This window comes from Bacillus sp. JZ39 (assembly GCF_053903145.1).
This window is the reverse complement of record NZ_CP096389.1, coordinates 2,509,660-2,957,500: the sequence shown is the minus strand read 5'-3', so window position 1 is coordinate 2,957,500 and position 447,841 is coordinate 2,509,660. Positions and strand designations below refer to the sequence as shown.

The following is a 447,841-nucleotide window of genomic DNA, read 5'->3' as shown; positions in this document are numbered from 1 at the left end:
TGGCGGTTGTGGCGAAGTGGTTAACGCACCAGATTGTGGCTCTGGCATTCGTGGGTTCGATTCCCATCAATCGCCCCAAATAAAAATTGCGGGTGTAGTTTAGTGGTAAAACCTCAGCCTTCCAAGCTGATGTCGTGGGTTCGATTCCCATCACCCGCTCCATTTCTATGTCGTCATGGGCCTGTAGCTCAGCTGGTTAGAGCGCACGCCTGATAAGCGTGAGGTCGATGGTTCGAGTCCATTCAGGCCCACCATGACTTTTGTTCCACAGTAGCTCAGTGGTAGAGCTATCGGCTGTTAACCGATCGGTCGCAGGTTCGAATCCTGCCTGTGGAGCCAAATGGAGAAGTACTCAAGTGGCTGAAGAGGCGCCCCTGCTAAGGGTGTAGGTCGTGTAAGCGGCGCGAGGGTTCAAATCCCTCCTTCTCCGCCATATGATTACAGATATCATAATTATCGGCCCGTTGGTCAAGCGGTTAAGACACCGCCCTTTCACGGCGGTAACACGGGTTCGAATCCCGTACGGGTCATCCAGAAGCCTTGCATATCCTGCAAGGTTTTTTTGTTTTTATAAATCATGATATGTCTTAGATTTTGTTCTTTATTTTAAAAACAGACTACAAAAATCTCCATATATTTCGTTTTTCTTCAGAAAATGAAGTTAATTGTCTATAAGTATAAGCGCTTTCAGGAAAGGGCTTTTTTTTATTTCTTCGAATAAATACTATAAATGAAAACTATGATGTCAGAAAGGATGATTACATGGCCGCTGCCAGCCCGACAGCACATGATGTTTATCTTTTTCACGAAGGCAGTCTGTTTAAAAGCTATCAGCTGTTTGGCTCGCATTACCGCGAGCTGAATGGCAAAAGCGGATATGAATTCTGTGTGTGGGCGCCTCATGCGTCGGAAGTACGAGTGGCTGGAGATTTTAACAGCTGGTCTGGAGAAGAGCATGTGATGCACAGAGTGAATGATAATGGCATTTGGACGTTATTTATTCCAGGTATAGGAGAAAAGGAACGATATAAATATGAAATCGTGACGAATAACGGTGAGATCAGGCTGAAGGCAGATCCATACGCTATTTATTCAGAAGTCAGACCAAACACAGCGTCACTTACTTACGATTTGGAAGGATACAGCTGGCAAGATCAAAAATGGCAAAAGAAACAGAAGGCTAAGACGCTGTATGAAAAACCTGTTTTCATTTATGAACTGCATCTTGGGTCTTGGAAGAAGCATTCTGATGGCAGGCATTATTCCTATATAGAATTAAGTCAGACGCTTATCCCTTATATCAAGGAGCATGGGTTTACCCATATTGAACTGCTTCCGGTGTATGAGCATCCATATGATCGTTCATGGGGTTACCAAGGAACGGGGTATTACAGCCCGACAAGCAGGTTTGGCCCGCCGCATGATCTGATGAAGTTTGTTGATGAATGTCATCAACAAAATATCGGAGTCATTTTGGATTGGGTCCCCGGACATTTTTGTAAAGATGCACATGGCCTTTATATGTTTGATGGAGAACCGCTTTATGAATACAAAGAAGAACGTGATCGGGAGAACTGGTTATGGGGCACGGCAAACTTTGACCTGGGGAAACCGGAAGTTCATAGTTTTTTAATTTCGAATGCGTTGTACTGGGCGGAATTCTATCATATAGATGGATTTAGGGTTGATGCAGTGGCTAATATCCTGTATTGGCCAAATCAGGATGAACGCCACACGAATCCATATGCTGTTGATTTTTTAAAAAAACTCAATCAAACCATGAGAGAGGCATATCCTCATGTGATGATGATTGCGGAAGATTCTACAGAATGGCCTCAAGTGACAGGTGCCGTTGAGGAAGGAGGGCTTGGTTTTCATTATAAATGGAATATGGGATGGATGAATGACGTACTGAAATACATGGAGACGCCGCCCGAAGAAAGGCGGCATTGTCATCAGCTTATCTCTTTTTCATTACTGTATGCGTTTAGTGAGCATTTTGTATTGCCGTTTTCTCATGATGAAGTCGTATACGGAAAAAAATCACTTCTTAATAAAATGCCTGGCGACTACTGGCAGAAATTTGCCCAGTATCGGCTTTTGCTGGGCTATATGACAGTGCATCCCGGAAAGAAATTGATCTTTATGGGATCAGAGTTTGCCCAATTTGATGAATGGAAAGATACAGAACAGCTTGATTGGTTTTTGGACTCCTTCCCCATGCATCAGAAAGCCAGCGTTTTTACGCAAGATCTTCTCCGCTTTTACCAAAAAAGCAAAATCCTTTATGAGCATGACCATCGTGCACAATCGTTTGAATGGATTGATGTCCATAATGACGAACAATCAATCTTTTCTTTTATTCGTTATGGCAAAAAGCACGGTGAGGCGCTTGTCATCATTTGTAATTTTACACCCGTGGTCTATCATCAATATGATGTTGGAGTTCCTTTTTTCACTCAATACATTGAAGTGCTTAACAGTGACAGTGAAACATATGGAGGCTCAGGGCAAATCAACAAAAAGCCGTTATCGGCTAAAAAGGGAGCACTTCATCATAAACCGTGTTATATCACGATGACCATCCCCCCTTACGGCATCTCGATTTTACGGGCGGTTAAAAAAAGAGGAGAGATAAAAAGATGAAAAAACAATGTGTAGCCATGCTCCTTGCCGGCGGGAAGGGCAGCCGTCTCAGCGGATTAACAAAAAATATGGCCAAACCGGCTGTATCTTTCGGGGGAAAATACAGGATTATTGATTTTACCCTAAGCAACTGTTCTAATTCAGGCATAGACACAGTCGGGATTTTAACGCAATATCAGCCGCTTGAGCTGAATTCCTATATTGGGATCGGCAGTGCATGGGACCTGGATAGATATAATGGCGGCGTGACGGTTTTACCCCCTTATGCCGAGTCATCAGAAGTCAAATGGTATAAAGGGACGGCAAGCGCCATTTATGAAAATCTCAATTATTTGAATCAGTATGATCCGGAGTATGTACTGATTTTATCAGGAGATCACATATACAAAATGGACTACGGCAAAATGCTTGATTATCACATTGAAAAGAAAGCAGATGTGACCATCTCTGTCATCGAAGTGGGCTGGGAGGAAGCAAGCCGATTCGGCATCATGAAGGCCAATCCAGATGGGACGATCACACATTTTGATGAAAAGCCCAAATTCCCTAAGAGCAATCTTGCCTCAATGGGAATTTATATATTCAATTGGCCGCTTTTGAAACAGTATCTTGAGATGGACGATCAAAACCCTTATTCTAGCCACGACTTCGGCAAAGACATTATTCCTCTGCTTTTGGAAGAGAAAAAGAAGCTTTCTGCTTATCCGTTCAAGGGATATTGGAAGGATGTCGGAACGGTGCAGAGCTTGTGGGAAGCCAATATGGATTTGTTAAAAGAGGACTCGGAGCTGAAGCTGTTTGAACGCAAATGGAAAATTTACTCCGTCAATCCAAATCAGCCTCCGCAATTTATTTCATCTGATGCGCAGGTTCAAGACTCGCTTGTGAACGAAGGTTGTGTTGTATATGGAAATGTGTCTCACTCCGTTCTTTTTCAAGGTGTGACTGTCGGTAAGCATACGACTGTTACATCATCCGTCATAATGCCGGATGTGACGATTGGGGAGCATGTAGTCATTGAAAATGCCATTGTTCCTAATGGGATGGTGCTGCCGGATGGCGCAGTGATTCGCTCCGAAAAAGACATTGAAGAGGTGCTGCTCGTTTCAGAGGAATTTGTAGAAAAAGAATTGATTTAATTACTGAAGAGGGGGCAGAGTCAGTGTTCAATAATCAAATGTTAGGTGTTATAGATGAAACCACATATAAGCATTCTCTTCAGGATTTAACAGCACAGCGGTCGCTCGGGGCGATCCCTTTTGCCGGCAGGTACCGACTGATTGATTTTATGCTTTCCAACATGGTGAATGCGGATATTAGGAGTGTTGCAATTTTTCCGAAGTATCGTTACCGTTCGCTCATGGATCACCTTGGGGCGGGTAAGGAATGGGATTTGCACCGGAAAAAGGACGGCCTCTTTTTTTTCCCGTCTCCCCATCTTCATCACGAATACGATGAATTCGGTTCCTTTCGCCAGTTTTCGGACCATCTAGATTACTTCCACAGAAGCACTCAGCAATATGCTGTTATCTCCAACAGCCATACCGTATGCAACATTCAATTTCAATATGTGCTGAAACGCCACCAGGAGGTTGGCTGCGACGTCACCGAGGTATTTCAGGACGGCCAGTCGCTGCAAATCTATATCATGTCAACAACGCTTTTAAAGGATCTGATCTACGGACATAGTGAAAAAGGCTATAAAACCATTCAGGAGGCTGTTGAAAAGGAATCTTCCGCCCTGACCATTTGCCCTTATGAATATTCAGGTTATGCCGCAGTTATTGATTCGGTGGAAAAATATTATACCCACAGTATGGAACTCATTCAGCCCCGTTTTTGGCAGCAGGTGTTTTTGCCGCAGCAGCCTATCTACACAAAAGTGAAGGATGAACCGCCGACGAAATACGGAAAACACAGCACTGTCAAAAATTCTTTGGTGGCAAACGGCTGTGTGCTTGAAGGAGAGGTTGAAAACTGCATTTTGTTCAGGGCGGTCCATGTCGGAAAGGGGACGAAGCTGAAAAACTGCATTATTATGCAAAAAACGCAGATTGGCGAGGATTGCCTTCTTGAGCAGGTCATTTCTGATAAGGACGTTAAAATCGGCAAGGCGACGGAAGCTGCTGGAACAGCTGACCAGCCGCTTGTATTAAGAAAAGGTTTGGTGCAAGGAGAGCTGATGAATTCTTGAAGATATTATTTGCTGTGTCTGAATGCACCCCATTTGTTAAATCAGGAGGTCTTGCCGATGTAGCAGGCGCTCTTCCGAAGGCGCTTGCGCGATTAGGCAATGAAGTATATGTGATGCTGCCGAAGTACAGCCAAATACCTGAGCCGTGGAAAAAGCGTATGAAGAAAAAGGCTGAGTGCACCGTAGCTGTCGGCTGGCGGCAGCAATATTGCGGAATTGAACATATGGACGAAGATGATGTGAATTATTACTTCATTGACAATGAGTACTATTTCAACAGGGATTCGTTGTACGGGCATTATGATGACGGTGAGCGGTTTGCCTTTTTTTCAAGAGCTGTGCTGGAGGCTGCCAAAGTTGTGAATGTTCCAGCCGATATTGTTCATACTCACGATTGGCATACAGCGATGGTCAATTATTTGCTGAAAGAGGAGTACAGAAAACATCCTTTTTATGAACGTATGAAAAGCGTGCTCACGATCCACAACCTGCAGTTTCAAGGCATATTCCCTCCTGATGTCACACATGACTTGCTGGGTCTTGAGATGGATCATTTTCATTATGAAAGGTTAGAATGCAACGGATTTGTTAATTTTATGAAGGCGGGCATCATTGCGGCTGATCATGTGACAACTGTGAGCCCCACTTACAGAAATGAAATATTGACTCCGTATTATGGTGAGCAGCTGGAACAGGTTTTGCAATATAGGGAAAATGATGTAACCGGCATATTAAATGGCATTGATGATACGTTCTATCAGCCGAAAAGCGATCCTTATATAGAGGCGCAATACGATTCAGGGGATCTTGCATGCAAGTTGGAAAACAAAACGAAGCTTCAGCGGCGGATGGGGCTTCCAGAGAAAAACGATATTCCGCTGATCAGTATGGTGACAAGGCTCACTAAACAAAAGGGGCTTGATCTTGTCCGCAGAATTATGCATGAACTTCTTGAGGAGCAAGACATACAGCTGGTTGTGCTGGGCACAGGAGAACGTGAATTTGAAGATTATTTCCGGTATGCAGAATTTGCTTTTCATGAGAAGTGCCGTGCTTATATCGGGTTTGATGAGCCGCTAGCCCATCAAATTTATGCGGGCTCTGATATGTTTTTGATGCCGTCGAAATTTGAGCCGTGCGGTTTGGGGCAGCTCATTGCTCTTCAATATGGCGCCATTCCGATTGTCAGGGAAACGGGTGGTCTTTACGACACTGTCCGTGCCTATCAGGAGAAAGAGGGAACGGGCAATGGCTTTACGTTTTCTGCCTTTAATGCGCATGATCTGAAATTTACTATAGAAAGGGCGCTGTCGTTTTATCGCCAACAGGATGTATGGAAGAGCATCGTGAAGACCGCTATGAATGCAGATTACAGCTGGGGGAAGTCGGCTAAAGAGTATCAGCGTATTTTCGAGCAGGTGACAAGGAGTGGACGGGATGTTCTCGAGTAAAGAACGCTTTGCAGACTTATTTTTAAAGCGTCTGGAAATGACGTGCGGAAAAAGCTTTAAAGATTCTGCCAAGCTGGATCAATATAAAACGTTGGGCAATATGGTCAGAGAGTATATCAGCGCTGATTGGATCGAAACGAATGAAAAAAGCAGATCAAATTCCGGGAAGCAGACATATTATTTATCAATCGAATTTCTGCTCGGTCAGCTCCTTGAGCAAAACTTAATGAATCTTGGTGTTCGTGATGTTGTAGAAGCTGGTTTAAAAGAAATCGGCATCAATTTAGAGGAAATCCTTCAGATAGAGAACGATGCAGGTCTCGGCAACGGCGGGCTTGGCCGCTTGGCCGCTTGCTTTTTAGATTCTCTTGCTTCGTTGAACCTGCCGGGGCACGGGATGGGCATACGTTATAAGCATGGTTTGTTTGAGCAAAAAATTGTAGACGGGCATCAGGTGGAGCTGCCTGAGCAATGGCTGAAAAACGGGAACGTATGGGAAGTAAGGAATGCGGATCAAGCAGTGGACGTGCCGTTTTGGGGCGAAGTCCATATGACAGAAAAAAGCGGGCGCCTGCATTTTCGCCACGAACAAGCGACAATTGTTACCGCTGTTCCTTATGATATACCGATCATCGGCTATGAAACGGGCACTGTCAACACGTTAAGGCTTTGGAACGCCGAGCCCTATGCGCATTATCACGGCGGTAATATTTTGTCTTATAAGCGAGAAACAGAAGCGGTTTCTGAATTCTTATATCCCGATGACACCCATGATGAGGGGAAAATTTTACGGCTGAAGCAGCAGTATTTTTTAGTATGCGCAAGCTTAAAAAGCATTGTGAACAATTACCGTAAAACACATAAATCTTTATCCGGCCTGCATAAAAAAGTGAGCATTCATATTAATGACACTCACCCTGCGCTTGCGGTGCCTGAGCTGATGCGGATTTTGCTCGATGAAGAGAACATGAGCTGGGAAGAAGCTTGGCATATCACTGTACATACGATTTCTTATACAAATCATACAACATTGTCAGAAGCGCTCGAGAAATGGCCGATTCATTTGTTTAAGCCGCTGCTCCCGCGAATGTACATGATTATTGAAGAGATCAATGAGAGGTTTTGCCGCGCAGTTTGGGAAAAGTATCCGGGAGACTGGAAAAGGATAGAGAACATGGCGATTACAGCGCATGGTGTTGTCAAAATGGCTCATCTGGCCATAGTAGGCAGCTACAGTGTAAATGGCGTTGCAAAAATACATTCCGATATATTAAAGGAAAGGGAGATGCGCGACTTTCACTTGCTGTTTCCGAATCGTTTTAACAATAAGACGAATGGAATTGCCCACAGGCGCTGGCTGTTAAAAGCGAATCCAGGCTTGTCTGCCATCATTACAGAGGCGATCGGCGATGAATGGGTCAAACAGCCGGAATCACTGATCCGTTTAGAACCGTACGCCACTGATCCTGCATTTATTGAACAGTTTCAAAACAACAAAATCAAGAAAAAACAAGAGCTTGCCGATTTGATTTTTTGCACGGCCGGGGTGGTTGTGAACCCTGAGAGCATATTCGACGTACAGGTGAAACGGCTTCATGCATATAAACGGCAGCTGCTGAATGTTCTTCACATTATGTATTTGTATAACCGCCTCAAGGAGGATTCGGGGTTTTCAATCTACCCGCAAACCTTTATTTTCGGGGCAAAGGCTTCACCAAGCTATTATTATGCCAAGAAAATCATTAAGCTGATCCATTCTGTCGCAGAAAAAGTCAATTATGATCCGGCGGTCAAACAGCTGATCAAAGTTGTTTTTTTAGAAAATTATAGAGTTTCTATGGCTGAGCGAATTTTTCCGGCATCAGACGTAAGTGAGCAAATTTCAACCGCAAGCAAGGAAGCGTCTGGTACAGGGAATATGAAGTTTATGATGAACGGGGCTTTGACGATCGGCACGCATGACGGAGCAAATATCGAGATCCTTGAGCGGGTGGGCCCTGACTGTATTTACACGTTCGGCTTAAAGGCGGATGAGGTTCTATCGTATCAGGAAAACGGCGGCTATAGATCGAGGGAATATTATCAGCATGACAGAAGAATCAGGCAGGTAGCGGATCAGCTGATCAATGGTTTTTTTGAAGGAGAAGCAGATGAATTTGAATCGATCTTTGACTCGCTGCTTCCGCATAATGATGAGTATTTTGTGCTGAAGGATTTCAGCTCATATGCAGATGCGCAGGAGCGAATTCAAGCTGATTATCGAGAGCGAAGGAAATGGTCTGAGCGTTCGATTGTAAACATTGCTCATTCAGGATATTTCTCCAGCGACCGCACGATCCGGGAATATGCGAAGGACATTTGGGGCATCAAGCCGATGATGTGAAAAAGCTGCTGTATAAGCGGCTTTTTTTGTTCACAGATTCATTGAATTGATTGTAAAGGATAAGAACGTCGCAAATGCACTCCATAAAAAATAAGGCAAAAGAAGATAGCTTGCGGTTCTGCTGTATTTTTTGGCAATGATCAGTAATACGATTGCTGTGATGGCGACAAGCAGGCAGTCAAGCGATGCAGCCAGCAGATTTTTTTGCGTAAACTGGAAATAGCTGAAGGCTTGATTGAGCACGTAATTTATCAAAAGTGTAAACCAAAAGCTTTTCGCACCTTTAAATGAAAACGCAGCATATACAATGGCTGCTGAAAGGGAGATCAGGGCAAACAGGATGGCCCAAATGATGCCGATCGCAGTTCCGCTTGGCGTCCAGTCCGGTTTTTTCAATGAATTGTACCATTCTTGGTCCACAGGAAACAGGTAGCCTGCGGCTGAAAACAGCGCATATGTAATTACAAAAACCGCTATGGCGCCTAAAATCTTTTTCATGTTTGTACCCTCCGTATGTATTTATTTACCCTTTATCTTATAAAGATCAAACCCCCGATATGCGGGGGAAATGATGGGTTTAAATCAGCTGCTGCAATGCGTTTGATTTAATGCGTTCATATTCAAAAGCTGATTCTAATTCTTCCTTCGGTAAAGCAGACTTGCGGACGTATTTTTCGCGAATGACATCGTAAAGCTCATAAGGAAACAGCATATCTATAAACATGACTTGTTTTTGTTCTTCAGTTAATGGGGCTCTGGATTCGTATGCGTTCAGCATGACATGAAATGTCTCGTCATCCCAAACACCCGTCGTATCCAAAAGCGGAATAATCATTTTGCGCAAATCACGAATAGGCAGATCAAATGATACGGTATCTAAGTCGATGACCCAAATCTGTTCATTTTCTCCTAAGAGTGTATTCCCGGTTCCGTAATCCTGGTGGCAAAGGTTAGGGCTTTTTTTCAGCTGTTCAGTCCATGGAACATAGGTCGATTGCAAAAGCCGGTCTTTGATGCGCAGGCCGTCTTCAATGAAGCTGTCTATCTCCTGAAGATAAAGCTGTGAGAAAGGGTCTTCTTTTTCCGCTCTCGCCATCAGCTTCCACGTTTCCATCTGTTTGCACCGTTTCGTGTAGTGATTCGGCCAGCGACCTAATTTGGTAAATATGGGAACGCCATTTGGCGGCTGATATCCGACGGAAGCTGTATGAAAATCAGCAAGGCCTTTCATGATAAACTCCAAGTCCTGCTTTACAGTCAGCTCAAACGGTCTTCCTTCGATCCAGTCATATACGACAAATAGAAATGAGCCGTGCCTAGAATATAGGCTGCCTTTTTTGTTTGGGAGTATGCCAGGAACATTCATGCCTTTTTTTGCTAAATAGTCCTGCGCGAAAATGGAAAACAACGCTTTCTTTTCTGGCCTGTGTATTCGTTTTAGACAAACCGCGCCGGAGTCTGTGTGGACCTTCCAGACAAGCGCCATCTGGTTTCCCTGAATGACGTCTATTTTTTCAGCCTGCACATCCCATCCTTGAAGCACATTTTCAGCCAGCTCCGTTAATTTTTTTGCATCTTCTGCTGATAAAGGAAGCTCTGATGAATTCCCCTCCTCAATGACTTCATGGTTTTCTGCCATTAAAGGACACATCCTTACCTGTTTTACTCCTACCTTATGAATCAAAAGGAAAAAATGATTGAGTTATTTGACTATATTTAATAGATGAATCTGGTTGTTTACCCGTTTTGTTTTTAGGGCAGTCCCATTCCGCACAAGTTGGTTGTTCAGCCGTATCATGATTCTAACTAGTTAAAAATCATGCAGGAATGGAGGCTATGTATGAAAATAGCACTGATCGCCACAGAGAAGCTTCCTGTCCCATCGGTTCGAGGAGGCGCCATTCAAATCTACCTCGAAGCGGTTGCCCCTTTAATTGCAAAAAAACATGAGGTGACTGTGTTTTCTATTAAAGATCCGAATCTCGCTGATAGAGAGAAGGTAGACGGTGTCCATTATGTGCATTTGGATGAAGACCGTTATGAAGAAGCCGTTGGAGCAGAGCTGAAAAAGAGCCGTTTTGATCTTGTGCATGTTTGTAATCGCCCAAGCTGGGTTCCGAAATTGAAGAAACAGGCGCCGGATGCTGTTTTTATTTTAAGCGTTCACAATGAAATGTTCGCTTACGATAAAATCAGCCAGGCGGAAGGCGAGATTTGCATCGACTCCGTAGCGCAGATTGTTACGGTCAGCGATTATATCGGACAGACGATCACAAGCCGTTTTCCGTCAGCACGATCAAAAACAAAAACGGTGTATTCCGGTGTGGATTTAAAAACGTACCACCCTCGCTGGACGAATGAAGGGCAGCGAGCTCGCGAAGAGATGCGAAGCGAGCTGGGGCTTCACGGCAAAAAAATCGTCTTGTTTGTCGGCCGGCTTAGCAAAGTCAAAGGCCCGCACATATTATTGCAGGCTTTGCCGGACATCATTGAGGAGCACCCCGATGTCATGATGGTGTTTATCGGGTCAAAATGGTTCGGAGATAATGAATTAAATAACTATGTCAAACATCTTCATACCCTTGGTGCGATGCAAAAGGATCATGTCACATTTATTCAATTTGTGAAGCCAAAGGACATTCCGCGCCTTTATACCATGTCAGATGTATTTGTATGCTCTTCGCAATGGCAGGAGCCTTTAGCAAGGGTGCATTATGAAGCGATGGCTGCGGGACTTCCTATTATTACAAGCAATCGGGGAGGCAATCCAGAGGTCATAGAGGAAGGGAAAAACGGCTACATCATTCATGACTTTGAAAATCCTAAACAATATGCCGAACGTATCAATGATTTGCTGAGCAGCTCGGAAAAGCGGGAACGGCTTGGGAAATACAGCCGCCGTGAGGCAGAAAGCAATTTTGGCTGGCAGAGGGTGGCTGAAAATCTGCTCAGCGTCTATGAAAAGAACAGATAGAAGGGGTGAACAGAGTGTACCAAAAAGAGCATGAAGAACAGATTGTGTCCGAAATTCTCAGCTATTATCCTTTTCATATTGACAATGTGGCGCTGAAATCGAACAAAAGCGGACGCAAAATCTGGGAAGTCGAAACTGATCATGGCCCAAAGCTGCTAAAAGAAGCGCAAATGAAACCGGAGCGGATGCTTTTTATCACTCAGGCACACGCCCATTTACAAGAGAAAGGGCTGCCGATAGCGCCGATTCATCAAACAAAAAATGGCGGGAGCTGCTTGGGCACGGATCAGGTTTCTTACAGCTTATATGACAAAGTGACAGGAAAAGAAATGATTTACTATGATGCAGAGCAAATGAAAAAAGTCATGTCATTTGCCGGCCATTTTCATCATGCCTCAAAAGGATATGTTTGCACAGATGAAAGCAAGAAGAGAAGCAGGCTGGGAAAATGGCACAAATTGTACCGATGGAAGCTGCAGGAACTTGAAGGGAATATGCAGATCGCGGCATCCTATCCTGATGACGTATTTTCGCAAACTTTCTTAAAACATGCTGATAAAATGCTGGCAAGAGGAAAAGAAGCTCTTCAGGCGCTTGATGACTCAGAATACGAAACCTGGACAAAAGAAACGCTCGAGCATGGCGGATTCTGTTTTCAGGATTTTACATTGGCACGTTTGACAGAGATCGAAGGGGAGCCTTTTTTAAAGGAGCTTCACTCGATTACCTACGATTTGCCGTCAAGAGACCTTCGTATTCTGCTGAATAAAGTGATGGTTAAGCTTTCTGTATGGGATACTGATTTCATGGTTGCACTGCTTGCGTCCTACGACGCAGTGTATCCACTCACAGAAAAACTGTACGAGGTACTTTGGATTGATCTCGCGTTTCCGCATTTGTTCTGTGCAATCGGGCACAAATATTATTTGAAGCAAAAGAAAACGTGGTCAGATGAGAAGTATAACTGGGCGTTGCAAAACATGATTTCTGTTGAAGAATCTAAAGATTCGTTTTTGGATAAACTGCCGGAACTGTATAAAAAGATAAAAGCGTATCGGGAGGCGAATTGACATGAGGTCATCGAGACAAAAAGCCTCTATTTCTAAACTGGATCTCGACCAATTCGTATTTACACCGCCTGGACCGATGGGATGGCAGGCTCATGACTCAACCTCAGCTGAGAAGGAAGAAGAGGAGAAGCATTTAGATGTGGGCAGCATTCGAGAGCTCCCTCACATCAATGCACCGAAAGAATATCAAGAAGAAACGAAGGAAAAGGAAACAGATCACAAAATCGTCGATGATGAAGAAGAAAAGAAATTCGAAACCATTCTAGAGCCTGAGGAGGAACGTGATTCGAAACGCTCAGCGCCCCCATATGTAGAAGAAGAGGAGGAAGATGAAGAACCAGACTTAGCGGAGGAAGCTAGAGTGGAAATCATCATTCTTCCAAGTGAATCTAAACCAGCTCCATGGTTTTCTCATACCGTAAAGCGCAAGGCATAAAGTCATATTTATGCCTTTTTTCATGTTCTCTGCAGCAAAAAAACAGCCCGTTTTGCAACACGAGCTGTAGGTTTTATGTTTTTGCTTTCACAAAAAGCTGATTGATAGATGATAAATCAAAATTTTGCGTCAGAAAAGGCGGCGGAAATTGTTTGTTTTTCGGAGTGAGAACGGATTGGTAAACAGTATTGAGCCTTTTGGCCGCATGGGTAAAGGTAAATAAAGCTTCTACATGCTGTCGGGCGTTTTTTGTCATTTTGCTCATTAATTCTTGATCTGTAAAGGCTCTGTCAATTGCTTTTGCAAATGAAGAAGGTTTGTTGTATCTGTCGATGACAAGGCCGGTGACTTCGTCTTTTACGACTTCTCCGTTTCCGCCCCGGTTTGTGGTAATTAAGGGCGTGCCGGCCGCCATTGCTTCATAATTCACACGGGCGAGGGGTTCGTTCCACTGAGAGCTGCACACAAATACATCTGCCATCAGAAAAAGGTTTGGGATGTCGTCAGCGGGAATGAATTTTGTAAAGATTATGTGGTCTCTGTATGGCAGCGCCAGCGTGCGCAGATAGGTTACATATTGGTTTTCGCTGTCATCGCTGAACCACTTCCCGCCTGCTATGACCAGTACAGCATCAGGGTGCTGCTGCAAAATCCGTCTCATGCTGTGAATGAGAAGGTGAGGTCCTTTTGTCGGGCTTAAGCGGCCGGCGAATAAAATAACTTTTTTATCTTCAATACCGTATTTTTTCCGGTATGTTTTTCTGACAGCCGAGCCTTTCATCGTCCAGACGGGCGGATAAGAGTTTAAATCAACGCCGGAATACACAACTTTTGTGATGTCCTCTGCTTCAGGGAAACGTTCAATGACGGTTTGTTTAATAAATTCGCTCACAGTTGTGATCATGGAGACATTGTCGAGTACTTCTTTTCCTTGCGCGAAGGTCATCTTTTTTTCAGAAAACATTTCGTTATGCAGGCTCAGAACGATCTTGCTGTTTGGTGAGGCTTTTTTATATAAAGAGACATTTAAAGGCCTGTTGAACACATGAATGAGGTCAAAGGAAGAGGCTCGCAGCTCTTCGGCTACCGCCTCGCGGTAATGTTCTTTTGGCAGATGGATATAATGTACGCCGTCTTTTGTTTCTCTTTTTGGAAGCGATGGATCTTCAATTGAAAAAATGGTCAGGTCGTACCTGCTGCTGAAATAGGGCGTGACACCGTCAATCATCATTTGAATAGCGCCGCCGCGTACTGCGGGCGCCGGCAGCTTTTCTGTACAGATAAAGGCAAGCTTCATTTTTATTCCCCCTGATACAGCGACGATAAATAGGCGATTTCGTTGGTCAAGCCATCCTTTAAGGATGTGGCGGGATCATAATGCAAGAGCTGTTTTGCTTTTGAAATATCCGCCCACGTGTTGCTCGGTTCCCCTGCTATTTTGTCCGAAAAGTGCAGTGTTGCTTTTCTACCGGAAATATCCTCAATGAGGGAGACAACCTTTAAGACTGAGGCACGCTCAGCACCGCCGATATTTACTGTTTCACCAATAAGGTGGGGTTTCCCAAGAACAGCGGTGATGCCTTTGACACAGTCGCCGATATAAGTGAAATCTCTTGACTGCTGCCCATCACCGAAGATGGTAAGCGGCTTTTGCTGAAGGTGCTGCTTAATGAGCCGGTGAAAAGCCATATCCGGCCGCTGTCTTGGCCCGTATACGGTAAAAAAACGGAGAATCACAATTGGAATGCCAAAGCTCTGTTGATACACATGGCAAAGCTTTTCTCCCGTAAGCTTTGTTACCCCGTACGGAGATAAAGGAGAAAGCGACGTGTTTTCGCTGACTTTTCCTTGTTTTTCACCATAGACGGAAGAGGTGGATGCAAAGACGAACGTTTGAATAGAATGTTCCCGGCACGCCTCGAGGAGCCTTTGGAGCGCTTGGATATTATGTGCGGCATATGGGTGAAAATGACTGCCCCAGCTTGAGCGGACACCCGGTATGGCCGCCAAATGAAAGATGACGTCCACTCCTTCCAGTAAGGGAGCAAGATCCGCTGTCAGCAGATTTTCCTTTATGAACGTAAATCGCTTTTCCGGCAGCAGGTTTTTAAGGTTTTTTAATTTCAAGGAAAATGGAGTAGGACCGATAAAGTCATCGATTCCGATAACGTTATGTTTCTTATCTTTTAGTAATTCTTCGCAGAGGTGGGAGCCGATAAAGCCCGCTGCTCCTGTGACGAGTATTTTCATGGACGGCCAACTCCCGTACAGATCAGGCCGCAAGCCTCGATCAGTTCTTTTTTTAATACGTTGCGTCCGTCAATCACAAGACGCCCTTTCATGATGCCTGCAGCCTTTTTCCAATCAAACGCTAAAAACTCGGGCCATTCTGTCGCCAAAAATAAAAAGTCGCTTTCTTCGATCGCATCAAAAGCTTGAGAATGCTGAGTTACATGCTGCCGCAAATGTTCTGGAAGTACAGCTTCAGGATCATATGCATGAACATCACATCCCAGCTCCGCCAGCCTTTCCATCAGTCTGACAGCCTGAGAATTCCTAATGTCATCGGTATTCGGTTTGAAGGAAATGCCGAGTACAGCCGCTTTCTTGCCTTGAAGTGTTTCGAAGAATGACTGTATTTTTTTGATATACAGGCCGAGCTGGGTGTCATTAATGTGCTGCACGGCTTGGAGCAGGAAGGTCTCCGTGTTTTTTTTCTGGGCAGCAAATTGCAACGCCTGCAGATCCTTTGGAAAACAAGAGCCTCCGTATCCGATGCCTGCCTGCAAAAAGTGCTCCCCGATCCTTGGGTCTAGACCGATAGCGTGGGAAATATCTGAGATATCTGATTGATAGGCTTCACATATGCGGGCCATTTCGTTAATGAACGAAATTTTGGCAGCTAAAAAGAAATTGTTGGCATATTTGATCAGCTCTGCTCCCGCTAAGCTTGTAACGATAAAAGGGGTATCAATGTGTTTGTAAATGGATTTGACGATAGCTGCCGATACGTGATCTTCTTCCTGAACACCGATGACTGTTTTGTCAGGATGCAGCATGTCATATAAGGCATTGCCTTCCCGCAGAAACTCCGGATTGGATACGATATTAAAGAGGTTTTTAGACACTCCGGAGGCAATCAGCTGTTTTGCTATGTTTTCATTTGTCCCGGGCGGAACAGTGCTTTTCGTAATGATGGTTTTATACGATCGGATTGCCTCTCTTAAATCACCGATGACGGACTGCAGGGCTTTCGTATCAGCTGATCCGTCCGAACGCGGCGGGGTTCCGACTGCGATAAAAATAACGGGACATTCCTCCATGCTCGATTTCACTTCAGAAGAAAACGAGAGATTGCCGCAACGAAGTATTGCATCTGAAAGCCCAGGCTCGTAAAAGGGAATGACTCCTTTTTTCAGCTGCCCGATTTTTTTGACGTCTTTGTCTGTGCATATCATGTCATGTCCGATGGATGCCAGTGCCGCTGATAGGGTTAAACCGACATACCCGGCGCCAACCACACAAATTTTCATCACCTGAGCTCCTTTACAAGATTACTGGTCATATATCAATATCCTATTAAAAAAGGGCTGGTTCGTGATTCCGCTTTCTGCCCAGTTGCTTCCGCCTAATTTCAGATGTACAAACATCGGGATGCGCTCTTGGAATATCATGTAATAAACATGAGCTGAGGGGAAAATAACATGATAAAAAAAGCGATCATTCCTGCAGGCGGATTCGGCACGAGAAATCTGCCGGTGACGAAGGTGATTCCGAAAGAAATGTTTCCGGTAGGATCTAAGCCTGTGATTCATTATCTTGTTGAAGAATTAAAGGAGTCAGGCATTGAGGACATTTTGATGGTTGTATCGAGCCATAAAAATCTGATTGTCGACTATTTTGATTCCTCTTTGGCACTTGAGGCTTTTTTGGCCTCTAAGAATAAACTGCATTTGCTTAGTGAACATCCCATTCCGGATATACGGATTCACTATGTGCGGCAGCCTTATGCAAAGGGTCTTGGCGACGCCATTTCTTTCGGAAAGCAATTTGCAGGCGGAGAGCCTTTTGCCGTCGTTTTGCCTGATGATCTGATTTTTTCCGCTAATCAGCCGGCTTTGGGGCAGCTGATTGAAGTGTATACGAAATATCAGTCCAGTGTGATCGGCTTAAAAGAAACAAAAACGGAGGATTTACATCATTACGGTGTGATAAGGGGGGAGTCTGTTGAAAAAGGGCTTTATCGCATACAGGATATTGTGGAAAAACCTAAACAAAACCCTCCGTCTCATTTTGCCGCAGCAGGGCGTTATATTTTCACACCGGATATTTTTAATGAGCTGGAGGCATTAGAAGCTGATAGCGGAGGAGAAGTGCAGGTAACGGATGCGATAAAAGCTTCGCTCGGGGCATGTACCGTATACGGGAAATTGCTAGAGGGCGAGCGGTATGACATCGGCCTGCAAAAGGATTATCTGAAGCTGATTTACGATATGCTGAAAACGGAAAAGAACCCCCAATAATCGGGGGTTCAATCAGCGTGGAGATCGCCGAATGTGGTCATGATTCCCTCTTCGTCAAGTTCTTCTTCATAGCGCTCATGGGCTCTGCTTTGATAAACGGTAATTTCTTTTCCAGTGATATCTGTAGCGATGAAATTTTCGTAAGACTCCGTATTGCCGATATTCTCTTCGGCATTCATCGTCATATCATCATAGCTGAGCGGAGGGTTTTCCATATCCTGCGGCGTTTGTGAGTTACCATATTTTTCGACATCCTGATAGGAATCCTCACTGTCATATGGCGCTCTGATTTCTTCATCATCATCAAATTCAAATTGCCCGAATGGTGTTTCTTCTTCAATCGGACGGTCTTTGGAAACCACGTCCTGTGAAGAATACTCCGCGAGGGTTGTGGCAGTCGGAAGCGCTTCAAGTCGTTCGAAAGGGATTTCCTTTCCGCTGACTTCACAAATGCCATACGTACCATTTTCTATCGCCTTCAATGAATGCTCAATGTCCCGAAGGTGCTCTCGCTCATGCAAGTCTAGAGCGATGTCTTTCTCACGCTCGTAAAGTTCTGTCGCCTGATCGCCGGGATGGTTGTCGTATGCCGAAAGCTCACCCCACGAATCATAAGGAAAGGCTGAGTTAAGCTGAAAATGATCATTGTCTTTGAAACGGTTTAAGATATCTTTTTTCGTTTGTTCCAGTTCATTTTTTAAATGCTGAAGCTGTTCTTTCGTAAGCAATGTGATCGCCTCGTTTCTCTGTGATGCATACCTTTAGTATGAACAGATCGCCTGAGAACTTTCATAAATGGCGGGTGGAGGAATATAGGAGGTTTTCCTTTTATGGTAAGCGGATACAACCTTTGCTATCAGTGGAGAAAGAAATTTAAGCTTTGTTTCTTTTTCATTTCTGAAATTAGGTTTATAATAGGTAAGGCAGGCCATTTGGACTGCATGATCTGTGTTTGACACAAAGGAGACACAGGTGTATGGTATTAAAAGCATTTTAAGGATTATGGAGGAATGTCTCATGGTGACAACGGTGCAGCGTACGTTCCGAAAGGAAGTTCTACATGCATTACATAAAGCCAAAGAAGTCAACCATGCTGTCTTAATAAGCTATTCGAGACAAATCGAGTCTCTTGACCCTCTATCATTTTTCAATTACGGAGCAAAAAAATATACAGGCAATCGATTTTTTTGGTCAGATCCTGAAAGTGAATTGACAATAGTCGGTCTTGGCAAAGAAGCGGTTTTCCAGACAAATCAAAAAAACAGCGAGCGGTATCGTGAGGTTTTTGAACAATGGGAGCGCTTTAAAAAGACGGCTTTTCATATTTATGAAGAAGAAAAGCTGCAGCATTCTGCAGTGGGACCTGTGTTATTCGGAGGATTTTCTTTTGACCCTTGCGAAGAAAGAGGTTCACAATGGGACCATTTCTCGGAAGGGGATTTCTTTGTGCCTGCGCTTATGCTGACGATGACTGCTGAAGGCCCGTTCTTAACTGTTAACAGATGGGTAAGCGGAGGAGAAGATGCAGAAGCTGTTTTAGAAGGCTTAAAAGCTTTTACAGCGGAATTTATGGTTCCCGATTTCAAGCAAGAAGATCAGGCTGTGATTGCAGCAGCCGAAGAGCTGGATAAGGATGATTGGCTGAAAGCAATTGAAACAGCTACAAGCCAAATTAAAGAGAAACAATATGATAAGGTTGTTCTTGCCCGAGAGCTGCTGCTCACGTTTGACGGTCCAATCCAAATTGAACCGGTGCTTAAAACGCTTCTGGACGATCAGCAGACAAGCTATGTTTTTGCAATTGAACAAGAAGGCAAAACCTTTGTCGGCGCGTCTCCGGAAAGACTGATTAAAAGAGACGGCGGCACTGTCATGTCTTCCTGTCTGGCAGGCTCCATTAAACGAGGCGTGAATGAAGAAGACGACCGCCGGATAGGCCTTGAATTATTAAACGATGAGAAAAACCTGCTTGAGCATGATATTGTGGTAGGTATGATTCATAATGCTTTTGTATCAAGCTGTTCAGAGGTTGAAAAGCCTGATGGACCTGTTTTGTACAAAACAAAAAGCGTTCAGCACCTGTTTACGCCGATTGTCGGACAGCTGCGCGAGTCTGCTTCGATTTTTGACTTAATTGAGAAGCTGCACCCCACTCCGGCGCTTGGGGGAGCACCTCAGGAAAAAGCTGTTGACGTGATCAGAGAGATTGAACCGATGTCTCGCGGCTGGTATGCGGCCCCTATCGGCTGGATTGACAGTCAGGATAACGGGGAATTCGCGGTAGCCATTCGTTCAGGGCTGATCGAAGGAAACACAGCAAGGCTGTTTGCCGGGTGTGGTATTGTGGAAGACTCGGAACCAATCTCGGAATATGAAGAAACACAGATTAAATTGAAGCCGATGATCTCTGCATTAGGAGGTGAGAGGCGTTGACAGTCAACCCGATTACTCATTACATCGGAAGTTTTATTGATGAATTCGCCCTTTCCGGAATTACGGACGCCGTCGTTTGTCCGGGCTCAAGATCCACACCGCTGGCTGTTCTTTGTGCCGCGCATCCCGATATCAGCGTCCATGTCCAAATTGATGAAAGATCTGCCGGATTTTTTGCATTAGGTTTGGCAAAAGCGAAGCAGCGTCCCGTACTATTGATCTGTACATCTGGAACAGCCGCGGCCAACTTTTATCCGGCTGTGGTTGAAGCCCATTATTCAAGGGTGCCCATTATTGTGTTAACTGCTGATCGGCCTCATGAGCTGCGCGAAGTAGGCGCACCGCAGGCTATTAATCAGCACTTCTTATTCGGCAACTTTGTTAAGTTTTTCACAGACTCTGCTCTTCCTGAAGAGTCTCCGCAAATGCTGAGATATATCCGAACGCTGGCAAGCCGCGCTGCCGGAGAAGCACAAAAGCGCCCGATGGGGCCTGTCCATGTGAATGTGCCGCTGCGCGAACCGCTGATGCCGGATCTTTCAGATGAGCCGTTTGGAAGAATGAGAACAGGCCGTCATGTGTCTGTGAAAACGGGTACGCAGTCTGTTGACCGCGAGTCCCTGTCTGATGTGGCTGAAATGCTCGCAGAGGCTGAAAAGGGAATGATCGTCTGCGGAGAGCTCCATAGTGAAGCGGATAAGGAAAACATTATTGCGCTGTCAAAAGCGCTTCAGTATCCGATTTTAGCGGATCCGCTATCTAATCTGCGGAATGGTATTCATGATAAAAGCACTGTTATTGATGCGTATGATTCATTTTTAAAAGATGATGAGCTGAAGCGGAAACTTCGTCCTGATGTTGTGATCCGGTTTGGGCCGATGCCTGTTTCAAAACCGGTTTTCTTATGGCTTAAGGATGATCCGGCGATTCAGCAAATCGTGATTGACGAGGATGGAGGGTGGAGAGACCCGACACAGGCAAGCGCGCATATGATTCATTGTAATGCGTCTGTTTTTGCTGAGGAGATCATAGCAGGCCTTACTGCTGCCACCAGAGCCCCAGAGTGGCTGGAAAAGTGGCAGTTTGTCAATGGGCGGTTCCGCGAGCATCTGCAAACAATCAGCAGTGAAGATGTTTCGTTTGAAGGCAATCTTTATCGAATCCTTCAGCATCTTGTGCCTGAAAACAGCTCGCTGTTTGTCGGCAACAGCATGCCAATCAGGGATGTTGATACGTTTTTTGAAAAGCAGGATCGCCCTTTCCGGATTTATTCAAACCGGGGAGCAAACGGGATAGACGGTGTCGTCTCCTCTGCGATGGGGGTATGTGAAGGAACAAAAGCGCCTGTTACCCTTGTGATTGGAGATTTATCTTTTTATCACGATTTAAACGGCCTGCTCGCGGCCAAAAAACTGGGTATTCCTCTTACTGTGATTCTTGTCAATAATGACGGCGGAGGGATCTTCTCCTTTTTGCCGCAGGCTTCTGAGAAGACACACTTTGAAGATTTGTTCGGCACACCGACAGGGCTCGATTTCAAGCATGCGGCTGCACTTTACGGCGGAACGTATTCATGCCCGGCTTCTTGGGATGAATTCAAAACAGCTTACGCGCCGCAGGCAGACAAGCCCGGACTCCATTTGATCGAAATCAAAACGGATCGCCAATCGAGAGTCCAGCTTCATCGCGATATGCTGAACGAGGCTGTGCGGGAAGTGAAAAAACAATGGGAACTGTAAACATAACGGTATCAGATGGTGTCCGATATGCAGTGGCAGACGAGGGACCGAATGCTTCCGAAGCCGTCGTCTGTCTGCACGGGTTTACCGGCAGCAAACAATCATGGACTTTTCTTGATGAGATGCTGCCTGATTCCCGTTTGATCAAAATTGATTGTTTAGGGCATGGTGAAACCGATGCTCCGCTGAATGGGAAAAGATACAGCACAAGCCGGCAAGTTTCTGACCTTGCCGAGATTTTTGATCAATTAAAACTTCACAAAGTGAAATTGATTGGGTATTCTATGGGAGGAAGGCTTGCTTACTCTTTTGCGATGACATATCCCGAGCGGGTATCGGCACTTGTGCTTGAAAGCACGACGCCGGGGCTCAAAACACTTGGGGAACGGCGGGAACGAATCATGCGGGACCGGAAGCTTGCTGATTTTATTTTACGAGACGGGCTCAAAGCGTTTGTTGCGTATTGGGAGAATATCCCTTTGTTTTCATCTCAGCAGAGGCTGGCTGAAGATATTCGGCACAGGATACGATCGGGCCGTCTGCGGAACAATAAGATTGGGCTTGCGAACAGTTTAACAGGCATGGGCACCGGTTCACAGCCTTCCTTGTGGAGCCGTGTAGAGGAAATAGATGTTCCTGTGCTTCTGATCTGCGGGGAGTGGGACGAAAAATTTTGCGCCATCAATCAAGAGGTGCATAAGATGCTTCCTTCTAGTAGAATAGAGATTGTTCCAAAAGCAGGACATACGGTCCATGTGGAACAGCCGCGATTGTTTGGTAAAATAGTGATTGAGTTTTTGACAAGCATCTGACTCATTCACATAGAGAATAAAAGGAGGTCATCATATGGCTGAATGGAAAACAAAACGGACATACGATGAGATATTGTATGAAACGTATAATGGCATTGCAAAAATAACAATCAACCGACCTGAGGTACATAATGCGTTTACCCCTAAAACGGTTGCTGAAATGATTGATGCGTTTGCTGACGCAAGAGACGACCAAAACGTTGGGGTTATCGTGCTTGCCGGTGCAGGGGACAAAGCATTTTGTTCTGGCGGAGACCAAAAAGTGCGCGGCCACGGTGGATATGTAGGAGACGACCAGATCCCGCGTCTTAACGTATTGGATCTTCAGCGTTTAATCCGCGTCATCCCGAAACCGGTTGTTGCGATGGTGTCCGGATATGCGATCGGCGGAGGCCATGTGCTTCACATCGTATGTGACTTGACAATTGCTGCGGACAACGCAATTTTCGGACAAACAGGACCTAAAGTGGGAAGCTTCGATGCAGGTTACGGTTCTGGCTACCTGGCTCGAATTGTAGGACATAAAAAAGCACGTGAAATCTGGTACCTATGCCGTCAGTACAACGCACAGGAAGCACTGGACATGGGTCTTGTCAACACAGTCGTTCCTTTGGAACAGCTTGAAGAAGAAACGATTAAATGGTGTGAAGAAATGCTTGAAAAAAGCCCGACCGCACTGCGCTTTCTTAAAGCTGCGTTTAACGCGGACACAGACGGACTTGCTGGAATTCAGCAGTTTGCAGGGGATGCTACCCTTCTTTACTACACAACAGATGAAGCAAAAGAAGGCCGTGATTCCTTTAAGGAAAAACGCAAACCTGATTTCGGACAGTTCCCTCGTTTCCCGTGATCAGCAATACTTAGTAAACCAACAGCTTGAGACTTTGCGGTCCAAGCTGTTTTCTTTTCAATACAGACATTTTACCTCGGAGATGATGACATGCTGACAGAACAGCCCAACTGGCTCATGCAGCGGGCACAGCTGACACCTGAGAGAATCGCTCTCATTTATAGAGACCAAACCGTGACATTTGCAGAATTATTTGCCGCGTCTAAACGAATGGCGGCACAGCTTGCCGCTCATTCGGTTCGGAAAGGGGATACTGCGGCTATTTTGCTCCAAAACCGTGCGGAAATGGTATACGCCGTTCACGCTTGTTTTTTGCTTGGTGTTAAGGCGGTGCTTTTGAATACGAAGCTGTCAACACATGAAAGGCTGTTTCAGCTGGAGGATTCGGGATCCGGCTTTTTATTGACAGATTCAAGCTTTGAGAAGAAAGAATATGAACACATCGTTCAAACGATTGATGTGGATGAACTGATGAAAGAAGCAGCAGAGGAAATTGAGATCCAGGCTTATATGCAAATGGATGCAACGGCAACGCTGATGTATACGTCGGGTACGACAGGAAAGCCCAAGGGAGTTCAGCAAACGTTCGGAAACCATTATTTCAGTGCGGTGTCGTCCGCTCTTAATTTGGGTATAACAGAACAAGACCGCTGGCTTATCGCATTGCCGCTCTTTCACATCAGCGGCTTGTCCGCATTATTTAAATCTGTGATCTATGGAATGACTGTCGTGCTTCACCAGCGTTTTTCCGTAAGCGATGTGCTGGATTCTATCAACAGGCATGAAGTGACAATGATATCTGCGGTGCAGACTATGCTGGCCAGTCTTTTGGAAGAAACAAACCGCTGCCCTGAATCCATCAGATGCATTCTTCTCGGCGGCGGTCCTGCACCGCTGCCATTGCTTGAGGAATGCCGTGAGAAAGGATTCCCTGTTTTTCAGTCATATGGAATGACAGAAACATGCTCGCAAATTGTTACCCTGTCGCCGGAATTCAGTATGGAAAAGCTCGGATCTGCGGGGAAACCGCTGTTTTCGTGTGAAATCAAAATAGAGCGGGACGGACAGGCATGTGAACCGTTTGAACACGGTGAAATCATGGTCAAAGGCCCGAATGTCATGAAAAGCTATTTTAACCGGGAGAGCGCAAACGAAGCTTCCTTTCAAAATGGCTGGCTGAAAACAGGTGATCTTGGTTATTTGGACAGCGAAGGCTTTTTATATGTATTAGACAGACGTTCAGATCTGATCATATCCGGCGGAGAAAACATTTATCCGGCCGAAGTGGAGTCAGTGCTGCTTTCACACCCCGCTGTGGCCGAAGCCGGGGTTTCAGGGGCTGAGGACAAAAAATGGGGGAAAGTGCCTCACGCCTATCTTGTCCTTCACAAGCCTGTGAGCGCAGAAGAATTGACTGACTACTGCAAAGAACGCTTGGCGAAGTATAAAATTCCGGCAAAATTCTTTGTGCTTGACCGCCTGCCGCGCAATGCGTCTAATAAGCTCTTGCGAAATCAGCTGAAGGATGCGCGTAAAGGAGAACTGCTATGATCGAAATAGAAAAAATCACGCTTTACCATTTGAGCATGAACTTAAAGAAACCGTTTAAAAACAGTATCGAAACGCTTCAAGAGCGTAAATTTCTGATCGTGGAAGCCATTGATACAACAGGTGTCACAGGCTGGGGAGAAGTTTCCGCTTTCTCTTCGCCTTGGTACACCGAGGAAACCATTGGAACATGCTTGCATATGCTAAAAGATTTTTTTATCCCAAATGTGGTCGGCCGTGAATTCAATCACCCTTCAGAAGTGCCGGACAGCCTGGCGCGTTATAAAGGAAACCGGATGGCAAAAGCGGGACTTGAATCGGCTGTCTGGGATATCTATGCCAAAAAGAAGGGCGTATCCCTTGCTGAGGCATTGGGCGGAACAAGAGATAAAGTCCCTGCCGGGGTGGTAGTCGGCCTGGCGCCTCTTGATGATATGCTGAAGGAAATTGAGAGCTATCAAAAAGAAGGTTATCAAAGAATAAAAATTAAGATTCAGCCTGGGCAGGATGTGGAATTGGTCAAGGCCATCCGCAGCCGATTCCCAAACATCCCGCTTATGGCCGATGCCAATTCCTCTTACGAACTGAAGGATATCAGCCGCTTAAAGGAGCTTGATGAGTACCATTTAATGATGATTGAGCAGCCCCTTCAATCCGACGATATCGTTGACCACCGCCACCTGCAGAAACATTTGAAAACGGCCATTTGCCTTGATGAGAGCATTTGTTCAGTTGATGATGCGAGACGGGCGATTGAGCTAGGAAGCTGCAAAATTATTAATATAAAACCTTCTCGTGTCGGCGGCTTAACAGAAGCCTTAAAAATTCATGATTTATGCAAAGAGCATCATATGCAGGTTTGGTGCGGCGGAATGCTGGAAACAGGCATATCAAGAGCGCAGAACGTGGCGCTTGCTTCACTGCCTCAATTCACAATACCTGGCGATATATCTTCATCCTCACGCTATTGGGATGAAGATATTGTAACTCCTGATATTCGTATTGATAATGGATTTATTTCTGTGTCAAAACAGCCTGGTTTAGGGGTTGAGGTAAACCAAGACATTATGCGAAAATATGTGACCAAAATGGATGTTTTCACACAGCATGGTTAAGAAAAAAGCATTTTGCTATTTTGAATAAATGACACTGTGCTGTTACAGTAAAAGTGTTCGTTGAATACATCCCTTCTCGTTTGGACCGGCTGCTGACCCAGCCGGTTTTTTTATGTAAATTAGCTTGACAAAAATGGCCAAACGCGATAATTTTGCACAAAGGAAACTTTTTGTCCTGTGTAAATAAAACATGCTTTTGGCTAATTTAATGTCACATGTCTAAGAACTGACAACATAAGATAAAACAATCGGACATTGATGGCAAAGAGGAGGAGAAATATGAGACGAGGGCTGATGGCAGCAGTGCTTTTTGCGACCTTTGTTTTAACGGGATGCGGAACGGATTCAGCCGGAAAAAGCGCTGATCAGCAATTACAAGTGACAGCGACAACATCTCAAATTGCCGATGCAGCAGAAAACATCGGAGGTGAACATGTAAAAGTCACCTCTTTAATGGGACCGGGGGTTGATCCGCACCTCTACAAAGCTTCCCAAGGTGACACGAAAAAATTAATGTCTGCCGATGTTGTTCTGTACAGCGGGTTGCATTTGGAAGGGAAAATGGAGGATGTCCTCCAAAAAATCGGCGAACAAAAACAATCGGCGGCAGTAGCTGAGGCCATTCCGAAAAATAAGCTTATTCCCGCGGGGGAAGGCAAGACGTTTGATCCCCACGTCTGGTTCAGCATTCCGTTATGGATCTATGCGGTGGATGAAATTGAAGCGCAATTCAGCAAAGCAATGCCTCAGCACGCAGATGCCTTTCGGAAAAATGCCAAAGAGTACAAAGAAGATTTGCAATATTTAGACAAGTGGTCGCGTAAAGAGATCGCACATATTCCGGAGAAAAGCCGTGTGCTTGTGACTGCTCATGATGCGTTTGCGTACTTTGGGAATGAGTATGGATTTAAGGTAAAAGGCCTGCAGGGACTCAGCACAGATTCGGACTATGGATTAAGGGATGTTCAGGAGCTGGTTGATCTTCTGACAGAAAAACAAATAAAAGCTGTGTTCGTAGAAAGCAGTGTATCTGAAAAATCAATCAATGCAGTGGTGGAAGGCGCTAAAGAAAAAGGCCATACAGTCACAATCGGCGGTCAGCTTTATTCGGATGCCATGGGTGAAAAGGGCACAAAAGAAGGCACATACGAAGGAATGTTCCGCCACAATATCAACACGATTACTAAAGCGCTTAAATAAAGAAAAGAGGTGGAGGATATGTTCCCTGTTGAGCTTGATAATGTGACGGTTGCTTATCATAAAAAGCCTGTACTGCAGGACATTTCGCTGCAGGTACCGGAAGGAAAACTTATTGGCATTATCGGCCCAAACGGCGCGGGAAAATCAACCTTGATCAAAACGATTCTCGGTCTTGTGCCCCGGGCTTCCGGAGACATCTCTATTTACGGCAAAGACTATAAGGATCAGCGGACCAGAATCGGATATGTTCCGCAGCGCGGCTCGGTTGACTGGGATTTCCCCACAAGCGCGCTCGATGTCGTCCTAATGGGAAGATACGGGAGAATCGGTTTATTAAAGAGGCCAAAGAAAGCGGATGTGGAGATGGCGAAGGCCGCATTAGCAAAAGTCGGGATGCTTGATTATGCGAAGAGGCAGATCAGCCAGCTGTCAGGCGGCCAGCAGCAGCGGGTGTTTCTTGCCCGGGCACTCTGCCAGAACGCTGACATTTATTTTATGGATGAACCGTTTGCAGGTGTCGATGCAGCGACGGAGCGGGCGATTATGACACTGTTGGCAGAACTCAAAGAAAAAGGAAAAACCGTGCTTGTCGTCCATCATGACCTGCAGACCGCCGAGGATTATTTCGATTGGATTTTACTTCTTCATTTAAGAAAAATCGCTTTCGGACCGGCGGAAAACGTTTTTACGATCGAAAACCTGCAAAAAACATATGGAGGAAGGCTTACGTTTTTAAAAGATAAAGTGCTGGCAGAAGGACATAAGGAGTGAGCGCAATGTTTGAAAGTTTGTGGCTGCAGCTTCAGCATCCGAATACACAGTGGGTGCTGGCCGGTACGCTTTTGCTCGGGATGGCAAGCGGTGTTTTGGGCAGCTTTGTGCTGCTGAGAAAGCAAAGTTTAATTGGCGATGCGATGGCCCATTCAGCTCTGCCGGGAGTGTGTCTCGCTTTTCTGTTCACCGGGCAAAAATCACTGCCTTTCTTTTTGCTGGGTGCGGCGCTCGCCGGGCTGCTCGGAACGTTTTGTATTCAGCTGATTCCGCGGCTTTCAAAAACAAAGGAGGACTCGGCGATCGGGATTGTTCTTTCTGTGTTTTTTGGCGTCGGGATCATTCTGCTGACATATATTCAGCAACAGGGGGCGGGAAGCCAAAGCGGGCTTGATTCTTTTTTATTCGGCCAGGCTGCTTCATTGGTCAGGCAGGATATCATCCTTATTGCAGGAATATCCGCTGCTCTACTGCTCCTATGTATTGTTTTCTTTAAGGAATTTACATTGATTACTTTTGATCTCGCGTTTGCAAAGGGATTAGGAATCCCTGTGCGTTTTTTAAACGGGCTTTTGGCTTGTCTGATTGTCTGTGCTGTCGTCATTGGGCTTCAGACTGTTGGTGTGATATTAATGGCGGCTATGCTGATTACACCTGCCATAGCTGCGAGATATTGGACCGAACGATTAACCGGGATGATCGTCATTGCCGGGATTACAGGCGGGGTCAGCGGCGTGGCCGGAACCCTGCTTAGCACCACGATGAAGGGAATGGCGACAGGGCCATTAATGATCTTATCTGCAACGCTGCTCTTTCTTTTTTCAATGATTTGCGCGCCTAAGCGGGGATTGGCTGCTAAAGCCATAAGGCTGATGAGGCTGCGGCGCAGAACAAGCAGGGAGCAAGTGCTTTTGGAGATTTATGAACAGTATGAAAAGAATAATCTTTGTGTAACTGTTGAAAGTGTAAGAAAGAAAAGACGCCTATCCCCTTCATTATGCCTTAAGGCATTAAATGACTTGGAACAAGAGAGGTGCATTGAGCGTATCGAAAATGGGATTTGGCAAATCACAAGCAAAGGGATAGAAAAAGGCTATCACACAGCTTTGAAGCAGCGGATGTATGAAGTGTATCTCATGCATGAAATGGAACTTGCCAATATAGAATCCGATCAAGACTGCTTTGACCCGGACCGTTTACCGAGAGAAACGAGAGAGCGGCTTTATTCACTCTTAAAGCTGTATGGACGGATGCCTGAGCGTCGAAAAGCGTCTCATGATGCCGAGAAGGGACAGATCGCAAATGAGTTTTGAAGCATGGATTATAGCTACCGGTGTATTAGTCGGTGTAAGCTGCGGATTGATCGGCACATTTCTTGTGCTGAGAAGCATGGCGATGCTGGCCGACGCAATCAGTCATACAGTGTTGCTTGGCATTGTCGGCGCTTTTCTAGTGACGGGAAGTCTCGATGGGATTTCTATGTTTATTGGCGCAGCCGCAACCGGTCTGTTAACGGCTTTCTTGGTTCAGCTTCTTCATAGCAAGGGGGTTCAATCAGATGCTGCCATAGGAGTTGTGTTTACATCCTTATTTGCAATCGGGGTTATTTTGCTTTCTGTGTATGGAGCGAATGTCCATCTCGATATTGAGCACTCGTTAATGGGAGAAATCGCTTTTGTGCCGTGGAATACGGTGACGGTATTCGGGGTTGATATTGGGCCGAAAGCGTTTTGGATGCTGACATCTGTTCTGGTTTTAAACGTAGTGTTGATCAGTGTGTGCTATAAGGAGTTTAAAATCGCTTCGTTTGATCCTCAAATGGCTTTAGCCTTGGGAATACCAGTTTTGCTCATTCATTACGTGCAAATGGGCATGCTGTCCCTGACGACTGTTGCTTCCTTTGATTCGGTTGGTGCCGTATTGGTTGTGGCCATGCTGATTGTTCCGCCGGCTGCGGCACATTTGTTGACAGACCGGCTTCTTTATATGCTGATTCTCAGCGCGTTGATTGGCGGGCTGTCGGCGGTCATGGGCTATTTCTTCGCAACGTGGCTTAATGTTTCGATTTCAGGAGCGATGGCAGCCATGACAGGTGTATGTTATGCAAGCGCCTTTTTGTTTTCACCTGCAAACGGGGTCATAACTAAAAAGCTGAGAACACTCAACATGCAAAAAGAAAGAGCTGGCTGATGCAGCTCTTTCTTTTAATTATAAATCATGCGGCTTAAACGTTTTGCAGTCTGTTTCCCGGCTGTTTTCAGCCGTTTCACCAGTATGGCTGACAACATAAATGGCATCAGCGGTGCATTTGTTACCTTTGCCCCAATAAGAACAGTTGTTGACCTCACATAGAATTTTCTGCTCCATGCCATCCACTCCTTATAAAGGTTCTGGATTAGTATAGCCGGCTGGCTTGCCCTCTATTCCTCCTGGCGGATATAGCGTTTATCTCGCATAAACATTTTCCAGAAGAAAAAGAAGCCCGGAAATAGAATGATAAATGCAACGATATACGTTGCAAACAGCGCTCTGAACGTTGCTGGCTCTGTGAAGCCTGACATGACTGTCACATCGGGATAAATCATATACGGAAGATGCGCCCGCCCGTACGCGTAGCTTGCGAGAAAATACTGTATCCCAATCGCGACAAGTGCAAGCCGCGGTTTTCCGATGTTTTGCCCAAAGCTCTTATTAGGCAGAAAAAGGGCGATTCCAGCAATGACAAATGTAATGAACGATGCAATAATCCAAGTAAAATCATTCATCATTCCGCTGTACAGCCAGTTTGCTTCATTCCGCATTGTTACCATGATGCATACAGCAAACAACAGTGAAATCGGGCCGGTAATCAGGGCGCTTTTTCTGTAGGCTCGGTACGCATCCTGTTCCTCTGCCACATTTGAAACATCTGCAAGCAGCAGCGAGGACAAAAATAAGGTGCTTAAAATCGCAAACCCGATAAATGAATAGGCGTTGGGGCTTGAAAAGATTTTAGACATATTTAAGTTATAGATTCCATCCGTTTTTTCTATAAACCCTCCGTGTGTCACAGGAAGCACCAAAATTAAAATAGCAGGAATGATAAAGCCGGAGATGCCGGAAATATATCTTAGCGTTTTCCGCTCCTTTGCTGTATTTGAAAAAACGAGAAATCCGCTTCGAATCGCTAAAAGCAGCAAAATCATGCTTCCGGGAATTAATAAAACGGTTCCGAGCACAAATGTCGCGCCGGGGAAAAAACTGAAAAGCGCCACGACGATGGCCACAATAAAGACGTTTGTGACCTCCCAAGTCGGGGACAAAAAGCGATTCGCAATATCGGTGGCCTTCATATGCTCCTTATTTAAATAGATCATAGACCAAAATCCCGCTCCAAAATCCATTGTCGCCATGACGGCGTAAATAAACACAAAGCCCCAGATAATTGAGATGGCGATCAGAGCGTCAGTTGAAATCTCCATTTGTCGATCTTCCTTCCATTTGGTTTCCTGTTTGCGGAGCCATTACGACTCCGCTGTATTTAAATCTTCGTCAACCGGGTGCTTGCGGAAATAATACAGCAGCACGTAGACGACAGCTGCGCCTAACACGGCATAAACAAATGTGAAAAATAAGAACAGCACCCCGATCGAACCAGTCGTTGTTACGACATCTGACGTTTTCAACAGATGATAGATGACCCAAGGCTGCCTCCCCGTACATGCGAAAATCCAGCCGAATTCAATGCCGATGAGACTAAAAGGGCCTGCTGTCATGAAAATGACCAAAAGCCACGTTGGGAAACGGTCTTTCTTAAGCACCTTTCTCCAGACCACACCGATAATGGAATAAAGAATAAGCAGCATGCCTACACCGACCATCGCATTAAACAGCGTGTGAATGAAAAGCGGCGGCCATTCATCTCTCGGAAATGCATTTAATCCCTTTACAACAGTGTCAAAACGGTTCGCTGCCAAAAAGCTTAAAGCCCATGGAATCTCGATTGCCCATTTTACTTTTTCTTCATTCGGGTCGGTAAAACCGCCGATAGCGAGCGGGGCGTGGGATCTTGTTTCAAACAGGCCTTCCGCACCGGCTAATTTTTCGGGCTGGTATTCGTACAGCATCTGTGCAGATTCGTGTCCGTTCAAAGCGGTCAGCAATGAAAAAATACCGCCGATCGTCAGTGCGAGCAAAAGGGCTTTCCGGTGAAAGCGATAGACCTTTTCCTTTTTCCTCGTCCGGATCATTTTATACGCCGCAACAGAAGCCACGATAAACGCACCGGTCATAAACGCGGACAGCACGACATGGCCGGCAGTGATAAAAAAGCTAGGATTAAAAAACGCAGCCCACGGGTCAACATCTGTAATTTTTCCGTTTAAAATTTTAAAACCGGCGGGCGTACCTTCAAAAGCGTGAACATTCGTAATCAGAACAGCTGATGCTGCTGCCCCGACTAACACAAAGAAAACAGCAACAATCCTCATTGCAGGTGACAAACGGTCTGCAGCGTATACATAAATCGACATGAATAGGGCTTCAACAAAAAAAGCATAGATTTCAATTTGAAATGGCAGGGACATCACCCGGCCGATGACTTCCATAAATCCCGGCCATAAAAGCGCGAGCTGAGTGCCCGCGATCGTTCCGGTCGGTATGGCGACCCCCAGCAAAACGGCTTGTGCTTTCGTCCATCTTTTCGCCATGATCGCATAATGGTCATCTTTCGTTTTTTGATAGATCAATTCCGCCACTAAAATCATGAGCGGGAGACCGACTCCAAGCGTTGCGAAAATAATATGAAAGCCCATTGTCGTGCCAAAGAGGCTTCTGGCCAAAACTAAATCATCCACAATCGTAAACCACCTTTCTAAAAAGACGTTCTGTATGTATTTTGGGTTTATTATTTGCTTCCTCGGTTAGATTATTCTTCCTATTCTTAAATGCCATGAGGTTTACGATGTGAAAACAGAGGGAAGGATATAAGAAGATTGACAAAACGTTTGTAAGGTTATAAAATAAAACGTAATTATTACGATTTATTGGAAGGAGATACACATGAGAGAAGGAATTCATCCGAAGAACCACAAAGTGATATTTCAGGATGTCAACAGCGGCTACCGTTTTCTCAGCACCTCTACGAAAACATCTAATGAAACAGCAGAGTGGGAAGACGGCAACACATATCCTGTCATTAAAGTAGAGGTAAGTTCTGACACGCATCCGTTTTATACAGGCCGCCAGAAATTCAATGAAAAAGGCGGACGAGTTGAGCAGTTCAAAAAACGCTATAACATGGGGAAATAAGGCAGACCAGAGGGTTTGTCTTTTTTTATTATGACGAATAAACAAGGGTTGTGATATATTGAAGAGTAAAAAGAATAGAAAGGGACAACGAACATGAGTCTTCTAAATGATATTCTTGAATTTAACAAGACATTTACTGAACAAAGAGAGTATGAAAAGTATCAAACATCAAAATTTCCAGATAAAAAAATGGCGATTCTTTCTTGCATGGACACTCGTCTGGTTGAACTGCTGCCGCATGCGATGAATTTGCGAAACGGTGATGTGAAAATCATTAAAAGTGCCGGTGCGCTTGTGACACACCCATTCGGAAGCATCATGAGAAGTTTACTCGTCGCAGTGTACGAGCTGAATGCAGATGAGGTGTGTGTGATCGGGCATCACGATTGCGGCATGAGCAAAATCAGCAGCAAAAGCATGCTTGAAAAAATCAAAGCAAGAGGGATTCCGGAAGAACGCATCGAAACAATAAAGTACTCCGGTGTAGACTTTGATCAATGGTTTAAAAGCTTTGATTCAGTGGAAGCGAGTGTGAAAGACAGCGTAGACGTTATTAAACATCACCCGCTGTTCCCTGAAAACGTTCCGGTCCATGGCTTAGTCATTGATCCTAAAACCGGAAAACTGGATCTTATCGTAAACGGTTATAACAATTAATGTTTTTGTTTCTTTTCAGGAACGGGATCGACTCCTCCCGGATGGAACGGGTGGCATTTCAAAATCCGTTTGATTGTCAGCCATCCGCCTTTTAAAGCGCCATGTGTTTTAATCGCTTCGATTCCATATTGGGAACAGGTCGGATAAAAGCGGCACGTTGGCGGTGTCAGGGGCGAGATGAATTTTTGATATCCTCTGATCAGAGCGATGAATAGGGTTTTCATGTTTCTTCAGCAACCTTTCTGATGCAAGTATAAGAAAAAAAACACAGATTGAAAAGTTAATCAATAATTCTTATCGGAAAAGTATGTTATAATGAAATTACATTTTTAAAAAAGGGGAGAGTGCCATTATGCCTTCAGTAGAAAGTTTTGAGCTTGATCATAATGCGGTTGTTGCTCCATATGTAAGACATTGCGGCGTGCATAAAGTGGGAACAGACGGCGTTGTAAATAAATTTGACATTCGTTTTTGCCAGCCAAATAAACAGGCGATGAAGCCTGACACCATTCACACACTCGAGCATTTGCTCGCGTTTACGATTCGTTCTCATGCTGAGAAATACGATCATTTTGATATCATTGATATTTCTCCAATGGGCTGCCAGACAGGCTATTATCTAGTTGTGAGCGGAGAGCCGACATCAGCGGAAATCGTTGATCTGCTTGAAGACACAATGAAGGAAGCGGTAGAGATTACAGAAATACCAGCTGCGAATGAAAAGCAGTGCGGCCAAGCGAAGCTTCATGATCTGGAAGGCGCTAAACGTTTAATGCGTTTCTGGCTTTCACAGGATAAAGAAGAATTGCTAAAAGTATTTGGCTAAAATAGAAAGGACCTTTTTGCGCATAAGCAAAAAGGTCTTTTTTGTGACGTCTCATATTTTATGTACCATTTGCTGTAAGCGTTTGCTACTATTTAGGTAAACGATGAAAGGGTGATGGCATGAAAAAGATGTTGGTTGTTCTGCTTTTTTCTGCTTTATTGCTTAATGGATGCGGATCTGGTGAAAGCAAAGCAAATACAGCTGAGACGCCGGAGGTTTTGGATGTCAAGCTGACCGGGCCTGAAAAAGTAAATCCCGGAGAAAGCGCTGCTTATGAAGCAGCCGTATCATATGGTGATGAAGCTGTGACGGATGCCGATGAAGTAGAGTTTGAAGTATGGAAAGAAGGGGAAAAAGACGCAAGCCAAATGTTTAAGGCGAAACAAGAAAAAGGCGTATACCGATTGGAAACGACGTTTAAGGAAGATGGTGTATACACTGTCCAATCCCATGTCACAGCAAAAAAACAGCATAGCATGCCGACCTTAAAAGTCCAAGTCGGAGACGCCGATGCTGCCAGCAATCAGTCAGAAGAGGAGCATTCACATCATCATTGATTGTGTGAATCAGAGTGATTTTCTTGTGGTGGATCAATGGTATGCTTTACATTATAGGCTTTTACAGTCGTCCAAATGGTTACAAGCAAAACAGCCAGCACAATCAAAATACTTATCGTAATGAGAAGCGTCATGACATTCCACCTCCCGTTTTTTAACAATTGTAGCATAATAGAAGAAATCGTGACAGATAAGGGTAAAAAAGAGGTTTTAGCGTACGATATTAAGGGTATACATAGTCATATAACAAGGAGGAGATACCATGTCAGAACAATTGATTCAAGCAGTGAACAAACAAGTAGCCAACTGGACAGTCATGTATGTGAAACTACATAATTATCACTGGTATGTGAAAGGAAAAGATTTCTTCACTCTTCATGAAAAGTTTGAGGAGCTGTACAATGAAACGGCAACTTATATTGATGACTTAGCAGAACGTCTTTTGGCGCTGAACGGAAAACCGATTGCAACAATGAAGGAATCCTTAGAAACGGCTTCTGTCAAAGAAGCTGCTGGAAATGAAACAGCTGAACAAATGGTTCAAAGCGTATATGATGATTTCACAGTCATCGCGGAAGAACTGAAAAACGGCATGGATTTAGCTGATGAAGTCGGTGACGAAACAACAGGGGACATGCTTCTTGCGATCCATCAAAATATTGAAAAACATAACTGGATGCTAAAAGCTTACCTAGGTTAAACTCAAAAATAGAACGGCCGGATGTCTTAAAAAAGACGTCCGGCTTTTCTTTTTGTATCTTAAAAATAGGCGACAACCAGTCCATTTTTCTGAAAAATCCAAACCGTTCGGCTTGTTTACCATAGAATATCGTAAGGCCGTTTCTGTGAAAGGATGTTGGGATAAATGGATAGAGACTTTGGCATCTTTTCGTTTTTAGCAGTCAGCGTTTCAGCAGCGGGTTTTTTCTTTGGAGGTTTTCAGTATTCATTTCTGATTTTGCTCTCTCTTATGGCAATTGAATTTATCAGTACGACTTTGAAGGAAACCATTATTCACAAACTGTCATTTAAAAAGATATTTGCCCGGCTTGTCAAAAAATTAGTCACGCTGGCTCTGATCTCTGTATGCCACTTTTTTGATCAGCTGCTGAATACACAGGGATCAATTCGTGACTTGGCTATTATGTTTTATATTCTTTATGAATCTGTGCAAATTGTTGTGACAGCCAGCTCTCTTGGCATACCGGTTCCCCAGATGCTTGTCGATCTTTTAGAAACGTTAAAAAATAAATTTAAGCGCAAACCGTAACTTTTCCCTGTTCGAGGGTCATAATAAAGCCCAGAGCGTCGGCCGCACTTTTCGGCAAAAGCTATCGCAAAAAACTGTACGAGCTAGTCTGCATGCAGAACCTGACGGCGTGCTGGGTTTCCCTTATTTTTTGATAAAAGGCTTCCGAAGAAACGTAACTGTGGTATGATGTATGGAAGATAGCTAGGAACGGATTTGAGGGATAAACATGTACGAGTTTAAAGATTATTATCAGAATACTGTTCAGCTTTCCTTTGACGATCAGCCTTTCTCGGACAGCCCGAAGCATGTCTGGGTGATTTGCCGTTTTGGCGGCAAATGGCTTTTAACAGAACATGAGGACAGAGGCTATGAGTTTCCAGGCGGGAAAGTAGAGCCGATGGAGTGCGCAGAAGAGGCTGCGCTCCGGGAAGTAAAGGAAGAGACGGGCGCGAGAGTCAAAAGCCTCAAGTATCTCGGACAGTATAAAGTTCTCGGAAAAGAAAAAGTGATTGTGAAAAATATATATTTTGCAGATATAGAAAAGCTTGAAAAGCAGGCTGATTACTTTGAAACGAAAGGCCCGGTTTTGTTTCACGAGCTGCCGGAGAACCTTTCCCGCAATAAAAAATTCAGCTTTATTATGAAGGATTCCGTTCTTCCGATCAGCTTGAAAAAACTGAAAGAATCTGGATGGATTGAATAAAAAACCCGGCACATGTGCCGGGTTTTTTATGTCCTCCCCTTCGTCCATTTCTTTTCCAGCAGCTCGACGCCCTGATACATCAGAGTGGCGAAGATGGCGATGATCAGCAGGCTTAAGAAGACGAGTGTAAAATTGAAGACTTGGAATCCGTAAATAATCATATATCCTAATCCGACCTTCGAAACGAGGAATTCCCCTACAATAACGCCAACCCATGATAAACCGACGTTCACTTTTAGTGTTGAAATAATCGCGGGGGAGGATGCAGGCAGTATGACTTCTTTAAAAATAACCCACTTTTTTGCGCCGAATGTTTTCATGACTTTCGTATAGTTTTCGTCGACCTCTTGGAAGGCGGTGTAGACAACGATGGTTGTGATAATGACGCTGATGATGGCTCCCATCGCAATGATGCTGATAAAACTGGGACCGAGCGCGACAATCAGGATCGGGCCCAGGGCCACTTTCGGCATTGCGTTCAAAATCACAAGATACGGATCTAAAATTCTGGCAAGTCGGTTAGACCACCATAACAAAGCGGCGAGGCACGTGCCCATAAACGTCCCGAGCAAAAAGCCAAGCACCGTTTCAAATAAAGTGACGCCGATGTGTGACAGTAAAGAACCGTCACCAAGTTTCTCCAGCAATAATCGCCACACAGCTGATGGAGAGCTGAAGATCAGCGGATCGATCCAGCCCTGCCTGCTGGAGATTTCCCAGCCCGAGAAAAAGAGAATAAATATGGCAAGCTGAAAGGAATGGACCTTCCACTTTTCCTTTTTCTGTTTGAATTGATACTGCTCGTGAAGCAGATCAATGGTTTCTTTGCTGTTTCTCAAGAGAATTCAGCTCCTTCCATATCGTTTGAAACAGTGTCTGGAAGGAAGGTTCCTGACGGGCGTCAAAAGGCAACATCGCGGCCAATTCCTTAGGAATGGTAAAAATCTGATGGATGGTGCCCGGCTGATTTGAAAATAAAAAGATCGTATCGCTCATCGCTATCGCTTCCCCTATATCATGAGTGACAAGCACTGCTGTTTTTTGATATTCCTTTAATGTGCGGAATACCAGGTTTTCCAAAGACAGCTTTGTCTGAAAATCAAGCGCGGAAAATGGCTCATCCAGCAAAAGCAGACTAGGGTTAGGCGCAAGTGTTCTTGCAAGCGCAGCCCGCTGGCGCATCCCGCCTGACAGCTCTTTCGGATATTTTTTCTCCACATCTATGAGGCCGAACTCCGGCAATAGACCGAGTGCAGCGGCTTTGCTTTCTTCTGTCAGCGTGTCGGCGATTTTTAAACCGAGAAGCACATTTTCCTCGATAGATTTCCAGGGAAATAAGTAATCCTGCTGAAGCATATAGCCAATATTATGTTCTTTTTGATTCGGCTCACGGCCTTCAATCAGAACTCTGCCTTCTGATGGCTCAATCAAACCGGCAATAATGGAAAGCAGTGTTGTTTTTCCGCAGCCGCTTGGGCCGAGAAATGAGATGAAATCACCTTTTTCGGCATCGAAATGAATATCCCGCACAGCCGTTGTTTTTTCTTTAATAGAAAAATAAGTATGGGTTACATGGTCGACATGTAAGAAAGACATAGATGGCGCCTCCTATTTCTCCGAGGTGACTTTTTCAGCAATTTCTTTATTTACAAGCTGATTGTATGGAATGTGCTTCGGCAGTTCTCCCGATTGATCCATAATGGTTTGGAGAAGCTCCCATTCTTTTTCGTTAAGCAGAGGGTCTGGTGAATATGAATGCTGTTTTTTATAGCGTTCAATGGATGTTTCGATGACGTCTGGGTCGGTATCATCAAATTCATCTTTAATGGCATCTGTGATGTCCTTCGCAGAATGGTTTTCAACCCACTGCTGCGCCTTATAAATGGCCTTTGTAAACTTGACGGCTGTGTCTTCATTTTTCTTCAAATAGCTTTGTTTCGCCATAAAAGTCGTATAAGGAACCTCTCCTGATTCTTCTCCGAATGAAGCCACGATATGGCCGATGCCTTTTTTCTCAAAGAGAGAAGCCTGCGGTTCAAAGAGCTGTACATACTCACCGGTTCCAGAAGCAAACGCATTGGCAATATTGGCGAAGTCTATGTTCTGGATGAGGTCTATATCCTTATGCGGGTCAATCTTATGTTTGTTCAGTACATACTCGCCGACCATTTGCGGCATGCCGCCTTTTCGCTGACCGAGAAACGTTTTTCCTTTCAACTGATCCCAGTCGAAGTGTTCAACATCTTCTCTCGCGACAAGAAACGTTCCGTCTGTCTGAGTCAGCTGGGCGAAATTAATGACGGGATCTTTAGCCCCTTGCGCTTCGACATAAATAGATGTTTCTGACCCGACAAGCGCGATGTCGGAGCCGTTGGAAAGAAGCGATGTCATCGTTTTGTCTCCGCCCCAGGTCGTATTCACATCGACATCAAGCCCTTCTTCTTTAAAAAACCCTTTAGACTCAGCAACATATAAAGGTGCGTAAAAAATTGAATGGGTCACTTCAGCTACCTTGACTTTTGTGAGCGTTTCTTCCTGCTTGCAAGCCGCCAGGGCGAACATCAGAAAGATACTGCCGACACAGGCGAAGCTCAGCCTTAACCATCTGTTCACATAGACAACCTCCTTATTTCGCATCAAGTTAATATCCTTTTTTGCTTTACATATCGTATGATGGGTATAAAAATGTGTGAATGCCTAACCAGGTTCTCCGGATGTAATTTTGGAGTAAGGAAAGCATATAGAAAAAAAGGAGGCGGCTGTTTTGATTGTAGAGAAAAGAAGATTTCCGTCGCCAAGCCAGCATGTGCGTTTGTATACGATCTGCTATCTGTCAAATGGATTACGGGTTAAGGGGCTTCTGGCTGAGCCAGCGGAACCGGGACAATATGACGGATTTTTATATTTGCGCGGCGGGATTAAAAGCGTGGGCATGGTTCGGCCGGGCCGGATTATCCAGTTTGCATCCCAAGGGTTTGTGGTGTTTGCTCCTTTTTACAGAGGAAATCAAGGAGGAGAAGGCAATGAGGATTTTGCCGGAGAAGACAGGGAGGATGCATTTTCTGCTTTTCGCCTGCTTCAGCAGCACCCAAATGTCAAGAAGGACAGAATTCATATCTTCGGCTTTTCCCGCGGCGGAATTATGGGAATGCTCACTGCGATCGAAATGGGCGGGCAGGCAGCTTCATTTGTTTCCTGGGGAGGCGTCAGTGATATGATTCTTACATATGAGGAGCGGCAGGATTTGCGGCGAATGATGAAAAGAGTCATCGGCGGAACACCGAAAAAGGTGCCTGAGGAATATCAATGGAGGACACCGTTTGACCAAGTAAACAAAATTCAGGCACCCGTGCTGTTAATCCATGGAGAAAAAGACCAAAATGTTTCGATTCAGCATTCCTATTTATTTGAAGAGAAGCTAAAACAACTGCATAAGCCGGTGGAGACATGGTACTACAGTACATTCACACATTATTTCCCGCCAAAAGAAAACCGGCGTATCGTGCGGCAGCTCACACAATGGATGAAAAACCGCTGACAGTGAAATATGTTATGATAAAGAAAAAAGAGAACGAAAGGGGATTTCACTTTGGGAATGCCTGTTGAATTTAATACACTGATTGTGACAAAAGGAAAAGAAGTTCGCATAGATGAAAATATATTCACGTTAGAGAAGGACGGATACCGAGTATATCCGATGGAGATTCCAATGGATGTACGCAAAACAAAGTTTGGCGAAAAGTCAGGCACAGCTGAAGTGCAGAAGCTTCAATGGGAAGAAGGCCGGACCATCATTACATACAAGCTGACTTCTTTGCATTCCGTCAATTAAAACAAGCCAAGAGCATAATTGCTCTTGGCTTTTGTTTTTTATACGAGAGGGCCGCCTGCCTGGGCGATGGCATCGGTATGTGCGAACTTTTTAAAGTTCTCTTTGAATTCATTTGCAAGGTAGACTGCTTTTTCTTTGTATTCTTCCTTGTTGGTCCACGTATTTTCAGGCTGAAGGATATGATCAGGAACGCCAGGAACATGTGCTGGAATGTGCAGGCCGAAAATATCGTCAGTTATCATTTCAGCATCCTCTAATTTACCTTCAATCGCTGCTTTGACCATTGCTCTAGTGTAAGAAAGCTTCATTCGTTCGCCTGTGCCGTAGCCGCCCCCGGTCCAGCCGGTATTGACTAAGAAAACGTCTGCGCCGTGTTCATCGATCTTTTTGCCGAGCATTTCAGCATAGACGTGAGCAGGAAGCGGCAGGAACGGTGAGCCGAAGCATGTAGAGAACGTCGTTTCAGGAGACGTGACACCACGTTCGGTTCCGGCAAGCTTACTCGTGTAACCGCTCAAGAAATGGTACATGGCCTGCTCCTTCGTTAGTTTGCTGATCGGCGGCAGGACTCCGAATGCATCAGCCGTCAAAAATACAATTGCTGACGGATGGCCGGCCATGCTTGGAGTCACGATGTTGTCAATCATATGAATCGGGTAAGCTGCCCGCGTGTTTTCAGTATAGAAGGAATCATCATAATTGGCTTCGCGTGTATCTTCGTCAACAACGACATTTTCGAGAACAGACCCGAAACGGATCGCGTTAAAGATTTGCGGCTCCTTTTCCTCGCTTAAATGAATGCACTTAGCGTAGCACCCGCCTTCAATATTAAAGACGCCTGTATCAGACCAGCCATGTTCATCGTCACCGATCAGCTTGCGGTCAGCATCTGCCGACAGGGTGGTCTTGCCTGTTCCTGACAGTCCGAAGAAAAGGGCGACGTCGCCTTTTTCACCGACATTGGCGGAGCAGTGCATAGATAAAATATCTCTTTCAGGCAGCAGGAAATTCATAATGGAGAAAATGGACTTCTTCATTTCACCGGCATACTCAGTTCCGCCGATTAAGATCGTCCGCTTTTCGAAAGAGACAATAATAAACGTTTCGGAATGAGTGCCGTCTGTTTTTGGATCCGCTTTGAAATGCGGAGCAGAAAGAATGGTGAACGGCTGCTCAACTGTTTTCTTATCATTTCCTTCCGGACGGATAAACAGCTGCCGCGCAAATAAATTGTGCCATGCGAACTCATTTACGACAGTGATCGGCAGTCTGTATTTCTCGTCTGCTCCGGCAAATCCTTCGAAAACAAACAGCTCATCTCGCTCCTTTAAATAGCTGACAACTTTCGTGTACAGCCGCTCAAACGCTTCTTCTGAAATCGGCTGATTCACCGGGCCCCAATCGATCTTATTTTTCGTGCTTTCTTCCTCCACGATGAATTTATCTTTAGGTGAGCGTCCTGTGTAAGCGCCTGTAGTCGCACGAACAGCACCTGTGGATGTTAAAATGCCTTCGTTTCGGGAGAGGACTTTTTCTGTTAGCTGTGCTGCTGATAAATTATGACGCACATTTGGACATGTTAATAAGGCTTGTAAATCAGCGGTCAAATCAACTGAGTTCATATGAAACCTTCCTTTATCGTTTTTTGTGTTTTGCTAATTGTGAATTAGTATAACATATATTTTCAAATAGTCTATACTATTTATTATTTTTTGTGTGTGCATTTCCATTGTTTTCCCTCAATATAGGTGCCTATTTCTTCTGAATCATATTGACATTGCAAACCCTTTTACGATAAGATATTTCATTGAGCGGATACTCTTATCCCGAGCTGGCGGAGGGACAGGCCCTATGAAGCCCAGCAACCGGTTTCTCTGTTATTTATTATGTTCAACTGAGTGAGACAACCAAGGTGCTAACCTGTTGCAAGGTTGTATGATTCCTTGAGCGATAAGAGTGAAAGGCACAAAGACCAAACCCTTTCCTCGATGGAAAAGGTTTTTTTATTTCATAAATATGCCAATTAACATTCTCTAATATAACTGTACATTGTATAAGAGGGAGCGAGTTCCGTATCATATATACAAGGTCTTTCGGGAGGCCTTGTGCAGGAGGAAGCAAATCATGAGTAAAAATCGTCGTTTATTTACATCAGAATCTGTTACGGAGGGGCATCCGGATAAAATCTGTGACCAGATTTCTGACAGCATTTTAGATGAAATTTTAAAGAAAGACCCTAACGCGCGTGTTGCTTGTGAAACATCTGTGACAACAGGTTTGGTTCTTGTAAGCGGAGAGATCACAACTTCTACGTATGTTGACATTCCGAAAACGGTTCGCCAAACCATTAAAGAAATCGGATACACACGTGCAAAATACGGATTTGATGCGGAAACTTGTGCGGTTTTAACATCAATTGATGAGCAGTCTGCTGATATCGCGATGGGCGTAGACCAAGCGCTTGAAGCCCGTGAAGGCACAATGAGCGACGAAGAAATTGAAGCGATTGGTGCGGGTGACCAAGGATTAATGTTCGGTTATGCGTGCAACGAAACGAAAGAGCTTATGCCTCTTCCAATTTCACTTGCCCATAAATTAGCCCGCCGCCTAAGTGAAGTCCGTAAAGAAGATATTCTTCCGTACCTTCGCCCTGACGGCAAAACACAGGTAACGGTTGAGTACGATGAAAATAACAAACCAGTCCGCATTGACGCGATTGTTATTTCAACTCAGCATCATCCTGAAATTACACTTGAGCAAATTCAGCGCAACATTAAAGAACATGTCATCAATCCGGTTGTTCCTGAAGAGCTGATTGATGAAGAAACAAAATATTTCATCAACCCTACAGGACGTTTCGTAATCGGAGGCCCTCAAGGGGATGCGGGACTTACAGGACGCAAAATCATCGTTGATACGTACGGCGGCTATGCACGCCACGGCGGAGGCGCGTTCTCAGGTAAGGACGCGACGAAGGTAGACCGTTCTGCAGCTTATGCGGCAAGATACGTTGCGAAAAACATCGTTGCGGCTGAGCTTGCTGATTCTTGCGAAGTACAGCTTGCTTACGCGATCGGTGTTGCACAGCCTGTGTCAATCTCAATCAACACATTCGGTTCAGGAAAAGCTTCTGAGGAAAAACTGATTGAAGTTGTTCGCAATAACTTTGATTTACGACCTGCCGGCATTATCAAAATGCTTGATTTGCGCCGTCCGATCTACAAACAAACTGCTGCGTACGGCCACTTTGGACGTCACGATGTTGACCTTCCATGGGAGCGCACAGACAAAGCGGAGCAGCTGCGTAAAGAAGCGTTAGGAGAATAATTTTATAGCCGCTTACTGGTTAAGCGGCTTTCCCTTTTTTATCGTTGTATTCATGTTTATTTTTTTACATAACTGTGAAACCAAATACTATTCACAGCGTCTATAAATAGGGGTTCAATGATGACAATTTTAATTATGGAGGCAATACTATGTGTGGATTTGTCGGGGTTTTTAACAAGCATCCGTTAGCTCAAACCGCTGATCAAGAAGAACTAATCAAACAAATGAACCAAATGATCGTTCACCGCGGTCCTGACAGTGATGGATATTTCCATGATGAGCACGTCGGCTTCGGATTCAGACGGCTCAGCATTATTGATGTAGAAAATGGCGGACAGCCTTTATCATATGAAGATGAAACATATTGGATTATCTTTAACGGAGAAATCTATAACTATATTGAACTGAGAGAAGAGCTTGAAGCAAAGGGGTACACATTCAACACGGATTCGGACACAGAGGTTCTTCTTGCGACTTACCGTCACTATAAAGAAGAAGCGGCGTCCAAACTGCGCGGTATGTTTGCCTTTCTGATTTGGAATAAAAACGATCATGTGCTTTATGGGGCAAGAGATCCATTCGGCATTAAACCGTTGTACTACACAACGATCAATGATCAGGTTTATTTTGCCTCAGAGAGAAAAAGTTTAATGGTTGCTCAGAATGATATTGAAATAGATAAAGAGGCATTGCAGCAGTACATGTCTTTCCAATTTGTTCCTGAACCAAGCACGCTTGATGCCCATGTGAAAAAAGTAGAGCCGGGTTCACAATTCACAATCCGCCCGGACGGCGATATCACATTCAAAACGTATTTCAAAGCGAACTTCAAGCCGGTTCAGACTGAAGAAGACAAGCTTGTGAAAGAAGTCCGAGACGCGATCTATGATTCTGTAAACGTTCATATGAGAAGTGACGTTCCTGTCGGTTCGTTTCTGTCTGGCGGGATTGATTCTTCCTTTATTGTGTCTGTTGCGAAGGAATTTCATCCAAGCTTAAAAACATTCTCTGTCGGCTTTGAACAGCAGGGCTTCAGTGAGGTTGATGTAGCGAAAGAAACTGCAGCGGCGCTGGGCATCGAAAATATCAGCAAAGTCATTTCGCCTGAGGAATACATGAATGAGCTTCCGAAGATCGTATGGCATTTTGATGACCCGCTTGCTGATCCGGCAGCGATTCCGTTGTACTTTGTTGCAAAAGAAGCGAAAAAACATGTTACGGTTGCTTTATCAGGTGAAGGAGCGGATGAGCTCTTCGGCGGATATAACATTTACCGTGAACCGCTTTCGCTTAAACCGTTTGAACGGATCCCGTCCGGCTTGAAAAAGATGCTTCTGCACGTTGCTGCCGTTATGCCTGAAGGTATGAGAGGAAAGAGCCTGCTTGAGCGCGGCTGTACTCCGCTTCAAGATCGTTATATCGGTAACGCGAAAATCTTTGAAGAGTCTGTCAAAAAGCAGCTGTTGAAGCATTATAATCCGAACCTTTCATATCGCGATGTGACGAAGACTTACTTTACAGAAAGCAGCTCGTACAGCGATATCAACAAAATGCAGTATGTCGATATCCACACTTGGATGCGCGGCGACATTTTGTTAAAGGCGGATAAAATGACGATGGCGAATTCTTTGGAACTGCGTGTGCCGTTCTTGGATAAAGTCGTATTCGACGTCGCTTCAAAAATTCCTGATGAGCTGAAAACGAAGAACGGCACGACGAAGTATCTTCTTCGCAAAGCCGCTGAAGGAATTGTGCCTGAGCACGTATTAAACCGCAAAAAGCTCGGTTTCCCTGTACCGATCCGTCATTGGCTGAAAAACGAAATGAACGAATGGGTGCGGAATATTATTCAAGAAAGCCAAACGGATGCTTATATCCATAAGGATTATGTCCTTCAGCTTCTTGAAGACCATTGTGCGGACAAGGCTGATAACAGCCGTAAAATCTGGACTGTGCTAATCTTTATGATCTGGCACAGCATCAATATTGAAAAACGGTATATGCCTGAAGAGCTGAGCCATCAGCCTAAAGAAGTCATCTTTGTGTAACAGACAACAAGGCTTTCGAGTAGTCGAAAGCCTTGTTGTTATCCTTTTATTTCTCCATCATCATTGATTTACCCAATCCGTACGGAATATTCAGAAAAATGATATAATGATATTTTTTTCTAGGGGAGAAGAAGCATGCAAAAACAAAAACAAGAGCTGCACCGCGGACTCGAAGAAAGGCATATTTCTTTAATGTCTTTAGGAGCTGCTATAGGAGTAGGGTTGTTCCTCGGCTCCGCATCAGCTATTCAATTAGCAGGGCCTGGTATTTTGGTAGCGTATGCCGCAAGCGGCCTGGTCATGTTTTTTATTATGAGAGCGCTTGGGGAAATGGCCATTCAAAAACCGGTCGCAGGCTCCTTCAGCAGGTATGCGCGTGATTATTTGGGACCGCTTGCAGGCTATTTAACAGGGTGGAACTACTGGTTTTTATGGGTTGTCACCTGTATGGCCGAAATCACTGCTGTCGGCATCTATATGGGGTTCTGGTTTCCTGACGTGCCAAACTGGATTTGGGCATTATCGGCGCTGGTCATTATGACGGGTGTTAATTTCCTGGCTGTCAAAGCTTACGGTGAGTTGGAATTTTGGTTCGCATTGATTAAAATTGTTGCGATCTTATCCATGATTGCTGTCGGTTTATTGATGATTATTGCAGGAGTCGGCAATGGGGGCATTGCAACCGGAATCAGCAATTTGTGGAACAACGGAGGATTTTTCCCTCATGGTTTAAAAGGGGTTCTATTGTCTCTTCAAATGGTCATGTTCGCCTATTTAGGGATTGAAATGATCGGGGTGACGGCTGGCGAAGTAAAAAACCCGCAAAAATCGTTAGCCAAAGCAATCGATACAGTATTTTGGAGGATTTTGATTTTTTATGTAGGCGCTTTATTTGTCATTATGTCTATTTATCCGTGGCAGGAAATTGGCTCTCAAGGAAGTCCATTTGTTCTCACATTTCAAAAAGTGGGCATTCCATCGGCGGCAGGTATCATTAACTTTGTCGTGTTGACTGCCGCGCTGTCTTCATGCAACAGCGGTATTTTCAGCACAGGACGGATGCTGTTTAACTTGGCGGAACAGAAAGAGGCGCCACAAGCATACGGTCAGCTGACGAAAGGCGGCATCCCGGGTAAAGCTGTTCTAGCTTCAGCGGGGGCTTTATTAGTCGGAGTGCTGTTAAACTATGTTGTCCCTGCGAAGGTATTTACTTGGGTTACAAGTATTGCGACGTTCGGAGCGATTTGGACGTGGGCAATCATTTTGCTTTCTCAAATAAAATACAGGAAAAGTTTGAAGCCGGAAGAAAAGAAACAATTAAAGTACAAAATGCCTTTATTTCCGTTTACGTCTTATGTGTCATTGGCATTTCTAGCATTCGTCGTCATTCTTATGGCTTACAGCCCTGATACAAGAGTAGCCGTGATTATCGGGCCGATATGGTTTCTCATCTTGCTGGCTGTGTACTATGGAAAAGGGTTTCACAAAAAAAATGCGGCTGCTGCCAGCGAACGAAATATCAGCTGACAAAAAGAGCTCCCAGTGGGCTCTTTTTGTGTGTGCTCATAGAAAATAGAGAACAGGAAAGAATAGGTATGTGTGTTTGCAGAGGCTGTTTATAGTTTTGTGATAAGATAAAAGTCATACGTTTCATGCTATATGTGAACGTTTTATGGAAAAATTGAAACCCGAACTGTGATGACGTCCGGGTTAACGATGGTTATTGCTTTCAAATATAATTTGAAAAATGGTAAAGTAAGACGAAGCAGGTCTTATGTTTGTTGAAGAAATTTATAATATTGGCCCTTTTCTACATATTCTGACCGTATTCTTTGCATATCTTTTCGGTCTTCTTCCGTCAAAGGGCGGATGACTTTTGCAGGGCGGCCAAAGGCGAGATGGCCAGGCGGAATGGTTTTTCCAGGCGGGACAAGACTGCCGGCACCAATAAAAGCGCCTTCGCCAATTTCGGCTCCGTCTAAAATGATTGAGCCCATGCCGATTAAGGCGTTCTTGCGGATAACAGCGCTATGAAGTGTAACCTGATGGCCTATCGTGGCGTCATCTTCAATGAGCAGCGTCTGGTTCGGGCTTTGATGGAGGCAGCTTAAATCTTGGATATTGACTCTGTTTCCGATTCTGGTCGGCGCAACATCTCCCCTTATGACAACAGAAAACCAAATGCTGGACTGTTCTCCGATCACGACATCACCGGTAATTGTTGCATTATCAGCTATAAAGGCTGTTGGGTGGATATCTGGCTTGTGTTCCTTATAAGGGTAGATCATAAGATTCATCCTTCTTTCTCTATTTAAATTTCGTATGAGGTGAAGAGCATGTGGACCTGGAAAGCAGACAGACCTGCTGCCGTGATTGTAATCATTCACGGGGCAAGTGAATATCACGGACGATATAAATGGCTGATTGAAATGTGGCGGTCCTCGGGTTATCACGTTGTCATGGGCGATTTGCCTGGACAGGGAACAACGACAAGAGCGAGAGGGCATATTCGCTCGTTTCAAGAATACATTGATGAAGTAGATGCTTGGATAGATAAAGCGCGAACTTTTGATCTGCCGGTTTTTCTTCTAGGTCACAGCATGGGCGGTCTGGTCGCGATTGAATGGATTAAACAGCAAAGAAATCCCAAGATTACGGGAATTATTTTATCATCACCGTGTCTCGGACTGCAAATTAAAGTGAATAAAGCGCTTGATCTTGCATCAAAAGGCCTGAATGTCATCGCTCCGTCACTTAAGGTTGATTCGGGATTATCAATTGATATGGCGACGCGCAATGAGGACGTCATCGAAGCTGACCAAAATGATTCGTTATACGTCAGGAAAGTTTCTGTCAGATGGTACAGAGAGCTTTTAAAGACAATTGAATCGGCAATGGTGCCGACAGAGGCATTTTTGAAAGTTCCGCTTCTTGTGATGCAAGCCGGTGATGACAAGCTTGTTGACAAAACGATGGTCATCAAGTGGTTTAATGGTGTTGCTTCTCATAATAAAGCATACAGAGAGTGGGAAGGGCTTTACCATGAGATCTTCAATGAACCCGAGAGAGAAGATGTCTTTAAAGCAGCAAGAGCGTTTACTGATCAATATATTTGAACTAGTAGGGGGTGCATGTGTTGACAGTACCGGAACATCCTTTTGGATTGATGGCAAAGGTATATCGAGATATTTTTCCGCTCGTTCATCAAGAGCTGGACATATGGAAGCAAAAATCAGAATCGATTCATAACAGTGAATTGAAAGCACAGGCAACCGCAAGTATTCGGGACAAAACGTTTCACTGTGAAGGCGGCGGCATACTGGCCTTATTGTCAGGCAGCCAAAAGCAGAAATGTGTCGAGTTTATCATCGCGTATCAAACGATTAGTGATTATTTGGACAATCTGTGTGACCGCAGCACCTCGCTGGACCCGCAGGATTTTCGGATGCTCCATGCCTCAATGCAGGATGCACTGACAGTTGGGGCGGAACTGCAAAACTATTATCAATTCAGGGAAGAACAGGATGACAGCGGATATCTGCACGAACTGGTCAAAACGTGCCAGCGTGTCCTTGGTTCCATTGAGCACTATGACATGATTAAACCTTATCTGCTTGAACTGTGCGGCTATTATTGCGATTTGCAGGTGCATAAGCACGTTATTGAGCATGAGCGTGTTCCGCGGCTTGAAAAGTGGTTTACTCAATATGAATCAGAGCTGCCTGAGATGGAATGGTATGAATTTTCAGCCTGTGCAGGCTCAACGTTAGGCATTTTCTGTCTGGTTGCGTATTCGTTCCAGCCTGATTTCACAGAAAGCACCGCTAAAAAAATCCGCGACAGTTATTTTCCTTACATACAGGGCCTTCATATTCTTCTTGATTATTTGATTGATCAAGAGGAGGACTTGCTGGAAGGAGACTTGAATTTCTGCTCGTATTATCAGTCTCATGAAGAGATGATGAATCGGCTTGAACACTTTATCCATAAAGCTGACGAGCATTTAGAAGGCATTCCGCATGAAAACTTCCATCGTTTAATCAATCGCGGCTTGCTTGGCGTTTATTTGTCAGATGATAAAGTGGCGGGCCAAAAGGAAATGGGCCGGCTCGCAAAGAAGCTGATCAAAGCCAGCGGAAAAACCTCCCTTTTCTTTTATATCAACGGCAGAGCCTACCGGAAATTTCAAAAAATGTCCTGGATGAAAAACTCAAAGAAAAAAGCTCAAATCATTTGCTGATCTGAGCTTTTTTTTCGATGGCGACAATAAATGGCGGGTCATTTTGCTGATTGATAAATCCGTATGATAATACACGGGCTGTTTGCTGGTCCAAGTCCCGGCAAAACTCGAGCACGTCGTTTTTTTCAGCTTTGCCTTCCGGGTGGCCATGATAGACGACGAGAACAATCAGACCTTCGTCTTTCATGATGCCGAGAAGCTGTTCAATTGCTTTGATCGTAGAACTGCCGTTTGTCGTAATTGATTTGTCCCCGCCCGGCAAATAGCCGAGGTTAAATACCGCGGCCGCCACTTTGCCATGTGTTTCAGGCGGGAGGGATTCAGCGATTTTATCATGGCTTTTGTGAAATAACGTTGTTCGCGCTTGATACATGTCACCGAGCCGTTCCTTTGTATTGGCCACGGCTGATTCTTGGATGTCGAATGCGTACACATGACCGTTTTCACCAACAAGCTCCGCTAAAAACTGTGTATCATGTCCGTTGCCCATTGTCGCATCTACGACAATATCTCCTTCTCCCGCGGCCATTTTCAGCAGTTCTTTGCTGTAAGGAAGAATTTTCTTCAAAATCATAGCGCTGATTCCTCCTCAAGCCGCTGAAAGAACTTTCCTTGATAGCTGCCTCGGTTCTCTAGCTCTTTATTAATGGCGCCAAGCACTTCCCATTTGTTGACGCTCCACATTGGCCCGATCATCAACTCAATCGGTCCGTCACCTGTAATGCGGTGGACGATCATTTCAGGCGGAATGATCTCAAGCTGATCGCACACGAGCTGCACATAATCATCTTGAGAAAGAAATTCCAGCTTTCCCTTTTCATATTGCTTGACCATCGGCGTGCCTTTCAGTAGGTGAAGCAGATGGATTTTAATGCCCTGGACGTCCAAATCTGCGACGGCCTTTGCCGTTTCCATCATCATGTCCCGGTCTTCCAAAGGCAGCCCGTTGATAATATGCGAGCAGACACGTATGCCGTGTTTTCTTAATTTATTGACGCCTTCCACATAGCAGTTAAAATCATGTGCGCGGTTGATCAGAAGTGCAGTCCGTTCATGAACTGTTTGAAGCCCAAGCTCCACCCACAAATAGGTGCGTTCATTCAGCTCTGCCAGGTAATCAACGACATCATCAGGCAGACAGTCAGGGCGAGTGGCGATCGAAATGCCAACCACATCATCTAAAGCGAGGACGGATTCGAATTTCTCACGAAGCACCTCAACCGGGGCGTGAGTGTTTGTGAAAGCCTGAAAATAAGCGATGTACTTGCCGTCCTTCCATTTTTCGTGCATGCGGTTTTTGATGTCATGGAATTGCGTAATTAAATCATCGGCCCGGTTCCCGGCAAAATCGCCGGAGCCTGCTGCGCTGCAAAACGTACAGCCTCCGTGGGCTACGGTGCCGTCCCGATTCGGACAGTCAAAACCGCCGTCAAGCGCTACTTTAAACACCTTATGGCCGAAATGTTCTCTGAGATGATAATTCAATGTATGATAGCGTTTTTCCGTATTTGAATAAGGAAAAGGATTGTTCTGCATCACAATTCATGTGCCTCCTTGCGTACGATTGCATCCTAAAATTGTAGCACGCATTTCACAAGAGAACAAATGAATATCGACCATAAATTACTTTATTGAATAAAGTCAGATGAGGCTACAATATGAATGATGGATGAATTCCATTACCAAAAGGAGGGGTTACTGTGGCAACAAGACAATCAGTAGATGAACATCTCCAGCAATGTATGCAGGCCTATGATTATGCTGAAGAACAGCTGAAAATCGCTTCTAAACAAGAGCATTATAACGATCAAGAATATAGTGATGCACAAATGCAGCTAGAAGATGCGGTAAATGCCTTGAATAAACTATGGCTGTCGTCAAATGATCAGCAGAGAGAACAGCTGTACAGAATGAGACTTCAGCTTCAATCTTTGCAAAATAATATGATCCTGCAGCACCCTCTTGATGTGTAGGAAAACGGACCCTTTTAAAAGGGTCCGTTTTTTTGTAAAAAAAGGATTGACTTTGTGAGTCAAAGTATTTATTGTATTAATTGTACTAATTGAAGTAATACACTATAGACACTAATATAAAATCATTTATATATTGACATTAAGGGAGGCAGTTATGAAACATAAAAAACGAAACAAACGTAACGTGCCAATGCTGATTGCGGCATCTGTGATCGCTTGTTCTTTTTTTCTTGTTCTTGTGATGATCGGTTTTGAATGGCAAAAAAGTATAATTGATCATTTTTATCTATAAAAGGTTCAGATCGTATAGAAAGTAGGGAAGTAAATGATTCAAATCGATCCAAGAAGCTCAACACCCATTTACGAACAAATTATTCAGCAAATGAAAGAGCTTTGTTTGAAAGGGATCATGAAGCCTGGTGATAAGCTTCCTTCTGTCAGAGAATTGGCAACGATCATTATTGCGAATCCGAACACTGTCAGCAAAGCGTATAAAGAACTTGAGCGAGAGGGGATTATTGAAACGCTGCGGGGCAGAGGGACCTATATATCGGAGAATGCAAAAACGACACTGGTTGAAGGGAAGATGACGATGATTAAAGAGCAACTCAAACAGCTCATCATCGATGCACACTATGCAGGGGTTGAGCTGGAAAAACTGCACGAATGGATAAAGGAAATCAGCGCTGATGTGAAGGGAGGCAAAAAAAATGATTGAACTGCGGCAGCTGTCAAAAGCGATTGACGGCAATCAAGTATTAAAAGATGTTTCATTAACAATCGAAAAAGGAGAAATCTTTGGATTGCTTGGACGCAATGGATCGGGCAAAACGACGATGCTTCGCTTAATCCAGCAAATCATTTTCGCTGACAGCGGAACGATTTTATTTGACGGCGTAGAAATCAAAAAGCACCCGAAAGTCAAACAAAATATCATCTACATGCCTGTTCAAAATCCGTTTTACGATAAGTATACATACAAGCAGTTAGTCGATATTTTGAGAAGAATTTATCCGAAATTTGATGTCACGTACGCGAATGAGCTGATGAACAGATACGAAATTCCGGAAACGAAAAAATACCGCGAACTGTCGACAGGCTTAAAAAAGCAGCTATCACTCGTTCTGTCGTTTGCGGCGAGACCGGCGCTGATTCTCCTGGATGAGCCGACGGACGGTATTGATGCGGTAACTAGACATGATGTGCTGCAGCTGATGGTCGATGAAGTGGCAGAGCGTGATACGAGCATCCTGATCACGTCCCACCGGCTTGAGGACATAGAGCGGATGTGCAACCGAATTGGCTTTCTTGAAGATAACAGGCTGACCAACGTCATGGATCTTGATGAATTAAAAGAAGAATACATCAAAATACAAATGGCGTTTGACACAGATGTCAATCTGGCCATCAGAGAGCAAAACATTCCGATGCTCGATCAGGCCGGCGTGTTTTACACAGTGCTGATTCCGAAAAGCGATGAGGAGAAAAAGAGCTTTTTGAGAGAGCTGAAGCCAAAAGTATGGAATGAGCTTCCTGTCAACCTGGAAGAAGTATTCATTGCGAAGTTTGGAGGGAAGCGGAGATGGTAGACCGAGGTCTCCTCTATCGAGAGTGGAAGCAGAATCAAGTGGTGATTTTGTTAAGTATCGCGTTTTTAGTGCTGGCAAATCCGCTTTCTATCGTTAATACGTATTTGTCTTATCAAGGATGTCTTGATCGCCAAGACCCGCAATATTGTGATTTTATTGTGAATTATTCCATAAGCAATCTGATAGATCTCAACTGGGTGCCGGGTGTCATTTTGGCGGTCTGCTTCCTAGGAATGGAACGTTCGAAAGGCACGATGGATTTTATATTAAGCCTTCCATATAACAGAAGCCAAATTTTCCAGACGAAATTTTGGTTAGGCGGTTTTGTGATTGTGCTGTCGCAATTGATTGGCTTTTTACTCGCATGGCTGCTGATTGTTGTCTATAACCCTGAACACGTCTACTTTTTTGAGCACAGCAGCGTTGGAGTAATTGTGATTAGTTTTATGGCTTTTTCACTGGTGATGGCCGCCGGAGCGTTAACTGGAAATGCTTTTGCCCAGCTGTTAACGGCGTTTTCTGCAGCTATATTGCCGTATTTAATTATTGCATTGCCGGTTGGAAACCTTGAAGTTGTTTTTGGTGTGAGTATATGGGAAATGTTCCCTTCCCCTGAGAGTTATTTCTCTCTGGCAAGCAATTTATCGAACCTAGTACCGATTAGTTACGTTGTAAATGAATGGATGACTAACAGTAAATATCTTTTATTGATTCCAGCCGTAATGAGCATTCTATTTTACTTGATTGGTTTGATAAGCTTCAAAAAGCATCCAAGTGAACGAAACGGACACTTTTTCTTATGGAACAGATTAGACCGTCCGGTGCAAATTCTGGTTATGGCTTTCGGCATCCTTGGATTTGGTTTATTTGGATACTATACCGGACATTCCATTATTGGTTATATTTTGGGTATGATCATTGGGGCAGTGGCTGGATTCTTTGTGAGCTACTTCTCTATTTTTAAGAAAACGAAACATTAAGAAATACTTTCGGTTTGGAGGGAAGTGATGTGCCGGATTTCGGGCTGTTTTATAAAGAGTGGAAGCAAAATAAAGCTCTGTTGGTAATAATTATTTTAGTATTTATGCTTAGCAATCCTTTTACCGTTTTAAATACGTACATTTCATATCAAAGCTGTGTCACTCATCAGGACAAGTGGGTCGGAACCTGCGTATTTTCGATTAACTATTTAAACGGCACATTTATCTCAGTGTTCTGGATTTGGGGTGTCGTTTTGGCAATCAGCCAGCTTGGAATTGAACGAAGCAAGGGCTTCTTTGATTTTATATTAAGCCTTCCTTATACACGGGGCCAGATATTTAATGCGAAGTTCCTTACCGGCGGAATGGTGATTGTGGGACCGCAACTCATAGGATATGTTTTATCTATTTTCCTGATTTTGCTTTTGAATCCTGAAAAAGTGATTCATTTTCATCATCTTAGTATAGGGATGATCTTTATCAGCTTAATGGCTTATTCGTTAGTCATGGCCGCAGGTGCTTTAACAGGAAATATTTTATCGCAGCTGCTGGTTTCATTTACTGTTGCTATTTTCCCTTTTCTATTGATAGCTTTACCTGCCGGAAATTTAGAGATTGTATTTGGACAGAATGCTGCCGTTTTGAATACTGAAATACCTGATTGGTTTCGGTATATTATCCCAATTATGTTTGTTGTTCCTGAATGGGTGATGGATTCCGAACATTACCTTTTCTTTCCGATAGCCTGGAGCTTTATATTTTATATCATCGGGTACATCAGCTTCGTCAAACTATCAAATGACCGAAATGGATATTTCTTTTTGTGGAAAGCATTGGATCGCCCGGTGCAAGTGATCGTCATCATCATTGGCATTTTAGGCTTCGGCTACTTTGGATACGCTGCAAGCGAGAGCTTTGCCGGCTATCTTCTTGGTATGGCTGCGGGCGCAGTGATTGGTTTTTTCATCAGTTATTTTGCGATTTATAAAAAAACGAAATATTTGTAAGGGAGAGAGTAAATATGATAGATCTTCAGCATATTGACCATTCTTTCACGATCGGAAAAAAAGGCCGTGAAAATGAAGTGCCTGTATTAAAAGACGTCTCTTTAATAGTTGCGAAAGGAGAGATCGCCTGCATTCTTGGTCGAAGTGGGTCAGGAAAATCAACGCTTCTGAATTTAATTTCCGGCTACATATCCCCGACAAAAGGGCGAATTGTGATTAACGGCACTGATGTTACAGGCTTTAATGAAAGGGAATGGGCTCAGTTCCGCCTTGAACACTTCGGTTTTATTTTTCAAAGCTTCCAACTCATTCCAGGTTTAACGACGTATGAGAATGTTGAAATGCCGCTAGCGTTAAAAGGGATCAAACCGTCCGAGCGCAAGCAAAAGGTAAAGGATATGCTAAAGCGAGTCGGTCTTGAAAACCATGCTGCCCATTATCCGAATGAACTGTCTGGCGGCCAGCAGCAGCGTGTCAGTATTGCGAGAGCGTTAATTTTAAATCCATCGATTATTTTAGCGGATGAGCCGACGGGAAGTCTTGATTCAGAAACGGAACAGGAAGTACTTCAATTGATTCAGCAGCTGAACCGTGAGCGCGGTATTACATTCATCATCATAACTCATGATGATGAAGTGGCTTCCATCGGACACTCAAAATTTCAGCTTCATGACGGCATATTAAAAGGGGGAATTACTGTTGAGGTTTAAGGATCAGGTTCATTTTATCAGAAGAAATATGAAGAAAAATAAGCTGCGTGTTTTTATGACAATACTCGCAACTACTATGGCATGTTCGTTTCTAATCATATTGTCCTCTGTTGGATTTGGTCTGCAAAAGTCTATGACTGAAAATATAATGAGTCAAGGGATCATTACTGAGATTGCCATCAAGGGTCAAAAGAATGCTAAGGAAGTAACTGAGAAAGACTTAAGTGAATTTAAAACACATAAAAATGTAAAGTCAATAATTGAGCGTACAACAGTGTATGACCCTGTTGTAATAAAATACAAAAATTTAAAGGCAAACAATCTCAGTCTTATATTTACAAATATGAAGGAAGAACATAAATCAAAAATGAAACTCGATCAAGGCAGAATGCCCGAAGCGAATAATGAAATTGTGGTAGGCTACGATTTCGCAAGTCAATTATGGACGGATCAAGAAATCAAATCATTTGATAAACAAATAGAGTTAGGAAAAGATACTACAACTATAAAACAACCGAAAGGTTATACTGGAAATATACTTAATCAAACAATTAATGTTGAAGTGCCTGAAATTGATGCTGCTACAGGAAAACAAAAGACCGACAAAAATATTCAACTAAAAATTGTAGGTATAAAGGAGAAACCAAAACAGAGTTGGGAAACAGATAGCGATATTTTAGTTAACAGAGATATTAAAGGTTTTGAAAATTATATAGATAATGCAAGGGAAAATAAAAATATTAATAATTCATTAGTTGTAAATGTAGATAAGTTTGATAATGTTGAAAAGGTGACAAATGATTTAATTGACGAAGGTTTTTATGTGCGTTCTGTTACAACAGTAGTAGAAGATATCAATGTATTTTTTAATGTCTTTAAAATAGGTTTAATCTTTGTTGGAGCAATTGCGGTATTAATATCTGCTATTGGGATATTTAATACAATGACCATGGCAGTGACTGAACGAGTTCAAGAAATTGGTATTATGAAAGCCATTGGGGCTTCACCATCAGTTGTTCGAAAAATGTTTCTAATGGAGAGCATGTATATCGGCTTTATCGGCTCAATTTTAGGGATTGTAATTTCATATATTATAAGCTATGCAATTAATTTAATTGTTCCTAAGATACTCTCAGCAATAGAGAAGGGAGCATCTTCTGGGAGTTATGATATTACATTTTCTTACATCCCGATAAGTCTTGTTATTATTGCAGTTGTTATTTGTTCTGGAGTTGCAACTCTTTCTGGTTTAAATCCAGCCATAAAGGCTACTCGAATAAAAGTATTGTCAGCATTAAGAAAAGAAATATAACCAAGAATATATAATAGCTTGTCAACCAATCTAATAGACTGATTGACAAGCTATTTTTAATACATTTAAATAAAGCAAAGATTATTAGCAGTTGCTTAAAAGGGTTATTTTTTTTCACCCTATTAGATTCTCAATAATTGGAATATAATGAATTACGATAACGTTATCAAAAAAAATCAGGGGGAATAATAAATGGAAAACAACTTCAAAAATCCAGTATTGAGAAGCAAAAAGTTAAATGAGAAACACCCGGCAGGAAACTTGCTAGAAGAAATTAATGAACAAGACATGTCATCAATTGCAGGCGGAACTAATGACGCCTACTCAAAATCATTAGCAAATCGCGCAGGATTAGGTAATAACTATGGAAAATATTGTACGGTTTCTGCTGAATGTTTTGGAACTATTAGTTGCGGTTCATAATAACAGAGTAAATACAAAAGAGGTTGGTCTTATGCCAACCTCTTTTGTATTTATAAGATAGAATAAAAATAATAACTTTTATATTAATAAACTTAAAAGTTATATCGAAGACATTTTTCATATTTTTATTAAAAATCAGGTTAAATATATTTATTCGATTGATACTAATGTCTTATTAGTTTTATGTAAACGGCAACATGAACGTAATTCGTGGGTTGTTTTACATCCTGTTTTAGTAAGGATGCTTTTTATTTGTTTTTTAATTGTGTTTGGAGATTTAAAGGTCATATCTCCTATTTGTGATCGACTGAAGCCTTGGATAATAAGATAAAATACTTCTTTTTCAGCAGATGATAATTTATAAAGGACTTCTTGTTCCTTTAGTTTCAAATATTCTTTTAATAAAACTTTATAAGGATTAAAAGATTTAACTGCATATCTAATTTTGTTTGGAATATCAGACCAATTTTTTTTGAGTACATAATCGGTTGCCCCAGCAAGAAAACTTTCTTTGATGAGTCTCTCATCTTCACTCGAAGTTTGAACGATAATGTTCAATTCATGGTATTTATTAAATATATCATAACAGGATTTTATACTTTCATGAAAATCATTTTCAAGATCCAAACCCAATAATAATACATCAATTTTTCTGTCAGATAATAGTTGATTAATATTATGATCTATATAGTTAAACGAAGCAACTATTTGCATATCCGGTTCGGCATCTAGAAAGCAACTTAAACAATTAAGCCAATTATTATCTTCTTCGATTAGTGCTACTCTGATTTTTTCCACTTTTTACACCCCAAATAATTTATTTTTAAAAATTATTTTTTCATAGATAGATTGGAGGTTTGTAGTAGAAGTTTAAGTCGTCGCCACCTCTATTTCTTTTTTTATGGGAATAATATTACTAAAAGATGGGGAAATAGTCAAATAATGTATATGAGAATCAGGGGTGATCCTTTTTCACCCTATTCATTATAAATATTAGTAACTATACTTATATTTCATAGACAGCATTCAGGAATAAGTTCTATGTTGTAAATAGGAGGATAATATGAGTAGTGAAGCTATTTCTTTTAAAGACGTACTGGGATACTGGTCAACTTTCTTTCCGGAGAAAAAACACTCACTTAAAGAAATAGAAGAAGTAATTAAGAGTGTGACTAAAAAAGACTTCAATCATTTAAAACCCTCATGGGAAGCTCAGGAAAAGAATCAAAAAAGTTTTCAAACGGATGTTCAAGAAATTTTAAATTGTACTGCGAATGAAATGGTTGAGAAAGTAATGATTGGTCTAAATCATCTCGAATATAGCGGTTTTATATTTCCTTTTATTAGATATCACTTATCAGAGAAATTTTATGAAATAGAAAAAAATAGTGAAATCATTGATAGCAAAAAAGGAATTGAAATTATTGTTATTAATATTTATAACAGCCTGTACAAAATATTTTATAAAACAATGGTTTTAGAGATTAATTTAGCTCGAGAACAATCACTTCTACAAGGGGAATGCCCAGAAAGCAGATTTGACTACTTTAATAATGTTTTACTTAAAAGTAAAGAGTTCTTGATATATTTATACAGCGATTATTTGGAAATGTTTAATCTGTTAAATAAACGAACTAAAGATATTATTAATTTTATTATTTCTATAATTTCTCATACTAATAGGTATGCAAAATATTTAAAAACAGTGTTTAATATTAATTTTGAAAAGATAGAACATATCAATGCTGGTGGTGGCGATTCACATTGCGGTGCAAAATCTGTAAGTATCATCTTATTTGATACAGGGGACAAACTTGTATATAAACCAAGAAATATGGACCTCGAGCAAAATTTCAATCGCTTTATCGATTGGATTAACTCTTTGAAAATACCAGGTTTTTTAAACTTAAGTACAGCAAAAGTGTATTCAGCTTCATCTTTCGGATGGATGGAATACGTTCAACATAATGAACTCAAAAGAGAAGAAGATGCAAGCAAATATTACTCTCGTATAGGCCAATTGTTAAGTTTACTTTATATTTTTAATTCTAAAGATTTTCACCATGAAAATATAATTGCAAATGGGGAGAACCCAATTTTAATAGATTTAGAAACTTTATTTCACGGGGATTTAAAAAAAGAAACATATGGACTATCTGCTCAAGAAATATCTGAAAAACTTATAGATGAGTCTGTTTGTTCAATATATTTATTACCGAACCGAGTTGTATTTTCTAAAGCTAACAATGCTGGGTTTTTAGATGTGGGGGGACTAAGTGGGGGAGACATACAAAAAGCAACTGTTAAAACATCGACAATACAGAATCAAAGTACTGATCAGGTACGAATAGTTAGAGATTACGGATTTATTAAACCTGAGAAAAATTTGCCTTTATATGACAAAAGAGTACAAAATGCCAGTGATCACGTGCAAACCATAAAACAAAGTTTTAATTTATTTTATAATTGGATAAGAGAAAATAAAGAGTTATTGATTTTAAATATAACAAAGTTTTTTAAAGAGGGACAATGCAGATTAATTATAAAACCAACACATTTATATTCAAGTTTATTAAACTCCAGTTTCCATCCAGATCTTATACAAACACCTCTCCATAGAGAAATATTTCTAACAAGAATTGGTCTAAGCAAATTTGAAGAATACCATGAACATTTTTTTTTAAACGAATATGATGATTTAAAAAAAGGAGATATTCCGTACTTCTATATGGATCTAAACTCCAGATTTGTGAAGAATTCATATGGCGAAAAAGTAACAGGCATTACTTTAAAAAAATCACCAATAGAAGATGTTAAAATGAAAATTACCATGTTAAATAGTGAGGACTTAAAAAAACAACTTAATTTTATCGAGTTAAGTTTTCTTTATAGTGAATTTGAGGACGATAAAGCAATGACGGATATTGTTTTTAATCAGACATCTGAAAACTTAAAAAGAAATGTAAATATCGAATTAATGTTAGCTAAACAAATAGGTGATTATTTAATTACGGAAGCTGTTGAAGGGGTAAATGATAATAATAAAGAAATGACCTGGCTAGGTGTCATGGTTTATGGAAAAGAAGAAAGTTTAACTGAAGTTTCTGGTGTTGGATCGGATTTATATAAGGGCAACAGCGGTATTGCAATGTTTTTCTCTTATCTATATAAAAGTACTAATGAGTATAAGTATAAAGAAGCTGCAATAAAATCTTTAAATTATGTTGCCGCCTACATAAATGAACTATTAGAGTTAAAGGATAATGACTTGAATTTTGAATTAAACTTTGGAGGATTCAGTGGTATAGGTGGCATGTTATATGCTCTTTATCATTCGGGTGTTCAATTAAAGGAAGAACAATTTATAGAATTAGCAATTCAAGGAACAGAGATTATAAAAAAGTACAGTGAAGATATACAAAGTGAAGATATTATTGCAGGTATTACAGGTGCAATTTCAGCAATATTATCAATTTATAAAGATACAAAGATTAGCAATGTGCGTCAAAAACTTTATGAGGTATTAAAAACTTTGTATTTTAGGCTTTTAGAAATTGTTAACGTGAAAACTATAGATGATGAACCAGAGTGGAATAAAGTGGCGGAAGGATATACTGGTTATGCTCACGGAAGTAGTGGGATTTCAGGATCATTAATTCAATTATACTGTGTTTTTAAAGACGAGCTGATTTTACATCTTATCACTTCTTCATTAAAATTTGAGAGGCATTTATATTCAGATGAACAGAAAAACTGGTATATTCAGTCTAGCAAGAATAATTTAAGCAACGGTTGGTGTCATGGAGCTCCAGGTATACTTTTAAATAGGATGATCTTAAAAGCAAATGGTTATCATGATGAACATATTGATACCGAGATTGAAATTGCGATTAAAACGACTATAAAAAATGGCTTTGGAAATAATTTGACCCTTTGTCATGGTGACTTTGGTAACCTGCTAATTCTTGATTTTACAGCTGACGTACTAGGTGATTCAGTTCTTAAAAAATATTGTGAAAATACTTATGTACAAATGCTGGATGAAATAAAGAGGATCATAGATAACCCTAGGGATCCAAATAAGTATTTATTAGGGCTTATGATAGGTTTAAGCGGTTATGGCTATTTTATTTTAAAGAAATTAAACTCAGATATTAAGAATATAATGTTTCTTGAATAAATTTTAAATATAAAGGTTATGGTGATATGAAAAAAAAAGTCCCTTTTGTAGAGCAATTTCATCAGACTGAGTGCGGTTTGTGTTGTGCAGCTATGTTATTAAGGTATCATGGTTGTTTTAAACCATTAAATGATTTAAGAGAAATAGCTGAGCCTGGAAGAGATGGATTGAATTTAAAGCAAATCTACGATCTCCTTAAATCGTTGCAAATAGACCCTAAAGTGTATAGAACTGATACTAATGGTTTAGAACAAGTAACGCTTCCTGCGATATTGTATTGGAATGAAAACCATTTTGTTATTTTAGAAAAAATTAAAAAGAATAGTTTCGTCATTGTCGACCCTAATATTGGGAGAAGATCTGTACCAATTAAGGAGTTTGAAGAGTCTTTTTCAGCTATCGTATTGATTGGAAGACCAAATAAACATTTTATTCCTGAAAAAAGCAGAGAAAGAACCTTTCAGTTGGTGACTTCAAGCTTTACAGAAAATAGAATATTAATTGTTAGAATGTTTATCTTGTCATTTTTAACTGCTGCAGGCACGTTGGCCATACCTATATTAATTCAAAATTTAACTGACAAAGTGATGAATCATAGCTATATATCTATAACTGATGTTACTATATCAATATTAGTTTTAATATTATTCTTTTTCTTGCAATATACCCGAGGGGTTTACTTAATTTATGTCAAATCGGTTTTAGATCAGCACTTAATGAAAAAAATATTCAAACACTTGTTAAAGGTTCCTTATAAATTTTTCGATGCTCGTCCAACTGGTGATATTATACATAGAATGAGCAGTATCGATAATATAAGGGATTTATTATCTGAGACCGCTATAAAAGGGATATTAGATGTCATTTCTTTGTGTTTTATTTTTATATACATTGGGTATAAATCTATTACTGTTTTATCCTTAGTTTTACTTCTCTTTTTGATTTATGCGGCTGTATCCTTCTTAATAAGGCCTAAACTAAAGGAAATAACCCTTTATGAAATGTTAGAGAGAGGTAAACTACAAAGAGTTCAGATTGAAACCATCACAGCTATTTTTAATATAAAGGTTTCAGGATTAGAAAATGTAGTATACGATAATTGGAAAGACCAAATGAATCAAGTAATAAATAGGTATAAGTTAAAAGGTAAGATTTCGAATTTTTACAATATATTCACTCAAAGTATGCAGACTTTAGCACCGTTTGTAACTTTACTTTTAGGGTTTCAACAATATATTAACAACCAAGTTACTTTCGGAGAAGTTTTAGCCATTTTTTCGATTACAACACTATTTTTTACCACAAGTACTTCAATATTCCAAATTTTAAATGACGTATTGCTAGCGTCAACTAGTATGCAGAGAATAAAGGATATAACAGATGCAAAAGCAGAAAAAGAATCCTCAAAGAAAATTGACTCTTTTAAAGGAGACATACAAGTTAAAAATGTGAGTTTTTCTTATACAAAGTCTTCTGAGATAGTTCTGGATAATGTTAATATGCACATTAAAAAAGGACAAAAGGTAGCAATAGTGGGGAAATCAGGATCTGGTAAAAGTACTTTGGGTAAGCTGTTATTAGGTTTATATGAACCAACTAACGGCGATATTCTTTATGATGGAATCAGTGTTTCCGAAGTTAATAAAAAAGAACTTAGACAAAGCATGGGAGCTGTTCCACAGGATATTTACCTTTTTAATAAATCCATATATGAAAACATTAAAATGGGTAAAAAAGATATTAGTTATGAGGACTTTATCCGAGCATTGGAAGTAGCAAATATTGATAAAGAAGTTAATGAAATGCCCATGAAGCATAGGACATTAATTTCAAATATGGGTATGAACTTATCTGGAGGGCAGAGGCAGCGACTTGCATTAGCGAGAGCATTAGTTAATAAACCGAGTGTTATTCTTCTAGATGAAGCTACCAGTTCTTTGGATTCTGTTAATGAAGCTAAAGTAGCTGAATACTTCACTAATATAGGAAGTACGTGCATTGTAATTGCACACCGACTATCCACCATTATAGATTCGGATGTAATTTTTGTAATGAAGAATGGTTTAATTACTGAACAAGGCACACATCAAGAGTTAATGAATGCAAAAGGAGAGTACTTTACGCTTTATTCCAGCCATAAAAATGAAAATAATGCTAACCACTACGAGGAGCTTGTTTAGGTCAATTACTAATTATTGATTCTAATTCGCCGAATTTTAGGAGAGGAAAAGTTTGAAGCATCAGACTGCCGAGTATATTTCGACAGTCTTTTTGTTATTTTATTACATGTGATTTTCTTGTTGCACAACGTCATAATTTCACATTAATATGAAGTATTTATATTGTTTCATTTATAGCTTAACGGATGACTGTTCCTTTCTTACTGAAGCCGGAAAAAATAAATAATAAATAAATTTAATTATGATATTAAATTGAACTACCCTTCTTTATAGCACATGCTGGCGTTTTGCTATACACTTGATAAAAAAGGAAAAAGTGCGGTGAGTTGATTGTTTAAACTTTTGCTGATTGAAGATGATGAATCGCTGTTTCATGAAATCAAGGATCGTTTAACGGGATGGTCCTATGATGTATACGGCATTCAGAATTTCAGTCAGGTGCTGCAGGAATTTTCGGCGGTTAATCCTGATTGTGTCATTATTGATGTACAGCTTCCTAAATTTGACGGTTTTCATTGGTGCCGGCTGATCCGTTCCCGGTCAAATGTTCCGATTCTCTTTTTATCCTCCAGGGACCATCCTGCTGATATGGTGATGTCCATGCAGCTCGGGGCAGATGACTTTATTCAAAAGCCATTTCATTTTGATGTGCTGATTGCGAAAATCCAAGCGATGTTCCGGCGTGTGCACCATTATAATACGGAGCCGAGTACGATTAAAACGTGGTGCGGCGCTGCTGTAGACGCGGAGCAGAACCTCGTCAGCAATGACAAAGGATCTGTTGAACTGACCAAAAATGAAATGTTCATTCTAAAACAATTAATAGAGCAAAAAAACAAGATCGTCAGCCGTGAAGAGCTGATCAGAAGCTTGTGGAACGATGAGCGTTTTGTTAGTGATAATACGCTGACCGTCAATGTCAATCGCCTGCGAAAAAAACTGGACGTCCTGCAGCTTGGCGCATATATCGAGACAAAGGTGGGCCAGGGCTACATCGCGAAGGAAGAGGACAAGTTCTATGATTAAAGCATTCCTTATCGAAAGGCGGAGCTGGATTGCCGCGTTTTTGTTTCAGCAGGCTTTGATGCTGTTCATTGCTTTTGTCGATCCTTCCATATCATTTGGGAATGTACTTTATATGGTGTATTTGTGCATCTTGTTTTTTATCATATTCCTTTGGTTCCGTTATCGGAAAGAAACAGCGTTTTATAAAAGCTTGAAAACATGGGAGAACAATCTCGATGTGACAGCTATAAATGAACCGGAAACGCCGTTTGAAGCAATGGTTGAAAGAAGCATTGCCGGGCAAACAGAACACTTGAAGCAGACCGCAGCACGGCATCGCTTAGCATTGGAAAATGAAAAAGATGAGCTGATGGCATGGATCCATGAGGTCAAAACTCCATTAACAGCGATGCATTTAATCATTGATAGAATGGAAGAAAAAGCACTGAAATCCCAGCTGTCCTATGAATGGCTGCGTATTCACCTGCTTCTTGATCAGCAGCTTCATCAAAAACGCATTTCATTTATTGAAAACGACCTGTCAGTAGAATTCATTCAGCTTCAGCCTTTGATCTTTAAAGAAATCAAAGATTTACAATCGTGGTGTATCCAAAAAGGGATCGGTTTTGACATACAGCTCGATGCCAAAGAAGTGCTGAGCGATGCAAAATGGCTGGCGTTTATCATCAGGCAGCTGCTGACAAACGCGGTGAAATACAGCGAAGCCTCTGAAATCGAGATCAAAAGCTTTCAAAAAGGGGAACAGACGCAGCTCCAAGTGAAAGACTGTGGCAGGGGCATTGATCCAAAAGATGTACCGCGTATTTTTGATAAAGGGTTTACATCCACAACGGATCACCATGATCAAGCGTCAACTGGCATGGGCCTGTACTTGGCAAAAAAAGCAGCTGCGCCGTTATTGATCCTTATTGATGTTGAGTCGGAGTTCGGTGCGGGGACAGTTTTTACATTAACCTTTCCAATACGGAATCAATTTGAACATGTCATAAGCGTGTGACGAAAATGTCACATGCTTTTCTTTTTTGTTCGCCGTATCGAAGGAAAAGCCCGGCATTCCTTTTTATAATGAGATTATCCAATATAAAGGAGACTGCGTAAATGGTGATTTTAGAAGCGAATAAAATTCGAAAAAGTTATGGAAACAAGCTGAATAAACAGGAAGTGCTGAAGGGCATCGATATTCACATTGAAAAGGGCGAATTCGTCAGTATTATGGGTGCTTCCGGGTCGGGAAAAACCACTTTGCTCAACGTTCTGTCCTCAATCGATCAGGTCAGTCACGGAACCATTCATATTAATGGAAATGACATGACGGCTATGAAGGAAAAGCAGCTGGCTGAATTTAGAAAACAGCATTTAGGCTTTATCTTTCAGGATTACAATTTGTTAGACACATTGACAGTGAAAGAGAATATCCTTCTGCCTTTATCGATCACGAAACTATCAAAAAAGGAAGCCAATCGCAAGTTTGAGGAAGTTGCAAAGGAACTGGGAATATATGAATTGCGGGATAAGTACCCGAATGAAATTTCCGGCGGCCAGAAGCAGAGAACATCCGCCGGAAGAGCGTTTATTCATGACCCGAGCATTATTTTCGCTGATGAACCGACCGGCGCGCTTGATTCGAAATCGGCCTCTGATCTATTAAATAAGCTGAGCCAGCTCAATCAAAAACGAAACGCCACGATTATTATGGTTACCCATGATCCCGTCGCTGCCAGCTACTGCGGCAGAGTCATTTTTATTAAGGACGGGCAAATGTATACACAGCTGAATAAAGGGGGCCAGGACAGGCAGACGTTTTTCCAGGATATTATGAAAACGCAAGGCGTGTTAGGCGGGGTGCAGCATGAACATTAATCAGCTCATCCTGCGAAATTTGAAAAAGAATCTTCGTAATTACTATCTGTATGTGTTTGCGCTCATCTTTAGCGTGGCGCTTTATTTCGCCTTTGTCACGCTGCAGTATGACCCAGCAATTAACGAAGTGAAGGCTTCGATCAAGGGAGCTGCGGCTATTAAAACCGCTTCGATTTTGCTTGTGGCTGTGGTCGCGATCTTCATTTTATATGCCAATACGATTTTTATTAAGAGACGGAGTAAAGAAATCGGGCTGTTTCAATTAATTGGAATGACGAAGCATAAAATTTTTCGCATCTTAAGTGCAGAAAATGTCATGCTGTATTTCGGTTCATTAGCGATCGGGGTAGCGGCCGGGTTTTCGATATCGAAGCTTGTCTTGATGATTCTGTTCAAAATTGTCGATGTCAAAGCGGATGCGAAACTGCATTTTTCTGAGCAGGCCTTGGTCCAAACGGTCATTGTGTTCTGCGGCATTTACCTTTTGATCATGATCATGAATTATACGTTTATCAAAAAACAGAGTATTTTATCTTTGTTTAAAGTAACGTCCTCCACTGAAGACAAAGTAAAGAAAATATCATTTTTCCAAATGATAATCGGCGCTTTAGGCATCGTGCTGATTTTGACAGGATACTATGTGTCTTCTGAGCTGTTTGGCGGAAAATTTAAGACCATTAACGAACTGTTTGGCGCAATGAGCTTTATCTTGGGGGCTGTCATTATCGGGACGTTTTTGTTTTATAAAGGATCAGTTACGTTTATCTCGAATATCATTCGAAAAAGCAAGGGCGGCTACTTAAATATTTCTGAGGTTCTGTCACTGTCATCGATCATGTTCAGAATGAAATCGAACGCGCTGCTGCTGACGATTATTACAACCGTTTCAGCGCTCGCCATCGGGCTGTTATCTCTTGCTTACATCTCGTATTACTCGTCAGAAAAGACCGCTGAACAAAATGTAGCGGCTGATTTTTCATTCATGAATGAGAAAGATGCCAAGTTATTTGAAAACAGATTGAGGGAAAGCAACATCTCGTTTGTAAAAAAGGTAACACCTGTCCTGCAAGCAAATGTTGACATCGCAAATATTATGGATGGAACTCCGAAAGAGATGCAGGGCGACCCCAGCAATATGCAGCTTGCTGTTGTTAGCGACAAAGATGTAAAAGGAGTCGATGTGGCGGCTGGAGAAGCCGTTTTCTCAGGATACACCGACTTGCTGCAAAAAATAATGGTTTTCAAGGACTCTGGTGTTATTAAAATAAAAAGCAAGCATGAGACGCAGCCATTAAAATATAAAGGATTAAGAGAAGAGTTTCTTGTATCCTACACGTTTACAAGCGGGGGCATGCCCGCTGTCATTGTGGATGACAGCCTGTTTAAACAGCTGAACAAGGATAAGGACCCCCGCATTCAGCTGGCGCAATCTACCTTTATCGGCGTCAATGTGAAACATGACGATCAAATGGAAAAAGCAAATGAGCTTTTTCAACAGGTGAACAAGAAAAACGAGCATTTATCAAGACTGGATACAAGCGCTGCGCAAAAATCACTGTTTGGTATGGTGATGTTCATCGTCGGCTTCTTAGGGTTAACGTTCCTGATTACATCAGGTTGTATCCTTTATTTTAAACAAATGGGAGAAAGTGAAGATGAAAAACCGAGCTATACAATTTTAAGAAAACTCGGCTTTACGCAGGGCGACCTGATAAAGGGGATACGCATCAAACAAATGTACAACTTCGGCATTCCGCTCGTTGTCGGCCTCTTCCACAGTTACTTTGCCGTCCAATCCGGCTGGTTCTTATTCGGATCAGAGGTATGGGCGCCTATGATTATGGTGATGGTGTTATATACTGCGCTCTACTCCATTTTTGGTTTTCTGTCAGTTCTTTATTATAAGAAGGTCATTAACTCGTCGTTGTGAAACAGAAAAAGCTCCAGACATTCTGGAGCTTTTTGTTTATCGTTTTGGCGCCCGGTAACCGGCGGCTTCAGCTTCTTCAACTGAGCAAAACATTTCAGCCGGATCGGTTGTCCGGTCATAGTATGTACTGCCTGGCGTGTGGTAGATGCCGTTTTTGCTTCCTTTGATATTACAGCCTTCTGCTTTGTCAGCTGTTTTGGTTTCATCACTTTTACTCGTATTGTTTGAAGAACTTCCAGTGTCTTCATGAGAACTGGCGGTTTGGCTTTCCGTCTCTTTTAATTGATTTTCAAGCTTTGTTTTATCTTGTCGGAGTGTTTCATTTTCAGCCTTTGCCGTTTTTGCATCTTCTTTGAGCTGCTTTTGATTTTCTTGAAGCTCTTTAATCTCAGCTTTTAATGATTTCTGAGTCTTTTTTAGATCGCTATTTTCGTTTTTAAGCTTCTCAAGCTTGTCTTGATCTTCTTTGTTGTCTTTTAATTTCTTTGCTTCAGAGCTGACAGATTTATATTCTTTCTCAAGTTCTTCATGCTCTTTTGTGAGGTTTTTGTATTCGGCGTTTAGCGCTGAATATTTTTTCTCGGCATTTGCTGCGGAAGTGTCAGGTTCTGCCAATGCTGCCCCGGTAAAGAGCAGCACAAGGCCTCCAATGAAAAGCGGCCAAAAAAGTCTCTTGGAGAAACGTTTTTCCTTTTTCAGTACATATCTGACAAAGTGATATAATCCATAGCCCAGTGCAATGAGACATGCCAGAAAACCTAAGAATGCTAATACCATTTCCATAATATGACCCCTTTTTCTATTTATTTTACATTTTTCAAACAATATTTGTTAGATTTTTTCACGCTCATCAGTTGAAAAATGTGAGAGAGATAGATAGAATGAATGTGCTATGATAACTGGATTCGTACGGAGCCGTTTTAGGTTTCGTTTTTTTCATGAGCTTTTTTAGGTAAGAAAGGGGGATAAGTATGCCGCGTGCTCTTAAAATTTTAGTCATTGGAATGTTTATCAATGTGACGGGTGCTTCTTTTTTATGGCCGTTGAATACGATTTATATCCATAATCATTTAGGAAAGTCGTTAACGGTAGCCGGACTTGTCCTGATGCTGAACTCCGGCGCCAGTGTGGCTGGTAATTTATGCGGAGGTTTTTTGTTTGATAAAATCGGCGGTTTTAAATCGATTATGCTTGGGATAGCCATTACGTTAGCAAGCCTGATGGGCCTTGTCTTTTTTCATGATTGGCCGACCTATATTGTGCTGCTGACGATTGTGGGCTTTGGCTCCGGTGTAGTTTTTCCGGCCAGCTACGCAATGGCGGGATCGGTATGGCCTGAAGGGGGAAGGAAGGCATTTAATGCGATATATGTCGCGCAAAACGCGGGTGTGGCCGTCGGTTCAGCACTTGGCGGTGTCGTGGCATCTTTCTCGTTTTCATATGTATTTTTGGCAAATGCCGTATTGTATCTGATCTTTTTCTTTGTTGTATATTTCGGATTTCGAAATATTCAGACGGGTGATGCATCCCAAACATCCGTGCTTGATTATGATGCTGTGAACAGCAAAGCAAAATTTGCCGCATTGATCATTTTAAGCGGAGGCTATGTACTCGGATGGCTGGCTTATTCTCAATGGTCCACCACAATTGCTTCGTACACACAAAGCATTGGAATATCTCTTTCCTTATACAGCGTGCTATGGACAGTTAACGGAATTCTAATTGTGCTCGGCCAGCCGCTCGTCAGTTTTGTGGTGAAAAAATGGGCCGAGTCGCTAAAAGCGCAAATGGTCATCGGCTTTATCATTTTTATTGTGTCTTTCAGCATGCTGCTGACTGCAAAGCAATTTCCGATGTTTCTCGCTGCGATGGTGATCCTGACGATCGGAGAAATGCTTGTTTGGCCTGCTGTGCCGACAATTGCCAATCAGCTCGCCCCTAAAGGGAAAGAAGGCTTTTATCAAGGCTTTGTCAACAGTGCGGCGACAGGCGGCAGAATGATTGGTCCCCTGTTCGGAGGAGTGCTTGTCGATCATTACGGCATTAAGGCCCTTGTTTTATCTCTGTTGGTATTGCTGCTGATCAGTATTGCCACAACGCTTCTATATGACAAACGGATAAAATCAGCTAAAGAAACAAATAAGCAGGCATCAATCTCTTCATAATAAAAGATCCCGCCGGGTGAGCGGGATCTTTCAGCGTGTCGACATACCCTCGCATTCGTTGTCAGGCCTGCGCTTCGGTGTTCAATGCGAAGTGGATCAACGGCTAAATTCTCAGGCGTCCTGCCTAAACGCCGTCGTCATCACATCCTGTGAATGTCCGCTCCTATGCTCGTCCTTCCTAGACTTCAAGGGTATTCAATCACGCTGAAAAGATAACAAAATCCTAAAATGAAAACCATTTTAGGATTTTGTCAACAATCTGAAAGATCCCGCCGGATGAGCGGGATCTTTTTACATAATCGGAAGCACTTTAACGGCATCCTTTACATTTGAATATGTTTTCAGCGACGAAAAATTGGCATCCAGTTTATTCATTTTCATAGCCAATTCAGGCTTAATGCCGGTAATGATTAACTCAGTTCCGGTCAATTTCAGCAAATGGCTCAGCTTGAAAATTTGGTCGGCCGTTTGTTCGTTCACTTGGGCCAATCCGGATAAATCAATGATCAAATAATCATCTTTGGATGTTGATAAGATATTCGTCAATGTGCAAACGATGGAATTAAATCGCTCCTCTGTCAGGTTTCCGACTAGCGGAAGAGCCGAAATGCCATTGCGAATCGGGACAATAGGAGTTGAAAGTGCAGTAATTTCCGTGAGGGAATCCTCGAGAAGCTTTTCATACTCTTTTTGCTTGGTGATGTCTTTCTGAATTCCGACAAAATACGTTTTATCCTCTATTTCCATTGGATCAATATTTAATTCATTCCAGAACATCGTTCCGTCTTTTTTGTAGTTTTGAATCTGAACGGTGACCGGTTCTTTATTTTGTAAAGCGGTTCTGATGTTGTCCACTTCTGCAGGATCTGTGTGTTTCCCCTGTAAGAAGCGGCAGTTCTTTCCTAAAATTTCCTCGATCTCGTAGCCGGTCATTTGAACAAAGCCTTGATTTACGTAGACAATAGGATTATCTTCAAGTGCGGGATCTGTAATTACCACACCGACTCGCACGTGATCAAGCGCTTTTTTGATGACTTCCAGCTGTCCTGGTATCCCAAATGATTGAAAACTAGCCATATAAATCCCCCTTAGGCCGTCAGCTTGCTATGCGAAAGCCTGATATTCCCCTTTTTTAAAATGAATTCTACAGTAACCGTAGCACAACACATGTTCTGATTCAAGCAAGTGCAGTTTGTTGTTTGTCATTAGGGCTTGTCCTCGTATACACTAAAAATAAGAACAGAATTTGAACATATGAACGGAAAGGTTTTTTACATGCTAAATAGGTGACTAGGTCAATGTCACTGGGTGAAAAATGAATCCAATGCATCAAGCTTACCGATCATGTGTTCACATATAATGGAAGAAACAAGCTTTTTACAGATTTGCCGGTATGTAGATATCGAAAATCATCGGAATCGTTTAAGGGGGCTGGATGGCCTGAAGTCGCTTTACGAAATAAGGGCTTTAGGAAGGTGATGATGAAGATGCTGCATCAGGTACTTATTGCTTGTGTAATTGGAGGAATCATGGGGATTCTCGGTCATGTGAAAAAGAGAGGCAGGCTGGAGAAGCCCAGAATGACGAAGCGGTTTATCTACCTTGGATTTTTGGAAGATTGGTTTATCGGAATGACAGCTTCCATTTTACTTGTATTATCCGCTGACCCCGATTCAGGAATTCAACTTGTCATCTTATCCATTATCTCAGGCTACGGCGGTGAAGCTGTTCTCAGAAGTTTTGACTTTGTGAGAGAACTGAACAGCGGCGGCGAACCGGCCGAGTCCAAACGTCAAACCAAAACTCCACCCGAATAATTGTCCTCAATCTTCGCCCGTTCAGGGTACATTCCCATTGTATACAAACCTGCTTGCACTTATGAACAGAATTCTATAAAATACAGTTAGATTACGGTTGCGATAAGAACAATGAAGAGGAGCAGTAAGAAACAGATATTGTTGCAGAGAGTTGACGGCTGGTGAAAGTCAATCAAGTTTGTTTCCGAACTCACCTCAGAGTTGCAGCGGTGAAAAGCCGCTGACGCATAACTGCGTTAAAAGTATCAAGTGAGTGCGGCGTATGCCGCGCTAACGAGGGTGGTACCGCGGGAAAACGAAAGTCTCTCGTCCCTTTTTGGGATGAGGGAGTTTTTTTTAGTTTGGGAATATTCTGAATATAATTCTCTCCTTCCCGTCAATACTTGAACCATACACGCCGTATTCAATCAGAAGGAGGTTTTTACTTTGAGTTTTCAGCACAAAGAGATAGAAAAGAAATGGCAAACATATTGGCTTGAAAACAAAACATTTGCCACTCTTGATAATAATGAAAAACAAAAATTTTACGCGCTGGACATGTTTCCTTATCCGTCTGGAGCTGGGTTGCACGTCGGCCATCCTGAAGGATACACAGCTACGGATATTCTGTCCCGCATGAAGCGCATGCAGGGCTATGATGTCCTTCATCCAATGGGCTGGGACGCATTCGGCCTGCCAGCTGAACAATACGCCCTTGACACAGGGAACGACCCTGCTGTGTTTACGAAGCAGAATATTGATAACTTCCGCCGCCAAATTCAAGCGCTTGGCTTCTCATATGACTGGGATCGCGAAATCAATACGACTGACCCTGAATACTATAAATGGACGCAATGGATTTTCTTAAAGCTATACGAAAAAGGCCTTGCTTACGTTGACGAAGTGCCTGTAAACTGGTGCCCTGCGCTCGGTACGGTTCTTGCCAACGAAGAAGTCATTGACGGCAAGAGCGAACGCGGCGGCCATCCGGTAGAGAGACGCCCAATGAAGCAGTGGATGCTGAAAATCACCGCTTATGCGGACAGGCTCCTTGAGGATTTGGAAGAGCTTGATTGGCCGGAAAGCATTAAAGATATGCAGCGCAACTGGATCGGCCGTTCGGAAGGCGCTCACGTTCATTTTGCAATAGATGGACATGATGATTCCTTTACGGTGTTTACAACAAGACCAGATACGCTGTTTGGCGCTACATACACTGTCCTTGCCCCGGAACACGCATTGGTGGAAAACATCACAACGGCTGAGCAAAAAGAAGCTGTTGAAGCTTATATCAAAGAAATTCAATCAAAGAGTGACCTTGAACGCACAGATCTTGCGAAAACAAAGACAGGCGTATTCACAGGAGCGTATGCGATCAATCCTGTAAACGGAGAAAAACTGCCGATTTGGATTGCGGATTATGTTCTTGCATCATACGGAACAGGTGCTGTCATGGCAGTTCCAGGCCACGACGAGCGTGATTTTGAATTCGCCAAAACATTTGGCCTTCCGGTGAAGGAAGTCGTAAAAGGCGGGAACGTTGAGGAAGCAGCTTATACTGGCGACGGCGAGCACGTGAACTCTGATTTCCTGAACGGCCTTCACAAACAGGAAGCGATTGAGAAAGTGATCGCTTGGCTGGAAGAAACGAAAAACGGTGAGAAGAAAGTGACGTACCGTCTTCGTGACTGGCTCTTCAGCCGCCAGCGTTATTGGGGCGAGCCGATTCCGGTCATTCATTGGGAAGACGGAACGTCAACAGCTGTCCCTGAAGAGGAGCTGCCGCTGATTTTGCCGAAAACGGATGAAATCAAACCGAGCGGAACGGGCGAATCACCGCTTGCGAACATTAAAGAGTGGGTGGAAGTCACAGACCCTGAGACAGGGAAAAAAGGAAGAAGAGAAACGAATACAATGCCGCAATGGGCGGGAAGCTGCTGGTATTTCTTGCGCTATATTGATCCGCACAATCCGGATCAGCTGGCATCACCAGAAAAATTGGAAAAATGGCTTCCGGTCGATATGTATATCGGCGGTGCAGAGCATGCCGTGCTTCACCTTCTGTATGCCCGCTTCTGGCATAAGTTCCTTTATGATATCGGTGTAGTGCCGACGAAAGAACCGTTCCAAAAGCTGTACAACCAAGGAATGATTCTCGGCGAAAATAACGAAAAAATGAGTAAATCTAAAGGGAACGTTGTCAACCCTGACGAAATCGTGTCCTCTCACGGTGCTGATACACTGAGATTGTACGAAATGTTCATGGGGCCTCTTGATGCTTCAATCGCCTGGTCTGAATCAGGATTAGACGGTGCGCGTCGTTTCCTTGACCGTGTATGGCGCCTATTTGTTGAAGAAAACGGTGAACTTAATGGCAAAATCGTTGAAGGCGCTGGTGAAACATTGGAGCGCGTCTATCATGAAACGGTTATGAAAGTCACAGACCATTATGAAGGCCTTCGTTTCAACACAGGTATTTCCCAGCTGATGGTCTTTATTAATGAAGCTTATAAAGCAACAGAACTGCCGAAAGAATATATGGAAGGCTTCGTGAAGCTTCTTTCTCCTATCGCGCCACACTTAGCGGAAGAGCTTTGGGAGAAGCTTGGCCATTCCGGCACAATTGCCTACGAAGCTTGGCCTGTATATGATGAAACAAAACTTGTGGATGATGAAGTTGAAATCGTTGTTCAGCTGAACGGAAAAGTAAAAGCGAAATTACAGGTTCCTGCCGATGCAACGAAAGAACAGCTGGAACAGCTTGCTCAAGCAGATGAAAAGGTCAAAGAGCAGCTTGAAGGCAAAACGATTCGGAAAATCATCGCGGTGCCTGGCAAGCTTGTCAATATTGTGGCAAACTAAGCCTAGAAAAAATCCCCTTTGCCAAAAGGGGATTTTTTTCATCAGTCTCAGAATAGCAATCGTTCAGCTGACTTTGATATACTGAACATGATCACTGTGAATAGGAGTGTTTTCTTTGGAAATAAAAGAAATCAGCACAGCCGCTTTGAAAGAAAAAATTGAGGCGGACGAAGAATTATATTTAATTGATGTCAGAGAAGATGAAGAGGTAGCGGAAGGCATGATCCCGCAAGCCGTTCATATTCGCATGGGGGATATTCCTGAAAAAATGGAAACCCTTGATAAAGACAAAGAGTACGTATTTATCTGCCGCTCAGGAATGCGCAGCATGAACGTCTGCAAGTACCTGGATGAGCAAGGCTTTAAAACAGTCAATGTTGAAGGCGGCATGATGGCATGGGAAGGCGAAACAAAACCAAAAAACTAGGGGAGAGCGGTCCCCTAGTTTTTATTTGTATTCCGGAAGCCAATCGCCGTGTGCTGCAAATAAATCGTCACACATGGAGATGATGTCCTTCATGGAAAGCTCCGCACTTGTATGCGGATCAAGCATTGCAGCTTGGTAAACCGCTTCTTTTTTCCGTGTGACAGCCGCTTCGATTGTCATCAGCTGTGTATTAATATTCGTCCGGTTTAAGGCGGCAAGCTGCTCAGGCAGTTCTCCGGCGAAGCACGGTGTAATTTTTTTTATGTCGGCGACGCATGTCACTTCCACAACCGCTTTTGAAGGAAGGTTGGTGATCAGCCCTGTATTCAAGACGTTTCCTCCGAAGGTGAATGGTTCGTTTGTTTCCATTGCTTCTATAATTCTTGAACCATATTCCTTTGAGCGTTTGTGCGTAAGGTTTTTATTGTTGACGATGTCATCCCGCATTTTCTCCCAATTTTCAATCTGCTTGACGCACCTTCTCGGATATTCGTCGAGCGGGATTTGCAGCTCGCTGATCAATTCAGGGTAATTCCGTTTAATAAAGTATGGGTGATACTCTGCGTTATGTTCGGACGATTCCGTGACATAATAGCCGAACTTATCCATTAATTCAAACCGCACCATATCATGATGCTTTGTTTTTTGTTTTTCTTTCGCTCTCCTTTTGATTTCTGGATATAAATCTGTGCCGTCTTTTTTGACTTCCAAAAGCCAAGCCATATGATTGATACCTGCGATGCGTTCCTCAATTCCGTCATGCTCCATTCCGAGAGCTTTAAATAAATCCTTCGTGCACACTTGAACACTGTGGCAGAGCCCGATTGTTTTGATATTGGTATAGCGGAGCATGGCGCCTGTAAGAGTGGCCATTGGATTTGTATAGTTTAAGAACCATGCGTCAGGGCACATTTCCTCCATATCTTTTGCGATATCAAATAAGACCGGGATTGTTCTGAGAGATCTGAATATCCCGCCGATGCCGACTGTATCGGCGATCGTCTGGCGCAGCCCATACCGTTTAGGAATCTCGAAATCGATGACTGTGCTCGGTTTGTATCCTCCAACCTGAATCGCATTGATGACATAGCCTGCGTTTTGCAAGGCGAGTTTTCTGTCATCATAGCTGTTGATGGCCACACTTGGGTTATAACGGTCTCTTAGAATTTCGAGCATGAGCTGGGATTCCTGCAGGCGTTTGGGATCAATGTCGTAAAGAGCGAACTCAAATCCATTCAGTGCTTCTGTTAACAGGCAGTCTCCCAAAACATTTTTGGCGAAAATCGTGCTCCCTGCACCGATAAATGTAATCTTTTTCATATTGCTTCCTCCTTTAATGTTAACCCTTTACCGCTCCGGAAGACAGGCCGGCAATAAAGTATTTTTGCAGCGCCAAAAACAGAACAACCATCGGCAGCATTGCCATAAGTGCCGCTGCGGCAACTAAATGAAGGTTGTTTGCGTTTTCTCCGAAAAAACCTGCCATGGCTACTGTTAATGTCTGAACCTTTTGATCTTGTAAAAAGAAAATGGCAAATTGATAGTCGTTCCAAATAAAGACACAAGAAATAATACAGATGGTCGCAGTGATCGGCTTCAGCAGAGGAAACACAATCGTAAAAAAGATTTTCAGCATGCCTGCGCCGTCAATTCTTGCGGCTTCTTCAAGCTCTTTTGGAATGGTCGATCGGATAAAGCCTGAATATAAGAATACGGTTAAAGGCATGTAAGCCGCTGTATTGATGAAAATGGCGATTGCGTGTGTATTGACCATTCCGGCGTCCACGACCATTCGGTACAAAGGAACCATGGACGTTAACGGAGGGATGATCATAATGGAAATCAGCAAGGCAAAAACGGCTTTATTCAGTTTTGTTTCCCGCCGGGCAAGCGGGTAGGCGGCAAGTGAGCCGAATATAATTAATAACAAGGCAGAAAAACCTGTGATGATCATGGTGTTTATAAAAGAGTTTCCTAGCGAAGCGCGCTCCCACGCCTCTGAAAAATTATGAAAGGAGATGTCGGCTGGAAATATCCATTTCGAACTGTAGTCTCCTTTTGCTTTCAATGAAGTGGTCAGCAGGATATAAAAAGGAATAAAATGCGCACAGGCCACAATGGCTGCAAGAAGCGTAATGATCCGCATGCTTTTTGTACGGGCGGCTCTCATGACATTTCCGTCTCCTTTCTTTTAAAGTACGCAAGCGCGCAAAAGCTGATGATCAAAATGACAAATGCCATAAATATGCCTTGCGTTGCGGCATAGCCGGCATCCTGCCGTTTGAAATACAAATCATACATAAATGTGGACATGGATTGTGACGCATTTCCGGGGCCGCCAGCGGTGAGTGCAATGATGACGTCAAACAGCTTTAAGCCTCCGATAATGTTGATGACCATATTAATGGTAATGGAGGGCATTAACAGCGGCAGCGTGATGGTAAAAAACTGCTGGCCTTGTTTCGCGCCATCCATTTGCGCCGCTTCATAGTAGTCTTTCGGAATGCTTTGCAGACCGGCTAAGTAGACAACCATAGCGATCCCGACATATTGATAGGTGTTAATCATGACAATGATCCATGGATTGAGCGAGGGACTGGCGAGCGCATTAATAGGGCTGATGCCGAAGACCCCGAGCAAATCGTTGAGCGCGCCTCCGTCATAGGAGAAGAAAAAGTACCAAATGTAGCCCATAATGAGCGGGCTGATCATCACCGGCAAATACACAATTGTTCTTGTTACCGCTTTCGTTTTAATGCTTTGATTTAAGAGCAGAGCGTACAGAAGCCCGACCACATTTTGAAAAAAGGTGCTGCCAAGCCCGTAAAGCAGAGTGTTTTTTAAGATATGCCAAGTATCAGGATCAGAAAACAGCCTTTCATATTGCGCGAATCCAACCCATTGGTAAACTTGTGAAAAGCCGTTCCAGTTTGTAAAGGTAATCAATGTGCCTTTCACAAACGGATAAATCATAAAGACCAGAACGGAGAGCAAAGCAGGAATGTACATCCACCAAAGTGAGGACTGTTTTTTTGGCTTAACCTGTTTCACATGAACGTCCCTTGCGATCTCACTCATTGTTTTCAGCTCCCTGTGTTTCCGATTGCTCCCGGAGTCGTTTATATTCTCTTCCCAGCTTCTGCGAAATGTCTTGAGGCCCCAAAATGTCAGCCGCGAGCTCCTGCCCAACCGTGCCCAGGACATCCCACATTCCGTTTGGCAAGTATAACCGGTCGAAGTAAGGCTCGACTTTGACATCTTGATAATGCTCATAATCGTTTGCGTAGAAAATATCAGCTTTCACATTGGTCAGCCCTGAAGGAAGCGATGTGGCTTCAGCCATTTGTTTGGCATTGGCCGGGCGGGCCATAAATGCGATAAATTCTTTTGCCTCTATTAATTGAGGCGAATCTTTCCATGCTGCAAGCGTGTAGCGTTCACCGCCGATCCATATCGGGTTATCACCGGGATGTATGGCGGGTGTCGGGATAATGCCGATCTTGACGTTCGGATTGATCTGGGCAACGTCTTGGCCGAGGGTGCCGCCTTGCATTGTAAAGGCGATTTTGTTTTGGGCCATTAATTCAATGAGCTGTGATTTTTTTGCCGTGACGGCGTCGATGTTAATCAATTTTTCTTTCTGCATTTGTTTGAGGATTTCTGATAAATAAGTGAATTTACTCCATTGAAAAGTGCCATTGATGAGCTGTTTTTTTTCATTATGGGCAAGGTCTGTGATGAGAAGAGGTGTAGCGAATTGGTCGTAATATTGAGCGAATGAGCTTTTGTCATAGCCGGCAAACCAGAAGGGAACAATGCTTCCCTTGCTCTTTTCTTTAATCGTTCTCAGTGCTTTGATAAAGTCATCCATGGTTTCCGGCGGAGCAATGCCGTAACGGTCTAAAATATTGCGGTTATACGCCAGACCGTCTTTTGCCTGATTGATCGGATAGGCATACACCTTTCCGCTTTTATTTTTGAGGATGCTGTTTAAATTGGGATCAAGATCTTGAGTCCATTCCATATCCCGGAGATCCGCTGTATATTCACCGTACCTGATTTTCCCCCAGCCATGTGTATCGAATAGATCTGGCAAATCATTGGCCGCCATTCTGACACGCATCATATTTTCATAGTCATTGCCTGGGAAATGAAGGCTGACATGAATGTCACTGTGTTCCTTTTCGAATGCTGCCGCTAGTTTTCTGAACGTATCTCTTTCACTGTCGGTTGACATTGTAGAATAAATGGTTAACGTCTTTTTTGCGGTATCTGCTGAGCTTTTCTCTGCTGAACACCCGGGCAGAACAAGCAGAATAAGAGAGAGAAATAAAACAAAAGTGTGTTTCATCTTTTCCTCCTTATCATCGTGATGAATCTTTGCTTATGTCACCTCCTTTGCTGTACATCCGCAGCTTTGTCTTACGATTAATGTTGTAGGCAGGGTGACATGGTGAGGAAGCGTTCGGCCATTGAGACGGTCAAGCAGCAGTTTTACGCCTGTCCGGCCCATTTCCTCTGTGTATACCTTCACCGTCGTTAAAGGCGTGCTGGCAAATTCAGCTTCCTCAATGCCGTTAAAGCTGACGATTGCGGTATCCCGCGGCACTTGCAGTCCGGCTTCCTGAAGCGCTTTTAATGCGCCGATCGCCATAGAATCGCTGGCAATAAAGAATGCTTCCGGCAGATGGCCTTGATCGATTGCTTTCTTCATCAGGCGATAGCCCTCACGCATGCTGTATTCTCCGATCAGCACATGCTCAGGCTGGGGGGCGGCTGACTCCAAAAAAGCGGTCAGGCGTTTATCTTCAATCGTTCTGCGAATGCTTTGGCCGTCCTTCAGCGTATGCTCTTTTTCTTGTCCGCCAATGTAGCCTAACCGTTTGTAGCCTAAGTCGAGAAGGTGATCAATCGCCTGGCGTGAAGCCGATTCAAAATCGATTCCAATCGAATCGTATGCTTGCGGATCTGGTGAATGATTGATAAATACGGCATGCTCCAGCCTCCCGCTGATATGCTTAACCGCTTCATCATGAACACGGCCGATGACAATGACACCATCCAATTCCCGAAAGATATGTTCCTGAAAGGAGCCGAGATGAATCGAATTTGTAATGAAAATTTCCTGTTCAAAGCATTCCTTTTCAATCCCTTTCCGAATGGAAGAAAAATAAGGGTCCTGCCTTTCCTGATCAGGGGACAGACAGCTCAGCACACCGATCAGCGGCTGAGCCCGCTGTTTTTGCCCGCGGGATTTTCGGCGTTTGGCAACGGTTTGATAACCAAGCTCTTCAGCGATGTTGATGACTCTTTGTCTCGTTTCGCCCGCAACAGAAAGCGACTCATCTTCATTTAAAATTCTGGACACAGTTGCGCTGGAAACTTTAGCTTTCAAGGCGATATCTTTAATACGAACCATGGGTATCCCTCTCATCTATTTAGTAAAATATTAACTCATCTGTTTTTGATAAATTGATACTATCATATAAAAGTAAGCGGTTACAATAATTGTTTTCGGAATATTTCGTTATATTTACTAAATATTTAGTAAATGATGTGATTTATGTTGGAAAAATAAAGGGGAACCCAGATCTGTCTCGTAAATGTGAAGTAAGCGAATAAGGAAGGGTGATGGGATGAGAGTCGAAAGAAGAAAGCAACTGTTTCGTTTGCTTGGTGATTTGCCTGATCGGAGGCCAATCAGTGTTGAGACATTACGTATTGAAGAAAGAGAAGAAAATATTGTTGAAACGCTCCTGCTCGATTTAAATGGACATGAAAAGGTGCCCGCTTATTTTGTGAAGCCGAAGAAAACAGAAGGACCGTGCCCAGCCGTATTGTTTCAGCATTCGCATGGGGGCCAGTATGATAGGGGAAAAAGTGAGCTGATTGAGGGAGCGGATTATTTGAAAACGCCTTCTTTTTCTGATGAGCTTACTTCACTCGGATACGGCGTTCTTGCGATTGATCATTGGGGATTTGGAGATCGGCGGGGAAAAGCGGAAAGCGAGATATTTAAAGAAATGCTTCTCACCGGAAAAGTGATGTGGGGGATGATGATTTATGACAGTTTAAGTGCGTTGGACTATATGCAGTCACGCTCTGATGTTCAGCCTGACAGGATCGGAACCATCGGCATGTCTATGGGAGGTTTGATGGCGTGGTGGACAGCGGCGCTCGATGACCGGATTAAGGTGTGTGTGGATTTGTGCAGCCAGGTGGATCATCACGTGCTGATCAAAACACAGAATCTTGATAGGCACGGCTTTTATTATTACGTCCCATCGCTTGCAAAGCATTTTTCCGCATCGGAGATCCAAGGCCTGATCGCGCCGCGCCCGCACCTTAGTCTTGTTGGTGTACACGATCGGTTAACGCCGGCCGAGGGCGTGGACAAAATCGAAAAAGAATTGACAGCTGTCTATGCTGGACAGGGAGCTTCTGATTGCTACCGAGTGGTCCGTTCTGCTTCGGGACATTTCGAAACAGCAGTTATGAGGCATGAAGCTGTCCGGTTTTTGCAAAAGTGGCTGTGACTGTTAAAAGAAATCGAAAAAGACCGTTTTATGTGAAAACGGTCTTTTTGTTTCCTTTTAACCAACTGCCATAAATCGATGCTTTCTTCTATTGACAGAAACAGGAGAGAATAATATATTCTAATTGTTAACCTTAAAATATAATTGGTTAACAATTAGAATGAGAAGCACTGCACGTTCTTCAGTTATCAGTGAAAGGGCGAGAAATGATGCAAGAAGAAACTTTTTATAGTGTCAGAATGAGGGCTTCTATGAATGGATCTCATGAAGACGGCGGAAAGCATATATCCGGCGGAGAACGGCTTATTCCTTTCCATGAGATGAAGCATACAGTCAATGCTTTATTAGAAAAAGGGTTATCCCATTCAAGAGGAAAACCTGATTTTATGCAAATTCAATTTGAAGAGGTATATGAATCGATAAAAACCATTCAGCCATTGCCTGTGCATACGAATGAAGTGAGCTGCCCGGAAGAAGGGCAAAAGCTGGCCCGATTGTTATTGGAAAAAGAAGGCGTTTCACGAGACGTGATTGAAAAAGCATATGAACAAATCCCTGAATGGTCAGATGTCAGGGGTGCGGTGTTGTTTGATATTCATACAGGAAAGCGAATGGATCAAACAAAAGAAAAAGGGGTGCGGGTCTCCAGAATGGATTGGCCGGACGCTAATTTTGAAAAATGGGCGCTTCACAGTCACGTGCCAGCTCATTCAAGAATAAAAGAGGCCCTTGCGCTCGCTTCAAAGGTAAGCTGGCACCCGGCAGCCGTTGCAGAATTATGCTGGTCGGACGATCCGGATTACATAACAGGCTATGTTGCGGGTAAGAAAATGGGCTATCAGCGTATTACAGCAATGAAAGAATACGGGACTGAAGAGGGCTGCCGAGTCTTTTTTGTTGATGGATCCAATGATGTAAACACGTACATACATGATCTGGAGAAGCAGCCTATTTTAATAGAGTGGGAGGAAGATCATGACTCATGATTTGATAGAAAAAAGTAAAAAGCACCTCTGGCTGCCATTTACCCAAATGAAAGATTATGATGAAAACCCCTTAATCATCGAAAGCGGGACTGGAATCAAAGTCAAAGACATAAATGGCAAGGAATACTATGACGGTTTTTCATCAGTTTGGCTTAATGTCCACGGACACCGCAAAAAAGAACTAGATAATGCCATAAAAAAACAGCTCGGAAAAATTGCGCACTCCACGTTATTGGGCATGACCAACGTTCCAGCAACCCAGCTTGCCGAAACATTAATCGACATCAGCCCAAAAAAGCTCACGCGGGTCTTTTATTCAGACAGCGGCGCAGAAGCGATGGAAATAGCCCTAAAAATGGCGTTTCAGTATTGGAAGAACATCGGGAAGCCCGAGAAACAAAAATTCATCGCAATGAAAAACGGGTATCACGGTGATACGATTGGCGCCGTCAGTGTCGGTTCAATTGAGCTTTTTCACCACGTATACGGCCCGTTGATGTTCGAGAGTTACAAGGCTCCGATTCCTTATGTGTATCGCTCTGAAAGCGGTGATCCTGATGAGTGCCGTGATCAGTGCCTCCGAGAGCTTGAACAGCTGCTTAAGGAACATCACGAGGAAATTGCCGCGCTTTCCATTGAATCAATGGTACAAGGGGCTTCCGGTATGATCGTGATGCCGGAAGGATATTTGGCAGGGGTGCGCGAGCTATGTACAACATACGATGTCTTAATGATCGTTGATGAAGTCGCTACAGGCTTTGGCCGTACAGGAAAAATGTTTGCGTGCGAGCACGAGAATGTCCAGCCTGATCTGATGGCTGCCGGTAAAGGCATTACAGGAGGCTATTTGCCAATTGCCGTTACGTTTGCCACTGAAGACATCTATAAGGCATTTTATGATGATTATGAAAACCTAAAAACCTTTTTCCATGGCCATTCCTATACAGGCAATCAGCTTGGCTGTGCGGTTGCGCTTGAAAATCTGGCATTATTTGAATCTGAAAACATTGTGGAACAAGTAGCGGAAAAAAGTAAAAAGCTCCATTTTCTTCTTCAAGATCTGCACGCTCTTCCTCATGTTGGGGATATTCGGCAGCTTGGCTTTATGTGCGGTGCAGAGCTTGTCCGGTCAAAGGAAACCAAAGAACCTTACCCGGCTGATCGGCGGATTGGATACAAAGTTTCCTTAAAAATGAGAGAGTTAGGAATGCTGACAAGGCCGCTTGGGGACGTGATTGCATTTCTTCCTCCTCTTGCCAGCACAGCTGAAGAGCTCTCGGAAATGGTTGCCATTATGAAACAAGCGATCCACGAGGTTACGAGCCTTGAAGATTGATTCCTGGTTAAACGAGCGGTTAGACATAGTAAAGGAAGCCGGCGTACACCGTAACCTGCGGTCAATGAATGGGGCACCGGTTCCAGAGAGGAACATTGATGGCGAAAATCAAACGGTCTGGTCCTCAAACAATTATTTAGGGCTCGCAAGCGATAGACGTTTGATCGATGCAGCCCAAACAGCATTGCAGCAATTTGGGACAGGAAGCAGCGGTTCACGTTTAACGACAGGCAATTCGGTCTGGCATGAAAAGCTAGAAAAGAAGATTGCCAGCTTTAAACGGACAGAAGCGGCCCTGCTGTTTTCGAGCGGTTACTTGGCCAATGTCGGTGTCCTTTCATCCTTGCCAGAAAAGGAAGATGTCATTTTAAGTGACCAGCTCAATCATGCAAGTATTATTGACGGCTGCCGACTTTCTAAGGCTGATACAGTTGTTTATCGGCATATTGATATGAATGATCTTGAAAACAAGCTGAATGAAACACAGCGTTATCAGCGCCGTTTTATCGTAACAGACGGGGTATTCAGCATGGATGGCACAATCGCCCCTCTTGATCAGATCATCTCACTTGCGCAACGCTATCATGCCTTCGTGGTCGTTGATGATGCCCATGCAACAGGAGTTTTGGGTAATTCGGGAGGAGGAACGAGTGAATACTTTGGTGTTTGTCCTGACATTGTGATCGGCACCTTAAGCAAAGCTGTTGGTACGGAAGGAGGTTTTGCGGCAGGATCAGCGGTCTTCATCGACTTTTTGCTGAACCATGCCAGAACATTTATCTTTCAAACCGCTATTCCGCCAGCCAGCTGTGCGGCTGCTCACGAGGCTTTCAACATCATTGAAGCCAGCAGGGAAAAACGACAGCTTTTATTTTCTTATATCAGCATGATCAGAACCAGTCTGAAGAATATGGGTTATGTCGTGAAAGGAGATCACACGCCGATTATTCCCGTGGTCATCGGCGATGCCCATAAAACGGTCCTATTTGCTGAAAAGCTGCAGGGCAAGGGAATTTATGCTCCTGCCATTCGGCCGCCGACCGTTGCGCCGGGTGAAAGCCGTATTCGAATTACAATCACGTCTGACCACAGTATGGGTGATATTGATGATTTGCTGCAAACATTTCATTCAATCGGAAAGGAGCTGCATATCATTTGAGGGGTTTTTTTGTGACGGGAACTGATACAGAAGTAGGGAAAACGGTTATATCCAGCGGTCTTGCTGGCTTATTGAAAGAACATAATAGAGATGTCGGTGTGTATAAACCATTTTTAAGCGGGATATCGCGTCATCATCCAGATAGTGATACAAGTTTGCTGAAAGACATGTCACAGACCGGTCTTTCTCATGAAGACATTACGCCTTTTGCCTTCAAGGCGCCGCTTGCACCATACGTTGCAGGGAAACTCGAGGGAAAGACTGTCACCATGGAAGAGGTTTTAAGCCATTGGGGGCGGATTAGAGAAAAACATGAATGCTTCATCGTAGAAGGTGCAGGCGGTATTTCTGTGCCATTGGGAGAGGACTATTTGGTCAGTCATGTCATAAAAGCGTTGCAGCTTCCCATGATTATTGTGGCACGTCCTCACCTTGGAACCATTAATCATACCTTTTTAACTGTCAAATATGCAGAAAGCATGGGGCTTCCAATTGCCGGAATTATCATCAATGGAATCAGTGACTCTCCTGATGAAGATGAAAAAACCAATCCTGAGATGATTGAGCGCTTATGCGGTGTTCCGATTTTAGGGGTTACGCCAAAGCTTGCCAACGTTACGAAAGAAACGGTTCTACATATGGTAAAAGACCATATCAATCTATCATTACTGATGAATCAAGTGGGGGTATGAGAATGAATCAATGGATGGAACTTGCAGACCGGGTGCTGGCTGGAGCAGAAGTGACTGACGAAGAGGCGCTTTCAATATTACATTGTCCTGATGAAGATATTTTGCTATTAATGCATGGAGCTTTTCATATCAGAAAACACTTTTATGGAAAAAAAGTAAAGCTCAATATGATTATGAATGCGAAATCGGGGCTCTGCCCGGAAAACTGCGGTTATTGTTCACAGTCTGCGATTTCGAAAGCGCCGATTGAGTCTTATCGGATGGTGAATAAGGAAACGCTGCTTGAAGGCGCGAAGCGGGCGCACGATCTGAATATTGGCACATATTGTATCGTGGCAAGCGGCAGAGGGCCGTCTAACAGAGAAGTGGATCAGGTCGTAGATGCGGTTCAGGAAATTAAAGAGACGTATGGACTGAAGGTTTGTGCGTGTCTCGGACTGTTGAAGCCAGAGCAGGCGAAGCGTCTCAAAGATGCCGGAGTAGACCGCTATAATCATAATTTGAATACGTCACAGAGGAACCATTCAAACATCACGACCTCACATACATACGATGACAGAGTCAATACGGTTGAAATCGCAAAAGAATCGGGGTTGTCTCCGTGTTCAGGCGCCATTATCGGGATGAAGGAGACGAAACAGGATGTCATTGACATCGCCAAAAGCTTGAAGGCTCTTGACGCGGATTCCATTCCTGTGAATTTTTTGCATGCAATAGATGGCACGCCGTTAGAAGGCGTCAACGAATTAAACCCGCTGTATTGTTTAAAAGTGCTGGCGCTGTTCCGTTTTATCAATCCATCAAAAGAAATTCGCATTTCCGGAGGAAGAGAGGTCAATCTCCGCACATTGCAGCCATTAGGGCTTTACGCCGCAAACTCCATTTTTGTCGGAGACTACTTAACAACTGCCGGGCAAGAGGAGACGGAGGATCATAAAATGCTGAGTGATTTAGGCTTTGAAGTTGAATCAGTCGAAGAAATGAAGGCTAGTTTAAGTGCGAAAAGCTGAAAGAATCAATAAAAGCAATCGGTATGATGTCGATTGCTTTTATTTTTGAACAGAAAGGAGAAAATCACGTGACAATTGCATCGTCAACTGCATCTTCTGAGTTTTTGAAAAACCCATATTCTTTTTACGACACATTGCGAGCTGTTCATCCTATCTATAAAGGGAGTTTCTTAAAATACCCGGGCTGGTATGTCACAGGATATGAAGAAACGGCTGCTATTTTGAAAGATGCGAGATTCAAAGTCCGCACCCCGCTGCCTGAGAGCTCGACCAAATATCAGGACCTTTCACATGTGCAAAATCAAATGATGCTGTTTCAGAACCAGCCTGATCATAGACGATTGCGGACGCTTGCCAGCGGAGCGTTTACGCCGAGAGCGACAGAGAGTTATCAGCCGTATATCATTGAAACTGTCCATCAATTGCTTGATCAAGTGCAAGGTGAAAAAAAGATGGAGGTCATTTCGGACTTTGCTTTTCCTTTAGCAAGCTTTGTCATAGCTAACATTATAGGTGTACCTGAGGAAGATAGGGAGCAATTAAAGGAGTGGGCTGGGAGTCTCATTCAAACGATTGATTTTACCCGGTCAAGAAAGGCATTAACAGAGGGCAATCATATGGCTGTGCAGGCTATGGCATATTTCAAAGAGCTGATTCAAAAGCGAAAACGCCACCCTCAACAGGATATGATCAGCATGCTCTTGAAGGGGAAAGAAAATGATAAGCTGACGGAAGAGGAGGCGGCATCTACGTGCATATTGCTGGCGATCGCCGGACATGAGACAACGGTTAATCTCATCAGCAATTCAGTCCTTTGTCTGCTGCAGCATCCAGAACAGCTTTTGAAACTGAGAGAAAATCCAGATCTTATTGGTACCGCAGTTGAGGAATGTTTACGCTATGAAAGCCCCACGCAAATGACAGCCAGAGTTGCGTCAGAGGATATTGACATCAGCGGGGTGACGATCCGTCAAGGAGAGCAAGTCTATCTTTTGTTAGGAGCGGCTAATCGAGACCCAAGCATTTTCACGAACCCGGATGTCTTCGATATTACGAGAAGTCCTAATCAGCATCTTTCATTCGGTCATGGCCATCATGTTTGTTTAGGGTCCTCGCTGGCACGATTAGAAGCGCAAATTGCGATTAACACTCTTCTGCAGCGGATGCCCAGCCTTAAGCTCGCGGATTTTGAATGGCGGTATCGGCCGCTTTTTGGATTTCGGGCGCTTGAGGAGCTGCCGGTGACTTTTGAATAAGCCTAAGAATATGAGTGCCAAAAAAGTGTCAGCCCCGCCGAAAATGGGCAATCTATAAAAAAGGGGAGTGAACATCGTGAAAAAAGTGCTGATCGCCGGCGGAAATGGTGTGATTGGGAGACTGCTTGCTGAAGGGCTTATTTCAGACTATGAAGTGACAGTGCTTGATAAAGATCATTTCGATGGCAAAGTCTCTTCCATTCAGGCTGACGCGGCAAATTATGAGGAGCTGTTGAAGAAGATTCCAAAAGATACCGATGCCATCTTGAATTTACTCGCTGTTAAAATCAAATACGATATTATGGACATCGCTGAGTTTGAAAAAATGACGGATGTTTTCTATAGGGCAAGCTATTATCTGTGCCGTGCGGCAGCGGAGCTCGGCATTCAAAAGCTCGTGTTCGCCAGCAGCAATCATGTCACAGATGTATACGAAAAAGACGGGCGCTCGCTCTTAGGACGGGAAATCACAACAAGCGATTATCCGCTGTCAAAAAACTTGTACGGTGTATTAAAGCTGACCTCTGAACAGATTGGCCATTTGTTTTATTTGGAAAATAAGCTATCAGTAATCAACCTTCGAATCGGAACAGTCGTGACAGATGAAATGGATACGCTGCATGAAAAAGAACGGACGAAAAAGACACTGCTTTCTCACCCCGATCTGCTGTCGATTTTTAAAGCCGCTATTGAGACCAATATCCGGTACGGCACTTATTACGCCGTCTCTGATAATCCGGGCCGGCCATGGTCCATTGAATCTGCCGTGAATGAACTTGGGTTTTCGCCACAAATCAATACGGCCGAACTTCTGAACGAGGAGGAGAACGGAGCATAATCATTTTCTAAGATTATGCTCTTTTTCTTTTGTTATCGGTCTCAATTCGCGGAAGCCCCCGCCCGGCCAGGGACTCTGTTCAAATGATTATAGACATGGCAATCACAGATTTGCTACATTTTAGACACGATATCGTCACATGCTGAGCTCGGTTTTCAAAATATGATAACGCTTACAAAGAGAGGTGGGAGCTATCGCACATTCACTGAAAAACCGTCTGTTTGATATGTTGATTTATGGTTTCTTGCTGATGTTCGCTTTAATATGCGTACTTCCGTTCATTCATGTCATCGCAGCATCCTTTGCCACAGTAGAAGAAGTCGTGTCGAAAAAATTTATTTTAATACCGACCACTTTTTCGCTAGATGCTTATCGCTACATTTTTTCAACAGATATTATTTATAAGAGTTTGCTTGTTTCTGTGTTTGTGACAGTGATAGGCACTGCGGTCAGCATGTTTCTTTCTTCACTGATGGCTTACGGGTTATCCCGCCGTGATTTAATCGGCCGGCAGCCGCTCATGTTTCTCGTCGTATTTACGATGCTGTTTAGCGGCGGCATGATTCCGACTTTCCTTGTGGTCAAATCGCTTGGATTGCTCGATTCTTACTGGGCGCTTATTTTGCCGACAGCCATTAATGCCTTTAACCTGATCATTCTGAAAAACTTCTTTCAAAATATCCCGTCAAGCCTGGAAGAGTCCGCGAAAATTGACGGGTGCAATGATCTGGGCATATTCTTTAAAATTGTGCTGCCGCTGTCTCTTCCTGCGATCGCAACGATTTCACTATTTTATGCAGTCACGTATTGGAACACGTATATGACAGCGATCTTGTACTTAAATGATTCAGCAAAATGGCCGATTCAGGTGCTTCTGCGCCAAATCGTCATAGTATCAAGCGGTATGCAGGGGGATATGTCTGAAATGGGGTCGGGCAGCCCGCCGCCTGAGCAAACCATTAAAATGGCGGTCATAGTGGTGGCGACCATCCCGGTTCTGCTTGTCTATCCGTTTATACAAAAGCATTTTGCAAAAGGAGCTTTGCTGGGATCTGTCAAAGGATAAAGAAATATGAAACGGAGGGGTACGATGGGAAACAAATGGAGGGTGCTTTTGATTGTGCTTGTACTGGCACTCGGCGGAGTGCTGGCGGGCTGTAAAGGAGCTGATCAGTCTTCGGCTGAAGGCAAAGCTGGCCCAGATTCAAAGGTAAAGCTGTCTTGGATGGCGATTTTGTATCACCAGCAGCCGCCGAAAGACAGGGCGATTAAAGAAATTGAAAAGCTGACAAATACAGAACTCGACATCACCTGGGTTCCAGACGCGGTGAAAGAAGACAGGCTGAATGCGGCGCTTGCAGCCGGGAATCTTCCGCAAATCGTGACGATCCAGGATATTAAAAATTCGTCAGTCATGAATGCCTTCCGGTCAGGAATGTTTTGGGAAATTGGTGATTATATCAAGGATTATCCCAACTTAAACAAAATGAACAAACTCATTAATAAAAATGTGACAATTGACGGCAAGCTCTACGGGATATACAGAGAGCGCCCGCTTTCCAGACAGGGGATCGTCATTCGGAAGGACTGGCTGGACAATTTAAATTTGAAAACCCCGAAAACGTTGGATGAGCTTTATGAAGTGGCCAAAGCATTTACGGAGGACGACCCGGACAAGGATGGGAAAGATGATACATTCGGGCTGGCAGACCGTAATGACTTGATTTACGGCGCGTTTAAAACGATTGGCTCGTATGAAGGCATGCCGACAGATTGGAAGGAATCAGGCGGCAAATTCACGCCTGATTTCATGACACAGGAATACAAAGACACGATGAACTATATGAAGAAGCTGCGTGATAACGGGTATATGAATAAGGATTTTCCCGTCACAAGCAAAACCCAGCAGCAGGAGCTGTTTTCGCAAGGAAAAGCCGGAATTTATATTGGCAATATGGTAGATGCGGTCAATCTGCGCGACCATGCCTCTGATAAATCGATGAAGCTCGAGATCGTCAACCGCATAAAAGGCCCAGATGGGAAAGAGCGGGTATGGGCATCAGGAGGCCATAACGGCGTGTTTGCTTTCCCGAAAACGAGTGTGAAAACGGAAGCTGAGCTTAAACGGATCTTGGCTTTTTTTGACCGAATTGCCGAAGAAGATGTCTATAGCCTGATGACTTATGGCATTGACGGCGTTCATTACAACAAAGGTGAGGACAAAACGTTCACACGCAAAGAAAGCCAGGTAAAAGACTGGCAGACTGATATTCAGCCGCTGTCCGCCTTAATTGCCATTGATAAAGCCTACTTAAAAAACACTGGAGATCCGCTTCGGACGGCGTACGAGGAGCTGACCGAGGACAATGAAAAGATTATCGTCTCAAACCCGGCTGAAAGCCTGTATTCCGCATCGGAGTCGGAACGGGGGGATGAACTGAAGAAAATCATTGATGATGCGACCTACAAATATATGATTGGAGACATCACAGAAAGCCAGTTCGATAAAGAAGTGGAAAAATGGGAGTCAAGCGGAGGAAAACAAATTATTCAGGAATACGAAGAAGCATTTAAACAAACAAAATAATGTTGGAAAAACCCAAAACGCGCAAGCGGTTTTGGGTTTTTTACATGCTTCTTTTTTGCTGGCGGTAGTTTCCCGGTGTAATCCCCTCCAGCTTTTTAAAAGACCTGATAAAATTTTGCGAGTTTTTATATTTCAGCTTTTCGGCAATGTCCTTGACCGCCATGTCTGTTTCGGCAAGCCAGCTTTTCGCCATATGGTGTCGGTAGCTTGAGACATACTCGCTGAATGAAATACCCATTTCTTTTTTGAAAATGCTGCTTAAATAATTTGGGTTGTAATGCAGCCTGCGCGCGATTTCGTCCAGTGTCAATTCGGATTCAAACTCATGATGGATGATATGAATGATGTTGTCGGAAATATTTTTGTACTGGGCATCCGCGCGGGCGTTCACTTTGTCTGTCATCGGATCAATAAACTCATTCTTTAGCCAGTTTTCGGTATCCTCGAACGTTTTCAGCTCAAAAATTTGATCATACAGCATTTTGTTTTCTTCAAGCTCAAACAATTCGATCCCGAGTACATGCATCAGCTCAATCACATGGTTCAAAAAACGGGCGATGGCGATTTGAAATTGATACGGGTTGGTGTTCTGGGTGAAAATGGCTTGCAAAATCGCGTGCAGGCATTTATCCGCTTTCTCCTTGTCTCCTGCTTTGACAGCATCGAACAGCTCATGCTGAAGCTGCTTTGGAAAATGGGTTTTGAAGGTTTTTTTCTGGTCAAGGTCTTCGTAAAAGATGATCGACTTGTTTTCCGCTTTAAGCCGGTATTTCAACGCTTCTGAGCCTTCCGCATAGGCTGTTTTCGCTTTTGTCAGCACATCAAACGGCTGGCTGATGCCGATGCTGACAGACAGCTGCAGCTCAGCTTCCGCTTTTTCCTGAATCATCCTTGCAGTCTCATTCAGCTCAGCTATGAATTCTTCTTTTGTCCCGCTTTGGTTGATCAAAATCGTCGCCTGCTGTTTGTCAACTACGGCGGGGGCAAGATGTTTGTCCGTCGGGATGCTGCGCTCAATCATGCTGTTGACGGCAAACAAAAGCAGATCCATATCTTTTTTCTCATAAGGCGTATGATTCAGTGTGTCAATTTGGAGCACAAGCAGGGCAAGGTGCCGCCAATTTTGCTTTAAGCCGAGGCTTTCAAAACGGTTATCAACCTCCTCATCCGTCAGTTTTCCAAGCATAAGCCTGACCATAAAATATTGCTGCAGATGAGTGGCCTGCTGCTTCATCGTTTCCTCAAGGTCGTCATTTCTGTCCTTCAGCTGCTTAAAGCTCTGTTCAATTAACTCAAATTCATTTTGAGGAGGCTGCTGTTTCTCTTGTATGGCTCCATGTCTTGCGAATGATTCGTAAAGCATCCTGATCGGCTTGTAAAAATGGCGGGAGCCCAGCCAAGAGAACAATAATGAAAGCGTTAACAAAATAAGGCATACTGCAAAAGTGATCCAGCCAATTGACTTGGCTTCTTTTTTTAGCTCGGGCAGGGAAACGAGAGAAAAATAAGTCCATGTATTATAGTCAGATTTTTGATAGGTGACTTTATAATGAATCCGGTCAATCACTGTTTCAAACTGTCCGCTATTGGCGGTTTGCGCCAGCACTTTTTGGACAAAGCCGTCGTTATGAAGAGATTCACCGACATCAGACATGTTGTTATGAAGGATAATGCGGCCTTTTTCATCGATGATAAACAGGTTGTTGGCGTTTGAATAGCCAGGCATATTTTTGACAAGCGAACAGCTCGGAATGCTTGCGGCGGCCAATCCTTTTGTATTTGTGCTGTTCAAAGGAAGCTGCTTAATTAAATTGATATTGTAGCGGCAGTTTTCTGCTGTGCTTTCTTTGGTTGAAATCAAATGATTGTTTTCCTCAAGCGTCCAATAGGAGCGGCTCGCTTTGTGTTTCGTGTACGCTGAGGCTGCTTCATGAAGAGTGTCTGTATTCAAACGGTACAAACCGGAATTGTTCATGTACCATTTTTTCGTATAACTGACTAACGTCATGTTGGACAGATCGGTATCAAAGCTTTGCAGATAATTGAGCTCTTGGTTCACTTGGTTATAGATTTGAAATTGGTCTGAGTGCAAAGGCTCGGACAATGTGCGAAGGAGAGGCGGCGAACTCACATAGTGGGTTAAAGAGTGATCGACGGTTTTCAATATATGCTCGATGCTTTGCTGGGTCTGCTGGAGTGTGTCGAATTTTTCCTCCGAAACGTTGGAAATAGCCGTTTTCTGAGAGTGCTCGTACGAAAACAATCCGACCAAAATAACCGGAATGGTGCTGAGCAGGCAGAAAAACGTGATCAGTTTGTAGTAAAACTTGTATTGGCTTCTTTTCATAAAACCCCCCATTTCATAACATCCACTTCACCTTAATACAATTAATCCAAAGATTGATAGATATTGTCAATAATCATTTTCTAATATCGGTGTCTTTTTTTCAGGTGGACCTGCTGAACCCTTGATTATAAAGGGATAAAACAGGATGTGATCATATGATTGTAGACGGACTTTTGCCTCTGCGCTACAGTGAATGCAAGAACCCGTGAAAGGAGGCTAGGAAAAAATGAAAACAGCAGAAGCGCAAGCGCCGGCTGTTGATGCAGTCATTTTTAAAAAAGAAAAAAGAAAGCGCTTACTAAGTAAGCTGATTCAGCAAAAATATTTGTACTTGATGATTTTGCCAGGGTGTATTTATTTTTTGCTTTTTAAGTATGTCCCGATGTGGGGAATTGTGATTGCGTTTCAGGATTATCAGCCGTTCCTCGGCATTTTGGGCAGTGAGTGGGTGGGGCTGAAGCATTTTATCAGGCTGTTTACTGAGCCTACATTTTTTCTCTTGTTAAAAAACACGCTCGTGTTATTTGCTTTGAACCTGGCCATATTTTTCCCGGTGCCGATACTGCTGGCGCTTTTATTGAACGAAGTGCGGATTGCTCTCTTTAAAAAATTTGTTCAGACGCTGATTTATATCCCGCATTTTATGTCTTGGGTCATTGTTGTATCGCTTTCGTTTGTGCTGTTAACGGTAGACGGAGGCTTGATTAATGAACTGATTGTGTTTTTTGGCGGTGAAAAAATCAATTTTCTGCTGAACGAAGAATGGTTCCGGCCCCTGTATATTCTTCAGGTTATCTGGAGGGAAGCGGGCTGGTCGACGATCATTTATCTGGCGGCCATTACAGCGGTTGACCCCCAGCTGTATGAAGCGGCGAAAATGGACGGAGCGGGACGGCTGCGGCAAATGTGGCATATTACGCTGCCCGCCATTAAAAGCGTTATCGTCGTTTTGCTGATTTTGAAAATCGGAGACACGCTGGAGCTTGGCTTCGAGCATGTGTATTTACTGTTAAATGCGACTAACAGGGAAGTGGCGGAAATTTTTGATACGTATGTTTATACTGCAGGGCTGAAACAGGGCCAATTCAGCTACAGTACAGCAGTCGGCGTATTTAAAGCGGCGGTCGGGCTGATTTTGGTCATGCTAGCGAATCGTTTGGCGAAGAAATTTGGCGAGGAAGGAATTTATTAAGAAAGGGATGGGATCAATGGATCAATCAATCGCTGTAAAATCGCCTCTTACGTACGCGGAGGCATTGGCAAAAACCATTATGAATACGTACACAGTCGAGGAGCTGCCTCCTGCAAACCGCTGGCACTACCATCAGGGTGTTTTCTTATGCGGTGTATTGCGGCTGTGGGAAGCAACCGGGGAAAAGCGGTATTTTGAGTATGCGAAGGCCTATGCAGATCTCTTAATCGATGATTATGGCAATCTATTATTTAGAAGAGATGAACTGGACGCCATTCAAGCGGGTCTCATTCTTTTTCCATTATACGAGCAGACGAAGGATGAACGGTATGTCAAAGCGGCAAAAAGGCTGCGCGGCTTATATGGAACACTGAACCGGACGTCTGAGGGCGGTTTTTGGCACAAAGACGGTTATCCATACCAAATGTGGCTTGACGGCTTATACATGGGGGGGCCGTTCGCACTGAAATATGCCAATCTGAAGCAGGAGCCGGAGCTGTTTGATCAGGTCGTGCTGCAGGAGTCATTGATGAGAAAGCATACGAAGGATGCAAAAACCGGACTCTTTTATCACGCCTGGGATGAAGCGAAAAAAATGCCTTGGGCCAATGAAGAGACAGGCTGTTCACCGGAATTTTGGGCACGTTCCATCGGCTGGTACGTCATGTCTCTTGCTGACATGATTGAAGAGCTGCCGAAGAAGCATCCAAACCGTCATGTGTGGAAAAACACGCTGCAGGACATGATGGAAAGCATCTGCCGCTATCAAGACAAAGAGACGGGGCTATGGTATCAGATTGTTGATAAGGGAGACAGGTCTGATAACTGGCTGGAAAGCTCAGGATCCTGCCTGTACATGTACGCATTTGCGAAGGGAATCAATAAAGGCTATTTAGACAGAGCTTACGAAACAACACTGCTAAAAGCGTATCAAGGCTTGATTCAGCATAAAACCGAAACATCAGAAGACGGCGCGTTTCTCGTCAAAGACATATGTGTCGGAACGTCAGCCGGTTTCTATGACTATTATGTCAGCCGCGAAAGAAGCACAAACGACCTGCACGGAGCCGGCGCGTTTATTTTAGCTATGACAGAGCTGGAGCCTCTTTTTAGGTCAGCGGGGAAATGACAAAAAAGATACGTACGGCTTTGTGTGTGATTGTCTCAGTCCTCTTTTTGGCATCATGCTCAAGCAGGCCGGACGGAATGCATGTCATTCTCTTTTCTGATATGCAGGCTGGCGTACAGGAAAAAATAAAAAAGGCCGCCGAGCAGAATGCCGAGAAGGTCGATATCTTTCCAGCTTTTCAGGAAAAACTGCTGACTGAAATTACCGCCCATGAGGGAGATGTTTTCATCGTGCCTGAAGACATGTTTCAAGCTTACGATGATCCGGAAAATTTTCAGCCGTTAAACGGATTGCCTCCTAAAAAAACATGCCCTTATACAATTGTTAATAAAAAAACAGGAGAAAAAACGATCTATGCCGTTCAGATCGAAAAAGGGAAAAAACAGCTGAACGGCTATTCTTTTCGATTGAATCGCGATATGGCGGCGTTTATCCCTGTGTATGCTGAAAAAACAGAGGAAGCGCTGCAGCTGATTTCTCAACTAACTGAAGCCCGATAGAGGTGAGGATATTGAAGAACATCGTCTTTTGCGGATTGAGCAGCAGAGCATTCAGTATGTTTATCAAACCGCTGTTGGAGCGGTTTTCAACTCATTATGAGATTACGGGATTGCTGGATGCCGATCCGAAACGTTTTGCCGTTTGCAAAAAGAAATTTCCCGAGCTGGCCCACGTGCCCGAGTTTAGCGAAGATGCTTTTGACGAGATGATGCGCGTGTCAAAGCCTGATATCGTCATTGTGGCAGGCAGGGACGATACGCATGTCACATATATTGTGAAAAGCCTTCAGTGGGATACAGATGTAATTACTGAAAAACCAATGGTGACAACAGTGCAGGATGCGAATCGGGTGCTTGAAGCGGAGGCCAAAAGCGAAGGAAAAGTCACCGTCGCGTTTAACTATCGCTACAGCCCGTTTCATCGGAAAATAAAAGAAATGATTCTGGACGGAAAAATAGGCAGGGTCACCTCCGTTGATTTAAATTGGTATATTGATACGTATCATGGCGCCAGCTATTTTAAACGCTGGAACAGGTCGAGACAGTTTTCCGGCGGTCTTTCTGTCCATAAATCAACACATCACTTCGATCTCGTCAATTGGTGGCTCGGACAAAATCCGGAAGAGGTATTTGCTTATGGCGCCTTGAATTACTATGGGCCGGACAGTGAGTGGAACCCCTTGCCCGAAGAAGACGGGCGTTTTTGCGGGACGTGCCGTGTTAAAGAAAAATGCCACTACTATTCAAGGTGGCATCCCCGTTCCTCTAAAGCTTCTATAAAAGATGATCATCTCGAAGCAGGAGACCAGTCTAGCTTATATACTGCATACAGGCCTGACGCGTGTATTTTTGACGAGGAAATTGACATCGAGGATACGTACGTAGCGGCAGTCAAATATGATGACGGCGCACTGTTAAGCTACTCGATTGTTTTTTCGGCCCCGTATGAAGGCTACCGGCTGACGATCAACGGCACAAAAGGGCGTATTGAATCAAATGAATTTCACGAACCTTCCAGAATTCCGTTTGCTTTTCCTGAGCAGACAATCGAATACTATCCGCTTTTTGAATCAAAGCAGACGATACAAGTAGTCAAAAATGAAGGGGGGCATGGCGGAGGTGATCCGCTTTTGCTTGAGGATCTTTTTTTAGGGAAAGACCCGCTGCGCCGCTATGATATTTTAGCCGGGGCTGAAGCTGGAGCCTACTCCATCGCGGTTGGTGAGGGAATGTGGCGCTCGGTTGCCGAAAAGAAGCCGATCGGCATGAAAGAGCTTTTTCAGATGCAGAATGTATAATGCAAAAAAAGGAGGGGGCGCCATGGAACATGATGGCTCACTGGGACGGATGCTGCGTTTTTGCGAATGGATCATGAGATTTGCGTATACAAACTTGCTGTGGCTGTTTTTTACGTTGCTCGGTCTCGGTGTGTTTGGCATTATGCCCGCGACCGCGGCTTTATTTGCTGTCATGCGGAAGTGGATCCAGGGGCAGGACAACGTTCCGGTGCTCAAAACGTTTTGGCAGGAATACAAGGGTGAATTTTTTCGTTCGAATCTGCTCGGCGCTGTTCTGGCGCTCATCGGAGTGATCATTTATATTGATTTGGTTTTCATTTATCCAAGTCATTTCCTTCTGCACATCCTGCGCTTCGCCATTATGATATTTGGATTTTTGTTCGTATCCATGCTTTTTTATGTGTTTCCGCTGCTCGTCCATTTTGACTGGAAAAAACGTCTGTATGTGAAATTTTCGCTCTTGCTCAGTGTGGCGTATTTGCAATATACGCTTACTATGCTTGCGCTGACTGTTGCTCTCTTTTTCTTGCTTGCGTACCTGCCCGGCATTGTCCCTTTTTTCAGCGTCAGCCTTATCAGCTACTGCCATATGCGGATTGTTTATGCCGTGCTGCTGAAAGTGGAGCAGCAAGGCGGCGAGCCACAGAGGGAATCCCATATACGGAAAGCTTTTTATCCGGAAACGAGATAATCATCATTTCTCTATCATAAGGCTGTTCCAAACGGAATAGATTGATAGAGAAAGGAGAGCGGATAAAATGCTGAAGGTAGCGGTATTTGATGAAGAGCATGAAAAAGACTTACAGACGGAAATCAATTCATTTTTAAAAGGGATATCGGAGGAGCAGCTGATTGATATCAAATATACGGTTTCGGCCGCGTGCGACCCAGACGGCGAGCAGCTTTACTGTTTTTCCGCCCTTATTTTATATCGCAAATAAAAAGATCTTTCCGCAGGCGCGGAAAGATCTTTTTTGTTAATATGCTTTTTTCACTCTTGGACTTCTCGGTTTATCGAGTTTCTCCGCTTTTTTGATCTCTCTTCTTTCTTTTGAGAGCGATTGATAGAGAGAGGCAATCATCAGCAGGATAACGATAGAAAACGGCAGCGCTGCCAGAATCGCTGTGTTCTGCAAAGCGGCAAGCCCTCCGGAATATAGGAGCACAGCCGCCATGGCAGACTGAATGATGCCCCAGCTGAGTTTCACAGAATTCGCCGGATTTAAAGAACCGTACGACGTCTGCATGCCCAGCACGAATGTAGCTGAATCTGCAGACGTGATAAAAAATACTGCGATCAGAATCAATGCAAGGATCGATGTCACCATTGTCAGCGGATAGTGATCAAGTGTTCCGAACAGCATCGTTTCAGTGGACAGCTTTGCTACATTGAACGTGCCTTTTTGCTGGAGATCCATGGCTGATACGCCGAAAATGGAGAACCATAGAAATGTCAAAATACAAGGTGTCACCAAGACGCCAATTAAAAATTCGCGGATCGTCCGGCCTCTGGATACACGGGCGATGAAAATGCCGACAAATGGAGACCAGGAAATCCACCATGCCCAATAGAAAATCGTCCAGCTGTTAATCCATTCGCGTTTTTCAGGATCATTCGGTGTCAGTCTGAAGCTCATTTGAACAATATTTTGAATGTATTGTCCGATAGAATCTGTAAATGAGTTCATTATCAGCACTGTAGGACCGACAACGAGCATAAACAACATTAACAATCCGGCCAATACCATGTTTGTGTTGCTTAAATACTTAATTCCTTTTCCGAGTCCGCTCCACGCAGAAAGTAAAAAGAGCACTGTCACAATAATGATTAAAACCAATTGGACGATAAACGCATTCGGAATGCCGAACAGGTAATTCAAACCGCCGTTAATTTGGGTTGCGCCAAGACCAAGACTTGTTGACACCCCGACAACAGTGGCGAAAACTGCAATACAGTCAATGGCCTTTCCGATCGGTCCGTTTACTTTATCCCCGAGAATCGGTGACAGTGTGCTGCTGATTAATCCGGGCGCGCCTTTGCGGAATTGGAAATAGGCAATGCATAATGCCACAATGGCATAAATGGCCCAAGCGTGCAAACCCCAGTGGAAAAACGTATAGCGGAGTGCATCTCTGAAGGCTTGGGGGGTTTCTGTTTCACCTGATGGAGAGCTAATTGCGTAATGGCTGATCGGTTCAGCCGCACCGTAGAATACTAAGCCGATTCCCATGCCTGCGCTGAACAGCATGGCAAACCATGATAATAACCCGAATTCCGGTTTTTCATCAGGCTTTCCGAGTTTGATTTTTCCGATCGGGCTGAAAATCAAAAAGAGACAAAACCCGACAAACAAAGAGACAACTAAAAGATAATACCAACCAAATGAATCGGTAATAAATGCTTGTGCCGATTGAGACACATTTTGCAGGCTGTCAGGAGAAATAACACCCCATAATACAGCTGCAGCTGTGATTGCAATCACAATCCAAAATACACTAGATATATGTTTCAACATTTCTCACCCTCTAATTTTTTGTGTACGCCTATATCTTGCTCGCAGGCTTAGTATGGTCGTACGATGGCAGCTCATTCCTCTCTTAAAATTACCCCGCAATCAGGTGAAACAAAACAAGTCTCACCCTAACATGAATGCGGGGAATGTTCAAATGTGAGTTTGGAGGCAAGAGATTTAAAGAGTAATGATTAAGAACGGGCGTATTGCCCGGCATTTAGCCCTGCAAGCCTGCCTGTGACAAGGGCGGAGGTAATATTGTATCCGCCTGTGTAGCCATGGATATCCAGAATTTCACCGCAAAAATAAAGCCCCTCCATTTTTTTAGAAGCCATCTTTTTCGGGTCAATTTCTTTTACAGATACCCCGCCTCCCGTGACAAATGCCTTATCAAGCGACAGTGTGCCATTTGCGAGGACAGTAAACTGCTTGCAGTCCCTTACAAATTGTCTGAAAGGATCCTTCGGCAGCTCAGAAAACGATACGTTCGGAGAGATGCCGTTTTTTTCGAGCAGGAATAGAAGATAGCGCTCCTGCATCCAAGGCTTCAGCACGTTTTTAATGGTTTTTTTCGGTGCTTCCTTCAGTTCTTTATACATCTTTTGGAAAAGCGTTTCTTCATTGATATCCGGATACAAGTCGATTCTGATCGGCACTTGAGGCTGTTTTTTCAGCTCTTTTACGACAAATTGGCTGCATCTGAGAATGGCAGGTCCTGAGAGGCCGAAATGGGTAAACAGCATGTCCATTTTATGTGTGATAATCGGTTTGCCTTTTTTATTTAACACACTGACGGCTACATCTCTTAGTGATAAGCCCTGAAGTGTTTTTTGCTTAATGAACGGTTCGCCAGAAGTGACGGGAACCTCTGTCGGAAACAGCTCTGTTATGGTATGGCCCGCGGCTTCAGCCCATTCATAGCCGTCTCCCGTGCTTCCGGTATGAGGCACGCTTTTACCGCCGACAGCGATAATGACTGCCTGGCTATGGATCATTTCGCCATTATTCGTCACAATCCCTGCTGCCTGTCCATCTTCATATAAAACAGATTTAATTTTCTCGTTCGTTCTGATTGTTACGTGGAGCTGCTTCAGCCTGTTTAACAGCGCGTCAACGACACTTTGGGCTTTGTCGGTCACAGGAAACATCCGGCCGTGATCCTCTTCCTTCAATTGAATGCCGAGGTTTTCAAAAAACTTGATAATGTCCTCATTATTAAATTCAGAAAACGCGCTGTATAAAAAACGCCCGTTGCCGGGGATGTGCTTGATAATTTCTTCCACAGGAAGGCGGTTCGTCACATTACAGCGGCCGCCCCCGGAAATCGCGAGTTTCCGTCCTAATTTATTTCCTTTATCTATCAGCAACACGCCAGCGCCCTGTTCTCCTGCTGCAATCGCAGCCATCAAGCCTGAAGGGCCTCCGCCGATTACGATTACGTCATATTGTTTCATCTTTATCATCAACTTTCTTTTCATTTCGTGTGCGGACACCCCCGTCCGCAGTACTATTATAGCGAAAGAAAGCCGCTCCTTAAACGTCTTTTGCCGCGGACATGAATGTTCACAGGATTGCTTTTGTATTTATTACCGTCTAAATGCCCAGTTGTGGTAAAATAGAAAAGTTGAATCTTCGTAGAAAATGGTGATGAAGAAACATGTCAAGCAAACTGTTAAGAGGCACGTTTGTATTAACGCTCGGTACATATATATCGCGGATTCTGGGGATGGTCTATTTAATTCCCTTCAGCATTATGGTCGGGGCGACAGGCGGTGCATTATTTCAATACGGATACAACCAATACACTTTATTTTTGAATATTGCTACGATGGGCTTTCCGGCCGCTGTTTCTAAATTTGTTTCCAAATATAATTCAAAAGGGGATTATGAGACAAGCAGGAAAATGCTCAAGGCGGGCATGTCGGTTATGCTCGTCACAGGAATGATAGCCTTTTTCATTCTGTATCTATCGGCTCCGATGTTTGCGGAAATATCGCTGGGAGGCAAGGATAATAACGGCCTGACAATTGATCATGTTGTTTATGTCATCCGCATGGTCAGCTTAGCGCTTTTGGTCGTACCGATTATGAGCCTTGTCCGCGGATTCTTTCAAGGGCACCAAATGATGGGTCCGACAGCTGTTTCCCAAGTCGTTGAACAGATTGTCCGCATCATCTTTCTATTGAGTGCGACATTCTTGATTTTGAAGGTTTTCAACGGCGGCCTTGTCATCGCTGTGGGCTATGCAACCTTCGCAGCGCTGATCGGTGCCTTCGGTGGGCTGGTCGTGCTTTATATTTATTGGAACAAACGGAAGGGCAGCCTGCTGGCGATGATGCCGAATACGGGTCCGACAGCAAACCTAAGCTACAAAAAAATGTTTTTCGAGCTGTTCAGCTATGCTGCTCCGTACGTTTTTGTCGGACTAGCCATCCCTTTGTATAACTATATTGATACAAATACGTTTAACAAAGCGATGATTGAAGCCGGTCATCAAGCCATCAGCCAAGACATGCTTGCGATTCTAACCCTGTATGTTCAGAAGCTCGTGATGATCCCGGTTTCCCTAGCAACTGCTTTCGGACTGACATTAATTCCAACGATTACTGAATCGTTTACAAGCGGAAACTATAAGCTGTTAAATCAGCAGATTAATCAAACGATGCAGACGATCCTGTTTTTAATTATTCCGGCTGTTGTCGGGATCTCTCTATTGTCAGGACCGACGTATACGTTCTTTTACGGGTCAGAGAGCCTTCACCCTGAACTGGGAGCAAACATTTTGCTATGGTATTCGCCAGTCGCGATTTTGTTCTCTTTGTTTACAGTCAACGCAGCCATTCTGCAGGGCATCAATAAGCAAAAATTTGCGGTTGTCAGCCTTGTGATCGGTGTCGTGATCAAGCTTGTGCTGAATGTTCCGCTGATCAAGCTGATGCAGGCTGACGGAGCGATTTTAGCGACGGCGCTTGGATATATCGCTTCACTTTTATATGGGTTTATCATGATTAAGCGCCATGCAGGCTATTCGTATAAGATACTAGTTAAACGAACTGTTTTGATGCTTGTCTTATCAGCCATTATGGGTATTGCCGTGAAAATCGTGCAGTGGGTATTAGGCTTCTTTATTTCCTATCAGGATGGCCAGCTGCAAGCTGCGATTGTTGTGGTGATCGCGGCCGCTGTTGGCGGAGCTGTCTACCTGTATTGCGGCTACCGATTAGGATTTTTACAGAAAATTTTAGGCCGCCGTTTGCCAGGTTTCTTAAGGAAAGGCAGACATGCAGGCTGATGAACTAGATATGATGAAACTGAGGGCTCGCATGCTGCGGGCTTTCTTTTATAAAGGAGAGATTGGGAATGAGACTTGATAAGCTGCTTGCCAACAGCGGGTATGGTTCCAGAAAAGAAGTCAAAGCCGTTGTAAAGGCTGGAGCCGTGATGATCGACGGCAAACCTGCCAAAGATGTAAAGGCGCACGTTGATCCTGATACGCAGGAGGTGACCGTATACGGGGAACCGGTTGATTATCGAGAGTTCATTTATCTTATGATGAATAAACCGCAGGGCGTGCTGTCGGCGACTGAGGACAGCCGGCAGCAAACAGTGGTCGATCTGCTGACGCCGGAGGAGATGAGATTTGAGCCATTTCCAGCCGGCAGGCTTGATAAAGATACAGAGGGCTTTTTGCTGCTCACAAATGATGGCCAGCTCGCACATCGGCTCCTTTCTCCTAAAAAGCATGTTCCAAAAACATATGAAGTCCATTTAAAATCACAGATTTCTAGGGAAGACATCTCCGATTTGGAAACGGGTGTCTACATAGAGGGCGGCTATAAAACAAAGCCGGCAAGAGCGGAAATCAAAACAAACAACAGTGGCAATACCGTGATATACCTGACAATTACAGAAGGAAAATACCATCAGGTCAAGCAAATGGCAAAGGCAGTCGGCAATGAAGTGGTTTATCTGAAGCGGCTTTCGATGGGACGCGTTTCCCTAGATCCCGCTCTGGCACCCGGAGAATACCGTGAGCTGACAGAGGAAGAGCTTCATTTGCTCAATGAGCCGCAAGCATGACAAAAACCCCGCATATCGAATGCGGGGTTTTATTTATAAGCACACAAAAACAAGGCTCAGTAGTTTCTGCGCCCTATTATCTATCGGGCCGCTCTCAGGCGGCCCTATGTAATTTTTCAATTTATGAGGTAATCTTTACTTTCTTTCTCGTTGTCTCCCACTTGCCACGGCTTGGACTATGAACAAGATCATTATATGCCAACACATTTAAGTCTCTTTGAATCGTTCTAGGTGTAATGCCGAATTCGTCAACCAGTTCCTGTGTTGTCACAAGACCTTTTTCTTGGATAAACATGTAAACTGATTTGATTCGAGTTAGCATACGGTTTGTTGAAGGTTTCAAAAAACCACTCCCTATCATAAGATCGGATGGACTTGACTAACCACAACTCACGACTATCAACTGCGTACGAAATAGCAACAAAGGCAGACATCTGTAATTGTTATAATAATTCGCCCTCATTATACACGATATTGCAGTGATGAATCTAGGGATAACTCCTATTAATTTTTTCCAATTCGCGTTGGGCAGCCATCCTTGTTGGATTACTATGTATTTCGGCTCAATATTATTATGGTTAAAGAAACTTTTTTTATTCTGTTTCGTAGTAAATTTTGGAGGTGGGAGAGTTTTGACAAATTTGCTTGAAGCTTCAATAGAACAGGCCGGGTATACAAGCCGAAAAAAAGTGCTCACCGATGTTTTTCTGGAAGTCAGAAAAGGGGAACTGGTTGGACTGATCGGAGCTAACGGCGCCGGAAAAAGCACCGCAATCAAGGCGATACTCGGCCTTTCAGAAGATTTTAAAGGGCATATTGCCTGGAACGACTGTTCATTTGCATATATTCCGGAGCATCCGTCCTTCTACGAAGAACTGACGCTGTGGGAGCATTTGGATCTGATCAGCACACTCCACGGCATTGAAGAGAGTGAATTTGCGCATCGGGCCCAAAGCCTGCTGCAGACGTTTTCGCTTGATCAGGTCAAACATGAGCTGCCTGTCACCTTTTCGAAGGGCATGCAGCAAAAACTAATGCTTATCCAGGCCTTTCTCTCTAAGCCGGATATGTATGTGATTGATGAACCGTTTATCGGCCTTGATCCGATATCGACGAAACGCTTTGTGGACATGCTTAAGGCTGAAAAAGAACGTGGAGCCGGAATTCTTATGTGCACGCATGTACTCGATACCGCGGAAAAAATCTGTGACCGGTTTTATATGATTGAGAAAGGTTCATTATTTCTCCAAGGCACGTTAAAAGATATTCAGGACAAGACCGGATTAGAGGGGCAGTCATTGCTTGACTGTTTTTATAAGGCAGTTCAAGGTGATCGGCCATGAACGGGCGTACGCTCTTTTTTCGAAGGCTGTTTGACTATTACAAGTATCAGTTTAAAGTGTTGCATGCGGTCATTGACTGGACAGTCGCTCTCTATATTGTTTTGCCGGCGATTGCTTTTGTCATCTATCAGTATATTGATTTGATGAATGGAAGAGGCCTTCTTTATGAGTGGTCTGAAGTGGCGGAGTGGAGATGGCTGTACGCTGTGTGTGGGCTGATCATGTTTACAGGCTCGATTCGTACATTTTTAATGGAAGCGGACAAAGTGTTTTTGCTGCAAAAGAAAGAAATCATCTATCAGCTCAAACGGTACGCGCTTTTGTATTCTTTTCTCGTCACGATGGCTAAATGGCTGCTTCTCTTTTTCATTGTCCTTCCCTTGATCAGTCATTCTGTTCACATCACATTCGCAGAAAGCACTGCTCTATTGTGTTATTTGTTTGGCCTTCATATATTCTTTTTATCCTTAAAGCAAGACAGGATCAGAAAGCCGCGCTCTATTTCGAGATGGATTGGTGATATCCTTGTCAGAGCTATATTTTTTGCTGGTTCTGCTATCCTGATTGTTTTGACTCAGTGGCACTTGCTTGCGCTTTTTGGCATTTTATTTTTGCTTTTCTCAGTTATCCGCAGTTTGAAAAAGACAGCTTCGTTCACGGCTTTTGAAGCTGAGGTGACTGAAGAGAAAAAAAGCAGGCTTGCCCTTGCAGGACTTGTGATGATGATGAGTCAGGAGGCGGGAATGCCAAAAGTAAAAGACAGGATGAGAAGAAAACCGTTATTATACCGAAATTCAAAAAGGATATTTAAAAGACGAACGATCTGCACAGGCTATAAGGAATTGTTTTTTAAAGTCATGCTGAGGAATGGCGAGTATGCGAGGCAGATGTACATGCTATTGTCAGCTTTCACCGTTCTCATATTTGTTTCCCCAATTTGGCTGAAGGTGATTGCGCTGCTGGTCTATACAGGTGTTTGCCGTTATATCCTGACGCTTATTTTTGACAAGGTCATGGATGCCCCTTTTTTAATTGGCACCGATAAGGAAAGTGATGAATATTATCGGGCCAGAAAAAACTGTATCAACATCCTGCACTATGCGTTTGCCGCCTGTTGTTTTTTAGCGGCCGCTGTCTCTTTATTGTTTACATAAAAAACCCAAACGACGACGTTTGGGTTTTTTGGTCTATGTTATAAAATAAACAGCTGGATGAAAAACAGAATGGCGAAAACGATGACGAGCGGATGAATCTCTCTCCATTTTCCCCGCGCCGCTTTTACGATCGGATATGAAATAAAGCCAAGCGCAATTCCTGTTGAAATGCTGGATGTCAAAGGCATGGCCAGAATGACGAGAAACGCTGGAAATGCCTCGTCCATCTCTTTCCAGTTCATATTGGAAACCGAGCCCATCATCAAGCTGCCGACGATAATCAAAGCAGGCGAGGTGATGGCGGCTATACCGGACAAGGCGCTGACAAGCGGACTGAAAAACATTGAAGCCGCAAACATCACCGCGACAGTCAAAGCCGTAAGCCCCGTTCTTCCCCCGGCTGCGACACCGGCGGAAGATTCGATAAATGCGGTCGTCGGACTTGTGCCGAAAACAGCTCCTACTGTCGTCGCTGTTGAATCAGCAAGCAGCGCTTTTCGCACGTTAGGCAGCTTGTTGTTTTTCATCAGCCCGGCTTGCTCGGCAACTCCGATCATCGTGCCTGTCGTATCAAAAATGGTGACTAATAGAAAAGAAAAGACGACAGCGTACAGGCCGTGATGAATGACATCGCCAAAAGCGGTAAATGGATTTGAGATCATCAATCCTTCCGGCAAATGAGGAAGCGACATAAATCCCTTTGGAAAATGGAGCTGGCCGGTGAAAAAGGCGATCAAAGCGGTAGCTGCCATTCCGATAAATAAAGCGCCGCTTACATTCAGCACCATCAGGACCACGCTGATCAAAAGGCCAACCAGCGTTAAGATAACACCAGGTGAATGCAGATTGCCGAGAGTGACCAGGTTTGACTCATCAGCTGCCACAATGCCCGCTTGACGCAAACCGATAAATGCAATAAACAGCCCGATCCCTGTTGTGATCCCGTATTTTAAATTGTTTGGAATCGCTTCTATAAGTTGTTTTCTTAAAGGCGTTAACGATAGAATAATGAAGAGAACCCCTGCTGTAAATACTGCGCTGAAAGCTGTTGCGTACGTGATGCCGCCATCGCTTGCGCTTACGACATGAAAGGCTAAATAAGCGTTCAAGCCCATGCCGGGCGCAATAGCAATCGGATAATTTGCTGCCAGGGCCATCCACAGCGTTCCGACAATGGAGGCAATAATCGTTGCGGTGAACACCTGGTCGAAAGGAACCCCGGCGTTAGCCAGAATGACCGGATTGACCACGACGATATAGACCATTGTGAAAAAGGTCGTCAGCCCTGCTATGATTTCTTGCTTTATGGATGTTTGCTGCTCTTTTAGATGAAACATAGTATCCTCCAATTACGAACGTTTTAACAAAACACCATTAATATTATTCGTTTTATTTGGTTTTTGCAAGTCATTTCTTGCGGAAAGGGGATCATTATGAACTGGGAAGTTGAAGTGATCAGAAAAAAAGAGGATTTAATTCGTGATACGCAGGAATTTTTGAGAATCAACAGTGTCATGGACGAAACAACCGCCGGACCCGGTAAACCGTTTGGAGAAGGGGTAAACGCCAGCCTGACTTCATTGCTGGAGCTTGGAGAAAAAGAAGGCTTTACAACAAAAAATCTTGACGGCTTTGCAGGTCATATTGAATGGGGGGAGGGCGATGACATTATCGGCGTACTTTGCCATGTTGACGTCGTGCCGCCGGGAGATGGGTGGACGAGTGATCCATTTTCAGCTGAAATCCGCAACGGACGGATTTATGCAAGGGGCGCCATTGATGACAAAGGCCCGACAATGGCGGCATTCTACGCGCTGAAAATCGTGAAAGACATGAATCTGCCCCTGTCCAAGCGAGTCAGAATGATTATCGGAACAGATGAAGAAAGCGATTGGAGATGCGTAGAGCATTATTTCAAGCATGAAGAAATGCCAACAATGGGCTTTGCGCCTGACGCCGATTTTCCGATCATTAATGCGGAAAAAGGGATCATCGATGCTTCTTTACTTATTCCACACCGTCCAAATCAAGCAGAACCAAAGGCAGTGCTTGTCTCGTTTCAATCAGGCCTTCGTTTGAACATGGTGCCTGATGCTGCGGAAGCTGTCATTGAAGGGCCGAAAAATGAAGAGATTCTGTCTTCATTTAAAGACATGCTCCGCACGACGGACCAAAAAGGGGAAGCTGCAATAGAGAACGGACAGCTCATTTTGCGTATGTACGGTCTTTCCTGCCATGCGATGGAACCGAACAATGGGATCAATGCCGGTATTTTATTGTGCGAATTTCTCCAGCAGACTGAGCTTGACGATGCAGGAAAGCGGTTTGTGCAAGTTGTGACAGATAAGTTCTCAGGTGATACAAGAGGAAAAAAACTGGACATCGACTGTGAGGATGAAATCAGCGGTGAGCTGACATTAAATGTCGGAACACTGCGCTATAAAGAAGGGCAAGGAGGCGAGCTCGGGATCAATATCCGCTATCCTGTGACAGCAGAAAGCAAAGCGATTCGCGATGCATTCGAAAGTGCATCTGAATTTGATCTGGGAGAATTCAAAGACAGCAAGCCGCATCACGTGTCCGCAGATCATCCGTTAGTCAAAACCCTGCAAAAGGTTTATGAAGGCCAGCTGGGTAAAAAAGCTGACTTAATCTCAATCGGCGGGGGGACATATGCGAGATCCTTAAAAGCCGGTGTCGCGTTCGGCCCGCTGTTCCCCGGACGCCCTGACAGCGCACACCAAAAGGATGAATATATCGAAATTGATGACCTGCTGAGATCGACAGCGTTATATGCTCAGGCCATTTACGAGCTTGCAAAATAAAAGGACCGGCTTCTGCTGAAGCCAGTCCTTTTTTTAAATAAATGACCATAAATCAGTTGATAAGTACCGTTCTCCTGTATCAGCTGTCATGCAGACCACAACTTTGTCAGGAGAGAGGCGTTTCGCTGTTTCGATTGCCGCGAAGCAGGCAGCGCCTGATGAAGGACCGACAAGAATTCCTTCTTCAGCAGCAAGCCGTCTTGTCGTCGTATACGCGTCTTCATCAGAGATTTTGATAATTTCATCATAAACGTCTTCATTTAAAATCGGCGGTATAAAGCCTGGGCTCGTTCCTACAAGTTTATGCGCGCCAGGTTTTCCGCCGGATAATACAGGCGAACCCGCTGGCTCAACAACATGAACCGTGATATCCGGAAAAAGCTCTTTGAGCGCCTCACCTGTTCCGGTAATGGTTCCGCCCGTTCCGGAGGAGGCGACAAAAGCGCCGAGCGGTTTTCCGATTTCCTCTATTGCCCGGGCGATTTCAGGCGCTGTTGTTTTCCGGTGCGCATCAGGATTAGCAGTGTTATCGAACTGCATTGGAATATAGCTGTTCGGAATTTGTTCGGCAAGCTCCTTCGCTTTTTTGATGCTGCCCGGCATTCTTTCCTCTCCGGGAGTTAACACAACCTCTGCACCGTAAGCTTTAAGTAGGTTGATCCGTTCCTTCGTCATCGTATCAGGCATAACTAAGATTGCTTTATATCCGCGTGCTGCCGCATTCATGGCGAGCCCGATTCCGGTATTTCCGCTTGTCGGCTCTATAATAACTGATCCCGGCTTGAGTAAACCGTTTTGTTCAGCTTCTATGATCATTTGATAAGCGGCTCTGTCTTTCACACTGCCGCTCGGATTGAAAAATTCAAGCTTCAAATAGACTTGTGCCGCATTTTCCGGCTGAAGCCGATTCAATCTCACTAGCGGTGTATCTCCTATCAGATCAGCTGTGTTTGCAACGATTTTCAACATTGTCATTCCTTTCTGAATAAAACAAGTGTCATATAATATCCTAACATAATAAACGTTTGTGCGAGAGTGTTTTCATACACTGTTCCTCTATCCGCACAGCCTCTTTATTGATAAAATAATAGCTGTCAAAGAAGGGAGTGTCAGACGGATGCTAGATATACGGCCTCATTATTTCATCGGCGTTCCCATACCTGAGGGAATTGCAAATCCGATCTACCAGGCTGCGAAAAACGAACCGATATTGACGTTTCAAAAATGGGTGCACCCGCTTGACTATCATATCACGTTAATTTTTCTCGGAGCGGCGGATGAGACACAAATAAAGAAGCTTGAAGGTTCGCTAGCAGAGATTGCTTCAGAAATTGACCCATTTTCAATTGAGTTTGACAAGATAGATGTATTCGGCGACCGCAGAAGGCCGCGCGTTTTACATCTGGAGCCAAAGAAAAACAAAACGCTTGATAGACTGCGGGAACATACGAAGCAGGCTGTACTTCAGGCCGGCTTTCAAGTGGAAAAAAGACCGTATCATCCTCATATGACGCTGGCAAGAAAATGGACAGGCGAAAATGGATTTCCAGCTCATGTTCCGTTTGAAAGCGGCGAAGTTTCGTTGATGGCTGAACGATTTTCGCTCTTTCAAATACACTTGAACCAATCACCAAAATACGAGGAAATATTCAAATTTCAATTATCTTAATTCATTGCGGAGTGGAGAAACAAACATGGCACAAATCATCAAAATTCATGATTATATATCAAGATATGAGCTTGATCCGTACCATTATATCAACCAGTTTGTACGTCTGAAAAAAGAGCGCTGGCTTTCACTAGTAGAAGCAGCGGAGCGACAGCATGAAGAAAGGCAAGCCAGTGCTGAAGAACCGGAACCGGTGCAGAAACGAAAAAAATTTTCATTGAAAAGAAGAAAAGAAGAGATAAAAGCCGATATACAAGAAGAGAGACACCAATGGTTTGAGGACGAAGAAGATATTCATGTAAGGCTCCCGAAGAGCAGGGTGGCGCTTGCTTCTTTTTATAAAAGACATTTATATGATTTTCAGCTCAAATGGGCAAGCTCTACTCTTTCAGAAATATCTCAACTCTCAAACCAGGTGAAGCAGGACCGCATTTTGCGTTATCTGACCCAGCAGCTGCCTGATTCTTATTTTATTATGTATAAGCCTGTGCTGAAAATTCAGCAGGCGGCGGTTGAATTAAGCATTGTGATTATTTCTCCTCTGGAAATTTATTGCGTTTCTTTTTTAGAGGCTGAGGAAGACAGTGTCTACATAGGGTCTAAAAATCGTTTTTGGGACAAGAAAACAGCCTCTCAGACTGCATCAGTGTTAAATCCAGGGCTTAGCCTGTTTCGTACGGACTCGGTTGTGTCAAAGATCGTAAAGGAAAAACAGGCTGAGATTCCGGTTCGAAAATTGCTTCTGAGCAGAACGTCGTACATCGATTACCCGGAGCCGCCATACGGCTTAGAAATAGCGGATAAGCGGAGCGCGGAAGAATGGATTGAGCGGCAGAAGAAAAACACTGCTCCGATCAAACATCATCAGGTAAAGGCTGCAAAGGCTCTATTGTCTTACTGCATGTCTGACTCCTATCGCAGACAGGAGTGGCTGGAGTAAAAGAGAACGATTTGAGCGGTTTTCTCATAACATAAGCAGGTGAGAAAGATGAGCCATTGGTTTTTTATTATTAACCCGACAGCAGGACATCGAAACGGCCTGCGTGTTTGGAAGTCCATTCAAAAAGAATTGATCAAACGAAAGGTTGAGCACCGTTCATTTTTAACTGAACATCCGGGACACGCCGAGGTGCTCGCCAGACAGATTTCAACGATACAAGAATATAAGCTGAAGCGCCTGATCGTCATTGGCGGAGACGGAACCATGCATGAAGTTGTCAACGGGCTGAAAGATGTTGACGATATTGAGCTGAGCTTTGTGCCGGCGGGCGCATATAATGATTTTTCGCGAGGATTCTCTATTAAAAAAATCGATCTGATACAGGAAATCAAGAAGGTAAAGCGCCCGTTAACAAGAACCTTTCATTTAGGGAGCGTCAATTTCCTTCAGGATAAATCACAGATTCTTTATTTTATGAATCATATCGGGATCGGGTTTGACGCATATGTCAATAAAAAGGCGATGGAATTTCCGTTGAGACGGGTTTTTCTTTTTCTCCGCCTTCGATTTCTTGTGTATCCGCTTTCTCATTTGCACGCTTCGGCAACCTTTAAGCCGTTTACGTTAGCTTGTACGACGGAAGACGAGACGCTCGAATTTCATGATGTCTGGTTTGCCGTTGTATCCAACCATCCGTTTTACGGGGGAGGCATGAAGGCGGCGCCCCTAGCAAATCCGCGCGAGAAGACATTTGATATTGTAATCGTTGAAAACCAGCCGTTTTTGAAAAAATATTGGCTTTTATGTCTCATGGCATTTGGAAAACATACAAAGATGGATGGCGTTACGATGTTTAAAGCGAAGGACATTACATTTTACACGAAGGACAAAATCCCGTTCCATGCTGACGGAGAAATCATGGGCACTACCCCGTTTCGTCTGGCTTCTAGTCCTTCACCCCTAAGGATCAAAACATAAACGTGTTTGAAGGAGAGAGCTTCCGATGGTCAGCATCCGCCGCAGCTTCGAAGCGTATGTCGATGACATGAATATCATTACTGTTCTGATTCCTGCTGAACAAAAGGAAATCATGACACCGCCGTTTCGGCTTGAGACAGAAATAACAGATTTTCCTCTGGCTGTCAGGGAGGAATACTCCCTTGAAGCAAAATACAAGTACGTCTGCGTATCCGACCATCCTGTGACATTTGGAAAAATCCATTGCGTCAGAGCATCCAGCGGCCACAAAACGGATCTCCAAATTGGCGCGGTCATCCGGACGGCAGCGTTTGATGACGAATTTTATTATGACGGAGAGCTGGGCGCCGTTTATACCGCGGATCATACCGTATTTAAAGTATGGGCGCCTGCTGCAACCTCAGCTGCTGTCAAGCTTTCACACCCCAATAAAAGCGGGCGCACATTCCAAATGACTCGGTTGGAAAAAGGCGTCTATGCCGTTACGGTCACAGGTGACCTTCACGGATATGAGTATTTGTTTTGCATCTGCAACAATTCAGAATGGATGGAAACCGTTGACCCGTATGCCAAGGCTGTGACTGTAAATGGAGAGAAGGGCGTCGTCTTGCGCCCGGATCAAATGAAATGGACTGCTCCTCTTAAACCATTCTCACACCCTGTGGATGCCGTCATCTATGAGACGCACCTTCGCGACTTCTCCATCCATGAAAACAGCGGCATGATAAACAAGGGAAAATACTTAGCATTAACGGAAACTGATACACAAACCGCAAATGGCAGTTCTTCGGGACTGGCGTATGTAAAAGAGCTTGGTGTTACACATGTGGAGCTTCTGCCGGTGAATGATTTTGCCGGAGTTGATGAAGAGAAGCCGCTTGATGCATACAATTGGGGATATAACCCGCTTCATTTCTTTGCCCCGGAGGGAAGCTATGCCTCAAACCCTCATGATCCTCAAACGAGAAAAACAGAGCTGAAACAAATGATCAATACCCTGCATCAGCACGGTCTGCGAGTCATTCTGGATGTTGTTTTTAACCATGTGTATAAGAGGGAGAATTCCCCCTTTGAAAAGACAGTGCCCGGTTATTTTTTCCGGCACGACGAATGTGGGATGCCATCAAACGGCACCGGCGTTGGCAATGATATTGCATCAGAAAGAAGGATGGCAAGAAAATTCATTGCGGATTGCGTGGTCTATTGGCTTGAAGAATACAATGTTGACGGCTTCCGCTTTGATCTCCTCGGGATTTTAGATATTGACACCGTGCTTTATATGAAAGAGAAAGCAACTAAGGCAAAGCCCGGAATCCTGCTTTTTGGAGAAGGGTGGGATCTGGCTACACCGCTGCCGCATGAACAGAAAGCTGCTTTGGCGAACGCGCCAAGAATGCCGGGCATCGGCTTTTTTAATGATATGTTTCGTGACGCTGTAAAAGGGAACACCTTTCACCTTAAGGCAGCAGGGTTTGCGCTCGGCAGCGGTGAATCAGCACAAGCTGTGATGCATGGAATTGCCGGGTCTTCCGGATGGAAGGCATTAGCACCGATTGTTCCGGAACCAAGCCAGTCCATCAATTATGTCGAATCACACGACAATCACACCTTTTGGGATAAAATGAGCTTTGCGCTTCCTCAAGAAAATGACAGCCGAAAGCGAAGCAGGCAAAGGCTTGCAGCCGCGATTATTTTGCTTGCCCAAGGGGTGCCGTTTATTCACAGCGGCCAGGAATTTTTCCGGACGAAGCAGGGAGTGGAAAACAGCTATCAATCCAGTGACAGCATCAACCAGCTCGACTGGGATCGCCGTGAAACATTCAAAGAAGATGTTCACTATATCCGCAGGCTGATCTCGCTGAGAAAAGCGCATCCTGCATTCCGTCTTAGGTCCGCTGCAGACATCCAGCGCCATCTTGAATGCTTGACGCTAAAAGAACACCTTATCGCATACAGGCTTTATGATCTTGACGAGGTTGACGAATGGAAAGATATCATTGTTATCCATCACGCGAGTCCAGACTCCGTCGAGTGGAGGCTGCCAAACGACATACCTTATCGGCTTTTATGTGATCCATCAGGATTTCAGGAAGACCCAACAGAAATCAAGAAAACGGTTGCAGTAAACGGCATCGGAACGGTTATCTTATATTTAGCATCAGATCTTAAGAGTTTTGCTTGACGAAGTTTGTGCTATAGCGCTAAAATTTAAAGGACGGCTATTGATTAGCATATGAGACTCTCAATAGCTGTCTTTTTTATTTTTATACGATTCGTACGAAAAAGGCATTCGCTGGATAGACTAGAGACGATTAGCCTTAATTCTAAAATATTTTAAGAAATGATGGGTTGAACATTGATATGAACTGGTTGGGACAATTACTAGGTAGCGATTGGGAGATCTTCCCCGCCGGAGGAGCTACAGGAGATGCATATTATGCGAAACATAACGGGCAGCAGCTTTTTTTAAAACGTAATAGCTCACCTTTTTTAGCTGTTTTATCCGCCGAAGGCATTGTTCCGAAGCTGGTTTGGACAAAACGGATGGAAAATGGGGACGTCATTACGGCCCAGCACTGGATGACCGGCAGAGAGCTGAAGCCTAAAGACATGAGCGGACGGCCCGTTGCTGAATTGCTTCGTAAAATACACACATCAAAAGCCTTGCTGGACATGCTGAAGAGACTTGGAAAAGAACCGCTGAACCCGGGGGCTCTTTTGTCTCAGCTGAAGCAGGCTGTATTTGCTGTGCAGCAATCTTCGCCGCTGATTCAAGAAGGGATCAAGTATTTGGAAGAACACCTGCATGAAGTGCATTTCGGTGAGAAAGTCGTTTGCCATTGTGATGTCAATCATAATAACTGGCTATTGTCTGAAGACAACCAGCTGTATTTAATTGACTGGGACGGCGCCATGATCGCTGATCCGGCGATGGACCTCGGGCCTTTGCTGTACCACTACGTCGAAAAGCCAGCTTGGGAGAGCTGGCTGAGCATGTACGGCATAGAGCTGACAGAAAGCCTTCGGTTGCGAATGGCTTGGTATGTGTTATCTGAAACAATTACTTTCATTGCCTGGCATAAAGCAAAAGGCAATGACAAGGAATTTCATGATGCAATGGAAGAGCTGCATATCCTCATGAAACGAATTGTTGATTAATCAGGAATACGAATCCATTTGCTCTACCCATTGAGACAGGCTGTTCTGATGCTCTTGTATGTGTGAGTCGATGGATTTGGACGATATTCCTGATTGGCTGTAGCGGTAAACATCTTCAAGCACGTTTTTGAAATTTGAATCAAGCTCGGTGTTTGCCATCAGTGATTTAATCACACGCTCAAGCTGCTCGTACTCTGCGACTGTTCCGCAGCAGTCCAATTGATGGTCAGTCAAGATATCCTTCAATAAATGAACTTGATGCTCATAATGTAAACCCATAACGGTACACATCCCTTCAGTATCATACGGGTTAAATTGTTCAAAACAGAGCGTTTTTATACATGTGAAAGGAGTGTTCCAGCAGACGGGACCCTCTTTTTTTATGCGCTCGGCCTTAAGAGAGATACACTGGAAAAACGAGCTTGCGGGTCTTTTTAATTCATGGTATGTTGTTAGTCGAAATAATAGATAGAGGTGTCAATCATATGAGAATGCGCCACAAGCCTTGGGCTGATGACTTTTTGGCTGAAAACGCAGATATTGCCATCAGCAATCCTGCTGATTATAAAGGGAAATGGAACACAGTGTTTGGCAACGACAATCCGATACATATCGAGGTTGGTACAGGAAAAGGCCAATTTATTTCTGGTATGGCCAAACAAAATCCCGACATCAATTATATTGGTATTGAGTTATTTAAAAGCGTCATCGTAACAGCCGTCCAAAAAGTAAAAGACAGCGAAGCGCAGAATGTAAAGCTTCTGAATATAGATGCGGACACGCTGACGGATGTGTTTGAGCCGGGGGAAGTGAAACGGGTCTACTTGAACTTTTCTGATCCTTGGCCGAAGAAACGGCATGAAAAACGCCGCCTGACATATTCCCACTTCCTCAAAAAATATGAAGAAGTAATGGGCAAAGGCGGAGCGATTCATTTTAAAACGGACAACCGAGGTTTGTTTGAGTACTCTTTGAAGAGCTTCTCTGAGTACGGCCTCCTGCTGACATACGTCAGTCTTGATTTGCATAACAGCAATCTCGAAGGCAATATTATGACAGAATATGAAGAAAAATTCTCTGCACTCGGCCAGCCGATCTATCGGGCTGAGGTTGAATGGAGAACGTAAAGACAGACTCTGACAGGAGTCTGTTTTTTTTATGGGCCGTTTGCTACCATGATGACAGGGGGGATGAAAATGGAAACAATGAAAATTGGAAACATCACGTTGACCTGGCTTGACGGAGGCGTGACGCATATGGACGGAGGCGCCATGTTCGGCGTTGTGCCAAAGCCGCTTTGGTCTAAAAAATATCCAGTCAATGAAAAAAACCAGATTGAACTAAGGACAGACCCTATTTTGATTCAAAAGGATGGGCTCAATATCATCGTTGACGCCGGAATTGGGTCCGGCAAGCTGACTGATAAACAAAAACGAAACTATGGCGTGACACAAGAGTCGAATGTGAAACCCTCATTAGCTGCACTCGGATTAACGGTTGCCGATATAGATGTGATCGCAATGACACACCTTCATTTTGATCATGCATGCGGTTTAACGGAGTATGAAGGTGAACGGCTCGTCTCTGTCTTTCCGAATGCAGTGATTTATACATCTGCTGTTGAATGGGACGAAATGCGCCATCCGAATATCAGGTCGAAAAATACGTATTGGAAAGAAAATTGGGAGGCTGTAGCTGGCCAAGTCAAAACCTTTGAAGACACCTTAACGATCACAGAGGGTATTACAATGCATCACACCGGAGGCCATAGCGACGGACACAGTGTCCTGATATGCGAGGATGTGGGTGAAACTGCCGTACATATGGCAGATCTGATGCCGACACATGCCCACCGCAATCCGCTATGGGTGCTGGCTTACGATGATTATCCGATGACCTCTATCCCGCAAAAGCAGAAATGGCAGGCGTTCGCAGCAGAAAAAGACGCTTGGTTTATTTTTTATCATGATGCCGAGTATCGCGCCCTTCAATGGGAGGAGGACGGAAGCATCAAAGATTCAGTCAAGCGAATGAAGCAATAGCATATTTTTATGTTTACCCTGCATGTTTTCCGGCTAATAATGCAAACCTAGTACTAATTATGCTCAGAAAGGAAGAGGCAGGGTGAAACAATTCAAAGTAACAAACGAAGGAGACATTCAAACAACATTAAGAGGCCTTGAAGTGCTCTCTGTTCCTTTTTTGAACAAAGGTGTTGCTTTTACTGAGGAAGAAAGAAAAGAACTTGGTTTAAAAGGCTTTCTGCCGCCCAAGGTATTAACAATTGATGATCAGGCGAAAAGAGCGTATGAACAATATTCCGCACAGCCTGACGATTTGAGCAAAAATGTCTATTTAACGGCGCTGCACGATCGGAATGAAACGCTGTTTTATCGCCTGTTAAATGACCATTTAGGGGAAATGCTCCCGATTGTCTACACACCGACAGTCGGAACGGCAATCCAGAGATACAGCCATGAATACAGAAAACCACGAGGGCTCTATCTGTCAATCGATGACCCGGACGGTATGAAAGAAGCATTTAAACAGTATAAAGATCAAAGCGATACGATCGATTTAATTGTTGCCACTGATGCGGAAGGAATTTTAGGAATCGGTGACTGGGGCGTCGGAGGAATCGCGATTTCTATTGGCAAGCTGGCGGTTTATACAGCGGCTGCGGGCATTGATCCGAGCAGAGTGCTGGCTGTTGTTTTAGATGCGGGGACAAATCAGGAGAGCCTCTTGAACGACCCGCTTTATGTCGGCAACCAGCATTCCAGAGTGCGCGGCGAACGCTATGACCAATTTATTGACGACTACGTTGCGCTTGCGAGAGAAACATTTCCGAATGCATTGCTGCATTGGGAGGATTTCGGGGCGAAAAACGCGCGAAGCATTTTGAAACGCTATAAAGATAAAGTGTGTACCTTCAATGATGATATCCAAGGAACTGGAGCTGTTTCTTTGGCCGCAGTCTTATCCTGTGCAAAAGCGTCTAAAGTTCCGCTGAGGGATCACAGAGTTGTTATATTCGGAGCGGGAACGGCAGGAATCGGAATTGCCGAACAGCTGCGGGAAGCATTGGTGCGCGAGGGACTGAGTGAAGAAGAATCATACAAGCGCTTCTGGTGCATAGACAGAAACGGGCTGTTAACAGATGATATGGATCAGCTTCTTGATTTCCAAAAGCCGTATGCCCGTTCGGCTGATGAAGTGAAGGATTATCAGCGGAACGGAGACGGCGGAGGCATTGATCTTCTTGAAGTGGTCCGGCAGGCGAAACCGACGATCCTGATCGGCACATCTACAGTTTCCGGCGCTTTCACTGAAGAAATTGTAAAAGAAATGGCGTCACATGTGAAACGGCCGGCGATTTTGCCAATGTCAAATCCGACAACCCTTTCTGAAGCAAAACCGGAGGATTTAATCGAATGGACAGAAGGCCGTGCGCTGATCACGACAGGGAGCCCGTTCCCGCCAGTTGAATATAACGGAGTTACGTATCATATCGGGCAGGCAAACAACGCGCTTGTCTTCCCTGGTCTCGGTCTTGGAACGATTGTTACCAAATCAAAATTAATTACCGACGGCATGTTTGAAGCATGTGCCCGGGCAATCGCAGGTATGGTCAATGTCGGGGTGCCTGGCGCGCCGATGCTTCCAAAAGTTGAAGATTTGCGCACTGTTTCGGCAACCGTTGCTGTTGAAGTTGCAAAAACCGCAATGAAGGAAGGCGTCGCTACGGAAGAGCCTGAAGACATTATACAGGCAGTGCAGGATGCGATGTGGTATCCGGTATACAAACCGATTCGCGCGATATAATAAAAAAGAGCCGCTGCATAGGCAGCGGCTTCTATTTTTTGCTTGTCCGGTGTTAAGAGGCGATTGTATCAATGACATCAACAATTTCTCCCGTTTTCGCATCCACCATGACTTCATACTGTTCTAATTCTCCGAAAGCTGATCGTGTAATGCCGGTTTTGTATACCTGTACCGTTTCTCCGTTAATATTGTAAGGCTCCGGCTGGGTGTAAATCCATGATCCGTCAATCGGGCCCCGCTGCTTAAAAGCAGATTTTACAATTCGAAGCGCTTTTTCTGAAGAAATATAAGGCTTCATCACATATTGTTTCACAACGACAGCCGTACAAATTCCAAGTCCTGCTCCTAAAAGAAGATGACGCAATTTCAAAATAAAGCACCTCCTGGTTGATCGTACTTTTCATTATACAGAAACAGCCAAATCCTGTTAAGCAATACGCGGCTGATCGAGCAGATTGGGTCAGGGTGCTTGGAAAACTTCATTGTTTCTAATAAAATAAAAGGACTACATAGAAATGAGGGGAAAACATGAATCAAGAAACGAAAGCGCTTTTCCAAACACTGACGCAGCTTCCCGGCGCGCCGGGCAATGAGCATCAGGTTCGTGCTTTTATGAAGCAGGAGCTAGCCAAATATGCCGATGACATCGTTCAGGACAGACTGGGAAGTGTTTTCGGAGTCAGACGAGGCGCAGAGGACGCACCGAGAATTATGGTAGCCGGGCACATGGACGAAGTCGGCTTCATGGTGACATCCATTACAGACAACGGGCTGCTCAGGTTCCAGACGCTCGGAGGCTGGTGGAGCCAGGTTTTGCTTGCGCAGCGGGTTGAAATTCAAACAGATAACGGGCCGGTTCCGGGTGTGATTTCAAGCATACCGCCGCATTTATTGACAGATGCGCAGCGAAACCGTCCGATGGATATCAAAAACATGATGATCGACATTGGAGCGGATGATAAGGAAGACGCCATCAAAATCGGCATTAAACCGGGACAGCAGATTGTGCCTGTTTGTCCGTTTACGACGATGGCGAATGAAAAGAAAATTTTATCAAAAGCATGGGATAACAGATATGGATGCGGCTTAAGCATTGAACTTCTGAAGGAATTACACGGTAAAGAGCTTCCGAATACACTCTATGCGGGTGCAACGGTTCAGGAAGAAGTAGGGCTAAGGGGCGCGCAGACGGCTTCTCATATGATTAGACCGGACTTGTTTTTCGCCCTTGACGCCAGCCCGGCAAACGATATGAGCGGAGACAAAAATGAATTCGGCCAGCTTGGAAAAGGCTTTTTGCTGCGCATTCTTGACAGAACGACAGTCATGCATCGCGGAATGAGGGAATTCGTTCTTGATATGGCTGAAACGCATGATATTCCATATCAATATTTTGTATCCGGCGGGGGAACAGACGCAGGCAAGGTTCATATTTCGAACAGCGGTGTGCCGTCAGCGGTTATCGGAATATGTTCCCGCTATATTCATACAAACGCTTCTATCATTCATATTGATGATTATGCTGCTGCTAAAGAAATGCTCATCAAACTTGTAACAGCCTGCGATAAGCAGACGGTGGATGCGATTAAAGAAAATATGTAGGTTTCATAAAAGCTTGTTGAACGAGCAGTAAGCTCGGATCGACAAGCTTTTTTCTTATTCTGTTTCAAATAGATAGGAAAGGGCCTTAATGGCTTGGTTAACGGTTTCAACCGTAATATTCGCTTTATTGGAAAGCTCTTTTAAAGGATGGTGGAGCGATTCCGGCCGGATGATAATCAGGGGTTTTCCTTTTGCGATCGCATATGATGCATCCATTGCTGTGTTCCACTGTTTGTACTTTTCGCCAAACAGGGCGATCACAAAGTCTGCTTTATTCATCAGGACGGCGGTTCTGAAGTTGTTGATGTCAGAGGCTTTGTCATCCTTTAAAACGGCATTTGGCTGTACGCCCATAATTTCTTCACCAATATTGTCTGAGCGGTCATGATTCTCCATTGGGCCAACAAACGTAATCGGGAGCTTCAGTGATTTTGTTTTTTCTTTAATTTCCTCGCGCCAATTGCTGTGGATTTCTCCTGCTAAATAGACGATAAACTCCATATAAAAATCCCTCCTTATGTATGTCCATCTGTAAATTTTACCCTCATGTACACGATGTTAAACGAAACGAGCTTGATAATGCAAATAAAATATGATAATGATAATGGGAAAGCCAATCTTACATATTCATTCGTTGCATATAAGTGGTTTTGCCTCAAGCAGTTTGGTATGATCCAAATGGACGAGTATCGATAAAAAACATGTAAGAACATAAACAACTGGAGGGATATGAAATGAAAAAAATTGAATCAACTCAAGAGCTGGAAAAAGCGGTAAAGGATGATTGGTCTGTATTTATGTTTTCAGCCGATTGGTGCCCGGATTGCCGTTTTGTAGAGCCTTTCCTGCCTGAATTGGAAGCGAATTTCCCTGAATTCACCTACTACTACGTAGACCGTGACAAATTCATTGATACATGTGCAGAGTGGGAAATTTACGGAATCCCAAGCTTTGTGGTGTTTAATGAAGGAAAAGAAGTAAATCGTTTTGTGAGCAAAGACCGCAAAACAAAAGAAGAAATTGAACAGTTTTTAACAGACTCTCTCGCTAAAGCGTAAAGGAGGACATCGGTTTGAAAATGACCTCAAGGAAGCTGTCAGATATACTGAAGCAGCGCCTTCAGCACGAGAATCGCTCCTTTCTGTTTGACAGAGAAAAAGACACCCTCCGTGTTGAGGATCAAACGACTAAAAAAGGGATTACACTCGATTTGCCGCCGATTATTGCAAAATGGGAACTGAAAAAAGACGAAGCCATTGATGAGATCGTGTACTATGTCTCCGAAGCGATGACGGCAATGGAAGGGAAGGCTCAGGAAATGACCGGGAAAGAAACTCGCATTTATCCGGTCATCCGCTCGACTTCCTTCCCAGACAAGTCCAGCGAAGATATCCCGCTCATTTATGACGATCATACCGCAGAGACAAGAATTTATTACGCGCTCGATCTCGGGAAAACCTACCGTTTAATTGACCAGCGCATGCTTGAGAAAGAAAACTGGACAAAAGAGCGGATCAGAGAGACGGCCGCATTTAATCTCCGTTCCCTGCCGACGGTTGTTAAAGAGGATACGGTTGCCGGCAATTACTTTTATTTCTTCAGGGCAAACGACGGATACGACGCAAGCCGGATTTTGAACGAAGCGATCTTAAATGAGTATAAGCAGCATGCAGAAGGGGAGCTGGCGATCTCTGTTCCTCATCAGGACGTTTTGATTCTTGCTGACATCCGGAATGAATCGGGGTATGATATTCTAGGACAAATGTCGATGAGCTTCTTTGCAGGCGGCACCGTCCCGATTACCGCCCTTTCATTTTTGTACAATGAAGGAAAGCTGGAACCGGTGTTTATCCTGGCGAAAAGCCGTCCGAAAAAGGATTAGAAAGGATTTTTACTTATGAACGCTTTTTATAATAAAGAAGGTGTGGGAGACACGCTCCTGATCTCTCTTCAAGATGTGACACGCGAACAATTAGGCTATGAAAAACACGGCGACGTCGTCAAAATTTTCAATAACGAAACAAAAGAAACAACGGGCTTCAACATTTTCAACGCGTCTTCTTACTTGACCATTGATGAAAACGGCCCTGTTGCGCTCTCAGAAACATTCGTGCAAGATGTGAATGAGATTTTAAACAGAAACGGCGTTGAAGAAACATTAGTCGTTGATTTATCTCCGAAGTTTGTTGTGGGGTATGTAGAATCAAAAGAAAAACATCCGAATGCGGATAAATTAAGCGTATGTAAAGTCAACGTAGGAGAAGAAACGCTTCAGATCGTCTGCGGCGCGCCTAACGTTGACCAAGGCCAAAAAGTTGTCGTTGCCAAAGTCGGTGCTGTGATGCCTAGCGGACTTGTCATTAAGGATGCAGAGCTTCGCGGCGTTCCGTCAAGCGGGATGATCTGCTCAGCGAAAGAGCTTGATTTGCCGGATGCCCCTGCTGAAAAAGGAATCCTTGTGTTAGAAGGAGACTATGAGGCGGGAGACGCATTTCAGTTTTAGACTCCCATAAATCCGCCAAAAAAAACGAATCATGTGAAAAGCCGCTAAGCCCTTGTTTAGCGGCTTTGTTTCTGCTGATAGCTTAATCTTTTCTGGGCCGACCAGCAGTGGTATACTAAAAACCGTCCCAGAAAACTATAAGGGAGTTAGAGATAAATTATGAGTTGGCTTCATAAATTTTTTGATTTGTTTTTAGGCGAAAGCGAAGAGGATGCTGAACGGGAGACAAAACCCGCTCAAATTCCGCAGCAACAAGAAGTACATCATCCTGAAGGACAATTAAAAAGATTGGAAGATCCTAAAATATATTATGAATATCCAAAAGGCAAATTCCGTTTTCCAGTCGTGCCTGACGGATACAAAAATCATGACCTGAGAAGGCGCCGCACACCATCGGACGAACCGAAATCCGCGCCTCGTCCAAGTGCTGCACCTTACAGAGAGCGTCCCAGAAATGAAGAAGAGCAGCATACATATCAAGCAGCAGAGCCGGCGAAGAAACCGTTTAAACCGACAAATATCCCTTCGCCTGTCTATGGATTCAATCAAAAACCATCTGTTAAAAAGGATGTGCCGAAAAAGCCTTCTGAAACATTGAACGAACCGGATAAATCGGTAAAAGAGAAGGTAACACTGCTGTCAGAAGAGATCGAACGTGAACGCGGCTATCCTGCTTCAGACACACAGGCGCATTCCAAAAAAGAAAGTCCTTTCTTCCCGGATACCCAATTTAAAAAACAGCCTTCTGGCGTTTTAAACAGAAAGGAAACGGAGCATGATGAGGCGCTGGCGAAACGGCCAGCCGAGCCGTCAGGTAACAAAGTGCCATTTGAGTCAGGCGTTCAACAGCCGGAAAAAGAGGAGCCTTCCTTCCCAGCTGAACATGCCGAAAAGCAAACACCGCCTGAGATGCTCACAGATACGGCGGCTGAAGGGCTTTCAGACAGTGAAGTAGGCCGCGAAGAGCCTGCAACGGCTAAGGAAGAACAAAGGGAGCAGCAGCCAGAGAAAATTGAAGAGCCTGTTTTCTCCGCTGAACATGATGAAGAGCAAACAGCTCCTGAATCTCAGACTGAGTCAGTATCTGAGGATGAAAAAGCAAAAGAGCCGTCAGACAGCCCAGTATACAATCACCATGAAAACGCGGCAGAAGGTGCTGAGTCCCCGTTCGTTCAAGAAGAACAAATGGACATTCGTCAGGAAGAGCCTTTATTTACTGATCATGAGTATTCATCAGAGGCTCTGGCTCAAGCAGAAACTGTGGCAAAAGAATCAGTAGAGCCATCAGAAAGCATAATAAATAATCATTATGACACCCTGGGAGAGGCTCAGGAAACGAAGATAGATGTTCAGCCAGACAGCCATACAGAGCTTGAGAAAACTGAATGCTTGGAGCAGGGTTCCAAATCGTTTACTGCAACTCTTGAAAACCGGCAGGAAATTCGCGCAGACAAACCTCGCGAAGCTTCAGAAGAGCCGAAAAAAAGGCCTGGTGTACAGGAGAAAAGGACTGAACAAAGCGCATCTTCTCAAAAAGGGCCATCCGTTCCTTTTAATGTGATGATGCTGAAAAGAGATACGCATAAACAGCAAAAAGCAGAGGAGCGCCGCGGCAGCTATGTATTTCCGAATGTTGCACTGCTTGATGTCCCGCCAGCGCAGGTTCAAGATGATGCTGCGTGGATCGAAGAACAGCGTCAGCTTCTTGATTTGACCTTGAAAAACTTCAATGTCCGCGCCAATGTGGTCCATGTAACCCAGGGTCCGTCTGTCACGAGATTTGAAGTGCATCCTGAACCGGGTGTAAAGGTGAATAAAATCACCAACTTGTCCGATGATATTAAACTCAGTCTCTCAGCGAGAGATATTCGGATTGAAGCGCCGATTCCGGGGAAAAACACGATCGGAATTGAAGTGCCGAACCGCACGAGCAAGGTGGTTGATTTGCGCCAAATGATTCGCAGCTCAGCTTTCAGGACAAGCAAGTCACCGCTCACAGCTGCGCTGGGATTAGATATTTCAGGAAATCCTGTTGTTATCGACTTGAAGAAAATGCCGCATGGCTTGATTGCCGGCGCTACAGGCTCCGGAAAAAGCGTATGCATCAATACAATATTAGTCAGCCTGCTTTATAAAGCTGACCCGAGTGAGGTAAAGGTGCTGCTGATTGATCCGAAAATGGTAGAGCTGGCCCCTTACAATAAAATTCCTCACCTCGTCAGCCCGGTCATTACTGACGCTAAAGCGGCTACAGCTGCTTTGAAATGGGTCGTTGAGGAAATGGAGCGCCGCTATGAGCTTTTTGCCCATTCAGGTGTCCGCGACATTGACCGCTTTAATCAATTAACCGCTGAACACCAAATGGGTGAAAAGCTGCCATATTTAGTTGTCATTATTGATGAGCTTGCAGATTTGATGATGGTGGCTCCAAACGATGTGGAAGAAAGCATTGCGCGGATCGCCCAAAAAGCCAGAGCGTGCGGTATCCATCTTCTCGTCGCAACTCAGCGTCCGTCAGTCGATGTCATAACAGGTCTGATTAAGGCGAATATCCCGACGAGAATCGCCTTTTCTGTCTCAAGCCAGGTTGATTCCCGAACAATTATTGACATAGCCGGTGCAGAAAAGCTTCTCGGAAAAGGGGATATGCTCTTTTTGGAAAACGGATCGGGAAAACCGGTCCGTCTGCAAGGTAACTTTGTGTCAGACCGGGAAATCGACCGCGTCGTTTCCCACGTCAGAAGCCAAATGCCGCCGACCTATTTATTTGAACAAGAAGAGCTCGTAAGACAAGGATCAGCCCTGAAAGAAGAGGACGAACTGTTTTACGAAGCGTGTGAGTTTGTTGTAGAGCAAAACAGTGCGAGCACTTCAAGCCTGCAAAGAAGATTCAGAATCGGTTACAATCGTGCGGCAAGGCTGATCGACATGATGGAAGCGGAAGGCATGATCTCTGAGGCAAAAGGAAGCAAGCCTCGAGAGGTGCTGATCACAGCAAGTGATTTAATAAACGAATAATATGGGTTCATTTTCACACCAAACATGGTATGATAGTGTTTAGAGCATTTAACAGCTATCCGCTTTACAGCAGCTGTGCATAGACAAATCTTGATATCTGGGTTTAATCGGAAAGAAATAACCTGATACTAAACATAACAAAACATATAAAATACGCCGCTAAGGGAGGCTTTTCAGCCGCCGCGGTCGCAAATTGAAATGAGCGTCATATACTGGGGAACAGATAGACGTTTGTTGGAGGTACAATTATGACTGTTTATCATTTTGTTGGAATAAAAGGGACCGGTATGAGTCCGCTTGCCCAAATACTTCATGATAATGGATATACTGTCCAAGGATCGGATATCGAAAAATTTATTTTTACGCAAACAGCGCTTGAAAAAAGAAATATTACGATTCTTCCTTTTAGCGCGGAAAATATTAAACCCGGCATGACAGTCATCGCCGGAAACGCATTCCCAGACACGCATCCTGAGATAGAAAAAGCGATGTCTGAGGGAATTCCGGTGATACGTTATCATAAGTTTTTAGGCGACTACATGAAAAAATTCACGAGTGTTGCCGTTACGGGCGCACACGGCAAAACGTCGACTACGGGTCTGCTGGCTCACGTGATCCAAAACGCAAAACCGACGTCTTTCTTAATCGGAGACGGAACAGGCCAGGGAAATGAAAACAGCGAATACTTTGTGTTTGAAGCGTGCGAATACCGCCGCCATTTCTTAAGCTATCAGCCAGATTATGCGATTATGACGAATATTGATTTTGATCACCCTGATTACTTTTCAAGCATTGACGATGTATTTGACGCTTTCCAAGAGATGGCTCTTCAAGTCAACAAAGGCATTATTGCCTGCGGAGACGATGAGCATCTGCCGAAAATCCATGCAAACGTCCCGGTTGTGTATTACGGCACGGGGGAAGAAAATGATTTTCAAGCCAGAAACATCGTAAAAAGCACGGAAGGGACAACTTTTGATGTCTTTGTCCGCAATACGTTCTATGATACGTTTTATATTCCTGCGTACGGCCACCACAATGTATTAAACTCATTGGCGGTCATTGCGTTATGCCATTATGAAGAAATTGATTCCAGCATCATTAAGCATGCTCTCAAATCCTTTGGGGGCGTCAAACGCAGATTCAATGAGAAGCAGCTTGGGGATCAAGTGCTGATTGATGACTATGCCCATCATCCGACAGAAATAAAAGTGACAATCGAGGCGGCTAGACAGAAGTATCCTGATCGGGAAATTGTCGCAGTATTCCAGCCTCATACATTTACACGGACGCAGCAGTTCCTTGACGAATTTGCAGAAAGCCTGAGCGGCGCTGACTGTGTGTATTTATGCGATATTTTCGGCTCAGCCCGTGAGAATGCCGGAAAGCTGACGATCGGCGATCTCCAGGGAAAAATTCATAATGCCAAGCTGATTGAAGAAGATGACACATCTGTTTTAAAAGCTCATGATAAAGCCGTTCTCATCTTCATGGGAGCAGGAGATATCCAAAAATATATGAGAGCCTACGAAAACGTCATGGCATAATAAAAAGCAGTGATCTCACTGCTTTTTATTTATCTGATGGGAAAGCTTATTAAAGGATTTTCTTACATAACGGAGAATAGTATGTATACAGCCCAGTACACATGTTTATGATTGAAGAAAACGGGTAAACAGCAGTATATCCTGCAGCAAGGAGGTTTGAGATGATTATTATTCTTTATTTGAGCGTTGCACTCATCGCAGTTGCATTTCTCGTATTAGTGATCTACTTGTCTAAAACATTGAAGTCATTGCAGCTGACACTAAAAAACGTCGCATCCACTCTTGAAGGGCTGGAGGGACAAATGAAGGGCATCACAACTGAAACAGCCGAGCTTTTACATAAGACCAACCGCCTGGCTGAAGATATTCAGGAAAAATCAGAAAAGCTGAACACGGTCGTTCATGCTGTTCAAGGAGTGGGAGCTTCTGTACAGCAGTTCAATACATCCATGAAACAAGCGGCAGGGTCTGTATCGGCATCAGTTAGAGAAAATCAAGATAAGATCAATCAAGTTGTCACATGGAGTCAAGCAGCAATGGAAATTTGGGAGAAATGGAAGCAAAAGAAAAAATCAGCCCTGTAAGAGAAAAAATACTAAGAGGAGGAATAATGATGAGCAAAGATGGAATTAATAGTAAAGATTTTTTAATCGGAACTTTAATCGGGGGAATCATCGGTGCCACTACAGCTCTTTTTCTAGCGCCTAAATCAGGTAAAGAACTTCGCGACGATCTCGGCAGCCAGGCTGTTGCTTTACGGGACAAAACTGATAAAATGACGGCAGATGCGAAGGAAAAAGGCACGCAATATGTCAGCATCGCAAAAGACAAAACTTCCAACATCACACAGCTTGTAGCGGATCAGTCTGGACAGATCATGAACAAGGTAAAGGATTTAAGAGACCGTTCCAAATCTGACAAAACGGATTCATCGACTGCAATGCAAGATATGAGGGAAGAAGCGATGCAGGCGGCTGATGAAACAAAAGATCAAGTTCTCCAGACGAAAGAAGATGTAAAAGACGAACTGAAAGATGCACAAAAACAGGCTGAGCAGTTGAATCGCTGAGCAGGGAAGGAAGAGCTTGAGTCATGGCTAAACAGCTTATTCAATCTGAGGAAGAATTTAAACGGATTGCAGAACAGGAAGGCGTTTTCGTCTTCTTTAAACACAGCACCACATGCCCGATCAGCCAGGCAGCATTTCATGAGTTTGATGCCTTTGCAAATCAGCATGAGGATGTGCCGGCTTACTATCTTCAAGTACAAGAAGCCCGGCCGCTGTCAAATTTCATTGCAGAAACATATGGGGTCAAGCATGAAAGCCCTCAGATATTCATCATCCAGAACGGTGAAGTGAAATGGCATACCTCACATTCACAAATTACAGAAGCCGCTATTGAGCAGCATTTGTCATAGAAAAAAGCGTCCAGATATCATCTGGCGCTTTTTTTTGTAAAAAACCCTTGAACATTGCCCTCACATCATGTAGGATAGCTTCATAGATTACTTTATCACTTAAAAGCGTTTGGGTAATAAAGTAGAGTTTTTATAAAATTTTTTGTATTTCAGTATTTCCATTTGGAATTACTTATAGTAAGATGCATGATAACTACAAAATAAAAAATGAATGTGCAGGGAAAGGATGAAAAAAATGAGCAACACAGAGTTAGAGCTTTTAAGGCAGAAAGCAGACGAATTAAACCTACAAATTTTAAAACTAATCAACGAACGCGGAAATGTTGTAAAAGAGATCGGTAAAGCGAAGGAAGCACAGGGTGTCAACCGATTTGACCCTGTCAGAGAACGCACAATGTTAAACAATATCATTGAAAACAATGACGGGCCGTTCGAAAATTCAACCATCCAGCACATTTTTAAAGAGATATTCAAAGCCGGTTTAGAGCTTCAGGAAGAAGATCACAGCAAAGCGCTGCTTGTCTCCCGCAAGAAAAAACCTGAAGATACAATTGTTGATATCAAAGGCGAAAAAATCGGAGACGGCCAGCAAAGATTCATTGTCGGCCCATGTGCGGTAGAGAGCTATGAGCAGGTAGCTGAAGTCGCTGCAGCTGCGAAAAAACAAGGGATTAAAATTTTGCGCGGTGGAGCCTTTAAGCCTCGTACGAGCCCATACGATTTCCAAGGGCTTGGTGTTGAAGGCCTTCAAATTTTAAAACGTGTAGCGGATGAATTTGATCTGGCGGTTATCAGTGAAATCGTAACTCCGGCTCATATCGAAGAAGCGCTGGACTACATTGATGTCATTCAAATCGGAGCGCGCAACATGCAAAACTTCGAATTGCTGAAAGCGGCCGGCGCCGTGAAAAAGCCAGTGCTTCTGAAGCGCGGTCTTGCTGCAACGATCTCTGAATTCATCAATGCTGCTGAATACATCATGTCACAAGGGAATGACCAAATTATCCTTTGTGAGCGCGGTATCAGAACATACGAAACAGCAACGAGAAACACGCTGGATATTTCAGCTGTGCCGATTTTGAAACAAGAAACGCATTTGCCAGTCTTTGTTGATGTTACGCATTCAACAGGCCGCCGTGACCTCTTGCTTCCGACAGCTAAAGCCGCTTTAGCGATCGGTGCTGATGGCGTAATGGCTGAGGTTCACCCTGATCCGTCAGTCGCACTTTCTGACTCTGCTCAGCAAATGGCGATTCCTGAATTCGAAAAATGGCTGAATGAACTGAAGCCAATGGTGAAAGTCAACGCTTAATTGAACAATCCAAAAGGCCGCGCCTGCGGCCTTTTTTTATGCTTTCTCGTTTATTTAGTTATAAAAACCAAGTATACGTTTTCATCATCTATAAAAACGTGTATAATTTCATGAGAAGTAATTAAATTTGATGAATAATGAAAAATAATGTACACTACTGACTTACGCTTACAAATCATAAACGACATAAATTCGGACATTATGACATTTCTCTACATAAAGTGTTTATGCTATAGATAAGGATAAGTGTATCCAGTAAAAGGAGTGGTTTTAGGATGAGCAATATTACGATCTACGATGTAGCGAGAGAAGCTAATGTAAGCATGGCAACCGTTTCCCGTGTCGTGAACGGCAACCCGAATGTAAAACCGACAACGAGGAAAAAAGTCTTGGAAGCCATTGAACGTCTCGGTTACCGTCCAAACGCGGTGGCAAGAGGGCTGGCAAGTAAAAAAACAACAACTGTAGGTGTCATCATTCCCGATATCTCAAGCATTTTCTATTCAGAGCTTGCACGCGGAATTGAAGATATCGCGACAATGTATAAATACAATATTATTTTGAGCAACTCTGACCAAAACATGGAGAAAGAGCTGCACTTGTTAAACACAATGCTCGGCAAACAAGTGGACGGCATCGTGTTTATGGGCGGAAACATTACGGACGAGCATGTGGCGGAATTTAAGCGTTCTCCAGTGCCGATTGTACTTGCCGCTTCTGTAGAAGAGCAGGAGGAAACACCGTCAGTCGCTATCGATTACGAACAGGCGATTTATGATGCTGTGAAGCTTTTGGTTGATAAAGGACATACAGACATCGCATTCGTTTCCGGACCAATGGCAGAACCGATCAACCGTTCAAAAAAACTCCAAGGCTACAAACGTGCGCTTGAAGAAGCGAACCTTCCGTTTAATGAACAATTTGTAGCTGAAGGGGATTACACATATGATTCCGGACTCGAAGCACTGCAGCATCTGATGAGCCTGGATAAAAAACCGACAGCCATTCTTTCTGCAACTGATGAAATGGCACTCGGCATTATCCATGCCGCTCAGGATCAGGGCTTATCCATTCCGGAGGATCTCGACATTATCGGTTTTGATAATACAAGATTAAGCCTCATGGTTCGTCCGCAGCTTTCAACAGTTGTTCAGCCGACATATGATATCGGCGCCGTTGCGATGAGACTGCTGACGAAGCTCATGAATAAAGAGCCGGTTGAAGAGCATATCGTCGAACTGCCGCACCGTATAGAGCTTAGAAAGTCAACCAAGTCATAAGAAAAACAAAGAGCAAGCTTCACCTTTATGGTGAATTCTTGCTTTTTTCATGGGGAGAAATGATGAAACGTTTTGATTATCTTACACCTGTTGGATTTGTGTTAGGAACGATTATTATTGTTATCGGGATTATTTCGGGATCTGGAGTAAGCGGTTTCCGCTCTTTTCTTGATCTGACCTCTTTCTTCATCGTAACAGGGGGACTTTGCGCCGCTGTTTTTATCAGTTTTCCGCCAAGAGAGCTGAAAAAAGCGCCCTCTGTGTTAAAGCAGGCATTCATCCGCCAGGAAGACAATGTGAAAGATCTTGTGAAAACCTTTGTTTCCCTTTCCGATCACGCGCGAAAACACGGGCTTTTATCATTGGATGATCAGGCTCGGGAAATCAAAGATCCATTCTTGAAAAAAGGGCTGCTTTTAGCGATTGACGGCTGGGATGAAGAAACGATTCGGCTCGTCATGGATTCAGAAATCGCAGCAATGGAGGAACGGCACCGAAAAGGGCGGCGAGTTTTTGAAAAAGCGGGAGAATTCGCTCCGGCGTGGGGAATGATCGGAACACTCGTCGGGCTTGTGCTGATGCTTAAAAACTTAAATGACCCGCATATGCTCGGACCAAACATGGCCATTGCGCTTCTGACGACTTTATATGGTTCATTACTGGCAAATATGGTCTTCAACCCGATCGCGGCTAAGCTTGAAGAGAAAACAGAAAGTGAAATTTTTATCAAGCAGGTAATGGTGGAAGGGATTATCGGTGTTCAATCCGGAAAAAACCCGCGCAACCTTGAAAGCCAGCTGGTCGTTTTCAGCTCACGGGAAGAATGGCAGAAGCAGCCAAAACAAGTAAAAACAAAAAAGGGATCTGTACATGAAGCTTAGAAGAGAACGTTTTGAAAGAAGGAATGGAAGCGGAAAAAACAGTCAATCTTCATCCAGCTGGATGGTAACCTTTACAGATTTGATCACCTTGATCCTTGTGTTCTTTATTTTACTCTTTTCGATGTCCCAAATCGATCTGCAAAAATTTAAAGCGGCAGTGGACTCGATCCAGAAGGAAGGCAACGGGCTTCAGCCGGACCAAACATCCATAGAAAAAAAGAATACATCCCCATCTGATACGAAGAAGCAAGAGGATCAGCAGGATCAGCTTCTCAAGAAAGTAAATACATATATAAAAGACAATCATTTAAAGGCCCAAATGACAGCCAAACGGGATGAACGCGGTGTCGTGCTCGTTCTTCAGGAGGCTGTGCTGTTTGATACAGGTGAGGCAAAGGTGCTGAAAAATGCCGAAACACTTCTTCACCAAATTGCCGTTCTTCTTCAAACAATTCCAAATGACATTCAGGTGGAGGGGCATACAGACAGCCGAAACATTTCGACATACCGATACCCGTCGAACTGGGAGCTATCAGCAGCACGGGCAAGTGGAGTGATTCAATACTTCACGTCTAAAGAGAAGCTTCCCTCCAAGCGCTTTATTGCTGTCGGTTATGCGGATACAAAGCCGGTGAAGGATAACAAGACAAATGAACACATGAAGGAAAATCGGCGTGTGGAAATAGTGATAAAAAAATCAAAAACGACCTCTTCGTAAAGGTCGTTTTTTACTTTGTTCTTTGCTGTTCAGAACGTATCGCATATAATGCTTTGCTGACAGTTTGGGCATTTTTTTCTGTGATTTCAGGCTTGCGGGGAATCGGAGGATATAAATCAGCCGGATCGCTCCAGCTCGACGGAAGGGCCACGGGGCATTGTTTTTGCCATTTAGCAATCCATTCCGGCGGGATCTCGTGTCCCGGGTCAATTCCCTTCATTTCAAGCCATATTCTGGCCCAGGCGCGGGGCACGACACGCCAAATATCATATCCGCCGCCTCCGACTGCAATCCATTTCCCTCCGCAATATTGATGAGCCAAAGTGTGTGCAAGACGGGGGATTTCTTCGTATATATTGATTGTTGCTGATAAATGCGTCAGCGGGTCGTAGTAATGGGCATCGGCGCCGTTTTGGCTGATAATGACATCGGGCTTGAAATAAGCGGCGACTTCTGAAGCTGCTGTCCGGTAAGCCTCAAGAAAAGAATCATCCTCTGTAAAAGCGTCAAGCGGGATATTAAAGGAATAGCCATATCCTTTTCCGCTGCCTTTTTCTTGGATCTGACCGGTTCCAGGGAATAAATACCTTCCTGTTTCATGAATGGACAGCGTGCATACGTCAGGATTATCGTAAAAGGTAAATTGCACACCGTCCCCGTGGTGGGCGTCGGTATCAATATAAAGTACCCTGGATCTGTATTTTTTCTGGATATATTGAATCGCCACAGCGCTGTCATTATATATGCAAAACCCTGAAGCTCTCCCACGAAAGCCGTGATGAAGCCCTCCGCCAAGGTTTGCCGCATGCAGGGCTTGTCCTGACATGACCCAGTCTGCGGCCGTTAAAGTGCCGCCGACCAAGAGTGATGCCGCTTCGTGCATGCCGGCAAAGACGGGTGTGTCTTCAGTGCCGAGCCCGTAGCTTTCTCCTTCTTCAGCGGGAAGCTTTCCGGCGCCCGCAAGCTTTACGGCCTGAATGTAATCGTCCGTGTGGACAAGGGAAAGCTCCTCTTCTGAAGCGAGTCTGGGGGTGACAATGTCTCCATCATCAAAGGCATTGATCGTCTTAAGCAAATCATATGTTAACAGAACCCGCTGCTGATTAAAGGGATGCTCCTGATGAAACATATAGGTTTGGTAGGATGGAGAATAGATAAATACACTGTCTCTCATAGCAGGTCCCTTTGCTCTGACGGCCATACGACGTGGTGTCCATTTCTTTGTAATGCCTGCAAAAACGGCAGCGGATTCATCGTTTTTACACGGAAGACAAGCACTTTTACACCGGGATCGTCATGCGGATAAACAAGCACGCTTAATATTTTCACTTGAAGGTCTTGGCAAAGACTGCTGATCTCAGCGAGGCTTTTGGTGATGTCGTTTACTTTTATCTCAATTTGCGATCCCGGCTGGTCAGCGCCTGTCAATTTGACAAACGTCCGCAGCAAATCGGTTTTTGTTAAAATGCCTATTAATTTTTGATGGTGTACCACTGGAAGGCAGCCGATGCCATGCTCGTAGAACACGGCTGATATTTCTTCGACAAAATCTAACGGATGGGCGCAGACAACATCCTTTTTCATAATTGAATCTACGCTTCGTGTGAGAAATAGGCTTCGTTTGTTTTCTTCAAAAATACTCGGGCTGGCCTGTTTCATGTCTCTGTCTGTAATCATGCCGATCACGTGTCGTTCTTCATCTACAACAGGCAGATGCCTGATATGGAATTCCTTCAGTTTGCATATTGCTGTTTCAAGCGTATCCGTCTTCGTTAATGTAATGACATCTCTTTTCATGATTTGCTCAACAATCATTATTTTTTCCCCTTTGCCAGTGTCAGTTAATACATATAACGATGATAAAAACGGAGCCTGTCAAATTGCTCAATTGATTCTTGGCTGACGTTTTTTCCAATGCGGGCCATCAGACAGTTTGCAGGGTGGGAGCTGATCTCCGGCTCATCCGTTGCAAACCAGACCAATCCGCCTGCATTCATCATCTTTTCCATGATCTTTCTGTATTCCCACACATCTTTTTTCATCCCTTTTAAATCCCAATGCCAGTAATATTCTGTCGTCATCACAATGTAGTTTTCCATTTGTTCATCCATCATGCTGACGGTCAGGAGCGTCTTTCCGACAGCGCATCCCCGATAGTCCGGCGCTACTTCGATGGCTCCGAGCTCAATCAAATCCTCCATATTTCCTTCAGACCATCTTTCGAGCGGGTCAGGATATAAATACGTGACATAGCCGACAATGGTTCGGCCGTCTCTGGCAATAATAATGCGCCCTTCGGGAAGGCCTGCAATGTCGACTAGCGCTTCATGCTGCTCGCGAGGCGGGCGAAATGCGGTTAAATCTTTATGAAACTCATAACCTGCCAAATCCTCTGGAGAGACAGGCCCTTCTATCAGTAAAGAGCCGGTTGCTGTTTTGATGTTTGCTGAATGGTATGTTTTATGATGTTCCACTAATTCACCGTCCCATCAATTCTTATCAAAAATACATGCCTTCTTTAAGAATACCAAATTATAAAGCGTTTTCAACATGGTTTATATTTTAAAAATTGAGAAGAATATGAATATATACTATAATAATTGTGACAACTTCAGCAAAGGGGGATGTTTGGGCATGAATTTGAAAGCGTTACCAGCAATAGAGGGGGATCATAACTTAAAAAACTATGAAGAAACGTACCGGCATTTTGATTGGACCGAGGCGGAGAAACATTTCTCTTGGCATGAGACAGGGAAACTGAATGCGGCGTATGAAGCGATTGACCGCCATGCCGAATCGTTTCGAAAAAACAAAGTAGCGCTTTATTATAAAGACGCAAAAAGGGATGAAAAATACACATTTAAAGAAATGAAGGAAGAATCAAACAGAGCCGGGAATGTGCTGAGACGGTATGGAAATGTGGAAAAAGGGGACCGCGTTTTTATTTTTATGCCGAGATCACCCGAGCTTTATTTTATTATGCTTGGCGCAATCAAAATTGGCGCCATCGCCGGGCCGCTGTTCGAAGCATTTATGGAGGGAGCGGTGAAAGATCGGCTTGAAAACAGTGAGGCAAAGGTTGTTGTCACAACACCTGAGCTGCTGGAGAGAATACCGGTAGACAAACTGCCTCACTTGCAGCATGTCTTCGTAGTCGGGGGAGAGGCTGAGAGCGGCACGAATATCATCAATTATGATGAAGCAGCGAAACAGGAAAGCACAAGACTGGATATCGAATGGATGGATAAAAAAGACGGCTTTCTGCTTCACTATACATCAGGTTCCACTGGTACGCCAAAGGGCGTGCTGCATGTCCATGAAGCGATGATTCAGCAATATCAAACAGGAAAGTGGGTCCTTGATTTAAAGGAAGAAGACATTTATTGGTGCACAGCTGATCCAGGCTGGGTGACAGGTACGGTATACGGCATTTTTGCACCGTGGCTGAACGGAGCGACAAATGTCATCGTCGGCGGACGTTTCAGCCCGGAAAGCTGGTATGGTACGATTGAACAGCTTGGCGTCAATGTCTGGTACAGCGCGCCGACCGCTTTTCGGATGCTGATGGGAGCGGGAGATGAAATGGCTGCGAAATATGATCTAACTTCACTCCGGCATGTGCTCAGTGTCGGTGAGCCGCTAAATCCGGAAGTCATCAGATGGGGACATAAAGTTTTTAACAAACGAATTCATGATACATGGTGGATGACAGAAACGGGCAGTCAGCTTATCTGCAACTATCCTTGCATGGATATTAAACCGGGTTCAATGGGTAAGCCGATTCCAGGAGTGGAGGCAGCGATCGTTGACAATCAAGGCAACGAGCTTCCGCCGTACCGAATGGGCAATCTCGCCATCAAAAAGGGCTGGCCTTCCATGATGCATACTATTTGGAATAACCCTGAAAAATATGAATCGTATTTCATGCCGGGCGGCTGGTATGTGTCTGGGGATTCTGCTTACATGGATGAAGAGGGATACTTTTGGTTCCAAGGCAGAGTTGATGACGTCATCATGACCTCCGGTGAGCGCGTCGGCCCATTTGAAGTGGAAAGCAAGCTTGTCGAACATCCGGCTATTGCAGAAGCAGGCGTAATCGGAAAGCCTGACCCGGTGCGTGGAGAAATCATTAAAGCTTTTATTGCACTCAGGGAAGGATTTGAGCCGTCTGATAAACTGAAAGAAGAGATCCGCCTATTTGTAAAGCAGGGTCTTGCAGCCCATGCGGCTCCGCGTGAGATCGAATTTAAAGAGAAGCTTCCGAAAACCCGAAGCGGAAAGATCATGAGGCGCGTGCTGAAGGCATGGGAGCTTAATCTGCCGGCTGGAGATCTGTCAACAATGGAGGATTAAAAGGCGGCGTTGACACAGGATTTTATTTATGTTAAAAATGATATAGCTTCATATGAAAAGGTAAAGATTGAGACAAGTAGAATATCCTTACGTTCCAGAGAGCTGATGGCCGGTGAAAATCAGCACAGACGGATATATCGAATACACTCATGAACCGCTTTTGCAAACAAAGCCGGCCAGGCTTTCAGTAGTGAAAGAACGGACCTGATCCGTTATCAGGCAAAGTGATAAGACGAATGTTTGCATTCTCTTATTAGTAGGGTGGTACCGCGATAATCAATCGTCCCTTCGTGTAAACGAAGGGGCGTTTTTTATTTTAATCAAAAAAGGAGCTTTATCTTATGACTAACTTACTTGAAGACTTATCCTTCCGCGGATTGATTCAGCAAATGACAGATGAAGAAGGGTTAAATAAACAGCTGAATGAAGAAAAAATCCGCTTGTACTCAGGCTTTGACCCGACAGCAGACAGCTTGCATATCGGACACCTGCTGCCTATTTTAACACTTCGCCGTTTTCAGCTTGCAGGGCATCATCCGATTGCGCTTGTGGGGGGCGCGACGGGCCTCATCGGTGATCCAAGCGGAAAAAAAGCAGAGCGTACATTAAACACTGCTGACATCGTATCCGAATGGTCCCAAAAAATCAAAAACCAGCTGTCCAGATTTCTAGATTTTGAAGCAGCAGAAAACCCAGCTGTCATCGCGAACAACTTTGACTGGATCGGCAAAATGAATGTGATCGATTTCCTTCGTGACGTTGGTAAAAATTTCGGCATCAATTACATGCTGGCAAAAGATACGGTCAGCTCAAGAATTGAATCCGGCATCTCGTACACGGAATTCAGCTACATGATTCTTCAATCTTATGATTTCTTAAATCTTTACAGAGACAAAAACTGTAAACTGCAAATCGGCGGAAGCGATCAGTGGGGCAACATCACAGCCGGTCTTGAACTGATCAGAAAATCAGAAGAAGAAGGAGCAAAAGCGTTCGGCCTAACGATTCCGCTTGTCACAAAAGCAGACGGCACGAAGTTCGGAAAAACGGAAGGCGGTGCGATCTGGCTTGATAAAGAAAAAACATCGCCATATGAATTCTATCAATTCTGGATCAACACAGACGACCGTGACGTTGTCAAATACTTGAAATATTTCACGTTCCTTTCAAAAGAGGAAATTGAAGCATACGCAGAAAAAACAGAAACGGCGCCAGAAAAACGTGAAGCACAAAAACGCCTGGCGGAAGAAGTGACATCACTTGTTCACGGACGCGAGGCGCTGGAGCAAGCCATCAACATCTCCCAAGCGCTGTTCAGCGGCAATATTAAAGAGCTTTCTGCTCAAGACGTAAAAGTAGGCTTTAAAGATGTTCCATCTATGGAAGTTGACAGCACCCAAGAGCTTTCACTTGTAGATGTGTTGGTGCAATCTAAATTATCTCCTTCTAAACGCCAAGCGCGTGAAGACATTCAAAACGGAGCTGTTTACATTAACGGTGAACGCAAGACGGAAATAAATTATACCCTATCAGGTGAAGACCGTATCGAAGATCAATTTACTGTTCTGCGCCGCGGGAAGAAAAAATACTTCCTTGTGACGTATAAATAAGAAAAAGATCCTTTGCCACTGAAGGCAAAGGATCTTTTTGTTTACCGCATAGGAATGAAAGGAAAAGAGTATATTAGATAGGGCAAACACGACCAATCACCACCTTTTAAATGAAAGGAGCGCTAAAGCGTGAATCTCATGTGTACGATTGCAAAAGAACGGCTGCAGCGGGATCATTGGGAGCAGCAGGCGCAGGACAGTGTTGGCCAGCAAGAGGCGAATGACGAAACAGACGATAAAAAAACCCCGACCGCATAGCGGCAGGGGTTTTTAAAACGATTAACGAGAGTAGAACTCAACGATAAGCGCTTCGTTAATTTCCGGAGCAAGTTCAGAACGCTCAGGAAGACGAGTGAAAGTACCTTCAAGCTTTTCAGCGTCGAAAGTAAGGTATTCAGGAACGAAGTTGTTCACTTCAACAGATTCTTTGATGATAGAAAGGTTTCTTGATTTTTCGCGAACACCGATTGTTTGACCAGGTTTCACAAGGTAAGACGGGATGTCAACGCGGCTTCCGTCTACAAGAATGTGACCGTGGTTAACCAATTGGCGAGCTTGACGGCGAGTACGTGCTAAACCTAGCTTGTACACAACGTTATCAAGACGAGAATCTAAAAGAATCATGAAGTTTTCACCGTGTTTACCAGCTAGTTTGCCAGCTTTGTCAAACAAAGTGCGGAATTGACGTTCGTTTACACCGTACATGTGACGAAGCTTTTGCTTTTCTTGCAATTGCAAACCGTATTCTGATAATTTTTTACGTTGTCCTGGACCGTGTGGACCTGGAGCGTAAGGGCGTTTTTCTAATTCTTTTCCTGTACCGCTAAGAGAGATTCCTAGACGGCGGGACAGTTTCCAAGATGGACCTGTATAGCGAGCCATAATGTGACTCCTCCTTTGGTTTTATTTTTGTGGAAAATAAAAACCGTCTGCTCTATTCGACCATGCACATTTTGTTTTCATGTATCCTCGCTCCAGCAGCAGAGAGTTACACGATACACCTTATTGATAAGGAACAAAATGAAAACATAGAAGCTGAACAAAAAGGCTGCAATATTTCACACAAAGGTCATTATATAATTTATTTGTTTTGAAGTCAACCATTCCTCCATTATTGCTTCACCGTTTATGATATAATAAACAAAAATTAGTGGTAAACTTTTAGGTGATAAAAATATGGTAGAACAAACTAAAGATCAATTATCCGCCTTTCATTATCATATGCTCGATTTTTTATTAACCAAATCTGAAAAAGTCACATTCACCGACTCTTTCATATGGCTGACTTCGGCTATTCAAACCTATTTTTCAACCCTTTGTGTTTCGCTTACACCGTCACCATCAGGCTTTGTGACAAAATTGGCAGATGGTGAAGCGCGTTTTTCCGCTTCAAAAATAAACGCTTCATGTTATCTGATTGAGGACGGCTCCGGCAGGCGTTTTCATCTTGCGTGCAGGCAGGATGAAGAGATTCCTGAAGGGCTTCCGGACGTGGTTGCTTCATTTTTAAACCAGTCGATGAAACAGGAAAGACTCTATAACAAAACGATCTACCAAAAAAAGATATACAAAATGACAGAGCTGTTCCATTCACTGCTTGATCAGACAGATGTGCTGAAGCAGCTTTTAGAAAGCTTGACCAGCACATTTTCTCTTTTTGAGTTTTCTTTATTTATATCGCACGATCAAGACCAATGTTTAGGGATACCTGCAAAAGAGCTGTATATGGAAGGGGAAAAATCCGATTCCTTTGCGCTCAAAGTGTATTTGTCCGGAGACATTTTGCGGAAAAATGAATCTGTCGCCTATATTCCGATCAAAGGACAGCAGGGCACATACGGGGTGTTGAAGGCTGAGGGAACGGGTGACAGCTTTCTTACTGATGCCTGCCTTGATGAAATGTCGCTGTTAGCAAACGCGGCGGGAAAAGCGTTTGAAAATGCCCAGCTCTACGAACAATCCAAAGCAAGCATCGCAAATTTGGAATTGATTAATGAAACATCACGCCGCCTGAATCAGCGGCTGACACTGACTGATACAATGAATGATCTGGCTGTGAGAATGGCAGAATCGTTTCAGGCAGAAGAAGTGGGATTTTTTCATATAGACCATTTTGAAAACCTAACATTGCTTCCAGGCAGCACAGCATTTTTTAAAGAAGCGAAACCGTCAGATTTTTATAATGAGCTGAAAGAAAAGCTGTATGAAGGTGAAAAAGGGGTTTTCATCGGGAATGGCCAGTCTGTTTTTGGGAAGGCGGGGTACGGCTCGCTGATGGCTGCTCCGATGATTCAAAACGACCGGCTTCTGGGCTTTGCGGTTTTATTGAAACAGGAGCTGTACGCTTTTACATTTGAAATGTACAAGCTGTTTCAGGCGCTGATTCATCACGCGACACTGGCTGTAACCAATTCAATGCTTCGCGACCGTCTTGAGCACCTTGTGAAAACAGATCAGCTGACTGAACTGTATTCACGAGTGTATTTAGATGAAAAAATTCAATACAGCATGAAAATCCACCAAAAGGGTGTTTTTATTCTTGTTGATATTGATAATTTTAAAAATGTAAATGATACGTACGGCCATCAGACTGGGGACGAGATTTTAATTCAAGTCGCTTCAGTGATTAAAAGCAACATCCGAAAGCATGATGTCGGTGCCCGCTGGGGAGGAGAGGAGCTGGCGATTTATTTGCCAAATGTGCCGGTTGCAGTGGGGAAACGGATTACCGAGCGACTGGTTTACGCGGTCAGAAAAAATACGAAACCCGAGGTAACCATTTCCTGCGGTATCTCCTGCTGGACGACAGAAACAAGAAAATCGCTGAAAGAGCTTGTGCATGAGGCAGACGAAGCGCTCTACAGCGCGAAACGGAGCGGGAAAAACCGCTTGATGGTTCATGACTCAATAAAATAAAAAAAGCCCAAAACGATATCAGTTTTGGGCTTTTATATTACTGCGCTAACGCTTTTTCTAGCGTTTCGGCAAATTGAGTTAAGTATTTTTCATCAATTTCGTCGAAACGGTTTTTCACTGGGCTGTCGATGTCTAAGACGCCGACAATTTTTCCGTCTACACGAATCGGAAGCACAATTTCTGATTGAGACGCTGCATCGCAGGCGATATGTCCCGGAAACGCGTTTACATCCTCAACACGTTCCACTTTTCCGTTTGCGTACGCTGTGCCGCAAACCCCTCTGCCGAAAGGAATCCGAACACATGCCGGCAGGCCTTGGAACGGACCTAACACAAGCTGTCCATCCTCTTCTTTGGCAAAATAGAAACCTGCCCAGTTGACTTCAGGCAGCGAATGATACAGCAGTGCTGAGGCATTTGCATAGTTAGCTATTTGATCTGTTTCGTCTTCGGTCATGGCTTCGAGCTGTTTTAGCAGAAGCTGATAGCCTTTTTCTTTATCTCCAGATTGTTTTTCGACATGGAACATGGAAAACCCTCACTTTTTCTATAATATAAAACAAAGTTCCGGCTTTTCTGCCGGCATTTGTCGATAAGTTCTTACAGGAACAGCGGCTTTCTGCTTGAATAGTATCAAGAGGAAGGAGTGAGCCGTATGAAAGTAAGCACCAAAGACAAAATTATTGAATCTGCTGTCATGCTTTTTAACCAAAAAGGATTTTCTGGCACGTCTGTCCGTGAAATCGCAAAGTCAGCTGATGTAAATGTTGCGCACATCTCCTACTATTTTAAAGGCAAAGGAGGCTTGATGGAACACTTAGTTTCAGAGTTTTACGAAGGCTACAGCAAAACGCTTGAAACAGCGGCAAGCAATATCTCTTCTCAAAGCACGCAGGAACAGCTTCTTCAATTGGTTTTCGATATTTTATCCTATCAGCATAATCATCGTCAATTAACTCGTTTTGTCTACCGGGAAGTCACAATTGACTCCACATTAATCAGGGAAATTATGTCGACATATCTAATGAAGGAAAAGTATATCTTCCAGCTGATCATTGAGGAAGGAGAAAAACAGCGTGAATATTTAACGCTGCCGCTGCCTCATTTTATTCTCCAATTAAAATCTCTCTTGATGATGCCCTATCTCCAGCCTCAATATATTTCAGAAGTACTCTACATGCAGCCGCACGAGCCGTATTTTTATAAAATGTATTTTGAAGAAATCAAGATTTGGATCAGAAGCGTCTTCCGGACAGGAGACGTGGCGCTCACCAATTAGCACCGTTCCAAAAACGCCTCATACGCATATCCGACATCTCCCGCTTGATGGGCATCAGACCCAAACACAAGCGGGATCTTCTTTTGCTTCGCTTCATTCAGCATCCAATCCTCGATATAAATACCGCCAGCGTAAATTTTTCTTAAGCCGGAAGTATTGAAGTCGAGCTCCATTCCGTTTTCTTCAATGGCATTTAAGCACAGGGAAACGAGGCCGCGAATATGCTCTGACATGCTGTATGGAAACAGCTTGATGAATTTTTGGACGAGTGTGATGTGACCGACTCTTTTTGGCTTATAAACGCCGAGAGATGCTACAATGGAAGAATAGATACTCCGGTAATATTGTTCATATACCGCTTCAATGCTTCCGGAGGCTGAAATCAGCTCTTTGAAGGTATGCTCGTCATAATCAAGGCATAGATAGGAAGAGTCTGTGCGCAAAAAATGAACGGATAAGATGCTGTCATCTAAATATGGCCCGTATGTGTCCAGAAATAATGTAATTTCATCTTCAAATTCAGCGATATAATCGACTTCAAGCCCTGTCCGTATGCTAAGCTGTCCGCGATATTCTTTTTTTAATCCGGAAATTTCATGAATATAGCGTTCCAAAGAAGCTTGCGCCATCGCGCTGTCTTTCAGCGGCGTGGGATCGGTAAAAGAGGGCGGCAATGGGGCGTGTTCGGTAAAAGTAATCGATTCGAACCCTTTTTTTAAGGCTTCTTCTGCATATTGTCTGAGTGTGTCATTGGAACCGTGAGGGCAAAATGGTGTGTGAATATGTCCGTCTCGCTTTTGCATTGATGTCACCCCATGAAAAAATAGTCAAATCCTGCCGATTTTGCACAAAAAGTTTTTGATTTCTGGTCAAAAAATGTTTGTTACATGGTATCATAATAACAATGAAAACGACAGTTTTTCTCAATACATATCCTGAAATCTTTCTGAATAAATAAAACACCCTGACAGATTAAGGTAAACAGCAAGGGGGCTCATTATGGAGTTTGTCATTGGATTATTAATTGTACTGCTTGCGCTGTTTGCGGCAGGCTACTTTTTCAGGAAAAAAATCTACGCCGAAATCGACCGGCTGGAATCGTGGAAGATTGAAATTCTGAATCGGTCGATCGTGGAAGAAATGTCTAAAATAAAACATTTAAAAATGACGGGTCAGACAGAAGAGTTCTTTGAGAAGTGGCGTGAAGAATGGGACGAGATTGTCACAGCCCACATGCCGAAAGTTGAAGAGCTCCTTTATGATGCCGAGGAAAATGCAGACAAATACCGGTTTAAAAAGGCCAATCAAGTGCTCGTTCATATCGACGACCTGCTGACAGCGGCTGAATCAAGCATTGAAAAGATTCTTCGGGAAATCAGCGATCTTGTCACAAGTGAGGAAAAGAGCCGTGAAGAGATTGAACAGGTGAGGGAGCGCTATTCGAAATCTCGAAAAAACCTGCTGGCTTACAGCCACCTTTACGGGGAGCTTTATGACAGCCTTGAAAAGGATCTGGACGAAATTTGGAGCGGCATCAAACAATTTGAAGAAGAAACAGAAGGCGGAAACTATATTACTGCACGAAAAGTACTGCTTGAGCAGGACCGCAATCTTGAACGGCTTCAGTCATACATAGATGATGTGCCGAAGCTGTTAGCTGACTGTAAACAGACGGTGCCCGGACAGATTGCAAAGCTCAAGGATGGCTATGGCGAAATGAAAGAAAAAGGGTACAAGCTTGAGCATATCCAGCTTGATAAGGAATTAGAAAATCTGTCAAACCAGCTGAAACGAGCGGAACATGTCCTGATGACTGAGCTGGATATTGATGAAGCGTCCGCAATCCTGCAGCTCATTGACGAAAATATTCAATCTGTTTATCAGCAGCTGGAGGGCGAAGTTGAAGCCGGTCAATCCGTACTAAGCAAAATGCCTGAATTGATTATTGCTTACGACAAGCTTAAAGAAGAGAAAGAGCATACGAAGGCGGAAACTGAGCTGGTGAAGGAAAGCTACAGGCTGACAGCCGGTGAGCTCGGCAAACAGCAGGCTTTTGAAAAGCGCCTTGATGAAATTGGGAAGCTGCTATCATCCGTTAAAGATAAGCTCGATGCAGAGCATGTCGCCTACTCACTTTTAGTAGAAGAAGTTGCTTCAATAGAGAAGCAAATTGAAGAAGTGAAAAAAGAGCATGCCGAGTATCGTGAAAACCTGCAAGCGCTGAGAAAAGAAGAGCTTCAGGCGAGGGAGACGCTCAGCAATTTGAAAAAAACAATTTCTGAGACAGCAAGACTGCTGAAGACTAGCAACATTCCAGGCATTCCGAGCCATATTCAAGAGATGCTGGAGAACGCGCATCATCATATTCAAGAAACAGTCAATCAACTAAACGAACTTCCATTAAATATGGAAGAAGCCGGAGCCCATTTGAAACAAGCAGAAGATATCGTCAACAGGGCAAGCCGGGAATCAGAGGAACTTGTCGAGCAGGTCATCCTCATTGAAAAAATCATTCAGTTCGGAAACCGGTTCAGAAGCCAAAATCACATTTTATCTGAACAGCTGAAAGAAGCGGAAAGACGTTTTTATGCTTTTGATTATGACGACTCTTATGAAATTGCAGCTGCCGCTGTAGAAAAGGCTGCGCCAGGTGCAGTTGAAAAAATCAAAGCTGACATATCCGCTTAGATAATCACGACCATGAAAAAGAGCCCGCAGTGTAATGAGCAGGCTCTTTTTTTCATTACAAAACGCCTGCGCAATAACGCAGGCGTTCTGTGACATTAACTTATTTCATTAAGCTGTTTGGATGGTCCGATGAATAAGGTCAGCACATAGCCGATAACCGCTCCGACGATTCCTGGAAGCACCCAGCCGATGCCGAGGCTGTAAAGAGGAAGATTCGCATTTAGAAACACATCTAAAGATCCAAGTGAAAAACCGGCTGCTTTGATACCGTCTAAAATACTGAAAAGTCCTGTACCGATCAAGCATGCGATGTACACTTCGCGTCTTTCTTTAAAGATCTTATCGATGAAGGAAAGAACGATAATGACAATGGCAAGCGGATAGATAGCTGATAAAATAGGAACAGAAAACGCGATAATTTGCGCGAGTCCGAAATTCGCAATGATCAAGCTGAATAACGTGACAATCGTAACGACAATTTTATATGATAATGCCGGAATAAGTTTTGAAAAATATTGGCCGCAAGATGTGACAAGGCCGATGCTTGTTGTTAAACATGCGACTGTAATCGCTGCTCCGAGTACGATGTTGCCTAATGAACCGAATAAATAATGGGAAGACGCAGATAAAATTTTAGCTCCTTCACCAACAGGACCAATGGCATTTGTGCTTGTTGCACCTAAATAAGCAAGGGATACATAAATGAAAGTCAGGCCTAAAGCGGCAATCACACCTGCTTTAATGCAGGCTGCAGCAAGAGCTTTAGACTGTGTGACGCCTTTGCTTTTTACAGCATTTACAACGACAACGCCAAATACAATTGAAGCAAGTGCGTCCATTGTTTTATAGCCTTCTAAAAATCCTTTAAAAACCGGTGTTCCTTTATATGCTTCTGTCACGGCGCCCAATCCGCCCATCGGCGTGAAGATGGCTTTGAGAACAATGATTAAAATAATTGTGAATTTGATGGGAGTCAGAATTTTTCCGACTCGATCGACAACCTTGGATGGGTTTAACGCTAAATAGTACGTAACACCGAAAAAGATAAGTGTAAATATTAATAAAGAAAGTCTTTCTGGTACGCCAGTCAAAAATGGAACAGCGCCAATTTCATATGAAACAGTTCCTGTTCTCGGGATGGCGAATAATGGTCCGATTGATAAATAAAGCACGACAGTAAAGATTGTGCCGAAAACAGGGTGCGCTTTGTCAGCAAGGCCTTTAGCGTCCTTACCGGTTAATGCGATGGCGATAATGCCGAGAAGCGGCAGGCCTACCCCTGTCAGTAAAAATCCGCCGATGGCCTTCCAGACGTTGTGTCCGGCTGCTTGTCCAAGTTCCGGCGGATAAATCATATTTCCTGCTCCAAAGAATAACGCAAATAGCATGAAACCAATAATAATGGTATCTTTGACAGGCAGTGAGTGTTTCATGAAAAAAATCCTCCTAATAATTATGTTAAAATATTCTGTCAATTAATTGTCAGATAATATGACGAAACGAACAAATCTTATTATATGGTAAAAAAATTAGAAGTCAATACTAGTTTTTCGTAATTTTCTATTAAATTTTGTTATGGTAACATAAATATCATACCTTGTACCGCTTTCATAAAGGAGTAAAAAAGATGATATATTTAGATAATAGTTCAACGACTAAGCCTTACGATGAAGTCTTGAACGTATATGAACAGACAAGCAGCCGATACTTTGGCAATCCTTCATCTTTGCACCGATATGGAGCCGAAACGGAACAGCTGCTTCAAGCAGCCAAAAATCAAATCAAAAGGTCCTTAGGCCTAAAAAAATATGATATTGTATTTACGTCAGGCGCCACAGAAGCCAATAATGCGGCTTTAAAAGGAGCGGCTTTGTCAAAGATAAAAACAGGCAAACATATCATTGCCACTTCTATTGAACATCCATCCGTTACGGAATCGTTAGAACAGCTGAAAGAGTTGTTCGGGTTTGATATCACTTATCTTTCTGTGAATGAAGACGGATTTGTTTCTATTGAAGATCTAAAAGCAGCCATCCGTCCCGATACCGTGCTTGTCAGCATGATGCATGTGAACAATGAAGTCGGTTCCGTGCAGCCGATTGAAGCGGCAGGGGAAGTGCTGAAGAAGCACCCGAACATTTTGTTCCACGTCGATTATGTGCAGGGCATCTATAAAGTGCCCTTGGCAATTGAAAAGGCCGGCATTGATCTATGTTCAATTTCGGGGCATAAATTTCACGGCCTAAAGGGGACAGGCGCACTTATTGTAAAAGAGGGAACACCCCTTATTCCGCTCATAACGGGAGGCTCTCAGCAAAAAGGCATACGGGCCGGAACAGAACATACTGCTGGAGCGGTTTCGCTTGCCAAGGCCATTAATCTTGCCTCTGCTGATTTTGACACACGGCTTGACACGATGACTGCCGCAAAGGAATTGTTTATGAAAAGGCTGAGTGAAATTGAGGGCGTCGTTATCAACACGCCTCAAATGAATAGCGCGCCGCACATTATTAATTTCTCTGTACCGGGGATTAAAGCGGAAGTGCTTTTACACATGCTTGAGGAACAGGATATTTTCGTCTCCACAACATCGGCTTGCTCGGCAAAAGAACATAAGCCCAGCAAGGTTCTCTTAGAGATGGGCAAAGGAGAGCAGATTGCCGGAAGCAGCATCAGAATCAGTTTAAATTACAGCCAGACAAGCGATGTGGCAGAACCGTTTATGAACGCGCTTCGTCCTGGCATCAAAAAATTAAGGAAAATGATGAGGTAGAACATGAATTACGATCATATATTAATTCGTTTTGGGGAAATTTCGACCAAAGGCAAAAACAGAAAAAGCTTTATTGAGCGCTTAAAACAAAACATCAGACTCGTTTTGAAAGACTATCCGAATTTAAAATACTTTTCCAACAGGGATCGTATGACGATTACATTAAATGGAGAGGATCCTGAGGCTCTTTTTCCTCATTTAAAGCAAGTGTTTGGGATTCAAAGCTTCAGCCTGGCAATTAAATGTGACAGCCGCCTTGATGATATTAAGGCAACCGCACTAAAGGCTATCAAAGATCAGTATAAACCAGGTGATACGTTTAAAGTCGCGACAAAGAGAGCGTATAAGCAATTTGAATTAGATACAAACCAGATGAACGCTGAAATCGGCGGCCATATTTTGCGAAATACAGAAGGATTGACGGTCGATGTTCGCAACCCAGACATCCCGCTCAGAATCGAAATCAGGGAAGAAGCAACATTTTTGACAATTCGTGATGAAAAAGGTGCAGGCGGGCTGCCAGTTGGTTCAGCAGGAAAAGCGATGCTGATGCTTTCTGGCGGTTTTGACAGCCCTGTGGCCGGTTTTTATGCGATGAAACGGGGATTGTCGGTAGAAGCTGTTCATTTCTTCAGCCCGCCATACACAAGCGAGCGCGCAAAGCAAAAGGTAATGGATCTGGCGAAATGTCTGTCCCGTTTTGGGGGAAGCATGACACTTCATATTGTTCCATTTACAAAAACGCAAGAGCTCATCCAAAAACAAATTCCTGAAAATTACACAATGACGGCAACCCGCCGCCTCATGCTTCAGATAGCCGACAGAATCAGAGAAAAGAGAAACGGGCTTGCCATTATTACGGGAGAAAGCCTCGGTCAGGTAGCGAGCCAAACGCTTGAAAGCATGTATGCAATTAATGCGGTGACGTCAACACCGATTTTGCGTCCGCTAATCGCCATGGACAAAACAGAAATCATCGAAAAATCACGGGAAATTGGCACATATGAGACAAGCATTCAGCCGTTTGAAGACTGTTGCACGATCTTTACACCGCCAAGCCCGAAAACACGCCCTAAAAAAGAGAAAATTGAACACTTTGAAAGCTTTGTTGATTTCGAGCCGTATATTCAAGAAGCGGTAGATAACATTGAGACAATGACCCTGTATAGCGAACAAGAAGCTAACGATAAATTCGCTGAACTCTTTTAAATCAATTTTCAGCTCCTGTATACAATTACCAAAGTTTTTCTGAATGAAGCCATGTGTTTTGACACATTCTATACTCACAAGGAGGTGAGACACATGGCTAACAATAACTCAGGTAACAGCAACAACCTTTTAGTACCAGGAGCTGCTCAAGCGATCGACCAAATGAAATTAGAAATCGCTTCTGAATTCGGTGTAAACCTTGGAGCAGACACAACTTCTCGCGCTAACGGTTCTGTTGGAGGAGAGATCACAAAACGTCTTGTATCTTTTGCTCAACAAAACATGGGCGGAGGACAATTCTAATTTACAATTTCACATAATGGCTTAGGAGTGGGGGTATCCCCACTCTTTTTCATTTTTTACATATAAAAAAGGACCAGCGGCCTATAAAATCTATGTTTACAGAGGTTGCTTTTAGGCATATCCTTACGGAAAGAGCCTGTATTTATGTATAATGGGTGGAGAAAGTGAGGAGTTGTTCGTGTTAAAACGTGAAGATTTAATTGCCCCTGTGCAATATAATTTAGTGAATGAAATGGAAAAGTTCAGTGCTGCTGGACAAAAAACCGCTCTTCTTTGGGAGGACGAGTCGGGCAAGCAAGAATCTTGGTCGTATGAAAAGCTGATGGAAGAAACAAATAAAATCGGAGCGGCCTTAGCTGATCTTGGATTTAAAAAGGGAGACAAGCTGATTGTAATGGTACCGCGGGTGCTTGAAGCCTATGCTGTTTATTTGGCTATCCTGAAATCAGGAATGGTTGTCATTCCGTGCTCCGAAATGCTTCGCGCGAAAGATCTTGAATACCGGATTGAACATGCAGAGGTAAAAGGCGCTATCGTCTACTCAGAATTTATTGGCGCTTTCCGGGATGTCAGTACGACTGACAAACTGATTACACTGTCTATTGGTGAAAATGATGCCGGCTGGAAAAACCTCTTATCAATTGAAGCGGACGGAAGCCAATTTAAAACAGCTGACACAACAAGAGATGATATGGCTTTCTTATCTTATACATCCGGGACAACAGGTCAGCCGAAAGGTGTTGTACATACACATGGATGGGCATTTGCTCATTTAAAAACTTCTGCCGGCGCTTGGCTTGATATTTCTGAAAAGGATATCGTCTGGGCAACTGCTGCCCCTGGCTGGCAAAAGTGGGTATGGAGTCCGTTTTTAGCGGTGCTTGGCAGCGGAGCAACCGGTTTTGTGTATCACGGCAGATTCAAAGCAGAAAAATATCTAGAGCTTTTAAATCGCTACAAAATCAATGTTTTCTGCTGCACGCCGACAGAATACCGCTTAATGGCGAAGGTTGAAGGCTTGGACCGTTTTGATCTTTCTGCCCTGCACAGCGCTGTTTCCGCAGGTGAGCCGCTCAATCGTGAAGTCATTGATGTTTTCCAAAAGCACTTTGGCATTAAGGTACGGGACGGATATGGCCAAACAGAAAGCACGCTTTTGGTTGGTGTTTTGAAAGATACGCCTATTAAACCGGGAAGCATGGGAAAACCGACACCGGGAAATCAGGTGGAGATCATAAATGAAGACGGTGAAATCTGCAAACCTGGTGAGGTTGGCGATATCGCTGTTCACCTCAGTACGCCTGCGCTCTTTAAAGAGTATTTTAAAGATCCGGAAAGAATGAAAACACAAATTCGCGGCGATTATTTCCTAACGGGAGACAGAGCAAGAAAAGATGAGGAAGGTTACTTCTGGTTTGAAAGCCGAAATGACGATATTATTATCAGCTCCGGCTATACGATCGGGCCTTTCGAGGTGGAAGACGCGCTTGTTAAGCACCCAGAAGTAAAAGAATGTGCTGTTGTCGCGAGCCCTGATGAAATCAGAGGCTCCATTGTAAAGGCATATGTTGTCCTGCAAAATCATGAAAAACGCAGTGATGAGCTTGTCAAAATGCTGCAAAACCATGTGAAGACGATTACCGCTCCATACAAATATCCTAGAGAAATTGAATTTGTGGAAAGCCTGCCGAAAACGGCTTCTGCAAAAATCAGACGAGTGGAATTAAGAAAACGTGAAGAACAGCTCAAAGCCAATAAAAAGGCATAAAGAAAGAGAGTGAACGTGAATGAAGGCGATATGGCACGGCGGTTTCATTTATACGATGCTCAAAGAAGGCGATCGGACTGAGGCAGTTTATGTTGAGGATGGTGTCATAAAAGGCACCGGCAGCTATGAACGTTTGAAGGAAAAGTACGGGTCGCCGGAAACAGAAGAAATCAGCCTGAACGGAGCAGTGATGTTCCCCGGTTTTGTTGACAGCCATCTACATTTGATCGGCCACGGTGAGAAACAGCTTCAGCTCGATCTGTCCGCACTGACGTCGAAAGATTCAATTTTACAGGCTGCGAAGGAAAGAGAGCGGCAGCTTCCTAAAAACGATTGGCTCATTGGAGAAGGCTGGAATGAAAATCAGTTTGAGACACCTGACTACTTGACTAAGCATGATCTTGATCGCCTGTTTCCTGACAGGCCCGTCTTGCTCAAGCGTATATGCCGGCATGCAATAGCTGTCAATTCTGCGGCTCTTCAAGCAGCGGGAATTTCAAGAAATACTCCTGATCCTGACGGCGGAGTCATCGTAAAAGATGCAAATGGCGAGCCGACCGGACTCCTGTTTGATAAGGCGCAGGATTTGATTCTGAAGGCTGTCCCGCCAGTCTCCCAGCACTATGTTGATGAGGCATTAACGGCTGGAATAAAGGATTGCTGGACAAAAGGCCTGACGGGCGGTCATTCGGAAGACTTGTCCTATTATGGTGATGTTTCGGTGCCGTTGAAAGCTTATGAGAAAGCTGCCGCTGGCGGAAAGTATCCGTTCCGCTGCCATTTGCTCGTTCATCATGAAGCGGTCGATCGATGGGAGCAGCTGGATAAGCCGTCCGGCCCTTATGTGGAGTTTGGTGCGATGAAAATCTTTGCGGACGGGGCGCTTGGCGGGAGAACGGCTTTGTTGAAAGAACCATATCAGGATGATCCATCAACAAATGGTGTTCAGGTTCACGATGACGAAACCCTTGGCCGGCTCATTCGCAAAGCGAGAGAAAAAGGGATGGAGGTTGCTGTTCATGCAATCGGAGATCTTGCTTTTGAAAAAGTGCTGAACGCAATTGAAAAGCATCCGCCCAAAAACGGCCGGCATGATCGGCTTATTCATGCCCAAGTGCTTGATAACGAATTAATCGAGAGAGCAGCACGCATGCCGATCGCACTTGATCTTCAGCCGCATTTCGTTGCAAGCGACTTTCCATGGGTCATTGACCGTCTCGGAAAAGACCGGATGAAGACTGCATTTGCCTGGAAAACCCTCATATCTAAAGGCATTTTATGCGCGGGCGGTTCAGACGCCCCGATTGAGCCTGTTGACCCGCTTCTAGGGATCCAGTCCGCGGTCCTCAGGAAAAGCAGTCATGAGCAAAACGGGCCAAGCTATAATGAAAGTGAATGTTTACCTGTATATGAAGCGATAAAGCTTTATACAGAAGGTAGCGCCGGTATCATTTATAAAGAGAAGTCACGCGGGAAAATTGCGGAAGGCTATGACGCGGATTTTACAGTTCTCAGTGGTGATCCGTTTGCCATTGACCCCGCACAGCTTCATCTGTTAGATATTAAAAAAACCGTGATTAACGGCCAGATTGTATATGAGAAATCATAAAAGGACAGGCAGCAGCCTGTCCTTTTATTTTCTATAAAAAAGTACGCTTCACTTTTTCCCAAAATGAATTGTCCTTTAGTTTGACTGTTTTGATTTTCTTATTAGACAGTTTGATTTCGATCGTTTTCACATTTCTCGTGCTGAGTGCTTCATTGTCCAAGCCGATGATTGGGTGTTCGTTGCCGTCCTGCACCACACGAAGGGTCAGCTTTCGGTCAGAGCTGAGGACAAATGGCGAGCCGAGTGTCCGGTAGGTATTATTGTTAAGGGATGCAAGCTCTGATACCTGCATGCATGGAAGCAATGGATCAACAACCGCTCCTGCAACAGATTTGTTATAGGCGGTGCTGCCTGTAGGCGTTGAGATAATCATCCCGTCACCTCTAAATGTTTCAAAGTGCAGATCGTCAATCAGCACGTCCATCACAAAGGTTTTGATGATGCTTGAGCGGATGGATACCTCGTTTAAGCAGTGAAAAGGACTGGCGTGGTCCACTGTCACTTCAATCAGCGGGTATTTTCTCACTTCAATTTGTTCAAACGTCATTGCATCGACCATTTTTTCTCGCTCATCACTATGAAAGTCGCAATATAAATGAGCTTTCCCCTTTTTGGTAATGCCGACGTACAAGCAGTCGTCACGAAAATTCGTCTTTCTGACTGCCTGCAAAAATGTGCCGTCCCCGCCAATGCTAGCGATAATATTGGCGTCTGAGTGCTGGTTCACAACGGTAAATCCATGCTCTTCCGCTAATTGTGTTAACGAGCGGGCTTGTTCGTTCGTTTCCTGATCCTGTTTGTGAAAAAAATAAACATTACGGCGTTGATCGGTCATATCCCATTTCCCCTTTGCTGTCATATTTAAGTTTTTCTGCCATCCAGTATTTGTGATAAAATACCTTTGGCCATAAGTGTACCACGTTTGCCGGCAGCCCGTTAAGCCGGAGCTTTCTCATGAAGTGAAACATTTTTCATATTGAATCGTATAATGAGAGAGTTTAGGAAAAAGGAGGAGAAAAAATGAATGCAAAAAGATGGATTGCATTAGTGATTGCTCTGGGGATTTTCGGCGTGTCTATTATCGTCAGCATCTCTATGAGTTTCTTTGAAAGCGTCAAAGGCGCTCAAACGGATCTCACATCACTGACGGATGAATCGCAGGAAAAGACGCTGGAAAACGGCAGTCTCTCAAGTAAAATTGCCGTATTAGAGGTCAGCGGCACCATTCAGGATAATGGGGACTCAAGCAGTCTGCTTGGTGCAGACGGATATAACCACAGAACGTTCTTAAAAAACCTTGAGCGCGCAAAAGATGACAAGGCGGTCAAAGGTATCGTTCTGAAGGTGAATTCTCCGGGTGGCGGAGTGTATGAAAGTGCTGAAATACATAAGAAACTGGAAGAAATCAAGAAAGAAACGAAAAAACCGATTTACGTGTCAATGGGTTCGATGGCAGCATCAGGAGGCTATTACATCTCAACAGCGGCTGATAAGATTTTTGCGACACCGGAAACCCTGACCGGGTCACTCGGCGTCATTATGGAAAGCGTCAATTATTCAAAGCTTGCCGACAAGCTTGGCATTTCTTTTGAAACGATTAAGAGCGGGGCCCATAAGGACATTATGTCTCCTTCCCGTGAGATGACGAAAGAAGAAAAAAACATCATGCAATCGATGGTTGATAATTCGTATGAAGGCTTTGTTGATGTCATTTCAAAAGGGCGCAGCATGCCGAAAGCAGAGGTAAAGAAAATTGCGGACGGCCGCGTGTATGACGGACGGCAGGCGAAAAAACTGAACCTCGTTGATGAGCTTGGTTTTTATGACGATACCATTACGGCCATGAAAAAGGATCACAAGGATTTGAAAAACGCCTCTGTCATTTCTTATGAGGAAAGCTTCGGATTAGGCTCACTGTTTTCCATGGGCGCGAACAAAATGTTTAAAAGTGAAATTGATTTTTTGAATATGAGAGAAATTCTATCGCAATCCGGTTCGCCGAGAATGATGTATCTCTATGCGAAGTAGGAGGGAACAATAATGGACGCGACATATGAAGAGTTAGAGCGCAATGACATCAAAGGCCCGCAAGAAGCGGAGCAGCTGACACATGCCTATGCTGGCTTTTGGGTTCGTTTCTGGGCTTTCCTGCTTGATTGGCTCGTGATATGGGGATTAAACCATTTGCTCGTTTCTCCCCTCTTTACCGTATTGGATCTGCCGAAAACATCCGGCATGTTTACCTTCTCGGCCTACAGTGTGACAACGCTTATTGTGTATCTTGCCTACTTCGCACTCATGACTAAATACTTCAGGCAGACGCTTGGTAAAATGGTGTTCGGCCTCAAAGTGGTTTCTGTGAAGCGAGATAGCAAGCTGACATGGAGTACAGTGATTTTTCGTGAAGTGGTGGGACGGTATATTGATAAGATTTGGATTTTATATATCGTTGTTGCCTTTTCACCTACAAAACAAGGGATTCATGATTACATCGCGGATACCACCGTGGTGCATGAAAAATTATACCGCAAATAACCGATAACCCGGACCTCCGTCCGGGTTTATTTTTTTAGGAATTGGCGATAATGCTCCTAGAGGAAGTGAAGAATATGGTGTATGTACTGATAGCCATTCTTATTCTCATAGGGATCGTACTGCTTCTCAGAATGAAAATCCATGTCGCGCTGGAGTATCTTCATGCCGCTGATAATGACAAATTGACCTTGAAGATTACGGCGCTGTTTGGCCTTATAAGGATCAAAAAAACAATTCCGGCGATTAAGGTGAACAAAGAAGACGGAACAGTGGATATCAAACAAAAAACTGAATCTAAAATGAAAAAAAGCAGCGGAAAGAAAAAAATTACACAAAATGATGTGCAGCAAAGCATTAATAAAATTGAAATGCTTTTGCATCAGGTTACCAGACTGCGAAAAATCAGCGCGTCTTTTCTCGCGCATTTACATATCACAAAACTAGAATGGGTTACAGTAATCGGAATTCAGGACGCGGCAGTGACAGGTGTGTTAACAGGTGCTGTATGGGGTGTGAAGGGCGGTATCGCAGCAATGCTCTACGACCACCTGGACTTTGTGAATAAACCTGTCTATGAGGTGATCCCGTCGTTTCAAGTCCCTGTTTCCAAGACCCATTTTCAGTGTATATTCTTTTTTCGCTTTGGACATGCTATGCTTGCAGCTTTCAAATTCGTCAAATACGGACGGGAGCTATCCGTATTAAAGAAGAATCCGTCGGCTAGAATGACTTCAAAGAATGATTCATCAGTTTAAGGAGGAAGCGTATATGGCAGACCATCCCATCCAAGGTTTAATGAAAACCGCAATGGAAAACTTGAAGGAAATGATTGATGTTAACACCATCATCGGAGATCCAGTAGAAACGCCTGATGGAAGTGTGATTTTAACTGTTTCTAAAGTTGGATTCGGATTCGCCGCAGGCGGAAGCGAGTTTGGCGGAAAGCCGGCCGAAAAGAAATCGGAAGACGATGAGACAAGAGAACAGAAACTTCCTTTCGGAGGCGGAAGCGGGGGCGGTGTGTCCATTACGCCGATCGCGTTTTTAATTGTCGGATCGACAGGCATCAGAATGCTTCATTTAGATGAAAATACCCATTTAATAGAGAAAATTTTAGACGCAGCCCCTCAAACACTCGAGCGCATCCAGCAAATGTTCAAGAAAAATAACAAAAACCAAGGCCAGGGCCAAAATCAAAACCAAATGAACAATATGAATTATTAAAAAAGGTTAACTGCGCTGGCCGCAGTTAACTTTTTTTTGGCATAAACTTTGCAGTTTGCAGGAAACTTTACTATGATAGAGACATACATACAAAAGGGAGGAATTATAATGGCTGAAATTACATTCAAAGGCGGTCCGGTTACACTTGTCGGACAAGAAGTGAAGGTAGGAGATCAAGCTCCTGATTTCACAGTGCTGACTAACAGCCTTGAAGAAAAATCGTTAGCTGACATGAAAGGAAAGGTAACGATTATTTCTGTTATCCCTTCAATTGATACAGGTGTTTGTGATGCACAAACACGCCGTTTTAACGAAGAAGCTGCAAAGCTTGGAGATGTCAACGTCTACACAATCAGTGCAGACCTTCCATTTGCGCAAGCGCGCTGGTGCGGCGCTAACGGAATTGACAAAGTGGAAACACTGTCTGACCACAGAGATATGTCATTTGGCGAAGCGTTCGGTGTGTATATTAAAGAACTTCGTCTGCTTGCGCGTTCCGTATTTGTCCTTGATGAGAACGGAAAAGTCGTTTACGCTGAATATGTAAGCGAAGCAACAAACCACCCGAACTATGAAAAGCCAATTGAGGCTGCTAAGGCATTAGTGAAGTAAGCAGGGAAAAAAGCTCCAGGCTGCCGCCGGAGCTTTTTTCATGGCAAGGAGGAATACAATATGCAAAAAGACCATGTTGGTGCGGTGTATGAGCTGTTAAACGAAGCCGCGATTATGATAAAGAATGAATTGCAGATTTCATATATAGAGGCGCTGGCCGAAGCAGGAGAAATGTATTTTCTTGAAAAAACGGATCAGCTGAAACTGCCTGCTGATCAGAAAACCAAACAACTTCAGGCTCTGCTTGAAAAAGCGGAATTCGGCACGTATGAGCATGAGTGGGTACGCAAGGCTTTTCAGCTTGCCGTCCTTAAAGGAATGAAAGATATCTCCCATCCAAACAGACAGATGACGCCGGATACGATCGGGCTTTTCATCAGCTATTTGGTGAATAAGTTTATGGCGGACAAAAAGGAACTGACCATTCTTGATCCAGCCTTGGGAACTGGGAACCTTCTGTTTACCGTGCTGAACCAGCTGTCTGAAAAAACGGCAAACAGCTTTGGCATTGAAATTGATGATGTGCTCTTGAAGATCGCCTATGCCCAAGCGAACCTTCTGAAAAAAGAGCTTGAGCTTTTCCACCAAGACAGCCTTGAGCCGTTGTTTATCGATCCAGTTGACACGGTCATTTGTGATCTGCCAGTCGGCTATTATCCGAATGACGAAGGAGCAGAAGCGTTTGAGCTCAAAGCTGACGAAGGCCATTCCTTCGCTCATCATCTGTTTATTGAACAGAGCGTCAAGCATACCAAATCGGGCGGCTACTTATTTTTTATGATTCCGAATCATTTGTTTGAGAGCTCCCAAAGCGGCAAGCTGAAACAGTTTTTCAAAGATAAGGTTCATATCAACGCACTGTTGCAGCTGCCAAAATCTATTTTTAAAGACGAAGCTCATGCCAAAAGCATCCTTGTGCTTCAGAAACAAGGAGAGAATACGAAAGCGCCGGGGCAAATTCTGCTTGCGAATCTTCCGTCTTTCTCCAATCAAAAGGCGATGCTTGATATGATGGCTCAATTTGATGAATGGTTTAAAAAAGAAAAGTAAGTGTTTTAAAAGCAGCTTAGGCAGCCGTATGAGGTCGATGCCTAAGCTGCTTTTATTTATGCTTTTGAAGACCGGACTTGACGAATTGAATCCAGCTTTGAAACACAAAATACAGAGGGAAAAACCGCAAATTGTAAGCGTTCATCAATACAAAACCTATAGGGAATGTGTCTGAAAATAACGACTTCTTATTGTAAGCGTTATCAATACGCAAGTTGACTTGAAAAGCCGACATGACAATGTTTAAATGGAAAAGTCAGATATTTTTCGGAGAAGATGTTGATATTCACCGGGAAAAAAGTACGAAAAACGAAGTTGTTGATACAGAGTATAAAGGAGCGTCAATCATGTCCAAAATTATTGCAATTAACGCAGGAAGCTCGTCTTTGAAATTTCAGCTTTTCGAAATGCCTTCAGAAACCGTTTTAACGAAGGGTTTAGTTGAACGAATCGGTATCGCCGACAGCGTATTCACAATTTCTGTGAACGGCGAAAAAAATACAGAAGTAACTGATATTCCAGATCATGCGGTAGCTGTTAAAATGCTGCTGAATAAGTTAACGGAATTCGGCATTATTAAAGACTTGAATGAAATTGACGGAATTGGCCATCGTGTCGTTCACGGCGGAGAAAAATTCAGCGATTCTGTTTTATTAACGGATGAAACCATTAAGGAAATCGAAGATATTTCTGAATTGGCACCGCTTCACAATCCGGCAAATATCGTTGGAATTAAAGCGTTCAAAGAAGTGCTTCCAAATGTTCCTGCGGTAGCTGTATTTGATACAGCATTCCACCAAACAATGCCTGAGCAGTCTTACCTTTACAGCTTGCCGTATGAATACTATGAAAAATTCGGCATACGTAAATACGGCTTCCACGGCACTTCACATAAATATGTAACTGAGCGTGCGGCAGAGCTTCTCGGCCGTCCGTTAAAAGACTTGCGCCTGATTTCCTGCCACCTTGGAAACGGAGCAAGTATTGCCGCTGTTGAAGGCGGAAAATCTATTGACACATCCATGGGCTTTACGCCGCTTGCCGGTGTAGCAATGGGCACACGCTCTGGAAACATCGACCCTGCCCTGATCCCATACATCATGGAGAAAACAGGCCAAACGGCTGACGAAGTACTGAATACATTAAACAAAAAAAGCGGACTGCTCGGCATTTCCGGTTTCTCAAGCGATCTTCGTGACATCGTTGAAGCAACGAAAGAAGGAAATGAGCGCGCGGAAACGGCTCTTGAAGTATTCGCAAGCAGAATCCACAAATACATCGGTTCTTACGCTGCAAGAATGAGCGGTGTCGATGCGATCATCTTTACTGCCGGTATCGGTGAAAACAGTGTGGAAGTCAGAGAACGCGTTCTTCGCGGTTTAGAATTCATGGGCGTATACTGGGATCCTGCGCTTAATAACGTGCGCGGCGAGGAAGCTTTCATCAGCTATCCGCATTCTCCAGTAAAAGTCATGATCATTCCGACTGATGAAGAAGTCATGATTGCGCGCGACGTTGTTCGTTTAGCAAAATAAATTGCATGAAAGCACATTCTCTTGAATGTGCTTTTTTATTGATGCATGATAGTGACAGACAGAAAACATAAAAGAGGTGGGCCAATGAGCGTTCAAGAGCATAAACAAGAAGCTCCCGATATCGTTCGGTGCAAAGTGATTACTGTCAGTGACACGAGGACAGATGAAACCGATAAAAGCGGCAAGCTGATGATCTCATTTTTAGAAGAAGCCGGTCATCATATTGCCGCATATGAAATTGTAAAAGACGAAAAGGATGCTTTGCAGCGGTCAGTGCTTGCGGGCTGCATGGATGAACAGACAGACGCGGTACTCTTAAACGGAGGGACAGGCATAGCAGATCGGGATGTCACAATTGAAGCCATTACGCCGCTGTTTTCGAAAGAGCTGCCCGGCTTTGGAGAAATATTCAGGATGCTGAGTTATACAGAGGATATCGGCTCTGCTGCAATCATGTCGAGAGCAACTGCCGGCGTCATTCAGCATACCGCTGTTTTCTCAACGCCAGGCTCAAGCGGCGCGGTAAAGCTGGCAATGAATAAGCTGATTATTCCCGAACTTGCGCATGTGGTCAGAGAAATCAGAAAAGACAAGTAAATGAATAAATACTACGAAACTTCACCTGAAATTTAGGTGAAGTTTTTTTTATAAAAGGCTTGAAAAAACGAAACGTACTTGTTAAAGTGTATACATACAAAATGTATTTTTATTAAATATAATTTATTTTTATACAAAATAGAAACACGGTTGAGAGGGGAATTTTATCATGTCAGAACAGAAAAAAGTCGTATTAGCATACTCAGGGGGTCTTGATACTTCCGTCGCAATAAAATGGCTTCAGGAGCAAGGATATAATGTAATCGCCTGCTGTCTGGATGTCGGTGAGGGCAAAGATTTGGCATTTGTTCAGCAGAAAGCGCTTGAAGTCGGCGCGACAAACTCCTACGTGATCGATGCAAAAGAAGAATTTGCACAGGACTACGCGCTTATTTCTTTGCAGGCCCACACGATGTATGAAGGAAAATACCCGCTTGTTTCGGCATTATCTCGACCGCTGATCGCGAAAAAACTGGTTGAAATAGCGGAAAAAGAAGATGCACAGGCGATTGCCCACGGATGCACAGGGAAAGGAAATGACCAGGTTCGTTTCGAAGTCTCCATTAAATCATTAAACCCTGACCTTGAAGTCATCGCGCCGGTTCGCGAATGGCAGTGGTCACGTGAAGAAGAAATTGAATATGCGGCTAGCCGCGGCATTCCGATTCCGATCAATCTTGACAGCCCGTATTCTATCGACCAAAACCTCTGGGGACGTGCCAATGAGTGCGGCATTTTAGAAGATCCATGGGCGGCGCCGCCAGAAGGTGCATACGATTTAACAGCTCCGCTGGAAAAAACGCCGGACACGCCGGAAGTGATTGAAATTGCATTTGAACAAGGCGTGCCTGTCTCCATTGACGGTGTTTCCTACTCGCTTTCTGAACTGATCTTGAAGCTGAATGAAATGGCGGGCGCGCACGGTGTCGGACGTATCGACCACGTGGAAAACCGCCTCGTTGGCATTAAATCCCGGGAAGTATACGAATGCCCTGGTGCGATGACACTGATCAAAGCGCATAAAGAATTAGAAGATTTGACTCTGGTGAAAGAGGTAGCCCACTTTAAACCGATCATCGAGCAAAAAATGTCAGAAATCATTTACAACGGCTTATGGTTCTCACCGTTAAAAGAAGCGCTGCACGCTTTCTTAAAAGAAACGCAAAAGCATGTCACAGGCATTGTCCGCGTGAAGCTGTTTAAAGGCCATGCAATTGTAGAAGGGCGTAAATCGGAATACTCTCTATATGATGAAAAACTTGCAACATATACAAAAGACGATGCATTTGATCACCATGCAGCAATCGGATTTATCGAGCTTTGGGGACTTCCGACAAAAGTGAACAGCATCGTGAAAAAGAAGGAGCAGATTAAAGCATGAAGAAGCTTTGGGGAGGCCGATTTCAAAAAACACCGGAAAAATGGGTCGACGAGTTCGGCGCGTCCATATCATTTGACCAACATTTAGTTGCTGAAGACATTACAGGGTCTCTCGCACATGCTGCCATGCTGAAAAAATGCGGTATTCTGACAGCAGAAGAAGAGCTGAAAATCCGAGAGGGCCTGAATACCCTTTTGCAAAAAGCAGAGGAGGGAGCATTGGAATTCTCAGTCGATTATGAGGATATTCATTTGAACATTGAGAAAATGCTCATTGACGAAATCGGTCCTCTTGGCGGCAAGCTGCATACCGGCAGAAGTCGGAATGACCAGGTGGCGACTGACATGCATTTATACTTGAAGAATCATGTCGGCCACATCATCGAGCTGATTGAGGCATTCCAAAGTGCGCTGATTGAAAAGGCGGAAGCGAACATCGAAACAATTCTCCCTGGCTACACACATCTGCAGCGCGCCCAGCCGATTTCATTCGCTCACCATCTGCTTGCGTATTTCTGGATGCTGGAGCGCGACAAGGAGCGTTTTCAGGATTCAATGAAGCGGATTAACAAATCTCCGCTCGGCTGCGGGGCGCTCGCGGGAACAACCTTCCCAATTGACCGTGATTATTCAGCAGAACTGCTCGGCTTTGATGCCATTTATGAAAACAGCTTGGACGGCGTCAGCGACAGAGACTTCATTTTGGAGTTTTTAAGCAACAGCAGTATGCTGATGATGCACCTATCCCGTTTCTCTGAAGAAATCATTTTATGGTGCTCGCAGGAGTTTAAATTCATCGAGCTTGACGATACGTACGCAACAGGAAGCAGCATGATGCCGCAAAAGAAAAATCCTGATATGGCGGAGCTGATCCGCGGCAAAACAGGACGCGTATACGGCGATATGATGGGGCTGTTTACGATCATGAAAGGACTTCCGCTCGCTTACAACAAAGATCTGCAGGAAGACAAAGAGGGCATGTTTGACACGGTGAAAACGGTGGAGGGCAGTCTGCAAATCTTCACAGGCATGATCCAAACAATGACTGTAAACAAAGACGTCATGAAGCAAGCGACAAAACAAGACTTTTCAAATGCGACGGAACTGGCGGATTATTTAGCTAAAAAGGGAATGCCGTTCAGAGAAGCGCATGAAGTGGTCGGGAAACTTGTGTACACATGCATCGAAAGAGGGATCTATTTAAGCGATATGCCGTTTGGCGAGTTTCAGCAGGCTAGCACACTATTCGAAGAAGATATTTACACTGTGTTAGACCCTTACTACGCAGTTGAAAAAAGAATGAGCGCCGGGGGCACCGGATTTAAACAGGTAAAGCAGGCGCTTGAAAAAGCGAAAGCTTGCGTGGCAGCTGGAGTTTGTTAAAATTTCCTTCATAAAATCCCGTCATTATAGCCAACCTACCTCTATAATGATGGGAGGCAGAATGATGAAAAAAGAACCGGAACGCTATATTTATGATGAACAAGAAAGCCAGGAGACAACAAGGCTCATTTCAGAAGCATATCAAAGCGGTTATGTCGATATGCCTGATCAGGAGTCTTCATCTCCTGCAGAATAAGCTGTCTGTACAGGCAGCTTTTTTTGTATGCCAAAGTGTAAAAAGTGATATTGCAAGCCTTTTATAGTAAAGTAGAAGAAGAAACACTTTATTGAAAGCGGCGACGTTGCTTTGGGAGGTATTCATGTGCGACATGCTTTAATTACTGCCGGTTCGAAGGGTTTAGGCCGCAAAGTGACTGAAACGTTGCTTGCAAAGGGGTATTCAGTAACAGTCAATTACAGACAGGATGAGGAGGCAGTCAGCCGCCTGAAGGAAGCCTGTCCCGATTGTCTTGACCGGCTGCAATTTGTAAAAGGTGATGTCACCAAAAAAGAAGATCTGCTGCGTATTGCAGAGGCTGCCTTAAACCGCTTCGGAAGGATCGACTTTTTGATTAACAACGCGGGACCATACATATTTGAACGTAAAAAGTTAGCCGATTATACTGATGATGAATGGTATGGCATGCTGGAAGGAAATTTAAGCGCCGTCTTTCATTTATTCAAAGCGGTTATTCCTATTATGAGAAAACAGCAATTTGGACGCATCATTACGTACGGATTCCAAGGTGCGGCTCACGCGCCCGGCTGGCTTCACCGATCGGCATTTGGCGCTGCAAAAGTGGGCTTGGCTTCTTTGACGAAGACAATTGCCATTGAAGAAGCCGAATTCGGCATAACCGCCAACATGGTTTGCCCGGGAGACATTGTCGGCGACATGAAAGAAGCATCGATAGAGGAAGCCAGAATGCGAATCGGCAAAGAAAAAACGCCGATAGGAAGATCCGGTACAGGCGAGGATATCGCCCGGATTATCGCTTTCTTGTGTGAGGAGAACTCAGACCTTGTGACAGGGACTGTCATTGAAGCCACCGGAGGCCTCAATGTCATTAACAAGAATCAAACAACATAAGTTTTTCAGCTTTTTAAAAAGGGAAAATAAAAAAATCAAAATCATGTGACGAGGTGAAAGAAATGAAAGTGACATATCACGGACATTCTGTAATCACAGTGGAAACGAAGGACCATCATATTATTTTTGATCCGTTTTTAACAGGGAATTCATTAACGGATATAAAGCCGGAGGATGTAAAAGCGGATGTCATCTTACTAACGCACGGCCACAATGACCATGTCGGTGATACTGAACAAATCGCCAAGCAAAATAACGCGTTGGTTATAGCCCCGAACGAGCTCGCTGTGTACTTAGGCTGGAAAGGCTTGAATGTTCATCCAATGCATATTGGCGGCTCCCGCCAGTTCGATTTTGGAAAAGTGAAGCTTACACAGGCCTTTCATGGATCAGCCATCACAGACGAAGAAAACAAAACGATCACTTACACAGGCATGCCTGCCGGTATTTTGCTGACTGTAGAAGATAAAACGATTTTCCACGCGGGCGATACGGCTCTTTTCTCTGATATGAAACTCATTGGCGAATTGAATCATATCGACCTTGCTTTCCTGCCGATTGGCGATAACTTTACGATGGGGCCTGAAGACGCCAAGCTTGCCGCTGAATGGCTGCGCGCAAAACAGGTCGTGCCGGTGCATTACAATACATTCCCGGTCATCGAACAAGACCCAGAAGCATTCGCTGACAGCCTGCCGGGCGGAGTCGGCAAAGTCATGTCGGTCGGTGAGACGATCGAGCTTTAAACCGTGAAACCATCTCCTGATGAATCAGGAGGTGGTTTTTATTTTTTCAGTTATCCTGTAATGGTCTTATCAGAGGTTCCTTCCAATTCTTTGCTGCGCTGCTGAAAACGTTTGGTTATCCGGGCGATCAAGTCCTTCGTGGCGCGGTCAAAATGAACTTCTTTTTGATTTGTCAACAGCCCTATGGGCGGGGTGATATCCAGGTTCAGAATTGGAATAACTTTAGTGCCGTTGAACGGTTTAGAATGTGCGGTGCTGGTAAAGATTGAAATTCCGATGTTTTCACGTACGTAATATTCATGTGACATGCTGCTTGTGAGCTCCATTTTTTTGTAGCGATTCCCGAGTTCTTTATGTAAGTGCTGTTCAATTTGTAAGCGAATGGGGCAATTGGCGGGCGTAAATATGAAGCGCTCCTCTGCTAAATCAGACAAATGGACAGCCTTCTTCTCAGCGAGCGGATGTTGGTCAGATACAATCACATTTAATGTGTCATAAAAAAATGGATGGTAGTAATTTTCAAGAATCAGCTCCGGCTCGCCGCAGACTGCAAAATCAATCGTCCCGTCTAAGAGCTTTTGACTGCAGGTATTGGCGTCATCAACCTTGATATTAACTGTTATCTTTGGGTAATCCTTTAAGAAATCCTTTAAAATCTCGGGGAATATCAGACTGGCGGTTGGCTCTGAAACCCCTATGTTGATAATGCCTGCCTCTTCTTCCTTTAAGTCGGAGAGGTTGTGTTTAAGCGCCTCGTATTGTATCAAGAGATCTCCTGTTCGTTCATAAAAAAGCTTCCCTGCTTTTGTCAATTGCAGGCTTTTTCCTCTTTCAAACAGCAGTACGCCTAAATCCTGCTCCAATTGCTTCATACGCATCGATATCGTCGGCTGCGAGTAGTTGAGTATTTCTGCAGCTTTATAGAAGCTTCCAAATTTTACAATCGTATGAAACGTTTTGATTGAGCGTAACTCCAATGTGCTCCCTCCTGTTTTTCATCATTAAAAATACTGAAGTGAAGGTTTACTTTTTTTGATTAGTCAAAGATCAGAGTATGCTTTATAGTATAAACAATAAAAGCTTAGTAAACAAATAGGAATTATATATTTTGTGAAGAGGAGTGACAAAAATGAGTGAGGATATTTTTCGACTGGCAACTGTTGAAGATGCATCGGAGCTGTTGAAACTGGTTAACAGCGCATTTCAGCCCATTCGGCAGCTGGATATTGATTGGCCATCCACGAGAGCTGATATCCAAATGGTATCAGAAAATATTGAACATCATTCAGCGATTGTGCTGGAACGGGATGGGAAGCTGATTTCAACGATTACAATCAGGTTCCCGTGGGAGAGTGAGACGCCTCCTTCAAAATATCCGTTTGTGTGGTGGTTTGCGACACTGCCGGAATATAAAGGGCAAGGCGCCGGAAGTAAGCTGCTTACGTATGTTGAAGAAAAAGTGCTTCGAGATATGCTGAAGGCTCCTGCGCTGACACTCGGCACATCGGCGCGCAAGCATCCTTGGCTTGCTGACATGTACAGAAGGAGAGGGTATGAAGTGTATTTTGAGCAGGAAAAAGACGGGGACATAGGTGTGATGATGCACAAGGTTCTGATTCCGGAACGATTTAACCCAACGCTTTTAGGTGCGCCCAGCTGGGCATGATGTGAGGCAGCCTATGAATAAGCGTAAAGGATTGGTTTTGCTGCTGTCAGTGTTTGCATTACTTGGCGGGGGATGTTCGCAAACAAATAACAAAACAGATCGTCAGGCTCAAACAGTCATAATCGGCACTGGAACAGATTTTCCGAATATTGCGTTTTTAAATGAAAAAGGCGATTTGACCGGGTATGACATTGAAGTGATGAAAGCCATCGATAAGGAGTTGCCTCAATATACATTTGAATTTAAAACGATGGATTTCTCAAATCTGCTGACGAGTCTCGGAAATAAAAAAATTGATGTGATTGCGCACAATATGGCCAAAAATAAAGAACGAGAAAAGCGTTTTTTGTATCATAAAGTCCCATATAACTACTCGCCGATGTACATCACGGTGAAAGAGGATAATCACAAGATTCATACATTAAAAGACTTGCACGGAAAAACAGTCATAGTTGGCGCCACGTCAAATGCGGCAGATTATATTACAAATTACAACAAAACGCACGGCAGCCCGATTCATTTGAGATATGCGGGACAGGGAAGCAATGACACCGCCAATCAAATTGAAACCGGGCGCGCAGATGCAACGATAGCTACACCGTTTGCCGTCGATTTTCAGAATAAAACGCACGCCTTCCGCCAAAAGACAGTCGGTGACGTGTTATTAGATACCGAGGTGTACTTTATGTTTAATAAAGGCAGCCAAACCTTGGCGGATGACACGGATCAAGCGATTAAAAAGCTGGAGAAAAACGGAACGCTAAAAAAACTAAGCCGAAAATGGCTCGGGGCAGATTATTCAAAATCAAGTTTTGAAAAATAAATGGGGCGATGAGATGAAAATGAAAGCAGCATTTATGACAATATTATTTTCGCTTATAACAGTTCTGTCAGCTTGCGGTGCAGGCAGTCAAACGACGGGAGCCGGGCAAAAGAAGGTACAGACGATCACGGTCGGAACTGGAACCCAATTTCCGAATATTTGCTTTATCGATGAAAAAGGCGATTTAACCGGTTATGATGTCGAACTGATCAAAGAGCTTGATAAGCGCCTGCCACATTATAAATTCACATTTAAAACGATGGAATTTTCCAACCTGCTTGTCAGCCTCGGACAGCATAAAGTCGATATCGTGGCACATCAAATGGAGAAAATCAAAGAGCGTGAGAAAAAATTTCTGTTTAACAAGGTTGCTTACAACCATTTTCCTTTAAAAATTACTGTGCTTCAAAATAACGATACGATCCGTGGAATTGAAGACTTAAAAGGAAAACGGGTGATTACGAGTGCAACCTCCAACGGAGCGCTTGTACTGAAAAAATGGAATGAGGATAATGGACGGCCGTTTGAGATTGCCTATGAGGGCCAAGGCGCAAATGAGACTGCGAATCAGCTGAAATCGGGGCGTGCGGACGCAACGATCTCAACGCCTTTTGCAGTAGACTTTCAAAACAAGACGAGCGCTATTAAAGAAAAAACCGTCGGTAATGTGCTTTCAAATGCCAAAGTGTATTTTATGTTTAACAAAAATGAACAAACGTTAAGTGACGATATTGATAAAGCCTTACAGGAAATCATTGATGACGGAACGCTGAAAAGGCTCAGTTTGAAATGGCTTGGTGACGACTATTCCAAAGAGCAGTATTAGGTAAAAAGAGAGGGAGCAGTGATGGAAAAAGCGTTTGATATGAACATGATTGGAGATTTTGTGCCGACGTTAACCGCTTATTTACCGGTTACATTATACATTTTAACACTGTCCTTGCTTTTCGGTTTTGTATTAGGACTCTTTCTGGCACTGCCCCGCATCTACAATATTCCAATTGTAAATCAATTGGCAAAAGTGTATATCTCATTTTTCAGGGGAACGCCTATCATGGTGCAGCTTTTCATCGTGTTTTACGGAATCCCGGCGCTTACGGGGCTTATCGGGATTGATACATCAAAAATGGACCCGTTTTATGCTGCTGTCGCAACCTACGCGTTAAGCAATGCAGCGGCAGCCGCAGAAATCATTCGAGCGGGGGTGGGCAGTGTAGATAAAGGCCAAACGGAAGCGGCGTACAGTATTGGCTTAAGCGGTAGTCAGGCCTTCAGACGAATCGTTCTGCCCCAGGCACTTGTCCAGGCGTTTCCGAATATGGGAAACATGGTGATCAGTTCTTTAAAAGATACGTCTCTAGCCTTTTCAATAGGTGTTATGGATATGTCCGGAAGGGGCCAAACACTGATTACCTCAAGCAACCATTCTCTTGAAGTTTACATTGCGCTATCGATTGTTTATTATGCTGTAGCGATTTTATTCGAAGGGTTCTTTCGAGTGGCAGAAAAACGAATCAAGAAGAATCAAACAAGGATTGCTACTGTTTTTGACATGAACATACATTGATATATTTCTTCGGATGAGGGGGGAGAAGATTGCAATTTGACTTTCCATTTATCGTTTCCGCCATGAAAGAAATGGTAAAGACCATTCCTCTGACATTGATGATGGCTGTTTTGCCGATTGTGTTTGGATTTCTCGTGGCTCTTGGAAATATAATTGTTAGAATTTTTAGAATTAAGGGCTTGGTGGCTTGCTCAAGGTTTTATGTGTCTTTCTTTCGAAGTACACCTGCAATTCTTCACATTATGTTGATTTATTTAGGGATACCGCCTGTTGCAGATCAAGTCAGCAGTTTTTTTCATCTCGGCTGGTCCGCCAATGAGATACCGGTCTCCATGTTTGTCATTATGGCCTTGTCTTTAACTGCCGGAGCTTATCTGACAGAAATCATCCGGTCGGGCATTCTGGCGATGGATACCGGACAGGTCGAAGCGGCTTATTCAATCGGCTTGACACACAGCCAAACATTTCGGCGTGTAATATTGCCGCAGGCGCTGATGGTTTCCATCCCAAACTTCACAAATTTGGGTATCGGCTTTTTGCATACCACCTCTATCGCGGCTATAGTGGCTGTCCCAGAGATTACAGGGACGGCGACTATCGTTGCTTCTGATAATTATGCATTTTTAGAAGCGTTTATTGGAGCAGCGATTATCTATTGGGTGCTGACTCTAATCCTAGAATCCGTAAATGGAGTATTAGAGAGAAAGGCAGCCAGATTTCAAGGAGGCACTTTATGATTGAGATTAAAAATATCCATAAACAGTTTGGCATCCACCATGTATTAAAAGGGATAAATCTCACGGTACGCAAGGGAGAAGTTGTGACGATTATCGGGCCGAGCGGATCAGGGAAAACCACCTTTTTACGGTGCCTGAATTTATTAGAACGTCCAGACGAAGGGATCATTTCTATACATGACAAAGTGATTAATTGCAGCTTTCCGTCCAAAAAAGAGGTTCACCGGCTCAGAAAACAGACGGCAATGGTATTTCAGCAATACCACCTGTTTGCTCACAAAACGGTGATTGAAAATGTCATGGAGGGCTTGACGATTGCCCGGAAAATGAGAAAACAAGACGCGTATGCCGTAGCGGAAAATGAACTGAGAAAGGTCGGGCTTCAAGATAAATTGAACGCTTATCCGAGTCGGTTATCGGGAGGACAAAAGCAGAGGGTAGGGATAGCAAGGGCGCTTGCCATTCATCCTGATGTGCTGCTGTTCGATGAGCCGACGGCAGCGCTTGACCCGGAGCTGGTCGGTGAAGTACTTGAGGTAATGCTGGAAATCGTGAAAACCGGAGCCACCATGATTGTTGTTACACATGAAATGGAGTTTGCAAGAAGGGTCTCTGATCAAGTTGTTTTTATGGATGAAGGAGTCATTGTTGAACAAGGAACCCCGGAGGAAGTCTTTCGCCATACCAAAAAAGACAGAACGAGGCAGTTTCTCCGCCGTGTTTCGCCGGAATATTTATTTGAACCAAAAGAACACATAAAGGAGCCGGTGATATGATCCGCTTAAGTATTTTAGACCAAAGCTTGATTGGTGAAGGGGAGACAGCAGCTGATACATTACAGCATACAGTGAACTTGGCACAAATGGCTGAAGAGTGTGGATATCACCGATTTTGGGTGGCCGAACATCACAACAATGATGAGATTGCAGGGTCTGCACCCGAGGTTCTTTTAGGCTATCTTGCTGCAAGCACAAGAAAAATTCGTTTAGCATCAGGCGGAGTGATGCTGCAGCATTACAGCTCTTATAAAGTAGCGGAGCAATTCCATCTTCTATCAGCGTTAGCTCCCGGCCGTATAGATCTTGGAGTGGGCAAAGCGCCCGGCGGGTTTCAGCTGTCCACAGACGCGCTGCAGGCCGAATATAAAAAACCGGTGCGTCAGTTTGATGAAAAACTGGAGGAGCTTACTCATTTCGTACGGGACGATTTTCCTGATACCCACCGCTATGCCGCATTGCGTCCTAGGCCGCAGGTTGATCGGAAGCCGGGTATTTTTCTATTGGGAGGAAGCGCAGAGAGTGCCATTTCGGCTGCAAAACTGGGAATCTCTTTTGTCTTTGCTTACTTTATTAACGGTGAAGAGGAAGTGCTGAAGGAAGCCCGCCGAGCATTTGACGCGTATCTCCCGCCAGGATCTGAGGCTGAATTTCATCTTGCCCCCGCTGTTTTTGCGGCACATACAAAAGAAGAAGCGGAAAAACATATTGTGTCGCGTGAATCGATAAAAGTGGTTTTGAAAGACGGGCGTAAGGTCAACGTCGGTTCCCGCGAACAGGCTGAGGCCTATCTGGAAAACGTCACAGAGCCCTATGACATCATCGTGCAAAAAACCGGGATTATTGCCGGAACAAAGGAAGAAGTGGCAGAAGAATTAACACGTTTATCAGGCACATACAAAATCAATGATTTTGTTATTTTTACACCTATCAAAAATGCTGTAGAAAAACAGCTGTCTTATCAGCTGCTGAGCGATGCAGTTTTAGCTGCAAAAAATTAAGGAGGGACAGAAGAATGAGTGATGTTGTGAACATTGTGGTTTGGAGTAAAAAAGGCTGTTCGTATTGTGAGGAAGTCAAGAATTATTTGAATGAAAAAGGGTTCCCGTTCCAAAATATCGATGTTTCAGAGAAAGAAAAGCTTCGGGATATTTTACAGGTGAAATATGGGGTACGCCATGTGCCTGTGGTCGAAATCGGGCGCGGCAATCAGTATCAAGGGATAACTGAAATCGGCATTGAACACCTTGATCTTGCACTTGCTAATCATGCACAGATAAAGGAGGCAAAAAGATGACACGTTCAGATTTTATTCAGTTTGGAGCCATGATTCACGGTGTCGGGGGAACAACTGACGGCTGGCGTCATCCCGATGTTGATCCCTCGGCCAGCACGAATATTGAATTTTACATGAAAAAGGCGCAAACAGCTGAAAAAGGTTTGTTTAGTTTTATTTTCATTGCAGACGGCTTATTTATTTCTGAAAAATCGATTCCTCATTTTTTAAACCGTTTTGAACCGATCACCATTTTATCTGCGCTGGCATCGGTTACCAAAAATATTGGTTTAGTAGGGACGTTCTCTACATCTTTTACTGAGCCATTCACTATCTCCAGACAATTGATGTCGCTGGACCATATCAGCGGGGGCAGGGCTGGCTGGAATCTTGTTACTTCTCCACAGGAAGGAGCGGCGCGCAACCATAGTAAGTCTAATTTGCCAGAACACACTGAACGTTACGAGATCGCACAAGAGCATTTAGATGTTGTGCGCGGGCTGTGGAATTCCTGGGAGCATGACGCATTTATACACAATAAGAAAACAGGGCAGTTTTTCGATCCGGCGAAGCTTCATCGCCTGAATCATAGAGGAAAGTATTTTCAAGTAGAGGGGCCCTTGAATATCGGGCGCTCTAAGCAGGGAGAGCCTGTAGTGTTTCAAGCGGGTTCATCAGAAACAGGCCGGCAGTTTGCTGCTAAAAATGCGGATGCGATTTTTACCCATTCCAATTCATTAGAAGAGACAAAAGCGTTTTATGCGGATGTGAAAAGGCGAGCTGCTGATGAAGGGCGTGATCCTTCAAGTGTGCGGATTTTTCCAGGGATCAGCCCGATTGTGGCAGATACGGAAGAAGAGGCGGAAAAGAAGTATCGTGAATTTGCAGAATTGATACCGATTGAAAATGCTGTTACTTATTTGGCCCGTTTTTTTGATGATTATGATCTGAGTGTTTACCCGTTGGATGAGCCATTTCCCGATATTGGCGATGTGGGAAAGAATGCGTTTCAAAGCACAACAGACCGGATTAAGAGAGAAGCAAAAGCCAGAAATCTGACATTGCGGGAGGTAGCACAGGAAATGGCTTTTCCACGGACTCTATTCATCGGAACACCAGAGCGTGTCGCATCCTTAATTGAAACTTGGTTCAACGCTGAGGCGGCGGATGGGTTTATCATTGGGTCGGATATACCGGGAACACTTGATGCTTTTGTAGAAAAGGTGATTCCGATTCTTCAAGAAAGAGGGCTTTATCCTCAAGATTATCGCGGCGGGACATTGCGGGAAAATCTCGGTCTTGGCATTCCGCAGCATCAATCCGTTTTACATTCATCACATCGTTAGGTTTCGCCTGATCGAATGCGGAAGCTGAGAGGGGAGGCTGACTTTTTTGACGATCATTGCCGGTACGGTTGTGAAAGGAAAACAATTAGGCAGAAAGCTTGGATTCCCCACGGCAAATGTAGATGCAAAAATGCATGGGCTGCGTAATGGAGTTTATGGGGTTCTGGCGACAGTCAATCATCAATTTCATTTAGGGGTTATGAATATCGGTGTGAAACCGACGGTGGGCTCTAACCTTGAAAAGACATTGGAGGTTTTTTTGTTTGACTTTCATAGAGACATTTATGGAGAAAAAATCGAATGCAGCATTCTCTTTAAAATTAGAGAAGAAAGAAGGTTTGATTCTTTGGAGTCTTTAACAAAGCAAATTAAAAAGGATATTTCGTGCGTTGCAAAACGCTTTGAGCTGATTGGGATTATGGCACCGAACAAAAAAGAAAGCCTGCTTTCCCATCAGGAGTTAAATCTTCCGGATCTCTGCTTTTACAAGAAATGTAACAACCTATATGGCGTCAACCGAGGCGTATACAATGTCATTGATAACTGGTTTTTTGAGTACGGAATTACACAAGTAGTTTACAGGCGCATTTATATTTTATCTTTTTTAAGCTTTTTGAAAGAGGATAATCCGAAAGTTTCCAGTAAGTATATAAGATTTGGGGCGGGTGGTCTTGCTGATAAATTGAACCGATTTATTTCATCTTATGTTGAAGAGTCTGAAGAAAATATATTGGGATAGGGAAAGGAGCGGAACATATGTCTTTGGATTATTGGAGAAATATAGAAGGCTCCTATCCATATCAGACTACAGGAAATGACATCCTGAAGTTGAAAGGGGAGTCTAATCCCGTAAATCTCTCAACGCTAGAAAAGCAGCTCATCGGCATTCGCTGGCACCTGCACCAATATCCTGAACTGTCAAAAGAAGAATTTGAAACAACTGCTTTTATAAAAAAATGCCTTAAAGAAAAGGGGATACAGATTCGCCCTACTGCTCTAAAAACGGGTGTGTTCGCAGACATAGCAGGGGAGTCAGAAGGTCCGGCGATTGCTTTGAGGGCTGATATTGACGCCTTGCCAATTGAAGAAAAAACAGGATTGCCTTATGCGTCTAAACATAAAGGGATCATGCATGCGTGCGGTCATGATTTTCATACGGCAGCGCTTCTTGGTGCGGCCTTTTTATTGAAGGAAAATCAAGACAGTCTGAAAGGAAAGATTCGTTTATTATTTCAGCCGGCAGAGGGAGCGGGTGCAGGCGCTGCAAAAGTGATAGAGGACGGCCAACTGGATGGCATTGATGCGGTTATTGGCCTTCACAATAAACCGGATATCGCGGTTGGGACTGTAGGGTTAAAAACAGGCCCGCTTATGGCTGCTGTTGACCGATTTAAAGTAGAGATAGAAGGGAAAGGCGCTCATGCAGCATTGCCGCATAATGGTTTTGATCCAATTGTCGGCGCCTCTCAGCTTATTGTCGCCCTGCAAACGATTGTAAGCAGAAATGTAAACCCGCTGCAAAGCGCGATTTTAACCATAGGGAAAATCAACGGCGGCAGCACTTGGAATGTCATTCCGGATACAGTGGTCATTGAGGGCACTGTTCGTACATTTGATTCAGAGGTTCGTAATCAAGTGAAACAGCGTTTTTTTGCAGTCACAGAGCAGATTTCTGCCGCTTTCTCGTTAAAGGCAAATGTGAAGTGGCATTCCGGACCGCCGCCGCTTTGTAATGATGAGGCAATTACGGGGCTGGTGCGAGACGCTGCACATAAAGCGAAACTTCAAGTCATTGATCCCGCCCCATCAACCGCGGGGGAAGATTTTGCTTATTATCTTGAGCATATTCCGGGATCCTTTGCGTTTTTTGGAACAGACGGTGATCATGATTGGCACCACCCTGCATTTACAATTGATGAAACTGCCATTATCAAAGCCTCTTATTTTTTATATGAAAGCGCCAAGAGGTTGTTAGATTCGAATGAAGAGTCAAAAATATCTGATTGATATAGATGGGGTGTTCTGATGAAGAAATTAATCGTTTTTGCATTTATTGGTTTATTGTCGCAGTTAATAGACGGTTCGTTAGGTATGGCTTATGGGGTTACCTCAACTTCTTTGTTATTGGCGTTCGGCATCACACCTGCTGTGGCTTCAGCTTCTGTCCATTTAGCGGAAGTCGTAACGACTGCCGCATCGGGAGTGTCGCATATTAAATTTGGCAATGTTGACAAACAAACCGTTTATCAGCTTGTCATTCCCGGCTCTATAGGCGCTTTTTTAGGCGCGGCATTCCTCAGCCAATTACCTGGAGATGTGGCGAAACCCTATATTTCTTTGTTTTTGCTCCTTCTGGGCGGATATGTATTGATCAGGTTTTTATTTCAATATAAGCCGGCTCTTGAGAAGAAGCATGTGCCGTTAAACCGAAAACAATCCATCCCATTGGGCGTGATCGCTGGTTTTGCAGATGCCACAGGCGGAGGCGGCTGGGGACCGGTGACCACTCCGATTTTATTATCCCGCAAAGGCTTGAGCCCGAGGAAAGTTGTCGGGACTGTAGACACAAGTGAATTTGCCATCGCCGTATCTGCAACTGCCGGTTTTCTTATTTCATTAGGATGGGAGGACGTCAATTGGTTATGGGTGTTTTCACTAATGGCCGGCGGAATTATCGCTGCCCCTATCGCAGCATGGCTGGTGCAGAAGTTTCATCCGCAATTGATGGGTGTGCTTGTAGGAGGATTTATTATTCTGGTAAATGCCAGAACATTAATAAATGAATGGATCGCAAACACAGCTGTTTATCCATTGATCTATACAGCCATAGGGGCGATATGGCTATCCGCAGTTTTATTTGTTTTATCTAAAATAGGGAATCGAAATATTGTTAAGACAGCGGTTGATGTCCATTTAAAAGAAAAATAAAGGTTTTTCCGCTTTACGATGTAAAAGGAGCCACGGGGTCCTTGCGCTTGACTGGAACGAAATCAACGCTGTAAGAAGCCGGTCGGGCTTCTTTTTTATTTTCCAGCCTCATTGCGTATAAATCCTTTGAAACCTTATAATAAAAACAAGAAGACTGTCCTTAGAGGTGAAAGGCTTGGCAACGAAGCATGAACAAATTTTAACGTATATCGATTCACTGCCTGTCGGTGAAAAAATTTCTGTCCGAAGAATTGCAAAGGAAATGAAAGTAAGCGAAGGAACCGCGTACAGAGCGATCAAGGAAGCAGAGAATAAAGGGTTTGTCAGCACGATTGAACGTGTGGGCACAATCAGAATTGAACAAAAGAAAAAAGAGAACATTGAAAAGCTTACCTATGCAGAGGTTGTAAATGTTATAGACGGACAAGTGCTCGGAGGCAGGGCAGGGCTCCATAAGACATTGAATAAATTCGTCATCGGCGCGATGGAGCTTGACGCGATGATGCGTTACACCGCAGCGGGGAATCTTTTGATTGTCGGAAACAGAATCAATGCACACAGGCAGGCGCTTGAAGCGGGCGCGGCCGTATTGGTGACCGGGGGCTTTAACACGGATGACAGCATTGTGCAGCTGGCAGATGAGCTTGAACTGCCGATTTTATCCACGAGCTATGACACCTTTACAGTTGCCGCGATGATTAACCGGGCAATTTATGACCAGCTGATCAAAAAAGAAATTGTTTTAGTGGAGGACATCCTAACACCTGCTGACCGCACGGTATATCTTTCGCCTAAGGATAAACTTGAAAAATGGTATGAGAAAAATTTTGAAACGGGGCACGGCCGCTTCCCGGTTGTCGACGATCAAATGAAAATCCATGGCATTCTGACATCAAAAGATATTGCTGGCCATGACCGAAATGCATCTATAGAAAAAGTTATGACCAAAAATCCCGTCACGGTTATTGGGAAAACATCTGTCGCTTCAGCTGCGCAAATGATGGTATGGGAAGGGATCGAAGTGCTTCCCGTCACTGACGGCCACCAAAAACTCATCGGCATGATCAGCCGCCAAGACGTATTGAAAGCTCTTCAAATGATTCAAAAGCAGCCGCAGGTCGGGGAGAAGCTTGATGATATCGTTTCAAGGGGGTTTAAAGATGAGGGTGATGATAAAGAAGATCAAACGGTTTACGAGTATGAAGTCACGCCGCAAATGACAAATCAGCTTGGAACCATTTCTTATGGCGTATTTACTACCATTTTGACGCAAGCGGCAAACCGATTTTTGCGCTCGAAAAAACGCGGCGAACTCGTCATAGAGAGCATCACCATCTTCTTTTTGAAGCCTGTGCAGATGGAATCAGTCATCGAAGTCAAACCTCGCATCTTGGAGGCCGGCAGAAAGTTTGGGAAAATGGAAGTGGAAGTGCACAGCCAAGGTCATATCGTGTCTAAAGCGATGCTGATGGTTCAGCTGATGGAAAGAAGCTAAGGGACGTTCAGGCGCCCCTTACGCGTGATCTCTTTCAGCTTCTTTGGCGTGAAGGGGATTGTAATGCCTAAAGGCTTTATAACCTGCCCAAGCGCTTCCTGCTCCTATGACGATAAAGATACCGCCGATTACTAACGTTAATACTGAATGGAATAATATCATTTGGTTAAGCCCGTAGAACAGGACTAGTGACCCTAAGGCCATGCTTGATTTTGCTGAACATATTTCTTTTGCCAAAGATGGCTTTGCCCGTACGCCTTTTACTTTATAGTACACATAAAAGCAGGCTGAAAGCCCAATCAAAAAAACAAGAACCAGCATAAATGAAATCCTCCATCGTAAAAGTTTACAAACCCATTTTATACAAAAACGGGCTTGGTTTTGACGTTATTTTTCTTTTCCGTCGGCAGAGAATGTGATTTAATGAATAAAAACAATAAAGGAGTATCAAATGAAAACAGAATTGATCAGAACCATATCATTATATGACACGATTATCTTACATAGACATGTGCGTCCTGATCCGGATGCCTACGGATCACAGTGCGGGCTTACGGAAATCCTGCGTGAAACATATCCTGAAAAAAATATTTTTGCGGTCGGCACGCCTGAACCGTCCCTCTCTTTTTTATATTCCCTCGATGAGGTGGACAATGAAACATATGAAGGCGCACTTGTCATTGTCTGTGACACGGCAAATCAAGAAAGAATCGACGATCAGCGTTATCCTTCAGGCGCCAAACTAATGAAAATCGACCACCATCCGAACGAAGATCCATACGGTGACCTTCTCTGGGTCGATACAAGCGCCAGCTCAGTAAGTGAAATGATTTACGAGCTGTATTTAGAAGGAAAAGAGCACGGCTGGAAGCTGAATACGAAAGCGGCAGAGCTGATCTACGCCGGCATTGTTGGAGATACCGGACGCTTTTTATTTCCGAATACCACGGAAAAAACATTAAAATATGCAGGCGAGCTCATTCAGTATCCATTCTCTTCCTCAGAGTTATTTAATCAATTGTATGAAACAAAACTGAATGTGGTGAAGCTTAACGGCTTTATCTTTCAAAATGTGTCTTTGTCCGAAAACGGGGCTGCTTCTGTTTTCATCAAAAAGGATACGCTTGAAAAATTCGGCACAACGGCTTCTGAAGCGTCGCAGCTTGTCGGGACGCTTGGCAATATCTCAGGTATTCGCGCCTGGGTGTTTTTCGTAGAAGAAGACGATCAAATCAGAGTCAGATTCCGTTCGAAGGGGCCTGTCATTAACGGACTTGCCCGGAAATATAACGGCGGAGGGCATCCGTTAGCTTCAGGCGCCTCTATTTACAGCTGGGATGAAGCTGATCGGATTTTAGCTGATCTGGAAACATTATGTAAAGAACACGAGTAGAGGGGAGACCCTCTCTCTTAGTGTTCATCTGTGACGGGGATGAACCAGCAGCCGAAATCAGTAAGGTCCTCGTAGACTTGGAGATTGTGTGATTGAAGTTCTTTTTTGATGAGGGAAGCGAGTGAGTTTGTTTCGGCATATGCAGAAAAACCTTGTCTGAGACGGGCTGCTTGATCTTTTGCTAACTGACGGTCACTGTAAACCTCCATTTCCCTTCCTCCTTCCTTTCGCCATTAAGCCTCACATATAGTTTATAAAAAAGAATGGGAAAAAGCGACAGAAGTTTGGAGAATTTGAAAAAAATCCATAATTATGTGGCGAAAGATATTTCAAGTTCCACTGTCAGCCTCGTATAAATAATCAATTCTCTGACGGTTGCCTCGTATTTTTTTTCATTGATCATATAGACTTTATTTTCAATTGTCCGCTTCAAGAGATCCTTTGTTTGATAGACGCTCTCTATGTCTTTTGTAATCACCTCTGAAATATCATCCTTTACATGCTCCTCGAATTTCGTTTTATCCGGCTGTGATATTTTATATTTATCCCCATTCAGCAATTTGACGCTGACGCTTTGAATCAGCAGTTTTCTTTTATTATCTTCATTCAGTTTATGGAGGTCTTCCTGATAGATCGAAATTTGATTGTTCAAGTCTTTTACATGCTCTTTTTGCTTTTCGATGAGGCTGACCTGCTCCTCTTGGAATGTTCCGTAGGTAAACAGGAAAAAGAACCAGCTGATTACGGCCCCGCACATCATTCCCGCGAAAAAACGCTGCCATCCCGGTTTTTTGTAATGCTGGGGGACCCTCATGAAGAAAGATGCTCCTGGGTCAGCCATGATATAATAAGCCAGCCGCTTTGCGCGCCCCCCATGGCCGAAATAATTAAAAGAAGCTGTTTAAAGATATCTCTCGTATTGCCTTCGAGTATGCCGCGTTCAAAGCTGTATACCGCATCAAAGGTGCCTCCGATAGCTGCGACAAGCGCCCATATTTTTAACCGGTTGGCAAGCTTTGTTATGGCTGTAAGCGGGGGTTCGCCCGCCAAGTATGCTCCGAGCCCTCCAATGAGTGCGCCCCCGATCAGCACCCCTAACGCAATGAAGTAGCTATTGATAAAATTCACCATAAATCCTGCTTCCTGATCCATCTTTATCACCTCACCTTTTATATCATATTGAGCTTTCAGGACAAGTATGATGATGAGTCAAAAAAGAACATTTGTTTCTTTTGGAAACCGGCCTTATAATGAGGGAAGAAATGAATCGTAATGAGAAAGAGGTGATAGCATGTCTTTTGTTCACCTGCAAGTGCATAGCGGGTATAGCCTGCTAAACAGCGCCGCGGCTGTGGAAGAGCTCGTCAGTGAAGCTGACAGGCTCGGATATGCGTCTTTGGCGCTGACAGATGATCATGTCATGTACGGAGCTATTCAATTTTATAAAGCTTGCAAGGCGAGAGGGATCAACCCAATAATCGGTTTGACGGCTTCTGTTTTTACAGATGACAGCGAGCTTGAAGCATACCCGCTCGTCCTGCTGGCAAAATCAAATACAGGCTATCAAAACCTGCTGAAAATCAGCAGCGTTCTGCAATCTAAATCAAAAGGCGGACTGAAGCCGAAATGGCTTCACAGTTATCGAGAAGGGATTATCGCAATAACGCCCGGCGAAAAAGGATATATTGAAACGCTTCTTGAAGGAGGGCTGTTCGAACAGGCTGCTCAAGCCTCGCTGGAATTTCAGTCTATATTCGGAAAGGGAGCTTTTTATTTCTCCTATCAGCCTTTTAAAGGGAATCAAGTCTTGTCTGCGCAGATTCTAAAGCTATCAGAAGAAACGGGTATCCCTGTTACGGCCACAGGCGATGTGCATTACATAAGGAAGGAAGATAAGGCTGCCTACCGTTGTTTGAAAGCGATTAAAGCGGGGGAAAAACTGACGGATGCACCCGCTGAAGATTTGCCTGATCTCGATTTGAAACCTCTCGAAGAAATGCAAAACATTTATCGAGAGCATCCCGAGGCACTGCAAGCTTCTGTAGAGATCGCGGAACAATGCCGGGTTGACGTCAGTCTCGGGCAGACCCGTCTACCGTCTTTTCCGACCCCAGGCGGAACGTCCGCTGATGATTATTTAACGGATATCTGTATGGAGGGACTTCGCAGCCGTTTCGGCAAGCCTGATGAACGATACCTTCGCCGTCTTCAATATGAGCTTGATGTCATCAAGCGGATGAAGTTCAGCGATTACTTTCTGATCGTGTGGGATTTTATGAAGCACGCCCATGAAAAAGGGATTGTTACAGGACCGGGAAGAGGTTCTGCGGCGGGTTCTCTTGTGGCATATGTGCTGTATATCACAGATGTTGACCCGATTAAGCATCACCTTCTGTTTGAAAGATTTTTAAATCCCGAACGCGTCAGCATGCCGGATATTGATATTGACTTTCCCGATACTAGAAGGGATGAAGTCATTCAATATGTTCAGCAGAAATACGGTGCAATGCACGTCGCACAGATTATCACCTTTGGAACACTTGCGGCAAAGGCGGCGCTCCGGGACGTCGGCAGAGTATTCGGCGTCAGCCCGAAGGAGGCAGATCAGCTTGCAAAACTCATTCCTTCAAGACCGGGAATGACGCTGGATGAAGCGAGACAGCAGTCACCGCAGCTGGATAAGCGGCTTCGGGAGTCAAGCCTGCTTCAGCAAGTCTATTCAATTGCCCGGAAAATAGAAGGGCTGCCAAGGCATGCATCAACCCACGCAGCGGGCGTTGTCCTGAGTGAAGAACCGTTAACAGATGTTGTTCCGCTTCAAGAAGGGCATGAAGGGATCTATTTAACGCAATACGCGATGGACCATCTTGAAGACTTGGGCCTTTTAAAAATGGATTTCTTAGGCTTGAGGAATCTGACACTTATTGAATCCATCACTTCAATGATTGAAAAAGAAGAAAATATTAATATAGATCTTTCAAGTATATCCTACAGCGATGACAAAACGTTCTCCTTGCTGTCAAAAGGGGATACGACAGGCATTTTCCAACTTGAATCTGCAGGGATGAGAAGCGTCTTGAAACGGCTAAAACCTTCGGGCCTAGAAGATATTGTGGCGGTCAATGCACTGTATCGGCCGGGTCCGATGGAAAATATTCCGTTATTTATCGACCGTAAACACGGCCGGGCGCCTGTTCACTATCCTCATGAAGATTTAAGGAGCATTTTGGAAGATACATATGGCGTCATTGTGTATCAGGAACAAATTATGATGATTGCTTCCCGTATGGCGGGGTTTTCTTTAGGCGAAGCGGACCTATTGAGAAGGGCGGTCAGCAAAAAGAAAAAAGAAATCCTGGACAGAGAGCGAAGCCATTTTGTTGAAGGGTGCTTAAAAAAGGAGTATTCTGTAGACACTGCAAATGAGGTCTACGATTTAATCGTCAAATTCGCAAACTATGGCTTTAACAGAAGCCATGCGGTGGCATACAGCATGATCGGGTGCCAGCTTGCGTATTTGAAAGCTCATTATCCGTTATATTTTATGTGCGGATTGCTGACAAGCGTCATTGGCAATGAGGATAAAATCTCTCAATATCTTTACGAAGCAAAGGGGAGCGGGATTCGTATCCTTCCTCCGTCAGTGAATAAAAGCAGTTTTCCGTTTACAGTTGAAAACGGATCTGTCAGATACAGCCTCCGCGCAATAAAAAGTGTAGGCGTCTCAGCAGTCAAAGATATATATAAAGCAAGAAAAGAGAAACCATTTGAAGATCTTTTCGATTTCTGCTTTCGCGTGCCGTCAAAAAGCGTAAATCGCAAAGTGCTTGAAGCACTTATCTTTTCTGGTGCGATGGACGAATTCGGCCAAAACCGGGCCACGCTGCTCGCATCCATTGATGTTGCTTTGGAACATGCTGAGCTATTCGCCGCGGACGATGACCAAATGGGATTGTTTTTAGATGAATCGTTTTCAATTAAGCCGAAGTATGTGGAGACGGAGGAGCTTCCTCTGGTGGATTTACTTGCGTTTGAAAAGGAAACGCTTGGCATTTATTTTTCAAATCATCCTCTCTCCGCCTTCCGAAAACAGCTCACTGCGCAAGGAGCAGTCTCCATTCTGCAGGCTCAGCGGGCAGTCAAAAGGCAGCTTTCACTAGGCGTTCTGCTGTCGAAGATCAAAACGATTCGGACGAAAACAGGTCAAAACATGGCGTTTTTAACGCTCAGTGATGAAACCGGCGAGATGGAAGCCGTAGTCTTCCCTGAACAATTCAGACAGCTTTCTCCCGTTTTAAGAGAAGGCGTTCTTTTGTTCACTGCGGGGAAATGTGAAGTTAGACAAGATAAGATCCAATTCATCATGTCCCGGGCAGAATTATTAGAAAATATGGATGCAGAAAAAGCGCCATCGGTTTATATAAAAATAGAAAGCAGTCAGCACAGCCAGGAGATCCTGGCAAAGATTAAGCGCATTTTGCTGGAGCATAAAGGGGAAACAGGCGTTTATCTCTATTATGAAAGGCAAAAACAGACGATTAAGCTACCTGAGTCGTTCCATATCAATGCAGATCACCAGGTGTTATATCGCTTAAAAGAGCTGTTGGGTCAAAAAAACGTCGTTTTAAAACAGTGGTAACGATTCGCTTTTTGTTATACAATTGGAGCAATTATGTGATCCTGTTTAAATATTCAGATAGATTTACTCCGCAGAATGCAGCAATCAACGCAGCAGTATACGAATCAAAAAATATCCATAAGGAGTGTTTAGGAGAATGTCATTAAGAGAAGAAGCATTACACCTGCATAAAGTCAACCAGGGGAAACTGGAGTCTAAATCAAAAGTAGAGGTCAGAAATGCGAAAGATCTAAGCCTCGCGTATTCTCCGGGTGTTGCAGAACCGTGTAAGGATATTCATGAAGACATTAACAAAGTATATGATTACACAATGAAGGGGAACATGGTAGCAGTTGTAACTGACGGTACAGCTGTACTTGGCCTTGGAAACATCGGCCCTGAAGCGGCGCTTCCTGTTATGGAAGGGAAAGCAGTTCTTTTCAAAAGCTTTGCGGGCGTAGATGCGTTCCCGATTGCTTTAAACACAAACGATGTTGATAAAATCGTTGAAACTGTAAAATTGCTGGAACCGACATTTGGCGGCGTCAACCTTGAAGATATTGCAGCGCCAAACTGCTTTATCATTGAAGAGCGCCTCAAAAAAGAAACAAACATCCCGGTTTTCCATGATGATCAGCACGGTACTGCCATTGTAACCGTAGCAGGTCTTGTGAACGCGCTGAAACTGTCTGGAAAATCCATGTCATCCATTAAAGTTGTCGCAAACGGCGCGGGTGCGGCTGGCATTGCGATTATCAAGCTTCTTCATCATTATGGCGTTCGCGACATTGTGATGTGCGATTCCAAAGGGGCCATTTATGAAGGGCGCCCGAACGGCATGAACGATGTCAAAAATGAAGTGGCGAAGTTCACGAACCAAGATCGCAAAGACGGTTCTCTGAAAGATGTCATCGTTGATGCTGACGTATTTATCGGTGTCTCTGTAGCAGGCGCGTTAACAAAAGAGATGGTTCAAAGCATGGCAAAAGATCCGATTATCTTTGCAATGGCAAATCCAAATCCGGAAATCATGCCGGAAGATGCGCGTGAAGCCGGAGCAAGCGTTATCGGAACTGGCCGTTCTGACTTCCCGAACCAAGTAAACAATGTTCTTGCATTCCCTGGTATTTTCCGCGGAGCACTTGATGTGCGTGCCACTCATATTAACGAGGAAATGAAAATCGCAGCGGTTGAAGCCATTGCTTCACTGGTTTCAGAAGATGAGCTTAGCGCAGATTATGTCATCCCTGCACCGTTTGATAAACGTGTTGCGCCTGCTGTTGCGAAGGCTGTGGCAAAAGCTGCGATGGAAACAGGTGTTGCAAGAATCACTGTTGACCCTGAGGAAGTCGCAGAAAAAACAAGAAAACTTACGATTATTGGTGAATAATTTTAATTCATTCCAAAAATGGCAGCGCGTTGGCGGAGACCGGCGCGCTGTTCTCAAGTTAAACTGACGGCTGAAATTTTTTTAGGGGGTTAGCCTTAAAAAAATTTCAGCCGGGTTTAACATTATATTTGAATGCGCTGTCAACCTTGTCGTTTCAACACCTTATCTGATTTCATACAAGCCTTTCCGAGCACGTCATCGAATAAAAAGTTGTCGAATTGAGGATGACAGCGTTTGACAAAAAAAGTACAATAGTTTCGGTAAAGTTATTAGCAAGTCTATCTGTTTGATGACATGCGGTGAAGAGAACCCTTCACAAAAGGGAGGTAATCATTTGTTAAAGGATATATTCACGAAAAAGAAAAAGTATGCTTCCGTACCATCTGAACAAGCGAAGCACGATGTTCCGGAAGGCATTATGACAAAATGTCCTAAGTGTAAAAAAATCATGCTCACTAAAGAGTTGGATAAAAATATGCGGGTATGCATGAACTGCGATTATCATTTCCCAATGAACGCAAAACAGCGTATCGAAAGCTTGATGGATGAACAATCCTTTGAGGAATTCAATCAGGGAATGCTCTCGGAAAATCCGCTTGGTTTCCCGGGATATCTGGAAAAGCTTGAAAAAGATCGCGAGAAAACATCCTTAAACGAGGCTGTTGTGACAGGCAAAGGCACCATCGGCGGACACCCGGCTGTTGTCGCCGTCATGGATTCTTCATTCAGAATGGGCAGCATGGGTTCAGTCGTCGGTGAAAAAATCACGCTTGCGATTGAAAAAGCAAAAGCTGATAAAGTTCCGTTTATTATTTTTACGGCTTCAGGCGGCGCTAGAATGCAGGAAGGCGTATTAAGTTTGATGCAGATGGCTAAGACAAGCTCTGCGTTAAAACTGTTCAGTGAAGAACAGGGTCTTATTATTTCAGTAATGACGCATCCGACTACCGGGGGCGTATCAGCAAGCTTTGCATCCCTTGGCGATTACAATTTCGCTGAGCCTGGCGCGCTGATCGGTTTTGCCGGAAGACGAATTATTGAACAGACAATAGGAGAAAAACTGCCTGAGGACTTCCAAACGGCTGAATTTTTATTAAAACATGGACAGCTTGATGCGGTTATTCATCGCGACGATATGAAAAAAACGTTAGAAAATCTGCTGGATATGCATCAAACAGGAGGTGACATTGAGTGGCTCCAAGATTAGAATTTGAAAAACCGGTGATTGAACTGCAAACCAAAATTGCCGAACTAAAAAAATTCACCCAAGATTCCGATATGGATCTAAGTGCGGAAATCGAACGGCTCGAAGACCGTCTCGCTAAGCTTCAGGATGATATTTATAAAAATTTGAAGCCATGGGACCGGGTTCAAATCGCGCGTCTGGCGGACCGTCCGACAACTCTTGATTATATCGAACACCTGTTTACCGACTTTTTTGAATGTCACGGAGACAGAGCGTACGGGGACGATGAAGCCATTGTCGGCGGGATTGCGAAGTTCCACGGCCTCCCTGTAACGGTTATCGGGCATCAGCGCGGTAAAGACACGAAGGAAAACCTAGTCCGCAATTTTGGGATGCCGCATCCAGAAGGCTACAGAAAAGCGCTTCGTCTGATGAAACAGGCTGACAAATTTAACAGACCAATTATCTGTTTTATTGATACGAAGGGGGCATACCCTGGACGAGCAGCTGAAGAAAGAGGACAAAGTGAAGCTATTGCCAAAAACCTGTTTGAGATGGCCGGCCTTCGAGTGCCTGTTATCTGCATCGTCATCGGTGAAGGCGGAAGCGGCGGAGCCCTTGGTCTGGGTGTAGGCAATCACTTGCATATGCTGGAAAACTCTACTTATTCTGTTATTTCTCCGGAAGGTGCCGCGGCACTTTTATGGAAGGACTCCAGTCTTGCTAAAAAAGCAGCAGAAACAATGAAAATCACTGCGCCGGATTTAAAAGAATTAGGTATTATAGATCATATGATTAAAGAAGTAAAAGGCGGAGCGCACCATGATGTGAAGCTGCAAGCAAGCTATATGGACGAAACCCTTAAACAATCGTTAAAAACTTTGCTGAAGCTGAGCGAAGAAGAATTAGTTCAGCAGCGCTATGAAAAATATAAAGCAATTGGCAAAGTCTCGGTTGAAGATCAATATATCGGGGTAAACTAAATAAACGTGAAGCCTTTGGCTCACGTTTATTTTTTGTGACATTCCTTAAATTTTATTTAAAAACAATTTATTTAATTGTATAATAGGTAAGGTTTCATAGGGAGGATGGAGATCCCTTTTCATTGTTTTTAGGGCAATGATCATGTTATGTTTAATCATATATGTTGCTGAGGTGAATGGAGAATGAAACGTATAGGGGTATTAACGAGCGGCGGGGATTCCCCGGGAATGAACGCAGCAGTTCGCGCAGTAGTCAGAAAAGCGATCTATCATGACGTTGAAGTTTACGGTATTTACAACGGGTACGCGGGATTGATCAGCGGAAAGATTGAAAAGCTTGAACTCGGATCAGTAGGCGATATTATACATCGTGGAGGAACTAAGCTTTATACGGCAAGATGTCCTGAATTCAAAACAGTTGAAGGCCGTGAAAAAGGGATAGAAAACTTGAAGAAGCTTGGTATTGAAGGCCTTGTTGTTATCGGCGGAGACGGTTCATATATGGGTGCGAAAAAATTAACGGAACACGGGTTTCCATGTGTAGGTGTACCGGGTACAATTGATAATGACATTCCGGGCACTGATTTTACAATCGGTTTCGATACAGCTTTAAATACAGTAATTGACGCAATTGATAAGATTCGCGATACAGCGACTTCTCATGAACGTACATATGTAATCGAAGTAATGGGCCGTCATGCCGGCGATATCGCATTGTGGGCCGGTCTTGCAGGGGGCGCGGAATCGATCTTAATCCCTGAGGCAGACTATGACATGCACGAAATCATTGCCCGCTTAAAACGCGGCCACGAACGCGGCAAGAAGCACAGTATTATTATTGTTGCCGAAGGTGTAGGCAGCGGTGTTGAATTCGGGAAACGCATTGAAGAAGAAACAAATCTTGAAACTAGGGTATCTGTATTGGGCCATATCCAGCGCGGAGGTTCTCCGAGTGCTGCTGACCGTGTGTTAGCAAGCCGTCTCGGCGCATATGCAGTTGAACTGCTGCTTGAAGGAAAAGGCGGACGCTGTGTAGGTATACAAAACAATAAGCTTGTAGACCATGATATTATAGAAATACTTGAGACAAAACACACAGTTGAGCAAAACATGTATCAGCTTTCAAAAGAACTGTCTATCTAATGTACAGCTGAAGGCTGAAGATTTCAGAAGGAAGTGAACCAAATGAGAAAAACTAAAATTGTTTGTACCATCGGTCCGGCAAGTGAAAGTATTGAAATGCTTACGAAATTAATGGAGTCAGGAATGAACGTGGCTCGATTAAACTTTTCTCACGGAGATTTTGAGGAACACGGTGCAAGAATTAAAAATATCCGCGAAGCAAGTAAAAAACTTGGCAAAAACGTTGGAATTCTGCTTGATACAAAAGGTCCTGAAATCCGCACACATACAATGGAAAACGGCGGTATTGAGCTTGAAACAGGCAAAGAGCTCATTATTTCAATGGACGAGGTTGTAGGAACAACAGATAAAATTTCAGTGACATATGAAGGTTTAGTCCATGACGTTGAACAAGGTTCAACGATTCTGTTAGATGACGGCCTTATCGGTCTTGAGGTACTTGATGTAGATGCCGCTAAACGCGAAATCAAAACAAAAGTATTAAACAACGGAACACTCAAAAATAAAAAAGGTGTTAACGTACCGGGCGTAAGTGTCAATCTTCCGGGTATTACTGAAAAGGATGCGCGAGACATCGTTTTCGGTATTGAGCAAGGAGTAGACTTCATCGCACCATCTTTCATTCGACGTTCCACGGATGTGCTCGAAATCCGTGAGCTTCTTGAAGAGCACAACGCTCAGGATATTCAAATCATCCCTAAAATCGAAAACCAAGAGGGCGTCGACAACATCGATGCGATTCTCGAAGTGTCTGACGGCTTAATGGTTGCACGCGGAGACTTAGGTGTGGAAATTCCAGCTGAAGAAGTGCCGCTTGTGCAAAAAGAACTGATCAAAAAATGCAACGCGCTGGGCAAACCTGTTATTACAGCAACACAAATGCTTGACAGCATGCAGCGCAACCCGCGTCCGACTCGTGCGGAAGCAAGTGACGTTGCAAACGCGATCTTCGACGGAACAGATGCGATCATGCTTTCTGGTGAAACTGCTGCCGGAAGTTATCCGGTTGAAGCAGTTCAAACAATGCATAACATCGCGTCCCGTTCTGAAGAAGCTTTAAATTATAAAGAAATTCTCTCAAAACGCAGAGATCAAGTGGGCATGACAATTACAGACGCAATTGGACAATCTGTCGCACATACGGCGATTAACCTGAATGCTGCTGCGATCGTAACGCCGACAGAAAGCGGCCATACAGCACGTATGATTGCAAAATACCGTCCGCAGGCTCCGATTGTTGCGGTTACTGTAAATGACTCTATTTCCAGAAAGCTTGCCCTCGTATCTGGTGTATTCGCGGAAAGCGGCCAAAATGCGAGCTCAACAGATGAGATGCTTGAGGATGCTGTCCAAAAATCATTGAACAGCGGAATTGTAAAACACGGCGATCTTATCGTTATTACAGCAGGCACTGTCGGTGAGTCCGGCACTACGAACTTAATGAAGGTTCATACTGTCGGCGATATCGTCGCTAAAGGCCAAGGCATTGGACGCAAATCAGCTTACGGTCCGGTTGTTGTTGCACAAAATGCAAAAGAAGCTGAGCAAAAAATGACTGACGGTGCGGTACTTGTTACCAAAAGCACTGACCGTGATATGATTGCATCCCTTGAAAAAGCGTCTGCTCTTATTACAGAAGAAGGCGGTTTGACTAGCCATGCGGCGGTAGTCGGATTAAGCCTTGGCATCCCGGTTATCGTGGGTCTGGAAAATGCGACATCTATTTTGACAGATGGCCAGGATATTACAGTTGACGCTTCCAGAGGCGCAGTCTATCAAGGCCGTGCGAGCGTTCTTTAATTACAGGTGAAAATGGAAGGGGAATCCCTTCCTTTTCTCTTTATCATGCCTTTTGTTGAACAGAACGTGTTACACGTGTGGGGGGCTTGGATATGAGATTTTTGTTTTTGCTTTTTATTGTGTTTCCGGCAATAGAAATCGGCATATTCCTATTTTTAGGCAAGCTGATTGGCATTTTACCGACAGTTCTATTCATGATTCTGACTGGCATTATCGGCGCAGCAGCTGCAAAAAAACAAGGAACCGAAGTGTATTATAAGGTTCAGCGTGATCTTCAATATGGCAAAATGCCGGGGGAAGCGATTGCTGACGGTCTGAGCATTTTCATTGGCGGTCTATTGCTGATGCTTCCGGGCTTTTTATCAGATTTGGCCGGCGCCTGTCTTCTTATCCCGTTTACCCGCGGCTGGTGTAAGCCGATTCTGTTCAAATGGCTGAGAGGAATGTCGAAGAATAAGCGGATCATCATCAAATAAAAAACGGCAGCCATGAAAAAAACGGCTGCCGTTTTATTTTTGCTGAACGGTGATATAGGACCATATTTCTTTTAATGCGCCTGTTGTGATGAAAGCTTGGATGATGACGAGTACAGCCGGTCCCGCAATCAGTCCTAAAAACCCGAATAATTTAAAGCCGGCAAACAGGGCGATGAGCGTTGCCAGCGGATCGATCCCGATAGATTTACTTAGTATCTTGGGCTCTGTCAGCTGCCGCTGAATAAGAACGACGAGGTACAGGATACCAATTCCGATCGCTTGGGGCAGCTGGCCCGTAATCGATAAATACAAAATCCAGGGCACAAATACGGAGCCGGCACCTAAGTAAGGGAGAAGATCTACAAGCCCGATTAAAAAAGCAATTGTTGCGGCGTGTTCAACCTTTAAGAGAGAAAGGCCGATAAATACAATCACCATCGTGATGAAAACGAGGACGGCTTGTGCTTTGATAAAACCAGTCATTGCTTTTTTTAATTCGCTGCTGATTGCTTTGCTGTTAGCTGTCACACGATCCGGCAGAATTAAAACAAGCATGGCTTTCAGCTTGTGCCAATCCTTTGTCATAAAAAAGGTTGCCAGAAGAGAAAAAATCAGAACCGCCGCCGTATTGGGAAGAAGAGCGAAAAATCTCGGGATCATCTCTAGAATGTGGGACAGCAGGAGCCCGGCATTTTTAGCGGCAGAATCACCGAGTGTCTGGATATGAGTGACGATGGAAGCCTGCTGGTTCGTTTCCAATTCTTGAAACAAAAGAGTTAACTCGTTATAGAGCGGCTGAATATGAGTTGTAAACAATTTTTCGCAATATGAAATAAACGTGCTGATATGCGGAGGCAGCGTTTTTGCTAGATAGGCTGTTCCCGTTACGATTTCGGCTACCAGAATGGTGAGGACGCCGAAGGCTGCGAGCAGAAAAAAAGCAAGAACGCCCAGAACATTTATCGTTCGGGGGAATCCTGTCACTTTGTCCAAATAATCGACAACAGGATGAATCACTGAAGAAAGAATAAGGGCGATCAGGAACGGATAAGTTAACGGAAACGAATAATAGGCCGCAGCTATCGACCCTGCGGTCATTGATATGACAAAGAGGGTTCTGAAAAAAATAGTGATATAAGATTGATTCACGAAAACGGTCCTCCTCTCGTCAGCATGTCCTATTTTTTATATGTATTCACGCTGCGGCTGAATATGAATACATTCTCTTAAAGGAGGGATGGCATGTGTTTACACAAGCGAATTTATTTTTAATTTTACTCTTGGCTATCGCACTTATCGCAAAAAACCAATCATTGCTCTTTGCTGTATCCGTCCTTTTGATCATCAAAATCGTTGGGCTTGATCAGAAATTATTTCCGACCATCCAGTCAAAAGGCATTAACTGGGGTGTGACCATTATTACCATCGCCGTTCTTGTCCCGATTGCCACGGGAGAAATCGGATTTAAGCAGCTTGGAGAAGCAATGCGGTCTTCCTACGCATGGATCGCCCTTGGAGCGGGGATCGCAGTGGCGCTGATTGCAAAAAACGGCCTGACCCTGCTTGAAAATGATCCGCATATTACAACTGCTCTCGTGATCGGGACCATTCTTGCAGTCGCGCTTTTTGGAGGAGTTGCGGTGGGGCCGCTGATCGGAGCGGGGATTGCTTATTTAGCCATGCAGATCGTAAAACTGTTCACTTCATAAAAAAAAAAGCGGCCTGAAAGCCGCTTTTTTTTATGCAAAAACCCGCAAATAAAGGCGTTTTTTCGGGGAAATCACAGAATGAAAAAAAAAATTATAGGTAAACATTTAACAAATGTCTGATTATTGTTTATAATGAGAATAGGCTTAAACTTAAATAAGCTTATAAGAATTTGTTATGTTCTTTCATAAGCAAAGGGTTTTAGTTCCAGCAGCCAGTAAAATGTAAGCATTTTCTTTTTGGGGGAGAGAAATACTTGCATCGTGCTTTTTAAGTAAGCCTCATGTTTTTACAACACTCTTAAAGGGGAAATTTATTGAAAAGGAGATGTTATATATGACAGCGACACGCGGTCTTGAAGGGGTTGTAGCAACAACATCATCTGTTAGTTCTATTATTGATGATACCCTTACATATGTGGGGTATGATATCGATGATTTGACAGAGAATGCAAGTTTTGAAGAAATCATCTACTTGCTTTGGCATCTAAGGCTGCCAAACAAAAAAGAGCTTGAAGAGTTAAAGCAGCAGCTTGCAAAGGAAGCTGCCGTTCCGCAAGAAATTATTGAGCACTTCAAATCTTATTCCCTCGAAAATGTTCATCCCATGGCTGCTCTTCGGACAGCAATTTCATTACTAGGCCTGCTTGACAGCGAGGCTGATACCATGAACCCGGAAGCCAACTACAGAAAGGCGATCCGCCTTCAGGCAAAGGTGCCTGGCCTGGTTGCAGCGTTTTCCAGAATTCGCAAGGGTCTTGAGCCTGTTGAACCGAGAGAAGATTACGGTATTGCGGAGAATTTTCTTTACACATTAAACGGTGAAGAGCCTTCACCAATTGAAGTTGAAGCCTTCAACAAAGCATTGATTTTACATGCTGACCATGAGTTGAACGCGTCAACGTTCACAGCGAGGGTCTGCGTCGCAACACTTTCTGACATCTATTCAGGCATTACTGCAGCAATCGGCGCGCTGAAAGGGCCTCTTCACGGCGGAGCGAATGAAGGCGTTATGAAAATGCTGACAGAAATCGGTGAAGTGGAAAACGCTGAGCCGTACATCCGCGCTAAACTTGAAAAGAAAGAAAAAATCATGGGATTCGGCCACCGTGTGTATAAGCATGGTGATCCGCGCGCGAAGCATCTGAAAGAAATGAGCAAGCGCCTGACCAACCTGACAGGCGAAAGCAAATGGTATGAGATGTCGATTCGTATAGAAGACATCGTCACATCAGAGAAAAAGCTTCCGCCTAACGTTGATTTCTATTCGGCTTCTGTATATCACAGCCTCGGTATTGACCATGATTTGTTTACACCGATTTTTGCTGTAAGCAGAATGTCCGGCTGGCTCGCTCATATTCTTGAGCAGTATGACAACAACCGTCTGATCCGCCCGCGGGCAGATTACACAGGCCCTGACAAACAAAAATTCGTTCCGATTGAAGAAAGAGCCTAAAGAACCATTGGAGGCTGGCTTGCGTCAATGAGGTTAGCCTCTTGTTCAGAACATCAAAATTGGGTTACACTTTAAATTGAATGTTAGGAAAAATCATTTTATTTTCTATATAAGAAAAATAAAATGTTTTCTAAATATGAATTACATACTGGGAGGTTTTTATTGTGGCACAAGGTGAAAAAATTACAGTCTCTAATGGAGTATTAAACGTACCAAACAACCCGATTATCCCATTTATCGAAGGAGACGGAACCGGTCCTGATATTTGGAACGCGGCTTCGAAGGTTTTGGAAGCAGCAGTAGAAAAAGCATACAAAGGCGAAAAGAAAATTACATGGAAAGAAGTTTACGCCGGAGAAAAGGCTTATAATAAAACAGGTGAGTGGCTCCCTGCTGAAACATTAGATGTGATCCGCGAATATTTCATCGCGATTAAAGGCCCGTTAACGACACCTGTCGGCGGCGGTATCCGTTCTTTGAACGTAGCGCTCAGACAAGAGCTTGACCTATTCGTCTGCTTAAGACCTGTAAGATACTTTACTGGAGTGCCGTCACCGGTAAAACGCCCTGAAGATACTGATATGGTCATCTTCCGTGAAAATACAGAAGATATTTACGCAGGCATCGAGTATGCAAAAGGCTCTGAAGAAGTGCAAAAGCTTATCAGCTTCCTTCAAAATGAGTTAAACGTCAATAAAATCCGTTTCCCTGAGACATCAGGTATCGGCATTAAGCCTGTTTCAGAAGAAGGAACAAGCCGCTTGGTCAGAGCTGCCATTGATTATGCGATCGAGCATGGCCGCAAATCTGTAACGCTTGTTCACAAAGGAAACATCATGAAGTTCACAGAAGGCGCGTTCAAAAACTGGGGCTATGAACTTGCTGAAAAAGAATACGGAGATAAAGTCTTCACATGGGCTCAATATGACCGCATTGCTGAAGAAGAAGGAAAAGACGCTGCCAACAAAGCGCAAAGCGAAGCGGAAGCAGCAGGAAAAATCATTATCAAAGACAGCATTGCTGACATTTTCCTTCAGCAGATCTTAACGCGTCCAAACGAGTTTGATGTCGTTGCGACAATGAACTTGAACGGAGATTACATTTCTGATGCTCTTGCTGCGCAAGTCGGCGGAATCGGCATTGCTCCTGGAGCGAACATCAACTACGAAACAGGACATGCGATTTTCGAGGCGACGCACGGAACGGCTCCTAAATATGCAGGCCTTGATAAAGTAAACCCATCTTCAGTTATTCTTTCAGGCGTTCTGCTTCTTGAGCATTTAGGATGGAACGAAGCGGCTGATTTGGTTATCAAATCTATGGAAAAAACAATCGCTTCCAAAGTCGTAACTTACGATTTTGCTAGATTAATGGACGGGGCGACTGAAGTGAAATGTTCAGAGTTCGGAGAAGAACTGATCAAAAACATGGACTAAGCAAGGAAAAAGCCTAAAACTAGCCATAAAGGAGAAGAGAGACATGGGAAATACTCGTAAAAAAGTTTCTGTTATCGGAGCAGGTTTTACCGGAGCTACAACTGCATTTTTAATCGCTCAAAAAGAGCTGGCAGACGTTGTTCTTGTTGACATTCCGCAATTGGAGAACCCGACAAAGGGAAAAGCGCTTGATATGCTTGAAGCAAGCCCGGTTCAAGGCTTTGACGCAAAAATTACGGGAACATCCAATTACGAGGATACAGCTGGCTCTGACATTGTTGTCATTACAGCCGGTATCGCAAGAAAACCTGGTATGAGCAGAGATGATCTGGTCTCTACAAACGAAAAGATTATGAGAAGCGTTACCCGGGAAATCGTGAAATATTCTCCTGACTCTATTATTGTGGTGCTGACAAATCCTGTTGATGCAATGACATACGCGGTGTACAAAGAATCAGGCTTCCCTAAAGAGCGGGTAATCGGCCAGTCCGGTGTGCTTGATACGGCAAGATTCAGAACATTTGTGGCAGAGGAATTAAACCTGTCAGTGAAAGATGTGACTGGTTTCGTACTCGGCGGACACGGTGACGATATGGTGCCGCTTGTGCGTTATTCTTATGCTGGCGGTATCCCGCTTGAAACTCTTATTCCGAAAGAACGGATTGACGCAATTGTGGAGCGCACTAGAAAAGGCGGAGGCGAAATCGTGAATCTTCTTGGAAACGGAAGCGCGTATTATGCGCCTGCGGCTTCTCTGACTGAAATGGTCGAAGCGATCTTGAAAGATCAGCGCCGCGTTCTTCCTACAATTGCTTATCTTGAAGGGGAATACGGCTATGAAGGCATCTACCTTGGTGTTCCTACAATTGTAGGCGGCAACGGTCTTGAGCAAATCATTGAACTTGAACTGACAGACTATGAAAGAGCGCAGCTGAATAAATCAGTTGAATCTGTCAAAAATGTCATGAAAGTATTATCCTAATAAAAAGAGAGAAAGGCTTGCTTAATACAGCCTTTCTCTTTTTACTATAAATGAAAGCGCTATCATATACATCTTTATTTCTTTTAAAAATGATGTAAAAGGCGAATTGTCGGAATGTCCTGCTTTCGCTAAAATAAAATCATGAAACATGTTAAGATGACATAAAATAGAGAAATAGGATGTCGGGGAATTATAATACTGGAGGCACAGCATGAACAAGAAAATTTTAGTTGTGGATGATGAAGAATCTATTGTTACTCTTTTACAGTACAATTTGGAACGGTCAGGCTATGATGTCATTACCGCCTCGGATGGGGAAGAAGCACTCAAAAAAGCGGAAACAGAGAAGCCTGATTTGATTGTGCTTGATGTGATGCTTCCAAAATTGGACGGAATCGAAGTATGCAAGCAGCTGAGACAGCAAAAACTGATGTTTCCCATTTTAATGCTGACAGCGAAGGATGAGGAATTCGACAAAGTATTAGGGCTTGAGCTCGGTGCTGATGATTATATGACCAAGCCGTTCAGTCCAAGGGAAGTAAATGCGAGAGTCAAAGCGATTTTAAGGCGTTCGGAAATGGCTGCGCCCTCTAGTGAGATGAAGAACGATGAAATGGAAGGCCAGATCGTAATCGGCGATCTGAAAATCCTGCCTGATCATTATGAAGCGTACTTTAAAGAAAGTCAGCTTGAATTGACACCGAAAGAATTCGAACTGCTGCTCTATTTAGGCAGACATAAAGGCAGAGTTCTGACAAGAGACCTGCTGCTGAGCGCAGTCTGGAATTATGATTTTGCCGGAGATACGAGAATTGTTGATGTGCACATCAGCCATCTTCGCGACAAAATTGAAAACAATACCAAAAAACCGATCTACATTAAAACGATTAGGGGATTGGGGTATAAACTGGAGGAGCCAAAAATGAATGAATAAATACCGTGTGCGCCTTTTTTCTGTATTCGTTGTCTGTATGATTCTGGTGTTTTGTGTTCTCGGGCTGTTTTTACAGCAGCTTTTTGAAACATCTGATCAAAGGAAAGCAGAGGAACACATTGAAAAAGAAGCAAAATACTTGGCTTCGCTTCTTGATGCCGGCAATCTGAATAATCAAGCAAATGAGAAAATCATTAAAGATGCAGGCGGCGCGCTTGATGTGAGCGCATCCGTTATTGATACAGACGGCAAGGTGCTGTATGGGTCAAACGGGAGAGCGGCTGATTCCCAAAAGGTGCAGGCGCTTGTTTCTGGCCATGAGGGGATTCTGTCAACAACAGATAACAAGCTTTATTACGGACTTTCACTTAGAAGCGAAGGTGAAAAAACAGGATATGTGCTGCTTTCCGCCTCTGAAAAAAGCGACGGCTTAAAAGGCGAATTGTGGGGGATGCTGACGGCCAGTCTTTGTACCGCATTTATCGTCATTGTTTATTTTTATTCCAGCATGACCTCACGTTATAAAAGGTCAATTGAGTCAGCGACAAATGTAGCCACAGAACTCTCTAAGGGCAACTACGATGCACGGACGTACGGCGGCTATATTAGGCGTTCTGATAAGCTAGGACATGCGATGAACAGCCTTGCCATTGATCTGATGGAAATGACGCGAACGCAGGAAATGCAGCGGGATCGGCTGCTGACAGTCATTGAAAACATTGGCTCCGGGCTGATTATGATCGACGGAAGAGGCTTTATTAATCTCGTAAACAGATCTTACGCCAAGCAGTTTCATATCAATCCGAATCATATGCTGCGCCGTCTTTATCACGATGCATTTGAACATGAAGAAGTGATCCAGCTTGTCGAAGACATTTTTATGACGGAGACAAAGAAATGCAAGCTGTTAAGACTTCCGATCAAAATAGAACGGCGTTATTTTGAAGTGGACGGCGTTCCGATTATGGGGCCGGACGATGAATGGAAAGGAATTGTGCTCGTTTTCCATGACATGACGGAAACAAAGAAATTAGAGCAGATGAGGAAGGATTTTGTGGCCAATGTTTCTCATGAGCTGAAAACACCGATTACGTCCATAAAAGGGTTTACGGAGACGTTATTGGATGGGGCGATGGAGGACAAAGAGGCGCTTTCTGAATTTCTCTCTATTATTCTTAAGGAAAGCGAAAGGCTTCAGTCTTTGGTTCAGGATTTGCTTGATCTCTCAAAAATCGAGCAGCAAAATTTCACGCTCAGTATCGAAACGTTTGAACCGGCCAAAATGCTTGGTGAGATAGAAACGCTTCTGAAGCATAAAGCGGATGAGAAAGGCATCTCCTTGCACCTGAATGTCCCGAAAGACCCTCAATATGTATCTGGTGACCCGTACAGGCTGAAACAGGTATTTCTTAATCTCGTAAACAATGCGTTAACCTACACGCCTGAGGGGGGCTCCGTGGCTATCAATGTAAAACCCAGAGAAAAAGACATTCAGATTGAGGTTGCCGATTCTGGAATCGGAATTCAGAAAGAAGAAATTCCGCGAATCTTTGAACGCTTTTACCGCGTAGATAAAGACAGAAGCAGGAATTCGGGCGGAACAGGGCTGGGCCTTGCGATTGTCAAGCATTTAATAGAGGCTCATGAAGGGAAAATTGATGTCACAAGCGAGCTTGGACGGGGAACTGTCTTTACCGTGACGCTGAAACGGGCCGCTGAAAAGTCCGCCTAATGTTTACAAAGGTTTAACAATATCTTCATGCACTGTTAAACCTATGCTGGTAGGATGTAGTAGAACCCCTTCATCCAAGGAGCCAATTTTGACGGCGGGAACCTATTTGTGTTCCCGTCCTTTTTTGTGTCTTCTCTTATAGTTCACGTATTTTCCTTTCAAATTGAACTTTGTTAAAATAAGAGGAGCTAATGACTATGTAAGAGATGAATGGAAGCCTGAGGCTTCTTAGGAGGAAATTGAATGACGGAACGAAAAAAATTAGTGCTTGTAGACGGAAACAGTCTGGCTTACCGGGCGTTTTTTGCATTGCCGCTGTTAAGCAATGATAAAGGTGTTCATACGAATGCTGTATACGGCTTTGCGATGATTTTGATGAAAATGCTTGAGGATGAAAAACCGACGCACATGCTGGTTGCGTTTGATGCCGGGAAAACAACATTTCGTCACGGCACATTTAAAGAATATAAAGGCGGCAGACAGAAAACCCCGCCTGAGCTTTCCGAACAAATGCCGTTTATCCGCGAGCTGCTGGATGCCTACCAGATCAGCCGCTATGAACTGGAACAATATGAAGCGGATGATATTATCGGCACACTGGCCAAATCGGCTGAAAAAGACGGATTTGAAGTTAAGGTTTTCTCAGGAGATAAGGATTTAACCCAGCTGGCAACGGACAAAACGACAGTTGCCATTACGAGAAAGGGAATTACCGATGTTGAATTTTACACACCGGAGCATGTCAAAGAGAAATATGGGCTTACGCCTGAACAAATCATTGACATGAAGGGTCTGATGGGCGATTCCTCAGATAATATTCCGGGTGTGCCCGGCGTCGGAGAAAAGACTGCGATTAAGCTTTTAAAACAATTTGATTCCGTTGAAAAGCTGCTGGAGTCCATTGACGAGGTGAGCGGAAAGAAATTGAAGGAAAAGCTTGAGGAGTTTAAGGATCAGGCATTGATGAGCAAGGAGCTTGCGACAATTATGACGGATGCTCCGATTGAGGTATCTGTTTCCGGCCTGGAATATCAAGGCTTTAATCGTGAACAGGTCATTGCCATCTTTAAAGATCTTGGCTTCAACACGCTTCTTGAACGGCTTGGAGAAGACAGTGCAGAAGCAGAACAGGATCAATCGTTGGAAGACATTAATGTCAAAACAGTCACAGACGTGACAAGCGATATATTGGTTTCTCCATCCGCATTTGTCGTTGAACAGATTGGCGATAATTATCATGAAGAGCCGATCCTCGGATTTTCGATCGTAAATGAAACGGGAGCTTATTTCATTCCGAAAGACATTGCCGTTGAGTCTGAGGTGTTTAAAGAATGGGTGGAAAATGACGAGCAGAAGAAATGGGTCTTCGACAGCAAGCGGGCCGTTGTCGCTTTGCGCTGGCAGGGCATTGAGCTGAAAGGAGCCGAGTTTGATACGCTCCTTGCGGCTTATATCATCAACCCGGGCAATTCATATGACGACGTTGCGAGTGTGGCTAAGGATTACGGCCTGCATATCGTTTCAAGTGATGAATCAGTTTATGGAAAAGGAGCAAAACGAGCAGTGCCGTCAGAAGACGTACTGTCTGAGCACCTTGGCCGCAAAGCGTTAGCGATTCAAAGCCTTCGGGAAAAGCTCGTTCAGGAGCTGGAAAACAACGACCAGCTTGAACTGTTTGAAGAGCTGGAAATGCCTCTTGCGCTTATTCTCGGCGAAATGGAATCAACTGGCGTCAAAGTCGATGTTGACCGTTTAAAACGGATGGGTGAAGAACTGGGTACGAAGCTGAAGGAATATGAAGAAAAAATCCATGAGATTGCGGGAGAGCCGTTTAACATCAATTCTCCGAAACAGCTAGGCGTCATCTTATTTGAAAAGATCGGCCTTCCTGTCGTAAAGAAAACGAAAACAGGCTATTCTACGTCTGCCGATGTGCTTGAAAAGCTGGCTGACAAGCATGATATTGTCGACTATATTTTACAGTACAGACAAATTGGCAAGCTTCAATCAACATATATCGAAGGGCTTTTAAAGGTGACGAGACCGGATTCGCATAAAGTGCACACGCGATTTAACCAGGCCTTAACGCAAACTGGCCGTCTCAGCTCGACTGATCCGAACCTGCAAAACATTCCGATCAGGCTTGAGGAAGGGCGGAAAATTCGCCAAGCTTTTGTGCCGTCTGAAAAAGACTGGCTCATTTTTGCAGCCGATTATTCACAAATCGAGCTGCGGGTGCTTGCCCATATTTCAAAGGATGATAATCTGATCGAAGCTTTTACAAATGATATGGATATTCACACGAAAACGGCAATGGATGTGTTCCATGTCGCTAAGGATGAAGTGACATCTGCGATGAGACGCCAGGCGAAAGCGGTCAACTTTGGCATTGTATACGGGATCAGCGATTACGGTCTGTCACAGAACCTCGGCATTACCCGGAAGGAAGCGGGAGCATTTATCGACCGCTATCTGGAAAGCTTCCAAGGCGTAAAAGCATACATGGAAGATTCAGTACAGGAAGCGAAGCAAAAAGGATACGTAACAACGCTTATGCATCGCCGCCGCTACATCCCTGAGCTGACGAGCCGGAACTTTAATATCCGAGGTTTTGCGGAGCGGACGGCCATGAATACGCCGATTCAAGGAAGCGCCGCTGATATTATCAAAAAAGCCATGATTGACATGGCTGCCAAGCTGAAAGAAAAACAGTTGAAAGCAAGGCTTCTGCTTCAAGTACACGATGAATTGATTTTTGAGGCGCCAAAGGAAGAAATTGAAATTCTTGAAAAGCTTGTTCCTGAAGTGATGGAGCATGCGCTTGCATTAGATGTGCCGTTAAAGGTGGACTTTGCATCAGGCCCATCTTGGTACGATGCGAAATAAACAGAGATAGGAAGTGATGGATGTGCCGGAATTACCAGAGGTTGAGACGGTCCGGCGCACTCTGACCGGGCTTGTAAAGGGAAAAACAATCAAATCGGTAGAGATCAGATGGCCGAATATCATCAAACGGCCTGCCGAACCGGAGGAATTTGCGCGAAAACTAGCAGGAGAAACGATACAGTCCATCGGAAGACGGGGAAAGTTTTTACTGTTTCATTTAGATCATTATGTTATGGTTTCTCACCTTCGAATGGAAGGAAAATACGGTCTTCATCAAGCCGAGGAGCCTGACGATAAACACGTGCATGTCATATTCACGATGACGGATGGAACCCAGCTCCGGTACAGGGATGTGCGGAAATTTGGAACCATGCACTTATTTAAACCGGGAGAAGAAGCGGGCGAGCTCCCGCTTTCTCAGTTAGGTCCGGAGCCGGATGCAGAAGAATTTACAAGTGCGTATTTAAAAGAACGGCTTGCGAAAACAAACCGCGCTGTCAAAACTGCCCTACTGGATCAAAAAACGGTAGTTGGACTCGGGAACATTTATGTGGATGAGGCTCTTTTCAGAGCAGGTGTCCATCCCGAGACAAAAGCAAATCAATTATCAGATAAAACAATCAAAACCCTTCACGCTGAAATCAAAAACACTCTGCAGGAGGCGATTGATGCGGGCGGAAGCACAGTCCGTTCTTATATCAACTCCCAAGGGGAAATCGGAATGTTCCAGCTGCAGCATTTTGTGTACGGAAAAAAAGACGAGCCATGCAAAAATTGCGGAACGATGATTTCGAAAATTGTCGTTGGAGGAAGAGGCACGCATTTTTGCGCAAAGTGCCAGACAAAAAAGTAGCATAATGCTTCATTGTCCAAGCTGTCGGTGCATATATCAGTAACTCTGGAATTGAGGATGCCATTTTCGAAACACGGATTTTTCACTTTCCCATATATATGATTGTGATGAATCCCGGGCATTTCACATCTGATACAAGAGCACCAACAGAAAGGAAGAAACGGATATGCAAATGGTTTCTATACTGCTGCTGGCGTTGGCTGTCAGCTTGGACAGTTTTTCAGTCGGATTTACGTACGGATTGAGAAAAATGAAAATACCGTTTAAAGCGATTTTGGTTATCGCCTGCTGTTCCGGTGCTGTCATGTTTATATCCATGCTGATCGGAAGCTTTCTCACGAAGTTTTTTCCTGTATATGTGACGGAGAAGCTTGGCGGTTTGATATTGGTTGGAATCGGTGCGTGGGTTCTGTATCAATTTTTCAAACCGGCAAAAGATAAAGAATACCTATTGCATGAAAAAACACTGCTTAATCTAGAGGTTCGGTCATTAGGAATTGTGATTCATATTTTGAGAAAACCCATGAGTGCGGATATCGACAAATCGGGTGTGATCAACGGAATTGAGGCGGTCTTATTGGGATTTGCCTTATCGATTGATGCCTTTGGAGCAGGTATAGGCGCAGCCATTCTCGGTTTTTCGCCGATTGTGATGAGCATCGCCGTGGCAATCATGAGCTCGCTGTTTGTATCAATTGGAATCAATGCCGGCCATTTTCTGTCTAAGTGGAAATGGATCGATAAAATGGCGTTTTTGCCGGGGCTTCTATTAATCACGATTGGGCTCTGGAAATTGTAAAAAGGAGTGGATCTCTTGACCTTAGTCATTGGTTTAACGGGAGGAATAGCTAGCGGCAAAAGCACGGTAGCCAATATGCTGATTGAAAAAGGAATAACAGTTATAGATGCAGATATCATTGCAAAACAAGCGGTAGAAAAAGGGATGCCGGCCTACCGGCAAATCATTGACGAATTCGGTGAAGACATACTGCTCTCAAATGGCGATATAGATAGAAAAAAGCTTGGAGCGCTGGTATTTACAAATGAACAAAAACGTCTCGCTTTAAATGCAATTGTTCATCCCGCAGTCAGGCAGGAAATGCTCAATCGCCGTGATGAAGCCGTTGCAAATCGGGAGGCATTTGTTGTATTGGATATCCCGCTATTGTTCGAAAGCAAATTGGAATCATTGGTTGATAAAATTATTGTGGTCAGTGTGACAAAAGAGCTTCAACTGGAACGTCTGATGAAGCGCAATCAGCTGACGGAAGAAGAAGCAGTCAGCCGTATCCGCTCTCAAATGCCCTTAGAGGAAAAAACAGCAAGAGCAGATCAAGTCATTGATAACAGCGGCACGCTTGAAGAGACCAAAAGGCAGCTTGATGAAATCATGAACAGCTGGGCATAATCAAAAAACACCGTTCATATTGAACGGTGTTTTTTTGCCATTAAAAATCAAAGTTGTCCGGATCAGGACCGACGCGCAAGTTTTCATTCAGTGCATCGATTCGGTTCATGTCACCCTGCGTTAATTCAAAGTCAAATACGCTTGCATTTTCTTTAATGCGGTGTTCCTTCGTTGATTTAGGAATCGTAATAATGCCATGCTGCAGATCCCAGCGCAAAATAATTTGTGCGACAGATTTATTATATGTTTGAGCGATGTCAGCCAATACAGGGTGATCCAGCAGCTGTCCCTGCATTAAAGGTGACCAAGCCTCCATCTGGATGCCCTGATTTTGGCAGTATCTTATCAACTCTTTTTGTGTGAGGCGCGGGTGAAATTCCACTTGGTTAATCATAGGCTTAATTTCAGCTGCCGTCATCAGATCTTCAAGATGGTGAATTTGGAAGTTGCTTACGCCAATCGCTTTGATGCGGCCTTCTTTATACAGCGTTTCAAGCGCTCTCCAAGCTTCTTTATACTTTCCTTCTACAGGCCAGTGGATGAGGTATAGATCCAAATAATCCAGACCGAGTTTGGACAGACTTGTTTCAAACGCGGCGAGTGTTTCTTCGTAGCCTAAATCCGCATTCCATACTTTCGATGTGATAAACAGATCCTCTCTTGAAATGCCTGCTTCTTCAATGCCTTCCCGAATCCCTTCTCCGACTCCAGCTTCATTTCCATAGATTGCTGCAGTATCAATACTGCGGTACCCGTGAACAATGGCAGTTTTAACTGCGTTTACCAGTTCAGATCCTTCTTCCACTTGGAACACGCCAAGGCCGAACCAAGGCATTTCTACCCCATTATGAAGTGTTGCTTTTGCTTGTAAATGTGTTGTCATGTTCATTTCCTCCTTTAAAATTGTCAGGCTTCCTGCCGATCTCGTTTTTCCATCAAGCGGCTCCAGCCTGTTAAAATGACTGCACCGACCACCATTAATCCGCCTATCCAAGCGGTATGAATCAATCCGATTGAATCGGTGATCACACCGCCAAGGTATGACCCAAGCGCGATCCCTGCATTAAAGGCAGCGATATTCATCGCGGATGCGACGTCAACTGCACTCGGGACATAACGCTCAGCCAGCATGACGACATACACCTGAAGGCCGGGCACGTTCATAAAGGCCAGCAATCCCATACAGAGAATGGTAATGAGCCCAGCTGCTTGATACGGGGCTGTAAATGTCAGTACGAATAGAACAATTGCCTGTACGATAAACATATAGAATAAAGCGGCAATTGGATTTCGGTTTGACAGCTTTCCGCCAATCATATTGCCGATAGCAATAGCTATTCCGTATCCGAGCAGAATCACTGCAACAGTCCCGGCTTTGAAGCCTGTTACTTCCTGAAGCAGGGGAGACAGATACGTGAACACAACGAATGTTCCTCCGTATCCAAGCGCTGTAATGACAAATAAAAGCAATAACCGGCTGTTTGTCACAAGCTTCAATTGATCCCGCATCGTTGTTTTCGTCCCTTTTCGTAATTTGGACGGTACAAGAATGCCATTTGTAATGAAAGCAATGATTCCGACGGCGATAATGACCATAAAGGCGAAACGCCAGCCGAACTGCTGGCCGATAAATGTCCCAAAAGGAACTCCGGTTACAGTTGCCACAGTGAGGCCGGTAAACATAATTGAAATCGCGCTAGCCCTTTTATCTTCCGGGACAATATCCGCTGCGATTGTCGAACCGATCGACATAAACACACCGTGCGAAAATGCCGATATCACACGTGCTGCTAGTAAAATCCCGATGCTTGAAGCGGTTGCTGCCATCGTATTACCGGCAATAAAAATAAACATGATCCAAAGCAATAGTGTCTTGCGTGACATGCTTGAGGTCAATGAAGTTAATATAGGTGCCCCAAATGTAACGCCGAGCGCATAAAGGGAAACGGTCAATCCTGCTGTCGTGACGGGAATATCCAGGTCATCAGCAATGAGCGGCAAAAGGCCGACACTGATAAATTCAGTTGTCCCTATTGCGAATGCACTTACGGCCAAAGCCAGTAGTGCAGGAATACTACTTTTATTGGCTGAAGTCATGATGTTCCTCCTTTGTAAGATGTGTTGTATGATTGAAATTCTGCCGAGTAAGCTATATAAATAAAAAAGAGCAGATTCAAATCAGCCGGCAAATGTGATTATGAAACATATCGTTAAGAAATAAAAGTACGTACTTTGAAGTGCTATAGTCACTTTTTGGTGCCTGTGAGGAGAATGGATTGTATGGAGAAGAAAAAATATAACATTTCTGTTGAAGCGACTCTTGAAGTGATTGGAGGGAAATGGAAATGCGTCATTTTATGCCATCTGACGCACGGAAAAAAACGCACAAGCGAATTAAAACGCCTAATGCCCAACATCACGCAAAAAATGCTGACTCAGCAGCTGCGCGAGCTGGAAGCGGACGGTGTCATTAACCGAATCGTATATAATCAAGTTCCTCCCAAAGTGGAATATGAGCTCAGCGAATACGGCCGCAGCTTAGAAGGAATTTTAGATATGCTGTGTGCTTGGGGAGCGAATCATATTAACAGAGTGTACGGGGATACATTTTCTGTGCTAGAAGAAAGTGTGCTCAATGATAAGTTAAAACAGGAATCATAAAGCATGAGGGCAGTCAGTGCGGAGCGCTGGCTGCTTTTTGGTTCTTACGCCTGATATTCTGTGCAAGAAAACATAAGATGCATCATAAATTAGCGTTATAATCGTTGATTTTTATCAATATGTACTGGCGAATTTGTTTTAATGTGTTATACTAATTTTAGATAGTAACAAATTAGGATGGCATAATTGATAAGGGGTGTCCAACATGAAGGTAAAAGTAGCGATCAACGGGTTTGGAAGAATCGGAAGAATGGTTTTTAGAAAAGCGATGTTAGACGATCAAATTCAAGTAGTGGCCATTAACGCCAGCTATTCCGCAGAAACGCTGGCTCATTTAATAAAGTATGACACAATTCACGGCAGATACGACAAAGAAGTTGTGGCTGGTGAAGACAGCCTGATCGTAAATGGAAAGAAAGTGCTTTTGTTAAACAGCCGTGATCCAAAACAGCTGCCTTGGCGGGAATATGATATTGACATAGTTGTCGAAGCAACAGGGAAGTTTAATGCTAAAGATAAAGCGATGGGCCATATAGAAGCAGGCGCAAAAAAAGTGATTTTGACCGCTCCGGGAAAAAATGAAGACGTTACCATTGTGATGGGCGTAAATGAGGACCAATTCGACGCTGAGCGCCATGTCATTATTTCAAATGCGTCATGCACGACAAATTGCCTTGCGCCTGTTGTAAAAGTGCTGGATGAAGAGTTTGGCATTGAGAGCGGTCTGATGACTACAGTTCATGCGTATACGAATGACCAAAAAAATATTGATAACCCGCACAAAGATTTGCGCCGGGCGCGGGCTTGCGGTGAATCCATCATTCCGACGACAACAGGAGCGGCAAAGGCGCTTTCGCTTGTGCTGCCGCATCTGAAAGGAAAACTTCACGGCCTCGCCTTGCGTGTCCCTGTTCCGAACGTCTCATTGGTTGATCTCGTTGTTGATCTGAAAACGGATGTTACGGCTGAAGAAGTAAACGAGGCATTTAAACGCGCTGCCAAAACGTCGATGTACGGTGTACTTGATTACTCAGATGAACCGCTCGTTTCGACTGATTATAATACGAATCCGCATTCAGCGGTCATTGACGGGCTTACAACAATGGTAATGGAAGACAGGAAAGTAAAGGTGCTGGCGTGGTATGACAACGAATGGGGCTACTCCTGCAGAGTTGTTGATCTGATCCGCCATGTAGCGGCACGAATGAAACATCCGTCTGCTGTATAAAATAAGGTCATGGACACATTTTAAAGAAAAAACCCTTAACAGCATATTTCTGAAAAAACGCACCTTGCAAATTAGACTTAAACACAGTATACTATTTTTCGTGAACTTCTTGCTTGAGACTGTTTCGGAATTACTTAAAGGGTTAGGACCTCTCCGGACTAACTTTCCCCCGTGGTAAATGGCCGACCCAGTTGTTGGAATTTCACTTTTTAATTCTTGTTAAGGGGGGTCCATGACTATGGAAACAATGGGGCGTCACGTTATCTCCGAGCTATGGGGATGCGATTTTGATAAGCTGAATGACATGGATTTTATTGAAAAAACGTTTGTAAATGCTGCTCTAAAATCAGGTGCTGAGGTGCGCGAGGTTGCATTTCACAAATTTGCACCGCAAGGCGTAAGCGGAGTTGTGATTATTTCTGAATCACACTTAACGATTCACAGTTTTCCTGAGCACGGATATGCGAGCATTGATGTTTATACTTGTGGAGACTTAGATCCTAATGTCGCTGCTGATTACATTGCAGAGGCATTACATGCTGATACAAGAGAAAACATTGAAATACCAAGAGGAATGGGGCCTGTGCAAATTAAACAGGCGCAAGCGAAAGTACTATAAAGTAAATTGCGAACACAAAGGGAGCTGAAGCTAGAAAGCCATTATGCGCTTTTTAGCTTATGCTCCTTTTATTTTTATAAAGAAACGAGAGTGTCAGCTTTTTCTTTTTTCATTTTTTTTGTAAAATAAGAAGGAGATTTTCACAACCACCTAATGCTATAGAAACAAATTTAACAACGGCTCTCCCGACAGATGCTGTCACATCTATTTTTAAAAGGCGGAGGCTGCCGAAAATACATTGCAGGGAACGATATAGTTGGGAGCTGATTTTATTGAAATGTCCTTCATGCCAGCATAACGGAACACGAGTCCTTGATTCACGGCCTGTGGATGACGGAAAGTCGATTCGCCGAAGACGCGAGTGCGAATCCTGCCACTACCGGTTTACGACCTTTGAGAAAGTGGAGGAAACCCCGCTCATCGTCGTGAAAAAAGAAGGTGTGCGTGAGGAATTCAGCAGAGAAAAAATGCTGCGCGGCCTCATAAAAGCATGTGAAAAAAGGCCTGTTTCACTCAAAACGCTTGAAGACATGTGCTTTGATATTGAAAAAGAGCTTCGCAATCAAGGCTGCTCCGAGGTGAAGAGTGAGCTCGTCGGAGAAATGGTCATGGACCGGCTGGCTAAGATTGACGAAGTCGCATATGTGCGGTTCGCGTCCGTCTATCGGCAGTTTAAAGATATAAACGTCTTTATCGACGAATTAAAAGACTTAATAAAGAAAGAGCGTTAAAAGAGCTAAGAGGATTCTTCTAGCTCTTTTCTCATGTGCAAAATTGGCATTTGATAGATATAAGAAACGGTGTAAAATGAAAGGTAGAAACAAATTCGGAAGGTTTGAGAATGTATGGCTGACTATTGGAAAGATGTACTGCCTGTAGACCCGTATGTGGTTAAAAGCAGATCGATGCTGCAGGATATTGACAGACAAATTATTACACAACTGTACCAGCCCTTAATCGGCCCTGTTGCATTCTCTCTTTATATGACATTGTGGGGAGAGCTTGAACAAAACCGTCTGTGGGGCGGAGAGTCCACACATAGACAGCTGATGGGGATGACACAGTCCAACTTAAAAACGATCCATCAGGAACAGGGGAAGCTCGAGGGCATCGGATTGCTGAAAGTATATATGAAAGAATCCGAGCGGCAGGAGCGCCTCTTTATATATGAACTCCTTCCGCCGCTCAGACCGAATGAATTTTTTGAAGACGGAATGCTGAATGTTTTTCTGTATAATAGAGTCGGAAAAACGAAATATCAGCAATTAAAACAATTTTTTACGCACCCGGCCATTTCAGAAGATGCGAAGGACATTACGCGTCCGTTTAATCATGCGTTTGAATCGCTGCAGCCGAGTGAATGGAAGCTCACATCCGATATGGAGGAAACGGTAAGGCTTGCCGAGGGGTCCGAGTATACTTCTGTCGGACAGTCTCCGTCCTACACCATAACGGAGGATGTATTTGATTTTGATTTGTTTTTAGCGGGACTTTCTGAGACGATGATACCGAGAAAAGCGATGACCCAGCAGGTGCGGGACACAATCAAAAAGCTTTCTTATCTGTACGGAATTGACCCTTTGCAAATGCAAAATGTTGTAATGAGCGCAATTGATGAGCGTGACGTCATTACGACGGAGGCATTAAGAAAAGCGGCGAGCGACTGGTATCAAATTGAAAGAAACGGACAGCTGCCCGATTTGGTGGAAAAAACACAGCCGATGCATCTGCGTGAAGGCGAAAAACCGGCAGAAGAGGATTCTCTGGATGGGAAGCTGATTGCATTGCTTGAGGCGATTTCCCCGAAGAAGCTTCTGCAGGACATTGCTGACGGAACAGAGCCGTCAAAAGCTGATCTGAAGATCATAGAAGAAATTATGTTCGAACAGAAGCTCGAGCCAGGCGTCACAAATGTGTTAATTTATTATGTCATGCTGAAAACCGACATGAAGCTGTCCAAAAACTATATCCAAAAAATCGCTTCGCATTGGGCACGCAAAAAGGTAAAAACGGTCAGGGAAGCGATGAAGCTCGCAATAGAAGAAAACCGCCAGTATCTTGAATGGGCTGAAGGAAAAACAAAGTCTTCGAAACGAAACCAAAAAGTGATTCGTGAAGAAAAGCTTCCTGATTGGATGACAGAAAAGGAAACAGCGTCTGACTCAGAATCCGGACAGCAGAAGCTGCATCCGCAGGATTTGGAAGAACAGAAGAAAAAGATGATGGAAGAAATGCAAAAACTGAAAAAATACTCTGCCTATTAAAGACAGAGATGCGGGGTGAAGGAATAGATGGAACCAATCGGCCGTTCCCTGCAGGGCGTAACCGGCAGGCCGGATTTCCAAAAACGTCTTGAACAAATGAAGGAAAAAGTCATGAAAGATCAAGATGTTCAAGCATTTTTGAAGGAAAACGAAGAAGTGATTGACCAAAAAATGATCGAAAAGAGCTTAAATAAGCTTTATGAATATATTGAACAAAGCAAGAATTGCTCCTATTGTTCGGAAGATGAAAACTGCAACAATTTGTTGGAGGGCTACCATCCGAAACTTGTTGTCAGTGGGCGGTCTATTGATATCGAGTATTATGAATGTCCAGTCAAACGGAAGCTCGACCAGCAGAAGAAACAAAAGTCTCTTATGAAAAGCATGTATATCCAGCAGGATCTTCTCGGAGCGACGTTCCAGCAAGTTGATATCAGTGACCCGAGCAGGCTCGCGATGTTTCAGCATGTTACAGACTTCCTGAAAAGCTATAATGAGACGGGAAAAGGGAAAGGATTATATTTATACGGGAAATTTGGGGTAGGAAAAACGTTTATGCTCGCTGCAATTGCCAATGAGCTGGCGGAAAAAGAGTACTCCTCCATGATTGTCTATGTGCCTGAATTTGTGAGAGAGCTTAAAAATTCGCTGCAAGACCAGACATTGGAAGAGAAGCTCAATATGGTAAAGACCACACCCGTATTGATGCTTGATGACATCGGAGCAGAATCAATGACAAGCTGGGTAAGGGATGAAGTCATCGGAACGGTGCTTCAGCACAGAATGTCCCAGCAGCTGCCAACGTTCTTTTCTTCTAATTTCTCACCTGACGAGCTGAAGCATCATTTTACGTATTCGCAGAGGGGAGAAAAAGAAGAAGTAAAAGCTGCAAGATTAATGGAGCGGATATTATATTTGGCTGCTCCGATCCGCCTTGACGGAGAAAACCGCCGACATCCATAATTGCTGTGGTTCAAAGGGGAAGGAACTGAGGGTATGAAACGAAAAACGGCTGTCAAATGGCTGGCAGTGCTTGCAGGTGCTGGTTTACTCTATTGGGGAAATAAAACGTATTTGAATGTATCGCCGAAAGAAATCAGGGTTTGGGTATTGTCGTTCGGAGTCTTTGCACCTCTGATGTTTATCGGGATATCCATCGTCAGGCCACTTGTTTTATTTCCGGTGTCTGTTATTTCAATAGCTGGCGGACTTGCGTTTGGCCCGCTTCTCGGCACGCTTTATACGTTAGTCGGTTCAATGTGCGCTTCAGCTGTTTCGTTTTTTGCGGCCGGTTTGTTTTCGGCGAAAAAGAACGGGCATTACGAAAGGCTTGAAGCCATTCAGAAGCAAATGGAGGATAACGGATTTTTCTACATCTTTCTTTTGAGAATCCTGCCGATCAATTTTGATTTCGTCAGCTATGCGGCAGGTCTTTCCAATGTCAAAGCGCTGCCGTATTTTGCGGCGACGGCTGTGGGTATCATTCCTGGGACGATTGCGCTTAATGTGCTGGGTGCGAGCTTTTTGGCTGGCAATCTGCCCGCTTTCTTTCTTGTCCTAGCTCTGTATATCGTGTTTATCTCGCTGCCATTCATCCTCAGAAAGAAAATGCAAAACTTGTTCCAAGAATCAAATTAAGATTTGCCAGTGACCTTTACGTCTATTTTAAAAACATCCCCCATATACTTGTAACAGATGCCGTAAGGGGGGACAAACATGCTTGAAATAATCTTTGAAGATGACCATGATGCAGCCGCTTTTTTACATCTCATTCAGCATTCGGACGATCGGAACAATATCATTGTCCGTGAAGGCATACGAAAAATCGGGATTGAAAAAGCGAATCCGGCTTTTCCTATTCAGCGTTTTATGGAGCCGATTCTGGTCAAATTTTTTTTGGAATGCAAAGAAGACGAGCATATGCTGTCATTGATTGAGGAAACTTATTGTTTCACGGACCAGGATGAACAGCAGCAAATCCTTCAGCTCGCACACAGTATTATTGAAGGTGAAGCAGACGATCTTCCGTTTGAGCCGCTGAAGCTTTCACGGAAACAATCTATTTTGGATGAACTCCAAACGATCTGTTTAGAGGAAGGAGTATTTTACATTCGCTCCTTTCAGACCTTCCGACTTGGATCATACTATAAGCAGCTGAGAGATATTACAGAAGCAGCGATTGATGAATATAAGATGGAACAGGAATATCAAAACTTTATTCAAACACTCAGAGACTATGTGAACGCCAAACAGCCGCGAATCAAAAAAGTGCATATTGTCCATGATGGTTCCTTTACATTATGGGAGCTGCGCTATGTGCCGGAACGGGAAAAAATGAAATACATAGACAGAAGATTTGTCCGGGATCATCCTATGTATATTGATTCTCATTTGCTCGCGCCGCTGATTTCCATTGCGCCTGATGAAGTCGTGCTTTATACCGACCAGCCCGAGCACATGATGGCAAGGACCATTCAAAACGTATTTCAAGAGAGAGTGGAAATGCTCCCGCTGCATGCTTTTACAGATGCAGAAATACCGGTGAAGCACTCGGAAGGATGAGGGCCGGCAGCCTGTCTATATAAGGCTGTCGGTTTAAAAAAAGGAAACGCGATCGTGTTGATTTTTTGGATTGAACAATTTATAATACATAGGAGATTAAGAAAGACACACGTATTGATAAGGACACGAAGGAATGATACCGGCTCAAAGAGAGGGAAGCCCTGGCTGCAAGCTTCCCAGCTAAGGACCATTCGCTTTACCGCCTTTGAACTTCAGCTGTGAACCTCTTGAAAAGGAACAGTAATGGCTGACGGGAACTCCCGTTACAGAGCTTAGAGCCGCAGGTGCCGTATTGGCTTTGCGGAAAAAAGGGTGGAACCACGATTCCGTTTATTCAACCTCGTCCCTTTCATAGGGGGCGGGGTTTTTATATGCAAAAAAAGGAGTGACAAAGATGTCAGATATGGTAAAAATCACATTTCCTGATGGAGCAGTCAAGGAGTTTGCGAAAGGAACAACAACAGAAGATATCGCGGCATCCATCAGTCCGGGATTAAAGAAAAAATCATTAGCCGGAAAACTGAACGGAAAAGAAATCGATTTGAGAACGCCGATCAATGAAGACGGTACAGTGGAAATCATTACAGAAGGCTCAGAAGAAGGTCTTCAAATTATGCGCCACAGTACGGCTCACTTGCTGGCTCAAGCGATTAAACGCATCTACAAGGATGTTAAATTCGGCGTCGGTCCGGTTATCGAAAACGGGTTTTACTACGATGTAGAAATGGACGAAGCGATTACACCGGAGGATCTGCCGAAAATCGAGAAAGAAATGAAAAAAATCGTTAATGCGAACCTTCCGATCGTTCGAAAAGAAGTCAGCCGTGAAGAAGCGAAAGCCCGTTTTGCGGAAATCGGCGACGACCTGAAGCTTGAACTATTGGATGCGATTCCTGAAGGAGAAACCGTTTCGATCTATGAGCAAGGCGAATTCTTTGACCTGTGCCGCGGCGTCCACGTTCCTTCAACCGGAAAAATCAAAGAATTTAAGCTGTTAAGCCTTGCAGGCGCATACTGGCGCGGTGACAGCAAAAACCAAATGCTTCAGCGCGTATATGGCACAGCTTTCTTCAAAAAAGCTGATCTTGAAGAGCATCTTCGTATGCTAGAAGAAGCGAAAGAACGCGACCACAGAAAGCTCGGCAAAGAATTAAAGCTGTTTGCGAACTCTCAAAAAGTCGGACAAGGCCTGCCGCTTTGGCTGCCAAAAGGCGCGACAATCCGCCGCGTCATCGAGCGCTACATTGTTGATAAAGAAATCAGCCTCGGCTATGAGCACGTATACACACCTGTGCTAGGCAGCAAAGAGCTGTATGAAACATCAGGACACTGGGATCATTATCAGGAAGGCATGTTCCCTCCGATGGAAATGGACAATGAAACACTTGTATTGCGTCCGATGAACTGTCCGCACCATATGATGATTTACAAACAAGACATTCACAGTTACCGCGAGCTTCCGATTCGTATTGCAGAGCTTGGAACGATGCACCGCTATGAAATGTCAGGTGCGCTGTCAGGGCTTCAACGGGTACGCGGAATGACGTTAAATGATGCACACATCTTTGTGCGCCCGGATCAAATTAAGGATGAGTTTATCCGTACAGTCCGTTTAATCCAGGATGTTTATGAAGACTTCGGTTTAAGTGATTACACATTCCGTCTGTCTTACCGCGATCCGGAAGATACAGAGAAATATTTTGATGACGATGAAATGTGGAACAAAGCGCAATCCATGCTGAAAGAGGCAATGGACGAAATCGGCCACGACTATTACGAAGCAGAAGGTGAAGCGGCATTCTACGGCCCTAAACTTGATGTTCAGGTGAAAACTGCGATCGGAAAAGAAGAAACACTGTCTACGGTTCAGCTTGATTTCTTATTGCCGGAACGTTTCGACCTGACATACATCGGTGAGGACGGCAAGCAGCACCGTCCGGTTGTCATTCACAGAGGTGTCGTTTCAACAATGGAACGCTTTGTTGCCTTCTTAATCGAAGAACACAAAGGCGCGCTGCCGACATGGCTTGCACCGGTTCAGTTCCAAGTCATCCCGGTTTCTCCGGCTGTGCATTTAGACTACGCGAAAAAAGTGCAGGAACGCCTGCAGCGTGAAGGCCTGCGTGTTGAAGTCGACAGCCGCGATGAAAAAATCGGCTACAAAATCCGTGAAGCGCAAATGCAAAAAATCCCGTACATGCTGGTGGTCGGTGACCAAGAAGCAGAAAACGGAGCGGTAAACGTGCGTAAATACGGAGAACAGAACTCTGAAACCATTTCACTTGATGAGTTTGTGAAAAAGGCAGTAGCTGAAGCGAAAAAATAAAATAAAAAGCATGATCTCGTTGAAGAGATCATGCTTTTTTATTTCTCTAATATAGGAAACAAATCATGAAGGCTGCTGATGATGTAATCAGGCGTTACGTCAGTTTCGTTTTTCTTATCAGTCCGGTTGATCCAAACGGTTTTGATTCCGGCTCTTGAAGCGCCTAAAATATCAGTATTCAAATTATCGCCGACCATGATGGCATCGTCTTTTTCAATATTCATCAGCTTAAGGCAGTGTTCAAAAATTGAAACATCCGGCTTGCCCTTGCCGAATGCGCCCGAGATGACGATTTCATTGAAGTAAGGAGCGAGCTCAGGTACGCCGGCAAGCTTCTCCTTTTGCAGACTCGGATCGCCATTTGTCAAAAGCAATAATTCATACTTGCCTTTTAATTGATCGAGTACAGCAAAAGTTTCATCATATACAAACGGGCGTTTTCTGCGCTCTGCCGCAAAAAACTCTCCCAAGTATTCGCCATATGCAGGATCATCGATCCCAAGCGCTTTCAGTCCGTTTGTCCATGCATTTCTTCTGTACTCCGGCACAATCTTGTTCAGCTTTTGAAAGCCTTCACTGATTGGCTCTGAGAAATTGGACCACAGTCCTTCAAACGGGTTAATGCCGATCATCACTGTATATGGATACGTCTCATATGACATGTACAATTCTCTCGCCGCTTCGCGAACAGCTGCTTCGAATTCCTCAGGGTCAAGGCCATATTTTTTCTCCGCCTGTAAGCAAGTTTCTGCAAATGTTGTTCTGACGCTTTTTTCGTCCCAAAGTAGTGTATCATCTAAATCAAAAAATACGGCTTTCATGATCTTCTCCTCTGCTTCAGATTCAAATCTTTCTGCCAAAAGGCTCATGTTTTATTTTACAATAGATAAAAGCCTTGTGAAATATGTTTTCAGACGATTTTAAAAAAACAGTCAGCCGTAAAACGAAAACATGCTAGAATGAAAACGGAAAGAACAGGTGACATGAATGATTCATTTAATGATTATGATGCTGGAGAGAGTGGGGATTATTGTTATATTAGGGTTCATTCTCGCCCATACGAAACTTTTCAGACAAGCTCTTCAGAATCAGGACGGCTATAAAGGAAAAGCGATTTTAATTTCAATTTTTTCTCTTTTCAGCATCATCAGCAATTATACAGGCATCGAAATTCAAAGAAATATGATTGTAAACAATGACTGGGTGTTTACGATAGATCCATCGGGCTCTATCGCGAATACCCGTATTTTGGGCGTGGAAATCGGGGGCCTTCTCGGAGGTCCGTTTGTAGGAGCTGGGATCGGCATACTGGCGGGCCTGCATCGTTTTTCACTCGGTGGCAGCACGGCTTTAAGCTGTGCCGTATCATCTATTTTAGCGGGTGTTCTTGCAGGCTTGATCGGCAGGTATTTTACGAAGCGATATCGAATGCCGACACCGCGCATCGCCGCTCTTGTGGGAATCGGCATGGAGTCACTGCAAATGATCATTATTTTGCTGATGGCAAAGCCGTTCAGTGACGCTTGGGAGCTTGTCAGCATGATCGGAATTCCGATGATACTCATCAATGGAACAGGCAGTTTTATTTTTCTGTCTATTATTCAAGCGATCATTCGCAAGGAAGAACAGGCAAGAGCTCTCGAAACGCATCGAGTGCTGACGATTGCTGATCAGACACTTCCATTTTTTCGCCAAGGATTAAATGAAAACTCCTGTAAAAGTGTAGCGGCTATTATCCATAAGCTGACAGGAACAGATGCGGTGTCTCTCACTGATAAAGAAAAGATCCTTGCGCATGTCGGTGCGGGAATGGATCACCACATCCCATCGAAAAGTTTGATCACCGGCCTGTCCAAAAAGGTGATTAAAACAGGGCATATTATGAAGGCGATTTCGCAGGAAGAGATTGAATGCACGCATGCTGAATGCCCTTTGCACGCTGCAATTGTTCTGCCGCTGACATCGAACGGCAATACAATCGGCACCTTAAAAATGTACTTTAAAAGCCCGGCAGGCCTGAGTCAGGTAGAGGAGGAACTTGCCGAGGGGCTGGCCATGCTGTTTTCGACACAGCTTGAGCTTGGGGAAGCAGAGCTGCAAAGCAAACTTCTCAAGGATGCTGAAATTAAAGCGCTTCAAGCACAGGTGAATCCGCATTTTTTATTTAATGCGATCAACACGATTTCTGCGCTATGCCGTACAGATGTTGAAAAAACCCGTAAGCTCCTATTGCAGCTCAGTGTTTATTTTCGTTCAAACCTTCAAGGAGCGAGACAGCTGCTGATTCCGCTCTCAAAGGAGCTGAACCATCTTAACGCCTATTTGTCATTAGAACAGGCGCGTTTTCCCGGGAAATATAAAATTGAGCTTAAGATCGACACAAGACTGGAGCAGATTGAAATCCCTCCGTTTGTTTTGCAGGTGCTTGTCGAGAACGCGCTTCGGCACGCGTTTCCGAAAAAACAAGACATATGCAAGGTTACAGTCTGTGTCTTATCTGATGATGCATCCGTCTATATGAAGGTGGCGGATAACGGACGCGGAATTCCGCCGGACGTCTTGCCGGAACTGGGAAAGAAACCGTTTCCGTCTAAGGAGGGAACCGGTACAGCGCTTTATAACCTAAATCAGCGGCTGATCGGTTTATTCGGACAGCAGGCTGCACTGCATATCAGCAGTGAGGTTCATAAAGGGACAGAGGTTTCCTTTCAAGTGCCAATGCAACAGATGAAAGAGGGAGAAGAACATGCTCAGGGTGTTAATAGTTGATGATGAGATGCTGGCAAGAGATGAACTGGCTTACTTGCTTAAGCGGACCAATGAGGAAATGGAAATCAATGAAGCGGAAAATATCGAATCCGCTTTTGACCAAATGATGGATCAAAAACCTGATTTGCTGTTTCTAGACGTTGATTTATCCGGAGAAAACGGTTTTGATATCGCAAAGCGATTGAAGAAAATGAAGCATCCTCCTGCAGTTGTGTTTGCGACAGCGTATGACCAGTATGCGCTCAAAGCGTTTGAGGTGGACGCTCTTGATTATTTAACCAAGCCTTTCGATGAAGAAAGAATTCAGCAAACGCTGAAAAAATATAAAAAAGTCAATCGGGATATTGTAGAAATAGAGCAAAACAGCCATGCGGGCCAGCACAAGCTCGCGCTATCTGTGGGGGAATCGATTGTGATTGTGGATACGAAGGACATTATCTATGCCGGAACAGAAGATGGTCATGTCAATGTAAAAACCTTCGATCATTCTTATACGGTCAGCGATACACTCGTTGTGATTGAGAAAAAGCTGCCGGATTCTGATTTTATCCGCGTCCATCGGAGCTTTGTCGTGAATACCGAATATATTAAAGAAATTCAGCCATGGTTTAATTCAACGTATAATCTGATCATGAAAGACGGATCGAAAATACCGGTCAGCCGGACATATGCGAAGGAATTGAAAAAGCTGCTCCATATTTGATGGGCGGCTTTTTGCATTTCAGCCATTTGATTCTGCAACTCAGCCCAGCTATTCGGCATGTTATCTTGTAAGCGCTTTATAACAGGGGATTCTTATTTATAATGAGGGTACCAAAGAGAAAGAGGTGAAGAAAATGAGTGCTAAAAAAGTGTACGGGTTTTTAACACAAGCATTTATTTTTGCCGTCATTATGCTGGTTTCAAATATGATTGCCGCTATTGTCCCAATACCTATCCCGGCATCGGTTGTAGGGTTGGTCTTATTATTTCTCCTATTATGTTTGAAAGTCATTAAACTGGAACAAGTGGAAACGCTCGGAACGTCTTTAACCTCTCTGATCGGATTTTTATTTGTTCCGTCAGGTATATCTGTTATGAATTCGCTTGGTGTGATGCAGCAATACGGCCTGCAAATTGTTCTTGTCATTCTGCTCGCAACGATTATTTTGCTGGGGGCTACGGGATTGTTTTCTCAGCTGATTCTTTCGCTGAGCGGAAAACGCAAGACCGCAGCGGACATGAAAACAAAAACAGTACAAAGCCCGCAGAACAATAACGAACTCGTTCACCATTAAGGGAAACAGGAGGTTCTTCAAATGGAAAGCACAATGAGTCCTTATTTTGGGATTGTCGTATCACTTGCTGCATTCGGCATCGGCACCTTTTTATTTAAGAAAACGAAAGGCTTCTTCCTTTTCACTCCTTTGTTTGTTGCCATGGTGCTGGGGATCGCATTTTTAAAAATCGGCGGTTTTTCCTACGCGGATTATAATAACGGGGGAGAGATCATTAAGTTTTTCCTTGAACCGGCAACGATCGCATTTGCAATTCCTTTGTACAAACAAAGAGATAAGCTTAAAAAATACTGGTGGCAAATCATGGCCTCCATTATTGCCGGCTCTATCTGCTCTGTCACGATTGTTTATCTGCTCGCTAAAGGCATTCATCTCGATTCGGCCGTAATGAAAAGCATGCTTCCGCAGGCGGCTACAACGGCAATTGCGCTTCCTTTATCAAAAGGCATCGGGGGCATCAGCGACATCACAGCCTTTGCGGTCATCTTTAACGCTGTCATCGTATATGCGCTCGGAGCATTGTTCTTGAAGGTGTTTAAAGTGAAAAATCCGATTTCTAAAGGATTGGCTCTTGGAACATCCGGACATGCACTTGGTGTAGCGGTCGGGATTGAGATGGGAGAAGTTGAAGCTGCGATGGCAAGTATTGCTGTTGTCGTAGTAGGAGTGGTAACGGTTCTGGTCATCCCTGTGTTCGTGCAGCTGATCGGAGGATAAGCCAAGGCTGAATGCCTTGGCTTTTTTTATTTTATGGTGCGTCTTCGGGATCGATATACCCTTGTTTAATGCCCCATTCTACTTGATCGTCATGCCACTTTTTTCGTTCTTCATAACCATAACCATCGTCATCAGGAAGCTCTGAAGCTGGCTGTTGAATGGTTTTATCTGTCTGACTCGAGGAAGATGGTGGATTTTTACTATTAGATGAGGGTGCCTCGGTCTGCTGCCGTTGTGCCTGTGATTGCCGCTTTTTCTCAGCGTTCGCTTTCTGCTCTTTTTGGATTGCTGCCTGCCGCTGTCTTTCAAGTTCAGCTTGTCTTTTTGCTTCCGCTAATCGCTGATTCTCTGCCGCCTGCTGCTCTGCTAATCGCTGTCTCTCTGCTTTTTCCTCCTGCTGTTTCTTTCGTTTCGCCTCCCGCTCTTTTTCAAGCTTTTTCTCTGCGGCGATTTGTCTTTGCTTTTCAGCTTCTTCTTTTGCCTTCCGCTTTCCTAACTCAGTAGCAAGTGGACTCTCGAACTTCATGTCCAATGAAACGGGTTTTAGTTTTTTTAGCTCTTTCTCCAGCCCCTTTTGAGGAAATGCTGCAGTTGTCTTAACAGTTTCGACTTTTGATTCGGAAGATGTGCTGCTATTCGAGCAACCGGTTAATATCAATGTGAAAAATAAAGCAAGCTGTATCAGTTTGTTCATGTGTCAGGCTCCCTTCTGCTTCTTATATCGGTCAGAGATTAACTTTGTTTTACATTTCTTCCTGTCGGTGGTTTTGTTGTAAATTGCGAAATAAGGGGGGAATTGTTGGTTCTTTGCATTCTGGGTGGGGATGAAAGATTTTCTTTTTCTCTCTTGCGCTCATAGAAAACCCATGTTACAATGTAAAAGTTGTTCCGGATAAGTCGTCCTTGACTAAAGATCCGGTATTGTGTAGAATAGTTATTGAATTGAATATAAATCACAAGCAGAAGCACCCGCTTCTCACCTGATTGACACATGCATGTAGTTGGCAGGTTGACCGTACATTTTTATTGATACAGATGTTCGTAGTGTGGGTGTTTTATAATGCCCACACTTTTTGTTTGCCTGCAAAATGCATTCAAAATGAGTTGTGAATCAATTCGAAGAAACTATGGAGGTGGCTCATTATTAGCAAAGATCAATTGGTTAATGAGGGTATCCGTGCACGTGAGGTCCGTTTAATCGGACAAAATGGCGACCAGCTTGGAATCAAGTCCCGTCAGGAAGCACTTGAAATCGCCGGCCGCGCAAATCTTGACCTTGTGTTAGTTGCAGCGAATGCAAAACCGCCTGTCTGCCGAATCATGGACTACGGTAAGTTCCGATTTGAGCAGCAGAAAAAGGAAAAAGAAGCACGCAAGAATCAAAAAATCATTAACTTAAAAGAAGTTCGGTTAAGTCCGACAATCGATGAGCATGACTTTAACACGAAATTGCGCAATGCGATTAAATTCCTTGAAAAAGGCGATAAAGTGAAAGCTTCTATCCGCTTTAAAGGACGCGCAATCACTCATAAAGAAATCGGTCAGCGTGTATTAGACCGTTTCTCCGAAGCATGTGCTGAGGTTGCGACAGTCGAAACAAAACCAAAAATGGACGGCCGCAGCATGTTCTTAATGCTCGCACCGAAAAACGAAAAGCAATAAGGAGGAAATCCCATGCCAAAAATGAAAACTCACCGCGGATCTGCTAAACGTTTTAAAAAGACAGGTTCTGGGAAGTTAAAACGTTCTCACGCGTACACAAGTCACTTATTCGCCAACAAATCTCAAAAGCAAAAGCGTAAGCTTCGCAAGAGTGCTGTTGTAAGCGCAGGAGACTTCAAACGTATCAAACAAATGCTTGCTAACATCAAGTAATCGGATAAGGAACAATTAGGAGGGAAATTCAATGCCAAGAGTAAAAGGCGGAACTGTTACACGTAAGCGTCGTAAAAAGGTTCTTAAATTAGCAAAAGGTTATTTCGGTTCAAAACATACATTATACAAAGTAGCTAACCAGCAGGTCATGAAATCTGGAAACTATGCTTTCCGTGACCGTCGTCAGAAAAAACGTGATTTCCGTAAACTTTGGATCACTCGTATCAACGCAGCTGCTCGCATGAACGGCCTTTCTTACAGCCGTTTAATGCACGGTCTTAAGCTTTCTGGTATCGAAGTAAACCGTAAAATGCTTGCTGATCTTGCTGTAAACGATCTTACTGCATTCAATCAGCTTGCTGATGCTGCTAAAGCTCAATTAAACAAGTAATCATATAGAGCCGCTCTCCAGCAGAGCGGCTTTTTCTATATAAAGGATGAGGCAACATGATTATTGCTGCTTATTTGGTGTTGATTAATCTGTGCGGTTTTTGGGTGATGGGCATTGACAAACGCAAAGCGCAGCAGCACAAGTGGAGAATTTCTGAAGACCGGCTGTGGCTGATAGCCATCGTGTTTGGAGCGCTCGGTGTCTGGCTTGGCATGCAAACCTTCAGACATAAAACGAAACACGCTTCTTTTAAGTACGGAGTACCGCTTCTTCTGGTAATTGAAGCGATTCTCATCGCTATTTACTACAGCCCGTTTGATTTATAAAAAGCAGAAAAGCGTTTAACGCTCTTCTGCTTTTTTTGCGAGTTTAATGGGCTGGTCCCAGTCAATCTTACAATTTGGATATCGTTCCAGCACTTTTTCTTCAATGCTCTCAAAATCTTTTGCAGAGAAATGCTTCAGCTTCTCAGGAGATTCTGTCCAGACAAAGATCGTGTGAATAAACAGCGGATGATCCTTGGAAGGAATATGCTTTTCTCCCTCAAAAAGCACGCCTTTATACGTCAGCTGAAAATTCTTCCGGGTATTGTTTTGTTCATCAATAATATAAAAATGTTCTTTTGATTGGGCCAGCTTAAGCCTTCTCTTAGGATTCGCGACATATTTGACCACGGCATAAATACAATAAGCAAAAAGTGCAAGCAAAATAATCCTTAGAACCATGACAAACATTGTGTGAAGGCACCTCCCTTATGGTGATGATCTGATGTAATACGAAAAGCATAGAAAAAGGTTTCACTTTTTCTAAAAGAAAGCTGTAAAAACATATACCCGATTTTCAAGTGAAATAGTCGTATGGTTAGCGCTATGTTTTGTATAATAAGAATGCAGGACTGATGAAGGAGGGTTTGGAACATGGCAAAATTAGATGAAACATTGACCATGCTGAAAGATTTAACAGATGCAAAAGGCATACCGGGCAATGAAAGAGAAGTAAGGCAAGTGATGAAATCATACATAGAACCATTTGCTGATGAGGTGACAACAGATCGCCTGGGCAGTTTAATTGCCAAAAAAACTGGTGCAGAAAACGGCCCGAAAATTATGATCGCCGGACATTTGGATGAAGTCGGCTTTATGGTGACACAAATCACCGATAAAGGCTTTATCCGTTTTCAAACCGTTGGCGGCTGGTGGGCTCAGGTTATGCTTGCCCAGCGCGTCACCATTGTCACAAAAAAAGGAGAAATCACAGGGGTTATCGGATCTAAGCCGCCTCATATTTTGTCTCCTGAAGCAAGAAAAAAATCAGTGGAAATAAAAGACATGTTTATTGATATTGGAGCTTCAAGCCGGGAAGAAGCCTTGGAGTGGGGTGTACTCCCGGGAGATATGGTCGTTCCGCATTTTGAGTTTACGGTCATGAACAATGAAAAATTCCTACTCGCAAAGGCCTGGGACAACCGCATCGGCTGTGCGATTGCAATTGATGTGTTAAGAAACTTACAAAACACAGACCATCCAAATATAGTGTATGGCGTCGGAACCGTGCAGGAGGAAGTCGGGCTGAGAGGAGCGAAAACGGCTGCACACACCATTCAGCCTGATATTGCGTTTGGTGTTGATGTAGGGATAGCAGGAGACACGCCTGGCATTTCCGAGAAGGAAGCGCAGAGCAAAATGGGCAAAGGCCCGCAGATTATCGTTTATGATGCATCTATGGTCTCTCACAAAGGTTTGCGCGATGCAGTTGTGGCAACTGCAGAGGAAGCCGGCATTCCCTACCAATTTGATGCCATTGCCGGCGGCGGAACTGATTCGGGTGCCATCCATTTGACGGCAAATGGCGTTCCTGCGCTGTCCATTACCATTGCAACCCGCTACATTCATACGCACGCGGCCATGCTGCATCGTGATGATTATGAAAACGCGGTAAAGTTAATTACAGAAGTCATTAAGAAGTTAGACCGAAAAACGGTTGACGAAATTACGTACCAATAAAAGATACGGAAGAATCCGCCTATTGAGGCGGATTCTATTTTTTTGTCTGTACAAATTACAGCATAGTGACTACAATAAAGGGGATACCGAAAATTTCCTGAACATGACGATATACGATACGCAGCTCGATTTGATAGGAAGGGAGGATAAACAATCTAATTTGTAAGCGCTTTCTAATATAAAGGAGGTTAAACAAAATTGAAAAAGAAAAAAACATGGAAACGCTTCTTACATTTTTCGAGTGCAGCTCTGGCTGCAGGTTTGATATTCACTTCTGCTGCTCCCGCAGAGGCAGCGTTTTGGGGTGCATCCAATGAACTGCTTCATGACCCGACTATGATTAAAGAGGGGAGCTCATGGTATGCGCTCGGAACAGGGCTTACTGAAGAACGGGGACTGCGGGTTTTGAAGTCTTCAGACGCTAAAAATTGGACCGTACAAAAATCCATTTTCACTACACCGCTATCGTGGTGGTCCAATTATGTGCCGAATTATGGCCAAAACCAGTGGGCGCCGGACATCCAATACTATAACGGCAAGTACTGGCTGTATTATTCCGTTTCTTCTTTTGGAAGCAATACATCTGCCATTGGCCTGGCATCTTCAACAAGCATCAGTTCGGGGAGCTGGAAGGACGAGGGCTTGGTGATTCGTTCGACAAGCTCAAATAATTATAACGCCATTGATCCGGAGCTGACATTCGACAAGGATGGCAACCCGTGGCTTGCATTCGGCTCGTTTTGGAGCGGCATTAAGCTGACTAAGCTCGATAAGAGTACGATGAAGCCTACAGGCTCGCTCTATTCGATTGCAGCTAGACCGAATAATGGAGGTGCCTTAGAAGCTCCTACTCTTACGTATCAAAATGGGTATTACTATTTAATGGTTTCATTTGATAAATGCTGTGACGGGGTAAACAGTACGTACAAAATTGCTTACGGAAGGTCCAAAAACATTACAGGTCCTTATCTTGATAAAAGCGGAAAAAGCATGCTTGAAGGCGGAGGCACCATTTTGGATTCGGGCAATGACCAATGGAAAGGACCTGGAGGCCAGGATATTGTGAACGGAAACATTCTTGTTCGCCATGCCTATGATGCCAATGACAACGGCATTCCAAAGCTTCTTATCAATGATTTGAATTGGAGTTCGGGCTGGCCGTCCTATTGAATCAAAAAGCCGGGCTCTGCCCCCGGCTTTTTTTAAAAGAAAAGATTGACAGTATAATAGTCAATTACTATAATGAAATTGTTCGTACAAATATTTATTTATAGGTTTATTTTCTATTATTAGTACGTATCTTTTGTATTTGAAAGCGTTTTATTTTATGAGAAAGGGGCAGTTTACATGCTTCAGACAAAGGATTATGAATTCTGGTTTGTGACAGGAAGCCAGCACCTATACGGGGAAGAGACGCTGGAACTCGTAGATCAGCATGCTAAAAGCATTTGTGAGGGGCTCAGCGGGATTTCTTCCAGATATAAAATCACTCATAAGCCCGTCGTCACTTCACCGGAAACCATTAGAGAGCTGTTAAGAGAAGCGGAGTACAGTGAGACATGTGCTGGCATTATTACATGGATGCACACATTTTCCCCTGCAAAAATGTGGATAGAAGGCCTTTCCTCTTATCAAAAACCGCTTATGCATTTGCATACCCAATATAATCGCGATATCCCGTGGGGTACGATTGACATGGATTTTATGAACAGCAACCAATCCGCGCATGGCGATCGTGAGTACGGTTACATCAACTCGAGAATGGGGCTTAGCCGAAAAGTCATTGCCGGCTATTGGGATGATGAAGAAGTGAAAAAAGAAATGTCCCAGTGGATGGATACGGCGGCTGCATTAAATGAAAGCAGACATATTAAGGTTGCCAGATTTGGAGATAACATGCGTCATGTCGCGGTAACGGACGGAGACAAGGTGGGAGCGCATATTCAATTTGGCTGGCAGGTTGACGGATATGGCATCGGGGATCTTGTTGAAGTGATGGATCGCATTACGGACGACGAGGTTGACACGCTTTATGCCGAGTATGACAGACTATATGTGATCAGTGAGGAAACAAAACGTGACGAAGCAAAGGTAGCGTCCATTAAAGAACAGGCGAAAATTGAACTTGGCTTAACCGCTTTTCTTGAGCAAGGCGGATACACAGCGTTTACGACATCGTTTGAAGTGCTGCACGGAATGAAACAGCTGCCGGGACTTGCCGTTCAGCGCCTGATGGAGAAAGGCTACGGGTTTGCCGGTGAAGGAGATTGGAAGACAGCGGCCCTTGTACGGATGATGAAAATCATGGCTAAAGGAAAAAGAACTTCCTTCATGGAAGATTACACGTACCATTTTGAACCGGGAAATGAAATGATTCTGGGCTCTCACATGCTTGAAGTGTGTCCGACTGTCGCTTTGGATCAGCCGAAAATCGAGGTTCATCCACTTTCGATTGGCGGCAAAGAGGACCCTGCGCGTTTTGTATTTAACGGCATCAGCGGTTCTGCCATTCAAGCTAGCATTGTTGATATTGGCGGGCGTTTCCGCCTTGTGCTGAATGAAGTCAACGGCCAGGAAATTGAAAAAGATATGCCGAATTTACCGGTTGCCCGTGTTCTCTGGAAGCCGGAGCCGTCATTGAAAACAGCAGCGGAGGCATGGATTTTAGCCGGCGGTGCACATCATACCTGCCTGTCTTATGAACTGACAGCGGAGCAAATGCTTGATTGGGCGGAAATGGCGGGGATCGAAAGTGTTCTCATTTCCCGTGATACGACAATTCATAAACTGAAACACGAGTTAAAATGGAACGAGGCGCTTTACCGGCTTCAAAAGTAGAGGGGGATGTCACATGGCTTACACAATAGGGGTTGATTTTGGAACTTTATCAGGAAGAGCGGTGCTCGTTCATGTCCAAACAGGGAAGGAACTTGCGGCTGCTGTAAAAGAATACAGGCATGCTGTCATTGATACCGTCCTTCCAAAAACGGGTCAAAAGCTGCCGCGCGACTGGGCGCTGCAGCACCCTGCTGATTACCTCGAAGTCTTGGAAACAACCATTCCGTCTTTACTCGAACAGACGGGCGTTGAACCGAAAGACATTATCGGGATTGGAATTGATTTCACGGCATGTACGATCCTTCCTATTGACAGCAGCGGGCAGCCGTTATGCATGCTGCCTGAATATGAAGAGGAGCCGCACAGCTATGTGAAGCTCTGGAAGCATCATGCGGCCCAAAAACATGCTGATCGGCTCAATCAAATCGCGGAAGAAGAAGGAGAGGCTTTTTTACAGCGGTACGGAGGAAAAATTTCATCAGAATGGATGATTCCAAAGGTCATGCAAATTGCCGAGGAAGCGCCTCACATTTATGAAGCGGCTGACCGGATCATCGAGGCTGCGGACTGGATCGTGTACCAGCTGTGCGGCTCGCTCAAGCGAAGCAATTGTACCGCAGGGTATAAAGCGATGTGGAGTGAAAAAGCGGGGTATCCGTCAGATGATTTCTTTGAGAAATTAAATCCTTCAATGAAAACGATTACAAAAGACAAATTGTCAGGTTCTATTCATTCAGTAGGAGAAAAAGCCGGCAGCCTGACTGAAAAAATGGCAAAACTGACAGGGCTTCTCCCGGGAACGGCTGTTGCGGTTGCCAATGTGGACGCTCATGTTTCCGTACCGGCGGTCGGCATTACAGAGCCAGGGAAAATGCTGATGATTATGGGAACCTCAACGTGCCATGTTCTTCTTGGTGAAGAGGTGCATATCGTTCCAGGTATGTGCGGCGTTGTGGACAACGGAATTCTCCCGGGATATGCGGGATATGAAGCCGGGCAGTCCTGTGTCGGCGATCATTTTGACTGGTTTGTGAAAACATGTGTCCCGCCAGCTTATCAAGAGGAAGCAAAGGAAAAAAACATTGGCGTTCATGAGCTGCTGAGTGAGAAAGCAAACCATCAAGCGCCAGGTGAAAGCGGCCTGCTTGCTTTAGATTGGTGGAATGGAAACCGTTCAACTCTTGTTGATGCAGATTTAACAGGGATGCTGCTTGGCATGACCCTGCTGACGAAGCCTGAAGAGATTTATAGAGCGTTAGTTGAAGCGACAGCTTACGGAACCCGGATGATTATCGAAACATTCAAAGAAAGCGGTGTTCCGATTGAGGAACTATACGCAGCCGGCGGAATAGCTGAGAAAAACCCGTTTGTCATGCAGATATATGCGGATGTGACAAACATGGACATTAAAATCTCTGGTTCACCGCAAGCACCAGCCTTAGGATCTGCCATTTTCGGCGCGCTTGCAGCAGGCAAAGAAAAAGGCGGCTACGATGACATCAAAGAGGCAGCGGCGAACATGGGAAAACTGAAAGATATAACTTATACGCCAAATGCCGAAAACGCCGCGGTTTATGAAAAATTGTACGCTGAATATAAAGAGCTGGTTCATTATTTCGGAAAAGAAAACCATGTCATGAAACGTCTGAAAACGATCAAAAATCTTCAATTTTCATCTGCCGCCAAAAAGAATTGATAAAGGGTGATGGAGCATGCTTGAAACATTAAAAAAAGAAGTGCTGGCTGCCAACCTGAAGCTTCAAGAGCATCAGCTGGTAACCTTTACGTGGGGAAATGTCAGCGGCATTGACCGTGAAAAAGAAAGAATTGTCATCAAACCTAGCGGAGTCGAATACAGCGACCTGACAGCCGATGACTTGGTTGTTTTGAACCTTGATGGAGAGGTCGTCGAAGGCTCGCTTAAGCCTTCTTCAGATACACCTACCCATGTTTATTTATATAAAGCCTTTCCGAATATCGGGGGAATTGTCCATACCCATTCTCAATGGGCGACAAGCTGGGCGCAATCGGGCAGAGACATCCCTCCGTTAGGCACGACCCATGCTGATTATTTTGACAGTGCGATTCCATGTACTCGAGAAATGTACGATGAAGAAATCATTCATGACTACGAACTGAATACAGGAAAAGTCATAGCGGAAACCTTTCAGCATCATAACTACGAACAGGTGCCGGGTGTGCTCGTGAATAATCACGGACCGTTCTGCTGGGGCACTGACGCCTTAAATGCCATTCATAACGCAGTTGTATTAGAAACGGTTGCCGAAATGGCCTATCACTCCATTATGCTGAACAAGGATGTAACCCCAATCAATACAGTCCTGCATGAAAAGCATTTTTATCGAAAACACGGAGCAAATGCGTATTATGGCCAGTCATGATACGCCTGTGTCACCGGCTGGCATTCTGATTGACTTGGACGGTACTGTATTCAGAGGAAATGAGTTGATCGAAGGAGCAAGAGAAGCGATCAAAACGCTTAGGAGAATGGGAAAGAAAATCGTCTTTTTAAGCAACCGGGGGAATATCTCCCGTGCCATGTGCAGAAAAAAACTTCTTGGCGCGGGGATTGAAACGGACGTAAACGACATTGTTCTGTCATCAAGCGTGACAGCGGCTTTTCTGAAAAAACATTATCGTTTTTCAAAGGTATGGGTGCTTGGGGAGCAAGGCTTGGTTGACGAGCTGAGGCTGGCCGGTGTGCAGAACGCGAGCGAACCGAAGGAAGCGGATTGGCTCGTGATCTCCCTTCATGAAACGCTCACGTACGACGATTTAAATCAAGCCTTTCAAGCGGCTGCCAGCGGCGCTCGTATCATTGCTACAAACAAAGACCGCTCTTTTCCGAACGAAGACGGAAATGCCATTGATGTGGCTGGAATGATTGGGGCGATAGAGGCTTCCGCACAAGCGAAGACTGAACTTGTTGTCGGAAAACCGTCATGGCTGATGGCGAAGGCTGCCTGTACAGCAATGGGGCTGTCCGCACATGAATGCATGATTATAGGAGACAGCATTGAATCTGACATTGCGATGGGGAAGCTTTATGGCATGAAAAGCGCCTTAGTGCTAACTGGTTCTGCGAAACAGGGTGAACAGCGTTTGTACACGCCGGATTATGTGCTGGATTCTATTAAGGATGTAACCAAATTGGCTGAGGAGGGGATTCTGATATGAATCGTATCGCAGCTGACGTTCAGCGTGCTTTTGAACACGCCGGAGAAAAGACGTTGCCTATAAAAGTTGAAGAAATTGTTCTCGGTAAACAAGCAGCTGATTCGCTTTTGAATTATGTAAAACAAAAAAACAATAAACATATTGTCCTTGTCTGCGACGCGAATACACACCGCATTGCAGGAATTGATTTAGAAAACCGACTGAATCAAGCAGGATTTCAGGCCGAGTGCCTGATCATTCCAGAAAATGAAGCCGGAGATGTGACAGCTGATGAACGATCGCTCATTCATGTGCTGATCCATACGAAACAAACAACGGATGTCATGATCGCAGTCGGTTCGGGCACGATTCATGATATCGTCCGCTTTGCGGCGTTTCAAAGAGATTTGCCGTTTATTTCTTATCCGACTGCTCCATCTGTAGACGGTTTTACATCAGCCGGTGCGCCGATTATTTTATACGGCACGAAAACAACCATTCAAACGAAGGCCCCATCTGCGCTGTTCGCTGATCTGGATCTATTAAAAGCGGCACCGCAGTCAATGGTGGCGGCTGGATTTGGTGACATGCTCGGTAAAATCACGTCTTTAGCAGATTGGGAAATATCCCGGCATCTTGCCGGTGAGCCTTATTCGCCTGCAGGAGCTAAGATTGTTCAGGAGGCGCTTGCTGCCTGCATTGAACACACAGAAGACATTGCGATGAAAACGGAAACTGGCATACGGGTTTTGATGAAGTCTTTACTTGTATCGGGGCTTGTCATGCTGGCATTAGATCATTCCCGCCCGGCATCAGGCGGAGAGCATCATATTTCACATTGGATTGAGATGGAATTAATGGAGAAAAAACGGCCACAGATTCTTCATGGGGCAAAGGTGGGCTGTGCAGCTGTTTTATTAACTGACACATACAGAAAGCTCGCTCAGGATGACGGGCTGAACGAATTTTCACCGAGTCGGCGGCAAGCCATCCAATCGGCTTATCAAACTCTCCCGGAAGGAGAAGTGCTGGCTGATTGGCTGAGATCAGCCGGAGGCCCTGCGTATTTTGACGAAATCGGTGTCGGGCAGGATTCCGTCAAGAATGCCTTCAGACATGCGCACACCTTAAGAGACCGCTGCACCGGATTAAGAATCATTAATGAAAACAAAACGCTGATCAACCATGGTCTATATGAATAGCCCGCACCTCGAATGGAAGGGGTAACGCAGATGAAAAAAATGACTGTCTGTTTTCTTGTGCTCATGATGCTGCTGACATTAGTCATTGCCGGGTGTTCAGCAGAAAGATCATCCGGGAAGTCGGGTGAAACCGAGCTGACCTTTTGGACATTTAACGGGCTTCATGAGCAGTTCTATGTGGAAATGGTGAAGGAATGGAACAAAAAATATCCTGACCGCAAAATTAAGCTGAATACGGTCGTTTATCCATATGGACAAATGCACGATAACTTATCTATCTCCCTAATAGCGGGAGAAGGCGTTCCTGATATTGCAGATGTCGAATTGGCCCGTTTTTCAAACTTTTTGAAGGGCTCTGACATACCGCTTGCCGACTTGACTCCGCTGATTGAAAAGGATCGCGATAAATTCGTTGAGGCGCGGCTGACATTGTACAGCAAAAACGGCAAGCTTTACGGACTCGATACGCATGTAGGAACAACAGTCATGTTTTATAACATGGATGTTATGAAGAAAGCCGGCGTCAATCCTGACGATATTAAAACATGGGATGATTACCATAAAGCCGGACAGAAAGTGCGCAAAGTGACCGGGAAACCGATGGGAACGGTGGAAACAAATGATTCCGCAACGTTCTTATCTATGATTTCACAGCAAAACTCAGGCTATTTTGATAAAAACGGCAAGCTGATCCTCAATAATGACACCAACGTAAAAACACTTCAATATTTAAAAGACATGATCAATGATAAAACGATGATTCCTGCGCCGGGCGGCGGGCATCACAGTGAAGAATACTACGGCTTTATGAACCAAGGAGGAGCTGCTTCAGTCCTCATGCCGATTTGGTATATGGGAAGATTTATCGATTATATGCCTGATCTGAAAGGGAAGATTGCCATCAGACCGCTCCCGGCATGGAAAGAGGGGGGCGACCGCTCGGCAGGTTTGGGCGGTACGGCAACTGTTGTACCGAAGCAATCCAAGCATGTTGAGTTAGCAAAAGAGTTTTTGGCCTTTGCGAAGGGCTCTGAAGAAGGAAATAAAAAACTCTGGAGCGTACTCGGCTTTGACCCGCTTCGCTGGGATGTTTGGAGCTCCAAGGAATTGAAAGAGAAAAACAAATACACGGATTACTTCCAAAACGGAACAGGCATTTTTTCTGTGCTGCTCGATATCAAGGATGAAATCAATCCAATTTATTTACATGAGGATTTTGCCAAGGCTTCAGACCTTGTCAACAGAAGCGTATTGTTCGACGCGCTTAAATCTCAGCAAAAAACGCCTAAACAAGCCTTGGACAGAGCGGCAGGTGAACTGAAACAGAAATAGAATCCCATTCAAAAAGTGAAAGCGGGGAGGTTCTCATGAAACCTGTGAAAACGGGAACGGTTCATCCCGTTCCTTCAGCTGCGAAACAATCAGGCTGGCGAGATCTGTTTTATTCAAAAAAAGCGGCGCCCTATCTGTTTACAGCGCCATTCGTTTTATCCTTTCTCGTATTTTTTCTATACCCCATCATTAGTGTCTTCATCATGAGCTTCCAAAGAATTTTGCCGGGAGAGGTGTCCTTTGTCGGATTGTCTAATTATACAGCGCTAAACAACCCGACGTTCTATACCGCCCTTTGGAATACGCTGGAATACACCTTTTGGACGCTGATCGTGCTGATTCCTGTTCCATTGCTTCTGGCCATATTCCTGAATTCAAAGCTGGTCAAATTTAGAAATATATTTAAATCAGCATTATTTATCCCGGCATTGACCTCAACCATTGTCGCGGGGATCATTTTTCGGCTGATCTTCGGAGAAATGGAAACGTCTCTGGCCAATTCCATCCTACTTAAACTCGGCTTTTCACCTCAGAACTGGATGAACAATGAACATACCGGCATGTTTTTGATGGTGCTGCTTGCTTCATGGAGATGGATGGGAATCAACATCCTTTACTTTTTAGCCGGTTTGCAAAATGTGCCGAAAGAGCTGTACGAAGCCGCTGATATAGACGGCGCGAATACAATGAAAAAATTTCTGCACATCACGCTGCCGTTTCTCAAGCCTGTAACCGTATATGTGCTGACCATCAGCATCATCGGCGGCTTCAGGATGTTTGAGGAAAGCTACGTCCTTTGGCAGAATAATTCCCCGGGTAATATTGGTCTGACGCTTGTCGGATATTTGTATCAGCAGGGGCTTGCCTACAACGAAATGGGATACGGAGCGGCCATCGGCATTGTGCTTTTGATTGTGATCCTTGTTGTCAGCCTGATTTCATTAAAGCTGTCAGGCTCGTTTAAGGGGGAGGGATAAATGTTGCGGCACAGTCCTCAGTTTAGCGTTTATAGAATTGCGCTGACCCTGTTTTTTATGATGCTGAGCCTATTGTATCTTTTTCCGATTTTCTGTTTGCTTTTAGGATCATTAAAGCCGTCATCTGAGCTTTTGCGTGTGGGGCTGAATCTTGATATTGATCCAAAAGTGATGAGTTTTGATAACTACACATTTCTGTTTAATGGCGGCAGCATTTATTTCAAATGGTTTTTTAACAGTCTTGTACTCGGGCTTTTCACAACCGTGCTCACCCTGTTTTTTTCTTCGATGATCGGGTACGGGCTTGCGGTTTATGATTTTAAGGGCAGAAATATCATCTTTGTTCTTGTGCTGATTATTATGATGGTTCCGCTGGAAGTGATGATGCTTCCTCTGTTTAAGCTTACCGTCGGACTGCACTTGATCGATTCATATACGGGTGTCATATTGCCGTTTATCGTTTCACCTGTTGCCGTTTTCTTTTTCAGGCAATATGCCCTTGGCCTACCAAGAGATCTGCTGGACTCTGCAAGGATGGACGGCTGTACGGAATTCGGCATCTTTTTCAGGATTATGGCACCGCTGATGAAACCGGCTTTCGGCGCGATGATTATCCTCCAGTCCTTAAACAGCTGGAACAACTTCTTATGGCCGCTGATTGTGCTTCGGTCGAAAGAAATGTTTACGCTTCCAATAGGGCTGTCCAGCTTGCTGAGCCCTTATGGAAATAATTACGACATGCTTATATCCGGCTCAGTATTTGCGATTTTGCCGGTGATTATCATTTTCTTGTTTTTCCAAAAGTACTTTATCTCCGGCCTGACGGTAGGGGGAGTCAAAGGTTAATGAAGGAGGAAACGTGTGATGAAAAAAGCGCGAATGATTGTAGACAAAGAATATAAAATCGGTGAAGTAGATAAACGGATTTATGGCTCGTTTATCGAACATATGGGTCGTGCGGTATATGAAGGCATATACGAGCCTGATCACCCTGAAGCGGATGAAGATGGATTTAGAAAAGATGTCCAGTCGCTGATCAAAGAATTACAGGTTCCCATCATCCGCTATCCGGGCGGAAACTTTTTATCCGGATACAACTGGGAGGACGGTGTCGGACCAGTCGAAAACCGCCCGAGACGGCTTGACTTGGCATGGCAAACGACAGAAACCAATGAAGTGGGAACAAATGAATTTTTATCTTGGGCAAAAAAGGTGAACACTGAGGTCAATATGGCCGTCAACCTTGGCACAAGGGGCATAGATGCCGCTCGTAATCTCGTTGAATATTGCAACCATCCGAAAGGCTCTTACTGGAGTGATTTAAGAAGATCGCATGGCTATGAACAGCCGTATGGCATCAAAACATGGTGCTTAGGAAACGAAATGGATGGACCGTGGCAGATCGGCCACAAAACAGCTGATGAATACGGACGGCTTGCTGCAGAGACAGCAAAGGTCATGAAGTGGGTTGACCCATCAATTGAACTCGTTGCCTGCGGCAGCTCAAACAGCGGCATGCCGACCTTTATCGATTGGGAAGCGAAGGTGCTTGAGCATACGTATGAGCATGTCGACTATATCTCTCTTCACACTTACTACGGAAACCGGGATAACAATCTGCCAAACTACTTGGCACGTTCTATGGATTTGGATCATTTTATCAAATCAGTCGCTGCGACCTGTGACTATGTAAAAGCAAAAACACGCAGCAAGAAAACTATCAATCTTTCTCTGGATGAATGGAACGTATGGTACCACTCAAATGAGGCTGATAAAAAAGTCGAGCCGTGGATCACTGCGCGTCCGATTTTAGAGGATATTTACAATTTTGAAGATGCCTTATTAGTCGGCTCTCTGCTCATTACGATGCTGCAGCACGCAGACCGTGTGAAAATTGCGTGTCTTGCACAGCTTGTCAATGTCATCGCGCCGATCATGACGGAAAAAGGCGGAGAAGCATGGAGACAGCCGATTTTCTATCCATACATGCATGCTTCTGTTTATGGAAGGGGCGAGTCACTGAAACCGCTTATTTCTTCTCCGAAGTACGACTGTTCTGATTTCACTGATGTGCCATATGTTGATGCTGCTGTTGTGTACTCTGAAGAGGAAGAAACCCTCACTATTTTTGCGGTAAACAAGGCTGAGGATCAGATGGAGACGGAGATTTCGCTCAGAGGCTTTGAATCCTACCAAATCGCAGAGCACATCGTACTTGAGCATCAGGATATCAAAGCGACAAACCAGCATAACAGAAAAAATGTCGTTCCGCATTCCAACGGAACATCGTCTGTCAGCGAAAACGGCTTAACTGCTCATTTCACGCCGCTTTCCTGGAATGTGATCCGCCTGAAAAAACAGTCATAAGAGAAGCTAAGCCGGAGATTTCTCTCCGGCTTGTCTTTCAACTACCACGAGCCGGCCCGTTCAAGCCGGCTTTTTGTATAGGAAAAAATGACCGCTTTTCACCATGAAATTATGATATATTTATGAAAAACAGCAAAGGGGATGGGAGAAAATGAATGCGGTTACAATTGTGATAGCATCAATGTGTATTTTGGCTATTGCCTATCGTTTATACGGAACATTTATGATGGTGAAGGTTCTCAAAGTGAATGATGACAAGCCAACACCTGCTCATGCGCTTGAGGATGGGAAAGACTATGTGCCTACAAATAAATGGGTTTCGTTCGGCCACCACTTTGCCGCGATCGCAGCGGCCGGGCCGCTGGTCGGACCAATTCTGGCGGCGCAGTTTGGCTATTTGCCGGGATTATTGTGGCTGTTAATCGGGGCGGTAATTGGGGGAGCCGTCCATGATATTGTGGTGTTGTTTGCATCGATGCGCAAAAACGGAAAATCGCTGTCGGAAGTGGCAAAGGATGAGCTTGGCCCTGTTGCAGGATTTTGTACAGGCCTGTCCATGCTGTTTATCATCACGATCACAATGGCGGGTCTGTCGATGGTTGTCTTGCATGCGCTTGAACGTAATCCATGGGGAACATTTGCGGTAGGGATTACGATACCGATTGCGATGGGTGTGGGCTTATTTTATAAGAAAACGGGAAATTTAAAGCTCGCTTCAACGGTCGGCTTTCTCTTTTTAATGGCAGGAGTCTTTATCGGTCCATGGGTACAGACTACAGCGCTCGGTGACTTTTTAACACTAGATACGAAAACGCTTGCAATAGCGCTTCCTGTTTATGCGTTTTTTGCGGCTGCGCTTCCCGTTTGGCTGCTTCTTGCTCCGCGTGATTATTTAAGCAGCTTTATGAAAATCGGTGTTTTTATCGCTTTGATTGTTGGTGTGTTTGTCGTCAATCCGTCCATTCCGTTTCCTGCGTTTACAGAATTCGTAAAAGGCGGCGGGCCGGTGCTGGCAGGACCTGTCTGGCCGTTCATCTCAATAACCATCGCCTGCGGGGCGATCTCTGGGTTCCATGCCTTTGTCGGCTCAGGAACGACACCGAAAATGCTGAATAAATGGAGTGACATGAAGCCGGTTGCGTTTGGCGCAATGCTTGTTGAGTGTCTTGTCGGCATCATGGCGCTGATTGCAGCGACCGCTTTACAGCCTGCTGATTACTTTGCGATTAACAGCACGCCTGAGGTTTTCCGTACGCTTGGCATGAATGTCGTACATTTGCCTGAATTGAGCAGGGAAATCGGTTTGGACTTAGAAGGAAGAACAGGGGGAGCCGTCACGCTTGCGGTGGGAATGACTTATATTTTTACCGGAATGCCGTTTTTCAGCCATTTGGCCTCATACTTTTTCCAATTTGTCATTATGTTTGAAGCGGTCTTTATTTTAACAGCGATTGACGCCGGCACACGCGTCGCCCGTTATTTGATCCAGGATTTCTTCGGGGAGGTGTATAAGCCGCTGAAGAAAACAGACTGGATTCCGGGCTCTGTATTTGCCAGCGCGCTTGCCTGTTTGATGTGGGGGTACTTGCTGTATTCAGGAGATATCGGTTCCATTTGGGCGCTGTTCGGCGTTTCTAATCAGCTGATGGCTTCAGTGGGGCTGATTATCGGAGCGACCATCGTGCTGAAAATCGCTGATAAACGCCGATACATTCTGACTTGCCTTATCCCGCTTGCCTATTTATATGTCACTGTCAATTATGCGGGCTATTGGATGGTGCGCAATGTGTATCTCAATCCTGAAGCAGCAGGATATAGTGTATTGAATGGCGTATTATCTATCATCATGCTGGTGTTAGGCTTCATCATTATCGTGGCGGCTGTGAAAAAATGGGCGCAGATGTGGAAAGATCCGAGCTTAAGGATGGAAGCGTCTATACCGGGCTAGAAGGACTATTGAAAATGTTGAGGGGGTTTTCAATGAATCTATCAATGAAATATCTTATTCTATACGTATCGGACAGCAAGCGGGCTATTCATTTTTACCGGGATATTTTAGGACTGCCGATTCGTGTTGAACACGGCACTTATGTCGAATTTGATACAGGGTCTACGATATTGGCGCTTAATACGCGGGAAAGCGCCAGAGACATCACGGCGCTGGACATTCCGGATACATCTGCTTCAAACACATTTGAAATCGGGTTTGTTACTGAAAATGTAGAAGCGGTCATCAAAAGGATGAGAGAACAAGGCGTATCGATTATCGGGGAGCCGAAAGTGAAACCATGGGGGCAGACGGTCGCCTATATCGCTGATCCAGATGGACATTATATCGAAATTTGCAGTCCGATGGAATAACGCACAAAAGCCCAAAACAATGGTTGTTTTGGGCTTTCTCATAATGTTTTGTACCCGGCTGCTTCCAATAGCAGATCAGCCAGGTGAACAGCTCTGACTTTACCGCTTAGTCCTTCGCGTTCAATGCCGAGCTTCATCTGCAGCAGGCAGCCGGGATTTGCTGTTACAATGAGGATCGCTTCGGTTGCTTTGACGGCAGCCATTTTGCTGTCCAGTATTTTCATAGACATTTCAGCTTCGACGATGTTGTAAATTCCCGCTGACCCGCAGCAGCTGTCTGCTTTCTCCATTTCTTTGAATTCCGCCCCTTTGATGCTTTTAAGAAGCTGGCGGGGCTCGAGTGACGTATGCATCACATTTCTTAGATGACATGAATCTTGATAGGTAATGATCTGCGGCGTCTCGAGTGCTAGATCCATTTGATGGAAATCGAGCTCAACCAAAACGGACGAAAAATCTTTCAGCTTCTGAACAAACGCAGCAGCCCGTTCCGACCACTCAGGGTCATCCTTCAGCAAATGATCATATTCAGTGAGAAAGGCTCCGCATCCTCCTGCGTTTGTAATGACAGCATCCACGTCTAACGCTTCAAAAGCAGCGATATTTTGTTTCGCGAGCTCTTTCCCTGTGTTTTTTTCACCGCTGTGTCCATGAAGCGCCCCGCAGCAAGCCTGTTCAGGCGGAATGACAATGTCGCAGCCTGCCAGCTGTAAAAGCTTCAATGTGGCGTTGTTGGTCGGTAAAAACATTGTATCCATTAAGCAGCCCGAAAAAAAGGCGACCCGTTTTTTCATGGGACCAATGGACGGCAGGAAACGCGGCCGATGTTTCATGTCTTTGCTTTTTGGAACATCAGGAAGAACAGCTTCCATCGTCCGCAAATGCTCAGGCAGGACCCGAAGCATGCCTGATTTTCGCACAGCGGTTTGCAGTCCTGAACGCTGATACAAACCGATAAGGCTTACAGCTGAGCGCATGCGGTTTTGATGCGGAAACAGCTCGTGAAAAGCCGTCTTTCGCATGACACGTTCACCAAGCGAGTGTTTTTTATTTTGGTGGATAATATCTCTGGCTTCCTCAAGCAGCTGCCCGTATTTCACGCCAGACGGGCATACAGGCTCACAGGCGCGGCAGCCGAGGCAAAGTGACAGCGACCGTTCGACATCTTCATCCGGTTCAATCATACCGTCGGCTACGGCTTTCATTAAGGCGATGCGCCCGCGCGGAGAGTGTGTTTCCTGAAATCCCGATTCGATATAGGTCGGACAGGAAGGAAGACAGAAACCGCAGCGCATACAATTTAATAACTCGCCTTCATCCATACGCTCTTTAAATTCATTTTGGATCTGTTTCATTTCTTTTTCTGTTGTCATCTTTCCGTCACCACACGTTTTCTCGCATCTTTCGCAAACATTTTGCCGGGATTTAATATGTTCCGGGGGTCAAATGCCGCTTTCAACGCTTTCATCGCATCAATGCCTTCTTTTTTCAGCTTCATTTCCAAGTAAGGCGCTTTCATTTCCCCGACTCCGTGCTCTCCGGTTATCGTCCCGCCAAGTTCAATCGCTTTCTCAAAAATCTCGGCAAAAGCCTGTTCGACACGTTCCATTTCATCCTTATTTCTTATGTCTGTCGTGCATGTCGGGTGAAGGTTCCCGTCTCCCGCATGGCCAAAGGTGCAGATGGAAATATCATATTTAGCAGCAATATCATTAATCGCTTTAACCATATTGGCGATTTCTGAGCGAGGAACGGTCGCATCCTCTAAAATCGTCGTCGGTTTGAGGCGGGCTAGGGCAGAAAGTGCAGAACGCCGGGCTTCAGTCAGGGCAAACGCTTCCTCCTCTGTTTGTGCGGTCTGAACGGAAACGGCGTCGCCTTTTTTGCAGATCGCCTCAATCTTTTCCATATCCCGTTCAACAGTTTCAAATGGCCCGTCTTGTTCAATTAACAAAACTGCTTTTGCGCTTGTCGGAAGACCGATTTTGGCATAATCCTCAATCACCAAAAGTGTAGGCTGGTCGAGAAATTCAAGCGTGGCGGGTATGATTTTTGCGGCAATGATGTCTGATACCGTTTGAGCAGCGGCATCGATATTTTCATATAGGGCAAGCAGCGTCTTTTTTGTTTCAGGCTTTGGAACGAGCTTGACGATTGCCTCTGTCACAATGCCGAGTGTTCCTTCTGAGCCGACAAAAAGACGTGTGAGATCGTATCCGGCCACATCCTTTGCGAGTTTTCCGCCGGTGCGGATGATGTCACCATTTGCGAGCACAACCTCCAGTCCAATAACATAGTCGCGGGTGACGCCGTATTTTAATCCGCGGAGCCCGCCGGAGTTTTCATTGATGTTGCCGCCGATAGTTGAGATTTTCATAGAACTCGGATCGGGCGGATAAAACAAACCTTTGCTTTCAACTGCCTTGATCATATCCAGCGTAATAACGCCCGGCTGAACTGTGGCAGTTAAATTTTCTTCATCAATTTCAAGAATCCGGTTCATGTGCTTAAAGAGAAGCACAAGTCCGCCTTCAGTCGGGCACGTGCCGCCGCACAGGTTTGTCCCTGATCCTCTTGGAACGATCGGCACTCGATGTTCGCTGCAAATTGTTAAAATGCGTGCTACTTCATCAGTATTCCTCGGAGCAATCACGGCATCAGGCATAGACTGATACTGAGGCGTCGCATCATATGAATAGACGAGACGGCCGGCATTCGAGTCATCAAAGTTTTCTGGTCCGGAGACCCGAATCAGCTGTTCCTTTACATCCTTGGTGATCATTTCACCCATCCCCCTGTCAAAAAACGCTTTCAATCTATTGTAAAAGAAAAAAAGCAAAGCCTTCCATGGAGAAACATACAAAAAATGAAACTGAAACTCTCTCTATTTTGTATCTTGATCTAAAAAATAGAGGGCGACGTACATCGTGACGACGTCCTCGGTACGGTCAAAACGTAAACCCGTCAGCTGTTCAGCCTTAGACAGACGATAACGCAATGTATTGATGTGTATATGCATGTCTTCAGCGGTTTGTTTCAAAGACAAATCGTGATGAAAGAAAGTCCGTAACGTATTCATAAGTTCCTGATGCTCTAGCGCATCTCCTAATACTCTTTGCGGAAATTCGTTTCGGGTTCCCGGGCTGATCTCCGTCAGACACATATCAAGCTTCAGATCCTCTTCAAATATGGGCGTTTTTCGCTTAAGGCTGACAGCCAGCGCTTTTTCCGCTTGCTCGTATGACTCTGTCAGGCTGGAGCTTGCGACAGCTCTTCCGGCGCCAGCTGCTGTATATTGGCTGCTTGCGGTATTGGCAAACGAACAAATGTGAAGGATTTTCCGTAAAAGCCGATCCCTTTGTTCATGCTGCGGCACTTCATGATTAATCAAAATCCGTTCATTTCCCCACCTGATGAACAAATCCGCAGGGTACGATGATTTCCAGATGCGTGCCATTTTTTCAATATCATGACGTGACCACTCATACCCCTGAATAAGAATCATTTGGCGCCGGGAGGAAAGGTCAACACCAAGAAGTTGAGCTTTCTCAAGAAAACTGGGAGACCACTCCTTTAGTTGCAGCCAATCGATCATAAAGGACTCCAGCATTCTCTCACGCCACTGGGATTGCTCTAAATGCCGTGATTCCTTAATGAACAGCTCTGTCATTTTTCGAAGCAGTTCTCCGAATGGCTGAATCTCTGCAGGTTCACCTGTCAGCCCGAAGACGGCGATCACATCATGGTCAAAAAATACAGGGAGGTTTATGCCTGCTTTCACTCCTTTTAATCTTGTTTCATCTTCTTTTGTAATAATCACGCTGCGTCTTTCTTTTGCGCAGATAAGCGCTCCCTCATGAAATTGTCCGACACGCTCATCGTTTGTGCCTGCCATAATAAGACCGTCCGTGTTTACAATAATGACTTCACGTTCGTACATTTTTTTAACTTCAGCAATAATTTTTTTCGCTAATAACGGCTGTAAAAACATGGCGTTCCCCCTCATCATGTTTTTATTATATAAGAAAAAAACCGGGCGCTGTCACCCGGTTTCATGTCTTATTCGGCGGGTTTTAATCCGCCTTCAAGCGTTTTCAGCATTTCGTTTTTCTCACTTTCGGATGCGTGCTGCCAAATGACTTCGAATAAAACGCCGAGCCCTGGAAGCATTTTTTCTTCTCCGCTTTGAATCGCATCTACGATTGTATGCTCAAGCTGCTCCTGATTATTACCGGTGACATTGGAGATGACGGCATGACGTAAATTAAGATCCATGTAAAACGCTCCTTTTTCTAAAATGTAATACGTATATTCTAACCCTGCACCTGGTTTATTATGTGCTGTTCTTGCGATATAATAACATCATGTTAAAAAAAGGAGCGCCACATAGACAGTGAAACAAATAGAATCGGCAAAAAACCAAAAAGTGAAGGATTGGAAAAAGCTTCACACAAAAAAAGAACGAACAAAAACAAATACATTTCTGATAGAGGGAGAACACCTCGTTGAAGAGGCGTTGAAAAGCCCGGGCATTGTGAAAGAAATCCTTGTAAAGGATGAAACGAAGATTCCTTCAGATCTTGAGACTGGTATCCAGTGCTATATGCTGAGTGAAGATGCGTTTTCAGCTGTGACTGAAACCGAAACGCCGCAGCAGATTGCCGCTGTGTGCCATATGCCTGAAGAAAAGCTGGCAACGGCACGCAAGGTGCTGCTGATTGACGCTGTTCAAGATCCGGGCAACCTTGGCACAATGATTCGAACGGCTGATGCGGCCGGTTTGGATGCGGTTGTACTCGGTGACGGCACGGCGGACGCCTTGAACGGAAAAACACTGCGATCTGCTCAAGGATCTCACTTCCATATTCCTGTTGTGAGAAGAAACCTGCCTTCATATGTGGACGAATTGAAGGCAGAGGGCGTAAAAGTATACGGCACGGCGCTGCAAAACGGAGCGCCTTACCAGGAGATTCCTCAGTCTGAATCCTTTGCGCTCATTGTAGGAAATGAAGGTGCAGGGGTGGATGCTGCATTGCTGGAAAAAACGGATTTGAACCTGTACGTGCCGCTTTACGGACAGGCTGAATCACTAAACGTTGCGGTTGCGGCTGCCATCCTCGTGTATCACTTGCGAGGATAGTGTTGCGCCAAGCGTTGGATTTCTCTATAATAGAACATAATATTTCAAAAACCGTGACAGAGGACCTCAATTTCTGATCAACTGCTTTCCAGGGAGAAAATGCCGCTGACTGAGAGCATTTTTAACGCAGCCGGAAATTGGCTTCACCTCTTGAGTTGTCGCCGGGACCGCGTACACTGCGCGTAAAGGTGAACCGGAATCTGATTCCGTTATGTCAATGAAGCTGACGACAGCATCAGTCTGTCTGAAATAAGGGTGGTACCGCGGCCACAACTCGTCCCTTGTACAAGGGACGGGTTTTTTTTATTTTCCAAAGACATATGACGGTTTGTTTACATAAAAGGAGGATGCAAAATGGAAGAAAAGCTAAAACAGCTGGAACAAGAAGCTTTAGAACAAGTAGAAGCGGCAAGCTCATTGAAGGTTGTCAATGATATTCGGGTGCAATATCTCGGAAAAAAAGGGCCGATTACAGAAGTGCTGCGCGGAATGGGCAAGCTTTCTGCTGAGGAACGTCCAAAAATGGGGGCGCTCGCGAACGAAGTAAGGGAGCGTATTGCCAATGCGATTGCTGACAAAAACGAGAAGCTTGAAGAAGAGGAAATGAAACAGAAGCTTGCAGGGCAGACAATTGACGTCACGCTGCCGGGGAACCCTGTTGCAGTCGGCGGCCGCCATCCGCTCACTGTTGTCATTGAAGAAATTGAAGATTTATTTATCGGTATGGGCTACACAGTCGAGGAAGGGCCAGAGGTTGAAACGGATTACTACAACTTCGAATCGCTCAATCTTCCGAAAGAACACCCAGCGCGCGATATGCAGGACAGCTTTTACATCACAGAGGAAACTTTGATGAGAACGCAAACTTCTCCTGTCCAAACACGGACGATGGAAAAGCATGAAGGCAAAGGTCCCGTTAAAATCATTTGCCCGGGTAAAGTATATCGCCGTGATAACGATGATGCGACGCACTCTCACCAATTTATGCAAATTGAAGGGCTTGTCGTTGACAAAAACATCAGCATGAGTGATTTAAAAGGAACGCTTGAACTCGTTGCGAAAAAAATGTTCGGGCAAGACCGCGAAATCAGACTCCGCCCAAGCTTCTTCCCGTTTACTGAGCCTTCAGTAGAAGTGGATGTGACATGCTTTAAATGCGGTGGGAACGGCTGCTCAGTATGTAAAGGAACAGGCTGGATTGAAATCCTCGGCGCCGGCATGGTTCACCCGAACGTGCTTAAAATGGCTGGCTTTGATCCGAAGGAATATCAGGGCTTCGCATTCGGAATGGGTGTTGAGCGCATCGCGATGCTGAAATACGGCATTGATGATATCCGCCACTTCTATACAAACGATGTCAGATTTATTTCGCAGTTTAAACAGGCGTAAGAGGAGGATGCAAGGATGTTTGTTTCTTATAAATGGTTAGAGGATTATGTTGATTTAAAAGGCATGGACCCGGCTGTTCTTGCTGAAAAAATTACAAGAGCCGGTATTGAGGTTGAAGGAATTGAATACAAAGGAGAAGGCATCAAAGGCGTTGTCATCGGCCATGTGCTGGAGCGCGAGCAGCATCCGAATGCTGATAAACTGAATAAGTGCCTTGTGGATATTGGAGCTGAAGCCCCTGTACAAATCATTTGCGGCGCGCCGAATGTGGATAAAGGACAAAAAGTCGCGGTTGCAACAGTCGGAGCGGTGCTGCCGGGCAATTTCAAAATCAAAAAAGCTAAGCTTCGCGGTGAAGAATCAAACGGCATGATCTGTTCCTTACAGGAGCTTGGTATTGAAAGCAAACTTGTGGCGAAGGAGTATGCAGAAGGCATTTTCGTATTCCCGAATGACGCTGAAACAGGAAGCGATGCCTTAGCGGCTTTACAGCTTGACGATGCGATTCTTGAGCTGGGTTTAACGCCAAACCGCGCGGATGCCATGAACATGCTTGGTGTTGCTTACGAGGTTGCCGCGATTTTAGATACTGAGGTAAAGCTTCCGCAAACGGATTACCCGGCTGCTTCAGAACAAGCGTCTGATTACATTTCAGTCAAAATTGAAGATCAAGAAGCGAACCCGCTGTACACTGCAAAAATCATTAAAAATGTCACGATTGCTCCGTCACCGCTTTGGATGCAGACAAAGCTGATGAATGCAGGCATTCGTCCGCACAACAACGTCGTTGACATCACAAATTTTGTCCTGTTGGAATACGGACAGCCGCTTCATGCGTTTGATTATGACAGATTTGGCTCTAAGGAAGTGGTAGTAAGAAAAGCAGCTGAGAATGAAATGATCGTAACTCTTGATGATCAAGAACGTAAGCTGTCCGCCGATCACCTTGTCATTACAAACGGAACGAAAGCGCAGGCCGTTGCGGGTGTCATGGGAGGAGCAGAGTCAGAGGTTCAGGAAGATACGAAAACGATTTTGCTTGAGGCTGCGTATTTCAACGGGCAGACGGTTCGCAAGGCTTCCAAAGACCTTGGTTTGAGAAGTGAATCAAGCGTAAGATTTGAAAAAGGAATTGATCCGGCGCGCGTACGTCTTGCAGCAGAACGAGCTGCGCAGCTGATCCATCTGTATGCCGGCGGTGAGGTGCTTGCTGGAACAGTTGAGGAAGATCACCTGACAATCGAAGCAAATAACATTCACGTATCTGCTGATAAAGTGAGCAGCGTTCTAGGCCTGACGATCAGTAAAGAAGAACTGATTAGCATTTATAAACGTCTCGGTTTTACGGTCGGTGAAGCGGGTGAACTTCTCGTTGTGACTGTCCCATCACGCCGCGGCGACATTACAATAGAAGAGGATTTAATCGAAGAAGCGGCAAGACTGTACGGCTACGATAACATTCCGTCTACGCTTCCTGAGACAGCGGGAACTACAGGCGGATTAACGCCATACCAGGCAAAACGCCGTAAAGTCAGACGCTTCCTTGAAGGCGCAGGCTTATCACAAGCCATCACTTACTCACTGACAAACGAGAAGAAAGCGGCAGCGTTTGCGATTGAAAAATCACTGAATACTGTGCTTGCGCTTCCAATGAGTGAAGAAAGAAGCATTCTCAGACACAGTCTTGTTCCGAATCTGCTTGATTCTGTTTCTTACAACCTTGCGAGGCAGACTGACTCAGTTGCACTGTACGAAGTTGGCTCCGTTTTCCTGACGAAGGAAGAGGACACAAAACCTGTTGAAACAGAGCGCGTAGCAGGAGCTGTTACCGGATTATGGCGCAAACAGCTATGGCAGGGAGAAAAGAAACCAGTTGATTTCTTTGTTGTCAAAGGAATTGTAGAAGGGCTGTTAGACAAACTCAACGTCCTAGACAGCATTGAATTTGTACAGTCTGAACGCAAACAGCTGCATCCGGGCAGAACAGCGAACATTTTATTGAATGGTTCTCTGATCGGCTTCATCGGCCAAGTCCATCCTTCATTGGAAAAAGAACTGGATATAAAAGAAACATACGTATTTGAGCTCGATCTTCATGCGTTGCTCGCGGCAGAAACAGCCCCGCTTGTTTACACGGCGATTCCGAAATATCCGTCTGTGACACGTGATATCGCCCTTGTAACAGATAAAACCGTCACAAGCGGACAGCTCGAGAGCGTCATTAAAGAGGCTGGCGGAAAGCTTCTGAAAGAGGTAACCGTCTTTGACGTATACGAAGGAGAGCATATGGAGGAAGGCAAGAAGTCAGTCGCTTTCTCACTCCAGTATGTCAACCCTGAACAAACACTGACTGAAGAAGAAGTGACAAAGGCGCACAGCAAAGTGCTGAAAGCGTTAGAAGACACATATCAAGCTGTTTTAAGAGGCTGAGAAAAAAGCTTGCAGAGAAATCTGCAAGCTTTTTTCTATGAACGTTTTTTATCAGCAAGGCGCTGCGCTTTTTGCGTATTGGCGAAATGGAGTTTTGTAAAGGTTCTGAGTGCAGATGCCCCTTTTTTGAGGATTAGCTTGGCGGCCGCTTCATCGACGTGAGGACCGGCCCCTTTTGGAAGCGTCATTCCTGCCTCGCGTGATAGTTTATCGATTTCCATTAAAAACGAATATCTTGCAATGATTGAAGCAGCGGCGACAGCCAGGTGAATACCTTCAGCTTTTGTGCTAAAATAGGTCCGCTCCTTCACAATGTCTCTGCCCTTTAAATGATTGAAGTAGACGCCTGGCTCAGCGAATTGGTCAATCAAAATAGCTTCAGGCTTTACTCCATCCAATTTTCTTAATAAATGTGTGATCGCCTGATTGTGCAGCAAAGCTTTCATTTTCCCTTGGCTCATGCCTTTTTCCTGCATGCTGTTATACTTTTCATTTTTTAAAACCAGCAGGCTATATGGAATGGTTTTGATCAGGTTTCGGGCAATCTCGATGATTTGCGGATCTTTTAAATCTTTAGAATCCTTAACACCGAGTTCCTTCATTAAAGGAAGCATGGTTTTGTCGACGTATGCACATACAACCGTCATTGGGCCAAAGTAATCTCCGGTTCCGACTTCGTCAGAACCGATAACAGACATTCCGGCGATATCTGCCGGAGGGGCATAGCGGGGATCAGCCGGCTTTTTGGCCGTTTTCTTCTTTTCCTGAGGCTCTGCTGTTCCCCAGCGCGCGGATTCTGCCGCAGCGTTTTTGCCTTGAAACAAGACCTTGCCTGATTTATATGCTGTAATGGTACAGCCGGGCGGTTTCGCCTGAAAAACGGCTCCCTGCGGAACAGAGGCTGTAAGCGAACCGCTGTACGTCATTTTCATTTGGTCAATAGCAGACAACGATACTTTTATCACTGAATGGGACACGTAATAATCTCCTTTTTTTACACTTTTCGCTGTATATACCAGTGTATCATAACAGCGGGAGGCTCGTCTTTCCATTCATTTAATAAACGTGTTATGATAAGAACTAGGATTCTCGCGGAATGGAGGAGAAACGTTGTCTGACGGCAAAAAAACAAAAACAACCGTTGACATTTACGGCCAGCACTTCACGATTGTCGGTGAAGAAAGCAGAGCCCATATGAGGTATGTCGCCGGAATTGTTGATGATAAAATGAGAGAAATCAATGAAAAAAATCCATACCTTGATATAAATAAACTTGCAGTGCTGACAGCGGTAAATGTGGTGCACGATTATGTCAAATTACAAGAGAAATGTGAAAAACTGGAGCGTCAGCTTAAAGAAAAGGATTGAACAACTATGCTAGATATCATCATCTTAATCTTGCTCCTGATGGGGACTTTACTGGGGTTAAAACGCGGTTTTATCCTGCAGTTTATCCGCTTGACGAGCTTTATTTTATCAATTGCCTTTGCGGCTTTATTCTATAAAAACGTGGCACCGCATTTACATTGGATTCCCGCACCCGATTTTTCAGCGGGACAGCCGGCTCTTTCTTTTTTTACGGGGAATTTGGAAGCAGCGTACTATAATGCGATTGCGTTTATCGTTTTATTTATCATTGCTAAAATCTTACTGAGAATCATCGGCTCGTTCCTGAGTATTGTAGCCGGCATTCCGGTGATTAAACAAATCAACCAGATGCTGGGAGCCGTTCTCGGTTTTCTAGAAGTCTATTTATTTACATTTGTGCTGCTGTATGTCGCATCCGTTCTGCCGGTAGATGCGTTGCAGCAAATGATGGGGCAATCGTCTCTCGCAAATGTGATCATTAACCATACACCGTACTTGTCAGGGCTTTTACAAGAGCTGTGGACACAGTACGGGGCATAAAAAAACTTCTCTTGTCCGGAGAAGTTTTTTTCAAGTATGATGGAAACATATGTGAACGTCTGGGGGTTATGATATGCATAAAAAAGATATTATCCGGCTGCTTGAAACCATTGCAGTCTATATGGAACTCAAAGGGGACAACCCGTTTAAAGTATCCGCCTTCCGAAAAGCGGCGGCAGCCCTGGAACAGGACGACCGAAGCTTATCAGAAATGGACGATATGATGTCGCTGTCCGGCATTGGAAAAGGAACGTACAGCGTCATTAAAGAGTATATAGATGAAGGAAAGTCAAGCACGCTCGAATCGCTTCAGAAAGAAGTGCCGGAAGGACTCGTGCCTTTATTGAAGCTGCCGGGGCTCGGCGGCAAAAAAATCGCAAAGCTGTATAAAGAGCTCGGCGTACACGATGCAGAATCTCTAAAGGAAGCCTGTGAACAGCAAAAGGTGCAAGGTCTTGCGGGCTTTGGCAAAAAATCGGAAGAAAAAATATTACAGGCGCTCGGGGAAGCCGGAAAACAGCCTGAACGGTTCCCGATCGGCTACGCCCTCCGGATCGCGCGGGAAATTGAGGAGCATCTTTCTCAATTTACGCATATCATCAAATTTTCTCGTGCCGGAAGTCTCCGCAGAGCGCGGGAAACGGTGAAGGATCTGGATTATATCATTGCTACAGATCATCCGGCTGAAGTAAGAGAGCAGCTTCTTGAGCTGCCAAACATCAAAAGCGTGATCGCAAGCGGAGATACGAAGGTGTCCGTCATCCTTTCCTTTGAATATGAAACAAGCGTCGATTTCCGTCTTGTGACGGAAGAGCAGTTTCCGACAACACTCCATCATTTTACGGGATCAAAGGATCACAATATTAAGATGCGCCAAATCGCCAAAGAACGCGGCGAGCGGATCAGTGAATACGGCGTTGAGACAGTTGAAACCGGAGAAATCAAAACATTTCCGAGTGAACGTGAATTTTATGCGCACTTCGGCCTGCCGCTGATTCCGCCGGAAATTCGTGAAAGCGGACAGGAAGTGGAAACCTACAGCGACAGCATTGAACTGATAGAACCCGGGCAAATCAAAGGTGATCTCCACATGCACTCAACGTGGAGCGATGGTGCATTTTCGATCAGAGAGATGGCTGAAGCCTGCATCAAAAAAGGCTATCAATACATGGCGATCACCGATCACTCACAATATTTAAAGGTCGCCAACGGCCTTACTGCAGAAAGACTTAAGCAGCAGGCAAAAGAAATTGACGCACTAAATGCAGAGTTTGAAAACTTCCGTATTTTGAAAGGCGTTGAGATGGATATCCTGCCTGACGGTACGCTCGATTATGATGACGATGTGCTTGCGGAAATGGATATCGTTATTGCATCGATTCATTCCAGTTTTAATCAGCCGGAACACGTGATTATGAAACGGCTTGAGACGGCACTGACAAACAAGCATGTTGACATTATCGCACACCCGACCGGGCGCCTTATCGGCAGACGGGCCGGTTACGAAATCGATATTGATCAGCTGATTGAGCTTGCGAGGAAAACAAATACGGCGCTTGAACTCAACGCCAACCCTGCGCGCCTTGATCTACGCACAGAGCATTTAATGAAAGCAAACGAACAAGGGGTTACATTGGTGATTAATACTGATGCCCATAATATTGAGATGTTAGACGATATGAAAACTGGCGTTACTGCCGCGCGCAAAGGATGGACGGAAACGAAAAACGTTCTGAATGCCCGGTCGCTTAAAGACGTAGAGGCATTTCTGAAGCGCAACGATTAAGTAAGGAGGCTCACACAATCGTGCAGCAAAAAGTATTATCAGCTCTTGAATTTCATAAAGTGAAAGAACAGGTTATTGGGCATGCCGCTTCATCGCTCGGAAAAGAAATGCTTCTCGAGCTTAAGCCTTCTGCTTCTATAGACGAAATCAAAAAACAGCTGGATGAAGTAGACGAAGCTTCTGACATTATTCGGCTGAGAGGCCAAGCGCCATTTGGCGGCCTTGTAGATATCAGAGGAGCGTTAAGACGGGCGGAAATCGGCAGCGTTCTCAGTCCTTCTGAATTCACTGAAATCTCAGGCCTGCTTTATGCAGTTAAACAAATGAAACATTTTATCACCCAAATGGCTGAAGACGGTGTCGACATTCCGCTGATCCATCAGCATGCTGAACAGCTTATCACGCTGTCCGATTTAGAGCGGGACATTAATTCCTGCATCGATGATCACGGAGAAGTGCTTGATCATGCATCGGAAACATTAAGAGGAATCCGCACACAGCTCAGAACACTCGAATCAAGAGTCAGAGACCGGTTAGAGTCGATGCTGCGTTCCTCTTCCGCATCGAAAATGCTGTCTGATACGATTGTTACGATTCGGAATGACCGCTTTGTGATCCCGGTCAAACAGGAGTACAGATCCAGCTATGGAGGAATTGTGCACGACACCTCATCCTCTGGTGCGACACTATTCATTGAACCGCAGGCGATTGTAGATATGAACAATTCCCTTCAACAGGCGAAAGTGAAAGAAAAGCAAGAAATTGAACGGATTTTGCGTGTGCTGACAGAGAAAACGGCAGAGTATACAGAGGAGCTATTTCTAGATTTGCAAGTGCTGCAGACACTTGACTTTATTTTTGCAAAAGCTAGATATGCAAAAGCGGTTAAAGCAACAAAACCGATTATGAACGATACCGGCTTTATCCGTTTGAAAAAAGCCCGCCATCCATTGCTTCCGCCTGACCAGGTTGTTGCCAATGACATCGAGCTTGGCCGCGATTTTTCAACCATTGTCATCACAGGGCCAAACACAGGGGGGAAAACAGTCACCCTTAAAACGTTAGGCCTGCTAACCTTAATGGCGCAATCAGGTCTTCATATCCCGGCAGATGAAGGGTCAGAAGCGGCAGTATTTGAGCACGTATTCGCTGATATCGGTGATGAACAGTCGATTGAGCAAAGTTTAAGTACGTTCTCATCCCATATGGTGAACATTGTCGGCATTTTAGAACAGGTCAATGAAAACAGCCTTGTGCTTTTCGATGAACTTGGTGCAGGGACAGACCCGCAGGAGGGGGCGGCCCTCGCCATGAGCATCTTGGATGACGTGCATCGCACCAATGCACGAGTGTTAGCTACGACGCATTATCCGGAATTGAAGGCGTACGGCTATAACAGAGAAGGCGTCATGAATGCCAGCGTTGAATTTGACATCGAAACGCTGTCACCGACCTATAAACTTTTAATTGGTGTGCCGGGTCGAAGCAATGCTTTCGAAATTTCAAAACGCCTCGGGCTCCCGGACCATATCATCGGGCAGGCGAAGTCAGAAATGACGGCCGAGCATAACGAAGTCGATACGATGATTGCGTCGCTGGAACAAAGCAAAAAACGTGCGGAAGAAGAGCTTTCTGAGACAGAATCAATCAGAAAAGAAGCGGAAAAACTGCATAAAGAGCTGCAGCAGCAAATCATCGAGCTTAACAGCAAAAAAGACAAAATGCTTGAAGAGGCAGAACAGCAGGCTGCTGAAAAAGTAAAAGCGGCAATGAAAGAAGCCGAGGACATTATTCATGAATTGCGCTCCATAAAAGAAGAACACAAATCCTTCAAGGATCACGAGCTGATTAACGCGAAGAAACGGTTAGAAGGCGCTATGCCGGCTTTTGAAAAGTCCAAGAAACCGGAAAAGCCGAAAGCGCAAAAACGCGACTTTAAGCCTGGCGACGAGGTGAAAGTCCTCACTTTCGGGCAAAAAGGAACATTGCTCGAAAAAACAGGCGGCAATGAATGGAATGTTCAAATCGGTATTTTAAAGATGAAAGTAAAAGAAAAAGATCTGGAGTTTATCAAATCAGCTCCGGAGCAAAAAAAAGAAAAAATCATTACAGCGGTCAAGGGAAAGGACTATCACGTATCGCTTGAACTTGATCTCCGCGGCGAACGCTATGAAAATGCCCTCAGCCGGGTTGAAAAATACTTGGATGATGCGGTGTTAGCCGGATATCCAAGAGTGTCAATCATCCACGGAAAAGGAACCGGCGCTTTAAGAAAAGGCGTACAGGATCTTCTGAAAAACCACCGCAGCGTCAAAAGTTCCCGTTTCGGTGAAGCAGGTGAGGGAGGATCAGGCGTTACGGTTGTTGAACTAAAATAAAAGGGAGTATGGCCATGAGTGATTTTTGGGAAAACGAGCTTGTGGAAATCGCGGCATATTACAGTGTCGCGGTTCTCTGCCTCGTCCTCTTTTTGACTGTGTTTGAGCTGGTGACGGCTTATAAAAACTGGGAAGAGATTCAAAAAGGAAATCTTGCGGTGGCAATGGCGACCGGCGGAAAAATTTTGGGAATCGCAAACGTATTTCAGCATTCCATCTCCCAGCATAATTCGCTGCTGCAAATGATCGGCTGGGGCGTTTACGGGTTTGTTATGCTTCTGATCAGCTACTTTATTTTTGAGTTTTTGACTCCGCGGTTTAAAATTGATCAGGAAATCGAGAATGATAACCGGGCTGTCGGCTTTATTTCATTTGTCATTTCTGTCGGGCTTTCATTTGTAGTGGCAGCCGGAATATAAGGGGACGGAGAATAGATGGAAAAGCTTGCGAAAATACTGCTCGCCGCAGCGGGAATCTTTTTGTTAATTGGTCTTATATATCTGTTCATATTATGAGAAAAAGAAAGATTTACCTTTCTTTTTCTTTTTTTTGCCGTCCATCTGCTATAATGATAAGGTGGATCTCTAAAATCGAAAGGGGAGGTTTTATGCAGTCTCAAAAGCCGTGGCTTGCCGAGTATCCCAACGATATCCCGCATGAGCTTCCGTTGCCGAATAAAACCCTGCAATCCATCCTGACAGACTCCGCCGCACGATTCCCTGATAAAACCGCAATATCGTTTTATGGAAAAAAACTCACCTTTCATGACATTCTGACGGATGCTCTTAAACTTGCAGCTTTTTTGCAGTGCAATGGCCTGCAAAAAGGAGACAGAGTGGCTGTTATGCTGCCCAATTGCCCGCAAACAGTGATTTCTTATTATGGCGTCTTGTTTGCCGGTGGCATCGTGGTGCAGACGAATCCGCTTTATACCGAGCATGAGCTTGAATACCAGCTTAGAGATGCTCAGGTAAGTGTAATCATCACCTTAGATTTGCTTTTTCCGAAGGCAATAAAAATGAAAACGTTATCAATAATCGACCAGATTTTGATAACCAGCGTAAAAGACTATTTGCCTTTTCCGAAGAATATTCTTTACCCGCTGACGCAAAAACAAAAAGTGCATATCGACTTTGACAAAACAGCTAACATTCACACGTTTGCTTCCAGTATGAAGCAGGAAAAAACTGAACTCCTGACAATCCCGAAGATCGATCCTGAGCATGATATCGCTGTCCTCCAGTATACCGGAGGAACAACCGGAGCTCCAAAAGGGGTTATGCTCACGCACCAAAATATTTTGGCAAATACTGAAATGTGCGCCGCTTGGATGTATGACGTGAAAGAAGGCGCTGAAAAAGTGCTGGGCATCGTCCCGTTTTTTCATGTCTACGGACTGACGGCAGTCATGAACTATTCGATTAAACTAGGCTTCGAAATGATTCTTCTTCCTAAGTTTGATCCGCTCGAAACACTTAAAATCATCGACAAACACAAACCGACGCTCTTTCCTGGCGCACCGACAATTTACATTGGCCTTTTGCATCACCCCGAATTGCAGCATTATGATCTGTCATCCATTAAAAGCTGTCTTAGCGGATCAGCCGCGCTTCCCGTGGAGGTAAAGCAGAAATTTGAAAAGGTGACTGGCGGAAAGCTTGTGGAAGGCTATGGTTTGTCTGAGGCATCCCCAGTGACGCACGCCAATTTTATATGGGGAAAAAACAAGCCGGGCAGTATCGGCTGTCCTTGGCCGAGTACGGACGCTGCGATCTATTCTGAAGAGACGGGTGAGCTTGCCGCTCCGTATGAGCATGGAGAAATCATTGTAAAAGGTCCGCAAGTCATGAAAGGATACTGGAATAAACCAGAGGAAACCGCCGCAGTGCTGAGAGATGGCTGGCTGTTCACCGGGGACATGGGCTATATGGATGAAGAAGGCTTTTTCTATATTGCTGACAGGAAGAAGGATATCATCATTGCCGGTGGTTACAATATTTACCCGCGTGAGGTAGAAGAAGCGCTTTATGAACATGAAGCCATCCAGGAAATTGTTGTCGCAGGCGTTCCCGATTCCTACAGGGGAGAAACAGTAAAAGCATTTGTCGTATTAAAGAAAGGCGCAAAAGCCGATGCAGAAGAACTGGACGATTTTGCGAGATCACGTCTAGCTCCCTATAAGGTGCCCAAAGCCTATGAGTTCAGAAAAGAGCTGCCGAAAACGGCGGTGGGAAAAATTTTAAGAAGGCGTTTACTTGATGAGGAAACCGAAAATCATCATATCAAATAAAAAAAGAGAACGTCCATGAATAAACTTGACAAACCTGAAAATCCTTCTTATCATAAAATTATGAATGAATAGTCATTCATTTCTATAGGAAGGAACGATGAACATTGAAGCAAAAACGGCCAAAGTATATGCAGATTATTGATGCAGCAGTAGAAGTCATTGCAGAAAACGGCTACCACCAGTCACAGGTATCCAAAATTGCCAAACAAGCCGGAGTAGCGGACGGCACCATCTATCTCTATTTTAAAAACAAAGAAGATATTTTAATTTCTCTTTTCAAAGAAAAAATGGGTCAATTTATTGAGCGGATGGAAGAGGACATTAAAGAAAAAGCAACAGCGAAAGAGAAATTGGCGCTTGTGATTTCAAAGCATTTTTCCCTTTTAGCGGGTGACCATAATCTCGCAATTGTCACGCAGCTTGAGCTCCGCCAATCCAACTTGGAGCTGCGCCAAAAAATCAACGAAATATTAAAAGGCTACTTAAATATTTTGGATGGCATTTTGACGGAAGGCATACAATCAGGCGAATTAAAAGAAGGCCTCGACGTCCGCCTCGCCCGGCAGATGATTTTTGGAACGATTGACGAAACCGTGACAACATGGGTGATGAATGACCAAAAGTACGATCTTGCTGCGCTTTCAGACAGCGTTTTAGAATTATTGGTGTCCGGAATTCATCATAAGTAAAGGAGTTCTGTCCTATGAATGCAATATCACTGGCAGTTGATCAATTTGTGGCAGTTTTGACGATTCACAATCCGCCGGCAAATGCGCTTTCCAGCCGGATATTAGAAGAGCTGTCTTCCTGTCTTGATCAATGTGAGACAGATGCAGGCGTTCGAAGCATTATCATTCACGGCGAGGGAAGATTTTTCTCAGCCGGCGCTGATATTAAAGAATTTACATCGCTTAAAGGCAATGAGGATTCCTCATTGCTCGCTGAGCGCGGCCAGCAGTTAATGGAGAGAATCGAAAGCTTTCCAAAACCGATTATCGCAGCGATTCACGGCGCTGCTCTCGGAGGCGGGCTGGAGCTTGCGATGGCCTGTCATATCAGAATCGCAACAGAAGATGCTAAGCTGGGGCTCCCGGAGCTTAATCTCGGTATCATTCCAGGTTTTGCGGGGACACAGCGCCTTCCGAGATATGTCGGTACAGCCAAAGCATTAGAGCTCATCGGATCAGGAGAACCGATATCCGGAAAAGAAGCGCTTGATCTCGGACTTGTCTCAATTGGAGCGAAAGATGAGGCAGAAGTGATTGAAAAAGCAAAAGCACTTGCCGCTAAGTTTGCAGAGAAAAGCCCGCAAACGCTGGCATCTTTGCTTGAGCTTCTTTATTCCAACAAGGTTTATTCCTATGAAGGCAGCTTAAAGCTTGAAGCAAAGCGATTTGGGGAAGCATTTGAGTCAGAGGACGCCAAGGAAGGCATCCAGGCATTTCTCGAAAAAAGAAAGCCTCAGTTCAAAGGCGAATAAAAGGGGATATGATCATGAATCTATTTGTACTGATGAAACGGACGTTTGACACAGAAGAAAAAATCGTCATTGAAACAGGAAAGATTCAGGATGACGGAGCGGAATGGATCATTAATCCATATGATGAGTACGCGATAGAAGAAGCCATCCAGCTGAAGGAAAAGCATGGCGGCACGATCACCGCCGTCACGGTCGGCGGTGAAGAAGCGGAGAAAGAATTGCGTACGGCGCTTGCCATGGGTTGTGACCAAGCTGTTTTAATCAACATAGAAGATGATCTTGAAGAACCCGACCAATATTCCATTTCTCAAGTTTTATACCACTATATGAAGGATCAGGAGTTTGATTTGATTCTCGGCGGAAATGTTGCCATTGACGGAGGATCAGGACAAGTGGCGCCTCGGCTTGCCGAGCTACTGGACATTCCGTGTATCACTACGATCACCAAACTCGAAATCAACGGCACTGATGCAGAAGCAGAAAGGGACGTCGAAGGGGATGTTGAAAAAATCAAAACGACGCTCCCATTGCTTGTCACAGCTCAGCAGGGCTTAAACGAGCCGCGCTATCCATCGCTTCCGGGAATTATGAAGGCTAAGAAAAAGCCGCTTGAAGAGCTTGAACTTGATGATCTTGACCTGGACGAAGAGGATGCTGAACCAAAGCTGAAAACCATTGAACGTTTTCTGCCGCCGAAAAAAGAAGCCGGGAAGCTTCTCCAAGGTGAGCCTGCTGAACAGGCAAAAGAGCTTGTTTCATTGCTCCGCAGCGAAGCTAAAGTCATTTAAAGCTTGGACATTCAAAGAAACAGGGGGATGTTAGAATGGGAAAAAAAGTGATCGTGCTTGGAGAAATACGCGATGGGGAATTGCGGAATGTCACCTTTGAAGCAATAGCTGCAGGAAGAACCATTTCAGGAGATGGGGAAGTCATCGGTGTTCTCATCGGTGAAAATGTACAAAGCATTGCACAAGAGCTTATTCATTACGGAGCAGATAAAGTTCTTACCGCTGAGGACCCGAAGCTGAAAACATACACGGCAGACGGGTACAGCCAGGTCATGAGAGGTGTTATCGAGCAAGAAAATCCTGATTCAGTCATCTTCGGGCATACGGCAATGGGCAAGGATCTTTCACCGAAGCTTGCTGCCCGGCTGCAAACAGGCTTAATTTCTGATGCTATAGATGTAAGCGTTACCGGAGGAAATGTTGTGTTCACACGGCCGATTTACTCGGGGAAAGCTTTTGAACGTGTCATTTCAACCGATCCGATGATCTTTGCAACAATTCGCCCCAATAACATTCAAGCTTCAGAAAAAGACACCAGCAGGTCGGGGAGCATCGAAAGCATTGATGTTTCTCTTACTGACCTCCGCACTGTTATCCAAGAGGTCGTCAAAAAAACGGCGGACGGTGTTGATCTCTCCGAAGCGAAAATTATCGTTGCGGGCGGCCGAGGAGTCAAAAGCATGGAAGGATTTCAGCCGCTGCAGGAGCTTGCAGAGGTGCTAGGGGCCGCAGTCGGGGCTTCTCGCGGGGCATGTGACGCTGATTATTGCGATTATGCTCTCCAAATCGGGCAGACCGGGAAAGTCGTCACTCCGGATTTGTACATTGCATGCGGCATTTCCGGCGCCATCCAGCATTTGGCCGGCATGTCAAACAGCAAGGTGATCGTCGCCATCAATAAAGACCCCGAAGCCGATATCTTTAAAATAGCGGATTACGGCATCGTCGGTGATTTATTTGAAGTTGTCCCGTTATTAACTGAGGAATTCAAACAATTGAATATACACTCATAAAGGAAATCCCGGACTTTAAAAGTTCGGGATTTTTTCATATTTATAAATACATACGTACAAATATAAAAACAATAGAAAATGTCGTTGACATGTACGAACATATATAATATGGTTACTTTAAAAGCGCTTACATTCATGCTGACTCCTCAGGCAAAGACAGATCACATATTTGACTGTGGTGCTTTTCATATCCGTATGAAAGGAATGATCAGAGGCATGTCTGAACATCAAGCAGTGATTCAAACAGATATCGTAAAAGGAACCATTAACAAAAATATATACGGTCATTTTGCCGAGCATTTAGGAAGAGGGATTTATGAGGGGATCTGGGTCGGAACGGACTCAGACATCCCCAATATCAACGGGATACGAAAGGACGTGCTGGAGGCGCTCAAACAGCTGCACATTCCTGTCCTCAGGTGGCCGGGCGGGTGTTTTGCGGACGAATACCATTGGGCAAACGGTGTCGGTGACCGTAAGACAATGCTGAACACTCACTGGGGCGGTACAATTGAATCAAATGAATTCGGAACGCATGAATTTATGATGCTTTGCGAGCTGCTTGAATGCGAGCCATATATTTGCGGCAATGTCGGAAGCGGAACCGTTCAGGAAATGGCGGAGTGGATTGAGTATATGACATTTGAAGAAGGCACGCCGATGTCAGACTGGAGAAAGCAAAATGGAAGAGAAGAACCTTGGAAGCTGAAATATTTCGGCGTGGGCAATGAAAACTGGGGCTGCGGCGGCAACATGCATCCCGAATACTACGCAGATCTGTACCGGCGTTTTCAGACTTATGTCCGCAATTACAGCGGGAATGACATTTATAAAATTGCAGGCGGCGCAAATGTGGATGATTTTAATTGGACGGACATGCTTATGAAAAAAGCCGCTGGCCTGATGGACGGGTTGAGTCTTCATTATTACACGATTCCGGGGGATTTCTGGAAGGGCAAAGGATCAGCCACAGAATTCACGGAAGATGAATGGTTTATTACGATGAAAAAAGCCAAATACATCGATGAATTGATTCAAAAACACGGCACGATTATGGACCGGTACGATCCGGAGCAGCGGGTCGGGCTGATTATTGATGAATGGGGCACGTGGTTTGATCCCGAGCCAGGCACGAATCCCGGTTTCTTATATCAGCAAAACACCATTCGTGATGCACTGGTGGCGGCTTCTCATTTCCACATTTTCCATCAGCATTGCCGCCGGGTGCAAATGGCCAACATCGCCCAAACAGTAAATGTTCTTCAAGCGATGATTTTGACTGAGGGAGAGCGGATGCTTTTGACACCGACGTACCATGTATTCAATATGTTTAAGGTGCACCAGGACGCTTCTCTTTTAGCCACAGAGACAATGTCTGCCGACTATGAATGGAACGGTGAAACGCTTCCGCAAATCAGCATTTCAGCATCGAAACAAGCTGAAGGCGATATCAATATCACAATTTGCAACATCGATCACCAAAACAAAGCGGAGGCGGAAATCGAGCTGAGAGGCCTACACAAGGCAGCGGACCATTCCGGAGTCATTCTTACGGCAGAAAAAATGAATGCGCATAACACGTTTGACGATCCTCATCATGTCAAACCGGAATCCTTCAGGCAATACACGCTCAGCAAAAACAAACTGAAAGTAAAACTCCCGCCAATGTCAGTCGTCTTACTTACGCTGCGTGCTGATTCTTAATCACGCAAGAGCGCCGGAGCTTCATGCCGGCGCTCTTTTTCAGGTTTTGAAACAGCTCCGGCAGGGCATGGTAAAGTACATGACAGTGAAGAGGAGATGTGATCTTATGCTTCGTACCATTTTAATGATTATTGGGGCAATTGTAGTGATCGGGGCCATTATCAGATTTGTGTTTTAAAAAAAGAGCATATCCCATTCAACCATATAAAAATGAGTAAACCGGCTGTGATCAGGAAAAAATAATTTGTAAGCATTAAAATAGCGTGAACGAATGGGAGATGCTATACTAAAAATCATCATTTCACATTGGAGGAATTCAATAATGGCTATCGTAAAAGCAACTGATCAATCTTTCTCAGCTGAAACAAGCGAAGGCGTCGTACTGGCAGACTTCTGGGCTCCTTGGTGCGGACCTTGTAAAATGATTGCACCTGTTCTTGAAGAATTGGATCAAGAAATGGGAGACAAACTGAAAATCGTAAAAATCGATGTAGACGAAAACCAAGAAACTGCCGGAAAATACGGCGTTATGAGCATCCCGACTCTTCTTGTGTTAAAAGACGGCGAAGTAGTTGAAACTTCAGTCGGCTTCAAACCAAAAGAAGCGCTTCAAGAGCTTGTAAACAAACATCTTTAATTTTCCGCTGCTTACATGCCAGAGCGATTCCGATTGAGGGATCGCTTTTTTTATTCGCCAATTGTGAACCATAGAGAAAAACAAACGTTCGTGTTAAACTGGAAATAAAGGATTAAACATAAGGAAGGGTAACATATGAACAAACAACTGAAAGAAAAACTCGCCCTCCTTCCTGATCAACCGGGTTGTTATCTCATGAAGGACCGGCAGCAGACTGTGATCTACGTAGGGAAAGCAAAAGTGCTGAAAAACAGAGTGCGCTCCTACTTCACCGGTTCTCACGACGCGAAAACCCAAAGGCTTGTGACGGAAATCGAGGATTTTGAATATATCGTGACGTCCTCCAATCTTGAAGCGCTTATTTTAGAAATGAATCTGATCAAAAAGCATGATCCGAAATACAACGTCATGCTCAAAGACGACAAAACCTATCCTTTCATAAAACTCACCCATGAACGCCACCCAAGGCTGATTGTCACCCGCAATGTCAAAAAAGACAAAGGGCGCTATTTCGGGCCGTATCCGAATGTACAGGCAGCAAGGGAAACAAAAAAACTGCTCGACCGTCTGTATCCTCTCAGAAAATGCTCCAAGCTCCCGGACAGAGTGTGCCTTTACTATCATCTGGGCCAATGCCTCGCTCCGTGTGTAAAGGATATTTCCGAAGAGACGAACAGAGAGCTGGTTGAAAGCATTACACGTTTCTTAAGGGGCGGCTATAATGAGGTCAAAAAAGAGCTTGAAGAGAAAATGCATGAAGCTGCTGAGAATCTTGAGTTTGAACGAGCAAAAGAGCTTCGTGACCAAATTGCCCATATTGAATCAACGATGGAAAAACAAAAAATGACGATGAACGATCTAGTCGACCGTGATGTATTCGCGTACGCGTACGATAAGGGCTGGATGTGCGTGCAGGTCTTTTTCATCCGCCAAGGAAAGCTCATTGAACGCGATGTCAGCATGTTCCCGCTTTATCAGGAAGCAGATGAAGAGTTCCTCACGTTCATCGGGCAGTTCTATTCAAAAAACAACCACTTCCTTCCGAAGGAGATTTTAGTTCCGGACAGCGTAGATCAATCCATGATCGAGCAGCTGCTGGAAACAAACGTTCACCAGCCGAAGAAAGGCCCGAAAAAAGAACTGCTCATGCTTGCCCATAAAAATGCGAAAATCGCATTGAAAGAAAAATTCTCTTTAATCGAACGCGACGAGGAGCGTTCAATCGGGGCTGTGCAGAAACTAGGTGAGGCATTAAATATTTATACGCCGCACAGAATTGAAGCGTTTGATAACTCAAACATACAGGGGACAAACCCGGTTTCCGCGATGATTGTGTTTATCGACGGCAAACCATACAAAAAGGAATACCGCAAATATAAAATCAAAACCGTTACAGGGCCGGATGATTACGGTTCTATGAGAGAGGTTGTCAGAAGACGCTATACGAGAGTGCTTCGTGAGAATCTGCCGCTGCCCGATCTGATTATCATTGACGGAGGAAAAGGGCAGATCAACGCAGCAAGGGATGTCATTGAAAATGAACTCGGCTTGGATATCCCGATCGCCGGTTTAGCGAAAGATGAAAAACACAGAACCTCAAATTTACTGATCGGTGAGCCGCTGGAGGTGGTGTATCTGGAACGAAACAGCCAGGAATTTTACCTCCTGCAGCGCATCCAGGACGAGGTGCACCGTTTTGCAATCAGTTTTCACAGGCAAATCCGCGGAAAAAGCGCGTTTCAATCCGTTTTGGACGACATCCCGGGTATCGGAGAGAAAAGAAAGAAAATGCTGTTAAAGCATTTCGGTTCCGTTAAAAAAATGAAGGAAGCAAGCCTTGAGGACATCAAAAAAGCCGGTGTTCCCGCAGCGGCGGCTCAGCTCCTTTACGACAAATTGCAAAAATAATGTTGTCCTTTTAAATAAGATCTGATAAAATGTGAACTAATTTCATAGTTAGATCGTGTTATATGGTGAAGATAGAGGTGCGAACTTCAAGAGTATGCCTTTGGAGAAAGATGGATTCTGTGAAAAAGGCTGAAAGGGGAGCGTCGCCGAAGCAAATAAAACCCCATCGGTATTATTTGCTGGCCGTGCATTGAATAAATGTAAGGCTGTCAAGAAATCATTTTCTTGGAGGGCTATCTCGTTGTTCATAATCATTTATGATGATTAATTGATAAGCAATGAGAGTATTCCTCTCATTGCTTTTTTTATTGTGGACAAAGCGCTCTTTCTCCTCACCCGCACGAACCAAAATGTAAAGGGTGGTAATACATGGGTCTTATTGTACAAAAATTCGGAGGCACTTCCGTCGGCTCAGTCGAAAAAATTCAAAATGCGGCAAACCGCGCAATTGCAGAAAAACAGAAAGGCCATCAAGTCGTTGTCGTCGTTTCAGCAATGGGAAAATCCACTGACGAATTGGTCAGCCTTGCAAAAGCTATTTCTGACCAGCCCAGCAAACGCGAAATGGATATGCTGCTGGCGACAGGCGAGCAGGTCACGATTTCACTCCTTTCAATGGCATTGCAGGAAAAAGGCTATGACGCTGTGTCTTATACTGGCTGGCAGGCGGGAATCCGTACAGAGGCCATTCACGGAAACGCCAGAATTACAGATATCGACACATCGGTTTTAGCAGACCAGCTCGAAAAGGGAAAAATTGTCATTGTCGCAGGATTCCAAGGCATGACAGAGGATTGTGAAATTACGACATTGGGCCGGGGCGGTTCAGATACAACAGCAGTTGCTTTGGCTGCCGCTTTAAAAGCTGATAAATGTGACATATACACAGACGTGCCAGGCGTGTTTACAACCGATCCGCGCTATGTGAAATCAGCGAGAAAACTTGCGGGCATCTCATACGATGAAATGCTTGAGCTTGCCAATTTAGGCGCCGGTGTTCTTCATCCGAGAGCAGTTGAGTTCGCGAAAAATTACCAAGTGCCGTTAGAAGTGCGTTCAAGTACAGAAACCGAAGCGGGAACATTAATTGAGGAGGAATCATCCATGGAACAGAATTTAATTGTCAGAGGCATTGCATTTGAAGATCAAATCACAAGAGTAACCATTTACGGGCTGACTAGCGGCCTGACAACTTTGTCTACTATTTTTACGACACTTGCCAAAAGAAACATAAATGTGGATATCATTATCCAAACGCAGGCCGAGGACAAGACTGGAATTTCCTTCTCTGTCAAAACAGAAGATGCAGACCAAACCGTTGCAGTGCTTGAAGAGTATAAAGACGCGCTGGAATTTGAGAAAATCGAGACAGAAAGCAAATTGGCTAAAGTATCCATTGTTGGATCCGGCATGGTCTCAAATCCTGGTGTAGCGGCTGAAATGTTTGCTGTACTGGCGCAAAAAAATATTTTAATCAAAATGGTCAGCACATCTGAAATCAAAGTGTCAACAGTCGTAAGCGAAAATGACATGGTGAAAGCAGTCGAGTCGCTTCACGATGCATTTGAGCTTTCAAAACACCCTTCAGCTGTGTAATGACAATCAAAAAGGCGGGACTATGCAGTCACCGCCTTTTTGATTACACTGGGTCTTTCATATCCCATTTCACAGTCAGAACCACTTTATCGGCTCTCTTTTTCACTTGTTCATATGATTCGGCAATCTGATCATTCATCAATTGAATTTGTTCAGCGATAAAACCAGCCTCCAGCTGAAAGCATGGTTCTTTCTGATGTTTAAGCCGGTTGGAAATGATCGGCCCTTCAAGTTCAAATTCAAGCTCCTGTTTTTTAGCGCTTACGTTGGTGAGGGTTCCCCAGCCCGCTTCTTCAAAGAAGGCCGGAAACTCCTCCCATGATTCAAGAGGAAACTTACGGGCGAGATGTTTTCCTGCCCAATACATCATGGAAGAGTAATCTTGGCCAAGCATATCTGGGAGAACGATCTCTCGTATTAGTTCGTAGGCATAGGCGTTCATTTCAATTTCTTTTAGGTTGTCAATAGATGCTTCAAATTTAGACTTCATATCTGTCTCCCCTCTCTCCTGCGTATATTATAGCTCAAACAGGGGGGAGGATTACAGAATGATCCTGTAATTCTTATGAAAAATTAAGCAAGAAATATATATTGATAAAATAAAATTTTTCAATCAACTAATCAATTCGGAAAATTATAATTTATGTACGCGTTTTCTTGACGCCCTTTTGAGGGAGGAGTAAAATGAAATTGTCAATAAATCTTAATAAAGTGCTTACAATTGAAAGAAGTGGGGGAAGAGATTTAGCACATTTCGCACTTATCAAACAGGGGGTAAAGTAATGTCTGGGAACAGAGAGTTTTATTTTCGAAGATTGCATTCCTTGCTTGGCGTCATACCGGTCGGCATCTTTCTTATTCAGCATTTAGTCGTCAACCAGTTTGCCGCAAGGGGCGCTGAAGCATTCAATAGCGCTGCTCATTTTATGGATAGTCTGCCTTTCAGGTATGCCTTGGAAATTTTTATTATCTTCTTACCATTAATTTATCATGCAGTTTATGGTGTGTACATAGCGTTTACTGCGAAAAATAACGCAGGTCAATACAGCTACATGAGAAACTGGCTATTCGTCCTGCAGCGTGTAACCGGTATCATCACCCTCATTTTCGTCAGCTGGCACGTGTGGGAAACCCGCATTGCCGCGCAAATGGGTGCTGAGGTCAATTTCGACATGATGGCGAATATTTTGAGCTCTCCGGCTATGCTTGGTTTTTACATTGTCGGTGTTTTATCAACAATTTTCCACTTCTCGAACGGTTTATGGTCTTTCGCTGTTACATGGGGCATCACGGTAACGCCTCGTTCTCAAAGAATTTCGACATACGTTACGCTGATTATTTTTGTTGCACTGTCATACGTAGGCTTAAAAGCGATTTTCGCATTTGTTTAAGAGTACTAGATTACTAGAGGGAGAGGGGCTATCATGAGTCAATCAAGCATTATCGTAGTCGGCGGGGGTCTTGCCGGCCTCATGGCGACAATTAAAGCAGCGGAATCAGGAATGGCGGTTAAATTGTTTTCCATCGTTCCTGTCAAACGTTCTCATTCAGTTTGTGCGCAAGGCGGCATAAATGGAGCGGTCAATACAAAAGGGGAAGGTGACTCTCCGTGGGAACATTTTGATGACACGGTATACGGGGGAGACTTTCTTGCCAACCAGCCGCCGGTCAAGGCGATGTGTGAAGCGGCGCCTTCGATCATCCACTTATTAGACCGGATGGGCGTCATGTTTAACCGGACGCCTGAAGGCCTGCTTGATTTCCGTCGATTCGGGGGTACACAGCATCACAGAACGGCTTATGCGGGTGCGACGACGGGACAGCAGCTGCTTTATGCACTGGACGAGCAAGTGCGCAGATACGAAGTTGCGGGTCTGGTCACAAAATACGAAGGCTGGGAATTCCTTGGCGCTGTTTTAGATGATGACAGAACCTGCCGTGGAATTGTTGCACAAAACCTGACAAACATGCAAATTGAATCCTTCCGTTCAGACGCTGTCATTATGGCGACGGGCGGACCGGGAATCATCTTTGGAAAATCAACGAACTCCATGATTAATACAGGATCTGCTGCTTCAATCGTTTATCAGCAGGGAGCGTATTATGCAAACGGAGAATTCATTCAAATCCATCCGACAGCCATACCGGGCGATGACAAATTAAGACTGATGAGTGAATCAGCGCGTGGTGAAGGCGGTCGCGTGTGGACATATAAAGACGGCAAACCATGGTATTTCCTGGAGGAAAAATATCCGGCATACGGAAACCTGGTGCCGCGTGATATTGCGACACGCGAAATATTTGATGTGTGTGTGAACCAGAAGCTCGGCATTAACGGTGAAAACATGGTATATCTCGATCTGTCTCATAAAGATCCGAAAGAGCTTGATATTAAGCTTGGCGGCATCATTGAGATTTATGAGAAATTCATGGGAGACGACCCGCGTAAGCTTCCAATGAAAATCTTCCCTGCGGTCCATTATTCTATGGGCGGTTTATGGGTGGATTACGATCAAATGACAAACATCCCTGGACTGTTTGCGGCTGGGGAATGTGATTATTCTATGCACGGCGGCAACCGCTTGGGAGCGAACTCCTTGCTGTCTGCGATTTACGGAGGCATGGTGGCCGGACCGAATGCGGTGAAATATGTAAACGGCTTAGAATCTTCAGCGGAAGACATGTCTTCATCATTATTCGACGCTCACGTTAAGAAAGAAGAAGAAAAATGGGCTGATATTATGAGTATGGACGGAACCGAAAATGCCTATGTTCTTCACAAAGAGCTCGGTGAGTGGATGACGGCGAACGTAACGGTTGTCCGCCATAATGACAAGCTTTTGAAAACGGATGACAAAATTCAGGAGTTAATGGAGCGCTTCAAAAAGATCAACATCAATGATACGACAAAATGGAGCAACCAGGGAGCGATGTTCACACGCCAGTTCTCAAACATGCTTCAGCTTGCTAGGGTGATTACCCTTGGCGCATACAACCGTAATGAAAGCCGGGGCGCCCATTATAAACCGGATTATCCTGAACGTAATGATGATGAATGGCTCAAAACAACAATGGCTAAACATGTAAGCCCGTATGAAGCGCCGGAATTTGAGTATCAGGATGTCGATGTATCACTGATAACGCCTCGGAAACGGGATTACTCGAAGAAGAAGGTGGCGAAATAATCATGAGTGAACAAAAAACCATACGATTTATTATCACACGTCAAGATACAGCCGACAGCACGCCTTACGATGAAGAATTTGAGATTCCATACCGCCCGAATCTGAACGTCATTTCCGCTCTGATGGAAATCCGCCGGAATCCGGTTAATGTCAAAGGTGAGAAGACAACCCCTGTCACATGGGATATGAACTGTCTTGAGGAAGTATGCGGCGCATGTTCAATGGTCATAAACGGAAAACCCCGCCAATCTTGCACGGCGCTTATCGACCAGCTTGAACAGCCGATCCGTTTAAAACCAATGAAAACATTCCCAGTCGTTCGTGATTTGCAGGTTGATCGCAGCAGAATGTTTGATTCATTGAAAAAAGTTAAAGCGTGGATACCGATTGACGGTACGTACGATTTAGGACCGGGGCCGAGAATGCCGGAAAAACGCCGTCAATGGGCATATGAATTATCAAAATGCATGACATGCGGCGTCTGCCTTGAAGCTTGCCCGAATGTGAACAGCAAATCGAAGTTCATGGGGCCTGCACCGATGTCGCAAGTCCGCCTGTTTAACGCGCATCCGACAGGCGCCATGAATAAATCTGAACGATTAGAAGCATTAATGGATGAAGGCGGCCTTCAAGATTGCGGTAACTCGCAAAACTGTGTTCAATCCTGTCCGAAGGGGATTCCGCTTACCACTTCGATTGCAGCCTTGAATAGAGATACAAACTTACAAGCGTTCCGCAATTTCTTCGGAAGCGACAGAGTATAAGAAGAAAAAACCTCTTCCGCATGGGAGAGGTTTTTTTAAACAATAAGGAGATGAAAAAAGATGAAGCTTCCCGCTTATATTGATATGCCGTTTCAAGAATGGAAAACATCCTTTTCTTTTTTCAATAAGGTATCCGTAAGATTTTCCGAGACAGACATGTTTGGGCATATGAATAATGTAACCCCTTTTATATATTTTGAGGAGGCGCGGATTTCTTATTTTAAACAGCTGAATATGATGAGTGAAAACAAACAGACCATGACCGTCGTGGCAAGCCAGCAATGCGATTATTTGCGCCAAGTCATGCCTTATGAAGAGTTGCGCATCTATGTGAAAACAAGCGCAGTCGGCAGTTCATCTCTTACCTTGCACTATCTCGGAGAGAACCTCGAAGGCGAACCCTGCTTCACCGGGGCAGTCGTGATGGTTCAAGTCTCAAAGGAAAGCGGCAAAGCTGTCAGCTGGACAGATGAGGAGAAAGAAACGCTTCTTCATACACGATAAACTAATTATCTTGTAAACGTCACCTCCTGCGCCCTTCTTACATATGATATCTCGACTATATCAAAACCCATTCGTTTCTGATTCGCTCTCACCTTAGCAAGGAGGGTTACAATACTTGAAGGAGAAAGAATTTCAATCGAAGCCGCTGCTAACGAAAAGAGAAAGAGAAGTGTTCGAATTGCTCGTTCAAGATAAGACAACAAAGGAGATTGCAAGCGAGCTATTTATCAGTGAGAAAACCGTTCGAAACCATATTTCAAATGCCATGCAGAAATTGGGTGTGAAAGGGCGTTCGCAAGCCGTTGTTGAGCTTCTTAGAATGGGTGAGCTAGAGCTTTAATCCTTGCCGGTATTCCTTCTTTTGGAAGGAGCCGGTTATTGCTGTTTGTTTGGAACATTCGAAACCATATTTGGAATGCTGTGCAAAACGTAGGCAAGTCATAAATTAAATTTTATTTCTTGATGTTGTTTGACTAAAGTCCTCTATTTCTCTCCTGCGAGTCTTGCATTTTCTTCAAAAAAGAAGGAAAATAGACACGGAACGCTTTTGTGCGTAAGAGATCCTTGAGTGAGGGATGGACAAATGACATCAAAACCTTTGGAGCATGTTGCGGATATTGAAAAGTCACTCCGCCACATTGCCGCGATCATTAAGCAAAAAGGACGAGAAATCCTTAACCAATATGCGATTACGCCGCCGCAATTTGTCGGCTTGCAATGGCTTTATGAATTAGGAGATATGACAATCGGTGAATTATCGGGCAAAATGTATCTGGCATGCAGCACGACAACGGACTTAATCGACCGCATGCAAAAAAATGAGCTTGTTGAGCGGGTCAAGGACCCGGCGGACAGACGTGTTGTCCGGATACATCTGCTGCCTGAAGGAGAACGGATTATCCAAGAGGTCATTACAAAAAGACAGGAATATCTGCGTGATATGTTCGAATCGTTTACAGATGAAGAAATAGCCATCTTCGAAAAATCTTTGATGAAACTGCAGCATGAAATGAAGAGAAAATGAGGCGATTTTGTTGGAACAACCAATAGGAGTCATTGATTCCGGGGTTGGCGGTTTAACCGTTGCGAAGGAAATCATGAGACAGCTACCTAAAGAAAATATTATCTACGTCGGGGATACGAAACGGTGTCCTTATGGGCCGCGCCCTGAAGAAGAGGTGCTTCAATATACGTGGGAGCTGACGAATTATTTACTCGAAAACCACCACATCAAAATGCTGGTGATCGCCTGTAATACAGCAACAGCGATCGCATTGGATGACATCCAGCGAAGCGTCGGTATACCGGTGGTCGGAGTGATCCAGCCTGGTGCGAGAGCAGCGATAAAAGTGACGGATAATCAGCATATCGGTGTCATCGGCACAGAGAATACGATTAAGAGCAATGCATACGAAGAGGCGCTTTTGGCATTAAACCCTGATCTGAAGGTTGAAAACCTTGCCTGCCCGCTGCTTGTGCCTTTTGTGGAAAGCGGGAAGTTTCTCGACAAAACAGCAGACGAGATTGTCAAAACCTCGCTGTATCCGTTAAAAGATACATCGATTGATTCGCTGATTTTAGGCTGCACCCACTATCCCATTTTGAAAGAAGCCATTCAAAGATATATGGGAGAACACGTTAACATTATTTCGTCCGGCGATGAAACAGCCCGGGAAGTCAGCACGATTCTCTCGTATAAAGGGCTGCTGAACCAGTCTGCGAATGCCCCGGATCATCAGTTCTTGACAACAGGAGCGCGTGATCAGTTTGCGAAAATCGCAGACGATTGGTTTGGCCATGAGGTGGGCCATGTGGAATGCATCTCACTGCAAGAACCGATTAGAAGATAGTTTTCCCCGCAACGGTATGTTGCGGGTTTTTTCTGTTTTGCCGGAATTCTTCGGTCTATTTCCTAAAGAGGCTCGTATACATAATAGTACAAACATCCTTAGGAGGGAAAAGTATGCTGAAAAAAGGACCTGCAGTCATTGGTGCCACTTGTCTCACCTCTGCCTTGCTTTTATCCGGATGCGGTTTGTTTCAATCTGATAAGGCAGCCGAGGAAATTGATCCGCCTCAAGACGTTACATTCGTGAACGATGAAGCGGGTGCCAATTCAAATACAACAGCAGCCAAAAAAACAGAAAGTGAAAAAAGCGATACCGCAAAAGCGGATCAAGCCTCATCTACTGTTATGAGGGAGCTTTATCTCATTGATAAAAACGGGTATGTTGTTGCGCAAACGCTGCCTCTCCCTAAAAGTGAGAGCACGGCTAAGCAGGCGCTTGAATACCTCGTACAGGGCGGGCCTGTGTCTGAAATTCTTCCGAATGGCTTCAGAGCTGTATTGCCGGCTGACACCACCGTTAACGTTGACATCAAAAAAGATGGAACCGCGATAGCTGATTTCTCTAATGAGTTCAAAAATTATAAGAAAGAAGACGAACAGAAAATCGTTCAATCTGTGACGTGGACGCTGACGCAATTTAGTTCGATAGATAAAGTGAAGCTGAGAATAAACGGGCATGAACTGAAGGAGATGCCTGTAGGAGGGACGCCGATCTCAGATGATTTAAGCCGCAAAGACGGCATTAATTTGGAGACAGCCGGTGTAAATGATCTCACTGCTACCCATCCGCTGACAGTCTACTATTTGGCGGAAAATGAAGACAGTGAATACTACGTGCCGGTGACGAAACGAATCGACAATTCGGAAAAAGACGACATCACAGCAGCTATTAATGAATTGGCTAAAGGCCCAAGCAAGGTGAGCGGGCTGTTAACAGACTTCAGTGAAGATGTAAAGCTGGTCAGCAAACCGAAAATCAAAGACGGGCGTGTGACGTTGGATTTCAATCAATCTATATTCGGCAGCGCCGATGAGAAGACGAAAATGATTTCTTCAGAAGTGCTGAACAGCATTGTGCTCACGTTAACGGAGCAGCCGGATATAAAAGGCGTGTCTGTTAAAGTGAACGGAAAATCAGAGCTGGTAAATGAAAAAGGCGAAAAGCTCACAGAACCGGTCTCCAGACCATCTCAAGTGAATACGGGTAGTTTTTAAATTGGGATTTTTGATATACTAGGAAGAAAGAGGTTAGCGTTCCGGCTGCCTCTTTCTTTATTCAATTCCGGGACAAAAATGGTTTATGTACATACAATCGGAGGTAAAACATGAGACATGACGGAAGACAACACGATGAGCTGCGTCCAATCACATTCGATTTGGATTTTATCAGCCATCCGGAAGGTTCTGTTCTAATAACAGCGGGAAATACAAAGGTAATCTGCAACGCGTCTGTTGAGGACCGCGTACCGCCGTTTTTGCGGGGCGGAGGAAAAGGCTGGATTACAGCAGAGTACAGCATGCTGCCGCGGGCAACAAACCAAAGAACAATCAGAGAATCTTCTAAGGGGAAAATTTCCGGCAGAACAATGGAGATCCAACGCCTGATCGGCCGCGCGCTTCGAGCTGTTGTAGATCTGGAAAAGCTCGGTGAACGGACGATTTGGATTGACTGTGATGTCATTCAAGCTGATGGAGGAACTAGAACAGCTTCCATTACAGGCGCATTTCTTGCTATGGCGATTGCGATTGGCAAGCTGATCAAAGCAGGAACAATCAAGACAAATCCGATCACTGATTTTCTTGCTGCAATCTCTGTTGGAATTGATAAGGAACAGGGGATTTTGTTAGATTTAAATTATGAAGAAGATTCCTCGGCTGAAGTTGACATGAATGTCATCATGACAGGCAGCGGCCGTTTTGTGGAACTGCAGGGAACCGGGGAAGAGGCGACTTTTTCAAGAGAGGATCTGAACGGTCTTCTGGGTCTTGCGGAAAAAGGAATTCAAGAGCTGATTGACAAGCAAAAAGAAGTGCTGGGTGATTCTCTGCCAGAACTGAAATAAAGACAGAAAGGCTTGATCATCATGAAAGAAGCAATTATTGCGACACATAATCCGGGAAAAGTGAAGGAATTCAAAGAAATTCTTGAGCCAAGAGGCTATGATGTCAAATCTTTAGCTGAAATTGGATTCACAGAAGAAATTGAAGAAACAGGCCATACATTTGAAGAAAATGCCATTCTGAAAGCGGAAGCTGTTGCCAAAGCAGTGAACAAAATGGTGATTGCGGACGACTCCGGTCTATCCATCGATAATCTTGGCGGCAGACCCGGGGTTTATTCAGCCCGCTATGCAGGGGAACAGAAAGACGACCAGGCAAATATCGAAAAAGTGCTCAGCGAGCTGAAAGGTATCGAAAAAGAACAGCGCACCGCCCGTTTCCGCTGCGCACTGGCCGTGAGTATTCCTGGAGAGGAAACAAAAACAGTCGAAGGCCATGTTGAAGGGTATATTGCTGAAGAACCGAGAGGAGAATATGGCTTTGGCTATGACCCAATCTTTATCGTGAAAGATAAAGATAAGACAATGGCTGAACTGACTAGTGATGAAAAAAATAAAATCAGCCATAGGGCTGACGCGCTTAAAAAGCTGTCTAAGCTTTTGGAGGCATAAGGAGGAAGCTTGTACATGAACGTGCTGATTATCAGTGACAGCCATGGGCTTGAAGAAGAACTCCAGACCATTGCGAAACGGCATGAAGCAGAAGTTGACCTTATGATTCATTGTGGGGACTCTGAGCTTGAAACGGGGCACCCTGCATTGGAGCCTTATGCGGTTGTAAAAGGCAATTGCGATTTTGCCGGCGATTTTAAGGACGAGCTTCTACTGACTGCCGGTTCAAGAAAAATACTGGTCACACACGGCCACCTTCACGGTATAAAACAGACCTTGTTAAACGTATACTATCGTGCAGAGGAGCTCGGAGCGGATATTATCTGCTTCGGGCATTCGCACATCGCGGGAAGCGAAGTGCTGCGGGGCAAACTGATGATTAACCCAGGCAGCATCCGGCTTCCGAGGGTGCGCAGGACAGAAAGCTATGCTATACTGACATTAGAAAATGATGCTGCGACAGTCCGTTTTTACGACCAAGCAGGCAATGAAATTGAGGATCTGCAAAACCGATTCACACTATGAAAATGTCATGAGGAAGAAAATTTTCTTCCTCATGAAAAAAATTCTAAAAAACCGTTGACTTATTATTGCATCCCATATATAATAAATCTTGTCGCTGATAGTTAAAGCGAAAAACAAAAAACAAAACGTGTCCCAGTAGCTCAGCTGGATAGAGCAACGGCCTTCTAAGCCGTCGGTCGGGAGTTCGAATCTCTCCTGGGACGTACCAAAAAGTCTCAAACCTCTACATAGGGTTTGGGGCTTTTTTTATTTTGGTAATGGTAAAAATTCTTATGTTCAACAGAGTCAAAAACAGAGGGTGCCTTGAAAATGTTACCTAAAGAAAATGAAACTTTCAGTTCTTAACTTTGCCAAGCGAGAAACATTCGGAGATTGCATCTGTGACTCTTAAAATATTATTCCAGATGTTAAAGGGTGAAGCTTGAAGTTAAAGGGTAAAAACAATACTTTTTTTAGTAATATTGAAGTGTTGATCAAAATCATTAAATGTTTGAAAGCGATAAGGATTACTGAGGAAAGATTACACTGTGGCTCTGGGTAATTCAAATTGTTGCCTGATGTTACGCTGTCAATTACAACATCTTTTGGTGGTGATAATGGAGATCATGGATATAATTGAACAGTTTGAGTGGGGTAGGCTTAACTTTTATAAAAGAGGCCTCAAATTTAGGTAATGAGGTTGAAAAAGGATTATCGATAATTTTTCAAAAATTAAACCTTTGATAAGATGAGACGATATAATAAAACGCATTGTCTAATTTTATAAAAGGAGTGATATTTTTGAAAAAAATAATCTTGATATTTGCATTTATTCTTTGCTCAATCATGAGCCCTTTTTATCAAGTGCATGCAGCTGAAGAGGAAAAAGGCTGGGTGAGTCAGGCTGATTTACCGGAACCTAGAAGCCATGCAGCTACAGCTGTTGTCGGAGACAAAATATATGTTATTGGTGGGTACGGTAAAACTTTAGCCACAAATACTACATTTGTTTATGATTCTAAAAAAAATGAATGGTCAAAGAAATCGGATATGCCAATAAAATTAGCTGGCTCGGCCGTTGCGGTAGTTAAAGATAAGATTTATGTAATGGGGGGGAATACATATCGAACCAGTCATACTGAAAATTCTTCAAAACTATTAATTTATGATACCAAAGCTGATAAATGGGAAGAAGGAGCAGATGTCCCCAAAAAAAGCTTCTTAGGGACAGCGGTAGCTATTGATAATACCATTTATCTAATGACGCAGCAAGAAACATCTACACCTAATCATTTTGCTTATAATACCACAACAAACAAATGGGAAAATAAGGCGAATGGACAACCGAATTCAAAAGCAGCGGCATCCGCGGCAGTGAATGGAAAAATTTATTATATTGGTGGCGCGAGTGCGAATTCTGGAAGTAATACCATTTATGAGTATGACCCGGTGAAGAATTCATGGGTTAAGAAAGGGTTTTTAATTAATACTTCATATGCTTCTGCTGTAGCTTACGGCGGCAAGATTTATATAATTGGAGGCTACTTCTCAACGAATACTAACGCAACTAATTTTGTCCAAGTGTACGATCCAGTAACTAATACTACAAATACTATGGATCAAAAAATGCAGTTTGCTCGCGCCGGGGCAGGAGCTGTAGTAATAAATAATGATCTTTATGCGGTTGGAGGAGCTATAAAGAGACCTTCTGAAAGTAACTTTTTTAACTCTGTTGAAAAATACACAATTAAAAATACTTCAACTGCTCCTGATCCGGGAACTGACAACGGTAATGGAGCGAAGCCAGGCGAGGAAGCACCATCTGATGACGGCGACGCCATGCTTGTCATTACAATGGTTAACGGCTTGCAGAAAGAGTACCAGCTCTCCATGAAAGAAGTTAACGCATTTCTTAAATGGTACAAGGAGCGTGACGCTGGAGAGGGGCCAGGCTTTTATGAAATTGATGAGCATGACAACAACAAAGGGCCTTTCGAAAGTAAAAAGGACTATGTTGTGTTTAAAAATATATTGATGTATGAAGTGAATAAATACAAATAATAAACATCCATCCAATATAGTGCTTATGGATGTTTTACAGTGTCTCACTGTTGAGGAAAATGGATAGAAAGTGTGTGGAACTAACGAACGTTAGCTGGAGATATTAAGGGGAATTCAATTGATAGTACTCTTTCATATCACTTGTATTAGTAATGTGGTTCTTACCTCGTGGTATGGAGTCGAAAAAATGTTGAAAAAATGTAAAAATTATGTTGGATTTTTCTTGAAAGATACTTTCAGTCTTCAACATAGTATGGAAATAGGTTTGTAATAACTTGATAATTGAAGCTCTCACACAACTGTTTGGAACAAGCCTCTATTGGATAGATAAAGTTTTTAAAAGGCTGACCTAAAATCATGTCAGGTCAGCCTTTTGTTGATATTTTTATTTGTTATTTAACGGATCATCATCCAAGCCGTCAACTTTTCCTTCTTTATTCAGACGAGGTTCTTCTTTTTTCACAGTTTCAGAAATATGTTCATTTTCTTCAACAGTGCGTTTGCCGACAACCACTTCATCAGTGACAACCGGTTTTTTAGTCACTTCAAGCTTTTCCTCAACGATTGGCACTCTGATCTCTTCCGAATCGTTGACGGGAGCAGCGTCCGTTTTATTTTCATCCACTGGACGGCGTTCGACATAAATTTCATCATGTCTCACCGGGATGTCCATATCTCTTTTTTCTGTTTTCACTTCTTTTCCTATTTCTACTTCGCCGGTTTGAACGTCTTCCTTATCGACTTTCAGCTGTTCTTCCCGGAGCGGCATCGTTTTTTCTTCTTTCGTTGTATAATCCGCCACTTCATTTGCGCTTGAAAAGCCGCCTGAAAGGGCATTGCCGTTATCAATAGGAGCATTTACATCTGCATCTGTATCGACGGCTACCAGAAGTTTTCCGTCATCCAAATCTTCTTGATACTTGTCTATTTCATCAGTTTTAATATCCAAGTCGGATAATGCTTTGCTGTGTGTAGCAGTATCATCCATTGTGAAATAATCTTTCAGTTTATCGAAAAAAGATTCAGATTCGTCCTGATGTGCATCGATAGCTTGATTGACTTCTGTTCCTGTACGTGACTCCAAATAATCTGTATCTCGCCGGCTTGTCACAACAGAAATGTCATCAGAATCATAGCCTTTTGTGAGTAAGCCTTCAATCGCTGCGATGGTTTCCTGCGGAGTTTCGTATACACCAACTATGCTTTTCATATCAATCTCCTCCTTTATGAATTTGCATGATATCGTTCATGTCGTTTGTAATTCCCGCTGTTCTTTGAATTAAACAAAATTGAAAACATTGGCGTGTACATAAAGGTGAAATGTGTGAATTTAAAAAAAGATAGATAAGACAGACCTTCCCCTGCACTTATCTATCCTTATAAAGCCGTCTCACAATTCCTTCGTCATAAACACACTGTTTGGATCTTCAACATAGTCTGCAAACGGTTCACAGTACTGAAAATCGAAGCTTTCATACAACTTTCTTGCCGGCTCAAATGAAGCCATTGAACCCGTTTCTAAGCTTAACCGCTCATAGCCTCGCTTCTCGGCTTCTTCAATGATATGCTGGAGAACTTGTTTGGCAACGCCTTTTCTTAAATGTGATGCAGATGTTCGCATTGATTTGACTTCTCCGTGCCAGCTGTCCAGTTCTTTTAGCGCTCCGCAACCGGCTAGTTCATCACCCTCCCATGCACTCCAAAATGTTATTCCAGGCCCTCTTAGTTTTTCTAAACCTAAGGCATGAATGCTTTCCGGCGGGGACATAAGCGTCATGCTATGTAAATGCTCATTCACCAGTGAAACCACCTGATGTCCAGTTAAATCATCTATTTTTATATGCATTTTATTCCTCCTAAAACATTCATCTTAATCATATTCCATCCTGTTTCCAACTATAAAGACAGAAAATCTGACAGTATTGAAGCCTTTTTGGAATGTATGAGCTTCAAAAGATGCTTGAAAGCAACAAAGAGGCCGAAATCGTGTTCGGCCCTTGCAGTTTTCTTTAATATCTAAAGCCTCCATGCACACCGGCTGTTCCGCTAAAACCGCCGACATGTGTCGCCGGAATACTGAACCCGCCGCTATGGCCGCTGAAGCCAGTGCCTGAAAATTGCTGCCCGAAAAAATCTGAAGTGTATGGATAAGAGGAGTACATAGCAGAGGGAGTGGTTAACGGGCTATATGCCTGGCTGAACGGCTGTCCGTATCCGTAGCCTCCAAATGGCTGATGGCTTTGCTGGTAAAAGGGAGGGACAGCAGGATAATACTGCTGCGGAAAGCTCGGGAAGCTTGGAAAGCCTGCAGGGAATCCTTGCATGTCTGCTAATGATTTATTCATCGTATCACCTTTTCTTTGCAAGATACCATTAATGTATGCCGGGGAATAATAGGGGTGCCTATCCGAACTTGAAATGGATTGCAAGTTGATCTGTCAGACTCAATCCATATACGAACCATAGCGTGTTATAAAATCTTACATGTTTATATAAAATTAAATAATTCTGGGGTATTCTTGATAGATTAATAAAAAAATTATAAAAACTTTTAACATTTGCAATTCCTTTTGTACCAATAATGAAAGCGTATACAATATAGATTGATTAATCAAAATTGTCTAATAATTTTAAAAAATGCTGTTGACACTGCGTCCAAAGCGGCGTAATATGAGTTCAACAAAAGATAAACGCAAGCTTCACAAGCGAAAATCATCGCAGTATGATTCTAAAAAAATGAAAAACAAACGACCTTCTTGAACAGCTGGAAAGCCGTTCCGAAGGCTGAATATGAAAAGCGCAGATGAGGATAAGTAGCCTTGAAAAAGCTTTCCACAGAGAACCGGGTTAGCTGAGAACCGGCGAAGCTTTACAAGGTGAACTCGCCTCAGAGTGCCAGTCTGAAATGACAGTAGGACTTGGCCGGGTGAACTTGATTCACTCGTTACTAAAGCGGATAGAAATATCCATGAGACGGCCGACTAAGGCCGTAAACAAGGGTGGTACCGCGGAAAGAAAAGCCTTTTCGCCCCTTTTAGCTATCGCAGTTACTGCGCGGCTGATTGTGGGCGGAAGGGCTTTTTTTATTGAATAATCAGCTATCTAGCTAATGAAAAGATGATCTTTAAAGGATGAAAATCCAAAAGGAGGAACTAAAATGGGGACTAATGTACAGGTGGATTCAGCATCTGCCAAATGTACACAGACGATGAGCGGAGCATTAATGCTGATTGAATCATTAAAAAAAGAGAAAGTAGAAATGATCTTCGGTTATCCGGGTGGGGCTGTGCTTCCGATTTACGATAAGCTATACAATTCAGGGTTGGTACATATCCTTCCCCGTCACGAACAAGGAGCAATTCATGCAGCGGAGGGATACGCAAGGGTCTCCGGAAAACCGGGTGTCGTCATTGCCACGTCAGGGCCGGGAGCGACAAACCTTGTTACAGGCCTTGCTGATGCCATGATTGATTCATTGCCGTTAGTTGTCTTTACAGGGCAGGTAGCAACCTCTGTAATCGGGAGCGATGCATTTCAGGAAGCAGACATTTTAGGGATTACGATGCCAGTAACAAAACACAGCTACCAGGTTCGCCAGCCGGAAGATCTGCCGCGCATCATTAAAGAAGCGTTCCATATTGCAACAACTGGAAGACCCGGACCTGTATTGATTGATATTCCGAAAGATGTAGCAACAATTGAAGGAGAATTCAGCTACGATCATGAGATGAATCTCCCGGGATACCAGCCGACAACAGAGCCGAATTATTTGCAGATCCGCAAGCTTGTGGAAGCCGTGAGCAGTGCGAAAAAACCGGTGATCCTGGCGGGTGCGGGCGTACTGCACGGAAAAGCGTCAGAAGAATTAAAAAATTATGCTGAACAGCAGCAAATCCCTGTGGCACACACCCTTTTGGGACTCGGAGGCTTCCCGGCTGACCATCCGCTTTTCCTAGGGATGGCGGGGATGCACGGTACTTATACAGCCAATATGGCCCTTCATGAATGTGATCTATTAATCAGTATCGGCGCCCGTTTTGATGACCGTGTCACAGGAAACCTGAAACACTTTGCCAGAAACGCAAAGATAGCCCACATCGATATTGATCCAGCTGAAATCGGAAAAATCATGAAAACACAGATTCCTGTAGTCGGAGACAGCAAAATTGTCCTGCAGGAGCTGATCAAACAAGACGGCAAACAAAGCGATTCAAGCGAATGGAAAAAACAGCTCGCAGAATGGAAAGAAGAGTATCCGCTCTGGTATGTAGATAATGAAGAAGAAGGTTTTAAACCTCAGAAATTGATTGAATATATTCATCAATTTACAAAAGGAGAGGCCATTGTCGCAACAGATGTAGGCCAGCATCAAATGTGGTCAGCGCAATTTTATCCGTTCCAAAAAGCAGATAAATGGGTCACGTCAGGCGGACTTGGAACGATGGGATTCGGTCTTCCGGCGGCGATCGGCGCACAGCTGGCCGAAAAAGATGCTACTGTTGTCGCGGTTGTCGGAGACGGCGGATTCCAAATGACGCTTCAAGAACTCGATGTTATTCGCGAATTAAATCTTCCGGTCAAGGTAGTGATTTTAAATAACGCTTGTCTCGGAATGGTCAGACAGTGGCAGGAAATTTTCTATGAAGAACGTTATTCAGAATCTAAATTCGCTTCTCAGCCTGACTTCGTCAAATTGTCCGAAGCATACGGCATTAAAGGCATCAGAATTTCATCAGAAGCGGAAGCAAAGGAAAAGCTGGAAGAGGCATTAACATCAAGAGAACCTGTTGTCATTGACGTGCGGGTTGCCAGCGAAGAAAAAGTATTCCCGATGGTGGCTCCGGGGAAAGGGCTGCATGAAATGGTGGGGGTGAAACCTTGAAAAGAATTATCACATTGACTGTGGTGAACCGCTCCGGCGTGTTAAACCGAATCACCGGTCTATTCACAAAAAGGCATTACAATATTGAAAGCATTACAGTTGGACACACAGAAACAGCCGGCGTTTCCAGAATCACCTTCGTCGTTCACGTTGAAGGAGAAAATGATGTTGAACAGTTAACGAAACAGCTCAACAAACAGATTGATGTGCTGAAAGTCACAGACATCACAAATCAATCGATTGTCCAGAGGGAGCTGGCTTTAATCAAGGTTGTCTCCGCACCTTCAACAAGAACAGAGATTAATGGAATCATAGAACCGTTTAGAGCCTCTGTCGTTGATGTCAGCAGAGACAGCATCGTTGTTCAGGTGACAGGTGAATCTAACAAAATTGAAGCGCTTATTGAGTTATTAAAACCTTATGGCATTAAAGAAATTGCGAGAACAGGTACAACGGCTTTTGCGAGGGGAACCCAGCAAAAGGCGTCATCCAATAAAACAATATCTATTGTATAAAACATAACAAGGGAGAGATTGAAATGGTAAAAGTATATTATAACGGTGATATCAAAGAGAACGTATTGGCTGGAAAAACAGTAGCGGTTATCGGGTACGGTTCGCAAGGCCACGCACATGCCCTGAACCTTAAAGAAAGCGGAGTAGACGTTATCGTCGGTGTTAGACCAGGAAAATCTTTCACTCAAGCCCAAGAAGACGGACATAAAGTATTTTCAGTAAAAGAAGCGGCAGCCCAAGCCGAAATCATCATGGTTCTGCTTCCGGATGAGCAGCAGCAAAAAGTCTACGAAGCTGAAATTAAAGGTGAATTGACAGCAGGAAAATCATTAGTATTCGCTCATGGATTTAACGTGCATTTCCATCAAATTGTTCCTCCAGCGGATGTAGATGTATTCTTAGTGGCACCTAAAGGCCCGGGACACTTGGTAAGAAGAACATATGAGCAAGGAGCTGGCGTACCTGCATTGTTCGCAATCTATCAAGATGTGACTGGAGAAGCAAGAGACAAAGCCCTCGCTTATGCTAAAGGAATCGGCGGTGCAAGAGCTGGCGTATTAGAAACGACATTTAAAGAAGAAACAGAAACAGATTTGTTCGGTGAGCAAGCAGTTCTTTGCGGCGGATTAAGCGCGCTTGTCAAAGCCGGATTTGAAACATTAACTGAAGCAGGTTATCAGCCTGAACTTGCATACTTCGAGTGCCTTCATGAGCTGAAATTAATCGTAGACCTTATGTACGAAGAAGGACTTGCAGGAATGAGATATTCAATCTCTGACACAGCACAGTGGGGAGATTTCGTATCAGGTCCTCGCGTTGTGGACGCTAAAGTAAAAGAATCTATGAAAGAAGTATTAAAAGATATCCAAAACGGTACATTCGCAAAAGAGTGGATCGTCGAAAACCAAGTAAACCGTCCTCGTTTCAACGCTATCAATGCAAGCGAGAACGAACATCAAATCGAAGTAGTGGGAAGAAAGCTTCGTGAAATGATGCCGTTTGTGAAACAAGGCAAGAAGAAGGAAGCGGTGGTCTCCGTTGCGCAAAATTAATTTTTTCGATACGACGCTTCGTGATGGTGAACAGTCCCCTGGAGTGAACTTGAATACACAGGAGAAACTTGCCATAGCTAAGCAGCTCGAAAGACTCGGGGCAGATATCATTGAAGCGGGATTTCCCGCTTCGTCCCGAGGTGACTTTTTAGCTGTTCAGGAAATCGCAAGAACCATTAAAAATTGTTCAGTAACTGGTCTGGCCCGTTGTGTAAAAGGTGATATTGATGCTGCTTGGGAAGCGTTAAAAGAAGGTTCTCACCCGAGAATTCATGTTTTTATCGCCACATCGGACATTCATTTGAAGCACAAGCTGAAAATGACACGTGAGCAAGTCATTGAAAGAGCGGTTGAAATGGTGAAATACGCAAAAGAACGTTTTCAGATTGTGCAATGGTCAGCTGAAGATGCCTGCCGCACTGAACTGCCGTTTCTAGCAGAAATCGTCGAAAAAGTGATTGACGCAGGCGCCAGTGTTATCAATCTTCCGGACACTGTCGGCTACCTGGCTCCGGCGGAATACGGAAATATCTTTAGATATATGAAGGAAAACGTTCCGAACATTCACAAAGCAAAGCTTTCAGCCCACTGTCATGATGATTTAGGAATGGCAGTCGCAAACTCTCTTGCTGCGATTGAAAATGGCGCTGATCAAATCGAATGCGCTGTGAACGGGATCGGTGAAAGAGCCGGAAACGCGGCATTAGAGGAAATTGCCGTAGCCCTCCATACCAGAAAAGATTTCTACCAAGTCGAAACAGGCATTACACTGAACGAGATTAAGAGAACAAGTGATTTAGTAAGCAAACTGACAGGCATGGCTGTCCCGCGCAACAAAGCGGTTGTTGGAGATAATGCATTTGCTCATGAATCAGGCATCCATCAGGACGGCTTTTTAAAAGAAAAATCGACTTATGAAATTATTTCACCGGAGCTTGTCGGTGTAACCGCAGATGCGCTTGTCCTAGGTAAACATTCCGGACGCCACGCATTTAAAGACCGGCTGACTGCTTTAGGATTCCAATTTGACAGTGAAGAGATTAATAAATTCTTTACGATGTTCAAAGAGTTGACTGAGAAGAAAAAAGAAATCACTGATGAGGATCTTGTTTCTCTTATTTTAGAAGAAAAAGTAACAGATCGCAAGATTGGGTATGAATTTCTTTCTCTTCAAGTACATTACGGAACAAGTCAGGTCCCTACGGCTACTCTTTCGTTGAAAAATCAAGAAAACGCAGAGCTTATTCAGGAAGCTGCAACTGGAGCTGGAAGCGTGGAAGCAATCTACAATACGCTTGAGCGCTGCATCGATAAGGACGTAGAGCTCTTAGACTACCGCATTCAGTCTAACAGAAAAGGCGAAGATGCATTTGCCCAGGTGTATGTAAGAGTTTTGGTGAACGGAAAAGAATCAGCAGGGCGGGGCATAGCGCAAGACGTATTAGAAGCATCAGCGAAAGCTTATTTGAACGCAGTCAACCGTCAATTGGTTTTCCAGTCGAATATGAGCGGATTGAAAAACCACACAGCTGTCGGATCATAAAAGAAAGGAGAACGGTTAACTTGAAGAAACGTATTGCTCTATTGCCCGGAGACGGGATCGGCCCTGAAGTATTAGAATCAGCGACAGACGTACTGAAAAGTGTTGCCGAACGCTTTAACCATGAATTTGAATTTGAATATGGCCTGATTGGAGGGGCGGCTATTGATGAACATCATAACCCCCTCCCGGAGGAAACCGTTGCTGCTTGTAAAAATGCAGACGCGATATTGCTTGGTGCTGTCGGCGGACCGAAATGGGATCAAAATCCTTCGGAACTGAGACCGGAAAAAGGGCTGCTCAGCATCAGAAAACAGCTTGATTTGTTTGCGAATTTACGGCCTGTGAAGGTATTTGAAAGCCTTTCTGACGCTTCGCCTTTGAAAAAAGAATATATAGATAATGTTGATTTCGTTATCGTTCGTGAGCTCACAGGCGGCTTGTATTTCGGCCAGCCGAGCAAACGCTATGTAAACACTGAAGGTGAGCAGGAAGCAGTAGATACACTGTTTTATAAGCGAACGGAAATTGAACGAGTGATCAGAGAGGGCTTCAAAATGGCGGCAGCCAGAAAAGGCAAAGTGACCTCTGTAGATAAAGCGAATGTTCTTGAATCAAGCCGGCTGTGGCGTGAAGTGGCTGAGGACGTTGCACAAGAGTTTCCTGATGTGAAGCTTGAGCACATGCTTGTGGATAACGCGGCCATGCAGCTAATTTATGCACCGAATCAATTTGATGTCGTGGTGACTGAAAATATGTTCGGTGATATTTTAAGCGATGAAGCGTCCATGCTTACAGGCTCTCTCGGAATGCTCCCGTCAGCCAGCCTATCAAGCTCTGGTCTTCATCTGTTTGAACCTGTTCATGGCTCCGCGCCTGATATTGCCGGTAAAGGGATGGCAAATCCGTTCGCAGCCATATTGTCAGCGGCAATGCTTTTGAGAACATCTTTCGGGCTTGAAGAGGAAGCGAAAGCTGTAGAAGATGCGGTAAACAAAGTCTTGGCTTCCGGAAAAAGAACAAGAGACTTGGCACGGGGTGAAGAGTTCAGCAGCACTCAGGCCATTACAGAGGAAGTTAAGGCAGCAATCATGAGTGAAAATACAATGTCTAATGTGTGACAGCTTACGTTAAGCGGTCTTAGCTCTAGGTAGAGGGAGGAAATAAAAGATGATGCCTCGAACAATCATCGAAAAGATTTGGGATCAGCATATTGTAAAACATGGTGAGGGAAAGCCGGATCTTCTATATATTGATTTGCACCTCATTCATGAGGTGACGTCTCCTCAGGCATTTGAAGGCTTGAGACAAAAGGGAAGAAAGGTCAGAAGACCCCAAAATACATTTGCGACAATGGACCACAACATCCCGACTGTCAATCGTTTTGAGATAAAGGATGAAGTTGCGAAACGCCAGGTAACGGCGCTTGAAAGAAACTGTGAGGAATTTGGCGTGCGCCTTGCCGATCTTCACAGTGTGGATCAAGGGATTGTTCATGTCATCGGACCTGAACTAGGCTTAACGCTTCCAGGGAAAACGATTGTGTGCGGGGACAGTCATACATCAACACATGGCGCTTTCGGCGCTCTTGCATTTGGAATCGGGACGAGTGAAGTTGAACATGTCCTTTCCACACAGACACTTTGGCAGCAGCGTCCAAAAACACTTGAAGTGCGCGTAGATGGAACGCTTCAAAAAGGGGTAACGGCAAAGGATGTCATCCTTGCTGTCATCGGCAAATACGGTGTGAAATTCGGCACAGGCTACGTCATTGAATACACTGGGGAAGTATTCAGAAATATGACGATGGATGAACGAATGACCGTTTGTAACATGTCAATTGAAGCAGGAGCAAGAGCAGGTTTGATTGCACCTGACGAGGTGACGTTTGAATATTGCAAAAATCGCAAGTACACGCCAAAAGGCGAAGAATTTGACAAGGCCGTAGCTGAATGGAAGGCGCTGCGCACAGACCCGGGCGCTGTTTACGATAAATCTATTGTCCTTGACGGCAACAAAATTTCCCCTATGGTGACATGGGGCATTAACCCGGGAATGGTTCTTCCTGTCGATTCTGAAGTTCCTGCGCCGGAAAGCTTTTCTGCAGAAGATGACAAAAAAGAAGCGATTCGTGCTTATGAATATATGGGACTTACTCCTCATCAGAAAATTGAAGACATTAAAGTGGAGCACGTATTTATCGGTTCCTGCACAAATTCCCGCATGACTGACCTTCGACAGGCTGCTGACATGATCAAAGGGAAGAAGGTAGCTGACAGCGTAAGGGCCATCGTCGTGCCCGGATCCCAAAGCGTGAAGCTTCAGGCTGAAAAAGAAGGGCTTGACCAAATTTTCTTGGAAGCTGGATTTGAATGGAGAGAGTCAGGCTGCAGCATGTGTTTGAGTATGAATAATGATGTTGTTCCTGAGGGAGAGCGCTGTGCATCAACCTCTAACCGCAACTTTGAGGGCAGACAAGGAAAAGGTGCAAGAACACATCTCGTCAGCCCGGCAATGGCTGCGATGGCTGCCATTCACGGACACTTCGTTGATGTCAGAAAGTTTTATCAGGAAAAAACAGTTGTGTAAGGAGTGCGCGAGATGGAACCTTTGAAATCACATACGGGGAAAGCGGCCGTATTAAATCGGATCAATGTGGATACAGACCAGATTATTCCTAAGCAATTTTTGAAGAGGATTGAAAGAACAGGCTACGGGCGTTTTGCATTCTTTGACTGGAGATATGATGCGAATGGTGAACCGAACCCTGAATTTGAATTAAACCAGCCTGTTTATCAAGGAGCTTCCATTTTAATAGCAGGAGAAAACTTCGGCTGCGGGTCATCGCGTGAACACGCTCCGTGGGCACTTGATGATTATGGGTTTAAAATTATTATTGCACCGTCATTTGCTGATATTTTCCATCAGAACTGCTTTAAAAACGGCATGCTTCCGATCCGCATGCCATATGACAATTGGAAACAGCTTGTCGGCCAGTATGAAAACAAGTCATTGCAAATGACTGTTGACCTTGAAAATCAGCTGATTCATGACAGTGAAGGCAATCAAATTTCATTTGAAGTTGACCCGCATTGGAAAGAGATGCTGATCAACGGATATGATGAAATTTCATTAACGCTGCTGCTGGAAGATGAAATCAAGCATTTTGAATCACAAAGAAGCTCTTGGCTTCAAGCCTGAAAAAGCAGCCGGTATTTGTCCGGCGGCTTTTTTTGCCTGATGAAACCTTTCATTTCTTGTGTTTGTTCACAGGTGTTGATACACTTGAACAAAATAAATGCCTGAAAGGAATATAGGTATGACGCATGACAAGAAGAACGCAAAAATTATTCCTTTTCCTCATCTGAAAGACCGCCTTGTGGAAAAAGGGATGTCATCACTAAAGGAAAAAAAGTATCAAGAAGCGCTCGAACTGTTTTCAGAAGCGATGAAATATGATGATACTGAAGCCGATCTTCACTTAGGGATGGCCATCTGCTTTTTAGAGCTGGGCGAGTTGGAAGAGGCAAAAAGCGTGTGCGAGAAGATGCTCAAAGAAGGTTATGGCCATTATTTTACGGTTTTGCAGGTGTACATGACCATCTTAATTCAGCTCAAAAAATACGAGGAAGTCAAAAGCACCATTGAAGCCGTTTTGGAAGAAAATCAGCTACCGGCAGAAAGCGCCGAGCAATTTTATAAGCTGCTGGATTTCAGCCGGAAAATGACCGATCCGGATCGTGAGGACGAGGCTTGGGCTGAAGAATATGAGGATACAATTGACACCGAGAAAGTGCTGGCAAGCCCTGAGGAGCAAATGAATCTCATTCATTCCTTAAAAGACCGTAACGTAGCAAAGTATACAGGATTGCTCAAAACAATCCTCCAAGACCCCTCAGCCCATCCGATTATCAAAACGATGATTGTCATGCTGTTGGCTGAGCATGAGTACAGTAAACCTGTACACATTAGTAAATTTGGCGAGTCGTTGACAATTGAACCGTCTGAGATTGTTCCGCCTGATGCCGCGCCGATTCTGCACCGTGTTCTCAGGGTGCTGGATGAGACACTTGGAAATGAAAATCCAACCTTATATGCAGCAGTAGAGGAATTGTGGAGAAGACATTTGTACGTTTTATATCCGTTCCAGCCGAAATTGCTGTCGGCTGACCTTTGGGCGGCTGCCCTTCATAAAGTCGGTTACGAGATGCACGGGATTGAAATTGAAAGCGAAGAACTTCATATGATGTATGAATTTACCGACAGAGAACTCGATGAAGCTTGCACAATGTTAAAAGATATTGAAGAAATTTCTTATTTGTAAATCGCGCCATATAGTTGAAAGCGCTATGTGTTATGTTATAATATAGTGGTTGTATTTGTGTATAACGGGTTATAAGAAATACGGTTGGACAGGCTTTGCAGTTCATTATTAACATCTATACATAATGATTCTGATCTTTGGCAGCTTTGTTTTTGTTGGACGAAGCCGTATGATTGCTTTAGAATGGAAGACCGACACAACCTGAATAGATTTTTGGAGGGAAACACATGTCTGTAAAATGGGAAAAACAAGAAGGCAACGAAGGCGTTTTAACGGTTGAAGTTGATGCTGAAACGTTTAAAACAGCACTTGATGATGCATTTAAAAAAGTAGTAAAACAAGTTTCAATTCCTGGATTCCGTAAAGGTAAAATTCCTCGCGGATTATTCGAACAGCGCTTTGGCGTAGAAGCTCTTTACCAAGATGCTTTGGATATTCTTCTTCCTGTAGAATACCCTAAAGCGGTTGAAGAAGCTGGAATCGAGCCTGTAGACCGTCCTGAAATCGACGTTGAAAAAATCGAAAAAGGCGAAAGCTTAATCTTCACTGCGAAAGTAACAGTAAAACCTGAAGTGAAGCTTGGCGACTACAAGGGCCTGGGCATTGAAAAAGACGACACAACTGTAACTGACGAAGATGTTCAAAACGAACTAAAAGCGCTTCAAGAGCGTCAAGCTGAGCTTGTTGTAAAAGAAGAAGGCGCTGTTGAAGAAGGAAACACAGTTGTTCTTGATTTCGAAGGATTCGTTGACGGCGAAGCTTTCGAAGGCGGAAAAGCTGAAAACTACTCTCTAGAAGTAGGTTCTGGTTCATTCATCCCTGGCTTCGAAGATCAATTAGTTGGCCTTGAAGCAGGTGCTGAGAAGGATGTTGAAGTGACATTCCCTGAGGAGTACCACGCTGAAGATCTTGCAGGCAAACCAGCTGTGTTCAAAGTGAAAATTCACGAAATCAAAGCGAAAGAGCTTCCTGAGCTTGACGATGAATTCGCAAAAGATATCGATGAAGAAGTGGAAACACTCGCTGAATTAACTGAAAAAACTAAGAAACGTTTAGAAGAAGCAAAAGAAAACGAAGCTGACGCTAAATTGCGTGAAGAGCTTGTTCTGAAAGCTTCTGAAAATGCTGAAATCGATGTTCCGCAAGCAATGGTCGACACTGAGCTTGACCGCATGCTGAAAGAATTCGAACAGCGTCTGCAAATGCAAGGCATGAACCTTGAGCTTTACACTCAATTCTCAGGCCAAGATGAAGCTGCGCTTAAAGAGCAAATGAAAGAAGATGCTGAAAAACGCGTAAAATCTAACCTGACTCTTGAGGCGATTGCGAAAGCGGAAAACCTTGAAGTATCAGATGAGGAAGTTGATGCTGAGCTTACTAAAATGGCTGAAGCATACAACATGCCTGTTGAAAATATTAAACAAGCCATCGGTTCTACTGACGCGATGAAAGAAGATTTAAAAGTTCGCAAAGCAATTGATTTTCTTGTAGAAAACCGTTAATATGGTGCATAATAATAGTACTAATAAAACAGGGCGCGAATCATTCGTGCCTTGTTTTGTACAATTATGAGTTATCTCTTTTTCTTGGGGCAATATAGTTAATGCAGGGCTGTTTTTTGTCATACATATAGAATGTGCAAGTCAGAAACACATTGTTACCGTCTTTTTGGAAAGTATGGTAAAATGCAATACATACTCGTTCGTTTCAAGAATCATTTTCTTTTGCTCTGCCGGTAAAAGAAAAAGTGAGACAAGATTAAGGGGTGAAAGAATGTTTAAATTTAACGAGGAAAAAGGACAATTAAAATGCTCGTTCTGTGGAAAAACACAAGATCAGGTTCGTAAGCTTGTAGCTGGACCTGGTGTATATATATGTGACGAATGTATCGAACTCTGCACTGAAATTGTAGAGGAAGAACTCGGAACAGAAGAAGAAGTAGAATTTAAAGACGTACCAAAGCCTCAGGAAATTCGCGAAATTTTGAATGAATATGTCATCGGCCAAGATCAAGCGAAGAAATCACTTGCTGTTGCTGTGTATAACCACTATAAGCGCATTAACTCCAACAGCAAAGTTGATGATGTTGAGCTTTCAAAAAGTAATATTTCATTAATCGGCCCTACGGGAAGCGGTAAAACCCTTCTGGCGCAAACATTGGCTCGCATTTTAAATGTGCCGTTTGCGATTGCAGACGCTACATCTTTGACTGAAGCTGGATACGTGGGTGAAGATGTAGAGAATATTCTCTTGAAGCTCATCCAAGCTGCTGATTATGATGTGGAAAAAGCCGAAAAAGGCATTATCTATATTGATGAAATCGATAAAGTGGCTAGAAAATCTGAAAACCCGTCTATCACACGTGACGTGTCAGGTGAGGGTGTACAGCAGGCATTGCTTAAAATTCTTGAGGGTACAGTGGCAAGCGTGCCGCCTCAAGGGGGACGTAAGCATCCTCATCAAGAATTCATTCAAATTGACACAACAAATATTTTGTTCATTTGCGGCGGAGCTTTCGATGGTATCGAACAAATCATCAAACGCCGTTTAGGCCAAAAAGTGATTGGATTCGGTGCCGACAATAAAGCTGCTGATCTTGAGAAAGAAGATCTTCTTTCAAAAGTGCTTCCAGAAGATTTGCTCCGTTTCGGGTTAATTCCTGAATTTATCGGACGTCTTCCGGTTATTGCAAGCCTTGAAAAGCTTGACGAAGAAGCATTGGTTGCGATCTTAACAAAACCGAAAAACGCTCTTGTTAAGCAATTCAAGAAAATGCTTGAGCTTGACAACGTTGAGCTTGAGTTTGAAGAAGAAGCGCTTTCTGAAATTGCTAAAAAAGCAATTGAACGCAAGACTGGAGCACGCGGACTCCGTTCTATCATTGAAGGCATCATGCTTGATGTGATGTTTGAGCTGCCTTCTCGTGATGACATTGAAAAATGTGTAATTACCGGGGCGACTGTGACACACGGAGAGCCTCCTCGCCTCTTATTAAAAGACGGCACTGAGGTAAGCCAAGATAAAACATCTGCATAAAGATAAGTACAAACCTCCTGAGTGGTAACACTCAGGAGGTTTTTTTGCATGCAACTCTTCCGGAAAAACGTTTATTCCCGTCTTCTATGGGAGATACTAGCAATCAGAGGAATGAATTGGATACATAAATTGTTTTTCAGGAGGGACCACCATGAGTTGGACAGGGATCGCGTTATTTATTCAGCTGTTTTTTGGGATCATCATCGGTTTGTATTTTTGGAATTTGCTTAAAAATCAAAGGACACAAAAGGTCACGATAGATAAAGAATCAAAGAAGGAAATGGAGCAGCTTCGGAAAATGCGCGCTATCAGCTTGTCCGAGCCATTATCTGAGAAGGTCCGCCCCAAAAGCTTTCAAGATATCGTCGGACAGGAAGACGGGATTAAAGCATTAAAGGCTGCTTTATGCGGGCCAAATCCTCAGCATGTGATTGTCTATGGGCCACCGGGAGTTGGGAAAACGGCTGCTGCGCGGCTTGTGCTGGAAGAAGCAAAAAAACATAAACAATCACCGTTTAAAGAGCAGGCTGTCTTTGTGGAACTCGATGCGACAACAGCCCGTTTTGATGAAAGAGGAATTGCCGATCCGCTCATCGGCTCTGTCCATGACCCGATATACCAAGGGGCCGGAGCGATGGGACAGGCTGGGATTCCGCAGCCGAAGCAGGGAGCTGTCACCCATGCCCATGGCGGTGTGCTGTTTATTGATGAAATAGGGGAGCTGCATCCTATTCAAATGAATAAAATGCTGAAGGTGCTTGAGGACAGAAAAGTCTTTTTAGACAGTGCGTATTACAGTGAGGAAAATACACAAATTCCGAATCATATTCATGATATTTTTCAAAATGGGCTGCCGGCTGATTTTCGCTTGATTGGCGCGACCACGAGAATGCCAAACGAAATTCCGCCAGCTATCAGGTCCCGCTGTTTGGAAGTTTTTTTCCGCGAGCTTGAAAAGGACGAGCTGAAAACGGTTGCTAAAACAGCAGCGGATAAAATTGAAAAAAATATCTCCGAAGAAGGCCTGGATCTTTTGACCAGCTATACGCGGAACGGGCGGGAAGCCGTCAATATGATTCAAATCGCAGCGGGGATGGCTGTAACGGAGAATCGGAAAGACATTACGATTGAGGATATCGAATGGGTCATTCACTCCAGTCAGCTTACTCCAAAGCACGAGCAAAAAATCGGTGTTGAACCACAGGTTGGCATTGTAAATGGGCTTGCAGTCTATGGGCCTAACAGCGGATCGCTTCTGGAAATCGAAGTGAGTGTAACCGCGGCTCAAGATAAAGGATCAATTAACATCACAGGAATAGCTGAAGAAGAAAGCATCGGCAGCCAATCAAAATCAATCAGACGAAAAAGCATGGCGAAGGGTTCGGTTGAAAATGTATTAACCGTGCTCCGGACAATGGGAATGAAGCCTTCTGATTATGATATTCACATCAATTTCCCAGGAGGGATTCCGATTGATGGGCCGTCAGCAGGCATTGCGATGGCGGCGGGGATTTTCTCGGCGATACACAAAATTCCTATTGACAATACCGTTGCGATGACGGGCGAAATCAGCCTGAACGGTCTTGTGAAACCCATCGGAGGCGTCATTCCGAAAATAAAAGCGGCCAAGCAGTCCGGTGCGAAAAAGGTGATTATCCCATATGAAAATCAGCAGGCGATCTTAAAGCAGATTGACGGGATCGAAATTATTGCAGTGAAGACGTTCCAAGAAGTGCTTGATGAAATTTTAGTGAATCCGCCAACGGAACAAAAACCGTTTCATATTGAAATCAATAAAGAATCCGTTTAAACCCTATTTTGATAATAGGGTTTTTTTCATGAAGGACATCTTTTCCTTTTTCATATCAGAAAGAAAGGGTATACTACGAGGAGACTGTTTTATAGAAAATGGAACCATGCCGTTTATTGTACAAGGATGAAAAAGTTGTATTATAATGGTTCATACTAAAGTCACGGAGGTGTCAGTCACATGGCAGAAGAATTAAAACGCAGCATCCCGCTCCTCCCTTTAAGAGGTTTATTAGTGTACCCGACGATGGTTTTGCATTTAGATGTAGGACGTGACAAGTCGGTTCAGGCTCTTGAACAGGCAATGATGCATGATCATATGATATTTTTAGCCACTCAGCAGGATATTTCGATAGACGAACCTGGTGAAGACGAGATTTTCACTGTCGGCACCTATACAAAAATTAAGCAAATGCTGAAGCTTCCGAACGGTACGATTCGTGTGTTGGTGGAGGGCCTCAAACGCGCCCAGATCGTCAAATACAATGAACACGAGGATTACACGTCGGTCGACATTCAACTTATTCATGAAGATGATTCAAAAGATACAGAAGACGAAGCATTGATGCGGACTTTGCTAGACCACTTTGATCAGTACATAAAAATTTCTAAAAAAATCTCGGCCGAAACGTACGCCGCGGTTACTGATATCGAAGAGCCGGGGAGAATGGCAGACATCGTTGCTTCTCATCTGCCCCTTAAACTAAAGGATAAGCAGGATATTTTAGAAACGGCTGATGTCAAAGACAGGCTGAACAAGGTCATTGATTTTATTAATAATGAAAAAGAAGTGCTGGAGATTGAGAAAAAAATCGGCCAGCGCGTCAAACGTTCGATGGAGCGTACGCAGAAGGAATACTACTTGCGTGAACAAATGAAGGCGATCCAAAAAGAGCTTGGCGATAAAGAAGGCAAAACTGGCGAAGTTCAGACGCTGACGGAAAAAATCGAAGAAGCAGGCATGCCTGATCATGTGAAGGAAACAGCGCTTAAAGAATTGAACAGATATGAAAAAATTCCGTCAAGTTCTGCGGAAAGCTCTGTGATCCGCAACTATATCGACTGGCTGGTTGCTCTTCCGTGGACGGATGAAACAGATGATAAGCTTGATTTGAAAGAAGCAGGACGTCTCTTGGACGAAGAGCACCACGGGCTTGAAAAAGTAAAAGAACGTATTTTAGAATATTTGGCTGTCCAGAAGCTGACCAAATCCCTGAAAGGCCCAATTCTCTGTTTGGCAGGACCTCCAGGTGTCGGAAAAACGTCTTTAGCCAAATCAATTGCAAAAAGCTTGGGACGCAAATTCGTCAGAATCTCACTCGGAGGAGTTCGGGACGAATCAGAGATACGCGGACACAGACGGACCTATGTCGGAGCAATGCCTGGACGTATTATTCAAGGGATGAAAAAAGCGGGCAAGCTGAATCCGGTCTTCTTATTAGACGAAATTGACAAAATGTCATCTGATTTTAGAGGAGACCCATCATCCGCTATGCTTGAAGTGCTTGATCCAGAGCAAAACAGCAGCTTCAGTGATCACTATATTGAAGAAACCTTTGATTTATCCAAAGTGCTGTTTATCGCAACGGCGAACAATTTGGCCACAATTCCGGGTCCGCTCAGAGACAGAATGGAAATTATTAATATCGCAGGCTACACAGAAATAGAAAAACTTGAAATCGTAAAGGATCACTTGCTTCCAAAGCAAATCAAAGAACACGGGCTGAAGAAAAGCAACCTGCAGCTGCGTGATCAGGCGATTCTTGATATTATCCGCTACTATACGAGAGAAGCTGGTGTGAGAAGCCTTGAACGCCAGCTTGCCGCGATTTGCCGTAAAGCTGCAAAAGCCATTGTTGCTGAAGAGCGAAAACGAATTACGGTTACTGAGAAGAACCTTCAAGACTTTATCGGAAAACGTATTTTCAGATATGGACAAGCTGAAACAGAGGATCAGGTTGGTGTAGTGACAGGGCTTGCTTATACAACCGTTGGCGGAGATACGCTGTCGATTGAAGTATCGCTTTCTCCGGGGAAAGGGAAATTAATCCTGACAGGAAAGCTCGGAGATGTTATGAGAGAGTCTGCTCAGGCTGCATTCAGCTATGTGCGATCCAAAACAGAAGAACTTGGCATTGAACCTGACTTTCATGAGAAGTATGATATTCATATACATGTACCAGAGGGTGCGGTGCCAAAAGATGGTCCGTCAGCCGGTATTACGATGGCAACAGCGCTTGTTTCTGCTTTAACGGGACGGGCGGTTTCGCGTGAAGTCGGCATGACTGGGGAAATCACGCTTCGCGGGCGCGTGCTGCCGATCGGCGGCTTAAAGGAAAAAGCGCTTGGCGCACATAGAGCGGGATTAACGACCATTATTGCGCCTAAAGATAATGAAAAAGATATAGAGGATATTCCGGAAAGCGTCAGGGAGGGGCTGACATTTATATTGGCGTCCCACTTAGACGAGGTTTTGGAACATGCCTTAGTAGGAGAGAAGAAATGAAAGTCACAAAGTCAGAAATCGTGATCAGTGCAGTAAAACCGGAACAGTACCCTGAAGGGGGGCTTCCGGAAATCGCATTGGCCGGAAGATCGAACGTAGGAAAATCGTCTTTTATCAATTCATTAATCAATCGCAAAAATCTTGCGAGAACGTCATCAAAGCCGGGAAAAACACAAACGCTTAATTTCTACATTATCAATGATGAGCTGCATTTTGTGGATGTGCCGGGCTACGGTTTTGCCAAAGTGTCAAAGTCTGAGCGTGAAGCATGGGGCAGAATGATTGAAACCTATATCACGACACGCGAGGAATTAAAAGCTGTGGTGCAGATCGTTGATTTGCGGCATGCGCCATCTAATGATGATGTACAGATGTATGAATTTTTAAAGTATTACGGCATTCCTGTTATTGTTATCGCTACAAAGGCGGATAAGATCCCGAAAGGCAAATGGGACAAACACGCGAAGGTTGTCCGACAAACATTAAATATTGATCCGGAAGACGAGCTGATTCTCTTTTCTTCAGAAACGAAAAAGGGAAAAGACGAAGCTTGGGGAGCGATCAAAAAAATGATAAACCGGTAGAGGATCCTCTACCGGTTTTATTTATCGTATAGATTTTTTTCGTTTTATCAATAATAACAATAAACTGATTCCAATAAAGACAAACGGCCAATACTCCTTCAGAAGCGCTGTTGGAATATGCGCAGACTCAAGCCATGCCATAATTTGTTTGAAAAAGTACAAAAACAGGGAAAAACAAATCATCGACACAGCTTCATATACATATTCTTTTTTTTGAACGGCTGAAACGAGAAGTGAGAAGCCGATCATAAAGAGGAGCATTTCAAAATCATCCGGCCACCATACCCATTTCGGCTTGGCAAAAAAGTGTAAACCGATCCCGAAGAGAAGCAAACCGATAAAAAAATGGGGTGTAACGGCTTCTTTTTTTCCTTGATATACAAAGGCTGCGCCTAACAGCATGAGGAGAACAGGCCATTGATCCTGCCCTGAAAACAGTTCGGCTTGGCCGCTTTCAAGCCATGCATATACAGAAGCGGCAAGCAGCAGACAAGGGAATAAAATTGATTTTTGTTTCATGCATATCACCTTCTTGTTTTTTAGAGCTGATGTGTAGTAAATTTCTGCTGTTTTTGGTATTGTCAATAGGAATGCTTCTTTTCCCTGAAGCTTTTTCTAATATAGCATAAGAATTTTAAAATCTGTTCACATTTTGTGAAAGAAACTATGTTATAATTATTATAAATAATGAGTTCTATGTTAGAATGATTATAAATTAAGATTGGGTGTTGGGGGTGTAATTAGAGCGATGCATATACTTGTTGTGGGAGTAGATTATAAATCCGCCCCTATTGAGATACGTGAAAAAGTAAGTTTTCAGCCGAATGAGCTGGCAGAAGCAATGGTGCAGCTGAAAGAAGAGAAAAGCATTCTTGAAAACATCATTGTCTCAACCTGCAACCGCACTGAAATTTATGCGGTAGTCGATCAGCTCCATACCGGCCGTTATTATATAAAAAAGTTTTTAGCTGATTGGTTTCAATTAAGCAAAGAAGAGCTGTCACCGTTCTTAACGTTTTATGAGAGCGATGCCGCTGTTGAGCATTTATTCCGTGTAGCCTGCGGACTTGACTCTATGGTGATTGGCGAAACGCAGATTCTCGGACAGGTACGCGACAGCTTTAAAACAGCTCAGCAAGAAAAAACGATCGGGACTATTTTTAATGAGCTGTTTAAGCAGGCGGTTACAGTGGGCAAACGAACTCACGCCGAAACAGACATTGGCTCAAATGCGGTGTCAGTAAGCTATGCTGCAGTTGAACTTGCTAAAAAAATCTTCGGAAATCTTTCAAGCAAGCACATATTGATTCTCGGTGCGGGAAAAATGGGCGAGCTTGCTGCGGAAAACCTGCACGGACAGGGAATCAGCAAGGTCACTGTCATTAACCGAACATACTTGAAAGCGAAGGAGCTTGCAAACCGTTTCTCAGGTGAAGCGAGAAGCTTGAATCAGCTTGAAAGCGCGCTTGCGGAGGCTGATATTTTAATCAGTTCAACCGGTGCAAGTGAATTTGTCGTGTCCAAAGAGATGATGGAAAACGCGAATAAGCTTCGCAAGGGACGCCCGCTGTTTATGGTCGACATTGCCGTGCCTAGAGATCTTGATCCGGCGCTGAATGATCTTGAAGGTGTTTTTCTTTATGATATCGACGATCTGGAAGGCATTGTAGAAGCGAACATGAAAGAGCGGAGAGAAACAGCTGAAAAAGTTGAACTGTTAATTGAAGAAACCATTGTGGAATTTAAACAATGGATGAATACACTTGGTGTTGTGCCGGTTATTTCTGCATTGCGCGAAAAGGCGCTTGCCATCCAGTCAGAAACGATGGACAGCATTGAGCGTAAGCTGCCTCACTTAAGCACAAGAGAGAAAAAACTGTTGAACAAACACACCAAAAGTATTATTAACCAAATGCTTCGTGATCCGATTTTAAAGGTGAAAGAGCTTGCTGCAGATGCTGATTCTGAAGAAAAGCTTGCGTTGTTTATGCAGATTTTTGATATTGAAGAAGCTGCGGGCCGTCAAATGATGAAAACCGTTGAAAGCAGCCAGAAGGTCCACTCTTTTAAGAAGGCTGAATCAAAAGCGGGCTTTAGCCCACTTGTAAGTGAGTGAAAGCTGAATGATTGATACTGCAATGGCAAGACTTAATGAGGGGACAATCGTCATTTACGCGTTAAGTGTACTCTTTTATTTTATAGATTTTCTTCAACACAACCGGAAGGCTGGAAAAATGGCCTTCTGGTTGCTTTCTATTGTCTGGACTCTGCAAACCGTGTATTTGGCCTATTTTATGTGGGTGACGGGGCGGTTTCCGGTATTAAATGTGACGGAGGCGCTTTATTTTTATGCCTGGGTGCTTGTCACGCTGTCACTGGTACTGACAAAGCTTTTACGTGTTGACTTTATCGTGTTTTTTACAAATGTTATAGGATTTTCTATGATCGCCATTCACACATTTTCACCGACAGAGCAGCAGTCAGCTGCTTTTTCCGGGCAGCTTGTATCCGAGCTTTTGGTGATTCATATTACAATGGCGATTCTTTCATACGGCGCTTTTTCCCTTTCTTTCGTTTTTTCTGTGCTATATATGTTTCAATATCATCTGCTGAAAAAGAAAAAGTGGGGAAAATGGCTGTTGAGAATAGAAGATTTATCTAAGCTTGATTATATGGCGTATGTTTTAAATGTCATTGGGGTTCCGATGCTGCTGCTGAGTTTGATTCTCGGCGTCATATGGGCATATGTCTCACTAGAAACGCTGTATTGGTTTGACGCCAAAGTGCTTGGTTCGTTTGTCGTCCTGCTGCTGTACAGCTATTATCTTTATATCAGGCTGATTAAAGAGCTGCAAGGAAAGGTCGCTGCACTGTGGAATACGGCTTGTTTTCTGGTGCTGATGATCAATTATTTCCTGCTTGGAAGCCTGTCGCAATTCCATTGGTTCAGTTAAACGATGTCCCAAGCAGATTCGGGAGGAAAGAAATGATGAGAACGATTAAAGTAGGTTCCAGACGAAGCAAACTCGCTATGACTCAAACAAAATGGGTTATTCAAAAACTGAAGGAAATCAATCCTTCGTTTGCTTTTGAAATTAAAGAGATCGTGACAAAGGGCGACCGGATTGTCGATGTTACACTCTCAAAAGTGGGTGGAAAAGGGCTGTTTGTCAAAGAAATTGAACAGGCGCTTTTAAACGAAGAGATTGATATGGCAGTGCACAGCATGAAGGACATGCCTGCTGTTTTGCCTGAAGGCCTTGTGATCGGCTGCATTCCTGAACGGGAGGACCCGCGTGATGCCCTTATTTCAAAGAATCGCGTAAAGCTTTCAGAAATGAAGGAAGGTGCTGTCATTGGCACAAGCAGTTTAAGAAGAAGCGCGCAGCTTTTGATTGAGCGCCCTGACCTTACAATTAAATGGATTAGAGGTAATATAGATACAAGACTTCAAAAGCTGGAAACAGAGGATTATGACGCGATTATTTTAGCGGCTGCCGGCCTTTCTAGAATGGGGTGGAAGCAAGATGTCGTAACCGAATTCCTTGAGCCAGAGCGCTGTTTGCCTGCTGTGGGGCAGGGAGCACTGGCGATTGAGTGCCGAGAATCGGATGAAGCGCTGTTGGCGTTGTTTTCTCAGTTTACAGATGAATATACAAAACGAACTGTCTTAGCGGAACGTGCTTTTTTAAACGCGATGGAGGGCGGCTGCCAGGTTCCGATCGCGGGCTACTCCGTGTTAAATGGACAGGATGAAATTGAAATGACAGGTCTTGTCGCTTCACCTGACGGCAAAATCATTTTTAAAGAAACCGTCACCGGAAACGATCCGGAGGAAGTAGGAAAGCGCTGTGCCGCTCTTATGGCTGACAAAGGAGCAAAAGATTTAATTGATCGTGTAAAACGGGAGCTTGATGAGGATGGAAAATGATTTTCCGTTGAAAGGAAAAACAGTGCTTGTCACCCGGAATAAGGCACAGGCAACATCATTTCAGCAAAAAGTGGAGGCGCTTGGCGGTAAAGCTGTTTTAACCTCTTTGATTACGTTTCGCCGCGCTTTGCCGAATGATGTTGCGGAACAGGTAAGAGAGGATCTTGCCGCGCCAGGCTGGCTTGTTTTTACAAGTGTGAATGGGGCAGACTTCTTTTTTTCTTATCTGAAGGAAAATCAGCTTATTATGCCTGCGCATAAAAAAATTGCAGCCGTCGGTGAAAAAACCGCCCGCCGTTTAAAAACGCATAACGTATCGGTTGATGTGATGCCACAGGAGTATATTGCTGAACAATTGGCTGACGCTCTTAAGCAGCATGCTGAACCGGGGGAGCCCATTACCGTGATGAAAGGGAATTTGTCACGTGATGTGATAAAACAAGAGCTTGTCCCGCTCGGTTTTGAAGTAAAGGAATGGGTTCTCTACGAAACGATTCCGGATGAAGAAGGCATTGAGGAACTGAAAGACGTTGCGGGTCAATATTCCTTTGACTATGTAACATTTACGAGTTCATCAACCGTACATACGTTTATGCATGTCTTGGGAGAAGAATTAAAAAAGTGGAAGGCGAATGGGACGGCCTGTATCAGCATTGGACCTTTAACAAATGATGCCCTTCTGACGTACGGCATCACATCGCATACGCCTGATACATTTACAATAGATGGCATGCTTGAATTAATGTGCAGCATGTCAAGAGAGGAAGAGAGAATATGAGTCAATCATTTAATAGACACCGCCGCCTGCGGACATCAAAAGCAATGAGAGAAATGGTAAAGGAAACACGTTTGCATCCATCAGATTTTATTTATCCGATTTTTGTCGTTGAAGGGCTGGAGGGCAAAAAAGCTGTTCCGTCAATGCCTGATGTTTACCATGTATCATTAGATTTATTGAAGGATGAAGTAGCGGAGCTGGTCAAACTGGGCATTCAATCTGTTATCGTGTTCGGCATCCCGGAAGAAAAAGATGATTGCGGAACACAAGCGTACCATGATCACGGAATTGTCCAAAAAGCCATCACAGAAATTAAAGATCACTTCCCTGAAATGGTTGTTGTCGCTGACACGTGCCTGTGCGAATACACAGACCACGGCCATTGCGGACTTGTCAAAGACGGGGTCATTCTCAATGATGAATCGCTGGAGCTTTTGGCGCAGACAGCTGTCAGCCAAGCGAAAGCAGGTGCGGATATCATTGCGCCATCAAACATGATGGACGGATTTGTTACAGTGATCAGAGAAGCACTTGATAAAGAAGGATTCGTCAATATTCCAATCATGTCTTACGCTGTGAAATATTCTAGCGAGTTTTACGGTCCGTTCCGTGATGCAGCAAACAGCACACCGCAATTCGGAGACCGCAAAACATATCAGATGGACCCTGCCAACCGTATGGAGGCACTCCGCGAAGCACAATCAGATGTCGAGGAAGGCGCGGACTTTTTGATTGTCAAACCTTCGCTTTCTTATATGGATATCATGCGTGACGTAAAAAATGAGTTTACTTTGCCGCTCGTCGCTTATAATGTAAGCGGAGAGTATTCAATGGTGAAGGCTGCAGCGCAGAACGGCTGGATCAAAGAAAAAGAAATTGTGTTGGAAATTTTGACAAGCATGAAGCGCGCGGGTGCCGACCTGATTATTACGTATCATGCGAAAGACGCAGCGAAATGGCTTGCGGAGTAATTTTATTCAGTTGACAGGAGTTGAGGCAGATGAGAAGCTATGAAAAATCAAAAACGGCTTTTAAAGAAGCGCAAAAACTCATGCCGGGCGGTGTGAACAGTCCCGTTCGCGCATTTAAATCGGTAGACATGGACCCGATTTTTATGGAGCGCGGAAAAGGCTCGAAAATCTTTGATATTGACGGGAATGAATATATTGACTACGTCTTGTCATGGGGGCCTTTAATTTTAGGGCATACAAATGACCGCGTCGTAGAAAGCCTCAAAAAAGTGGCTGAATATGGGACAAGCTTCGGTGCTCCGACTGAAGTAGAAAATGAACTGGCTAAGCTCGTCATTGATCGTGTGCCATCTGTAGAAATTGTACGAATGGTAAGCTCCGGAACAGAGGCTACAATGAGTGCCCTCCGTTTGGCAAGGGGCTATACGGGCCGCAACAAGATTTTAAAATTTGAGGGCTGCTACCACGGACACGGCGATTCTCTCTTGATTAAAGCTGGTTCAGGTGTTGCCACTCTCGGTCTGCCTGACAGCCCGGGGGTGCCTGAAGGCATTGCGAAAAACACAATCACCGTTCCGTACAATGATTTAGAAAGTGTAAAGCTTGCTTTCCAGCAATTCGGTGAAGACATTGCGGGAGTCATTGTAGAGCCAGTTGCCGGAAATATGGGTGTTGTTCCGCCGCAAGAAGGTTTCCTGCAGGGTCTGCGTGATATCACTGAGCAGTACGGCTCCCTGCTGATTTTTGATGAAGTGATGACTGGCTTCCGGGTCGATTATAACTGCGCTCAAGGCTACTTCGGCGTAACGCCTGATCTGACTTGTTTAGGAAAAGTAATCGGGGGCGGACTTCCTGTCGGCGCTTATGGCGGAAAGGCAGAAATCATGGAGCAGATCGCTCCAAGCGGTCCGATCTATCAAGCTGGTACATTGTCAGGCAATCCGCTTGCGATGACGGCTGGCTTAGAGACATTGAAACAGCTGACACCTGATTCCTACAAGAATTTCATAAAAAAAGGCGACAGACTGGAAGAAGGAATTTCAAAAGCCGCCGAGGCTCATGGCATTCCGCATACCTTTAACCGTGCAGGTTCGATGATCGGTTTCTTCTTTACAAACGAACCAGTCATCAATTATGAAACAGCGAAATCATCTGATTTGAAGCTGTTCGCAAGCTATTATAAAGGGATGGCAAATGAAGGGGTATTCCTTCCGCCATCACAATTCGAAGGTCTTTTCCTCTCAACGGCCCATACTGATGAAGATATTGAAAACACAATCCAGGCAGCTGAGAAAGTATTTGCTGAGATCAGCAGCAGATAAGAGTAAAAACCGGTATCAAGGACTCCTTGTGCCGGTTTTTTCGTGCTCTCCCACTCATATTTTCTCCAGTTCATACATACACCTTTAGTGACATCTAATTTTAAGGATTAGATGAAAGGAGGATATGAACTTGCCGCAAAATCATCGATTGCAATTTTCTGTAGAAGAATCGATCTGTTTCCAAAAAGGACAGGAAGTTTCTGAACTGCTTTCTATTTCATTAGATCCTGATATTAGGGTTCAGGAAGTAAATGATTATGTATCAATCATAGGATCGCTTGAACTTACAGGTGAGTACAACATAGATCAAAACAAACATACCGAAGAGATTTATACAGATAAGCGGTTTGTTGAACAAGTCAGAAAGAGAGAGGATGGAAGTGCGGAACTGACTCACTGTTTTCCTGTGGATATTACCATTCCGAAAAATAAAGTGAGCCATTTACAGGATGTCTTCGTCTTTATTGACGCATTTGACTATCAATTGACGGATTCGCGCATTTTAACAATTCAAGCTGATTTAGCGATCGAAGGGCTTTTGGACGATACGCAAGACAAAGAGCCGGAGATACCTTTATATGAAGCTCCTGCGGCATTCAGGGAGGAAGAGCTTTCAGAGCCGCCGGCACATAGTGTAGTAGAAGAACCGGGTGCATCATCGGCAGAGGAAGCAGTTCTTCAGCATGAACCGCCAGCCGAACCGCCAGAACTTTTTATCTCAAAAGCGGGGCTCCGTGAAGAACTGGAGACAGAAAAAGCAGAATCTGAGCCGCCTGAATCGGTTGCTTCAGAACCAGAGGCCAGAGAAGATGTAAAAGAGGAAGAAGAGTCAGAAGAGCTTGCTGTGCCGGAAACGGAGGTTCGTGCTGAATCGGAAACAGAAGAATCTGAGCCAGAACCTGATCATTCAGAAATAGAGATTCAAGAGATCGTTAAAGCAAAAAAAGAAACGGCTGAGCCGGCAGCTGCAATAGCGGATGTTCGTGAAGAAGCAGACTCTCCAGCGGAGACTGAGCTTCGTGAACACGCCGGAGCAGAAGAATCGCCTGCTTTGGAAGCTGAACTTCATTCAGAGACTGTGATTGCAGAGGAAAAAGAGGAAACAACAGTGTCTTCTAATCATGAATATGCGCTGCGCCAAGAGGCTCAAAATGAAGAAGCAGCTCAATCAGATCAGGCTGATCCTGCGCTTTGCCAAGAAGAGGCGGAAGCGGATGAAGCTTTGGAGAGTGTATCAGAGGCCGCTCTCTCCATAGAAGATAGCAGAGAAACAATTTCAGCTGTATATGTGGAGAATGACAAAGCCGATTTACATTTCCATTTCAATCAAAAAACAAGCTCGGAGGAGGCAGCTCAAGAAGAATTGCCTGAACCGGCATACCGTACCTTCCTGCCTGAACAAGAAGAGGAGGATTCTTTTTATTCAGCGCCTAAGCTGCTGGAGGAGGAAGAACAAGAGGAAGAGAGCTTCGAAATTGAAGTGAGAAAAACACCATCAGCTGAAGAGCCTAAGGAAGAAACACCTTTTCAATCCTTCCAGCTGCCTGAATCTTCTGAGACTGAAAGGAAGGAAACGGATGCTGTTCCTAGGGTTGCTCCTGCTGCTGAAACGAAGGAACCTCAAACAAAGGAAAGTGATAATTCTCTTTATTTAACAAAACTCTTTACAAAAGAAGCGGATGAGTTTTCGAGAATGAAAATTTGTATTGTGCAGCAGGAAGATACGATCGAGCGTTTATGCGAACGGTATGAAATTACATCTCAGCAGCTGATCAGGATGAATTCTTTAGCCTTGGATGATGAATTAAAAGCAGGACAGATTCTCTATATTCCTCAATATAAAAATAGCCATGCGTAAACCGTAAGTGATCGGAAAATGTGGTGAATGAAATGGAAGATACCCAATCGGTTCTTCAGGAATACGGACTGACTGCTCAATTTATTGAGCCTGTCAGTCCTCTTGTTTGGAAAGTGTATACAGACTACGGCATATTTGCCCTGAAAAAATTGAAAGAGGGGCGCGGCAAGCATTTTACAGATCATATGGTGGCGATTGAGGAAAAAGGCTTTCGTTCATTCGTTCCCGTTTACAGAACAAATAGCGGTGAGTTTTTCTCAGCAGGCATACAATACGGAGATACCTACTATTTAATGCCTTGGCTCCAATTTGACCAAGAGGAAGAACGGGATCAGAAACATGCTTATTTATTTAGAGAAACAGCCCGTCTTCACGAGAGAACCGCGCAGGAACTAAAGGTTAGACGTGATGAGATTGAACGTTATTACGGGCAAACGAAAAAAAAGTGGGAACAAGATAAAATTTTCTATGAGCAGTTTGTGGATAGAGCGGAGAAGGAGTGGTACCTTTCTCCTTTTGAACTCCAGGCCATAACCTATTTTTCAGAAACCATTTCTGCGGTGAATTTTGCGCTGGAACGGTTGGAGGACTGGTATGAGTCTGCAAAGGAAAAGGACGTTTCAAGGGTTGTAATGAACCACGGCAGCCTGTCTATACACCATTTTCTGTATAATGATGCCGGGACCGGATATTTTACAAACTTCGAAAGAGCATCTGTCGGTCCGCCGCAAAACGACCTGCTCGGCTTTTATACAAAAATGTTCAGAGGCTTTCCGAAAGCTTGTCCGGAATGCGTCGAATGGTTTTATGGATATACGAAATCATTCCCTTTGCGTGAAGCGGAAGTCAGCCTTTTTCTCAGCTATATGGCATATCCGGCAGCCATGTACAAGGTGCTGAACGGTTATCAAACTGGGAAAAGACAGCATGAAAAAGAGGAATGTACACAATTATTAAAGGCTTATTGGCAAATGAAAAATATAGAGCCGTTTGTGATGAAAATCCATCAGATTGAACAAGAGAAAAAATTTCAGGCTGAAAACGAGTCCACGTCTTAATGGCGCGGACTTGTTTGTTTATATCCATTCTAAATGAAGGGCGCAAGCTAAAAAGATTAGGATTGCGAGCAGCAAAACATCAAAGGTTGTCGGAAAGAAAATGGTTCTGATTCCTTGAAAAATCGTAATGGGAATAATCACTTGTGCGGATACAAGTCGAATTTGCCTTACCCATGGCGGCAGCGAATAAGAGCTGAAACGTTTCTTCACGGTGCATCCTCCTCTACGCATTTACAAGCATCATATGTAAACTTGGGCAATAGGTGCCTGCCCATCTGTATAGAAAGCGGTGTTTTTGGAAAAGATGATTGACGAATCAAAAACACTTTTACTATAATAAAGAACATAAATAATGTATACAATGAGCTGATAAATACACCTGCTTAGAACGGGAAGAGTACAAAAAAGGCGCATGCAGAGAGAGAAGCCGTTTGCTGAAAGGCTTCTTATGTTGTCTGATTGGAAGGTCGCCCGGGAGCATAATTTCTTGAAAGAAGAGTAGAGAAATTCGGGAAACACCCGTTATCCGTTATAAGTGCATGAACTGATAGAGTTCATGAAAAAAGGTGGTACCGCGAAAGAGCTTTTCGTCCTTTTACAGGGATGAAGAGCTCTTTTTTCGTTCTCAGCCATTTTTAAACATGCTGGAGGGTTATGATGGAAACGAATGAACAAACAATGCCGACGAAATATGATCCGGCAGCGGTTGAAAAAGACCGATATGATTTTTGGCTAAAAGGCAAATTTTTTGAAGCGGGCAGTGACCAGACAAAAGAGCCATACTCTGTTGTCATCCCGCCGCCAAACGTAACAGGAAGACTTCACCTTGGCCACGCATGGGACACAACGCTGCAAGACATTGTAACAAGAATGAAACGCATGCAGGGCTATGATGTGCTGTGGCTTCCAGGCATGGACCACGCCGGCATCGCGACACAGGCTAAAGTGGAGGCGAAACTTCGTGAAGAAGGCAAATCCCGCTACGATTTAGGCCGTGAAAAATTCCTCGAAGAAACGTGGAAGTGGAAGGAAGAATATGCTGACTTTATTCGCAGCCAGTGGGCGAAATTAGGTCTTGGCCTAGATTATTCCCGTGAACGTTTTACGCTGGATGAAGGCTTGAGCAAAGCGGTAAGAGAAGTATTCGTTAAGCTTTATGAAAAAGGCCTGATCTACAGAGGCGAATATATTATTAACTGGGACCCAGCGACAAAAACAGCCCTATCAGACATTGAGGTGATTTACAAGGATGTTCAAGGCGCGTTCTATCATATGAGCTATCCGCTTGCTGACGGTTCAGGCTCAATTGAAATTGCGACGACACGTCCTGAAACAATGCTCGGTGATACAGCTGTTGCCGTTCACCCTGAAGACGAGCGCTATAAACACCTTATCGGAAAAACGGTGATCCTGCCGATTGTAAATCGTGAAATTCCGATTGTCGGTGATGACTATGTTGATATGGAATTTGGTTCAGGTGCCGTGAAAATTACGCCTGCTCATGATCCGAACGACTTCGAGCTTGGCAACCGCCACAATTTAGAACGCATCCTTGTCATGAATGAAGATGGCACGATGAATGAAAATGCTCTGCAATATCAAGGTATGGATCGTTTTGAATGCCGCAAAAAACTCGTGAAAGATTTACAGGAGGCGGGAGTTCTCTTCAAGATCGAGGATCATATGCACTCTGTCGGCCATAGTGAACGAAGCGGGGCTGTTGTGGAGCCTTATCTTTCTACACAATGGTTTGTGCGCATGCAGCCGCTTGCTGATGCAGCGATTGAGCTGCAAAAGAAAGAAGAAAAGGTCAACTTTGTGCCTGACCGTTTCGAAAAAACGTATTTACACTGGATGGAAAACATCCGCGACTGGTGTATCTCCCGTCAATTGTGGTGGGGCCATCGTATTCCTGCCTGGTATCATAAAGAAACAGGCGAGCTATATGTCGGGATTGAAGCGCCGGAAGACAGCGAAAATTGGGAACAGGATACAGACGTACTGGATACATGGTTCAGTTCTGCGCTATGGCCTTTCTCCACAATGGGCTGGCCTGATGTAACGGCTGAAGACTTTAAACGCTACTATCCGACAGATGTTCTCGTGACAGGGTACGATATCATTTTCTTCTGGGTATCACGCATGATTTTCCAAGGCATTGAATTTACAGGCGAGCGCCCGTTCAAAGATGTTTTAATCCACGGCTTAATCCGTGACGAGCAAGGCCGGAAAATGAGTAAATCTCTTGGCAACGGTGTCGACCCGATGGATGTGATTGACAAGTACGGAGCCGATTCTCTGCGTTATTTCCTTGCGACTGGAAGCTCTCCTGGCCAGGATCTGCGCTTCAGCTATGAAAAAGTGGAATCGACCTGGAATTTTGCCAATAAAATTTGGAATGCCTCCCGTTTTGCATTAATGAATATGGATGGCATGACGTACGATGAACTTGATCTGTCAGGCGAAAAGTCAGTTGCTGACAAGTGGATTTTAACGCGATTAAATGAAACGATCGAGCACGTGACCCAGCTTGCTGATCGATATGAATTTGGTGAAGTAGGACGCCATTTATATAACTTTATTTGGGATGATTTCTGTGATTGGTATATTGAAATGGCGAAGCTTCCGCTTTATGGAGAAGACGAAGCGGCTAAGAAAACTACCCGTTCCATCCTTGCTTACGTACTTGATCAAACGATGCGTCTGCTCCATCCGTTTATGCCATTCTTAACGGAGGAAATTTGGCAGCACCTTCCTCACCAAGGGGAATCGATTACAGTAAGTCAATGGCCTGTAGTAGTGCCGGAGCATACCGATACTGAAGCGGCAGCTGACATGAAGCTTCTTGTTGAGCTGATCCGTTCTGTGCGCAATATCCGCAGTGAAGTCAATACGCCAATGAGCAAGCAGGTTGAACTGTACATTAAAACAAGCACAGACGAAATAGCAGCCCGCCTCGAAGCGAACCGTTCATATGTTGAACGCTTTACGAATCCGAGCGTGCTTAAAATCGGCACCGATATTGAGGCTGTTGATAAGGCGATGACGGCCGTTGTCTCAGGAGCAGAGGTTATTCTTCCGCTTGAAGGCTTAATCAATATTGATGAAGAAATTGCCCGTCTGCAAAAAGAATTTGATAAACTGACAAAAGAAGTTGAGCGTGTCCAAAAGAAACTTGGAAATGAAGGATTTATGAAAAAAGCGCCTGCACACGTAATTGATGAAGAACGTGAAAAAGAAAAAGATTATGTGGCGAAGCGTGACGCTGTTCAAAAACGAATGGCTGAGCTGAAGGGTTAATGAAAAGCCGGGGCGGTTTCTAGAGAAACCGCCTTGTCTTATAAAAGAGGGGATTATCATTGTTTACTGCATATCAAGATGCGCGCAGCTGGATTCACGGGAGGCTGAAATTCGGGGTGAAGCCCGGACTTGGCCGAATGAAACAGCTGATGGCGCGGTTAGGACATCCTGAAAAAAAAATCCGAGCGTTCCACGTCGCAGGAACAAACGGTAAAGGATCAACTGTCGCTTTTATCCGTTCTATGCTGCAGGAAGCCGGATATACGGTTGGAACATTTACATCGCCTTATATTATTACGTTTAATGAACGGATCAGCGTAAACGGGATACCGATTTCAGATGAGGAATGGACAGCACTCGTCAATCAAATGAAACCGCACGTTGAAGCCCTTGATCAAACGGAATACGGACAGCCGACAGAATTTGAAATTATGACGGCCTGTGCATTTTTATATTTTGCAGAATTTCATAAGGTCGATTTTGTTATTTTTGAAACAGGTTTGGGCGGTAGATTCGATTCTACTAATGTGGTTGAACCGCTCTTAACTGTGATTACAAGCATCGGACACGATCATATGAACATTTTGGGAAACACCATTGAAGAAATTGCAGGAGAAAAGGCCGGCATTATTAAAGAAGGTATTCCAATCGTTACAGCAGTTACCCAGCCGGAAGCTTTACAGGTCATCCGCCATGAAGCTCAACGGCATGCTGCGCCGTTCCAGTCATTGCATGATGCATGTGTTATTTTCAATGAAGAGGCTCTGCCTGCAGGAGAACAGTTTTCATTCAAAACGGAAGAGAAATGCTATGAAGATATTCGGACATCTCTGATTGGCACCCATCAAAGACAAAATGCTGCTTTGTCCATTTTGGCTGCGGAGTGGCTCAATAAGGAGAATATCGCCCATATCAGTGACGAAGCGTTAAGGAGCGGGCTTGTGAAGGCTGCTTGGCCGGGACGGTTAGAGCTTGTTCAGGAACATCCTCCGGTATATTTAGACGGTGCGCATAACGAAGAAGGTGTTGAAAAGCTGGCGGAAACGATGAAGCAGCGTTTCGCCAATTCACGCATTTCTGTGGTGTTTAGCGCGTTAAAGGACAAACCGTATCAGAACATGATTAAAAGACTGGAAACCATTGCTCATGCGATTCATTTTGCTTCTTTTGATTTCCCGCGTGCTTCCCTTGCAAAAGATCTCTATGATGCAAGTGAAATCAGCAATAAAAGCTGGAGTGAAGATCCAGACGATGTGATCAAATTCATAGAAAGTAAAAAGGGCTCAAATGAAATTGTGCTGATTACCGGATCTCTTTACTTTATTTCTGACATTCGAAAAAGGTTGAAATAAAAGCATCCGGCTCCGGCAGAATCAAAAAAAAAGATTCTGCCGTTTTTTTTATGTGTAAAATTGAATATTCCCAATTGGAGCTCAGGATGTCCATTTTGCTACAATCCATACCAGAACTCAATGAGTAAAGGTGTGTTGTCTATGCTATCCATTCTTTTTATCTTCGGGCTGATCCTTGGTTCTTTTTACTATACGGCCGGGTGCCGTATCCCCTTACATCTATCTATTATTGCGCCCCGTTCATCATGCCCGTTTTGCCGGCGGACATTAACTCCTGCAGAATTAATTCCCATCCTGTCATTCCTATTTCAAAAAGGTAAATGTAAAAGCTGCGGGCATAGGATTTCTTTTATGTATCCCGCAGCAGAGCTTGTGACAGCGTGTTTATTTGCCGCCGCAGGAATACGCTTTGGCACGTCGCTGGAACTGTTTCCCGCTGTGGTGTTTATCTCTCTTCTCATTATTGTTGCAGTGACAGATATTCATTTTATGCTGATTCCAAATCGAATATTGATTTTCTTTCTTCCCTTTTTGGCGGCCGCGAGATTGATTTCTCCGCTTGATTCCTGGTGTGCAGGCCTGCTAGGTGCGGCAGCTGGATTTCTATTTCTGGCTGTAATTGCCGCAATCACCCATGGGGGAGTAGGGGGAGGAGATATTAAATTATTTGCGGTGATTGGCTTTGTGCTTGGTGTGAAAATGCTGGCAGCTGCCTTTTTCTTTTCTGTTTTGATAGGTGCATTATATGGAGTGGCAGCTGTTCTGACTGGTAGACTCGCTAAAAGGCAGCCGCTTCCCTTCGCCCCCGCTATAGCCGCAGGGAGCATTTTGGCCTATTTATACGGTGACTCTATCATTTCTTTTTATATCAAAATGGCATTGGGCTGACTGCTGAAAAATTTGACGAACGTTTTTTGGACAAGGCGACAAAAGTCTTGTTCTTTTTTTCTTTGCCTGTGCTAAAGTGTGTAGCATGAAAAGCCGACAAGAACGGTCAAGCAAATGAAGGGAGGAAGCGGAAATGAAAAAAAGAAAGAATAAAAAAAACAGTAAAGCCGCAGAAAAAGCCCTCAAGGTGACGATTAATGGAAAAGAAGAGACGGTTTACGAACAAGAGACACCAGATACAGAGGCAGATAAAAGCATGACATTCTCAAATTGGGAGGAAAAAAGACAGGCAGAACAAGAGGTTGCGGCATCCCAGGAACATCCTGATGAAGATGAATTTAATTGGGATTCCGAGGAGGACAAGGTGTTTAAAGAGGACCCCAAAGTTGTTCCTCCTTATCAAAAGAAAAAAACAAAGTCTTATGCAAAAGGAAAGACCGGGACTGCCAAACCAGTAAAAAGAGTGGCTGCGACGATTGCCTTCGCGGCTGTCATTGGCACTGGATTAGGGCTATTCGCGTTAAGCATATCGGGGAATAAAGAAGCGTCAGCACCGGCCTCTTTAGAGGATTCTCTGGGCAGCCAAACGGCAAAAGCCGGAGATACTTCTGCTGATAAACAAACCTCAGGCGCAGAAAAACAAGCAGCACAAACTGAAGGTACATACAAAACATACGCTGTGCAAGCCGGAAAATTTTCAAATGAAAAGGGCGCCGAAACGTTAACAGAACAATTGACCGAAAAAGGATATTCCGCCGTGTCACTGTCAAAGGATGATGGGTATACGTATGTCATCGCGGGCTTAGCCACTGATAAGGATGTCTCACAGCAGTTAGGACAGGTTTTAATCGACAGTGATTTTGAAGCCTGGGGAGGCAAGGAGCTTTCCTTATCAATAGAGTCAGATATGACAGATTCTTTTAAGGAAACAGCGGAGCTTGCAGCAAAGGCGATTCTCGGCGAAGACATTACAAAAGCGAGTGCAGAGAAAATAGAAAAGTCGCTTGGTGAAACAAAAGCGTCAGAAACAGGAGAGAAAAAAGCGATTTTGCAGGCTTTAAAGGAATTAGAAGATCCAAGTGCTGAAGCCGGGTGGAAGGCTCAGCAGGAGCTGTTAGCCGTCGTAAAATAAGAGATAGTGCCCTGAGCCTTCGTCCTTTAGTGACAGGCTTTTTTTATTTTGTCATGAAAAAGTTATTTTTCTGAAATTGTGACAAGCCTCGTGATTTGGTAGGATAAACGAGTATCTTTTTTTCTTAAGCAAACCCTGAAAGGATGACGAACATGACAAAACCGCTAATACTTGCATCCCAATCTCCGCGCAGGAAAGAACTCCTCGATCTTCTCCAGCTGCCCTACTCCATTATTGTCAGTGAAGTAGAAGAAAAATTAAATCGAAACTTTTCACCAGAAGAAAACGTCCAATGGTTGGCAAAACAAAAAGCTAAGGCTGTAGCTGATCTCCACCCGCATGCAATCGTTATCGGTGCTGATACAATGGTATGCCTTGACGGCGAATGCCTTGGCAAACCGCAGGATCAAGAAGAAGCTGCTTCTATGCTGCGGAGGCTTTCAGGCCGAAGTCACTCAGTAATAACCGCGGTCAGCATTCAAGCTGAAAATCACAGCGAGACTTTTTATGATAAGACAGAAGTTGCGTTTTGGTCCCTCAGTGAAGAAGAGATTTGGACGTATATTGAAACAAAAGAGCCGATGGATAAAGCAGGTGCATACGGCATCCAAGGAAGAGGCGCGCTTTTTGTAAAGAAAATAGACGGAGATTATTATTCAGTCATGGGCCTTCCTATATCAAAAACAATGAGAGCTCTTCGCCATTTTGATATAAGGGCATGACGGTTCTATAAACGGGAAGGGAAAGAAAAGGAGTGCTTGGTCATACAAGATCTGCCATTAAAACTCAAAGATTTCCCAATGAAAGAAAAGCCAAGAGAACGGCTCCTGAAAGTCGGAGCCGAGAACTTAGCGAATCATGAACTTTTGGCTATATTATTGCGGACAGGGACTAAACACGAATCTGTTTTGGACCTGTCAAACCGGCTGCTGCGCTCATTTGACGGGCTGCGTCTGCTCAAGGAAGCATCGGTTGAAGAGCTGTCAAGCATCCCGGGAATCGGTATGGTAAAAGCGATTCAAATACTGGCTGCAGTTGAGCTTGGAAGCCGGATTCATAAATTAGCCAACGAAGAACATTTCGTTATTCGCTCCCCGGAAGACGGCGCTAATCTTGTCATGGAGGATATGCGCTTTTTAACCCAGGAGCATTTTGTCTGTTTATACTTAAATACAAAAAATCAAGTCATCCATAAACGCACCGTATTTATCGGAAGCCTGAATTCATCTATTGTCCACCCGCGAGAGGTGTTTAAAGAAGCGTTTAAACGATCTGCCGCTTCCTTTATCTGTGTTCATAATCATCCTTCTGGAGATCCGACGCCGAGCAGGGAAGATATTGAAGTGACAAGACGGCTGTTTGAATGCGGAAACCTGATTGGCATCGAGCTGCTTGACCATTTGGTGATCGGGGATAAAAAATTTGTGAGTTTAAAGGAAAAAGGATATTTGTAACACTTTTTTTTTCGTCGAATTAAGCTATAATAGAGTTTATGAGTTTTTCCCTTTAGGGTATTTTTGCTTTAAGAAAGGAAGATACATACATATGTTTGGAATTGGTGCTAGAGACCTTGGTATAGATCTTGGAACTGCGAATACGCTTGTTTTTGTAAAAGGAAAAGGAATTGTTGTGAGAGAGCCGTCAGTTGTCGCTTTGCAGACGGATACGAAATCGATTGTCGCTGTCGGAAATGATGCGAAAAATATGATTGGACGGACACCGGGCAACGTGGTGGCTCTTCGCCCGATGAAAGACGGCGTTATCGCTGATTATGAAACAACGGCGACGATGATGAAATATTACATCAATCAGGCCATAAAAAATAAAGGCATGTTTGCCAGAAAACCATATGTAATGGTATGTGTCCCATCAGGCATTACAGCTGTTGAAGAACGCGCTGTTATCGATGCGACAAGACAGGCGGGAGCGCGTGACGCGTATCCGATTGAAGAGCCTTTTGCCGCAGCAATCGGAGCCAATTTGCCAGTTTGGGAACCGACTGGAAGCATGGTTGTTGATATCGGGGGCGGTACGACAGAAGTTGCGATTATTTCCCTCGGAGGCATCGTAACGTCTCAGTCAATCCGTGTAGCCGGTGATGAGATGGATGACGCGATTATCAACTACATCAGAAAAACGTACAATCTGATGATCGGTGACCGTACGGCTGAAGCGATTAAAATGGAAATCGGATCCGCAGAAGCTCCTGAAGAATCCGACAACATGGAAATCCGCGGACGCGATTTGCTGACAGGTTTGCCGAAAACAATTGAAATTACAGGAAAAGAGATTTCTAACGCTCTACGCGACACTGTATCTACAATTGTCGAAGCAGTGAAGAGCACACTCGAAAAAACACCGCCTGAGCTTGCAGCAGATATCATGGACAGAGGTATAGTGTTAACCGGCGGCGGAGCGCTTTTGCGCAATTTGGACAAAGTCATCAGCGAAGAAACAAAAATGCCGGTCCTTATCGCCGAAGACCCGCTTGATTGTGTAGCGATCGGAACAGGGAAAGCACTGGAGCACATCCATCTTTTCAAAGGGAAAACTAGATAATCGGGAGTTCAATAGAAGAGGTGTAACACGATGCCGAATAAGCGGTTAATGCTATTACTTCTGTGTATTATCATATTGGTGGCTATGATTGGATTTTCGCTGAAGGGCGGCCGCAATACCACCTGGCCTGAGAAAGTGATCGGCGATACGACGGGAGTATTTCAAAATATTTTTCATACGCCTGCCGAATTTTTTGCAGGAATATTTGAGAACATCAATGATTTAAAAAACACATACAAAGAAAACGAGCGTCTAAGAGAAAAACTTGACGGACAGACACAATATGAAGCCAAGCTTCAAGAGCTTGAAGAAGAAAACAAATCCTTGCGTGACGAGCTTGGCCATGTCAAATCGATTAAAGATTACAAGCCGATTTTAGCAACGGTCATCGCCAGAAGCCCTGATAACTGGGCGAAACAGGTCACCATTAACAAGGGGACTCAGCAAAACGTAGCGAAAGATATGGCCGTTACAAACGAAAAAGGCGCATTAATCGGCAAGATCAAAAGCTCCGGACTTAACAATTTTACGTCTGCTGTTCAGCTTTTAAGCGATACTGACCGCAATAACAGAGTCGCGACAAAAATTTCCGGAAAAAAAGGCAGCAAAGGCTACGGCTTGATCGAAGGATATGACAAAGAGAAAAAACGTCTTAAGATGACAATTATTGAGCGTAAGGATAAACAAGACGTGAAAAAAGGCGATCTTATTGAAACATCAGGGACAGGCGGTGTTTTCCCAGAAGGGCTGACAATCGGTGAAGTGACTGATATCGAGTCAGATTCCTATGGATTAACGAAGGTTGCTTATGTAAAACCCGCGGCTGACCTTACAGATTTAAATAATGTGATCGTTGTTAACCGTGACGTGCCGACTGTCGATACAGAGGAGGAAGGATCGTGAAACGTTTCCTTCTCCCTTTCGTTATGATGCTTGTTTTTTCTGCGGAAAGCATTTTTACAGATTTGGTGCATTTTCCTTTCGTTACAGATGACCAAGTGCTCGCCCCGCGTTTTTTGATGCTTGTATTGATATTCATGTCAGCTTTTATCAACCAAAAACACGCGATGATTTACGGATTTATTTTTGGTTTTCTATATGACATGAACTATACAAGTCTATTAGGCGTTTACATGTTTGGTTTTGCAGGGCTATGCTATTTGGCTTCAAAAGCGTTTAAAGTGTTACATACAAACGCATTTGTAGTGATATTGATAGCAGTTCTGGCTGTCTGTCTGCTCGAATTTTATGTATTCGGCATTCAGTCTTTGATTCATAAAGACATTATGACGTTTAACGGATTTGTGCTTGACCGGTTTATACCGACAATTTTATTAAATATTGCAGCAGCTCTTATTCTTGTTCTGCCATTTAGATTGTTTTTTATGAGTCTAAAGAAAGAATTGAGAGATGAGTAAAAAGGATTTTATCTTTTTTTGACGAAATGAGTATGTTGTTGAGGTGAATATTGTGAAGACCAAAAAGCAGCAATATGTAACAATAAAAGGAACAAAGAATGGACTAACATTGCATCTGGATGATGCGTGTTCTTTTGATGAGCTTCTCGATGGTCTTCAGAATATGCTGTCAATTGAACAATATACCGATGGAAAAGGCCAGAAAATCAGCGTTCATGTTAAGCTGGGAAATCGCTTTTTATATAAGGAGCAAGAGGAACAGCTAACCGAATTGATTGCGTCAAAGAAAGATTTGTTTGTTCATTCTATTGACAGTGAAGTCATTACTAAAAAAGAAGCACAGCAGATAAGAGAGGAAGCCGAAATTATTTCTGTTTCAAAAATTGTCCGTTCAGGCCAAGTGCTGCAGGTAAAAGGCGACTTGCTCCTGATCGGTGACGTGAATCCCGGCGGAACAGTCAGGGCCGGAGGGAACATTTTTGTTCTGGGCTCACTGAAAGGAATCGCGCATGCCGGATTTAATGGAAATAATCAAGCGGTCATCGCCGCCTCTGAAATGCTTCCGACACAATTAAGAATCAATCATGTGTTAAATCGCTCCCCAGACCACATTCAAAAAGGGAACGAAATGGAATGTGCTTATTTAGATACAGACGGAAATATGGTCATTGAACGCCTTCAACATTTGGCTCATTTAAGACCTGATCTAACAAGGCTTGAGGGAGGAATGTGAATTGGGTGAGGCTATCGTAATAACTTCGGGAAAAGGCGGAGTAGGTAAGACAACAACATCTGCGAACCTCGGTACCGCCTTAGCCATTTTAGGGAAGCGCGTATGCTTAGTAGATACTGATATAGGACTGCGCAACCTTGATGTTGTAATGGGTCTTGAAAATAGAATTATTTACGATCTGGTAGACGTTGTAGAGGGCAGATGCAAAATGCATCAGGCGCTCGTAAAAGACAAACGTTTCGATGATCTGCTCTATTTAATGCCCGCTGCTCAAACGAGCGATAAGACAGCTGTTGCTCCTGAACAAATTAAAAACATGGTCCAAGAGCTCAAACAGGAATTTGACTATGTCATCATAGACTGTCCTGCCGGAATCGAGCAAGGGTACAAAAATGCCGTTTCCGGAGCTGATAAAGCGATTGTGGTCACTACGCCTGAAATCTCAGCTGTTCGTGATGCTGACCGTATTATAGGACTGCTGGAGCAAGAGGAAAATATTGAACCGCCGCGGCTCGTTGTAAACAGAATCAGAAATCACCTGATGAAAAACGGTGACACGATGGATATCGATGAAATCGTACAGCATCTGTCGATCGATTTGCTAGGAATCGTGGCTGATGATGATGAAGTCATCAAAGCTTCCAACCATGGTGAACCGATTGCGATGGACCCGAAAAATCGCGCTTCCATTGCATATCGCAATATTGCCCGCCGCATCTTAGGTGAATCTGTTCCTTTACAGGTGCTTGAAGAGCAAAACAAAGGAATGATGGCTAAGATTAAGTCATTTTTCGGAGTAAGATCTTAATGTGATAGAATCAAAGAGAAGAATCTGACAAAGCATATGCTGTGTCAGGTTTTTTGTTTTTGCCTGCTTTGTTCTTGACTAAACCGAATATTTGCCATGGACAAGACATATGATGTACAAACCCAACGAATGCAAAGGATGATGGCAATGAGTCACAGAGCAGATGAAATCAGAAAACGATTAGAGAAAAGAAGAAAGCAGCTTTCCGGCTCAAAACGTTTCTCTACTCAGACAGTTTCTGAAAAGCAGAAACCCCCGTCCTGGGTGATGGTAACGGATCAGGAAAAGCATGGAACACTTCCGGTCTACGAAGATAACATGCCAACATTCAACGGAAAACACCCATTGGTGAAAACAGATTCAATTATCCTGAAATGTCTTCTGTCGGCCTGCCTTGTTCTCGTTTCAGCTATAGCCTATAAAACAAACATTGGACCCGTCAGTCAGATTAAACCCGCCGTAGCCAAAACCTTTGAAACTGAATTTCAATTTGCCTCAGCAAGCCATTGGTTCGAAACCAAATTCGGAAATCCGCTTGCTTTCCTGGCTCCTGAACACAAAAATAAGGAACAGCAAATTGAAGTAGGCAAAGATCTGATCGCGCCTGCATCTGGGAAAGTACAGCAGGATTTTCAGGACAATGGGGAAGGAATTAAAGTCGAAACAAGCAGCGATAAGATTGATAGTGTAAAAGAAGGCTATGTGGTTGAAGTCAGCAAAGACAGCCAGACGGGACTGACGGTTAAGGTGCAGCATGCTGACAACACCTATAGTATCTATGGCGAGCTCAAAGATGTGGATGTTGCTTTATATGATTTTGTGGATAAAGGCAAAAAGCTCGGTTCGATTAAGCTTGATGATCATAATAAAGGGGTCTATTATTTTGCCATGAAAGACGGCGATAAATTTATTGATCCGATTCAGGTGATTACATTTGAATAAATGGCTCGACCTTATCTTAAAGATCCATGTGCATCCTTTTCTTTGGATTATCGCGGCGCTGGGCTTGCTCACAGGCCATATGAAAGCATTATTATGTCTGCTCCTGATTGTATTGATTCATGAGCTGGGGCATGCTGCTCTGGCCGTATTTTTTTCTTGGAGAATCAAGCGTGTTTTTTTGCTGCCGTTTGGGGGAACGGTCGAAGTGGAAGAGCACGGGAATCGGCCGTTAAAGGAAGAGTTTGCAGTCATTATTGCCGGCCCTCTTCAGCACATCTGGCTTCAGTTTGCCGCCTGGATGCTTGCAGAAGTCTCAGTGATTCATCAGCATACCTTTGAACTCTTCACCTTTTATAATCTTTCTATCTTATTTGTCAATTTACTGCCGATCTGGCCGCTGGATGGAGGAAAACTGTTATTTTTGTTGTTTTCCAAACAGCTGCCTTTTCAAAAGGCTCACCGGCTTAATCTAAAAACGTCGCTCTGCTTCTGCCTGTTGCTCGGGTGCTGGGTTTTATTCGTGATTCCTCTGCAGATCAGCGCATGGGTTTTGTTTGTCTTTCTGGCTGTTTCCTTGTTTGAGGAATATCGGCAAAGGCACTATATCCATGTGAGATTTCTCCTCGAAAGGTATTACGGAAAAAACAGGGAGCTTGAGAAACTTCTGCCGCTGACAGTAAAGGCGGAGGATAAAGTCTATCATGTGATGGCCGAGTTCAAACGTGGCTGTAAGCATCCGATTATTATAGAAAAATCAGGCCAAAAGCTCAGCCAGCTTGACGAGAATGAAGTGCTGCACGCTTACTTTGCCGATAAGCGGACGAATTCTTCCATGGAGGAACTGCTTCTGCCCTACTAAAACTGATTGACAAACGCCTTGTATTTTGGTATATTTTTTAATGTTATGGATGTAGCACCATTGCTACAACCGCTCAGTACAGGTGTTAAGAGCTTTTACAGCCCCCTGGTATCTGGCGAGTCTTAGTCTAATAGGAGGTGCAGAGAATGTACGCAATCATTAAAACAGGCGGTAAACAAATCAAAGTTGAAGAAGGCCAAACTGTTTACATCGAAAAACTTGCTGCTGAAGCAGGTGAAACAGTTACTTTTGAAGACGTTTTGTTTGTTGGCGGAGACAACGTGAAAGTCGGCAACCCTACAGTTGAAGGCGCAACAGTAACGGCTAAAGTTGAAAAACAAGGCCGCGCGAAAAAAATCACTGTTTTCAGATACAAACCAAAGAAAAACGTTCATAAAAAACAAGGTCATCGTCAGCCTTACACTAAAGTGACGATCGAAAAAATCAACGCGTAAGCATGATTCAGGCAACAATCAGGAGGTCTCATGATAAAGGCATATTGTCTTTTGAAATGACGGGCCATGCGAATTTTGCTGAACATGGACAAGATCTTGTTTGTGCCGGAGTGACAGCCGTTGTGTTTGGAGCCGTTAACGCGGTCATTGTGCTCGCGGGCTTCGAGCCGCTTCTTGATATAGGGGAGGACGGGGGTTATTTTTATTTTGAATTCCCTGAATCTCTTGATCCAGAGGCACGCCAAAAAGCTCAGCTGCTGATTGAAGGCATGATTGTTTCGCTGGAGACAATCGAACGGGATTACAAAGACAACTTGCGTGTGACCACAAACATAATATAGGAGGTGAGCTACATGCTTAGATTAGATCTTCAGTTTTTCGCTTCTAAAAAAGGAGTAGGTTCTACAAAGAACGGACGTGACTCTGAGGCTAAACGTTTAGGTGCTAAACGTGCTGACGGTCAATTCGTAACAGGCGGTTCTATCCTTTACCGTCAACGCGGAACAAAAATTTACCCAGGTGAAAACGTGGGCCGCGGCGGAGATGACACTCTATTTGCGAAAATCGACGGAACTGTTAAATTCGAACGTTTCGGCCGTGACCGCAAAAAAGTGAGCGTATATCCTGTAGCTCAATAATGATTCAAAAAACTCCGGTCGATGATGACTGGAGTTTTTTTTGCAATATGCGGAGTAAACACCTAGAATGAAATGCAGAGTATGTGCGAGCAGACCCCGCCAAGAATGAGAATAAACATCTCAAACCCACTGGATATGTTCCCCAAGCAGTAATACATAAAATGTTCTGCCTGGCTGCAAATCAACCAAAGCCAGAAAAAAGGAACATGATATTTCTGGGAAAAACAATTGTTTTTCTAACAAAGCCTTCTCTGTTATAATTCATAATACACACTTATACAGACTCCTAAATAAGAAATTAAATGATTGGGAGTGCGAAAATGAAGGATGTTTCAAAAAATCAAGAAGAAAATATAAGCGACACGGCATTAACAAACGAACTGATTCATCTGCTTGGCCATTCCCGGCATGATTGGATGAATAAGCTGCAGCTGATTAAAGGAAACTTAAGCTTACAGAAGTATGACCGTGTCTTTGAAATGATTGAAGAAATGGTTATAGACGCAAAGCACGAATCAAAGCTCTCAAACCTGAAAACACCGCATTTGGCGTTTGATTTTCTTACGTTTAATTGGAAAACCCATTATATGACGCTTGAATATGAAGTACTCGGAGAAATTAAGGATTTGTCGGCTTATGATCAAAAGCTGGCGAAACTGATGAGAAAGCTGTTTCATCTGTTTGATCAAGCAGTCAGCAGAGAGAGTGAAAATCATTTAACGGTTTCGCTTCAAACGGATCATCCTGACAGACAGCTGATTCTGTACCTTGATTTTCACGGCGCCTTTGCCGATCCATCTGCTTTTGATGATATTCGGCAGAATGGATATGAGGACGTTGATATCATGCGTTTTGAAATCACGAGTCACGAATGTCTGATTGAAATTGGGTTGGACTAGCGGAGTTTTTAACGGTTTAGAACGGAGGACATTATGTTTGTAGATCAGGTCAAAGTATATGTAAAAGGCGGCGACGGCGGCAACGGTATGGTTGCGTTTCGCCGTGAAAAATATGTGCCGAAAGGCGGCCCTGCCGGCGGTGACGGAGGAAAGGGAGGAGACGTCGTTTTTGAAGTAGATGAAGGTCTCCGCACCCTGATGGATTTTAGATACAAAAAACACTTTAAAGCGATTCGCGGCGAGCATGGCATGTCCAAAAACCAGCACGGGCGAAATGCTGATGATATGGTCATTAAAGTTCCGCCAGGCACCGTTGTGACAGACGATGATACAAAACAGGTCATCGCTGATTTAACAGAGCACGGACAGCGGGCTGTCATTGCAAGAGGCGGAAGAGGCGGAAGAGGGAATAGCCGCTTTGCTACACCGGCTAATCCCGCGCCTCAGCTTTCAGAAAACGGCGAGCCGGGAAAAGAACGCTACATTGTTCTTGAATTAAAAGTGCTTGCAGATGTCGGACTTGTAGGGTTCCCGAGTGTGGGAAAATCTACTTTGCTGTCTGTTGTCTCATCTGCAAAACCGAAAATTGCGGACTATCACTTTACAACGCTTGTCCCGAATCTCGGCATGGTTGAAACGGATGACGGACGCAGCTTTGTCATGGCCGATTTGCCGGGGCTGATTGAAGGCGCACACCAAGGCGTCGGACTGGGCCACCAGTTTTTGCGCCATATTGAACGGACGAGGGTTATTGTTCACGTCATTGACATGTCAGGCTTAGAAGGCCGCGATCCGTATGAGGATTATCTTACGATTAACCAGGAGCTGAGCGAGTACAATCTGCGTCTCACCGAGCGTCCGCAAATTATCGTTGCAAATAAAATGGACATGCCGGAGGCTGCGGAAAATCTCGAAGCCTTTAAAGAAAAGCTGACGGATGATTATCCGGTATTCCCGATCAGTGCGGTGACAAGAGAAGGTCTGCGTGAGCTTCTTTTTGAGGTTGCCAATCAGCTTGAGAACACACCGGAATTCCCGCTGTATGACGAGGAAGAGCTTACACAAAACCGTGTCATGTACACGATGGAAAATGAAGAAGTGCCATTTAACATTACACGCGATCCAGACGGTGTATTTGTGCTTTCAGGAGACAGCCTTGAGCGGTTATTCAAGATGACTGATTTCTCACGTGATGAATCGGTTAAACGGTTTGCAAGACAGATGCGCGGAATGGGTGTTGATGAAGCACTCAGAGAACGCGGAGCCAAGGATGGAGATATAATCAGGCTTCTGGAATTTGAATTTGAATTTATTGATTAATGAATGTTGGCTGAAAAGAGAGCCTGGTGTCAGGCTCTCTATTTTAAAGGGGGGATGCAAATGAAAGAGGAGACATTTTATCTTGTCCGTGAAGATGTATTGCCCGATGCAATGAGAAAAACATTAGAAGTCAAAAAGCTGCTTGATCGAAAAAAAGCAGATTCAGTAGCAGATGCCGTTCAAAAGGTCGATTTAAGCAGAAGTGCGTTTTATAAATACAGGGATGCTGTTTTTCCATTCTACACCATGGTAAAAGAACAAATTATCACACTTTTCTTTCATTTAGAGGATAGGTCAGGTGCGTTATCTCAGCTTCTTCAGGCGGTAGCTGATTCTGGAAGCAACGTTCTTTCCATTCATCAGACCATTCCGCTTCAAGGCAGAGCAAATGTGACACTGTCTATCAGTACGTCGGCAATGGAAGAAGACATTCATACATTAATGAATAAGCTCAGGAAGTTTGATTTTGTAGAAAAGGTTGAAATATTAGGTTCAGGTGCATAAGGGAGAGAAAATCGTCATGAAAGTCGGTTATTTAGGTCCAGCAGCTACATTTACACATCTAGCAGTCAGTTCTTGTTTTCAAAACGGCGCCGAACATGTTGCTTACCGCACCATTCCGGAGTGTATAGATGCAGCCGTTGCAGGCGAAGTTGATTTTGCTTTTGTTCCTTTGGAAAATGCATTAGAAGGATCTGTTAATCTAACAATAGACTATTTAATACATGAACAGCCTTTGCCAATCGTGGGTGAAATGACGTTGCCGATTCATCAGCACTTGCTCGTCCATCCCTCTAGAGAGAATGCATGGAAAGAGCTCGACAAAATTTACTCGCATTCACACGCGATTGCGCAATGCCATAAATTTCTTCATCGACATTTTCCTTCCGTTCCATATGAATACGCCAATTCTACCGGGGCGGCAGCAAAGTTTGTCAGTGACCATCCCGAGCTGAATATCGGGGTCATTGCCAATGATATGGCAGCTTCTACATACGAATTAAAAATCGTGAAACGGGATATACAGGACTATAGGGACAATCATACAAGATTTGTTATCCTGTCTCCTGATGAAAACATATCTTTTGAAGTGAATTCAAAATTGAGTTCTAGGCCCAAAACGACCTTAATGGTCATGCTGCCGCAGGATGATCAGTCCGGGGCGCTGCATAGAGTGCTGTCTGCATTTTCTTGGAGAAATTTAAACTTGTCAAAAATTGAGTCACGTCCGACTAAAACCGGATTAGGTCATTATTTCTTTATTATTGATATTGAGAAAGCGTTTGATGATGTATTGATTCCAGGGGCCATGCAGGAGCTTGAAGCACTCGGCTGCAAAGTGAGGCTTCTGGGTGCATACCAGTCTTACCAATTATAAAAAAAGCCCACTAGAGGGCTTTTTTTAGTCTTTAATTAAAATGCCGGCTTCTTCGAGGGCTTGGCAGGCTTGATCGATGCGATGTTCATCAGGTGCTGTCAGTGTATGCAGGTGCACGCCGTCGGTCAGCTGTGATAAGTAGGCAGCATTCGTAGAATTGATTTTTTTGATGAAATGGCTAACTTCTTTCCGGGTGCCTACTTGGATGGCTGCAGTTAAATCTCCGTATACGGGATGCTCGATTTTTACGTCTTTTACTGTAACGCCTTCGTCGACGATGAGCTGCAGTTCCTCTTCTGTCCGTTCAGGACCGTGCAGACATGCTATGATTCTTTCTGCCTGCTGGTGCTGCTGAGCGGCTGCATCCATGTATACATATCCTTGGCTTGTGGCGATAATCGGTACATTTTTCGCTTTCAAGAGCGATATATCCTGTACAATAACCTGTCTTGAGACGTTCGCTTTTTTTGCGAGTTCTCCTCCTGTCAGCGGTGATTTAGATTCCTTCAGCCACAGAAGAAGCTGGTCACGCCTGTTGGCGCCCATTAGCTTTAATTCTTCGGTCAATATCAAATTCTCCTTTCTTTTGTTCCCAAAGCACTGTAAACGTATGTAATAACTGTTCCAGCTGTTCAGCTGTTGTATGCCTGCCAAAAGAGATGCGGATAAATTGCAGAGCTTCTTGTTCGGTTTTTCTTAATGCTTTCATTGTTTCAGACGGACCGTGGTAACCTGCAGAACAAGCGCTGCCGGTTGAAATGCAAATATTACTCCGATTACATTCTAACATAACATATTGTCCTTCAAATGAGTGAAAAAAACACCCTATAATATGCGGAAGACATTCTGCTTTCGAAGTGTCTGCTGCAAGGGTTACAGGGAGAGACCGAATACGGATTTGGTCTAGAAAGTATGTTCTTAATGCCTCATTGCGGGATATCTGTTTTTCCATTTCGCTTACGATCAATTCTGCAGCGGCAGTGAAGGCACCGATCCCGGGAACATTTACGGTGCCGGCTCTGAATCCGTATTCGTGAGTAGTCAGAGGATAAACGGGTTTCCAAGGGACATCCGGACGGATATAGACCGCCCCTACTCCTTTTGGACCGTGGATTTTATGGCTGGACATTGAGAGTGCATCTACTCCCAGATTTTTTGTATTGATCGGGATCTTTCCAAACGTTTGAACAGCGTCGCAATGAAGAAGAATCCCCTTATTGTGCAGGTATGAAGACAGGCGTTGAATGGGCTGAATGATCCCGGTTTCAGAATTTGCATGCTGAATAGATACAAGGCCTGTTTCCGGCCGGATATGGGCTAGTAATATTTCCTCGGTAATAAGCCCGTATTCATTCGGTTCAATGACTGTTACATCATATCCCTGCTGTTCCAAAAAAGCAGCGCAATTATGAATGGACTGATGCTCCATGGCAGTCATAATAAAATGTCTTTTCGTTTTTGGCAGGCCGTTTAGCAATGATTGAATGGCCAGAAAATTGGATTCAGTGCCGCCGCTTGTAAAATAGATGCCGCTTGCTTCTCCGCCAATGATGTTGGCGATTTTTTCACGGCAGTACTCCAGTATGTGCTTTGCTTTTCCTCCTGCATCATGCAGGCTGCTGGCATTTCCGTACATATCCATACTAAGCTTCTGATATACAGTAAGGGCTTCCTCACAAATAGGGGTTGTCGCTGCATAATCTAAATAAATCATCCGGTCTTCCTCCATCCGTTCTCCATAAAAAACTCTTGAGTTTATTTTATCCTTGTGTAAATATAGGTGTCAAGACAGGTGTAAACAACAGGAGGATGGCATATGTCTAAAAAGACGATTGCAGTTATCGGTTCAGGGGCGGCGGCACTTTCCTTAGCTGCAGCTTTCCCGCCCTCATACGAAGTGACTGTTATCACAAAAAAAAGCGTCAAAAACAGCAATTCTGTCTATGCACAAGGCGGGATTGCTGCGGCCTATGCAAAAGATGACTCGATTGAAGCCCATCTGGAGGATACGTTATACGCAGGGTGCGGCCATAATAATCTAGCTATTGCAGCAGACGTATTACATGATGGGAAAATGATGGTTCAAAGCCTATTGGAGCGTGGATTTCCATTCGACCGCAATGAACGAGGCGGTGTTTGTCTTGGAAGAGAAGGGGCCCACTCATACAACCGCATATTTCATGCTGGCGGAGACGCAACAGGCAGGCTGCTTATCAATTATTTGCTCAAACGGATCAACAGCAAAATCAAGTTAATCGAGAATGAAATGGCAGCAGATTTGCTTATAGAGGACGGACGATGTATCGGCGTCATGACAAAAGACAGCAAAGGGCGGCTCAAGGTAAGGCACGCAGACGAAGTTGTGCTGGCTGCCGGCGGCTGTGGAAACCTGTTTCTTCACCATACGAATGATCTCACTGTCACAGGTGACGGTCTTTCTCTGGCTTACCGGGCCGGGGCGGAATTAACGGATTTGGAGTTTACTCAGTTTCACCCGACACTGCTTGTGAAAAATGGTGTTTCCTACGGGCTTGTTTCAGAAGCTGTCAGAGGGGAAGGCGGATGTTTAGTAGACGAAAACGGCCGCAGGATTATGGCTGAACGGCATCCCTTAGGTGACCTGGCTCCAAGAGATATTGTCTCACGGGTTATTCACGAAGAAATGGCAAAAGGAAATCGCGTTTATATAGACTTCAGTGCGATTTCTGATTTTGAAACGCGTTTCCCTACCATCACCGCTATTTGTGAAAAAGCAGGGGTTGATATCCACAGCGGAAAAATTCCTGTTGCTCCGGGAATGCATTTCTTAATGGGAGGTGTTTCAGTTAATCGCTGGGGAGAAACGACAGTGCCGGGGCTTTATGCGATTGGCGAGACAGCATGCTCCGGTTTACATGGAGCAAACCGGCTTGCAAGCAATTCTTTATTGGAAGCGCTGGTATTTGGAAAAAGGGCAGCAGAGCATATTATCCAAAAACCGGTTTATAACAGGCAATATCAATCAGGGCTAGAAACCAGTGTCGTCTACGAGGTGCCGGATATAGAGGTGTATGAACTGCAAAGCAAAATGACAAGCCACATGTCTATTTTGCGGGAACAAAGCAGTTTGATTGAGCTTAGCATCTGGCTTCATACGCTGCCTTTTCAGGAAGTGAATGTGAAGGATATCACAATTCGGCAGATGGAGCTTTCTCATCTATGGCAAACTGCAAAGCTGATGACGTTTTCTGCGCTTTTGCGGGAGGAAAGCAGAGGGGCTCACTTCCGCACCGATTTTCCTCATGCTGAGGTGAGCTGGCAAGGAAGACAAATTGTCCATACAAAAAAAGGAACGAAGATCAGAAAAAACGAGGGGATTTGGAACAATGAATCATTTACAGCTGAAAAAATTACTGAATCACTTTTTTCTTGAGGATATTGGGACAGGGGATCTTACATCGCAGTCTATTTTTGGAGAACAGAGCTGTGAAGCGGAGATTGTTGCAAAGTCAGAGGGTATTTTTGCAGGAGCAGCGATCATAAAAGAAGGCTTTTCGTTATTGGACGAAAATGTTCGAATCATTTTACACAAAAAAGATGGGGACATGTTGCATAAAGGTGAAGTGATTGCCGAGTTACACGGTCCCGCAGCTGCGCTCCTTTCAGGAGAGCGGGTCGTATTAAATCTTATTCAGAGGCTGTCAGGAATTGCGACAATGACAAGAGAGGCTGTTCGGTGTCTGGATGATGAACAGATTAAAATTTGTGACACGAGAAAAACAACACCGGGGCTCAGAATGCTGGAGAAATATGCTGTCAGAGCCGGCGGCGGGTATAATCATCGATTCGGTTTGTATGACGGCATCATGATTAAAGATAATCATATCGCAGCATGCGGCTCTATTTTAGAGGCATGCAAAAAAGCCCGTCAGGCCGCAGGGCACATGGTAAATATCGAGGTGGAAATTGAAACGGAGGGACAGCTGCGGGAAGCAATTGCAGCTGGCGCGGATGTTATTATGTTTGACAACTGTCCGCCTGATACGGTCCGTCATTTTGCAAAGCTCACACCGGATCATATAAAAACTGAAGCCTCCGGCGGGATTACGTTAGAATCTTTGCCTGCTTTTAAAGGGACGGGTGTGAATTATATTTCATTAGGATTTCTGACTCATTCCGTCAAAAGTTTAGATATCAGCATGGATGTTACGTTATCAAATGAATCTGTGGAGGAATGCCGTTATGTCAATTCTTGATGTGATCAAACAATCGAATGATATGATGCCCGAAAGTTATAAAGAACTATCGAGAAAGGATATGGAAACGCGCGTTGCCGCCATTAAGAAAAAGTTCAGCAGCAGGCTCTTTATACCAGGCCATCATTATCAAAAGGATGAAGTGATACAATTTGCTGACCAAACAGGCGACTCCCTGCAATTGGCCCAAGTAGCGGAAAAAAACAAAGAAGCGGATTATATCGTATTTTGCGGCGTTCACTTTATGGCAGAAACCGCCGATATGCTGACAAGCGAGCAGCAAACGGTTGTCCTGCCAGATATGAGAGCAGGATGTTCTATGGCTGACATGGCTGACATGCAGCAGACCAATAGGGCATGGAAGAAGCTTCAGCATATATTTGGAGATACGATCATACCTTTAACTTATGTGAACTCCACTGCGGAGATCAAGGCATTCGTCGGAAAACATGGCGGAGCAACTGTGACTTCTTCGAATGCGAAAAAAGTGCTTGAATGGGCGTTTACACAGAAAAAAAGAATTTTATTTTTGCCTGATCAGCATTTAGGGAGAAATACGGCTTATGATCTGGGCATTGCGCTTGAAGATATGGCTGTGTGGGACCCGATAAAAGATGAATTAGTAGCTGAATCCGGGTATACGAATGTGAAAGTGATTTTGTGGAAAGGGCATTGCTCTGTTCACGAGAAATTCACCACTAAAAATATCCTTGATATGAGAGAGCGAGACCCCGACATTCAGATCATTGTGCACCCGGAATGTTCACACGAAGTCGTGACACTAAGCGATGATAACGGATCAACGAAATATATTATCGACACAATCAACCAGGCTCCGGCGGGAAGCAAGTGGGCAATCGGGACAGAAATGAATCTTGTTCAGCGGATCATTCACGAGCATCCAGATAAACAAATCGAATCACTTAACCCTGACATGTGCCCTTGCCTGACAATGAACCGAATTGATTTGCCGCATTTGTTGTGGTCGCTGGAACAAATTGAAAAAGGAGAACCTTCAGGCGTCATCAAAGTGCCAAAAGCCATTCAGGAAGATGCACTCCTTGCCCTGAATCGAATGCTTTCGATCACGTAGATCAGAAATATTTTCCCTTCCTTTACTCATAACTTCTTTTGTTCAGGCATATGTTGTGAAGAAACATATTGTAATCACAGCTGAACTGTTCACGTTTTGCATAGGAGGGGAAAACGTTGAAAATCCATATCGTTCAAAAAGGTGATTCGCTCTGGAAAATAGCTGAAAAGTACGGAGTCGATGTTGAGGAAGTGAAAAAACTCAATACACAGCTTAGCAATCCAGACTTAATCATGCCTGGAATGAAAATAAAAGTGCCGTCAGAAGGAGTGCCGGTCAGAAAAGAGCCAAAAGCGGGCAAAAGTCCTGCGGCCGGGAGTGTGAAGCAAGAACATCCATATGCGAAAGAGAAGCCTAAATCCGTTGTCGATGTAGAAGACACAAAGCCGAAAGAAAAAAAGTCCATGCCGTATGTCCCGCCGATGCCTAATTTGCAGGAAAATGTGTACCCTGAAGCTGATGTGAACGATTATTATGATATGAAACAGCTTTTCCAGCCTTGGTCGCCTCCTAAACCGGAGGAGCCGAAAAAACATCATGACGGAAATATGGATCATATGTATCATATGCAAGACCAATTTCCACAACAGGAGGCTATGAGTAATATGGAAAATGCAAATTATCCGAATATGCCTAATATGCCAAAGGCGCCAGAGGTAGGCGGTGTAGAAGAGGAAAACGTTCATCACACAGTTCCGAATATGCCGATGCCGGCTGTTCAGCCTTATTATCATTATCCGGCTCATTTCGTACCGTGTCCGGTGCCTGTTTCGCCAATTCTTCCAGGATCAGGATTATGCTATCCGTACTATCCGGCACAAGCTTATCCAATGCATCCGATGCATGGATACCAGCCAGGCTTTGTATCGCCTCAGTATGACCCGGGTTATGAAAACCAGCATCATGAAAACACCCATCACGGACATTACGGTTCATACGGTGCGCCGCAATACGCATCTCCGGCTTATGGATCTCCGTATGGACATATGCCGTATGGCCCTTATTACGGCACTCCCCAAGTAATGGGAGCATACCAGCCTGCTGCGGCTCATGGTTACATGCCATACAAAGATCATGACGACTGCGGCTGTGACGGTGATCATCAGCCATATTTCTCTGCGCCTGGCCATTCGGGAATGGGAGCTTATGGAAGCCCTAATATGCCATATGGCACAGCTAACCCAAATCCAAACCCATATTCGGCAGGAGTTTCTATGCCAATGACGAATCAGCCTTCTGTAAACCAAATGTTTGGCCGGCCGGAAGAAGAAAATGAGTGATCGTTCGGAACGATGTAAATCGTTCCTTTTTTTATTTTCAAGCTGATCACTGCCAAATGGAGAGAACTGACACGCTTAACATGCCCCCCATACGCACATGATAAAAGCGAGCAAACATGCTCAATTCGTCCACGGGGGGTTTTTCCATTGGGTAAAAAAATGACGATCGCTAGCCTGATTATAATGACAGCCGGCTTAACAGCATGCGGAGCAAACGATAATGCTATGAATGATACGCGCAATAACGGCAATACCCGTCCAATCGGATATTATACAAATGAAAATGACGCCGATAGACAGGGAGACGGAATCGACCACGATGGTCCTGTTTCTGAATTAATGGAGGATCAGAACGACGGTAACCGAAACACCACGAATGTAAATAACCGTGACCGTGTTACTGCTGACGATCGTGTTCCTTTGGCAACTGACGGAACATATAACAACACGAATAACCGAAACATGAATCGGAATGCAGCGAACAACGGGTATGACAACCAAGAAAACAGAAGACTGGCTGCAAAAATTGCCAACCGTGTGAAACAAGTGAAAAACGTCAATGACACACAAGTTATGGTATCGGATGACCGAGTAGTTATCGCAGTCAAAAGCCACAGAGAGTTCACAAAGTCTGACAGAGATAATGTCGTAAAAGCAGCGCGCAACTATGCAAATGGCCGTGACGTCCAGGTATCAACAGATAAAGGGCTGTTCAGAAAACTTCATAAAATGAACAACCGCTAGGAAGGAAGGGCTGCCGGAAGTGATATTCGGCAGCCTTTTTCTTTGCATCAGCGAACAATTCCCATTAAAGTGTACATAGAAAATGTAAAAGGAGGTGAAAACATGGCAGGCCATTCCAAGTGGAAAAACATTCAAAAAAGAAAAAATGCACAGGATGCAAAGCGCGGGAAAATATTTATGAAGCTTGCAAAAGAAATCTATGTCGCAGCGAAAGAAGGCGGAGCGGATCCAGAAGCAAATTCAGCATTGCGTCTTGTCATCGAAAAAGCAAAAGGCGCCAATATGCCGAATGAAAATATAGATCGGGCCATTAAAAAAGCTGCGGGAGGCCAAGACGGAAGCAGCTATGAAGAAATCACCTATGAAGGCTACGGCCCTTCAGGGATTGCCGTCATGGTTGAATGCGTAACAGATAATAAAAACCGAACGGCGTCAAATGTGCGGACAGCCTTTAATAAAAATGGCGGAAGTCTGGGAGAAAGCGGATGTGTAGCCTTTTTATTTGAACGAAAGGGGTTCATTACGATAGACCGTACTGAACGGCAAATAGAAGAAGATGAGCTCATGCTTGATGTGCTTGAAGCAGGAGGAGAAGAGCTGCGAATTGAAGAAGACCTATATGAGGTGTTCACAGAGCCTGAGCATTTTGAAGAGGTGAAAACAGCCCTCGAATCGAAATATCCAATTTCTTCGGCGGAGGTGACCATGCTTCCCAATACCTATGCAGATGCCGATGATCAGGCTGTTGAGAAGCTGGAAACATTAATAGACATCCTTGAAGATGACGATGATGTTCAAGAAGTGTATACAAACTATCGCTCATAAAAAACCGGCACGATGTAATATCGGGCCGGTTTTAGTATGTTCAGGAGACACGTTCACTATCATGAGTGTATTCTTTCTCCCAGAAATCAGCGTTTTTGATACCCAGCGCTTTTGGATCAAAGACCGGGTCTAAGCCCTGCTTCTTTTGGCGCTCATAATCCTTTAAAGCAAGAAGCGCCGGCTTGGCCAGCAGCACAATGGCAATGACGTTCAGCCATACCATAATGCCAAGCCCTGCATCCCCTAATGCCCAAGCAAGTGAAGCTGTTTTCACAGTACCATAGAACGTGGCGGCTAAAATAATCAGTTTTAAGCCAAGCATCGCCCATTTGCTTTCTCTGCCTCGTGCTAAATAGGCGATATTTGTTTCTGCGATGTAGTAATACGCCATAATTGTTGTAAAAGCGAAGAAGAATAAAGCGATGGCAACAAAGCCTGCACCGAATCCGGGAAGAACACTGTCAATTGCCGCTTGTGTGAAACCAGGTCCTGCTTCTACGCCTTTAAGCTGGTGAACGATAAAGGAACCATCTGCAGCCTGGGTATTGTACATGCCGGTAAACAAGATCATGAAAGCTGTAGCGGAACATACAAACAAGGTGTCAATATAAACAGAAAATGCCTGAACCAGTCCCTGCTTGACCGGATGAGAAACCTCTGCAGCGGCTGCCGGATGCGGGCCTGTTCCCTGGCCGGCTTCGTTTGAGTAAATGCCACGTTTAACGCCCCAGGAAATCGCCATGCCGATCAAGCCGCCAAAAGCGGAATCCAATGCAAAGGCGCTTTTGAATATTAATGAGATCACAGCAGGCAATTCAGACACATTCATGACAATAATAATCAAAGACAGCAGGATATATCCAATTGCCATAAATGGAACAATCATTTGCGCCGCATTGGCAATTCGTTTGACGCCGCCAAAAATAATGAACCCTAATAATAAAACCAGACCACACCCTGTGACGAAAGGAGAGATGCCGAATGCATTTTGGATCCCAGCCGCAATGGAGTTGGACTGTACGCCCGGCATTAGAAAGGCCATTGCAATAAGGGCAGCAGCGGCAAATAAGACGGCAAACCACTTAATGCCTAAGCCTTTTTCTATATAATAAGCAGGGCCGCCCCGATATTGACCGTCTTGTTTCACTTTGTAAATTTGAGCAAGCGTTGATTCTACAAAGGCACTCGCCGCCCCGATAAAGGCAATCGCCCACATCCAGAACACCGCACCGGGTCCGCCGAATGCAATTGCTGTCGCCACTCCCGCGATGTTTCCTGTGCCCACACGGCCGGACAGCGCAATCGATAACGCTTGGAAAGATGAAACGCCGGCTTCAGAGCTCTTGCCTTTGAACATCTGAACAATCATTTCTTTTAAATGTCGGACTTGTAAAAAACGGGTCATAATTGAAAAGGCGAATCCAATTCCCAATAAAATATAAATGACGGGCGTACTCCATAAGACCGCATTCAAACTAGCAACAAAATCTGCCATCAAGCTTCCCCCTCACTTCAAATTCGAATACATGTATAAAAAGGATTTTGGTCTAATCGAACTATTTCTACAATCGATTTGTCACATTATATGACCTGTAATTATCAATAAGAAGAGGAAGGGAAAAAGAAAAAACGCGGCGTATCGACTACGCTGCGTTTTTCTACAGAGGCAAACTTATGGCAATTGTTATAAAATCTTTCAGCAACAAATAGCCTAGTTCAGTCAAACCGTATATAAAGGATAAAGCAATCACAAAATGATTGAAATGCTTGTCATCATTTGTTCCGTTCATCTTATTCATGTTTCATCACCTCACTGACGCCTGCGGCGGTTCTTCACGGATCCAATGATCATCTTTTCGCCAATCATACGTTTCACCAGTATCAAGATGTAAAGTCTGATTGCCGATTTTCACTGTATTGTGATTGATCCACGTCACTGCTGGGCGGCTGTCCGGGTAATTCCAGTAGATTGTTCTCTTGACAAGTGTTTTTTCATTTACAAGTTCACCTCTGGCTGCATCTAAGCTCAAGGTGTTTTCGGATACATAAGTGTTTAACGTATAGCTGCCGTCCGGCGATTCAACCGATTGGACGAGATTGCCTTTCGGAACGTTTTTTAGTGAAAATAACATCCAATAGATGGCGCCGCCGAAGAAGACCAGCAGGGCAAACATAATAAGCGGGATGTTGCTGCGTGTCTTAATGTGACTCTCTCCCTTTTTTTCTCTCATTTTACTATATATCGGATTCATATGATCTTTACATTTCTTTAAAATTACCTTAATAAAGCAATGATAAGATGAAATAAAGCCAATAAAGGGTGAGGGGAGACAGAAATGGAAAAAACGTATTGTCATTCCGGCGAGAAGGACCCAGAAGCGGTCTACTTAACTGTGAGAGGCTATCGAATTAAGCTGTCGCCTGAACAAATGAAACTGATTTCTGCCGTCAGAAAGTAAAAAATACATGATAAAGGCAGCCGCTTGTGCGGCTGCCTTTTTGATTTAAGAATATTTTCTTTTCCGCTGTGCGAAATGCTTTTGAAACCAATCTTTCTTATATAAAAATGCGATGATCTCCAGCCAAAAACCCGGAATCTTTTTGGGGAATATCGGTTTTTTGTAGAGTGCATGATATGCGGATTTTAAGTCGTCCCACTGCGTGCATGTTTTTGTCTGCTCAAATCTCGCAACATCAATCACCCGCACCGCCCCGGTTTCTGTCAATATCAGATTCCGCAAATGAATATCTGACGGGTTCAGTCCGGCTGCCCGGGCGTCAGAAAGCGCTTCTTCAACCTGCTGAATCATGTCATCACTGATTGCAATGCCTTTCTTCAGACAGTTATAAAAGGTTTCACCTTTAATATATTCCATGAGAATAAATGAATCGCCAGTTTCGTAAATGTCAGGATAGAATGCGGACCCGGCTAATTTTTCATAGATCGCTGCTTCTTTGACTGCTGTCGCTTGATATTCCGGAAAAAATACTTTCAGCGCCATTTTTCGACCGCCTTCTGTTAAGGCAAACACATAGGCGCTTCTTCCCTTGCCGATTAGTGTTAATTCCTCGGATTTCTCTTTGACTTTATCAAATCTGCTGTTCTTGCGGTATATGACGGAATGGGCCAGTGCCTCTGCTTTTGTCAGCATTTCATTCACCTTCTTTGCTCTATTTTATGCAGCTGTTTATAGGAAAATCATAAACTGTTCAGGAAAAAGAGCCTAATTCTAGTGTATCTGGTCTTGAAGAAGAAGGCTACTTATAAGCATGAATTGTGATAAAAGAGACATAGAACGTTTAATTTCCATTCTTGAAAAGCGCTTACAAATGGGATAGTATTAATTTTAAATAAAGCGCTTTCGTGAATGATCAAGGGGGAAGAAGCCATGACAAAACAGATTGTGACAGGGATTATCGGTGCAGGCCGCATCGGCAAACTTCATGTTCAAAATATAAGCCGGATTCCTCACATGAAAATAAAAGCAGTCTCTGACATTCAGGCAAGCCGTATAAAAAGCTGGGCCGACAGTCATCAGATTGAATACATAACCTCTGATTATCGTGATTTATTACATGATCCTGATATTGATGCTATTTTTATTTGCTCTCCTACAGCCGTACATGCACAGATGATCAAAGAAGCAGCCGAGGCGAAAAAGCATATATTTTGTGAGAAGCCCGTTAGTTTCTCTCTGGACGAAACGAGTGAAGCGCTTGCGGCTGTCCGGAAACACGGTGTAACACTTCAAGTCGGATTTAACCGCCGCTTTGATCCTCATTTTAAGAAAATCAAAACGATTGTTGAAAATGGTGAAATTGGTACACCTCATTTATTAAAAATCACGTCCCGGGACCCAGAACCCCCGAATATAGATTATGTCCGTACGTCAGGCGGATTGTTTATGGATATGTCGATCCATGATTTTGATATGGCCAGATATATTATGGGAAGCGAAGTGACGGAAGTGTATGCCAAAGGGGCGGCTTTGGTGAATCCTTCTTTTGCGGAGCTGGGTGATATTGATACAGCTGTTATTACACTGACTTTTGAAAACGGTGCCATGGCTGTGATTGATAACAGCCGCCAAGCTGTGTACGGATATGACCAGCGGGTTGAGGTTTTCGGGACGAAAGGCTCTGCAGCGGCTGACAATAGCAGGCCGACAACGGTTGAGGTGTCAACAGCTGATTTTGTGATGAAGGATAAACCGCATTTCTTTTTCCTTGAACGCTATAAGGATTCATATGAGGAGGAGATTCTCCGTTTTGCAGAAGCGATCGGCACAAACCAGGAGACTCCCTGCACCGGCAATGACGGTTTACAGGCCGGAAGGATCGCCAGAGCAGCACAGCAATCGCTTGCTTTTGGCATGCCTGTCAGCATTGAGCACACTGAAAAAATCGCTTTTTAATCTAACAGGATTACAATTCAGCAAGCTTGGGTATATACTCCATTGATACTTTAAGTAGGCGGTGGAGAAAATGAATACAGTACATGCTAAAGGAAATGTTTTGAACAAAATCGGAATTCCTTCTCACATGGTTTGGGGTTATATTGGCGTTGTCATCTTTATGGTTGGAGACGGCCTCGAACAAGGCTGGCTGTCTCCTTTTCTCGTTGATCATGGTCTCAGTATGCAGCAATCCGCATCGTTATTTACCATGTACGGCATTGCTGTCACCATCTCAGCTTGGCTTTCAGGAACGTTTGTCCAAACTTGGGGGCCGAGAAAAACGATGACTGTCGGATTGCTTGCATTTATCCTCGGTTCGGCCGCTTTTATCGGCTGGGCGATTCCTCATATGTATTATCCGGCTCTCTTGGGCAGCTATGCTCTTAGAGGCTTGGGATATCCGCTGTTTGCATACTCTTTTCTCGTATGGGTGTCATACAGCACCTCTCAAAATATTCTCGGCAAAGCCGTCGGCTGGTTTTGGTTTATGTTTACGTGCGGCCTTAACGTGCTCGGCCCGTTCTATTCCAGCTATGCAGTTCCGGCCTTTGGAGAAATCAATACGCTTTGGAGCGCTTTACTGTTTGTGGCGGCAGGCGGAATTCTTGCCTTATTTTTTAACAAAGATAAATTTACTCCGATACAAAAACAAGATCAGCCGAAATGGAAAGAACTGTCGAAGGCATTTACGATTATGTTTGAAAACCCAAAGGTAGGCATCGGCGGAGTGGTCAAGACGATTAATGCGATAGGACAATTTGGATTTGCTATCTTTCTTCCTACTTATTTAGCAGGATACGGGTATTCGGTTTCGGAATGGCTGCAAATATGGGGGACGCTGTTTTTTGTGAATATTGTGTTTAATATCATTTTCGGTGCAGTCGGAGATAGACTTGGCTGGCGCAATACGGTCATGTGGTTTGGCGGTGTCGGATGCGGTATTTTTACGCTGGCGCTGTATTACACGCCTCAGCTGATCGGGCATCAGTATTGGGTGCTCATGATTATCGCCTGCTGCTACGGCGCGGCTTTAGCAGGGTACGTTCCATTAAGCGCGCTTTTGCCGACGCTTGCACCTGATAATAAAGGTGCTGCCATGTCAGTGTTGAATTTGGGATCTGGTTTATGTGCGTTTATCGCGCCGGGCATCGTGAGTCTTTTCATTGGGCCGCTCGGTGCAGGCGGCGTGATTTGGATCTTTGCGGCATTGTATTTTTTCAGTGCCTTTCTGACGCGATTCTTGACAATTTCTGAGCAAAGCACAGGTGTGTATACGGAGGAACGGTTTGTCAGGGAAAATGTGCAGACAAATTTTGATAAAACGGTTAAGCAGTAGCCTCTTTGGTCAAACTAATCATAAACGTGTGCAAAGAGGTGTAGAGGGTGAAACGATTCAGCACGGCGTATCTTTTGCTGGGCATTCTTTGCTCAGCGGCAGTATTTTTAATAGGAGCTCCTTCCCGCGCACTTGGCGCGGAAGTGGAGCACTATGAGCCGCTGCAGGTGCATGTGCAGCTTGAAAAGGTGTATTTGGACGGCGATGTCAGCATTGAGCATAAGCATGAAAAAGTGTTTTCTATGGATGATTTTTGGGCAGCTTATGCCGGATGGACGCTTGTGGAACAAAAAAAGGGATATGTGCTCTTCCGGAAGCAAATGGACGATATATCTCCGCTCAGCAAGGTCAACGGGTATATCGGTGTATCGGATAATGGAGTGATTTCCACTTTTCATGGGCGGCCTGAGCCAGCTTCCGAACCGATTCAGTCTTTTTTTCAAATTGATTTAGAAAGGCTGGAAAGCCATATGCAAAAAAATCTGCTGAAAGGCATTCCATTTCGGACAAAAGCGGAGTTTGAGGATGTCATCGAACATATGAAGACATACAGCGGGTAACGTCCGCTGATTGAAGACATGTATTCATGTCTTTTTTTTCGTGAAAGAATGAGAGAGAAGCGAACATATGTTAACTTTTCTATAAGACTTTGGCTGTTTTTATGGTACAATGAAGAACAGTCAAAGAGGTGAATTTGCGTGATTGAATTTGTTAAAGGGACGATTGATTATGTATCTCCCCAATATATTGTCATAGAGAACGGCGGCATCGGCTATCAGATTTTCACGCCGAATCCGTTTATATATAAGGAGAGAAGCCAGGAAACGATTTTTACATACCATCATATCAGAGAGGATGCTTTTTCGCTTTACGGTTTTTCAACAAGAGAGGAGAAGGCGCTCTTTACAAAGCTGTTAAACGTGACCGGAATTGGCCCGAAAGGAGCACTTGCCATCTTGGGCTCGGGTGATCCCGGAGCGGTCATCCAAGCAATTGAAAATGAAGATGAAGCTTTTTTGGTCAAGTTTCCTGGAGTAGGAAAGAAAACCGCACGCCAGATTATTCTAGATTTAAAAGGAAAGCTGGCAGATGTTGTGCCTGAAATGATTGAAAATCTGTTTAATCATGAAGAAAGGCTTGAAAAGCAAACAGCGGAAACGGCTCTTGAAGAAGCACTTGAAGCCCTCAGGGTTCTCGGATATGCTGAAAAAGAAATCAAAAAGGTGCTTCCTCACCTTAAAGAAGAAATTGGGCTGACAACAGACCAATATGTGAAAAAAGCATTACAAAAACTATTAAAGTAAGGTGATGTTCATGGATGAACGGCTCGTCTCAAGTGAAGCAGACAACCATGAATCAGTGATAGAGCAAAGCCTGAGGCCGCAAAATCTGGCACAGTATATCGGGCAGCATAAGGTAAAAGAAAATTTGCGCGTGTTTATAGATGCGGCGAAAATGAGACAGGAGACGCTGGATCATGTTCTTCTGTACGGGCCGCCCGGACTCGGAAAAACAACGCTTGCTTCGATTGTTGCTAATGAAATGGGAGTGGAATTGCGGACGACATCAGGGCCTGCGATTGAAAGGCCTGGTGATTTGGCTGCTATATTAACGGCGCTGGAACCGGGAGATGTATTATTTATTGATGAAATACATAGGCTGCACAGATCGATCGAAGAGGTGCTTTATCCTGCAATGGAAGACTTTTGCCTGGACATTGTGATTGGCAAAGGCCCATCTGCCCGCTCGGTTCGGCTCGACCTTCCGCCTTTTACGCTGGTAGGAGCCACGACGAGGGTGGGGCTTTTGACGGCTCCTTTAAGAGACAGATTCGGCGTCATGTCTCGCCTTGAGTACTATACACAAGAAGAACTGGCGGATATTGTCACAAGAACCGCTGATGTATTCGAGGTTGAGATTGATAAACCGTCGGCGCTTGAAATTGCAAGAAGATCGAGAGGGACGCCCCGCGTGGCGAACCGCCTGCTGAGAAGGGTGCGCGATTTCGCCCAAGTGCTGGGTGACAGCAGGATTACGGAAGACATTTCTCAGAATGCGCTGGAGCGGCTTCAGGTTGACCGCCTCGGTTTGGATCATATTGATCATAAGCTGCTGATGGGCATGATCGAAAAATTCAACGGCGGCCCAGTAGGCCTTGATACGATTTCAGCTACCATCGGCGAGGAATCGCATACGATTGAAGACGTATATGAACCATATCTGCTGCAAATTGGATTTATACAAAGAACGCCGCGTGGAAGGATCGTGACACCGGCCGTTTATCATCATTTCCAAATGGAGGCTCCCCGATATGACTGAATTTCCTAAGATCATTATGATTCTTGGTGCTGTTTTGCTTATTATCGGAGCAGTTTTGCATTTTGTCGGCAAGATGCCGGGAGATATTTTTGTAAAAAAAGGAAATGTCACGTTTTTCTTCCCGGTTGTCACTTGTATTATTATAAGTGTGGTATTATCAATTTTGCTTAATCTTTTTGGCAGAATGAAATAACAAAAGACTAGAATAAAGGTGAAATCATCATGAAAGTCGATTTATTTGATTTTGAACTACCAGAACGTTTAATTGCACAAGTACCGTTGGAGCAGCGTGATGCTTCAAGGCTGATGGTGCTCGATAAACATACAGGGCAGCTTACTGACAGCTCGTTTAAACACATTATCAGCTTCTTTAACGAAGGCGATTGTCTAGTCCTGAACAATACCCGGGTACTGCCTGCGCGGTTATTCGGCACAAAAGAGGATACCGGCGCGAAAGTGGAACTTCTTTTGTTGAAACAGGAAACCGGTGATAAATGGGAAACACTTGCCAAACCGGCGAAACGGGTGAAAAAAGGAACTGTTGTCACATTTGGAGACGGAAGATTGAAGGCAATCTGCACGGAAGAGCTTGAGCACGGCGGCAGAAAGATGGAATTTCAATATGACGGTATTTTCTACGAGGTGCTTGAATCCCTTGGAGAGATGCCGCTCCCTCCATATATCAAAGAACAGCTTGATGACAAAGAGCGCTACCAGACAGTATATTCAAAAGAAATCGGCTCTGCTGCTGCGCCTACAGCTGGCCTTCATTTCACGGAAGAAATCTTACAGCAGCTGAAAGACAAAGGCGTGCAAATTGAGTTCATCACACTGCACGTAGGCCTTGGAACGTTTCGCCCTGTGAGTGCCGATGAAGTGGAAGAGCATAATATGCATGCAGAGTTTTATCAAATGTCAGAAGAAACGGCTGCAGCCTTAAACAAAGTAAGAGAAAATGGCGGTCGGATCATTTCTGTCGGCACGACCTCGACACGCACGCTTGAGACGATTGCCGGGGAACATGACGGGCAATTTAAAGCATCAAGCGGCTGGACATCTATTTTTATTTATCCGGGCTATGAATTTAAAGCCATTGACGGAATGATTACAAACTTCCATTTGCCGAAATCGTCATTGATTATGCTGGTCAGCGCGCTTGCTGGAAGAGAAAACATTCTGCGTGCCTATAACCATGCAGTGGAAGAGGAATACCGTTTCTTCAGCTTCGGAGACGCGATGCTGATTATATAATTTGAGAACAGGAGGCCTCATCAAAAGTGGCTGAACAACCAATACGCTATGAATTTATAAAAGAATGCAAACAAACAGGAGCGCGGCTGGGCAAAGTGCATACGCCTCACGGCTCCTTCGAAACGCCGGTTTTTATGCCGGTCGGCACACTGGCGACAGTCAAAACAATGTCGCCTGAAGAGCTGAAAGCAATGGATGCAGGTATCATTTTGAGCAACACTTATCATCTATGGCTTCGTCCGGGCCAAGACATTGTCAAAGAAGCGGGCGGGCTCCATAAATTTATGAACTGGGACCGCGCAATTTTAACAGATTCAGGCGGTTTTCAGGTCTTTTCTTTAAGCAAGTTTCGTAATATAGAGGAAGAGGGTGTCCATTTCCGCAATCATCTAAATGGAGACAAGCTGTTTTTATCTCCGGAAAAAGCGATGGAGATCCAAAACGCACTCGGCTCTGATATTATGATGGCGTTTGATGAATGCCCGCCATACCCGGCGGAGTACGACTACATGAAGAGGTCAGTTGAACGGACAAGCCGTTGGGCGGAACGTTGCCTGAATGCCCACAATCGTCAGGATGAACAAGGGCTGTTTGGTATTGTACAAGGCGGAGAATATGAAGATCTGCGGACACAAAGTGCGAAGGACTTGATTTCCCTTGATTTTCCGGGATATGCTATAGGCGGATTGTCTGTAGGTGAACCGAAGGATGTCATGAACCGTGTACTCGAATTTACAACACCGCTCTTGCCGAAGGATAAACCGAGATATCTGATGGGAGTAGGTTCTCCGGATGCACTGATCGACGGAGCGATCCGCGGGGTCGATATGTTTGACTGTGTGCTGCCTACACGGATTGCAAGAAACGGCACAGTGTTTACTGCTGAAGGACGACTCAATATGAAAAATGCGAAATTTGAAAGAGACTTCCGTCCGATTGATGAAGAGTGTGATTGCTATACATGTAAAAACTACACTCGCGCGTACATTAGGCACTTGATTCGCTGTAATGAAACATTCGGCCTTCGATTAACAACTTACCATAACCTTCATTTTCTGTTACACTTAATGGAGCAGGTAAGACAGGCTATTCGCGAGGATCGTCTGGGTGATTTCAGAGAAGAGTTCTTTGAGCGTTACGGCTATAACAAGCCAAATGCGAAAAGCTTCTAAATAAACATAACAGGCTTACAGAAAGGGGTGAAAATGATGACTGGCACTTTAGGTACATTGGTTCCTATTATTTTAATGTTTGCGGTCCTTTACTTCTTGCTGATTCGTCCTCAGCAAAAGCAGCAAAAGGCTGTACGCCAAATGCAAGAGGAACTGAAAAAAGGCGATTCAGTAGTGACAATCGGGGGATTGCACGGTACTGTTGACTCTATCGACGAAAGCAAAGTCGTAATTAAGACTGGTGATAACACACGTCTTACGTTCGACCGCCGCGCGATCAGAGAAGTTTCTGCTGCTGAATAACAGCAGGAGCTATACATAGCAAACAAAAAAGAGCGGGCAAGTGAGCCCGCTCTTTTTTATGTGGAAGACCTGTTTCCCCTCATGTTCACGCCGAAAATCCCGCCCAGCATGCACACCCCTAAAAATCCCAGATGGAAGATCAGCTGTTCTGCTGTAAATGTCTTTCCGAATCCTAAATACTGAAACAATAAGATAATCAGAGAAAAACTTAAGGCAGTCAATGCTCCAATCATCCAGCCTCTTTCCTTGCCTTTCCCGCCTGAAATGAACCCGCCGATAAATAAAGAGAGAAATGAGATAGCTGTGATCAGCCAGTTAAATGATGATTCTTCCAGCGAGGTTGCGGTCAATAAAAGTGAAACCGCCAAACTTGTCAGGAGCATGGCTGCAAATATGGCGATTAAGCCGTAAAGAATGCCTTTTCCAACTTGTTTCGTCTCCTCCATGATTGTCTCCTTTCTGCCTGTATTAAAAGGCTTCTGTTCTTTTTGCACAAAGCCGTCAGACATGCTGATGGCTCGTCTTTGTAAAAATGTATTCCCTTATCCCATGAATTAGACGTAAAAGCTTTGTGAAATGCAATCGGTTTTTCTTACATAAATTGATCATTTTGTTGCAACCTATAATGAGTTGGAGGTGCATGATGGAAGAGCTTCTCACTATTGCGTTTCGCACAGTCGTATTGTATTTTGTGATATTGGTCATTTTTCGTCTCATGGGCAAGCGGGAGATCGGAGAGCTTAGTATATTAGATCTCGTTGTCTTTATCATGATGGCTGAAATTGCCGTTTTAGCCATAGAAAACGTAGACGATCATCTATTTCATACCATTTTGCCAATGCTTGTATTAATGATCATTCAAGTGACTTTGGCATACTTTTCTTTAAAAAACCGAAAAGTCCGCCAGCTTCTTGACGGTAAGCCGACCATAATTATCAAATATGGAAAAATTGACGAAGACGCCATGAAATCACAGCGTTATAATTTTGATGATTTAATGGTTCAGCTCAGAGAAAATAGCATCGACAGAGTAGCTGACGTATCATTTGCTATTTTAGAGCCGTCGGGCAAACTGACTATTGTTAAGAAAGAAAACAGCGGAGAGCATCGACAGCTCGAAATGCCGCTCATTATAGACGGCTTCATTCAAACAGAAAACCTGTCCAGAATCAGTAAAGATAAAAAATGGCTGCTCGAAAGTTTGCAAAAACACGGATACACAAACCCTTCAGATATTTCTTTTTGCTCGTTTACAGACGGAGAATTATTTATTGATGAAAAAGATGGGCACCGCCCGTAACCGTTATCGGACGATTAGACGTCCGATAATGGGAATGCGGCGAAGCTCATCTTTTTTAATTAAACGGAAAACGAGCAGGAGGATTATATAAATGGCGGCGCTCACCGCAATCCATCCGGCTAGATTGACAGCCTCAGATGCTCCAAAGCTTATATATTGTTTGATGGCGGAGCTGATAAATCCGCAAATTACAATAACAGCGAAGCTGAGCGCATACTCCTTGATTTTGATGCTGATCGGCAGCACTTTGCTTACGGTTGCTGCGTGCAATAGCGTGACGAGCACCATGCCTGTCACAATGGCTAATGCCGCGCCCATAATGCCAAGAGAAGGCCTTGTGGCAAGGACAAAAATAAGGCCTGTTTTGACAAGCGCTCCGATTAAGCTGTTCATCATCGCAGCTCCAGCCAAATTAAGCGCCTGCAGCACAGCTTGAAGCGGGCCTTGGAAATAATAAAGCAGAAAAAATGGGGCCATTACTTTTATAAATACAGCTGCGCCTGAGGAACCGTACATCACTCTCATCAGCTCATCTGCAAATACAAATAAAATAACAACTGAAATGCCTCCGCTGAGCAGACAGAGACGCATCGCCTGTTCCAAGCGGTATTCCACCACCTGCAATTTTTTCTGCTCCATTCCTTCACTGATCGCAGGAACAAGCGCGGTCGACAAAGAATATGTAATAAAGCTGGGCAGAGTCAGCAGCGTCATGGCAAAGCCGGTCAGTTCCCCGTATTGCTTTGTTGCGGCAACTGTTGCCACACCGGCGATGGCAAGGCTTTGAGCGACGACGATTGGCTCGAAAAACCAAGAGAGGTTTCCGATAAAGCGGCTCCCGGTTGTTGGAAGGGACACGCTCATTAATTGGGTAAAGGTTTGTTTTCCGTTTTTAATTGACTGGAAAAAATGCTTTCTGATTTTAATTGTCTTTTTATACTTAAAGCAAACGAATAAATAAAGAAGTGATGCCAGCTCCCCTGCCACTGAGGATAGCATTGCCCCCGCTGCAGCATATTCAATTCCGTAAGGGAGAAAAATCGTTGTGCAGACAGCCACGAGTGAAATGCGGACGACCTGTTCAAGGACTTGTGACATAGCAAGCGGGTTCATATTCTGTTTTCCTTGAAAGTATCCCCTCAGCACACTCGATATAGCAATAATCGGCACTACCGGCGTAATGGCCAGGAGCGGATACAGTGTTCGCTTATCTGTCAGCATCGTTTCAGCCATAACCGGGGCGAAAAACAGAAACAGCGGTGTAAAGATGAGGCTGAGCACTCCCGTGATGGTCAGAGACATGACTAAAATATTTTTCGTTTTTTGATGATCTCCGCGCGCACTGGCTTCAGCGACTAGCTTGCTGATCGCGACCGGCAGACCGAATTGAGTTAACGTAGTGGCCAAGAAGAAGGTAGGCGCCGCCATCATGTAAAGCCCGACTCCTTCTTCACCGATAAAACGGGCGATAACCACCCGGTTGACAAACCCGAGCATTCTTGTAACCATTCCTGCTGCGATAAGGATAAGAGTGCCCTTTAAAAACGTCTGTTTCGCCATTTTTACCCCCTGCCTTCTCAAACTACCTGGAATCATATACAATAAAGATATGCGTATATATCGTCCAAGCATGACAAGTCTTCTTGAAAAACAATAAAAAAGGAGCGTGGAATTCGTGGAGAAGCATCCAGCCGATCTATATAAAGACCACGTCAGGCCGTTTCTTTACAGCAAACTGGAAGAGTTCAAGATTCTCGGGTATGATGATGTTGAACTCGAAAGTTTGTGGTCATACTTAACAGATAAGAAGTGGAAAAAGAAAACGGAACTGAACATTTATGAACTGGCGAGTGATATTTTATCAGTGAAAATTGGCGAATTTATGAACTATGCAACCGTTGAGTCATTTAAAACGTCTAATTGGCTGGGCAGTGAAGAGGGCCAGGAAGCATTGGAAGAACTGCTGAGATAGCAGGTTGATTCGCACAGGTTTAAGGGAGGATATACATAATGAAAAAAGGACGCTTGATTGCGTTTTTCCTTTTCGTTCTATTGATCGGCACGGGCTTGGGCTACTTTACGAAGCCTGCCGCTAACAATATTACGTTAGGATTGGATTTGCAAGGCGGATTTGAGGTGCTGTATGATGTACAGCCTGTAAAAAAAGGTGACAAAATCACAAAAGACGTTCTGGTCAGCACAGTAGAGGCATTGAACCGCCGGGCCAATGTTCTCGGTGTCAGCGAACCGAACATCCAAATTGAAGGGAATAACCGGATTCGCGTTCAGCTCGCTGGTGTGACAAACCAAAACAGAGCGCGTGAAATTTTGGCGACTGAAGCGCAGCTTTCTTTCAGAGATGCAAATGATAAGGAACTGTTAAACGGTGCTGATCTAGTCGAAAACGGCGCTAAACAAACTTATGACAGCACAACAAATGAGCCAATTGTCACGATTAAGCTGAAAGACGCTGATAAATTTGGTGAAGTGACCAAGAAGGTCATGAAAATGGCGCCAAACAACCAGCTTGTCATTTGGCTGGATTATGATAAAGGTGATTCCTTTAAGAAAGAAGTTCAAAAAGAGCATCCTAAATTTGTATCCGCTCCAAATGTAAGTCAGGAGCTAAATACAACTGATGTAAAAATTGAAGGTCATTTCACAGCTCAAGAAGCAAAAGATTTAGCCAGCATTTTAAATGCAGGCGCACTTCCTGTGAAACTGACTGAAAAGTATTCGACATCAGTAGGCGCACAATTCGGCCAGCAGGCTCTCCATGATACGGTGTTTGCCGGTATTGTCGGTATTGCAATTATTTTCTTATTTATGCTTTTCTATTACCGTCTGCCGGGATTAATCGCGGTGATTACGCTATCTGTTTATATCTACATTACACTCCAGATCTTTGACTGGATGAATGCCGTACTCACGCTTCCGGGAATTGCCGCTCTCATTTTAGGTGTCGGGATGGCTGTTGACGCCAACATTATTACCTATGAGCGGATTAAAGAAGAGCTCAAGCTAGGAAAGTCAGTCCGCTCTGCCTTCCGTTCAGGAAACAGACGGTCATTTGCGACGATTTTTGATGCGAATATTACAACCATTATTGCAGCGGTTGTGCTCTTTATCTTTGGGACAAGCTCTGTTAAAGGGTTTGCGACAATGCTGATCCTATCGATTTTGACAAGCTTTATCACTGCCGTTTTCTTATCGAGATTTCTCCTCGCTCTCCTTGTGGAAAGCAGATGGCTTGATCGGAAAAAAGGCTGGTTTGGTGTCAATAAGAAACATATCATGGATATTCAGGATACGGATGAAAATACAGAGCCGCATACGCCATTCCAAAAATGGGATTTCACGAGCAAACGCAAATACTTCTTTATTTTCTCCAGTGCAGTCACGGTTGCCGGGATTATTATCCTGCTTGTGTTCAGGCTGAATCTTGGCATTGACTTTGCTAGCGGTGCACGGATTGAAGTACAAAGCGACCATAAGCTGACGACAGAGCAAGTTGAGAAGGATTTTGAATCTCTGGGTATGGACCCTGATACTGTAGTTCTGTCAGGCGAAAAGAGCAATATCGGTGTTGCCCGTTTTGTCGGGGTGCCAGATAAAGAAACCATAGCAAAAGTAAAAACGTATTTTAAAGACAAATACGGATCAGAGCCAAATGTCAGCACAGTTTCACCGACAGTCGGTAAGGAGCTGGCAAGAAATGCGCTGTACGCAGTTGCTATAGCTTCTATTGGCATCATTATTTACGTTTCAATCCGATTCGAATACAAAATGGCGATTGCTGCCATCGCCTCATTGCTATATGACGCATTCTTTATCGTCACGTTCTTCAGTATTACAAGGCTTGAGGTAGATGTTACATTCATCGCGGCCATCTTGACGATAATCGGGTATTCCATTAACGATACAATCGTTACATTTGACAGGGTCCGCGAGCATATGAAAAAGCGCAAGCCGAAAACATTTGCCGATCTGAACCATATTGTAAACCTGAGCCTGCAGCAAACCTTTACACGTTCAATTAACACTGTATTAACTGTTGTGATTGTTGTTGTGACATTGCTGATCTTTGGAGCATCTTCTATTACTAACTTCTCAATTGCTTTATTGGTCGGGCTGTTAACAGGCGTTTATTCTTCTCTATACATTGCCGCACAAATTTGGCTTGCATGGAAAGGAAGAGAACTGAAAAAAGATTCGGCGCAATAAAAAATATCAGGCTGTCCTCTGCAGGGCAGCCTGTTTTTTGAAGTTTCATTGAACTTAAAATAGACATTTGCTATAATGACATACGCTTACATTTAAACATATATATGGTGTTAAAAGTGTTTATGACTGGTTTTCAGATATGTAGGAGGGTTTATATATGAGGGTTCGCGAATCAGAGCTGCCGGGCATAGGACAAAAAGTTGAAATGATTACTAGAAACCGTGATAAAATTTCAATTATCATTCATCATGACGGACGAAGAGAGCTTTACTATTTTGACGAAAACGACCATGAGGAATGTGTTGCCTCCGTGCAGTTTGATGACGCTGAAGCAAGGCAAATGTCTGCAATTCTTGGCGGAATGGCATATAAACCGAAAGCGTTAGAACAGGTCGAGTCAGCCCTTGATGATTTGATTATAGAGTGGTGTAAAGCAGAGGCGGGAGCGCCTGCCATTCATCAGACGATTGGTGATTTGAATGTGGGTCAGGAATATCATGTAACGGTCATTGCAATTGTTAAAAAGAATCAGGATAAACAACTGAATCCGAGCTCTGAAACAGTCATTGACGAAGGCGATACACTTGTGATTTCCGGTGAGGGAACCGGACTGAAGAGGCTGATCTGGGAAAAATTAACAGCAAAGGGAGCTTAACCTAGTGTTAAGCCATGTTTAAAACCAGTCTTGATGGGGAAAGTTACCTCAATAAGAAGTTTGGGGGAAAAGAGAATGAATAAACAATGGACCATTATTTTCGCACTTATTTTCACCTTAATTGTCGCTATTTTCGCAGTCATTAATGTTCGATCCGTAGAAGTTGATTACCTGTTTGGAAGATCAGAATGGCCGCTCATTCTTGTTATTTTGGGCTCAGTTTTAATGGGAGCGCTGATCGTATTTTCTGTCGGCATTTTTCAGGTAATGAAATTGAAGCGGGAAATAAAAACCTTGCGGAAAGAAAATAGAACAGCAATACATAAACAAGAGGATACTCATCTTCCTAATCAGACTGACACACAGGATGCATCAGCCATGATTGAGAAAAAAGACTAGTTTTCGAATATTATTTGAAACCCCTCAGCCTGCTCTAGTATAATAGGGTGGTTGAGGGGTGAATTTATGTTAGCGTCAAAAATGCGATGGGAAATCCAGCGACCAGATCAGGATAAGGTCAAATCACTCACAGAACAATTGCATATAACACCTCTTGTTGCGTCCCTGCTTGTAAAAAGAGGCTTTGATACGGCAGAAAGCGCTAGGCTGTTTTTACATACAAAGGATGCCGATTTTTATGATCCTTTTGAAATGAAAGGCATGAAAGAAGCGGCAGATCGAATAAAACAGGCGATTTCACAACAAGAAAAGATTATGATATATGGCGATTATGACGCCGATGGGGTTACAAGTACGTCAGTGATGCTTCACACGCTGCAAAAACTGTCGGCTCAAGTTGATTTTTATATACCTGACCGTTTTAAAGAAGGATATGGACCTAATGAACAGGCGTTTCGTTCGATTAAAGAACGGGGCTTCTCTTTGATCATTACGGTTGATACAGGAATTGCCGCTGTGCATGAAGCGAAGGTGGCAAAGGAACTCGGACTGGATGTCATCATTACTGATCATCATGAACCGGGACCGGAGCTTCCAGATGTCCATGCGATCGTCCACCCGAAGCAACCTGGCTGCACTTACCCGTTTAAGGAGCTTGCCGGGGTTGGAGTCGCGTTTAAGCTTGCCCACGCTCTATTGGGTGAACTTCCTGATGAACTGCTTGACCTGGCGGCTATCGGCACCATTGCCGATCTAGTCCCGCTGCATGACGAAAACAGATTAATTGCAACACTAGGACTTGAAAGGCTTCGACGGACAAATCGGCTCGGCTTAAAAGAGCTGATTAAGCTGTCAGGCGGAGACATCGGAGAAGCGAACGAAGAAACAGTCGGATTTCAGCTCGCACCAAGGCTGAATGCCGTCGGAAGAATCGAACAGGCGGATCCCGCTGTTCATTTGCTTATGTCAGAGGATTCGTTTGAAGCGGAAGAGCTTGCCGAAGAAATTGACCAGCTGAACAAAGAGCGCCAAAAAATGGTCAGCAAAATGACGGATGAAGCGATTGAAATGGTTGAACAGCAAGGGCTCGATCAAACTGCAATTGTCGTGGCCAAAGCCGGATGGAACCCGGGAGTCGTCGGGATTGTGGCTTCAAAGCTTGTGGACCGCTTCTACCGACCGGCCATTGTTCTTGGCATTGATGAAGAAAAGGGAATCGCTAAAGGTTCGGCCCGAAGCATCAGAGGCTTTAATTTATTTGAGAGCCTTTCTGAATGCAGAGATATTCTTCCTCATTTCGGCGGCCATCCAATGGCTGCGGGGATGACGCTGAAAGCCGAAGATGTGCCGGATTTGCGAAGCAGGCTGAACGAAATAGCGGACAATACGCTTACGGAAGAGGATTTTATTCCCGTACAGGAAGTCGACCTTGTCTGCAGCGTCGAAGACATTACAGTTGAAAGCATCGCAGAAATGAACATGCTGTCTCCTTTTGGCATGCTGAACCCGAAACCGCACGTTCTCGTAGAAAACGCAGTACTGGAAGATGTCCGCAAGATAGGGGCAAATAAAACTCATGTCAAAATGACGATCAGAAACGAGTCGTCCCAGCTTGATTGCGTCGGTTTTAATAAAGGCGAGCTTCAAGAAGGCATCGTACCGGGTTCAAGAATTTCCATTGTCGGTGAGATGTCAATCAACGAATGGAACAATCGAAAAAAGCCGCAGCTTATGATAAAGGATGCCGCTGTTTCTGAATGGCAGCTGTTTGATTTAAGGGGAAAACGGACGTGGGAAGACACAGTTTCCGCCCTTCCATCTGCTAAACGGGCCATTGTCTCTTTCAAAGAAGACTCAACAACATTACTTCAAACTGAAGACCTTCGCCGAGAAGTGCACGTCATCAGTTCTAAAGATCAAGCAAAGGCGTTTGACCTCGATGGTGTATATATTGTATTACTGGATCCGCCGCCTTCGCTGGACATGCTCGCACGTTTGCTGGAAGGCAAGGCGCCTGAGCGGATATATTTTATTTTTCTCAATCATGAGGACCACTTTTTATCAACTTTTCCCGCAAGAGACCACTTTAAATGGTATTATGCGTTCTTGCTGAAAAGAGGCGCTTTTGACGTGAAAAAACACGGTTCAGAGCTTGCAAAACATAAAGGCTGGTCCGTTGAAACAATCAATTTCATGACAAAGGTGTTTTTTGATCTCGGTTTTGTTAAAATAGAGAATGGTGTGCTGTCTGTTGTGAGCGGAGCAAAGAAACGCGACTTAACAGACTCACAAACATATCAGGCGAAACAGCAGCTGATGGAACTGGATCAAAAGCTGAATTATTCTTCTGCTGAAGAGCTGAAGGAATGGCTGAATAAGCTGATGAAACAAGATTCAGAGGCTTATGAAAGTACGAGGAGGACATAAAACAGATGGATTTAAAACAATACGTAACAATTGTACCGGATTACCCGAAAGAGGGCGTGCAATTTAAAGATATTACGACACTGATGGATAAAGGCGATGTATACCGCTATGCCACAGATCAAATTGTTGAATATGCGAAAGAAAAGCAAATTGATTTGGTCGTTGGCCCTGAAGCGCGCGGCTTTATTATCGGCTGTCCCGTTGCTTACGCGCTTGGCGTAGGTTTTGCGCCGGTCCGCAAAGAAGGCAAGTTGCCTCGTGAAGTAATCAAAGTGGATTATGGCTTGGAATACGGAAAAGACGTATTAACGATCCACAAAGATGCGATTAAGCCTGGTCAGCGTGTGCTTATTACAGATGACCTGCTTGCGACAGGCGGCACAATTGAAGCGACAATCAAACTTGTTGAAGAACTTGGCGGCGTTGTTGCTGGTATCGCTTTCTTAATCGAGCTTTCTTACCTTGACGGCAGAAATAAGCTCGAAGATTACGACATCTTAACATTGATGAAATACTAAGGATAACCGCATAACGAAAAAGCACTCCATGTCAGGGTGCTTTTTTCCTATTGTTTTGCATTTATTTTATATAATATTTGGCTATTTGAACTTCTGCTCTTTACATCTTTCGTTTTTTTCTTGATAATAAACTACAATACAGTTTACATTTTAAAAAAGGTGATTCCATGGCGAACGAACAAGTATTGACTGCCGAGCAAGTTATAGATAAAGCGCGCAGCTATCTATCTGATGAGCATATCGCATTTGTCGAAAAAGCATATCTGTACGCTGAAGATGCTCATCGCGAGCAATACCGCAAATCGGGCGAGCCATATATTATTCATCCGATTCAGGTTGCGGGGATTCTCGTCGATCTTGAAATGGACCCTTCCACAATCGCGGGCGGATTTTTGCACGATGTCGTGGAAGATACAGATGTGACGCTCGATGACCTGAAAGAAGCATTTTCCGAAGAAGTGGCAATGCTTGTAGACGGCGTAACGAAACTCGGCAAAATTAAATATAAATCTCAAGAGGAACAGCAGGCGGAAAATCATCGCAAAATGTTTGTCGCTATGGCTCAAGATATCAGGGTCATATTGATCAAGCTGGCGGATCGTCTTCACAATATGCGGACACTGAAACATCTGCCTCAGGAAAAACAGCGGAGAATCTCCAATGAAACGCTGGAAATTTTTGCTCCTTTGGCGCATCGTCTCGGGATTTCAAAAATTAAGTGGGAATTGGAAGATACGGCGCTCCGTTATTTGAACCCTCAGCAATATTACAGAATTGTCAACCTCATGAAGAAGAAACGTGCAGAACGTGAGCTTTATGTCGATGAGGTTGTTAATGAAGTGAAGAAACGTGTCGAAGAAGTAAATATCAAGGCTGACTTCTCGGGACGCCCGAAACATATTTACAGTATTTATCGAAAAATGGTGCTGCAAAATAAGCAATTCAATGAAATTTACGATTTGCTGGCTGTCCGTATTCTTGTGAATAGCATAAAGGACTGCTACGCGGTGCTTGGCATCATTCACACATGCTGGAAACCGATGCCCGGCAGATTCAAAGATTATATCGCAATGCCGAAGCCGAATATGTATCAATCGCTTCATACAACGGTTATTGGGCCTAAAGGCGATCCGCTTGAAGTGCAGATCCGCACCTTTGAAATGCATGAAATAGCGGAATACGGGGTTGCGGCTCACTGGGCTTATAAAGAAGGGAAAGCAGCCAATGAAGGTGCAACCTTTGAGAAAAAGCTTTCTTGGTTCCGTGAAATTTTAGAATTTCAAAATGAATCGACAGATGCAGAAGAATTTATGGAATCGCTCAAAATTGATTTGTTCTCTGATATGGTGTATGTCTTTACGCCAAAAGGAGATGTAATCGAGCTTCCGTCCGGTTCGGTTCCGATTGACTTTTCTTACCGGATTCACTCTGAAATCGGCAATAAAACAATCGGTGCCAAAGTAAACGGAAAAATGGTTACGCTTGACCATAAGCTTCGGACAGGTGATATCGTTGAAATTCTCACCTCTAAGCATTCCTACGGCCCGAGCCAGGATTGGGTGAAGCTTGCCCAAACATCCCAAGCGAAGCATAAAATCCGTCAATTCTTTAAGAAACAGCGGCGTGAAGAAAATGTCGAAAAAGGCCGTGAGCTGGTCGAAAAAGAAATTAAAAACTTGGATTTTGAATTGAAGGATGTTTTAACGCCAGAGAATATTCAAAAGGTTGCTGACAAATTTAATTTCTCAAATGAAGAGGATATGTACGCGGCGGTCGGTTACAACGGCATCACAGCTCTGCAGGTGGCGAACCGCCTAACAGAAAAAGAGAGAAAGCAGCGCGATCAGGAAGAACAGGAAAAGATCGTTCAGGAAGTTACTGGGGAACCTAAGCCGTACCCGCAAGGAAGAAAACGGGAAGCTGGCGTTCGTGTCAAGGGCATCGACAATCTCCTTGTCCGTTTATCAAAATGCTGCAATCCTGTGCCAGGTGATGATATTGTCGGCTTTATCACAAAAGGCAGAGGGGTTTCGGTCCATCGCGAAGACTGTCCGAATGTCAAAACGAATGAAGCCCAAGAGCGGCTGATCCCGGTAGAGTGGGAGCATGAGTCACAGGTTCAAAAGCGCAAGGAATACAATGTTGAGATAGAGATTCTTGGGTATGACCGCCGCGGATTGCTGAACGAGGTGCTGCAGGCAGTGAATGAAACGAAAACAAATATTTCATCTGTCTCTGGCAAATCGGATCGCAATAAAGTGGCAACCATTCATATGGCGATTTTTATTCAGAATATCAATCACTTGCACAAAGTCGTCGAGCGTATTAAACAGATTAGAGATATCTATTCTGTGCGCCGCGTCATGAACTAAAGGGGTTAGAAAATGAGATTAGTTGTTCAGCGAGTAACAGAAGCAAGCGTTACAGTGGACGAAGAGGTCGTCGGCCAAATTGGACAAGGCCTCATGGTGCTGGTCGGCATCACTCATGATGATACAGAAGATGATGCAGCTTATTTAGCCGATAAAGTTGTCAATCTCCGTATTTTCGATGACAGTGAAGGAAAAATGAATCTGTCTCTTGTAGATATAGGAGGAGAGATTTTATCTGTCTCACAGTTTACGCTTTATGGAGATACGAAAAAAGGGCGCCGGCCGAACTACATGAACGCGGCCAAACCCGATAAAGCTTTAGGTCTTTATGAAAAATGGAATGACCTGCTTCGTGAAAAAGGAATCAAAGTGGAGACCGGAACGTTTGGAGCAATGATGGATGTTCAGCTTACAAACTCCGGACCGGTTACGCTCATTATGGATTCAAAATAAAAAAAGCTGCCAAAAGGCAGCTTTTTTTATTGGAAGTATTTCTCTAATCCGCTTTCGATCCCATCTGTTACTTTTTCTTGGTATGAATTGCTATGTACAATGGCTTCTTCCTGCGGATGGCTTACATATCCCAGCTCGTACAGCATAGCGGGCTGTCTGTTTTCCCGGAGCACATAATAATCTCCGAATAATACGCCGCGGTCTGGAATGGAAGAACGCTTCACCACTTCTGAGTGGACATCTGATGCGAGTTCCTGATCTTTGGCAGGACTGTAGTAATATGCTGTACTGCCTCTTGTAGAGGTATCCGCATAGCTGTCATAATGAATGCTGATAAAGGCGTCAGCGTTGCGGTAGTGAGACGTAGAGACCCGTGACTGCAGGCTGACAAAGGTATCATCCTGGCGTGTCACATATACATCCGCTCCAGCCGATCTAAGTTTGCTGGCGAGCAGTTTTGCCGTTTTGATCGTCAGGTTTTTCTCGAATTTCCCCGAATACCCGATCGTTCCGCTGTCTTTTCCTCCATGTCCCGGGTCAACAATAATCGTTTTATTGTTTAGAGAGCCGTTTCCAGACGGGGAATCAGAGACTGGCGGTTCACCTGCTTCTTCTGCGCTTTTAGACGTTTGGACCACCCAATTGGCTACATAAGCAGTTTGCCCGTTATCAAGCTTTATTTCATACCAGCTTCCCTTTGAACCGGTAATGGTGTATGAATCTCCTTTGGCAGCACGCTCAACGATCGAAGCTGATGTTGACGCATCACTTCTTAGATTCGTTCCTCCGTACATGATATAGGCTTTTTTAGCGGAGGATGAACTGCCGGCATTTGCTGAATCATCAGCTGGAACAGAACTAGTCAAAAGGTAATGGCTTGCAACCCAGCCTTTTAGCCCGTTCACCTCAATGTGAGCCCAGCCATTTTTCTCGTTGAGAACCGTCAGTTTCGTTCCGCGATCAAGTTTTGTTATAATTGCCGCGTCATGTGAGGCGGAGGCTCTTACATTTAGCGAAGAAACACCGACTGTGCCCGTCGTTGACGCACCAGAATCCTCGGTTTGGTCACTCTCATCAGACGCTGAACTGCTGCCTCCTGATGTGACATATTCAGATGATACCCATCCGGTGGCACTGTGATAGGATATCTTGATCCAGCCCGAATCTTTATCAATGACAGATGCTTGGCTGCCTTGCGGGAATTTGCCGATGACTTCGTAGGAAGTGCCCGGGCCGCTTCTCATCCGCAGATCGGGGTCTGTTGATGTCACAGTGTCACTGCTTCCTGAGGAGCTTGTGCTGGCCTGGTCTTCCTTTGTAATAAGCCAGGAGACTACCCAGCCCTTTTCTCCGGAACCAAGCTGTATCTGCACCCAGTCTCCATCTTCCTTTAAAATCGGATAGCGTTCTCCCTTTTTTACTTCCGCTGTAATGCCGTAGCTAAGCCCAGGGCCGCTTCTGACGTTCATTTCATCTGTTGCGATGACCGCTTCTCCTTGAGCAGCTGTAATGGATGAAAAGGTCGGAAATAGCGCTGCGGTGAAAATAATACATACAATAAGGACAAAGTATTTCTTGTTCATTGTGTCCTCCTTTCTGATGATCATTAAAAAAGCATTCTTGTTTAATATCGTAAAGTCCTTTCTGATTTTTAAATAAAAATAAAATGATTTGTTTATACTAAGCGTAAATACAATCAAAAAGGTGTGCAAATCATGAAATATCATCCAAAAATGGGACGTGCATTTCACGACGGTGAAGCGAATCTGCATTACAGCGATCACGCAGATCCCGATACGACTGGTTATCTTACGGAAACAGCATCTGAATTTGGTCTTATGTCCAAAGAAGCAGCGCTGAGGAAAAACAACCGGAATAAAGCTTGACAGAGAACCCCAATCCCATTATTATAATAGAAATTGAGTACATAGCAAATGATGAAAGATTTGAACCAATAATGGAGAAGAGTAGGTCAGATTGCATGATTAGAGAGGAACCCGCCCCAGGCTGAAAGCGGATCCCATTGCGTCTTTCTCGAAACAACACTCCGGAGGTTTCCTGCTGAACGCGTGAATAACGCCATTAGGCAGTGAACGTGAACCTGCGTTAAAGGATCGAGCGGGAATATGAACGTATTCCAACTAGGGTGGCACCACGGGTATAACTCTCGTCCCTACTATCATGTATAGTAGGGGCGAGAGTTTTTTTCATTTTCATCATTAACGATCATTGGATATTTTATAAGGAATACATAAGGAGGTCTACCTATGGGATATAACATTCCGAGAGGAACACAGGATATTCTGCCTGGAGAATCAGATCGCTGGCAGTATGTTGAACAAATTATGAGAGACACTTGCCGCACTTATCAATATAAAGAAATCCGCACACCGATTTTTGAGCATACAGAACTGTTTGCCAGAGGCGTCGGAGAATCAACGGATATCGTACAAAAAGAAATGTATACCTTCGAGGACCGCAAAGGCAGAAGCCTGACGCTTCGTCCGGAGGGAACAGCTGCTGCGGTTCGCGCTTTTAATGAAAACAAGCTGTTCGCAAATCCTGTACAGCCGACAAAGCTTTATTATGTCGGGCCGATGTTCCGTTATGAACGTCCTCAGACAGGCCGTTACCGCCAGTTTTATCAGTTTGGAATTGAAGCGATTGGTTCGAAAGACCCTGCAATCGACGCTGAAGTAATGGCGCTTGCGATGAGTATTTATGAAAAAGCAGGTTTAGAAAACGTTAAGCTTGTCATAAACAGTCTCGGCGATCAAGATAGCCGCAAAAGCTACAGAGAAGCGCTCGTGAAACACTTCGAGCCTCGCATCGAAGAATTTTGTTCAGACTGCCAGTCCCGGCTGCACACGAATCCGCTTAGAATCTTGGACTGCAAAAAAGACCGAGATCATGAGCTGATGAAATCGGCACCTTCGATTTTGACATATTTAAATGAAGAATCAGCCGCTTATTTTGACAAAGTGAAACAATACTTAAATGATCTGGGCATTTCGTATGAAATCGATTCGAACCTTGTGAGAGGGCTGGATTATTACAACCACACCGCATTTGAAATTATGAGCAATGCGGAAGGCTTTGGCGCGATTACGACACTTGCCGGCGGCGGACGCTACGACGGGCTTGTCGAACAGATCGGCGGACCTGAAGCACCGGGCATCGGATTTGCGATGAGCATCGAACGCTTGCTTGCCGCAATTGATGCTGAAAAAAGAGAGCTGCCTGTTGATAAGGGAATCGACTGCTATATCGTCACACTCGGCGAAAAAGCAAAGGATTATTCTGTTTCATTGGTGTACAAACTGAGAGAAGCAGGCATTTCCAGTGAAATCGATTATGAAAATAAGAAAATGAAAGGCCAGTTTAAAACAGCTGATCGCTTAAAGGCCAGATTTATTGCGATTTTGGGTGAAGATGAGCTTGCCCAAAACAAAATCAATGTAAAGGATGCACAGACGGGCGAACAGATTGAAGTGGCACTTGATGAATTTATACATGTGATGAAGGCAAACCAAAAGGGATAAGGAGTGAAACGCATTGTTTGGAAGAACATATTATTGCGGTGATATAACTGAAAAAGCAATTGGCGAATCTGTAACGCTGAAAGGCTGGGTCCAAAAAAGACGAGACCTCGGCGGATTGATTTTTATTGACTTGCGTGACCGTACGGGAATTGTTCAAGTCGTTTTCAACCCCGATGTGTCAAAAGAAGCGCTTGCTGTTGCGGAAGGCATCAGAAATGAATACGTGCTTGATGTTCAAGGAAAAGTAGTGGCGCGGGAAGAAGGAACAGTCAATCCGAATTTGAAGACAGGTGCGATCGAAATTCACGCTGACGGAGTGACAGTACTAAGTGCTGCAAAGACGCCTCCATTTGCGATTTCTGATCAAGCAGAAGAAGTGTCAGAGGACGTTCGTTTAAAACACCGTTACTTAGATTTGCGCAGACCGGCTATGTTTCAAACGATGCAGATGCGTCATAATGTGACGAAAGCTGTCCGCAGCTTTTTAGATGAAAACGGGTTTCTTGATATTGAAACGCCGATTTTAACAAAAAGCACGCCTGAAGGCGCACGTGACTACTTGGTGCCAAGCCGTGTGCACGAAGGTGAGTTCTACGCGCTGCCGCAGTCTCCGCAGCTATTTAAACAGCTTCTGATGGTATCAGGCATTGAACGGTATTATCAGATTGCCCGCTGTTTCCGTGATGAAGACTTGCGTGCGGACCGCCAGCCTGAGTTCACGCAAATTGATATTGAAATGTCCTTTATGAGCCAGGAAGACATTATGTCATTGGCTGAGGATATGATGGCAAAGATTATGCGTGAAACAAAAGGCGTGGAAATTAAGCTTCCTCTTCCTCGAATGACGTATGACGAAGCAATGAACAAGTACGGTTCTGATAAACCGGATACGCGTTTTGACATGCTTTTGACAGATGTGTCTGACATTGTGAAGGATACGGAATTTAAAGTATTCTCATCAGCTGTAGCAAACGGCGGTGTGGTCAAAGCCATCAACGTAAAAGGCGGTGCCGGCGATTACTCCAGAAAAGACATCGATGCTCTTGGCGCTTTTGCTGCAAACTATGGGGCGAAAGGACTTGCCTGGGTGAAAGTTGAAGCAGACGGAGTGAAAGGACCGATCGCTAAATTCTTTGCTGAAGAAAAGCAGTCTAAGCTAATTGAAGCACTTGATGCTACTGAAGGTGATTTGTTGCTGTTCGGAGCGGATCAATTTGAAGTTGTGGCCGCATCACTCGGCGCGCTGCGTTTAAAGCTTGGGAAAGAGCGCGGGCTGATTGACGAAAACCTGTTCAATTTCTTATGGGTCATTGACTGGCCGCTATTAGAGCATGATCCTGAGGAAGGCCGTTTCTACGCAGCGCACCATCCGTTCACAATGCCTGTCCGCGAAGACCTTGAGCTGATTGAAACAGCGCCTGAAGACATGAAAGCACAAGCTTATGACCTCGTCTTAAACGGCTATGAGCTTGGCGGCGGTTCAATCCGTATTTTCGAAAAGGATATTCAGGAAAAAATGTTTGCGCTTCTCGGCTTCTCACCAGAAGAAGCGGCTGAACAGTTCGGATTCCTGCTGGAAGCATTTGAATACGGCGCTCCTCCGCACGGCGGAATCGCACTTGGCTTAGACCGTCTCGTTATGCTTCTCGCTGGACGTACGAACCTGAGAGATACGATTGCATTCCCGAAAACGGCAAGTGCAAGCTGCCTGATGACAGAAGCGCCAGGCGAAGTAAGCGACGCCCAGCTTGACGAGCTTCATCTTTCTATCAAGAAAAAAGTTAAGAACTGAATGTGCAGTTCGATTCTTGAAAATCAAAATCGTCTGTGATATGATTTTGACAAGTTAAATAAAGTCCTGATGTGTTAGTTGTACACCTAGTTTTGACCGAACATTTTTTTGATTTGGGAGCCCGCATTTTTAAATGGCGTACATGCCTCTTTTCATTCGGTAAAGAGGACTTACAAGATTTAAAAGAGGGCACCCACCTGCTGAGAGCGGGTTCAAAACAAAGGAAAGCTGCAACGGCACTATTGGGACTTTATTTTTTGTGCGCAGAAAAAACGGCTGCTCATGGATCAGCCATTTTCATTTTATAGATGAAACCAGAATACGAATGTGGAGTGAGGTTCTTGTTACACCAGTTTTCACGCAATGAATTAGCTATCGGAAAAGAAGGCCTTGAAACGCTGAAAAACAGCACGGTGGCTGTGCTTGGGGTCGGCGGAGTCGGATCGTTCGCGGCAGAAGCGCTCGCGCGGTCAGGCGTCGGCCGCATTCTGCTTGTCGACAAAGATGATGTGGACATTACAAATGTAAACCGTCAGCTTCACGCGCTGCTTTCAACTGTGGGACAGCCGAAAGTTGATTTAATGAAGGAGCGGATCGCAGACATTAACCCGGAGTGCGAAGTGATCGCGTTAAAAATGTTCTATACGGAAGAAACGTATGAGCAATTTTTTGACTATGATCTTGACTATGTCATTGATGCGTCAGACACCATTTGTTATAAAATACATTTAATGAAAGAATGTCTAAAACGGGATATTCCGCTCATCTCCAGCATGGGTGCTGCAAATAAAACGGATCCGACACGCTTCCAAATCGCTGATATCTCAAAAACGCACACTGATCCAATTGCGAAGGTCGTCCGTACGAAATTACGCAAAGAGGGGATCAAAAAAGGCGTTCAAGTGATTTTCTCTGATGAAAGCCCGATTGTCATTCGGGAAGATGTCAGAAAAGAAGTGGGAAATGACGAAGCGAAAATCCGTAAAGCAAAAATGCCGCCTTCCTCTAATGCTTTTGTGCCGTCAGTTGCAGGTTTGATTATGGGCGGACATGTTGTCATGGATCTTTTGAAAGACATTGAAATCAAACGTGTGAAGGATAAATAATGCATAAAAACAGCCTTGATGATCAAGGCTGTTTTTGTTTTATTTTCTTTTCATTAATTTATCGTACACCTGCTTTAAGGCGGATTCGAATTTTCCTGTCTGTTTCGGCTTATAGTATTGCTTATTTTTCAGAGGATCAGGGAGGTATTGTTGTTCGACCCAACCGTTGTCGTAATTGTGCGGGTATTTATAGTCGATTCCTCTTCCTAATTCCTGAGCTCCTTTATAATGCGCGTCTTTTAAATGCTTCGGGACATCCCCAATTTTTCCGGCTCTGATATCTGCCAGGGCCTCATCGATTGCCAGAATGGCAGAGTTTGATTTCGGTGAGAGGCAAAGCTCAATAACTGCGTTGGCCAGCGGGATTCGCGCTTCAGGAAACCCGACTCGCTCAGCGGTCTGAATAGCGTTCAGCACTCTAGGGCCGGCTTGCGGGCTTGCTAAACCGATATCTTCATAGGCGATAACAAGCAATCGTCTTGCGATGCTCTCCAGATCACCGGCTTCAATTAATCTAGCCAAATAGTGAAGAGCAGCGTTGGCATCAGAGCCGCGGATCGATTTTTGAAAAGCGGACAGTACATCATAATGCGCGTCACCATCTTTATCGTGAGAAAAGCTTTTTTTCTGCAAGCATTCTTCCGCGGTTTCTAATGTAATGTGAATTTCACCGTCTGCTGACTCCTTCGTTGACAACACGGCAAGCTCAAGCGCATTTAAAGCGGAGCGGACATCTCCTCCGCATCCGTGGGCAAAATGCTCCATCGCCTGATCATCAATGGATACAGAATAGGTGCCAAGGCCCCGATGCTCATCATGGAGCGCACGTTCCAGTGCCTGTTTAATCAAATCAGGTGTTAACGGTTCAAGCTCAAAAATCTGGGTCCGGCTTCTGATCGCCGGATTAATGGCATGATACGGGTTAGCCGTCGTTGCTCCGATCAAAATAATCATCCCGTTTTCTAAATAGGGTAATAGAAAATCCTGTTTTCCTTTATCCAGTCTGTGGACTTCATCCAGAATCAAAATCACTTGGCCGGACATCTTGGCTTCCTGAGCTACGATTTCCATATCTTTTTTATTGTTAATGACAGCATTCAGCTTTCGAAAAGCAATACTTGTTGAACCGGCGATTGCTGTTGCGATTGATGTTTTTCCAATTCCGGGCGGCCCGTACAAAATCATGGATGACAAATGTTTTGCCTGGACCATTCTGCCAATAATTTTATCTTCAGCCACCAGATGCTGCTGGCCGATAATATCCTCTATTTTTGTCGGACGCATCCGATATGCCAATGGCTTCATCTATCATCTCTCCTTACTTAATTACAGGGTAACGGAAAACCGTACATTAGAAAAGGGTAAAGGCCCCTTTCCTTCTGCCTCAATGAAAATTCGCTGAAGGTATGTTATAATAACAGTTGGTCTATAAGATAATAAACGGACGAAACATATAGAAATTACCATTATAAATGTGGAAAATCATGAAATAACAGAGGTGTTCATGTTGAAAATATCAACTAAGGGAAGATACGGGCTCACCATTATGATCGAGCTTGCAAAAAAGCACGGTGAAGGCCCGACTTCATTAAAAAGCATCGCACAGACGAATAATTTGTCCGAGCATTATTTGGAGCAGCTGGTATCGCCGCTCAGAAATGCCGGTTTAGTGAAAAGCATCAGAGGCGCATATGGCGGATATGTATTAGGCAGTGAGCCGGATGCCATTACCGCGGGAGATATTATCCGTGTGCTTGAGGGGCCGATCAGCCCTGTTGAAGTGCTGGAAGATGAGGAGCCTGCCAAGCGTGAGCTCTGGATTCGCATCCGGGATGCTGTAAAAGAGGTTTTAGACAGTACAACATTAGAGGATCTTGCCAGCTATACAGACGGAGAGCAAGAAGCTTATATGTTCTATATTTAGATCAGAGGTGTAAACATAATGGAACGGATTTATTTAGATCATGCCGCAACGTCTCCGATGGATGAGCGCGTGCTGGAAAAAATGATACCGCACTTCTCCGGCAGTTTCGGTAATCCCTCCAGTATTCATTCATTTGGCAGAGAATCTCGAAAATGGGTGGATGAAGCAAGAGCGCAGATCGCAGCAGAAATCGGAGCGGCAGAGCAGGAGATCATTTTTACAAGCGGGGGAACGGAAGCTGATAACTTGGCGATCATGGGAACCGCACTTGCAAGAAAAAATCTTGGCAGACATATCGTCACAACAAAAATTGAGCATCACGCCGTGCTTCACACATGTGAAAAACTTGAGGAAGACGGATTTGACATAACGTATCTGGACGTTGACCAAAATGGGAGAGTCAGTGCAAAACAGGTGAAAGAAGCACTGCGTGATGATACAATCCTTGTGACAGTGATGTATGGAAATAATGAAGTTGGAACAGTGCAGCCGATCGAAGAAATCGGTGTGCTGTTAAAGGAACACAAAGCTTATTTTCATACAGATGCTGTTCAGGCATTCGGGTTGCTGCCAATTGATGTGAAAAACAGCCATATTGACCTTCTGTCTGTTTCCGGGCACAAGCTCAACGGGCCAAAAGGGACAGGCTTTTTATATGCTAGTAAAGATGTGAAGCTTTCACCGCTTTTATTCGGAGGAGAGCAAGAAAGAAAACGCCGTGCCGGAACCGAAAATGTTCCAGGCATTGTCGGGCTGAAAGAAGCGATCAAGCTGTCAAGTGAAGAACGGGACGAAAAAAACGAGAAGTATCAATCGTTTAAAGCAATCTTTGCCGACACGCTTAGAGATGCAGGTGTGGCATTCGAGATCAACGGGGACAAAGAGCATAGTCTGCCGCATGTTCTGAATCTTTATTTCCCCGGTGTGTCAGTGGAAGCGCTGCTGGTCAATCTTGATATGGCGGGTGTCGCTGTCTCCAGCGGTTCAGCGTGTACGGCCGGTTCAGTCCTGCCGTCACATGTTCTGATCGCTATGTTCGGCGAAGAGAGTGACCGGCTGACGTCCTCTATTCGAATCAGCTTCGGCCTCGGCAATACGGCTGAGCAAGTGAAAACTGCTGCCAAACATGTAGCCGACGTTGTCAAACGGCTGACATAATAAGGCGGCGTAGTAATTGGAGTGAATGAAATGGAAAAACGGCCGGAGGATACAAGAGTCGTCGTCGGCATGTCCGGCGGAGTAGACTCATCTGTGGCGGCCCTGCTGTTAAAAGAACAGGGCTATGATGTAATCGGAATCTTTATGAAAAACTGGGATGATACGGACGAAAACGGTTTTTGCACGGCGACAGAGGATTATGAAGATGTGATCCGCGTCTGCAACCAAATCGGAATTCCGTATTATGCCGTAAACTTTGAAAAGCAATATTATGAGAAGGTATTTCAATACTTCCTTGATGAATATAAAGCAGGCAGAACACCAAACCCGGATGTACTGTGCAACAAAGAAATTAAATTCAAGGCCTTTTTAGAGCATGCATTGTCACTTGGCGCCGACTATTTAGCGACTGGCCACTATGCAAGAGTAGACAGAAGCGGCGGAAAAGTCAGAATGCTGCGCGGCATTGATGAAAACAAGGATCAAACGTACTTCTTGAATCAGCTGACAGAAGATACGCTGAGCAAAGTCATGTTCCCGATCGGTGAACTTCAAAAAAGCCGTGTGCGTGAAATCGCCAAAGAAGCAGAACTTGCAACAGCGACGAAAAAAGACAGTACAGGCATCTGCTTTATCGGCGAACGCAACTTCAAAACGTTTCTCAGCCAATATCTCCCTGCACAGCCGGGCGATATGATGACGATGGACGGCGAAGTAAAAGGCCGCCACGACGGGTTGATGTACTATACGATCGGACAGCGTCACGGCCTTGGCATCGGCGGAAGCGGCGAGCCGTGGTTTGCGGTAGGGAAAGATCTTGAAAAGAACATCCTCTACGTAGATCAAGGGTTCCATAACCCTCTTTTATATTCCGACAAAATCACAGCAACAAATATCAGCTGGGTACGTTCGGATATCATGAAGGGCGAAGAGATTTCCTGCACGGCAAAATTCCGTTACCGCCAAGAGGATCATAAAGTAACGGTGCGCATGACTGGCGAGGGTGAAGCGGAAGTCATCTTTGATGAACAAGTCCGCGCTGTAACGCCTGGACAAGCCGTTGTCTTCTATGACGGCGAAGAATGCCTTGGCGGCGGGACAATTGATGATGTGTACAAAGACGGAACAAAATTGTGGTACGTATAAAAGATGAAAAACCTCAACACTGAGTTGGGGTTTTTTAATGAAAGGAAGATGATCGGTGGATTATAATCAACTCGGTATAGAGGCGATGCAGGAAGGCGATTACGAGAAAGCGGCAGAGGCATTTACAAAAGCGATTGAAGAAAATAAAGAAGACGCGATTCCGTATATCAATTTTGCCAACCTGCTTTCATCCGTAAACGAGCTGGAACGTGCGCTTGCGTTTTATGATAAAGCGCTTGAATTAGACAATAGCGCAGCCACTGCTTATTATGGAGCAGGAAATGTCTATGTTGTAAAAGAAATGTACAAAGAAGCCAAAGACATGTTTGAAAAAGCGCTTCGTGCGGGGATGGAAAACGGCGACCTGTTTTACATGCTCGGAACGGTACTTGTCAAGCTCGAACAGCCTAAGCTTGCACTGCCATATTTACAAAGAGCGGTCGAACTGAATGAAAACGATACGGAAGCGCGTTTTCAATTCGGGATGTGCTTAGCCAACGAGGGCATGCTGGACGAAGCGCTCAGCCAATTCGCAGCTGTGACAGAGCAAGACGCGGGGCATGCAGATGCATTTTATAATGCCGGTGTCGCTTATGCTTATAAAGAAAACCGAGAAAAAGCGCTTGAAATGCTGGACAAGGCAATTGATATCCAGCCAGATCATATGCTTGCGCTTCATGCTAAAAAACTGATTGATCCATCATAACAGGCACAGGAGGAGGGACAGCTCGTGCAGCAGCATCCGGATCAGCTTAAACTGGAGGAAGAGCCCTATTTAAAAGGGACAGTCAACACAGTCATCTATCATAATGACACCAATTTATATACGGTTCTGAAAGTGAAAGTCACAGAGACCTCCGAAGCCTTTGAAGATAAAGCCGTATCCGTGACGGGCTACTTCCCTGCGCTTCAAGAAGAAGAGACCTACACGTTTTACGGAAAGATCGTAACCCATCCAAAGTTCGGGCTCCAATTTCAGGCGGAGCATTTCAAAAAGGAGATTCCAACGACTAAGGAAGGCATCATTCAATATTTATCGAGTGATTTATTCGAGGGGATCGGCAAAAAAACAGCTGAAGAAATTGTGAAAAAGCTGGGCGACAGCGCCATTAATAAAATATTGGCTGATGCTTCAGTGCTTTATGATGTTCCTAGACTCTCAAAAAAGAAAGCCGACACGCTGGCTGGCGCATTGCAGCGGCATCAGGGACTGGAGCAAATCATGATTTCCTTGAATCAGTTTGGCTTTGGCCCGCAGCTGTCTATGAAAATCTATCAAGCCTATGAATCCGAGACGCTTGAAAAGATTCAGGAAAATCCTTATCAGCTTGTGAAGGATGTAGAAGGCATCGGGTTTGGGAAAGCGGATGAGCTGGGCAGCAGAATGGGTCTTTCGGGTAACCATCCTGAGCGGGTAAAAGCTGCTATTTTGTACACGCTTGAAACGACTTGTCTGTCAGAGGGGCACACGTACATAGAAACGGAACAGCTGATCATCGACACTCAATCACTGTTAAACCAGTCAGCAAGGGAAGGGCAGCGCATCACAGAAATGGATGCCGCTAACGCGATTATTGCCCTTGGAGAAAATAAAGACATTGTCATAGAAGATGGCCGCTGTTATTTTCCTTCGCTGTTTTACGCAGAACAAAACGTTGCAAAGCGTGTGAAACATATCGCTAGCCAAACCGAATATGAGAACCAGTTTCCCGAATCAGAGTTTTTGCTCGCGTTGGGAGAACTGGAAGAACGGATGAACGTTCAGTATGCCCCCAGCCAGAAGGAAGCGATTCAAAAAGCCCTTTCCTCGCCGATGCTTCTTTTAACAGGCGGTCCTGGAACAGGGAAAACGACGGTAATCAGAGGGATTGTCGAGCTCTACGGAGAGCTTCACGGTGTGTCACTAGATCCGTCAGCTTATAAAAAGGATGAAGCTTTTCCGATTGTTTTGGCCGCTCCGACAGGGAGAGCAGCAAAACGGATGAGTGAATCAACGGGACTCCCTGCAGTCACGATACACAGGCTGCTTGGCTGGAACGGTGCTGAAGGCTTTACTCATACAGAGGATCAGCCGATCGAAGGGAAGCTGTTAATTATCGATGAAGCCAGTATGCTTGATATTTGGCTGGCGAATCATTTGTTCAAGGCGATCCCTGATCATATACAAATCATCATTGTCGGAGACGAAGACCAGCTGCCTTCTGTCGGTCCGGGACAAGTGCTCAGAGACTTGCTGGCATCCCAGGTGATTCCGACTGTGAGACTGACAGACATCTATCGCCAGGCGGAGGGGTCATCAATCGTCGAGCTTGCCCACCAGATGAAAAATGGATTGCTGCCGAACAATTTGACTGCCCCGACAAAGGACCGTTCCTTTATTCGCTGCGGCGGGTCGCAAATCAAAGAAGTAGTTGAGAAGGTTGTCGCCAATGCATTGAAAAAAGGCTATACAGCAAAGGACATTCAGGTCCTCGCTCCGATGTACAGAGGAAAAGCCGGCATTAATGAATTGAATGTGATGCTGCAGGACATTTTAAATCCTCCTAAAGAAAAACGGAGAGAATTGAAGTTCGGGGATGTTGTCTACAGAACCGGAGATAAAATTTTGCAGCTTGTCAATCAGCCGGAAAACAATGTATTCAACGGAGATATTGGCGAAATCACGTCGATATTTTATGCAAAGGAAAATACAGAAAAAGAAGACATGGCCGTTGTTTCTTTTGATGGCAATGAAATGACGTTTACGAAAAAAGATTTTAATCAATTTACCCATGCGTATTGCTGTTCTATTCATAAATCGCAGGGAAGTGAATTTCCGATTGTGGTTTTGCCTGTTGTGAAAGGCTATTATAGAATGCTCAGAAGAAACCTTCTTTATACCGCGATTACAAGAGCAAAGAAATTTCTCATTTTATGCGGTGAGGAGGAGGCGCTGGAGTGGGGCGTAAAAAATAATGATGCAACTGTCAGACAGACCTCCTTGAAAAACAGGCTGTCCGTACAGGTTGAGGAAATGGATGCCGAGCTTGAGGCTTTGCAAAAAGAGCTCCCGTTCAGCGTACACGACGCCAACATTGGCATGGAAGGCATTACACCATTCGATTTTATGAAAGAAGAACAGCAATAAAATGCTCCCGTGCAAGCGGGAGTTTTTTCATTTGCAGTGGAATTGATTTCATCGTATGAGTCTAAGGCGCAAAGCAAAACCTAAGCCTGTTCAACAAAAGGTGGTTGATCACACTTTGAGAACATGCCATGAAGTAGAAGGATTCCCAGTATACTCAGAACGAACTTCTAGTTATCTCGGGACAATTTCCGATATTTGTTTTTCTCTGAAAGGAGATTGTCTTGGGTTTATTCTTGCACAAAAACGCTTTTTGCATCATCATCATGCGCTATTACGGGCGTGTGATATCTCTTCCATTCTTGATGACCGCATATTGGCTTCGGTCAGTTCAGAACAGCTTTTGCCTCTTCCGAAATCATGCTTCACATACGAGCAGATGAAGATGAAGCTTGTGAAATCGCAAGAGGGCGATATATTGGGGATGCTGGAAGATGTATACTTTTGTTTGGACAGGGGCATAATCGTAGCATATGAACTCTCGGACGGTTTCTTTTCTGACCTGGCGGGAAGCAAGCGCCAGATCCAAAGAGCGGATTCGCTTGTCGAGGTGCGGAAAGACGAGATCGTTCTGAACGGATAGAGGTGTGAGGTATGCTTATATGCCCGAATTGCAAAAGTAAGGATATCGGCAAAATCGGCGTGAACCAATATTATTGCTGGGGCTGTTTTATTGAACTGACAGTGGCGAAAGGGAAGATTGCAACTCATCAGGTGGAAGAAGACGGAACGTTAAGCAGCTTGGATGATTTGTTTTCTGAGGATGAACGCAGCATCAATTTTTAATCATGAAAGGAGATGCGCAGGATGAATCGGACGATGACTTCTCTTTTGGCAATGGGAGCCGGAGCTCTCGTGTACCGAATGGCGACTCAATCTGACATGCTGAATAATCGAAGCATGAAGCGGATGAGAAGAAGAATTACGAAAATGTTTTAATGCAAAAAGGATACTCTCCAAAGAGTATCCTTTTCTATGTTTGCCGGACCTCGAGGCGTCTTGCTGCGAGTGAAAGGCTGTAGTTGACTGCGAAATACATAAGGGCCGCAAGTAAAAAGATCGGGAAAAAATAACTGCCGTCTGCGCTTTGGCCGTTAATAATTTGCGCGTTGTGAATCAGTTCAGGCAGGGCGATCACAACAGCGAGCGATGTATCTTTTAATAAAGAAATAAACTGGCTTACGATGGGCGGAACCATGCGGCGAAGCGCTTGCGGCATAACGATAAAGAACAGGGTCTGTGTATAGCTCAGCCCGGAGGAGCGCGCCGCTTCAATTTGTCCTTTGTCAATTGATTTCAGTCCGCTTCGGATAATTTCAGATAGCATAGCGGATTCAAAAATCGTTAGTGCTGTAATTGCAGCAGCTGTTATTTCAAGCTTAATACCAATTTCCGGAAGGGCAAAAAACGTAAAGAAAATAATTAACAGCAAGGGGAGGTTTCTGATCGTTTCAACGAGAACCGCAATCAATTGAGAAAGAACGGGAACTTTCGCATAACGCAGGGTGCCTGCGATTAAACCGAAGAAAAAGCTCAGAATGATGGAGATGAAAGCAACGTACAAGGTGACGAGAAAGCCATCCCATAAAAACGCTAAATGCTCCTGTGAATAAGCACCGATGAAATCCAATGTAACTCACTCCTTATCAATAGCTTTTTTCCAGCCGTTTTTCCAGATAGTTAACACCGATGCTAAGCGGAATCGTCAGCACTAAGTAAAAAAGCGCCACAAAAATATAAACATCAAATACAACGAGTGTGCTCGACGAAACTAAATCGGCTTGGTACATAAGATCCAATCCGGCCACAACCCCAAGAATCGAAGAGTTTTTGACTAAGTTTAAAAATTGATTGCCTAAAGGCGGAATGACGATTTTGATTGCCTGCGGCAAAATGATATGGAGCATGGCTTGGCTGTAGGTAAAGCCTGACGAGCGTGCCGCTTCCATCTGTCCTTTTGAAACAGACTGGATGCCTGCTCTGATGGCTTCAGCGATAAACGCAGAGGTATAAATGGTGAGAGCAACCGTTCCCGCTTGAAAACCGTCAAGCCTCAGGCCTGCGTTTGGAAGTCCGAAATAGAAAACAAAGGTAATTAAAAGAAGAGGGATGTTGCGGATGAATTCTACATATGCGGTCCCTAGCCATTGCAGCGGCTTAAAGACTGTTATTCTCATAACCGCTACAGCGACGCCGAGGACAAAACTGCCGGCCAGCGCGATAACACTTGCGAGCAAGGTATGGTAAAAACCGTCCATATACATGCCGAAGTTATCGAAAAGAATTGACACATTCATCTGCCTATTCACTCCTTATCAAATTGGGATGAGCATCGCCTGCTCATCCCGGGATGGTTGTTATTCAGCTGGGTCTTCTTTGATCCATTTTTTATAAATTTCATCGTATCTGCCATCCGACTTCATCTTTTTAAGTGAAGCGTTGATTTCTTTCGCGAGAGCAGATTGCCCTTCTTTCACGGCGATCCCGTAAGGCTCATCTGTAAAAGGCTTTCCTGTTAATTGATAATTTTTATTTTCATCGGCCATTCCATATAAAATCGCATTATCTGTGGTGAGGGCATCGCCTTGCCCCGATTTAAGGGCTGTAAAGGCTTCTGCGTAGTTTTCAAATTCTAAAACAGATGCTTCAGGCGCCTTTTCACGAATGTTTTGAGAGGAGGTGGAGCCTTTTACTGCAAGAACTTTTGAGCCTTTGTCAAGATCCTCGACACTCTTGATTTTGCTGCCTTTTTTCACGAGAAGCGATTGCCCGGCCTCGAAATAGACATCAGAAAAGTCAACTTCCTTTTTTCGTTCATCAGTGATCGTCATTGTGGCGACAATGGCGTCGATATCCCCGTTTTGCAGCATAGGAATCCTTGTTTTTGAGGTGACCTCTTTAAATTCAGCTTTTTTCTCATCACCTAAAATGTCTTTAGCGATTTGTTTGGCTATATCAATATCAAAACCCTCAATCTCACCTGAGCTTGGATTTTTAAGACCGAACAGTCGAGTGTCCGTTTTTACACCGAAGACAATTTTGTCATTGTCTTTAATGGCGGCTAGCGTATCTTTTTTGCTCTCCTTTGAGGCTTCTCCGTTTGATCCCTTGCTGCCGCAAGCGGCAAGCAAGATGACAGCGAATAAAGAAATCAATGCTAAAGAAAAAATCTTTTTCATACAAGCTCCCCCATTCTGTTTTAATGATTTAAAATACGGCTTAAGAATAAGCGGGCCCGTTCTTCCTTTGGGTTCGCGTAAAACTCAGCCGGCATTGCTTCTTCTAAAATTTTTCCTCCGTCAATGAAGACAATTCGGTCGGCAACTTCTTTGGCAAACCCCATTTCGTGTGTCACGACAACCATAGTCATGCCTTCTTTTGCGAGTGTTTTCATGACATCTAACACCTCGCCGATCATTTCAGGATCAAGTGCTGATGTCGGCTCGTCAAACAGCATGACCTCCGGCTTCATCGCCAGTCCTCTTGCGATGGCAACACGCTGCTGCTGCCCGCCGGAAAGCTGGGAAGGATAGGCGTCAGCCTTGTCTGGGATGCCGACTTTTTCAAGATAGTACCGCGCCGTTTCCTTTGCTTGTTCAGGTGATTGTCTAAGCACTTTTACCGGAGCCAGCATGATGTTCTGCAGCACTGTTTTATGTGGATATAAATGAAAGTGCTGAAACACCATCCCGATATTTTGCCGCACTTTATTGATATCAGTTTTTCTGTCGTTAATGGCGGTGCCGTTTACTGTGAGCACTCCCTCATTGATCGTCTCAAGTCTGTTGATGCATCTGAGCAATGTGCTTTTACCGGAACCGGATGGGCCGATGATAACAACGACTTCACCTTTTTCGATTTGAAGATTAATTTGTTTTAACACGTGAAAATCTCCGTAATGCTTGTTTACATTTTGAAATGTGATCATCGCAATCCTCCTATCAGAAAATTTGACCAAAAAGTAAATGATCAAACTTTTCTGAAAATTAAATGTGAAAAAATGTCCATGACTTCTGACTGACTAAAGAAACATAAAGAATAATTCCGTGTAAACCTCAAAAGATATAGGTGAGGTGAAAGCAGATGCTCCAAAAACCGGTGCAGCTTTTGTTGTGGGTGGCTATTTGTTTGCTGGTTCTGTTAACAGTCTATGTCTTTTTTATGCTTGATATGTTATGGTCACCCTTTTGGCTCGTCATAAAAACGATCTTTATTCCCTTGATCATTTCTATTTTTATATCTTATTTATTGCTTCCGGTCACGGAATGGCTGCATGGCAAAGGATTGCCTAGGACTTTGAGCATCTTGGTCATTTATGTTCTTTTTTTTGGCGGGATTGGCTGGGCGTTGTATAAAGGGGTGCCTGTTTTAATCGTGCAGCTGACGGATTTGTCAGAAAATATACCCATGTTTGCCGAAACGTATAACGGGCTTCTTCTTCATGTGCATAACCATACGGATGACTGGCCTGATGGTATGCATCACCGTATAGATAAAATGATCCGCCAGACGGAGACGTTTTTTGCGGGAACGATCGAGGGTGCGATCAGCGGGATCCGCAATGTGCTTGATTACTTCTTAATTGCTGCAACAATCCCTTTTCTCGTGTTTTATATGGTGAAGGACATTGAGTTAATGAAAAAGACAGTATGGTACTTGACTCCGAAGTCGTGGAGAAAGCGGGGCAGCGCCTTTTTGCGGGATGTGGATGATTCGCTTGGCGATTATATCCGCGGCCAGCTTTTGGTCTGCTTGATTCTTGGCGTGATTGCAGGCATTTCGTTCTGGGTATTTGGGCTTCCATATCCGCTGATACTTGGCCTTATTTCTGGAGTAACGAATGTTATCCCGTATTTTGGCCCTTTCATCGGAGCTGTTCCTGCGTTGTTAATTGCGATGACGATCTCAGTCAAGGCGGTTCTTGTTGTGGTGATTACGGTGTTTATTCTGCAGTTTATGGAAGGAAATATCCTCAGTCCGTTCATTGTCGGCAGAAGCCTTAAAATGCATCCGGTGGTTATCATGCTTGCGCTTCTTGCCGGAGGGGAGCTTGCGGGAATCGTCGGGATGATTCTGGCTGTTCCTGCGACGGCTGTTTTAAAAGTAATGATGATCCATTTTTTGCGGATGAGGACGGAGCATTGACATCGGCGTGCCGCTTGTCTATAATTTCTCGTAGAATACATACGAATCTCGAGTGACGGATCTGAGTACGCCGAAGCCCTGTTAAAGAGAGAAGCTCCATAAGCTGAAAGGAGCTTTATCAGAAGATCGGAGGAAGCTAATCCTGAGTGCAGTTAATCACTGCCGCTTATCCTGCGTTACAGGGTTAAAGGTGACGGGCGAATAATGCCCGTAATCAGGGTGGTACCGCGAGACAGCTCTCGTCCCTGTGTAAACGTTGGTTTGCATAGGGGGAGGGCTTTTTTGCTGTCACTGAAGAGAATTTCGATTTTTATAGAGGAGGAAATACAATGAAACACTTAACTTCTGCGGAAGTGCGTCAAATGTTTTTGGATTTCTTTAAAGAAAAAGGACATGCGGTAGAGCCAAGCGCGTCATTAGTGCCTCATGAGGATCCTTCACTGCTTTGGATCAACAGCGGTGTTGCGACACTGAAAAAATATTTTGACGGCCGTGTCGTGCCGGAAAATCCAAGAATCGTAAACGCTCAAAAAGCGATCAGAACAAACGATATAGAAAATGTAGGTAAAACTGCGCGGCATCACACTTTCTTTGAAATGCTCGGAAACTTTTCCATCGGCGATTATTTCAAAGAAGAAGCCATTACATGGGCTTGGGAGTTTTTAACGAGCGACAAGTGGATTGGCTTCGACAAAGAGCTTCTCTCTGTTACGGTTCATCCTGAAGATGAAGAGGCATATGAGTTTTGGGCGAAAAAAATCGGTATTCCTGAAGAAAGAATTATCCGTCTGGAAGGGAACTTCTGGGATATCGGTGAAGGGCCGAGCGGACCGAATACGGAGATCTTTTACGACCGCGGTGAAGCATACGGTAATGATCCAGAAGATCCGGAGCTTTACCCAGGCGGGGAAAACGACCGTTACCTGGAAGTATGGAACCTTGTGTTCTCAGAGTTCAACCATAACCCTGACGGCACGTACACACCGCTTCCAAAGAAAAATATTGATACAGGCATGGGTCTTGAAAGAATGGTATCTGTCATCCAGAATGTTCCGACAAACTTTGACACCGATTTGTTTGTTCCGATCATTAAAGCAACAGAATCGATTTCTGGTGAAACATATGGCAAAGATAATGTGAAAGACACTGCGTTTAAAGTGATTGCTGACCATATCAGAACGGTTGCCTTTGCTGTCAGTGACGGTGCGCTGCCGTCAAATGAAGGCCGCGGCTATGTATTAAGACGCTTATTACGCCGTGCCGTGCGTTATGCCAAAACGATCAACATCCATCGTCCGTTCATGTTTGATTTAGTGCCGGTTGTCGCAGAAATCATGGCTGATTTCTATCCTGAAGTGAAAGAGAAAGCGGATTTCATCGCAAAAGTCATTAAAACCGAGGAAGAACGCTTCCATGAGACCCTTAATGAAGGGCTTGCGATCCTGTCAGAAATGATCAAAAAAGAAAAAGACAAGGGCAGCAGCGTTATCTCAGGTGCTGATGTGTTTAAACTGTATGATACGTATGGATTCCCGGTTGAATTGACTGAAGAATACGCAGAAGACGAGAACATGACGGTTGACCATGAGGGCTTTGAGGAGGAAATGAACCAGCAGCGTGAACGGGCAAGAAACGCCCGCCAGGATGTCGGCAGCATGCAGGTGCAGGGCGGCGCACTGCGCGACGTGACAGATGAAAGCACATTTGTCGGCTACTCTCAAACCAAAGCTGATGCCAATATCATTGTGCTTCTTCAGGACGGCCAATTAATTGAAGAGGCTCATGAAGGAGAAAGCGTTCAAATCATTCTTGATGAAACACCGTTCTATGCAGAAAGCGGCGGCCAAATCGGCGATAAAGGCTATCTCCGAAACGAGCAGGCCGTTGTAAGAATTAAAGATGTTCAAAAAGCGCCGAACGGCCAGCATGTGCATGAAGGTGTTGTAGAGAGCGGTACTGTTCAAAAAGGCCTGCATGTTACGGCTGAAGTTGAAGACCATATGAGAAGCGGCGTCATTAAAAACCACACGGCAACGCATTTATTGCATCAGGCTCTAAAAGATGTTCTTGGAACTCATGTCAATCAGGCGGGCTCTCTTGTAACGGAAAACCGTCTTCGTTTTGACTTCTCGCACTTTGGCCAAGTGACAAAAGAAGAGCTCGAACAAATTGAAAGAATCGTAAACGAAAAGATCTGGGCGAGCATCCCGGTCAGCATTGATTTGAAACCGATCGCTGAAGCAAAAGAAATGGGTGCGATGGCACTGTTCGGCGAGAAATATGGCGATATTGTCCGTGTCGTTCAAGTTGGAGATTACAGCTTAGAGCTGTGCGGCGGCTGCCATGTCAGAAATACAGCAGAAATCGGCTTGTTTAAAATCGTTTCTGAATCCGGAATCGGCGCAGGCACAAGACGTATTGAAGCTGTAACGGGACAAGGCGCTTACGTCGAAATGAACAGCCAGATTTCTGTATTGAAGCAGACCGCTGACGAGCTGAAAACAAATATCAAAGAAGTGCCGAAACGGGTCGCGGCTCTGCAGGCTGAACTGAAGGAAGCACATAGAGAAAATGAATCTCTTCTTGCAAAACTAGGCAATGTGGAAGCAGGAGCAATCCTGTCGAAAGTAAAAGAAGTTGACGGCGTAAACGTGCTTGCGGCAAAAGTAAATGCAAAAGACATGAATCATCTCCGCACTATGGTCGATGAACTCAAAGCAAAGCTTGGCTCTGCGGTGATCGTGCTTGGTGCGGTACAAAACGATAAAGTTAATATCTCTGCAGGAGTCACAAAGGACCTCATTGAGAAAGGCCTTCACGCCGGCAAGCTGGTTAAACAAGCTGCGGAAGTTTGTGGCGGAGGCGGCGGAGGCCGTCCGGACATGGCGCAGGCAGGCGGTAAACAGCCGGAAAAATTAGAAGAAGCTTTGGCTTCTGTAGAAGATTGGGTGAAATCCGTTTTATAATTCGCCCATGTAGTGTAGAATGATGGTAAGATTAGGACCCCAGGCTGAACTTTGCCTGCGAATTTGGGAAAGAGGTGCAAAACGGTGAGCTCGTTTGATAAAACGATGAAATTTAATTTCTCCGATGATTCTGCTGAGACTAACGTAAATGAGGTGCTGATTACAGTGTATGACGCGCTTCAGGAAAAGGGCTACAATCCAATCAACCAGATTGTCGGATACTTGCTGTCAGGTGATCCCGCTTATATTCCTAGGCATCGTGACGCTCGCAATTTAATTCGCAAACTTGAAAGAGACGAATTAATCGAGGAATTGGTAAAGTCTTATTTAGAACAGCATAAAGAGGCGTAAATAAAGAATGAGAATATTAGGACTCGATTTAGGAACCAAAACACTCGGTGTAGCTCTGAGCGATGAAATGGGCTGGACTGCTCAAGGCATTGAGACCATAAAGATAAATGAAGCAGAAGGCGATTATGGTTTATCCCGTTTATCTGAACTGATAAAGGACTATACTATAGATAAAATCGTGCTCGGCTTTCCTAAGAACATGAACGGAACAGTCGGCCCGAGAGGCGAAGCCAGCCAAACATTTGCGAAAGTGCTTGAAACAACGTACAATGTTCCTGTTGTGCTGTGGGACGAGCGTCTTACCACAATGGCGGCTGAAAAAATGCTGATTGCAGCTGACGTCAGCAGGCAAAAACGAAAAAAAGTCATTGATAAAATGGCGGCTGTTATGATTTTACAAGGATATCTTGACAGCTTAAATTAAAGCCAGAGGTGAAGAAAATGGAACACGGCGAAAAAAATATTACAATTGTTGACGATCAAGGAAATGAACAGCTTTGTGAAGTGCTGTTTACATTTGAAAACGAAGAGTTTGGCAAGTCTTATGTCTTGTACTATCCAATCGAATCAAAAGATGACGAAGAAGTAGAAATTCTTGCTTCCAGCTTCACGCCAAACGAAGACGGTGAAAACGGTGAGCTATTCCCGATTGAAACTGACGAAGAATGGGATATGATCGAAGAAACACTAAACACATTCTTAGCGGACGAAGACGAAGAGTAAAACATCGCGCCAAACCAAAGCCGGAGCTATACTGCTCCGGCTTTTTTCTGCTTTATGCAGGCCTCTTTTTGTAATAAATTGCCGAAATACAATGAATCATGTAGTATAAGAGCTGATGGGAGGAGACCTAATGTATATCAATCAGCAAAAAAAATCGTTTTTTAATAAAAAAAGAATCATACTGTCTTCCATAGTTTTGCTGTTTCTCATCATTGGCGGGGCATTTTTATATGGGAAATCATTGCTTGAACCTGTTGAAAAAGACAGTAAAACGACAGTTAATATTAACATTCCGAGCGGTTCGTCTGTTTCAGCCATCGCATCGATATTAAAGAAAAATGATGTCATAAAAAGCGAGAAGGCGTTTCAGTACTATGTGAAATATAAAGGTGCTTCCGGGTTTCAGGCCGGATTCTACCATCTGAATAAAGGTATGGATTTAGATGCCATTATTCAGAAGCTGACAAGCGGGGCTACAGGTTACGCTTTTCAAATCACAGTGACTGAGGGAGCACAGCTGACCCAAATCGCGGCTGCTATTGCTGATGAAACAAAATACTCTAAAAAACAAGTCATAGCGAAGCTGGACGATGAAACATTTATCAATCAGCTGAAGAAAGAATTTCCGGACACTGTGACAAATGATGTTTTCAATAAAAACATTAAGCACCCGCTTGAAGGGTACCTATTCCCGGCTACATACCCTTTTAACGATCCGGACACATCACTTGAAGACATTATCAAGGCAATGATTAAGCAGACAAATTCTTATGTGGAAACATATAAATCAGAAATGAAGAAAAACAAAGTTTCTGTGCATAAGCTGCTGACAATTGCTTCTTTGATAGAAGAAGAAGCGACTGAAAAAGCCGACCGCCATAAAATTGCGAGCGTCTTTTATAACCGCCTGAAAAAGAAAATGCCGCTCCAAACAGATCCGACCGTCCTGTACGCGGCCGGCAAGCATAAAGATCGGGTTCTTTATAAGGATCTGGAAATCGATTCACCATACAATACGTATAAAAACACAGGGCTGACGCCAGGGCCGATTGCCAATGCCGGCATGTCATCATGGGAAGCGGCGCTGCATCCGGATAAAACGGACTATCTGTATTTCTTGGCCAAATCAAATGGTGAGGTCGTATTTACAAAAACGCTAAAAGAGCATAATAAAGCAAAAGAAAAATACATTTCCTCAAAAAACGAGAAATAAAAGGAGAGCAAAAAGCTCTCCTTTTGTTCGCTTTCCGCAAGGTTTTATGATAAAATATATCGGGTTGTTTACCGATGTATCATGATGTATTCAGAGAGTGTCCTGCGCATAAGACTGGGGCACTCCTTTTTAGAACGGGAGGCTGTTTGTAGTGACTGACCGGTATGAACAAATAAATGACTATATAGAAGCATTATTAAAGCCTCGGCCGGATAACGTGAAGAAGCTTGAAGCATATGCAGAAGAACATCATGTCCCGATTATGGAAAAAGCGGGCATGGAGGTGCTGCTTCAAATTTTGTCTGTGAAACAGCCGAAAAAAATACTAGAAATCGGAACGGCCATTGGTTATTCAGCTATTCGGATGGCGCTGGAGCTGCCGTCTGCTGAAATATATACAATTGAACGCAATGAGAAGCGGCATGAAGAAGCGGTAAACAATATCAAGGAATTTCAGCTTGATGACCGGATTCATGTTTTTTACGGAGATGCGCTTGAATTAGCCGACGCCGTTCATGTAACCGCGCCTTACGATGTTATTTTTATTGACGCTGCAAAAGGTCAGTATCAAAACTTTTTTCATTTATATGAACCGATGCTTTCACCGGACGGGGTGATTTTAACGGACAACGTGCTGTTTAAGGGTCTGGTGGCAGAGGATTATAGCAAAATAGAACCGAAGAGAAGGCGCAGGCTTGTAGCAAAAATTGATGAATATAATCATTGGCTGATGAATCATCCGGATTATCAAACTGCGATTATTCCTGTCGGGGACGGACTTGCGATTAGTAAAAAGAAGAGGTGAACGTCATGAAAAAACCAGAGCTCTTAGTGACGCCGACGAGCACAGCGGACATTTTGCCGCTCATACAGGCGGGGGCAACTGCGTTTTTAGTTGGGGAACAGAGATACGGCTTGAGATTAGCCGGAGAATTTTCTCGTGAAGATGTAACAAAAGCCGTAGAGATTGCTCACAAAGAAGGAGCAAAAGTATACGTTGCTGTAAATGCAATTTTCCATAATGATAAAGTGGGTGAGCTTGGCGAATATCTGGCTTTCTTAGCAGAAGCCGGTGTCGATGCAGCGGTATTCGGCGATCCTGCCGTGCTGATGGCTGCCCGTGAATCTGCGCCTGATCTGAAGCTTCATTGGAGCACAGAAACGACAGGCACCAACTATTATACATGCAACTACTGGGGGCGCAAGGGTGCGGCGCGTTCTGTGCTTGCCAGAGAATTAAACATGGACAGCATTGTTGAGATTAAAGAAAATGCTGAAGTCGAAATTGAAATCCAGGTGCATGGAATGACGTGCATGTTCCAATCGAAGCGTTCTTTGATTGGAAACTATTTTGAATATCAGGGCAAAGTCATGGACATTGAAAGAAAGAAAAAAGAATCAGGCATGTTTTTACACGATAAAGAACGCGATAATAAATATCCGATTTTCGAAGATGAAAACGGCACTCACATCATGAGCCCGAACGATGTGTGCATCATTGATGAGCTCGAGGAATTGATAGATGCCGAAATTGATTCTTTCAAAATCGATGGTGTTTTGAAAACGCCTGAATACCTAATAGAAGTCACCAAAATGTACAGAGAAGCAATTGATTTGTGCGTGGAAAACCGTGACGAATATGAAGCGAAAAAAGAAGACTGGATCGAACACATTGAAAGCATCCAGCCAGTAAACAGAAAAATTGATACCGGATTCTTCTTCAAGGAAACGGTTTATTAATCAAAAGGAGGTTAAGCTATGACTGCCGTAAATGATAAAATATCCACAATCGTTAATGGAAAGCGTGTGATTACGAAAAAGCCGGAGCTTCTCGCACCTGCGGGTAATCTTGAAAAGCTGAAAATCGCTGTTCATTACGGAGCGGACGCGGTCTTTATCGGGGGACAGGAATACGGGCTGCGTTCGAATGCCGATAACTTTACGATCGAAGAAATTGCAGAAGGCGTTGAATTCGCAAAGAAATATGGCGCGAAGATCTACGTAACAACGAATATTTTCGCCCATAATGAAAACATGGACGGGCTTGAAGACTATTTAAAAGCACTTGGAGACGCCAACGTTGCCGGTATCATTGTGGCAGATCCGCTTATTATCGAAACATGCCGCAGAGTGGCGCCGAATGTTGAGGTTCACTTGAGCACACAGCAGTCTCTTTCGAACTGGAAGGCTGTCCAATTCTGGAAGGAAGAAGGTCTCGACCGCGTCGTGCTGGCACGTGAAACTAGCGCTCTTGAAATCAGAGAAATGAAAGAAAAGGTAGATATCGAAATCGAATCCTTCATTCATGGCGCAATGTGTATTGCATATTCCGGCCGCTGCGTGCTGAGCAATCACATGACAGCGCGGGATTCCAATCGCGGAGGCTGCTGCCAGTCATGCCGCTGGGATTATGATCTCTACCAAACAGACGGTGCCAACGCCGTTGCTTTGTATGGTGAAGAAGATGCACCATTTGCGATGAGCCCGAAAGATTTGAAGCTGATTGAATCCATTCCAAAAATGATTGAAATGGGGATCGACAGCTTAAAGATTGAAGGCCGCATGAAATCCATTCACTATGTAGCAACTGTTGTCAGCGTATACCGCAAAGTAATCGATGCTTATTGCGCTGATCCAGAGAACTTTGTGATTCAAAAAGAATGGCTTGAAGAGCTTGATAAGTGCGCCAACAGGGACACTGCGACAGCTTTCTTTGAAGGAACGCCAGGCTATGAAGAGCAAATGTTCGGCGAACACGCCAAGAAAACGACATATGATTTTGTCGGCTTAGTGCTGAATTATGATGAAGATACACAAATGGTCACGCTTCAGCAGCGCAATTTCTTCAAAAAAGGCGACGAAGTGGAATTTTTCGGACCAGAAATCGAAAACTTTACACATACGATTGAAACCATTTGGGACGAAGACGGAAATGAGCTAGATGCTGCCCGCCATCCCCTGCAAATTGTCAAATTCAAACTAGACAAAAAGATTTATCCGAGCAACATGATGAGAAAGGGGAAGTAACAGCCCATGGGTAAGAATCCAGTAGTCATTGGAATCGCAGGAGGTTCCGGTTCAGGAAAAACGAGTGTCACACGGTCCATTTATGAACAGTTTAAAGGACACTCAATTTTAATGATCCAGCAGGACCTTTATTATAAAGACCAAAGCCATCTTCCGTTTGAAGAAAGGCTGAACACAAACTATGATCATCCGCTTGCGTTTGATAATGACTATTTAATCGAGCATATTCAGGATCTATTGAATTACCGCCCGATTGAAAAGCCGATTTATGACTATAAGCTTCACACACGTTCAGAAGAAACGGTTCACGTAGAGCCAAAGGATGTTATTATCCTTGAAGGCATTCTTGTTCTTGAAGACAAAAGGCTTCGTGATCTGATGGATATCAAGCTTTATGTTGATACGGACGCTGACTTGCGTATCATCAGACGGATTATGAGAGATATTAATGAGCGCGGACGCTCTATTGATTCTGTCATTGAACAATATGTGTCAGTGGTCCGTCCGATGCATAACCAATTCGTCGAGCCGACGAAACGATACGCTGATATTATTATCCCGGAAGGCGGTCAGAATCACGTCGCAATTGATCTGATGGTCACAAAAATTCAAACCATTCTTGAACAAAACGCGATTTTGTAATACCATAGCATAGACATAAATAACTCTGACCATATTATGTATAGGCAGGAAGGGAATGTGCGAATTCCCTTCTTTCCCTGTTTATAAACGCGAAATATTTGCAGAACGACACGATTCAGTTTAAGATAAACAGTACCTATATGGGAGAGAAGAACGAGGACTGCCCTGTGTTCTCATTCTTGTATTTTTTAGTTTATGCTCTCATACATAATCGAAGATGTTGAGGGACAACCAGAAGGAGTGAAGGGACATGGCACAAGAGAAAGTATTTCCTATGACTGCAGAAGGAAAACAAAAACTTGAACAAGAATTAGAATATTTGAAAACGGTTAAACGAAAAGAAGTAGTAGAGCGAATCAAAATTGCGAGAAGCTTCGGAGACCTTTCCGAGAACTCTGAATACGATTCAGCGAAAGAAGAGCAGGCATTTGTAGAGGGCCGCGTGACGACTCTTGAAAATATGATTCGCAATGCGAAAATCATTGAAGATGACGGCGGCTCTAACGTTGTCGGTTTGGGTAAAACCGTCACTTTCGTCGAACTGCCTGACGGTGATGAAGAATCATATACGATCGTCGGAAGCGCGGAAGCTGACCCGTTTGAAGGGAAAATCTCAAACGACTCACCGATCGCAAAAAGCCTCTTGGGCAAAAAAGTAGATGAAGAAGTCACAGTACAAACACCGGGCGGAGAAATGCTCGTGAAAATTGTGAAAATTTCATAATATTTGTTTAGCAGCGAAACACCTCGTCCACAATGTGGGTGAGGTGTTTTTTTATGAAGATATCGAAACGAATGAAGCTGGCAGTCATCGCATTTTTGATTGTATTTTTTCTGCTTCTGCTTAGGCTTGCAGAAATCCAGCTGTTTTTCACAGAATCATTTTCTAAAAAGAAAATTAATTTGATTCAAGAAAGCGTGAAACAGCGGACGGAGGAAGTGCTCATTTCAGATGGAAGAGGCTCTTTTTTAGATCGAAACGGGCGGGCGCTGACAGGACAAAGCGAGCCTGCGGTTGTTTTGTTCCCTTTTCTGCTGACGCAGGATTGGCCGATCAAAAAAGTTGCGGACATCCTCGGCATGTCTGAAGATGATTTGCGCCAGACACTAGGTAAGGCAAAAAAACCGGTCATTTTGCAGCAAAAGAAAATCAAAACACTTTCAAAACAATCTATCACAAAAATCAATTCTTTGAAATATCCCGGCATTTACGGCGTATATATGGAGAATGAAGACAAGCCCAGCCTTGCTTCACATACGATAGGGAGCACGAACCAAGATCCGGCGCTGCTTCGCAAGAAATATCCTGACAAGGAGAGCCTTCCGATTACAACAGAAATCGGAACAACCGGTTTAGAACGGACATTTGACGAGTTTTTGCTTCCGGAACAAGACACAAAGCTTTTATATCATGTGGACGGAAAAGGAAACCCTTTGTTTGGCATGGACGTCAAATATACAGCTGAAGCCAATACATTTTATCCGCTCCAGGTCAAAACAACGATCGATCAAAGCATTCAAAAAGCGATGGAGGAGGTATTGGATGAACAGGGGCTGAAAAAGGGAGGAGCTGTGCTGCTGGACATCGAAAATAGCAGTGTTCTGGGAATTGTAAGCAAACCAGATGCGGATGTGTCCCGGCAAAACACACTTCAAAATTATATGCTGACGCCAATCTATCCCGGATCAGTTTTTAAAACAGTCATTGCCGCAGCTGCAATCGAAAATAATATGGTGAAGCCTAGTCAAACCTTTAATTGCAATTTAAACCTGTACGGGGAACCGGGGGACGACAAAGGAACCTTGTCTTTTGATGAAAGTTTTGCACAAAGCTGTAATTACACATTTACGAGTCTTGCAGAACAATTAATGAAAAAAGACAGCTCGGTTATTGAAGATATGTCCGAGAAGCTGGCTCTCACTGATCGGGCAGGCTGGGAGGGAAAACTGTACCACGAAACCGATTTCCGCCAGCTGTATAACGAAAAAAGTGGCGTGATTTGGGGGGATGAAAAAGACAAATCAGTCAAAAAAGCCATTGCGCAAACAGCAATTGGGCAGAAAAATGTAAAGGTAACCCCGCTGGAGGTAGCCAATATGATGGCGACAATCGCCCGCGGCGGAGAAAAACGGCAGGTGAAAATTGCCGAACAAATTGAGTATAAGAACGGCACAACGCTCGTTACGTTTAAAGATCAGAAGCTCAAAGGGGAGACGATAGACAAATATACGTCACAGCAGCTTCAAAAAATACTGCGGCGGGTGGTAGAATCTCCTTCCGGAACGGGCAGAAGGTTTCAAGATCTTCCGTATACTGTAGCAGGGAAGTCGGGCACAGCCCAGACAGGCAAGCTTTCAAAAGAGAAGGAAACGCTCTATGAAAAATGGTTTGCCGGATATTTTCCCGCGGATAAGCCGAAATACGCTCTGGTTGTTTTACACATGGATACACCGGGAGATAAGGCTCTGACAAATTCGGTGTTTTATGATATTGTTAAAAAAGTACACGAAATTGAAATCAATCAGAAATAGAACAACTTCTCAGCACATGTTAAAATATATGCTGAGCCAAGAGGGATAAAGGAGTGCAGAATTATTGAGCAATAATCAATCTCGTTATGAAAATCGTGATAAACGCAGAAAAGCCAATTTAGTGCTTAACATTTTAATCGCAATCGTATCCATACTAATTGTCGTAGTAGCAGCGAATCTCTTCATTAACAGTCCTTCTAGCAAAGATGTCAGCAAGGATTCTGAAACGGCGCAAAAACAGGAATCTCCGGCTTCAGGAAAGACGGAAAAGAAATCGGATGAGGATATAAAAGACAGCAAGAAAGATACATCTGACAGCGAAAAGGATTCTGAGAAGTCTTCTGACTCTGATTCCAAAAAAGATGATTCTTCTTCTAAAAAGGATGATTCTGATTCAGATTCAAGCTCAGATTCAGCCGGTAACGGGCTTAAAGATGCAAAAGTAACAGAAGGCGGCTCATCGAGCGATGTGGAAAAAACGTATGAAAATCCTGACTGGAAAGCAGTCGGAACTGAGCAGACTGGCGAGCATGCCGCTACTTATGATTCAAGCTCACAAGACTGGGCTGAGATGCTGAAAGCCATTTCGTACGCAACTGGTGTCTCAACAGATAACATGACGGTGCTCTGGCTCGGAAATAACGGCAGCCCTCAGGATGCCAAAGGCAAAATTTTGGACAAGGCGACTGGGAATAAATATCAAGTCACGATTACATGGGTCGATGGAAAAGGCTGGAAGCCGACAAAAGTAGAAAAGCTAAAATAAACAAAAGCAGCCGGGTTACAACCGGCTGCTTTTGTTTTAGGCTTCAGCTGCGAAATGAACCACCGCGCTGTACAATATTCTTCCTTCTGCCACAGCAGTTTGGTGTGAAACAGATTTCACCCGGAGCATGATGGCTTTATTGTTTTCAATTTGTGTATTGATTTTCTTTTCAAGCTCCTGCAATGAAGCCGCTTCAAAAAATTCCACTTTGTCTTTAATCAGATCTAATTGAAAATTCATGTCTTGACCCTCCAGCTTTCACAAGTCATATGAAGTATAAGCTTTTTTGCGGTCAATGCGCAATATGAGATGACATAAAATACACAAAGTGTTTTAGTACCTGCTTTTCAGAAGATGTGGTATTATAGGAACTGTTCCATCATTAATTCATAGTATGCTTATAGGAATTATTAAATATGGAGTGTGACAAATATGGGACGTGAATTTATCCCTCTCTTTGAAGATTGGGCAGCAACTTATGATCAAACAGTACAAGGTTTAGATATTCAGTATAAAGAAGCGTTCAGAGGCTACGATCATATCCTTGATGCCATCGTCAGCAAATCTGGAACGCATGTGTTAGAATTTGGCCCGGGGACAGGGAATTTGACGGCTAAGCTGCTCGATGCAGGCAAAACTGTATTTGGAATCGAACCTTCTCCAGCAATGCGTAAACTGGCTTCTGACAAGCTTTCAGGCAGGTCGGAAATCGTTGATGGAGACTTCCTGACATTCCCTGAGCCGCCATTTCAGGCTGATACAATTGTCAGTTCATATGCTTTTCATCATTTGACTGACGAAGAAAAGCGGGCTGCCATAAAGCAATATGGCAAATACCTTCACTTGCATGATAAAATAGTGTTTGCCGATACCGTCTTTGAAAATGCGCAAGCGTATCAACAGGCTATCGATAAAGCCCGTTCTCAAGGCTTTTATCAGCTTGCAAATGATTTAGAGACAGAGCATTATCCTACATTGGATGCGTTGAAAGAAATGTTTACAGCTGAAGGTTTTGCGGTCCGATTCACTCAGCAAAACGACTTCGTGTGGATAATGGAGGCGATCAAACGGTAAAGTGAAGGGAATGTGAATAGATGAAACTAGCAGTCATCGGAGCAATGGAAGAGGAAGTTACCATCCTAAGAAACAAACTTGAAAATGCAAAAACAGAAACGATCGCACACTGTGAATTTACAACAGGCGAATACGAAGGAACTGAAGTGATTCTTTTAAAATCAGGAATTGGAAAAGTAAATGCTGCTATCAGCACGACGCTTCTGCTTGACCGTTACAAGCCTGATTATGTCATTAACACAGGCTCAGCCGGCGGATTTCATCATACATTGAATGTAGGGGATGTCGTTATTTCCACTGACGTTCGTCACCACGATGTAGACGTAACGGCTTTTGACTATGAATACGGCCAAGTGCCGGGTCTTCCGGCTGCTTACGCAGCGGATGAAAAGCTGATTAGCATCACTGAAGAAGCGGTATCTGAACTCGACGGCATTCAGGTTGCAAAAGGAACGATTGCAACAGGCGATTCTTTCATGAACGATCCGAAGCGGGTTGAAGAGGTGCGTGCGAGATTTTCTGATCTGTACGCGGTTGAAATGGAGGCTGCGGCAGTGGCTCAAGTGTGCCATCAATTTAAAACGCCGTTTGTCGTCATCAGAGCGTTATCTGATATTGCAGGAAAAGAATCACATGTTTCATTTGACCAATTTTTAGAGCAGGCGGCTGTCCATTCAACAGAGCTTGTGTTAAAGGTGATCAAACGAATTCATTAAAACGGGGAGAACGTTCTCCTCCGTTTTTCTCTAAAAACAACCTCTAATTAGGAGGAGGACATATATGACAGTGATTACGGACATTACCGAGCTGATTGGGAATACACCGCTTCTCCGCTTGAAGAACTTTGATGTTCCAGAAGGAGTCGCGGTGTATGCCAAGCTTGAAATGATGAATCCAGGGGGAAGCATCAAAGACAGACTGGGAGATATGCTGATTCGTGACGCGCTCGATTCAGGCAAAGTGAAACCCGGCGGAGTGATTATAGAAGCTACGGCAGGCAATACAGGGATCGGCCTTGCGCTGAGTGCCAGAAAATATGGGCTGAAAGCGATTTTCTGTGTCCCTGAACATTTCAGCAGAGAGAAACAGCAAATTATGCAAGCGCTTGGCGCATCAATCATTCATACACCGCGTCAAGACGGAATGCAGGGCGCCATTCAAAAAGCCATTCAGCTGGAGACTGAAATTGAAAATTCTTATTGCGTTTTGCAATTTAAAAACCGAGTAAATCCATCGACTTACTATAAGACGCTTGGACCTGAAATGTGGAAAGCGCTTGACGGGAATATTCATACATTTGTCGCAGGGGCAGGATCAGGGGGCACGTTCGCAGGAACAGCTTCCTTCTTAAAAGAAAAAAATCCAGCAGTCAAAACGGTGATTGTTGAACCGGAGGGCTCGATTTTAAACGGAGGAGAGCCCCACGCTCATAAAACAGAGGGCATCGGCATGGAGTTTATCCCCGATTATATGGATAAGAGCCATTTTGACGAGATCTACACCGTAACAGATGAGAATGCGTTTAGACTTGTGAAAGAAGCGGCAGAAAAAGAAGGCCTGCTGATCGGAAGCTCTTCAGGTGCAGCGCTTTATGCGGCATTGGAGGAAGCGAAAAAAGCATCCGCTGGAACTAACATTGTCACAGTATTTCCTGACAGCAGCGATCGATATATCAGCAAACAAATATACGAAGGAGGCATCTGATATGAAGAAAAAAACGTTGATGATACATGGTGGAATCACAGGTGATGAGAAAACAGGCGCAGTTTCCGTGCCCATTTATCAAGTAAGCACGTACAAGCAGCCGAAAGCAGGGCAGCATACAGGCTACGAGTATTCAAGAACGGCCAATCCGACTCGAACCGCTCTCGAAGCACTTGTGACAGAACTGGAAAGCGGGGAAGCAGGTTATGCGTTCAGTTCAGGAATGGCTGCCATTACAGCAGTTATGATGCTGTTTAACAGCGGGGATCATGTCGTGTTGACTGATGATGTGTACGGCGGAACATACCGCGTGATGACAAAGGTGCTTAACCGTCTTGGCATTGAATCAACATTTGTCGATACGAGCAGCAGAGAAGAAGTTGAAAAAGCGATTCGCCCTAATACAAAAGCCATTTATATTGAAACACCGACAAACCCGTTGCTCAAAATCACTGACTTGACGCTCATGGCAGATATCGCAAAAAAAGCGGGTGTTCTGCTTATCGTAGACAATACCTTTAACACTCCTTATTTTCAGCAGCCGCTTACTTTAGGCGCTGATATCGTACTTCACAGTGCGACAAAATATCTTGGCGGACACAGTGATGTCGTCGGAGGTTTAGTTGTGACAGCTTCGAAAGAGCTTGGAGAAGAGCTGCATTTTGTGCAAAACTCCACAGGCGGCGTGCTCGGCCCTCAAGATTCCTGGCTGTTAATGAGAGGAATCAAAACGTTGGGACTCAGAATGGAAGCGATCGATCAAAATGCGAGGAAAATCGCAAGCTTTCTTGAGAATCACCCTGCTGTCCAAACGTTATATTATCCTGGTTCTTCAAATCATCCCGGACATGAGCTTGCAAAAACGCAAGGATCTGGCTTCGGCGGTATGATTTCCTTTGATATTGGCAGTGAAGAACGGGTTGATGCGTTTTTAGGAAATCTGAACCTGTTTACCATTGCTGAAAGCCTGGGGGCGGTTGAAAGCTTAATTTCTGTTCCGGCAAGAATGACACATGCCTCTATTCCGAGAGAACGCCGGCTTGAGCTCGGCATTACGGACGGCTTGATCAGAATTTCTGTAGGAATTGAAGATGCGGAAGACTTGTTGGAAGATATCGGCCAAGCGCTTGAAAATATATAACAAATGGATAGAATTACTTTCTCTGTAAGCCGCCGGATTATATTATAATAGTCGTATACTATGAATCTGGCAGGTGATTCTTTTGCACAAAAATAGAATGAAATCTTTAAAAGAAGACTACAAGCATTTTGCTTTTACATTGCTTGCAGTCAGCACTTTTTTATATATAGGCGCAGTTCTCCCTGATCAAGGCTTAACATTAGGCCAAAAATCGACGATGTTTTTAGCCGATTGCGTATTTTTAGCCGGTGCCTTCTTTTGCGCTGACCGTTCACTTATTTACAAGAAGCGTTTGGAAGAAGCCGACGAATAAAAAAAACAGCCATCATCAGCGATGGCTGTTTTTCTGTTATTGTTCTCGAAGTTCTTTTCCCATGCCTTTTAAAAACTGAAGGCCGAAGCCGACGGCTCTGTTGATGTCAGGGTCGTTCATTGCTTTTAACAGGTCTAGAACCCCGACTTTCTTGTCTTCTTTTAAAAAGCTTTGTGCCTGTTCAGTCCCAGCCATTACGCTTTCTAAAAGCTTTGCTGTAAACTCAGGATCGGCTTTTGTCAATGCGCCTCCGGCGGCCATCATCGTGTTGATGAGGTTGGTGACAGGCTCGCGGGAAACTTGGCCAAGCGCAATCTTGGCAATGTCTTCCTTCGCTCTGAGCATGCTTGTTGCCGCATCAAAAATTCCAAGATCATTGAGTTCATTCATTAACGTCATCGTTTTAGAGACGGCGTCCTCATTTTCCGCCAGCAGCTCTTTCAGTTCTTCTATTTTTTCAAGCTTAATTTGCTCAGCTGTTTTTGTTTCTTTTTTGATCGTCGTAATCGGAGTGGCCATTCGTTTTCCTCCTATCGTTTAATCAGTCAGATGGACATAGCCAGGGCGGTTCCATTTTCTTTCCGCTTCGACTCCGTTTTGCGGATGCCGTTTTTTGTTGCGCGGATTTGTTTTTGGAAGCGGCGCTGTTTCACAGCCGCCAAGCACTTCCATGCGGACCTTTGTCTGTTTATAAGCAGGCGTGTTCGTCCGTTTATCAGCTGCAGGGCCCGTCAAGAAGTTAATCGCTGACTCCTTGTCTGTCGAGTTCATTGGCAAATAGAGTTCATTTTTCCGTACCCGATCTGTGATCAGCGCGTTCAATTTGACTGCTCCGAACGGAGAAACGAGCCGTACAAGCGAACCGTCACAAACACCTCGCTCTTGTGCAAGCTCAGGTGAGATCTCAACGAATACATTCGGCACTTTCGCTTGGATGCCTTTCGATTTATTTGTCATGTTTCCTTCGTGGAAATGCTCCAGCATCCGGCCGTTATTGATATGAAGGTCATATTCCTCCGGAAATGCCGCTGGCTCGGTCCAATCAGAAAGGGCAAAGCGTGCTTTTTTGTCAGGGAAATTAAATCCGTCTTCATACAGAAGCGGTGTGCTTTCACCTGTGAAGCTGCCCCATAGGAAGCTGTTCCAGCCTTCAAGCACCTCATAGCTTGCTTTGGCAAACAGAGGAGAAAGACTCGCCATTTCAGAGAAAATGTCACTCGGATGGCTGTAATTCCAATTCGCTCCTAAACGGTTTGCCACCTCTTGAATAATCCACCAGTCCGGTTTTGCGTCACCAAGCGTCGGAAGCGCCTGGTACAATCGCTGGACACGGCGTTCTGTGTTGGTAAATGTTCCGTCTTTTTCAAGTGAAGGAGTGGCCGGCAAGACGACATCAGCATATTGAGCTGTTCTTGACAGGAAGATGTCCTGTACCACGAAGAAATCAAGGCTTGATAAAATATCATGCACATGGTTCGCGTTTGAATCGACCAGTGCCATATCTTCACCGACAAGATACATAGCTTTCATTTTTCCTTCTTCAATGGCATGAAGCATTTGAATATTATCTAAACCAGGCTTTCCATCAATCTCGACACCATATGCCTCTTCAAATTTAGCGCGTGCTTTGTCATCTGTAATATGCTGATATCCCGGCAGCCAGCCTGGCAATGTTCCCATATCACATGCGCCTTGCACGTTATTGTGTCCGCGCAGAGGATAAGCGCCGGCACCTGGACGGCGATAGTTGCCCGTAGCGAGAAGCAGGTTTGAAATGGCTGCTGATGTATCAGAACCGCCTGTATTTTGTGTGACACCCATTCCCCAAAGGACACAAGTGCCGTCAGCATCACGAATCATTTCAGCAATTTGAATGATGTTTTCTTTTGAAAGGCCTGTGATGCGTTCTGCATAATCAAGCGTATACGTTTTAAGGGTTTCTTTATAATCTTCAAAGTAATTGACGTTCTCATCAATAAACGCCTGATCGTGCCAGCCTTGGTCGATCATATATTTCGTAACAGCCATCAGCCAAACTTGGTCTGTGCCTTGTTTAGGGCTGATGAACAGATCGGATCGCTCAGCCATCTCATTTTTACGCAGGTCAGCAACAATCAGTTTTTGACCGTGGAGCTTGTGTGCCCGTTTGACGCGTGTTGCGAGCACTGGGTGTCCTTCCGCCGGATTGGCACCGACAATGATGACGAGACCTGCTTTGGCAATATCTTTAATCGTGCCGGCGTCACCGCCCATGCCGACAGTGCGGAACAATCCGTCTGTAGCAGGAGACTGGCAGTAGCGTGAGCAGTTATCGACGTTGTTTGTTTCAAATACCTGACGCGCTAGTTTTTGAATGACGTAGTTTTCTTCATTCGTAATTTTAGAAGAAGAAATAAACCCGACAGAGCCTTTACCGTACTGCTCTTTAATTGATCCTAATCTGCTTGCGACAAGATCGAGGGCCTCTTCCCAAGAAGATTCCACAAAGGCTCCGTTTTTACGGATTAAAGGCTTTGTGATCCGCTCTTTTGAATTGACAAAATCCCAGCCGAATTTCCCTTTGACACATGTGGAAATCGCGTTAACCGGAGCATCAGAAACAGGCTGGATCTTTAAAATATCCCGTCCTTTTGTCCATACTTCAAATGAACACCCGACACCGCAGAACGTACATACAGTTTTCGTTTTTTTCGTTCTCGTTTCACGCATTGCCGCTTCGACTTCAGAAATGGCAAAAATGCTGCCATACCCCGGTTCAACATTTTTCACGAGATCAATCATCGGTTCCATGACGTCCTCTTTAATGCCTGTCATAAAACCAGCCTGCCCGAGCATTGATTTTTCCATCAGTGCATTACATGGACATACTGTTACACACTGACCGCAGCTGACACAGGAAGATTCATTGATCGGAACTCCCTCATCCCAAATGACGCGAGGGCGTTCGCGTTCCCAGTCGATTGAGAGTGTTTCATTTACCTGAAGGTTTTGACAGACCTCAACACACTGGCCGCAGGCAATACATTGGTTTGGATCATAGCGGTAAAAAGGATGAGACATATCAACCGCGCAAGAAGGATCTTCTTTTGGCGTGTATGGGTATTTTTGATGCTCGATCCCCATCATTTCCGCTGTATTATGCAGCGTACAGTTTCCATTGTTGTTATCGCAAACTGTACAATACAGCAAATGATTTTCAAGAAGGCGGTCCATCGCTTCGGTTTGTGCTTCTTTCACTCGATTTCCTGAAAGATCAATAGACATCCCGTTTTCTGCAACCGTCGCGCATGAACGAACCAGCTTGCCGTTTGCCTCTACTATGCAAGTATCACAAGTTTGAATCGGGTCAACCTCTGGTACGTGGCAAATCTGCGGGTACTCAATTCCGTTTTCATTTAAAATATCTAATATTGTGGCCCCTGCTCGTGCTTGAATTTCTGTTCCGTCTACACGGACACTGATCGACTTACCGTCCATCATATTCATATTCCCCTCCATCTGTCTTTCAAGAAGTCAAAAAAAGCCATGTATAGATACACCTGCCCTTAATTCTAAGAAGGTGTAAACACACATGGCGGAATAGTTCACTAGCAAGTCTTACTAACAGACCAATCCTTGATTTTTATAAAACGATAGACTCATAACAAGATCCTATTACAAATCCATCAACACTGCTTTTATTATAATGTGATATTTATTATAATACAATATGGCAGGAAAATTTTAACCAAGTGAAATGTCCTGAGGGGAACCGGGAAAAGCCTTTATAAGGCAATATCGGAAGGGGTAATCAGCATGTCTAAAAAAATTCACGAATTCAATGATATCATTCGAAAACTTCGCAAAGAATTGTTCGGAAAAGGGCCTGAGAGAATTCATACTGTATTTGTAGAAAACATGGCAGTTTCAACACTATACGGAAATCTGAGTGCAAGCGAGCAGTTTATCGCCCGCACGCCTGAAGGAAGAGAGATGGTACATGCGGCCCGGACAAGCTTAATTCAAGACCTTTATTCCAAACAAACACCGGAAGGAATGGAGGAACTCATGGGAGCTAAGCTAGTCCATTTGTTTTCTGATATTAAAATTGAGGAAAACATCGCTGTATCTGTATTTGTTTTTGACCGAAAAATAGATGAGCAAAAAGAAGCTCTGCAAAGCTAGTATATTTGTCATTGACACAAATTTGTCACATTTGATATGATGTTGCTACAGTTATAGAAGGCTAAAGCAATGGAATGTATGCACGAACTGTATATATTCTCTTTCAATATCTCACATACTGCTTGATATTGTTGTATGGGTATGCATACAAGTTAGGCAGCATTCAAAACGCCTGGTTTGACACAGGTTATTTGAGTGCTGCCTTTTTTATTGCCTTTCTTGCATAACTGTGAGAAAAGAAGAAGTAATGGAGGCGTTTTATTATGGCTTTTCGAAAACCGGATGAAATAGCGGAAGCAGCAATTGAAGCAGGGATGAAAAAAATAAAGCTCCCGCTGCCGTCACTGCTTGTGCTGGGGTTTTTAGGCGGTGCATTTATCGCGCTTGGGTATTTGCTTGATATCAGGGTAATCGGCGATCTTCCGAAAGAATGGGGGAGCCTGTCCAGTTTGATTGGTGCAGCAGTATTTCCAGTCGGCCTGATCCTTGTCGTTCTCGCTGGCGCTGAACTGATCACAGGCAATATGATGTCAGTTGCGATGGCGTTATTTTCGAGAAAAATATCAGTAAAAGAGTTAGCGATTAACTGGGGAATCGTCACAATTATGAACTTAATCGGCGCATTGTTTGTTGCGTACTTTTTCGGGCATTTGGTTGGATTGACTGAAACAGGTCCTTATTTAGAAAAAACGATTGCCGTTGCCCAAGGAAAGCTTGATATGAGCTTTGGCAAGGTTCTCATTTCCGCCATCGGCTGTAACTGGCTTGTATGTCTTGCAGTGTGGCTTTCTTTCGGCGCCCAAGACGCAGCAGGAAAAATCCTTGGCATCTGGTTCCCAATCATGGCTTTTGTGGCTATCGGATTTCAGCACGTTGTCGCCAACATGTTTGTGATTCCTGCTGCCATTTTTGCAGGCTCATTCACGTGGGGGCAGTTCATCGGAAACATCATTCCGGCTTTTATCGGTAATGTCATCGGCGGAGCTGTATTTGTCGGTCTCATTTATTTTATTGCATATCATAAGAAAGACCGCTCCAGAAAAGAAATGAAGCAGGTGTCATGACCAACGGGCAAATTCATTCGATGATTTGCACAATTTCCGTCCATTTTTAGAAAAAGATGTTTACAAAATGGAATTTGGTGGATATACTTACAAAGTAAGAAAAAAAGCAAAGGAGGCTGAACCAAAATGACAATGAGACAACGACGTCAACCTGTACGTGATACACATGTAAAAGTTCATGGTTTATTCAGCCTGTGGAAGAGTTCGTGTCCTTCCTTAACCGATGCTTATCGCACGCATTAAATTCGGAATAGTCGGACATACGCAACTCCCCGCAGGCAGTAGAGGCATTGGTGTCTTCTTTTGTCTGCGGTTTTTATTTGCCCGCAGCAGAAGAGTGTGCCGCGGGTTATTTCGCTTGTGCGGACTTTGAAAGGGGGTGAGCGATATGACGATTAACCTATTCTTTTTAACGTTAACGATTAAAAAACGGTTTAAAAGCCTGGAAGAATTCGAACGAGAACAGCAGATTGAGCAGATTTATGATGAAATGAAAGAGTCTCAGTTAAAGCATCTTTATTTAACAAACTGGCGCTAAAAGCAATGAAAAAAACTGAAGGGGGAATGGCATATGCTTAGAATGGAACTATTGATGCATTATACAATGGAGAAGGACCAAGTTTAGCGAAATAGCTGTCAAGAAAATGCGCGCCTGCATATAGTAAATCAACGTTATTGTGAGGCAGGTGATGGCATGATGAACGATTATCAAAAAAGACTGCCGTCGATTGGCCATGGTTATGCGTCCATGCCGCATTCCTTCAAACATGGTTATGGAAATCCATTCCGACAGCAGAGGCTGATGGCAATGCAGCAGCAAAGGCTGTATGTATTCCCTTATCTTTGGCATTAGAAAGAGGGCAGAAAACATTATGTTTTCTGCTTTTTTTGCGGAAAAAAATGAAAAAGTTTAGTTCTATTGAAACATTTTTCAATACATTGCCGTCTAGTTGGTACCTTCCTTCACTTTTAGAATGAAGATGATGTTTATTTTTTGAATATAATAAATAAACATAGGAAACCAAAAGCAGGTGTTTAAAATGCTAGAAAATAGACTCTATAAACGATCGGATTTTTGGAAATTATTTTCTCGGAAATATAAGCTAACCAAAACAATTGAGCATATGATGATTGACTCTATAGATATACAAGAAAATGACAGAATTTTAGAAATTGGAATCGGAAATGGCACTGTCTTTAAAAGCATAACCAAGAAACTAGAAAAGGGAAGCCTAAAAAGCATTGATCCTTCAAAGCGAAAGGTAAGACAGATATCACGTGCGAATCGAAAGAATATGGGGAACGGGGAGGTTTTTCATGGCTATCCAGAAGACATTCCCTTTGATGACCGTACCTTTAATAAAGTCTTTTCTTTACATACAGTTCAGAGCTGCACCGATATTAGGCTTGCATTAAGAGAAATTTACAGGGTGCTTCAAATTGACGGCCGGTTTTATATCAGTATTGACACAAATACCGGTGAAAAAGAGAAAACGTATATTCAACTGCTGAAAGATCAGCATTTCAGGGATCTTTCTGTTATCAGGCGTGATTCCTGTCTATGTATTGTGGCTGTTAAATAAAAAATTTCTCGGGAAATATATCCAAGATCCTTACATTTGGATTTGGGTATATTTTCTTAATTTTTTATTTTTTGCATATACTTTATATTAAAAAAAGTTTTTTTCATTTAAACTTATAACAGAAGAAAGAACAAAGAGGTGATTTCAGACAGGGCAGACATTCTTTGTGAACAAAAGGAATGAATATTCATTCCGCAAACGAATCGGAGGTTGTCAGATTACATGCTATCCGCATCCAGCAGTAAATACGACATGATTATGAAAGCGTCGGTCTCACTTTTTACGGAAAGGGGTTTTGACGCTACCACTATTCCTATGATAGCTGAACGTGCTCATGTAGGGACAGGAACGATCTATCGTTATTTTGACAGCAAAGAAACACTCGTAAACGTGCTGTTTCAAGAAAGCATCCAGCGATTTACGGAAAAACTGAAGCAAGACGTTTCAGAATTGCCTGTCAGAGAAGGCTTTCACCACGTATTTTGCTGTCTCGTTCAGTTTACGAAAGAGAGCGACTATGCGCTTTTTTTTCTTGAAACCAAAAAAGATGCTCATTACTTAAATCATACAAGCAAAAAAATGATAGAAAATCTGACTCAAATGCTTGATGACTATTTTAATAAGGGAAAAGCGGAAGGCGTGATTCGCAGCCTGCCCTCTAATGTGTTAATTGCGATTGTATTAGGGGCGTTTCTCAAGATATATCAGCTCGTTCAAACAGGTGATATAGAGATGGACACTGATTTAATTACTGAATTGGAACAATGCTGCTGGGACGCCATTAAGCTTCATTCATCACAAAAATAGGAAAGGGAGATGTTAATGAAACAGGCAAGCGCAATACCTCAGCCCAAAACATACGGACCTTTAAAAAATCTTCCGCATCTTGAAAAAGAACAGCTTTCTCAATCCTTATGGCGGATAGCTGATGAATTGGGGCCGATTTTCCGTTTTGATTTTCCGGGAGTATCCAGTGTTTTTGTATCGGGCCACAATCTTGTGGCTGAAGTGTGTGATGAAAGCCGCTTTGACAAGAACCTTGGCAAAGGCTTGCAAAAGGTGCGCGAATTCGGGGGAGATGGCTTATTTACAAGCTGGACGCACGAACCGAACTGGCAAAAAGCCCACCGCATTTTGCTGCCGAGTTTTAGTCAAAAAGCGATGAAAGGCTACCATTCTATGATGCTGGATATCGCAACCCAGCTGATTCAAAAATGGAGCCGGTTAAACCCTAATGAAGAAATTGATGTAGCAGACGATATGACACGTCTAACGCTTGATACGATTGGGTTGTGCGGGTTTAACTATCGATTCAACAGCTTTTACCGTGATTCACAGCATCCGTTTATCACCAGTATGCTCCGTGCCTTAAAAGAGGCGATGAATCAATCAAAAAGACTGGGCCTGCAAGATAAGATGATGGTGAAAACGAAGCTGCAGTTTCAAAAGGATATAGAAGTCATGAACTCCCTGGTCGATAGAATGATAGCGGAGCGAAAGGCGAATCCGGATGATAACATCAAGGATCTCTTGTCTCTCATGCTTTATGCCAAAGATCCAGTAACCGGTGAAACGCTGGATGATGAAAACATAAGGTATCAAATCATCACATTTTTAATTGCTGGACATGAGACAACAAGCGGTTTGCTTTCCTTTGCGATTTATTGTCTGCTTACACATCCAGAAAAACTGAAAAAAGCTCAGGAGGAAGCGGATCGCGTGTTAACGGATGACACGCCTGAATATAAACAAATCCAGCAGCTCAAATACACTCGGATGGTTTTAAATGAAACCCTCAGACTGTATCCAACAGCTCCGGCTTTTTCTCTATATGCGAAGGAGGATACTGTTCTAGGCGGGGAATATCCGATCAGCAAAGGGCAGCCAGTCACTGTTTTAATTCCAAAACTGCACCGGGACCAAAACGCTTGGGGGCCGGATGCGGAAGATTTCCGTCCGGAACGGTTTGAGGATCCTTCAAGTATCCCTCACCATGCGTATAAGCCGTTTGGAAACGGACAGCGCGCTTGTATTGGCATGCAGTTTGCTCTTCAAGAAGCGACAATGGTTCTCGGTCTTGTATTAAAGCATTTTGAATTGATAAACCATACTGGCTACGAACTAAAAATCAAAGAAGCATTAACGATCAAGCCGGATGATTTTAAAATTACTGTGAAACCGCGGAAAACAGCGGCAATCAATGTACAGAGAAAAGAACAGGCAGACATCAAAGCAGAAACAAAGCCAAAAGAAACCAAACCTAAACATGGCACACCTTTACTCGTTCTTTACGGTTCAAACCTTGGGACAGCTGAGGGAATAGCCGGTGAACTGGCTGCTCAAGGCCGCCAGATGGGCTTTACAGCTGAAACGGCTCCGCTTGATGATTATATCGGCAAGCTCCCTGAAGAAGGGGCAGTCGTCATTGTAACGGCTTCTTATAATGGGTCGCCGCCTGATAATGCTGACGGCTTTGTAGAGTGGCTGAAAGAGCTTGAGGAAGGCCAATTGAAAGGTGTTTCCTATGCGGTATTCGGCTGCGGGAACCGGAGCTGGGCCAGCACGTATCAGCGGATTCCCCGCCTGATTGATGACATGATGAAAGCAAAGGGGGCATCGCGTTTAACAGAGATTGGGGAAGGTGACGCCGCCGATGATTTTGAAAGCCATCGCGAGTCTTGGGAAAACCGCTTCTGGAAGGAAACGATGGACGCATTTGATATTAACGAAATAGCCCAGAAAGAAGACAGGCCTTCATTATCGATTACTTTTCTCAGTGAAGCGACGGAAACGCCGGTTGCTAAAGCATATGGCGCGTTTGAAGGGGTTGTGTTAGAGAATCGAGAACTCCAGACAGCTGACAGCACGCGTTCAACCCGTCATATTGAATTGGAAATTCCGGCTGGTAAAACATATAAAGAAGGCGATCATATCGGAATCATGCCGAAGAACAGCAGGGAGCTTGTTCAGCGGGTTCTCAGCCGATTCGGTTTGCAGTCCAATCATGTGATAAAAGTAAGCGGAAGCGCTCATATGGCTCATCTGCCGATGGATCGGCCGATCAAAGTAGTGGATTTATTGTCGTCCTATGTAGAGCTGCAGGAACCGGCATCAAGGCTTCAGCTTCGGGAGCTGGCCTCTTATACAGTTTGTCCGCCGCATCAAAAAGAGCTGGAACAGCTCGTTTCAGATGATGGCATTTACAAAGAGCAGGTACTTGCAAAACGTCTTACCATGCTTGATTTTTTAGAGGATTATCCTGCTTGCGAAATGCCGTTTGAACGGTTTTTAGCACTTTTGCCATCACTAAAACCGAGATACTATTCCATTTCAAGCTCACCGAAAGTTCATGCAAATATCGTGAGCATGACGGTAGGAGTTGTGAAAGCCTCAGCATGGAGCGGCCGAGGTGAATACCGGGGTGTCGCCTCTAATTATTTAGCAGAGTTGAATACAGGTGATGCAGCAGCTTGCTTCATTCGTACGCCGCAGTCCGGATTCCAGATGCCGGATGAGCCTGAAACGCCTATGATTATGGTCGGGCCGGGCACAGGAATTGCGCCATTCAGGGGCTTTATTCAGGCTAGATCGGTTTTGAAGAAGGAAGGAAGCACCCTTGGTGAAGCACTTTTATACTTCGGCTGCCGCCGCCCGGACCATGACGACCTTTACAGAGAAGAGCTGGATCAAGCGGAACAGGACGGTTTGGTCACAATCCGCCGATGCTACTCGCGCGTCGAAAACGAACCAAAAGAATATGTCCAGCACTTGCTCAAGCAAGATACGCAGAAATTGATGACACTCATTGAAAAAGGGGCTTATATTTACTTATGCGGTGATGGATCGCAAATGGCTCCTGATGTAGAGAAAACTTTGCGATTGGCGTATGAAGCTGAAAAAGGAGCAAGCCAGGAAGAATCAGCTGAATGGCTGCAAAAGCTGCAAGACCAAAAACGTTATGTAAAAGACGTTTGGACAGGAATGTAAAATATAAAATCCCGCCAATCTGATTGGCGGGATTGCTTTGCATATGAGAAAACCGGCACGATAATGAAATCTACTGAAAAGGATGTTATAGGGAGTATCGCGCCGGCCTTATTATTCATATCGGCATGCAGAGGCAAAAGTTTAGTTCTTTTTACCTTATTTTTAAAAATAAATAGTCTAAAAGTCTTGTTTTTGATTTTCAACTCAGGCTTTTGGCATTTTGTTCTTGCTTATTCCTTAAGATCAGTCATCTGTTGAAGATTGATGCTTGAATTGCTGTTCCACATGCTTACGGTAATGAAAGTCATGAATCAGCCGAATGGTCGGCCTGATTAACAGCAGCAAACTTCCGATCGCAAACAGCCATATCCCTGCCGACATTAATCGGTCATAAAAAAAGAAAAAGCTCCCGACGAGAAACAAAGCACCAATGATAAAATCGTTTACTGTATAAAGAATCTTATATCGTTTTTTGAAAAAAAGTTCATATCGTTTCAGCTCTTTTTGGAAGTCATGTTCTTCATTTACTGTCACCATCATCCCTCCATTCTATTTTGGCTTACCCTTACGTAAACGGAATGTAAACATAAGGGCAGCCTTGCTGAAAGGAGACATAATCAACGATCAGAAACTAAAGTGAAAAAGTGATCCGCATAGGATCTCTTTTTTATGATTTCATCGCCTGAACAATAAGAGCGGTCAAAGCTTTTGCACCTTTAGGAACCAAGTGAACACCATCAGGGGTAAAATATTCCGGATGCTGAAGGGCTTCTGTATGCCAGTCAACTAACGTAACATTTTGATGTGCGTTTGCCTGGTGCTGTAAAGATTCATTAACCTTGCTTTCCCATTGGCGGGGAACCCGTGTATTGACAAGATAGATATGGGCTTTTGAGAAAGATTGAAGCAGTTGTTCGATTTGGCTGTTTGTAAAGTAGCCATTGGTTCCAAGCTCAATGATAACAGCCTTGTTCGGCTGATTAAAAGACTTGTACTCCCTTGCGAGTTCCAAAGCTTGAGACATTTGTCTTCCTACCTTTCCATCAATCGTCACATTTGAAAATGACTGACGCAGGTGTGAAGAAATATCAAGCATGACGGAATCTCCTATAGCTAAAACTTCTTTCGCAGTATCTGCGGGTTCTTTCGTCTGTTGAGATTGCGTGTCTTTCTTTTTATGAGTCTCTTGCCCACTATCTTTGTTTTCCTTTTGACCCTGAATGGAATCTGTTGTTTTTTGTTCAGGATTGTGTTTTTTATCTGCTGCAGCGTTCTTTTTATCCCCAGAAGCCTGGCTGGTGTCAGCATTTGTTTCTTGTGAGCTATAGGTCCATTTGGTAGGGTGCTTTTGCTCTCCGGCTAACCCAGACAGCCCGCCTGCAAAAATAAGTATAGCGAAAATGACGAAACCAATTGACAGTTTGCTGATGACAGATGTCGTTTTCCATTCCTTGATTCTATGTATAAATACACGGCGGAAAAATGACCTAAATCCCTGTGTCCGTATCGGCTTCTCAATAAAATGATAGGAAAGCTCGGCAAGTATACATGTCACAATGACCTTTAGCACGATATGCCAAAAAACAGGGTTTCCGATTTCTTGAACTGGCGTGCTTAACACAATAACAGGGTAGTGCCAAAGATAAATTCCGTAAGACCTCGTTCCAAGCCACCGAAGCGGCCTCCATGAAAGCAGATTGCCTAAAAAGCTGCTCGGATGGCAAACACATGCAATAAGGATTGCGGCAGTCACGCTAATGAATAGCATTCCGCCTCTGTAAAGAAAAGGCTCGTATTCATCTGTGAAATAGACACACAACACTAAAATACAAAATGCCAAAAATTCAGTGGCGTGCAAAGTGTGCTTCAGTTTGCTTGGCAGCCTGTTGGAAGACAGCCTTTTCATCGGCCATACCAAAGCCAAGGCACATCCGATGAGAAGTTCAAACGAACGAGTGTCTGTGCCATAGTAAACGCGGCTCGGATCTCCGCCAGGTTCATACAGTACGCTCATCATCACGGCTGAACAAAGCGCAAGCAATGATATCACCGCAGCCAATCTGGCGCGGCTTTTCATTATGTACATTCCAACAACTAAGAACATCGGCCATATGATATAAAATTGTTCTTCAATCGCCAGCGACCAAAGGTTTTTTAGAGGTGATGGGGAACCGAAACTATCAAAATATGATAGCTTGTGAAAAATAAACCACCAATTGCTCATATAAAAGAGAGAAGAGATCGCATCTCCACGTACAGTGTGCAATAGTTCTCGATCAAACAATACGACCCACACAACAGTGGAAAAGATCATAAGGTACGCTGCCGGCAGAAGCCGCCGAATGCGGCGCACCCAAAAGTCCCGAAAATCAAGATTGATATCATTTCCATATGCCGGTAATAGAATGGATGTAATCAAATATCCGGATAAAACAAAAAAGATATCAACTCCGATAAAACCACCGTTAGCCCAATTGAAATTTAGGTGATAAGCGATAACTGACAGGACGGCAAAAGCGCGAAGGCCATCAAGTCCAGGGATGTATCGATGATGCTGTGTCTTGTGATACATGGGTATTCCTCCAATAGTATGCAAATATTCTCGTTGTTTTTGATAGCGAGGTTACGACCTCGAATAGAGAAGAGAGAAAACATCCATAATCTTAGATGGATGTTTTTATTTTATCGAATATAACGTTCTCCCACGAGCAAGTTTGAAATGACGCTGGTTGGAATTGTAAACTCGGTAACGCCCATATAGCCGGGGGCGACTTCATATTCGTCAAATGAGATCACAAGTTTATGGTCTTCAGTAATGTAAAACGTTTGATCAGGAAGAATCGTTTTGAACGGTTCTGCATCTTCGTCAGTGAGCCAATATATTTTATTTGGATCTTCCTTCATTTGCTGTTTCATTTGCTCTCTAATATTTTGACTGATGACTTTAATATACCGCTCATCTTTGAATAAGCTTTTTAATGTAAGTAAAATATCATTCTTTTTGTCAATTGTAATATAACGGCTTTGTGTGTAGGAAGATGCTTGTGTTGTTTCAATATTGCGCCGGATAGAGAGTAAATCTGGCGTGTCTGTGACCGTCTCGTAATCACTGTAGATGCTGAGATGCCCTTTTTTGTTTTTGGATGTGGACTGTATAAACTCTTTATACAGCTGCTGGCTTTCTTTCAAGTATTTTTGGTTAATGCTGTTTTCCAGCTCTTTATTAGAAAGCCCGGACAAAGCAGGTGTTTTGACATCAATGCTTGATTGGTCTTTTTCCTCTTTGATTTCAATAAAGGTGATCGCTTTGACGATTTTGCCGATGACAGGGATCTTTGACATAGCCTGAGCAGCGTCAGGGTTGATATTAACAAGCGCAGTGAAAAAAATAGCTGCAGCGATTGCTGCTGATGTCGGCCACATGACGATTCTTTTCTTTTTTGGTTCTTGCTGAAGGGCTTTTTCAACAATGATATCCAATTCTTTAGGAATCGGAACATTTTTATATTCTTCTCTTAATTGCTGTAATCTCTTATCCATTAAGAAAGATCCTCCTTCGTCAGCTGAATGCGCATCAGCTTCAATGCTCTGTATAGGCGCGTTTTGACGGTATTCGTGTTTTCTCCTGTAATTTCCGCAATTTCTTCTAATTTGAGGTCTTCAAAAAAGCGTAAAATAATAATGGTTTTATAGCGGTATGGCAATTCGTCAAGCGCTTCATGGAGATCAGTATCCTTGTAATGGTCTTCCTTTCCTTTGCTTAAAAATTCTATCGTTTCGTCGTCCATCACTCTTATCTTTTTTTGTTTGCGCAAAAAATCAATGGCTGTCCGCACTAAAATTTTATAAAACCAGCTTTTTATCGTCTCAGGGTTCCTGACCGTTTCAACTGAGCTCAGCGCTTTTTTTATCGATTCCTGAACAATATCTAATGCGTCATCTTGATTTTTCACATAACTGAAAGCCAACCTGTAGAAATCTTGCTTATGGTCAGTTATGCATGTGACAAGCAACGCTTTTGTTGTTTGTTTTTTCTTCATTGCAATAAAGGGCTCCTTTTTGAATATACGTATATCGTAGGCTGTTACCTAGGATAGACGCGGCAGGCTGAAAAATAGTTTGCGCAGAATCACATTTTTTTAAAAGAGAGAAGTAAATCAGCATGGGGGGTTTATGCATAAAAAAACAAGGCTTGTTTTGTACAAGCCTTGTTTTGGTTAAGCGATGCGAATATTATTCCAAATAATGTTTTTTGAAATCTGAATGGATAGAAAATTTACGGCGCAACTGGATGAGATTTTTCCCGAAGCTCTCTTCTAAAAGCTCTCTATGCTTTTTCAGAATTTCCATGAGGTACAGATCATGAATGATCACTTCAGTAATAGGCATGACTAAACCTACATGCATCGTCCATGCAGCACGGCTGTCGTTGCCAAGTGAGACAATGCCTGCTACGACTTCTGAATCATCTCCGCTATAGACAAGCCACCGTCCGTCATACTCTTCTGTAATTTCACTGCTCATATCATGAAGATAAACATTGGCAAAATCAGATACGATGTCTCCGTACGCAATAATGGTGACAATAACGCCTTGTTCTGCCGCCTGTTTGAGCTCTGCTTCTATCTCCTTAAAATCCTCTTTCCATATTTCTAAGAGGATTCTTTTTTTGGCAGATAAGATACAAGCCTTCACCTTTTCAAGAATTTCACTGCGGCCGGTGATATTCCAGATGTTTTCCCGGTCATTAGCAGTCTGCTCGAACTTTTCAAAATATTTCTCAGCCTGATCAAAATGCTCTTCCGCTTTGAGCCGGCGGTTTTTAATCAGTTCTTTTGCGGGGACAGGAACATACTGAGGCGTATTTCCATGACTGACAAAAACATCTCCCCTTATGACAAGGCTTTCCAAGACTTCATAAATTTTAGAACGGGGAACTCCGGATTTTTTGGCAACGGCATAGCCTGTTAAAGGTGATTCTTGCAATAATGCCAAATACGCTTTCGATTCATATTCTGTAAAATTGAGGTTTTTTAAAATGTCTAACATATTTTCTTTCATATATCCTCCAATATAAAGAGCAATCGCTGCCTTAGTAATCGCTATTTTAACAAACCATATTGATTTATTCCAAACACATTGATACACTTTTTATAAGTAGTTACTTTTGTAGTCACTATATGATTAAGGAGATTTTTTAAAGGGGGAGAGAACAATGCACAGCTTACTCGCATACATACCGATCGCTGCCATGATGGTTATCATACCGGGGGCAGATACGATGCTTGTGATGAAAAATACGCTTAGGTATGGCCCGAAAGCCGGCCGTTATAACATTCTCGGATTGGCAACAGGACTTTCCTTTTGGACGGTGATTGCCATTTTAGGATTATCAGTGGTGATCGCAAAGTCAGTGATTCTTTTCACAACGATCAAATATTTGGGAGCGGCATACTTAATTTATTTAGGTGTAAAAAGTTTTTTTGCTAAAAGTATGTTTTCGTTAGATGACATGCAATCCCAAGCAAAAAATATGGCAAGTTCTCCGAAACGTTATTATAAAACTTCCTTTATGCAGGGATCACTCAGTAACATTCTCAATCCTAAAACTGTTTTGGTGTATGTTACAATCATGCCCCAATTTATCAATTTGAACGGAAATATAAACCAGCAGCTCATTATTTTAGCTTCAATCCTAACCTTATTAGCGGTGTTGTGGTTCCTGTTTCTTGTTTATATTATTAATTACGCAAAAAAATGGATGAAAAACTCGAAGTTCCAGAAAGTGTTTCAAAAAATAACCGGAATAATATTAGTAGGTTTCGGCATCAAAACTGGTTTGAGTTAACACTTAAATGAAGTGAATGAAATTTGAAACCAAAGTTTAATTTGTGTTTGACCCATAAAAAAGACAAGGGAGTGAGTATCCCTTGTCTTTTTTTTATTTCATCTTATGTCCTCTGCGGGTTTGTACCTTATACAAAATAATCAATAAAACAAACCAGACCGGGGTGACAAACAAAGCAATACGTGTATCATTCGCCAGTGCCAATATGACAAGAATGAACGCGAGAAATGCAAGTGTTAAATAGTTGGATAATGGGTAAAAAGGCATTTTAAATTTGTTTGCTTTCGCTTCATGCTGCCTTGTTTTTCGATATTTCAAATGGCAAATCACCGTGATGCCCCAAATAAAAATGAAGCATATTGTAGAAACACTTGTAATCAGTGTGAAGACTTGCTCGGGCATTAAATAATTCAGACTAACGCCAATCAGAATGGCGATGGATGAAAAGAACAGCGCATTGCTTGGCACGTTAGAAGAAGTCAATTTCTTTAATAGTCCAGGTGCGTGATGATCCTTTGCAAGTGAATAGACCATTCGGCTTGTGCTGAATAAAGCGCTATTTGCAGCTGATGCGGCTGATGTTAATACAACAAAATTGATCAAACTGGCAGCCACAACGATGCCTACTGCAGAGAAGACCTGAACAAATGGGCTTTCGTTTGGATTCAACACATTCCAAGGATAGATACACATAATCACGAAAAGTGCGCCAACATAAAAAAGGAAAATCCGGACAGGGATTTGATTGATGGCTTTAGGGATCACTTTTTGGGGATTTTCTGTTTCACCTGCTGTCAGTCCGACAAGTTCAATACCCACGAAAGCGAAGACGACCATTTGGAAAGATAGGATAAACCCATGCCATCCATTTGGGAACATGCCGCCGTGGCTCCAAAGGTTGTTGAGGCTGGCAGGGCCGGAAGCTGCGGAAAAACCTTTCGCAATCAGGAGAATACCAGTTACGATCAGAGCCAGTATGGCAATGACTTTGATCAATGCAAACCAAAATTCTAATTCTCCGAAAAGTTTAACGGTGGCAAGGTTCATGATCAGCAGGATAATAAGCGCAAGAAGACCCGGCAGCCATTGAGGCACATCGGGAAGCCAATATTGCGTATAAATGCCGACCGCCGTTAAATCAGCCATCGCGAGGGAAATCCAACAGAACCAGTAGGTCCACCCAGTGATAAATGCTGCCATGTTTCCTAAATAGTCCCTTACAAAATCAACAAAAGAGTGGTATCCCGCATTTGATAAGAGCAGTTCTCCGAGCGAACGCATAATGAAAAAGCAAAATACGCCGGTGATCAAGTAAGCAAATAAAATGGATGGTCCTGCAAAATGGATGGATTTACCTGAACCTAAAAATAAACCTGTACCGATTGCACCTCCAATCGCCATTAATTGTATATGCCTGTTTTTAAGGCCTCTAGACAATTTCTGTTGCTGGCCAAAATTGTCTTTGCTAGAATTGCCTATCAATTTTATTTTCCTCCAGTAATAAAAAGATGAGTAAAGTTTTATCGGATATTATAACATTTAAAAGAATAGATACTTTTATTTTTAAATTTTAAAACTATTTTAAGTGCTGTTACATGTCTTGTGGCTCTATTTTTACTCGTGATTCTACCTGAATAGCAGAGTAAAACAGGAAAGTCATTTGGACAATCTGACAGGCTAGTTTGAATCGGTAACGATTTGTATAATTCATACCCACTATGTTTGAGACCTGCAGGGGGGATCAAATCGAGAGAATCGGAGATAAAGTTTTTAAGCTTACAGATTTCTTAACCTTCAAAGTGGATTGCAAAAATGACGAAGTTTTGCAAATTGTAATACTGTGGCGGTCACATATTGTGTCCGTCTTTTTAGTTGTGAGCGAACTTAAGAGGTTATATTTGGGTAATTTGTCATGATCTATAAGATTCATTTTTTGTCATTGATGATTTTGACATCATTACATTCCCCGAGAATGATAAACTGTTTACTGATTATTACTTTTGAAGGGGACTGGCCCTCCAGAACTGAGCATCTATCATACTAATATGAGATGCAAATTTATTCAAAATGTAAACATATACGCATAAAAGCCAGTTTTGTCAATCTGCTATAGAGACCTTTTTAAACGTGTATCAGCAGATAATCTCAACGCGGACTATAAAGTTTCGAAATATTCTTGTTAATGGCTTATCTAATAAGGACAAAGGATGATAGACGTGAGAAGAATAGATAAAATATACCATCAGCTCAAGCATAATTTTCATGATTCAACCTTAGATCATCTTTTAAAAATACAAGGGAATTCAGCAAAGGAGATTGCCGAGCAGCTGAAAATGGAGCGGTCCAATGTCAGCTTTGAATTGAACAATCTCGTCCGGTCCAAAAAGGTCATCAAAATTAAAACGTTTCCTGTAAGATACATCCCAGTCGAGATAGCAGAAAAATTATTCAACAAGAAATGGGATACAGAGATGATGGAAGTGAAAGACCTTCAGGCGTTTTCCGGAAATTCAAAGCAAAATCATCAACACATTTCCACGAATCCCCTAGAGCTTATGATAGGGGCAAAAGGGAGTTTGAAGAAAGCGATCTCCCAGGCAAAAGCAGCTGTCTTTTATCCGCCGAACGGTCTGCATATGCTCCTCCTAGGGCCGACTGGTTCCGGTAAATCCCTTTTTGCGAACCGAATTTACCAGTTTGCCATTTACTCTGACATATTGAAGGCCGGCGCACCATTTATTACATTTAACTGTGCAGACTACTACAACAACCCTCAATTATTGCTTTCTCAATTATTCGGACACAAAAAAGGTTCATTTACAGGTGCTGCCGAGGATAAGGCGGGTTTAGTCGAACAGGCCAATGGGGGCATTCTTTTTATGGATGAAATCCACCGTCTCCCTCCCGAGGGACAAGAAATGCTGTTTTATTTTATTGACAGCGGTTCTTATAACAGGCTTGGAGAATCTGAACATAAACGAACATCGAACGTATTGTTTATTTGTGCGACTACAGAAAATCCGAGTTCTGCACTATTGAAAACGTTTTTGCGAAGAATCCCAATGACCATACATATTCCTTCGCTTGAAGAACGATCACTTAAAGAAAGAGTGGATCTGACGACGTTTTTATTAGGGAAAGAAGCAGAGCGAATTAAGAAGAATCTGAGTGTGCATATCGATGTCTATAATGCGCTTATTCACTCTGCGAAATTTGGGAATGTCGGACAGCTGAAATCAAATGTCCAGTTAGTTTGCGCACACGGATTTTTGCATAACCTTGACAGAAATGAAGTTATTGAACTGACTGTTCGCGATCTGCCTGATGAAATCAAGCAAGAATGGATGTCCAGCAGCAAAAACATGCAAAGAAGCAAAGCCATTTCTGAATATGTCAATATTACAACGATTATCTCTCCGATTGTAGAAGATGAAACAACAAAAATTGACGAAGACCTCTCATTTAACTTATATCATTTGATTGAGGAAAAAGTGAAAACGCTTATGAAAGAAGGTTTATCCAAAAAGGATATTAACCAGTACATCTTGACTGATGTCCATTTGCATGTCAGAAGTTTTTTTCATCATCAAGCTTTTCAAAAAGACAACCTGCTGACATTCGTTGAAGATGATGTGATTCAAATGACAAAACAGTTAAAAGAAATAGCTGAACATGAGCTGGATTGCACATTTGACCGTAAGTTTATTTATTTCTTGAGTATGCATATTGACGCATTTTTAAAGCGAGGAAAGCAAATTGATGTTTTGAATACACAGGAGACAGATGAAATTCGTGATACTCATGTGAAAGAATATCGGGTGGCGATGATTTTTAAAGATAAAATTCAGGAATATTTTAAAGTGGCTATTCCTGAAATAGAAGTCATCTACTTAACGATGTTAATTCATTCCATCAAATCGTTAAAGGAGAACAAAAGAGTCGGTATTATCGTGGCTGCTCATGGAAACAGCACGGCGAGTTCAATGGTTGAAGTCGCGACAGAACTGCTGGGGAGTACGCCGATTGCAGCAGTTGACATGCCGCTTACTGTTTCACCTTCGGACATTCTTGAATGCGTAGCAGAAAAAATGAAACAGGTTGATGAAGGCGAAGGTGTTTTAATGCTGGTAGATATGGGGTCGCTTGCAATGCTGGAAAGCAGGCTGGAGGAAAAGACAGGCATTTCTATTAAAACGATCAGCAATGTTACGACTTCAATGGTGCTGGATGCTGTCAGAAAGGTCAACTATTTGAATTTAAATTTGCATGCGATCTATCAATCGGTCACGAAGGATTTTATCGAGTTGTGGGAGCGTCAGCCAGCGGCACCCGGCAAAAAGAAGGCATTGGTATCCATCTGCACCACGGGCAGCGGGACGGCCAAAAAGCTGGAAGACATTCTAACCACGATCGTAAACAAGGCCTCCGATACACCGATTCACATATTGACCGTATCATCGATTAAGCTGGCCAACAGCATAAAAGAAATCGAAAAAGAGTATGAAATCCTTGCGACAGTCGGAACGAAAGACCCTAAAATCAATGCTCCGCATGTATCTTTAGAAGTGTTAATTGAAGGGGAGGGAGAGAAGCTGATTCAACAGGCGATTACAAAAGGAAGCATCCCCTTGAGCAATGGATTGAACGAAGCAAATATGATTGTCAGGGAGCTTTGCGAGGATAGCCTGAAAAAATACCTTGTCTTCTTGAATCCCCACCATGTGATCGAAATGTTATTGGAGTGGCTGCAAACCGTTCAAGATGAGCTGGGGGTCATTTTCAATAATGCGGTTTTGATCAAAGTCATTATGCACACGGCTTTCGCCTTTGAAAGGGTAATTAAGCAGAATCCGATCGCTTTCTCAGAGGAAGAAGAGATCAATGATCAGCTGAAGGAATTGGTGTACGTGACAGAGCGAACATTAGCCCCTTATGAAGAAAAGCTCGGACTTCGCATAAGTGATGATGAAAAATTATTTATAGCCGCCATATTTGCTGAAGAAGTGCATGGCCAGCTGTTTTAAAAACAGTTTTTTCATATGAACCTGTATTAAATGGAACACCATTTTAATACAGGTTTATTTTTTTCGTTTTAAGTGTTTCAACAACAAATTGCGATTGGCTGAAATAACAATGAAAACGCTTAACACAACTGTGTTGGCACGATCCTTGCATTATATATGGATGTACAAAACAGGAAAGGAGCAATAGACATGATTTCAGTTATTATCAGCGGTCATGGAGATTTTCCCATAGCATTAAAAGAGTCTTCAGGGATGATATTCGGTGAAGAAAATAACCTGATTGCAGTGCCGTTTTTTAAAGGGGAAGGAATACAAACACTGCAAGAAAAATATCATCAGGCGCTCAAGGATATCCCGGAAGAACATGAAGTGCTTTTTTTAGTCGATATTTTTGGAGGGACGCCATATAACGCGGCTGCTTCCTTTATTGCTGAGGATCAAAGAATGGATATGGCAGCCGGCGTAAACCTGCCGATTCTGCTGGAGGTATTAAGCCTGAGAGAACATCTGGCTCTCAAAGATTTGCTGAACAACTTAAAAGCAATGAGTCAGCAAAGCTTTCAAGTGTGCAGTGAACATTTAGAAAAAGTAAAAACAGCCAATCAAGATACAAGAGAGGATGAATTATGATGAACATTGTGTTAGCAAGAATTGATGACCGCTTTATTCACGGCCAAATCCTGACAAGGTGGATAAAAGTCCATGCAGCCGACCGAATCATCGTTGTCTCCGACGATATTGCTCAGGACGAAATGAGAAAAACGCTGATCCTTTCTGTTGCGCCTTCAAATGTAAAGGCGAGTGCCGTCTCGGTTTCTAAAATGGCAAAAGCATTTCATAGTCCGCGCTACGAAGGGGTATCGGCAATGCTCTTGTTTGAAAATCCGTCCGATATTGTATCTCTTATAGAAGCAGGTGTACCGATCAAAACCGTAAACGTCGGGGGAATGCGTTTTGAAAATCACCGCAGGCAAATCACAAAATCAGTCAGTGTCACAGAACAAGATATAAAGGCATTTGAAACATTAAGTGACAAGGGCGTGAAACTGGAATTGAGGCAGCTGCCTTCAGATGCCAGTGAGGATTTTGTACAGATTTTACGGAACGTAACAAAATAATCAAGGGGATGAGAATATGTCTTCATTACAAATTATTTTGTTGTTAATCATTGCAGCAATCACCGGAATCGCAAGTGTATTGGATGAAGGGCAGACACACCGGCCGCTTGTGGCCTGTACGTTAGTTGGCTTGGTGCTCGGGGACTTAAAAACGGGAATTATTCTTGGAGGCACACTGGAGCTGATGGCGCTCGGCTGGATGAACGTCGGGCTTGCCATGGCGCCTGATACAGCGATCGCCTCTGTCATCTCAACCATTTTAGTTATTACCGCTGATCAGGGAATTGGCGAAGGGATTGCTGTCGCTGTTGCTTTAGCAGCTGCGGGTCAGGCGCTGACGATTTTTGTTCGGACGATCACTGTCTTTTTCATCCACCGCGCTGATCAATATGCGAAAGCGGGAAATATAAAAGGAATTGAAATTATGCATATTACCGCGATGGTGTTTCAAGCTTTGCGCGTCATGATTCCTACATTGATTGTTGCTTTAATTAGTGTCAGCGCTGTTCAGGCGTTCCTGGGAAATATTCCTGATGTCATTACAAAAGGACTGCAAATAGGCGGAGGCATTATTGTGGTTGTCGGGTATGCCATGGTGATCAATATGATGAATATTCCTTATTTAAAGCCATTTTTCTATATTGGTTTCTTATTAGCGGCGTTTACCGATTTTAACTTAGTGGGATTTGGAGCCCTTGGTCTCTGTCTGGCGCTTTTATACCAGCAGGTGATGCAAAAACAAAGCGCTCACGGAGCAGTCGCGGCCGCATCAGACAGTGGCAGTGTTGCTGTTTATGATGACGATGATGATGATCTTGATGCCTAAACGATGAGGGGGGAAGAAAAAATGGAGAAAGAAAAACGATTAACGAAGAAAGAAATTTTCAGCATGTTTATTCGTTCAAATTTTTTACTCGGTTCCTTTAACTTCGAACGTGTGCAGGCAATGGGATATTGTTATGTCATGATACCGGCGATCAAAAAATTGTACGGTCCCGGAGCGAAAAGAAACGAAGCCTTGCAGCGGCATTTGGAATGGTTTAATACACATCCGTGGCTGACAGCGCCTATATTTGGCGTGACGGCAGCCATGGAAGAAGAAATGGCGAACAATAAAGGAATTGACGGAAAAGCGATAAGCGGAATGAAAATCGGTTTGATGGGACCAATAGCGGGCGTAGGCGACCCAATTTTCTGGGGAACGATTCGTCCTGTCTTAGCTGCGCTAGGGGCCTCCCTTGCTTTAGGAGGAAACATTGCCGGCCCTTTGCTATTCTTTTTCTTGCTGAATGCCATAAGATTAAGCACAAAATATTATGGATTAAAGTATGGCTATGTGAAAGGAATGGAGATTCTTCAGGATTTAGCGGGGAATCGCATTCAAAAGCTTACAGAGGGCGCTTCGATTCTCGGGTTATTTGTTATGGGGGCTCTCGTGTCCAAATGGACCACCATCAACATTCCAATCGTTGTATCCAGGATTAAGGATGAAAGCGGAAAAGTAGATGTTCAAACTGTACAAAACGTGTTAGACAGCATTATGCCGGGTGCGCTGCCTCTCGGATTAACGTTATTGGTGGCATGGATGCTTCGCAAAGGGGTGAATCCTCTTCTCATTATTTGCGGCATCTTTGTCATCGGGATTCTCGGGTATTGGGCTGGATTCTTAGCATAAGGTGTGTGAAGGAAAAAGAGAGAAACTGCAGCAGTCTTTTCATATATAAATCATTCGGATAACAGCGAAACAGAGGAGAATTGCCAGAAACGGACCAGCTTGCTTAGCAGTCTCTCTTGAAAGTGTTCAAACATGAAGAGAGGAGCGAAGGAACAAATGAAAAAGAGACTTATTCAAGTCATGATCATGTTCACCCTGCTGTTGACTATGGCATTTTCGGCAGATGCAGCCGATTCAAGCTACTATGATGAGGATTACCGTCCTCAATACCACTTCACACCAGAGGCAAACTGGATGAATGACCCAAACGGAATGGTATATTATGCCGGGGAATATCACTTGTTCTATCAATACCATCCATACGGGCTTCAGTGGGGACCCATGCATTGGGGGCATGCCGTCAGCAAAGATTTGGTTACATGGGAACACCTTCCTGTTGCGCTGTATCCGGATGAAAAAGGCACGATCTTTTCTGGAAGCGCAGTTGTAGATAAAAATAACACAAGCGGTTTTCAAACAGGCAAAGAGAAGCCGCTTGTGGCCATTTATACACAGGATCGGGAAGGCCATCAAGTGCAAAGTATTGCCTATAGCAACGACAAAGGAAGAACATGGACGAAATACGCTGGCAACCCTGTCATTCCAAACCCGGGTAAAAAAGATTTTCGCGATCCAAAAGTCTTTTGGTATGAAAAAGAAAAAAAGTGGGTAATGGTGCTTGCGGCCGGTGACCGTATCCTCATTTATACATCAAAAAATCTGAAGCAGTGGACGTATGCAAGTGAATTTGGCCAGGATCAAGGAAGCCACGGGGGAGTATGGGAATGCCCGGATTTATTTGAGCTTCCGGTGGACGGCAATCCGAATCAAAAGAAATGGGTCATGCAGGTCAGTGTCGGAAACGGAGCGGTCTCGGGAGGATCAGGCATGCAATATTTTGTAGGGGACTTTGATGGAACTCATTTTAAAAATGAAAACCCGTCAAACAAAGTTCTCTGGACGGATTACGGCAGAGACTTTTATGCGGCTGTATCCTGGTCCGATATTCCATCAACAGACAGCCGCCGGCTATGGTTAGGGTGGATGAGCAATTGGCAATATGCGAATGATGTTCCGACATCCCCATGGAGAAGTGCAACGTCCATTCCAAGAGAGTTAAAATTGAAAGCGTTTACTGAAGGGATTAGAGTGGTCCAAACACCAGTGAAAGAGCTGGAAACCATTCGCGGGACCTCTAAGAAGTGGAAGAATCTGACCATATCGCCTGCAAGTCATAATGTGTTAGCAGGGCAATCTGGAGATGCCTATGAAATAAATGCAGAATTTAAAGTAAGCCCTGGTTCAGCTGCTGAATTTGGTTTTAAGGTCCGAACAGGTGAAAATCAATTTACGAAGGTCGGCTATGACCGAAGGAACGCCAAATTGTTCGTTGACCGGAGCGAGTCGGGCAACAATACCTTTAATCCGGCCTTTAACACCGGAAAAGAAACAGCCCCATTGAAGCCGGTAAATGGGAAGGTTAAGATGCGCATTTTTGTTGACCGCTCTTCGGTTGAAGTATTTGGGAATGACGGAAAGCAGGTCATAACGGATATTATTCTCCCAGACCGATCAAGCAAAGGGCTTGAATTATATGCTGCAAATGGCGGTGTAAAGGTAAAATCTTTAACGATACACCCTTTGAAAAAGGTATGGGGAACGTCACCTTTTATGTCCAATTTGACCGGCTGGACGACTGTAAATGGCACATGGGCCGACACAATTGAGGGGAAACAAGGGAGGTCGGACGGAGATTCCTTTATCTTGTCTTCAGCATCCGGGTCAGACTTCACTTATGAATCTGATATCACCATTAAGGATGGAAACGGAAGAGGGGCAGGAGCACTTATGTTTCGCTCTGACAAAGATGCCAAAAACGGTTACCTTGCCAATGTGGATGCGAAGCATGATCTAGTGAAATTCTTTAAATTTGAGAATGGTGCTGCTTCTGTCATTGCTGAATACAAAACACCGATAGACGTTAATAAAAAGTATCATCTGAAAACAGAGGCCGAGGGCGATCGCTTTAAAATCTATTTAGATGATCGTCTTGTGATTGATGCAAATGATTCCGCATTTTCAGAAGGCCAATTTGGCTTGAATGTGTGGGACGCGACTGCTGTCTTTCAGAATGTAAAGAAGGAGTCTTAATGTTAAAAAAGGCACAGACCTGAACAGTCTGTGCCTTCTCGTTTTATTTTAACAAATTTAATGATTCGCGGTTAAATGCTTCCAAATCATCAGGTGTTCTGCTTGTGACAATGTTGTGGCTGACGACTACTTCTGCATCTTTGTAGTTTGCACCGGCATTGATTAAATCTTTGCGGATGCTGCGGTAGCCTGTGATATCTTTGCCTTTTAGAAGATCCGTATCAATCAGTACTTGCGGGCCGTGGCAAATTGCGAAAACAGGTTTTTTGTTTTCGACAAATGCTTTTGCGAATTCACCCGGACGGTCATCTGCACGAAGCAAATCCGGAGAGAATCCCCCAGGAATTAAAAGTGCATCAAAGTCACTTGCATCCACATCAGAGATGGCTTTGTCAATCTTTACTTTCTCGCCATGCTTACCGGTAACTTCTTTGCCGGCTTCCAAATCGATAGCCACAACACTGTAGCCAGCTTCTTCGTATGCTTTTACCGGACTTGTATATTCGATGTCTTCGAATTGGTCTGTAACAAGAACTGCAATTTTTTTGCTCATAAAAAACCCTCCTAATAACTCTCTATTCATAGAATAACAGGAAGATTGACCGGCCTTCAAAATATTTGCTTAACGAGATCGTTTTTCGTGAGTTTCATTATAAGCGGTTCAGCCCATATAAGGATTAACCTATTACAATGTGGAAATATCAATCACAAATCGATAACGGACATCGCTTCGGAGGATACGTTCGTATGCTTCGTCCACTTGGTCAGCTCCGATGACTTCGATTTTAGGTTCGATGCCATGCTCAGCTGCGAAATCCAGCATCTCTTGAGTTTCTTGAATTCCGCCGACTAGAGAACCTGCAATGCTGCGGCGCCCCATGATTAGGGAAAACACACTGTATGTGTCCGGCTTGGCAGGAGCTCCAACGTTTACAAGTGTCCCGTCTATACGAAGCAATGATAAATAGGCATCTACATCGAGATTTGCCGATACCGTATTTAAGATCACGTCAAAACGCCCGGCCAATGCAGTGAATGTGGCTGGGTCACTTGTTGCAAAGTAATGATTTGCCCCGAGTTCCAGAGCTTCCTCTTTCTTATTCATGGAGCGGCTCAGAACGGTTACCTCTGCACCCATCGCATGTGCAAATTGAATCGCCAAATGTCCAAGGCCACCCACGCCTACAATCGCAACCTTTTTACCAGGGCCAACATTCCAGTGTTTCAGCGGAGAATATGTTGTGATACCTGCACACAACAGCGGACTGGCAACATCCATTTCCAAACGATCTGGGATTCGAACAACAAATCTGTCAGTGACAACGATTTTTTGGCTGTACCCGCCATAAGTGGGGTTTCCGTCGTAGTCTACTGAGTTATACGTTTGAACAACACCCTTCGTGCAGAATTGTTCCTCTCCGTTGAGACAGTATTCGCATTCTCCGCAAGAGTCAACAAAACAGCCGACACCAACGCGGTCTCCGACAGCAAACTTGGTGACTTCTGTTCCAACGGCTGTTACAACACCGGCTATTTCATGTCCAGGCACCATTGGGAAGATGCCACCGCCCCATTCATCAAAAGCACTATGAATGTCTGAATGGCAAATACCGCTGAATTTAATATCGATTAAGACATCGTGCGGCCGTAATTCTCTTCGCTCAATCGTCGTTTGTTCAAATTTGGCTTTTGCATGTGACACGCTTAATACACGGGTTTGATGTTGATTACACATATGAACCTATCCTTTCTTCATCATAAGTGTTGTAAATAAAAACATGCACTTATTTATGTTTTATGGTGTCTTCAACATAACGATAAACCTTAAAGTCTGCTTTAAGGCAAGGGTTTTTTTAAAAAACCATTTAAAATGAACCTGATTTATAAGGTGAGATACAGTCAGAATGCAGAAGCTGTAATCATGCTGCGATCCCGGGGTGAAAGTTGTTCCTCTCTTGCCCAAATGTCACCGAATAGAACATCATCATGAAGTTCAGCAAACTTTGGCGTAAATTCTCCTAATTGTTCTCTTCCGGCAGTTTGTTTATTTGCCATTCAGCAATCCCTCCATCTACACTGTTTTTATTGCATGGAGAAGTATAGAGTTTAAAGTGTGCTTTAAGGCAAGTCCCGAATATATAAACCCAGATTCAGCACTTGTTTTGAGCTTGACTTAAAGTTAACTTTAAGTGTTACCTTCACAACATACAGGATAGAGAGGTGAAGATCATGAATATTGCTCAGGTGGCAAAGCAGTTTGGCCTGACAGCCGCAACACTCCGATATTACGAACGTGTAGGATTAATCCCGCCTGTAAAACGAAAAGACAGCGGCATTCGCGACTATGATGAAGAAGATATCAAATGGATTGAATTCATTAAATGCATGCGAAATGCGGGACTATCGATAGAAGCGCTAATTGAATATACAACATTATTTACCGAAGGTGACCGTACAGTAGAAGCTCGAAAAAATATCCTGGCTGACGAACGACAGCGGCTGATAGAGAAGCGGAAAGAAATTGATGAAACAATTAAAAGATTAGACACAAAAATTAAAGATTATGATGGGAAATTGCGCGAAAACGAGGCAAAGCTCAAAAGCAGGCCTAAAACGGAAAGTCTTCACGGATCAGTGGAGCAAAGAAGGTAGCATTCCTTGCGTTTGAAGAGGGCAGGTTAAAACGAAGGATTTTGATTCTGGCCTGTTTCTCCATCAAGAGATCGCATAAAAAGAGGTGGTTACGATTCCTTATTTGGATTGGAGAATTTGCAAACATTATCGGAGATCAGATGGAGAAAAGCGGTTAATCTATTTACGGTCATAGGACCTGAACAAACAGTGTTCATTTTGAAGCTGAGGAACAGTTGTGGCCAATCAATACTGTTCCTCAGCAAATCAGTCATTGTATGTTAAAGGGTTGGCAATTGAATGGCTGTATCAATATTTTTTAAATTCAGCTTGACTTGTTCGTCAGGGTTCCAAGGATGGTACCAGCCTTTTTCCATCATATAGCTCGAGAGTTGTTCGTGCATATCGAGTGCTTCTTCCAAATGGCGGATAAGGACTTCTTTTACTTCAGGCGTTCCGGCTTCAGTGGCTGCCATCGCATAATTTCTGACTCCGTTTTTTGCTGAAATTAATAAGTCCATAGCAATGATTTGGTCTGTTAGAACATTCATGCCAGTCAGATATTCTATGATAGGATTCATGATTTATTCATCTCCTCATTCGTGCTTTGCATTAGATAAAATAGAGGCAAATTCCTGCAGCTGGCGTGTGGTGATATCAACATCTTGCTGCATGATTTTTTTCAGCTTCGGATCAGATACCAGTGCTTTCATTGTTTTAGATTTCGTCAAACAAAGTGTCTTAAATGAAGTCATTTCCTGAACCTCAAGCACTTCGTGTAAGGCGTATTCCATTTCTGTAACCTCCGTTTTTTAAGGCTTTAACACAACTTTGATACAATCATCCATTTTTGAATCAAAAATGTCATAGCCATGCTTAGCTTCACTAAGCGGCAGGACATGGCTGACAACATCTCCCGGATCAATTTTGCCTGTCGATACTAGTTCAAACATGTACGGCATATAGTGGATCACCGGAGCCTGGCCAGAGCGTATATTGACGTTTCGCTGCATAATATCTCCTAACGGAAAACCGTTATATCTGCCTCCGTACACACCTGTAATTTGTATGGTTCCTCCTTTGCGAACAGCTTGAGAGGCAATGACCAATGCACTCATTGTTCCGCCATGAAGCTTTAATCCGCTGGCAAGGAACTCGAGATCGCTCATTTTACCATCCATCCCAACAGCGTCAATGACTACATCCGCTCCGCCTTTCGTGATTTCCTTTAAATAATTCCCTGTATTCTCATGGTCTTCAAAATTAACGATTTCTACTTTGTTTGTACGTTTCGCATGCTGTAAGCGATAGTTTACATAGTCAACTGCTATGACGCGTTTTGCGCCTTTTAGCCAACAAAACTTTTGAGCAAACAGGCCGACTGGTCCGCAGCCGAGAACGATAACTGTATCGCCTTTTTTTACGCCGGCATTATCCACACTCCAAAAGCCGGTGGTCATGGCATCGGCAATCACGCTTAATTTCTCATCGGGTTCCTCACAAGATTCAGGGATTTTAAAATGGGTAAAATTCGCAAACGGCACTCTTAAATATTCCGCTTGCCCGCCTGGATAACCGCCAGTTTGCCCTGAATAGCCGAAATAAGCACCCATTTCCCCATTGTCATTAGACTGATCACATTGGCTTTCCAGTTGGTTTTTACAAAAAAAACATTCACCGCAGGCGATCGTAAAAGGGATAATGACGCGGTCACCTTTTTTGACCTTTGTAACCCCTGGCCCAACTTCTTCAACAATTCCCATCGGTTCATGGCCGATGACATAGTCTTCATGGAGATTAGGAATCAATCCATGGATTAAGTGTAAATCTGATCCGCAAATGGCTGTACTGGTGACTTTGATAATCATGTCATCGGATTTTTCAATCTTTGGATCGGGGACATCTTTGACAACAACATTTTTAATGCCTTGATACGTTACTGCCTTCATGCTGTAAAACCTCCAGTGTTAGTGTTCATCAGGTGTCCGGTCAAACATCCCTTTGCGATTTGTTTCATCAGGAAAGAGGTTCATATTGCCGACCATGATCGTGTTTTTTGCAGAGAGCTGATCCAGCTTATACTGTTCGCTCAGCTCATATGGATGGAACCACTTTTTGCTGATCATCAGTTCCGTAATCTCTTGGTGCATCGCAATTCCTTGCATCAGCTGTTTCCGAAGCAGTGCTCTTACATCTGGTGAAGCGGTTTCTGTCAAAGCTACAGCAGTATTCCTTACGCCTTCCTTAGCTCGTATAAGAAAATCCATCGCGAATGTAGTGTCTGCTAGTTCAGGCACATTCAGCGAATTAATGGGGTCTAAATGATCATTATTCAAAGAGGCTTACCTTCCTTTCAATTGATGATTGGCGTTGGGCGGCTTTGAGGGACAGGGGCCTGAAATGAGGCACGCTCATAAACCGCTTGTAATTCAGTAAGGTCTTGAATGGATTGCTGTACATCTTTTTCCATCAAGTCCTTCAGTTCTTGGTCAAACACAAGCCCTTGCATTAACTTTGATTTCGCTATACAAAGTGTTTTAAAGTTCACGATTTCATGTAAGTCAACAGCCTCATGAGCTGCCAATGTTTGATGATCCATATTGATGTAACCTCCTTTTATCAACGTTACATTTCCCGAAATGAAGTTGAAGCATACAGAAAATACACTCGGTATCATTTTTTGTTTTAAGAATCGCTGTTTTTGCTCGTTCTTATGACATGGACTAAACTGCACTTAAATCAGATATAAGGGTGAAGTGTGGAAATTTATTTATGGAAACTTGACATAGGGCTGTCAGGTTTCTTTGGTATCATTAAATTGGATGACCAGTAAAAGTATGGTTTTATAGGAGGCACTCGATATGAAGCTGTTACAAATTAGACTGTTGGTGAATGATTTTAAGAAAAGCGTCGAGTTTTATAAAGATTCATTAGGACTTCCAATAAGTTGGTTAGAGAATGAAATGGAATATGCACTCTTTGATAATGGGGAAACGAAAATAGAGCTTTTATCTCGAGAAACGATGGCTGAAATCGTTGGAGAGGAAAAAAAGTCCTTGGAAGGAGAAGCTCAATCAAAATTTTTGCTTCAGTTTAAGGTAGAAGATGTTGATAAAACGTATGACGATTTACACGAAAAAGGAGTTAAATGTGAGAATAAACCGCATGATCGCAAGGAATGGAGTGCCCGAGTTGCTCACTTCAGAGATCCAGATCATAATCTGATTGAAATATATAAAATGTTATGATTTTTCGACTCGCAAAATCATAGAATAACGTTTGATAACGTACCTAATCATTTTTATACGCCCTGGTAAAAGAAAGCAAAGTCATAATAGGTTGCGGACACTGAACTTGCAGCATTTACGCTGATTTGTATGGTGTCCGTTTTTGATTGGTGAAAAAGGTGGAGTATCTATGAATCGAGAAGAAGCGTGGATACAAGGAAGCAGTACACTGATTGAGTTAATTGGTGGAAACGAAGCCGCTTGATCCATGTCCTTTTTCCTGATTGTCAATCGTGATTACCGACTGGACAAATGATTAAGAGCCAAATGTAACACACCATCAATATCAAGCCTGACTACCATTTATTTTGTATCCTTAATTGTCGAAAACATAGGAATAATTCCACTTTTGAAAGATCTAGTTTATGGTACATTGATAAATATATGGGAGGGGAGGGGGCATGGTATCTGAAAGTAAATCCTTAACTGGATGTAAGAAAGTCAAACGTACGGCATTTATAAGGGGAGGGTATAAGGTGAATAAGTTAAAGAGGCTAAGTATGCTAACGGTGATGATTGCATCTGTGTTCATTTTTTCTAGCCATGCACTTGCGGCTCAGTATTATACGGTTTCAACAAGCAGCGGTGCTCCTGTCAACATGCGCAGCGGCCCAGGTACAAGTTGGGGAATTGTAACGACCATTCCGAGCGGAACCCGCATCCCGATCTATTGCTACAAAACCGGTACAACTGTAACTGGAAAGTATGGAACGAGCAATATTTGGAATTACACAGAGCGGACGCTTGCCAGCGGGGAGATCGTTCCTGGATTTGTCTCTGATACATATATGTATACAGGCTCAGACGGTCCGGTTGTTCCTAAATGCAGCTGGTAGCCTATGTTCTATCGTTTCTTAAAATGAAGAAATTGAAGAAAGAGGGATGACATTGACTAAACTGAAAATGCTGAGTATGTTAACCGTTATGATTGCATCATTATTCATTTTTTCCAGTCAGGCACTTGCCGTTCAGTACTTTACTGTCTCAACAAGCAGCGGTGCGCCTGTCAATATGCGCAGCGGTCCTGGTACAAATTATCCTATTATGCTTTCCATTCCGAGCGGCTCCCGTGTTCCTTATTATTGTTATGCTTATGGAACGACTGTTACAGGGAAGTATGGAACGAGTAATATCTGGGACCAAATCCAGTGGAAAGATTCCCGGGGTGTCGTGAATATTGGATATGTGTCTGACACATATGTGTACACAGGATCAGACGGCCCTGTCGGTTACAAATGCAATTAGCTAAATACTCCGTACAATAGAATCTCTTCTTAAGGGCCTATCTAGGACGAACCATACCAACAACAGTAGTTGGTATGGTTTTTGTTGCGATGAAGTCTTCCATACCTGCATTTGTGGTGATTTTCAAAAGAGATTCATGATGTTAGACACTGGTTGTTGTTGAGGACAAAATAACGAGCCGCTTTAAAGTTGTATCTATTGGTATAAAATACGGAACTAAGATAGGAAATAATCAATAGGAGAACGTAATGTACAAACCTATTTTTCGATGAAATCCCTAATATCACTTTGGTTAGAGATCTCACATTGCGTTCTTGTTAGTGAAAAGTTCTTTTTACGCTTCGTGAAATCTTCTCCAATTCCATAGTTAGTTTTACCTGTCCTATTATGAAAATTTTAATGAATCCTTAACACGTATGTTTCTTTTCTTTTTCTAACATGTCGTGTAACCTCTCAGAAAATTCTTTATGGTATATTGTGTACCCCGTATGATTTCCGGGGAATTCAACCAATTCTGTTTTCAATTGTTCCGCTAGGGCGTTAGCGCAACGATAAGGAAAAAGCTCCCGAGAAGCACTTCCGCCAGCTGGGAGTACCTTCATCGGTGAAGATGTAAACACAGTTTTTAATGCTTCGAAATCTAATGTATAGTTGAGAATTCCTTGAATTTCATACTCAGTGAAATACGTTGAATTGCCGAGAAGCCGCTTTGTCAGCACAGCCTTTGATTGTTCGTCTGTCTCTAATCTTGACATTAACTTAATGACTTCACTTCGATGATTTTTCTTAAGGTCTTCCATAAATTGCTCGGCTTGTTTCAGCTCATTTCCATGCAGAAGCTGCAATAAGATTGGTTCGTGTGGGATCATGACATGTACTTGTTCGGGATGGCGTATGCACAGATCAAGCCCGATAACAGCCCCGGAGCTGCTTCCAAATACGTATGCCGGCTTATTGGTGATTTTGGCTAGAAGACGGTGAGCATCGTCACTGTGTGTTTCCACACGGTAATCCTCAATCTGATTGGCGAGATTGCTGCGGGAATGGCCGCGGCGATCATAAGTAACAACCGTGTACCTGTTAGCCAGATGATTGGCAATATGATGGAACTTGTCGGCATCACCGCCTCCGCCGTGGACCAAAAGAATGATTGGACCTGCGCCACGCACCTGATAGTGGATGTTCGCGCCGGGTACTTGCAACGTTCCATTGTTTATCGTCATTTGTAGGACCTTCCTTTCTTCTCATCTCCTTTAACTTTACACAATTGGCCAAAATGTTCATATGCAGGAAATAACGAAGAAACAAACTCGCCATAAAAAAAGCACTGATTATATTTCATCAGTGCTTCCTTTTTGTTTATTTAGAGTAGACAATTTTTTTTATTGTTTCAATAGAGAGGTGATATTCATCAGATAAATTATGAATGGTTTTGCCGTTTTTAAATGCTTTTTTAATAGAAGCGTTTCTGTCATCGATCAGCTTTCTTGTTCCTGAACACGCACCCCATTTTTGATGAGAGGATTCAGGTTTAGGGATATATATTGTTTTTCCTTGAACATACTTTTGAATTTCCGATATCAGCTTTTCAGGTAAAATAGCGGTTGCTTTTACATATGCCATTTCTGCCAGCTCCTTATTTTTTATGTTAAATAAGGTGCAAAGCCACTATATCAGAAAAGCTTACTAGGGCGATCTTTTAGAAAGTCTACCCCATGCAAAGTATCGCCTTCCCAATAATAGGCTTTGCATGGGACGTTGCGGAATCTGGCATTCTCATCTTGCTTGCCATTTACATCACCTCCCTAACGATTTTCGATGATCACTTCCATTATAAAATAGAGTAAAGCCTTATGGCATCTTGTTAATGAAAGTTGAAGCAGTATGAAAATCAAGGGACCTTCCCAGTGAGAGGGGCTAAGGCTGATTGGCAATGAAAAGAGTAAGATTCAAGCTATATTACTTTAGATTCAAAATATTGACAAATTGATGTATTTTCAACAATAGGGCAGTCTCTTCATGTATACTGAGTCTGTATTTACAATATTTAGAAAGGGGAAGTGCAATGAAAATCAGTATGCAAAAAGCAGCGATCTCATTACTTGTTTTCACCATGTTTTTTACCCTGATGATGAGCGAAACGGTTTTTGCGGCGGGACTGAATAAAGATCAAAAGCGCCGGGCGGAACAGCTGACAAGTATCTTTGAAAACGGCACAACGGAGATCCAATATGGATATGTAGAGCGATTGGATGACGGGCGAGGCTATACATGCGGACGGGCAGGCTTTACAACGGCTACCGGGGATGCATTGGAAGTAGTGGAAGTATACACAAAGGCAGTTCCGAATAACAAACTGAAAAAGTATCTGCCTGAATTGCGCCGTCTGGCCAAGGAAGAAAGCGATGATACAAGCAATCTCAAGGGATTCGCTTCTGCCTGGAAGTCGCTTGCAAATGATAAGGAATTTCGCGCCGCTCAAGACAAAGTAAATGACCATTTGTATTATCAGCCTGCTATGAAACGATCGGACAATGCCGGACTAAAAACAGCATTGGCTAGAGCTGTGATGTACGATACGGTTATTCAACATGGCGATGGTGATGACCCTGACTCTTTTTATGCCTTGATTAAACGTACGAACAAAAAAGCGGGCGGATCACCTAAAGACGGAATAGACGAGAAGAAGTGGTTAAATAAATTCTTGGACGTACGCTATGACGATCTGATGAATCCGGCCAATCATGACACCCGTGACGAATGGAGAGAATCAGTTGCCCGTGTGGACGTGCTTCGCTCTATCGCCAAGGAGAACAACTATAATCTAAACGGACCGATTCATGTTCGTTCAAACGAGTACGGCAATTTCGTAATCAAATAAGCAGTAAGGACAAGAAACCGTTGCGGATTGAACTCAATCTAAAAGATACCAATGATGTATGTTGGTATCTTTTTATTTGCAGTAAAAAGTATTCAATTCTCTATAATGATTAGGTCAGGCTTGAGGCAGATACCTTAAAGGACATTTGCGATTTCATGAAAAACAATATAGAGGCTTTTTTTAAAGCCATGCAGGATTACAATGGATCTGTGCAAGAAGGCGCCTTCAATCCATCTATTAACGATGGAAAGGGAGAGGCTTTTTGCACAGTCCATCTACATCATTTGATAGTCTCCATGCGTATAAACTGTTCCGTCCATAATACGTCGTGCGGTACGGACGATCTTTATACCAGTGGGCTCCACCATTGTTTCAATAATACCAGAAGAATGCGCTAGCCGAACCTTTGTAGAGTGGTTTTTTGCTATTCTTGCAGGAATTGCACCTTCCACTGAAAGGGCTCTTGTTGTACATATCGCTCCAGTGACAGCCAGTGCTTGATGTGGCTTTTGCATGGACATCATCCTGATGTGTAAGTCCATCTCAACGTTTGAATGCCAAGCACCTGTACTATCCTTATATTTCTCTGGTTTTGATACTATAGCCAGTTTGGGGACAGCCGGCGATAACTTTGTAGCTGAAAATCGACTGGCAAAGCCGCATTTCTCTGCCGCAATGGATCTTAATTCTTCAAATTGAGCCAACTGTAGATCAGTAAATTCTTCTGCAAGTTCCGTTCCATCCAGGCCGATACTGCTCGCTTCCACAAAAACTAATGGATTTGCATAGTCGATAATAGACACCTCTATTTGGCCTTGACTTGTATCTAAAATCTCCGAACTATTTCCAGTAGGCAATAAATGACCGGTAACTGAACCAGCGGCATCATGAAAGTTTAAATAGATTGGAGATCCAGATCCAGGTACTCCAGATATCGTAACATCTCCGTCATATTTGACCTGACCGTCTTCCACTTGCACTTCCGCAATGATCATTTTATTCGTATTGGTATTCAGGATCCTTACCGCAGTCATTGGTTCTGTCGCTTTTACAAGTCCTTCTTCGATAGCAAATGGCCCAACAGCAGCGGAGATATTTCCGCAGTTCCCCTTAAAGTCCACTTTTTCTTCTGAAATGCTGACTTGACCAAAAGTATAGTGAACATCAATATCCGAGGTATGTGCTTTCTTGATTATCGCCACTTTGCTAGTAAGAGAATTGCCGCCACCCAAACCATCTATTTGTCTTTTATCAGGACTTCCCATGATATCAAGCAAAAAGGGCTCCCATTCGTTTTTATTGTTAGGCATGGCTGATTCATGGAAAAAAATTCCTTTGCTTGTTCCGCCTCTCATGATTGTTACATTCGTCTTGACCATCGTCATCATCCTCATTTGAAAGGTAGTGTTTTATGTTTTTCAGTGTAGAAGGTAAAAAAATAAAAATAAAATATAAGTTTTCTTAATATTCAATAAAAAAACTTTTATAATTGTCAAAAAAGGACTAGAAAGGAAGATGAAAATGGATGAGAAAGATTGGATTTTATTGAAAATTCTTCGCGAAGAACAAAGTGTAACAAAAACAGCAGAACGATTATTTACATCACAGCCTTCCATCACTTATCGGTTGAATAAGATTGAGGAGATTTTCGGAATTGAATTATTCACCAAAAGGCATAAAGGAATTACCTTTACTGCGGAAGGAGAACACTTGGTTGCTTATGCAAGAAGAATGCTACAGGAACTTCAAGATACCAAAGATCATATTTCTAATCTAAGCAAAGAGGTGCAAGGACATCTAAGGCTGGGGGTATCAAGCAATTTCGCTCAATATAAGCTCCCTAAGTTATTAAGGGAATTTTCCACTATGTATCCTAATGTCCAATATAGTGTACAAACAGGCTGGAGCACAGATGTCATGAAATTATTAGATGCTGGTATTGTACAAGTCGGTATACTGAGAGGAAGCCATCGCTGGAAAGGGGTAGAGGAACGGCTGACACGGGAAAAATTACATATCATCTCAAAAAAACCAATAACGATAGAGCAGCTTCCTTTTTTACCTTTTATCAAATATAAAACGGATGCTTCTTTAAAAACGATTATAGAAGATTGGATGCATACGAATCTAAAACAAGCCCCCATTATTGCAATGGAAGTGGATCGACAAGAGACTTGCAAAGAGATGGTAAAGCATGGTCTTGGTTACTCCATAGCACCAGAAATTTGCCTGCAGGAATCTGATCATTTGTACACAATGGAACTGTATAATGCTAAGGGTAAGCCTCTAATGAGAGATACTTGGCTAATGTACGATCAAAAATCATTAGGAATCAAACTCGTTAAAGCATTCATTGATTTTTTAAAGGGTGAACAAATGGTAACCATTTAAAGTTATGATAGAATTTTTTTTGGAACACAGTAAAAAAATATTTATTTAACTTATTACACCGTATAAGATATGTTAATCAAAAGTCATTTGAAAGCGTATTCTTGGAGGTGTAATATGCTTACTATTTTAGGTTTTTCGATGGTAACTGTTTTTACAATATTAATAATGACAAAGAAAGTCTCGCCAATTGTTGCCTTGACCATCACTCCCATTGTTTTTGCTCTTATTGGAGGTTTTGGTAAGGATATTGGCGACATGATTTTAGAAGGAATTCAAACAGTTGCAAGTTCAGCGGCATTGCTATTGTTTGCTATTCTTTTTTTCGGAATTTTAATTGATGCAGGTTTATTTGATCCGCTAATAGAAAAAATTTTATCTATAGTAAAGGGAGACCCTGTGAAAATAGCGATAGGGTCTGCCGTCTTGGCAATGCTTATCGCTTTAGATGGGGACGGTACAACAACCTATATGATAACAGTCTCAGCAATGTTACCTTTGTATAAAAGAATTGGTATGAATCCCATGGTTATGGCGACATTAGCAATGCTGTCGTTGAGTATCGTTAGCGGAATGACTCCATGGGGCGGACCAGCTACAAGAGCGATTTCAGTGCTGGGTTTGGATCCTTCAGATTTCTTTGTGCCATTACTTCCGACCATGCTTGGAGGTATTGCTTGTGTGATATTTCTGGCTTTTCTAATGGGAAGGAAAGAGAGGAATCGAATAGGCATCGTTCAATTAGAGCCTAGACATATAACAAAGGACAGCTCTCAATCTTATATGGCTGCTACTTTGGAGAGCGAACAATTGAAAAGGCCACGCTTAATATATCTTAATTTATTCCTCGTTATAAGTATCATGGTGTTTATTGTGCTTGGAACTAAGCATCCGTCAGTTTTATTTTTAATTGGTTTTGTTCTTGCCCTTACTATAAATTATCCGAATGTAAAAATGCAGAAGGAGCGAATCGCCGAGCATTCTGGTAATGCCATAACCGTGGTATTATTGGTATTTTCAGCAGGAGTATTTGCTGGTATATTATCCGGGACAAAGATGGTGGATGCCATAGCAGGATCATTGGTATCCATCATCCCCTCATCAATGGGAGAGTTTTTCCCCATTATTGTAGCACTCACTAGCATTCCGTTTACTTTTGTTTTATCAAATGATGCATATTACTTTGGTATGGTACCTATCTTTGCAGAAGCTGCCTCAGCATATGGTATAGAACCAGTAGAAATAGCAAGGGCTTCTATAATGGGGCAGCCGGTTCATCTGATGAGTCCATTAGTTGCGTCAACACTACTGTTAGTAAGCATGCTTAAAATTGACTTGGGATCATTTCAAAGGTTTGCCGTTAAGTGGGCTGTAATTACATCATTAGTTATTACGTTGTTAGCAATAATTACAGGGGCTATTACTATTTTGTAAAGAAACAATAATAATATTTAGACTGCCAATGAATCATTAGTTTGATTGATTTAAATACAGCTGAAAGGGGTCCCAAGCTGATCAAGCCAGTTGTCTTTCCAGTACTCTATTGTTTAGGGTTCTTTTTTAGAAGCGGCAGCGTTTTTGTCGATGTTTAGCCAGCATTTTCAGCATGATGTGGAAAAGACAAGAGACAAACAAGCTCTTGTCTTTCCTAATATGATAGTTCAGTATAAATATATAAGAAAAATGTCAGTATTGAGTAATGAATGTATCACCAGGCGTATGCCTCAGGTGTCTCTCCTCCAGGTCCGGGAAAGATATCATTTAACATGCGGAGAATCTCCTTATCCAGACTGATTTCAACGGCTTTTATCGTATCACGCAGCTGCTCAACCGTTCGTGGTCCAATGATCGGCGCAGTTAAAACTGGATTCGCCAGCACCCATGCCAAAGCCACATTTGCTTCTTTTTCTCCTAGTTCTTTGCATAAATCTGAAAATTTCTCGAGTTGCAAACGATGTTTTTCAATTAAATCTGCTCTTTTTGCTGTACGAATTCCGGCATTGCTTTTCAATGCCTTCCCGCCAAGAAGCCCTCCTGCAAGGGGACTCCACGCCACTACTCCTAAACCAAGATCCCGTGCAGCCGGCAGCACTTCCATCTCAGCTGTTCGTTCTAATAAACTATACTTATGCTGTTCAGTGACGAGTCCCATGAATCGCCGTTTTTCAGCTTCAGCTTGCGCTTTAACTAAATGCCAGCCTGCAAAATTACTGGATCCAATATAGTCTACTTTGCCGGAGCGAACCTGAGTCTCAAAAGCTTCCCATATCTCATCCCACGGTGTCCGCCTATCGATATGATGCATTTGGTACAATTCGATATGATCTGTCTGAAGCCGCTTCAGTGATCCTTCCAGATGACGTCTGATTTTGTATAGAGACAAGCCCCTCATATCATTTGGTCCGTCATTCGAATCAGAAATCGGTTCATATACTTTTGTCGCCAGAACAACTTTCTCGCGGCGCTGTCCTCCTTGTGCAAACCATTTTCCAATGATGCTCTCTGTCAATCCTGCGTTTTTGCCCCAGCCGTAAATATTGGCAGTATCAAAAAATTGAATGCCGTTATCAAGCGCTTCATCCATGATACGGAACGCAGTCTTTTCGTCTGTATCAACTCCAAAATTCATCGTGCCTAAACATAAACGGCTCACCCGCAATCCTGTTCTCCCTAAATAGGTATACTCCACAACAAACCTCTCCTTTATCATTATTTTTTGCAACAGCTGCAATACAATTGATTCAACAATTGTTTCGCTCTTTGTTACGATTAAAAAGACGAAGCAAATGTAAAGCAGACGCAAAATTATAGGAGGTTTTTTCAAATGAATATAGAGGATCTATGGGATCAATTTCATCAGCCGTTAAAAACATATATTTCACATAGGGTTAACGATCAATCTATCGTTGATGACCTCTTGCAAATCGTATTTATGAAAATACAAGTGCATCTCCCAAATCTGATCGATGAACGAAAGATCGACAGCTGGATTTATCGGATCACTAGAAATACGATTATTGATTTTTACCGTACAAAAAAAACAAGCGAAATATTGCCTGATGTTCTACATTTTAATGACAGTGCAGAGGAAGAAAATTTCACCAAGGAAGCAACTGTGTGTATTCGATCGACCATCAAACGGTTGCCTGAAAAGTATCGAGAGGCTCTCGAGTTAACTGAATTCCAGGGGTTATCACAAAAAGAGTTGAGTGAAAAGCTCGGCATTTCTTACTCGGGAGCAAAATCAAGGGTACAACGCGGACGGAGAAAATTAAAACAGCTGCTTGAGGGGTGCTGTCATATTGAAGCGGATCGATATGGAAATATCGTAGACTTTCGTATTTTAAAGGAATAACTGATGAACAAAGTCAGTTATTCCTTTAAAATAGGCCATCCGCATGAAGAGCATTTTCCCTTTGATGTTTGAAAGAGATGTATGTATAATATAAATCGTAACGTTTTCGATTTAATAAAAAAGGAGTGTTGGAATGAACATTTTATTTTCAAAGCCGCTAGGCATATTAACGATTGGTTCATTACTCGTATTGGCAGGATGTCAGACTTCCGGTTCTTCTGCAGGTGAGTCTAATCAAACAACATCATCCTCCTCAGCAGTTGAAGAAGACTCTTCCAAAACGCAAGAGCAAACATCTCACAGGCATATACACGAACATTCTCACGATCATAGTCATGCGCATGATGAAGAAACAGAAAAAATATATGAAGGCTATTTTAAAAACAGCCAAGTAAAGGATCGCTTACTTTCTGATTGGGAAGGAGATTGGCAATCTGTATATCCATACCTGCAAGATGGTACTCTTGACGAAGTGTTTTCATATAAATCAGAACACGATGGCGGCAAGACAGCTGAAGAATATAAAGAGTATTATAAAAAGGGCTATCAAACAGATGTTGACCGTATTGTAATCCAGAAAGATACTGTAACGTTCTTCAAAAATGGAAAAGAATATTCTGGTAAGTATACGTATGACGGATACGAAATTCTAACCTATGATGCGGGCAATAGAGGGGTAAGATACATATTCAAACTAGCTAAAAAAGCAGAAGGGCTGCCTCAGTATATTCAGTTTAGTGATCATAGTATTTACCCGACTAAAGCTAGTCATTACCATCTCTATTGGGGGGACGACCGTGAAGCTTTACTTGATGAAGTCAAAAACTGGCCTACCTACTACCCGTCAAAAATGGATGGACACGATATTGCCCATGAGATGATGGCTCATTAAATGAGGATTATTCTATGAAGTATGGTGCTTTTTTATCATAAAGTATGGAATGAAATGTTTATACGCCCCTGTATTAGCTGCTGACCCTTCGCCAGCAGCTTTTTGTCCTCTTTAGTTTTTTGCGTTTCTTCTCTCCGCCGACGGTGAGTTCTAACAAAATAAAGGTGGTCTATAAGCCCGACAGCATCCAATTAAAAGTCAAGGGAAATAGTGTGCTGCCCTAATCTTACTAGTTATCATTTTCTCATTTTGTTGAAATAGAAACAAAAAATGAATATAATATGGCTAGTGCACCAACTGGTGGGAGGGCAGGCCATGAATAAAGAAGAACAGCTCATATTGAATTTCAGAGACTTATTTAACAAGATGGTGTTGCTTAATAAGTCTAAGATGGAAGACAGTTTGAAGGGGTACAAGCCTTCTGAAGTACATTGTATTGAATCCATTGGGAAAAATGCTGATAGCAATGTGAGAAAACTTGCGGAGTCCCTTTATATGACGAGAGGTGCCATAAGTAAATTAACTAAGAAACTGATAAAAAAAGACCTTATTGAAAGCTACCAGAAGCCGGATAATAAAAAAGAAATTTATTTTAGGCTTACTGCGCAAGGAAAAGTAATTTATAACATCCATGAGGAACTCCATAAAGAGTTTCGAGAACGGGACAAAGTCGTTTTTGAACAAGTTACCGAAGAACAATTTGACAGTATGCTCAGCTTCGTGGAAAAGTACAGCAGGCATTTGGATACTGAAATAAAGAAACAGGGAATAGCTGTTAATTAAATCGGATAAATAGAATAAAGAAACCATAGTCAGCCCAACTCTATTGTGAATGGGCTGTCTTTTTTATTCTTAATTTTGTTGACACGGAAACAATATGGTGCTATCTTTTTGTTGACGGGGAAACAAAATGGTTTCTGAGAGGAGAATAATATGTTAAAAGACAAAGTAAAGGAACCAGGATTACCAAAAGAAATCCTCATGGCTGCCTGGGCCATTGCACTTGGAGCAATTGCCCCAATGCTTGACTCAACTATGGTGAACATTGCCATCGACAAATTAAATAAGGATTTCAGTACGACGTTGGATACCATTCAATGGTCCATTACAGGTTATGTTTTAGCTCTTGCTATTGCAGTTCCAGTATCCGGATGGCTTATGAACAAATTTAATGGAAAGAAAATCTTAATCGGCGCAGTCATTGCCTTTGGTGTAACTTCAGTTTTTGCTGGAATTAGTTGGGATGTTTCTAGCTTTATCTTATTCCGTTTGCTTCAAGGATTTAGCGCTGGGATTATTACTCCACTTATGTCAACACTCTTGGTTAAAACAGCAGGTCCAGAGAATATAGGAAAAGTTATGGCTATCGTCAGCACACCTATGATTTTGGGCCCAATCTTAGGACCTGTAATCGGGGGCTTCATCGTCCAAGCTACATCATGGCATTGGATTTTCTTCATCAACGTGTTCATCGTTTTGATTGCTGCACCACTGATGATGAAAACTCTTCCAGACTTTGAGCCATTCAACAAAAATAGTAAACTTGATATTTTTGGAATTATCAATCTATCCTTAATGAGTGCAGCAATGATATACGGAATTACAAAAGCAGCAGACCATGCATCATTTAACAATAGCGAAACAATCCTATGGGTAGGCTTCGGCCTCGCTTTAGCTGTAATTTACATCGTATATAATCGAATCAGAAAAAATCAAACCGTACTCCCTATAAATTTGTTTGCACACAAAAACTTCTTAACATCCAGCGTCGGGTTATTATTAGCGAATATTGCCGTCATGGGACCCATGTTAATACTTCCATTGTTCTTTCAAAACTTCCGTCATTTCACGGCAATCGAAGCTGCGCTTGCATTAATCCCTCAAGGAGTTGGGATGCTCGTTACTCGGCCAATGATTGGAAAAATGATTGATAAGATCGGTGCAAAATACGTGGTTATGGTCAGTCTTGTTCTTTCGCTTATCGGATCTATTCCGCTTATCTTTATCACCGATAAAACAAGTATGATTTGGATTTCTATCATATTATTCATCCGCGGGACCAGTTTTGGAGGGATTATGCTTCCATTGACGAGTGATGCTTATACAGGACTTGGCAGCAAACAACTTCCAGAAGCAGGTGTCGGTATTCATATTATTGAAAATCTCGGTTCGAGCTTTGGTACAGCTGTTATCGCAACTGTAGTCGCAACTGTCATGCAAGGGTTACAACCAACGATTGCGAATGGCTTAAAAGGTTACCATGCTGGGTTCTTAGTTTCTGCAGTTATCCTTGCCACCATCTTCATTCCAAGTCTATTCCTCACACATAAAAAAGCTAAATAGAGAAATAGAAATTGTTGGATTGGTGTGTTTGTATCATATTTAATGTGCTGGAAGCATTTATGAGACTGAATAATCTTTCGCGGTAAGAGGTTAGCAGAAGCAGCGCCGTTACCCAGCCCAAGATACAAAGAAAAAAGAGGCCTGGTTATAGACATTCCAAACCTCTTCATACTTTTACTCCCTTCACATGTAACATCTCATCTTTTCCGATTTAGTACATTGATCTAGCTTATTTTGATATGAAGGTGTCGTTTTTTCTAATAATTGAGTGGATTTGCTCAAAAAAGATTTTAAGGGTAATAACCAGTTGACACTGGCGTGGTGGTGTCCTTATATCAATCTGAAATGGAGCCAAGCTAGATGTTAAGTATTTGAGCTTTAATCGATTTGATTTTAAATTTTCAAAAAACGGTAGACAAACGCTTTCAGGAGTTATATAGTGTTCTCATAAGTTACTTGTAATACAAGTGAACAAGTAACTGAGTATTCGTGTTTCTATCTTAATAATGACTGAGGTGATCGGAGTGAAAGAAATAAGTATTGCGGAACTCCAAGAGAAAGCCATTGAGCTTAGGAAAACAGCGGTAACAATGATTTACGAAGCGCAGTCCGGGCATCCAGGAGGTTCATTATCTGCTGCTGATATCATCACAGCCCTTTATTTTAAAGAAATGAAAATAGATCCCCAAAATCCCAAGTGGGAAGACCGTGACCGTTTTGTCTTATCGAAAGGCCATGTGGCACCTATTCAATACGCTGCCTTAGCGCTGCGAGGCTTTGTCCCTTATGAAAACGTATACAAATTAAGGCAGTACGGCTCGCCTTTTCAAGGACATCCTGATATGAAGAAATGTCCAGGGATCGATATTTCAACTGGCTCACTAGGCCAAGGGCTTTCCTGCGGTGTCGGTATGGCGCTTGCAGGAAAACGGGACGACAAAGATTACCGGGTGTTCGCTATGGTAGGTGACGGAGAATGCCAAGAAGGACAAATTTGGGAAGCGGTTCAAACAGCAGTGAAATATAGCCTTGATAACTTAATTGTTTTTGTCGACAATAACCGTCTGCAAATTGATGGATTCTGTGATGAAGTAATGCCACTTCAAGATATCGAGAAAAAGTTCGAAGTATTTGGTTTTGAAACAAAGCGAATTGATGGACACTCGATGGAAGAGATTGTAGAGACATTAGACATCGTAACAAAAACGAAAAATGGAAAGCCGAAATGCATTGTAGCAGACACGATTAAAGGCAAAGGCGTGTCTTACATGGAAAATATCTGCTCATGGCACGGAGTAGCGCCAAAGGAGAAAGAATACGAACAAGCATTAGAGGAACTGGCAGGAGGTTTAAGATCATGAGCCAAACCGAAAAAGCATTAATCACGAAAAAAGCGACGCGGGAAGCTTTCGGTGATGAAATCGTTCAATTGGGAAAAGAAAATAAAAATATTTACGTAATCGATATCGATATCGGCAAGTCATGCAAAACAGGAGAATTCATAAAACAGCTCCCCCATCAGCATGTGAACGTCGGGATTGCGGAACAAAACGGCGCCGGCCTGGCAGCAGGTTTGGCGACAACAGGTAAAATCCCATTTGTAAGCACTTATGCCGTCTTCGGTTCGCTGCGCATGGCGGAACAAATTCGCCAAGAAGTTTGCTATCCAAATTTGAATGTAAAAATCGCCTGCTCACACGGCGGACTAACGCCGGGAAACGATGGCGGGAGCCACCAGGCGATTGAGGATATGGGCGTTTTAAGATCATTCCCAAATATGACTGTGATCATGGGTGCTGACTACCACTCAACTAGAAAACTGATCAGGCAGGCAGCGAATACGTACGGCCCAATGTATCTGCGTTTTACCCGAGACGCAGTGCCGGTTATTTACGACGAAAATGAAGAATTTATCATTGGAAAAGCCAAACGATTAAAGCACGGAAAAGATATCGCAATCATTGCGAATGGCGATACAGTATATCTTGCCTTAGAAGCGGTCAAACAGCTGGAAGAGCAAGGGATTTATGCAACACTTTTAGACATGCATACAATCAAGCCTTTGGATATAGAAGCCGTGGTAGAGTGTCTGGATATCGGCAATATCGTGACTGTAGAGGATCACAACATCCTGAATGGACTGGGAAGTGCTATATGTGAAGTAGCAGCGGAAGAAGGGAGGGGCCGAGTCAAACGAATCGGAGTGCAGGACCGGTTTGGAGAATCAGCTCCTTATGAGAAGCTGCTGGAAATCAACGGCATTACCATCGAAAACATTATAAAAACGGCTAAGGATATGCTTAGAAGATAAAATATGAAAGTGGGAGAACGCCATGTTTACATTAAATGATCAGGTAGCTATCGTGACAGGAAGTGGGTCTGAAAAAGGAATCGGCAGAACCATTGCATTAACTCTTGCCAAACAGGGAGCTTCAATTGTAGTAGCAGATATGAATCAGACAGGTATTCTAAAAACAGTAGAAGCTATCACAGAAAGCGGAGGGAGAGCGGTTGGTGTAGAAGTTAATGTAACGAATAAAGAATCAGTTGACCATATGATAGCCAAAACACTTGAAGAGTTTGGGCGCATTGATATTTTAGTGAATAACGCAGGAATTTCTCAAAAAGTAACGGTACAGGATATGACATTGGAAGATATGACAAGAGTATTCAACGTCAATATGTTTGGGCTGTTCTTGTGCACACAAGCCGTTTTAGAAACAATGAAAAAGCAGCAATATGGCCGTATTATCAATCTTTCTTCTGTATCTGCAAAAAGGGGCGGCGGCGTTTTTGGCGGTGCCCATTACTCCGCTTCCAAAGCAGCCGTATTAGGCTTTTCTAAAAACCTTGCCCGTGAAGTAGGGAAGGATGGTATAACTGTGAATTGTGTAGCGCCTGGCCTTATCAATACCGACATTTGGAAATCACTTTCTGAAGAAGATGCGAAAAAAGTCATTGATAATATCCCCATGGGTCGCCCGGGTGAAACAAAAGAAATTGCCGCCGCAATTACGTTTTTGGCTACTAAAGAAGCAGCCTACATCACAGGGGAAGAAATTGATATTAATGGCGGTTCACACATGGACTAGTGGATCTATGCAGAGCAGGTATGTTAAACATGCCTGACCCTCTTCTATCAAAGACGAAACAAAACAAGAGAAAAATGTAAGCGTTTAACAAAAAGAGGAGAACTTTCTGTTTTTGAAGAAAATGTGATGCTTTTATCTTTGGACAGGACAGCACCTAGGAGGACAAAACTAGGGTTAAGGGGGAGTCTTTTTGGATCAATTAGCATTAGAGCGTTCAACCACTCGTAAAGTAACAATCCGGTTAATTCCATTTTTATTCTTATGTTTTATTATCGCGATTTTAGACCGAGTTAATATCGGTTTTGCAGCTCTCCAGATGAATGAGAATCTAGGGTTTTCAAATGCTGTATTTGGACTGGGAGCAGGGATCTTCTTTCTTGGTTATTTCATTTTAGAAGTTCCGGGTAGTGCTATCATGACAAAAATCGGGGCGAGAAAATGGATCAGCCGGATTATGATCACGTGGGCCATCATCGCGATATTAATGGCTTTTGTACAAGAACCATGGCAGTTTTATACTGCGCGGTTTTTATTAGGTGCTGCAGAAGCTAGTTTTTATCCATGTATGGTCTTTTATTTGAGTGGATTTTATCAAACGAAACATCATGCTAAAGCAATTGCTGGATTTATGCTGGCCATCCCTGGGGCGAATGCATTGGGTTCTCCGCTTTCTACATTTCTCTTAGGAATTGAATGGCTTGATATATCTGGATGGCAGTGGCTGTTTATTTTAGAAGCGATTCCTGCGCTTATACTTGGTGTAATTGCATTTTTTTACCTAGATGACAAAATCGAAGATGTGAATTGGCTGAATAAAGATGAAAAGCGGTGGCTTATTAACGTAACAACAAAAGAAAGGATGGAAAAAGAACAGGTAAAGCACTATACATTTGCTCAAGCCTTAAAAGATCGGGATGTGTTAATTCTATCGATCGGCTATTTTTGCTGGATGATTGGATATTACGGCATTAATATGTTCTTGCCGACGATCTCACAAGGATTATCTGAAACGATTTCTCTAAGCACACAGGGGATGGGCTGGCTGTTAGGTGTTATGTATTTCTGCGCTATGGTGGTTATGATTTTCGTTGGAAATCATTCTGACAAGAAAAACGAAAGACTCTGGCACGTAGCTGCTTGTTTAACTGTCAGTGCTGTTGCAATGGTCATTAGCAGCTATGTAGCAAATTCAAGTGTTATATTAGCATTTGTATTTTTAACAATTGCGTTATGCGGCGCTTTTGGTGCCTATTCTCCTTTTTGGGCAATTCCGCCTTCTTTCTTAACAGGAGCTGCAGCGGGTGGTGCGATAGCATTAATCAATAGTATCGGAAATCTTGGCGGATTTTTCGGTCCATACATTGTCGGTTATATTAAGGATATGACAGGTTCTTTTAATATAAGTATGATTTTCTTAGGCTTAAGCATGATCCTAGCTTCTCTAATTCTTGTAATTCTGGTGAAACAGTCTGGAAAAGCGCTTAAAGTAAAAAATGACACATATAAATCCAGCATTGAAAAGTCTAGTTGAAAAAGGTTTGTGATTAAGAGCCAATGGGTGATGTTCAGAACGACAGTCATTTTTTGAATATAGAAAACTCAAAATCTTGCAAAGTGTCCATAAAAAATTTAGGGCTAATCAGCGAAAGGGTGATCCAGGAATGAATACTGTCATTCGGGCTGTGGTCACAGACGTTGTGGGGAAGCGGCCATCAAGCCTTGATTTGATGAGGGCATTTGTGAAATAAAAATGATTGGAGGCAATAAAACCATGGTACAGAAATCAAAAGTGCAACAAGATACGATTGTATGCCAGGTGTGTGAAAAAGTGATCGATACAGTTTATAGTTCTGAAGGTGTTAAAGTGTTATATGGTATTTGTCAAAGATGTTTAGGATCAGAAGACCAAAAAGGAGAATAGGTAGGTAAAGGCGTATAGAAATGGAGGTCATATTATAG

Annotated in this window: 439 protein-coding genes, 7 tRNA genes, 1 other RNA gene, 3 pseudogenes, 2 riboswitches and 7 other annotated features; of the genes and pseudogenes, 347 read left to right on the top strand and 103 right to left on the bottom strand. The window is 43.9% G+C overall.

Annotation, left to right across the window (positions count from 1 at the left end; translation table 11 throughout):
• The first annotated feature begins 2 nt into the window (after positions 1-2).
• From M1D65_RS15175 to glgP, 11 genes are all read left to right on the top strand, one after another.
• Positions 3-78, top strand: a tRNA-His gene (locus M1D65_RS15175).
• 10 nt (positions 79-88) lie between these two features.
• Positions 89-162: transfer RNA gene (locus M1D65_RS15170), tRNA-Gly, on the top strand.
• 15 nt (positions 163-177) lie between these two features.
• A tRNA-Ile gene (locus M1D65_RS15165) sits at positions 178-254 on the top strand.
• Between the two features lie 10 nt (positions 255-264).
• A tRNA-Asn gene (locus tag M1D65_RS15160) sits at positions 265-339 on the top strand.
• 3 nt (positions 340-342) lie between these two features.
• A tRNA-Ser gene (locus M1D65_RS15155) sits at positions 343-433 on the top strand.
• 25 nt (positions 434-458) lie between these two features.
• Positions 459-530: transfer RNA gene (locus M1D65_RS15150), tRNA-Glu, on the top strand.
• A gap of 232 nt (positions 531-762) precedes the next feature.
• A complete protein-coding gene (gene glgB, locus M1D65_RS15145) occupies positions 763-2,646 on the top strand; it encodes a 1,4-alpha-glucan branching enzyme (RefSeq protein WP_085187192.1) in 1,884 nt (627 codons plus the stop codon).
• Positions 2,643-3,785 carry a glucose-1-phosphate adenylyltransferase gene (locus tag M1D65_RS15140; protein WP_003229018.1) on the top strand — a complete coding sequence of 381 codons (1,143 nt, stop codon included), beginning with the start codon at positions 2,643-2,645 and terminating at the stop codon, positions 3,783-3,785. The genes glgB and M1D65_RS15140 overlap by 4 nt, the downstream gene beginning before the upstream one ends.
• A gap of 23 nt (positions 3,786-3,808) precedes the next feature.
• Complete coding sequence (gene glgD / locus M1D65_RS15135; protein ID WP_080286227.1) at positions 3,809-4,840, top strand: glucose-1-phosphate adenylyltransferase subunit GlgD; 1,032 nt, start codon at positions 3,809-3,811, stop codon at positions 4,838-4,840.
• Complete coding sequence (gene glgA, locus M1D65_RS15130) at positions 4,837-6,291, top strand: glycogen synthase GlgA (RefSeq protein ID WP_172861253.1); 1,455 nt, start codon at positions 4,837-4,839, stop codon at positions 6,289-6,291. Before glgD ends, glgA begins: the two co-directional genes overlap by 4 nt.
• Positions 6,278-8,674, top strand: a complete 2,397-nt coding sequence (gene glgP / locus M1D65_RS15125; protein ID WP_276353355.1) for a glycogen phosphorylase GlgP — start codon at positions 6,278-6,280, stop codon at positions 8,672-8,674. Before glgA ends, glgP begins: the two co-directional genes overlap by 14 nt.
• A 30-nt stretch (positions 8,675-8,704) precedes the next feature.
• Here the strand turns inward: glgP and M1D65_RS15120 are convergent, their stop codons facing one another.
• Positions 8,705-9,172 (bottom strand): TspO/MBR family protein, encoded by a 468-nt coding sequence (locus M1D65_RS15120; protein ID WP_276353353.1) that lies wholly within the window; start codon positions 9,170-9,172, stop codon positions 8,705-8,707.
• A 79-nt stretch (positions 9,173-9,251) separates the two neighbouring features.
• Positions 9,252-10,325, bottom strand: coding sequence for a spore coat kinase CotI (gene cotI / locus M1D65_RS15115; protein ID WP_161621761.1), 1,074 nt, complete (start codon positions 10,323-10,325; stop codon positions 9,252-9,254).
• A 189-nt stretch (positions 10,326-10,514) separates the two neighbouring features.
• On the opposite strand from cotI, the gene cotSA reads away from it, so the two are divergent.
• From cotSA to M1D65_RS15100, 3 genes are read left to right on the top strand one after another with little or no spacing between them, the layout of a single operon-like run.
• A complete protein-coding gene (gene cotSA, locus M1D65_RS15110) occupies positions 10,515-11,648 on the top strand; it encodes a spore coat protein CotSA (RefSeq protein WP_003229028.1) in 1,134 nt (377 codons plus the stop codon).
• 14 nt (positions 11,649-11,662) lie between these two features.
• A complete protein-coding gene (cotS, locus tag M1D65_RS15105) occupies positions 11,663-12,718 on the top strand; it encodes a spore coat putative kinase CotS (protein ID WP_276353350.1) in 1,056 nt (351 codons plus the stop codon).
• Between the two features lies 1 nt (position 12,719).
• Positions 12,720-13,154, top strand: coding sequence for a hypothetical protein (locus M1D65_RS15100; RefSeq protein ID WP_456270606.1), 435 nt, complete (start codon positions 12,720-12,722; stop codon positions 13,152-13,154).
• A gap of 73 nt (positions 13,155-13,227) precedes the next feature.
• Here the strand turns inward: M1D65_RS15100 and M1D65_RS15095 are convergent, their stop codons facing one another.
• Genes M1D65_RS15095 through M1D65_RS15085 form a run of 3 tightly spaced genes read right to left on the bottom strand, consistent with a single transcriptional unit; the run spans position 13,228 to position 16,687 of the window.
• The gene (locus M1D65_RS15095; protein WP_015714581.1) at positions 13,228-14,451 is read right to left on the bottom strand and encodes a glycosyltransferase family 4 protein; all 1,224 of its coding nucleotides are present in this window, start codon (positions 14,449-14,451) and stop codon (positions 13,228-13,230) included.
• A gap of 2 nt (positions 14,452-14,453) precedes the next feature.
• A complete protein-coding gene (locus tag M1D65_RS15090) occupies positions 14,454-15,404 on the bottom strand; it encodes an NAD-dependent epimerase/dehydratase family protein (RefSeq protein ID WP_070547676.1) in 951 nt (316 codons plus the stop codon).
• On the bottom strand, positions 15,401-16,687 hold the full coding sequence (locus M1D65_RS15085; RefSeq protein ID WP_276353345.1) for a UDP-glucose dehydrogenase family protein: 1,287 nt from the start codon (positions 16,685-16,687) through the stop codon (positions 15,401-15,403). Before M1D65_RS15085 ends, M1D65_RS15090 begins: the two co-directional genes overlap by 4 nt.
• A gap of 171 nt (positions 16,688-16,858) precedes the next feature.
• Here M1D65_RS15085 and M1D65_RS15080 point away from each other — a divergent pair, with 171 nt between their 5' ends.
• Positions 16,859-17,677, top strand: coding sequence for a UTP--glucose-1-phosphate uridylyltransferase (locus tag M1D65_RS15080; RefSeq protein ID WP_038829931.1), 819 nt, complete (start codon positions 16,859-16,861; stop codon positions 17,675-17,677).
• Between the two features lie 8 nt (positions 17,678-17,685).
• Here M1D65_RS15080 and M1D65_RS15075 read toward each other — a convergent pair whose 3' ends face one another.
• Positions 17,686-18,405: a yteA family sporulation protein gene (locus tag M1D65_RS15075; protein ID WP_003229046.1), complete on the bottom strand. Its 720-nt coding sequence runs from the start codon at positions 18,403-18,405 to the stop codon at positions 17,686-17,688.
• Between the two features lie 289 nt (positions 18,406-18,694).
• Here M1D65_RS15075 and M1D65_RS15070 point away from each other — a divergent pair, with 289 nt between their 5' ends.
• From M1D65_RS15070 to mntD, 10 genes are all read left to right on the top strand, one after another.
• A complete protein-coding gene (locus tag M1D65_RS15070; RefSeq protein WP_064670852.1) occupies positions 18,695-20,110 on the top strand; it encodes an isochorismate synthase in 1,416 nt (471 codons plus the stop codon).
• Entirely contained in the window at positions 20,107-21,849 is a 1,743-nt protein-coding gene (menD, locus tag M1D65_RS15065) for a 2-succinyl-5-enolpyruvyl-6-hydroxy-3-cyclohexene-1-carboxylic-acid synthase (protein ID WP_064670853.1), read from the top strand. Before M1D65_RS15070 ends, menD begins: the two co-directional genes overlap by 4 nt.
• On the top strand, positions 21,837-22,661 hold the full coding sequence (menH, locus tag M1D65_RS15060; protein ID WP_124072840.1) for a 2-succinyl-6-hydroxy-2,4-cyclohexadiene-1-carboxylate synthase: 825 nt from the start codon (positions 21,837-21,839) through the stop codon (positions 22,659-22,661). The genes menD and menH overlap by 13 nt, the downstream gene beginning before the upstream one ends.
• Before the next feature lie 34 nt (positions 22,662-22,695).
• Complete coding sequence (gene menB / locus M1D65_RS15055; RefSeq protein WP_003229054.1) at positions 22,696-23,511, top strand: 1,4-dihydroxy-2-naphthoyl-CoA synthase; 816 nt, start codon at positions 22,696-22,698, stop codon at positions 23,509-23,511.
• 90 nt (positions 23,512-23,601) lie between these two features.
• A complete protein-coding gene (locus tag M1D65_RS15050) occupies positions 23,602-25,062 on the top strand; it encodes an o-succinylbenzoate--CoA ligase (protein WP_064670855.1) in 1,461 nt (486 codons plus the stop codon).
• Positions 25,059-26,174 (top strand): o-succinylbenzoate synthase, encoded by a 1,116-nt coding sequence (gene menC, locus M1D65_RS15045; RefSeq protein WP_064670856.1) that lies wholly within the window; start codon positions 25,059-25,061, stop codon positions 26,172-26,174. The genes M1D65_RS15050 and menC overlap by 4 nt, the downstream gene beginning before the upstream one ends.
• 279 nt (positions 26,175-26,453) lie before the next feature.
• The gene (gene mntA / locus M1D65_RS15040) at positions 26,454-27,374 is read left to right on the top strand and encodes a manganese ABC transporter substrate-binding protein/adhesin MntA (protein ID WP_049635560.1); all 921 of its coding nucleotides are present in this window, start codon (positions 26,454-26,456) and stop codon (positions 27,372-27,374) included.
• Between the two features lie 18 nt (positions 27,375-27,392).
• Entirely contained in the window at positions 27,393-28,145 is a 753-nt protein-coding gene (gene mntB / locus M1D65_RS15035; RefSeq protein ID WP_014480635.1) for a manganese ABC transporter ATP-binding protein MntB, read from the top strand.
• Between the two features lie 5 nt (positions 28,146-28,150).
• The gene (mntC, locus tag M1D65_RS15030) at positions 28,151-29,458 is read left to right on the top strand and encodes a manganese ABC transporter permease MntC (RefSeq protein WP_021480362.1); all 1,308 of its coding nucleotides are present in this window, start codon (positions 28,151-28,153) and stop codon (positions 29,456-29,458) included.
• On the top strand, positions 29,448-30,335 hold the full coding sequence (gene mntD / locus M1D65_RS15025; protein WP_041851129.1) for a manganese ABC transporter permease MntD: 888 nt from the start codon (positions 29,448-29,450) through the stop codon (positions 30,333-30,335). Before mntC ends, mntD begins: the two co-directional genes overlap by 11 nt.
• Positions 30,336-30,353: 18 nt before the next feature.
• Here the strand turns inward: mntD and M1D65_RS15020 are convergent, their stop codons facing one another.
• The 3 genes from M1D65_RS15020 to M1D65_RS15010 are packed head-to-tail and all read right to left on the bottom strand — an operon-like array spanning position 30,354 to position 32,980.
• Complete coding sequence (locus M1D65_RS15020) at positions 30,354-30,512, bottom strand: DUF1540 domain-containing protein (RefSeq protein WP_003229069.1); 159 nt, start codon at positions 30,510-30,512, stop codon at positions 30,354-30,356.
• A gap of 53 nt (positions 30,513-30,565) precedes the next feature.
• Positions 30,566-31,606 carry a cytochrome d ubiquinol oxidase subunit II gene (locus M1D65_RS15015; protein WP_014480631.1) on the bottom strand — a complete coding sequence of 347 codons (1,041 nt, stop codon included), beginning with the start codon at positions 31,604-31,606 and terminating at the stop codon, positions 30,566-30,568.
• Between the two features lie 42 nt (positions 31,607-31,648).
• Entirely contained in the window at positions 31,649-32,980 is a 1,332-nt protein-coding gene (locus tag M1D65_RS15010) for a cytochrome ubiquinol oxidase subunit I (RefSeq protein WP_003229073.1), read from the bottom strand.
• A gap of 205 nt (positions 32,981-33,185) precedes the next feature.
• On the opposite strand from M1D65_RS15010, the gene M1D65_RS15005 reads away from it, so the two are divergent.
• Positions 33,186-33,434 (top strand): type B 50S ribosomal protein L31, encoded by a 249-nt coding sequence (locus M1D65_RS15005; RefSeq protein WP_014665094.1) that lies wholly within the window; start codon positions 33,186-33,188, stop codon positions 33,432-33,434.
• A 93-nt stretch (positions 33,435-33,527) separates the two neighbouring features.
• Positions 33,528-34,091, top strand: coding sequence for a beta-class carbonic anhydrase (locus M1D65_RS15000; protein WP_014477744.1), 564 nt, complete (start codon positions 33,528-33,530; stop codon positions 34,089-34,091).
• Here M1D65_RS15000 and yidD read toward each other — a convergent pair.
• Positions 34,088-34,315, bottom strand: coding sequence for a membrane protein insertion efficiency factor YidD (gene yidD / locus M1D65_RS14995; protein ID WP_003229076.1), 228 nt, complete (start codon positions 34,313-34,315; stop codon positions 34,088-34,090). The genes M1D65_RS15000 and yidD overlap by 4 nt on opposite strands.
• Positions 34,316-34,443: 128 nt before the next feature.
• Between yidD and M1D65_RS14990 the strand changes: the two genes are divergently transcribed.
• Both M1D65_RS14990 and M1D65_RS14985 read left to right on the top strand, forming a co-directional pair.
• Entirely contained in the window at positions 34,444-34,917 is a 474-nt protein-coding gene (locus M1D65_RS14990; RefSeq protein WP_003219361.1) for an S-ribosylhomocysteine lyase, read from the top strand.
• A gap of 119 nt (positions 34,918-35,036) precedes the next feature.
• A complete protein-coding gene (locus tag M1D65_RS14985; RefSeq protein WP_014477743.1) occupies positions 35,037-35,474 on the top strand; it encodes a FixH family protein in 438 nt (145 codons plus the stop codon).
• Here M1D65_RS14985 and ytzI read toward each other — a convergent pair.
• Positions 35,468-35,608 (bottom strand): YtzI protein, encoded by a 141-nt coding sequence (gene ytzI / locus M1D65_RS14980; RefSeq protein ID WP_003229081.1) that lies wholly within the window; start codon positions 35,606-35,608, stop codon positions 35,468-35,470. The two genes, M1D65_RS14985 and ytzI, sit on opposite strands and share 7 nt — an antisense overlap.
• A 128-nt stretch (positions 35,609-35,736) precedes the next feature.
• Here ytzI and M1D65_RS14975 point away from each other — a divergent pair, with 128 nt between their 5' ends.
• The 3 genes from M1D65_RS14975 (at position 35,737) to ytkD (ending at position 37,429) form a co-directional block, all read left to right on the top strand.
• Complete coding sequence (locus tag M1D65_RS14975; protein ID WP_003229083.1) at positions 35,737-36,174, top strand: Dps family protein; 438 nt, start codon at positions 35,737-35,739, stop codon at positions 36,172-36,174.
• Positions 36,175-36,339: 165 nt separating this feature from the next.
• Positions 36,340-36,744: a phage holin family protein gene (locus M1D65_RS14970; RefSeq protein ID WP_021480358.1), complete on the top strand. Its 405-nt coding sequence runs from the start codon at positions 36,340-36,342 to the stop codon at positions 36,742-36,744.
• Positions 36,745-36,952: 208 nt separating this feature from the next.
• Positions 36,953-37,429 carry an RNA deprotection pyrophosphohydrolase gene (ytkD, locus tag M1D65_RS14965; RefSeq protein WP_003229087.1) on the top strand — a complete coding sequence of 159 codons (477 nt, stop codon included), beginning with the start codon at positions 36,953-36,955 and terminating at the stop codon, positions 37,427-37,429.
• 26 nt (positions 37,430-37,455) lie between these two features.
• Here ytkD and M1D65_RS14960 read toward each other — a convergent pair whose 3' ends face one another.
• Genes M1D65_RS14960 through M1D65_RS14950 form a run of 3 tightly spaced genes read right to left on the bottom strand, consistent with a single transcriptional unit; the run spans position 37,456 to position 40,042 of the window.
• Entirely contained in the window at positions 37,456-38,268 is an 813-nt protein-coding gene (locus tag M1D65_RS14960) for an ABC transporter permease (RefSeq protein WP_003229090.1), read from the bottom strand.
• Positions 38,243-39,025: an ABC transporter ATP-binding protein gene (locus M1D65_RS14955; RefSeq protein ID WP_003229092.1), complete on the bottom strand. Its 783-nt coding sequence runs from the start codon at positions 39,023-39,025 to the stop codon at positions 38,243-38,245. Before M1D65_RS14955 ends, M1D65_RS14960 begins: the two co-directional genes overlap by 26 nt.
• 12 nt (positions 39,026-39,037) lie before the next feature.
• Positions 39,038-40,042 carry an ABC transporter substrate-binding protein gene (locus M1D65_RS14950; RefSeq protein WP_021480357.1) on the bottom strand — a complete coding sequence of 335 codons (1,005 nt, stop codon included), beginning with the start codon at positions 40,040-40,042 and terminating at the stop codon, positions 39,038-39,040.
• Between the two features lie 151 nt (positions 40,043-40,193).
• Between M1D65_RS14950 and M1D65_RS14945 the strand changes: the two genes are divergently transcribed.
• A complete protein-coding gene (locus M1D65_RS14945) occupies positions 40,194-40,967 on the top strand; it encodes an alpha/beta hydrolase family protein (RefSeq protein WP_029318292.1) in 774 nt (257 codons plus the stop codon).
• A 51-nt stretch (positions 40,968-41,018) separates the two neighbouring features.
• Positions 41,019-41,261, top strand: coding sequence for a DUF2584 domain-containing protein (locus M1D65_RS14940; RefSeq protein ID WP_004398611.1), 243 nt, complete (start codon positions 41,019-41,021; stop codon positions 41,259-41,261).
• A gap of 38 nt (positions 41,262-41,299) precedes the next feature.
• Here M1D65_RS14940 and pckA read toward each other — a convergent pair whose 3' ends face one another.
• Entirely contained in the window at positions 41,300-42,883 is a 1,584-nt protein-coding gene (gene pckA / locus M1D65_RS14935) for a phosphoenolpyruvate carboxykinase (ATP) (protein WP_014480627.1), read from the bottom strand.
• A 196-nt stretch (positions 42,884-43,079) separates the two neighbouring features.
• Positions 43,080-43,218: riboswitch (SAM riboswitch) on the top strand.
• A 167-nt stretch (positions 43,219-43,385) separates the two neighbouring features.
• Between pckA and metK the strand changes: the two genes are divergently transcribed.
• The 3 genes from metK (at position 43,386) to alaP (ending at position 48,163) form a co-directional block, all read left to right on the top strand.
• Positions 43,386-44,588 (top strand): methionine adenosyltransferase, encoded by a 1,203-nt coding sequence (gene metK / locus M1D65_RS14930; RefSeq protein ID WP_003229102.1) that lies wholly within the window; start codon positions 43,386-43,388, stop codon positions 44,586-44,588.
• Positions 44,589-44,737: 149 nt separating this feature from the next.
• Positions 44,738-46,636, top strand: coding sequence for an asparagine synthase (glutamine-hydrolyzing) (asnB, locus tag M1D65_RS14925; protein WP_004398625.1), 1,899 nt, complete (start codon positions 44,738-44,740; stop codon positions 46,634-46,636).
• A gap of 135 nt (positions 46,637-46,771) precedes the next feature.
• Complete coding sequence (gene alaP, locus M1D65_RS14920) at positions 46,772-48,163, top strand: alanine permease AlaP (protein WP_003229105.1); 1,392 nt, start codon at positions 46,772-46,774, stop codon at positions 48,161-48,163.
• Positions 48,164-48,408: 245 nt separating this feature from the next.
• Here alaP and M1D65_RS14915 read toward each other — a convergent pair whose 3' ends face one another.
• Positions 48,409-48,924, bottom strand: coding sequence for a gamma carbonic anhydrase (locus M1D65_RS14915; protein WP_032726461.1), 516 nt, complete (start codon positions 48,922-48,924; stop codon positions 48,409-48,411).
• Between the two features lie 48 nt (positions 48,925-48,972).
• Between M1D65_RS14915 and ytpA the strand changes: the two genes are divergently transcribed.
• Positions 48,973-49,752 carry a phospholipase YtpA gene (gene ytpA, locus M1D65_RS14910; protein ID WP_041851124.1) on the top strand — a complete coding sequence of 260 codons (780 nt, stop codon included), beginning with the start codon at positions 48,973-48,975 and terminating at the stop codon, positions 49,750-49,752.
• 20 nt (positions 49,753-49,772) lie between these two features.
• Positions 49,773-50,876: a tetraprenyl-beta-curcumene synthase gene (tbcS, locus tag M1D65_RS14905; RefSeq protein ID WP_456270605.1), complete on the top strand. Its 1,104-nt coding sequence runs from the start codon at positions 49,773-49,775 to the stop codon at positions 50,874-50,876.
• Here the strand turns inward: tbcS and M1D65_RS14900 are convergent.
• Together M1D65_RS14900 and M1D65_RS14895 are read right to left on the bottom strand one after the other, a co-directional pair.
• On the bottom strand, positions 50,866-51,450 hold the full coding sequence (locus tag M1D65_RS14900; protein ID WP_123372863.1) for a tRNA (mnm(5)s(2)U34)-methyltransferase: 585 nt from the start codon (positions 51,448-51,450) through the stop codon (positions 50,866-50,868). The genes tbcS and M1D65_RS14900 overlap by 11 nt on opposite strands.
• Positions 51,447-52,415, bottom strand: a complete 969-nt coding sequence (locus M1D65_RS14895; protein ID WP_024572829.1) for a TIGR01212 family radical SAM protein — start codon at positions 52,413-52,415, stop codon at positions 51,447-51,449. The genes M1D65_RS14900 and M1D65_RS14895 overlap by 4 nt, the downstream gene beginning before the upstream one ends.
• 161 nt (positions 52,416-52,576) lie before the next feature.
• Between M1D65_RS14895 and M1D65_RS14890 the strand changes: the two genes are divergently transcribed.
• The 9 genes from M1D65_RS14890 to M1D65_RS14850 all read left to right on the top strand — a co-directional run bounded on the left by M1D65_RS14890 (position 52,577) and on the right by M1D65_RS14850 (position 58,870).
• Positions 52,577-52,849: a YtzC family protein gene (locus M1D65_RS14890; RefSeq protein ID WP_003229117.1), complete on the top strand. Its 273-nt coding sequence runs from the start codon at positions 52,577-52,579 to the stop codon at positions 52,847-52,849.
• 154 nt (positions 52,850-53,003) lie between these two features.
• A complete protein-coding gene (locus tag M1D65_RS14885; protein WP_003229119.1) occupies positions 53,004-53,141 on the top strand; it encodes a hypothetical protein in 138 nt (45 codons plus the stop codon).
• Positions 53,142-53,174: 33 nt separating this feature from the next.
• Positions 53,175-53,567, top strand: coding sequence for a GntR family transcriptional regulator YtrA (gene ytrA / locus M1D65_RS14880; protein WP_003229121.1), 393 nt, complete (start codon positions 53,175-53,177; stop codon positions 53,565-53,567).
• The gene (gene ytrB, locus M1D65_RS14875) at positions 53,560-54,438 is read left to right on the top strand and encodes an ABC transporter ATP-binding protein YtrB (protein WP_003229123.1); all 879 of its coding nucleotides are present in this window, start codon (positions 53,560-53,562) and stop codon (positions 54,436-54,438) included. Before ytrA ends, ytrB begins: the two co-directional genes overlap by 8 nt.
• Entirely contained in the window at positions 54,432-55,418 is a 987-nt protein-coding gene (ytrC, locus tag M1D65_RS14870; RefSeq protein ID WP_124072842.1) for an ABC transporter permease YtrC, read from the top strand. Before ytrB ends, ytrC begins: the two co-directional genes overlap by 7 nt.
• A gap of 29 nt (positions 55,419-55,447) precedes the next feature.
• Positions 55,448-56,425 (top strand): ABC transporter permease subunit, encoded by a 978-nt coding sequence (locus M1D65_RS14865; protein WP_064670863.1) that lies wholly within the window; start codon positions 55,448-55,450, stop codon positions 56,423-56,425.
• 14 nt (positions 56,426-56,439) lie between these two features.
• Positions 56,440-57,135, top strand: coding sequence for an ABC transporter ATP-binding protein YtrE (gene ytrE / locus M1D65_RS14860; RefSeq protein WP_064670864.1), 696 nt, complete (start codon positions 56,440-56,442; stop codon positions 57,133-57,135).
• Positions 57,125-58,447 carry an ABC transporter permease gene (locus M1D65_RS14855; protein WP_064670865.1) on the top strand — a complete coding sequence of 441 codons (1,323 nt, stop codon included), beginning with the start codon at positions 57,125-57,127 and terminating at the stop codon, positions 58,445-58,447. The genes ytrE and M1D65_RS14855 overlap by 11 nt, the downstream gene beginning before the upstream one ends.
• Before the next feature lie 192 nt (positions 58,448-58,639).
• Positions 58,640-58,870 carry a plantaricin C family lantibiotic gene (locus tag M1D65_RS14850; protein WP_064670866.1) on the top strand — a complete coding sequence of 77 codons (231 nt, stop codon included), beginning with the start codon at positions 58,640-58,642 and terminating at the stop codon, positions 58,868-58,870.
• Between the two features lie 150 nt (positions 58,871-59,020).
• Here M1D65_RS14850 and M1D65_RS14845 read toward each other — a convergent pair whose 3' ends face one another.
• Positions 59,021-59,668 carry a helix-turn-helix domain-containing protein gene (locus M1D65_RS14845; protein WP_064670867.1) on the bottom strand — a complete coding sequence of 216 codons (648 nt, stop codon included), beginning with the start codon at positions 59,666-59,668 and terminating at the stop codon, positions 59,021-59,023.
• Positions 59,669-59,933: 265 nt separating this feature from the next.
• Between M1D65_RS14845 and M1D65_RS14840 the strand changes: the two genes are divergently transcribed.
• The 6 genes from M1D65_RS14840 to bceB all read left to right on the top strand — a co-directional run bounded on the left by M1D65_RS14840 (position 59,934) and on the right by bceB (position 70,046).
• Positions 59,934-63,050 (top strand): type 2 lanthipeptide synthetase LanM family protein, encoded by a 3,117-nt coding sequence (locus M1D65_RS14840; protein WP_276353327.1) that lies wholly within the window; start codon positions 59,934-59,936, stop codon positions 63,048-63,050.
• Positions 63,051-63,076: 26 nt separating this feature from the next.
• Positions 63,077-65,230: a peptidase domain-containing ABC transporter gene (locus M1D65_RS14835; RefSeq protein ID WP_064670869.1), complete on the top strand. Its 2,154-nt coding sequence runs from the start codon at positions 63,077-63,079 to the stop codon at positions 65,228-65,230.
• 330 nt (positions 65,231-65,560) lie between these two features.
• A complete protein-coding gene (bceR, locus tag M1D65_RS14830) occupies positions 65,561-66,256 on the top strand; it encodes a two-component response regulator BceR (protein ID WP_276353325.1) in 696 nt (231 codons plus the stop codon).
• The gene (gene bceS, locus M1D65_RS14825; protein ID WP_015384427.1) at positions 66,249-67,253 is read left to right on the top strand and encodes a two-component sensor histidine kinase BceS; all 1,005 of its coding nucleotides are present in this window, start codon (positions 66,249-66,251) and stop codon (positions 67,251-67,253) included. The genes bceR and bceS overlap by 8 nt, the downstream gene beginning before the upstream one ends.
• A gap of 101 nt (positions 67,254-67,354) precedes the next feature.
• Positions 67,355-68,116, top strand: coding sequence for a bacitracin ABC transporter ATP-binding protein BceA (gene bceA / locus M1D65_RS14820; protein ID WP_003229137.1), 762 nt, complete (start codon positions 67,355-67,357; stop codon positions 68,114-68,116).
• Positions 68,106-70,046 carry a bacitracin ABC transporter permease BceB gene (bceB, locus tag M1D65_RS14815; RefSeq protein WP_276353322.1) on the top strand — a complete coding sequence of 647 codons (1,941 nt, stop codon included), beginning with the start codon at positions 68,106-68,108 and terminating at the stop codon, positions 70,044-70,046. Before bceA ends, bceB begins: the two co-directional genes overlap by 11 nt.
• A 36-nt stretch (positions 70,047-70,082) precedes the next feature.
• On the opposite strand, the gene M1D65_RS14810 is transcribed toward bceB, so the two are convergent.
• Positions 70,083-70,829: an LMBR1 domain-containing protein gene (locus M1D65_RS14810; protein ID WP_014477720.1), complete on the bottom strand. Its 747-nt coding sequence runs from the start codon at positions 70,827-70,829 to the stop codon at positions 70,083-70,085.
• A gap of 188 nt (positions 70,830-71,017) precedes the next feature.
• Between M1D65_RS14810 and M1D65_RS14805 the strand changes: the two genes are divergently transcribed.
• Positions 71,018-72,211 carry an MDR family MFS transporter gene (locus M1D65_RS14805; RefSeq protein ID WP_064670874.1) on the top strand — a complete coding sequence of 398 codons (1,194 nt, stop codon included), beginning with the start codon at positions 71,018-71,020 and terminating at the stop codon, positions 72,209-72,211.
• Positions 72,212-72,502: 291 nt separating this feature from the next.
• Here the strand turns inward: M1D65_RS14805 and M1D65_RS14800 are convergent, their stop codons facing one another.
• Positions 72,503-73,288 (bottom strand): blue-light photoreceptor, encoded by a 786-nt coding sequence (locus tag M1D65_RS14800; RefSeq protein ID WP_276353318.1) that lies wholly within the window; start codon positions 73,286-73,288, stop codon positions 72,503-72,505.
• 404 nt (positions 73,289-73,692) lie between these two features.
• Here M1D65_RS14800 and M1D65_RS14795 point away from each other — a divergent pair, with 404 nt between their 5' ends.
• From M1D65_RS14795 to M1D65_RS14785, 3 genes are all read left to right on the top strand, one after another.
• Complete coding sequence (locus tag M1D65_RS14795) at positions 73,693-74,028, top strand: DUF4257 domain-containing protein (RefSeq protein WP_003246114.1); 336 nt, start codon at positions 73,693-73,695, stop codon at positions 74,026-74,028.
• Between the two features lie 102 nt (positions 74,029-74,130).
• Positions 74,131-74,345 (top strand) — a binding site (T-box leader).
• A gap of 109 nt (positions 74,346-74,454) precedes the next feature.
• Entirely contained in the window at positions 74,455-76,869 is a 2,415-nt protein-coding gene (gene leuS, locus M1D65_RS14790; RefSeq protein ID WP_070547656.1) for a leucine--tRNA ligase, read from the top strand.
• Positions 76,870-76,984: 115 nt separating this feature from the next.
• Positions 76,985-77,296, top strand: coding sequence for a rhodanese-like domain-containing protein (locus M1D65_RS14785; RefSeq protein ID WP_004398993.1), 312 nt, complete (start codon positions 76,985-76,987; stop codon positions 77,294-77,296).
• Positions 77,297-77,317: 21 nt separating this feature from the next.
• Here the strand turns inward: M1D65_RS14785 and melA are convergent, their stop codons facing one another.
• From melA to M1D65_RS14760, 5 genes are read right to left on the bottom strand one after another with little or no spacing between them, the layout of a single operon-like run.
• On the bottom strand, positions 77,318-78,616 hold the full coding sequence (gene melA / locus M1D65_RS14780) for an alpha-galactosidase MelA (protein WP_141949770.1): 1,299 nt from the start codon (positions 78,614-78,616) through the stop codon (positions 77,318-77,320).
• A 19-nt stretch (positions 78,617-78,635) separates the two neighbouring features.
• On the bottom strand, positions 78,636-79,466 hold the full coding sequence (locus M1D65_RS14775) for a carbohydrate ABC transporter permease (protein ID WP_014480612.1): 831 nt from the start codon (positions 79,464-79,466) through the stop codon (positions 78,636-78,638).
• Positions 79,463-80,374: a carbohydrate ABC transporter permease gene (locus tag M1D65_RS14770; RefSeq protein WP_015251409.1), complete on the bottom strand. Its 912-nt coding sequence runs from the start codon at positions 80,372-80,374 to the stop codon at positions 79,463-79,465. Before M1D65_RS14770 ends, M1D65_RS14775 begins: the two co-directional genes overlap by 4 nt.
• Positions 80,367-81,647: an ABC transporter substrate-binding protein gene (locus M1D65_RS14765; protein WP_141949766.1), complete on the bottom strand. Its 1,281-nt coding sequence runs from the start codon at positions 81,645-81,647 to the stop codon at positions 80,367-80,369. Before M1D65_RS14765 ends, M1D65_RS14770 begins: the two co-directional genes overlap by 8 nt.
• A gap of 33 nt (positions 81,648-81,680) precedes the next feature.
• A complete protein-coding gene (locus tag M1D65_RS14760; protein ID WP_041851113.1) occupies positions 81,681-82,715 on the bottom strand; it encodes a LacI family DNA-binding transcriptional regulator in 1,035 nt (344 codons plus the stop codon).
• 217 nt (positions 82,716-82,932) lie between these two features.
• Here M1D65_RS14760 and M1D65_RS14755 point away from each other — a divergent pair, with 217 nt between their 5' ends.
• From M1D65_RS14755 to M1D65_RS14710, 10 genes are all read left to right on the top strand, one after another.
• A complete protein-coding gene (locus M1D65_RS14755; protein WP_041851112.1) occupies positions 82,933-83,832 on the top strand; it encodes a dienelactone hydrolase family protein in 900 nt (299 codons plus the stop codon).
• A 209-nt stretch (positions 83,833-84,041) separates the two neighbouring features.
• Positions 84,042-84,818, top strand: a complete 777-nt coding sequence (gene bioW, locus M1D65_RS14750; protein WP_276353397.1) for a 6-carboxyhexanoate--CoA ligase — start codon at positions 84,042-84,044, stop codon at positions 84,816-84,818.
• Positions 84,808-86,154 (top strand): adenosylmethionine--8-amino-7-oxononanoate transaminase, encoded by a 1,347-nt coding sequence (gene bioA / locus M1D65_RS14745; RefSeq protein WP_032726441.1) that lies wholly within the window; start codon positions 84,808-84,810, stop codon positions 86,152-86,154. The genes bioW and bioA overlap by 11 nt, the downstream gene beginning before the upstream one ends.
• Positions 86,144-87,313 (top strand): 8-amino-7-oxononanoate synthase, encoded by a 1,170-nt coding sequence (bioF, locus tag M1D65_RS14740; protein ID WP_456270604.1) that lies wholly within the window; start codon positions 86,144-86,146, stop codon positions 87,311-87,313. The genes bioA and bioF overlap by 11 nt, the downstream gene beginning before the upstream one ends.
• Entirely contained in the window at positions 87,310-88,005 is a 696-nt protein-coding gene (bioD, locus tag M1D65_RS14735; protein ID WP_163116930.1) for a dethiobiotin synthase, read from the top strand. Before bioF ends, bioD begins: the two co-directional genes overlap by 4 nt.
• Positions 88,006-88,007: 2 nt before the next feature.
• On the top strand, positions 88,008-89,015 hold the full coding sequence (gene bioB / locus M1D65_RS14730) for a biotin synthase BioB (protein ID WP_077671495.1): 1,008 nt from the start codon (positions 88,008-88,010) through the stop codon (positions 89,013-89,015).
• A gap of 68 nt (positions 89,016-89,083) precedes the next feature.
• A complete protein-coding gene (bioI, locus tag M1D65_RS14725; protein ID WP_283857547.1) occupies positions 89,084-90,271 on the top strand; it encodes a biotin biosynthesis cytochrome P450 in 1,188 nt (395 codons plus the stop codon).
• Between the two features lie 76 nt (positions 90,272-90,347).
• Entirely contained in the window at positions 90,348-91,109 is a 762-nt protein-coding gene (locus M1D65_RS14720) for an NAD-dependent epimerase/dehydratase family protein (RefSeq protein WP_032726436.1), read from the top strand.
• A gap of 205 nt (positions 91,110-91,314) precedes the next feature.
• Entirely contained in the window at positions 91,315-92,175 is an 861-nt protein-coding gene (locus M1D65_RS14715; protein WP_010886597.1) for a carbohydrate ABC transporter permease, read from the top strand.
• A gap of 24 nt (positions 92,176-92,199) precedes the next feature.
• On the top strand, positions 92,200-93,696 hold the full coding sequence (locus M1D65_RS14710) for an extracellular solute-binding protein (protein ID WP_014480599.1): 1,497 nt from the start codon (positions 92,200-92,202) through the stop codon (positions 93,694-93,696).
• Positions 93,697-93,736: 40 nt separating this feature from the next.
• Here the strand turns inward: M1D65_RS14710 and M1D65_RS14705 are convergent, their stop codons facing one another.
• On the bottom strand, positions 93,737-96,055 hold the full coding sequence (locus tag M1D65_RS14705) for a helix-turn-helix domain-containing protein (RefSeq protein WP_032726434.1): 2,319 nt from the start codon (positions 96,053-96,055) through the stop codon (positions 93,737-93,739).
• 214 nt (positions 96,056-96,269) lie between these two features.
• Here M1D65_RS14705 and rmgP point away from each other — a divergent pair, with 214 nt between their 5' ends.
• From rmgP to M1D65_RS14675, 6 genes are all read left to right on the top strand, one after another.
• Complete coding sequence (gene rmgP, locus M1D65_RS14700; protein ID WP_014665041.1) at positions 96,270-97,235, top strand: polygalacturonan/rhamnogalacturonan ABC transporter permease; 966 nt, start codon at positions 96,270-96,272, stop codon at positions 97,233-97,235.
• 7 nt (positions 97,236-97,242) lie between these two features.
• Positions 97,243-98,364, top strand: a complete 1,122-nt coding sequence (gene rmgQ / locus M1D65_RS14695) for an unsaturated rhamnogalacturonyl hydrolase (protein WP_124073055.1) — start codon at positions 97,243-97,245, stop codon at positions 98,362-98,364.
• Complete coding sequence (gene rmgS / locus M1D65_RS14690; protein WP_080286225.1) at positions 98,361-98,864, top strand: rhamnogalaturonan transport/degradation protein RmgS; 504 nt, start codon at positions 98,361-98,363, stop codon at positions 98,862-98,864. The genes rmgQ and rmgS overlap by 4 nt, the downstream gene beginning before the upstream one ends.
• An 11-nt stretch (positions 98,865-98,875) precedes the next feature.
• The gene (locus tag M1D65_RS14685) at positions 98,876-100,162 is read left to right on the top strand and encodes a Gfo/Idh/MocA family protein (RefSeq protein ID WP_072173625.1); all 1,287 of its coding nucleotides are present in this window, start codon (positions 98,876-98,878) and stop codon (positions 100,160-100,162) included.
• Positions 100,163-100,184: 22 nt separating this feature from the next.
• Positions 100,185-100,853, top strand: coding sequence for a YesL family protein (locus M1D65_RS14680; RefSeq protein ID WP_021480329.1), 669 nt, complete (start codon positions 100,185-100,187; stop codon positions 100,851-100,853).
• 67 nt (positions 100,854-100,920) lie between these two features.
• Positions 100,921-101,103, top strand: coding sequence for a sporulation protein Cse60 (locus M1D65_RS14675; protein ID WP_003223398.1), 183 nt, complete (start codon positions 100,921-100,923; stop codon positions 101,101-101,103).
• A gap of 36 nt (positions 101,104-101,139) precedes the next feature.
• Here the strand turns inward: M1D65_RS14675 and opuD are convergent, their stop codons facing one another.
• Both opuD and M1D65_RS14665 read right to left on the bottom strand, forming a co-directional pair.
• Complete coding sequence (gene opuD / locus M1D65_RS14670; RefSeq protein ID WP_015384403.1) at positions 101,140-102,678, bottom strand: glycine betaine transporter OpuD; 1,539 nt, start codon at positions 102,676-102,678, stop codon at positions 101,140-101,142.
• Positions 102,679-102,866: 188 nt separating this feature from the next.
• Complete coding sequence (locus M1D65_RS14665; RefSeq protein ID WP_276353395.1) at positions 102,867-104,129, bottom strand: BaiN/RdsA family NAD(P)/FAD-dependent oxidoreductase; 1,263 nt, start codon at positions 104,127-104,129, stop codon at positions 102,867-102,869.
• A 203-nt stretch (positions 104,130-104,332) separates the two neighbouring features.
• Here M1D65_RS14665 and murJ point away from each other — a divergent pair, with 203 nt between their 5' ends.
• Together murJ and M1D65_RS14655 are read left to right on the top strand one after the other, a co-directional pair.
• Complete coding sequence (murJ, locus tag M1D65_RS14660) at positions 104,333-105,967, top strand: lipid II flippase MurJ (protein ID WP_014480588.1); 1,635 nt, start codon at positions 104,333-104,335, stop codon at positions 105,965-105,967.
• Between the two features lie 68 nt (positions 105,968-106,035).
• The gene (locus M1D65_RS14655) at positions 106,036-106,755 is read left to right on the top strand and encodes a pseudouridine synthase (RefSeq protein ID WP_101502192.1); all 720 of its coding nucleotides are present in this window, start codon (positions 106,036-106,038) and stop codon (positions 106,753-106,755) included.
• 121 nt (positions 106,756-106,876) lie between these two features.
• Here the strand turns inward: M1D65_RS14655 and M1D65_RS14650 are convergent, their stop codons facing one another.
• A complete protein-coding gene (locus tag M1D65_RS14650) occupies positions 106,877-107,098 on the bottom strand; it encodes a DeoR family transcriptional regulator (protein ID WP_003152337.1) in 222 nt (73 codons plus the stop codon).
• Between the two features lie 289 nt (positions 107,099-107,387).
• Here M1D65_RS14650 and M1D65_RS14645 point away from each other — a divergent pair, with 289 nt between their 5' ends.
• Both M1D65_RS14645 and M1D65_RS14640 read left to right on the top strand, forming a co-directional pair.
• Entirely contained in the window at positions 107,388-108,098 is a 711-nt protein-coding gene (locus tag M1D65_RS14645; protein WP_042977616.1) for an ABC transporter ATP-binding protein, read from the top strand.
• On the top strand, positions 108,095-109,252 hold the full coding sequence (locus M1D65_RS14640; RefSeq protein ID WP_070547642.1) for an ABC transporter permease: 1,158 nt from the start codon (positions 108,095-108,097) through the stop codon (positions 109,250-109,252). Before M1D65_RS14645 ends, M1D65_RS14640 begins: the two co-directional genes overlap by 4 nt.
• A 38-nt stretch (positions 109,253-109,290) precedes the next feature.
• Here M1D65_RS14640 and pbuO read toward each other — a convergent pair whose 3' ends face one another.
• Positions 109,291-110,589, bottom strand: coding sequence for a hypoxanthine/guanine permease PbuO (gene pbuO, locus M1D65_RS14635; protein WP_014480583.1), 1,299 nt, complete (start codon positions 110,587-110,589; stop codon positions 109,291-109,293).
• A 96-nt stretch (positions 110,590-110,685) separates the two neighbouring features.
• Here pbuO and pepV point away from each other — a divergent pair, with 96 nt between their 5' ends.
• Positions 110,686-112,077 (top strand): dipeptidase PepV, encoded by a 1,392-nt coding sequence (gene pepV, locus M1D65_RS14630; RefSeq protein WP_029318264.1) that lies wholly within the window; start codon positions 110,686-110,688, stop codon positions 112,075-112,077.
• A 33-nt stretch (positions 112,078-112,110) separates the two neighbouring features.
• Here the strand turns inward: pepV and cysK are convergent, their stop codons facing one another.
• The gene (cysK, locus tag M1D65_RS14625; RefSeq protein ID WP_003229237.1) at positions 112,111-113,046 is read right to left on the bottom strand and encodes a cysteine synthase A; all 936 of its coding nucleotides are present in this window, start codon (positions 113,044-113,046) and stop codon (positions 112,111-112,113) included.
• 148 nt (positions 113,047-113,194) lie between these two features.
• On the opposite strand from cysK, the gene thpR reads away from it, so the two are divergent.
• The 5 genes from thpR to M1D65_RS14600 all read left to right on the top strand — a co-directional run bounded on the left by thpR (position 113,195) and on the right by M1D65_RS14600 (position 118,823).
• Positions 113,195-113,746 carry an RNA 2',3'-cyclic phosphodiesterase gene (thpR, locus tag M1D65_RS14620; RefSeq protein WP_456270603.1) on the top strand — a complete coding sequence of 184 codons (552 nt, stop codon included), beginning with the start codon at positions 113,195-113,197 and terminating at the stop codon, positions 113,744-113,746.
• A gap of 25 nt (positions 113,747-113,771) precedes the next feature.
• Positions 113,772-114,686 carry a hypothetical protein gene (locus M1D65_RS14615; protein WP_003229241.1) on the top strand — a complete coding sequence of 305 codons (915 nt, stop codon included), beginning with the start codon at positions 113,772-113,774 and terminating at the stop codon, positions 114,684-114,686.
• Between the two features lie 48 nt (positions 114,687-114,734).
• Entirely contained in the window at positions 114,735-115,664 is a 930-nt protein-coding gene (locus tag M1D65_RS14610) for a YegS/Rv2252/BmrU family lipid kinase (protein WP_021480323.1), read from the top strand.
• A 25-nt stretch (positions 115,665-115,689) separates the two neighbouring features.
• Positions 115,690-117,846 (top strand): type I pullulanase, encoded by a 2,157-nt coding sequence (gene pulA / locus M1D65_RS14605; RefSeq protein WP_349611911.1) that lies wholly within the window; start codon positions 115,690-115,692, stop codon positions 117,844-117,846.
• A gap of 179 nt (positions 117,847-118,025) precedes the next feature.
• Complete coding sequence (locus tag M1D65_RS14600) at positions 118,026-118,823, top strand: phosphotransferase family protein (RefSeq protein ID WP_009967993.1); 798 nt, start codon at positions 118,026-118,028, stop codon at positions 118,821-118,823.
• On the opposite strand, the gene M1D65_RS14595 is transcribed toward M1D65_RS14600, so the two are convergent.
• Positions 118,824-119,102 carry a YtzH-like family protein gene (locus M1D65_RS14595; protein WP_003237926.1) on the bottom strand — a complete coding sequence of 93 codons (279 nt, stop codon included), beginning with the start codon at positions 119,100-119,102 and terminating at the stop codon, positions 118,824-118,826. It abuts the gene before it with no gap.
• A 206-nt stretch (positions 119,103-119,308) separates the two neighbouring features.
• On the opposite strand from M1D65_RS14595, the gene trmB reads away from it, so the two are divergent.
• The 3 genes from trmB to M1D65_RS14580 all read left to right on the top strand — a co-directional run bounded on the left by trmB (position 119,309) and on the right by M1D65_RS14580 (position 122,648).
• Positions 119,309-119,950 (top strand): tRNA (guanosine(46)-N7)-methyltransferase TrmB, encoded by a 642-nt coding sequence (gene trmB / locus M1D65_RS14590; RefSeq protein WP_021480321.1) that lies wholly within the window; start codon positions 119,309-119,311, stop codon positions 119,948-119,950.
• Between the two features lie 69 nt (positions 119,951-120,019).
• Positions 120,020-120,865, top strand: a complete 846-nt coding sequence (locus tag M1D65_RS14585; protein WP_172861580.1) for a YtnP family quorum-quenching lactonase — start codon at positions 120,020-120,022, stop codon at positions 120,863-120,865.
• An 82-nt stretch (positions 120,866-120,947) separates the two neighbouring features.
• A complete protein-coding gene (locus M1D65_RS14580) occupies positions 120,948-122,648 on the top strand; it encodes an NAD-dependent malic enzyme (protein ID WP_014480576.1) in 1,701 nt (566 codons plus the stop codon).
• Between the two features lie 52 nt (positions 122,649-122,700).
• Here M1D65_RS14580 and M1D65_RS14575 read toward each other — a convergent pair whose 3' ends face one another.
• On the bottom strand, positions 122,701-123,018 hold the full coding sequence (locus M1D65_RS14575; RefSeq protein ID WP_014477682.1) for a PepSY domain-containing protein: 318 nt from the start codon (positions 123,016-123,018) through the stop codon (positions 122,701-122,703).
• A gap of 158 nt (positions 123,019-123,176) precedes the next feature.
• Between M1D65_RS14575 and M1D65_RS14570 the strand changes: the two genes are divergently transcribed.
• Positions 123,177-124,250 carry a M42 family metallopeptidase gene (locus M1D65_RS14570; RefSeq protein WP_276353296.1) on the top strand — a complete coding sequence of 358 codons (1,074 nt, stop codon included), beginning with the start codon at positions 123,177-123,179 and terminating at the stop codon, positions 124,248-124,250.
• A gap of 54 nt (positions 124,251-124,304) precedes the next feature.
• Here the strand turns inward: M1D65_RS14570 and M1D65_RS14565 are convergent, their stop codons facing one another.
• Complete coding sequence (locus tag M1D65_RS14565) at positions 124,305-124,751, bottom strand: YtoQ family protein (protein ID WP_003229263.1); 447 nt, start codon at positions 124,749-124,751, stop codon at positions 124,305-124,307.
• Positions 124,752-124,829: 78 nt separating this feature from the next.
• Here M1D65_RS14565 and M1D65_RS14560 point away from each other — a divergent pair, with 78 nt between their 5' ends.
• The 13 genes from M1D65_RS14560 (at position 124,830) to motS (ending at position 136,928) form a co-directional block, all read left to right on the top strand.
• Positions 124,830-124,946: a hypothetical protein gene (locus M1D65_RS14560; protein WP_004399150.1), complete on the top strand. Its 117-nt coding sequence runs from the start codon at positions 124,830-124,832 to the stop codon at positions 124,944-124,946.
• 38 nt (positions 124,947-124,984) lie between these two features.
• Complete coding sequence (locus M1D65_RS14555) at positions 124,985-125,308, top strand: thioredoxin family protein (RefSeq protein ID WP_003229265.1); 324 nt, start codon at positions 124,985-124,987, stop codon at positions 125,306-125,308.
• A gap of 14 nt (positions 125,309-125,322) precedes the next feature.
• The gene (locus tag M1D65_RS14550) at positions 125,323-126,132 is read left to right on the top strand and encodes a DUF1444 domain-containing protein (RefSeq protein ID WP_009967991.1); all 810 of its coding nucleotides are present in this window, start codon (positions 125,323-125,325) and stop codon (positions 126,130-126,132) included.
• A 15-nt stretch (positions 126,133-126,147) separates the two neighbouring features.
• On the top strand, positions 126,148-126,753 hold the full coding sequence (gene ytpR, locus M1D65_RS14545; RefSeq protein WP_003229269.1) for a YtpR family tRNA-binding protein: 606 nt from the start codon (positions 126,148-126,150) through the stop codon (positions 126,751-126,753).
• Between the two features lie 159 nt (positions 126,754-126,912).
• On the top strand, positions 126,913-129,771 hold the full coding sequence (gene sftA, locus M1D65_RS14540) for a DNA translocase SftA (protein WP_456270602.1): 2,859 nt from the start codon (positions 126,913-126,915) through the stop codon (positions 129,769-129,771).
• A 248-nt stretch (positions 129,772-130,019) separates the two neighbouring features.
• On the top strand, positions 130,020-131,318 hold the full coding sequence (gene murC, locus M1D65_RS14535; protein ID WP_003229274.1) for a UDP-N-acetylmuramate--L-alanine ligase: 1,299 nt from the start codon (positions 130,020-130,022) through the stop codon (positions 131,316-131,318).
• Between the two features lie 161 nt (positions 131,319-131,479).
• On the top strand, positions 131,480-131,902 hold the full coding sequence (locus M1D65_RS14530; RefSeq protein WP_003229276.1) for a DUF948 domain-containing protein: 423 nt from the start codon (positions 131,480-131,482) through the stop codon (positions 131,900-131,902).
• A 29-nt stretch (positions 131,903-131,931) separates the two neighbouring features.
• Positions 131,932-132,387, top strand: coding sequence for a YtxH domain-containing protein (locus tag M1D65_RS14525; RefSeq protein ID WP_004398549.1), 456 nt, complete (start codon positions 131,932-131,934; stop codon positions 132,385-132,387).
• 23 nt (positions 132,388-132,410) lie between these two features.
• Positions 132,411-132,737 (top strand): bacillithiol system redox-active protein YtxJ, encoded by a 327-nt coding sequence (ytxJ, locus tag M1D65_RS14520; RefSeq protein ID WP_015251445.1) that lies wholly within the window; start codon positions 132,411-132,413, stop codon positions 132,735-132,737.
• 235 nt (positions 132,738-132,972) lie between these two features.
• Positions 132,973-134,049, top strand: coding sequence for a bifunctional 3-deoxy-7-phosphoheptulonate synthase/chorismate mutase (locus M1D65_RS14515; protein ID WP_003223454.1), 1,077 nt, complete (start codon positions 132,973-132,975; stop codon positions 134,047-134,049).
• Between the two features lie 275 nt (positions 134,050-134,324).
• Positions 134,325-135,329 (top strand): catabolite control protein A, encoded by a 1,005-nt coding sequence (ccpA, locus tag M1D65_RS14510; protein ID WP_003229285.1) that lies wholly within the window; start codon positions 134,325-134,327, stop codon positions 135,327-135,329.
• Between the two features lie 62 nt (positions 135,330-135,391).
• Positions 135,392-136,210: a flagellar motor protein MotP gene (motP, locus tag M1D65_RS14505; RefSeq protein ID WP_014477672.1), complete on the top strand. Its 819-nt coding sequence runs from the start codon at positions 135,392-135,394 to the stop codon at positions 136,208-136,210.
• Positions 136,200-136,928, top strand: coding sequence for a flagellar motor protein MotS (motS, locus tag M1D65_RS14500; protein WP_003229290.1), 729 nt, complete (start codon positions 136,200-136,202; stop codon positions 136,926-136,928). Before motP ends, motS begins: the two co-directional genes overlap by 11 nt.
• Positions 136,929-136,938: 10 nt before the next feature.
• Here motS and M1D65_RS14495 read toward each other — a convergent pair whose 3' ends face one another.
• The 3 genes from M1D65_RS14495 to acuA are packed head-to-tail and all read right to left on the bottom strand — an operon-like array spanning position 136,939 to position 139,402.
• Positions 136,939-138,102 (bottom strand): acetoin utilization protein AcuC, encoded by a 1,164-nt coding sequence (locus M1D65_RS14495; RefSeq protein WP_015714526.1) that lies wholly within the window; start codon positions 138,100-138,102, stop codon positions 136,939-136,941.
• The gene (locus tag M1D65_RS14490; RefSeq protein WP_003229294.1) at positions 138,099-138,743 is read right to left on the bottom strand and encodes an acetoin utilization AcuB family protein; all 645 of its coding nucleotides are present in this window, start codon (positions 138,741-138,743) and stop codon (positions 138,099-138,101) included. The genes M1D65_RS14495 and M1D65_RS14490 overlap by 4 nt, the downstream gene beginning before the upstream one ends.
• A gap of 26 nt (positions 138,744-138,769) precedes the next feature.
• Positions 138,770-139,402, bottom strand: coding sequence for an acetoin utilization protein acetyltransferase AcuA (gene acuA / locus M1D65_RS14485; protein ID WP_003229296.1), 633 nt, complete (start codon positions 139,400-139,402; stop codon positions 138,770-138,772).
• A 160-nt stretch (positions 139,403-139,562) separates the two neighbouring features.
• Here acuA and acsA point away from each other — a divergent pair, with 160 nt between their 5' ends.
• The 3 genes from acsA to sr7p all read left to right on the top strand — a co-directional run bounded on the left by acsA (position 139,563) and on the right by sr7p (position 143,149).
• Entirely contained in the window at positions 139,563-141,281 is a 1,719-nt protein-coding gene (gene acsA, locus M1D65_RS14480; protein ID WP_124072851.1) for an acetate--CoA ligase, read from the top strand.
• Between the two features lie 54 nt (positions 141,282-141,335).
• Positions 141,336-141,572: a binding site (T-box leader), on the top strand.
• A 50-nt stretch (positions 141,573-141,622) separates the two neighbouring features.
• Positions 141,623-142,891, top strand: a complete 1,269-nt coding sequence (gene tyrS / locus M1D65_RS14475; RefSeq protein ID WP_276353287.1) for a tyrosine--tRNA ligase — start codon at positions 141,623-141,625, stop codon at positions 142,889-142,891.
• 129 nt (positions 142,892-143,020) lie between these two features.
• A complete protein-coding gene (gene sr7p, locus M1D65_RS14470; protein ID WP_032722349.1) occupies positions 143,021-143,149 on the top strand; it encodes a small protein SR7P in 129 nt (42 codons plus the stop codon).
• 21 nt (positions 143,150-143,170) lie between these two features.
• Here sr7p and rpsD read toward each other — a convergent pair whose 3' ends face one another.
• Positions 143,171-143,773, bottom strand: a complete 603-nt coding sequence (gene rpsD, locus M1D65_RS14465) for a 30S ribosomal protein S4 (protein WP_003229304.1) — start codon at positions 143,771-143,773, stop codon at positions 143,171-143,173.
• 294 nt (positions 143,774-144,067) lie between these two features.
• Here rpsD and M1D65_RS14460 point away from each other — a divergent pair, with 294 nt between their 5' ends.
• Positions 144,068-145,807: a diguanylate cyclase domain-containing protein gene (locus M1D65_RS14460; protein ID WP_041851098.1), complete on the top strand. Its 1,740-nt coding sequence runs from the start codon at positions 144,068-144,070 to the stop codon at positions 145,805-145,807.
• A gap of 37 nt (positions 145,808-145,844) precedes the next feature.
• Here the strand turns inward: M1D65_RS14460 and M1D65_RS14455 are convergent, their stop codons facing one another.
• Positions 145,845-146,336, bottom strand: coding sequence for a GAF domain-containing protein (locus M1D65_RS14455; RefSeq protein ID WP_015714522.1), 492 nt, complete (start codon positions 146,334-146,336; stop codon positions 145,845-145,847).
• Positions 146,337-146,462: 126 nt separating this feature from the next.
• Here M1D65_RS14455 and refZ point away from each other — a divergent pair, with 126 nt between their 5' ends.
• The gene (gene refZ / locus M1D65_RS14450) at positions 146,463-147,086 is read left to right on the top strand and encodes a transcriptional regulator RefZ (RefSeq protein WP_014477663.1); all 624 of its coding nucleotides are present in this window, start codon (positions 146,463-146,465) and stop codon (positions 147,084-147,086) included.
• On the opposite strand, the gene hisJ is transcribed toward refZ, so the two are convergent.
• Complete coding sequence (gene hisJ, locus M1D65_RS14445; protein ID WP_101502184.1) at positions 147,083-147,889, bottom strand: histidinol-phosphatase HisJ; 807 nt, start codon at positions 147,887-147,889, stop codon at positions 147,083-147,085. The genes refZ and hisJ overlap by 4 nt on opposite strands.
• A 196-nt stretch (positions 147,890-148,085) precedes the next feature.
• Between hisJ and ezrA the strand changes: the two genes are divergently transcribed.
• Positions 148,086-149,774: a septation ring formation regulator EzrA gene (gene ezrA / locus M1D65_RS14440; RefSeq protein WP_003229320.1), complete on the top strand. Its 1,689-nt coding sequence runs from the start codon at positions 148,086-148,088 to the stop codon at positions 149,772-149,774.
• Between the two features lie 95 nt (positions 149,775-149,869).
• Here the strand turns inward: ezrA and brnQ are convergent, their stop codons facing one another.
• Complete coding sequence (brnQ, locus tag M1D65_RS14435) at positions 149,870-151,207, bottom strand: branched-chain amino acid transport system II carrier protein (protein ID WP_003229322.1); 1,338 nt, start codon at positions 151,205-151,207, stop codon at positions 149,870-149,872.
• Positions 151,208-151,401: 194 nt separating this feature from the next.
• On the opposite strand from brnQ, the gene M1D65_RS14430 reads away from it, so the two are divergent.
• The 5 genes from M1D65_RS14430 (at position 151,402) to M1D65_RS14410 (ending at position 157,436) form a co-directional block, all read left to right on the top strand.
• Positions 151,402-152,547 carry a cysteine desulfurase family protein gene (locus M1D65_RS14430; RefSeq protein ID WP_038827967.1) on the top strand — a complete coding sequence of 382 codons (1,146 nt, stop codon included), beginning with the start codon at positions 151,402-151,404 and terminating at the stop codon, positions 152,545-152,547.
• 3 nt (positions 152,548-152,550) lie between these two features.
• On the top strand, positions 152,551-153,756 hold the full coding sequence (gene thiI / locus M1D65_RS14425) for a tRNA uracil 4-sulfurtransferase ThiI (RefSeq protein WP_003229326.1): 1,206 nt from the start codon (positions 152,551-152,553) through the stop codon (positions 153,754-153,756).
• Positions 153,757-153,849: 93 nt separating this feature from the next.
• A complete protein-coding gene (gene sspA / locus M1D65_RS14420) occupies positions 153,850-154,059 on the top strand; it encodes an alpha type acid-soluble spore protein SspA (RefSeq protein WP_003223491.1) in 210 nt (69 codons plus the stop codon).
• 178 nt (positions 154,060-154,237) lie between these two features.
• Positions 154,238-155,827, top strand: coding sequence for an acyl-CoA synthetase MbcS (gene mbcS / locus M1D65_RS14415; RefSeq protein ID WP_038827971.1), 1,590 nt, complete (start codon positions 154,238-154,240; stop codon positions 155,825-155,827).
• 19 nt (positions 155,828-155,846) lie between these two features.
• A complete protein-coding gene (locus tag M1D65_RS14410) occupies positions 155,847-157,436 on the top strand; it encodes an amidohydrolase (RefSeq protein ID WP_064670903.1) in 1,590 nt (529 codons plus the stop codon).
• 31 nt (positions 157,437-157,467) lie between these two features.
• Here the strand turns inward: M1D65_RS14410 and M1D65_RS14405 are convergent, their stop codons facing one another.
• A complete protein-coding gene (locus tag M1D65_RS14405; RefSeq protein ID WP_014477655.1) occupies positions 157,468-158,271 on the bottom strand; it encodes an NAD kinase in 804 nt (267 codons plus the stop codon).
• A gap of 185 nt (positions 158,272-158,456) precedes the next feature.
• Between M1D65_RS14405 and sppA the strand changes: the two genes are divergently transcribed.
• From sppA to M1D65_RS14335, 14 genes are all read left to right on the top strand, one after another.
• Entirely contained in the window at positions 158,457-159,464 is a 1,008-nt protein-coding gene (sppA, locus tag M1D65_RS14400; protein ID WP_064670904.1) for a signal peptide peptidase SppA, read from the top strand.
• A gap of 12 nt (positions 159,465-159,476) precedes the next feature.
• Positions 159,477-159,971: an RDD family protein gene (locus M1D65_RS14395; protein ID WP_014480553.1), complete on the top strand. Its 495-nt coding sequence runs from the start codon at positions 159,477-159,479 to the stop codon at positions 159,969-159,971.
• A 74-nt stretch (positions 159,972-160,045) separates the two neighbouring features.
• The gene (locus M1D65_RS14390) at positions 160,046-160,726 is read left to right on the top strand and encodes a DUF2953 domain-containing protein (RefSeq protein ID WP_029726407.1); all 681 of its coding nucleotides are present in this window, start codon (positions 160,046-160,048) and stop codon (positions 160,724-160,726) included.
• 13 nt (positions 160,727-160,739) lie between these two features.
• Entirely contained in the window at positions 160,740-161,195 is a 456-nt protein-coding gene (gene ytfJ, locus M1D65_RS14385; protein WP_003223504.1) for a GerW family sporulation protein, read from the top strand.
• A 108-nt stretch (positions 161,196-161,303) separates the two neighbouring features.
• On the top strand, positions 161,304-161,807 hold the full coding sequence (gene tpx, locus M1D65_RS14380; RefSeq protein WP_003223506.1) for a thiol peroxidase: 504 nt from the start codon (positions 161,304-161,306) through the stop codon (positions 161,805-161,807).
• 60 nt (positions 161,808-161,867) lie between these two features.
• On the top strand, positions 161,868-162,857 hold the full coding sequence (locus M1D65_RS14375) for a class I SAM-dependent methyltransferase (protein WP_032722344.1): 990 nt from the start codon (positions 161,868-161,870) through the stop codon (positions 162,855-162,857).
• On the top strand, positions 162,829-163,032 hold the full coding sequence (locus M1D65_RS14370) for a hypothetical protein (RefSeq protein ID WP_123372909.1): 204 nt from the start codon (positions 162,829-162,831) through the stop codon (positions 163,030-163,032). Before M1D65_RS14375 ends, M1D65_RS14370 begins: the two co-directional genes overlap by 29 nt.
• Before the next feature lie 172 nt (positions 163,033-163,204).
• The gene (locus tag M1D65_RS14365; protein WP_003223511.1) at positions 163,205-164,392 is read left to right on the top strand and encodes an acetate kinase; all 1,188 of its coding nucleotides are present in this window, start codon (positions 163,205-163,207) and stop codon (positions 164,390-164,392) included.
• Between the two features lie 84 nt (positions 164,393-164,476).
• Positions 164,477-164,989: a MogA/MoaB family molybdenum cofactor biosynthesis protein gene (locus M1D65_RS14360; RefSeq protein WP_004398479.1), complete on the top strand. Its 513-nt coding sequence runs from the start codon at positions 164,477-164,479 to the stop codon at positions 164,987-164,989.
• Between the two features lie 169 nt (positions 164,990-165,158).
• Positions 165,159-166,370: an argininosuccinate synthase gene (locus M1D65_RS14355; protein ID WP_021480305.1), complete on the top strand. Its 1,212-nt coding sequence runs from the start codon at positions 165,159-165,161 to the stop codon at positions 166,368-166,370.
• Positions 166,367-167,752 (top strand): argininosuccinate lyase, encoded by a 1,386-nt coding sequence (argH, locus tag M1D65_RS14350; RefSeq protein WP_049141025.1) that lies wholly within the window; start codon positions 166,367-166,369, stop codon positions 167,750-167,752. The genes M1D65_RS14355 and argH overlap by 4 nt, the downstream gene beginning before the upstream one ends.
• A gap of 61 nt (positions 167,753-167,813) precedes the next feature.
• Positions 167,814-167,948: a hypothetical protein gene (locus M1D65_RS14345; protein WP_004399018.1), complete on the top strand. Its 135-nt coding sequence runs from the start codon at positions 167,814-167,816 to the stop codon at positions 167,946-167,948.
• A 126-nt stretch (positions 167,949-168,074) separates the two neighbouring features.
• On the top strand, positions 168,075-168,842 hold the full coding sequence (locus tag M1D65_RS14340; protein WP_004398521.1) for an SDR family oxidoreductase: 768 nt from the start codon (positions 168,075-168,077) through the stop codon (positions 168,840-168,842).
• Between the two features lie 62 nt (positions 168,843-168,904).
• Positions 168,905-169,588 carry a metal-dependent hydrolase gene (locus M1D65_RS14335; protein WP_003245964.1) on the top strand — a complete coding sequence of 228 codons (684 nt, stop codon included), beginning with the start codon at positions 168,905-168,907 and terminating at the stop codon, positions 169,586-169,588.
• Between the two features lie 50 nt (positions 169,589-169,638).
• Here M1D65_RS14335 and ytlI read toward each other — a convergent pair whose 3' ends face one another.
• Entirely contained in the window at positions 169,639-170,565 is a 927-nt protein-coding gene (gene ytlI, locus M1D65_RS14330; protein WP_032726399.1) for a LysR family transcriptional regulator YtlI, read from the bottom strand.
• 152 nt (positions 170,566-170,717) lie between these two features.
• On the opposite strand from ytlI, the gene snaA reads away from it, so the two are divergent.
• The 13 genes from snaA to M1D65_RS14265 all read left to right on the top strand — a co-directional run bounded on the left by snaA (position 170,718) and on the right by M1D65_RS14265 (position 182,202).
• Positions 170,718-171,254 (top strand): N-acetyltransferase SnaA, encoded by a 537-nt coding sequence (gene snaA, locus M1D65_RS14325; RefSeq protein WP_015251464.1) that lies wholly within the window; start codon positions 170,718-170,720, stop codon positions 171,252-171,254.
• Between the two features lie 13 nt (positions 171,255-171,267).
• Positions 171,268-172,077, top strand: coding sequence for a sulfur-containing amino acid ABC transporter substrate-binding protein TcyJ (gene tcyJ, locus M1D65_RS14320; protein ID WP_032726398.1), 810 nt, complete (start codon positions 171,268-171,270; stop codon positions 172,075-172,077).
• 13 nt (positions 172,078-172,090) lie between these two features.
• Positions 172,091-172,903, top strand: a complete 813-nt coding sequence (gene tcyK, locus M1D65_RS14315; protein ID WP_456270601.1) for a sulfur-containing amino acid ABC transporter substrate-binding protein TcyK — start codon at positions 172,091-172,093, stop codon at positions 172,901-172,903.
• A 21-nt stretch (positions 172,904-172,924) separates the two neighbouring features.
• Positions 172,925-173,644 carry a sulfur-containing amino acid ABC transporter permease TcyL gene (gene tcyL, locus M1D65_RS14310; protein WP_049141029.1) on the top strand — a complete coding sequence of 240 codons (720 nt, stop codon included), beginning with the start codon at positions 172,925-172,927 and terminating at the stop codon, positions 173,642-173,644.
• A gap of 29 nt (positions 173,645-173,673) precedes the next feature.
• Positions 173,674-174,381, top strand: coding sequence for a sulfur-containing amino acid ABC transporter permease TcyM (gene tcyM / locus M1D65_RS14305; protein WP_015714510.1), 708 nt, complete (start codon positions 173,674-173,676; stop codon positions 174,379-174,381).
• On the top strand, positions 174,378-175,157 hold the full coding sequence (tcyN, locus tag M1D65_RS14300) for a sulfur-containing amino-acid ABC transporter ATP-binding protein TcyN (RefSeq protein WP_456270600.1): 780 nt from the start codon (positions 174,378-174,380) through the stop codon (positions 175,155-175,157). Before tcyM ends, tcyN begins: the two co-directional genes overlap by 4 nt.
• Entirely contained in the window at positions 175,154-176,158 is a 1,005-nt protein-coding gene (locus M1D65_RS14295; RefSeq protein WP_049141032.1) for an LLM class flavin-dependent oxidoreductase, read from the top strand. The genes tcyN and M1D65_RS14295 overlap by 4 nt, the downstream gene beginning before the upstream one ends.
• Before the next feature lie 14 nt (positions 176,159-176,172).
• Complete coding sequence (locus M1D65_RS14290; protein ID WP_004399148.1) at positions 176,173-176,454, top strand: glutaredoxin family protein; 282 nt, start codon at positions 176,173-176,175, stop codon at positions 176,452-176,454.
• Positions 176,451-177,779 carry an LLM class flavin-dependent oxidoreductase gene (locus tag M1D65_RS14285; RefSeq protein ID WP_064670910.1) on the top strand — a complete coding sequence of 443 codons (1,329 nt, stop codon included), beginning with the start codon at positions 176,451-176,453 and terminating at the stop codon, positions 177,777-177,779. The genes M1D65_RS14290 and M1D65_RS14285 overlap by 4 nt, the downstream gene beginning before the upstream one ends.
• 46 nt (positions 177,780-177,825) lie before the next feature.
• Positions 177,826-178,518 carry an RNA-binding riboflavin kinase RibR gene (gene ribR, locus M1D65_RS14280; RefSeq protein ID WP_064670911.1) on the top strand — a complete coding sequence of 231 codons (693 nt, stop codon included), beginning with the start codon at positions 177,826-177,828 and terminating at the stop codon, positions 178,516-178,518.
• 17 nt (positions 178,519-178,535) lie between these two features.
• Positions 178,536-179,786, top strand: a complete 1,251-nt coding sequence (gene sndA / locus M1D65_RS14275) for an S-alkyl-N-acetyl-metabolite deacetylase SndA (RefSeq protein WP_064670912.1) — start codon at positions 178,536-178,538, stop codon at positions 179,784-179,786.
• Positions 179,787-179,804: 18 nt separating this feature from the next.
• Positions 179,805-180,707, top strand: a complete 903-nt coding sequence (locus M1D65_RS14270) for a sulfite exporter TauE/SafE family protein (RefSeq protein WP_029318234.1) — start codon at positions 179,805-179,807, stop codon at positions 180,705-180,707.
• Between the two features lie 175 nt (positions 180,708-180,882).
• Complete coding sequence (locus M1D65_RS14265) at positions 180,883-182,202, top strand: CBS domain-containing protein (protein ID WP_004398641.1); 1,320 nt, start codon at positions 180,883-180,885, stop codon at positions 182,200-182,202.
• A gap of 18 nt (positions 182,203-182,220) precedes the next feature.
• On the opposite strand, the gene M1D65_RS14260 is transcribed toward M1D65_RS14265, so the two are convergent.
• Entirely contained in the window at positions 182,221-182,523 is a 303-nt protein-coding gene (locus M1D65_RS14260) for a YtpI family protein (RefSeq protein WP_003229401.1), read from the bottom strand.
• A gap of 130 nt (positions 182,524-182,653) precedes the next feature.
• Here M1D65_RS14260 and nrnA point away from each other — a divergent pair, with 130 nt between their 5' ends.
• The gene (nrnA, locus tag M1D65_RS14255; RefSeq protein WP_004398971.1) at positions 182,654-183,595 is read left to right on the top strand and encodes a bifunctional oligoribonuclease/PAP phosphatase NrnA; all 942 of its coding nucleotides are present in this window, start codon (positions 182,654-182,656) and stop codon (positions 183,593-183,595) included.
• A gap of 17 nt (positions 183,596-183,612) precedes the next feature.
• Here nrnA and M1D65_RS14250 read toward each other — a convergent pair whose 3' ends face one another.
• From M1D65_RS14250 to ytrH, 3 genes are all read right to left on the bottom strand, one after another.
• On the bottom strand, positions 183,613-183,804 hold the full coding sequence (locus M1D65_RS14250; RefSeq protein WP_003229407.1) for a hypothetical protein: 192 nt from the start codon (positions 183,802-183,804) through the stop codon (positions 183,613-183,615).
• 101 nt (positions 183,805-183,905) lie between these two features.
• Positions 183,906-184,409 carry a sporulation membrane protein YtrI gene (ytrI, locus tag M1D65_RS14245; protein ID WP_003229408.1) on the bottom strand — a complete coding sequence of 168 codons (504 nt, stop codon included), beginning with the start codon at positions 184,407-184,409 and terminating at the stop codon, positions 183,906-183,908.
• Positions 184,406-184,747, bottom strand: coding sequence for a sporulation membrane protein YtrH (gene ytrH / locus M1D65_RS14240; RefSeq protein ID WP_003229410.1), 342 nt, complete (start codon positions 184,745-184,747; stop codon positions 184,406-184,408). The genes ytrI and ytrH overlap by 4 nt, the downstream gene beginning before the upstream one ends.
• 139 nt (positions 184,748-184,886) lie before the next feature.
• On the opposite strand from ytrH, the gene dnaE reads away from it, so the two are divergent.
• From dnaE to M1D65_RS14205, 7 genes are all read left to right on the top strand, one after another.
• The gene (gene dnaE, locus M1D65_RS14235) at positions 184,887-188,234 is read left to right on the top strand and encodes a DNA polymerase III subunit alpha (protein WP_064670913.1); all 3,348 of its coding nucleotides are present in this window, start codon (positions 184,887-184,889) and stop codon (positions 188,232-188,234) included.
• Positions 188,235-188,370: 136 nt separating this feature from the next.
• Complete coding sequence (gene maeB / locus M1D65_RS14230) at positions 188,371-189,603, top strand: NADP-dependent malic enzyme (protein WP_014664951.1); 1,233 nt, start codon at positions 188,371-188,373, stop codon at positions 189,601-189,603.
• 334 nt (positions 189,604-189,937) lie between these two features.
• Positions 189,938-190,810, top strand: coding sequence for an acetyl-CoA carboxylase, carboxyltransferase subunit beta (gene accD, locus M1D65_RS14225; protein WP_017695750.1), 873 nt, complete (start codon positions 189,938-189,940; stop codon positions 190,808-190,810).
• Entirely contained in the window at positions 190,795-191,772 is a 978-nt protein-coding gene (accA, locus tag M1D65_RS14220; RefSeq protein ID WP_003229417.1) for an acetyl-CoA carboxylase carboxyl transferase subunit alpha, read from the top strand. Before accD ends, accA begins: the two co-directional genes overlap by 16 nt.
• A gap of 183 nt (positions 191,773-191,955) precedes the next feature.
• On the top strand, positions 191,956-192,915 hold the full coding sequence (pfkA, locus tag M1D65_RS14215) for a 6-phosphofructokinase (RefSeq protein ID WP_003237788.1): 960 nt from the start codon (positions 191,956-191,958) through the stop codon (positions 192,913-192,915).
• A 42-nt stretch (positions 192,916-192,957) separates the two neighbouring features.
• Entirely contained in the window at positions 192,958-194,715 is a 1,758-nt protein-coding gene (gene pyk, locus M1D65_RS14210; RefSeq protein ID WP_021480298.1) for a pyruvate kinase, read from the top strand.
• Between the two features lie 92 nt (positions 194,716-194,807).
• Positions 194,808-195,191, top strand: coding sequence for an FxsA family protein (locus M1D65_RS14205; protein WP_014477640.1), 384 nt, complete (start codon positions 194,808-194,810; stop codon positions 195,189-195,191).
• Between the two features lie 33 nt (positions 195,192-195,224).
• Here the strand turns inward: M1D65_RS14205 and ytvI are convergent, their stop codons facing one another.
• Positions 195,225-196,340: a sporulation integral membrane protein YtvI gene (ytvI, locus tag M1D65_RS14200; protein ID WP_004399115.1), complete on the bottom strand. Its 1,116-nt coding sequence runs from the start codon at positions 196,338-196,340 to the stop codon at positions 195,225-195,227.
• Positions 196,341-196,435: 95 nt separating this feature from the next.
• Between ytvI and M1D65_RS14195 the strand changes: the two genes are divergently transcribed.
• The 10 genes from M1D65_RS14195 (at position 196,436) to coaE (ending at position 208,584) form a co-directional block, all read left to right on the top strand.
• Positions 196,436-196,900 carry a DUF441 domain-containing protein gene (locus M1D65_RS14195; RefSeq protein ID WP_004398695.1) on the top strand — a complete coding sequence of 155 codons (465 nt, stop codon included), beginning with the start codon at positions 196,436-196,438 and terminating at the stop codon, positions 196,898-196,900.
• Positions 196,901-197,234: 334 nt separating this feature from the next.
• The gene (gene citZ / locus M1D65_RS14190; protein ID WP_004398810.1) at positions 197,235-198,353 is read left to right on the top strand and encodes a citrate synthase; all 1,119 of its coding nucleotides are present in this window, start codon (positions 197,235-197,237) and stop codon (positions 198,351-198,353) included.
• Between the two features lie 164 nt (positions 198,354-198,517).
• Positions 198,518-199,789, top strand: a complete 1,272-nt coding sequence (icd, locus tag M1D65_RS14185; protein ID WP_014477637.1) for an NADP-dependent isocitrate dehydrogenase — start codon at positions 198,518-198,520, stop codon at positions 199,787-199,789.
• Between the two features lie 43 nt (positions 199,790-199,832).
• Positions 199,833-200,771: a malate dehydrogenase gene (gene mdh / locus M1D65_RS14180; RefSeq protein WP_003237775.1), complete on the top strand. Its 939-nt coding sequence runs from the start codon at positions 199,833-199,835 to the stop codon at positions 200,769-200,771.
• 211 nt (positions 200,772-200,982) lie between these two features.
• A complete protein-coding gene (gene phoP, locus M1D65_RS14175; RefSeq protein WP_014477634.1) occupies positions 200,983-201,705 on the top strand; it encodes a two-component system response regulator PhoP in 723 nt (240 codons plus the stop codon).
• The gene (gene phoR / locus M1D65_RS14170) at positions 201,698-203,437 is read left to right on the top strand and encodes a sensory box histidine kinase PhoR (RefSeq protein WP_097080599.1); all 1,740 of its coding nucleotides are present in this window, start codon (positions 201,698-201,700) and stop codon (positions 203,435-203,437) included. The genes phoP and phoR overlap by 8 nt, the downstream gene beginning before the upstream one ends.
• 243 nt (positions 203,438-203,680) lie before the next feature.
• On the top strand, positions 203,681-206,323 hold the full coding sequence (gene polA, locus M1D65_RS14165) for a DNA polymerase I (protein ID WP_456270599.1): 2,643 nt from the start codon (positions 203,681-203,683) through the stop codon (positions 206,321-206,323).
• Between the two features lie 22 nt (positions 206,324-206,345).
• Positions 206,346-207,176: a DNA-formamidopyrimidine glycosylase gene (mutM, locus tag M1D65_RS14160; RefSeq protein WP_029318229.1), complete on the top strand. Its 831-nt coding sequence runs from the start codon at positions 206,346-206,348 to the stop codon at positions 207,174-207,176.
• A gap of 166 nt (positions 207,177-207,342) precedes the next feature.
• Positions 207,343-207,975, top strand: coding sequence for a sporulation membrane protein YtaF (ytaF, locus tag M1D65_RS14155; protein WP_003229449.1), 633 nt, complete (start codon positions 207,343-207,345; stop codon positions 207,973-207,975).
• Between the two features lie 15 nt (positions 207,976-207,990).
• On the top strand, positions 207,991-208,584 hold the full coding sequence (gene coaE, locus M1D65_RS14150) for a dephospho-CoA kinase (protein WP_004398928.1): 594 nt from the start codon (positions 207,991-207,993) through the stop codon (positions 208,582-208,584).
• Between the two features lie 40 nt (positions 208,585-208,624).
• Here the strand turns inward: coaE and ytbE are convergent, their stop codons facing one another.
• Both ytbE and M1D65_RS14140 read right to left on the bottom strand, forming a co-directional pair.
• Entirely contained in the window at positions 208,625-209,467 is an 843-nt protein-coding gene (gene ytbE, locus M1D65_RS14145; RefSeq protein WP_133954300.1) for an aldo/keto reductase YtbE, read from the bottom strand.
• A 23-nt stretch (positions 209,468-209,490) separates the two neighbouring features.
• Positions 209,491-210,681: an MFS transporter gene (locus M1D65_RS14140; protein ID WP_456270598.1), complete on the bottom strand. Its 1,191-nt coding sequence runs from the start codon at positions 210,679-210,681 to the stop codon at positions 209,491-209,493.
• Positions 210,682-210,864: 183 nt separating this feature from the next.
• On the opposite strand from M1D65_RS14140, the gene M1D65_RS14135 reads away from it, so the two are divergent.
• The 9 genes from M1D65_RS14135 (at position 210,865) to thrS (ending at position 220,244) form a co-directional block, all read left to right on the top strand.
• On the top strand, positions 210,865-211,245 hold the full coding sequence (locus M1D65_RS14135; RefSeq protein ID WP_003229458.1) for a winged helix-turn-helix transcriptional regulator: 381 nt from the start codon (positions 210,865-210,867) through the stop codon (positions 211,243-211,245).
• A 205-nt stretch (positions 211,246-211,450) separates the two neighbouring features.
• Positions 211,451-212,473, top strand: a complete 1,023-nt coding sequence (locus M1D65_RS14130) for a glyceraldehyde-3-phosphate dehydrogenase (protein ID WP_003229459.1) — start codon at positions 211,451-211,453, stop codon at positions 212,471-212,473.
• Between the two features lie 238 nt (positions 212,474-212,711).
• On the top strand, positions 212,712-213,092 hold the full coding sequence (gene speD / locus M1D65_RS14125; protein ID WP_003223584.1) for an adenosylmethionine decarboxylase: 381 nt from the start codon (positions 212,712-212,714) through the stop codon (positions 213,090-213,092).
• A gap of 272 nt (positions 213,093-213,364) precedes the next feature.
• Positions 213,365-213,823, top strand: a complete 459-nt coding sequence (gene nrdR, locus M1D65_RS14120) for a transcriptional regulator NrdR (RefSeq protein WP_003223586.1) — start codon at positions 213,365-213,367, stop codon at positions 213,821-213,823.
• Positions 213,824-213,937: 114 nt separating this feature from the next.
• On the top strand, positions 213,938-215,356 hold the full coding sequence (dnaB, locus tag M1D65_RS14115) for a replication initiation membrane attachment protein DnaB (protein WP_021480291.1): 1,419 nt from the start codon (positions 213,938-213,940) through the stop codon (positions 215,354-215,356).
• A gap of 27 nt (positions 215,357-215,383) precedes the next feature.
• Positions 215,384-216,319, top strand: a complete 936-nt coding sequence (dnaI, locus tag M1D65_RS14110) for a primosomal protein DnaI (protein ID WP_038827989.1) — start codon at positions 215,384-215,386, stop codon at positions 216,317-216,319.
• A gap of 33 nt (positions 216,320-216,352) precedes the next feature.
• On the top strand, positions 216,353-216,994 hold the full coding sequence (locus M1D65_RS14105) for a TVP38/TMEM64 family protein (RefSeq protein ID WP_038828001.1): 642 nt from the start codon (positions 216,353-216,355) through the stop codon (positions 216,992-216,994).
• Between the two features lie 78 nt (positions 216,995-217,072).
• Positions 217,073-217,918 carry a putative sporulation protein YtxC gene (gene ytxC, locus M1D65_RS14100; RefSeq protein WP_021480288.1) on the top strand — a complete coding sequence of 282 codons (846 nt, stop codon included), beginning with the start codon at positions 217,073-217,075 and terminating at the stop codon, positions 217,916-217,918.
• A gap of 394 nt (positions 217,919-218,312) precedes the next feature.
• Positions 218,313-220,244 (top strand): threonine--tRNA ligase, encoded by a 1,932-nt coding sequence (gene thrS, locus M1D65_RS14095; protein ID WP_014480529.1) that lies wholly within the window; start codon positions 218,313-218,315, stop codon positions 220,242-220,244.
• 38 nt (positions 220,245-220,282) lie between these two features.
• Here thrS and M1D65_RS14090 read toward each other — a convergent pair whose 3' ends face one another.
• Complete coding sequence (locus M1D65_RS14090; protein WP_032726370.1) at positions 220,283-221,065, bottom strand: HAD family hydrolase; 783 nt, start codon at positions 221,063-221,065, stop codon at positions 220,283-220,285.
• 166 nt (positions 221,066-221,231) lie between these two features.
• Here M1D65_RS14090 and lytS point away from each other — a divergent pair, with 166 nt between their 5' ends.
• The 4 genes from lytS to lrgB all read left to right on the top strand — a co-directional run bounded on the left by lytS (position 221,232) and on the right by lrgB (position 225,007).
• Positions 221,232-223,013 (top strand): two-component system sensor histidine kinase LytS, encoded by a 1,782-nt coding sequence (gene lytS / locus M1D65_RS14085; RefSeq protein ID WP_019712906.1) that lies wholly within the window; start codon positions 221,232-221,234, stop codon positions 223,011-223,013.
• Complete coding sequence (gene lytT / locus M1D65_RS14080) at positions 222,991-223,716, top strand: two-component system response regulator LytT (protein WP_019712907.1); 726 nt, start codon at positions 222,991-222,993, stop codon at positions 223,714-223,716. Before lytS ends, lytT begins: the two co-directional genes overlap by 23 nt.
• A gap of 133 nt (positions 223,717-223,849) precedes the next feature.
• Positions 223,850-224,290 carry an antiholin-like murein hydrolase modulator LrgA gene (gene lrgA, locus M1D65_RS14075; RefSeq protein WP_014477620.1) on the top strand — a complete coding sequence of 147 codons (441 nt, stop codon included), beginning with the start codon at positions 223,850-223,852 and terminating at the stop codon, positions 224,288-224,290.
• 21 nt (positions 224,291-224,311) lie between these two features.
• Positions 224,312-225,007 carry an antiholin-like protein LrgB gene (gene lrgB, locus M1D65_RS14070; RefSeq protein ID WP_003229482.1) on the top strand — a complete coding sequence of 232 codons (696 nt, stop codon included), beginning with the start codon at positions 224,312-224,314 and terminating at the stop codon, positions 225,005-225,007.
• Between the two features lie 31 nt (positions 225,008-225,038).
• Here lrgB and M1D65_RS14065 read toward each other — a convergent pair whose 3' ends face one another.
• Entirely contained in the window at positions 225,039-225,701 is a 663-nt protein-coding gene (locus M1D65_RS14065; RefSeq protein ID WP_041851081.1) for a hypothetical protein, read from the bottom strand.
• A gap of 257 nt (positions 225,702-225,958) precedes the next feature.
• Positions 225,959-226,089: a sequence feature (ribosomal protein L20 leader region), on the top strand.
• Positions 226,090-226,147: 58 nt separating this feature from the next.
• Here M1D65_RS14065 and infC point away from each other — a divergent pair.
• From infC to M1D65_RS14045, 4 genes are read left to right on the top strand one after another with little or no spacing between them, the layout of a single operon-like run.
• Positions 226,148-226,669 carry a translation initiation factor IF-3 gene (gene infC / locus M1D65_RS14060; RefSeq protein WP_010886591.1) on the top strand — a complete coding sequence of 174 codons (522 nt, stop codon included), beginning with the start codon at positions 226,148-226,150 and terminating at the stop codon, positions 226,667-226,669.
• Between the two features lie 12 nt (positions 226,670-226,681).
• Positions 226,682-226,882, top strand: coding sequence for a 50S ribosomal protein L35 (rpmI, locus tag M1D65_RS14055; protein WP_003222418.1), 201 nt, complete (start codon positions 226,682-226,684; stop codon positions 226,880-226,882).
• 31 nt (positions 226,883-226,913) lie between these two features.
• Positions 226,914-227,273, top strand: a complete 360-nt coding sequence (rplT, locus tag M1D65_RS14050) for a 50S ribosomal protein L20 (protein ID WP_003222420.1) — start codon at positions 226,914-226,916, stop codon at positions 227,271-227,273.
• Between the two features lie 56 nt (positions 227,274-227,329).
• Positions 227,330-227,599: a DUF1294 domain-containing protein gene (locus M1D65_RS14045; protein WP_003229490.1), complete on the top strand. Its 270-nt coding sequence runs from the start codon at positions 227,330-227,332 to the stop codon at positions 227,597-227,599.
• Positions 227,600-227,614: 15 nt separating this feature from the next.
• Here M1D65_RS14045 and ysdB read toward each other — a convergent pair whose 3' ends face one another.
• Positions 227,615-228,007 (bottom strand): sigma W pathway protein YsdB, encoded by a 393-nt coding sequence (gene ysdB / locus M1D65_RS14040; RefSeq protein WP_029318219.1) that lies wholly within the window; start codon positions 228,005-228,007, stop codon positions 227,615-227,617.
• Positions 228,008-228,190: 183 nt separating this feature from the next.
• Between ysdB and M1D65_RS14035 the strand changes: the two genes are divergently transcribed.
• The 14 genes and pseudogenes from M1D65_RS14035 to M1D65_RS13970 all read left to right on the top strand — a co-directional run bounded on the left by M1D65_RS14035 (position 228,191) and on the right by M1D65_RS13970 (position 243,530).
• Entirely contained in the window at positions 228,191-229,276 is a 1,086-nt protein-coding gene (locus tag M1D65_RS14035; protein ID WP_024573509.1) for a M42 family metallopeptidase, read from the top strand.
• Between the two features lie 198 nt (positions 229,277-229,474).
• Positions 229,475-230,446, top strand: a complete 972-nt coding sequence (abnA, locus tag M1D65_RS14030; RefSeq protein ID WP_015251497.1) for an arabinan endo-1,5-alpha-L-arabinosidase AbnA — start codon at positions 229,475-229,477, stop codon at positions 230,444-230,446.
• Positions 230,447-230,623: 177 nt separating this feature from the next.
• On the top strand, positions 230,624-232,114 hold the full coding sequence (araA, locus tag M1D65_RS14025; RefSeq protein WP_041851079.1) for an L-arabinose isomerase: 1,491 nt from the start codon (positions 230,624-230,626) through the stop codon (positions 232,112-232,114).
• A gap of 13 nt (positions 232,115-232,127) precedes the next feature.
• Positions 232,128-233,810: a ribulokinase gene (araB, locus tag M1D65_RS14020; RefSeq protein ID WP_326154448.1), complete on the top strand. Its 1,683-nt coding sequence runs from the start codon at positions 232,128-232,130 to the stop codon at positions 233,808-233,810.
• A gap of 16 nt (positions 233,811-233,826) precedes the next feature.
• Entirely contained in the window at positions 233,827-234,516 is a 690-nt protein-coding gene (gene araD, locus M1D65_RS14015) for an L-ribulose-5-phosphate 4-epimerase (protein ID WP_003229501.1), read from the top strand.
• Positions 234,494-235,312 carry a sugar-phosphatase AraL gene (araL, locus tag M1D65_RS14010; protein ID WP_072173639.1) on the top strand — a complete coding sequence of 273 codons (819 nt, stop codon included), beginning with the start codon at positions 234,494-234,496 and terminating at the stop codon, positions 235,310-235,312. The genes araD and araL overlap by 23 nt, the downstream gene beginning before the upstream one ends.
• On the top strand, positions 235,309-236,493 hold the full coding sequence (gene egsA / locus M1D65_RS14005) for a sn-glycerol-1-phosphate dehydrogenase (protein WP_326154445.1): 1,185 nt from the start codon (positions 235,309-235,311) through the stop codon (positions 236,491-236,493). Before araL ends, egsA begins: the two co-directional genes overlap by 4 nt.
• A gap of 30 nt (positions 236,494-236,523) precedes the next feature.
• Positions 236,524-237,825 (top strand): ABC transporter substrate-binding protein, encoded by a 1,302-nt coding sequence (locus M1D65_RS14000; RefSeq protein WP_015714490.1) that lies wholly within the window; start codon positions 236,524-236,526, stop codon positions 237,823-237,825.
• Between the two features lie 35 nt (positions 237,826-237,860).
• The gene (locus M1D65_RS13995; RefSeq protein WP_003229507.1) at positions 237,861-238,802 is read left to right on the top strand and encodes a carbohydrate ABC transporter permease; all 942 of its coding nucleotides are present in this window, start codon (positions 237,861-237,863) and stop codon (positions 238,800-238,802) included.
• Complete coding sequence (gene araQ / locus M1D65_RS13990) at positions 238,803-239,648, top strand: arabinose ABC transporter permease AraQ (RefSeq protein ID WP_003229508.1); 846 nt, start codon at positions 238,803-238,805, stop codon at positions 239,646-239,648. It abuts the gene before it with no gap.
• Between the two features lie 18 nt (positions 239,649-239,666).
• On the top strand, positions 239,667-241,169 hold the full coding sequence (abfA, locus tag M1D65_RS13985) for an alpha-L-arabinofuranosidase AbfA (protein WP_003222445.1): 1,503 nt from the start codon (positions 239,667-239,669) through the stop codon (positions 241,167-241,169).
• 151 nt (positions 241,170-241,320) lie between these two features.
• Positions 241,321-243,117, top strand: coding sequence for a carbon starvation protein CstA (gene cstA, locus M1D65_RS13980; RefSeq protein ID WP_014477607.1), 1,797 nt, complete (start codon positions 241,321-241,323; stop codon positions 243,115-243,117).
• Positions 243,060-243,247: pseudogene (locus M1D65_RS13975) on the top strand (hypothetical protein). Before cstA ends, M1D65_RS13975 begins: the two are co-directional and overlap by 58 nt.
• Positions 243,162-243,530 (top strand): VOC family protein, encoded by a 369-nt coding sequence (locus tag M1D65_RS13970; RefSeq protein WP_250620824.1) that lies wholly within the window; start codon positions 243,162-243,164, stop codon positions 243,528-243,530. The pseudogene M1D65_RS13975 and the gene M1D65_RS13970 overlap by 86 nt, the downstream one beginning before the upstream one ends.
• A 38-nt stretch (positions 243,531-243,568) precedes the next feature.
• Here the strand turns inward: M1D65_RS13970 and M1D65_RS13965 are convergent, their stop codons facing one another.
• The 4 genes from M1D65_RS13965 to sspI form a co-directional block, all read right to left on the bottom strand.
• A complete protein-coding gene (locus M1D65_RS13965) occupies positions 243,569-244,903 on the bottom strand; it encodes a (Fe-S)-binding protein (RefSeq protein ID WP_446014778.1) in 1,335 nt (444 codons plus the stop codon).
• Positions 244,900-246,312 (bottom strand): glycolate oxidase subunit GlcD, encoded by a 1,413-nt coding sequence (gene glcD / locus M1D65_RS13960; RefSeq protein WP_085187338.1) that lies wholly within the window; start codon positions 246,310-246,312, stop codon positions 244,900-244,902. The genes M1D65_RS13965 and glcD overlap by 4 nt, the downstream gene beginning before the upstream one ends.
• Positions 246,313-246,414: 102 nt before the next feature.
• Positions 246,415-247,521 carry a CdaR family transcriptional regulator gene (locus M1D65_RS13955; RefSeq protein WP_085187341.1) on the bottom strand — a complete coding sequence of 369 codons (1,107 nt, stop codon included), beginning with the start codon at positions 247,519-247,521 and terminating at the stop codon, positions 246,415-246,417.
• A gap of 68 nt (positions 247,522-247,589) precedes the next feature.
• A complete protein-coding gene (sspI, locus tag M1D65_RS13950) occupies positions 247,590-247,805 on the bottom strand; it encodes a small acid-soluble spore protein SspI (protein WP_021480275.1) in 216 nt (71 codons plus the stop codon).
• Positions 247,806-247,923: 118 nt separating this feature from the next.
• Here sspI and M1D65_RS13945 point away from each other — a divergent pair, with 118 nt between their 5' ends.
• Positions 247,924-248,670 (top strand): TrmH family RNA methyltransferase, encoded by a 747-nt coding sequence (locus M1D65_RS13945; protein WP_187001849.1) that lies wholly within the window; start codon positions 247,924-247,926, stop codon positions 248,668-248,670.
• Positions 248,671-248,736: 66 nt separating this feature from the next.
• On the opposite strand, the gene M1D65_RS13940 is transcribed toward M1D65_RS13945, so the two are convergent.
• Positions 248,737-248,943: a hypothetical protein gene (locus M1D65_RS13940; protein ID WP_004398812.1), complete on the bottom strand. Its 207-nt coding sequence runs from the start codon at positions 248,941-248,943 to the stop codon at positions 248,737-248,739.
• A gap of 81 nt (positions 248,944-249,024) precedes the next feature.
• Here M1D65_RS13940 and pheS point away from each other — a divergent pair, with 81 nt between their 5' ends.
• On the top strand, positions 249,025-250,059 hold the full coding sequence (gene pheS / locus M1D65_RS13935) for a phenylalanine--tRNA ligase subunit alpha (RefSeq protein ID WP_004398818.1): 1,035 nt from the start codon (positions 249,025-249,027) through the stop codon (positions 250,057-250,059).
• A gap of 15 nt (positions 250,060-250,074) precedes the next feature.
• Positions 250,075-252,489 (top strand): phenylalanine--tRNA ligase subunit beta, encoded by a 2,415-nt coding sequence (gene pheT / locus M1D65_RS13930; RefSeq protein ID WP_046381255.1) that lies wholly within the window; start codon positions 250,075-250,077, stop codon positions 252,487-252,489.
• 35 nt (positions 252,490-252,524) lie between these two features.
• On the opposite strand, the gene rnhC is transcribed toward pheT, so the two are convergent.
• Positions 252,525-253,466 (bottom strand): ribonuclease HIII, encoded by a 942-nt coding sequence (gene rnhC / locus M1D65_RS13925; protein ID WP_456270597.1) that lies wholly within the window; start codon positions 253,464-253,466, stop codon positions 252,525-252,527.
• Positions 253,467-253,599: 133 nt separating this feature from the next.
• On the opposite strand from rnhC, the gene zapA reads away from it, so the two are divergent.
• From zapA to M1D65_RS13855, 14 genes are all read left to right on the top strand, one after another.
• Positions 253,600-253,857 carry a cell division protein ZapA gene (gene zapA, locus M1D65_RS13920; protein WP_003229534.1) on the top strand — a complete coding sequence of 86 codons (258 nt, stop codon included), beginning with the start codon at positions 253,600-253,602 and terminating at the stop codon, positions 253,855-253,857.
• A 6-nt stretch (positions 253,858-253,863) separates the two neighbouring features.
• A complete protein-coding gene (locus M1D65_RS13915) occupies positions 253,864-254,397 on the top strand; it encodes a CvpA family protein (RefSeq protein ID WP_003229537.1) in 534 nt (177 codons plus the stop codon).
• Positions 254,398-254,470: 73 nt separating this feature from the next.
• On the top strand, positions 254,471-256,183 hold the full coding sequence (gene polX, locus M1D65_RS13910) for a DNA polymerase/3'-5' exonuclease PolX (protein WP_015384310.1): 1,713 nt from the start codon (positions 254,471-254,473) through the stop codon (positions 256,181-256,183).
• Between the two features lie 20 nt (positions 256,184-256,203).
• Positions 256,204-258,561, top strand: a complete 2,358-nt coding sequence (locus M1D65_RS13905) for an endonuclease MutS2 (RefSeq protein ID WP_187001847.1) — start codon at positions 256,204-256,206, stop codon at positions 258,559-258,561.
• Positions 258,562-258,575: 14 nt separating this feature from the next.
• Positions 258,576-258,980 (top strand): DUF350 domain-containing protein, encoded by a 405-nt coding sequence (locus M1D65_RS13900; RefSeq protein WP_003237674.1) that lies wholly within the window; start codon positions 258,576-258,578, stop codon positions 258,978-258,980.
• 188 nt (positions 258,981-259,168) lie between these two features.
• Complete coding sequence (gene lcfA, locus M1D65_RS13895; RefSeq protein WP_049141052.1) at positions 259,169-260,851, top strand: long-chain-fatty-acid--CoA ligase LcfA; 1,683 nt, start codon at positions 259,169-259,171, stop codon at positions 260,849-260,851.
• Positions 260,852-260,955: 104 nt separating this feature from the next.
• A complete protein-coding gene (gene fadR / locus M1D65_RS13890; protein WP_038828013.1) occupies positions 260,956-261,540 on the top strand; it encodes a fatty acid metabolism transcriptional regulator FadR in 585 nt (194 codons plus the stop codon).
• Between the two features lie 14 nt (positions 261,541-261,554).
• Positions 261,555-262,331: an enoyl-CoA hydratase gene (locus M1D65_RS13885; RefSeq protein ID WP_038828015.1), complete on the top strand. Its 777-nt coding sequence runs from the start codon at positions 261,555-261,557 to the stop codon at positions 262,329-262,331.
• 14 nt (positions 262,332-262,345) lie between these two features.
• Positions 262,346-263,119 carry an electron transfer flavoprotein subunit beta gene (etfB, locus tag M1D65_RS13880; protein ID WP_014480500.1) on the top strand — a complete coding sequence of 258 codons (774 nt, stop codon included), beginning with the start codon at positions 262,346-262,348 and terminating at the stop codon, positions 263,117-263,119.
• Between the two features lie 35 nt (positions 263,120-263,154).
• On the top strand, positions 263,155-264,132 hold the full coding sequence (gene etfA / locus M1D65_RS13875; RefSeq protein ID WP_049141054.1) for an electron transfer flavoprotein subunit alpha: 978 nt from the start codon (positions 263,155-263,157) through the stop codon (positions 264,130-264,132).
• A 216-nt stretch (positions 264,133-264,348) separates the two neighbouring features.
• A complete protein-coding gene (abfB, locus tag M1D65_RS13870) occupies positions 264,349-265,836 on the top strand; it encodes an alpha-L-arabinofuranosidase AbfB (RefSeq protein ID WP_249849506.1) in 1,488 nt (495 codons plus the stop codon).
• A 322-nt stretch (positions 265,837-266,158) separates the two neighbouring features.
• Positions 266,159-266,473 carry a thioredoxin gene (gene trxA / locus M1D65_RS13865; protein ID WP_003222500.1) on the top strand — a complete coding sequence of 105 codons (315 nt, stop codon included), beginning with the start codon at positions 266,159-266,161 and terminating at the stop codon, positions 266,471-266,473.
• 135 nt (positions 266,474-266,608) lie between these two features.
• Positions 266,609-268,381 (top strand): excinuclease ABC subunit UvrC, encoded by a 1,773-nt coding sequence (uvrC, locus tag M1D65_RS13860; protein WP_038828019.1) that lies wholly within the window; start codon positions 266,609-266,611, stop codon positions 268,379-268,381.
• A 64-nt stretch (positions 268,382-268,445) separates the two neighbouring features.
• A riboswitch (Lysine riboswitch) is annotated at positions 268,446-268,625 on the top strand.
• Between the two features lie 125 nt (positions 268,626-268,750).
• Complete coding sequence (locus M1D65_RS13855) at positions 268,751-269,977, top strand: aspartate kinase (RefSeq protein WP_024572581.1); 1,227 nt, start codon at positions 268,751-268,753, stop codon at positions 269,975-269,977.
• Positions 269,978-270,020: 43 nt separating this feature from the next.
• Here the strand turns inward: M1D65_RS13855 and M1D65_RS13850 are convergent, their stop codons facing one another.
• Positions 270,021-270,467: a YslB family protein gene (locus tag M1D65_RS13850; protein WP_003222508.1), complete on the bottom strand. Its 447-nt coding sequence runs from the start codon at positions 270,465-270,467 to the stop codon at positions 270,021-270,023.
• 292 nt (positions 270,468-270,759) lie between these two features.
• Here M1D65_RS13850 and sdhC point away from each other — a divergent pair, with 292 nt between their 5' ends.
• The 13 genes from sdhC (at position 270,760) to M1D65_RS13785 (ending at position 281,516) form a co-directional block, all read left to right on the top strand.
• Complete coding sequence (sdhC, locus tag M1D65_RS13845) at positions 270,760-271,368, top strand: succinate dehydrogenase cytochrome B558 (RefSeq protein WP_003222512.1); 609 nt, start codon at positions 270,760-270,762, stop codon at positions 271,366-271,368.
• Between the two features lie 33 nt (positions 271,369-271,401).
• A complete protein-coding gene (sdhA, locus tag M1D65_RS13840) occupies positions 271,402-273,162 on the top strand; it encodes a succinate dehydrogenase flavoprotein subunit (RefSeq protein ID WP_003229567.1) in 1,761 nt (586 codons plus the stop codon).
• 2 nt (positions 273,163-273,164) lie between these two features.
• Entirely contained in the window at positions 273,165-273,926 is a 762-nt protein-coding gene (gene sdhB / locus M1D65_RS13835; protein WP_014477584.1) for a succinate dehydrogenase iron-sulfur subunit, read from the top strand.
• 60 nt (positions 273,927-273,986) lie between these two features.
• Positions 273,987-274,430: an acyl-CoA thioesterase gene (locus M1D65_RS13830; protein WP_124072879.1), complete on the top strand. Its 444-nt coding sequence runs from the start codon at positions 273,987-273,989 to the stop codon at positions 274,428-274,430.
• A gap of 115 nt (positions 274,431-274,545) precedes the next feature.
• Positions 274,546-274,770 (top strand): spore germination transcription factor GerE, encoded by a 225-nt coding sequence (gene gerE, locus M1D65_RS13825; RefSeq protein ID WP_003184172.1) that lies wholly within the window; start codon positions 274,546-274,548, stop codon positions 274,768-274,770.
• A gap of 243 nt (positions 274,771-275,013) precedes the next feature.
• Complete coding sequence (locus M1D65_RS13820; protein WP_003229573.1) at positions 275,014-275,454, top strand: MarR family winged helix-turn-helix transcriptional regulator; 441 nt, start codon at positions 275,014-275,016, stop codon at positions 275,452-275,454.
• 7 nt (positions 275,455-275,461) lie between these two features.
• Positions 275,462-276,280, top strand: coding sequence for a glutamate racemase (racE, locus tag M1D65_RS13815; RefSeq protein ID WP_015251521.1), 819 nt, complete (start codon positions 275,462-275,464; stop codon positions 276,278-276,280).
• A 113-nt stretch (positions 276,281-276,393) separates the two neighbouring features.
• Positions 276,394-277,494, top strand: a complete 1,101-nt coding sequence (gene gerM / locus M1D65_RS13810) for a spore germination protein GerM (RefSeq protein ID WP_021480263.1) — start codon at positions 276,394-276,396, stop codon at positions 277,492-277,494.
• Positions 277,495-277,604: 110 nt separating this feature from the next.
• Positions 277,605-278,342: a ribonuclease PH gene (gene rph, locus M1D65_RS13805; RefSeq protein ID WP_003246039.1), complete on the top strand. Its 738-nt coding sequence runs from the start codon at positions 277,605-277,607 to the stop codon at positions 278,340-278,342.
• A gap of 12 nt (positions 278,343-278,354) precedes the next feature.
• A complete protein-coding gene (locus tag M1D65_RS13800; RefSeq protein WP_015251523.1) occupies positions 278,355-278,951 on the top strand; it encodes an XTP/dITP diphosphatase in 597 nt (198 codons plus the stop codon).
• A 15-nt stretch (positions 278,952-278,966) separates the two neighbouring features.
• Positions 278,967-279,476 (top strand): metallophosphoesterase, encoded by a 510-nt coding sequence (locus M1D65_RS13795; protein WP_456270596.1) that lies wholly within the window; start codon positions 278,967-278,969, stop codon positions 279,474-279,476.
• Between the two features lie 129 nt (positions 279,477-279,605).
• Positions 279,606-279,679 (top strand) — tRNA-Arg (locus M1D65_RS13790).
• A 577-nt stretch (positions 279,680-280,256) separates the two neighbouring features.
• Positions 280,257-281,516 (top strand): Kelch repeat-containing protein, encoded by a 1,260-nt coding sequence (locus tag M1D65_RS13785; protein WP_249852220.1) that lies wholly within the window; start codon positions 280,257-280,259, stop codon positions 281,514-281,516.
• 385 nt (positions 281,517-281,901) lie between these two features.
• Here the strand turns inward: M1D65_RS13785 and M1D65_RS13780 are convergent, their stop codons facing one another.
• The 3 genes from M1D65_RS13780 to cotQ all read right to left on the bottom strand — a co-directional run bounded on the left by M1D65_RS13780 (position 281,902) and on the right by cotQ (position 283,861).
• Positions 281,902-282,726 carry a YsnF/AvaK domain-containing protein gene (locus M1D65_RS13780; protein ID WP_249852219.1) on the bottom strand — a complete coding sequence of 275 codons (825 nt, stop codon included), beginning with the start codon at positions 282,724-282,726 and terminating at the stop codon, positions 281,902-281,904.
• Between the two features lie 180 nt (positions 282,727-282,906).
• Entirely contained in the window at positions 282,907-283,362 is a 456-nt protein-coding gene (locus M1D65_RS13775) for a GNAT family N-acetyltransferase (RefSeq protein WP_187953767.1), read from the bottom strand.
• Positions 283,363-283,525: 163 nt separating this feature from the next.
• Positions 283,526-283,861: an inner spore coat protein CotQ gene (gene cotQ, locus M1D65_RS13770; protein ID WP_038827685.1), complete on the bottom strand. Its 336-nt coding sequence runs from the start codon at positions 283,859-283,861 to the stop codon at positions 283,526-283,528.
• A 446-nt stretch (positions 283,862-284,307) separates the two neighbouring features.
• Positions 284,308-284,552, top strand: a binding site (T-box leader).
• Positions 284,553-284,673: 121 nt separating this feature from the next.
• Between cotQ and ilvB the strand changes: the two genes are divergently transcribed.
• The 13 genes from ilvB to yihA all read left to right on the top strand — a co-directional run bounded on the left by ilvB (position 284,674) and on the right by yihA (position 301,764).
• A complete protein-coding gene (ilvB, locus tag M1D65_RS13765) occupies positions 284,674-286,398 on the top strand; it encodes an acetolactate synthase large subunit (protein ID WP_015251528.1) in 1,725 nt (574 codons plus the stop codon).
• A complete protein-coding gene (ilvN, locus tag M1D65_RS13760; protein WP_004399096.1) occupies positions 286,395-286,913 on the top strand; it encodes an acetolactate synthase small subunit in 519 nt (172 codons plus the stop codon). The genes ilvB and ilvN overlap by 4 nt, the downstream gene beginning before the upstream one ends.
• Positions 286,914-286,936: 23 nt before the next feature.
• Positions 286,937-287,965 carry a ketol-acid reductoisomerase gene (gene ilvC / locus M1D65_RS13755; RefSeq protein WP_038827683.1) on the top strand — a complete coding sequence of 343 codons (1,029 nt, stop codon included), beginning with the start codon at positions 286,937-286,939 and terminating at the stop codon, positions 287,963-287,965.
• Positions 287,952-289,508 carry a 2-isopropylmalate synthase gene (locus tag M1D65_RS13750; RefSeq protein ID WP_456270595.1) on the top strand — a complete coding sequence of 519 codons (1,557 nt, stop codon included), beginning with the start codon at positions 287,952-287,954 and terminating at the stop codon, positions 289,506-289,508. Before ilvC ends, M1D65_RS13750 begins: the two co-directional genes overlap by 14 nt.
• 20 nt (positions 289,509-289,528) lie before the next feature.
• On the top strand, positions 289,529-290,626 hold the full coding sequence (leuB, locus tag M1D65_RS13745) for a 3-isopropylmalate dehydrogenase (protein WP_072175585.1): 1,098 nt from the start codon (positions 289,529-289,531) through the stop codon (positions 290,624-290,626).
• A gap of 49 nt (positions 290,627-290,675) precedes the next feature.
• A complete protein-coding gene (gene leuC / locus M1D65_RS13740) occupies positions 290,676-292,094 on the top strand; it encodes a 3-isopropylmalate dehydratase large subunit (RefSeq protein ID WP_128740611.1) in 1,419 nt (472 codons plus the stop codon).
• Positions 292,095-292,106: 12 nt separating this feature from the next.
• Positions 292,107-292,706: a 3-isopropylmalate dehydratase small subunit gene (leuD, locus tag M1D65_RS13735; RefSeq protein WP_021480251.1), complete on the top strand. Its 600-nt coding sequence runs from the start codon at positions 292,107-292,109 to the stop codon at positions 292,704-292,706.
• 118 nt (positions 292,707-292,824) lie between these two features.
• The gene (gene ddcA / locus M1D65_RS13730; protein ID WP_029726367.1) at positions 292,825-293,829 is read left to right on the top strand and encodes a DNA damage checkpoint antagonist DdcA; all 1,005 of its coding nucleotides are present in this window, start codon (positions 292,825-292,827) and stop codon (positions 293,827-293,829) included.
• Positions 293,830-294,056: 227 nt separating this feature from the next.
• Entirely contained in the window at positions 294,057-295,331 is a 1,275-nt protein-coding gene (gene tig, locus M1D65_RS13725; RefSeq protein ID WP_014480469.1) for a trigger factor, read from the top strand.
• Between the two features lie 271 nt (positions 295,332-295,602).
• Positions 295,603-296,865, top strand: a complete 1,263-nt coding sequence (gene clpX / locus M1D65_RS13720) for an ATP-dependent protease ATP-binding subunit ClpX (RefSeq protein ID WP_003229613.1) — start codon at positions 295,603-295,605, stop codon at positions 296,863-296,865.
• 151 nt (positions 296,866-297,016) lie between these two features.
• Entirely contained in the window at positions 297,017-298,675 is a 1,659-nt protein-coding gene (gene lonB, locus M1D65_RS13715; protein WP_014477564.1) for an ATP-dependent protease LonB, read from the top strand.
• 180 nt (positions 298,676-298,855) lie between these two features.
• Positions 298,856-301,180, top strand: a complete 2,325-nt coding sequence (lon, locus tag M1D65_RS13710) for an endopeptidase La (protein WP_014480468.1) — start codon at positions 298,856-298,858, stop codon at positions 301,178-301,180.
• Positions 301,177-301,764 carry a ribosome biogenesis GTP-binding protein YihA/YsxC gene (gene yihA, locus M1D65_RS13705; RefSeq protein WP_003229621.1) on the top strand — a complete coding sequence of 196 codons (588 nt, stop codon included), beginning with the start codon at positions 301,177-301,179 and terminating at the stop codon, positions 301,762-301,764. The genes lon and yihA overlap by 4 nt, the downstream gene beginning before the upstream one ends.
• 21 nt (positions 301,765-301,785) lie before the next feature.
• On the opposite strand, the gene M1D65_RS13700 is transcribed toward yihA, so the two are convergent.
• Positions 301,786-302,283: a hypothetical protein gene (locus M1D65_RS13700; RefSeq protein ID WP_014477563.1), complete on the bottom strand. Its 498-nt coding sequence runs from the start codon at positions 302,281-302,283 to the stop codon at positions 301,786-301,788.
• Between the two features lie 229 nt (positions 302,284-302,512).
• Here M1D65_RS13700 and hemA point away from each other — a divergent pair, with 229 nt between their 5' ends.
• The 8 genes from hemA to cotN all read left to right on the top strand — a co-directional run bounded on the left by hemA (position 302,513) and on the right by cotN (position 311,682).
• Complete coding sequence (hemA, locus tag M1D65_RS13695; RefSeq protein WP_103803771.1) at positions 302,513-303,880, top strand: glutamyl-tRNA reductase; 1,368 nt, start codon at positions 302,513-302,515, stop codon at positions 303,878-303,880.
• Positions 303,881-303,887: 7 nt separating this feature from the next.
• The gene (locus M1D65_RS13690; protein ID WP_003222575.1) at positions 303,888-304,718 is read left to right on the top strand and encodes a cytochrome c biogenesis protein; all 831 of its coding nucleotides are present in this window, start codon (positions 303,888-303,890) and stop codon (positions 304,716-304,718) included.
• 32 nt (positions 304,719-304,750) lie between these two features.
• Positions 304,751-305,695: a hydroxymethylbilane synthase gene (hemC, locus tag M1D65_RS13685; RefSeq protein ID WP_021480247.1), complete on the top strand. Its 945-nt coding sequence runs from the start codon at positions 304,751-304,753 to the stop codon at positions 305,693-305,695.
• Positions 305,685-306,473 (top strand): uroporphyrinogen-III synthase, encoded by a 789-nt coding sequence (hemD, locus tag M1D65_RS13680; protein WP_072175587.1) that lies wholly within the window; start codon positions 305,685-305,687, stop codon positions 306,471-306,473. Before hemC ends, hemD begins: the two co-directional genes overlap by 11 nt.
• A complete protein-coding gene (gene hemB, locus M1D65_RS13675; RefSeq protein ID WP_072175588.1) occupies positions 306,470-307,444 on the top strand; it encodes a porphobilinogen synthase in 975 nt (324 codons plus the stop codon). Before hemD ends, hemB begins: the two co-directional genes overlap by 4 nt.
• 29 nt (positions 307,445-307,473) lie before the next feature.
• Positions 307,474-308,766 (top strand): glutamate-1-semialdehyde 2,1-aminomutase, encoded by a 1,293-nt coding sequence (gene hemL, locus M1D65_RS13670; protein ID WP_101502154.1) that lies wholly within the window; start codon positions 307,474-307,476, stop codon positions 308,764-308,766.
• Positions 308,767-308,896: 130 nt separating this feature from the next.
• Positions 308,897-310,624: a spore coat morphogenetic protein SpoVID gene (gene spoVID, locus M1D65_RS13665; RefSeq protein ID WP_103803772.1), complete on the top strand. Its 1,728-nt coding sequence runs from the start codon at positions 308,897-308,899 to the stop codon at positions 310,622-310,624.
• Between the two features lie 32 nt (positions 310,625-310,656).
• Positions 310,657-311,682, top strand: coding sequence for a spore coat protein CotN (gene cotN, locus M1D65_RS13660; RefSeq protein ID WP_014480462.1), 1,026 nt, complete (start codon positions 310,657-310,659; stop codon positions 311,680-311,682).
• A gap of 18 nt (positions 311,683-311,700) precedes the next feature.
• Here the strand turns inward: cotN and M1D65_RS13655 are convergent, their stop codons facing one another.
• Positions 311,701-311,892 carry a hypothetical protein gene (locus M1D65_RS13655; RefSeq protein ID WP_003222590.1) on the bottom strand — a complete coding sequence of 64 codons (192 nt, stop codon included), beginning with the start codon at positions 311,890-311,892 and terminating at the stop codon, positions 311,701-311,703.
• A gap of 165 nt (positions 311,893-312,057) precedes the next feature.
• Positions 312,058-312,280 (top strand) — a binding site (T-box leader).
• Positions 312,281-312,339: 59 nt separating this feature from the next.
• On the opposite strand from M1D65_RS13655, the gene valS reads away from it, so the two are divergent.
• From valS to rpmA, 16 genes are all read left to right on the top strand, one after another.
• Positions 312,340-314,982 carry a valine--tRNA ligase gene (gene valS, locus M1D65_RS13650; RefSeq protein WP_103803773.1) on the top strand — a complete coding sequence of 881 codons (2,643 nt, stop codon included), beginning with the start codon at positions 312,340-312,342 and terminating at the stop codon, positions 314,980-314,982.
• Between the two features lie 59 nt (positions 314,983-315,041).
• The gene (locus M1D65_RS13645) at positions 315,042-316,334 is read left to right on the top strand and encodes a bifunctional folylpolyglutamate synthase/dihydrofolate synthase (protein ID WP_041339279.1); all 1,293 of its coding nucleotides are present in this window, start codon (positions 315,042-315,044) and stop codon (positions 316,332-316,334) included.
• Between the two features lie 141 nt (positions 316,335-316,475).
• Positions 316,476-317,222, top strand: a complete 747-nt coding sequence (locus tag M1D65_RS13640) for a prepilin peptidase (protein ID WP_456270594.1) — start codon at positions 316,476-316,478, stop codon at positions 317,220-317,222.
• Between the two features lie 133 nt (positions 317,223-317,355).
• Positions 317,356-318,354, top strand: coding sequence for a stage II sporulation protein SpoIIB (spoIIB, locus tag M1D65_RS13635; protein ID WP_276353098.1), 999 nt, complete (start codon positions 317,356-317,358; stop codon positions 318,352-318,354).
• Positions 318,355-318,506: 152 nt separating this feature from the next.
• Positions 318,507-319,076 carry a Maf family nucleotide pyrophosphatase gene (locus M1D65_RS13630; protein WP_004398496.1) on the top strand — a complete coding sequence of 190 codons (570 nt, stop codon included), beginning with the start codon at positions 318,507-318,509 and terminating at the stop codon, positions 319,074-319,076.
• Positions 319,077-319,112: 36 nt separating this feature from the next.
• Positions 319,113-319,808, top strand: a complete 696-nt coding sequence (gene radC / locus M1D65_RS13625; protein WP_021480240.1) for a RadC family protein — start codon at positions 319,113-319,115, stop codon at positions 319,806-319,808.
• 91 nt (positions 319,809-319,899) lie between these two features.
• On the top strand, positions 319,900-320,913 hold the full coding sequence (mreB, locus tag M1D65_RS13620; RefSeq protein WP_003229650.1) for a cell shape-determining protein MreB: 1,014 nt from the start codon (positions 319,900-319,902) through the stop codon (positions 320,911-320,913).
• A 30-nt stretch (positions 320,914-320,943) separates the two neighbouring features.
• The gene (mreC, locus tag M1D65_RS13615) at positions 320,944-321,816 is read left to right on the top strand and encodes a rod shape-determining protein MreC (RefSeq protein WP_009967915.1); all 873 of its coding nucleotides are present in this window, start codon (positions 320,944-320,946) and stop codon (positions 321,814-321,816) included.
• A complete protein-coding gene (gene mreD / locus M1D65_RS13610; protein WP_004398811.1) occupies positions 321,813-322,331 on the top strand; it encodes a rod shape-determining protein MreD in 519 nt (172 codons plus the stop codon). The genes mreC and mreD overlap by 4 nt, the downstream gene beginning before the upstream one ends.
• Before the next feature lie 52 nt (positions 322,332-322,383).
• Positions 322,384-323,064: a septum site-determining protein MinC gene (gene minC / locus M1D65_RS13605; protein WP_004398901.1), complete on the top strand. Its 681-nt coding sequence runs from the start codon at positions 322,384-322,386 to the stop codon at positions 323,062-323,064.
• A gap of 1 nt (position 323,065) precedes the next feature.
• The gene (minD, locus tag M1D65_RS13600; protein WP_004398624.1) at positions 323,066-323,872 is read left to right on the top strand and encodes a septum site-determining protein MinD; all 807 of its coding nucleotides are present in this window, start codon (positions 323,066-323,068) and stop codon (positions 323,870-323,872) included.
• Between the two features lie 147 nt (positions 323,873-324,019).
• Positions 324,020-324,814 carry a stage IV sporulation protein SpoIVFA gene (gene spoIVFA / locus M1D65_RS13595; RefSeq protein WP_029727118.1) on the top strand — a complete coding sequence of 265 codons (795 nt, stop codon included), beginning with the start codon at positions 324,020-324,022 and terminating at the stop codon, positions 324,812-324,814.
• The gene (spoIVFB, locus tag M1D65_RS13590; RefSeq protein ID WP_004398649.1) at positions 324,807-325,673 is read left to right on the top strand and encodes a stage IV sporulation intramembrane metalloprotease SpoIVFB; all 867 of its coding nucleotides are present in this window, start codon (positions 324,807-324,809) and stop codon (positions 325,671-325,673) included. The genes spoIVFA and spoIVFB overlap by 8 nt, the downstream gene beginning before the upstream one ends.
• A gap of 57 nt (positions 325,674-325,730) precedes the next feature.
• Positions 325,731-325,806 (top strand) — a sequence feature (ribosomal protein L21 leader region).
• A gap of 13 nt (positions 325,807-325,819) precedes the next feature.
• Positions 325,820-326,128 carry a 50S ribosomal protein L21 gene (rplU, locus tag M1D65_RS13585; RefSeq protein ID WP_003229668.1) on the top strand — a complete coding sequence of 103 codons (309 nt, stop codon included), beginning with the start codon at positions 325,820-325,822 and terminating at the stop codon, positions 326,126-326,128.
• Between the two features lie 2 nt (positions 326,129-326,130).
• Positions 326,131-326,469, top strand: coding sequence for a ribosomal-processing cysteine protease Prp (locus tag M1D65_RS13580; RefSeq protein ID WP_003229669.1), 339 nt, complete (start codon positions 326,131-326,133; stop codon positions 326,467-326,469).
• A 12-nt stretch (positions 326,470-326,481) separates the two neighbouring features.
• Positions 326,482-326,766: a 50S ribosomal protein L27 gene (gene rpmA, locus M1D65_RS13575; RefSeq protein WP_003222623.1), complete on the top strand. Its 285-nt coding sequence runs from the start codon at positions 326,482-326,484 to the stop codon at positions 326,764-326,766.
• A gap of 120 nt (positions 326,767-326,886) precedes the next feature.
• Here rpmA and M1D65_RS13570 read toward each other — a convergent pair whose 3' ends face one another.
• Positions 326,887-327,009, bottom strand: coding sequence for a hypothetical protein (locus tag M1D65_RS13570; protein ID WP_003229671.1), 123 nt, complete (start codon positions 327,007-327,009; stop codon positions 326,887-326,889).
• Positions 327,010-327,086: 77 nt separating this feature from the next.
• Here M1D65_RS13570 and spo0B point away from each other — a divergent pair, with 77 nt between their 5' ends.
• The 4 genes from spo0B to pheA are packed head-to-tail and all read left to right on the top strand — an operon-like array spanning position 327,087 to position 330,363.
• Positions 327,087-327,665 carry a sporulation initiation phosphotransferase Sop0B gene (spo0B, locus tag M1D65_RS13565; RefSeq protein WP_004399131.1) on the top strand — a complete coding sequence of 193 codons (579 nt, stop codon included), beginning with the start codon at positions 327,087-327,089 and terminating at the stop codon, positions 327,663-327,665.
• A gap of 33 nt (positions 327,666-327,698) precedes the next feature.
• Positions 327,699-328,985 (top strand): GTPase ObgE, encoded by a 1,287-nt coding sequence (obgE, locus tag M1D65_RS13560; RefSeq protein WP_003229675.1) that lies wholly within the window; start codon positions 327,699-327,701, stop codon positions 328,983-328,985.
• A 60-nt stretch (positions 328,986-329,045) separates the two neighbouring features.
• Positions 329,046-329,489, top strand: coding sequence for a transcriptional regulator ThrR (gene thrR / locus M1D65_RS13555; RefSeq protein WP_003222630.1), 444 nt, complete (start codon positions 329,046-329,048; stop codon positions 329,487-329,489).
• A 16-nt stretch (positions 329,490-329,505) separates the two neighbouring features.
• Positions 329,506-330,363 carry a prephenate dehydratase gene (gene pheA, locus M1D65_RS13550; protein WP_004398512.1) on the top strand — a complete coding sequence of 286 codons (858 nt, stop codon included), beginning with the start codon at positions 329,506-329,508 and terminating at the stop codon, positions 330,361-330,363.
• Positions 330,364-330,387: 24 nt separating this feature from the next.
• Here pheA and M1D65_RS13545 read toward each other — a convergent pair whose 3' ends face one another.
• Both M1D65_RS13545 and nifS read right to left on the bottom strand, forming a co-directional pair.
• Positions 330,388-330,930, bottom strand: a complete 543-nt coding sequence (locus tag M1D65_RS13545; RefSeq protein ID WP_004398582.1) for a transcription repressor NadR — start codon at positions 330,928-330,930, stop codon at positions 330,388-330,390.
• A complete protein-coding gene (gene nifS, locus M1D65_RS13540; RefSeq protein WP_049141068.1) occupies positions 330,890-332,077 on the bottom strand; it encodes a cysteine desulfurase NifS in 1,188 nt (395 codons plus the stop codon). Before nifS ends, M1D65_RS13545 begins: the two co-directional genes overlap by 41 nt.
• A gap of 102 nt (positions 332,078-332,179) precedes the next feature.
• Between nifS and nadB the strand changes: the two genes are divergently transcribed.
• From nadB to M1D65_RS13510, 6 genes are all read left to right on the top strand, one after another.
• Positions 332,180-333,775, top strand: a complete 1,596-nt coding sequence (gene nadB / locus M1D65_RS13535) for an L-aspartate oxidase (RefSeq protein ID WP_064670974.1) — start codon at positions 332,180-332,182, stop codon at positions 333,773-333,775.
• Positions 333,729-334,598, top strand: a complete 870-nt coding sequence (nadC, locus tag M1D65_RS13530) for a carboxylating nicotinate-nucleotide diphosphorylase (RefSeq protein ID WP_014480448.1) — start codon at positions 333,729-333,731, stop codon at positions 334,596-334,598. The genes nadB and nadC overlap by 47 nt, the downstream gene beginning before the upstream one ends.
• The gene (gene nadA / locus M1D65_RS13525; RefSeq protein ID WP_049141070.1) at positions 334,585-335,691 is read left to right on the top strand and encodes a quinolinate synthase NadA; all 1,107 of its coding nucleotides are present in this window, start codon (positions 334,585-334,587) and stop codon (positions 335,689-335,691) included. Before nadC ends, nadA begins: the two co-directional genes overlap by 14 nt.
• Before the next feature lie 116 nt (positions 335,692-335,807).
• Positions 335,808-336,971: a spore coat assembly protein SafA gene (safA, locus tag M1D65_RS13520; RefSeq protein WP_032722261.1), complete on the top strand. Its 1,164-nt coding sequence runs from the start codon at positions 335,808-335,810 to the stop codon at positions 336,969-336,971.
• A 147-nt stretch (positions 336,972-337,118) separates the two neighbouring features.
• Complete coding sequence (gene sgpA, locus M1D65_RS13515; protein WP_124048043.1) at positions 337,119-337,715, top strand: spore germination protein SgpA; 597 nt, start codon at positions 337,119-337,121, stop codon at positions 337,713-337,715.
• Between the two features lie 102 nt (positions 337,716-337,817).
• Positions 337,818-338,540 (top strand): YebC/PmpR family DNA-binding transcriptional regulator, encoded by a 723-nt coding sequence (locus M1D65_RS13510; protein WP_041339264.1) that lies wholly within the window; start codon positions 337,818-337,820, stop codon positions 338,538-338,540.
• 40 nt (positions 338,541-338,580) lie between these two features.
• Here M1D65_RS13510 and M1D65_RS13505 read toward each other — a convergent pair whose 3' ends face one another.
• The 3 genes from M1D65_RS13505 to M1D65_RS13495 form a co-directional block, all read right to left on the bottom strand.
• The gene (locus tag M1D65_RS13505) at positions 338,581-340,035 is read right to left on the bottom strand and encodes an alanine/glycine:cation symporter family protein (protein ID WP_041850175.1); all 1,455 of its coding nucleotides are present in this window, start codon (positions 340,033-340,035) and stop codon (positions 338,581-338,583) included.
• 163 nt (positions 340,036-340,198) lie between these two features.
• Entirely contained in the window at positions 340,199-340,339 is a 141-nt protein-coding gene (locus M1D65_RS13500; protein WP_029727127.1) for a hypothetical protein, read from the bottom strand.
• A 6-nt stretch (positions 340,340-340,345) separates the two neighbouring features.
• Positions 340,346-340,672 carry a DUF5412 family protein gene (locus tag M1D65_RS13495; RefSeq protein WP_181021371.1) on the bottom strand — a complete coding sequence of 109 codons (327 nt, stop codon included), beginning with the start codon at positions 340,670-340,672 and terminating at the stop codon, positions 340,346-340,348.
• 204 nt (positions 340,673-340,876) lie between these two features.
• Between M1D65_RS13495 and M1D65_RS13490 the strand changes: the two genes are divergently transcribed.
• Entirely contained in the window at positions 340,877-340,999 is a 123-nt protein-coding gene (locus tag M1D65_RS13490; protein ID WP_003229707.1) for a hypothetical protein, read from the top strand.
• 45 nt (positions 341,000-341,044) lie between these two features.
• Here M1D65_RS13490 and M1D65_RS13485 read toward each other — a convergent pair whose 3' ends face one another.
• Positions 341,045-341,692 (bottom strand): phosphotransferase, encoded by a 648-nt coding sequence (locus M1D65_RS13485; RefSeq protein ID WP_024572252.1) that lies wholly within the window; start codon positions 341,690-341,692, stop codon positions 341,045-341,047.
• Between the two features lie 237 nt (positions 341,693-341,929).
• On the opposite strand from M1D65_RS13485, the gene iolG reads away from it, so the two are divergent.
• From iolG to yajC, 9 genes are all read left to right on the top strand, one after another.
• A complete protein-coding gene (gene iolG / locus M1D65_RS13480; RefSeq protein ID WP_032726305.1) occupies positions 341,930-342,955 on the top strand; it encodes an inositol 2-dehydrogenase in 1,026 nt (341 codons plus the stop codon).
• A gap of 70 nt (positions 342,956-343,025) precedes the next feature.
• Positions 343,026-344,333, top strand: a complete 1,308-nt coding sequence (locus M1D65_RS13475; RefSeq protein WP_134991398.1) for an MFS transporter — start codon at positions 343,026-343,028, stop codon at positions 344,331-344,333.
• Between the two features lie 47 nt (positions 344,334-344,380).
• Positions 344,381-344,893, top strand: a complete 513-nt coding sequence (gene bofC, locus M1D65_RS13470) for a sporulation cell-cell signaling protein BofC (RefSeq protein WP_003229715.1) — start codon at positions 344,381-344,383, stop codon at positions 344,891-344,893.
• A gap of 138 nt (positions 344,894-345,031) precedes the next feature.
• Positions 345,032-345,637 carry a Holliday junction branch migration protein RuvA gene (ruvA, locus tag M1D65_RS13465; protein ID WP_003229717.1) on the top strand — a complete coding sequence of 202 codons (606 nt, stop codon included), beginning with the start codon at positions 345,032-345,034 and terminating at the stop codon, positions 345,635-345,637.
• Positions 345,638-345,647: 10 nt separating this feature from the next.
• Positions 345,648-346,652, top strand: coding sequence for a Holliday junction branch migration DNA helicase RuvB (gene ruvB, locus M1D65_RS13460; protein WP_003229718.1), 1,005 nt, complete (start codon positions 345,648-345,650; stop codon positions 346,650-346,652).
• Positions 346,645-346,845: a DUF2905 domain-containing protein gene (locus tag M1D65_RS13455; protein ID WP_003222669.1), complete on the top strand. Its 201-nt coding sequence runs from the start codon at positions 346,645-346,647 to the stop codon at positions 346,843-346,845. The genes ruvB and M1D65_RS13455 overlap by 8 nt, the downstream gene beginning before the upstream one ends.
• A 29-nt stretch (positions 346,846-346,874) precedes the next feature.
• Positions 346,875-347,903 carry a tRNA preQ1(34) S-adenosylmethionine ribosyltransferase-isomerase QueA gene (queA, locus tag M1D65_RS13450; protein WP_124072893.1) on the top strand — a complete coding sequence of 343 codons (1,029 nt, stop codon included), beginning with the start codon at positions 346,875-346,877 and terminating at the stop codon, positions 347,901-347,903.
• Positions 347,904-347,929: 26 nt separating this feature from the next.
• Positions 347,930-349,075: a tRNA guanosine(34) transglycosylase Tgt gene (tgt, locus tag M1D65_RS13445; protein WP_003229725.1), complete on the top strand. Its 1,146-nt coding sequence runs from the start codon at positions 347,930-347,932 to the stop codon at positions 349,073-349,075.
• A 36-nt stretch (positions 349,076-349,111) separates the two neighbouring features.
• Entirely contained in the window at positions 349,112-349,378 is a 267-nt protein-coding gene (gene yajC / locus M1D65_RS13440; RefSeq protein WP_004398708.1) for a preprotein translocase subunit YajC, read from the top strand.
• Positions 349,379-349,434: 56 nt separating this feature from the next.
• On the opposite strand, the gene M1D65_RS13435 is transcribed toward yajC, so the two are convergent.
• On the bottom strand, positions 349,435-349,824 hold the full coding sequence (locus tag M1D65_RS13435) for a TIGR04086 family membrane protein (RefSeq protein ID WP_031315243.1): 390 nt from the start codon (positions 349,822-349,824) through the stop codon (positions 349,435-349,437).
• A gap of 197 nt (positions 349,825-350,021) precedes the next feature.
• On the opposite strand from M1D65_RS13435, the gene M1D65_RS13430 reads away from it, so the two are divergent.
• Entirely contained in the window at positions 350,022-350,678 is a 657-nt protein-coding gene (locus M1D65_RS13430) for a DUF421 domain-containing protein (RefSeq protein WP_021480225.1), read from the top strand.
• A gap of 3 nt (positions 350,679-350,681) precedes the next feature.
• On the opposite strand, the gene spoVB is transcribed toward M1D65_RS13430, so the two are convergent.
• Positions 350,682-352,238, bottom strand: a complete 1,557-nt coding sequence (gene spoVB / locus M1D65_RS13425; protein WP_015251562.1) for a stage V sporulation protein B — start codon at positions 352,236-352,238, stop codon at positions 350,682-350,684.
• Between the two features lie 115 nt (positions 352,239-352,353).
• Between spoVB and comN the strand changes: the two genes are divergently transcribed.
• From comN to dtd, 8 genes are all read left to right on the top strand, one after another.
• The gene (gene comN / locus M1D65_RS13420; protein ID WP_003229735.1) at positions 352,354-352,650 is read left to right on the top strand and encodes a post-transcriptional regulator ComN; all 297 of its coding nucleotides are present in this window, start codon (positions 352,354-352,356) and stop codon (positions 352,648-352,650) included.
• 38 nt (positions 352,651-352,688) lie between these two features.
• Positions 352,689-354,902, top strand: a complete 2,214-nt coding sequence (gene secDF / locus M1D65_RS13415) for a protein translocase subunit SecDF (RefSeq protein ID WP_015251564.1) — start codon at positions 352,689-352,691, stop codon at positions 354,900-354,902.
• Between the two features lie 157 nt (positions 354,903-355,059).
• Complete coding sequence (locus M1D65_RS13410; RefSeq protein ID WP_015714441.1) at positions 355,060-355,557, top strand: cation:proton antiporter regulatory subunit; 498 nt, start codon at positions 355,060-355,062, stop codon at positions 355,555-355,557.
• Positions 355,558-355,632: 75 nt separating this feature from the next.
• Positions 355,633-355,956: a LapA family protein gene (locus M1D65_RS13405; protein WP_153256948.1), complete on the top strand. Its 324-nt coding sequence runs from the start codon at positions 355,633-355,635 to the stop codon at positions 355,954-355,956.
• Positions 355,957-356,022: 66 nt separating this feature from the next.
• Positions 356,023-358,383 (top strand): single-stranded-DNA-specific exonuclease RecJ, encoded by a 2,361-nt coding sequence (recJ, locus tag M1D65_RS13400; protein WP_097080586.1) that lies wholly within the window; start codon positions 356,023-356,025, stop codon positions 358,381-358,383.
• Positions 358,384-358,388: 5 nt separating this feature from the next.
• Complete coding sequence (locus M1D65_RS13395) at positions 358,389-358,901, top strand: adenine phosphoribosyltransferase (RefSeq protein ID WP_003229745.1); 513 nt, start codon at positions 358,389-358,391, stop codon at positions 358,899-358,901.
• A 167-nt stretch (positions 358,902-359,068) separates the two neighbouring features.
• Entirely contained in the window at positions 359,069-361,273 is a 2,205-nt protein-coding gene (gene relA, locus M1D65_RS13390; protein ID WP_003229747.1) for a GTP diphosphokinase, read from the top strand.
• 12 nt (positions 361,274-361,285) lie between these two features.
• The gene (gene dtd, locus M1D65_RS13385) at positions 361,286-361,726 is read left to right on the top strand and encodes a D-aminoacyl-tRNA deacylase (protein ID WP_004398689.1); all 441 of its coding nucleotides are present in this window, start codon (positions 361,286-361,288) and stop codon (positions 361,724-361,726) included.
• 26 nt (positions 361,727-361,752) lie between these two features.
• Here dtd and M1D65_RS13380 read toward each other — a convergent pair whose 3' ends face one another.
• The gene (locus M1D65_RS13380) at positions 361,753-363,309 is read right to left on the bottom strand and encodes an SH3 domain-containing protein (protein WP_085186624.1); all 1,557 of its coding nucleotides are present in this window, start codon (positions 363,307-363,309) and stop codon (positions 361,753-361,755) included.
• A 132-nt stretch (positions 363,310-363,441) separates the two neighbouring features.
• On the opposite strand from M1D65_RS13380, the gene M1D65_RS13375 reads away from it, so the two are divergent.
• The 5 genes from M1D65_RS13375 to M1D65_RS13355 all read left to right on the top strand — a co-directional run bounded on the left by M1D65_RS13375 (position 363,442) and on the right by M1D65_RS13355 (position 368,166).
• A complete protein-coding gene (locus M1D65_RS13375) occupies positions 363,442-363,612 on the top strand; it encodes a YrzK family protein (RefSeq protein WP_004399157.1) in 171 nt (56 codons plus the stop codon).
• A gap of 59 nt (positions 363,613-363,671) precedes the next feature.
• Positions 363,672-363,904 (top strand) — a binding site (T-box leader).
• Between the two features lie 89 nt (positions 363,905-363,993).
• On the top strand, positions 363,994-365,268 hold the full coding sequence (hisS, locus tag M1D65_RS13370; RefSeq protein WP_456270593.1) for a histidine--tRNA ligase: 1,275 nt from the start codon (positions 363,994-363,996) through the stop codon (positions 365,266-365,268).
• Between the two features lie 13 nt (positions 365,269-365,281).
• Positions 365,282-367,060, top strand: coding sequence for an aspartate--tRNA ligase (gene aspS / locus M1D65_RS13365; protein WP_456270592.1), 1,779 nt, complete (start codon positions 365,282-365,284; stop codon positions 367,058-367,060).
• Positions 367,061-367,120: 60 nt separating this feature from the next.
• A non-coding RNA gene (gene ssrS / locus M1D65_RS13360) (6S RNA) lies at positions 367,121-367,313 on the top strand.
• An 88-nt stretch (positions 367,314-367,401) separates the two neighbouring features.
• Positions 367,402-368,166: a tRNA threonylcarbamoyladenosine dehydratase gene (locus M1D65_RS13355; protein ID WP_163116854.1), complete on the top strand. Its 765-nt coding sequence runs from the start codon at positions 367,402-367,404 to the stop codon at positions 368,164-368,166.
• A 39-nt stretch (positions 368,167-368,205) separates the two neighbouring features.
• Here M1D65_RS13355 and M1D65_RS13350 read toward each other — a convergent pair whose 3' ends face one another.
• Positions 368,206-369,471, bottom strand: a complete 1,266-nt coding sequence (locus M1D65_RS13350; protein WP_015714437.1) for a replication-associated recombination protein A — start codon at positions 369,469-369,471, stop codon at positions 368,206-368,208.
• 202 nt (positions 369,472-369,673) lie between these two features.
• On the opposite strand from M1D65_RS13350, the gene cymR reads away from it, so the two are divergent.
• The 8 genes from cymR (at position 369,674) to M1D65_RS13310 (ending at position 376,457) form a co-directional block, all read left to right on the top strand.
• Positions 369,674-370,090: a cysteine metabolism transcriptional regulator CymR gene (gene cymR / locus M1D65_RS13345; RefSeq protein ID WP_003225879.1), complete on the top strand. Its 417-nt coding sequence runs from the start codon at positions 369,674-369,676 to the stop codon at positions 370,088-370,090.
• 18 nt (positions 370,091-370,108) lie between these two features.
• Positions 370,109-371,248, top strand: coding sequence for a cysteine desulfurase family protein (locus M1D65_RS13340; protein WP_326154377.1), 1,140 nt, complete (start codon positions 370,109-370,111; stop codon positions 371,246-371,248).
• A 30-nt stretch (positions 371,249-371,278) separates the two neighbouring features.
• The gene (gene mnmA, locus M1D65_RS13335; RefSeq protein WP_004398509.1) at positions 371,279-372,394 is read left to right on the top strand and encodes a tRNA 2-thiouridine(34) synthase MnmA; all 1,116 of its coding nucleotides are present in this window, start codon (positions 371,279-371,281) and stop codon (positions 372,392-372,394) included.
• 85 nt (positions 372,395-372,479) lie between these two features.
• Complete coding sequence (locus tag M1D65_RS13330; RefSeq protein WP_326154590.1) at positions 372,480-373,100, top strand: tetratricopeptide repeat protein; 621 nt, start codon at positions 372,480-372,482, stop codon at positions 373,098-373,100.
• A gap of 24 nt (positions 373,101-373,124) precedes the next feature.
• Entirely contained in the window at positions 373,125-375,521 is a 2,397-nt protein-coding gene (gene recD2 / locus M1D65_RS13325; protein WP_326154375.1) for an SF1B family DNA helicase RecD2, read from the top strand.
• Positions 375,522-375,576: 55 nt separating this feature from the next.
• A complete protein-coding gene (locus M1D65_RS13320; protein ID WP_072173323.1) occupies positions 375,577-376,101 on the top strand; it encodes a PRC-barrel domain-containing protein in 525 nt (174 codons plus the stop codon).
• A gap of 11 nt (positions 376,102-376,112) precedes the next feature.
• On the top strand, positions 376,113-376,304 hold the full coding sequence (locus M1D65_RS13315) for a hypothetical protein (RefSeq protein ID WP_003225893.1): 192 nt from the start codon (positions 376,113-376,115) through the stop codon (positions 376,302-376,304).
• 21 nt (positions 376,305-376,325) lie between these two features.
• Complete coding sequence (locus M1D65_RS13310; RefSeq protein ID WP_003229780.1) at positions 376,326-376,457, top strand: YrzQ family protein; 132 nt, start codon at positions 376,326-376,328, stop codon at positions 376,455-376,457.
• A 34-nt stretch (positions 376,458-376,491) separates the two neighbouring features.
• Here the strand turns inward: M1D65_RS13310 and M1D65_RS13305 are convergent, their stop codons facing one another.
• From M1D65_RS13305 to M1D65_RS13290, 4 genes are read right to left on the bottom strand one after another with little or no spacing between them, the layout of a single operon-like run.
• Positions 376,492-377,148: an amino acid ABC transporter permease gene (locus M1D65_RS13305; protein ID WP_003229784.1), complete on the bottom strand. Its 657-nt coding sequence runs from the start codon at positions 377,146-377,148 to the stop codon at positions 376,492-376,494.
• A gap of 16 nt (positions 377,149-377,164) precedes the next feature.
• Entirely contained in the window at positions 377,165-377,815 is a 651-nt protein-coding gene (locus tag M1D65_RS13300; protein WP_038829647.1) for an amino acid ABC transporter permease, read from the bottom strand.
• A 60-nt stretch (positions 377,816-377,875) separates the two neighbouring features.
• Positions 377,876-378,697: a glutamine ABC transporter substrate-binding protein GlnH gene (glnH, locus tag M1D65_RS13295; protein WP_456270591.1), complete on the bottom strand. Its 822-nt coding sequence runs from the start codon at positions 378,695-378,697 to the stop codon at positions 377,876-377,878.
• A 20-nt stretch (positions 378,698-378,717) separates the two neighbouring features.
• Positions 378,718-379,446, bottom strand: a complete 729-nt coding sequence (locus tag M1D65_RS13290; RefSeq protein WP_032726290.1) for an amino acid ABC transporter ATP-binding protein — start codon at positions 379,444-379,446, stop codon at positions 378,718-378,720.
• A 155-nt stretch (positions 379,447-379,601) separates the two neighbouring features.
• On the opposite strand from M1D65_RS13290, the gene M1D65_RS13285 reads away from it, so the two are divergent.
• The 13 genes from M1D65_RS13285 to M1D65_RS13225 all read left to right on the top strand — a co-directional run bounded on the left by M1D65_RS13285 (position 379,602) and on the right by M1D65_RS13225 (position 392,883).
• A complete protein-coding gene (locus M1D65_RS13285; RefSeq protein ID WP_033881628.1) occupies positions 379,602-380,663 on the top strand; it encodes an AI-2E family transporter in 1,062 nt (353 codons plus the stop codon).
• A gap of 329 nt (positions 380,664-380,992) precedes the next feature.
• Positions 380,993-383,629, top strand: coding sequence for an alanine--tRNA ligase (gene alaS, locus M1D65_RS13280; protein ID WP_326154369.1), 2,637 nt, complete (start codon positions 380,993-380,995; stop codon positions 383,627-383,629).
• A gap of 84 nt (positions 383,630-383,713) precedes the next feature.
• Positions 383,714-383,980, top strand: a complete 267-nt coding sequence (locus tag M1D65_RS13275; protein ID WP_003225903.1) for an IreB family regulatory phosphoprotein — start codon at positions 383,714-383,716, stop codon at positions 383,978-383,980.
• Positions 383,981-383,987: 7 nt separating this feature from the next.
• Positions 383,988-384,404, top strand: a complete 417-nt coding sequence (gene ruvX / locus M1D65_RS13270; protein ID WP_003229795.1) for a Holliday junction resolvase RuvX — start codon at positions 383,988-383,990, stop codon at positions 384,402-384,404.
• A gap of 17 nt (positions 384,405-384,421) precedes the next feature.
• On the top strand, positions 384,422-384,703 hold the full coding sequence (locus M1D65_RS13265) for a DUF1292 domain-containing protein (RefSeq protein WP_003246199.1): 282 nt from the start codon (positions 384,422-384,424) through the stop codon (positions 384,701-384,703).
• Positions 384,704-384,833: 130 nt separating this feature from the next.
• Positions 384,834-385,916 carry an endolytic transglycosylase MltG gene (gene mltG, locus M1D65_RS13260; protein ID WP_456270590.1) on the top strand — a complete coding sequence of 361 codons (1,083 nt, stop codon included), beginning with the start codon at positions 384,834-384,836 and terminating at the stop codon, positions 385,914-385,916.
• Between the two features lie 151 nt (positions 385,917-386,067).
• A complete protein-coding gene (locus M1D65_RS13255) occupies positions 386,068-386,721 on the top strand; it encodes an O-methyltransferase (RefSeq protein WP_015714429.1) in 654 nt (217 codons plus the stop codon).
• 5 nt (positions 386,722-386,726) lie between these two features.
• Positions 386,727-387,656 (top strand): peptidase U32 family protein, encoded by a 930-nt coding sequence (locus M1D65_RS13250; RefSeq protein WP_326154365.1) that lies wholly within the window; start codon positions 386,727-386,729, stop codon positions 387,654-387,656.
• A gap of 18 nt (positions 387,657-387,674) precedes the next feature.
• Positions 387,675-388,943 carry a peptidase U32 family protein gene (locus tag M1D65_RS13245; protein WP_003229802.1) on the top strand — a complete coding sequence of 423 codons (1,269 nt, stop codon included), beginning with the start codon at positions 387,675-387,677 and terminating at the stop codon, positions 388,941-388,943.
• A gap of 6 nt (positions 388,944-388,949) precedes the next feature.
• The gene (gene udk / locus M1D65_RS13240) at positions 388,950-389,585 is read left to right on the top strand and encodes a uridine kinase (protein ID WP_003225916.1); all 636 of its coding nucleotides are present in this window, start codon (positions 388,950-388,952) and stop codon (positions 389,583-389,585) included.
• 250 nt (positions 389,586-389,835) lie between these two features.
• Positions 389,836-390,309, top strand: coding sequence for a transcription elongation factor GreA (gene greA / locus M1D65_RS13235; protein ID WP_004399078.1), 474 nt, complete (start codon positions 389,836-389,838; stop codon positions 390,307-390,309).
• Positions 390,310-390,362: 53 nt separating this feature from the next.
• Positions 390,363-392,117, top strand: coding sequence for a peptidoglycan D,D-transpeptidase FtsI family protein (locus M1D65_RS13230; protein ID WP_024572771.1), 1,755 nt, complete (start codon positions 390,363-390,365; stop codon positions 392,115-392,117).
• A 64-nt stretch (positions 392,118-392,181) separates the two neighbouring features.
• Positions 392,182-392,883, top strand: coding sequence for a YrrS family protein (locus M1D65_RS13225; RefSeq protein ID WP_064670988.1), 702 nt, complete (start codon positions 392,182-392,184; stop codon positions 392,881-392,883).
• A 36-nt stretch (positions 392,884-392,919) separates the two neighbouring features.
• Here the strand turns inward: M1D65_RS13225 and M1D65_RS13220 are convergent, their stop codons facing one another.
• Positions 392,920-393,123: a YrzA family protein gene (locus tag M1D65_RS13220; RefSeq protein ID WP_014477495.1), complete on the bottom strand. Its 204-nt coding sequence runs from the start codon at positions 393,121-393,123 to the stop codon at positions 392,920-392,922.
• Between the two features lie 192 nt (positions 393,124-393,315).
• Between M1D65_RS13220 and M1D65_RS13215 the strand changes: the two genes are divergently transcribed.
• The 5 genes from M1D65_RS13215 (at position 393,316) to M1D65_RS13195 (ending at position 397,115) form a co-directional block, all read left to right on the top strand.
• Positions 393,316-393,957, top strand: a complete 642-nt coding sequence (locus M1D65_RS13215; protein ID WP_015714425.1) for a class I SAM-dependent DNA methyltransferase — start codon at positions 393,316-393,318, stop codon at positions 393,955-393,957.
• A gap of 20 nt (positions 393,958-393,977) precedes the next feature.
• Positions 393,978-394,673, top strand: a complete 696-nt coding sequence (gene mtnN, locus M1D65_RS13210; protein WP_014477493.1) for a 5'-methylthioadenosine/S-adenosylhomocysteine nucleosidase — start codon at positions 393,978-393,980, stop codon at positions 394,671-394,673.
• Between the two features lie 64 nt (positions 394,674-394,737).
• Positions 394,738-395,661 (top strand): O-acetylserine dependent cystathionine beta-synthase, encoded by a 924-nt coding sequence (locus M1D65_RS13205; RefSeq protein WP_076458202.1) that lies wholly within the window; start codon positions 394,738-394,740, stop codon positions 395,659-395,661.
• 1 nt (position 395,662) lies between these two features.
• Positions 395,663-396,802 carry a bifunctional cystathionine gamma-lyase/homocysteine desulfhydrase gene (locus M1D65_RS13200; protein WP_076458201.1) on the top strand — a complete coding sequence of 380 codons (1,140 nt, stop codon included), beginning with the start codon at positions 395,663-395,665 and terminating at the stop codon, positions 396,800-396,802.
• An 82-nt stretch (positions 396,803-396,884) separates the two neighbouring features.
• Positions 396,885-397,115: a YrhC family protein gene (locus M1D65_RS13195; protein ID WP_014480408.1), complete on the top strand. Its 231-nt coding sequence runs from the start codon at positions 396,885-396,887 to the stop codon at positions 397,113-397,115.
• Between the two features lie 36 nt (positions 397,116-397,151).
• Here the strand turns inward: M1D65_RS13195 and M1D65_RS13190 are convergent, their stop codons facing one another.
• Together M1D65_RS13190 and fdhF are read right to left on the bottom strand one after the other, a co-directional pair.
• A complete protein-coding gene (locus tag M1D65_RS13190; RefSeq protein WP_003229812.1) occupies positions 397,152-397,634 on the bottom strand; it encodes a DUF1641 domain-containing protein in 483 nt (160 codons plus the stop codon).
• A gap of 18 nt (positions 397,635-397,652) precedes the next feature.
• Positions 397,653-400,595 (bottom strand): formate dehydrogenase subunit alpha, encoded by a 2,943-nt coding sequence (fdhF, locus tag M1D65_RS13185; protein ID WP_095010815.1) that lies wholly within the window; start codon positions 400,593-400,595, stop codon positions 397,653-397,655.
• Between the two features lie 315 nt (positions 400,596-400,910).
• On the opposite strand from fdhF, the gene M1D65_RS13180 reads away from it, so the two are divergent.
• The 7 genes from M1D65_RS13180 to cypB all read left to right on the top strand — a co-directional run bounded on the left by M1D65_RS13180 (position 400,911) and on the right by cypB (position 407,913).
• Positions 400,911-401,279: a DUF2294 domain-containing protein gene (locus M1D65_RS13180; RefSeq protein WP_004398508.1), complete on the top strand. Its 369-nt coding sequence runs from the start codon at positions 400,911-400,913 to the stop codon at positions 401,277-401,279.
• Positions 401,280-401,542: 263 nt separating this feature from the next.
• On the top strand, positions 401,543-402,343 hold the full coding sequence (locus tag M1D65_RS13175) for a formate/nitrite transporter family protein (protein WP_003229815.1): 801 nt from the start codon (positions 401,543-401,545) through the stop codon (positions 402,341-402,343).
• A 388-nt stretch (positions 402,344-402,731) separates the two neighbouring features.
• Complete coding sequence (locus M1D65_RS13170) at positions 402,732-402,881, top strand: YrzI family small protein (protein ID WP_004399102.1); 150 nt, start codon at positions 402,732-402,734, stop codon at positions 402,879-402,881.
• Between the two features lie 156 nt (positions 402,882-403,037).
• A complete protein-coding gene (locus M1D65_RS13165; protein WP_139020846.1) occupies positions 403,038-403,196 on the top strand; it encodes a hypothetical protein in 159 nt (52 codons plus the stop codon).
• Between the two features lie 187 nt (positions 403,197-403,383).
• Positions 403,384-403,926 (top strand): class I SAM-dependent methyltransferase, encoded by a 543-nt coding sequence (locus M1D65_RS13160; protein WP_064670990.1) that lies wholly within the window; start codon positions 403,384-403,386, stop codon positions 403,924-403,926.
• 222 nt (positions 403,927-404,148) lie between these two features.
• A complete protein-coding gene (gene fatR / locus M1D65_RS13155) occupies positions 404,149-404,733 on the top strand; it encodes a transcriptional regulator FatR (protein WP_021480200.1) in 585 nt (194 codons plus the stop codon).
• A 15-nt stretch (positions 404,734-404,748) separates the two neighbouring features.
• A complete protein-coding gene (cypB, locus tag M1D65_RS13150; RefSeq protein ID WP_064670991.1) occupies positions 404,749-407,913 on the top strand; it encodes a bifunctional cytochrome P450/NADPH--P450 reductase CypB in 3,165 nt (1,054 codons plus the stop codon).
• A gap of 243 nt (positions 407,914-408,156) precedes the next feature.
• On the opposite strand, the gene M1D65_RS13145 is transcribed toward cypB, so the two are convergent.
• From M1D65_RS13145 to M1D65_RS13125, 5 genes are all read right to left on the bottom strand, one after another.
• The gene (locus M1D65_RS13145) at positions 408,157-408,447 is read right to left on the bottom strand and encodes a YrhK family protein (protein ID WP_087614863.1); all 291 of its coding nucleotides are present in this window, start codon (positions 408,445-408,447) and stop codon (positions 408,157-408,159) included.
• A gap of 133 nt (positions 408,448-408,580) precedes the next feature.
• Positions 408,581-410,485, bottom strand: coding sequence for a peptidoglycan O-acetyltransferase OatA (gene oatA, locus M1D65_RS13140; protein ID WP_064670992.1), 1,905 nt, complete (start codon positions 410,483-410,485; stop codon positions 408,581-408,583).
• Positions 410,486-410,595: 110 nt separating this feature from the next.
• Positions 410,596-411,453, bottom strand: a complete 858-nt coding sequence (gene rsiV / locus M1D65_RS13135; protein ID WP_064670993.1) for an anti-sigma-V factor RsiV — start codon at positions 411,451-411,453, stop codon at positions 410,596-410,598.
• Positions 411,453-411,953: an RNA polymerase sigma factor SigV gene (sigV, locus tag M1D65_RS13130; RefSeq protein WP_004398891.1), complete on the bottom strand. Its 501-nt coding sequence runs from the start codon at positions 411,951-411,953 to the stop codon at positions 411,453-411,455. The genes rsiV and sigV overlap by 1 nt, the downstream gene beginning before the upstream one ends.
• A gap of 193 nt (positions 411,954-412,146) precedes the next feature.
• Positions 412,147-412,974, bottom strand: a complete 828-nt coding sequence (locus M1D65_RS13125; protein ID WP_004398526.1) for a TrmB family transcriptional regulator — start codon at positions 412,972-412,974, stop codon at positions 412,147-412,149.
• 154 nt (positions 412,975-413,128) lie between these two features.
• On the opposite strand from M1D65_RS13125, the gene M1D65_RS13120 reads away from it, so the two are divergent.
• Entirely contained in the window at positions 413,129-413,761 is a 633-nt protein-coding gene (locus M1D65_RS13120; RefSeq protein WP_049141088.1) for a LysE family transporter, read from the top strand.
• A gap of 93 nt (positions 413,762-413,854) precedes the next feature.
• Here M1D65_RS13120 and M1D65_RS13115 read toward each other — a convergent pair whose 3' ends face one another.
• Both M1D65_RS13115 and M1D65_RS13110 read right to left on the bottom strand, forming a co-directional pair.
• Positions 413,855-415,243 (bottom strand): amino acid permease, encoded by a 1,389-nt coding sequence (locus M1D65_RS13115; protein ID WP_446014803.1) that lies wholly within the window; start codon positions 415,241-415,243, stop codon positions 413,855-413,857.
• A 38-nt stretch (positions 415,244-415,281) separates the two neighbouring features.
• Positions 415,282-415,421, bottom strand: a pseudogene (locus M1D65_RS13110) (hypothetical protein).
• A 556-nt stretch (positions 415,422-415,977) separates the two neighbouring features.
• Here M1D65_RS13110 and levR point away from each other — a divergent pair.
• The 7 genes from levR (at position 415,978) to sacC (ending at position 423,768) form a co-directional block, all read left to right on the top strand.
• Positions 415,978-418,785 carry a transcriptional regulator LevR gene (gene levR, locus M1D65_RS13105; RefSeq protein ID WP_124072909.1) on the top strand — a complete coding sequence of 936 codons (2,808 nt, stop codon included), beginning with the start codon at positions 415,978-415,980 and terminating at the stop codon, positions 418,783-418,785.
• A gap of 189 nt (positions 418,786-418,974) precedes the next feature.
• On the top strand, positions 418,975-419,415 hold the full coding sequence (levD, locus tag M1D65_RS13100; RefSeq protein ID WP_003246144.1) for a PTS fructose transporter subunit IIA: 441 nt from the start codon (positions 418,975-418,977) through the stop codon (positions 419,413-419,415).
• On the top strand, positions 419,415-419,903 hold the full coding sequence (gene levE / locus M1D65_RS13095) for a PTS fructose transporter subunit IIB (protein ID WP_456270870.1): 489 nt from the start codon (positions 419,415-419,417) through the stop codon (positions 419,901-419,903). Before levD ends, levE begins: the two co-directional genes overlap by 1 nt.
• A 16-nt stretch (positions 419,904-419,919) precedes the next feature.
• Positions 419,920-420,729, top strand: coding sequence for a PTS fructose transporter subunit IIC (levF, locus tag M1D65_RS13090; protein WP_003229833.1), 810 nt, complete (start codon positions 419,920-419,922; stop codon positions 420,727-420,729).
• A 21-nt stretch (positions 420,730-420,750) separates the two neighbouring features.
• Positions 420,751-421,578 carry a PTS fructose transporter subunit IID gene (gene levG / locus M1D65_RS13085; RefSeq protein WP_003229834.1) on the top strand — a complete coding sequence of 276 codons (828 nt, stop codon included), beginning with the start codon at positions 420,751-420,753 and terminating at the stop codon, positions 421,576-421,578.
• A 116-nt stretch (positions 421,579-421,694) separates the two neighbouring features.
• Positions 421,695-421,826 (top strand): hypothetical protein, encoded by a 132-nt coding sequence (locus M1D65_RS13080; RefSeq protein WP_223497671.1) that lies wholly within the window; start codon positions 421,695-421,697, stop codon positions 421,824-421,826.
• Positions 421,765-423,768, top strand: coding sequence for a levanase (gene sacC / locus M1D65_RS13075; protein ID WP_250621120.1), 2,004 nt, complete (start codon positions 421,765-421,767; stop codon positions 423,766-423,768). The genes M1D65_RS13080 and sacC overlap by 62 nt, the downstream gene beginning before the upstream one ends.
• A gap of 43 nt (positions 423,769-423,811) precedes the next feature.
• Here sacC and yraA read toward each other — a convergent pair whose 3' ends face one another.
• From yraA to M1D65_RS13060, 3 genes and pseudogenes are all read right to left on the bottom strand, one after another.
• On the bottom strand, positions 423,812-424,321 hold the full coding sequence (gene yraA / locus M1D65_RS13070) for a cysteine protease YraA (RefSeq protein WP_003229836.1): 510 nt from the start codon (positions 424,319-424,321) through the stop codon (positions 423,812-423,814).
• Between the two features lie 132 nt (positions 424,322-424,453).
• A complete protein-coding gene (gene adhA / locus M1D65_RS13065; protein ID WP_049141093.1) occupies positions 424,454-425,503 on the bottom strand; it encodes a formaldehyde dehydrogenase AdhA in 1,050 nt (349 codons plus the stop codon).
• 130 nt (positions 425,504-425,633) lie between these two features.
• Positions 425,634-425,823, bottom strand: a pseudogene (locus M1D65_RS13060) (carboxymuconolactone decarboxylase family protein).
• 174 nt (positions 425,824-425,997) lie between these two features.
• On the opposite strand from M1D65_RS13060, the gene adhR reads away from it, so the two are divergent.
• A complete protein-coding gene (gene adhR, locus M1D65_RS13055; protein WP_004398725.1) occupies positions 425,998-426,420 on the top strand; it encodes an aldehyde stress transcriptional regulator AdhR in 423 nt (140 codons plus the stop codon).
• 260 nt (positions 426,421-426,680) lie between these two features.
• On the opposite strand, the gene M1D65_RS13050 is transcribed toward adhR, so the two are convergent.
• Genes M1D65_RS13050 through M1D65_RS13030 form a run of 5 tightly spaced genes read right to left on the bottom strand, consistent with a single transcriptional unit; the run spans position 426,681 to position 428,998 of the window.
• Entirely contained in the window at positions 426,681-426,980 is a 300-nt protein-coding gene (locus tag M1D65_RS13050) for a spore coat protein (protein WP_003246006.1), read from the bottom strand.
• A gap of 15 nt (positions 426,981-426,995) precedes the next feature.
• Entirely contained in the window at positions 426,996-427,193 is a 198-nt protein-coding gene (locus tag M1D65_RS13045; protein ID WP_124072911.1) for a hypothetical protein, read from the bottom strand.
• Between the two features lie 18 nt (positions 427,194-427,211).
• Positions 427,212-428,348: a zinc-dependent alcohol dehydrogenase gene (locus M1D65_RS13040; RefSeq protein WP_021480189.1), complete on the bottom strand. Its 1,137-nt coding sequence runs from the start codon at positions 428,346-428,348 to the stop codon at positions 427,212-427,214.
• A gap of 18 nt (positions 428,349-428,366) precedes the next feature.
• Positions 428,367-428,735 carry a spore coat protein gene (locus M1D65_RS13035; RefSeq protein ID WP_009967868.1) on the bottom strand — a complete coding sequence of 123 codons (369 nt, stop codon included), beginning with the start codon at positions 428,733-428,735 and terminating at the stop codon, positions 428,367-428,369.
• 17 nt (positions 428,736-428,752) lie between these two features.
• The gene (locus tag M1D65_RS13030) at positions 428,753-428,998 is read right to left on the bottom strand and encodes a spore coat protein F-like protein YraG (protein ID WP_003229845.1); all 246 of its coding nucleotides are present in this window, start codon (positions 428,996-428,998) and stop codon (positions 428,753-428,755) included.
• A 262-nt stretch (positions 428,999-429,260) separates the two neighbouring features.
• Here M1D65_RS13030 and M1D65_RS13025 point away from each other — a divergent pair, with 262 nt between their 5' ends.
• The 4 genes from M1D65_RS13025 to M1D65_RS13010 all read left to right on the top strand — a co-directional run bounded on the left by M1D65_RS13025 (position 429,261) and on the right by M1D65_RS13010 (position 430,931).
• Positions 429,261-429,647 (top strand): VOC family protein, encoded by a 387-nt coding sequence (locus M1D65_RS13025; protein ID WP_004398984.1) that lies wholly within the window; start codon positions 429,261-429,263, stop codon positions 429,645-429,647.
• A 142-nt stretch (positions 429,648-429,789) separates the two neighbouring features.
• A complete protein-coding gene (locus M1D65_RS13020; RefSeq protein ID WP_119123071.1) occupies positions 429,790-429,891 on the top strand; it encodes a hypothetical protein in 102 nt (33 codons plus the stop codon).
• A 271-nt stretch (positions 429,892-430,162) separates the two neighbouring features.
• Entirely contained in the window at positions 430,163-430,522 is a 360-nt protein-coding gene (locus M1D65_RS13015; RefSeq protein ID WP_004399021.1) for an SH3 domain-containing protein, read from the top strand.
• Between the two features lie 52 nt (positions 430,523-430,574).
• Entirely contained in the window at positions 430,575-430,931 is a 357-nt protein-coding gene (locus M1D65_RS13010) for an SH3 domain-containing protein (RefSeq protein WP_004398671.1), read from the top strand.
• 407 nt (positions 430,932-431,338) lie between these two features.
• On the opposite strand, the gene M1D65_RS13005 is transcribed toward M1D65_RS13010, so the two are convergent.
• Together M1D65_RS13005 and M1D65_RS13000 are read right to left on the bottom strand one after the other, a co-directional pair.
• Entirely contained in the window at positions 431,339-432,154 is an 816-nt protein-coding gene (locus M1D65_RS13005; protein ID WP_124072912.1) for an alpha/beta hydrolase, read from the bottom strand.
• 136 nt (positions 432,155-432,290) lie between these two features.
• Positions 432,291-432,554, bottom strand: a complete 264-nt coding sequence (locus M1D65_RS13000; RefSeq protein ID WP_021480187.1) for a CD3324 family protein — start codon at positions 432,552-432,554, stop codon at positions 432,291-432,293.
• A 442-nt stretch (positions 432,555-432,996) separates the two neighbouring features.
• On the opposite strand from M1D65_RS13000, the gene csn reads away from it, so the two are divergent.
• Positions 432,997-433,812 (top strand): chitosanase, encoded by an 816-nt coding sequence (gene csn, locus M1D65_RS12995; protein WP_014480377.1) that lies wholly within the window; start codon positions 432,997-432,999, stop codon positions 433,810-433,812.
• 275 nt (positions 433,813-434,087) lie between these two features.
• Here csn and M1D65_RS12990 read toward each other — a convergent pair whose 3' ends face one another.
• Positions 434,088-435,191 (bottom strand): 2-methylaconitate cis-trans isomerase PrpF family protein, encoded by a 1,104-nt coding sequence (locus tag M1D65_RS12990; protein WP_124072913.1) that lies wholly within the window; start codon positions 435,189-435,191, stop codon positions 434,088-434,090.
• A gap of 142 nt (positions 435,192-435,333) precedes the next feature.
• Between M1D65_RS12990 and M1D65_RS12985 the strand changes: the two genes are divergently transcribed.
• A complete protein-coding gene (locus M1D65_RS12985; RefSeq protein WP_015714390.1) occupies positions 435,334-436,203 on the top strand; it encodes a LysR family transcriptional regulator in 870 nt (289 codons plus the stop codon).
• Between the two features lie 114 nt (positions 436,204-436,317).
• The gene (locus M1D65_RS12980; RefSeq protein ID WP_049141097.1) at positions 436,318-437,634 is read left to right on the top strand and encodes a citrate:proton symporter; all 1,317 of its coding nucleotides are present in this window, start codon (positions 436,318-436,320) and stop codon (positions 437,632-437,634) included.
• A gap of 274 nt (positions 437,635-437,908) precedes the next feature.
• Here M1D65_RS12980 and M1D65_RS12975 read toward each other — a convergent pair whose 3' ends face one another.
• On the bottom strand, positions 437,909-438,889 hold the full coding sequence (locus tag M1D65_RS12975; protein ID WP_041850116.1) for an aldo/keto reductase: 981 nt from the start codon (positions 438,887-438,889) through the stop codon (positions 437,909-437,911).
• A 135-nt stretch (positions 438,890-439,024) separates the two neighbouring features.
• On the opposite strand from M1D65_RS12975, the gene sigZ reads away from it, so the two are divergent.
• The 9 genes from sigZ (at position 439,025) to M1D65_RS12930 (ending at position 447,803) form a co-directional block, all read left to right on the top strand.
• Complete coding sequence (sigZ, locus tag M1D65_RS12970; RefSeq protein WP_041850115.1) at positions 439,025-439,555, top strand: RNA polymerase sigma factor SigZ; 531 nt, start codon at positions 439,025-439,027, stop codon at positions 439,553-439,555.
• A gap of 133 nt (positions 439,556-439,688) precedes the next feature.
• Positions 439,689-440,447 (top strand): metal-binding protein ZinT, encoded by a 759-nt coding sequence (locus tag M1D65_RS12965; RefSeq protein ID WP_124072915.1) that lies wholly within the window; start codon positions 439,689-439,691, stop codon positions 440,445-440,447.
• Between the two features lie 315 nt (positions 440,448-440,762).
• Positions 440,763-441,230 (top strand): MarR family winged helix-turn-helix transcriptional regulator, encoded by a 468-nt coding sequence (locus tag M1D65_RS12960; protein WP_038829673.1) that lies wholly within the window; start codon positions 440,763-440,765, stop codon positions 441,228-441,230.
• Positions 441,231-441,380: 150 nt separating this feature from the next.
• Positions 441,381-442,790, top strand: coding sequence for an MDR family MFS transporter (locus M1D65_RS12955; protein ID WP_124072916.1), 1,410 nt, complete (start codon positions 441,381-441,383; stop codon positions 442,788-442,790).
• Positions 442,791-443,314: 524 nt separating this feature from the next.
• Positions 443,315-444,151: a transketolase gene (locus tag M1D65_RS12950; protein WP_124072917.1), complete on the top strand. Its 837-nt coding sequence runs from the start codon at positions 443,315-443,317 to the stop codon at positions 444,149-444,151.
• Positions 444,148-445,101: a transketolase family protein gene (locus M1D65_RS12945; RefSeq protein ID WP_124072918.1), complete on the top strand. Its 954-nt coding sequence runs from the start codon at positions 444,148-444,150 to the stop codon at positions 445,099-445,101. Before M1D65_RS12950 ends, M1D65_RS12945 begins: the two co-directional genes overlap by 4 nt.
• 22 nt (positions 445,102-445,123) lie before the next feature.
• On the top strand, positions 445,124-445,882 hold the full coding sequence (locus M1D65_RS12940; protein ID WP_038829677.1) for an SDR family NAD(P)-dependent oxidoreductase: 759 nt from the start codon (positions 445,124-445,126) through the stop codon (positions 445,880-445,882).
• A 190-nt stretch (positions 445,883-446,072) separates the two neighbouring features.
• On the top strand, positions 446,073-447,413 hold the full coding sequence (locus tag M1D65_RS12935; RefSeq protein WP_038829678.1) for an MFS transporter: 1,341 nt from the start codon (positions 446,073-446,075) through the stop codon (positions 447,411-447,413).
• A gap of 219 nt (positions 447,414-447,632) precedes the next feature.
• A complete protein-coding gene (locus M1D65_RS12930) occupies positions 447,633-447,803 on the top strand; it encodes a GapA-binding peptide SR1P (protein ID WP_250634830.1) in 171 nt (56 codons plus the stop codon).
• Positions 447,804-447,841 lie beyond the last annotated feature (38 nt).

Bases quoted from the DNA above. Each gene is read 5' to 3' on its own strand.
- glgB (WP_085187192.1), top strand. From the start codon at position 763: ATGGCCGCTGCCAGCCCGACAGCACATGATGTTTATCTTTTTCACGAA.
- M1D65_RS15140 (WP_003229018.1), top strand. From the start codon at position 2,643: ATGAAAAAACAATGTGTAGCCATGCTCCTTGCCGGCGGGAAGGGCAGC.
- glgP (WP_276353355.1), top strand. From the start codon at position 6,278: ATGTTCTCGAGTAAAGAACGCTTTGCAGACTTATTTTTAAAGCGTCTG.
- M1D65_RS15120 (WP_276353353.1), bottom strand. From the start codon at position 9,172: ATGAAAAAGATTTTAGGCGCCATAGCGGTTTTTGTAATTACATATGCG.
- cotI (WP_161621761.1), bottom strand. From the start codon at position 10,325: ATGTGTCCTTTAATGGCAGAAAACCATGAAGTCATTGAGGAGGGGAAT.
- cotSA (WP_003229028.1), top strand. From the start codon at position 10,515: ATGAAAATAGCACTGATCGCCACAGAGAAGCTTCCTGTCCCATCGGTT.
- M1D65_RS15100 (WP_456270606.1), top strand. From the start codon at position 12,720: ATGAGGTCATCGAGACAAAAAGCCTCTATTTCTAAACTGGATCTCGAC.
- M1D65_RS15095 (WP_015714581.1), bottom strand. From the start codon at position 14,451: ATGAAGCTTGCCTTTATCTGTACAGAAAAGCTGCCGGCGCCCGCAGTA.
- M1D65_RS15090 (WP_070547676.1), bottom strand. From the start codon at position 15,404: ATGAAAATACTCGTCACAGGAGCAGCGGGCTTTATCGGCTCCCACCTC.
- M1D65_RS15085 (WP_276353345.1), bottom strand. From the start codon at position 16,687: ATGAAAATTTGTGTGGTTGGCGCCGGGTATGTCGGTTTAACCCTATCA.
- M1D65_RS15080 (WP_038829931.1), top strand. From the start codon at position 16,859: ATGATAAAAAAAGCGATCATTCCTGCAGGCGGATTCGGCACGAGAAAT.
- M1D65_RS15070 (WP_064670852.1), top strand. From the start codon at position 18,695: ATGGTGACAACGGTGCAGCGTACGTTCCGAAAGGAAGTTCTACATGCA.
- menH (WP_124072840.1), top strand. From the start codon at position 21,837: ATGGGAACTGTAAACATAACGGTATCAGATGGTGTCCGATATGCAGTG.
- menB (WP_003229054.1), top strand. From the start codon at position 22,696: ATGGCTGAATGGAAAACAAAACGGACATACGATGAGATATTGTATGAA.
- M1D65_RS15050 (WP_064670855.1), top strand. From the start codon at position 23,602: ATGCTGACAGAACAGCCCAACTGGCTCATGCAGCGGGCACAGCTGACA.
- menC (WP_064670856.1), top strand. From the start codon at position 25,059: ATGATCGAAATAGAAAAAATCACGCTTTACCATTTGAGCATGAACTTA.
- mntA (WP_049635560.1), top strand. From the start codon at position 26,454: ATGAGACGAGGGCTGATGGCAGCAGTGCTTTTTGCGACCTTTGTTTTA.
- mntB (WP_014480635.1), top strand. From the start codon at position 27,393: ATGTTCCCTGTTGAGCTTGATAATGTGACGGTTGCTTATCATAAAAAG.
- mntC (WP_021480362.1), top strand. From the start codon at position 28,151: ATGTTTGAAAGTTTGTGGCTGCAGCTTCAGCATCCGAATACACAGTGG.
- mntD (WP_041851129.1), top strand. From the start codon at position 29,448: ATGAGTTTTGAAGCATGGATTATAGCTACCGGTGTATTAGTCGGTGTA.
- M1D65_RS15020 (WP_003229069.1), bottom strand. From the start codon at position 30,512: ATGGAGCAGAAAATTCTATGTGAGGTCAACAACTGTTCTTATTGGGGC.
- M1D65_RS15015 (WP_014480631.1), bottom strand. From the start codon at position 31,606: ATGGAGATTTCAACTGACGCTCTGATCGCCATCTCAATTATCTGGGGC.
- M1D65_RS15005 (WP_014665094.1), top strand. From the start codon at position 33,186: ATGAGAGAAGGAATTCATCCGAAGAACCACAAAGTGATATTTCAGGAT.
- M1D65_RS15000 (WP_014477744.1), top strand. From the start codon at position 33,528: ATGAGTCTTCTAAATGATATTCTTGAATTTAACAAGACATTTACTGAA.
- yidD (WP_003229076.1), bottom strand. From the start codon at position 34,315: ATGAAAACCCTATTCATCGCTCTGATCAGAGGATATCAAAAATTCATC.
- M1D65_RS14990 (WP_003219361.1), top strand. From the start codon at position 34,444: ATGCCTTCAGTAGAAAGTTTTGAGCTTGATCATAATGCGGTTGTTGCT.
- M1D65_RS14985 (WP_014477743.1), top strand. From the start codon at position 35,037: ATGAAAAAGATGTTGGTTGTTCTGCTTTTTTCTGCTTTATTGCTTAAT.
- ytzI (WP_003229081.1), bottom strand. From the start codon at position 35,608: ATGACGCTTCTCATTACGATAAGTATTTTGATTGTGCTGGCTGTTTTG.
- M1D65_RS14975 (WP_003229083.1), top strand. From the start codon at position 35,737: ATGTCAGAACAATTGATTCAAGCAGTGAACAAACAAGTAGCCAACTGG.
- M1D65_RS14970 (WP_021480358.1), top strand. From the start codon at position 36,340: ATGGATAGAGACTTTGGCATCTTTTCGTTTTTAGCAGTCAGCGTTTCA.
- ytkD (WP_003229087.1), top strand. From the start codon at position 36,953: ATGTACGAGTTTAAAGATTATTATCAGAATACTGTTCAGCTTTCCTTT.
- M1D65_RS14955 (WP_003229092.1), bottom strand. From the start codon at position 39,025: ATGTCTTTCTTACATGTCGACCATGTAACCCATACTTATTTTTCTATT.
- pckA (WP_014480627.1), bottom strand. From the start codon at position 42,883: ATGAACTCAGTTGATTTGACCGCTGATTTACAAGCCTTATTAACATGT.
- metK (WP_003229102.1), top strand. From the start codon at position 43,386: ATGAGTAAAAATCGTCGTTTATTTACATCAGAATCTGTTACGGAGGGG.
- asnB (WP_004398625.1), top strand. From the start codon at position 44,738: ATGTGTGGATTTGTCGGGGTTTTTAACAAGCATCCGTTAGCTCAAACC.
- alaP (WP_003229105.1), top strand. From the start codon at position 46,772: ATGCAAAAACAAAAACAAGAGCTGCACCGCGGACTCGAAGAAAGGCAT.
- M1D65_RS14915 (WP_032726461.1), bottom strand. From the start codon at position 48,924: ATGATCTACCCTTATAAGGAACACAAGCCAGATATCCACCCAACAGCC.
- ytpA (WP_041851124.1), top strand. From the start codon at position 48,973: ATGTGGACCTGGAAAGCAGACAGACCTGCTGCCGTGATTGTAATCATT.
- M1D65_RS14900 (WP_123372863.1), bottom strand. From the start codon at position 51,450: ATGATTTTGAAGAAAATTCTTCCTTACAGCAAAGAACTGCTGAAAATG.
- M1D65_RS14885 (WP_003229119.1), top strand. From the start codon at position 53,004: ATGAAACATAAAAAACGAAACAAACGTAACGTGCCAATGCTGATTGCG.
- ytrA (WP_003229121.1), top strand. From the start codon at position 53,175: ATGATTCAAATCGATCCAAGAAGCTCAACACCCATTTACGAACAAATT.
- ytrB (WP_003229123.1), top strand. From the start codon at position 53,560: ATGATTGAACTGCGGCAGCTGTCAAAAGCGATTGACGGCAATCAAGTA.
- ytrC (WP_124072842.1), top strand. From the start codon at position 54,432: ATGGTAGACCGAGGTCTCCTCTATCGAGAGTGGAAGCAGAATCAAGTG.
- ytrE (WP_064670864.1), top strand. From the start codon at position 56,440: ATGATAGATCTTCAGCATATTGACCATTCTTTCACGATCGGAAAAAAA.
- M1D65_RS14850 (WP_064670866.1), top strand. From the start codon at position 58,640: ATGGAAAACAACTTCAAAAATCCAGTATTGAGAAGCAAAAAGTTAAAT.
- M1D65_RS14840 (WP_276353327.1), top strand. From the start codon at position 59,934: ATGAGTAGTGAAGCTATTTCTTTTAAAGACGTACTGGGATACTGGTCA.
- M1D65_RS14835 (WP_064670869.1), top strand. From the start codon at position 63,077: ATGAAAAAAAAAGTCCCTTTTGTAGAGCAATTTCATCAGACTGAGTGC.
- bceS (WP_015384427.1), top strand. From the start codon at position 66,249: ATGATTAAAGCATTCCTTATCGAAAGGCGGAGCTGGATTGCCGCGTTT.
- bceA (WP_003229137.1), top strand. From the start codon at position 67,355: ATGGTGATTTTAGAAGCGAATAAAATTCGAAAAAGTTATGGAAACAAG.
- bceB (WP_276353322.1), top strand. From the start codon at position 68,106: ATGAACATTAATCAGCTCATCCTGCGAAATTTGAAAAAGAATCTTCGT.
- M1D65_RS14810 (WP_014477720.1), bottom strand. From the start codon at position 70,829: ATGGAAATGGTATTAGCATTCTTAGGTTTTCTGGCATGTCTCATTGCA.
- M1D65_RS14805 (WP_064670874.1), top strand. From the start codon at position 71,018: ATGCCGCGTGCTCTTAAAATTTTAGTCATTGGAATGTTTATCAATGTG.
- M1D65_RS14800 (WP_276353318.1), bottom strand. From the start codon at position 73,288: ATGGCTAGTTTTCAATCATTTGGGATACCAGGACAGCTGGAAGTCATC.
- M1D65_RS14795 (WP_003246114.1), top strand. From the start codon at position 73,693: ATGAAGATGCTGCATCAGGTACTTATTGCTTGTGTAATTGGAGGAATC.
- melA (WP_141949770.1), bottom strand. From the start codon at position 78,616: ATGAAAAAGATTACATTTATCGGTGCAGGGAGCACGATTTTCGCCAAA.
- M1D65_RS14775 (WP_014480612.1), bottom strand. From the start codon at position 79,466: ATGAGAGCCGCCCGTACAAAAAGCATGCGGATCATTACGCTTCTTGCA.
- M1D65_RS14770 (WP_015251409.1), bottom strand. From the start codon at position 80,374: ATGAGTGAGATCGCAAGGGACGTTCATGTGAAACAGGTTAAGCCAAAA.
- M1D65_RS14765 (WP_141949766.1), bottom strand. From the start codon at position 81,647: ATGAAACACACTTTTGTTTTATTTCTCTCTCTTATTCTGCTTGTTCTG.
- M1D65_RS14760 (WP_041851113.1), bottom strand. From the start codon at position 82,715: ATGGTTCGTATTAAAGATATCGCCTTGAAAGCTAAAGTTTCCAGCGCA.
- M1D65_RS14755 (WP_041851112.1), top strand. From the start codon at position 82,933: ATGAGAGTCGAAAGAAGAAAGCAACTGTTTCGTTTGCTTGGTGATTTG.
- bioW (WP_276353397.1), top strand. From the start codon at position 84,042: ATGCAAGAAGAAACTTTTTATAGTGTCAGAATGAGGGCTTCTATGAAT.
- bioA (WP_032726441.1), top strand. From the start codon at position 84,808: ATGACTCATGATTTGATAGAAAAAAGTAAAAAGCACCTCTGGCTGCCA.
- bioB (WP_077671495.1), top strand. From the start codon at position 88,008: ATGAATCAATGGATGGAACTTGCAGACCGGGTGCTGGCTGGAGCAGAA.
- M1D65_RS14710 (WP_014480599.1), top strand. From the start codon at position 92,200: ATGGGAAACAAATGGAGGGTGCTTTTGATTGTGCTTGTACTGGCACTC.
- M1D65_RS14705 (WP_032726434.1), bottom strand. From the start codon at position 96,055: ATGGGGGGTTTTATGAAAAGAAGCCAATACAAGTTTTACTACAAACTG.
- rmgP (WP_014665041.1), top strand. From the start codon at position 96,270: ATGAAAACAGCAGAAGCGCAAGCGCCGGCTGTTGATGCAGTCATTTTT.
- rmgQ (WP_124073055.1), top strand. From the start codon at position 97,243: ATGGGATCAATGGATCAATCAATCGCTGTAAAATCGCCTCTTACGTAC.
- rmgS (WP_080286225.1), top strand. From the start codon at position 98,361: ATGACAAAAAAGATACGTACGGCTTTGTGTGTGATTGTCTCAGTCCTC.
- M1D65_RS14680 (WP_021480329.1), top strand. From the start codon at position 100,185: ATGGAACATGATGGCTCACTGGGACGGATGCTGCGTTTTTGCGAATGG.
- M1D65_RS14675 (WP_003223398.1), top strand. From the start codon at position 100,921: ATGCTGAAGGTAGCGGTATTTGATGAAGAGCATGAAAAAGACTTACAG.
- opuD (WP_015384403.1), bottom strand. From the start codon at position 102,678: ATGTTGAAACATATATCTAGTGTATTTTGGATTGTGATTGCAATCACA.
- M1D65_RS14665 (WP_276353395.1), bottom strand. From the start codon at position 104,129: ATGAAACAATATGACGTAATCGTAATCGGCGGAGGCCCTTCAGGCTTG.
- murJ (WP_014480588.1), top strand. From the start codon at position 104,333: ATGTCAAGCAAACTGTTAAGAGGCACGTTTGTATTAACGCTCGGTACA.
- M1D65_RS14655 (WP_101502192.1), top strand. From the start codon at position 106,036: ATGAGACTTGATAAGCTGCTTGCCAACAGCGGGTATGGTTCCAGAAAA.
- M1D65_RS14640 (WP_070547642.1), top strand. From the start codon at position 108,095: ATGAACGGGCGTACGCTCTTTTTTCGAAGGCTGTTTGACTATTACAAG.
- pbuO (WP_014480583.1), bottom strand. From the start codon at position 110,589: ATGTTTCATCTAAAAGAGCAGCAAACATCCATAAAGCAAGAAATCATA.
- pepV (WP_029318264.1), top strand. From the start codon at position 110,686: ATGAACTGGGAAGTTGAAGTGATCAGAAAAAAAGAGGATTTAATTCGT.
- cysK (WP_003229237.1), bottom strand. From the start codon at position 113,046: ATGTTGAAAATCGTTGCAAACACAGCTGATCTGATAGGAGATACACCG.
- thpR (WP_456270603.1), top strand. From the start codon at position 113,195: ATGCTAGATATACGGCCTCATTATTTCATCGGCGTTCCCATACCTGAG.
- M1D65_RS14615 (WP_003229241.1), top strand. From the start codon at position 113,772: ATGGCACAAATCATCAAAATTCATGATTATATATCAAGATATGAGCTT.
- M1D65_RS14610 (WP_021480323.1), top strand. From the start codon at position 114,735: ATGAGCCATTGGTTTTTTATTATTAACCCGACAGCAGGACATCGAAAC.
- pulA (WP_349611911.1), top strand. From the start codon at position 115,690: ATGGTCAGCATCCGCCGCAGCTTCGAAGCGTATGTCGATGACATGAAT.
- M1D65_RS14600 (WP_009967993.1), top strand. From the start codon at position 118,026: ATGAACTGGTTGGGACAATTACTAGGTAGCGATTGGGAGATCTTCCCC.
- M1D65_RS14595 (WP_003237926.1), bottom strand. From the start codon at position 119,102: ATGGGTTTACATTATGAGCATCAAGTTCATTTATTGAAGGATATCTTG.
- trmB (WP_021480321.1), top strand. From the start codon at position 119,309: ATGAGAATGCGCCACAAGCCTTGGGCTGATGACTTTTTGGCTGAAAAC.
- M1D65_RS14585 (WP_172861580.1), top strand. From the start codon at position 120,020: ATGGAAACAATGAAAATTGGAAACATCACGTTGACCTGGCTTGACGGA.
- M1D65_RS14570 (WP_276353296.1), top strand. From the start codon at position 123,177: ATGAATCAAGAAACGAAAGCGCTTTTCCAAACACTGACGCAGCTTCCC.
- M1D65_RS14565 (WP_003229263.1), bottom strand. From the start codon at position 124,751: ATGGAGTTTATCGTCTATTTAGCAGGAGAAATCCACAGCAATTGGCGC.
- M1D65_RS14560 (WP_004399150.1), top strand. From the start codon at position 124,830: ATGCAAATAAAATATGATAATGATAATGGGAAAGCCAATCTTACATAT.
- M1D65_RS14555 (WP_003229265.1), top strand. From the start codon at position 124,985: ATGAAAAAAATTGAATCAACTCAAGAGCTGGAAAAAGCGGTAAAGGAT.
- ytpR (WP_003229269.1), top strand. From the start codon at position 126,148: ATGAACGCTTTTTATAATAAAGAAGGTGTGGGAGACACGCTCCTGATC.
- sftA (WP_456270602.1), top strand. From the start codon at position 126,913: ATGAGTTGGCTTCATAAATTTTTTGATTTGTTTTTAGGCGAAAGCGAA.
- murC (WP_003229274.1), top strand. From the start codon at position 130,020: ATGACTGTTTATCATTTTGTTGGAATAAAAGGGACCGGTATGAGTCCG.
- M1D65_RS14530 (WP_003229276.1), top strand. From the start codon at position 131,480: ATGATTATTATTCTTTATTTGAGCGTTGCACTCATCGCAGTTGCATTT.
- M1D65_RS14525 (WP_004398549.1), top strand. From the start codon at position 131,932: ATGAGCAAAGATGGAATTAATAGTAAAGATTTTTTAATCGGAACTTTA.
- ytxJ (WP_015251445.1), top strand. From the start codon at position 132,411: ATGGCTAAACAGCTTATTCAATCTGAGGAAGAATTTAAACGGATTGCA.
- M1D65_RS14515 (WP_003223454.1), top strand. From the start codon at position 132,973: ATGAGCAACACAGAGTTAGAGCTTTTAAGGCAGAAAGCAGACGAATTA.
- ccpA (WP_003229285.1), top strand. From the start codon at position 134,325: ATGAGCAATATTACGATCTACGATGTAGCGAGAGAAGCTAATGTAAGC.
- motP (WP_014477672.1), top strand. From the start codon at position 135,392: ATGAAACGTTTTGATTATCTTACACCTGTTGGATTTGTGTTAGGAACG.
- motS (WP_003229290.1), top strand. From the start codon at position 136,200: ATGAAGCTTAGAAGAGAACGTTTTGAAAGAAGGAATGGAAGCGGAAAA.
- M1D65_RS14495 (WP_015714526.1), bottom strand. From the start codon at position 138,102: ATGAGAGACAGTGTATTTATCTATTCTCCATCCTACCAAACCTATATG.
- M1D65_RS14490 (WP_003229294.1), bottom strand. From the start codon at position 138,743: ATGATTGTTGAGCAAATCATGAAAAGAGATGTCATTACATTAACGAAG.
- acsA (WP_124072851.1), top strand. From the start codon at position 139,563: ATGAATTTGAAAGCGTTACCAGCAATAGAGGGGGATCATAACTTAAAA.
- tyrS (WP_276353287.1), top strand. From the start codon at position 141,623: ATGACTAACTTACTTGAAGACTTATCCTTCCGCGGATTGATTCAGCAA.
- rpsD (WP_003229304.1), bottom strand. From the start codon at position 143,773: ATGGCTCGCTATACAGGTCCATCTTGGAAACTGTCCCGCCGTCTAGGA.
- M1D65_RS14460 (WP_041851098.1), top strand. From the start codon at position 144,068: ATGGTAGAACAAACTAAAGATCAATTATCCGCCTTTCATTATCATATG.
- M1D65_RS14455 (WP_015714522.1), bottom strand. From the start codon at position 146,336: ATGTTCCATGTCGAAAAACAATCTGGAGATAAAGAAAAAGGCTATCAG.
- refZ (WP_014477663.1), top strand. From the start codon at position 146,463: ATGAAAGTAAGCACCAAAGACAAAATTATTGAATCTGCTGTCATGCTT.
- hisJ (WP_101502184.1), bottom strand. From the start codon at position 147,889: ATGCAAAAGCGAGACGGACATATTCACACACCATTTTGCCCTCACGGT.
- ezrA (WP_003229320.1), top strand. From the start codon at position 148,086: ATGGAGTTTGTCATTGGATTATTAATTGTACTGCTTGCGCTGTTTGCG.
- brnQ (WP_003229322.1), bottom strand. From the start codon at position 151,207: ATGAAACACTCACTGCCTGTCAAAGATACCATTATTATTGGTTTCATG.
- M1D65_RS14430 (WP_038827967.1), top strand. From the start codon at position 151,402: ATGATATATTTAGATAATAGTTCAACGACTAAGCCTTACGATGAAGTC.
- thiI (WP_003229326.1), top strand. From the start codon at position 152,551: ATGAATTACGATCATATATTAATTCGTTTTGGGGAAATTTCGACCAAA.
- sspA (WP_003223491.1), top strand. From the start codon at position 153,850: ATGGCTAACAATAACTCAGGTAACAGCAACAACCTTTTAGTACCAGGA.
- M1D65_RS14410 (WP_064670903.1), top strand. From the start codon at position 155,847: ATGAAGGCGATATGGCACGGCGGTTTCATTTATACGATGCTCAAAGAA.
- M1D65_RS14405 (WP_014477655.1), bottom strand. From the start codon at position 158,271: ATGACCGATCAACGCCGTAATGTTTATTTTTTTCACAAACAGGATCAG.
- sppA (WP_064670904.1), top strand. From the start codon at position 158,457: ATGAATGCAAAAAGATGGATTGCATTAGTGATTGCTCTGGGGATTTTC.
- M1D65_RS14395 (WP_014480553.1), top strand. From the start codon at position 159,477: ATGGACGCGACATATGAAGAGTTAGAGCGCAATGACATCAAAGGCCCG.
- M1D65_RS14390 (WP_029726407.1), top strand. From the start codon at position 160,046: ATGGTGTATGTACTGATAGCCATTCTTATTCTCATAGGGATCGTACTG.
- ytfJ (WP_003223504.1), top strand. From the start codon at position 160,740: ATGGCAGACCATCCCATCCAAGGTTTAATGAAAACCGCAATGGAAAAC.
- tpx (WP_003223506.1), top strand. From the start codon at position 161,304: ATGGCTGAAATTACATTCAAAGGCGGTCCGGTTACACTTGTCGGACAA.
- M1D65_RS14375 (WP_032722344.1), top strand. From the start codon at position 161,868: ATGCAAAAAGACCATGTTGGTGCGGTGTATGAGCTGTTAAACGAAGCC.
- M1D65_RS14365 (WP_003223511.1), top strand. From the start codon at position 163,205: ATGTCCAAAATTATTGCAATTAACGCAGGAAGCTCGTCTTTGAAATTT.
- M1D65_RS14360 (WP_004398479.1), top strand. From the start codon at position 164,477: ATGAGCGTTCAAGAGCATAAACAAGAAGCTCCCGATATCGTTCGGTGC.
- M1D65_RS14355 (WP_021480305.1), top strand. From the start codon at position 165,159: ATGTCAGAACAGAAAAAAGTCGTATTAGCATACTCAGGGGGTCTTGAT.
- argH (WP_049141025.1), top strand. From the start codon at position 166,367: ATGAAGAAGCTTTGGGGAGGCCGATTTCAAAAAACACCGGAAAAATGG.
- M1D65_RS14345 (WP_004399018.1), top strand. From the start codon at position 167,814: ATGATGAAAAAAGAACCGGAACGCTATATTTATGATGAACAAGAAAGC.
- M1D65_RS14335 (WP_003245964.1), top strand. From the start codon at position 168,905: ATGAAAGTGACATATCACGGACATTCTGTAATCACAGTGGAAACGAAG.
- snaA (WP_015251464.1), top strand. From the start codon at position 170,718: ATGAGTGAGGATATTTTTCGACTGGCAACTGTTGAAGATGCATCGGAG.
- tcyJ (WP_032726398.1), top strand. From the start codon at position 171,268: ATGAATAAGCGTAAAGGATTGGTTTTGCTGCTGTCAGTGTTTGCATTA.
- tcyK (WP_456270601.1), top strand. From the start codon at position 172,091: ATGAAAATGAAAGCAGCATTTATGACAATATTATTTTCGCTTATAACA.
- tcyL (WP_049141029.1), top strand. From the start codon at position 172,925: ATGGAAAAAGCGTTTGATATGAACATGATTGGAGATTTTGTGCCGACG.
- tcyN (WP_456270600.1), top strand. From the start codon at position 174,378: ATGATTGAGATTAAAAATATCCATAAACAGTTTGGCATCCACCATGTA.
- M1D65_RS14295 (WP_049141032.1), top strand. From the start codon at position 175,154: ATGATCCGCTTAAGTATTTTAGACCAAAGCTTGATTGGTGAAGGGGAG.
- M1D65_RS14290 (WP_004399148.1), top strand. From the start codon at position 176,173: ATGAGTGATGTTGTGAACATTGTGGTTTGGAGTAAAAAAGGCTGTTCG.
- M1D65_RS14285 (WP_064670910.1), top strand. From the start codon at position 176,451: ATGACACGTTCAGATTTTATTCAGTTTGGAGCCATGATTCACGGTGTC.
- sndA (WP_064670912.1), top strand. From the start codon at position 178,536: ATGTCTTTGGATTATTGGAGAAATATAGAAGGCTCCTATCCATATCAG.
- M1D65_RS14270 (WP_029318234.1), top strand. From the start codon at position 179,805: ATGAAGAAATTAATCGTTTTTGCATTTATTGGTTTATTGTCGCAGTTA.
- M1D65_RS14260 (WP_003229401.1), bottom strand. From the start codon at position 182,523: ATGCTGGTTCTTGTTTTTTTGATTGGGCTTTCAGCCTGCTTTTATGTG.
- nrnA (WP_004398971.1), top strand. From the start codon at position 182,654: ATGAAAACAGAATTGATCAGAACCATATCATTATATGACACGATTATC.
- M1D65_RS14250 (WP_003229407.1), bottom strand. From the start codon at position 183,804: ATGGAGGTTTACAGTGACCGTCAGTTAGCAAAAGATCAAGCAGCCCGT.
- ytrI (WP_003229408.1), bottom strand. From the start codon at position 184,409: ATGAGGGTCCCCCAGCATTACAAAAAACCGGGATGGCAGCGTTTTTTC.
- ytrH (WP_003229410.1), bottom strand. From the start codon at position 184,747: ATGGATCAGGAAGCAGGATTTATGGTGAATTTTATCAATAGCTACTTC.
- dnaE (WP_064670913.1), top strand. From the start codon at position 184,887: ATGTCTTTTGTTCACCTGCAAGTGCATAGCGGGTATAGCCTGCTAAAC.
- maeB (WP_014664951.1), top strand. From the start codon at position 188,371: ATGTCATTAAGAGAAGAAGCATTACACCTGCATAAAGTCAACCAGGGG.
- pfkA (WP_003237788.1), top strand. From the start codon at position 191,956: ATGAAACGTATAGGGGTATTAACGAGCGGCGGGGATTCCCCGGGAATG.
- pyk (WP_021480298.1), top strand. From the start codon at position 192,958: ATGAGAAAAACTAAAATTGTTTGTACCATCGGTCCGGCAAGTGAAAGT.
- M1D65_RS14205 (WP_014477640.1), top strand. From the start codon at position 194,808: ATGAGATTTTTGTTTTTGCTTTTTATTGTGTTTCCGGCAATAGAAATC.
- citZ (WP_004398810.1), top strand. From the start codon at position 197,235: ATGACAGCGACACGCGGTCTTGAAGGGGTTGTAGCAACAACATCATCT.
- mdh (WP_003237775.1), top strand. From the start codon at position 199,833: ATGGGAAATACTCGTAAAAAAGTTTCTGTTATCGGAGCAGGTTTTACC.
- phoP (WP_014477634.1), top strand. From the start codon at position 200,983: ATGAACAAGAAAATTTTAGTTGTGGATGATGAAGAATCTATTGTTACT.
- phoR (WP_097080599.1), top strand. From the start codon at position 201,698: ATGAATAAATACCGTGTGCGCCTTTTTTCTGTATTCGTTGTCTGTATG.
- polA (WP_456270599.1), top strand. From the start codon at position 203,681: ATGACGGAACGAAAAAAATTAGTGCTTGTAGACGGAAACAGTCTGGCT.
- ytaF (WP_003229449.1), top strand. From the start codon at position 207,343: ATGCAAATGGTTTCTATACTGCTGCTGGCGTTGGCTGTCAGCTTGGAC.
- ytbE (WP_133954300.1), bottom strand. From the start codon at position 209,467: ATGACAACACATTTACAAGCAAAAGCAACACTTCATAATGGGGTAGAA.
- M1D65_RS14140 (WP_456270598.1), bottom strand. From the start codon at position 210,681: ATGACTTCAGCCAATAAAAGTAGTATTCCTGCACTACTGGCTTTGGCC.
- M1D65_RS14135 (WP_003229458.1), top strand. From the start codon at position 210,865: ATGGAGAAGAAAAAATATAACATTTCTGTTGAAGCGACTCTTGAAGTG.
- M1D65_RS14130 (WP_003229459.1), top strand. From the start codon at position 211,451: ATGAAGGTAAAAGTAGCGATCAACGGGTTTGGAAGAATCGGAAGAATG.
- speD (WP_003223584.1), top strand. From the start codon at position 212,712: ATGGAAACAATGGGGCGTCACGTTATCTCCGAGCTATGGGGATGCGAT.
- dnaB (WP_021480291.1), top strand. From the start codon at position 213,938: ATGGCTGACTATTGGAAAGATGTACTGCCTGTAGACCCGTATGTGGTT.
- dnaI (WP_038827989.1), top strand. From the start codon at position 215,384: ATGGAACCAATCGGCCGTTCCCTGCAGGGCGTAACCGGCAGGCCGGAT.
- M1D65_RS14105 (WP_038828001.1), top strand. From the start codon at position 216,353: ATGAAACGAAAAACGGCTGTCAAATGGCTGGCAGTGCTTGCAGGTGCT.
- ytxC (WP_021480288.1), top strand. From the start codon at position 217,073: ATGCTTGAAATAATCTTTGAAGATGACCATGATGCAGCCGCTTTTTTA.
- thrS (WP_014480529.1), top strand. From the start codon at position 218,313: ATGTCAGATATGGTAAAAATCACATTTCCTGATGGAGCAGTCAAGGAG.
- M1D65_RS14090 (WP_032726370.1), bottom strand. From the start codon at position 221,065: ATGAAAGCCGTATTTTTTGATTTAGATGATACACTACTTTGGGACGAA.
- lytS (WP_019712906.1), top strand. From the start codon at position 221,232: ATGATTCATTTAATGATTATGATGCTGGAGAGAGTGGGGATTATTGTT.
- lytT (WP_019712907.1), top strand. From the start codon at position 222,991: ATGCTCAGGGTGTTAATAGTTGATGATGAGATGCTGGCAAGAGATGAA.
- lrgA (WP_014477620.1), top strand. From the start codon at position 223,850: ATGAGTGCTAAAAAAGTGTACGGGTTTTTAACACAAGCATTTATTTTT.
- lrgB (WP_003229482.1), top strand. From the start codon at position 224,312: ATGGAAAGCACAATGAGTCCTTATTTTGGGATTGTCGTATCACTTGCT.
- M1D65_RS14065 (WP_041851081.1), bottom strand. From the start codon at position 225,701: ATGAACAAACTGATACAGCTTGCTTTATTTTTCACATTGATATTAACC.
- rpmI (WP_003222418.1), top strand. From the start codon at position 226,682: ATGCCAAAAATGAAAACTCACCGCGGATCTGCTAAACGTTTTAAAAAG.
- rplT (WP_003222420.1), top strand. From the start codon at position 226,914: ATGCCAAGAGTAAAAGGCGGAACTGTTACACGTAAGCGTCGTAAAAAG.
- M1D65_RS14045 (WP_003229490.1), top strand. From the start codon at position 227,330: ATGATTATTGCTGCTTATTTGGTGTTGATTAATCTGTGCGGTTTTTGG.
- ysdB (WP_029318219.1), bottom strand. From the start codon at position 228,007: ATGTTTGTCATGGTTCTAAGGATTATTTTGCTTGCACTTTTTGCTTAT.
- M1D65_RS14035 (WP_024573509.1), top strand. From the start codon at position 228,191: ATGGCAAAATTAGATGAAACATTGACCATGCTGAAAGATTTAACAGAT.
- araA (WP_041851079.1), top strand. From the start codon at position 230,624: ATGCTTCAGACAAAGGATTATGAATTCTGGTTTGTGACAGGAAGCCAG.
- araB (WP_326154448.1), top strand. From the start codon at position 232,128: ATGGCTTACACAATAGGGGTTGATTTTGGAACTTTATCAGGAAGAGCG.
- araD (WP_003229501.1), top strand. From the start codon at position 233,827: ATGCTTGAAACATTAAAAAAAGAAGTGCTGGCTGCCAACCTGAAGCTT.
- araL (WP_072173639.1), top strand. From the start codon at position 234,494: ATGCGTATTATGGCCAGTCATGATACGCCTGTGTCACCGGCTGGCATT.
- egsA (WP_326154445.1), top strand. From the start codon at position 235,309: ATGAATCGTATCGCAGCTGACGTTCAGCGTGCTTTTGAACACGCCGGA.
- M1D65_RS14000 (WP_015714490.1), top strand. From the start codon at position 236,524: ATGAAAAAAATGACTGTCTGTTTTCTTGTGCTCATGATGCTGCTGACA.
- M1D65_RS13995 (WP_003229507.1), top strand. From the start codon at position 237,861: ATGAAACCTGTGAAAACGGGAACGGTTCATCCCGTTCCTTCAGCTGCG.
- araQ (WP_003229508.1), top strand. From the start codon at position 238,803: ATGTTGCGGCACAGTCCTCAGTTTAGCGTTTATAGAATTGCGCTGACC.
- abfA (WP_003222445.1), top strand. From the start codon at position 239,667: ATGAAAAAAGCGCGAATGATTGTAGACAAAGAATATAAAATCGGTGAA.
- cstA (WP_014477607.1), top strand. From the start codon at position 241,321: ATGAATGCGGTTACAATTGTGATAGCATCAATGTGTATTTTGGCTATT.
- M1D65_RS13970 (WP_250620824.1), top strand. From the start codon at position 243,162: ATGAAATATCTTATTCTATACGTATCGGACAGCAAGCGGGCTATTCAT.
- M1D65_RS13965 (WP_446014778.1), bottom strand. From the start codon at position 244,903: ATGACAACAGAAAAAGAAATGAAACAGATCCAAAATGAATTTAAAGAG.
- glcD (WP_085187338.1), bottom strand. From the start codon at position 246,312: ATGATCACCAAGGATGTAAAGGAACAGCTGATTCGGGTCTCCGGACCA.
- M1D65_RS13955 (WP_085187341.1), bottom strand. From the start codon at position 247,521: ATGTTTTTACAGCCGTTATTAGCGAAAAAAATTATTGCTGAAGTTAAA.
- sspI (WP_021480275.1), bottom strand. From the start codon at position 247,805: ATGGATCTTAATTTACGTCATGCCGTCATCTCCAATGTCACCGGTAAT.
- pheS (WP_004398818.1), top strand. From the start codon at position 249,025: ATGGAAGAAAAGCTAAAACAGCTGGAACAAGAAGCTTTAGAACAAGTA.
- pheT (WP_046381255.1), top strand. From the start codon at position 250,075: ATGTTTGTTTCTTATAAATGGTTAGAGGATTATGTTGATTTAAAAGGC.
- M1D65_RS13915 (WP_003229537.1), top strand. From the start codon at position 253,864: ATGCTAGATATCATCATCTTAATCTTGCTCCTGATGGGGACTTTACTG.
- polX (WP_015384310.1), top strand. From the start codon at position 254,471: ATGCATAAAAAAGATATTATCCGGCTGCTTGAAACCATTGCAGTCTAT.
- M1D65_RS13900 (WP_003237674.1), top strand. From the start codon at position 258,576: ATGAGTGATTTTTGGGAAAACGAGCTTGTGGAAATCGCGGCATATTAC.
- lcfA (WP_049141052.1), top strand. From the start codon at position 259,169: ATGCAGTCTCAAAAGCCGTGGCTTGCCGAGTATCCCAACGATATCCCG.
- M1D65_RS13885 (WP_038828015.1), top strand. From the start codon at position 261,555: ATGAATGCAATATCACTGGCAGTTGATCAATTTGTGGCAGTTTTGACG.
- etfB (WP_014480500.1), top strand. From the start codon at position 262,346: ATGAATCTATTTGTACTGATGAAACGGACGTTTGACACAGAAGAAAAA.
- etfA (WP_049141054.1), top strand. From the start codon at position 263,155: ATGGGAAAAAAAGTGATCGTGCTTGGAGAAATACGCGATGGGGAATTG.
- abfB (WP_249849506.1), top strand. From the start codon at position 264,349: ATGTCTGAACATCAAGCAGTGATTCAAACAGATATCGTAAAAGGAACC.
- trxA (WP_003222500.1), top strand. From the start codon at position 266,159: ATGGCTATCGTAAAAGCAACTGATCAATCTTTCTCAGCTGAAACAAGC.
- uvrC (WP_038828019.1), top strand. From the start codon at position 266,609: ATGAACAAACAACTGAAAGAAAAACTCGCCCTCCTTCCTGATCAACCG.
- M1D65_RS13855 (WP_024572581.1), top strand. From the start codon at position 268,751: ATGGGTCTTATTGTACAAAAATTCGGAGGCACTTCCGTCGGCTCAGTC.
- M1D65_RS13850 (WP_003222508.1), bottom strand. From the start codon at position 270,467: ATGAAGTCTAAATTTGAAGCATCTATTGACAACCTAAAAGAAATTGAA.
- sdhC (WP_003222512.1), top strand. From the start codon at position 270,760: ATGTCTGGGAACAGAGAGTTTTATTTTCGAAGATTGCATTCCTTGCTT.
- sdhA (WP_003229567.1), top strand. From the start codon at position 271,402: ATGAGTCAATCAAGCATTATCGTAGTCGGCGGGGGTCTTGCCGGCCTC.
- sdhB (WP_014477584.1), top strand. From the start codon at position 273,165: ATGAGTGAACAAAAAACCATACGATTTATTATCACACGTCAAGATACA.
- M1D65_RS13830 (WP_124072879.1), top strand. From the start codon at position 273,987: ATGAAGCTTCCCGCTTATATTGATATGCCGTTTCAAGAATGGAAAACA.
- M1D65_RS13820 (WP_003229573.1), top strand. From the start codon at position 275,014: ATGACATCAAAACCTTTGGAGCATGTTGCGGATATTGAAAAGTCACTC.
- gerM (WP_021480263.1), top strand. From the start codon at position 276,394: ATGCTGAAAAAAGGACCTGCAGTCATTGGTGCCACTTGTCTCACCTCT.
- rph (WP_003246039.1), top strand. From the start codon at position 277,605: ATGAGACATGACGGAAGACAACACGATGAGCTGCGTCCAATCACATTC.
- M1D65_RS13795 (WP_456270596.1), top strand. From the start codon at position 278,967: ATGAACGTGCTGATTATCAGTGACAGCCATGGGCTTGAAGAAGAACTC.
- M1D65_RS13780 (WP_249852219.1), bottom strand. From the start codon at position 282,726: ATGAAAAGCATAGTTGGTGTATACGAAACTCCGCAGGAAACCATCGCA.
- M1D65_RS13775 (WP_187953767.1), bottom strand. From the start codon at position 283,362: ATGCATATAAAAATAGATGATTTAACTGGACATCAGGTGGTTTCACTG.
- cotQ (WP_038827685.1), bottom strand. From the start codon at position 283,861: ATGAATAAATCATTAGCAGACATGCAAGGATTCCCTGCAGGCTTTCCA.
- ilvB (WP_015251528.1), top strand. From the start codon at position 284,674: ATGGGGACTAATGTACAGGTGGATTCAGCATCTGCCAAATGTACACAG.
- ilvC (WP_038827683.1), top strand. From the start codon at position 286,937: ATGGTAAAAGTATATTATAACGGTGATATCAAAGAGAACGTATTGGCT.
- leuC (WP_128740611.1), top strand. From the start codon at position 290,676: ATGATGCCTCGAACAATCATCGAAAAGATTTGGGATCAGCATATTGTA.
- leuD (WP_021480251.1), top strand. From the start codon at position 292,107: ATGGAACCTTTGAAATCACATACGGGGAAAGCGGCCGTATTAAATCGG.
- ddcA (WP_029726367.1), top strand. From the start codon at position 292,825: ATGACGCATGACAAGAAGAACGCAAAAATTATTCCTTTTCCTCATCTG.
- tig (WP_014480469.1), top strand. From the start codon at position 294,057: ATGTCTGTAAAATGGGAAAAACAAGAAGGCAACGAAGGCGTTTTAACG.
- clpX (WP_003229613.1), top strand. From the start codon at position 295,603: ATGTTTAAATTTAACGAGGAAAAAGGACAATTAAAATGCTCGTTCTGT.
- lonB (WP_014477564.1), top strand. From the start codon at position 297,017: ATGAGTTGGACAGGGATCGCGTTATTTATTCAGCTGTTTTTTGGGATC.
- lon (WP_014480468.1), top strand. From the start codon at position 298,856: ATGGCAGAAGAATTAAAACGCAGCATCCCGCTCCTCCCTTTAAGAGGT.
- yihA (WP_003229621.1), top strand. From the start codon at position 301,177: ATGAAAGTCACAAAGTCAGAAATCGTGATCAGTGCAGTAAAACCGGAA.
- M1D65_RS13700 (WP_014477563.1), bottom strand. From the start codon at position 302,283: ATGAAACAAAAATCAATTTTATTCCCTTGTCTGCTGCTTGCCGCTTCT.
- hemA (WP_103803771.1), top strand. From the start codon at position 302,513: ATGCATATACTTGTTGTGGGAGTAGATTATAAATCCGCCCCTATTGAG.
- M1D65_RS13690 (WP_003222575.1), top strand. From the start codon at position 303,888: ATGATTGATACTGCAATGGCAAGACTTAATGAGGGGACAATCGTCATT.
- hemC (WP_021480247.1), top strand. From the start codon at position 304,751: ATGATGAGAACGATTAAAGTAGGTTCCAGACGAAGCAAACTCGCTATG.
- hemD (WP_072175587.1), top strand. From the start codon at position 305,685: ATGGAAAATGATTTTCCGTTGAAAGGAAAAACAGTGCTTGTCACCCGG.
- hemB (WP_072175588.1), top strand. From the start codon at position 306,470: ATGAGTCAATCATTTAATAGACACCGCCGCCTGCGGACATCAAAAGCA.
- hemL (WP_101502154.1), top strand. From the start codon at position 307,474: ATGAGAAGCTATGAAAAATCAAAAACGGCTTTTAAAGAAGCGCAAAAA.
- cotN (WP_014480462.1), top strand. From the start codon at position 310,657: ATGGAAGATACCCAATCGGTTCTTCAGGAATACGGACTGACTGCTCAA.
- valS (WP_103803773.1), top strand. From the start codon at position 312,340: ATGGAAACGAATGAACAAACAATGCCGACGAAATATGATCCGGCAGCG.
- M1D65_RS13640 (WP_456270594.1), top strand. From the start codon at position 316,476: ATGCTATCCATTCTTTTTATCTTCGGGCTGATCCTTGGTTCTTTTTAC.
- spoIIB (WP_276353098.1), top strand. From the start codon at position 317,356: ATGAAAAAAAGAAAGAATAAAAAAAACAGTAAAGCCGCAGAAAAAGCC.
- M1D65_RS13630 (WP_004398496.1), top strand. From the start codon at position 318,507: ATGACAAAACCGCTAATACTTGCATCCCAATCTCCGCGCAGGAAAGAA.
- mreB (WP_003229650.1), top strand. From the start codon at position 319,900: ATGTTTGGAATTGGTGCTAGAGACCTTGGTATAGATCTTGGAACTGCG.
- mreC (WP_009967915.1), top strand. From the start codon at position 320,944: ATGCCGAATAAGCGGTTAATGCTATTACTTCTGTGTATTATCATATTG.
- spoIVFA (WP_029727118.1), top strand. From the start codon at position 324,020: ATGAGTCACAGAGCAGATGAAATCAGAAAACGATTAGAGAAAAGAAGA.
- rplU (WP_003229668.1), top strand. From the start codon at position 325,820: ATGTACGCAATCATTAAAACAGGCGGTAAACAAATCAAAGTTGAAGAA.
- M1D65_RS13580 (WP_003229669.1), top strand. From the start codon at position 326,131: ATGATTCAGGCAACAATCAGGAGGTCTCATGATAAAGGCATATTGTCT.
- rpmA (WP_003222623.1), top strand. From the start codon at position 326,482: ATGCTTAGATTAGATCTTCAGTTTTTCGCTTCTAAAAAAGGAGTAGGT.
- spo0B (WP_004399131.1), top strand. From the start codon at position 327,087: ATGAAGGATGTTTCAAAAAATCAAGAAGAAAATATAAGCGACACGGCA.
- obgE (WP_003229675.1), top strand. From the start codon at position 327,699: ATGTTTGTAGATCAGGTCAAAGTATATGTAAAAGGCGGCGACGGCGGC.
- thrR (WP_003222630.1), top strand. From the start codon at position 329,046: ATGAAAGAGGAGACATTTTATCTTGTCCGTGAAGATGTATTGCCCGAT.
- pheA (WP_004398512.1), top strand. From the start codon at position 329,506: ATGAAAGTCGGTTATTTAGGTCCAGCAGCTACATTTACACATCTAGCA.
- nifS (WP_049141068.1), bottom strand. From the start codon at position 332,077: ATGATTTATTTAGATTATGCAGCGACAACCCCTATTTGTGAGGAAGCC.
- nadB (WP_064670974.1), top strand. From the start codon at position 332,180: ATGTCTAAAAAGACGATTGCAGTTATCGGTTCAGGGGCGGCGGCACTT.
- nadC (WP_014480448.1), top strand. From the start codon at position 333,729: ATGAATCATTTACAGCTGAAAAAATTACTGAATCACTTTTTTCTTGAG.
- nadA (WP_049141070.1), top strand. From the start codon at position 334,585: ATGTCAATTCTTGATGTGATCAAACAATCGAATGATATGATGCCCGAA.
- M1D65_RS13510 (WP_041339264.1), top strand. From the start codon at position 337,818: ATGGCAGGCCATTCCAAGTGGAAAAACATTCAAAAAAGAAAAAATGCA.
- M1D65_RS13505 (WP_041850175.1), bottom strand. From the start codon at position 340,035: ATGGCAGATTTTGTTGCTAGTTTGAATGCGGTCTTATGGAGTACGCCC.
- M1D65_RS13500 (WP_029727127.1), bottom strand. From the start codon at position 340,339: ATGAATAAGATGAACGGAACAAATGATGACAAGCATTTCAATCATTTT.
- M1D65_RS13495 (WP_181021371.1), bottom strand. From the start codon at position 340,672: ATGTTATTTTCACTAAAAAACGTTCCGAAAGGCAATCTCGTCCAATCG.
- M1D65_RS13490 (WP_003229707.1), top strand. From the start codon at position 340,877: ATGGAAAAAACGTATTGTCATTCCGGCGAGAAGGACCCAGAAGCGGTC.
- M1D65_RS13485 (WP_024572252.1), bottom strand. From the start codon at position 341,692: ATGCTGACAAAAGCAGAGGCACTGGCCCATTCCGTCATATACCGCAAG.
- iolG (WP_032726305.1), top strand. From the start codon at position 341,930: ATGACAAAACAGATTGTGACAGGGATTATCGGTGCAGGCCGCATCGGC.
- M1D65_RS13475 (WP_134991398.1), top strand. From the start codon at position 343,026: ATGAATACAGTACATGCTAAAGGAAATGTTTTGAACAAAATCGGAATT.
- ruvB (WP_003229718.1), top strand. From the start codon at position 345,648: ATGGATGAACGGCTCGTCTCAAGTGAAGCAGACAACCATGAATCAGTG.
- M1D65_RS13455 (WP_003222669.1), top strand. From the start codon at position 346,645: ATGACTGAATTTCCTAAGATCATTATGATTCTTGGTGCTGTTTTGCTT.
- queA (WP_124072893.1), top strand. From the start codon at position 346,875: ATGAAAGTCGATTTATTTGATTTTGAACTACCAGAACGTTTAATTGCA.
- yajC (WP_004398708.1), top strand. From the start codon at position 349,112: ATGACTGGCACTTTAGGTACATTGGTTCCTATTATTTTAATGTTTGCG.
- M1D65_RS13435 (WP_031315243.1), bottom strand. From the start codon at position 349,824: ATGGAGGAGACGAAACAAGTTGGAAAAGGCATTCTTTACGGCTTAATC.
- M1D65_RS13430 (WP_021480225.1), top strand. From the start codon at position 350,022: ATGGAAGAGCTTCTCACTATTGCGTTTCGCACAGTCGTATTGTATTTT.
- spoVB (WP_015251562.1), bottom strand. From the start codon at position 352,238: ATGGCGAAACAGACGTTTTTAAAGGGCACTCTTATCCTTATCGCAGCA.
- secDF (WP_015251564.1), top strand. From the start codon at position 352,689: ATGAAAAAAGGACGCTTGATTGCGTTTTTCCTTTTCGTTCTATTGATC.
- M1D65_RS13410 (WP_015714441.1), top strand. From the start codon at position 355,060: ATGAGGGTTCGCGAATCAGAGCTGCCGGGCATAGGACAAAAAGTTGAA.
- M1D65_RS13405 (WP_153256948.1), top strand. From the start codon at position 355,633: ATGAATAAACAATGGACCATTATTTTCGCACTTATTTTCACCTTAATT.
- recJ (WP_097080586.1), top strand. From the start codon at position 356,023: ATGTTAGCGTCAAAAATGCGATGGGAAATCCAGCGACCAGATCAGGAT.
- M1D65_RS13395 (WP_003229745.1), top strand. From the start codon at position 358,389: ATGGATTTAAAACAATACGTAACAATTGTACCGGATTACCCGAAAGAG.
- relA (WP_003229747.1), top strand. From the start codon at position 359,069: ATGGCGAACGAACAAGTATTGACTGCCGAGCAAGTTATAGATAAAGCG.
- dtd (WP_004398689.1), top strand. From the start codon at position 361,286: ATGAGATTAGTTGTTCAGCGAGTAACAGAAGCAAGCGTTACAGTGGAC.
- M1D65_RS13380 (WP_085186624.1), bottom strand. From the start codon at position 363,309: ATGAACAAGAAATACTTTGTCCTTATTGTATGTATTATTTTCACCGCA.
- M1D65_RS13375 (WP_004399157.1), top strand. From the start codon at position 363,442: ATGAAATATCATCCAAAAATGGGACGTGCATTTCACGACGGTGAAGCG.
- hisS (WP_456270593.1), top strand. From the start codon at position 363,994: ATGGGATATAACATTCCGAGAGGAACACAGGATATTCTGCCTGGAGAA.
- M1D65_RS13350 (WP_015714437.1), bottom strand. From the start codon at position 369,471: ATGAAGCCATTGGCATATCGGATGCGTCCGACAAAAATAGAGGATATT.
- M1D65_RS13340 (WP_326154377.1), top strand. From the start codon at position 370,109: ATGGAACGGATTTATTTAGATCATGCCGCAACGTCTCCGATGGATGAG.
- mnmA (WP_004398509.1), top strand. From the start codon at position 371,279: ATGGAAAAACGGCCGGAGGATACAAGAGTCGTCGTCGGCATGTCCGGC.
- M1D65_RS13330 (WP_326154590.1), top strand. From the start codon at position 372,480: ATGCAGGAAGGCGATTACGAGAAAGCGGCAGAGGCATTTACAAAAGCG.
- M1D65_RS13320 (WP_072173323.1), top strand. From the start codon at position 375,577: ATGAGTCTAAGGCGCAAAGCAAAACCTAAGCCTGTTCAACAAAAGGTG.
- M1D65_RS13315 (WP_003225893.1), top strand. From the start codon at position 376,113: ATGCTTATATGCCCGAATTGCAAAAGTAAGGATATCGGCAAAATCGGC.
- M1D65_RS13310 (WP_003229780.1), top strand. From the start codon at position 376,326: ATGAATCGGACGATGACTTCTCTTTTGGCAATGGGAGCCGGAGCTCTC.
- M1D65_RS13300 (WP_038829647.1), bottom strand. From the start codon at position 377,815: ATGAATGTGTCAATTCTTTTCGATAACTTCGGCATGTATATGGACGGT.
- glnH (WP_456270591.1), bottom strand. From the start codon at position 378,697: ATGAAAAAGATTTTTTCTTTAGCATTGATTTCTTTATTCGCTGTCATC.
- M1D65_RS13290 (WP_032726290.1), bottom strand. From the start codon at position 379,446: ATGATCACATTTCAAAATGTAAACAAGCATTACGGAGATTTTCACGTG.
- M1D65_RS13285 (WP_033881628.1), top strand. From the start codon at position 379,602: ATGCTCCAAAAACCGGTGCAGCTTTTGTTGTGGGTGGCTATTTGTTTG.
- alaS (WP_326154369.1), top strand. From the start codon at position 380,993: ATGAAACACTTAACTTCTGCGGAAGTGCGTCAAATGTTTTTGGATTTC.
- ruvX (WP_003229795.1), top strand. From the start codon at position 383,988: ATGAGAATATTAGGACTCGATTTAGGAACCAAAACACTCGGTGTAGCT.
- M1D65_RS13265 (WP_003246199.1), top strand. From the start codon at position 384,422: ATGGAACACGGCGAAAAAAATATTACAATTGTTGACGATCAAGGAAAT.
- mltG (WP_456270590.1), top strand. From the start codon at position 384,834: ATGTATATCAATCAGCAAAAAAAATCGTTTTTTAATAAAAAAAGAATC.
- M1D65_RS13250 (WP_326154365.1), top strand. From the start codon at position 386,727: ATGAAAAAACCAGAGCTCTTAGTGACGCCGACGAGCACAGCGGACATT.
- M1D65_RS13245 (WP_003229802.1), top strand. From the start codon at position 387,675: ATGACTGCCGTAAATGATAAAATATCCACAATCGTTAATGGAAAGCGT.
- udk (WP_003225916.1), top strand. From the start codon at position 388,950: ATGGGTAAGAATCCAGTAGTCATTGGAATCGCAGGAGGTTCCGGTTCA.
- greA (WP_004399078.1), top strand. From the start codon at position 389,836: ATGGCACAAGAGAAAGTATTTCCTATGACTGCAGAAGGAAAACAAAAA.
- M1D65_RS13230 (WP_024572771.1), top strand. From the start codon at position 390,363: ATGAAGATATCGAAACGAATGAAGCTGGCAGTCATCGCATTTTTGATT.
- M1D65_RS13220 (WP_014477495.1), bottom strand. From the start codon at position 393,123: ATGAATTTTCAATTAGATCTGATTAAAGACAAAGTGGAATTTTTTGAA.
- M1D65_RS13215 (WP_015714425.1), top strand. From the start codon at position 393,316: ATGGGACGTGAATTTATCCCTCTCTTTGAAGATTGGGCAGCAACTTAT.
- mtnN (WP_014477493.1), top strand. From the start codon at position 393,978: ATGAAACTAGCAGTCATCGGAGCAATGGAAGAGGAAGTTACCATCCTA.
- M1D65_RS13205 (WP_076458202.1), top strand. From the start codon at position 394,738: ATGACAGTGATTACGGACATTACCGAGCTGATTGGGAATACACCGCTT.
- M1D65_RS13200 (WP_076458201.1), top strand. From the start codon at position 395,663: ATGAAGAAAAAAACGTTGATGATACATGGTGGAATCACAGGTGATGAG.
- M1D65_RS13190 (WP_003229812.1), bottom strand. From the start codon at position 397,634: ATGGCCACTCCGATTACGACGATCAAAAAAGAAACAAAAACAGCTGAG.
- fdhF (WP_095010815.1), bottom strand. From the start codon at position 400,595: ATGATGGACGGTAAGTCGATCAGTGTCCGTGTAGACGGAACAGAAATT.
- M1D65_RS13180 (WP_004398508.1), top strand. From the start codon at position 400,911: ATGTCTAAAAAAATTCACGAATTCAATGATATCATTCGAAAACTTCGC.
- M1D65_RS13175 (WP_003229815.1), top strand. From the start codon at position 401,543: ATGGCTTTTCGAAAACCGGATGAAATAGCGGAAGCAGCAATTGAAGCA.
- M1D65_RS13170 (WP_004399102.1), top strand. From the start codon at position 402,732: ATGACGATTAACCTATTCTTTTTAACGTTAACGATTAAAAAACGGTTT.
- M1D65_RS13165 (WP_139020846.1), top strand. From the start codon at position 403,038: ATGATGAACGATTATCAAAAAAGACTGCCGTCGATTGGCCATGGTTAT.
- M1D65_RS13160 (WP_064670990.1), top strand. From the start codon at position 403,384: ATGCTAGAAAATAGACTCTATAAACGATCGGATTTTTGGAAATTATTT.
- fatR (WP_021480200.1), top strand. From the start codon at position 404,149: ATGCTATCCGCATCCAGCAGTAAATACGACATGATTATGAAAGCGTCG.
- cypB (WP_064670991.1), top strand. From the start codon at position 404,749: ATGAAACAGGCAAGCGCAATACCTCAGCCCAAAACATACGGACCTTTA.
- oatA (WP_064670992.1), bottom strand. From the start codon at position 410,485: ATGTATCACAAGACACAGCATCATCGATACATCCCTGGACTTGATGGC.
- rsiV (WP_064670993.1), bottom strand. From the start codon at position 411,453: ATGGATAAGAGATTACAGCAATTAAGAGAAGAATATAAAAATGTTCCG.
- sigV (WP_004398891.1), bottom strand. From the start codon at position 411,953: ATGAAGAAAAAACAAACAACAAAAGCGTTGCTTGTCACATGCATAACT.
- M1D65_RS13125 (WP_004398526.1), bottom strand. From the start codon at position 412,974: ATGAAAGAAAATATGTTAGACATTTTAAAAAACCTCAATTTTACAGAA.
- M1D65_RS13120 (WP_049141088.1), top strand. From the start codon at position 413,129: ATGCACAGCTTACTCGCATACATACCGATCGCTGCCATGATGGTTATC.
- levD (WP_003246144.1), top strand. From the start codon at position 418,975: ATGATTTCAGTTATTATCAGCGGTCATGGAGATTTTCCCATAGCATTA.
- levE (WP_456270870.1), top strand. From the start codon at position 419,415: ATGAACATTGTGTTAGCAAGAATTGATGACCGCTTTATTCACGGCCAA.
- levF (WP_003229833.1), top strand. From the start codon at position 419,920: ATGTCTTCATTACAAATTATTTTGTTGTTAATCATTGCAGCAATCACC.
- levG (WP_003229834.1), top strand. From the start codon at position 420,751: ATGGAGAAAGAAAAACGATTAACGAAGAAAGAAATTTTCAGCATGTTT.
- sacC (WP_250621120.1), top strand. From the start codon at position 421,765: ATGTTCACCCTGCTGTTGACTATGGCATTTTCGGCAGATGCAGCCGAT.
- yraA (WP_003229836.1), bottom strand. From the start codon at position 424,321: ATGAGCAAAAAAATTGCAGTTCTTGTTACAGACCAATTCGAAGACATC.
- adhA (WP_049141093.1), bottom strand. From the start codon at position 425,503: ATGTGTAATCAACATCAAACCCGTGTATTAAGCGTGTCACATGCAAAA.
- adhR (WP_004398725.1), top strand. From the start codon at position 425,998: ATGAATATTGCTCAGGTGGCAAAGCAGTTTGGCCTGACAGCCGCAACA.
- M1D65_RS13050 (WP_003246006.1), bottom strand. From the start codon at position 426,980: ATGAATCCTATCATAGAATATCTGACTGGCATGAATGTTCTAACAGAC.
- M1D65_RS13045 (WP_124072911.1), bottom strand. From the start codon at position 427,193: ATGGAATACGCCTTACACGAAGTGCTTGAGGTTCAGGAAATGACTTCA.
- M1D65_RS13040 (WP_021480189.1), bottom strand. From the start codon at position 428,348: ATGAAGGCAGTAACGTATCAAGGCATTAAAAATGTTGTTGTCAAAGAT.
- M1D65_RS13030 (WP_003229845.1), bottom strand. From the start codon at position 428,998: ATGGATCATCAAACATTGGCAGCTCATGAGGCTGTTGACTTACATGAA.
- M1D65_RS13025 (WP_004398984.1), top strand. From the start codon at position 429,261: ATGAAGCTGTTACAAATTAGACTGTTGGTGAATGATTTTAAGAAAAGC.
- M1D65_RS13005 (WP_124072912.1), bottom strand. From the start codon at position 432,154: ATGACGATAAACAATGGAACGTTGCAAGTACCCGGCGCGAACATCCAC.
- M1D65_RS13000 (WP_021480187.1), bottom strand. From the start codon at position 432,554: ATGGCATATGTAAAAGCAACCGCTATTTTACCTGAAAAGCTGATATCG.
- csn (WP_014480377.1), top strand. From the start codon at position 432,997: ATGAAAATCAGTATGCAAAAAGCAGCGATCTCATTACTTGTTTTCACC.
- M1D65_RS12990 (WP_124072913.1), bottom strand. From the start codon at position 435,191: ATGGTCAAGACGAATGTAACAATCATGAGAGGCGGAACAAGCAAAGGA.
- M1D65_RS12985 (WP_015714390.1), top strand. From the start codon at position 435,334: ATGGATGAGAAAGATTGGATTTTATTGAAAATTCTTCGCGAAGAACAA.
- M1D65_RS12980 (WP_049141097.1), top strand. From the start codon at position 436,318: ATGCTTACTATTTTAGGTTTTTCGATGGTAACTGTTTTTACAATATTA.
- sigZ (WP_041850115.1), top strand. From the start codon at position 439,025: ATGAATATAGAGGATCTATGGGATCAATTTCATCAGCCGTTAAAAACA.
- M1D65_RS12965 (WP_124072915.1), top strand. From the start codon at position 439,689: ATGAACATTTTATTTTCAAAGCCGCTAGGCATATTAACGATTGGTTCA.
- M1D65_RS12960 (WP_038829673.1), top strand. From the start codon at position 440,763: ATGAATAAAGAAGAACAGCTCATATTGAATTTCAGAGACTTATTTAAC.
- M1D65_RS12955 (WP_124072916.1), top strand. From the start codon at position 441,381: ATGTTAAAAGACAAAGTAAAGGAACCAGGATTACCAAAAGAAATCCTC.
- M1D65_RS12945 (WP_124072918.1), top strand. From the start codon at position 444,148: ATGAGCCAAACCGAAAAAGCATTAATCACGAAAAAAGCGACGCGGGAA.
- M1D65_RS12940 (WP_038829677.1), top strand. From the start codon at position 445,124: ATGTTTACATTAAATGATCAGGTAGCTATCGTGACAGGAAGTGGGTCT.
- M1D65_RS12930 (WP_250634830.1), top strand. From the start codon at position 447,633: ATGATTGGAGGCAATAAAACCATGGTACAGAAATCAAAAGTGCAACAA.